Origin of the sequence: Shewanella mesophila (assembly GCF_019457515.1) — a bacterium.
In the GTDB taxonomy this organism is placed as follows: domain Bacteria; phylum Pseudomonadota; class Gammaproteobacteria; order Enterobacterales; family Shewanellaceae; genus Shewanella; species Shewanella mesophila.
The window spans coordinates 2,306,862-2,768,234 of the sequence record NZ_CP080421.1; the positions used below are offsets into that span (position 1 = coordinate 2,306,862).

Below are 461,373 nucleotides of genomic sequence, written 5' to 3' on the forward strand. Positions count from 1 at the left end.
TAATAGACTGGAAATGAGCTTGATGCATAAAGCTTGACGCATAGGGGAGACACTAATATCAATTCCAGCGACTCTGAAGCTCTTTGAAACTTGGTATAACCCTACCCTTGCCATGCTCAGGTTAAAAAGAAAAAGCGATGCATAGCATCGCTTTTTCATATTTAATCTCTTAACCCCGAGTTCAGGTTGACTAAAAGCCACCTAACTTTTTAAACAGTTCATCCTTTAATTTATCTTTCGCTTTATCCGTTTCCTGCTTTAATTTTGCATCAAATAGCGCAGCAGTATCTAAAGCAAACTTTGGTTCAGACATAGTGCCCGAGATGGCAAAAGGTATCTCAACACCATAAAGTGCATCGCGCTCGCCACCACCTTGTCCCTCTAGTGATCCTACAACCGAAGTCGTCAGGGCGTAATCCAACACTTCGGATAACAGATTAACATTACCCTTGCCGCCTAAACGAATTAATGGCGACGCCATTGCTAGATCGGGATTAGTCACAACGCCTTTACTCATAGAGAAACTGCCACTAAGGCTGGTAAAGTCTGTCTTCTTTTCGCCAGTAGACGCTGCATTGAGATCCCCACCCAATTTAGCTTTAGCATCACGGATCATTTGTGGGATATTCACCCCATGGATAGCGCCATCGGCAACTTCAAATTGCCCCTTTGCTAGCAAGTTTTTCTTAATATTGTCTGGGATCAGACTGTTGCCTGAACCTGTAATAGTAAACTTCGTTGCCCCAGCAAGTAGATCGACTTCTGCCGCATCGGTCAGCAACGGCCGAATTTGAACCCCCGTAATGCTACTATCAAACTTGTAGCTCGCCACCGGCTTACGACCATCTAACCGCGCCGATGTCAGTAGTTTACCTTGATAGAGTTCGGTGGATAATTTACTGAGATCTAACACCCCATCTTTAATGGTTACATTCATCATCCAATTACTGGTTTTAATATTTTTTGCAGCAATCGACTTAGCCGTTAAATCAAATTTAAGGTTAACAGCCTTTAGGCCCGAAATATCCGGCTCTTGTGGCTGCTCTTTAGCAGTCACTTCTGCCGATTGATCTTTAGACTCTTCACTCTTTGGCAAAAACTTCTCTAAGTTAATATCGCCAAAATTAAGTGACGCAATCACACTCGGGACTCGGCTGCCATAATTAACATCAATTTTGCCCGTTGCCTTTATATCATCGACAGATAGGCTATCGAGCTGAGCACCAAGTTGCTTAACTTTATTATCGATCTGAACTTGTGTCGTTAGCGATACCGCCATCGCTTTATTTGGGATCGCGTCCCCTTTTATATCGTTACTAATAACAAAATCATTAATTGCGATCTGATCGAGTTCAGCTGATACCTTAAGCTGTCCTCTACCTTCACTGACGAGTTTCATCTCTGGCAAGCTTGCGCTAAATTTATATGAAAATTCCGCTAATTGACCGAGAGAAAACTCTCCTAATCGAAATTCATCTAAAGTGAAGCTTTGACTCTTGCCCGTTAATTCATCGAACATATTAATCTGCGTATCGGTGATCGCAACGCCGCCGATATTTAGACTACTAAGTTGGATTGAAGATGGCGCTTGGCTTGTCTTAGTCTCAGAATCAGGTTTAGCGGCTTGACTGCCATCTAAACCATCAAAACTTGAACGGCCATTTTTGTAAGTATCGAGGTTAACCGTTAAGCCATCTAAATTAAGCTGCGAAACCTCAACCTCTTTGCTAAACAGCGGCAGTAATGCCACTTCAGCGACGATACCTTTAACGCTAACCATGGTTGGGTTTTTAAAGCCATTAGGGTTAGAAAGGGTTATATCGCCAAGAGAAATACCGATAGAAGGAAAAAATGTCCAACTGAGATCTTGATTAATTTGTAAATCTCTGCCTGTCTGCTTTTTAACAGCATCGACTATTTGAGGTTTAAAATCATTCGGATCGAAGATGAGTGTAAGATAGGCAACGAGTAAAATAAACAGTGAAACAACAACAATGAGTGACCATTTAATAAATTTCATAACAGGTTCCATCTGGTAGATCTAGTTAACGTCTCTGACAACTAGCACAGGCTTGAAAAATCTAATCTCGATTCTGATACCGCAATACCATTATCGTCGGCATACAAGAACATGCCAGACTTAATTATAACGCGGTCTATCTCTATTGGCACATTCACATCACCAATGTCACGTTTATCGGTTTTAATCGGATTAGCCCCTAATGCTTGTATACCTATAGGCATCAAGTTTAATGCCGCAACATCTCTAACATAGCCATTAATCACGATACCGCTCCAGCAATTATCGACCGCACTTTGCGCAATCATGTCTCCAAGCAGTGCCCGACGTGAAGAGCCGCCACCATCGACGACAAGCACTTTGCCATCACCAGGCTGAGCGAGTAACTCTTTTAACTTAGAGTTATCTTCGAAGCATTTGACCGTTACCACTTCTCCCCAAAATATGCTTCGATTACCGAATTGGCGATAATTATGACCTAAGAGTGATAATTCTGATGGATAGAGATCAAACAGATCTGGGAGTAAATCGAGCATAAAAGCCTCCATGCGGCGATGATATTTTAAGCTACTATAACAAGGCTGCTTTAAAATGAAAATTTATGTGAATTTACAATGTTTCTATTTTAGATTTAAGTAGTACGCTCTATAATCAACGACACCTCGGTATATACAGTTATTGTTATAACCGATTTCAGTTTTAACCTCACAGCTAGCAATTGAGATGACATGAAAGAGACTTTTAATTTACAAGATGCAATTAGCGCAATTGACGAATATGGCTATGAAAAGAAGCAGACTAGCGGACTAGAGTTGGCCCGTAATGCAAGCCAAATGAAAACCTACCTTAAATCACTAGATTACAGCCTAAGAAGATTAACTATCTTACAAGAAGTTGTTAATGATTTAGTCGATGAAGAACAACTTAAGAAACTACAGCAAGAAAAGATTCAAACCTACAAAACAAAGATCATTAATTTATCTCGTGAGTATGGCATCTCTTTTGATGATGTTATTCAGATCATGCGCGAACAAGAAATTACCGATAAAGAATAACCTGCGAGCTTCACAGGTTATTTTTATATTCCAACTAACATTTTTATACTTTAAAAGATGATATTAGTGTCTCTAAATCTGAAGACCCTGTTTTAATCTGATCGCTAGCGCTACCGATCTGCTCACTCTTGTGTTGGTTTTCTAAAGAGATATCATTAATACGTGTTACGTTCATATTTAACTCTGCTATAACAGCACTCTGCTGCTCTGTCGCGGTTGCAATTTGAATATTCATATCTGAAATTTGTCGAATAGAAGCCTTAATTGTACCCAGAGCATCGACCACTTGAGTCGTCTCTTCTACCGTTTCTAATGATTGTGTTTTAGCCGTTAACACTGAGCGGTTAACATTTTCTATCGCTTCTCTTATCGCATCGATAATGCTGTTAATTTCCTGAGTTGAATCTTGAGTACGGCTTGCGAGAGTTCTCACTTCATCTGCAACGACCGCAAAACCACGGCCAGCTTCTCCTGCCCTTGCCGCCTCGATCGCCGCATTAAGCGCGAGAAGATTTGTTTGCTCTGCAATACCCACTATCACATCTAAGATCTGGCCAATTTTACTTGAACTTACCTGTAACCCTTGAGCAACTTGGGACGTTTTCTCTAGCTCACCGGAGAGTACTGTAATTTTAGACACTGCGACATCGACAACCTGAGCGGTCCGATCCGCCTCACTATCTGCACTGCCAGCACTATCTGCCGCTAGTTGGGCATTGGAAGCCACTTCAGACGCCGCCATCGACATTTCGTTAATTGCAGTCGCAACGCTTTCTGTTTCGCTTTGCATACTATTTGTTATCGTAGATGCCTCAGCAGATATAACAGCCAATCCCTCGGCTAATTCACGGCTATGACTCACTGATGTTGACGCGGACAGAATTAAAGATTGTATCTTAGTCACAAAGGCATTAAAGCTACTGGCGACGATACTTAATTCATCCTTGCCTGACTCGTTTAGTCTCAAGGTTAAATCACCTTCACCACGTGCAATATTTTCAAAGGCAGAAATGGTTTGTTGCATTGGAATAGAAATACTACGAGAGATGATCACCAATAAAAAGATAACCGGTAACCAAACAAGCACGGCGATTAAAAGGTACTCCCCCGTAAAAGCCATTTTTTCATCATTAATATCATCGACATAAATCCCTGTACCCACAATCCAACCCCATGGTTCAAAACGCTTAACTACGCTCATTTTCGGGCTAGGTTCGGTCGTATTGGGTTTATTCCACATATATTCGATAAGGGCGTATTCACTGTTTTTCGTCCCTGTCACCATCAACTCAAATAGCTTTACGCCATTTGGATCTTTCATGCCTAACACATTCGTACCGACAAGCTTTTTAGCAAAAGCGTGTTGCACCATTACGCCATCTCGGTCAATAGTCCAAAAATACTCATTACCTGAATATCGTAATCCATCTAACGCAGCGATTGCATTGGCCTTTGCATCGGCCTCACTCATTACGCCTCGCTTAGATTGTTCATAATACTGGGCAATCACTTTCTCACCAGTATCGGCAAGTGACGTCAACTTATCCTGTTTGTCTTGATACAGCAGACCTTCGATACTTAATAGCGCAAACATAAACATCAAGATGGTCGCGATCACAGCTAAACCTAACATTAACAGTAAACGACTTGAGATTCTGATCCTACGAAATAGGTTATTTATTACGGTCATGATAATAACCTCTGTGCTCTATGGTAAATAACTTAACATTACTTAAACGTCGTTCAAAGCGCCCTGTTTGTCAAAATTATTTGGTTATTTGAACTTAAGGTATAACTAGAAAAAGTTTAAATTTTTCTATTACCTAGTCTACTTTTACCACTCACTAACAGATAAATACAACTACACTAAGTATTGATATGAATCATCAGGAGAATGTCCAGCAATGAAGCGCTTAAGTATCGTCTTGACAGTCGTTGCAGCTTTGGGGATCTTGGTCATCAATTTATGGCCAGAGAAGTCACCCGCCTCGGTTCCACCAACGCCAATACGCATAGCTATGTCAACCACACCACTTAGCGCCCCACTCATCATTGCCAAAGAGTTAGCCCTGTTTAAACGTCACGACGTTGATGTAGAACTTGTTCCCTATCAAGGTGGACACCTCTGCTTTGATGCGATGATTAATGGTAATGCGGATTTGGCCACGAGTTCGGAATCGGTAGCTATGTTCAATAGTTTCAAGCGTAATGATTTTCGGTTGTTGGCCAGTTTTGTCGAATCTGATAACGATCTTAAACTACTCAGTTTTGGAAAAAACAGTCACATAGATCGACAAGGTTTCAACAATAAGCGGATTGGCATTATAAAAGGCTCTTCTAGCGAGTTTTTCACTGACTCACTTCTTATTATCACGGGACAAGAAAATAGTTCATTCGAGAAAGTATATATGTCTCCGCAAGAACTTGCCCCAGCCCTAATTGCTGGTGAAGTCGATTTCATATCAATTTGGGAGCCCTATGGATATCATCTCATCACAGATCAAGGCAGTAACATTTATCAATATCCGAGTAAAGGAATTTATAATCTGTCGTTTAATTTGATCAGTTCTGATACAAATACCAGGGTACACTTTGAACAGCATGTGAAGATTCTAAAAGCTTTAGCAGATACCCAACAATTTATTGCAGAGCACCCCAAACAGGCCAAAAAGATCATTAGCAACTACCTTAATATTTCAGATGCTGAACTCGAATGGGCATGGAGCGATTACATTTTTAGGCTATCTTTAAACAACTCTCTACTATCAATGCTTCATACACAAGCACGCTGGGCAGTCGCTAGCGGCGCAGTATCATCACCAATGATGCCCGATTTTCGAATATTACTGGACGATTCAGCCCTACTTAAGGCCATGACTAATTAGGATCTAGATGTCGAAATGATGATCACCACTCGATTAAAATCTCAATTGATCCTTAGTTTGTTGCTAACTGCAACGATTTTTGTGGCGTTCATGAGTCTAAAATCAATACAGCAACAAAGCCTCACAACGTCAAATTATATCATCGAACTGGAAGAATCCATTGATGTACTGCGTAGTAGGCTATGGATACTCCAAGAGTTTCAAGATCAAGATGCCCTCAATCAAACTCAAATAGCCCTTTTTTCGTTGCAAAAAAAACTGGCCGCTAATGACGCATTTTCCCCCAATGCCAAGTTACTCATGCTCAACTTACGCAGGGTCACCAACAACCTCAATGCCCTACTTTCACTGGCGAAGGAGAATGTGTCGGTACCACCGGATCATGGCATTACATCAAAAAACGGCATGCTAACGGTACGTTTTAATATCTCGATACAAGCCATGAGCGAAGATTTAACGAAACTACAAAGGTTAGAGTTAAAACACTCAGCAGACAAGCAAGCAAGCATTTTAATGTGGGTGATTATAATACTGACGGTAGGCTCACTTATTTTACTTCTTATTACGCTGTCGACGCTTAAAACATTTAACCAAAGCTTACATCGGCTTACCGCTGGTATCATGCGCTTATCTCAAGGAGATCTGCACAGTAAAATCGTCATTAACGCGACAAATGAACTTGCGACCGTTGCCCAACAATTCAATACCATGACCAATCGATTGATGGAAACCACGATTAAGAAAGACTCGTTACAACAAGAGGTCGAAAGACAAACGAAACAACTGCAGGTACAAACTGAAAAGCTTAAATATGTTGCAGAACATGATGACTTAACAGGGCTCTATTCGCGAAGTGCATTTGAAAGGCAGATTGATACCGCGTTAGCCCGTTGTCAACGCACAAATACCCACGCAGCAATGTTATTTATCGACTTAGATAAATTTAAAGAGGTAAACGACAGCTTTGGCCACGACATAGGCGATCGTGTTTTGATCACCATTGCAAACCGCCTACAAAGCGCCATTAGAAGTTCCGATATCTGCGGCCGACTCGGTGGTGATGAATTTGTCGTGTGGTTAGAGCCGATCAGCGACATGTTGGAGGTCAATATTGTTATCGAAAAAATTATTCAACACTTGTCACCAGTGATCAATCATCAAGACACCAACATCGCGCTAAATGTTAGTATTGGCGTCGCACTGCGACCTAACGACGACATATCTCGGCAAGCGTTGCTCAAAATCGCCGACGAAAACATGTATATGGCCAAAAAAGTGCCAGGTAATAGCTATCAATTTAGCCAGCGATCTACCATTGCATTAAATAACCTTAATCTTGGATAAGCGCCCCGCCACCCGTTTTTTCCACCGTAAAATATTGACGCGAAGCAACAACAGCGATGCAAATATCAGGATATAGATACTCGGCTCTATCACTTCAGACTTTACCGACCAATAAAAGTGAACGGGTGCCAATATGGCAATCACATAAACTCCATTATGTAGAGTCTGCCAGCGCCTTCCCATCTTACGCTTAAGACGGTTAAGCGAAGTGATACTTAACATAAGAAGTAATAGATAAGCGCAAGCACCGACCAGGATGTAGGGACGTTTAACGATTTCACTCGCTAAAAGTTGCCATTCAAACAATAAGTCTAAACTCAAAAATGCACTAATATGTAATGAAGCATAGGCAAATACATATAAGCCAACTAGACGTCGAGTTTGCATTAATACACCAAGCTTGAATCGCTTCGCTATCGGCGAAATCAATAACACTGCAACTAACGTATTTAACGCACCCATCCCAGTGTAGTGAATAATATATTGCACCGGATCGCCACCCGCGTCGCCACTACTCACGGTCCAAACTAGGTAGCCGATTGGTATTAACGCTAGCAGATGAAACAGACACTTTAGTGGCAACAGATGCTTATTTGTTAATGTAAACAAAGACTCTCCAAACTATCACTTAATCTAGAATTAGGTGCTCTAAAATCACTGACTCTAAAGTCACTTCCTCTTAGATCACTTTCTCTTAAATCACTTTCTCTTAAATCAATAGTACCGTGTCAGATCCATCCCCTTATAAAGGGATGCAACCTGTTCACCATAGCCATTAAAAGCTTGTGTCGGTATACGAGTCGCCGAAAATATACCACCTTCGCCAATACGACGCTCGGTCGCTTGAGACCAACGAGGATGGTCGACTTTAGGATTCACATTGGCATAGAAGCCATATTCATGACTAGCAAGTTGATTCCAACTCGTTGGTGGTTGTTTATCCATCACCCGAATACGTACAATCGATTTAATACTCTTAAAACCATACTTCCAAGGTACAACGAGTCGGATGGGAGCACCGTTTTGAGCTGGCAAGCTCTTACCATATAAACCAACGGCCATGAAGGAAAGTTCATTCATCGCTTCATCCAATCTCAGCCCCTCAACGTAAGGATAATGAATTCCGCCCCCCATTAAGCGGCTCTTTTGACCAGGCATCTGCTCTGGATCAAATAGCGTTTCAAATGCCACATGTGTTGCCCCAGCTTTGACGCCCGCTTTTTTTAGCAGCGCCGCTAACGAGAAACCCACCCAAGGGATAACCATTGACCACGCCTCAACACAGCGAAGCCGGTATATTCGCTCTTCTAATGAGAATAGTTTTGTTAAATCGTCTAGGTCGAGTGTTAACGGCGTATCCACTAAGCCTTCAATTTTTAACACCCAAGGGTCCACTTTAAAACTCTGAGCATTATCATAAGGATCGGTTTTACTGGTGCCAAACTCGTAAAAATTATTATGGGAGATCACTTTCTGTTCTGGCGTTAATATCTCGCTTTTCCCAAATAATTGATTTTGAATGAAGTTTAGCGGCTTGGTAACGAAAGGTGTCTGCTCCTTGGTTTTTCCAAAGAGATCGAACAACCCCGCCTGAACATGTCCAGGAATACTGGCTCCGATGGCTCCGAGACCAAGTGCCTTAATGATATTGCGTCTATCATTGAACACGGCTTCGGGTGTTACATGTGATTGTTTTTCATTCCAACTAGGATGAGTAATAGGAGCAATGTTTTTTGGTTTAGCCACGGGAAACCTCATATAGATCTTCTCTGTTGTTTATTAGATAGTGCAAACCGCAAAAAAATTTCACTTAAAAAATAATTAACGAATAAGAGTTAAGCATTTACCACTACGGCTCTTGAACCGCGTCCAAGGTCATGAGAGGCTTACAGCATTCAATATTATGAGTTCTTTGTCTATGCCTACCGCCATACCACTCTCTTTGCCTGAAATCATTGTGCTTTGTGCCGTCTCACTACTCTCCATTCTCATTGGCGCACTGTTAAACCAACGTCTTACTCGTCAAAAATGGGATGCAGTGAAACAGCAGCTTGTAGAGGAACATCAACTAACACTGCAAGATAGCCAACAACAATTTGACCTGATACAGGCTCAATTGGCCGATAGGCATGATGAGAATCACCTTTTGCAACAAAAATTTGAGCATCAAATATCCCTACTCGGCATGAGCCAAGCGCAAGCACAAAGGGCGATAGAGCTAGAGGAACAGCTGCACCAAGTGCAACGAAAACTGATGGAGACGCAACTGGCGCTATCGAAAGCCAATGCGATGCAGCAAACGCTAACGGTGAAATTTGAAACCGAACAAAAAGCATTAGAAGAAAAGGTTAGCCACCTAAATCAGTCTGAAGCTCGCCTAACCCAGCAGTTTGAGAATCTTGCCAACAAGATTTTTGATGCTAAGACCCAGAATCTGCAGGTTCAAAACGAACAGCAGCTATCTCATGTACTGTCACCTTTTAAACAGCAGCTAGAAGGCTTTAGAAAGCAAGTTCAAGAATCTTATACCGTTGAGCAAGCTGAAAGAAGCGCATTTAAACATCAACTCGAATCCCTAAAAGCACTCAATTTGCAAATGAGCCAAGACGCGGTCAATTTAACCAAAGCATTAAAAGGTGATAATAAACAGCAAGGCAACTGGGGCGAGGTGATCCTCGAGCGAGTATTACAAGAGAGTGGGCTTCGCGAAGGCCACGAATATGAAACCCAACAAGATCTAAAGAATGACAATGGTAAACGATTCAAGCCTGATGTGATTATTCATCTCCCAGAAAATAAAGATGTGGTCATCGACGCAAAAATGTCACTTGTCGCCTATGAACGCTACTTTAATAGCGAAGACGAATTGACTAAAACGAGCGCCATCAAGGAGCATTGCAACTCTATTCGCGCTCATATTAAAGGTCTCAGTCAAAAGGACTATCAACAACTACACGGCTTAACAAGCCTAGATTATGTGCTAATGTTCATTCCCTTAGAGCCCGCATTTTTACTCGCGCTAGAACATGAACCAGGTCTGATTAATTACGCCTTAGATAACAATATCATGTTGGTTAGCCCAACCAACTTATTGGTGGCCTTAAGAACCATCAACAATATCTGGCGCTATGAATATCAGAACCAAAATGCACAACGCATCGCCAAACAGGCAGGAAAAATTTACGACAAATTATGTGGCTATCTTGAGGATATGGAGAAAGTCGGCCGTGCCATCGAGTCATTAGATAAAAGTTATGTCAGCGCTATGGGTAAACTATCTACCGGTAAAGGGAATTTGTTACGTCAAGCTCACCAAATGCAACAACTGGGAGTGACAACCAGCAAACAATTAGATACCCAGCTACTTGAAAAAGCGCTAGATGAGCATCAAGGAAGTCAAACAAGTGATATAAAACTGAACTAATATCACCATAGCTACTGCTGGAACCAGTTTTATAAAAAGGAAGTTAATTCGTGCTTAAGAGTTTACGCCACAGTATTAATCATCGATTATGTTACCTAACGATAACATTGGCGTCGCTGTTAGTGGGTCAAGTTTCTGCCTCCCAGTTAACTGACTTACAGCAAAAATACTTAGAAGCGAGAGAGGCGCTAACGCAAAACGACTTAAGTCACTTCAAGCTGTTAAGGCAAAAGCTTGATGGATATCCTTTAACTCCCTATCTTGATTTCCATGCCGATATGGACAATATCCTCGGCTATCCAGGTACAAAAGCATTCGCTGCGATTGAAGGCTTTAAGGATACTCCTCTCTATCAAAGTGCACGCTATCGTTATCTCGTTAATGCAGGCCAAGCAAAGCGCTGGCAAGATTTTCTCAAAATCAGTCCAGATCTTCCCAATAATACGGCTTTGCAATGCTTTTATTACCGCGCTCAATTGGCACAGAATCAAGCAGAGATGGCTTATAACGGTGCGGAGAAACTCTGGTTATATGGCCGCTCTCGACCAAAAGAGTGCGACCCACTGTTCAAAGCATGGGAAAAATCAGGTCACCGAACCCAAGAGCTCCTTTGGTCGCGAATGCTGCTCGCCTTTAATGCGAGCGAATTTAGTTTACTCCGCTATTTAGCGAGCAAAACCACACCCCATAAAACTGAAGCTCAGCGACTGTTAGCGGTTTATAAAGATCCACGCAGCCTAAGACATAGCAAGCAATATATGGCCAAAGCCCCTATCTATGCAGATATTGTGGACGCTGGATTACGACGGTTAGCGAGAAAGGATCTCGACAAAGCGATAACCTTATTTTTAAGCTATGAAAAAGCGCATCGTTTTAATGACTATCAAGGCGCAAAACTCAGTCGATTTTTCATCAGGAAAGCACTTGTCCGCCAAGAAGCCAGGTTAAAAGGCTTTATTGATCAACGCCTACCATCAATTGACAGCGACGATCTAAAAGAGCTCCGTCTACGCTGGGCAATTAGAGAGAATGATCAACAGACATTAAATAGCCTACTGCCATTACTCACCAAAGAGAAGCAGGCCAAGGCTCGTTGGCAATATTGGTTATCCCAAAGCCAAATCGCACAAACTGACCAGCAAGAAATACTCGATAAATTAGCGCAGCAACGTAACTTTTATGGATTTACGGCGGCTAATCTTTTGATGCAAGATTTTCAATTACAACATCAAAATACCGCTCTTGATACGATGCTAACACCAGCACTTAACAAGGATCTCGGTCTTGCGCGTGTGGTCGAACTACTGGCTATCGATAAACAGATCGATGCGAGAGCCGAATGGGTGTTACTGCTAAATAGACACAATAAAGCGATGCGAGCCCAGTATGCCCTGCTTGCACAGCAAAACCGATGGCACGATTTAGCGGTGCAAGCCAGTATACAGGGACAGCTTTGGACCGATATGGATCTACGCTTTCCTCAAGCCGCCAATGACGCCTTTAATCGCGCGAGCAAACAAGCAGGTGTCGATATTGATGAGATTAGAGCCATCGCTAGGCGTGAGTCCGCTTTCTATCCCTACGCCACTTCAGGAGTTGGCGCACGAGGCCTGATGCAATTGATGCCAGCGACAGCAAAAGAGATAGCCAAGAAAAGCGGTATCAAGTATCGAAATCAAAAGAGCCTGTACGATATAGACATCAACACGCAATTAGGCAGTCGCTACTACGCCAGCCTGCTCGAGCGCTTTGATAATAATCGCGTGTTAGCAACCGCTGCCTATAACGCTGGGCCACACAGAGTCAGCCGCTGGCTAAAACAGAGTAATGGACAGCTAGATGTGATGGCGTTTATCGAGTCCATTCCCTTCACTGAAACCCGTGAATATGTGCAAGCCGTGTTGAGTTACAGAGTGATATATCAAATAAAGCAGAACAAGCCCGCTCAATTATTCTCAAAAGAGGAACTGTCATTTAAATATTGACCCTTGTTTAAATCCAAGATGAAAGCAAATTAAATTAGAGGGCGTCATCTATACCTAGCTGACAATTGATCTTGCTTAATTTAACAACAAACAGTGGTGTAACAGAGAACAGGCTTGGACATTCGACCAATATTGTGAATAATTATCATTTGCAACAAATTATTACTACTTCAATGATAAATATTTCCCAATTATATCTAGGCTGTGAATACCAACCCTTAGTCGATGTTCAAACGGGTGATATTTTTGCTTATGAGGCGCTATCACGTTTTTATAACAAAAACGGCATAGCCATTGCGCCTAATTTGGTCTTTGACCAGTTACATCACCACCTGCCCCAATTGAGTCAGATCGAATTTGCAGCAAAACATCTCCAACTAAGAAACGCCCCTAAGCGAGTGCCCCTATTTATCAATCTCGATCCTCATGCGATTAACTTAACTCGAATGAGTCACTTTATCGACCTACTGAGTACACACCCTAAGGTCACAGTCGAGATAATCGAAAATACCTGTGTTAATGATGCTAAACGTTCATTAGCGCTCGCGACTCATTTACAAGATGCAAAAATCAATGTTGCGCTAGACGATATTGGTGCATCGCATGCGATGTTGTCACTGTCACTGATGACTCAAGTGGACTGTTTAAAGTTTGATATGAGCTGGCTAGCTAAGATTGCCGAGTCTAAGCAAAAGAGCTTGCTCAATGCTTTAGTTCAATTTGGGCAATCATCAAATAAAATATCGGTATTAGAAGGCATTGAGTGTCATGAAATGTTATTAACAGCAAGGCAGTTAGGCGTCGACTTAGTACAAGGCTTCCTATATCGCCCCCAATTTATCACCCCACCAGCTCGCCTATCGCTGGCGACACTACTGGCAGAAAAATGACCGACTCATAACTCAGGTCCCAAGTAAAAAAACTAGCCAAGCGATTACATTTACCCCATAGTTAATTTCAATAAAAGATTCTAGAGTGCTTGTGGTTTATTTAACCAGAACTCGGGTTAAGAGATGAGATAACGCGAGATAAATTAGCCGTTTTACGCTTATTTCATCTCCAACTTGTCATTTGTTTTGCTAACAAGGCGTATTGACGCGTCAATAGCCCGACTATTGCAAGTGAATACAACGCAGTTTGCGGAATACAGGGCTGTTTGAGATACGTTTATAATCCCGAGTGCAGGTTATAGAACTTAGCTTTCGTTCATCATTCAAGGCAACGATGTCGGTGTTAGAAGGAGTTTCATGTCTGATTCAACCATTTCAACGCTATTAACTCAGCTCGATCGAGTATTACTTGGCAAGCCTCAACAAATTAAATTGGCACTCACCTGCATCCTAGCCAAAGGACATCTACTCATTGAGGATTTACCCGGCATGGGTAAAACCAGCTTGTCTCAAGCATTGGCTCAAAGCCTTGGACTCAGTCATCAACGAATACAGTTTACCAGCGACATGTTACCCGCTGACATTCTTGGGGTGTCCATCTTCGATAAAGAGCAATCCCAATTTGTTTTTCATCCCGGTCCCATCTTTAAACAGATGATATTAGCCGATGAAATTAACCGCGCTAGCCCTAAAACCCAGAGCGCATTGCTCGAAGCCATGGCCGAACATCAGATCACTGTCGATGGCATAACCCATACCCTACCGAGTCCGTTTTTCGTGATCGCTACCCAAAACCCCAGTGAGCAATCGGGAACCTACCCGCTTCCCGAGTCACAATTGGATCGTTTTATGATGCGTTTATCTATAGGTTATCCAGATGCCGATGCGGAATTAGCCATGCTTAAAGGGCAAGATCTCTCGCCACAAACCCATCAGCTACCCCAATGTTTAGATCCGATAACCCTGCAGAGATTGCAACAGGAGGTGACAGAGGTTAAAGCATCGGATGCGCTACTACACTATATCTTGGCGTTAATTGCAGGTTCGAGACAGCTAAATGAAGGTTACGGACTATCACCACGTGCCAGTAAGGCGCTATTAAATGCAGCCAAGGCTTGGGCCTATCTTGATGGCAGAAATTATATTGTTCCTGATGATGTCCAAGCGGTATTTACTGCCGTTGCTGAGCACAGATTACGCCGCACTAGCCAGCAACAGGGCGAAGCACTATCCCTGAAGCTACTCAGCAATATCAATCCGATCTTGTGAGCCTATGCCTGCCCATACAGAGAACACCAAACCAATATTAATAAGCCCCATACGTAAATGGTGGCTCAATTGGCTGTCAAGACGACTGCCCGCACAGCGCAGCGTTACTTTGGCCCATAAAAGCATCTTTATCTTACCCTCAGGTTTTGGTTTATTCTGGTTATTGTTAGTCGTACTGCTATTTCTGTTTGGTACTAATTATCAAAATAATCTAGTGATTGGCCTCAGCATATTACTCTTGAGTATTTTTAATACCTGTATTATCTACAGCTACCGCAACTTAGCAGGAATGACACTCCAAGCTAAGGCTGGACCTAACGTCTATGCGGGGCAAAGTGTTATCTACCCTATAGTGCTTAGTGCGACGCAAGTTCAGCATAAAGTGACTCTCAATTACCCGGCAAACCCGATCCAAACCATTGACCATCTTGATGATCAAAAACAAACAGCGTTGCTGCCTTTTGCCAACACACAGCGTGGCTTAGTGAATCCAGGTCGAATTAGGGTCGAATCTCGTTATCCCCTCGGCCTGTGCCGAGCATGGTCAAATGTTGATTTAGATAATAGCCAAATCGTGTTTGCTAAACCTAAACCGTCAGAGAACAGGTTAACTCAGCACCATACTCATTCAGCAGAAGAGTCACAACGACACGGTAAAACTATTATCGGCGTAGAAGAGTTCAAAAGCCTAAAACCCTATGTCACGGGTGAATCACTAAATCAGATTGCATGGAAACAATTAGCTCAAGGGCGCGGCATGTTGACCAAAGAGTTTGAACAGCCTCTCAGTGCCCCCCAATGGCTCGTTTTCGATCCAATAAACCACGACATCGAACAACAGCTGAGTGAGTTAACCTGGATGGTCGATCAATTGTCTCAGCAAGAACGGGTCTTCGGGGTAATATTACCAAGCAAAACCATCGCACCATCGGCCGGAGCGGCACATCGAGTGGCATGCTTAAAGGCGATTGCTATCTACCCTGAACACTTAGGAGATAGCCATGACGGATAAAGAACAGGAGATCATTAGCCGTCATACCCTACTCTGGCTACTTATCGTCAATCTTGCTGTACTGCTGCCGTTGTACGATAAGATGACCCCATGGAGCATGGCGATTTGTGGGATCTGTCTATTGTGGCGAGTCGGCATTTTTACAGGGAAAGTCGCTAGGCCGCCACGATACTTAGTGACTATCTTGGCGATAGCTTCAGCAACCACACTCGCCCTAGTGACATCACAGATCGGCATGTTAAATGGCTTAGTTAACCTGTTGATATTGGGCTACGCGCTTAAATATATCGAGATGAGAAATCGCCGTGATGTTCGTGCTGTGGTGATTGTTGGCTTTTTTGTTATCGCAATGACGTTTATCGAAAAACAAAGTCTCTGGTTCACGTTGCAATTAACCTTAGTGGCAACCATCAACTTGTGTGTTCTTGTCAGTCTATATAATAGCGATAATAAGCTCAGCAACACCGCTAAGCTTGGCGGCAAGCTGATGCTACAAAGTGTGCCACTGGCGCTATTGCTGTTCATCGTATTGCCGAGACTGCCACCACTCTGGTTAGTGCCTAAGGCCAACAACGCCCAAACAGGCTTGTCCGATGAGGTTTCATTTGGCGATATCGGTAAACTGACAAGATCGGCAGCACTTGCGTTTCGCGTTAGTTTTAACAATCAATCACCTACCAATAATCAGCTCTATTGGCGCGCATTAGTGATGGAAAACTATGATGGTAAAAAGTGGACCCAATCCGAACAAATTAAAAAAATAGAGGCGCAAAATCGCCGTGGGAACTATCGCCAAGCGCCTCAAGGCACCGCGATAAACTATGACATCATTAGCGAACCGAGTTACCAGCATTGGTTATTTGGTTTGGATGTGGCCTATAGCAGCGCAAACGATGTGATCAACCTACCCGATGGACGGCTATACGCTATCAGTTCCCTCGACCAAAAATATCAATATTCGATTAGCAGCTATCCTGATGCGATACTCGATAAAAGCCTGAGTGATGACAATAAAAAACGCAATTTACTACTGCCCGAGAACAGTAATCCTAAAACCACTCAGTTAGCGCTTGAATTTAAGCAAGAATACCCCAAAGCTCGAGAGCGTCTTAATGCCATGATGAGCTACTTTAATACCTCACCCTACTATTATACCTTGAGTCCACCAGCCGTCGGGCCACAGCAACTTGACGATTTTTTGTTTGAGAATAAAGCAGGTTTTTGTGTTCACTACGCCAGTGCCTTCGCTTTTATGGCGCGTAAAACAGGCTTACCCGCTAGGTTAGTCACTGGCTATCAAGGAGGTGAATGGAACCAAAGTGCTGGTTATATGAGTGTCTACCAATATATGGCTCACGCTTGGGTCGAGGTGTGGCTCGAAGGCCAAGGCTGGGTGCGATTCGACCCAACCGCGATGATCGCTCCAGAGAGGATCGATGATGGATTTGATGCTGTTTTCAATCCAACGCAAAGCTATCTGATCAACAACCCCTTTAGCAGTTTACGCCTACGACAATATCCGCTGCTCAATAACCTAAGACACTCCTTAGCCAGCATCGATTATTACTGGAGCAAATGGGTACTAGGCTTTGATAATGATAAACAAGAACGCCTGCTAAAACAGTTGCTAGGCGATATAACACCAACAAAAATCGCCATCTTTGTGATCTGTGCGATGGGCGTCATAGGCCTAGCCATCGGCTACAGTGTGGGACTATTACAATTTACTCGTCAGCAAGATAGAGTGATCGCGGGCTTTGAACAAATAAGTACTATGCTATCCAAAAAGGGATTAGCCCGATATACCAAAGAGTCACCGCAAGAATATAGCCAGAGAGTCATAAAGGCTTACCCTCAACTGCAACAACCGTTAAGCCAGTTTATCGACTGTTACATCAGCCTAAAATACAAACCGCTGGACGCTGATAATCAAAAACGACTGATTCATCAGTTCAAGCATCGACTAACACAGCTGCGCATCGCAATTTTAAAACTCAACGGCCAAACTAAAAATGTTTGATTTTTTTTCAATCTAACTCTTTCAATATTGATAAAATTTCCAAGAGTTTCAATAGACATCAAACGCCAATCCCCTAGAATAGATGGATAAATAATTGGCCCTTTGCATTAACCGCTAACTGGCCGAATAGGGAATAGGCAAAGTATGCTTTACTTGGTTCAATCTAATCGCATGGAGTCTCTAGCAGCGCTATTGGCCGAGGAACTCAAATCCCCGCTATCTACCGCTTCATTACTCGAGAGTGAGCAGATTTTGGTGCAAAGCCCAGGAATGTCAACTTGGCTTCGCTTAGCTATCGCACAACATAATCAAATTGCAGCAGCACTGGAATTTCCACTCCCATCGAGTTTTATCTGGCAACTCTGCCATACCTTGCTGCCCAATGTCCCAAAAGAGAATGCCTATACAAAACCTGCGATGACATGGAAACTGATGGAGCTGCTGCCTAGCCTCATTAATGATCCCATATTCGCCCCTTTGGCACATTATCTTAATGATGACCCGATTATTGACGATAGCCAAGCGACTCACTCTTTAAAGCTATTCCAACTTTGCGGCCAGATAGCAGATATCTTCGACCAATATTTAGTGTACCGCCCTGACTGGATCCAGGCATGGGAAGCCAATGAGCCCTTACTGCCCCCGAATAATGACAAACTAGCAGAGGCACAAGCGTGGCAACCTGTGCTTTGGCGAGCGCTTATCCACTACAATGATCAGCAATTAGCTCAGAGCACCTACCACAGGGCCAACCTGCACCAAGCACTATTTGATACCTTGCAAGATCCTAATTGCTCCCTAGATGGATTACCTAAGCGGCTATTTGTCTTTGGCATCTCATCTATGGCACCACAAACCCTGCAAGTGCTCTATTTTTTAGCGAAACGTATCGATGTGATCATGCTAAATCTTAGTCCTTGTCAGCACTACTGGGGTGATATAGTCGATCCGCGACTTCGCGCCAGAATGGCCCTGCAATATGCCGACAAGCAGCAACTATCTATGGACTGGGAAGATAAGCTGGAGGTGGGCAATCCGCTGCTAGCTAACAATGGTAAGATGGGTCGTGAACTACTCGATCTGATTTTAGAGTTGCCCGAAGAGGACACCAATTTTAATTTCGAGTGTTATCTTGATCCAGGCACTGAGACATTATTGCATGGCGTACAACACGACATTTTAGAACTCTGCACCCGCGGTGAAAGCCTAGGACCCGACGCTGATTTATATTTAAGCCTTGATGACAGGCGCGTACTCTTACCAAACGATGACTCGATTACGTTAAAAAGCTGTCATAGTCCACTACGTGAAATAGAAACCCTACACGATCATCTATTAGCCCTACTGTCGCAATCGGCTAATGATATTGCCCCGCGAGACATTGTCGTCATGATGCCCGATGTAGCTGCCTACGCACCTTATATCGATGCGGTATTTGCCGCAAAAACAGGCGCCCATTACATCCCCTACGCCATTGCCGATCGCGGCGCAGCCCAAGAGTCACCGTTAATTAGCAGCTTTCTCACCCTGTTAACCATTAATCAAAGTCGCTTTGCGCTGACTGAGATCTTAAGCATCCTTGAAGTACCCGCGGTGCTGCGTCGGTTTGAGCTTAGCGATGACGAGTTCGCCATTATCAGGCAATGGCTAGATCAAGCGGGAGTGCGTTGGGGCCGAGACGCCGAAGGTCGACGCGCTCAGCAGTTACCGCCATTTGAGCAAAATTCCTGGGCATTTGGGATCAAGCGTTTAATTCTCGGTTACAGTTTTAGCGATCAATCTGCCATCTATCAAGAAAACCTAGCCCTAGACGGTATCGAAGGCCAAGCCGCGCAAGCACTAGGTAAACTGCTCAACTTTATTGAAGCGATAGATGGGTTTTCTAACGCCCTTCACCACGACTGTCCACTCGATATCCGAACCGCTCAATTACAAGACCTAGTGGATGAGTTTTACAGCTGTGATGATGAGGAACTCACACAAGTTCAAGAGATCCGCGGCGCCATTTCACGCCTCAATGAAGAGTTAGCACAAGCGAAATACAGCAGTGAATTAACGATCAAGGTCTTACAAAATTGGTTTGTTAGTCACTTATCTGAATCTCGTGTAGGACAGCGCTATCTTGCCGGTAGCGTTAATTTTTGTACCTTGATGCCAATGCGTTCAATCCCCTTCAAGGTGGTCTGTTTGCTCGGAATGAACGATGGTGTCTATCCACGAGTTCAGCACCCCGTAGGATTTGACTTAGTCGCGCAATTTAGCCCACGCAAAGGTGACCGCTCCCGCAGGCTAGATGACAGATATCTCTTTCTTGAAGCCCTATTGTCGGCCAGAGATCAACTTTATATCAGTTACATTGGTCATAGCGAGCGCGATAATAGCGAGCGTATTCCCTCAATGCTGGTGTCGGAGCTCATCGAATATTGTCAGCTGTGCTACGTACCACAGGCGCTCATTGATGCCCCCACGTCAGAGAACCAAGATCTTGCACCAATTGAGCAAATTGAAAAAATTGAAAAAGCAATTTTTAACCAGCTCGTGTGCGAGCAGCCATTGCAACCGTTCGATGAGCGCCTATATCAATCATCTATAACCTCATCAGACGGTGCAAACGACAGCCAAAGATTAACGCAAAGTTATAATCCACAGTGGTGCCCTGTATCGATTGACACCTCAACATTACCCAAAAACGCTAGCGCTAGCCCAAGGACCCCGTTTATCCATCAAGCCTTTATTGTTGATCCATTATCTATCGATCGAGACTCAACAGATCATGAACTCGAGTTATCGGCACTGATCCGCTTTTTTAGAAATCCTGCGCAGTTCTTTTTTAACCGCACGTTAAAACTCGATCTAGGGCTAAACATTCAGGCCGATGATAATGATGAGCCATTTAGCCTTAATCCACTGTCCCGTTATCAACTGCAAGCATCACTCATCGATGACGCAATTAAAGCAGGTGAAGACACGCCCGATGAAATTCTGCTACATAAGCTCAAATTGGCGGGTCAACTGCCGCTTAGCCCCTTCGATGATCTGCTGCTTAATCAATATCTACACGATATCAAGCCGCTTATTGGCAGAGCGAACTACCTTAAGGGCGAGCAAACGCATTCGATTGAGGTCAATATTAGGCTTGATGATCGGCAAGAAAGCCGAGTTGTCGGGCGCATCGATGCCATTTCGGCTAAAGGTTTGATGAATTATCGCCCGGGTACCGCTAATGCTCGCGATCTGATCCGGGTTTATCTGCGACACCTGTGTCTATCTGCCATGCAAGAAGACAAAACTATCACCAGTGAACACGGCTTTATCGGTACCCAACCAAGTTATCTGTTAGATATAGGTCACTTCCATGCTTTTGCCCCCATCACCGCAGAACAAGCCGTCAACCAGCTAACGGTTTGGACTGATTATTTTTATCAAGGACAGAGCCAACCACTGATGTTTATTCCCCGCACGGCCATGGCCTATGTCGAAGCAGAGGGTAGCCATGAAGATAAGCTCATCGAAGCGAAGAAGCAGTGGCTAGATGAACAAGGCGAGATAGGCGAAGGACTCGAGCCCCATTACCAGCGTTTGTATCGTTTCCCCGACGATTTTAGCGAGTCACGGTTTGGCTTACTTGCACAGACTTTGCTTTCTCCCTTACTTAGCCTCTATCACAAGGCGCCTTTAGCTGAATTAAGCGATTTCGTGGAGGGGCGCTAATATGGCCAGCGAAAAACTCAATACCTTAACCCTGCCATTTACCGGCTCACGTTTAATTGAAGCCAGCGCAGGCACAGGAAAAACTTATACCATTGCTGGGCTCTATATACGCTTGCTGCTAGGTCACGGGATCCCTGAGCCGCTTCGCTGCGAACAGATCTTGGTGGTGACCTTCACCAACGCTGCAACGGGAGAGTTACGGGACAGGATCCGCAAGAAAATTCAACTCGCCTATCGTCGCTTTATCGGTATGCGAGTCAACGATGATCTGATTGAGCAACTTTATCAACAGACGGCAGAAGACGCCCTACCACTGGCACGTAAACGCTTAGATTTAGCGCTCAAGTCACTCGATGAAGCGGCTATTTTTACTATCCATGGTTTCTGCCAACGGATCCTCGCCGATATGGCGTTCGAATCTGCGTTGCTATTTGAATCAGAGTTCACCTTAGATGACAGCGAGTTTTTACATCATGCCGTTAGGGACTTTTGGCGTGAGACCTGCTATCCATTGCCGCCCTATTTAGCACAGATCATTCAAACAAAGTTTAGCGATCCCGATGCATTGGCTCAGCAACTACGTCCGTTATTGGGAGCCAGCCAAGCCAAAGCCAGCCCTGAGCCGAGTGAATTTGGTGCCCTGTCTGCCGCGTTAACTCAGAGCTTAAATCGACTTAAACTGATCTGGCCAAGAGAGAGGGATAACATAGAGCAACTTTTGCATCAGCTCCCTCTCAATGGCACTCGATTTGGTAAGAAAGATCAGGGTTACCCCAAGCTCGCAATCATGCTTGAGGCGATGGACAACTGGGCTAGGTTTAGCCAATCACTGCCCGATCTCAAGGTGTTAGATGCCCTGTCTCTCAATAACCTAAAGCTGAATAAAGGCGGGGAGAACCCAACGCCTGAGCGGGCGCCATTACTCGCGCACATTGAAAACTTACATCAATTGATTAAGCAATTTGTACCTAGCTTTCTATTTGCGGCGCGTAAGGGAATATTCCATCGTTTTGCGCAGCAGAAAACGGAGCGAAACCTGCTCACACCGGATGATCTGTTAATCACCCTCGCTGGTGCGCTGACGGCATCGCCGCATCTTAATGCTCAAGGCATTAATCCAAGCACAAGTGAGCAAACCGCTAGTGATGAAGCGGTAACTGAAACGCAAGCCAATATAGCCGCTCACAGCCAAACCTTAGCCGCGACGATTGCAAAGCGCTTTCCTATTGCACTCATCGATGAGTTTCAGGACACTGATCCACTTCAATATCAAATATTTAGTAGTATCTATCAAACGACACTGTCGTCACCTTCTGATGGCGCTCAAAGCCTTTTGATGATTGGCGATCCTAAACAGGCCATTTATGCCTTTAGGGGCGCCGATATTCATACCTATATCGATGCCCGCGTTAACACCGAGCACCATTACAGTCTCGATACTAATTTCCGCTCTAGTCGTCATATGGTTGAGGGTGTCAATCAGCTATTTAGCCAGCATCAAGACCCTTTTATCAGTGAGTCTATTCCATTTGAGCATGTGGCACCGTCACCATTTGCCGATGAGAAGCGCTTAATCGAAGCAACGGAAAATAATAGTGCACTGCGCATCAAACTCCTTAGTGAAGATCCCGAAAAAGGATTAAATAAAGCGACGGCAAGAAAATCGCTAGCTGAAGATGCCTGTAACGAAATTGCGCGACTATTGATCGAAGCACAAAATGGTAAGTGCTTTAAAAGTGACAGCATTAAAGGTGATAAGCCACTAAAAGCTAAAGATATTGCGGTATTGGTGAGAGACAGAAATGAAGCGGCTTATATTAAAACCGCACTGAGCGAACGCCAAATTGGGGCGGTTTTTCTTAGCCGAGATAGTGTGTTTAGCACGCTAGAAGCCCGTGAATTGGCGCTCGTACTCATCGCCATTGCAAATCCAAAAGATGAGCGGGCGCTGCGCAGTGCATTAGCCACTCAATTACTTGGCTTTGACGCCGCAGAGATCCATCAATTTAATCACCAAGAAGAGAGTCGCCAAACCCTGCTAGAGCAGTTTTATGAGTTGCATCAAATATGGCAACGCCGCGGCGTAATGCCGTGTCTGCTCGCGATGGCTAGAGACACCCACCTGATTGAGCGTTTGTTAACGACTGAAGAGGGTCAACGACGGTTGACAGATTTTAGGCACTTGGGAGAACTACTACAACAAAAGGCCACCGAGCTAGATGGTATTAACGCCCTGCTCAATTGGTATCAACAAGCCTTACTCGAAAGTCACAGCACAGAGGAAGCGCAGCTTAGGCTTGAAAGCGAACAAAACTTGGTACAAATCGTCACTATCCATAAGAGTAAAGGGCTTGAGTACCCAGTTTGTTTCGTTCCTTTTGTCAGTTTAGCTCGGGATAATCGCCGAAGACCCGCCCCTATGCTGTATCACCAAGACAACGAATTAATATGGGATATTGAACAAACCGATGACGGTTGGTCACTTAGTAAACGTGAAAATTTAGCAGAAGATCTGCGTCTACTATACGTAGCCCTGACCCGTCCTGTACTGGCCTGTTATCTCTATATCGCTAACCATAGTCGTTTTACTAAAAAAGCGGGCATTACCAGTCAGCTACATGAGACCGCCATAGGTTATCTGCTGGGGATTGAGGACGCTAACTGTGAGATTGGTGATATTGAAACTAAAGCTCAAAAGCTGAAAAGTCAGGCGATTAGCGTCAATTTGATTGAATCTATCGCCGATGCGACACCATTGCCGCAAGTCGTTAGTGACAGCCAAATCCTAGCGCCTAAACCCTTGCAACGCACACTCTCCACGCCTTGGCGCGTTGGCAGTTACTCTGGTCTGGTTAAAGATATGCCCCATGAGCGAGTGTCCCCCGGCAGTGACGATGAAGCATTTGCCGCGCTGGAAATGATCGACGATGACAGGGAGCTACAAGCTTCTCGCTTTACCTTTGAGCGCGGGGCCAATGCCGGTAGCTTTATGCATTTGGTATTAGAGCTTATCGATTTTACCAAGGCCGAGCAGGATCTCAGCGAGCAACTGCCAACTGCGATGGAAAAATATGGCATCGACAGCAGCTGGCAGGATATTTTGCAGCAATGGTATCTCGATCTGCTACGCGCACCGCTTACCTGTCATGATCAACATTCTAACGCCGGACATCCTAGCGCAGAACATAATCGCTCGGCACATGAGTTATCACTTAGCCAGTTATCACCTAAACATACCATGGTGGAAATGGAGTTTTATCTGCCCATTTCAACACTCCAGGCGCATGCACTTAATCAACTGCTAGCAGAGTATGGCTACAAGATGTCACTATCATTTGACACCTTACAAGGGATGTTAAAAGGCTTTATCGATTTAACCTTCGAGCATAATGGCCAGTTTTTTATCGCCGATTATAAATCTAATCATTTAGGCGACGATGTTAGTTGTTATCAACGACCTCAGATGCAACACGCGATCACTAGCCATAGATACGACTTGCAGTACATTATCTACACCCTCGCGCTCCATCGCTATTTAAGCGTGCGTTTGCCTCGCTACGACTATGATAGCCATATAGGCGGTTGCTATTACCTATTTCTACGCGGTATGTCAGCCCAGGCGCCAAGCTGCGGCGTGTTTTACGACAAGCCGCCCAAAGCGTTAATCGAACGACTCGATCAACTGTTAAAGCAACCTCAGGCCGCAACTCCTTTGGTAAAAGATGAAGCCACTGATGCCCCCGCTAATCAGTCAATACCTCAACAAACGGAGCTAGACCTATGATCGAGCTTCACAAGCCATTAGGCGACCTATTAAAAGAGTGGCAAGCACTGCGTATATTAACACCGCTTGATCGCCATTTTGCACTGCAGATGACCAGCCTACATCCGCAGAGTACGCCGCTGTTTACGCTTATCTGCGCCCTACTGAGTCGCCAGTTGTCTTTGCAACACACCTGTTTGCCCCTAGAGCAGATTAATTTAGCCAACCCGCTGAGTGAGCAGCACCCACAATGCAGCATCACGGCTCCGCTGCAGGCGATTATTGACACCTTAACCGCATCAGATGCGGTCGGTTTAGCACCAACACAGCTGGATAAACCCTTAATCCTCGATGGTTCATTGCTCTATTTACAGCGTTATTATCAATTTGAATCTAAGGTGGGAGAAAAGCTTAACACACTGTCACAAGTCATTGAATTAAATGATATTGAGTCATCGACTCACATGCTAAGCAGTCTCTTTCCTGACAACGATATGCAATATGATTGGCAGAAGATCGCCACCGCAACGGCACTGACGCAAAAACTGGCGGTGATCACAGGTGGTCCTGGCACAGGTAAAACGACAACCGTCACCAAACTCTTGTTGCTTTTGTGTCAGCAAAGCCCAATGACGATCCGCTTAGTCGCGCCAACGGGCAAGGCCGCAGCCAGATTAAGTGAATCGATCAAAGCCTCGAAGGCGCGACTGGTTAATGAATTAGCGCCATATGCAGATATCGTGGATCTCGATAAACTCGCCCTTGTCCCGGAAGAAGCATCGACACTTCACCGATTACTGGGAGTGATCCCCAACTCTCATCGTTTCAGGCACCATAGCGACAATCCTTTAAGGCTAGATTTGTTGGTGGTGGATGAAGCCTCTATGGTCGATCTGCCTATGATGTACAAGTTACTCGACGCCCTGCCCGCCCACGCACGACTGATATTGCTAGGCGATCAGGATCAGCTTGCCTCGGTAGAAGCGGGCGCGGTATTGGCCGATATCTGTGCAGGCTTAAAAGTTGAGGCTGAGCAGCCAGCCAATAATGCCAAATGGACCATGCGTTACTCTAGCGATAAGGCCATGCAGCTGAGTAAGCTGACCACGACCGATTTAAGCCCGTTCATCTCATCACAGCCCAAACTTGGCGATAGCTTAGCCATGCTGATGCACAGTCATAGATTTAAGGGCGATGCGGGTATTGGATTGCTTGCCGCGGCGGTCAATGGCAGTGATCTCGGCCAAATAAAACAGGTTTGGCAACGCGGTTATCAAGAGCTGTTATGGATTGAACATCAACCAACGACGCAAACTAATCTTGGCCTGAATGAGCTACTAACTCTCACTGTTGAGCAATATCGACATTATCTGAGTGCAATCATCGACAGCCAGCATTCACCAGTTGAGATCATTGAACGCTTTAACCAATACCGAATTTTATGCGCTATGCGTGCAGGTGAATATGGCGTAGATGGCATAAATGCCTCGGTAACTCAGGCATTGTCTGATGCCAAACTCATCACGCCACACGGTGAGTTTTATGCTGGACGTCCCATTATCATACAAAGCAACGATTACAATCTCGGGCTATTTAATGGCGATATTGGCGTCATTTTACCTGATAGCGAACATCATCAGCGATTAATGGCGCATTTTGTTCAAGCCGATGGCTGCCTACTCAAAGTGCTACCAGCAAGACTCCCCACTCACGATACCTGCTTTGCTATGACAGTTCACAAAAGCCAAGGCAGTGAATTTAACCAAGTCGCCTTGGTCATGCCACTCAAGCCGAGCGTCGCCCAACGGCAATTGTTAACAAAAGAGCTGGTCTACACCGCGATCACTCGGGCGAAGGAACATTTTACCTGTTTAGGCAGTCAACGTGTATTCGAGCAAGCGTGTAAGCAAGCCACACAACGCGCATCTGGCCTCGCCAAACGTTTATGGCAATAGGCGAACGAATACCAACAAATATAAGTGATACGCGAATATAAAAACAGCAATCGATCGATGACGATGGCGGCAATACTTGCATAAAACTATCAGCACGGCATAGTGAGCATGCGATTCGACATTAAGTAGCAAACGGAGACCCGATGAGTCCGATAAATCTTTTACTTTTGTGTGGCGGTGGTGGTGATGAACACGCCATTTCACTCTTATCAGCCAACTATTTTGAAACCTCATTGGCTAAACTCGACCACATCAATGTGTTACGTGTCGAACTGGATGCAAAAGGTCAATACATCACAAAATCCGGTGAGCCCTGTGAGCTGAACAACCGTAAAGAGATCCGTTTTGAAGACAATACCATCTCACCTTGGCCTGTGGATTATGTCATTCCCTGTATTCATGGTTATCCGGGCGAAACGGGCGATATTCAATCCTATTTTGAATTAATTAATTTGCCCTACTTTGGATGCGACTCTGAAGGTTCAAGCAACTGCTTCAACAAGATCACCGCGAAAATGTGGTTTACGGCTCTAGGGATCCCTAATACGCCCTATATTTTCCTCAACCAACTCGATGATAATGCAATCGCGCAGACTCACAGTGCACTTAAGCAGTGGGACTCTGTTTTCATCAAGGCGGCATCACAAGGCTCTTCAGTTGGCTGTTATCGTGTGGATGATGTTAGTCAAATTGAAAGCACTTTAACCGATGCATTTCGTTACGCGCCTTACGTTGTGGTAGAGAAAACCATCAAGGCGAGAGAGCTTGAAGTTGCTGTGTATCAATACCAAGGAAAGACAGTCGCGACATTGCCGGGCGAAGTGATCTGCGCCAATGATACTTTCTATACCTTCGATGAAAAATATGCCGCCGATAGCAAGGCGACCACTAAGGTGGTTGCAGAGGTTTCAGAGACCATCGCCTCACAAATTCAGCACTATGCCATCAAGGTTTTTGACGGCATGAAGTTACGTCATCTGTCACGCATCGATTTTTTCTTAACTGAAGAGGGTGAAATATTACTAAACGAGATCAATACCTTTCCAGGACTGACCCCGATCTCTATGTTTCCAAAGATGCTCGCTAATCATGGGGATGATTTTAGCCAGTATTTGAACGAAGCCATCAATGATGGCGTCGCGGCCAATCGTACTAAATCGTTAACCTGAACAGCTGTGCTAATAGATAGTGCTATATATTAGTGCTAAAAAGAGAGCCCAATTGGCTCCCTTTTTATATCCAGCTCAGTGATTAAAAGCCAGATTATTCGGCGTCGAGTAGCCTTGAACGACCAATCTCAATCTTCCGAGGCTTTAACGCTTCGGGGATCTCACGTTTCAAGTCAATATTGAGTAAGCCGTTTTCTAAATCTGCACCAATCACAGTCACATAATCGGCGAGCTGGAAAGTACGTTCAAATCCGCGCTCTGCAATGCCTTGATAGAGGTATTTACGCTCGCTTTCTTGCTCAGCCTTGATGCCTTTAACAACCAGCTTATCGCCTTCGCTGGTGATATCTAATTCTTGCATCGAAAAACCTGCAACCGCCATGGTAATACGGTATCTATGTTCATCTAGTAGCTCGATGTTATAAGGGGGATAACCTGAATTACCTTTATTGGACGCCGCATGCTCGGCCAGTTGTGCTAAACGATCGAAACCAATGGCACTTCGGTATAGAGGAGTTAAATCATAATTACGCATCTGTATATCCTTAAATTAAGCAATATCAATTTTAAATGGCCAGCTCTCAATGATAGATTTATCATCTCGCCGCACCGCTACATAAAACCTTAACCCTACAGCCCCGCAGGCACTGTCTAGCGGTTAACGTAGGAACCTCATTGAGCGTTCCATACTCACTATATGTGGATAGCATTTTATGATTTCAAGAGACTGTATCTAAATATTTTATTATTTTCATTTTTGATATCTGGATGCGATTAGGTGATTCTGTAGATATTGAATAAAAATAATCCCATCTCTTAGAACCTCTTGCAGATAAACTTGGAGTCAGTCTCAGCCATCAATTTCGATTGCCTTATAACCTCTGTATAGAGCAAAGATCATTGTTGAAATAGATAATAACTGGCAAGCAACGTAAATTATTTCGGCTTAAAAATAAAAAAAGCAGCCTTTAGGCTGCTCTTTTCTGCAAGGTCTAATTAACGCTTACAAGCTAATGGACTATTACTATTCAAGAACTGAATGTCACCCGCAACAGGGGCATAATCCGCAGCCTTGATATCGACTTTATCTTTAAAGTAAGTATAAAGCACTTCGGCATCAACATAACCAGTTTGAACTGGGTTTAGCTTAGGATAGCCATCACCACCAGCTGCGTTGTAGCTTGGAACTGTGAAGGTGTATGTCGCATCATCGGCATAGCCCTTTCCATTGATATCGTTGATAGAAACGGTTTTAGCTTCACAATCAACATCCATTTTAATACCCGCCAGCTGCGGATAAGCACCAGAACCAGACTCTCCCACATCAAATGTAGCGACAACATTTAAGTATTCAGTCAATTCGGCACCCGTCATAGTGCTTAAGGTGATCATGTTACCAAATGGCTGTACAGTCAGTACATCGCGGTAAGAGATATCACCTGCTTCAATTGATGCTCGCACCCCACCAGAGTTCATCACACCGACATCAGCATTCACTTTTGAACGCTGCGCTTCAGCAAGTAAGCGGCCAAGGTTAGTCTGCATGTTACGAACATTAGCACGCTCACCATCGAGTAAACCATCGGTGTTTGCAATGACTTCACCAAGTTGGCCTTGACCACGCTCTTGATAGTAAGAAAGTAGCTCTTTAAGCGCAGCATCAGGTTCAATAGCCTCGCCCGCTAGTACTTTAGTTTCTTCACCGTTTGCATCGGTCACTTTCTTAAGTAAGTTAACGGGTACTAGTTTGTAACTTGCTAAATGAAGTTCACCATTGAAATATTCAAAATCAGCACGGCCAACATACTTACCCCATTCGTGAGCTTGCATAATGTAGGTGCCATTTTGCTGATCTGGAGCACATTCATCACCAGGTGTGAAGTCAACGTATTCGCCACCTTCCATACACACAGGGTTTTGAGAGTGACCACCAATAACTGCTTGTAATTCACCTTTTGCCAATGCGTTAGCTAAAGCGACATCACCAGGAGCGTTGCTACCATTCTCTCCATTAGCGTAATGCCCCATATGAGTAGTCGCAAAGATAAGGTCTGCCGCTTTAGCATCCTTAATCTCTTTAATTACTTTTGCCGCTTCTTCTTTTGGATCGGTAAATGTAAGATCTGAGATAAATTCTGGATTGCCAATCTTAGCAGTATCTTCAGTGGTTAAACCGATAACCGCAATTTTCACACCGTTAACGTCAAATACTTTGTAAGCATCAAAATAGCGTGTACCGTCGGCTCTGTAGATGTTAGCCGCCAACATTGGGAAATTAGCAATTGAACGCTGTGAATCTAATACAGCCAATGGATTATCGAACTCATGGTTGCCAACGGCCATTGCATCGTAACCTATATCATTCATTCCGATAAAATCAGGGACAGCATCTTGTAGATCAGACTCTGGAACACCTGTATTAATATCGCCACCAGATAACAATAGCGTTTCACCACCGTTAGCGGCTACTTCTGCGCGGATCTGTTCGATCAACGTCTTACGAGCCGCCATACCATATTCGCCATCTTTGTTTTCCCAGAAACGACCATGGTTATCGTTAGTGTGTAATACCGTAAAAGTAGTACAAGCATCGCCAGCTTCTGCACATGTTGTCGGTACTTTATCATCATCGCTGCTATTACAACCTGCAAGAGCTGCAAGTACTGCAGTCGCAACTAATCCTTTAATAAGCTTATTTGTCATTACATCAACCCCTAAATTATCTTTTTTTATTAACCATCATAATTTTTCAACCAGCGAACCGCTTAATCTCGCTGCTGAGCGATAATAACAAACAATATCGACCAAATGTGGCATTTTTATGAACAAAGTTGTGGTAAATGTTTAATTTCAAAGCATTTTACATAGTTAATTGTTCATATTTAAGAACAGGCAGCTGACATGGATGTTAGGATCGAATCAAGTTAAAATTCACCAACAGCAACTAAAACTAATTAAATTTAGTAGGTTGAATACCACAACCATAGCCCCGCTATTCTCCCGTTAAAAAAACGACCTCTAGCGTACATAGATCACAAAATCAGAAAGTTTTCACACTAAATCAACTTTTACTAATCCAGCATTGGATGATGCACACAAGTTCCCCCTCATTTTTTGTCCCTCAGGAGTGGATAAAGGAACAACACGCCTGAATGAGCACAGGATGTTAATTAAATGTATATCGCGATGATGTGGACGAACTAACAAGAGAGAACGATATGAACTAGATCACAAAAAAGGCCTCGCATTAAGTTAGGCCTTTTAGATCAACTATTTATTATTAACAGATGCTATGCATAAACAGGCTTTGTCTAAGCCGTCACATTGAGATATGGATTACGATGATAAATTCCTTATCCATTGAACTATCCCATCCTTTACCTAGAGTTTGATTCAGGCTCAATACAGTGAAATGACAACAAAACCTAAGCTCATTTAGTTTGCTAGCCTATATCTAACGTAGGCGTTGCGTTAACCAGATGCCAATATCTTTCAATTGCTCAGGCAATACGCTGTGACCCATGATATAAGTCTGCCATTGAGTTGGGTAACCAGCCTGCTTAACTAACTCATAGGCTGATAACCCCGCCCCCACGGGCACCACTTCATCTTGCTCACCATGCAGCTGCAATAACGGCGTGTTGCTATTCGCCTCGCTAAGCGAGCTTGGTAACTTATTCCCCGTCGGGAGATAGCAAGAAAGCGCCATGATCCCAGCCAAGGTCTTAGGATATCTAAGTCCTGTAAAGAGGCTCATTACCCCACCTTGACTAAAACCCGCTAACACGATTTTATCAGCGGGGATCCCTGCAGCTATCTGCTCATCTATCAAGGCTGCGATCGCACATTCTGAATTAATCACACCAGGCATATCAGCTCGGTTATCAATATCCATACCTTTTATGTCATACCAAGCTGGCGTCGCAAATCCCTGATTGATAGTGACAGCAATACTCGGTGCGTGAGGAAAGATGAACCTAACCGCCAAAGACTCATCCATGCCGAGTAAAGGCACAACAGGCGCAAACCCCGCTCCAGAGTCTCCTAATCCATGTAACCAAATGACACAGGCTTTAACAGAATGTTTCGGTTCGATCGTGATCCGCTCCAACGGCAGCTTCGACATCAAGAGTTCCTTTTAAATGGGTAAAATATGCCGACGATGATAACAGGAACCATTACTAGCCCCAACTTTTCGATAAAATAGAATAAATAAGCTGTTTTTCTGGACTTTTCTTTTCATTAGTTCACTTTTACACTGAGCTAAATGGTTAACAGAGAGATCGAGAGATGGGATTATTACAAGGCGGAAAATGGGTTGATCAGTGGTACGATACCGATGAAAGCCAAGGCAAATTTATTAGAGAAGATGCCATCTTTCGCAACTGGATATCATGTCCTAGCGAGGTTACGCCCACGCCGCAATTTTCGGCTCAATCGGGTCGCTACCATCTCTATGTCTCATTAGCCTGCCCTTGGGCCCACAGAACACTCATCTTCAGAGAGCTAAAATCATTGCAAGCCCACATTGGCGTCACGGTAGTAGAACCTCACATGTTAAGCAATGGGTGGGAGTTTAGTGGACCTAAGCAAAGCGATGATGCATTTCATATCAACGGCGCCGAAACCGACAGACTCAATGGTCACAATTATCTGTACCAACTCTATCAACAAGCGAAAACAGACTATAGTGGCCGCGTCACTGTACCTGTACTTTGGGATAAGCAACTTAATACCATCGTCAGCAATGAATCCTCTGAGATTATTCGCATGTTTAATAGTGAATTTAATGAGATCACAGGCAACGTCGCCGACTTCTATCCATTAGCACTACGCAGCGAGATAGACGAGCTAAATGATTGGATATATGAAAGCATCAACAATGGTGTATATCGCGTTGGCTTTGCAACGACCCAGCAAGCCTATGAAGAAGCCTTCGAAATGCTCTTTACTGCATTAGATAGACTAGAGCAATTGCTATCGACAAGGCGCTATTTAACCGGGGATCAACTCACCGAAGCGGACTGGCGTCTATTTACCACCCTAGTAAGGTTCGATGCCGTCTACGTCGGTCATTTTAAAACTAATCGTAATAGAATTGCCGATATGCCAGCGATTTACGGCTATATGAAAGAGCTATATCAATATCCCGATATCGCCGCAACCGTCAATTTTGAACATATAAAACAGCACTACTATTTTAGCCACAGCCAGATCAATCCAACTCGAGTGGTCCCACTTGGCCCCACTTTAGATCTATTAGCCCCACATAGACGAGATAGAGTGAAAAGCGAAACACCTTGGAGTAGCGACTAAAAAGTTAGCTAAGAAAGCGCAAGAATGAGTTGATAATTACCGCTAATGCGGTGGCTGAAATTAGCTATCAATACCTAGCTCGGCGACGACTTCGTCAATCTGCTCGACGGAGTCTAACTTTAATGACCAACGCACAGCACCAGCGTCGGCGACTAACATTAATGCATCTCGCAGGACTTTTATATCTTCTGCCAAAGCATAAAGAGATAGACCTCGGTCGTTAAATTTAACTTGTATCTCATGCATCGAGATGATGATTTTGCCTTGGGAAAATGTAATAACCATAGCACGCCTTACATGTGACTGAAGACTTAAAATAGAAAACCCAAACTAATGCCTGGGTTTTCTTTGAAGGGCTAATGTCGAGACCGCATCAATTAGTGATGATGACCGCCAACGCCATGGGCATGACCGTGAGCAATCTCTTCATCGGTTGCATCACGAGCATCAACAATAGTGAGATCAAAGGTTAATTCTCGACCAGCCAACGGGTGATTAATATCCACGGTAGCCATAAACTTACCGACTTTAATCACAGTCACTTGACGCTGACCTTGATCGGTACTAATTATCGCACGCATGCCCGCTTTCCACACTTTAGCACCTTGAAGATGTTTAACCGATACACGCTGCTCGGCATTTTCATTGCGAACGCCATAGGTTTCTTCTGGCGGTAGGGTAACCGAAAAGCTTTCACCCACTTCGTGGCCTTCAAGTGCCTTTTCTACACCTGGCATCATATTGTCATGACCATGAAGGTATGCAATAGGATCGAGTCCTTCATTGGTTTCGAGCACTTCGCCAGTTTCGTCACGTAAAGTGTAGTTAAACTGTACGACCATATCGTCTTTAATACTCATCAAGTATCCTTTATCTTTCATCAAAATTTAAATTCGCCAGAGCTTAACAAATGTCACAAGATTGCTCTAGCGCTTTATCTTGGCTTGGCCCCTGGAACGATCGATAAGTGCTCGATTTCGGAAAGGATATCGAGATTTTCAAGCGCCAGTTGACACACACCACCGCGGATTTGATGATCTTTAGAGCAATCGACACTCCACTGCCTGAGCAGATAGCCAGCTAACGCGGCGCGGCTTTGTATAGTTAGTCTTCCATCTAACATCTGATAATCGAGTTCAATTGCTTCTGGATGAGGCAAACACGGGTGAGGAATTAACACGAGCGACACTAGCTGTTGCCACGCATTATCTTGATTGGCTAGCTCGTGGTCGAACGGTTCATTGACACTCAGTTTTACCGACTTAATGCGTGTCACTACAAAGTCAGTAAATGTCTGATGTGTGCGATCAAAACTGCGCACATGCCAGCGCTGACCATTATTCACTAAGGTATGAGGCACAATCTCTCGCTGGGTTTCCCCCGACGATACCGATACGTAGGTCACGACGGTAGCTTGTTGGTGCTGAATCGCGCGCATGATACCAGCAATAATATCGGTATTAGGATGGATAAGTTGAACGGCATCAACACACACGGCGCTTGGCTGTACGGGATGAGATAGACCATCACCAAAACCATTGGCAAGGCCATGAAGAATAACCTCTGGATCATGATTAAATAAAGGTACAAATTCACTGTTACGATGATAAGACTTAGTACGATGCATCAACTGCATATTATCAGGCGCTAACGCTCGGTAGCTTGCCAAGTCTCTCGTTGCCGCAGCTAAGCCCGTCGCAAATTTTGCAATTAGATCCTGACGAGATACTTGACCCAAATATTGCAAACTAAAATCGATAAATGCCAATCGCTGACGCTGAGCATGGGACAAGTTATCTAAACCATCCATCTTACCATCACCCTATTTGTCTAATTATTAGGTTAAGTTAACAGTACGTATTGTGAGTTAAAAGGAGTCAGTGCTCCCCTAGCCGAAATTAATCGATACCCATTCTCGAAAATGTTTCATCACTAGGGAAACCATCGGCAGTAAGACCAACACTGCGCTGATACGCTTGTAAACCGGCGCGAGAGTTAGCACCTAACACGCCATCTGGTTTACCCACATTAAAGCCCTTTTCATTCAGTTTTGTTTGCAATAACTTAAGTTTGTCACGGCTGATATTGTCATGCTGAGGTGGGGCGACAGCAAGTGACGCGGCGCCGTTTATGCGATCGGCTAAGTGACCTACAGCTATGGCATAAAACTCAGATCGATTCCAGCGCATGATCACGTCAAAATTGCCATAACCAAGAAAAGCCGGGCCAGTATGTCCCGCTGGCAAATAAAGCGCCGCTTGCATATCTGGCGTTGTCAAACTCTTGCCATCGGCCTTTTTAACACCCAGTTCAGCCCATTTAACCAGAGGTTGTTTATCCTTTCGGCCTAAAAATTGATAATCGTAGTTATTAGGTAACTTGACCTCTCGGCCCCACCTTTCGTTACGCGCCCAACCTAACTGATGTAAAAAATTAGCCGCCGAACTTAATGCATCTTCTGTACTGTTCCAAAGATCCGCCTTGCCATCGCCATCGCCATCAATTGCATACTTGGCATAGGCCGATGGCATAAACTGTGTGTGCCCCATAGCGCCCGCCCAAGAGCCGACCATGTCACTGGTCTCAAACTGATACGCTTCTTTAAGCTTAAGTGCTTGAATTAGCTCTCCAGTAAAGTAACTGGCACGCCTAGGATCACATGCCAGTGTCGTTAAGCTATCGACCACTGGCATCTTGCCTTTATAGCCACCAAAATTGGTTTCTAATCCCCAAAATGCCATTAAGTATTGTGGCGGCACGCCATAGGTCTGTTGCAGTTGCAACAAGAGTGTCTGATGTTTTTTCAGCAGTCGACGCCCCTCTTGTACACGCCAATCTGTCACTCGTTTACTAAAGTAGTTATCGAAAGTTTGGCTAAATTCGGGCTGTTTCTTATCGAGTTCGATCACCCGAGTCACATACTTTACTTGTCCTAATGTTTGATCGATCGTTTTAGCTGAAATTCCTGCGTCGGCCGCCTTTTGCTTTAAGGTCATAATGCAGGTATCGAAAGCCTCATTGGCGTGAGTTGCGGCGCTAACCCCACAAGCGAACATAAACGAGGCGATGGTAATGATTTTTTTCAAAGCAAGGACTCCAATAAAGGGGGCTGAACAGATCCACGACCGCAAAAACTAACAGCCTAAAAAAAAGAAGGTCGCGCCAGCACATCATAACGATAGAAACTATTTATACTAAGCGTTTTATGATGAAATATTACTGCGCATGTTAGATTTACCAGCATCTGTTTAAATAGTGCGCTTTTTCATAAAACTATCGCTTGGCGCAAGTTGCGCTTGGCGTATAATGGTGCCGTTTTTAACAGATATCTAAGAGATCCAACATGACTGATAGCAATCCCGTTTTAGCACGCTTTATCGAAAACGTAAAAGAGCACCAAGCCGTTTGGGGCCTTCAAGACGAAACTGGCGAAGGCTGGGTAGTATGTGATTCTTCTGAATATGAAGAAACTGATGTCATGCCTTTGTGGTCAAGTGCAGAAAAAGCCAAAGTGCATTGCACTGAAGAGTGGCAGGATTATCAACCTGCAGCAATTAAGCTTGAGGAACTTTTAGAGTACTGGATTAAAGACCTTCACGATGACGGTGTGCTCGTTGGTGTAGATTGGGTTGCAGAACAAGACTGTGTAGAGATCGATCCTATCGGCCTTGCTAAGAACTTAGTCGATATCGAACAAGAGTAACACTTGTTCATATCACGCTATTTTAAGTTAGCAGAGAAGTGACTTCATCTTGTCTGCTAACTATCCGCTTATCGACATCCCGTTTGAGCTGCGCCATACCTGCTGGTTTTGTGCAGAGCCTTGCGATCACATTTTTAACTATGAAGCCCAGCACTACACCCCGCATCCTTCGCTCGCCGTTCCCAGCTGTAAAGAATGCTTAAATCTTGCCACTAAGTCGCCGCTAACCTCTATCTGGGATTGCCATATGGCAGTTAAAGATGAATTGATGCGTATTTATGCTAAACATTTAGCCATAGGTGAAAACTGGACCGAACAGGAACTGGCTGAATCAGAGTTCTCCTGCAAAGTCTTTGAAGGGTTTAAAAAAAGTGCTTGGTTTATGTATCTGGTGGCTAAAAATAGAGTCACCTTCACGCCTTGGCCACTGAGCCTAAACGGCATAGCAATCGATACGGCTCAATACCAACTTGGCTTCCAGTTTGATGGGGTTAACTTTAGCTCAATATCAAAAGCTGTCACGCACTACAGTCAAATGCTTGGTCTAGACAAACCGTTCTTACAAGAACTCGTCACCTTAGTGGGCCGAGATAGATTCGGGTACGCGGTACGAGTCGCCCGAATCAATATCGCATCAACTAAAGCAGTAAAACGGCAAGTAGTACTCGATATCACTCACGAAAATTGAACTGACTGATTGCTATCGAACAGCCTAAGATCCAACAATTTCTCTCAGTCGGTCCTGCACCACACCGACCAATAGATCTGGTTGAAACTTCGAAATAAACTTATTACATCCAACTTTCTCTACCATGGCATTATTGAAACTGCCACTTAACGATGTGTTCAAGGTGATATACAACTCGCTCATACGTTTGTCTTTGCGAATTTCGTGGGTTAAACGATAGCCATCCATTTCAGGCATTTCGGCATCGGTAATTAACATCAAAATTTCATCATAGATGTTGCGCCCTTCGTCGCACCACCCCTGCAATACATTAAGCGCTTGCAGGCCATCTGATGTTTCGATTACTTCGATTCCCAGCGGCATTAAGGTATCTTTAATCTGACGCCTAGCGGTAGAGGAGTCATCAGCAATGAGGATCTTACGCCCCATCATACTCTCCACTAACGACTCATCGAGTACCCCTTCTGAAATGGCAATATCATAGTGGATAATCTCGGCTAACACCTTCTCGACATCGATAATAGACACCAGCTGAGTACGCCCATCAACCTCGACTTTAGTAATGGCGGTCAAGTAATTATGATTGCCCGCACTCTTGGGCGGAGGCATGATATCCCCCCAAGTCATATTAATAATATGCTCAACCTTACCCACCATAAAGCCTTGAACGCTACGATTATATTCGGTGATAATGAGGTTGGCATCACCTTCATCTGGCATAGCTTTAAAGCCTATGGCTTGACGCAGATCGATAACTGGAATGGAAGTACCTCTAATATTTGCCACCCCTTTAATGCTGCTATGGCTGCCAGGTAATTCGCTCAAAGCCGGTAACTTAACCACCTCTTTCACTTTAAAAACATTAATAGCAAAAAGCTGAGTGGCGTTAATCCTAAACAGCAGCAGCTCTAATCTATTTTCACCGACTAACTTGGTACGTTGATCAACGCTATCTAGCACTCTAGCCATAAACTTCTCACTATATGGTGGTAATATTTAGCTTACTTTAGCTTCCATTATAGCCCTTAATATAAAGCTACAACGAATAAGTATATCACTGTATTACTCGAGTTTTATTGACCAGGATTAAGTGCAACGGGTGCAACTGGAATAATTCGAGAACCATGTTTTGTAACAATATCCATGATCCCAAGATGTAACTCTTCGGAGACAACCTGGTACTTAGGAAAACTCTTTGTACCAATATAAGCAAAGATATTCACTTGCAGACCATGCAATCCAAACCCCTTAAAGGTGACTCTTAATGGCTCTTTCATTACCGATTCGTGGGATTCCAGCATCTCTTTAATATCGGCAATAATCCCTTTCAGTTTTTCGGTATCAGTCATTAAATAATCCAGACGTATATCCGCTTTAAAACGGATTTTTTCCCGCTCTGAAATATTTTCGATCTCCATCTCGACCAGTTTTGCATTGGGTACGTGAATGAGGGTGCGATCCAACGTCCTTATTTGAGTACAGCGCAAACCAATCTCTTCGACTGTGCCTCGAATAGATCCAAATTTACATAGATTACCCACTTTAATCGGCGCCGCAGAGTAAAGCGTGATCGTGCCAATAAAGTTCTCGATAGATTGCTTTGACGCTAACGCGATGGCAATGCCACCAATTCCCATTCCCGCAATAATAGCGCCAGCATTAAAGCCTAAGTGTTCTAACCAGATCAAAATAGCCAATATGACAAAAATAACCCGAATAAAATTTATAAGGGGTCTGAGCAGCGAAGCTCCCTGCTTTTGACCTTTATTTATCATTCGCTGCTTAAGGCCCGCTTGAATGATCCCCATTCCAGACCATCCTAACCAAACGATAGAGACAAATGTCAGAAATCCTGTGTCCATAGCTTCAAGGGCTGCAGCAGATATTGTACCGCTGCTCGACCATGTGCGAACGACTATCACAGCAAGGAAAAAACGCAGCGGGCCCGCCACGATGGAGGCTAACTCTGTTTTTAGATGATAGTCAGTGCGTAATATTAATAACTTACACAACCAAGTAATTGGTATAATGACGCAAAATGCGACAATCAGGTAGGTCAATATCAGTGCCCACTCCCATGTATTTACCTTGAGAATTCGTCCTTCAGGAAGATTGCTGATAAACCATTCTGCTACGGGTCCGTAACCCAAATTTTCATATAATCGAGGCACCTTAGCGACCGTTGCGTTAGAGATCTTCCAAATACTGCCGCTATCGCTAGGGACACGTTGTAGGAAGAGTGCAATTTCATCACTCGGCAACTTTATGCGACCAAAAATATCGCGAAAACTAGGAAGTTGATCACCGTCTGCGCCTTGAGGGGTATCATTTATCTGCTCAATATCGATCCAAATATTTCGATCGATAATCGCCTGTAATTGTTTGGCGTATTCGGCTCCTTTATCCCTTGACATGTTGTCTGGTAAGTAGCGCAAATCTAAATATTCTGCTGCCCTATTGTAATCTTGCTCATAGACAGCACGAGTAAATCCCTCTAACGTACCTCGGGGCGTATCCCTCTGTAAACTATCTTTATAATCATAAGCTTGATCAACCTGAAGAGCTTCGTTTTCACTCACATCTTCAACTGCAACCCCGTTCATGATATCTACAACATTCGTCGGTGTTGCCGCAAAGCCAGTAAAAGGGGTAATTGCCAAACCCACCCATAACAAAAGCCAATTTTTCATAACTATCCAAGCCTTTCTAAGAGTTAACAAGCGCTTACAAATTCTACCATTTATTAACAATAACAAAAGCAATCTTATTGTTACTTGATTATAAAAGTGAAGTTTTCATCAATCCCATAACACGTGTTGACATCTACTCCATTATCGATATACTCGCTTAACTTTGAAATTCCCTGCCCTGTTTTCTTGTATAGCCAGACCCATTCGTCACCGCATCCAACAAAATCAGCAGTATCCTCTTCGTCATAGTATTGTCATGTACTAGTGCTTTACTGTTTGGCGATCCTGTATCTCATAGATGGTATTTATAACAAACTTTTTAGTTTTATATCCATAGAGTGCTTGATTAGATATATAAAGGTGGGTAGTCTCAGGTGGTTAAAACTCATCTTTCGCAAAAAAGCTAAGGATATTTTATTGTTAAAATTCAACTGCTAATTACGCAGACAACATTAAGGAGTATGGCCTATGTCGTACAAAATGAACGGTCATGAGATCACGGTAAACTTTCCGGTGGCCTCTATATCAGTAAACAAATCCTCTATCGCATTCACCGATAGTTTAGGTAAAAATAGAGAAACCTTTTCTAAGCGCACTGAAGCACTTCAGTTCATGAAATGGTTACTCTCAAGTAATAAATAACCCTTTGCTATTCGATACATTGCCTCTCACTCGTATCGAAGGTTGCTACCGCAACAAGTAGGATTGACACCATTACGTCAACGACTCAGCATATTTCATTTGGTCTAGGTTGTATCACTTTCACAGATACCAACCTAGCCAAGTGGTATTACTCACCAAACTTACGCTTATATCTAGGTAACATAGATTGATTACCTAACAGTCCCCCTTGGTGTATATAAAGTATTTTTTCCCCAGAATTTTCCGTTAGATAATCCAGCAAAACTATCCATCCCAATGGATCATAGAGCAGTTCAAACTCAATTCCAGTCTCTTTCAACTGACGCCATATTTTAAAAAATTCCGAATAGAGTTTACCAAAATGATAGCGTTTCCTGCTCGGTAAAATCACGGGATGATATGCGGTATTAGGTGCTAGCTCGCTGAACTGTTTGCTAAGATACTCATCTCCTCCCACAACCGCACAAGTATAAACGCTTATATTTGGATCCAGCTCCACAAATGACTTTTGCAAAAACAGTGCAGTGGTTCCGGTTCCTGAAGGTAAGAACACTGACAGAGCAGATAGCCCTTGTTGCCTTTTCCACTGAATAATTTCAATGGCGAGTTGACGAACGCCATGTTCAGCATAAAGACATCTCCCCCCTTCCGGTATAAAGAGTTGCTCAGAATCTCCCGTCAACACACATTGCTGTAGATAAGTTAAACTATCACGGTTATTTCGGTCTTCGCACTGGCTTAAATTAATAATTTTGGCGCCATTTTCTAGCGCAGCACGATAATTACCGATCGGGTTTTCAACCAAATAAGAGCCAATATGATCAACATAGAAACGAAGTTTCCAGCCTTTAATTTTAGCTAAAGCTGACATCGAATACAGCGAGTTAGCCTGCGCAGAACCATAACCAACTAAGGTTTTGCCCCCCTCAAACTCGTTCTCAAGAAAGTAGGCAAACTTACGCGCTTTATTGCCAGAAAACTCCGGATGTAGAAGATCATCACGTTTAACAAACACGCAGTGATCATCAAGCAAGATTTCATGTACGGGAGTTTGAGCTAACTTCATATTCAACGGCTATGCTTACAGAGAGAGAGCCAATTTTACACTGCTCTATCGCGATGAGCAATTTGACCAATTCTTGATATTTTACATCAACAAGGAAGCTTGTCCGCGAACAAAAATCAGCATAATAGCTTTATAAACAACCACCTAAACCATGGCATGGTTCTTGAATTAAATCCCCCTAAATAGCGTAGTCGATACTCAATTAGCTCATTCTCGATTTTTATAAGGATACATAAATGCCATTACTTCGTTTAATTTTTAACATCGCTTGGTTTTTACTCGGAGGGTTTGTGATGGGCCTGGCATGGTGGTTAGCTGGGCTTATCTGCTTCATTAGTATTATTGGTATTCCATTTGGTCGTGCTTGCTTTGTTATCGGTGAGATGACCTTTTGGCCATTTGGTCAAGAAAGTATTAATCGAAAATCACTGACGGGAACAGAGGACTTAGGAACCGGCCCACTTGGACTAATAGGCAACATCATCTGGTTCTTATTTTTTGGGATCTGGCTAGCAATTGGCCATATTACCCATGCACTAGCCTGTTTTATCACCATCATAGGCATCCCTTTCGGGATCCAGCACCTTAAGCTAGCTATTCTAAGCTTAACGCCAATAGGGCAAACCGTCACAGCTAAGGCTTAACGATCTATTCGTACTCTGATAGAGGCCTAAACTTAGGTCTCTATCTCGCCAATTTAGCAGCTCGCTTCTATAGGCCTGTTGATTTTTAGCGTGGTAAACTGCAACTATTTCATCGACGCAAGATACTCTTCTACGATTTGCTCAGGATCGATCAAAGCGAGTCCATCATTAAAGACTTCCCGCCACCTGTGCCCTTCTGGGGTATTTTTAAATGCGATATAAAGTTGCTTTGATGCCAATAACTGCTTGTTCATGTCTAGCTTGTTTTTAAGTTCGACCAGATGGGGTTGATGAATATAATAGTTGTAAACGTATTTATCGATCACCGCACCATGGACTCTACCTGTAGCCACTTTACGAATATTATGCTCATCAGAGCTAACGACCTCAACATGCTGAACACCGCTTGTAATCATCTCATCTAGCTCAATAGTGTTCACGTAATCTCTAACGACACCCAGGGTATATTGATTAAGATCTTTGATACGTGACCATTTAATCGGGTACAAACGGCGCTCTAATAACCCTAAAGGGCTGCTGCCAATCGATGCAGAGAACACATATTGATCCGTAGGATAATAATATTCAGGAAAATAACCGCTATATATAGCGTCCTCACGGCTCACCATCCTGATCGTTCGGCTCCAAGGATAATAATCGACATGTAAATCATGCCCCTTCGCCTTCAACGCAGCACTGACGACCGCAGCCGATGCACCGCCATCTTTAAGTTGTTCCCCTGTATAGGGAGGCCAATTTAAAGAGGATAAAAAAAGTGTTTCCCCTTTAGCACTAAACACTAAAGCGGTAAAACAAACCAAAGCCCACGAGAATAGTCTACAGATAGCCATTTCTCCTCTTTTATCTCGCGCCATACAACCACTAAGCTGATATCCTTGCCAACAATTTACAATGTAAAACATTGAGTAATGTTCCTCGGATCCCCAAAAAACAGATCATCACATAAAAAGTCATCACCATATAACAAAGATGGGAAACACAGTGGAACCCGTCATCTGCGTAACATGATTCTGTGCCAACATCGTTATGCTGAGCGTGCTGACGACAAGTCGAATGAGTAAATGCAATCTCCTTCTCCTTAAAAAACACCCATGTATTTAAGGCAAAATCAGCATAAAAAAATAAACGACCTCCTAATTATAGTCGTTAGCTCAAAAAGCAATATAATCGTTTGTTACAGTTACCAGATAGCCAATAGTATAAAAATAGGGCAACTTAAATACTAAGCAGTTAAATACTAAGTAGGTCGTTATTTGGAGAGTGATTATGCTACGTAAACTCATAATAACTGTAGCTGGTAGCCTATTAACGCTTCTGGGGATTGCCCTTATAGTGTTACCAGGGCCCGCATGGTTACTATTGCCTATTGGCCTAGCCATCTTGAGTTTAGAATATGATTGGGCAAGAAAATGGCTTAAGAAAAGCCAAGGTTACATGACTCAATCAGCCTATTGGTTGGATAAAAAAATACGTCACATACGATATGGCCGCTAAGCTGTCGTCGTTAAGTTACCATTGAAAGCGTACAAAACATTTTACTGTTGATAACCATCTAATTTATCATCATTTTATTTTAATGCAGTCTAGAACCCACTGAGCTGATACTCCTCAAACTCCTTTAAAATTAGCTGGGTGAATAAGCGACCGGCACGCCCGAGAGGACGCTCCATGGTAGACACGAGTTGCGGCGTAAAGCTGTAACGACTGCCACCTAAAAAATCCAACTCAACCAGCTCACCACTTTCAAGTTCTGAACGAATTAAGAAATCTGGCATCCAGCCAAAACCGAGTCCCATTAACAAGGCATTTTTTTTCATAATAAAACCGGAAAGGTAGAACACCTTATCTCCGCCAAACTGCAACTCATCGCTATGATGTTTTCCGGGCGATGAGTCTTCAATGGTGAGTTCGACATGCTGCAATAACTCAAACAGTTTGACCCCTTTGATCTTGGCTAAAGGATGTTCCTTAGACACCACTAAGACACTGTTAATATTTGGCAAAGCTTGCTGGCGATAGTTTGGCCCCGTTCGATAATCTTTAACTAGCATCACATCGGCATTATCGCGCTCAAATCGATGCTGTACGCCGCCGAGAAACTCTACATTGAGCTGTATTTTAGTCGGGATTTTATGGGCTGATACTTGTTTAAGCGCTCGCATAATCGGTTCCATTGGCAGTGACCCATCCACCACTAATTCCAATTTAGGCTCCCATCCTTCACTGAATCTGCTGGCCAAATGTTCAATATTGCCAAGGTATTGCAGTAATCTTTTACCTTCGGCCAAAATAACTTTGCCTTCTGGAGTCAATTCAGCTCGGTACTGATCGCGACAAAAAAGGTTTACACCTAAGTGTTGCTCAAGCTTCTTGACCTGATAGCTAACTGCCGACTGCGCCTTATGCAAACGCTCTCCAGCCTTAGCAAAGCTACCCTCCTCAACTAATACTTCGAGCACTCGAAAAGCTTCAACATCAATTTTCATAACGGTTCCAAACTGTAAACAAAATAAGACCATCTGTTTTTTTGATAAAGATAAGCTATTTATTATTCTTTTTTTTGCTGATGCTAGCAACTAAATTGATAACTAGATCACAAAAAGATAAGTGTGCCCGCAAAAGCACCAAGGAATAGAGCTATGCCATTCTATGTAAAACAAGGGCAAATCCCTCATAAGCGTCACATTACTTTTAAAAAAGAAAGTGGTGAGCTTTATCGCGAAGAACTATTTTCGACTCACGGCTTTTCTAACATTTATTCCAACAAATACCATCACAACATGCCGACTAAAGCATTAACTGTGGCCCCTTATGACTTAAGTCACGGTGATACTTGGCAAGACACCCTAATTCAAAACTACAAACTAGACTCCAGACAAGTTGATCGTGACGGTAATTTTTTCTCTGCTCGTAATAAGATCTTCTTTAACAGCGATGTGGCGATGTATACCGCTAAAGTGACTCAGGATACAGAGGAGTTCTATCGTAACGCCTACGCCGATGAGGTGGTGTTTGTTCATGAGGGACAAGGCACACTTTACAGTGAATATGGCACACTAGAAGTGAAGAAGTGGGACTATCTGGTGATCCCAAGAGGCACAACTTATCAGCTCAAGTTCTCCGATCTAGACAATGTCCGCTTATTTGTTATCGAATCATTTTCTATGGTCGAAGTACCGAAACACTATCGCAATGAGTATGGTCAGCTAACCGAGTCGGCACCTTACTGCGAGCGCGACTTACGAGTACCAAGCCTACAAGATGCCGTGGTTGAAAAAGGCGAGTTTCCACTCATTTCCAAGTTTGGCGACCAATATCAAATAACCCAACTCGAATGGCACCCATTTGATCTCGTCGGCTGGGATGGTTGTGTCTACCCTTGGGCATTTAACATTCAAGATTATGCGCCTAAAGTCGGTCAGATCCATCTGCCGCCATCAGATCATTTAGTATTTAGTGCCCATAACTTCGTTATCTGCAACTTTGTACCAAGACCCTACGACTTCCACCCACAGTCGATTCCAGCGCCCTACTACCATAACAACATCGATAGCGACGAAGTGCTCTATTACGTTGATGGCGACTTTATGAGTCGTACCGGTATCGAAGCTGGCTATATGACCTTGCACCAAAAGGGAGTGCCACATGGCCCTCAACCTGGACGCACCGAAGCGTCTGTCGGCAAGACTGAAACCTATGAATATGCAGTAATGGTCGATACGTTCTCCCCACTGCAATTGACCCAACATGTACATGGTTGCATGAGCACAGACTACAACCGCTCTTGGTTAGAAGATTAAAACCGTTACGGCTAGGCCTAACATCGAACAAAACATTAACCAGATAAGGTCGCCAATGAGAGTGACTGTGGTTGTAATAAATTGAATGAGGATACTCACATGGCAAGCGAAAAAAATCCGTTAGGATTACTAGGTATTGAATTTACAGAGTTTTGTACTCCTGATCTTGATTTCATGCACAAGGTTTTCATCGACTTTGGGTTTTCAAAACTTAAGAAACACAAACAAAAAGAGATTGTTTATTACAAACAAAACGATATCAATTTTCTGTTAAACAATGAGAAAGCAGGCTTCTCAGCCGACTTTGCTAAATCACACGGACCCGCTATTAGCTCTATGGGCTGGCGTGTAGAAGATGCTAACTTCGCGTTTGAAGGTGCCGTTGCCCGCGGCGCAAAACCCGCTAGCGACGAAGTCAAAGACCTGCCCTATCCTGCTATCTACGGCATTGGTGACAGTCTTATCTATTTTATCGACACCTTCGGTGAAGATAACAATATCTACAATAGTGACTTTGAAGATCTTGCCGAGCCAATCATTACTCAAGAGAAAGGCTTTATCGAAGTCGACCATCTGACCAACAATGTCTATAAAGGCACTATGGAGTATTGGTCAAACTTCTATAAAGATATTTTTGGTTTCACAGAAGTGCGTTACTTCGATATCAAAGGCTCGCAAACCGCCCTCATTTCTTATGCACTGCGCTCACCCGATGGAAGCTTCTGTATTCCGATTAACGAAGGGAAAGGCAATGACAAAAATCAGATCGATGAATACCTAAAAGAGTATGATGGCCCAGGCGTGCAGCATCTGGCATTTCGCAGCCGTGATATCGTCGCTTCTCTCGATGCGATGGAAGGCAGCTCAATACAAACCTTAGATATTATTCCTGAATATTACGACACCATCTTCGATAAACTGCCACAGGTTACTGAAGACAGAGAACGTATTAAGCATCATCAAATCTTAGTTGACGGTGATGAAGAGGGATATTTACTGCAGATCTTCACTAAAAACTTGTTTGGTCCTATTTTTATCGAAATCATTCAGCGTAAGAACAACTTAGGTTTTGGTGAAGGTAACTTCAAAGCCCTATTTGAATCAATCGAACGCGATCAAGTACGCCGCGGTGTTCTGTAAGTCGATTAAACTATTAAAAAACCAGCTTTCGAGCTGGTTTTTTTATTGCAGTGAATTAATAAAACATTAAACTGGCTGACTCTTTTCCCTTCAATCACTGGCCAGTTGATTTCATGTCAGAACATATTCTTATCGCTGTATTTTTACCTACCTTCTTTTTTGTCTCAATTACCCCTGGAATGTGCATGACGCTGGCGATGACACTCGGAATGAGCATAGGTGTCAGGCGAACTCTCTGGATGATGATTGGCGAACTCGTTGGCGTAGCCTTAGTCGCTATCGCAGCAGTGATGGGCGTTGCTAGCGTGATGCTAAACTACCCACAACTATTTGAAATATTGAAGTGGATTGGTGGGCTCTATCTCGGATACATTGGTGTACAGATGTGGCGAGCTAAAGCAAAGATGACCCACTTAGATAACACCTCAAATACCATCAGTAATCGTGCGTTAATTATCCAAGGATTTGTTACTGCAATTGCCAACCCCAAAGGGTGGGCATTTATGATCTCCTTGCTGCCGCCTTTCATTAATGTCGAACAGGCGATCGCACCACAGATGCTGATGCTACTATCTATCATCATGCTAACCGAGTTTACCAGTATGCTGGCCTACGCCAGTGGCGGAAAGTCACTCAAACTGTTTCTAAGCCGAGGTGATAATATCAAGTGGATGAATCGCATTGCAGGCAGCTTAATGATCGCCGTTGGCTTCTGGTTAGCCTTGGGCTAACCTGCCGCAATTAAGCCTTCTTATAGGGCAAAACTTCTCTTAGTTGCTCCATATAGATGGCTATTTGACGCTTTTCTTGTTGCGTAAAATCTTCAATTGCCACTCGAAAGCCATCATGCATTATCTCATGAGCCGAATATGTCTCTATCGGCTCAAAACCTCGCAAGACCTTATGTTCTCCTTGGGCACCAGCATCGAAGGTTTGCAGGCCATGAGCGATAGCGTACTCTATCCCTTGGTAATAACAGGTTTCGAAATGCAAACCGTCAAGCTCGACTAATGTGCCCCAGTAACGCCCATAGAGGATATCTTCTGATACAAAATAGAGCGCAGCGGCAACTGGAACTATAGTTTGCTCGGTTTGATCGATCTGCTGAGTTTGTCCAGTTTCCTGACTAACGATAAGCAGCCTGATTGCATCCCCCATAGAAGCGACCAACTCAGTAAAAAATGCCAGATTGAGATAACCACTATGCCCCGAACGTTTATAATAGGTCGCTTGATAACACCGACTAAAATGCTGCAATTGAGCCGTACTCACATCTTGTCCCTCAATAAACTGGAAACTCAATCCTTTACCTAGTATTTGACGACGTTCTTTAAGGATATTTTTACGTTTACGACTGCTCATCTGTGCCAAAAACGCATCGAAGTCATGGTAGCCACGATTGTGCCAATGAAACTGGGTTCCCATCCGGGTAAGGTAACCTGCATTGGCAAGGAGTTGCTGTTCAGCTTTGGAGTGAAACAGATGATGCCAGCTTGAGCCACCTATTTTTTCCAAAAGTTGCCCTAAATAATCACCCAGTTGCACCGTTAGTTGCTGGCGCTGTTCCATACTTAAGCGATCACTGAATCCAATCCTTGTACCGCCAATGGGAGTGAACGGAATGGCACTGACAAGTTTTGGATAATATTCTAGCTGATGACGCTCATAAGCCTGCGCCCACGCCCAATCAAATACATACTCACCATAGGAGTGGGTTTTAAGGTACATGGGCATTACCGCAACGAGCTCGTTATCTCGGTATACCATCACATGCATAGGAACCCAACCGCTCGCTATACCTACACACTCACTTATTTCGAGTGCATGTAAAAAAGCATAACGCGTAAAAGGATTGTCTCGCCCCATCAATGCGGTCCAACGCGGCTCACCAATCTGCTCTATCTCACTGACTTGATGAAATTCGAACAACTCAGCTCCAAATACCCCTGGCTCAAATAGCTTTGACACTCAAAACTCCTGTGATTGGCGAATCAATTTAGTTACAATCATCGGCCACAGAGGAACAAATCAGACACAAAGGATTTATTGTGCGACCACTAAAAAGTTTAATCGTAGCACTATCTCTTTCAATACCCTTATTAAGCGGTCAGTTCGTCCATAGCGCCGAATCATCAATATACAGTAATAGCGCCACCGTCCAACCTATCTGGGCCCAACATGGTATGGTTGCCAGCCAAGAATCGGTCGCAACGCGCGTTGGTGTCGATATTCTAAAACAGGGCGGCAACGCCGTCGATGCCGCGGTCGCCGTTGGTTTTGCCCTCGCCGTTACCCTACCAAGAGCTGGAAACATTGGCGGTGGCGGCTTTATGCTGGTGCATATGGCGAAAGAAGATAAGACGATAGCAATTGACTACCGCGAAGTCGCACCGTCACATGCAAACAAAGATATTTTTCTTAATGAACAAGGCGATGCTGTCGCTAAATTAAGCCGAGAACATGGTCTCGCTGTCGGGGTACCTGGAACCGTTATGGGCATGGAGCTGGCGCTAAACAAATATGGCACCATGAAGATGGAACAGGTTATAGCGCCAGCGATTAGACTCGCTAAAGATGGCTTCACCATCAGCCCAGATCTTGCCACATCACTTGCAGGCCTGAAACGCCGTATCTCACAATGGCCGAGTTCTAAGGTTATTTTCTATAAAGCTGATGGCAGTAATTTTCAAATTGGTGAGGTATTAGTACAAGCGGAACTCGCTCACTCCCTTGAATTAATCAGCCAACAAGGAAGCAAAGGGTTCTACGAGGGCGATACCGCAGAAAAGATCGTCAATGCAGTAACTGGAGCCGGCGGGATCATGACCCTTGACGATCTCAAGCAGTATCAAGCAATTGAACGGGCACCAGTAACAGGTGAATATCGCGGGTATCAAGTCGTCTCTATGCCGCCGCCCTCATCTGGCGGTATTCATATTATTGAAATGCTCAATATGTTAGAACCCTATCCTATTGAAAAGTTGGGACATAACACAGCTGACACCCTACATATTATGGCCGAAGTGATGAAGCGCGCCTACAGCGATCGCAGTAAGTATTTAGGCGATCCCGATTTCGTTAAAGTGCCAGTGTCGGAACTTACCAGCAAAAGTTATGCTAAAAACCGTAGCCGTGACATCAGCATCAATCGAGCAACTCCGAGTAGCGATATTGGTCCAGGTAAAATCACTGGCTACGAAAGCCCGCAAACGACTCACTACTCAGTCGTCGATAAATGGGGGAATGCGGTTGCCAATACCTATACGCTCAATTTTAGCTACGGCTCTGGCTTAGTGGCCCAAGGCACGGGGATTTTGCTCAACAATGAGATGGATGACTTCTCAGCCAAACCCGGTGTACCCAATGGATATGGGCTCATAGGTGGCGACGCCAACGCCGTAGAAGGACGAAAACGTCCACTAAGCTCCATGAGTCCAACGATTGTAATGAAAGATGGTAAACCCTTTATCGTAACCGGTAGCCCTGGTGGTGCTCGTATTATTAACACCACATTGCAAATCATCATGAATGTGATTGACCATAATCTCAATATTGCCGAGGCCAGTTATGCAAGTCGCGTCCATCATCAATGGCTACCTGATGAGTTGCGTGTCGAGAAAAGCCTCAACCGCGATACTATTAATCTACTCGAGGCAAAAGGTCACAAGGTTTCAGTAAAAGATGCCATGGGCTCAACCCAATCAATTATGGTGACCGATGAAGGGATCTTCGGGGCATCAGATCCAAGACGTGCAGGCAGCGAGACGTTAGGTTACTAATATCAAGAACGTGGCTAATATTTAAAGCCAAATGGCTAGCATTCAAAACAGAAAGGGAAGCAGATGCTTCCCTTTTATTTTTACAGCTAGGTCACCCATATTTCGTATTCAAAATTTAGTTGCGCTTTACGCTTTGCTTCCAAAATTGCTGCGAAAGATGGTGAGTCTTGGCTGATAATCGAGAAACCTGCTGACCACGCTCTGCCGCATTCTGGGTTTGAGTCAGGCTTTGGCGAGCAAGCTCATTAATTAGCTGAATGGATTGACTAATATCGTTGGCAACTGCAGTCTGCTGTGACATGGCCGCGGCATTTTCATCGCTCATCACATTCATCTTATTGATCGACTGGCGTAGCTCTTCAAACGAATCGTCAACTTGCTGCGCTAAGGCAACCGATAACTCGGCCTTTCGCTGGCCCGCTTGCATAGTATGGGTCGCCTTAACGGTGCTATCTCTAAACTTACTCACGATCGTTTCGATATGAGATGTCGACTCACTGGTCCTACTCGATAGTTGCCTAACCTCATCGGCAACCACAGCAAAGCCCCTGCCCGACTCGCCAGCTCTAGCCGCTTCTATCGCTGCATTTAATGCAAGTAAGTTAGTCTGCTCAGCAATCGCTCTAATCACCTCAAGTACTTGATTGATCTCTTGGCTATCTTGCTCGATTGATGCAACCAACACAGAAAAGTTACCCACTTCAGAGTTGAGCTGATTAATTGCATCTATCACCTTCTCAAGCAGCTTATGTCCCTGCTCTGCAGACTGATGACTAAGCGACGTCTCTTCCGCCGTCTGCTGAATATTTTGGCTCACTTCAGCAAAGCTTGCGCTCATCTGCTCCATCGCCGTTGCAGCCTGATGGGTTTGTTCACTCTGACTGTCAGCCCGTTCGCTAGTATCTGAAATAGTGTCGTTTAAGCTTGCGCTTAACGACTCAATAGACTCGGCAGAATCAGCCATACGGCCAACCACACCACCCGTCTCTGTCAGCAAATATTCTAGGGTAAAACTTACCTTACCGATCTCATCTTGACGACCGCTATAGATACCGGTCGCCAAAGGATCGTCAATCAGTCCTGTGGCTTTATTGACTAATTCATTAAATGGCTTGAGTACTCGATGCAAGAATATACTGCCTACGACTGCACCAACGAATGCAGCCATCATAGTCGAATAGCTCGATAGCAAGGCGGTAAGTAACACTGAAGATATTAGGGCAGTAAATAACTTACCGTTAAAGTTCAGCAAAGGTTTTTTTAACGCCTTAGGTTGTTTACCCTCATTGAGTGCTTGATAAATTTGCGACGCCCGGCGAATTTGATCGGCCGTTGCTTTTTTACGAACGGATTGATATTCGTGTATTTCACCGTTTTCAAAGACAGGTGCAACATAGGCGTTCACCCAATAGTAGTCGCCACTTTTAGTACGATTCTTTATCACTCCTGTCCATGGTTTCCCCAGCTTAAGACGCGACCACATTGATTCATATACCGCAGAAGGCATATCAGGATGGCGAACGATATTGTGAGGTTGTTGGTGTAGCTCATCAAAAGTGTATTCAGAGGCTTGAGTAAATCCCTGATTAGCATATTTAACCTTGCCGTTAAGATCCGTTGTTGTGAGTAGGATACAATCGTCAGTCAACGCCCTTTCGCTTTTTGTCACAGGTTGATTATTGCGCATATTATTATTCTTAGTACCGAGATAGACGAGCTACATTGTTGCAAAAACAAGCATGTGGTTTTTTGATTACAGTCAAAAAGTTACAAGCTAGAAACTGATATTCAAAATAAATTTTACGATTAATGAAACAACTTTAGTTAAACCACAACTCGGCAGAGATTTCGCCTGAACTCAGCTAAACAAAGAGAAGTTTCAACTGTGTTCAGGTTATCGCTCAAGCTTGATCACACCTCATAACCGCTGTACGGCTAGATACTTTACGGCTACTTGTTTAGCGCTAGTGTTTTACCGCCAATTCCACAAAAGCTGCGGTATACATTTTAAGATTAAGCATAAACTGCTCCCGCGTAATAAACTCCTGTTCACTATGCCCTGTGTATTCAACGCCAGGCATCGCAGGACCAAAACTCAGCGCATTGGGAAATAGCTTGCTGTTGGTTGAGCCGCCGATAGCGACAGGCTTGGGGTTCTTAACACCAGAGAAGTGACCAAAGACGGATAACAAGGTCTGTAAATGGGGCGCATTATCCATCAGTTTAGGTTCGCCCCAGTAGGTCTCAATATGCTCAAGCCTGACACCATGATCTTGTTGCCATGCTTTTAGCGCTGCTTGAGTTTGACGTTCAAGCAGCTCAGGGCTTTTGCCAAGAGGACGTCTCAGGTTCATCACCAGTTCTGTGCCTTGCTCTGTGGATTTTACAACCGTCGGCGCCAATGTCATCTTGCCCATGAAATCATCGCTATAGCCAATATCACCAAACTGCTCAGCGTAAATACCCAGCCCTATCATTTGAGCAATGAAAGATTGGGTTAACGATGCTTGGTTTTTAGGCCATGAAAATCCCGCTAATACCTGAGCCAAATGAGTTACGGCATTTATGCCAACTTCTGGCGTAGATGAATGGGCCGATTTACCATCGGCCAATATTGTAACTCTGTCGCCATCGGTTAAAAATTGATAACGCATGCCCTGCTGCAGCTCACTGCGTTGTTTGAGTTGCAGCAATAACTTTGCATCGACATTAGCTATGCTAGCCCTAGCCTGTTGAGGAATTTGGCTTGCAAACGCCCCGCCGCTAAAGGTCATTAAACTTGGCCTTTTAGGATCCATGTCTGTGGTTTTATTTGGTACTAATAAACGGATCTCGCTCCAACCCTTTTCCGCAGTAACAACCGGATATTCTGCATCTATGGTGATATTGATATCGGCTGGAGTGAAACCCGTTAGAAATGTTTTTAATGGATCCCAATCTGACTCTTCCGCCATATAAACCATCAACTCTATACGTCTATCTAATGACACGCCTTTATCTTTAATCGCTTTCATTGCGTACATCGCGGTGACGATTGGACCTTTGTCATCTTCGGTTCCTCGGCCTATGAGTAACCCAGGGGTGGATGTCATATCTAATTCATAGGGACTCTTTTTCCAAAGTTTGGGATCCGCAGGCTGAACATCACCGTGGGTGATCACGCCTAACTTTCGATCATTATCACCAAGGCCGATCAAAACGACATAACCATGATCGGCGTAATCGAGCCCCAATTGGGCACTTAGGTGCTTAAGCTCCGATTTAAAATTTATAAACTCAGGATTGGTTTCAGGGGTTAAGCCATCAATGGCAACCGTATTAAAGCTGACCAGTTTTGCTAGACTCACGATAGTCTGTTCACCATATTTTGCCACGGCGTAATTGGCCAAAGTATCAGCCATGGTAGAAACAGAATTAAGTTGATAATGATCAATTGGTTGTGAAACAGCATTGGCATAAAACACACCAAATGGAGTTAACAACGCCGAGCAAAAGAGTGTAGATGAAACAAGTATGCGTTGTAAGAATAGCGGTCTAAGAGTGATCATGTTTTTAATTGTTATTAGCTAGAACATCGCATTTTGCCACAAATCGGCTCATTTAAAATGCAAAAACAACCCGCTCACAACATTTGTTACAAACAAAACACAGTTTTTATAGATCTATCGCCAATAACCATGATAATTAACGCCTTTAATGCCATGCACTGTGCATTTTGGCATTTAATTGCGGCAATGGGTTTCATTGATAGTCCATGTAGCAATACTCGCTTTTTAGCATCAATATCATCACCAAAACGGGGATTTATTATGAAGGGAACAACCCTCAAGCCACTCGTATCAGCTATGGCACTCACCTTTGCGCTGGGCGCATGCAGTTCAAATACCGTCAGCACTGGCGAGACAAACATAGCGCCAAATGTGGTTGCACAGCAGATTATCGATAACAACGCGAGCAACCCATTTTTTAAACCCTATGACACTTACATGGGGATCCCCGATTTCGATAAGATTAAGCCAGAGCATTATCTTCCAGCATTTAAAGCGGGCATAGCTCAGCACAAAGCAGAGATCCAAGCCATTATCGATAATTCAGAAGCCCCCACCTTCGCAAATACTATAGAAGCGATGGAGTTTTCGGGTGAATTGACCACTAAAGTGGCCAGCGTTTTTTATAATTTAACTAGCGCTGATACCAACGATGAATTGCAGGCGATCTCAAAAGAGGTCTCACCCATGCTCTCTTCTGCCGGTGATGACATACTGCTCAATGACAAATTATTTCAAAGAGTCAAAACCGTATATAACCAAAAAGAGACGCTAAATCTAACCGTTGCTCAGCAAAAACTACTCGAAGATACCTATAAATCCTTTACCCGAGGTGGCGCTAACCTCAGTAACGCCGACAAGATTAAGCTGCGTGCACTGAATGAAAAACTGGGCAAACTCAGCCTAGAGTTCGGCGATAACTTGTTAGCAGAGACAAATGCATTTGAGCTAGTCATTGACAATGAAGCGGACCTAGCGGGTCTGCCACAAGACGTGATTAACACCGCCGCACAAACAGCCACAAAACGTGGTCATGACGGCAAATGGGTATTTACCACTCAACGTCCATCTATCACGCCGTTTTTAACCTATGCCGACAACCGAGACTTACGTGAGATGATCTATAAAGGTTATATCGAACGTGGTAACAACAATAACGCCAATGACAACAAAAAAATCTTGGCTGAAATGGCAGCGCTTCGCGCACAAAGAGCACAGCTAATGGGTTACAAATCCCATGCACACTTTGTATTAGAAGAACGCACGGCTAAGACCCCAGAAAACGTATACGGCTTACTCAATAAGGTATGGCCTGCGGCATTAGGTCAAGCAAAGGCTGAAGTCGCAGAGATGCAGAAGCTTATCGACGCTGAAGGTGGCGATTTTAAACTCGCCGCTTGGGACTGGTGGTATTACTCAGATAAAATTCGTGTGGCCAAATACAGCTTTAACGAGCAACAGACACGCCCTTACTTTTCATTAGAGAATACCCTTAAGGGTGTGTTCTATACGGCTAATCGCCTCTATGGCATCACGGTAAAAGAGCGTACCGATCTGCCTAAATACAATGATGAGGTGCGTACATGGGAGGTCTATGATAAAGATGGCTCACTTATGGCCATCTTTATGGGTGACTATTATGTCCGTGACAGTAAGCGCGGTGGCGCATGGGCAAACGCGTACCGCCAGCAATTCAATATGAACGGTGTTGAGTCTAAACCCATTATTGTTAACGTGCTGAACTACCCACGCCCAGTTGGCGATGAGCCTGCGCTGCTCACCTTTGATGAGGCCAGTACCCTATTCCATGAATTTGGTCATGCGCTGCACGGCATGCTATCAAATGTGAAATATCGCTCACAGGCAGGTACATCTGTGCCACGCGACTATGTAGAGTTCCCATCGCAAGTCATGGAAAATTGGATGACTCAACCAGAAGTATTAGCCCAGTTTGCTAAACACTATAAAACTGGTGAGGTGATCCCTCAATCACTCGTTGAAAAAATTCAAGCCGCCAGCAAATTTAACCAAGGCTTTGCTACTGTCGAGTATATGGCCGCGACTAAACTCGACCTTGATTGGCATACCCTGACCGACTTTACGCCAAAAGATGCTGCACAATTTGAAGCCGATTCGTTAGACAAAATGGGCTTGATTAGTGAAATCGCACCGCGTTATCGCAGTACCTACTTCTCACACATCTTCTCAGGTGGATACTCTGCTGGTTACTACAGCTACCTGTGGTCAGATATTTTAGGTGCCGATGCATTTGAAGCCTTTAAAGAGAATGGTATTTTTGACAAAGCAACTGCTGATGCCTTTAGAAACAACGTACTATCTCAAGGTGGCAGTGAAGATCCTATGCTACTTTACAAGCAGTTCCGTGGTAAAGAAGCAGGAATAGAACCACTGCTTCGCAGCCGAGGACTATTGTCGAAATAATCCGTTATCAATAAAAAGATGATCGCTCAACGAGCGTTAAGACTGGTAAAGCAAGAATTTGATTATTCTTGCTTTACCTTGATTAATACCATATCAAAAGCGCTAAATACTCGCTGAGTCGGTCACTTTCTTACCTTTATCTGTATTGATGCTTAGCGTTGAAATAACGCAAATATAAGCATAATTTTTGATCTAAAACCTACCTTGAACACTATAACCTAATAGATAACCCGATCGGCGGCCCTGATAGAAGGGTTTAACGCCCACCACAGGCAAAACAGCGCTAAGCTTAAATCCATTGTAGATGCAAAATGTTGTACCGCGTTATAGAGATAAATATTGAGCAACAAGGTATAACCGACTCTTACTATTATGGTAAAACATTGATGTTAACGATGGGTTAACACACGCCGATACATGTTCGGTTTTGCTGATGAACTGAGAAAAATTGATGCTAAAACAATTAATTTTACCCACACTTTTCGGATTGATGCTTTCCGCTCAGGTTCATAGTGCGAGTATTAAGATCGACATTTCTGATAGTCAAACCCGCCCCATTGCCGACGCTGTAGTCGAACTGATATCGGCGCAAGAGACGCTAGCAGTGCCAAACGAAATAGTGACTGAACATTATGAGATACAGCAGCAAAATAGAACCTTCAATCCATTTGTTCTGGCTATTCCCCAAGGCGCTAAAGTCGATTTTCCGAACCTGGACAAAACACGCCATCACGTATATTCATTTTCAGAGGCTAAGCCGTTTGAATTAAAGCTATATGTGGGTAAAGCGGAAGCACCTGTATTATTCGATAAGCCTGGGTTAGTTGCCATAGGCTGTAATATTCATGACTATATGCAAGCCTTTATCTATGTGGCTAAAAGCCCTTACGTCGGCGTTAGTGACGACAGTGGACATTTAGTGTTCAATGATATTCCCAAAGGCAGTTACCTGGTCAAACTCTGGCACCCGTGGCAACTAAGCGCTTCAGAACCGCTCCCGCTGACGGTATTTGATGACCCTCAGTCACTTTCTCTACAGTTGCAAATAAAGCACCAACCAAAACCCTCTTCGCCCCCAGCGGGTTTTAGCCAGCTCGCAACCGAAAAAGTCAATGATGATGCAAAATAGCTTCCGTAACCGACTTATCATCGTTTTTCTGTTTTTGCTGACATTAGTGCAGCTCGCTACCGCCGCCTTCGTCTTAAGCGCGACCCTAAAGGATAATCGACAACAGCAAAAACAGAGTTTAGTGATCGGTACCAACGTATTTGCAGAAATGTTATTAAATCGAAGCATACAGCTCAATCAAAGTTTATCTGTGCTCAGCGCTGATTTTGGCTTTAAGCGAGCCGTTGCAACCAAAGAACAAGATACGATCGAATCAGTATTGAGTAACCATGGCATGCGTATTGGTGCCGCGGCGGCTATTTTACTCTCTCCAGATGGAAAACTCCTTTCAACAAGTCTCGCACAGCTCCAGCAGCGTGACATAGACTCACTGTTTAAGTTGACCCAAAGTGCCAATAGTGACTTTGCTGTTCTCAATTTCGACCATGCTAGCTATCAATTTGTACTGCAACCCGTAAAAGCCCCTACGCTGATCGCATGGGTCGGAATGGGGTTTCTGCTCGATGCATCAGTCGCAAATCAGGCCAAACGGATCACGGGGATCGATATCAGCTTTGTCAATCAATCGGATGACCGCATAGAGATGGTGTCAACCTTGCCGTCCGCACAACAGCAAAGTGTCCTGAAACAACTGCAAACCGTCGAAAATGTCGACAGCACAGTAAAAGACAATTTACCCCGTGATTATCTTTCCGTGGTACAACAACTCGATAAACACGGATTGAATCAGTGGGCGATATTGCATCAATCCGTGGATAAATGGCAGCAAAACTATCTGTCACTCCGAAACAACATGCTGTTGATTTTTGCCATTACATCCCTGCTTGCATTTGCGATCGCCACTTGGTTTGCTCGCGGGTTAACACGGCCAATATATTCGCTAGTCAACTTCGCTCGGCGAGTTGGTCAAGGTGAAAACCCCGACAAAATCGACGGCGCACCCGCCGAGTTGCAAGTGCTAGCAGATACCCTTTCAATCATGCGAGGCAACATTGAAGCCCGTGAAAATGCATTGCTTTACCAATCACAACATGACGCGCTCACAGGACTTTATAACCGCTTCGCGGCAAAACAATTGTTAACGGATAAAATAGGTATGCTTAATGGCTGCTTAGTCCTACTCGATATTAAGCATTTTCGGCATATCAATGACATTATCGGCTTTGCCAATGCCGACAAGTTATTGTTGCTTTTCTCTCAGCGTTTAACGACGTTCGGCGACAATATCAAGCTTATTGCACGCTTAGATGGGGACTCCTTTTTACTGCTTTTCGGTGAGCCATTAACCGAAAAAACGCTCGAACAACTCCTACTAAAACTGGCAGTTCCCTTTACCATTGAAGGTTCGAAAATCAGCCTAACGGTAAGAGCTGGGATGATCAATTTGGTTAATCAATATCATAATATCGACACCTTGTTACGCCATGGTGAAATAGCACTAAACCACGCTTGCTTATCCAATCTCAGCGTTGCTGAATATCAGGTGGGAACCGATGAAAAATATCAGCGTGAACTCGCACTTGTCAGAGATCTACCCGAAGCCTTATCAGATAGACAACTGCATCTGGTTTATCAGCCTAAAATCAATATTCAACAGGGTATTTGTTATGGCGCCGAAGCCTTGATCCGTTGGCAACACCCGACTCTTGGTTTTATTCCACCAGATGAGTTTATTCAACTCGCTGAAAACTCGGGTAACATCTCGATAGTGAGTGAATGGGTAATATCAGAAGCCATGTCTCAACTGGTAAAATGGCACGCTGACGGGCTAGATTTATCCGTTGCAATCAATCTATCGGCACACGATTTAATCGATGAAAGTTTGCCATCGAGGATTTGCGCGCAATTATCGGCGAACCAGCTTCCCCGCTCTGCATTGGCCATTGAAGTGACTGAAGGTGCTGTTATGACTGACACTCAAGCCGCCATTGATGTATTGACGCAATTTAGGGATCTCGGGATCCACGTCTCTATTGATGATTTCGGAACGGGGCACTCATCACTCGCCTACCTAAAAATGTTGCCAGTAGATGAAGTTAAAATCGACCGCAGCTTCATCAAAGATATCCACCTCAATGACACGGATCTGATGATAGTGCAAACAAGTATTCAACTCATTAAAGGGCTAAATCTGTCAGTCGTCGCCGAAGGGGTTGAGTCCATCGCGGGTATTGATATTTTACGAAAGCTCCAATGCGACAGCATACAAGGATATGTGTACGCCAAACCGCTAAAAGCCCCTGATTTCAGGCAATGGGTGCAGAAATTCAACTCAGTGACTAAGCCAGCCGAACATGAATAAGGTGCCTCTATGTGGAAATTAAAAACTGTCTCCTCGTTAATATTGCTCACCCTATTAAGCGGCGGCGCACTGGCCAATACAAGTAAAGTCATCGCAACTGGGGGCGCGAGTACGATAGAAGGCGCCGCGGGGGGAGGTATCGTTCCTTGGGCGGTGATTAATGGTTATGCGAGTAGTGGTGAATGGTCCGCGACCGCGATGGTGACCTCGGTATCGGTCGAGGATTTCAGTTTACGAGTGGTGGGTGCATCTTTATCGATCGATAATCTATTTGAATTCAGTATTGCCAAACAAACCTTCGATTTAGACAGTTTAGGTGGTCAACTGGGACAAGATATTGTTGGCGTAAAATACAAATTGGCTGGCGAGTTATTATATAGCGCAGTCCCTCAACTAACCCTTGGGCTGCAATACAAACGGGTCGATGATTTTACGATCCCACAAGCTGTAGGCGCCCAAGATGATTCGGGATTAGATGCCTATCTTGCGGCCAGCAAACTTTTTTTCGATACCATCGCAGGAAGAAACCTCTTACTCAACGCTACCGTTAGAGCCACAAAAGCCAACCAAACAGGCCTCTTGGGCTTTGGCAACACTAAAGACGACAGTTATCAGTGGGTATTTGAAGGTTCAGCCGCACTCTTGCTCACCGATAACTTGGCTATTGGTTACGAGTATCGACAAAAGCCAGATCCACTCAGCTTCGCTACCGAAGATGACTGGCAGGATATCTTTCTCGCTTGGTTTGTTAATAAGCACCTTTCGGTTGTCACCGCCTATACGAACCTTGGTAGCATTGCCGGCTATGAAAATCAGCAAGGCTGGTATATTTCGATTGAAGGAGCCTTGTGATGAACCTCATTAAGAGTATAAATTGCCATATAAAACAACATAACTTTCTCGCCATCGCCATATTTTTTTGCTTAATCTTGATACAAACAGGTTGCGCTAGCAATCATGCGACCTTGTACGAAAAACTGGGAAAAACAGAAGGGATCACCCTTATTGCCGATGACTTTTTAACCAATATTGCCAACGATAAACTCATTCGTCACCACTTTGAACAAACTGACATCGCGATTTTTAGGCAGCGATTCATTGAGCACCTATGTGTAGTCACAGGCGGGGGCTGTAACTATCAAGGTGAAACCATGTTTAATTCCCACCAAGGACTCAATATCACCCAAGCTGACTTCGATGCTATTGTTGGCCATCTGATCACAGCAATGAAGCAGCAGAATATGTCGATCTCAACAAGAAATGCCCTACTCGCAAAGTTAGCTCCTATGTATAACGACATTACCTACCATTGATGCCGCTTTTTTAGCATTAACTTACAAACCCAATAAAACACCCAAAAAGAAACAAGCTGTTAACAGCTAAATAACACACCGCAAACCAACCGAACAAACAAGCAGCAGTTAGATACATATTGATACCGAAAGGACGTTAGATGTCATAGTTTTTACATATCATCTATCTATAATTAAGCCCGAACTTGAAGCAAAAGCTCTAATCATAAAGAGCGCATGTGATTAAGTTCACACATGAAGCTAACTACGTTGGCTTTGGGGTCAAAAAATAATTGAGATTGATGGTTATGTTTAATAAAAAAATCTTGGCGGTTGTCATTGCTTCTACTGTAGGACTAACTGCTTGTAACTCGAACGACGATGACAAAATCACTTCTGCCAACGTTGATCTTCGAATTTTAGAAACTACCGATTTACACACCAACATCATGGATTACGACTACTACCAGTCAAAAGTCGATCCTAAGATTGGCCTAGCTCGCACGGCAAGCCTTATCCATGCCGCTCGTAAAGAAGCCGATAACTTTGTATTAGTCGACAATGGTGACCTTTTACAAGGTAGCCCAATGGGCGACTATATGGCCAAAATCGGCCTAAAAGCGGGAGACGTACATCCTGCATACAAGGCAATGAACACATTAGACTATGATGTGGCTAACATAGGTAACCACGAGTTTAACTACGGTCTAGATTATCTTGAAAAAGCCCTTAGCGGTGCAGAATTCCCCTATATTAACGCTAACGTATACTGCGCGGCGGATGATTGCTGGAATGATGTGAAAAAAGGTGACAACTTATTCACACCTTACCTTATTAAAGAAAAAGTGGTTACCGATACCGAAGGCCGCGAACATACGATTAAGATAGGTTATATCGGTTTTGTGCCACCACAAATTATGCTTTGGGACAAACAGAACCTAGAAGGTAAAGTTGAAGCCAAAGATATCATCGAAACCGCTAAGCTGTTCGTCCCTAAAATGAAAGCTGAAGGCGCCGATGTTATTATCGCCATTCCGCACTCCGGCATAGGATCATCGGAAAACCCTGGCGATGCCATGGCTGAAAATGCCACATTTGCACTAACTAATGTTGACGGCATCGATGCTATCATGTTTGGTCACAGCCACTCTATTTTCCCACATGCAAATTATGCCAACTTGCCTAACACTGATATAGAAAAAGGCTTACTTAACGGCGTTGCAGCCGTCATGCCTGGACGTTGGGGCGACAACTTAGGCGTAGTTGATTTAAAACTTGAGCTCAAAGACGGTGCCTGGACTGTTATTGATGGTCAAACCGAAGCACGTCCTATCTACGATGGTGCTAACAAAATTGAACTTGTTACTGCCGATAAAGATATCCATGACGCGGTGCAATTGGAACACGAAGGTACCCTCGCCTTTGTCGATGAGCCTATCGGTGTTGCTGCTGCTGATATGTACAGCTTCCTGACCTTAGTTCAAGATGATCCAACGGTCCAGATCGTATCAAATGCGCAAATCGCTCAAGTTACCGCTAATTTGCCCGCTAATTTACAAGGTATTCCTGTTATATCCGCTTCAGCACCGTTTAAAGCAGGCGGACGTCATGGCACTGAAGCAGATGCATCACAGTTTGTTCAAGTTGATGGCGGTTCGCTAACCTTTAAAAATGCAGCCGACCTCTATCTTTATCCAAACACTATGGTCGCGGTAAAACTTACTGGTGTTGAACTTAAAGATTGGTTGGAATGCAGCGCAAACCAATTTAACCAGATCGATCCAAACTCAACTCAGCCGCAAGAACTCATCAACTGGGGTGGTCATCCAACCTATAACTTCGATGTAATGGATGGCGTCACCTACAAGATTGATGTGACTCAACCGAACAAGTTCGATAGAGACTGTGCTGTCGTTGCAGGTAATGAAAATGCGCAGCGTATTGTTGATCTTGCTTACACCACGCCTGAGGGTAAAGTGATCACTGGTGATGAACTTAATGCTCAAGAGTTTATCGTTGCCTCAAATAACTACCGTGCTTTCGGTGGCAAATTTGCGGGCACTGGCTCTGACTTTGTGGTAATGGAGCTGCCAGATACTAACCGTGAAGCACTCGCTGCATATATTTCGGCAGAGTCAAAGCCCAATGCTGAAGGTGGTTACGATGCCATGGTGGATCCTCGCGCCGACTACAACTGGGACTTTAAAACCATTAACACAGGCGTAACGCTAGATATACGTTTTGAAACCCAAAACAGTGAAAAAGCAGATAAATTCATCGCTGAAAATCAACTGCGTAAGATGGAAAAACTAGCTGAGCCAGACTCACTTGGTTTTGCCGTCTATAAAATTGATTTAACGACGGAACCAGCTGCTAAATAAGTTAAATTTTAGCTTCAATCAAAGCGCCTTCGGGCGCTTTTTTATTAAAAACAATAAGATTAAGATGATATATCGATAGCACAATCAACTCATCTAAGCTTATCTAACCTGAGCCCCAAGTTGAGATCAAACCTTAATAATCCGCTTTATTGAGCTAGCGTAAGTGAGTTAGAGTGAACTAAACCTCGGCAACCAAACTTATTAAATGAACCACATAAGTCAGCTTCCCTACTCACAATCTTGTGAAAACAATAAACACGCTATCTTATCAGTCCTTAGCAAGCGCTTTGCAAACGCCACTAATATATTGGAAATTGGCAGCGGCACAGGTCAACATTCGGTACATTTTGCCGAGCATCTATCCCATTTAATTTGGCATCCCAGTGATCAAAATCATTATATCGAGCCCCTTGCGCTAAGGATTACGTTAGAAGGTTCTGCCAATATCGCATTACCCATTCCACTGGACGTATTACAGCCCTGGCCCTGTGACCAACTCGATATCGACGGCATATTTACCGCCAATACTCTGCACATAATGAGTGAAGTCATGGTTGAAGCCTTCTTTCAAGGCATAGGGAAACATCTAATACCTGGAGGCGTTTGTTGTATCTACGGCCCCTTTAACTACAAGAATCAATATACTAGCGAAAGCAATCGTCAATTTGATATCTGGCTAAAGCATAGAAATGTTAACAGTGGGATACGCGAGTTTGAATGGATTAACCAACTGGCTCAATTAGCTGGATTAACCTTGTTATCAGACACCGAGATGCCTGCCAATAATCGTTTACTCTGTTTCAGTAAAACCTAGACAGTTTGTGACAGAAACATCTCTGAGCCATCTCTAGGAAAAGCGCTGAGATAGCTAGGGCCTGCTGATCTTTGCAGGTTGAATTTTGTGTCAGACAAAAACGTTTTAATCGAGGTGAGTGGATTGCACCCTAGTGATCTAAGCGAAATTCACTTAACAAAGAGTAAAATGTTTTTAGCCGCCCCTAAGGGCAGCGTTTGTTGGTCATATCTACTGCGTTCTCTACTTTTTATGCAGAATAACTACACCACAAAGCTTCTGCCTTGTATAAACACCCAACCAATCGCTGTAAAAACAAGCTTGAAAGGTCAACAGGCCCTAGGTACTCACATCTTTAAAAATTGTCGTTAGACAGTGTGGTCAGTTGCAGGCTGGCACTCTCTACCTGCTTACGAAGACTGCGCGTTTGCACCGCCCAATAGTTCATATAAAACTCAGCCGTAGAGAGTTTAGTGCGGTAAAACACCTCATTCTCGGCGCCCTCTTGCAGTGCTTGTATTGCCACAGCCGCCATCCTCGCCCACATCCAAGCCAAAGAGGTAATACCAAAAATCTGCATATACGCCATAGAGGCTGCGCCGATAATATCCGGGTTAGTCGCCACATGGGTGGAAATAAAGCCTGTGGCCTTTTCTAAATCATTAGACGCATCCATTAACGGCACCAGATAGGGCTTCATTGCCTCATTATTGATATGTTCGGCAACAAAAGGTTTGACCATGTCCGACCATATCGTGAGTGCTTCACCTCTATCAGACAATAGCTTACGGCCGACTAAATCCAGTGCCTGCACCCCATTAGTACCTTCATAGATCATTGCGATACGGCTATCTCGAACAAACTGCTCCATGCCCCACTCATGAATATAGCCATGACCACCGAATACCTGCTGGGCATCAACACATGCTTTAAACCCTTGGTCAGTGACAAAGCCTTTTACAATCGGAGTAAACAGCGCCGCGAGTTTACTCGCTTTAGCTGCGGCTTCTTCGCTGCTATTGCGGTGAGACTCATCGAGCCACAGAGCTTGTTGCCCCATTAACGCCCTCGCACCTTCATTAAAGGCTTTTTGGGCCATCAACATACGACGAATATCACCGTGAACGAGAATAGGATCTGCCGCCATGTCTGGGGCCTTCACTCCGCTGAGCGCACGCCCCTGAATGCGATCTTTGGCATACGCTAAGGCATTCTGATAGGCAATTTCTGACACGCCTAAGCCCTGTACGCCAACCCCAAGCCGCGCTTCATTCATCATGGTGAACATTGCCCGCAGCCCCTGATGAGGTTTGCCCACTAACTCGCCGATAGCGCCATCGAAAAGCATCACACAGGTGGAATTACCATGAATGCCCATCTTGTGCTCTAACGCGGTCGCCTCAACACTATTCTTGCTGCCTAAGCTGCCATCATCCTTGATGAGATATTTGGGTACGGCAAACAATGAGATCCCTTTAACCCCTTCGGGCGCATCGGGAAGTCGAGCTAAGACTAGATGCACTATGTTGTCGGTAAGATCATGATCTCCCGAGGAGATAAATATCTTTTCACCGCTTACGGCGTAGGTGTTTTCTCCCATTGGAACGGCTCTTGTGCGCAGCAGCGCAAGATCGGTCCCCGCATGAGATTCGGTTAAATTCATCGTCCCAGTCCATTCGCCAGAGACGAGCTTCTCTAAATACTTAGCTTTTAACGCCTCGCTGCCATGGGCATGAATCGCCGCATACGCGCCATGAGTTAAAGCTGGGTACATGGCAAATGCCATATTGGTTGAGGTATTCATCTCGGTGGCGAATATCCCCACCGATTCGGGTAATCCTTGGCCACCATAATGTGGATCGCTAGTGAGCGTCGCCCAGCCATTATCAACATATTGCTGATAAGCTTCTTTAAAACCATTAGGAGTAATAACTTGGCCTTCTTTAATCTGACAACCTTCGACATCGCCACTGCCATTTAAAGGCAGCATGACCTCAGTGGTAAAGTCGGCAACCCCTTGCAAAATGGCGTCGACCAGCTCTGCATCGATCTCGTCAAATCCTTGAAGATCGGTGCGATTATAGATAGTGAGTAATTCGTTGAGAATAAATTGATAGTCTCTTAACGGAGCTTGATAGATAGGCATTGAATCATCCTTTTTTTACAACTTCACCGAGAACTGTTACCCATACCTTGATTATTATTTAGGTGGGAGCTCTGACCACTTTAACTAACTCAGAACAAAAATACAGCACTATTTATACGCTTGTTTTAATTTACGAACAGCAAAACCATAAAAACATGCAACACACTACTTATCGTGACCATTAAAACTCTGTAAGCTAAACGCCACAATTCCGGCTAAACGCCAGCATTAGGGAATGAGGTAAAAAATGGGTTCTGTAACCACTAGGCAAGATACAAACGGCTTAGAATATGTCGATGTAGACACCGAGCTGTGTAAGGCTCGGATCTTTATGCAAGGCGCTCAAATAGACAATTTTGAGCCCAAAGGAAAACCGCCTCTTTTGTGGGTGTCTACTGCAGACGACTATCAGCCAGGTAACGGTATACGTGGTGGGATCCCAGTGTGTTGGCCATGGTTTGGCATGAGTGAGACCGCCGATTGGCCTCAGCATGGCTTTGCGCGTACCCGCATCTGGTCATTAGATTCAGTGCAGATGCGAAATCAAGCCGTTGAGCTAATATTTAGTTTACCCATCAGTGAGGAAGACCGCCTCTATTGGCCATATAACACCAAAGTCGAGATGCGATTTACCCTTACCGATACTCTCGAAGTCAGTCTAATCAATACTAATCTTGGTGATGAAACCGTTAGCCTTACTCAAGCCTTGCACACCTACTTTCCTATCGGTGATATTCACAAACTTAGAGCGACTGGCTTTAGTCACGCCAAATATATCGAATTTGGCCAAGGGCCCCATGATCAGCAAGGTGATGACGTTTATTTCGATAGGGAAACTGACCGCGTTTATACTCAGCTAGGACAAGTTCAACAGCTTCATACCCCTCAGGGCGTGATCAAGGTACGCCGTGAAAATAGCCGTTCTGCGGTGCTGTGGAATCCTTGGATTGATAAATCCCAGCGTTTATCACGTTTCAATAGTGATGATTACCTCACTATGGTCTGTCATGAGGCTGCCAACGTTCTCGAAGACAAAGTGACACTCACGCCACACGCCAGCCACACCTTAACCACAATCATCAGCTGGGCTGACTGAGTTAACGGCTCCCATTAATGACAAGACTCTCTTGTGGAGTCTTGTCATTAATCTTTGCAGTTGAAAATTTCAACCATCCCCGAGGATCAGTAAAAAAATCGGCGGCTTAGCATCCACCCCATACATAAGGATGATAGACTACATGACGGATGGATATAGTTAAGAGATAGGGACACATGGGGCGGGATATTGCTAAATCGAGTCGTCAGATGCTGCGAAGGATATCGCTGATCCTTGTGAGCAGTGCGATTGTGCTCGCCATAGCGGTCCTCATTACCATCGCTAACCTGAGCGCCATCACCCAATCTTCTGTCAACCGCTATCTCGCATCATACAATAGCGAATTAACACAACTAACCATTACCCCATCCTCTATTGTTAATGGTCGGATCCCTGCGTTATCGGTTAGGGTCAACGATAGTCTTATCGACATTAAAGATTTACAGTTCACATTTGCAAAAGAGGTTTCCTGGTTCGGCTTATCGATATCCGATATTGCATCGATTTCAGTCGGCCAAATTGATGTAACCTTGTCTGCTAACTTTTTTACTGGCTCCAACAGCAAAAGTAACTCGGGCCCCTCTTCAGCGTTAAATCTTGACGCGCTGCCAAGAATTGCCGTGGGTAACACACACCTTCACCTAAAGCAGCGCACTGACGACAGCATTAGCCTCGACCTTGACTATCTCAACTTAGATAACCAAGGGCGCCTCACCAGTGCCATCAGTCATCAAGGAAATAAACTCTTTAAACTTAATGCATTGCTAGGTAAAACGCACTGGACTGCGGACACCTATCTCTCCTTCGATGTATTAACACGACTTATCGACCAACTGCCGCGATTACACAATGATAAAGAGATAACGTTTGGGCCATTAGCCTCACTCATCTCAATGCAAAAATCGCTCGATAAGCATCATATATCGCTCAAAGGGGAGCTACGTTCTACCATTGATCTCGATATAGCCTTGGCGTATTTAACCTCTACCCATCAGCTGGAACAATTAACCGTCTCGCTCGACAAGATTGAACAAGTAGTGCTTCCAACGCCAATCGACATCACTCCCCAAACCGATCTAGGCAATCACGCTGACTTTCAAAAACGCGTGTTTTTCGATGTTTCCGGGCCGTTATCGCAATTAACATTGACACTGCAACCCATGCAGGTATCACTACCTATATCAGCGGCGCAGCAAAAAGCGTTATCTAAATTGCTCGGTAAAAACCTCAGCGGCGCGATAAATATGTCACGCGCTCAGACGGCACAGCAAACAGAAATCCTGTTGCAGCTGGTCGACCCTTTGACTTATGAGCTTAATTCGCAAAAGCTTAGCCTAAATCAGCTCAGGGCATCAGCAACAATTGGCGATAATAAAATCAGTGGTCGTTTAGATGATTTGTCGCTGATCAATACCGACGGCCTACATAGATTACATACCGACTGGCAAGTGTCATTGGCGCACAAGACTAGAGTGTGTATCTCACTAGATTCCTTTGATCTCAAGCTCAATGTTAACCATGACTCAACTCCCCCTGATAATCAAAACAACCAGATAACCACCAACTGCACTAAAACGCCCCCACATAACGTAACAATAAGTGCGCTAAACCTATTGCTGCAAGGTAGGCTCAATATCAATGAACTGCCGCTAGCTAGCGCTGAAACAGCCAATGCTAAAACTGCCCCCCAGACATATCAGGGTGAGCTCACTATCGCGCCAGCAAGTGAGTTCAGTATGAGTCAACCTTACTACATAACCCCCACTGTAGCCGTTAAGGCCGATAGGATCTCAGCAAAACTGCTCCAGCCACTGACACTCAAATTCAATGAACATCTCATTAACAAAAACGCCAATAGAATGAGCCTCACCTTTGGTGAGATCGCCGTTAATGTCGCTGGAAATCAACTTAAATTTGGTGGCTCTGATGATAATCCACCTTACAGTTTAACCAGTCACAACAGTGAACTGCTAGCAAGTGGCGGCGAGATTGCCCTAGATAATAATAAGCTAAGTAAGATAACCTTATTGCCGCTGTCACTTAAGACCATCAACCCAGTATTGATAACGAGTAAGCTCACCGCAACCACAAGCGAACAGCCAGTCAATACCCAGTCCTCTATGACACAACCCCAACATACACAGCTCTCAAATACACAAATCTCAAGTGCACAAGTTGAGCTGCAGAACCTTGGAAAGTTGAATTTGAAGGTCAATACCAATAGCAATCAAGATAGCGTTAATCTGCCCGCATTTAGGGCCAACATCAGCGAAACGACCCTCACGCGCAATGGCGTTGATGATAACCATCAGCCTTTAGTCACCATCATAAATGTAGAGAAGCTATCACTGACAACGGGAGCCATGAGTGGCACAGTCTCTTTAGAAACAAACAAAAATGCCAGCATATCGCCAAGTTTAGCGGCACTGATAAATCAAGACTGGCACACACATCTTGATTATCGCCTAGCCAATCTTAGTGCCAAGGAGCGCTATTATCGACTTGGGAAACAAAGACAGCGTACGCATTTGATCTTAAATAACTTTTCATTAAACCAATCTCTCAACTGGAACGCAGATAAGCAAGCTTCTTATCTAACAACTAAGGAGCAATGGCAGCTCGATAATTTAGCAATAAGTAGCTCACACCGTTTCGCCTTACCTAAAGCTAACCAGTCACAAGCTAAGCCGTCAAACGTGCAGGAAAATAACCTAATGCCAAGCAAAATGACGACACCGACGCTAGACGGAGAACTCAAGTTTAATAGCGACGCGAATCAACTCATCGATCAGCTGGAGCGTTGGCTCAAAGTAACGGTACCAGCAAGCGTTATTGGTGATGTAGGCCTTGATGCTCATTATCGACTGTTGTGGCAGGAGGAAGCGGTTAAACTCGCTGGCACTATCACACCACAGCTAGTGATTAGCGAAGGTGAGGTAAATGCGCTGCCATTTAAACAAGCTACTATTGGTGGTAAGTGCGATGTTAGCGCAAATGTCGTTAATAATAGCTATCAAAGCCAGCTCTACTGCGATCCACTAAAACTCAACATACGCGCTTTTAATCCCGGGATCGTAATTACCGACATAGACGCTATCGCCAAAATTGATATCAATGACGAACTCAGCACAGACCAACTAACTACAATGCGCTTAAATCGCTCACAGGAGAATGCTGATGTTGGCAAGAAAGCGGATATCGATGTGACAGCCAAGGCCAACACCTTAGGTGGCAGGGTATTGCTGCCTAAATTTAACCTCAATCTCAATGCCCCTTCAGATGCCTACCTAGTGCTGCAGGGGCTCGATCTCGAACAATTACTCGCTGTGCAACCACAAGTGGGGATCTATGCAGATGGGATATTTGATGGTGTTCTGCCAGTGGAGCTTGCGCAGGGTCAAGTATCGGTGAAAGATGGTCGACTTGCTGCGCGTGCGCCAGGAGGATTAATAAAGGTCGACGATAATCCCGCCGTCATGCAAATGCGTTTATCGCAACCCTATTTAGACTTTGCCTTTTCAGCACTAGAGGAGCTCCACTATACGGAACTTTCCAGCCGTTTGGATATGGCACCCAATGGCGATGCCCTGCTCAAAGTCAATGTGAAGGGGCGAGCGAAAGATATCGAGAGGCCGATACACTTAAACTACACTCAAGAAGAGAACTTGTTGCAATTACTTAAGAGCCTGCAGATTGGTGACTCGTTACAACGGGAAATAGAAAAAACCATGGAGCAATAGCAATAATATAGGGCTTAGATATCATCTATTGGTTTAGCTTACCGCTACATTTGCCTAAATTGTTATGCTCAAACTTGTTCAGCTTATAGTCATCTAAAGTAAGATAAGTTAACGTTATCTCAAGGGACCATGAAGGTCTTAATACATATAAGGAAAGATCTGTGAAGATATTGCCGACATTACCCACCGCAGCAATTGGACTTGCGGCACTCATCTCCGTTACGGGATGCACACCAACGGTCAAAATTGAGCCACCCGATAAGCCAATAGTGATCAATCTCAACGTAAAAATTGAGCATGAAATCAAGATCAAGGTCGATAAAGAACTAGATGAATTACTCAATAACGATGAACTATTTTAACTCATCGAGGTGTAAGGGAATGAATATGAAACATAAACTACTATTACTTGCTGCCAGCTTGCTGCTTAGCCTTAATGCATTCGCCATCTCACTGCAAGATGCCAAAAGCCAGGGTCTGGTCGGTGAGCAAATCAACGGCTACCTTGGCGTCGTGGTAAGTAACAAAGATGCCACTGAATTAGCGGACTCAGTCAATGCCAAACGCCGTGCACATTATGAGAAAATCGCCAAGAAAAACGGCATCAATGTCGATGATGTGGCTAAACTGGCCGCTGAAAAAGCGATTGCGGCGGCCCAGCAAGGTCAATTCATTCAGACACCGCAAGGTAAATGGATCAAGAAGTAATTAATGAATAAGGCGCTTTCATTAGCGCCTTTTAACTCAGTTAAAACATATTAGGCAACTATCGGTAGCTGTTACCATCAGCTGTTAATGTGGCATTAATGCTTGGTATAAGCATCATGATAACCTTACTGACTCATATTGATTGACCCGTTTCATTCATACTAAGTTAACCTCTGTCTTGGCTTGATGGCTGTTATGAGCTTACAAATAGATTCTATCATTACCATTTGAAGGTTCAGCTAAGGCTATTGATATGCCGATGTACTCGGTTTAACCACTAACAGATCGCAACCAATACGATCAATCACCTGCTCAGCAACATTACCGCACATATTGGACAGTAAGTTCGAATGCCCCATATCTCCGACAATAACGAGTTCTGAATCCACCTGTTTTGATATGCTCTCTATCGCATCTTCAGGAAGTGCTTTGGCGACATGTAAATGGTCATTAGGAAACTTAATATTATCGGGTAACAGATGATACTGACTCGAGTAGAGTGACATCTGCTTGAGATGATACTGCTCATCGGCCTCCGGAGAGATTGGTTGATGAAATGAGATACTCGCTGTCTCACCATAATAACAATCGATGAGATGACAATCACCATCAAGCAGTTGGGTAAAATGCTCTGCAGTTTGCAATACTGCTTCATTCAATGCTCTGTGGTCCTGATCATCAGAACAGGGCTCCACAAATGACAAAATGTGTCCTCCTGGTTGCCAGACATGATCTTTTACAACTACAACAGGATGCGAAGACTCCCGAACTAAGCGCACATCTAAAGGTTTGATTGTTAGCCAATTCCATAAACTATGCCTTGAAGCCGCGACCACTACCGCATCGACATTATAGTCGTGACAAAACTGCAATACGTCATCACTAGAGTGACAAGAGATCGCGGCTCTAGAGATACTGATCCCTGTTCGAGATGTGGATTTTATAAACTCATCGAGACATTGGCGTTTTTTTTCAATAGTACAGGGCCTACGTTCCCCATCTGTTTGTGTATCATTGTGTTCAAAAGTGTCAACGAGCCGATTCACAAAGTTACTGTGTTCAAGGATCATGACAATGATAGATGCATGAGTTCTACTCGCCATATACACGGCCCTAGAGACACCTTTAAAACTAAAATCATGCTCATCTATAACAACTAATAATCTTTGATAGCTGTCCATAATGAATAATCTCACTTTAGAGTAAGATCGTAATTGTAGTTCAGCCTAGAAGAGTAAATATGAGCAAAAAACGCATAACCACGGGGCCTACAGGCAAACATATGATAATAAGAATGATTGTTGTTTAGAACTGTTTTGCCTAAAACTATAACTTTTGAGGCATAAAAGATTGTAAATGAGGAGATACTTAATCTAGAGTGGATTCTGTAGCAATTTAATACGCTGATTTTTATTAAAAATAGAACAATACGAGTAAATAACGTCCAATCACATTCTATTTATCTTACTCTCATCTCTCGCTGCGCTGACCTTCATCACAATTACGGCAACGACACGTACGCAACCACTCATCGAACGATAGCCAGCCAGAGCCATTGCAGCCAGGCCACAAGTGACTAAGGCTAACGTACTAGCCTTAGTTAATAGCAATCATTTACGGTCAAAACTCAATTTAATCTTAATTATCCTGCCAAATCATCACTTGCGCTTGTTCGCCGCTCTTACGTGTAGCACGGTACATACCTTCGGTGTTAAATGGCGTTGCGATATTACCGCGCTGATCTATGGCTATCACACCACCTGTGCCACCTGCCGTAATTAAACGTTGGTTGATCACCTCATCAGCCGCCTGAATAATCGACTTCTGTTGATACTTAACTTTCGCGCAAATGTCTCCTGCCACATGATAACGGATAAAGTATTCACCATGGCCTGTTGCCGATACGGCACAAACGCCATTTTCGGCATAGGTGCCTGCGCCGATAACAGGCGAGTCTCCAATACGGCCAAAACGTTTTGCCGTCATGCCACCAGTTGAAGTTCCCGCCGCCAAATTGCCCTGCTGATCCAATGCAACCGCACCAACTGTGCCGAATTTGTAGTCTAAATCAAGATAATCTAGCGAGGCTTGATGCTCCAGATTGGCATTATTTCCCTGCTCGGCGGCCTTGATCTTTGCTTTGGCATCGAGTAACTGATTATAACGACTCTCTGTATCGAAATAACTTGTCGGTACTAAGGAGAACTGCTGCGTTAATGCAAACTCCTCCGCACCGCTCCCAGATAGCATCACATGAGCCGAGTTATCCATAACGCTTCGCGCTAAATCGATTGGGTTTTTAATATGTTTCACTCCAGCCACTGCCCCAGCATTCATAGTGTTGCCGTCCATGATAGAGGCATCCATTTCATGACTGCCGTCATAGGTGTACACAGCGCCCAGTCCAGCATTAAATAGCGGGCTATTTTCTAAAATATTAATCGCCGCAGTAACGGCGCTTAAACTATCCCCGCCCTTTTCTAACACTTTATAACCTGCATCAATTGCTTGCTTCAATTTTTCTCGATAAGCCTTCTGTTGCGCCTCCGTCAAATTGGCTTTAGAAATGGTGCCTGCGCCACCATGAATAGCAATTGAAAAAGGCGGTGTTTGGGCAGCAACATGAGTACTAAAAACAGCAGCTAAAAGCACCGCAAGATAAAGCGAGTTAAATTTTATATTCACGACACGATCCTTATTAATATTTGCCCTCTTTGTACCCATTTTAATCATTAATTACAATCATCTTCTTGCTTGCGACCTAGAATCTGCGACAATACAGATCACAATATCTTCAACTAGATAGAGTCTTTTTTTGCGATCGCTTTTCGTTCCAACTCTATTTTTAAGATTCTTGATCATTGGCCTGAGTTTTAGCGCATTCTCTGCATCGGCCAATAAATGGTTAGAGGTCAAGATCACAGGAGCCGATAGTGCTCTGACGCTTAATATTAATGCCCATTTGGGGGAGTTACCTACCTCAGATGTACAACGCCGTGCGTTCATTTTTAACGCCGATGATAACATTGACGCGGCGATGCACTCCCTTGGTTACTATCACGCAAAGATAGAGCAACATCTAGACAACCCCGAAAATGCGCCATGGCAACTTACGATTACCGTAACTCCGGGTGAACCAACGCGAATTCAGTGGTTCGATATTCAGTTGTTGGGCGAGATCCGCGATGATATTGCGGTTAAAAGATGGCTCAGCAACCTTAGTATCAAACCTGGCGATGTACTCAATCATGGACGATATGAAGAGATAAAATCCCAACTGCTGACATTAGCATTAGCGCGCGGGTATTTTGATGGCAGCTACAGCAAAAATAACATAGTGATAAACCGCGATCTAAATACAGCCCAAATTAATCTGCATTACGATTCAGGTCAAAGGTACCATATAGGCTCAGTTCACTTCGAAGGACATTCGCTGCAAGCGGGATTTCTAGACGGACTTATTCCATTTGAATCCGGTTCTAGATACAGCACTAGCAAACTAGGCTCACTCAATCGCGAACTGGTTGATACTGGCTATTTCAACAATATCAAGGTACTGCCTCAATTAGATAAGATCGATGGGAAAGAGGTACCGATAAAAGTGGAACTGACGCCTAGAGCAAGCCACTCTATCGAGCTAGGTTTAGGTGCAGATATCGGTAATAGCACTGATTCGCGTATTGAGCCTAGAGTACGGGTAACCTGGCGAACCCCACAAATAAACAGTTATGGTCACTCACAGGAAAGCACTATCGAGTGGTCCCCAAACCGACCAAAATTTTTGACCACATATACTATACCGCTTACCCATCCTTTGGATGACCAGTTAAAAATTCGCCTTGGGCTTCTGCGAGATAAATATGGCGTGAATCAAGTTTATGATCCAGATAAACGTGATTACCTCAACACTGACGAACTCGATACGATCAAAGAAACATTCGGCGTCGTTAGGCAAAAACGTCTCGATAATCATTGGGTGTTAACTTATTCTCTCGATGCCCTCAATGAGTCTTACACCCAATCAGATATTGATTATGACCCGAGTTTCTTAATTTTAGGCAGTAGTCTATCTAAAACACACAGAGGCGATAATTCCCTCGATCCTAAATCTGGTTTTTTCCAGTATTACAGCATTGAATATGCCGATCCAAATGCTGGATCCCATGTACGCCTAACACGACTTCAAGCAAAATTTAAATGGATAGATACATTTTTCGAAAAACATAGATTTGTATCGCGTCTCGATTTGGGTGCTAACTTAGCTGCGGAGGCGGATCTAGCTAACATCCCGCCATCTCTGCGTTATTTTGCCGGTGGTGATCAAAGTATTCGAGGGTACGGTTACCAAGAGTTAGGCCCCTACATAGATTACGTTAACAGTGATAATCAACTTGCCAGAATGGTGGTGGGTGGACGCTATCTGATGGTGGGTAGTGTAGAGTATCAATACTACCTCACTCCCACTTGGCGACTAGCAACATTTGTTGATGCGGGCAACGCGTTTGATGTTGACCAGCTTGAACCTATTGTCTCGGTCGGAGGTGGGGTGCATTGGATCTCCCCTATTGGCCCAATAAAATTTGATATTGGTGTTGGTCTAAATGAAACTGAAACCGTCGATCGATCTTGGCGTATCCACCTCACTATGGGAGCGGAACTATGAGTCTCGATCCAGCCCCTGAACAGATAGACAACAAGCAGGTCGAACCCTTTACACGCTCGCCGTTAAATCGTGTTTTTAGGTGGATAAGACACACTCTACGTGTTGTGATTTACTTACCACTATTACTGTTAATTATTGCGGCTATCTTAATTGGTACGCCTTTTGGCAGCCGTATTGCTGTTAATCTTGCCGACCTCTTGGTACCCAATTTGGAGGTGAGTTACGGTTCGGGCACCCTTAACCAACAGCTCGCTCTTTCTCATGCCCACTGGCAAATGTCAGGCATTGATATCGACGCCGAAGCACTGCTTTTAAACTGGCGACCATTATGTTTATTGCAGCAACAGTTATGCGTCAATGCCCTCAACGCATCCAAAGTAGTAGTCAATATAGATACTGAGCTCATCGGTCCTTCTATTGAGCATAATGAGCTTACAACAAGCGGAAAAAATAGCTCAGACCTGGTAGGTACAGAAAAACGAGGCAAGGATATAGATCAATTTATCCCCAGCGATCACCAACTAACGCTTCCTATAGGGATCATATTAACCGAGACACAACTAGAAAACGTTAGCGTCCGCGTTAATGATATGCAGTTCAATGCAGACAGCCTCAAAGGACAAGCCAGCTGGTTAGAAACAGGCTTGCGGGTTAATACTCTTTCAAGTGATGGACTTTTTGCCTCAATCCCGCTAAACAGTCGTCAAGGTGCAACAGAAGTTGAGGCTGCAAGTGACGAAGAGTGGCCGCTCGCGCATCTACCGCAAGTTTTAATGCCCATGCCGATTTTTGTCGACAACGCAGAATTAACCAACAGTCAGTTGCTACTGGGGAGTCGCCTCGATAAATTTGAACATATCAGCCTACAAGGTAGCTATACTTTGTACGATATTGTTGTCGAACATTTAGCCATTAAACACGATTACGGGCAACTTCAACTCGACGGTAAGCTCACCCTTAACCATGACTACCCGATGAAACTTAACCTTGAATCGACTCTGGTTAAAGTCCCTGAGTTACCCCTATTAAAACAACAGCAGATAGAAGCATATATTGAAGGTAGCTTTGAAAAGCTCAATGTCACCAGTAAAGGCCAAGGGCATATTAATTATCAATTGGCCAGCAGTATAGACCTGACCCAAGCTTCATTGCCCTATTCCTTACACCTGACGAGTGACCATATCATGTGGCCATTAACGGCGCCGCAATATGAAGCCAAAGCACTGACACTAAACACCACTGGCTCACTGGAAGAACAACAGGCCAGCTTTACAGGAAAGCTGCTGACCCCCTATCATCCTGAGCTGCAGATAGAGACTGAGCTGACTCACAACAAACAGCAGATTGATATTAGACAACTCGATGTCGACAGTGACATGGGCAAACTCCGGCTGACAGGTCAACTCGGTTATGGTGAGCAGATAAGTTGGAATGCAGCCATAGATACTGAGAAACTCGAGCTGCAATACGTCACCCTTAATAACGAGTCCACACTGCCAGATACCCAAATAACGGGTCATATTAAAACTCAAGGCAATATCGGCAAGGAACATTGGCAAATCGCGGTAAGCGATGCCGATCTAAATGGTGCAATAGATGACTATCCGCTTCGACTTCAAGGCGATCTACAAGTCAATGAGAAGTATCATCTTAATGCCAAAAACTTAGTCATTGACGCTTTAGAGTCCCAGCTTTCCATTTCAGGACGAGTCGATGAACAATGGACTCTCACAGGAGAGTTGTCGGTACCCGCTCTTAGTCTGTGGGACCCTAGAGCATCGGGTGCGATAGCGGCAACCGTCCATGTTTCAGGCGAGAATGAACATCCCGAAATCTCACTCAGTGGTGAGACTATTGAGTTTAACTTTGCAGAGGTTAGTGTCGAAAAAGCCAGATTAAAAGGCTTTTATCGCCCGCTAGATAAACATCAATTCGCCTTATCGCTTAAATCTTCTGAAATAAAGCGTGATACCATTAGCTTATCTTCATTTACCCTTGGATTAAAAGGCGATCAAGAGAAGCAAAAGCTAGGACTGCAAACATTTGGTGATATTAGGCTAGATACATCTATCGCTTCAACTTTTGACATCGATACAGAACAACTCGATCTGAATATAAAGCGGCTCAGCCTAAACTCTATGATGGGATTAGTTGAGCTTGATAAGCCCATCAATCTCAAATGGGACAATAAGCAGCAACAAGGAGATGTCAGTCCATTTTGCTGGCAACACCAACACGGCGCCCTCTGCCTTGAGGACAATGTTACATTAGCCAATGCAGGCAATGCCGCGGTTACATTTTCTGGAGATATCGGCGCCCTGTTAGATCCCATATTACCTGATCAGCTAAATTGGCAGGGACCTGCAACACTCAATTCAAAATTTAGCTGGGCAGCCCCCCAAAAACCTAAGGCGTTAATCGAGTTAATAATGCCCAAAGGTCAGCTCTCACTACAGACCAACAAACGAAAAATCGATGCCAGTTATCGTCACTTATCAATAAAAGCTTCACTAGATGAGGCATTGCTGGCGATCAATACCCAATTTGAATCTGAAAAATTCGCTAATATAGACAGTCATATCGAGATAGGCGTAATACCCGGTAATCCATTATCAGGTAACATCAAACTGAGCAAAATTAATCTACTGTCACTGTCTGACTTTACTCCTCAATTAGAAACCCTTGATGGCATTATCTCTAGCGATCTCACCTTATCTGGCACGTTACAAAAACCTGAATTACTGGGTAACATCATATTAAAACAAGGTAAGTTGTTGGCCGCAGCCAATCCTACACTGTTAGACAATATTGACTTAAATATTGATCTTAAAGGGCAAGATGCTGATCTTAACGCGAGTTGGAACATGGGAGATGGTAACGCGGACCTGCTAGGTAATATTGATTGGAACGATGGAAACCTGCGCGGCAATATTACATTCAATGGTGATAAACTAGCTTTTATTCAACCACCTATGATTATTCTAGATGTGAGCCCTGCACTCAATGTCCAGTTTGGTAACAACAGTTTAAATATCGATGGACAGATCGACGTCCCATCCGGACATGTTCATATTGTACAGCTCCCCGAAGGCGGCATTGCCGAGTCCAGCGATGTGATATTCAACGATAGCTTGGCAAGCAAACAGCAAGTCAATGATCCGCTCGCAATCACCAGTAAGATAAAAATTCATGTCGGCGATAAACTGTCTATCGACGGTATGGGGTTAAAAGGACGACTTAAAGGCACGTTAGATCTTCGTCAAGAGGCCTATAAGCCACCATCACTATACGGTGATATCAAAGTGGTCAATGGCAACTATAAGTTTATGGGGCAAACCTTAGCTATCAAGATGGGGGAAGTTCAATTCATTGGCCCTTTGGCTGTCCCCAATCTCAATATCGAAGCGATACGCGAGATAAAAGAGGATGATGTTACCGCTGGCGTTCGCGTAACGGGTACACCACTTCGCCCCATTGTCACTCTGTTTTCAACACCTGCAAAAGAACAAGCAGAAATTCTCTCTTATATCGTCAAGGGAACTGGCATCAATAATAATAGCGATTCGCAAAACAGCGCGCTGATGATGGGAGCCGCCTTAACCATAGGTAATCAGCTGGGCGGCGGAACGGTGAACAGTATTGGGAACCAAGCCACTGGCGTGATTGAAAAGTTCGGACTATCAAATGTTCAACTTGATACTAATGACGACGGTAAAGTGGCTATCAGCGGCTTTATCGGAGAAAACTTGATGGTAAAATACGGTATTGGTGTTTTTAGCCCAGGATATGAGATGACGGTGCGCTACTACTTAATGTCACAGCTCTACCTAGAAAGCGTCTCGGGTAGCATAGAAAAATCTTTAGATATCTACTACAACTTTAATATCGATTAAGCCATGCTCTAGAAAACAAGAAGCCGCTCAATGAGCGACTTCTTAACAACTAATAACTGACAACTAGTCGCACTGAAATTAAACCGTTTCAGCCTGTTGCAATAGATCATTCTTATGACGTTGCCACAACTTACCGCTATTGATACCGTAACTCCGCATCAAGACGGGTACATCATTATGATTTTTATTTTTGGCTAATGCTTCTAACGCTTGATAAAAATCAAGCGCCAGCTCACGAGCCTTATCAATCGAGAAGTACTCTTTACCAACCCGGCTATATAAACCCTTAAAGCCATTAAGGATCAACACATACAGTGGATTTCCAGAGTGGTAGGCTAAGGCATGATGCAACTGGTAATCGAAATCAATATAGGCTTTCGCATCATCTTTTAAGTCTGCCAATGGCGCTAACGCCTCGAGCACTTTATCTGGATTGTAACGAACCGCGCCTTTAAAATAGATGGCACTAATATTGGTTCTCGCCGACAACAACTGTTCAAGCAGGACAGGTTCTCCCGCCGGGTTAAGTTCTGCAATGGTTTCCAAGACATTCAGACCCGATGTTTCCCAGATATCGTTTACGCGAGTCGGTTTACCATGTTGAATCGTTAACCAACCATCCCGGGCCAATCGTTGCAACACTTCTCTCAGTGTCGTTCGAGTGACTCCGATGAGCTCCGAAAGCTCACGTTCGGCAGGTAAAATCGACCCAGGTGGGAACTTTCCTTCCCAAATGGAACGCACAATATACTTCTCGGCAAAGCTGGCAGGGCCTTTAGCTTCAATAATATCTTTGTCTTTAGGCTTTATTGGTGCTTGGGGGACAGTTGTCATCAGGCCACTATTTCCAATTCAATTAGAGTTATCTTGGAACTGATCATACCAGAGCGGTGAAAAATGGAAACCTAATCTATGACATTACTCACTTAGATCAAAGACTATGCTCCCATTAATTGAGAAAGTGCGGCAAAAATCATAACATTTATTATGACATTCTTGACGCAACCGTCAGTTTTTAGATGTTAGATTCAAAAAGGTATTAATTTATACATATCATTAGGCTACACTGAATCAAATCGTGGACAGTTCATTAACTTTCTATCAAAAAATAATTATACATATGAGAGGGTGCCATGCCTGTGACTATGAGTCGGGCGTTTATTGATAACTTCTTAGGAAATTCTCCTAAGTGGTTCAAAATCGCAATTTTATCGTTTCTAGTGATCAATCCAATCGTTTTCTATATCAACCCATTCGTTGCTGGATGGTTATTGGTTGTAGAATTTATTTTTACATTAGCAATGGCACTAAAGTGCTACCCCCTCCAACCCGGTGGTCTATTGGCTATTGAAGCGGTATTTATCGGCATGACTTCCCCAAGTCAGGTGCTGCATGAAATAGAAGCAAACCTTGAAGTGTTATTGCTACTGATCTTCATGGTAGCTGGTATCTACTTCATGAAGCAGTTGCTGCTATTTGTATTTACTAAAATGATCACCAAGATCCGATCCAAAGTCGTCGTATCTTTGATGTTCTGTATTGCGTCAGCATTTCTATCAGCCTTCCTTGATGCATTAACGGTTATTGCGGTAATTATCGCTGTGGCAGTTGGCTTTTATTCAATTTATCATAAGGTTGCATCAGGAAAGAATTTTTCCGACGATCATGACCACACCTCAGATCAACATGGTGAGGGTCACTCTCTATGTGAAGATGAATTAGAAGCGTTCCGTGGTTTCCTACGTAATCTGCTGATGCATGCTGGTATAGGTACCGCCTTGGGTGGAGTTTGCACCATGGTAGGTGAACCACAAAACTTGATCATCGCCGCTCAAGCAAACTGGCAATTTGGTGAATTTGCACTCCGTATGGGACCTGTGACGATTCCAGTATTTTTCGCTGGTATTGCAACCTGTTTCCTCGTTGAAAAATTTAGATTGTTTGGTTATGGCCAGCAACTCCCCGAGGCGGTGCACAAGATCCTGTCTGATTATGCTTCATATGAAGATGCTCGTCGTACCAATCACGATAAAATGAAGTTGGTTGTCCAAGCATTAGTCGGCGTTTGGTTAATCGTTGGTTTAGCTTTTCATTTAGCATCGGTCGGTCTTATCGGTCTATCCGTTATTATTGTTACTACAGCATTTAACGGTGTAACCAACGAACATGCGCTAGGAAAAGCCTTTGAAGAGGCGCTTCCCTTCACCGCCTTATTGGCTGTGTTCTTTGCCATCGTGGGCGTGATTATCGACCAACAACTGTTTGCCCCTGTCATTCAATGGGCATTGAGCTATGAAGGTAATACCCAGTTAGTGATCTTCTATATCGCCAATGGATTACTCTCTATGGTCAGCGACAACGTGTTTGTTGGAACCGTCTATATCAACGAAGTGAAAGCGGCGCTGTTAGATGGTCAGATCACTCGCGATCAGTTCGACCTACTCGCAGTAGCGATCAATACAGGAACCAACCTACCCTCAGTAGCAACACCAAATGGTCAGGCTGCCTTCTTGTTCCTATTAACATCGGCTATTGCACCGTTAATACGCCTCTCTTATGGCCGCATGGTATGGATGGCACTGCCCTACACTATCGTGCTATCTATTGTGGGCGTACTGGCAATCGAAACTGGTTTCCTTACTGATATGACTCAATACTTTTACGATTCCCATATGCTTATCCATCATTCGGTGGCAGAAGCAGCTAAGGGTGCGGTTACTGGTCACTAGTTTGTTGATTGACGGAACTTAATTAGTTTCGTAAAGTCTTAAAAACGCCTCTAGATGTTAGAGGCGTTTTTTATAGGAGAGGATTTTTGACAGTACTGACCCAATTTGCACAATCTAGAATGGCATGGATGATCTTAATGACTAGTGCCATTGTCTTAGAAATGTGTGCTCTGTTTTTCCAACATATAATGAAACTTGACCCTTGTGTCATGTGTATCTACCAACGTGTTGCTGTTTTTGGGCTGCTGTTTGCAGGCCTTATCGGCGTTATCGGTTACCCCTTTCGCTTAATCCGCTTTATCGGAGTGCTAATTTGGGGCATTAGCAGTGCATGGGGATTAAAACTGGCGCTTGAGTTAGTGGAAATGCAGACCAATCCGTCGCCCTTCTCGACCTGCTCATTCCTTCCTGAGTTCCCGACCTGGATGCCACTACACGAATGGTTACCTTCCGTCTTCCTGCCAACCGGCATGTGTACCGACATTCCGTGGGAGATGTTTGGCATCACCATGTCACAATGGATGGTGGTAGCCTTCAGCACTTACCTGATTGCCTTGGTGGTGTTTATTATTCCGGCATTGATGCCGACGAAGAAGGCTTAACCGCGACTAATTGAGCCGATAGCGCAATCGGCCATTGCTTAGATTAAACGCCCCTAGCGGGCGTTTTTTATTGCCCCCAGCCTTGGGAAATGGCCAGGAAACTCTTGAAGTCAGAAACTTCTACTGAAGGTAAAGGGAGTTCGATTCGCTTGAATAGCAACAACCTACAAGTTATTTATCTGGAAAACTTTGAAGCGTACCGTCACTGCAACCTAACGCCTGCCCGGCGGGGGCAGTGCAGATACATCCGCTACACGCCGTCCTTTATTTTACTGAGAGTCATCCTTGGAGGCTCGACGATGGCATCCCTGCCATCGACGTCCGCAGATGCATCTACACCAGGTATCTAACGTCTCTTCGAATTAGCGGCTTTGACAATGAAAAGGAGATAAGAAAGGGATTCGAGCTACAACCTCCTGCTTAAGAATGAGGAGCTACGATGTGCAAAAACTGAGATAAATAGGCTAAATGCCACTGTCACTTGTTATGTTTTGTAGCCATGTAACTTCATTAAACTGGAGCATATTACTGCTAATTTTGCATCGGAATTAACTATGTGCTGTCGAGCATCCTCCCACAAACAATGTATTTGGCCTTCCTCTGCATGTTTGCCTTTTTCAAGATATTCGAGAATTTCCATATTCCATAGTCGATAATCATTGGTATCAAAGCCAGAATCAGGAAAATATAAGCCGCATAGCATTTCCATTTTTCGGAGAATATTCTGAATTTCCCTTCTATGTTCTTTGTTTACTGATGGATAGTCGACTTTCTGGTGCTGAACATCATCAAGAATTTCGGTACAAAGATTCGTATATTGAATCGATGTCTTATATAAATCTTCAATTTTGGATAGAAGTAAGTCTCGTTTATTTCTCTTGGTATTAATATATTGGTTAATCAAAAGCACAGAGACGGCGAGAAGAGCTGATAGTAGAAAAGTAACCAACCTTACTTGGTCTGATTTTTCAGCAAATAACTCTATTAAATACATAAATACCTCCTTGAAACCTAACTCCGTGTATTAGGTGACGCACACTTGCCATACTGTTAATGAAGCGAAACCGGAAAACGTAAGGAATCTCTCTTAAATACCTTTTTAAGTTTTTTCTGGCATGATTTCTATATATTGTTTTGTTAGTACGTCATTGATTATCCAGTTACTCACGAGTCTAATCAGAACCTTTAAATCAGTAATGTCTTGCAAATCCCATTTGCGAACATAATGAGTTTCGTCATTTCCTAGCCATACAGCCCTTTTTGCACAAGCCAAGATATTGCCATCGTTTACGAATGACGTAACACAATTCATGAGCGGTATCTTTTGAATTGACTCTCGTTTTTCAGGGTTTTCATGAATACAGTAGTCTTTGAGCAAGTGCTCTAAGGCTTTCCTATAACCGACACCACAAACTTGGTTTAGCCCTAGTTTCTCAGCATGATTAGCTTGGCTAAATATTTCTACAAACAAGGGGGAAATCCTTACTACTTCTTCATGTTGGGCGACTGCTTTTAAGCCAGCAGGCACAACATCAGAAAGGCTGTAGAATCCATTAATGTAACCTTCTTTTTCTGATTTCATCTCGTACCGGGCAATTATTAGTCGCTTACACTTTTGAGCAGGACACTTAAGTACCCATTCAAACTCAGTTTCCATCATGTGTTTACGACTTTTAATCCAATTAACTAAACCCGTGTCTATTGGCTCAATTTGAGAGCCACATTCTGGGCATGATGATACAAACTCATTGATTTGAATATGCTTATTACCAATATTAATTTGATGCATCATAATTCTCAATTACCTCGATAAATATAACGACCGATGCTCACGAGCCACAGGTCTCGTGGAACAGATTGTACTTTAATTAGGAGAGAGGACATCTTCCAATTCGTGAGTTAATATTCCGTGCCCTTGGGGCTACTTTGAGGCCACCCTGCGTCGTGAAGGAAACGTCACTTCTTTCTTGCTAAAAATCGTCTAGCGCAGGTCAAGAATATTTTACTAGTGCGCATGCGTGTTAATCTTTTAAAATCAGTAAAATACTCTTGTTTAACTAACTGTAATAAAAGGAAGTTATCAGCTTTTCATCAAATACGCCATGCGAAAGAATAAGTATGAACGCTTTCCAAACCTATTTTATCAAGGTGTATCGAGTTAACACATTGATAAAATAGCTATATAAAACGACTTGCAAACATTGATATCCAGAAAAACTCAATCAATAAGTCTGGAAAGCTTTCAAACAATGCTAAATCGAAGAAACGTTAGATACCCAGTGTAGATACGCTGGTGAGCTTCCGTGACAGGGATGTCACGGCAGAGCCTACAAGGAGGTATTTACGGCGTCTCACAAGCGTATCTGCACATGAGCCTGCCGCAGGCAATTGACACACCGTGAGTTATGGTTTTAGAAATGTTACCAAATAATCAAACTCGCCAGACGCTACTAAAAATGAGGAGCACCATATCAGAACAATTACCCAGCAAGCTAAAACCACATTTTGCTCACTTTAATGAGAAAGCGAAGGACTAGTCGCTGTCCTTCAGAGGCCATAGCACAATGTGATCTTCTAGGTATTTCACCTTATCTTCATTAATCACTTTATTTCGGGTCGACATCCCTAAATCATGCATAGCCTGCTTACTCCCTTGGAGCAGAGGGTGCCAACTAGGCAACTCCCTTCCCAAATATAGACGGCGATAGGCGCAGCTGTCGGGTAACCAAGTCAATTGCGAGACATTATCGGGAGTCACTTTCGTGCAGCTAGGGACAAAACTAAATCGTTGCTCATAATGCTGACATTGACAGTCTTTAATATCTAGTAGTTTACACGCAGCATTGGTGTAATAAAGCTGCTCAGTTTCATCATCAATGATTTTATTGAGACAACACTTGCCACATCCATCACACAGTTGTTCCCACTCATGGGCACTCAGCTCAGCTAAGCTTTTATCTTTCCAAAACGACATCTTTCTCTAATTCTATAAAAAAGCCTGCAATCGCAGGCTAGTTTACACTATTTAGGCCACACTCGGGACAACAAAGTCGACATTATCCAAAGTTCTAACTAGTCAATTGCAGGATATTTTATGCGCTCCGATAGATAGGTTAACGATAACCCATAATAGTCAGATGAGTTCCACTTCAGCAAAGCGCGATAGTTATCATAAACAAGGTACTTTCTACCCGTGATGCCATCGGGCATGATTAACGACACTTGCATCCCTTTCACCTTCGGCAAATCGGAACCATCAAAACGTCTCACCCCTAGCTCCTGCCATTGCAAGAAAGGTTTTTGGGTCGCTAAACCAACAAGATCTTGCGAAATATCTTTAGGCACTTGTACCTGACGTCCCCATGTTCCCTCATCGTTCCAGCCTAATTGCTTTAAATAGTTGGCCGTCGATGCAAACGCATCTGCAAGATTATTCCAAATATCGATATTACCATCGCCATTTCCATCTTTGGCGTAAGTGGCATAATCACTGGGTGAAAAATGGGGATAGCCCATTTTGCCTGACCAATTACTTTTAAGCCCAGAAAACTCAATATCGCTGCTCTGTAAAAGCTTCAGTCCAGCAATAAACTCTTTACGGTAGAACTCTTCGTTATCCCCTCGATAAGCATTAGAGGCGATCACAGTTAACACCGGATAATCACCGACATCGAGACCAAGAGACGAAGTCATTCCCCATAGCGCGATCACAAATCGAGGTTGCACCTGATATTGCTTACCTAGACGCTCAAACTCGACTTTGTTCGCTTTATAGAGTGCTCTCGATTGCTCAACTAAAGGTTCAGACACTAAGGAAGACAGATAATGATCTAATGACTGCGGCGCGGATTGTTTGTCACTGACCAGCGCTTTCTTGAACAACTTAATGTTAGCGAATGATTTATCAACAAAGGCTTGGGATATCCCCTCTTTGAGTGCTTGCTGCCTTAATCCATCTAGATATTGTTCAAAACTCATCTCACTTTGGCTTGCCAAGGCTGCAGCACTGAGCTGCAATCCACTAAGTAGCAGAATTCCTAGTAAAATTTTTTTTAAAAACATGCACAATCCTATTGCCAACTAATCCCGACTATAACCTATCTCTTTCTTGTACTCTTCGAGTAGATTAATCGGAGGTGGAGGTAACTGAAGATAATACCCCTTCTCTTCTAGTTCAACTTTTACTTTATTTATATCGGCGATACCTAAATGTTGACGTTTATCAAGCGGTAAAATCATCACCAATTCCGGCGTGCCGAACATCGCCATTAACGCTTCAGGAACGCGCTCAAAATCATTACGTTTTTCAATAAACAGATAGCTTTCCGCTTTCAATCGACTCTTATATACAGCACATATCATATTCGGTGAAATTTCCAGGTTATTCAACTTGCCAGCAAATACCGCACACTATAACATGGTGGGTCAAGATTATAATAATATCTAACTGGCTTAGCTGGTTTATCTGATTAAAGAGCAAATTTAGGAATGCAAAAACCTAGCCTCGAATTAAAAGGCTCCTCTTTTACGCTTTCAGTGCTGCATATCAACCATACCGACCTAAATAAGGTCGCTGCTGAGCTGGATAGCAAATTAGCCATCGCACCACAGTTTTTTCTTGGCGCTCCCCTCGTTGTTAATCTCAGTGCTATTACCGATCCCGATTATAATTTGGCTGGATTAAAAGACCTGCTCATCTCTCGAGAATTAGTCATAGTAGGCATTACCAGCGCACCGAGTGCCATAGCAAATCAAGCTAAAGAGCTTGGGCTGGCTATCATCAAATCAGGCAAGCAGAGTTCCAACCAGCCACAGCTACCTAAAACGACCAAAATAGTTAAACAGAATATTCGATCCGGACAGCAGGTTTATGCGCAAAATGGCGACCTCATCATTATCGGTGCCGTCGGGAATGGTGCAGAAGTGATTGCAGATGGCAGCATACACATATACGGTAGTCTTAGAGGTAAAGCCATGGCGGGTGCCGGTGGCGACATCAATGCAGTCATTGTTGCCCAAACATTAGATGCTGAACTGGTATCTATCGCTGGGCAATATTGGCTAACAGAAAATCTACAGGCTCATGCCTCGATTAAAAGCGGTTGTATTAGGCTTGACGGTGATAGCCTCACGGTTGAAGCGTTATCGCTATAGAAATTTAAAAGGACAGAATTAAACATGGCACAAATCATTGTTGTCACCTCAGGTAAAGGCGGAGTGGGAAAGACCACTTCTAGTGCGGCTATCGCAACTGGGTTGGCGTTAAAAGGACACAAAACCGTCGTGGTCGATTTTGATATCGGACTACGTAACCTCGACCTTATCATGGGGTGTGAGCGACGTGTGGTTTATGACTTTGTCAATGTCATCAACGGCGAAGCTAACCTCAATCAAGCCCTGATCAAAGATAAGCGTACCCCTAATCTATTTGTATTGCCTGCATCCCAGACTCGCGATAAAGATGCGCTTACCAAAGAAGGGGTTGGCACTGTTCTTAACAATCTCAGCAAAGATTTTGAGTACATCATCTGCGATTCGCCAGCGGGTATTGAGACAGGGGCGATGATGGCGCTCTACTTTGCCGACATCGCGATTGTGACAACTAACCCAGAAGTCAGCTCAGTACGAGATTCAGATCGTATTCTCGGTATGTTACAAAGCAAATCTAAACGAGCTGAAGAAGGCTTAGAGCCGGTTAAAGAGTTTCTACTGTTGACCCGTTACTCCCCCACTCGCGTAGCTACAGGTGAAATGCTCAGTGTGGCCGATGTTGAAGAGATCTTAGCCATTCCGCTATTAGGCGTGATCCCAGAATCTCAAGCCGTACTTAAAGCGTCTAACTCAGGTGTGCCTGTGATCATGGATCAAGAAAGCGATGCAGGTAAAGCCTATAGCGATAGCGTAGCAAGATTAACCGGTGAAGAGGTCGAAATGCGCTTCCTTACCGAAGAGAAAAAGGGATTCTTGAAAAGGATATTTGGTAGCTAATTATGTCTCTACTCGATTATTTTAAAACGAAAAAAACACCGAGCACTGCGGTTACTGCCAAAGAACGACTGCAGATCATAGTTGCCCATCAACGGGGGGAGCGTGATGCGCCAGACTATTTCCCAGCGATGAAGCAAGAGATCATCGAAGTGATCCGTAAGTATGTGCAGATAGACACAGATCAAGTGTCAGTGCAGCTAGATCAAAACGATGACAACTTGTCGGTACTTGAGCTAAATGTCACGCTTCCAGAGAAGTAACCGATAAAATCAGGGAGAACATACTCAGTTTTATTCTGAGAGGTTTATCTCTAGCGTGTTATCCCTAAACTCGCAAACTAAAAAAGCCCTCTTGAGGGCTTTTTTAGTTACTGTTTTTTATAGCTCAAGTTGCTTAAGCTTCTCTTCACTTAAGCTTGCGCGCCAACCGCAAAGTAACAAGGGGAGTTCCCCTGTCCTGCCTGCCCATTGCCACTGCAGAAACTCATGTATATGACGCTTAGAACCGATAAGCTCCATAGGTACATCATGAGCTTCAGCGATTTCAGCAAGGCAATTTTTAATCGTCTTAAATGCCGATTTATAGCCTGGCTTTAGCGCTATTACATCGATAGCTTCCGGCAGATTGTCGAGATCCGCTGTCGCCATCACTGCAATAATGGCTTTGGAATGAACTCGTTTTTCCTGCTCGGTGAGTTCACTCATTTTGAAAATATCACCTGTGGTCTGTGGCTGTTTTTTTGCTAACGCAATCAAAGCATGATCTTTTATAACAAAACCTAGGGCTAAATCTTTAACTAACGCCTTCTCTAATCGCCACTTCGCTAATACTTTTAAATAGGCCAATTGCTTAGGCGATAGCTGAAAACTGTTCTTCACCTTAAGATACGCATTGTCGCCATCGGGCTTATCGAGACGCCCTTGCGTCATGCGCTCACCCTCTTCATACAACCAAGCTAATCGCCCCGATGTTTGCAGTTTCTCTAATAATTGAGGATATAGCTGGTAAAGATATTCGACATCGTTTGCGGCGTAGTGTAATTGTGCATCCGTTAACGGACGTTTGAGCCAATCGGTACGAGATTCGCCTTTATCTAAGGTGACGTTCAAACAGTGTTCAACTAATTTGGCGTAACCTAATCCGTGTCCTAAACCACAAAATGCGGCCGCAATTTGGCTATCAAACAAGACTTTAGGCTGGCAAGCACCATATTTTGCTAAGACTTCTAAGTCTTCGCTACATGAATGAAGTACTGAAACGATATCGTCTCGCTCTAATAATGCCCAAAAACCACTAAGATCACTCACAGCTAAAGGATCGATTAACGCCAATGTTTTACCATCATAGACTTGGATCAGTCCTAATCGCGCATAATAGGTACGTGTGCGAACAAATTCGGTATCTAATACCAGCACACTGGCTTTGCTATACTGCGCGACAAGCGAGCTTAAACTGGCATCATCATCTACATATTGAAACGTCAACAATCTCATCTCTCCAATTGATTCAGGCAAAAACAAAAGCCGACGATAAACGCCGGCTTTAAGTTAACCAAAATACGGTTTGTACCTAGTCGATCACGCGGACTTGGCCTCGTCGCGTAACTCACGTCGTAAAATCTTACCAACGTTTGTCTTAGGTAGCTCATCCCTAAATTCTACCAGCTTAGGAATTTTATATCCCGTCAAATGATCACGACAATGCTTAATTAATTGCTCTTCGGTTAAAGATCTATCAGAAGCAACTACAAATATCTTCACCAGCTCGCCACTCACTTCATGGGGAACGCCAACGGCGGCAACCTCAACGACCTTAGGATGAAGCGCAACAACCTCTTCAACCTCATTAGGAAATACGTTAAAACCCGATACTAAGATCATGTCTTTTTTTCTGTCGACGATGAAGAAAAAACCCTTCTCATCCATATAGCCGATATCGCCCGTAGCAAGATAACCTTGCTCGTCAATAATTGAAGCCGTTTCTTCAGGGCGTTGCCAGTAGCCCTTCATGACTTGAGGCCCTTTAGCAAAAAGTTCACCCGTCTCGCCTTGGGCTAACACATTACCTTCGTCGTTTCTGACTTGCATATCGGTATTAGCCACAGGAAAACCAATGGATCCGTTATAACCGTCAAGGTTATAAGGACAGCAAGCCACCAGAGGCGAAGCTTCGGTCAAACCATAACCTTCGAGTAGTTTTGTCTTGGTGATCCCTTGCCATTTATCAGCCACGGCACGTTGCACCGCCATGCCACCGCCGATCGATAACTTAAGGTTAGAAAAATCCAACGCTTGAAACTCTGCCGAGTTCACTAGCGCATTAAACAGGGTATTAACACCGGTTAAGGCGGTAAATGGATGTTTTTTCAGCTCTGACACAAATGCTGGAATATCTCTTGGATTGGTGATCAGTAGGTTGTTAGCACCTTTATGTAAAAATAGTAAGCAATTCACGGTTAATGCAAAGATGTGATACAGCGGCAAAGCGGTGACGACAAACTCTTTGCCATTAACCAGCAATGGAGAATATGACGCATCGGCCTGCAGCAAATTACTGACGATATTTCCATGGGTCAACATCGCGCCTTTAGAGACCCCGGTTGTTCCACCTGTATATTGCAAGAACGCAATATCATCGGCTTTGACCGTAGGTTTTACATATTGTAATCGACGCCCTGTCGATAGCGCTTTACGCATTCCGATGGCATGAGGAAGATGATATTTAGGCACCATCTTCTTAATATATTTTACGACAAAATTAACTAAGGTACGCTTAGGCGCACTAAGAAGATCCCCGAGCCCAGTTAAGATCACACTCTCGACAGGTGTTTGGTCAACAACTTGCTCAAGCGTATTCGCAAAATTAGACACCACCACAATCGCTTTTGCACCTGAGTCATTCAGTTGGTGCTTTAGCTCTCTTGGGGTATAAAGTGGATTAACATTCACTACCACCATGCCCGCTCGCAAAATACCAAACAATGCAATTGGATATTGCAAAAGGTTAGGCATCATAATCGCGACGCGATCGCCCTTTTCTAACTTTAACTCGTTTTGAAGATAAGCGGCAAAGGCACGGCTGCGCTCTTCAAGCTTACGATAAGTCAACGTGGCGCCCATATTCACAAACGCAGGTTGATCAGCATATTTCGTTACCGAGCGTTCAAATAGATCAATAAGCGAACTATATAACTTCTCGTCAATAACAGCGGGTACATCATCGGGTAGATTCTTCGTCCAAAGCTGTTCCACTTGTCTCTCCTAAATCCCAAAGCAGAGTTAATCGTGAATGAACTCATTCACAGATAGTTTCAAAACAGAAACCAAACACTGACTCATAAATATTGTAAGTAACACCTAAAAATCATACAGGCGTTTTAATTTTGAACATCATCACATAATTAGAGCAAAAATCCTAGATCAATTTATTCGTCAGACTAATATTCACTCTGACTCAGGTCTGTTGACCTTTTTCGATGACTTTTGATGTTAAAAAACCTTTGATTTCAGTCGCAACTTGCTCACTATTTCCCATGTGAAGATGATGATCACCTTCAAGTTCAACACGGGTTAAATTGTGATACCAAGACTGAACTCGCTCTGACACCTCTGATGTCAATCGATAACCATCCTTGCCAGAAATCAACAACACCTCTCCCTGATGGTCTCGCATAAGCCCTTGAACATGCTCAAATGTGAGTCGCATTGGCGAGTCTAATTTTAATCGAGGATCACTCCGCCAGCGGGCACCATTTTCAGTAACCTCTAAGTTACGTTCAATGAGTAAACGGCACCACTGCATATCTAATCCCGTCAATCGATGCCGTGCTGCTACCGCTGAGTCAAGAGATACGTTTCGCGATAAACGACCTTCTGAGCGTAACCCTCGACCATGGTCTTGAAAACTCCGGGTTAGCCGCTGACGACTCTTAGTGGGATCTTCCACCAGCGGGCTTAATGCTTCAATAAAAATCCAATAAGGCACTTTATCTGCAAATGCAGCGCTGTAAGCAGACGCAACAATGCCTCCTAAAGAGTGTCCGATAACGGCATAAATGGGTTTTACGGCAGCAATGGTTTCAATCAAGTGTTCTAAATCATATAGATAATCAATCCAATGCAATGGATAATGACCCGGCCTGTGCTGGGAAAATCCATGTCCCGGCCAATCGACCGCTAACAATTGATAATCATCGAGGTACTTTGATAAAGGCTCAAAACTGTTGGCATTGTCAAGCCACCCATGGAGTGCTATCAGCAACGGCTTGTTATCGTCACCCCAAATACGTCCAGCTAAACGAATATGAGGCAGCTCAATAACCACCTCATTTTCACGGCCGCAAGAGTGCCATAGCACACGGCTATTGTCAGGCATATAATGCCTACTTTTTCACAAATTTTAACGTCATGCGATCGCTCTCACCTATCGCTAGATATTTTTCTTTATCTTGCTCACCTAAACGTAAACTCGGTGGCAATGTCCACACTCCTTTAGGATAGTCTTTACTGTCTTTTGCGTTAGCATTAACTTCACTGCTTGCCACCAACTTAAAACCAGACTGCTCTGCAAGGGCTATCATCTCTTCTTGAACCATATAGCCCGACTTGATCTCCATTCCGGGTTTAGCTCTGTGCTCTACCACGCCAAACACGCCACCGGGCTTAAGCACCTGATATGCCGCATCGAATACGTTCTCAAGTTGCTGCTTCATTGCCCAGTTATGCAGGTTTCTAAATGTCAGCACCACATCGGCGCTGTTATCGTCTCCAAGGGATGCTAGACGCGGGGGATCAAATGCCAAAACAGAGGCATTACCTAAGGCAGTATTATTATCACTAATCCATTGCTGTAACGCTTTACCTAAACGAATTTGATATCCAGGTAAGGTAACCCCTTCTGGAGGGTTAGCATCGAAGTTTGCAGCAATATAATGGCCATCAGAGGCTAAATAGGGCGCCAAAATCTCTGCATACCAGCGTCCACCCGGCCACAGCTCGATAACGGTATCAGTCGGTTTAATATCAAAAAAGGATAGGGTTTCGCCGGGATGACGATAGACGTCTCGTTGAAGATTTGCCTCTTGGCGCAGCTCATTGCTGAGGGCTGCTGTCAATTTCGGGTCCATTCCGGTATGTGCATTTGCTATCGAGCCAAACAGCGACGGCACTAACAACGCAGCAATTAATGTCATTTTTTTCATTATAATTCTCCCTGATAAAACCCTAAAACTACCAGCCTAAGCTAATAAATAATATATAAATAAACAGCTAGTTACACTTTGTTATTTAGTCACTATTTGGCAGCGCTATCGATACGTCGCCAACACAGCCACAGCATACTCAAACTGGTTAGCAGCCAGATACCCACCCAAATCCAAGCAGGAATCCACGTCTGTTGCGCTAGCATCACCGCATCACCTCGACCGTTTAATCCCAGCAGCACAGTGGGGCTTGCAAGCGCATTAAGCATCACCATCAGCGCCATGACACGAAGTGAAACAGTCAAAATATGACTATGACTTAACTTTAGCGGCAACAGAAACAGCAAGGCTAATATACCAAGGATCCCGATAGTTAACAGATCTCGTCCCCAAAACAGCACGGTCAACAAAACCCCAATACCTAAACACGCAAAGCTTGCGCGGATCCCCCTGCGCCAAATGGCTAGATTAAAAATGAGTAATCCCCACAGCGCAGCACCAAAATACCCAGCAAAACCTATGAGTACAGACCAGCCGCCCTGGCTAAAACAGAGCCCTGCGCCATTAGGAAATAGTTGTATATGACTCACTACGCCACCTGACAAAAGCGTCGCCAAACCGTGGGACAACTCATGAAAATAGCTTTCTAGCCATTTAAACGGAACACTTAGATAGGGAATTCGAGTCAGTATTATGGCTGACAACAGCTCAATAAAAAACTGCCCACGACTGGGTATAGTAGCGGATTGTCCATCCATTTTTTGAGTAGGCATAAGGGCTTTTGGCTAACTATAGAGAGGTAAGGAAGATGGTAACCCGATTAATATCACACATAGGTATCGATACCCACCATTTGTGAGATCGAATCGCGCTGAGCGGCGTGCTCATGAAGTAGATAGGTCGATATTGCGCTTTGAGTTGCTTGGGTGTTTTTATCATACTCAAGCTTGGCGTCGAGACGCGCACTTAGTTGCAGCTCTGTCGTTGCTTGTTCTGCGCTGTCTTGATCAGCTTCAATGTTTGGCTGCTCTTGTTGAGGCGCTTGGCGATACTCAGTGACAGACTCAAGCGCACCTACATCGGTAATAGGAGATAGTACTTGCACATCATTAAGTGGTGAAATGCTATCGCTAATACTCGTCGCGCTTGGCAATATATTATTGCGTATCACACTACCAGATTGGATCTGCATAAACTTACCTCACCTATACCTATTGATGTGCACAGCAGGCGATAACCCAAAGCACTATCACTAAGATTAAACCCAGCTATAAGATTAAACCAATTTACTCTCGACCGGAAAGCTTTTTCCAGGTCACCGTATCTCTTAGATAAACCGGTTGCAGACCTTCTACCTCGGTCGACTCCCCATTGGCATGTGCATTGACGGCCAAAGGGAGCATATATCGCGCTTCGGGGAACTTATCATCGGCTAGGAGCTGCATACCGCTACTCAGTAGCTCAGGATATGTATCAAAACCCGTGCCACAGGCGTAAACCGATTGCTGATAATCCAAAGCTCGGCTCACCTCTTCAGGCTTACATACCATTTCACTACCAACTAAGGCTGCAATTCCTTCACGGCTAACAAACTCCCCCCAATAGACTTCGCCCATACGTGCATCGATCGCGGCAACGATCTGCTCGGCGCCATGATTATCCATCGCCGCCTGCGCCATCGCCTGCAACGTTGAGATGCCAACAACGGGGAGATCTTGGCCTAAGGCGAGTCCTTGAGTCATCGAAGTGCAGATACGTATTCCAGTGAAACTGCCCGGGCCGCGGCCATAAGCGATTAAAGAGACTGCACTTAAATCGATGTCGGCCTCTTTCAATACGTTATCGACCATAGGAAGAAGACGCTGACTATGTTCACGCGGCGCATCGGCTTGCTCAGCATAAATATGGCCATTATGAGTCAGTGCAACTGAACACGACTCAGTACAGGTATCAAGCGCAAGAATTGTCAGTGGAGAAAGCTTATCTGTGTTTACAGGCATTAAATCAAACCAAATTTTAGGGACGTATAACAGTGTGCTTCAGCTCGAGGTAGGCCTTTCATCAAAAAAGGCAAGCCACGACAACAAGGGCACGCGTCTTTACGACCACCATCTAATAATGGACCGATTATAACGTAAAACTTACTAAGGTATAGCCAAAAACTTAGTGGCAAAGTCGCGCGAGATATAGCGAACCTTAAACTAAGGATTTATACATGGCGTAGGCGTCTATCGTAAAGCCTGTCGGATGAACCCAAGGTGAGAAATCCCCTAGCGTGTAGCCTTGCCCTTGATAAAACACCACAGCATTAAGCGATGCAGACAGGGACAAGGTGTTTAAGCCAGCCTCGATAGCCTGAGCCTCAAGAGCCCTGACTAGGCGTTTTCCATAACCTTCACCGATAAAACAGGGATCGACAAAGCAAGCTTCTAGGCTCGAACTTGAGCGGTCAATAAAACCAAAACCCATCAATTGATCGCTGTCATCTACCAATACCATCGCCTGATTACTCAATAAAACATTGCTGAAATGCACAGGCATCTCAACACCACTCCATTGCGCCAATAAGTCGGGCGGATAGTGGCTCGCACACCCCTTCGCGATGGCGCGTGTGCGAATTTGCCATATTTCACTCTCGTCGTTGTGAGTCGCCAATCTCCATGCCGACATATCTGCTCCAAATAAAAACCCATGTCATTAACGACAATTACTCGCTACCATAGCAGCGCAGCCATTGACGATTCAACCATGGCTAACAAATATAATCGGTTAATGGTACTCATCAGTAAACGATGATTTTTCTTCATATCAAGGAAGGCTATTGGACAGCTTAATAGTATCGAACACCTCAAAGGCTTGGCATCAAGGTGCCATGTTATTTGCACTTTGCTCTGCGATGCTGATGGGCACGATTGGCGCACTGGCACAAGCAAGCATGCTCGATGCCACAACGGTGACTTTTTACCGCCTATTAATCGGTGCCCTGTGCTTGCTAACATATATGGTGATCACTGGTAAGCATCGCCAAATTCTTCACCGTCCCAGCAAGCAAAATGTCATAAACGGCGCCATGCTGGCTGGATTTATGGCCTTTTATGTCGAAGCCATTAACTACATCAACATGGCAAATGCGGTGATGGTGATCTATCTGGCGCCGCTGTTCACAGCCGTAGCCGCGCATTTCTTGTTTGCAGAAAAACTTAATAAGTTTACCCTCGCCGCCATAGTGATTGCGCTCATAGGGGTAGTATTTATATTACCCAATCTCTCTTCGCTAACTGCCGATCCTCAGCAATGGCATGGCTATGGCTTCGCGCTCTTGACACTGCTTACCTATAGCGGTTTTATGCTGGTTAATCGCAGGCCCATACCTTGCACTCCCTATCAAAGTACCTTAGTCCAGCTCACGATAGGCGCAGGCTGCTTACTACCTTTTGCGCTTAATCAAGAGGTTACTCCCACCACTGTACAGTGGGGCTGGTTGCTACTTATTGGGCTATTGCCTGGTTTCTTAGCCATCTTGTTGGCAGTTAAGGCGTTACGGGAGCTGCCCGCTGCAACCTTTGGCACCTTAGCCTATATGGAACCAGTAACTGTGGTGCTACTTGGCTGGACGCTGTTTTCACAATACCTTACAGTAGATCAATTAGTTGGCTGTGCCCTGATCCTTATTGCAGGGATTATTCAAACCCGCTATAGCCTGAAACATCATGTAGATGTCGTAACACCATCACACAGGAAACACGTATGAGTAGTGAGCAAATGAGGATCGTTATTGTTGGAGGTGGTGCTGGCGGACTCGGTCTCGCCACTCAGTTAGGGCATAAGCTCGGTAAAAAGGGCAAAGCAGAAATTATCTTAATCGATAAAAACCGCACCCATATTTGGAAACCGCTACTTCATGAGGTCGCAACAGGCTCACTCGATGCCGATCTCGACGGTGTGGTTTATTCGGCTCACGCCGTAAAGCATGGTTATCACTTTCAACTTGGCGAGCTCAATAATGTCGACCTAAAGCAAAAATGTATCACCTTAGCCCCCATAGTTAACGCCAGCGGCGAATATCTATTACCCAGTAGGCAGCTGAGTTACGATAAACTGGTACTCGCTGTTGGCAGCGTGAGTAACGATTTTGGCACACCTGGAGTACAAAAGCACTGCTACTTTCTCGACTCCCACCAGCAGGCAAATCGATTTCACGATGCATTATTAGATAGCTTTACCCGAGTGCATCAATCGGATGAGCTCGGCGCGTTAAAAATTGCCATTGTTGGCGGCGGCGCAACTGGCGTTGAGCTGTCAGCAGAGCTATATCATGTCACCGAACTGCTTAAAGTCTACGGTTTGAGCAAAATGACCGCCGATAAACTCAGCATTAGTTTAATTGAGGCAGGTCCTCGTATTCTCCCCGCACTACCAGAGCGAATTGCCGCATCAGCCACACGCGAGCTGACCAAACTTGGGGTAGAAGTCAGGCAAAACACCCGTATCAGCGAAGCCACGGCGAAGGGATTTTTAACCTCAGAATCTGAACTTATCGATGCACACCTCATGCTTTGGGCGGCGGGCGTTAAGGCGCCAGAGTTTATTAGACAGATAGATGGATTAGAGCTTAATCGCGCCAATCAGATAGTGGTCAAGCCGACACTGCAAAGTCTCACCAACGACGCTCTCTATGTGATCGGCGACTGCTGCGCCTGTAAACAAAATGATGGCAGTTTTGTGCCACCGCGAGCACAATCTGCCCATCAGATGGCCCAATGCGTCGAAACTAACATTCTTAATGAAATCAATGGTAAAAGTTTGATCGAATATGAATATATCGATCATGGATCATTAGTAAATTTATCGCGCTTTAGTACCGTCGGTAGTTTAATGGGCAATCTCACTAAAAACAGCATGTTTGTGGAAGGTAAAATTGCTCGCTTTATGTATATCTCCCTTTATCGTATGCACCAAAAAGCGATTCATGGCGTAGCTAAAACCTTCGCCCTATGGGTAGCAGAAAAAATAATGCGAGTCGTGCGCCCAAGAATGAAGCTGCACTAACTTTTTAGCGGTGGTGAGAATGAAAGTGAAACAGGGTTACTTCCTCTGTTTCACTATCCTAGATTACTTTTCGCTAATCCGGTAACCCGCTAACAAAAATAAGCGAGTTCGAGATGAATCTAATCAATGTGTTCTAAAAACCGAATAGCATTGCCCAAGTCACGGGTACGCTGCATGGGTGGCAAAGAGTTGATAAATGCCTGTCCGTAGGGGCGATTAACGATACGGTTATCACACAAGATCAATACACCGCGATCTTTTTCGTCACGGATCAATCGACCTACGCCTTGATTTAAGGTGATAACCGCTTGCGGCAAGGACAAGCTCATGAAAGGGTCGTTACCCTCACGCAATACCCCTTCGGCCCTCGCCTTATACAAGGTATCATCGGGTGACATAAATGGCAGTTTATCAATAATGACGCAGCTTAATAGTTTACCGCGCACGTCGACCCCCTCCCAAAATGCCCCCGTCCCCAACAAGACCGCATTGCCCAGTTGACGATACTTTTTCAGCAAGGTTTGTTTGCCAGCTTGGCCCTGCACTAATAAGGGATATTGCACTCGACCGTGTAGCGCTTGCGCCACCTGATTGAGCATTCGATGACTGGTAAACAGCATGAAAGTACGACCTTTAGCGGCATTGATGGCTTTTATCGCCACATCAACCAGCTGCTTAGTGGCGTTATTATGTTGGCTGACGCTCCCGAGATGACGAGGCACACAAAATAGCGCTTGGCGGCCGTAGTCAAATGGACTATCTAAGATCAAAGTTTTAGCAGCAGTAAGCCCAAGCGCTTTGGTGAATAAACCAAGATCACGATTAATTTGTAAGGTCGCAGAGGTAAAAATCCAGCTGGTGTCAGCTCGAAACAGCGCTTCACACTCTTTGGCCACATTGATAGGTGAAATACGCAGCACTATATGTCGATAGCCATATTCGACGCTGTAGGCGCTATTGTGATTGTCACATTGGAAAAATACCGCCAATTTACTTAAGTAAGCATCGAGCTTTTCAACACAATCATCGAACTCTTCATTGCGGCCAAGGTATCCAAGCAACATATTTTTATAGGCAGTTAGCTCCTCTAGCAATCCCCACGAGACGGCCATCAATTCTCGATTACTGAGTAAGTAACGCCAATCCACTTGCTCTGTTGCAACCATTAAAGATTGCCATTGTTCAAGTTGGGTTAAACAGCGCGCCGTCATGGCTGCTATCTGCGGCGAGTCAGCCATAGATTGCCGATAAAGATTGGCAAATTGTTCAATAAGATTAAGTAAACTTTTGATACTCAGTTGCTGACCAAAATAGGTCACTGCAATATCAGGCAGCAGGTGAGCCTCATCGAAGATAACCGCATCGGTATCGGGCAATAGCTCGGCAAACCCGGTCTCTTTTAGAATACTATCGGCAAAAAACAGATGATGATTCACTACAATAATCTTGGCATCCATTGCCTTTTGCCGCGCTTTACGGGTAAAACAGGCTTCATAATGCTCACAGGCTTTACCTATGCAAGTCTCTTTTGAGCTAACGACTAACGGCAAGGCCGCTGAGTTTTCTGAAACCGTGTTGATTCCGCCAATATCACCATCGATGGTCTGTCCGGCCCATTGATTTATACGCAAAAGATCATCTAACACTTGGCTATCCATCACATCTGCGCCGCTGAGTTGCCGCTCCATATTGCGCTGACACAGATAGTTACTACGCCCTTTAAGTAACGCGACCTTCAGTTTGATATCGAGCATCTGTTGCAGTGCAGGCAAGTCTTTAAAAAACAGCTGTTCTTGTAAGTTTTTACTGCCGGTACTGACAATAACTTGCTTACCACTTAACAGCGCGGGAACAAGATAGGCATAGGTTTTTCCCACACCTGTTCCCGCCTCCACGACCAGATTTTGACCATCCCAAATGGCCTCGCTCACTGCCGACGCCATTTGTTGCTGTTGAGGTCGACAACTGTAGCCACTCACTAAACGGGCAATGACGCCGTCATTAGCAAATATCCGCTGCACCTCTTGGGTTAATCTGCTGCTGGTCAATCTAGGTCCATGTTCAATCTGATATAAAGTGATGCAGGCATTATCCGTGTTTCATCTTTGAGTACAAGTAGAGGCCGTCCCCGAGATGGATATTTGGATAACAAGTTTGCTCGAACAAACTGAATATTTTTCATTGCAGAAAAATAAGGGTTGCATAAACACTCAATCTTGATTAGTTTAAATACAACTAAGGCGAAAGCATCGCCAAATTACAAAATTATCGACACGAGAAAAGAATATGACACAGCGTTTGAACACTATCCATCATCACCATCATATGCGGTAGCCTTCGGACGCTTACTGCCGGAGGACTATTTCCTTCTGGCGGTTGATTCAAGAAAGATCAAAAACCCCTGGAAGGAATTCCGGGGGTTTTTAGTTTTAAATCTAAGCTTTTGTTTTTATACAATTAATTTTATTGAATCAACGTAGAGGAAGTCAGTTATGTCAGAGTCAAACAGATTACGTATCGCCATTCAAAAATCGGGACGCCTGTCTAAAGAATCACAAAAGCTATTAAAAAGTTGTGGTGTTAAGTTTAATGTTAATGAACAACGCCTTATCGCACACTCTGACAATATGCCAATCGACCTGCTGCGTGTGCGTGATGATGATATTCCAGGCCTAGTCATGGATGGCGTCGTTGATCTCGGCATCATTGGTGAAAACGTGCTCGAAGAGGAGCAAATTGAGCGTCAAGCCATCGGCAAACCTGCTGAATGCATTAAGCTAAGAGAGCTAGATTTTGGCGCCTGTCGACTATCACTGGCTGTACCGACCGAATTTAGTTACCAAGATGCGACCTCACTCGAAGGGCTGCGTATCGCCACCTCTTACCCGAACCTACTTCGCCGTTATATGCAAAAAAAGGGCATAAGTTATCGCGACTGTATGCTCAAAGGCTCGGTGGAAGTGGCGCCCCGCGCTGGCCTTGCCGATGGGATCTGTGACTTGGTATCGACAGGCGCCACTCTAGAAGCAAATGGCCTGTACGAAACTGAAGTAATCTACCAATCTATGGCCTGCATCATTCAATCGACTCAAGAGCAAACCCCAGAAAAGCAAGCACTGATCAATAAAATCCTCTCTCGTATCAATGGCGTTGTACGTGCCAAAGAGAGTAAATATATTCTGCTGCACGCGCCCACCGAAACTCTCGACCAAATTGTAGCCCTATTACCTGGCGCAGAAAATCCAACCGTACTGCCCCTTAACGATGATACCAATCGCGTCGCTATCCACGCGGTAAGCACAGAAGATCTGTTTTGGGACACGATGGAGGAGCTCACTAAGTTAGGGGCAAGCTCAATCCTTGTCATGCCAATCGAAAAAATGATGGGTTAACACTATGACGCTAAATACGAGTACCGATGCGATGAAGGTCGAGATGCAACAACTCAAGTGGGCAGTATTAAGCCTTGGCGAGCAACAACAGGCGTTGCAGCGCTCTCCCCTCGTCGGCGATTTGGCGCTAGAACAGAGTGTCAAAACCATTATTGATACAGTGGCTAACGAGGGTGATATCGCGCTTAAGCAATTTTCAAAACAGTTTGATAAAGTCGAATTGAATGATCTTGCACTGTCTGATATTGAGATAGAAGCCGCCTGCGTGCGCGTCAGCGATGAGATAAAGACCGCCATAGCGCAAGCCATGAGCAACATTGAGACCTTCCATAAAGCACAAGCGTTTCAAGGGATAGATGTTGAAACACAAACGGGCGTGCGCTGCGAGCTTCGTAGTGAGCCCATCAAGAAAGTAGGTCTTTATATTCCTGGGGGCAGTGCGCCGCTCATATCCACCGTATTGATGCTCGCACTGCCAGCCAAAATTGCGGGATGTGAGCAACGTGTTCTCGTCAGTCCTCCGCCCATTGACGATGCCATCATCTATGCTGCCAATGCATGTGGGATCACAGAGATTTTTCAAGTCGGTGGTGCCCAAGCTATCGCCGCCTTAGCATTGGGCACTGAGTCAATTCCTGCTGTCGATAAAATATTTGGCCCAGGTAACCGCTATGTGACCGAAGCTAAACGTCTGGTATCCCAAGATAGTCGCTGCGTGGTGAGTATCGATATGCCAGCAGGCCCTTCTGAGGTCTTAGTTATCGCAGATAAAGACGCGAACGCCAGTTTTATCGCCGCCGACCTATTGTCTCAAGCGGAGCACGGCCCTGACTCGCAAGTGATGCTGGTCACCGACAGCCAAAATCTGGCCGATGAGGTCAATCAAGCGCTGCAACAACAACTTACTCTATTACCTAGAGCCGATATAGCGAAGACAGCGCTAAGCTGCAGCCGCACCTTACTGGTTAGCGATATGAATGAAGCCGCTAAAGTGTCCAACCGTTATGGCCCTGAACACTTAATTATTCAAACCAATGCCCCCCGTGAGCTACTTAAGCAAATTCGCGCTGCGGGCTCGGTATTTTTAGGTGCCTACACACCAGAGTCCGTGGGTGATTATGCCAGTGGCACTAACCATGTGTTACCCACCTACGGTTATAGCAGGGCCGTATCTAGTCTATCACTTGCCGATTTTAGCCGCCGATTTACCGTGCAAGAACTCAGTGCGGAGGGCTTAATGGGGCTAGGACAAAGCGTGATGACGCTTGCCAGCGCCGAGCAACTCGATGCCCACAAAAATGCCATTGCAGTGCGTCTACTTAGCATTGAAACCGAAACGAGTATGGATAAGGAAGCGTAATATGGGTCAGCAGAAGTTAACTATTGCCGAGCGACTAGCACGTCCAGAACTACTGACGCTGCAGCCCTATCAGTCTGCGCGCCGCATTGGAGGTGAAGGTCAAATTTGGATCAATGCCAATGAGTCGCCTTTTAACAACAGTGATGTCGATAATCTCAACCGTTACCCTGAATGTCAGCCACCAGCGCTCATTAACGCCTATGCGCAATACGCCCAAGTGCGCAGTGAGCAAATCATCACCAGTCGCGGCGCCGATGAAGCTATCGAGCTGTTAATCCGCACATTTTGCGTGCCGGGCAAAGATAGCATCGCCTGTTATGGGCCGACCTATGGCATGTATGCCATTAGCGCCAAAACCTTTAATGTCGGCGTTAACGCCCTGCGCCTCAATGATGAGTATCAACTGCCAAATGATATCGCAGAGCAAGTTAGCGATGCCAAGCTAGTGTTTATTTGTAACCCCAACAATCCAACTGGTACTGTCATTAGCCCACAGGTAATAGCACAGGTTATCGCAAAGCTGCCTGATGCACTCGTTGTTGTCGATGAAGCCTATATTGAGTTTTGCCCCGACTATAGCGTTGCCAACCTTATCGACCAGTTTGACAACCTTGTGGTGCTGCGCACCTTGTCCAAAGCGTTTGCGCTGGCTGGCGCGCGCTGTGGCTTTATGCTTGCCAATGAGATGATCATTGAGATGGTGATGCGAGTCATCGCGCCCTACCCTGTGCCTTTGCCTGTATCCAACCTTGCTTGCGAGGCGCTCAGTCCACAAGGGATAGACACAATGAAACAACAGGTTAGTCAACTTAAACAAAATGGTTTACGACTCAGTGAAGCCTTGCTGCGCATCGGCGCTCAAGTCCTGCCCGCCAATGGCAACTTTGTACTAGCGAACTTTGACAATGTCACCGAGATCCAAAACAAACTTAAACGAGGTGGCGCCGTCGCGCGGGCCTATAAAGATCCCGCCCTTGCCAACAGCATTCGCTTTAGTTTTGCCAGTGATGAACAAACGGATACGTTAATCAAACTGCTTGTCGATTAATCGCTGTGAAGCACAGATATAGACCCATATAACCCTAGCTAGTGGCACAGAATAAAAATAGAAATTGAAGGTAGAATCAAGATGAAACAAAAGATCCTTTTTATCGATAGAGATGGCACCATCATCGAAGAGCCGATCACCGACAAACAGGTTGATAGTTTGTCCAAGCTGGTATTTGAGCCACAGGTGATCCCCGCGCTACTTAAGCTACAAAAAGCGGGTTATCGACTCGTCATGGTCAGTAACCAAGATGGATTAGGCACACCCTCATTCCCGAAAGATGATTTTGATGCCCCACAAAACATGATGATGCAAATATTATCCAGCCAAGGTGTGGTCTTCGATGACGTGCTTATCTGCCCTCATTTTAATGATGAGAACTGCAGTTGCCGCAAACCTAAACTGGGATTAGTCAAATCTTACCTTTCCGAAGGCCGCGTCGACTTTACCGCCTCTGCCGTCATAGGCGATAGAGAAACCGATTTAGGTCTTGCCGATGCCATGGGAATAAAAGGGCTGCAATATAACCGTGAAAGCCTTAATTGGGGTGCCATTGCCGACGACCTATTGGGCACTAACCGTGTTGCAACGGTCGTGCGCACCACGAAAGAAACCGACATTCGCGTCACCATTGATTTAGATAGTCAGCAGAAAAGCGACATCAATACTGGCATTGGCTTTTTTGACCACATGCTAGATCAAATTGCCACCCACGGCAGCTTTAAGATGGATGTTAGCGTCGATGGCGACCTAGAAATTGACGATCACCACAGCGTCGAAGATACCGCCTTAGCCATTGGTGACGCACTAAGACAAGCCCTGGGTGACAAACGCGGTATCGCTCGCTTTGGCTTTAGCATCCCTATGGATGAAGCTAGTGCATCTTGTTTGCTGGACCTATCAGGACGGCCGTTCATCAAATTTGACGGCCAATTTGAACGTGAAATGGTGGGCGAGATGGCCACCGAAATGGTGCCGCATTTTTTCCGCTCTTTCGCCGATGGGCTGCGCTGTACCCTGCACCTATCCACCAATGGCGACAACGATCACCACAAGGTCGAAAGTCTGTTTAAAGTGCTTGGTCGCACCCTTAGCCAAGCCGTCAAAGTCGAAGGTGATGCCTTGCCATCAAGTAAAGGTGTGTTATGAGCAATGATAAAGACAGCACCATTATCATAGACACTGGCTGCGCCAATTTAAGCTCGGTTCGCTATGCTTTTGAGCGCATCGGTGCCGATGTTGAAATTAGTGACGATTTGGCCAAGATCAACGCCGCTACCCGGGTCGTACTACCCGGTGTGGGTAGCGCTCAAGCGGCTATGGCATCACTTAATGACAAGTCCCTCGTCGATACCATTAAGTCACTGACCCAACCCGTACTCGGCGTCTGTCTTGGCATGCAGATGATGACCAACTCATCGACTGAGCGCGGTAACTTTGCGGCCCAAAGCAACACTAACGGTTGTCGCTGCTTAGGACTTATCGACACAGAAATTAGTGATCTCGATAGCCACGGGCTGCCACTGCCGCACATGGGGTGGAACCAGATAACGCCAACGGCCCATCCATTATTTGAAGGAATTGCCGCTGGCAGTTACGTCTATTTTGTTCATAGCTACCGCGCGCCAATCAGCCAATACACCATAGCCCAGAGTGAATATGGTGAAGCTTTTAGCGCTGCGATCGCGAAAGACAATTTTATGGGGGTGCAGTTTCACCCGGAAAAAAGTGCCGCCATTGGCGCTCAGATCCTGAAAAACTTTATGAAAATGACCAGTAACAGTCTAAATCCACAAAGATCAGAGGTTGCCCAATGATTATCCCTGCAATCGATCTTATCGAGGGTCAAGTAGTACGCCTCTATCAAGGCGACTACAACCAGCAAACAACTTTTGCCTTAAGCCCGCTATCACAGCTGCAATCCTATCAAGCGCAAGGCGCAAAGTGGCTGCACATTGTCGACCTAACAGGAGCGAAAGATCCCGAACTTAGTCAAACAGCATTGATAGCTGAGCTAGTGAACGGGCTTGATGCCAATATTCAAGTGGGCGGCGGCATTCGCAGTGAGGCGCAAGTGGCTGAACTACTGGAAATAGGCGTAAAACGCGTAGTGATCGGCTCACTCGCGGTCAAAGACACGGCACTGGTGCAAAGCTGGTTTACCAAATATGGTAGCGATGCCATCTGTTTAGCACTCGATGTGAACATCAATGAAGTGGGCGAGAAAATCGTTGCCGTGTCAGGCTGGCAATCGGCTGGCGGTAAAACCTTAGAGTCCTTGGTGGAAGCCTTTAAACCCTATGGCCTAAAACACGCCCTGGTGACCGACATCAGTCGTGATGGCACCCTGAAAGGCAGTAACACAGAATTATACCAAGAGATCGCTCAGCTTTATCCCGATATTGCATGGCAAGCCTCTGGTGGTATTGCTACTCTCGATGACGTTGCAGCAGTAAGAGACAGTGGCGCCAACGGTATTATTATCGGCAAAGCCCTGTTAATTGAAAACTTTAGTGTCGAGGAGGCTATCCAATGTTGGCCAAACGCATAGTCCCCTGCCTCGATGTCCGCGAAGGTAAAGTGGTTAAAGGCGTCCAGTTTCGCAACCATGAAATTGTCGGCGACATAGTGCCACTGGCCTCACGTTACGCCCTCGAAGGCGCCGATGAATTGGTCTTTTATGATATCACCGCCAGCGCGCACGATCGGGTTGTCGATAAAAGCTGGGTGAGCCGGGTTGCCGAGCAGATAGATATCCCCTTCTGCGTCGCAGGCGGAATAAAAACGATTGCTCAGGCGCGAGAAAAGCTTGCCTTTGGCGCCGATAAAATCTCGATAAACTCACCCGCTTTAAGCGATCCTAGTCTTATCGATCGCCTACAAGATGAGTTTGGCCGCCAATGCATCGTCATTGGTATTGACTCCTTCTACGACGCCGACACCGATAGCTATAAGGTCAAACAGTTTACTGGGGATGAAGCAGCCACTAAGGATACCCAGTGGTATACCCAAGATTGGGTAGAAGAGGTGCAAAAACGCGGCTGCGGTGAAATCGTACTCAATGTGATGAATCAAGACGGCGTTCGTCAAGGCTATGATATAAAACAGCTCTCAATGATCAGAGCGATATGTGATGTCCCCTTAATTGCCTCAGGTGGCGCCGGTACTATGGCGCACTTTAAAGAGGTCTTTGGAGCTGCCAAAGTGGATGCAGCATTGGCTGCCAGCGTGTTTCATAAGGGGATCATAGACATTCAAGCATTAAAACGTTACCTACAAGATAATGGCATCCAGATGCGTCTATAACCGCAGGCTGATGAGGCTCAAGGATTAACAATGAAAAACATAGAAGATTTTTCCAACTTAGCTTGGGATAAACAGCAGGGACTCATTCCTGCCGTGGTACAAAACCACCTTACCGGTAAAGTATTAATGCTCGGCTATATGGATAAAGCCGCATTAACAAAAACCCTAGACACCAAAATGGTGACCTTCTTTAGTCGCAGTAAACAACGCCTGTGGACCAAAGGTGAAACCTCAGGTAACACCCTAGATTTAGTGGCCATCGATTGTGACTGCGACAATGACAGTTTATTAGTGCAAGTGATCCCGAAAGGTCCCACCTGCCACCTCGAACGGGAGAGTTGCTGGCCCGATGGCGAGGCGCACCCCTTTATCGACAACTTGGCGAACCTAATCAAATCCCGCAAGGGACAAGACGCCAAAAGCAGTTACACGGCTTATCTGTTCGAACGAGGCACTAAACGCATCGCCCAAAAAGTTGGCGAAGAGGGGCTGGAAACTGCCCTTGCCGCAGCAACCCACGACAAAGAGGAATTGGTTAACGAAGCCTCAGATCTTATCTACCACCTCTTGGTGCTGCTGGAAGATCAAGAGCTCAGCCTTGCCGACATAACCGCTAATCTGCTCAAGCGCCACAGTCAATCGAGTCAATAGCATAGAGTGAGTAGCAAGTCATTGTGCGAAGAGCCCATCCGGGCTCTTCTTTATGCGCCACGTCAGCCACAACCAACAATATCCACCTAACATCACAGCGATAATTCATTAAACAAAACACTCTGTTTTTACGTAAGTTATGCAACTGAAAAGACTGTTGCCACCTGTCAGTTCTGTTACAATTGCGCCGTTATCTCATCCTCTAACATTACATAAAAAAATAAAACCCTATGAATCAATCAAACAAAGTTTTAGCCGTTAATGACGACCTACCTATCCGTACCGATAAGCCGGTACACTCAGGTAAGGTCCGCAGCGTATATTGGTTAACCGCAGAAGACAGTGCCCGTCTTATCGAGCAAAAAGGCTACGATGTGCCTGCCGATACCCCGCTGGCCATCATGGTGATCAGTGACCGTATCTCAGCCTTTGACTGCATCTGGCAGGGTGAAAATGGCCTCAATGGCGTGCCAGGAAAAGGGGCGGCGCTTAATGCTATCTCAAACCATTGGTTCAAACTGTTTAAAGAGAAAGGGCTAGCCGATAGTCATATTCTCGATGTACCGCACCCATTCGTATGGATCGTACAAAAAGCACAACCTGTAATGGTTGAAGCGATTGCAAGACAATATATTACCGGTTCAATGTGGCGTGCATATAGCAAAGGTGAGCGTGATTTTTGTGGTATCACGCTCCCAGAGGGGTTAGAGAAAGATCAGAAGCTTGAAGAAGTGCTGATCACTCCGTCAACCAAAGGTGTGTTAACCGGCCTTGAAGGCGTCCCGGAAGCGGATGACGTCAACGTCTCGCGCGCCGATCTTGAGCGTCACCTAGCGGGCTTCAACTTCCATAGCGAAGACGATATCGACCTGTACGAAAAGCTGTTAAAAGAGGGCTTTGCAGTGATCAGTGACGCCCTCGCAGAACAAGATCAAATATTTGTCGATACCAAGTTTGAATTTGGCTACGTAAAAGATGCCAGCGGCCAAGAGAAGCTTATCTACATGGATGAAGTCGGCACACCTGATTCATCACGTATTTGGGATGGTGAAGCTCGTCGCAACGGCAAGATCGTTGAGAAATCAAAAGAGGGCTTCCGCCAGTGGTTGCTGAACCACTTCCCTGATCCTGATATTTTACTCAACAAAGAACGTATGCCCGAACGTTTTGCCCTCGCACGCGATAATAAGCTGCCGACAGATGTGATGATGGATATCTCAAATACCTATGTTGGAATAGCAGAAACCATAATAGGCAAAAAACTCGTCTTAAGTGACAATCCGCGTCAGGAAGTGATTGATATCCTACGTGACGAGTATCAACTGATCGTGGAATAGTTAGTTAAATGAGTTAGGTAATGAGCGAATTAATTTGCCTTAAATGAGAAAAAGCGCAATCGACCTTTTTGGTGATTGCGCTTTTTTATTGAAATACGATTTAGCATTAGCGAACAAAATAAACAATGAATAAAATTTAATGTCAGGCTCAGTAGATAAATAATTACTTACAATTAACACATCATCACACCCAACCGATATATTTTACAATTGAAGGTGACTGCTTATTGTTCCACCGCTGTCACCTTGGTTATCAAGATGTTACAGCTAGAATACATAAAAAACTTAACTATCAATATATTGCCTGGTTAAATTGAATGCGAAAACGGATTGATACACTCTGTTAACATAGTGTGTTTCAAGGTAATTTGATTTTGGAATCAACGAGCGCTCACGCTTAAACATCAGAAACTACAATTAGTCGACATCATCTCAACACACCATTAATTGAAACTTAAAATTTGCATTTGATATAAGTCACACTCACTTGGTATGGTTAGGCGTCAATTATAGATTTAACACAGCAACAGACTATAAAACTCAATAACATGTTGCTCGCAATCACCTAGGGAGAATCCATGCGTAAGTCCATTATCACCACAGCTATTTTGGCCAGTTTAGCCCTCACCGGCTGCAGCGAAGCACCAGCGAACAAAGAATCCACTGTAAAAGCAAATACCGCCTCATCGAATGAAGTTCAAGCTAGTAATGTATTAATGCATAAAAGTGATTTGCAATACCAAGCGCCGAAATTTGATCAAATCAAGATGGCTGACTATGCCCCCGCCTTTAGTCAAGGCATCGCCGAACATGACGCCGATATAGCAAAAATCGTTGACAATAAAGCAGCGCCTACGTTCGATAATACTATTGTGGCCATGGAAAAGTCTGGCACCTTGTTAACTAGAGTGTCTAAAACCTTTTTCAACCTTGCCAGCATGAATTCAACCGATGAAGTACAGGCGCTTCAGGCCGAACTCGCTCCAAAGCTAGCCGCTCACAGCGACAATATCTATTTAAATCCTCTGTTATTTGCCCGCGTTGAAACCATTTATCAGTCACGTCATGAGTTATCAGCAGAAGATCAGCGTTTAATCGAGTTTTATTACCAAGCGTTTGAACGCGCTGGGGCCAAGTTATCTGACACTGACAAACAAAAAATGCGTGATCTCAATAGCCAATTAGCCAGCTTAACCACAGAGTTTTCAAAGAATGTACTGAGCTCTTTTAAAAATGATGTGATCATCGTTAACGATAAAGCCGAGCTTGATGGTTTATCTGACGCTGAAATTTCAACCTTAGCTCAAGCGGCTAAAGACGCAGGTAAAGAGGGCTATCTTATCACTCTGGTGAACACCACCAGACAACCTATTCTCACCAGCATAAACAACCGAGCGCTTCGTCAACGTGTATGGGAAACCTCCGCTAACCGCGCGATGGATCTTAACGGCCCCAATATTATTAAGCAGTCACATCTGCATGCAGAAAAAGCCGCGCTACTCGGTTACGATTCATGGGCTGATTATACCGTTGCCGATCAAATGGCTAAAAAACCTGCCGCAGTCTACGAGATCTTAGATAACTTGGCACCCCAAGCGGTTGAAAAAGCTAAGCAGGAAGCGGCAGATATCCAAGCTGAAATCGTAAAATCTGGTGAAAAATTTGAACTGGCACCTTGGGATTGGGCTTATTTCGCCGAAAAGGTCAGAAAAGAAAAATACGATCTCGATCAGAGTCTAGTCACTCCCTACTTCGAATTTAACCGCGTATTAAACGATGGTATGTTCTTCGCCATGGAGAAACTTTACGGCATCACGGTAAAGCCTCGCAACGATCTACCAGTATGGAATCCTGATGTACTCGCCTATGAAGTCTTTAATAAAGACGGTTCCTCTTTCGGTATTTTCTATCTTGATCCCTATGCTCGAGAAGGAAAAAATGGCGGAGCCTGGATGGATGAATTTGTGACTCAAAGCGGTTTGCTGGGTAATAAGCCTGTTATTTATAACGCGCTTAACATTCCAAAGCCGGCTTCTGGACCAACGTTAATGACCTTCGATGAAGTGACCACCATGTTCCACGAATTTGGTCATGCCGTTCATGGACTATTTTCTGATGTGAAATACCCAAGTTTAGCGGGTACCGCCACTGCACGTGATTTCGTCGAATTTCCTTCACAAGCCAACGAAGATTGGGCTGTAGACCCTCAAGTTATTGCCAACTATGCCAAGCATTACCAAACTGGCGAGCCTATCCCTGCGCCATTACTCGAGAAGGTATTAACAGCAAGTAAGTTCGGTCAAGGTTTCGACACGACTGAATATCTAGCGGCCGCCATTTTGGATATGGAATGGCACTCAATAGGCGTCGACACTAAGATTGATGATGTCGCAAAGTTTGAACATGAGGCTCTGGCTAAACACGGAATCGATTTTGCGCCTATTCCACCACGTTACAAATCGGCTTACTTTAGCCATGCCTTTGCCGGCGGCTATTCAGCGGGTTACTACGCCTATCTATGGACCGAAGTATTCGCAGCCGATGCATTTAGCTATATGAGTCATAACGGTGGCCTATCGCTGACAAACGGTAATAACTTCCGTAATAACGTATTGTCTAAGGGCAATAGTGAAGATTTGATGCAAGATTACATTAAGTTTACCGGCAGAAAACCTACAGTTGATGCCCTGCTTAAGCGCAGAGGGCTTGTTGACTAAGCCGACTCGTTGACGAAGACATAGCGTCTTAAACAATCTAAGAAAAACGGCAGCCTATTTAGGTTGCCGTTTTTATTTATAATAATCAGTTACGCTAAACTCGTAATAAACGCCAATATCTACAAGCAACAAAGAACTCTGTTCTAGCAAGACGCCGTAAATGTATCCCATTAGGCTCTACTAAACAATCCGTAACTTACACTCTAGTAAAGCTTAACGGTAACCTTGAGTTTTAAGCCATTAAACATCGCCGGCTCTATAACTGTCATTCGTTTTATTTCAGGCAAAGCCTAACTGATGATAACCGCCGATTGAAATAGGGGTTTGGCGCTGAAAATAAAAAGGCGAGCTAAGCTTAACGCCTTACTCACCTTTTCTACTTCTCATCTTTTAGCCGCAATTTATTAAGTCAGACTTAAGCGGCAATCAAGACATTAAACAATCAAGACCATGAACAATCACTAATAGATTGATGCTTCTCCAGGTGGACGAGTCCGTAATACTTTTAAAAACCACATATATTGCTCAGGGTAAGCACTGATCACCTGCTCTACTGCGCGATTAAGCGCAAGCGCTTCATTCTCTTTACCTTGCATCTGCTCTGGTGCTATCGGCGGCATAACCGTCAGCTTATACTTTCTGCGCTTTTGATCGTAACCAATCTTAACAGGCATCACTTGCGCGTTTCCTGCCGCCGCTAACCGGCCAACCACAGGAAGCGTTGCTTTAACCGTTGCAAAAAACGGCGCAAACACGCTTTTATCTGGGCCTAAATCTTCGTCGGGCAGATAGAAAAAACTGTTGTCGTTTTTCAACTCAGAAAGCAGAGCCCGAATGCCTGCTTCACGCATATAAATATTGCCGCCTTGGGAGCTGCGCATCCGATTATTAAACCAATCAAATAGCTTATTGCGATGCGCCTTGGCCATAGAAACCATGGGCAAGTCGACATTCAACCTTAATCCTGCATACTCTATTCCCCAGACATGAGGCATGATGAATATAACAGGTTGTCCAGCATCTCGAGCTTGCTGCACATACTCAAAGCCTTCTAGCTCGACTCTTCGACGTAAATTGGCTGTCGAGCGAATAAGTAGCTCTGATTGCGCGAGCAAGATCATCACAAAGTTTTCGATATTATCATCGAGTAACTGAGCAATATCGGCTTCCGACTTTTCAGGGAAACAGGCTTGGAGATTTGCCCGTGCAACACGTAACGGCTTTTTGGCTATCTTCTTCACCAACTTAGCTAATGTTCGCGCAATAGGATCCCGTAACCAAGCAGGCATCAAGCCAAAAACGACCAAGATAACTATCGCAATCCACGTGGGCCAATGCTTAGGATGTAATAGTTCAGCCTTAAAACGACGATCAAAATATTTCGGTTTTCTAGACAAGTCACTCAACCTCAAACTTGCAAAGCGTTGTACCAACAAAACTTAATAGTTGGCTTAATTTAATCGCGGCGAAAATGGACTGATACAGGCATAGGTTAAGACGACTTATGCTTTACGCCAATCAAAAACCTACCACCATCTAGCCCTTAACCATCAAATTAGCCAAATAGTTAACACTACTGATAATGGATACAACAGGGTACAGAAAAAACAGAAAAAGCCACTCAATGAGTGGCCTTAACGTTTAACTCAGTCTAGCTATTTACCGGCGTTAGCCTCTTCCACTCGACTCTTAAGTTTCTGTCCTGGACGGAAAGTCACCACTCGACGAGCAGAAATTGGAATATCCTCGCCTGTTTTAGGGTTTCTTCCCGGTCTTTGATTCTTGTCCCTAAGGTCAAAGTTGCCAAAGCCAGATAACTTGACCTGCTCACCGTTTTCGAGTGCTTGACGAATTTCTTCGAAAAACGTCTCAACCATCTCTTTAGCCACTCGCTTATTAATACCAAGCGTTTCAAAAAGATGTTCTGCCATTTCGGCTTTGGTAAGTGCCATACTTTTAATCCCTCAACAATGCGTTGAACTCTGACTTGAGTTCAGAAACTACCTTATCAACCATCTCGGCAATCTCTTTTTCTTCAAGTGTACGAGCGTTATCTTGTAGTGTAAGTGCTATCGCCAGACTCTTTTTACCTGGTTCAACACCTTTACCTTGGTATACATCGAACAAGTTTAAGCCAACCAACTGATTTTCGCCAACTTTTCTTATCAAATTTACAACATTTCCTGCAGATACTTGCTCATCAACAACGATGGCAATGTCTCTACGGTTTGCTGGAAACTTAGATACAGCCTGAGCTTGCGGCAAACTGGCATGCAATAAAGCGTCTAATTCGAGTTCAAAAACAATTGTTTTACCGTTGAGTCCAAATGGCTTTTCTAAGCTAGGATGGACGGCACCGATGACACCAATTACACGATCATTTCTTAATATTTCAGCACATTGCCCCGGATGAAGAGCTGGATGTGATGCTGATCTAAAAGTAAATTCTTCATCAGAAACTGTCAAGCCGATAATGGCTTCTAAATCGCCTTTAAGGTCGAAAAAGTCAACAGTTTTTGACTCCATTGACCAATGTTCATCATTTTGGTTACCCGAAATGACCGCGGCTAACATAGCTTGTTGACGCACTTGAGATTCTGCACTTTCATCAGGCACGAAACGCAGACCCGTTTCAAACAATCGAACACGGTTTTGTTGACGGCTTTGATTGTAACCGACTGCCGTTAACAAGCCTGTGAACATCGACAAACGCATCGCCGACATTTCGACTGATATTGGGTTTGGCAAAATCATCGCTGCTTCACCTGGATGAAGTAGTTCTTGAAGCTTGGGATCAACAAAACTGTAGGTCACAGCTTCTTGGAAACCACGGGCTACCATCATAGTTCGCACACGCTTTAAGCTGATGTCCGACTCTTTATGATCAGGCATACGCAGTGCTGCGACAGGCGCGGTATTTGGAATATTGTTGTACCCATAAATGCGTGCAACCTCTTCGATAAGATCTTCTTCAATCGCCATATCGAAGCGGTACGTAGCGGTGATCACATTCCAAGTATCACTGGCGAACTCAACACTAAAGCCTAGGCGCTCTAGAATCTCTGTTACGTCGCTATCACCAATATGATGACCTAGGACGCGATCCAGCTTACTACGGCGCAGCTGGATGCTTACAGGCTTAGGAAGATGCTCATCTGACTTAGATTCGACCACAGGGCCAGCTTCACCACCACAGATATCGAGTACTAGACGTGTCGCTCTGTCGATAACCTTAGCTTGAAGCTCTGGATCGACACCACGCTCGAAACGATGTGACGAGTCCGTGTGTAAACCTAAGCGACGTGACTTGCCCATAATGGCGAGCGGTGCAAAAAACGCACACTCCAACAGAATATCTTTAGTTTCATCCGTTACGCCTGATGCTTCACCACCAAATACGCCAGCTAGCGCCAACGCTTTTTGCGTGTCTGCGATGACTAATGTATCCGCAGGCACAGTGATCTCATTGCCGTCGAGTAAGGTCAGTTTCTCTTCGCCATCGGCTAGGCGAATAGTAATATCACCAACAAGGGTCGCTAAATCAAACGCATGCATAGGCTGACCAAATTCGATCAACACATAGTTTGTAATATCTACAATGGGATCGATTGAGCGAATACCACTGCGGCGAAGCTTCTCTTGCATCCACATGGGAGACGGCGCTTTAACATTGACGTTCTTAACGACACGACCTAAATAACGCGGGCATGATGCAGGAGCCTGATTATTGATAACGATAGCATCATCAATCGTTGGGATTACCGCTTCCCACGTAGGCTCAGTCACCGCTTGACGATTCAATACACCCACTTCACGAGCCAAACCAGCCATGCCTAAGCAATCTGCACGGTTCGCGGTCAGATCCACATCGATGACGGCATCATTAAGATCAAGGTAGTCACGCACATCGCTGCCAATTGGCGCATCGAGTGGCAGTTCAATAATGCCATCGCTCTCGATATCGATACCAAGTTCGCCGTAGGAACAAAGCATACCGAATGAGGGTTGACCACGAAGTTTAGCCTTCTTGATCTTAAAATCACCAGGCAATACGGCACCAACCATTGCAACCGCAACTTTGAGGCCTAATCGACAGTTTGGCGCACCGCATACGATATCGATCAATTCATCTTGACCCACATTGATTTTGGTTACGCGTAATTTGTCCGCATCTGGATGCTGACCACATTCAACGACTTCGCCTATGATAACCCCAGAGAATTCACCCGCTACAGCATCAATGCCATCGACCTCTAGTCCTGCCATGGTGATCTGGTGCGAAAGCGCTTCACGAGTTACATCAGGATTAACCCATTCACGAAGCCAAGATTCACTAAATTTCATTTTTTACTCGCTCCGTTATTTGAATTGCTTAAGAAAACGTAGGTCGTTTTCGAAGAATGAACGCAGGTCGTTAACTCCGTAACGCAGCATAGAGAGACGCTCTACACCCATACCGAAAGCAAACCCTTGATACTTCTCAGGATCAATTCCTACGCTGCGCAGTACATTTGGATGTACCATGCCGCAACCCAATACTTCTAACCACTTACCGTTCTTGCCCATCACATCCACTTCCGCAGAAGGCTCAGTGAAAGGGAAATAGGATGGACGGAAACGTACTTGCAAATCTTCTTCAAAGAAGTTGCGTAGGAAATCATGTAAGATCCCCTTTAGCTCTGCAAAATTGACATTTTCGTCGACCATCAAGCCTTCAACCTGATGGAACATTGGCGTATGCGTTTGATCATAATCGTTACGATAAACGCGACCAGGAGAGATAATTCTTAGCGGCGGCTGCTCATTTTCCATGGTACGGATCTGTACCCCTGATGTTTGAGTACGCAGCATCAGCTTGGGATTAAAATAGAAAGTATCATGGTCGGCACGGGCAGGATGATGTTCAGAAATATTAAGTGCATCGAAGTTATGGAAATCATCTTCGATTTCAGGCCCCTGCTTCACGCTAAAACCAAGTTCACCAAAGAAAGTTTCGATACGTTCGATCGTACGCGTCACGGGATGAAGCCCACCGTTATCAATACGACGACCTGGTAACGTAACGTCAATGCTCTCTTGCGCTAATTTCGCTTCCAGTTCCAATGCCTTCAAACCATCGATACGTTCAGATAGTTTTTGTTGCACGGCTTGCTTAGCTTGGTTAACGGCTTGACCAAAAGCGGGTTTCTCTTCTGCGCTAAGCTTACCCATCATCTTCATCATGTCGGTGATCTTACCTTTTTTACCTAGGTAATCGACACGAAGATCATCGAGGGCTTTCAGATCGTCTGTCCCTTCGATAGCCTGCAAGGCCTGTTCTACGATTTCTGTTAACTGTGACATCATCTCTTCCAGTACGCCTGCCCCCCAAGGTTGAGAGCCAAGACTTTCTATATGCTAACTATTCATCTTGCGAAAATAGAAAAAGAGACAAATTTTACGTGACCATAGGCCGTTTGACTAGGGCTTATTTAGTATTTTTCTAACGAAATCCGAGAGAAAAGCGATCTCATCCAACCTCAATGCAATTAGTTGAACAAAAAACGGACCTATTATGTAATTTAGATCCGCAACGCGATGTCGACGATGCGCCAGATGCTAGCTAGGTTGATAGGTTATCCTGGCAAGGAAAACTCAATGACGTTTAATATTCTGTATGCTCGGCCATAATTTACAACTAAGGATCAAAATAACCAAACCCTCCATTTTTGTGATCATTTCAATACACGGCACGTTTTTCGAAAGATTAACCCCAATGCCATGATACTCAGGCGACAAAATGTAACAATAATTTAAAAAGATCAATTCATTCCTAAGACTTTTTGAATTAACCTTGAACAATAGCACTGTCCACTCTGGAGTAGACCAAGGAAAATGGCAATCGATAACAAAAATAAGGCACTTACCGCTGACACCCATTGGAAAAATAGCCTTACTTTTAAATTTACGATAGTCCAATTTGTGGTCGCAACCTTGATCATCACCTCGAGTATTTGGCTAATTTTTTCTACCGAAAAAAAACACCACATGGATACTCAACTCAATCTAAGTCAAAACAATGGCCAAGCCGTTATCGCACAGCTCCAAAATATTCTCTCAAAAGTAGATATTCTCGCCAATAGTATTGGGATCATTGGAGAAACTTATAAAGAACAAACCAAGGTCATAGATGAACTAATCCCATCTCTACTGACTGTTGAAAATAAGACCCAACTCATTGCTGGTGGTGGTATTTGGCCCGAACCAAACGCCTTCTTAATCGATAAACAATTTAACAGTTTTTTTTGGGCCAGAAATAAAGCCGACACGTTTATAAGAGTCAATGGATATGACTCACCAGATGGACCCCGCTACCATCAAGAAAATTGGTATCAGCCAGTAAAATATTTTCAAAATAGTCATACTCATTGGTCTGAATCTTATGTCGATCCTTATACCAAAGAGGTGATGATCACTGCTTCTGTACCTATGCGAGCGGAACATCAATTCATTGGTGTCGCGACAGTAGATCTGTCTCTGGCAGGATTAGACAAGTATTTTACCTTTTCAGATCAAAATCCCTTATCTAAGGGATATATTTTAGCGCTAGACGGCTATAACAATTTACTCTCAGATCCTTTTGATGAACTGGCCGAAGAGTCCCAATATTCACCACTATTAGGTCAACCTTTTAGCCAACTCGTTGCTCGTTATCCTGAGTTAGCGGAAATTGAAGCCGCTGTACACGCACTCGACAACGAGTTTTACGAGCAATCTATGCAGCACCCAGCCTATCAAGTAAGGCAACTACAAACATTGCTAGACAATACTCCTCCAGAGAAACGTCAGCGACTGTCAGCACTGATCAATTCAGCTTTGCAACCTAAGCCGTTCAAAGCCAATATTGTTACCTTAGAGTTAGCATCAACCCCACTATTCGATGAGCCCGTCTTAATATCTATTCTCACTATGGCGCAAACTCAGTGGAAAATAATCTTAGTCACGCCGCTTTCAAGCCTATCTCAACAAGCGAATGCCATCGCCATCAAAATTGGTGCTTACTTACTGCTAGCACAGCTACTAGCGCTAATCATCTTGTTTGTATTTCAACATAAGCTGTTTATTAGGCCCATTTTTAAAATTGTATCGGCGCTTCAAAGTGGTAATTTGGGTCGGTTAGAACTGGATTCAAATAAACGTCATGATGAACTTGGGCAGTTGTCAAAGGCCTTTATCGCCAGAAGTAACCAGCTAGAGATCGCTTACGCCAGTCTTGACGCCAGTAACTTAGCGCTAGAGCAGCAACTCGCGATGCAACGCATGGCACAAACAGAACTAGAAACTAAAAAAGAACTGATTAACGCCTTATTGAATGCATCACAGAACGTGATTTGCATTAAGGACACCAAAGGTAAATACACCTTAGTCAATGATAAATTCTGTGAAATATTAGGGATCGAACGTAATAAAATACTCGGTGCTAAAGACGTAGATATCTACCCAGACGATATTGCCAAAATTATTACCAGTCACGATGCCATTATCAAAACCACAGATAATGCACAAAGTTTCGAACAACCTATGCCCACCATTTATGGGGAGCGGATTTTTCTCATCACTAAATATCCAATCAAAGATACAGAAGGGAATCTTATCGCTCTGGGGGCGATGGCGATGGATATCAGCAGTCTAAAAGAGAAGCAACTCGAACAAGAACAAACGATTATATCGCTATCAACCAAAATCGCATCTTTACAGCAGGCTATTGAGCAACTCCGTCACCCCCCTAAAGCCACTTTAATAGAGGAGAAAAAACTCAAAACAGATCGTCATCAAATTGTGCCTATGGGGTCCACATTTCAAAAGCTAATGTTACAGATGATAAGCGAGCTCAATCGCCAACAATTAGCGTCATTAGAGCAGCTGTTAGTTATCGTCCCCAAAGCGGCAAGCCCCGATAATAATCCACACTCATCAATGTTAATGGAAAAGCTGACTGAGCAAATAGATATCTTGCGTCATGCTCATCCCCTACTAATGGTCGAGCGGCAGAGCAAATCAATTATCCTCGTGCAGTTTTTACAAGATATATTTGCCACATTAGCACCTAAACTTAACAGCAAAAAAATAGGCTGGACGATTAATTGCCCACCTCAGTTATCGATAGCTATACCATCATGGCATCTTTTCACCATATGCTACCAAGTGGTCAACAATACGATCTTTCATGCCTTTCCTGATGATCTGATCAAAGATACGGCAAGAGAACTTGTGGTCAATGCCGATGTCGCTCATGGGATGCTGAGCATCAAATTTAAGGATAATGGAATTGGGATCCCATCAGCGAATTTAGATAATATTAAACTACAATTAGACAAACTAAGCGGCCATGGTACCTTGGTCGATATTCACCATTGGCTGCTCTCTCACTACGAGGGTTGCTTGTCGTTAGAATCTGTTTCTACTGAGTTCACTGAAGTAGAATGCCAGATGAGAGTGCCACACTAACCCACACGGCAAAACGTTCACAGGTTCACAGTTAGTGGGGAATAATAATCCCCACGACTCAGAGCCTTACATAGAGACATCGACAAGATAATGGCCCTGTAACCAATTACGGCCAATCAACAATTTATTGGTCATTTTAGAGCGGTCACGCAGGTTAACTTTGACCTTATATTCTAACCCAGGCTCACCCACATTCAGCTCGACCATATAGCGGATTTCACTTCCTTGGGCATTTCTAATCAGTGATACCTCAGCGATACGGGCATGAACACGATGAGATTCTCCTTTCTCATTCTCAGTGGTAAAATAGAGCATCTTGCCCACATTAAGCTCCATATCGTCGACTCCGCCTTCAATCTTTAAGTCGACGGCATGAAGTGAGTTTTCAACCGCGCCACTATCGATACGAGTCTCAAAAACCAACCCCGTTTCAACAATACTAATAGGCGCTACAGGACCAATAACGCGCTTATCTGCAACATCAACGATATATCTATCCTTTAACCAATTTCGCCCGATAAGTAACTTATAGTCCATATGTTCTCGCTCTCTAAGGTTGACATTAACCTTACGACTTTTACCGTCAAAGCGCACATTGAGAGCGACCATATAGCGAGTTTCTCTACCTTGAGAGTTGCTTACCGTCGAGATCTTAACTATTTTTGAGCTGAGTCGTTTCTGTTCACCTTTAGCATTTTTCGTTGTAAACCAGATGATTTTGCCCACATTATCTTTCATCTTTTCGGCACTGCCGCCTTCAATTTTTATATCAAAGGCATTAAGTGAGGTATTGGCAGCGCCAGTATCTATGCGCGCTTCGTAGCTTAATCCCGTTTCTTCAACAAACATGACTGCCGTTGGCCCGATAACCGCTTTCTCCTCCGCAATTGCTGAAATAGATAACAGCATAGAACATAAAACTAATCTCTTAAGCATCTTGAATCCTCAAAACCTACCAAACAAAAAGCCGACATTTATGCCGGCTATTTTCAACCAATATACTCGCTAAACGGATTAGACTTGCATCAACCAATCTTGCGCTAGATGCACCTCTTGTCGAGAAAAAACATTAACGGGACAAGGCACCATACAGGCAATAACTTTAGCCATATTCGTCAACCAGTCACTATCTGTGATAATGACAACTCTCGAAAAATCAGTCAAATGAAAAAAACCTAACTTTGCATCATCCCAAAGCGTCTCCACCGAAATGCCTTCAAATTGTTCACTAAATTCATACCAAAGTTTAATGGTCGAATGATCTTTCAATTTAGATTCGATCTCAGGCACGAGTAGTTGCTCATAGTCGTCACCAGTTAACACGCCATGAGCCCGAATGGCGACAACATCATGACTAAACCCGCTAAGTAACTCAATCATGTGCTACTCCCTACCACTGAATGGCAGTTTAATAAACAAAATGATAAATAAACAGAAAAAACAACACGCTAATGCAGGCACAATGGGTAAAGTGCTCAACGATATCTGGACCCAATTTAATATAACGATAGTGGCGAGCAAATTGAACGCCAAGCCAGACTAAAATAAAAGGAACAAATGGCAGCGAAATGACGAATGGGATAAACCCCCACCCTAGTTCATATGCATTTGCACTAAAAAGCTGAAATGCAGCCCAAAATACCGCCAATATTGCATAGATAATAAAATGCTGCTTATTGATCGAACGAGAAAACATTCATCAAACTCCAACCACAGACCTAACGCTAACCTTAGGCAGATTGGCGAGCTTTAACAAGGACGCAGTTGTAAACATCTGTTGCTGATAGAAATAATCATATTACTGCATTTTGGCAATCTCTTGATCGAATAGATTCTTGATCAAACCAGAAAACTCAGTAATAAAGATGGTTTGTTCAGTTGTCGCTTTGTGACTAGCAACACTGGCTAAAATTTCTTCAAGATCATAGACGATAGCATCTACTTCCCGAATGACCGTATTACGCTCAGCAAATGATAAGGTCGGATTTTGGCCACACACCATAATGATCTGCGCGGCCAGTTGCTCTTCAAATAGCTCCATGACTGTATCGCCACTTACCACCACATTTTCAGACGACTCAAATAGCCCGAGGTGCTCTGTAAGATATTGTACTAAGTGTATATAACCTTCTTTATCTGTAACCATTATTTGCCCTAACAAGCATTATTGGTAAACCATGATCATTGCCATGTTCACTCTATGTCATAAACATTATTATGAAACAAAATCAGTGGTCAGTCTTGTCGTTAGTGCACGTTTTTATTTAACGCCCAAGCGTTAACACAAACGAAACAGGTACGGCCTGACTAATTGCACTCAACCCTGCCAATTCTCGCAGCTTATCCACACCAGAAGTTAGACCAAAATCAGCCGCATTCACTATGATGGGGTACTCACTCATCACCAGTATTTTATCTTGAGCTAACTTAGCAACACGTACATTGACCAATATCGACTTTTCCTCGCCATGTAAAGTCAAAGTCGCGTCAAGTGACAAAGATTGCATTGTGCCAATGGCTAACTTTTCAATACTATTGATATCAACCTTAGCCATTAACTCTACCGAAGGATATTGAGCGGTTTCAAATAACACCTCTTTCATCCTGATATCACGGATCTCGACATTGGTCCAGACACTAGTTAGCGGTATTGATAGATTAAAGCCACCATCTGTATCTAATATTCCTGATACCTGAGTAAACTTATGAACTTCGGCAATATCGCCTTTTTTAACTGAGATAAAATTGACAACAGAATCTTGGCTATTAACTTGCCAACTCGACGCCAATGCCGTTGCACTAAACAAACTTATTCCTAGACCTAATAACACTGTTTTCATCTTGCTCTCCATATCAATAATCATTGATTCCATTTACCCAATAAAATAGTCTGCTTGTCTTATCTGCAACAATAGCTCGTTATCTATATTAGCCTAATATTCATCACTTTGGATAGTTAACCTGAACTCGGATTAAGAGATGGCATAACGCTAGATCAATTAGCCATTTTACGCTTACGTCATCTCAAACTTGTCATTTGTTTTGCTAACAAGGTGTATTTACACGTCAATAACCCGCCTATTGCGAGTGAATCCAACGCTCGTAGCGGCATAAAAGGTTGTTTTAGATACGTTTACTGCCCTGAGTTTAAGCTAATGATACCTACAGCATTAAGTATACAGTCAATTCCGAAAGACTTAATCTTTCCACTCTTAGCGTATTACTTTAATAGTCACTTCCCATTTACACCGTTATGTCATTTGCAGGAATGGAATGGGTCACCGCCTTATCAGGATCATGGCACGATCAACCAAAAAAAAGGCCCTAACTCAAGTTAGGGCCTTTTAATTAAGCGTTTTTCTTTGGTTTAGGCTTAGCCTTGGTCTTGGCCTCTGTAACCCACTTACCGCCAACATACTTAGCTGTCCAGCCAGTCGCCTTCCCATCGACTTCTGTTGAAACATACTGCTCTTTCGTCTTACGACTAAACCTAACGAAAGCCTTATTACCGTCATCGTCAGTCACTGGCGCATCCGCTAAATATTGGTACTTTGGCCAGAGCAGATCGCGGTACGTCACAAGCTCCTCAACCAAGGGCGGGCGAGTCTCGCGTGATTTAGGGAATGTACTCGCGGCCATAAAGATCCCCGCCGCCCCATCTCTTAACACGAAGTAACCATCTGACTTGGTACATTTGAGCTCAGGCAGATGGATAGGGTCTTCTTTTGGTGGTGCGGCTTCACCGCTTTTCAACAACTTGCGGGTATTTTTACATTCGCTGTTCGTACAACCAAAATATTTACCAAAGCGACCATTTTTAAGTTCCATGTCGTTGCCACAACGATCACATTCTAGAATTGGTCCTTCGTAGCCTTTTATCTTAAATTGACCTTGCTCAACTTCGTAACCGCCGCATATGGGATTGTTACCACACACATGCAGCTTACGGGTCTCGTCAATTAAGTAGCTGTCCATTGCGGTACCGCAAACATCACATCTGTGCTTAGCACGTAACGCATCTGTTTCGGCATCTTCGCTGCTCTCACTAATGGCTTCTTCTCCAGCAGTGAGATTCATGGTCGTCTTACAGCGCTCTTTTGGAGGCAAGGCATAACCAGAGCAGCCAAGAAACACCCCCGTCGTACCGGTACGAATGCCCATAGGACGCGCACAAGTTGGACACTGAATGTCTGTCAACACCATCTCATTAGGACGCATTCCGCCCTCTTCTGGTGGTAACTCCGCTTTTTCAAGCTGTGCTGTCAGATCTTTATAGAAGTTATCCAGCACTTTTTTCCATTCAAGCTGACCTTGAGCCACATTATCGAGAGTTTGTTCCATTCCTGCAGTAAAGTCGTAGCTCATCAACTCTTCGAAACTACCAACAAGACTTTCACTTACTATTTCGCCCATTTTTTCGGCGTAGAAACGACGATTGTCGACTTTGACATAGCCACGATCTTGAATGGTCGAAATAATCGTTGCATAGGTAGATGGACGGCCAATACCACGTTTTTCTAACTCTTTAACTAACGACGCTTCACTATAACGCGCTGGTGGCTTAGTAAAGTGCTGCTTAGGCAACAACTCCTCAAGCGCCAAATTGTCACCTTGGGCGACAAACGGCAAGGTATTATCTTCTTCGTTTTTCTTCTTAATCGCGGTTTGAACTCGAGTCCAACCGTCAAATTTAAGCGTACGCCCCGATGCTTTTAACTCATATTCAGCCGCGGTAACGGTTAAACGTGTGGCATCATATTTTGCAGGTGTCATCTGACAAGCTACAAATTGACGCCAGATCAATTCATAAAGACGCTGAGCATCACGTTCCATGTCGCTCAAGCTAGCCGCTGTCACTTTAACATTTGAAGGTCGTATCGCTTCATGCGCCTCTTGCGCACCCTCTTTACTCCCATAGCGAATGGGGGCTTCTGGTAAATACTGATCACCAAATTCATTGGCAATCATATCGCGAACGCTTTCTAATGCTTCTTGACTCAAATTGGTAGAATCGGTACGCATATAGGTGATGTGACCCGCTTCATAAAGACGCTGCGCCATCATCATGGTTTTTTTAACCCCAAAGCCCAATCGAGTGCTCGCCGCTTGTTGCAGCGTAGATGTAATATAAGGTGCAGACGGTTTGCTCGAGGTTCCTTTATCTTCCCTTGCGGTCACGACAAAACTGGCATCAGACAACGCACTAACCGCAGCCATCGCCTGAGCTTCATTTATCGGATTAAATGCTTTGCCTTGATACTTGGCCACTTGCATTTTAAGGGCGTCATTTGACAAAGTATTAAGCTGCGCGTGAATATCCCAAAACTCTTCTGGAACAAACGCCTTAATCTCACCCTCACGCTCTACGACTAATCGCGTTGCCACCGATTGGACTCGGCCAGCCGATAAACCTCTAGCAACCTTTTTCCATAATAGCGGCGACACCATAAAGCCAACCACTCGGTCTAAGAAACGACGAGCCTGCTGCGCGTTGACCATATTGGTATTTAGTGTAGATGGACGGCTAAATGCGTCTTGAATTGCTGTTTTGGTGATCTCATTGAACACGACACGTTGATAACGCGCTGGATCACCACCAATCACTTCTTGTAAATGCCAAGCGATTGCTTCTCCTTCTCTATCCAAATCGGTTGCGAGAAAGATATGGTCGGCATTTTCAGCAAGAGATTGAAGTTCTTTAACTACCTTTTCTTTACCAGGCAGGGTTTGATATTTGGCTTTCCAACCATGCTCAGGGTCAACCCCCATACGAGCCACTAGCGCTTGCTTCGCTTTTTTCGCCTTATATATTGCCTTATCTTCAGGAGACATCTTCCGCACTTCAGCGGGCGATTTCGTCGCCGAACCCGCCTCACTAGTAGAAGATGTTGGCAGGTCACGGATGTGTCCTACACTCGATTTTACGATGTAATCTTTGCCGAGATATTTATTAATAGTCTTGGCTTTGGCCGGTGATTCGACAATAACTAGCGATTTACCCATAGAATGATCTGCGCCAAAAGTCTCAAAATTCTGTAAATTGGCTCCATATATAGAGGGTTGTGCTCATACTTTCAAGCTAATCCCTGTTTTATTTGTTACGGAGAGCCACTTTTTAACCATTTTTGAAAAAAATGTGAAAAATAATATTGCGTAATTAAAAACTAATATTTCATTATTAGCTATCTAGCAAGTAATAGTTATGCATTTCTAAGCGAATATCGCAACTTTCCCTAATTCCCCCTAACTTGTTAAGCGCGCAACCTCAAGTATACTGGACCACAAATTCAACCAATCAGATAACATCTTTTAATTGAGTTACGACTGGTTAAAAACAATAATAACCTTGAAGGATATGCAATGAAGCATTACGAAGCGAATTTTGATGGACTTGTCGGCCCGACCCATAATTATGCAGGACTGTCATATGGTAATGTTGCTTCCCTAAGCAATGCCAGCGCAATTTCAAACCCAAAAGCCGCGGCTAAGCAAGGGCTAAAAAAGGCAAAAGCCCTCGCCAATATGGGTATGGTTCAAGGTATGTTAGCACCTCAGGAGCGCCCAGATCTCCATACGCTGCGTAGAATCGGATTTTCAGGGACTGATGCAGAAGTTTTGAGTAAAGCCGCTAAACAAGCTCCTGCGGTCCTTAGAGCATGTTGCAGCGCCTCCAGTATGTGGACCGCGAATGCAGCAACGGTATCGCCAAGCGCCGATACCCATGACGGAAAAATACATTTCACCCCAGCGAATCTCGTCGATAAGCTGCATCGCAGTATTGAACCAACAACCACTGGCAACATTCTGGCAGCGACCTTTAATAACTCCCGCTACTTCAGTCATCACCAACATTTGCCAGAACATGCTAGTTTTGGTGACGAGGGAGCGGCCAATCACACTCGACTTTGCAGCGAGTATGGGCACGCCGGACTCGAGCTATTTGTGTACGGCCAAGAAGCCACTAATCCTTCGGCCCCAAAACCGAAGAAATATCCAGCTCGTCAAACATTAGAGGCATCACAAGCAATTGCTCGCCTGCACCAACTCGATGACGAAAGCAGTGTATTTATCCAGCAAAACCCAGATGTGATAGATCAAGGCGTGTTTCATAACGATGTCATTGCCGTGGGAAATCAAAATGTGCTCTTTTACCACGAGCAAGCTTTTATAAATACCCAAGAGAAGTTTGCCGAGATCCAGCGTAAGTTCAATGGCCAAACGCTTCACTTTATTGAAGTCCCAACCGCTAAAGTCGGTATTCAGGATGCGGTAAAGAGCTACCTTTTTAATACCCAGATCATTACTCTGCCTAATGGCGAGATGGCGATAATCGCGCCAACCAACTGCCAAGAAAATGAAGCAGTGTTTGCTTACTTAAATGAGGTAGTCACACTTGGCACACCAATTAAACACGTACACTACTTCGATGTAAAACAGAGCATGCAAAATGGCGGCGGCCCCGCTTGCCTGCGTTTACGGGTGGCCATGAATGAGATGGAAGTCGCAGCAGTTAACCAACATACACTCATGAACGATGCGCTGTTTGAACGTTTGAACCTTTGGGTAGAGAAGCATTATCGTGACAAACTCGCCGTAGATGATTTAGCCGATCCTCAGCTGATTATCGAGTCCCGCACCGCGCTTGATGAACTAACACAGATAATGAAGCTAGGCAGTGTTTATCAGTTCCAGAAATAAACTCTACTTAACAGCAATCTAATCTTCCAAGCCACCTTTATTGGTGGCTTTTTAATACAATTTAACTTCATTTCCATTTTACTCTTGTTGATATTCAAAATCGACGGCACTGATGGGTATATAGTAATAAATACCCAACAAAAAAGGCGCCACTAGGCGCCTTTTTTATTCACTTTAATATCTATAAAATACTAATTCCAATCGAAACAACCTGCGATAATGTGCCAGCTGGCGTTTCAACTTCAACGATGAATACCCCAGTATTAGGCTCATCCTCACCTTTTAGCGTCACGGTAAACTCTCTACCACCATTATAATTAGAACTCGGCCAAGTATATTCTGCAGCGCTAACAACCGATCCAGCACTCGCCTTAAATCTTACCGTCGATCCAGCAGGCATCTGCTGATTATGGAGATCAGAAATGGTGAAGGATACAGAAGCTGCTCCTTTACCAATAATATTGATACTGCCACCATAATGTTCGCCATCTTTATCATCAATAAGGATATTGGCTGGAGATGTGCCAAAAGCTGTGCTACCCGACATTACCAACACTAGGCTACGACGGACATAGAGTGACTTGGAACCATCCGCACCACAATTTGCGGAGTTATCAACAAATTCTGGTGGAGTACTACCTGTTGCGCACAGAACACCATTATATTTGCCATCTTTGGCGTCGAAGACGCCATTTGAATTAAAATCGATAAGTTCCTCTAGTGAACCGCCATTCTGACCACCTGCTTGCTGAGGATTAAACAGACCATCTTCATTGTAATCGTTATAGGCATCAGTTAAATCAAATGATTGACCTGTAACATCTGTGCCATTAGTGAATTCGTTCATTTCACTGGCATCGAAACGGCCATTACCATTAAGGTCCGGGAATGACTCTTCACCTATCGCTGTCGCGGTAATGGTGGCGCGACCACCATATTTCTGACCATAGACATTACCGTATACATCTAATGTTGGATAATAAACAAGCGCAGCATTAGGTTCACGTACCATCTCACCCGCACCAGAGATAATAGTCTCTCCCTCTGGACGCGGTAGCTGACTGATCCATTTTACAGAGCAGGCTCCTTTGACTGTTTGGCAAGCATCTTCGATGGCACCACCCTCTGTAGTGAAAGAAACTGTGGTTCCATCAGGTACAGGGTTGTTAAAGGCATCCGCCATACGCGCCGTCACAACAACTTCAGTATTTTCAACCTCCCAACCTTCAGCATTTAACACTTCTGCAGACAGTGAGAAACTGTCTTGATCAGGTATCCCTGTTGAAACAATAAGTTGACTCGATTGACTTGCAATAGCGGGAATTGAACCATCATCAACCGTGGCCGTGACACGAAGTGATGTCGCTACAGTACCTGTAGTCACAACCGTTTGGACAATACCAGCATTATCCGTTGTCGCCTGACTAGGAGATAACCCTACGCCACCCGCTTGCGTATTAAGTGAGAATAAAACATTTTGATTGGCAACAGGATTACTGTTTTTATCGAGTACTTTAAACTTAACGACTGATGACTCAACGCCGCCGGTACCTAAAATACTGATATTTTCAGGAGTCGCCGACACAAATACAATACTGCCAATATCAGCCTGAAGCACATTGATCGTACCTGTTGCTGACAGACTAATGCCGCCAGCATTAGCGGTCACATTAATCTGATCTTCTCCCACACAACCTTGCGCGCGATATGTAGAAGTCGCGATTCCATTACTCGAAGAGACAGGTGAGCTAATTTCGGCTTGTGCTGGATTTTTAGTCGCACACGTAGAAGAGAAATTAACATCGACAGGTTGAGTAAAAGGGTTACCTTGATCATCTTGAATCAAAACTGAAATCGTTGCGGTACCACCTGCCGATAAATTATCCGTGCTTATTTCGGCGGCGCCCTTAACAAAAGGAGAACCACTCCCCATCACCACGTTAGTCGCACCAACAACCACAATGGTCTTGCCTACTTCATTAGTAGACAAGGTTGCAGTGACCTCTCCTGCACCTAAAGAGCTTCCAGCGTATATATCAACCGTAGCCTTACCAGAAGAATCTGTTACTGCCGTTTTAATCGGTAGGTCGCCTATTGAGCTAGCAAAGGTAACAATCGTTGCTTTCGTTATGCCCGTAACCGTTGCCGTTAATTTACCGGGCACTAAGGTACTAATAGATTGAATTGGATTACCAGAAACATCTGTCAATACCAAGGAAACCTGTGCACCGCCTCCAGCCTCACCACCATCACCGACCATAGTCACATTAACCGATGCACTCTCTCCAGAAGAGGTTGTGGCAGTAACTGTGGCGCCAGTGTTTATTGCCGCTGTATTTAATTGAATACTTGCTACACCGCTAGCATTAGTAGCAACTTGACCTGTACCAGGTGCAAATGTTCCATAAGAGTCATCGTTAAGAGAGAATGAAACTAACGTACTAACGGGAGCACCTGTTGAATCTTTAACCGTTGCAGCCAGTGTTGCAGGTTCTGCAACTGAGATTTGTGTGTTATTGATCTGAAGAGTAACAGAAATTCCTCCAGCGCCACTGTCCGAACCATCACCAGCCATTGTCACATTTACAGAGGCACTCTCACCGGTTGCTGTCGTCGCAGTAACAGTCGCGCCAGTCTGAATAGTACCAGTATTGAGTTGAATGGTTGCAACACCATCTACAGTAGCCACCTCTCCGGTCCCCGGGACAAAGGCACCGTAGGAATCATTATTGAGGGTAAATGAAACCAGTGTACTAATATTGGCGCCAGTCGAATCCTTTACAGTCGCCGTAATAGTCGCTGGTTCAGCAGCTGATATTTGAGAATTTGAAATGGCTAAGCTTACTGAAATCGTCGGTTCTGGTGGCGGAGTTCCTCCTGAACCATCATCGGTGACATTGCCTCCTCCACTACAGGCTGCGATAAAAAGTAAGAACAAATATGAGGTAAAAACTTTATACGCTGACTTCATTGTCAGACTCCCTGTTACTCAGATTATAATATTAAGCATCTGCTTATTACTTATAGATTAACATTACACAATTTTCCTATAACTTTTCCATCACTAATCGCGTTTATTTGCTCAAAACAGCCAAAAACTTTAACTATTTAGCCGTTTCATCGGCTTTAGTTTCTTGCTAGGCTTTAGGCGCAAATTAAAAAGCGTAAAAATAATACAGGAAGCACTATGGCTCTAACTCAAAATAAAAAGCTCGGATTAACGAGTAAAATACTTATCGGTATGGCAGGAGGCATTTTATTTGGACTCTTGTTACGCTGGTTATTTCCCGAAAGTGCATTTATTCAAGACTATATTACAGACGGATTATTAAACGTTATTGGCACCATCTTTATCTCAAGTTTACAGATGTTGGTCGTTCCGTTAGTTTTTGTCTCCTTGGTATGTGGTACCTGCTCTTTGAGCGATCCTTCGACCTTAGGACGTCTTGGTGGAAAAACGATCGCCTTTTATCTCTTTACCACAGCGATCGCACTTTCAATGGCGATCTTAGTAGCCTTGATCATCCACCCAGGAAACGCTTCTCTTGCCGCTGAAAATATGCAGTACAGTGTGAAAGAGGCGCCTAGCTTAGCCAATGTGCTTATTAACCTAGTTCCACGTAATCCAATCCAGGCGATGACCGAAGGCAATATGCTGCAGATCATTATCTTCGCCGTTATATTTGGTTTTGCGGTGTCACATATTGGTGAGCGTGGCAAACGCGTAGCTGCACTGTTTAATGATTTAAATGAAGTGATCATGCGAGTCGTTACCTTGATCATGCAATTAGCACCTTACGGTATTTTTGCCTTGATGGGCAAATTGGCGCTGACTTTAGGCTTAGAAACCTTCGAAAGTGTAGTGAAATACTTCTTGGTCGTATTAGTCGTATTGCTTGTCCATGCATTTGTTATTTATCCAACACTATTAAAAATGTTCTCAGGATTAAGTCCATTGCTATTTATCCGCAAAATGCGCGATGTTCAATTATTTGCATTTAGTACCGCAAGCTCCAACGCGACCTTACCTGTGACTATTGAAACTTCAGAGCACCGTTTAGGTGTTGACAACAAAGTGGCCTCTTTTACCCTTCCGTTAGGCGCGACCATAAATATGGATGGTACGGCGATTATGCAGGGCGTGGCGACGGTATTTATCGCTCAGGTATTTGGTATTGATCTTTCGCTCACGGATTACGCTATGGTTGTTGTTACCGCAACGCTAGCGTCAATTGGTACAGCTGGTGTTCCTGGGGTCGGTTTAATCATGCTAGCTATGGTCTTAAACCAAGTAGGGTTGCCTGTAGAAGGTATTGCGTTGATCATGGGAGTCGACAGACTGCTTGATATGGTCCGCACGGCAGTGAACGTTACAGGGGATTCTGTCGCTACGGTTATTATTGCAAAATCAGAGGGTGCATTTAACGAAGTCACCTTTAATGATACTCAAGCGGGTAAAACCGCGGGCAGCTTTGTTGACCAAGTTAATGCGGAAGTAAAAGAGTAATACCAATTAGTATAAAGATGTGATCGCTCAGCGAGAATTTAGCGCTTATGAGGCAAGGCAACGAGTGAAGAGCATAGTTGAACTAGGGTTAAACTCGTTAACACAGCATCAAAAGTGCTAAAACTCGCCTGTTAGGCGTGTTTTTTGGCTTCCTACTTCTGCGTTGAATGGCCTCACAAGGGAATAACCATTCTATCATCCATTCGCCTTGAATTAGTTGCCAAAAAACACGCTGAGTAGATCACTTTCTTATACTGATTGGTATAAATATATAGTTAATATAAAAAAGGCGTCCACTGGACGCCTTTTCTTTTTAAGCTTACGTATCGAAAACTAACGTTCCCAATACGCTTCTTCTAAGCTATCTTCACGTTCAGGTAATCCGCGCGATAGTCGAGGGCTATGCTGCGCTAGCACTTCATAAGCGACTCGGTTAGCGTATTTACAAATTTGCGAAAATGATGAATAACACAAACCGTCGCGTTTGTGTTTACTCGACCCAGGTACATTGGCTTTATGATAAGTATTCGAGGCTAAATCATGCAGCAAAGCCGCTAATGCACCGTCTCCTGCGCCATTAGTATTGCGAATGATCTCAGGGCCGCCCATATATGGCGAGATATGTGCCATGACTTTAATCGGTGTTTCGCAATCGCTTTTTAATTTCGGTCTTGAAAACTCATAACGGTTAAACTCAGGGATCGCACCAGGCAAAAGCGTATGCGTCGTTTCGCGTTTTTCAGAATCTTCAGTATAACCCGCCATGTAAAGACCTAAGGGACCGGCGGTAGTGAGGACTAAATCACACCAGTCTAACGCCGCATCACTGGCACTTAATGGATCGCGAAAGCCCGTTAATGCCTCGCCTTCGTCCTCGTTCATGGCCAAAATGGTTACGTTATCTTTAATGAAATTAATCCACCATTGTGGATCCTCCTCGATTAAGAAACGTGTGCCTAAGGTCAGCACGACTGGAACTTCAGCCTCTTTGGCATACTCAATCGCTTTTAAGGCCGCATCCGTGATTTGATCGCCGCCGCTAGCACGCATGAGATAAGCGGTTAACACCAATGCCGATGAGTCTTGTACAATCTTTTTATCAATAAATTCAGGCGTCAATTTGTCCATTGACCCTTTACTGATCGCAAACGTACGCTCACCACATTCTGAAATTAGTGTAAAACAACGACCAATAGGCCCATCCACAGGTTGTAAGAAATTCAAATCGACTTTAGATGATGTATTACAGAGATAACGGTATGCATAGCTACCGACTTCAATGTTCTTGCTCATCACACCAAACAATACCGAGCGATCATCTGCCAATACTGAGTAGTTGTGAACCGTGTTACCTATCGTGCCGCCGGCAAACTCATCGCTAATCATATTTGATTGCTTAAGCTCGTTATACAATTGATGTGCTTTAGCATCATCAATTAATGTCGAATTGCCCTTGGGTAACTCATAGCGGTTAAGCAGCTCATCTTCCACTTTCGCTTCAATGTCGACCAATGTTTGATCTATGCCGCTCACATGGGTAGATATATGTTGTGGCTGCAGGGTTAGCTGTGCCAATAATGGATCACGATTTTTAACTGGAAAGTAATGCTTTGATTTACGTTGACCAGGAAACTTCATACCGAACTCACTCTTATCGCATCCATGCAAAATCAAATTGAAATAAACAGTGAACTAGACCCCCTTAGCCCACTATCTACCGAGCTGCGTCGATAAAAACTGACGCCAGCACCCAAACCTCACTAAAATGGCGGCAGATCCTACCACATAAAATAGCACTAAGCAGTGATTTATGCGTTAGCTCGAGCTATATGTGGCTAAGAATTCAACCAATGGCCAGCTTGCTCGGCAACCAATTGCGACAGCAGCAGAATTTGAGCCTCATCATCGTTTAAACAAGGTATAGATCGATAATCTTTACCACCAGCCTCAATAAAGCTCTCTTTGCCGCCAATCGCGATCTCTTCTAGGGTTTCTAGGCAATCGACAGCAAAAGCGGGACACATGATATCGACAGAACTCATCCCCTGTTTAGGGAGTGATTCCAGCAGTGCATCGGTAGCCGGCGTCAACCACTCCTCTTTACCAAATTTTGATTGGAAACACAGCCGCCATTGATTGTCATCTAAACCCAACTCGGTGGCCAGTAACTTGGCTGTTGTTTCACATTGTTGCTGGTAAGGGTCGCCTTCGGTGACATATCGCAATGGCACCCCATGAAATGACATTAATAAACATTGAGCACGTCCATGGGCTTTCCAGTGACGGCGAACAGAATTGGCTAGCGCCAAGATATAGCTTGGATGCTGGTAATACTCTTTGCTAAAACGGGTTTCTGGATAATCTCGACGACCTGAATATATCTGGGCAATAGCATCAAACACGGGGGCCACCGTTGAACAAGAGTACTGGGGATATAACGGCAACACCACAAGCCGCTCGACACCTTGGGCTAATAGTTTATCGATACCAGCTGCCAATGAAGGATTGCCATAACTCATCCCTAACTCAACAGGAATGGATTTGCCATGTTGCTCTGACAACAATGCAGCTAACGCCGTTCGCTGCCGCTCACTGATCACCATCAGTGGTGAGCCTTGCTCCCACCAAATAGATTGATATAACTTAGCAACGGCTTTGGGGCGAGTGTTAAGAATGATACCGTTTAGGATTGGTTTCCAAATCAATGGATGAAGATCGACAACCCGAGGATCGCTTAGAAACTGTTTTAGAAACTGTTTAACATCTTTAGGCGTTGGCGTATCTGGGGTGCCAAGATTAACTAACAATACACCCATTTTTGCTGAAACGCTTTGTGAGATTGAGCTCAAGTGATTTTCTACCCATAAAGCTAACACGATGATTGTCGTAGGCTAGCACCACATCTGGCATAAAAAAAGCCCACCTAAGTGGGCTTTTTTAAATATGAGAAGCAGCTCATATGATTAGCTTATTTTATACGGATTGCTATTAGCCAATCGCTTCCACAATCGCTTCGCTAACCGCTGCAACACTTTGGGTGCCATCAAACTTATTGTAAGTCATCTCACCTTTGGCTGCGGCATTGCCATAATATTCAACTAGTGGCTTAGTTTGCTCATGATAGATGCCTAGGCGCTTACGCACTGTGCTCTCTTCATCATCTGGGCGGATCGCTAAGTCTTCACCTGTGACGTCGTCTTTGCCTTCCACTTTTGGTGGATTAAACACAACATGATAAACACGGCCAGAACCAGGGTGAACACGACGACCGCTCATACGCTTAACGATCTCTTCATCAGGTACATCGATTTCAATCACGTGATCGATGTCAATACCGCTAGACGCCATCGCATCTGCCTGAGGAATGGTACGAGGGAAACCATCAAGCAAGAAGCCTTTAACACAGTCGTCTTGAGCAACACGCTCTTTAACCAAGCCAATAATCAGCTCATCAGAAACCAACTGTCCCGCATCCATCACTTTCTTTGCTTCTAGGCCAAGAGGTGTACCCGCTTTAACGGCTGCACGCAACATGTCTCCAGTAGAGATTTGTGGCACACCATATTTTTCCATGATGAATTGGGCCTGAGTACCTTTACCGGCACCTGGGGCACCTAATAGCATAATGCGCATCTGAGAGTCCTCTTATTTCGCATAATTTAGATTATTATTTTTTATCATTGGGCGGCGATCTTCGCACAAATGGCCGCCCTTTTGAAGTGCAGATAACGCAGTTTTCGTTCGACTTTAGGCTTATACAGTTCAATAAACTAATAACAAAGCCAAAGCCAGATGAATTATCTTAAAGTGAATGCTTATCTCGACATTATTAGTACAGCAAGCTGTACAACTTACGGCGGTATTGGTTAGCAACCGGATTACTTTGACCCATTGCGGTCAATATCTCCATAAAGAGCTGCTTCACTTCACCATTATGAGCGCCAATATCGGTACGTAAAACCCCATAAAGTTTCTCGAGCGCTTCTTCACCTCGCTTAGCGGCATTAAGCGCTTTTGCCAAAGAGAGAAGCAGAGCTAAATCTTGCGGGTTTGTCTCAACAGCATCGAATAAGCTTCTTATTTCCGGCGTATCTGCGGCATCAAGCGCGAGAGATAACTTGGCCTTTAAGCTCTGATAGTAGCTGTCTTGATCGGCAAGGCCAATTCCATCTAATAACACTTTGGCTTGATTCACATTACCTAACAGTAACAGTGCATCGGCATAAACAAGCGCGACTTCTGCATGTTGAGCAGCTTGATATGCTTCAATCAACAAAGGTAACGCCTGCTCGGCATTGTTTTCAGCCAGCAATGCTTTCGCATTATCTAATTGCATTTGCCAAACGTTAGGTAAATGCTTATCAAACAGGGCTTCTATTTGTGCCTGCTCTTGCACTCCTGCAAATCCATCTATCGGTTTACCTTCGCTAAGCACTAACGTGGTTGGTAAGCTCTGGATCTGAAAATAGTTAGCAATCTCCATTTCAGCATCACAGTTAACCTTAGCAAGAACAAATCGCCCTGCATTCATCGCGGCCATCTGCTGCAGTGTCTGCACTAATGCCATACTTTCAGGGCTTTGTTGGCTCCAAAACGTCAACACAACTACTTGTTGCATCGAGGCATCAACAACCTGCTGTATGTTCTCTTTTGTTAAATCCAGTACCGTTTCCATAGTGTCCCTTAGGATAAATAGCATAAGAGGCAGTTAAACTGCCCCTTACTTTTATCTACTGATTACTTCACACCTGCGAGTAACATCTTATTCATCAACTTAATGAACGCCGATGGATCGGCCAAGCTGCCTTTTTCAGACAGTTGAGCCTGTTGCAACAGTAGATCAGCCCATTGACCAAAAAGCTCCTCGTCTTGCTCTGCATCTAAACGTGACACCAAAGGATGCTCAGGGTTTAGCTCAAACACAGGTTTACTTTCTGGTACTGACTGCCCTGCCGCTTGCATCAGTTTAATCATCTGAGATGACATTTCACCTTCGCCTGCTACGACACACGCTGGAGTATCGGTTAAACGCGTGGTGACTTTCACTGCAGAAACCTTGTCGCCAAGCACATCTTTAACGCGCTTAACTAGACCTTCAGATTCGGTCTCTAGCTTCTCTTGCGCTTCTTTTTCACCAGCATCTTCAAGTTCGCCTAGCTCTAGATCGCCACGCGTAACAGAGTGTAGCTGTTTACCGTCAAATTCAGTTAAGTGATTGATCAACCACTCATCGATTCGCTCAGACATCAGTAATACTTCAATCTCTTTCTTACGAAGTAGTTCCAGATGTGGGCTATTTGCAGCCGCTTCATGGCTATCGGCAACGATGTAGTAGATCTTGTTTTGCCCCTCTTTCATGCGCGAAACGTAGTCACTTAAAGAAACACTATGAGCAGCTTCATTGGTATGGGTAGAAGCAAAGCGCAATAGACCTGCTATTTTCTCTTTGTTAGCGAAGTCTTCCGCAGGCCCCTCTTTTAATACTTGACCAAATTCAGCCCAGAAGCTTTGATACTTTTCAGGATCGTTCTTAGCAAGCTTCTCTAGCATACCTAACACGCGCTTAGTTACGGCAGTGCGAAGTGCTGTTGTGATCTTGTTATCTTGTAAGATCTCACGCGATACGTTGAGTGGTAGATCGTTTGAGTCAATCAAACCTTGGACGAAACGTAGATAACTTGGCATAAACTGCTCGGCATCATCCATCACAAATACGCGTTGTACAAATAGCTTTAAGCCATGTTTACGATCGCGATTCCACATATCCCAAGGCGCTTTCGCTGGGATATAAAGCAGACTGGTATACTCTTGCTTACCCTCTACGCGGTTGTGGCTCCATAACAGTGGGTCACTAAAATCATGAGAAATATGCTTATAGAACTCTTGATACTCCTCATCGGTCACATCACTCTTGTTACGGGTCCAAAGTGCGGTGGCTTTGTTCATCGCTTTCCAATAACCTTCGGTTGCAGGAATCGCTTCACCACCCTCTTCGCTCGCTTCTTGCGCCGGAGTGCCCTCTTGCCACATCTCAACAGGGACTGAGATATGATCTGAATATTTTGTAATGATAGAGCGTAAACGGTAATCGTCGGCAAACTCTTTTTCATCATCACGAAGATGTAAAATAATTTCAGTACCGCGAGTCTCTTTTACGATGTTCTCAACGGTAAAATCACCTTCACCGGCAGATTCCCACTGCACCCCTTCATCGGCAGCATGACCCGCAGCACGAGTACGAACGGTCACTCTATCGGCAACAATAAATGAAGAGTAGAAACCAACACCAAATTGACCAATCAGCTGAGAGTCTTTTGATTCATCACCCGATAGGTTTTTAAAGAACTCAGCGGTCCCCGATTTAGCAATGGTACCTAAATGTTCGATAACACCATCACGGGTCATACCAATACCATTATCTTCGATGGTAACTGTGCCTTTTTCTTTATCGGCGCTGACGCGAACGCGAAGCTCACCGTCACCTTCATAAAGCTCATCTTTGGTCAAAGCCTGGTACCTAAGCTTGTCGGCAGCATCGGCAGCGTTGGAGACCAATTCACGCAAGAAAATCTCTTTGTTTGAATACAAAGAGTGGATCATCAAATTTAGTAGTTGTTTGACTTCAGTTTGAAAGCCATGGGTTTCTTGTTGTGACATCGATTGTTCCTTCCTATTTCACAAATAACGCTCTATGGCTTAAGAGATGGGGTTGGAATTTTGCTTTTCAAGCCATAATTTCATTCTCTGTTTTATTTGTTCAAAAAAAATCCAGCGTATAGGACGCTGGATTTTTAAATATAGAAAATCAAAATCTTAGACAAATGAGCCGCTACAAGGGTAAACGACCATTGAAAGATAAGGCTAATGTGGTGCTATCGACATATTCTAATTCACCGCCAACAGGCACACCATGAGCAATTCGACTTACTTTTATCTCACGTTGCTTTGCCAGATCGGCAATAAAATGAGCCGTAGCATCACCCTCAACGGTCGGGTTAGTTGCCAAGATCAACTCAGTAACTTCACCACTGGCAAGATGTTGCTCAAGCAAACTCAAGCCTAACTCCTCAGGCCCGACACCATCGAGCGGTGATAAGTGACCCAACAGCACAAAATAACGTCCCGAAAAATGACCGCCCGCTTCTATCGCCAATACATCGGCTGGCGTTTCCACCACGCAAATGGTATCGGATTGTCCACGGCGACTACTGGCACAGATTGGACACAAGGTCTCCTCTGTAAACGTTCGGCAAGCGCTGCAATGACCAACATCACTCATCGCACTGGCGAGAGATTGCGCCAATTTTTGACCCGCCTTACGATCACGCTCCAATAATTGAAACGCCATACGTTGCGCAGACTTTGGCCCAACGCCAGGTAAACAACGCAAAGACTGGATCAACTCATCGACTAAGGGGCTGAATTTCATATTTAGAATGGCATCTTCATACCTGGAGGTAATTGCATACCACCAGTAACTTCAGCCATTTTCTCTTTTTGATTCTCTTCAACGCGGCGCGCTGCATCGTTGCAAGCAGCTGCGATAAGATCTTCAAGCATCTCTTTATCATCTTCCAGCAGGCTAGGATCGATATCAACTTTACGAACACTATGAGAGCCTGTCATGGTCACTTTTACAAGACCTGCGCCAGCTTCGCCGGTCACTTCCATACGTGCAATCTCTTCTTGCACTTTAGCCATCTTGTCTTGCATCATCTGGGCCTGTTTCATCAGGTTGCCCATACCGCCTTTTCCAAACATATCGAGTTCTCTTCAATATTAAAAAACTGGCTAATCTTACTCAATTAGCGCCAATAAGCAATCAATGCTGATCACCATTCTAAAAACTTATGAACTAAATGCTAATACAGACAGTTTACGACTCGACTTGCTCAATAAAGTTCGATTTATCGATAAGCTCAATCACATGCCCGCGTTTACCGAGTAATTCAGGGGAGTAACTTAAACTATCAGGATCCATCTCAACATTCATGGTCTGAGTTAACCAACGAATATTATCATCATTGATAAGTCCTTGATGGGCTTGTACTAACAGTTCCTTGTGAAACCGTTGGCGAATCTCTAAAGGTGTCTCACGCCCTTGCTCCACACCAACCGAAAATATCACCTGACATGGTTCACCCAAAGCTTTACCCAATGCCTCTTCAAGTTGAGCCACTGGCCCTGGAGATTCTAAGTGTTTTTGATTAGGTTTTAACACCAAGGGCAAGGGATCGACAAACTGCCGGCACACTGAGTTAACAGCGAGTTGGCGAACACGTCCGCCGATATCCAGGGCCGACATCAATCGATACCATTTTAAATCGGTACTATCACCAGTTACCTCATTACTGACCACCTCGGAGCGCCACGACTCATCCTGCGTCGCAGATACCGCCGTATTCTTTGGAGAATGAGTCTGTGATGTGTGAGTCGCTACGATATCTACCACCGCGAGTGCTGTTGACTCGACATGGGGCCGCGAGCCCATTGGCTTAGCGTCTGCTACCGTATCGTGTCGGCCTTGATGCGATGAAGCGACGGGCTCTTTCTGCGCCATACTCTGTTGCGAAGTATTTGATTGCGTTGTATTTGGTTGCAATGTATTTGGCTGCGACACATTTTGGGGCAATCGGCCTTCATCAAGATGATGTTCAGCTGCGTGGGCTGTTTCTGAGGGTGCTTCCCAAGGTGGTCTATCATCAAGTGACTCGGCTGTCACCGAGGAAACAGTGTGAGTTAAAGCGTTATCATCTGCAGCTTCGTCATCTTGTGGCCGTGGATTTTGAGCTTGCACGCTCTCGTTGTGTTGACTGTCAACATCAGCACTACGTTTAGGCGGCACATAGGCCTGTCGTCCAACCTCAGGCTTTTTTGTGTCACTCTCCTTAGATGATGTTTCATCTAAGTCGGTCAACAAAAACTGACGAGCGGCGAGAACCGCATCGAGTAAGTCATCTTCAACAGGAGAGACTTCATTTGCCCCAGCTGTGTTAGCCCTATCTTCAGTTTCAGTGCCATCGACTGTTAAAGTGCGACTAGCTAGGGTGTTATCGGGTACAGCGGTTAAAGAAGCGTTAGTGTCTTCAGCCTGACTCGCAAGATAAGCCTCATAGTCACTCGGATCTTGCGCATTAAGCTCATCGTCATCGATATACACTTCATTTGTTATGTCCTGATCGAACACCTCTTGCTGAAAAAGATCAGCTTCAGCCGCCTCAAGTGGCGGCGACATTTCTGGCTTAGTGACTACTTCGCTAACAGCCGAGTCATTGGCGACTATATTTGAGTCAGGCGAATGAGTGCCTGCATTAACGCCGGCGTTAGCGGCATGAGTGTCACTGTCTGCAGCTTGATCCATTCCTTGGCTAGCCGCTTGACTTAAAATCAGTGCTTGTTCTGCAACAAGCGCTTCGTTGTCAGTGCTCTCATCACCTTCTTCAACCTCATCATCACGCTTGGTTGAATGTGGCGCTGCGGCCTCAGTTTTTAGCTCAATCTCTGTTTTTAACTCAATCTCTGTATCTAGCCTAGCCTCTGTTTTTAAATTGGTTTTATCAACCTCTGATGGCTGAGCAATCACAGTAATTTTGTTGTTTAGCCCAGTATCATTGTCACTAACGGATTTATCTTCGCTAGCGTTAATTTCGGGTAAGATAACGCCGCTACCAGGCTCACCTTGCCACTGCTTAATTGGCGCTTCGGGGACAAAAGCAACGGCTCGTAGCAGCGCCATCTCTAGACCCGATTTAGGATCGGGAGCATGGGGTAGATCTTTGCGCCCAGTTAATAGCAACTGATAATATAGCTGTACTTGTTCGGGTCTAAGCTGAGACGCAAACGCTTTTATTTGCTCAGCATATTTAGACAGCTGCGCCGCAGCTGGGGCGAATTGCGTTAGGGTAATTTGGTGTAACAGCTCTAATAAACTACGGAGCACTTCAAACGGATCGGCGCCAAAAGAGAGCACCTCATCAGTAACTTGCATTAAATTGGCAACATCACCGTCACACAAGGCATTGAGCAGCACGATAACGTAATGCTCATCTATAGTACCCAGCATAGTTTGCACTTGAGATAAACTCACTTGCCCGGCGCCAAAGGCAATTGCCTGATCGGCAAGACTCAGGGCATCACGCATACTGCCATTGGCAGCCTTAGCTAACAGTTTTATCGCACCGTCGTCAAAAGAGATCGTCTCTTGCCCCAGAATATTCGCAACCTGGAGACAGATCTCATCGAGGGTGAGACTTTTTAAGTTAAATTGCAAACAGCGAGATAATACGGTGACCGGTAATCGTTGTGGGTCTGTGGTCGCCAGAAGAAACTTTACATGCTCAGGCGGTTCTTCAAGTGTCTTAAGCAGAGCATTAAAACTGCTTCTTGACAACATATGCACTTCGTCAATCAAGTAGACCTTAAAACGACCACGTGATGGACGATACTGTACATTATCGAGCAGTTCGCGGGTGTCATCGACCTTAGTACGAGAAGCCGCATCCACTTCGATAAGATCTACAAAGCGGCCTTGAGCAATCTCAACACAACTGGCACATTCGCCACAAGGAGATGCCGTGATCCCCTGTTCACAGTTAAGTCCTTTAGCGAATAAACGCGCAAGACTGGTCTTACCCACGCCTCGGGTGCCTGAAAACAGATAAGCATGGTGTAAACGGTTCTGCGTTAATGCATTCGTCAAAGCATGTAAAACATGAGACTGGCCGACAACTTGCTCAAACGTGGCAGGGCGCCATTTTCTGGCTAACACCTGGTATGACATGGAACTCCCCATCAGTGTCATCAATCAACAACGGAAATCGCATCCGACAATCAGCAAACAATAACATGCAAATGCTTATCTCGCTAGCAAGGAGCCGCCGAACAAAAGGTTATTTTGATCTATTATCCCAATCTAGAGGTTTGTTTAATCAATATGATAAAAAAGAAACAAGAGTGATTAAAAATCAAACAGATAAAAACAAAAATGCTACGGCACGCGAGTGTATCGTAGCATTCTTAAAACAGGATAAAGGTTAGATTTACTCGCCTTCAAACTCGCACAGTGTAACCAGTTTAAGTCCTAAATCGCTAAGGCGTTTCTCACCACCTAACTCAGGTAGAGAAATCACAAATGCTGCGTGACTAACCTCACCACCAAGCTTGCGGATCAATTTAACCGTAGCTTCAATCGTACCACCTGTCGCGAGTAGATCATCGACAACAAGCACCTTGTCATTTTCATTGATGGCATCGGTGTGGATCTCAAGCATGTCATGACCATATTCGAGCTCATAACTTTCTGAAATTGTCTCACGTGGTAACTTACCTGGCTTACGAACAGGGACAAAGCCTAAACCAAGCTCTAATGCCAAAGGTGCACCAAACAGGAAACCTCGCGCTTCGGTACCAACCACTTTAGTAAATCCGAGGTCTTTATACTGCTCAACGAACATCTCAATTGTTGCTTGATAAGCATTGTGATCTTCCATCAAACTGGTGACGTCACGAAACATAATTCCTGGCTTCGGATAATCAGGAATTGTTTTGATGCTCTCTTTAATCAAGGCTAACTTGTCTATATTCATTACTACCATCTTTTTCAATTAAACCCATTTAAGGGATAAACCAACCTGTGGCCAGTTTCGACTAGAATTTTCGGCTAAAGCTTAAGCGTCTTTGTAAAGGGTTGCAACACCGAGTATCCCAAAGCATCAAGCTGTGTCACATTAAGCAACAATAACGCCCATAGACGCCTTTTTTTAACATCTTGATTTTTAGATCAATCGTCAATCTCAGGTATTTGACGTAGATAAAGTAATAATCCTGTCAACATACAAAGCAACATCACTTTCACCCACAGCAGCGGCACAATGATAATACTAATGACGAAACTCAGTGTTGTCGCTATATAGGCTTTACGTTTCAATCCTTTACGGATAGACCGTTTGCGCTCCCAATCTTGCAGCGCATCAGCGAACCAAGGGTGAGTCATTAACCAGTTATGCAGTCGACTACTTGAACGGGCGAAACAAAAGGCCGCTAATAATACGAAAGGAACGGTTGGCAACAACGGTACGACAATCCCTATCAAGCCTAGACAAAGACTGCATAGTCCTATCATCAGCAATATGCTGCGTTTTATTGCCATTAAATCCTCTCATAAAAAAACCACTCTAAAATGAGTGGTTAGTATACCTGAGTTCGCAGTTGAGACTACAGCAGTTGCAAATGCTTCAACCAAGATAAAGTAGCTGGTAATGTCGGCAGCATCAGTACGAGCAAAAATCCAACAAAATAGGCAATATTAAACGGGTCTTTAAACGGCTGACTCATGACTTCCTCACTCAAGATTAATGGCATTTATTGATCTAGATCAATTTTCGCGGCCATTATAGTGAGATACGCCTATGATAGAAAGCCCTATTGCCAAAGAAATGGCTAACGATAGCCCTTAACGATCCCTTTACTCACCATATCTAGCAATAACTGATGGGATCCCTTGATTAATATATCAGACTCTATATGAGTAAAACTACTGACTAACCATTGAGTTAGTTCATCAAACGTCGTCGCTTCATTTTGTTCTAGGTAAGCTAACACTTGAGCCGTTAATGGATTTAACTGCAGGAAACAAACTTCATCTTGTTTATCACGGTAGATACAGAAAAAATTGGGCTGCTCACTCGCGACACTAGGTCGATAGTCAGGGCTAATGCGCTGCACATCAAAACCATACTGAGCCACCTTGGCACTCGCACTCACACAAAGCTTCACCGCTGCAATGTCACTGACATCAATACTATGATGCAAAGGATTATCGCGCTCGGTCGCCACCAGCAACTCCAACCATTCATAGTGAGCTAGCTCCAACATAAAGCTGTCATCGGCTTCAGTCGCTTGATATTCATGTTGCAGAAAAACCAGAAACTCTTCGGCAATTTCAATAAACAGGGGCGTTTTGCAGTCGTGATTGGCAAAAAACTGCTGCACTAGAGCTTCCCATTGTTGCTCTTCATATAACGAACAGAGCACAGGAAACGCATTAGACACAAACCCTTTGATGTTATTGAAAAAGAGTTCACGATAAATGTTCATTCTGCGAACATCTGTGCCAACAGGTATAGGCACAGATGGATCGCGAATGTAATCGATAAATGATTGTTGAACCGCAGTAAAGCTCATTTAGGCGCTCCTATGAATAGGCGATAAAGCTTGCGCCTGATAATCATGGATCTGATTAATTTCTTGCAGCAATACCTGAGTTTCAGGAATATTAAAATCACGCTCCAGTAGCGTTGGGAACACCCCATGGTGTGCATAGCAGTGTTCGAGCAATTGCCACACGGGATCGATAATATCGCTGCCATGGGTATCGACCATCAGATCGGTTGCCTCTTCATAATGCCCAGCGATGTGCAGATAAGCGATTCGCTCTGTCGGCATCGCCTTTAAAAATTTGAGCGCATCATATTGATGATTAATCGAATTGACATAAACATTGTTCACATCGAGCAACAACTTACAATCGGCTTCATTGAGCACAGCTTGGACAAACTCAAGCTCAGTCATCTCGCTACCTGGCGCGGTATAAAAAGAGACATTTTCTAAAATAAACGGACGCTCTAATATCTCCTCAACCCGCTTAATCCGTTTAGCCACATGCATAACTGCGTCGTCAGTAAAGGGGATTGGCATTAAGTCATAAAGATGCCCACCTGCGGAGCAATAGCTCAAATGTTCTGAATAAATATCGATACCGTGAAGATCAAGAAAATGTTTAATCTGCTTAACAAAACCAACATCAAGTTCGCTAGGACTGCCAATCGACAAAGAAAGACCATGACAAAAGAAACGATGACGTTCGGTTAACTGCCTAAATTGACGCCCGAACTTACCGCCAAATGTCATCCAGTTTTCAGGTGCGACCTCAAAAAAGTCGATAGCATTAGGCACCGAGTGACAAAACTCGTCCAACATCTCACGTCTGAGCCCTAATCCGACCTTTGCATCTCTAACCATAAAAACCTCTACCACTTAAACAGATTAGGCCAGTAGTCTACTGGCCTAATAGATCAACGCTCATAATTAATCAATGGATTAATTATTTATTGCCGCCACACTTACCTTCTTTGCCTTTCTTCATGTTTTCTTCACTTTTCCCCTTCTGTTCTTTCATCATGTGCGCGTCATTTTTAGCATCTTGGCTCTTCATCATCTTCTCGCCACACTTGCCCTCTTTCATGGCTTTCTTTTCTGCGCCGCATTTACCTTCACCGCACTTGCCTTCTTTCATAGCTTTCTTTGCTGAGCCACACTTACCTTCGCCACATTTACCCTCTTCCATGGCTTTCTTTTCTGCGCCGCATTTCGCTTCTTTAGCGGCCTTTTTCATATTCTCGCCGCACTTGCCTTCACCGCACTTGCCTTCACCATCGACAATTTGATAACCGGCCTGCATTTCGCTGTAACCAAATGGATTTGCTTGTGCTTCTACCGCGAACGTACTACCAACAAAGACGGTACCTAACGCAACAGCCACTGCAGTATTTTTTACTAATTTCATAATTGCTTCCTTTATTGATCAATTTGTATGCAACTGGTTACCAACATCCCATTGTTGCTGGCTCGGTTAATATGACCCGACAGCGATCTATTTTATTTCAAAAAACTTATCAAGCATCACATTTATGATGCATATTCCATGATAGGGCAACCAAAATCCTCGCGATAGAAGCTCAGAAATTGATTTTTGCCCAAAGATGTTCGCTTTAATTTTGTATCTATAAATGCCATGGCGTAGAATTAGCGCCCTTTTAGCCTAATCTCGTTAATGACCAACAGATTTAGGCAAATTGATTGCAGGGATACTCAGCATCCCCCGACTTCATTTACGTTACAGCAAAGAGAGAATTAATTAGATGCGCGTAGTTTTGGCCCCAATGGAAGGTGTTGCAGACGCCCCAATGCGAGCGTTATTGACCAGTGTTGGTGGTTATGACCTAGTGGTAAGTGAATTTATACGTGTAGTCGATCAACTATTACCAGAGAAGGTATTCTTTCGTCTTTGTGCTGAATTAAAATATCAATGTAATACCGCTTCAGGTACCCCAGTTCGGCTACAACTACTGGGACAAGATCCTAATTGGATGGCAGAAAATGCGGTTAGGGCTATTGAGCTTGGTTCTCGCGGCGTAGACTTAAACTATGGTTGCCCCGCCCCAATGGTTAATCGCAGTAACGGCGGTGCGGCGCTATTAAAAGAGCCAGAAACCATCTACCGAGTGACCAAAGCCGTAAGAGAAGCCGTTCCAGCAAATAAACCCGTATCGGCTAAAATCCGTCTAGGATGGGATGATAAGAGTCGCTGCATTGAAATCGCTCAGGCGATTGAATCTGCCGGTGCCAGCGAATTAACCGTACATGCTCGAACCAAGGAAGAAGCCTACCGTCCACCAGCACATTGGGAATACATTGCCAAAATCAAACAGGCAACTCAACTGCCTATTATTGCCAATGGCGAAATATGGAGTCGAGAAGACTACTTAAAATGTCAGCAAGCCAGTGGCTGTGATGACGTGATGTTGGGCCGAGGCGCACTTACCGTACCCAATCTTGCTTATGTCGTGAAAGGTCTGCAAGCCCCGATGAGCTGGGCAGAAGTAAAAGCCTTATTGATCCAATATTCAGATTTTGAAATTGTCAGTGAAAAAGAGAAATACTATCCCGCGAGAATTAAACAATGGCTAAGATTTATCGCCCGTCACTACAGTGAAGGTGAGCAACTCTTTTCACAAGTGAGAGTGTTAAAAAACACCCAGCAGATCCTCTCTTTACTGAAAGATAGCTAAGTACCGCGACGATTCAAAAGTGCCATAGTCAATAAATTCGCTCATGAAAATGATCAAATTTCGCAAAATATCACTCAGTTTTGATCTTCGTCATAGCCAAGTTAACAAAGCGGTTTAGACTGAATATCTAATAAAGTTAACTAGGCGATGATTTGTGAGCGGATCCCACATCAGACATGTACTGTCAGAGCTTGAAGCTAATCTCAGGAAAGAGTTAGGTCACCTGCTAGCGCTACATCAACTATCGATTGACCACCAAACGCTTTCGCTATCGATACTCATCGATCAAATGACCGCGGCTAAGCTCTGCGACGAACCACTATTTCTTCAATTAACCCAACTTGATGCAGCAATTTGCCAGCTCGATATTGGGCTGTATGGTTTATGTGCCGATTGTGAAGCTGAAATTGAACCTAATAGATTAAACGAGAATCCTTTGGAGCAAAGGTGCGCGCAATGTGCTGCTGACTATGTTCACGAACATAGACACGAATTGCGCTTAAGTCATTAGCGTCAACTCCTAATTATACTTAGCGGTAAAAGAACTTGGCCACTAAAAGCATTAATTTGGAGATTAAAAAAGGTCGCCTAAGCGACCTTTTTTATTCGGTAAAATAACGACACTAAGTGCGTTGACGAGGTGTCTTACCCGATGTCGTTTTATGCTTACGAACAGCACGACGAATCTTGGCACTCTTAACCTTAGAACGGGCGACACTGTGTTTGTCTAATCCCATTAAGGTACGGTTCTCTTCTTCGAGGCCTGCCATTTTTCTGAGGTAGTTAACCTCTTCAATGGGTAATTCAACCCAGCCGCCACGAGGAAGCGTTTTAGGCAGTTCAATCATGCCATAACGAATACGGATCAAGCGACTAACTTGCACCTCTTGAGATTCCCATAAACGACGCACTTCACGATTGCGACCTTCAGCAAGTGATACATGCCACCACTTGTTCATGCCTTCACCACCAGCAGGTTTGACCTTGTCAAAATGCGCTGGACCGTCTTCTAACGTAACCCCATTACGAAGACGCTGGATACAAGCATCGGTGACTTCGCCAAAAGTACGTACCGCATATTCACGCTCGACCTCATGAGAAGGATGCATTAGTCGATTAGCCAATTCACCGTCAGAGGTGAACAGCAATAATCCTGACGTATTGATATCTAATCGCCCCACGGCAACCCAGCGAGAATCTCGCGTACGCGGTAAACGATCAAATACAGTAGGACGCCCTTCAGGATCTTTACGACTGCAAATTTCACCTTCAGGTTTATGATAAGCAATCACTCGACACACTAAATCTTCTTCAGACTTAACCGATACTGCTCTGCCATCGATACGAATTTTTGCATCTGCTTCAATTCTATCGCCAAGCTTAGCAATTTCACCGTCAATACTAACTCGGCCTGCAGCAATCCATGCCTCCATCTCACGACGGGAGCCATGGCCTGCACGGGCCAAGACTTTCTGCAATTTTTCACTCATTAGTTGACTCTTCTGTAGTTTCGGGCACGTCCTCTGGATCGTCAGGGTTCACATCTGAACTCTTTACGCCAGAAAACAGTACCGCTAATGACTCAGCATCGGATAAAGCAGGAAGATCCGCTATCGTATCTAAGCCAAAATAGGCTAAAAATTCATTTGTAGTCGCATACAGAGCAGGCCGTCCCGGCACCTCTTTATGGCCTACAATTTTTATCCAATCTCTATCGGATAAACTCTTAATGATGTGACTACCAATCGCCACACCACGAACAAACTCTATATCTCCCCGCGTCACGGGTTGACGATAGGCAATTACCGCTAATGTCTCCAGTGTCGCTCTGGAATATCTTGGTGCCTTTTCTTGCCAAAGGTTTTGTAAATAGGGGCTTAAGGTTTCAATCGACTGAAAGCGATAACCACCAGCCACCTTAACTAACTCGACCCCTCTACCTTGATAATCTTGCTGCAACTCTTCTAGTGCAACCTTAATTCTTACCCGAGACACGTTAAAGTCCGCTAACACAGTTTCACTCAACTGTTTTATGGAGACCGTTTTCGCCATCACGAATAAGCTAGCTTCAATTAGCTGCTTAAGTTGCTCAGGATTAATTTGCAGTTTATTTTTCGACAATCAGTAAGCCCTAACATGAATGGTCGACAGCGGCTCAGCCTGGATCAGATCAACCAATAACTCTTTCACCAACTCCATTAACGCCAAAAAGCTGACCACGACACCAGCTCTTCCTTCGCTCACATCGAAAAGCTGTTCAAAAGGCACATAAGACTTACCTTCTAGCATAGCCAAAATTTGTATCATACGTTCGCGTGTCGATAACGTTTCACGTTTCACATGATGATGTTCTGTTGCCTCGACTCGCTTTAATACCGCAGCAAATGCCCCTGCTAACTCAAATAAAGAGACGCTTGGAGGAACAATGATTGGCTTAATATCGGCAGCAGGCATTGCCTTTGCTTGGAAAATATCTCTTTCTAAACGCGGCAGTTCATCAAGACGTTGCTGCGCCTCTTTAATCGCTTCATAGGCTTTTAGTTGCCTAATTAATTGAGCTCGAGGATCATCTTCCTCATCCTCTTCGGTTGCTGGCTTAGGTAACAAGAGTCTTGACTTAATCTCGGCTAATGTTGCTGCCATCACCAAATAATCTGCCGCCAACTCAACCCGCGCTCCCTGTAGGAGCTCAATATAAACAAGATATTGATCCGTTACCGGGGAGATGGCTAGCTCGACAACATCAAGCTTTTGCTTGCGAATAAGATAAAGCAGTAGATCGAGCGGACCTTCAAAGGACTCAAGAAATACTTCGAGCGCTTCAGGAGGAATAAAAAGATCGGCGGGTAACTGCTTTACCACTTCACCTCGAACTACGGCTAAAGGTAAACTTTGTTGCGTACCCTGCATCCGCTCTCCCAATATCCCTTATTTTTCAAAAGGAAATCGCTACAATCAACCTAGAATCACTAGGCTACTTTGCGCCAAACGCGCGATTATACCTGCTAAACCAAGCAATAGACAGAGCTTTACACAAACTGACTCACGTCCCCTGCACCTTCACGTAAGATATCGATGTCACCTTCAGACAGATCGATAACGGTAGTGGGTTTTTGGCCTAAATACCCGCCATGAATAATCACATCCACTTGATGTTCTAAAATGTCACGAATATGCTCAGGATCTGACTCGGTAAACTCTTCACCAGGCATAATCAAACTGGTTGACATTAGTGGTGCATCGAGGGCCTCGAGCAATGCCAATGCAATAATATTATCTGGCACGCGAATACCTATGGTTTTCTTCTTCGGGTTTTGCAGGCGCTTTGGCACCTCTTTACTCGCCTTAAAGATGAAGGTAAATGGCCCAGGCGTATTATGCTTAAGCACCCGATAGGCTTGGTTATCGACCCTAGCATAGGTCGCCAACTCAGACTGGTCGCGAACCATCAAGGAGAAATTATGGTCATTATCTATCTGGCGAATGCGAGCGATACGTGTCATTGCATCTTTTTCACCGAGCAAACAACCTAGTGCATAACCAGAATCGGTGGGATAAACCACAACGCCGCCCTGCTTGATCACATTGACCGCTTGATTAATCAAACGGGTTTGAGGATTTTCCTCATGTACATAAAAAAACTGACTCATGGTGTTTCCGTCCACTTTTCCATTTGCCAAACCCAGTCAACACCTTGGGGTTGGAACATATTTTTACCTAATTCAATCCAGCCACTTGGAAAGTGAAAATCACTGCCAAGGGATGCACATAGCTGATTGAGTTTACTGAGCGCTATTAAATTATTACGATCATCGACAGTTTGCTGCCCGAGTACCACTTCGATGGCATCACCACCCGCCTCTTTAAACTCTCGCACTAGGCGCTTCAACCACTTAGCCGACAACTTGTAACCACTAGGATGGGCTAATACGGCAATGCCGTTCGCTTGATGAATGATCTCGATTGCACTCGCCATATCGGACCAATTGTTGGGTACATAACCCGTTTTTCCGCGCGCTAGATATTTCTTAAACACCGCAGCGGCGTTTACCGCATAACCATTATCGGCTAACCAGCGAGCATAATGACCGCGACTGAGCGCCGCGCCATCGGCTAACGCCTTAGCCCCCTCATACGCACCAGCAATACCCGCCTTCTCTAAGCGTAGCCCTATCTCCATGGCCCTTGCTTCTCGCAACGTTCGCTGCTGACAAAGAAACTCATTAAGAACGGTATTTGAACGTTCAATATTTAAAGCAACGATATGAATATCAAAATTATTCCAACGAGTTGATATTTCAGTACCGTTAATTAGACGCAGAGGTTGAGGCTGAGCATTATTAAATTGGTGCGCCTCCTCTAATCCTTCGAGCGTGTCGTGATCGGTAATAGCCAACATCTGCACACCCTTTTCGAGTGCTCGGGCAACTAACTCCGAAGGCGTTAACTGGCCATCGGATGCCGTTGTGTGGCTGTGAAGATCGATTAAAAGCGTTTCATCTGTCATCTGGTTATTCTACTAGAGTTTGTTATTGGAAACATCTAATTGGGTTAAATAGTGCTATAAACTCGTTATAGGCAGGACGGTTAGATAAAATAAATCTCAAATAGAAAAATATTCAATTGACATAGAGCCCAATCGAATGCTTTTATAGAGCCACTAACAGATTCCAACTTTTACATGACAAGTAGAGAAACAATTCAATGACACAGCAGTTCAACAACATCAATTGGTGGTGGCACTTCCCAAATTAGCGGGTGGTGTGAAACTCTGTGCTCATTTAAAAGAGACAAGATTTGACAAAAAGCCCGCATCCGATGCGGGCTTTTTGCATTTAATAATTTAATTTCATTGAAATAATTGGGTTCTTGAATCCTTAGCTAAATAATCTCTAATGATAGAAACGGTCCCAGAGATAACTCGGAGTAATGAATATGGCGTATGACACTCTGGCAAGAGTCAGCACAGTGAAGGAGCGGATCACCTACCATGATGACCCCCTTAGTTTATATCAACACCTGACTCAAAATGCGCCGCACACTATGCTGCTAGAATCGGCAGAGATAGACAGCAAAGATCACCTAAAAAGCATAGTAATGACCCACGCGGCAATGATGATCCGCTGTGAAGGATACAGCCTGACGTTTACCGCATTAAATGCCAATGGACAGTCGCTACTATTACCTATCAAGGCCCATTTTAAGCTTGATAATGCCATCTTATCTAACGATACCCTGACATTACGCCTAACCAAAAATCCTGAGTTACTCGATGAAGATGCAAGACTAAAATCGACATCACCACTAGATGGCCTTAGAACCTTAATTCAGCATATCGATACTGGTAGCAACAGCGCATTTGAATCACTGTTTTTAGGTGGCGTGCTTGCCTACGACCTAATTGACACCGTTGAACCATTACCCCAAGTGCCAGATAGTGATAATAGCTGCCCAGATTATCTGTTCTATCTAGCCGAAACCCTGATTTTGGTCGACCATCAACAGCAACAAGCCGATATCATCACTCACAATTTTTGCGACCAATTAGCCGTATCAGAGACGCTGTCGACGCGAATGAGTGAACTGAAACAAGCCTGCCAACAGTTACACCCTATTGAAGCATTAACGCCTATCGATGCTGACCCCCAAGTCAATATCAGTGACGATGCGTTTAAATCGATTGTAAATGATCTTAAGTGCCATATCGTTGCCGGTGATATTTTTCAGGTGGTGCCTTCTCGCAGCTTTAGCTTGCCTTGCCCTAACACGCTAGGCGCCTATCGCGCGCTACGTTTGACTAATCCTAGCCCCTATATGTTCTATTTTAGAGGTGATGACTTTACCCTGTTTGGCGCATCGCCAGAGAGCGCGCTTAAATATGAGGCCTCAACCAATCAAGTGGAGATCTATCCCATTGCGGGTACCCGCAAACGCGGCAAAACCAATGATGGTCAGATAGATTTTGATCTCGACAGCCGCATTGAGCTAGAGCTTAGGCTAGACAAGAAAGAGCTTTCGGAGCACCTGATGCTCGTCGATCTCGCTCGCAACGATGTCGCCCGCATAAGCCAAAGTGGTAGCCGCAAAGTGCCAGAGTTACTTAAAGTCGATCGCTACTCCCATGTAATGCATCTAGTTAGCCGAGTCACGGGGCAGTTACGTGAAGATTTAGATGCGCTCCACGCTTATCAAGCTTGCATGAATATGGGCACCTTAACAGGCGCACCTAAAGTTAGCGCGGCACAACTTATCCGCGGCGCAGAGAAAGCCAGGCGAGGCAGCTACGGCGGCGCAGTGGGTTATGTTAATGGCCTAGGCGATATGGATACCTGTATTGTGATCCGCTCTGCATTTGTCAAAAATGGGGTTGCCCATATTCAAGCTGGCGCTGGGGTGGTGTATGACTCAGATCCTCAAGCCGAAGCCGATGAAACGCGTCAAAAAGCCCAAGCCGTTATTTCAGCCATCAAGATGGGAGGTGGGCTATGAAACTCTACCTATTAGATAACTTTGATTCTTTTACCTACAACCTCGTCGATCAATTTAGAAGCCTTGGCTATGAAGTCGTGATCTACCGTAACGACTTAAGCGCTAGCTTTATTGCAGACAAATTGCTTAGCGAAACTGAAAAATCGGCGTTAGTGCTATCACCCGGACCTGGCGCTCCCCATGAAGCAGGCTGTTTAATGGCGCTTATTGCACTCGTTGCCGGCAAAGTTCCCATGCTGGGGATCTGCTTAGGTCATCAGGCCATGGTCGAGCATTTTGGTGGCAAAGTTGAGCGCGCGAACCAAGTGGTACACGGTAAAGCCAGCCCGACAGTACATAATGGTCAAGGCATTTTTACTCATCTCCCTTCCCCTTTACCTGTTGCCCGTTACCACAGCCTGGTGGCCACCAAAGTACCAGAGTGCTTAGCGGTCATAGCGACGACCGATGAGATGCCGATGGCGATTTCCCATAAAAATTATAAAGCCATAGGCTTTCAGTTCCATCCTGAATCAATTCTGACCACATTAGGTAGTCAACTATTAACCCAAACTCTGACCTATTTAACCAGCGAAGAACCACTCTTGACCACCCATGAAGGAGCACTGTAAATGAGCGACCTACAAGTTATTATCGATAAATTATACTCAGGTCAGAGTGTGAGCCGTGATGAAGCCGAACAACTTTTCAGTACCATTATTCAAGGTGAAATGAACGAAGCCACAATGGCGGGCATGTTGGTGGCCATGAAAATGCGTGGTGAAACCATTGATGAGATATCCGGTGCAGCCGATGCCCTTCGGGCCGCCGCTAAAATATTCCCCATTCCCAGTGAAGCGACCCGTCGCCAAGGCATTGTCGACATTGTCGGCACGGGCGGAGATGGACACAACACCATCAATATCTCAACCACTGCCGCCTTTGTCGCCGCGGCGGCTGGGGCAAAAGTGGCTAAGCACGGTAATCGAAGTGTATCGAGCAAATCAGGCTCTTCGGATCTGTTATCCCAGTTCGGTATCGATCTGACTATGGCTCCTGAAACCGCAAGGGACTGTCTCGATAAGCTGGGATTGTGTTTTCTATTCGCGCCTCACTACCATGGAGGTGTACGCCATGCTGTACCTGTGCGCCAAGCACTCAAAACCCGAACCTTGTTTAATCTATTAGGGCCATTAATCAATCCAGCGCGTCCCGACTATATTCTACTTGGTGTCTACAACAGTGAATTGGTCGAACCTATCGCGAATGTGCTCAAAACACTCGGCTTAAAACGCGCGATGGTGGTTCATGGCAGTGGCTTAGATGAAGTGGCCGTTCATGGCGAGACCTTAGTATGTGAACTCAAGGATAATGAGATAGTTCAATATACGCTCACACCAGCTGCTCTAGGAGTTGATCAAGCTTCATTGGCCGAGCTTGAAGGCGGCAGCCCTGCTGAAAATGCCGCGATCACTCGCGCCATTTTACAAGGCCAAGGCAATCGGGCACATCGAGATGCGGTGGCCGTTAACGCTGGCTGTGCACTGTATATTTCAGGTAATTGCGACAGCCCATTAGCGGGGGTAAAACTGGCGTTAACCACCCTAGATAGTGGCAAGGCGTTTACGCTACTTGAGCAGTTAGCCGATGCTAGCAGCCACCAACTTGGATAATTAGGAGTCATTGTGAGTAGTCAAGCAGCGCCATCTCAAAGTAACGAGCTAGCAAAGAGTAACGTATTAACAAAAATCGTCGCAACCAAGGCTGCCCATATCGCGGCGCTAAAAGCTCGATTTCCAGAAGCCTCCCTGCAGCCAAAACAATCTGATCGCAGCCTTTTTGCCGCCTTAAAGGCACCGAATGCAGGCTTTATATTCGAATGTAAAAAGGCGAGTCCATCTAAAGGGCTGATACGAAAAGATTTTAATCTTGAAGCCATTGCTGATGTCTACCAAGATTATGCAGCTGGGATCTCTGTGCTTACCGATGAGCAGTTTTTCCAGGGCGATATGGACTATATCCCCAAGGTGCGTGCTCGAGTGACCCAACCTATTCTGTGTAAAGACTTTTTTGTCGACACTTATCAAGTAAAACTCGCAGCGCATCAAGGCGCCGATGCCATTTTGCTAATGCTGTCGGTTCTCGACGATGAGCAGTACCTTACCCTTGCAGCCGAAGCGAATAAGTATCAACTCGACATGCTGACTGAAGTCAGCAACGAGGAGGAACTGACACGAGCAATCGCCTTAAATGCAAAGATTATCGGCATCAACAACCGTGATCTGCGAGATCTATCGACCGATTTAGCCACCACAGAAGCGCTTGCGCCTCATATCCCAGCCGATCGGGTTGTGATAAGCGAATCGGGGATCTATAACCAAGCCCAGGTACGTCGCTTAAGCCCATTAGTCGATGGCTTCTTAGTAGGTAGTTCGTTAATGGCTGAAGACGATTTAGATTTGGCTTGTCGCACCTTAATTTTTGGCCACAACAAGGTGTGTGGTATGACACGTAGCGCCGATCTGCAAGCGGTTGCTGAGGCTGGCGCGGTATACGCTGGGCTTATTTTTGCGCAGAAGTCACCGCGTTATATCACGCCTGATCAAGCTTTAGCACTAACAAGCACCCAGCGCGCCAATGGTAAATCCCTTAACTTTGTTGGGGTGTTTGTCAATGAAGCGCCGCAGGTGATTAGCGATATCGCAAAATTACTCGACTTATTTGCAGTGCAGCTGCACGGCAACGAATCAGAATATGAGATAGACCAAGTGCGAAAAGCTCTCAATGCTGCTGGCGCTCAAGCACAGATTTGGAAAGCCGTTGCCGTCGATATGGATACAGAATCGCCGGACTCTAGTGTCGCGGTTCCGGCAAATGTGGATCGCGTCCTATTTGACAGCAAAACAGCTCAAGCAAGTGGAACCCAATTTGGCGGCACTGGGCAAACATTTAACTGGCAATTATCACTGCCAAACAAGACACACGCCATGTTGGCTGGCGGCCTAACCGCTGACAATGCCTTTGATGCCGTTAGACAAGGATTTTACGGCCTTGACTTTAACTCTGGACTAGAGAGTAAGCCCGGTATCAAGGCTGATGACAAAATAGCCGCCGCATTTAGTGCTCTTAGAGCCTATTGATCGTCGATAACACCGAATTGAACATGAATTTAAGGAAACACAAATGACTAAGCTCGATCCCTATTTCGGCGAATACGGTGGTATGTATGTACCGCAAATATTGATGCCTGCGCTAAAGCAATTAGAATCTGCATTTATCGATGCGCAGCAAGACGATGCCTTTCAAACCGAATTTAACGATCTACTCAAAAACTATGCGGGTCGTCCGACGGCATTAACCTTGACTCGTAACTTAAGCCCCAACCCGCTGGTAAAAATCTATCTTAAACGAGAAGACTTACTCCACGGCGGCGCCCATAAAACAAACCAAGTGTTAGGCCAAGCCTTACTCGCTAAGCGTATGGGTAAGAAAGAGATCATTGCCGAAACTGGCGCCGGTCAACATGGAGTAGCTACGGCCCTAGCCTGCGCCTTATTGGGACTAAAATGTAAAGTCTACATGGGCGCAAAAGATGTCGAACGCCAATCACCTAACGTATTCAGAATGAAGTTAATGGGCGCCGAAGTGATCCCTGTAACATCGGGTTCCTCCACCCTAAAAGATGCGTGCAACGAAGCGATGCGCGACTGGTCTGGTAGTTACGATAAGGCCCATTATCTGCTCGGCACGGCTGCGGGACCACATCCCTTCCCGACTATAGTACGTGAATTCCAACGCATGATAGGTGAAGAAACCAAGAGGCAGATATTAGAACGTGAAGGACGTCTTCCCGATGCGGTGATCGCCTGTGTCGGTGGAGGCTCAAATGCCATCGGCATGTTTGCCGATTTTATCGATGAGCCCTCAGTACAGCTCATTGGCGTAGAGCCTGCTGGCCTAGGGATCGACACGCCTATGCATGGCGCGCCATTAAAGCATGGGAAGACAGGGATTTTCTTTGGTATGAAAGCGCCCTTAATGCAGGATAAAGAGGGACAGATTGAAGAATCTTACTCTATCTCTGCTGGACTCGATTTCCCCTCAGTTGGGCCACAACACGCCCACCTCGCAGCCACAGGTCGTGCGACCTATGAGTCTGCAACCGATGATGAAGCATTAGACGCATTTCAGTTACTGGCCAGATGCGAAGGGATCATTCCAGCACTTGAGTCGGCCCACGCTTTAGCTTATGCAGTTAAGCTAGCAAAGCAAGCGACCAAGGAAACCATCTTAGTGGTTAACCTTTCAGGCCGAGGCGACAAAGATATCTTTACTGTCGCAGATATTCTTGAGCAAAGAACACCAGCAGCAACACAGGAGAGCGGCAATGAGTAACCGTTATCAAGCACTATTCGCCGCACTAGGGGCCAAACATCAAGGCGCATTCGTTCCCTTCGTGACATTAGGAGATCCTAGTCCCGAGCTGTCACTTAAGATAGTTGATACCTTAGTCGAAAACGGCGCCGATGCATTGGAGCTTGGATTCCCCTTCTCCGATCCGCTCGCCGATGGTCCAGTGATCCAAGGCGCTAACTTGCGCTCACTGGCCGCAGGGACAACACCGACACTATGCTTCGAGATGTTGACAGAGATCCGCACCAAGTATCCAGATCTACCTATTGGCTTGCTGCTATATGCCAACTTAGTCTATGCCAATGGCATAGATAATTTTTATGCTAAGGCACAAGCGGCAGGCGTAGACTCAGTGCTGATCGCCGATGTGCCCGTTGAAGAGGCTGAGCCGTTTATTATTGCTGCAAAATCCCATGGTATAGCGCCAATTTTTATCGCACCGCCAAATGCCGATAGCGATACGCTTAAACTGGTATCTGAGAAAGGTGAAGGCTATACCTATTTACTGTCGCGAGCTGGAGTAACTGGAACCGAATCGAAAGCTGGCATGCCGATTAGCGATATTTTAACGCGCTTGAAGCAGTTTAATGGTGCACCACCCTTGCTCGGATTTGGCATTGCAGAGCCAGAGCAAGTAAAAGACGCTATCGACGCCGGTGCAGCAGGCGCCATTTCAGGGTCCGCTGTGGTCAAGATAATTGCAGCGAATAAAGATAATGCAACTGAACTGTTATCTGCGCTCGCTAAATTCACTCGAAACATGAAAGCGGCCACATAACATCCATTATGGTGAACTGACTTCAAAATCCCCGCATCGCGGGGATTTTTATTACTGACGATGCTTTACCCAGGAAGCCGTAAATGACAGTCAATAAACCGCTGACATTAAAGGCCTGGCATTAAACACCTAGGCAGCAAGCTATTCCCGCCTTCGGTAACACGCGCAATATATAACCTGAGCTCGGGCTAATAAACGTATTTTATTCCGCTAACTGCGTTGGATTCACTTGCGATAGGCAGGATATTGACACCTAGATACGTCTTGTTAGCAAAACAAATGACAAATTTGAGATGAAACAAGCATAAAACGGCTAATTCATCGAGCGTTATGCCATCTCTTAATCCGAATTCAGGCTAAATACCACTGTCAGCCAAAGATTATCGACAAGAATGATCTTAACCTCTAATCATGTCGTACTGATCCCAATGCAAAATTGATCCCCTCAGCACTGGTTTAACCTCACTCTGTCGAGGCCAAAACGGGTAAACCAGGTGGATAAAAGTATGGCGATGACACACGATCAACTAAAGCAAGAATTTAGCCTAAAACAGATGGACCTTACGATTATTAATACTGCAGACTCAACCCATTACCTATCAGGTGGCGAGGATAAACAGGGCAATTTCTATGCGCTAACCGATAAGCAAAATCACCCAATAGCGTATCCCTCACTTGAGCAAGCCAAGACAAAAATGAAGCTGATGGGAGTAAGCCAAGCCACATTTGAGCTAAATACCGCCTATGACGAGATGATCAGGGTAGCGGCAAATAACCAGAGTAAATCCAGCATTAACCTACAGTTTTAAAGCAGCCTAATGGATATCACATTATGATCATTGAGATAAACCTCACAAGAGTGCTTTACGCCTATGGAGCTATCACATCGAAAGGTTCAAAGGGAAACAACACCTATGTTTATCAAGGTGTTACTGCTTGGAGTGATTTTGATGGCTATACTTGTTATATCCAATTCAATAAAGTGACATTGACCTTGTTGTTCCACGGCAAGTATCTACTCGACTATCCAAGCCAATCAGAACTGTCACTGTTTTTAAAAAAGCTAAACAAACTTGCAAGTTAACGCTCAAGTTAACTCTGGAGAGATGATGCAACTGTTTAATAACACTTTTAAAGGCGTCATATTTGACCTCGATGGCACCTTAGTGAGTTCAAGTTTAGACTTCACTGCGCTAAAACTGGCGATCGCTTGTCCACTAGATCGTGATATTTTGACCTTCATAGACTCTCTGCCAGTCGCTCAGGCCAGATCTGCAATTGACATTATTGAGCAAGCCGAACTCATCGACGCAAACAGTGCTACGCGTTTAAACGGAACATTAGCCCTACTCGATTTTCTGTTATTGCAGCAGATCCCGATGGCTATAGTGACTCGTAACAGCCATTTGGCCGCCAAGATAAAAATTGACCGAAATGAGTTACCAATAGAATTAGTCTACACTCGTGATGATGGCCCAGCTAAACCCGATCCCACATGCCTCAATCGAATTGCCGAGTTGTGGCAAATTGAACCGGACAAAATTGCCTATGTTGGCGATCATTTTTATGATGTAGAAGCGGCCAATCGGGCGGGAATGCGATCTGTGCTGCTGAACTTTGATAGCCCCAGAGATCACCAGCATCAAGCAGACTTCGTGTTTCGTGATTTACAGCAGTTACTGCACGCCATTCCCTCAATTTCATTGTGTGCGTAATGAGTGAAATCAGCAGGATTTATTATCTTTTATTCGCATTACCCTTTTTCTGCGTTGGAGCTGAGATGGAACCAATCGATCTACTCAAACAGGACCATTTTGGTCGTTGGAGCATTATCAACGATGGCGTCATGGGCGGACTTTCATGGAGCCAAATAGCAGAGCAAACAAGCAAAGATGAAAGCTACAATTTGCAATTTTCAGGTAAGGTTTCCCTAGAAAACAACGGTGGCTTCGCGTCTACCACACGCCCTATCACAGACGAAGATCGCCAAACCTTAGCCAAGCATAAAGCAACCAAGATCGTGCTAACAACTCAGGGTGATGGTCAGCAATATCAACTACGCCTTAAAACAGAAAATGGCGCAATCACTTATAAAACGCTATTTCATACCCAAAAAGACAAAGTTCAACACTGGTTATTCAGTCCCCAAGAATTTATTGAAACCTTTAGGGGACAAGAGTTCCCAAATAGTGATAAACCCAATTTTGCCAACTTAAGTGATATCGGGTTTCTTATCAGTAATAAACAGCCTGGACCGTTCCAATTACAGATCTTATCGCTGGCGATTCGGTAGAGTTTATCGTGATAAACAGACTCGCCATCACTAGGTTAGAATCATAGGACCTATGATAAGCAGAGTCTTCAACCTAGAATAAACAAAGTCATCAACCTTCGTGAGATAGAAACGCCATGATCTCATCCATATTAAGGTCAAAATCATCGGGTCTAACGCATTTGACGATTAGGTCGTCAGGCATTGACGCTAAATCTATGTGTTCGCAACTTTCAAAACGATTGGGGTTAAGGTGATAAAATGGCTTTACCATTGGCCGTATGGGATCGCTCAAGTTATGACTTTCAACGATAGCCAACCGATTAGACTCAAGTTGCACCAAAGCACCAACCGGATAGACCCCCATACACTTAATAAAGTGATCGACAAGATCAGCATCGAGCTCATTATTCTGCCCCAGCATTCTTAAAATACTAAACGCCTTAACTTGTGGGTAGCCATCTTTGTAACAACGATTAGCGGTAAGGGCATCGTAAATATCACAGATAGAGATCATCCTACCATAAAGGGATATTTCGCTGGCCACCACTCCATAGGGGTAACCCTTACCGTTAAGCTTTTCATGATGTAACCTAGCCACTTCGAGACTCAGCGGACTGATATTAGGTGTCTCTTTGATGATTCGAATAGAGTGACTAGCGTGGGTTTTCATCACCTCAAACTCTTCATCCGTTAAACGACCAGGCTTATCTAATATTTGGGGTGAGATCATAATCTTACCAACATCATGCAAAAATGCCCCAATGGCTAACTCACTTACCACCTCTTTATCCATCTTCAAATAAAACGCAAAGATCGTCATTAGCACGGAAACCGATACTGAGTGTTCTAAAAGATATTGATCTTTATGTCGAAGATTGATCACACAGGCTAGCGCATCAGGGTTATCAAAAATCATTTCAATAGAACGATTAGTGACCTCCTGCACAGGCTCAAGTGATAAGGGCACACCATTTCTAGCATCCAAAAACAATCGTTGTTGAATGGCTTTCGATTCATCAAATAGCTGCCTAGCTTCTCGAACCTCCTCTTTAAACAGAGAACGCTTGAGAGGTTTACTTGGTTTATTTAAGCTGCTGGGTCTTTTTCTCTTCAGCGAGTGTGGTTTACGCGCGGCAGGCTTAAATTCTTGGCGCGTTGAGAAGGCAGGTTTTGACGATACAGGCACGGGCATTTTAGCCTTGGTCGGATCGACTAATAGTTTTTCAACCCCTTTTCGTTTCAAGGCATCAATCACTCTCTGCTCTGAAATCCAAGTCTCGCTAGCCAGCGTAAACTTGTCTTTAGGAACAGTAATATCAACAACATACATACCAACGGTAAGATCTGAAATACTCAGTTCCACGATCATAGTTTTTACCTTGTTCTCAACTAAATACCCAGCAAATCAATCAAAAGCAAATGACCTAAAGCCTTATCGACTAACAAAAGTTACCTGCTCAGCTTAATCACATCATTGATCACGTCACTGATATATTGATGTACAACAATCCCCTATCCAGCCTATAAATCGAATTGACTCCGTAGAGTTACATAGATATTGACTGGCCGTTAAAAGTTGCGCATTCAAAATGTTAATTATTGTAGCTTACCATTACTTAACTAAAACACACGCATCACATAGATAGATTTTAATCACCAAATAGCGACCTCACCCCACTGGACAGCTTTTGCGGCTAAAGTATGCATGCTACACTCGATTAACTTTACCTATTATGTATATGACAAGACCCTATGAAACAACTGCTCGACTTTCTGCCGTTAGTGATCTTCTTCGCTGTATATAAATTTTTCGACATCTATATTGCTAGCGGGGCACTCATCGCCGCGACGGCCTTACAACTTATTGTTACCTATATTTTGTATAAAAAAATCGAAAAAATGCACCTGATCACCTTTGCCATGGTAAGTTTCTTCGGCACACTAACATTAGTGTTTCACGATGATGCCTTTATAAAATGGAAGGTCACCGTTGTCTATACGCTGTTTGCTATCGCGTTGGCTGTCAGTCAATTTATTAATAAACCCATACTCAAGGGAATGCTAGGTAAAGAGCTGATTGTCGAAGACAACATATGGGCTCGAATCACTTGGTATTGGGTGATCTTTTTCGTTGCTTGTGGACTAGTAAACATCTATGTTGCTTTTAGCCTGTCTCAAGAAACTTGGGTTAATTTCAAGGTGTTCGGCCTTACCGCTTTAACATTAATCAACACCGTCATTACGGTAGTGTATCTTTATAAACATATGCCAGAAGAACATAAAAAGGAACTCAAATAATGTGGTACATGATCTCATCTCAAGACATTGAAAATAGTTTAGAAAAGCGCTTAGCCGCTCGTCCAGAGCACCTTGCTAGGTTGCAGGAATTATCAGATGAAGGCCGTTTATTGGTCGCAGGTCCTCACCCTGCTATCGATGATGAAAACCCTGGCGAAGCCGGATTTACTGGTTCTCTAGTCGTGGCAGATTTCGATTCTCTGGAAGCGGCGAAAGCGTGGGCCGATAACGATCCTTATATTGTGGCCGGTGTTTACGAAAAAGTGATCGTAAAACCATTTAAACATGTACTGCCGTAACGCTTTATTTTAATCGTTAATTATTATCATAGTATTAAGGGAACAAGACTTTGAAAATCGTTTCATTCAACATTAACGGTCTAAGAGCTAGGCTACATCAATTACAAGCACTGATAGACAGCCATAGTCCTGATATCATTGGGCTTCAAGAAACCAAAGTCCATGATGAAGCATTTCCCTTATCCGATGTTGAAGCCATGGGTTACAAGGTACATTATCACGGCGGTAAGGCCCATTATGGTGTTGCCATGCTGTCTAAACTCGAACCTGTTAGTGTGCAAAAAGGGTTTCCTACCGACGCAGAAGATGCGCAGCGCCGCATGATCATTGGCACCTTTACCCAAGAAAATGGAAGGCTACTTACGGTTATCAATGGATATTTCCCCCAAGGGGAGAATATCAATCACGAAACTAAGTACCCAGCTAAACGTAAGTTTTATCAAGACTTAATGCACTATCTTAATGAACATCTGCAAGCTGACCAGGATATTGCAATTATAGGCGATATCAATATTTCGCCTGTGGACTTAGATATAGGTATAGGTGAAGTCAATGCTAAACGTTGGCTCAAAACAGGTAAATGCAGCTTTCAACCAGAAGAGAGAGAGTGGCTTAACACCCTGTTAAACTGGGGATTCGTTGATACTTTCCGTAAACTTCACCCTGAGCGCACCGAGCGCTATTCATGGTTTGACTATCGCAGTAAAGGTTTTGATGACAATCGTGGCCTACGGATCGATGTGGTTTTAGCCACACCATCGTTAGCCGAGCGTTTAATCGAGTCGGACATTGACTATGATTTAAGAGGTATTGAAAAGCCCTCGGATCATGCACCGATCTGGAGCTCATTTAAGTAACGCCGTTTTCATCACCATTAAAAAAGGTTCAATAACAGATATTGAACCTTTTTTATTATAATTCATGGGATTATCGTCATCTCAAGCGATATTAATTAGCTCAAACTGTATTGACCCAATATCCCCTCAAGCTCTTGCGAAGATTGCTTGAGTTCAGCAGCCAAGACAACTGAACGTTCAGCGGTCTCCTTAATCGTCTGTGATTGGTCTCGAATATCATTTAACTGCATCGCGATATCCCGTGCCGATACACTCTGTTCTTCGGCCGAAGCAGCGATCTGCGAGCTCATATCAAACACATGATTAATTGAGTCTGCCATCTGGTCGATATCGCCGCCAACGGTTTCAATCGCGCCTCGACCTAACTCTGCTTGTTTAACAATTTCATGGGTGATAGTCGATAACTGCCCTGAGCCTGCCTGCAACCCTTCGATCATAGACTGGATCTCTACCGTTGCTTGTTGGGTGCGTCCCGCTAGGGTTCTTACTTCATCGGCAACGACGGCAAAACCACGCCCTTGCTCACCTGCTCGAGCAGCTTCAATCGCGGCATTTAATGCCAGTAGATTAGTCTGCTCCGAAATACCATTGATCGTCGTTACTACGGCACCAATCTCGGTAGCATTACCCGATAGCGCATCCACAGCGCTCGACGCTGCATCGATCTGTCCTGTGAGTTGACCAATTCGATTCACTGCATCAGAAATTCGCAACTTACTATCAGCCGCTGCAACGGAATTTTGTTTGGTGTGCTCCGAAGTATTGGCTGCATTGTGAGAGACCTCTTCAATCGCAGCGGTCATCTGATCCATTGCAACAGCAACCGTATCGAGGAACTGATGCTGGAACTGAGCCAACTCGTCACTTTGCTGAGCTTGTTGATTAAACTCTTCTGAAGCCTTAGCTAACGTCGCCGCATTATTACCAATAGCTGTGACCATTTCACTCATATTGTCGGCGCTACGATCTATTTCTCTGGCGATTAAACTAAAGTCATCTGTACCGAAAAAGTTCAATCTAAATGAAAGATCTCCATCAGCTAAGCGCTTAATAGCAACATACATATCCCACAAGCCGCCACCAAGAGAAGTAGAGATCCAATAGCTGAGTTGATACAGCGGATATAAAGCGGCTAACGCTATCCAAAACATCCACCAGCCGTCGCTTTTAATTTCTAGTTCCCAAGGCGTCACATCAACGCGATATTGCAGATATTGCCCCGCGACAGGAGCACTCACCGTTATATTTTCGCCTTTGCGGCCCTCTTCAGCTCGAGTCGCTACTTGAAGTCCATATTGCATCGCATATTGACTCAGGGCTTGCCCTTCAAGCTTTTGCTCCTGAGCCACACGGGCATAGGCATCAACACTAGCCTGGGCTCGCGCTAATGAGCCTGCATTTGTATGCTCAGTCAACTGATTGAGGTTCATCAATGCGACAATCAAGGTGATCGCACTAACCATCATGCAGACGACCCAAAACTTGCCATTGAGGCTTAGTTTTATCATCAATGCATCTATCTTTCTAAATTCGATAGCTTTCATGAATACTCACTTATTCTCAAACTAAAATTAGTGAAGACCTGCAATGAAACCTAGGTCAAAGTCACCAAACAGTCCTATTACTCTTTGACTAAACGTAACTTAATGGCAGGTAGGGCTTTATTGGTAAATGATACCAACTGTCCAGTCAGTAGTGTCATACTATACCCCATTAAGGCACCTAAGATCAGTGGCGGTAAGATATTGGCGATATCACCTCCCATCGCAAAAGTGATACAGCAACCAATAAATGCCCCTGGAATAAAGGATAGTTTGTGATAGCTAGCTTGCAAACACATTAAGCTAGTGACAATACCCGTAAGCAGATACCCAACAACGGGGGTTTCAAAAAAGCTGCTACCAGAAATAACCACCCAAGCCCAGAAAACACCCGATAGATTGGTAAACCAACTCATCATCACGCCTTGAAAGCCGATCTTAGGTTGTGCAAAGTAAGTACTACAGGCGAGAAAGCCAATCCAAGTGACTAAATGAAATGTATCGGCGACTCCAGCCCAAACGGCTGCGAGTAAGCCGGCCGCTATCGCGACTTGCCAACGATTTTCCATGTATGACCCCTCATTACATTGGAATATTATTTTTGGTTAAATTACTTCAAAACGATAAACAAAAATAGGATCTAGCCCAAATAATCCAGATAAAATGTTATTAGAGTAACCAAAATGAGGGATTTGTAGTAAAAATACGTAAGAGTGATGGTTAAACCAGCAAGAGACGGTTCTCTTACTGGTTCATCTGCACTTAAATCGATAGAAAATCTTAAATTGATAGCAATTTATTGATCGGTAGCTCTCTTATCCGCAGCCCTGTTGCGGCGAAAATAGCATTCACAAGGCTAGGCGCGATAGGCGGCACCCCGGGTTCACCCACACCAGCGGGTGCGGCATCAGATGCAACAATCAAAGTTTCAATTTCAGGGCATTGTGACATACGCAGTAACGGATAATCATGGAAGTTAGATTGTTCAACTCGTCCATCTTTAAAACTGATCTCCCCCATTAATGCGATACTTAAACCGAACATCACCGCACCTTCTAGCTGTGATCTGACCCGATCGGGGTTCACCAAGGTTCCTGCATCGATTGCAATTACCGATTTGAGCACTTTCAGTTGTTCATCTTTAACTTCGACCAAGGTCGCGGTTGCCACAAATGCAGTAAAACTGCGATGAACGGCAAAGCCCCACCCCTGTCCCTTTGACGGCTTAGGTTGTTTTAGCATGGCCTTTTCTATCGCATCAATCACACCTATAAATCGGGCGACATCGACAGGATGACGACTTAGATCTTCTCCATAATTACCATATTTAAACCCTTGTTCGGCAAACGTCTCTTGTCTGTCTTCGCCTAATAGCTCTCGCCACATCTGCAACGTAGGCAGCTGGCGCTTCTGCGCCAATTCATCAACAAACGAACCTATCCCGAAACCATGCTGGATATTACACACAGATCGCATCCAGCCAATTCGGGTATGTGCACTTGCCTTAACCGACTCACAACGTAAACTGTTAACTGCTAATGGCACATCGACAAACCCCAAATCGAGCTCTGAGGCACTAGGTTCATCAACGCTTGTATTAAAGGTTGAGCTGATACTTGGAAATCCAGTGCGCTGCAATATCGCCTCGACCGATGACGAACTTACTTTCGCTCTAAAATACTGGGCACTGATCGCATGTAAATAACCATTTTGCAGCTCATCTTCCCTGCTCCAACTCACTTTAACCGGTTTACCCGTATGCTTAGCCAATAAAGCCGCCTCGACACAAAAATCGGGTTTCGATTTACGTCCAAATCCGCCACCAAGCAAGGTAACGTGGACAATCACTTGCTCCTCTTTTAAACCTAGCGCCGCAGCCACCGTTTGCTGGGCGCTTTGAGGCGTTTGAGTCGACGCCCATATTTCAACGCCCTCTTGAGTCATTCGCGCCGTTGCCGTGGGCGGCTCCATCATCGCATGAGCAAGATAAGGCACGGTATATACCGCGCTAATGGTATCCTTTTCTGGCCAGTCATGATTCTCGTCGCCTTGCTGACGTACTAGCTTGCCAGGCGCTTGAACCCGAGTCATGAGCGCCTTTAAATATACCTTAGAGTCATGAGTATCATTATCTGATGCGCTCCACTGCGTAATTAACTTTTTGCGCCCCTCGATCGCGCTCCAACTATTGCTGGCAACCACGGCAACGCCGCCTAAGGGTTGAAAACTTGGCGCGCCTTTAGGCACTGGCAATGTGATAACATCGACAACGCCAGCCACCTTTCGTGCGTCAGCATCATCTAGCTGAGTCAGCTGGCTACCCAATACCGCAGGGCGTGAAATACTGGCATATAACATCCCCTCGAGGCGCACATCATAACCATACTGAGCGGATCCAGTTAAGATATCGTCCATATCAACAATACGGTGAGACTTACCAATATGAGTAAATGCCTTGGGGGACTTCAGTTTCAATGTCGCTGCATCAGGTAAGGGTAATTTAGCGGCGGCCATCGCCAACTCACCAAAGGTTATACTGCGTCCCGATGATGAATGGATCACTTTGTTATCGCTGGTTTTTAACTCATTCAATGGCACTTTGAGCCGCTCGCTTGCGGCTTGTTCGAGCATAGTGCGCGCCATTGCCCCCATCTCTCGCATCTTGTCAAAACCACGACGAATGCTGCGTGAGCCGTCGGTGTTCTGACTACCATAACGCTTATCAGCTAATCCTTGAATGACCACCACATTTTCCCAACTGGCACCAAGTTCATCGGCTAACACCTGAGGGATCCCCGTTCTGATCCCCTGCCCCATCTCTGAGCGATGGCAGGTTAAATACACCTTATTATCTTCGCCAATAGCCACAAACAGGTTCAGGCGCGACTCCTCTTGCTGCGCGATTGCCATAGGGCTCCAGCTCAAACCACTGGCACCGAGGGCCAATCCGCCACCAGCCGCACCAAAAAGCTTTAATACATCTCGGCGGCTAAAGTTTTGTACAGCAGTAAATGTACTCATACTTCAACCTCCTGTTGAATACGTGCGTCAGAGCTAGTGCCGGTAATCGCACTAGCCGTTTGACCAGATGCACTCTGGATCGCGGATTTTATGCGAGTATAAGTGCCACAGCGACAGATATTACCTACCATAGCATCATCTATCTGCGCCTCTGTAGGTTGAGGGAATTTAGTTAACAAGGCCGCCGCCGACATCAATTGACCCGCCTGACAATAGCCGCACTGAGGCACATTATGTTGCTGCCATGCCTGTTTGAGATCATCTTGTACTAACCCTTCTATGGTCGTGATCTGTTTACCTTGAATCTGCTTTAAACTGGTTAGGCACGCCCTTGCTGGCTCGCCGTCGATGTGAATGGTACAAGCGCCACATAAGCCTGCACCACAACCAAACTTGGTTCCTGTTAAGCCAACAATATCTCGTATCGCCCAGAGCACGGGCATATTGGGGTCGGCATCCAAACTGTAATCTTTGCCGTTAATCTTCAGTCCTAGTGTGTTATCGGACATCTTGTTCTCCTTGATAACCCTTGCAACGACAGGGATAGCGATTAAATAAATGAGTAGAGCGCTTAGTTTTTAGATCTCATCAGAGTTGAGAAAACGCTCAAGTTCCTCCGGGGTATCGATATCGACTTCGCCCCTAGGTATAAACGCAGCGATGATTTTCCCCTCCTGATAACGCTGCTTGAGTAACGGCTTAGCGCCTCTATCCCCCTTTAAGCTTAATAAGTCATCAAAATCATCTTGATGGAATATAGCAGGCACGCCTAAAGAGTGCCCATAATAAGCACAAACCCGAGTATCGGACTGTGTTTGAGCTAAATATAGTGTGAGATAATCATCGACTGTTAACGCCAACTGATCCCCTAGTGCGATCATTAAGGATGATGCTTGCTGACGCTGAGCAAACTTGGCCGCAGCGCTAATAGAACAGCCTATCCCTCGTTGCCAATCGGGATTAATAATAAATTCTGCATTAGCGGGTAAACATGAAGTGACTTTCTCTAAATGACCACCAACGACAACGATTAAACGAGCACCGACGCGCCGAGCAACAAGCAGCAAACGAGCGTAAACCTCGCCAATTAAGGTCGATTCATTACAAGAACCAAGCCGTTCTCCCAAATCAAACTTTGTCTTGTGGAGTCGCTGAGCCAACTTTGCGTCGCCAAACCGTCGGCTCTCGCCTGCTGCCAACAACGCAATGATGTTAACACTAGGCTTATTCACCTCATCACCTCTTTGAGTGCGCCCAGCTTAGCTCCATGCAGTATCCCATGACACTCAGATAAAATACTCAATGCGATGGACTGCGGCAATTCACCGCCCAAGGCTAAACCAGCGGGCGCAGAGAAAAACGGAGTGATATCGGAGAGTTGTAATTGAGCTAACGCCAACACCTTGTCACGTCGATGACCTGGGCCTAATAAGGCTAAGTAAGCCATATCACCGCTATTTTGCTGTACTAAAGAGAGGGCTTTGGCATCAAGTGTAAGATTATGCTGCATGATAATAGCGGCATCTAAGCCTTGCCAGAAGTCATCCTCAAGACTCTCTAGTGGCTGCCTGAACACCCTCGCCCCAACAAAGTCATGTGCGCGAGCATAGCTAGTTCGTTCATCCACGACATCAACTTGCCAGCCGAGTTCTTGACTAATTCGACTTACAGGCTGCGCATCCAATCCGCCACCCAATATGGCAATGCGATATCGACGCCTAAGCGGGATGATTAATGACGGACAATCAGTTTGATGAATTCCTGCCGTTGTAAAGTCACTCAAACGCAGCTTGCTCACCACGTTATCAGCATCGGACTGCTGACAAAACACCGCACTTTGAATAACTTCCTGAGGCGCGCTTTGCTGGCAAAGGCTCAGTTGATAAAAACAGTGACTTGAATGCTTTAATGCCTCACATAACGCAGCAAAATGCAGATGATGATTTTCTTTACACAGCGGAACCAACATCAGCTTAACGATTCCACCACAGCCGAGTTGATAACTGGCATCCGACTCATCGCTGGCATCATAACATACAGAGATAGCCTTACCTGTCTGCAACGCCTTCTGGCCATGGCGTCTCAAATCGGCTTCTAAACAACCACCACTCACTAAGCCAATACTCTTGCCCATGGAATGAATAAGCATCATGGCGCCCACCTTGCGGTAAGCAGATCCTTTGACATCGGTGATCACGGCCAGCACCCATTCATCATTGGGGGCGGCCATCCAGGCAGAGAGGAGGTCTTCTATATGATGTGACATATCCGTGTGCTTTATATCCAAGTTAACTCTATGTTAAGTCACTAACCTAACAAAGCTTAGCAAAGGAAAACAACTCAAATACGTTGCAAAAGGTGTCAAACGGGCAGGAAAAATGAATCAAGGCATTTAGCGCGCAAATTCTACGCGCCAAATGTCTGGTCATTTAGCGATTGAAACTAACTAAACAATTGATCGGCGACAAACGGATTTTGCTCCCGTTCAATACCAAAGCTTGAAATGGGTCCATGACCGGGAATAAAGTTAACATCACGACCCAGCGGCCAGAGAACCTGAGTGATAGAAGCAATCAAATCGGTATGGCTAGACAGAGGAAAGTCAGTTCGTCCAATCGAGCCTTTAAATATTACATCTCCCACCCATGCCAATTTATCATTTTCACTGTAAAAAACGATATGTCCTGGAGTATGTCCGGGGCAATGTAACACTTGAAGACTCTGCTCTCCCACGGTAACAATGTCACCCGCTTGCAAATACTGATGTGGCGTAAAGGGCGCGACGGGTAAAAAGCCAAAATGTTTACTCTGATCTGCCAAAGAGTTGAGCCAAAACTCATCATCTTTATGAGGCCCAATAATAGGGACATTTGTGGCTTCGCTCAGTAATTTAGCACCACCAACATGATCGATATGACCGTGAGTTAACAAAATTTTCTCAATTGTTAATCCCTGATTATCAAGCTGCTGTTGAATGCGCTTTATATCCCCACCAGGATCAACAACAGCCGCAAGCTTAGTCTTCTCGCACCAAATAATACTGCAGTTCTGCTGAAAAGGCGTGACTGGCACAATTTGATATTTCATCTTCTACTTCCGGTTTTTACAGGCTTGCCATAGGTTACGATAAGCCGAGTCATTTCACTAACGACTCTTACAAAAATATTGATCTAGGATAACCTATCCTGAGCAATATTTTTTGTATACAATCTGGCAAAAGAAAGTCGCCAAAACAATAAAAACCAACCGCAAAAGGTTTCAAATGATCAACTCTCAGACGCTATCAGGCATCCAAGCCATCAAACACACCTTTGTTCTGCCTTTAGACCACGCACTTCCTCAAGGTGAAAAAATAACCGTCTTTGCTCGCGAGTTAGTCTCACCTGAAAATGCCAATAACGAACTTCCTTATTTAGTCTTCTTCCAAGGTGGACCAGGATTTGGCGCCGTTAGGCCTGCGGCAAATAGTGGCTGGATAAAACGCGCCTTACGAGAGTTTCGTGTACTACTCCTAGATCAGCGTGGTACTGGACTTTCATCACCGATTAACTACGTATCACTCAGTCATTTAGATTCTGCTCAGCAAGCAGAGTATTTAAGCCACTTCCGCGCCGATAGCATAATTAAAGATGCCGAAGCCATTCGTCAGCAATTAACAGGCGGGCGCAAATGGAGCATTCTAGGCCAGAGTTTTGGTGGTTTCTGCGTCCTGAAATACCTTAACGATGCTCCCCAAGGCCTGCAAGAAGCCTATATCACTGGCGGTATTCCATCACTCACTCGCCCCGCGGATGAAGTCTACCAAGCCACCTACAAACGCGTCTTGGCTAAGAATCAAGATTTCTTTAGTCGTTTTTCCGATGCGCAGCAACTCGTTAAACAACTTGCCCGCTATATCCGCGAAAATGAGGTGCGGATCGCGACAGGTGAACGCCTGACCGTCGAAATGCTACAACTGCTTGGCATTAACATTGGAATGGAACAGGGACCCGAATCTGTCTACTACTTGCTAGAACAAGCGTTAGTAGAAACCGAACAGGGCACACAGATCAACCCCTTATTCTTAGGCCATTTCTGTCAACTTTTAGACTTTAATACCAACCCTATTTTTGCCTTGCTGCACGAGAGTATCTATTGCCAACAAAATGGTTCCCAATGGGCAGCGCAAAGAGTACGTAACCAATATGATGAGTTTAATTATGACGAACATAAGCCCTTCTTGTTCACAGGCGAAATGGTCTATCCTTGGTTTTTTGATCAATTTACCAACTTAAAACCACTAAAACACGCCGCTCATCTTATCGCTGAGAACACTGACTGGCCAATGCTTTACGATGTGAACAAATTAAATAAAAATCAAGTACCTGTCGCTGCCGCAATTTATAGCGAAGATATGTTTGTCGAGATGCGCTACAGCCTTGAAACCGCTACTCAGGTAAACAATCTCAAATACTGGCTCACATCAGAATATGAGCACAACGGTATCCGGATGGATGGTGAACATATTTTAGATAAACTTATCGCTCTTAATCGTGGTGAGATATTGAGATAAGTTTATCTCCTGGCCTAATTGATAGCGGTGAGATTCTGCGCCCATCAATAATGCCTGCCAGTAAAAGCATCGAGTACGGCAAGTTGACTCGCTATCTCGATGCCATCTTAACAATCAAATATTGGAAACACTCACGGATCTGCGCTAAACCTAAATGAAATAGTGATTACCTAGGGTAAATTTAATGGATTACCAACTCACTCGATTGAGCGGCGATATCCTCGTAGGCATAGTCAATGAGCAGCTTCGCCTAAACTGTAATGATAGGCAGGCACTGTTTTATCAACTCGATATTCCAAGCAAAGTATTAGAACAGAAACTCAGTGCAGCAGGATTTCGATATGATCCGTTAAGCAATCAATATCGAGACATAAAATAGCCTAGTTGTCGGTTAAAATCCCCCCACACGCTTTGATGCTGCATCTCAATATAACAGTCAAAAAAGTGGTTAACGGATCACACTGATTATTAACTTTAATCATTTATACCAATCAGTATAAGAAAGTGATCTACTCAGCGTGTTTTTTGGCAACTAATTCAAGGCGAATGGACGATGGAATGGTTGCTCCCTTGTGAGGCCATTCAACGCAGAAGTAGGAAGCCAAAAACACGCCTAACAGGCGAGTTTTAGCGCTTTCGATGCTGTGTTAACGAGTTTGACCGTAGAACAACTATGCTCTTCACTCGTTGCCTTGCCTCATAAGCGCTAAATTCTCGCTGAGCGATCATATCTTTATACTGATTGGTATTAGCTATTTTTTTGTCGATTTAGTCACCTTCTTCTTTTGCGAATAGCGACGCTTCTTAAATTGCCCTTGTGGTGCCTTAATCCCTTGCAATGAGGTGGGCAGCTGAGATCCCGCTTGGATAATCAACTCGCCTAATGACTCGATTAATGGCTGCATAAAACTCTGATATTTAGCTTCCTTACGACAAATGGCATCTAAATGACTCTCCCATAACGCAGTCATATCAGGCGTCGTCGCCGATTCGGGCAAACTATTAATCAGCCCCTTGCCTACCTCCGTCGACACGATAGCTTTATCTTGACGAACTAAGAAACCTCGTTTGAACAACAGCTCGATGATGCCAGCTCGAGTGGCCTCAGTGCCTAAGCCATCGGTATCTTTAAGGATCTTACGAATATCAGGATTAGAAACGTAACGGTTAATGCCCGTCATCGCGGCAAGCAAGGTCGCATCGGTAAACGCTTTTGGCGGCTGAGTATGCTTCTCAAGCAATTCACCTTGACCCGAGTGCAAGGTTTGCCCCTCTATCAGTCGTGGAAGCAACTGTAAATCGTCGCTGTCATTATCTCTTTGTGAAGGCTTGTTAGCTGATTTAGGAAACAGCTGTTTCCAGCCTAGAGACTTCTCCTGCTTAGCTTTGGTCTTAAATCGTCCCTTTTCTATTTCAATTTCCACTTCGGTTTCATGGTACCGATATACAGGATAAAACTGCGCGAGGTATTGCCTGGCGACATGCAGATAGATCTGTTTCTCAGCTTGGGTTAAACCCGATAAGTTTGCCACCTTTTCGGTGGGAACGATGGCATGGTGTGCATCCACTTTTTTGTCATTCCATGCCTTAGATTTTATCTTAGGATCGGGGCTATCAATACCTTCGACTAATTCACTCGCCCCTTTTAACACCGCAGCAATAACACTTGGGGCAAGCACAAACTGCTCCTTAGGAAGGTATCGGCTATCCGACCTAGGATAGGTAATTAACTTATGTTTTTCATAGAGTGACTGGCACGTATCGAGCACAGCCTTTGCGCTCATACTAAATCGCTTCGCCGCATCAATCTGCAGCGCCGAAAGACTATAGGGTAAAGGTGGGCTTTGTTGTTTATCGCTGCTTTGAAGTGATGTCACCTGAGCGCTTTTATCTGTGATCCGTCCAACCACGTTCAGGGCTAATCCTCTAGACAAAACTCGCCCATCTTCGTCCATGTAGGGGCGACATGCATCACTGGGCAGCCATTTCGCTTTGAATGTTTCTTGCTTATCGGTGTAAAGATTTGCAAGCACTTCATAGAAAGGTTTGCTAACAAAGCCAGCAATTGCCTCATCACGACGCACCACAAGTCCCAGCAGTGGTGTCTGTACCCGACCAACAGATAACACGCCTTGGTAACCCACCTTGCGACCTTGCAAGGTATAGGCGCGAGTCATATTCATGCCGTAAAGCCAATCAGCCCTTGACCGCGCTAATGCCGATGTCGATAACGGGATAAATTCACGGTTAGATCTAAGTTGCCCCAAGGCTCGCTTCACCGCTGGCGGATTTAAGTCGCTCACCAACAAGCGCCGAGTTTGATTAAGTTTATTACCTTTAACGCCAAGATGAGCGATGACTTCATCGACGAGCAACTGTCCCTCACGATCGGGATCTCCAGCGTTGACCAGCTGAGTCGCCTGCTTCACTAAGCCTCGCAATACCGTCAACTGGCTGCGAGTTTTTGGTTTAGGTTTCATCTTCCACTCTTGTGGAACGATGGGCAAGTGTTCAAACTTCCATGATTTGAACGCGGCATCATAGCTGTCTGGCTCAGCTTGCTCTAACAAGTGACCAATACACCAAGAAACGCAATCGCCATTTGCAGCCGTAATAAACCCCTCCCCCTTTTTCAATGGTTTAGGTAATACATCGGCAATAGCCCTGCCTAGACTCGGTTTCTCTGCGATATATAAAATCATAACCCAACAAATACTGTATAAATTAACAGTAACTTTAACTCAGCAAAGTGAATGGCGCAAACTCAAAATACTTTTGCTGCTTACAACACGTACTTTGTAAATTCAATTGAGAATGATTCTCATCTAAAGCTAATATCTTTAGTTAATACCTTTAGTTAATATCTATCGTTGATATAGTCACAACCCATTTTGGGAGTCTAAAAATGAATACCATCACAGCGACTAACAATCGATTGGACCAAGTGCTCATCTATCAATTTTTGTTAGTAGCAGCCGTACTTTTATTAGTAGCGCCGCTCGCTACAAAAGGCGCTGCGCCAGAGATAGAATTGATGTTTAGCCTACAAATCATACTGACGAGCATAGCTACTTTAGTCGCCATTTTTATTAAGCAAGCGATTAACCGCACCTCCATCTCGATACTTTTTGGCATTTGGTTACTCGTTTGGGTGACGCATTTGTCCTAGTTCTGATTGGTCAGTTAATAATGAGGTCCTAAATATCCTAAGGTCAAGGCTCGCACTGCCACTGATAGACAGCTCATCTTTGATTGAATTACCCCCAAAAGCCCATAGAGTGACTCATTAAGTGAGCGGGTGAAAGCACAGACCTCAAAGAGACATAGCTCGAAGGTAAACATAAGATTGAAGTTGAAACTCTAAGGTAGTAGTAAAAATCATTGAAATAGAAGCAATATAAGAAAAAGAATTAACGGTAAAAAAAAACTGTGATTTAAAAAATCATTGATGACCAAGACGCAATTAATGCTCTTGGCCACCAAAGTAAACTCGGATTAGGTTTTCAGCTTACCTAACTGTTGATGTTGCTGGGCAACTAAATCGGCGAGGCTCATACTACTTTGCTGCGCTTCATCTGCCAGACGCGCTAACTCTGAAGCAGAGTCAGAGATCCCGGTAATGTTCCGGTTGACCTCTTCGGTGACAGCACTTTGCTCCTCCGCTGCTGTCGCAATGTGGGTAACCTGACTAGAGACCTCTTCGATTTGACTCACAATAGTGTTAAGTGAATTTAAAGCCGACTCAGTTTGCTCTACCGCACGCTGCGCGCCATTTACACCTTGGTCAATGATGTTTGAGGCACTGTTAACCTCTTTTTGTAATGACTCAATTAGCTTACTAATCTCATCGGTCGAGCTTTGAGTTTTCGATGCCAACGCCCTAACCTCGTCAGCCACCACCGCAAAGCCTCGTCCTTGCTCACCAGCACGCGCCGCTTCAATTGCAGCATTTAAAGCCAGCAAATTAGTTTGTTCGGCAATCGCACTGATCACTTCTAAAATTTTACTGATGTTGGTACTGCTATCTGCGACCTTACTGACCGCTTCTTTCGCCAACAATGATTCCTGAGACATATTGGTCACAAAATCCATCGCCTTGCTCAAGCTATCCTCGCCCGCTTTAACATTCGCCGTCATGGCTTCTGTTTCTGCTGCGGTTTGCTCGGATGCTTTGGCGACCTCAAGGGCTGTAGCACTCATCTCATTAACGGCCGTGACCACGCTTTCTATCTCACTGTACTGACGGTTTACACTGTCTCGAGTCTGCTGCGCAATACCCGCCGCGGTTTGGCTTTCATCTTGCGAACGAGAAGCTAACTCTTTGAGTTCACTGATTAACAGCCTTAACTTAGTAATGAAGCCATTAATACCACCGCCCAGCGCAATAAGTTCGGCATGGGACTCAACCGTTATAGATTGAGTTAAATCACCCTCGGCACTTGCTAAGTTCTCTACTCGGCTTTGAATCACCTTCAAGGGCGCAATAATGGAGCGGATCACTAGACTAATCGTTATCACTGCAATGACAGACACGATACTGCCGACAATCAGCAATAAACTACCAAGAGAACTGGCCATCGCAGACATTGCATTGTCCATCTCTAGCGCCGCCTTATAAGCATCGGCTTTATTTACTTCTATGACTAACGACCACTGAGCACCTGCTACGGCAATATCGATAGGATAAGCCACAACAATATTATCTGCTTGCTCTAAATATCCGCCATTGTTGTTTAGCTTTTGATACTGAGATGCGAGATTGGGATCAATTGATTCTGACAAGGGCCGAGCTTTCTTATCATAATGACTGGCCGCTACCACTAAGCCTTTTTGGCTAAGTAAGGTCACTTTTGCTTTACCTTGATAAAGGCTGTTTGAAAGCTCATCGATCAGCTTTTGAAATATCGGTAAATTAAGGTCGACGCCAATAAGCCCCCTAAACTGGTTATCCACTACCACAGGTACGGTTAACGATGTCATTAACTCGTTATTTCCAGGGGTTATTTCATATAAATAGGGTTCCATTAAGCAAGGCTTTTTCGTATCCTTTGCACACAGATACCACTCCGCTTCTCGAATACCAAACTCATTTAATGTGGCAACATACTTTTCAGCCGCATCATCCACTTGTTGATGCTCTACGGTGCCATCGCTGTTACGCGTGTAATAGATCTCTAATGTTCCAGCACCGGCAACGCTATGTGGAGAATCAATGGTAAATTCACTGTCGCGTCCATCGTAACCATTAGGTTCGAACTGCGCGTACATTGATGATATTTGGCTGTTTTTTCGCAGTACTCCCGCAACAGCTATCTGAACGCTTTCTCTAGGGAGTGGCGCATCTTTTGACGTCGTCTCAACCATACCGGCAAAAGAATAGGGAATTCGATAGGCTTCATTAATAAATCCTGCGACCTGCTCACCATACTCCCCTGCTTTTGCACTTAAGCGTTGCTGAATTTCTTGCTGCAGTGTCTGTTGAACTTGATCCGCGAGTTGCTCATTTTTATCGCTTAATGACCACCATAAACTGAATGACAAAATAGCAACAATAATCAAAAACAGCGCAGAAGTGATCCACAGTAATTTGGTACTAATGGACAGTTGCTTCATTGAGTTCTCCTAAGTATATCGACAATGTTAACCTTTCGTTAAATAACTATAGTATAAAAGTCGGATTCGCAGTGTAGATCACTAAAGGGATCAGCTGTTTATATATGGCATTTTGGGACATAAAAAAACCGACTTACTCGAAGTCGGCTTTTTCAAGAGAACTAATCTAAACATGATGTAAGGTTAGTTTTGCACGAAATAAAGAGGTCCTATGGATGACAAACGTTATGCATCTCTAAGTTCATCCCTATATCCTTGATGCGATTTGCTTTGGCATCATCGTTACGTAACTGTGTCAAATGATCTAAATAAGCCTGATCGACATCGTTGGTAATGTACTTACCATCGAAGACAGAGGTTTCAAAACGCTTAATTTCTGGATTTTGCTGACGGACCGCTTCGATAAGATCATTAAGATCTTGGAAAATAATCCCGTCGGCACCAATGAGCTTACAGATCTCTTCCGCGTCACGACCGTGAGCTATTAACTCACTAGTGGTGGGCATATCGATACCATAGACATTAGGGAAGCGAATTTCAGGTGCGGCTGAGGCAAAATAAACCTTCTTGGCACCAGCCTCGCGAGCCATCTCGATGATCTGCTCTGATGTCGTTCCACGAACGATAGAATCGTCGACAAGAAGTACATTTTTACCCTTAAACTCAGCATCAATCGCGTTAAGTTTACGACGTACCGATTTCTTACGCTCCTGTTGACCAGGCATGATAAAAGTACGGCCAATATAACGATTTTTCACAAACCCTTGGCGATATGGCAAATCCATATTACGCGCGATTTCCAATGCGATATCACATGATGTTTCCGGAATAGGAATAACCACATCGATATCATGATCCTCCCATTCCTTCTTGATCTTCTCACCTAGCATAACGCCCATGTTCACTCGACTGCCATAGACTGACACTTTATCGATAGTCGAGTCTGGACGAGCAAAATAAACGTATTCAAAAATACAAGGAGAATAGCTAGGAGATGCCGCGCACTGACGCGTATATAGCTGACCGTCAAGAGAGATATAAATAGCTTCGCCAGGTGCTACGTCACGAACCGTCTCAAAACCAACGGCGTCGAGTGCGACGCTTTCAGAGGCTACCATATATTCGGTGCCCTGCTCAGTCTCATGTTTACCTAGTACTAACGGACGAATACCGAACGGATCTCTAAAGGCCACTAAACCTTGGCCAATGATCATAGCCGCTACGGCGTAGGCTCCCCGAGTCAGCTTATGTACATTGCTGATTGCCTCAAACACCTCATCGGCAGTCAGGAACTGGCTTTGGGTATGTTGTAACTCATCAGCCAACAGGTTAAGCAAGACTTCAGAATCTGAGGTGGTGTTAACGTGACGACGTTGCTTAAGTAAGCGCTCATGCAGCTCAACGGTATTAGTTAAATTACCGTTATGGGCGAGTGAGATACCAAATGGGGAATTAACGTAAAAAGGTTGTGCTTCTGACGCACTAGAGCTACCCGCAGTTGGATAACGCACATGGCCGATACCTGCATTACCTTGTAAACGTTGCATATGCTTAGGCTCAAATACGTCTTTTACCAGACCATTAGCCTTACGCAATCTAAATGCATTACCATCGACAGTTACAATCCCTGCGGCATCTTGACCACGGTGTTGTAATACGGTTAGTGCATCATAAATTGTCTGATTAACCGATGTCCGGCCAACTATTCCGACGATACCACACATGGGTAGGTTTCCTCATTTTAAGATGTTCTGATAATAATTATTATTGTTGATATTACACTCGGCAATAACCCTAGTGCTCATCAAATATGCTCTAGGCATTGTTATATTTTGGGTACAAAGCTTGAGGTGTTTTCCACGTAGTCAAAAAACCACTGAATAACCACTCCAAATTCTGGGACAAGCTGCGAACTATGCCACCAATCGGTCTTGGGTGCTCCGGTAAAAGCATCCATAAAAAACAGTATCGCGCTGACAATGAGGGCGCCTCTTAAGGCACCAAAACATAGACCTAACACCCGATCGGTGCCAGATAAGCCTGTTTTAGCCACTAATTGACTGATGAGATAATTGACTAGCGCCCCAAGGATCAAGGTAGAAATAAACAGTATTGCAATAGCGACACCGTTACGAACAAATTCATCTTGCATCTGGGTGAGATAAACGGCGAGATCTTGATAGAACTGACTCGCGACGAAAAAAGCTGCAAACCATACCACAAGTGACATAGCTTCTTTAACGAAACCACGGAGCAAACTAATTAAAGTTGATATTCCGATGACAGCGATAATGGCGTAATCGATCCAAACCATTGAATAAGGTGATCCAGCATTAGCATTAAGACGGCGCGATCTTACCAGAGACGGAAGACATTCTCACCCCCTAGTCTCATTTAAAATCAATTAAGTTTATTCTGAATTATGGACACTGAATTTGTATATTGGACTAATACCAATCAGCAGAACGCAGTAATCGCCTCAGTGTTTGTTTTAGCCGCCAATTCAACGCAAAAGGATGAAGGAACGCTTGCTCCCTTGTGAGGCCATTAAACGCAGAAGTTGGCAGGAACCGTAAGTAAACAGTAACAAAAAGGCCTTATATATACTGATTCAGGCCTTAGTTTTAACAGGGTGTTTCTCTAATCTACAGGATTAAAGCTCACCACGGCAGATTTCAGCCCCGTTAATTTATCGATCTCTTTTTGCAGCTTCTGCAATTTAGACATAGACACATCTGGACCCACAAAGACTTTCGTTAACTCACCATCTTTAGGCGTTTTAGGTAGGGTGTATGCTCTAAAACCTTTGCTTCTAAGACGTTTTACTAAGGCATTTACATTGGCCGCATTTTTAAAGCTGCCTAACTGCAAGGTATAAGCCGAACTCGGCACTATGGCTTCTACTGCCGCGTTATCAGCGTCATCGACCGTCTTCGATGCTTCAACCTCTTTAACCGTTTGCTCTGGCGCTGAAATCGAATCATTGTTGCTGCCCGACTCTTCTTCAGAAACAAACTGAGATTCCGCATTGGAAAGATCAATAGTCTCAAATTCAGCGCTAGTATCAAACGAACTATCGATACTGGGGCGCAATGGGATCTCTGCAAACTGCTCCTCTTGATGCTGTTTTTTGCCATCAAGAATATCGGGAAGAAAAATTACGCCTAACGCCACCAACACAATCACTCCAACGAGACGATTCTGAAACTGGCTTGATAACTTTTGACTAGATAATTTTGTTCGTTTGACTTCGACTTCGTCCACGTTGATTCACCCAAGATTTAGATTTTTAAACTCTGCCACAGTGTAAAAGGAGCCAAACACAATTACCATATCCCCATCGCAGATATTATTTGTTAACGCTCGATAAGCTAAGGCTATCGATTCAAATGGATAGCCGATACTTCCTTGTGGCAGGCAAGCGACTAACCGCTCAGCGCTAGCGCTTCGCTCACAATCCAGATCGGAAAAATACCAGGTATCGACAACCTCATCTAATGTCGATATTACCGTCTGATAGTCTTTATCTTTCAACATACCACAAAGGGCCACCACTCGGCGGCCAGAGTAAGCCCCTAGGCGCTGCTTTAAGTAACGCGCGGCATGGGGATTATGGGCAACATCGAGCAGTATCAATGGCTCGTCAGAAAACCGCTCTAAGCGACCAGTCAATTTAGCTTGCAAGAGCCCTTGCTGAACAACATCCTGTGAAATCGAGGGGATCAGCAGCTCAACAACCGCCAGTGCGGTTGCCGCATTCGGCAGCGGCAACTGCGGGACGGGTAAGCCTGATAGTGACAGCGATGCACCGTTAAAATCCCAACTGTCACCATGCAGTGTATAATCAAAAGCCTCACCGACCACCGATAATTGCGCGCCAGTATCATTTGCGACTTCGATAACTGACGGCGGAAGATCGCTATCTCCCACAATAGCAGGACGGCCCGATCTAAAAATACCCGCCTTTTCTCTCCCGACGAGTTCACGTGTATCCCCCAAATACTCCTGATGGTCTATATCGATGGATGTCACCACACTGATGTCGGCATCGATAATATTAGTGGCGTCAAGGCGGCCACCTAAACCCACTTCAAGCAGTACGATATCCAGCTTTGATTGTTTAAAAATCATTAACCCCGCTAACGTCGCGTACTCAAAAAAGGTCAGAGATATCTGGCCGCGTGCCTGGTCTATTGCACAAAACGCATCAATTAAGGCTTGGTCACTGGCATTCGTACCCGCGACTCGTACTCGCTCATTATACTTGAGCATATGGGGTGAGCTATAGACACCGACCCTATAACCTGCCAGAGTCATGATCTGCTCTATCATGGCACAGGTTGTTCCCTTGCCATTGGTACCGCCCACAGTAATGACTTTGGTATTACCAAGATCGGTCAACCCCATCGATTTCGCCACAGATGACACACGGTCTAAACCCATATCAATATCTGTGGGGTGAATAGACATCAAGTGATCAAGCCAAGTTGTTAAACTAGATTGATGATTAGGTACAGTTTGCATAAAACACTCTTACAGGTGGTAAAAAGCGATGGTGTAATGATTAAAGATCATAAAAAATAAGACAATGTCAGCGGCTTACCCAAGATAATAGTTAGTCCAACATAAATAGTGGACCAAGAGCTAATTTAGGTAACTGATAAGATTCTGGATAAGTCACATCCACCAAATATAATCCATTAGGTTTGGCAGTGGCAGCGGCTTGCGTTCGGTCTTTAACAGCCAACAAATCCTTAATCCAACTCATCTCTTGGCGACCGTAACCCACTTCTAGCAGCGAACCGACAATATTACGAACCATATGATGTAAAAATGCATTAGCCTTAATGTCGACACAAATATACATCCCCTGACGGGTCACATTGACTTCATGAACACAACGAAAAGGCGTATTCGACTGACATTGAATCGCTCTAAAGCTGGTGAAATCCTGTTCACCGAGAAGGTACTGCGCCGCTTGATGCATCTTGCGCTCGTCTATGTCACCTGGATAATGGCTCACCCCTGAGCGCAAAATGCCAGGTCTAAGCTGATGGTTATAGATCATGTAGCGATAGCGGCGCGCCGTGGCACTAAAGCGGGCATGGAATTCATCATCAACCTCTTTCGCCCACCGAACGGCTATATCATCAGGTAAATTAACATTCACACCTAAGGTCCAGGCACTCTCTTTGCGTATCGCATTCGTTTCAAAGTGCACCACTTGACCAGTTGCATGCACCCCGGCATCGGTTCGCCCCGCGCATTGAATGGCAATAGGTTCGTTGGCCACTTTAGAAAGCGCCTTTTCTAGTTGGGCTTGAACCGAGTCAACTTCGGCCTGACGTTGCCACCCAAAATAACGACTACCATCATATTCAATACCTAATGCAACGCGCATGTAATACAAACCCTTATTTTAAAAAACTCATTTTGAGCGCGAGATTTTAGCATATCGCAGCCCTGATCATGACAACTAAGTCAGCAAAAAACCGCTCAAATTGCGCTATATTGAGTAAAAAAAACGGCGCCGAAGCGCCGTATCGATAAACAGAAGGGTTATAACTCTTTAAGCAGCCCTAGTGCTTCCTCTTGTTGACGGTCATTACCGTCTAATTCAACCTCTTTTAGCAATGCTTTGGCACTATCGATATCATCAATTTCGATATAGGCACGAGCCAAATCTAATTTTGCATTCACTGCATTCTCTTCGTCATCCACATCGACCATAGATGCATTGCTCATTAGATCATCCAACTCACCCATATCAACATCGAGTTCTTTATATTGATCGACATCGGTATCTTCTTCATCGGCTTCATTTAAAAGACGATCGATATCAATGAAACCGTTATCTTGCTGGAATGCACTAAGATCATGCTCATTAACAGTGCGAGCAGGCTTCTTTTTCGACTCTGCAGCATCTAATGCGGCCAAGGCTTCATCGACTGTTAAGCTATCATCATCTTCAATATCCAGTGATAACTCATCATCTAAGTCGTCAGTTTCCTTAGTATCATCGAGATCTGAATCTGCAAGAGCGCTATCCCAATCTAGACTATGCTCGTCAGTACGCTTATGACCTTTTAGATCATTGAAAAAACCAGACTCGGCTTTGTCTTCTTTTTTATCAACAGCTTCAAGGTCTGCAAGCAATGCATCGAGTGCGACATCGTCAGATGAACCTTCAAGGTTAACTTCTGCAATAATCTCTTCAAGCTCAGAGTTTGCCGCATCATCGATAGCAAAAGATTCAAATTCAAGCGCTGGCTTAGCCTCGGTGGTGTTGTCTGTTACTAGCGGCTCTACATCACTATCGGCTTCACCACTTTCGCTACTCGTCATAACGTCGTCGTTATTATCGCTATCGTCAACTCCACGACTGTCACCATGCTCTTTTGCGACGTCCGCTGCAGACAACTCATCTTCCGGTGCGATATCTGCTGTCGGTTCTGTCGCTAATCCAGCAAGTAACTCATCGATATCATCAACAGCTGGAGATTCATTGTCATCAGACTCTAATTCAGCCGCAATTTGCGCTGCTACATCGTCACTGTTGTCAACATTAGGCTCGGTAACTTCTTCAATCAACGCATCTTCTGATTGTGCAGCTTGAGTCGATGTATCAAATTCGGCGAGTAGACTATCTAAATCCGCCTCATCAACCTCTGCATCAACGGCATCTAACTCTGCGGCAATAGCCTCGGTTAAATCAACACTTTCATCGCTTGTTTGCTCTTCTGCCCCCATTTGAGGCAAATCAAACTCAGCTAACAGCGCATCCAAATCTTCCTCTTCAACTTGGGGCTCTGGATCTTCTGTTTCGGCTGGCAAATCGAAATCGGTCATCATGGCGTCGAAATCAGTTTCTTCTGCCGGCGTAGTCTGCTCCTCATCTAACGAAGCCATCAAGTCATCTAAATCATTAGCCTCATCGCTCGGTGATTTGGGGGCGTCTAAATCGGCAAGTAATGAATCAAGATCATCTTCTTGTGAGCTCTCTGCTGAATTTAGCTCCTCATCTTGCTCACCCATGGCTTCGGCCCACAGATCGTCTAGCGACTGGCCTTCTTCCTCTTCAAATGAATCCTTTTGTTGACTGTCCCCCGTATCAACAAACACATCATCAACCATATCTAGCTTATCTGAATCATCTGACAGATCGGCCTCAGGTTTTAGCTCACTGGTATCGACGCTCATTAAAGAGTCTAATGAATCGGATTCATCATCGGTATCAAGATGAACAGCAATCATCTCTTCTTCTGTAGGGGCACTAGCGCCAAGATCGGGTGTTGGATTCGTTTCAGGTGCCAGCGCTTTGCTATCTTCAACGCCCGCACCCTCTGCAGAGTGACTGCGGCGCTTAAGCGCAAGCCAAACAATGGCCAGAAGTAGAATTGCAGGAATAGCGACCGCAAACGCTAGATATAATGGGCTATTCATTAGCGTACGCCAGTAATCACTCGGCGCTTCTTCCGTAGCAGGTTGAGTCGCCGTCGTTAGCTGCTCACGTAACAACTTAGCCTCATTTGACAGTTCGGCATTCTGCTCCTTTTGTACTAACAGTGCTTCTTCAAGTTCAGTGATGCGCCCATTTAACTCATCAATCTTGCCTTGTAACATATCAGAGTCATTTGACCCCAAATTTAACTTATCTTGTGCTCGCGCTAATTCATCGGTTAACGACAAGTTGCGCGCTTGCTGTGCTTCTAACTTGACAGTTAACTCTTCCAGCTGTTTTTGAGTTTCAACACCGACAAGAACTGGCGCGTTATCAACCTTTGCTGGCGGTTGGTTCGTGGTGGCTTGCTCGGCTTTTGTGGGAGTCTCTTTCTCTGCTGCGGCAACATTCTTAGCTTGTTGCCAGCCTTTATCATTACGCTGAGCTTGCTGCTTTGCAAGACTATTGGGGATCGCCGCCATCACCTCTTTAGAGGGAATAAGCAATATCATGCCCCTCTCAAGACTATTGTAATTATCACTGGTAAAGGCGTGTGGATTGGCATCATAAATAGCTGCCATCACTTGATAAATAGTGACACTGGCATCGGGTCTCATTTTCTGAGCGATACTCCAGAAGGTATCGGCTGAAGTCGTCGGCCCATACTGGCGCAACGTTTGACGACTTTCGCCATCTGGTCCTGTAATTTTAAGCGGCTCAGCCGCAGATAAAATTCCCGATGTTGATGCAAGGATCACGAGTGCGCTGGCTAAGAGACCAACAAGATGCGATGTGCGAAAGTTCATCAATTCTTCCCTTTCAAGCGGTGTAATGCTGCCATTTGACAGCATGCTTTAGGCAATTGTATTTATTGAGATTACTATAAACTAGAATTTACCGCCCTGCTACTATTCACAATTCAAAAACAAGTGATAACACAAAAAAAGCCTGCAAAGTGCAGGCTTTTTCAACTAAGGCTTTAATATCGACCCAATACTAATAGTAGTCTCTAATCAATACTTCGGCGATCTGCACACTATTCAGTGCAGCACCTTTTCTAATATTATCAGAGACTACCCACAAGTTGATGCCGTTGGGATGAGAGATATCTTTACGTACACGACCGACATATACCGGATCTGTGCCTGCAGAATCGGTTACCGCAGTAGGGTACTCCTCATCAGACTCAAACAACTCAACCCCTTCAGCTCCGCGCAACACAGCTTTAACATCATCCGCATCGACAGCTTGTACTGTTTCAATATGCACAGCCTCAGAGTGGCCATAGAACACTGGAACGCGAACCGCCGTTGGGTTAACCACGATTTGATCGTCGCCAAAAATCTTCTGGGTTTCCCACACCATCTTCATCTCTTCTTTGGTGTAGCCGTTATCCATAAAGACATCAATTTGTGGCAATACGTTAAACGCGATTTGCTTAGGGTAAACCTGAGGTTCAACGGGTAAGCCTTGTAGCAACTTAGCACATTGGCTCGCCAACTCTTCAATTGCTTCTTTGCCCGAACCAGATACCGATTGGTAAGTTGCGACGTTGATACGCGAAATACCAAACGCATCATAAATTGGCTTCAGTGCAACCAACATCTGAATCGTTGAACAATTGGGGTTAGCAATAATATTACGATTACGGAAATCAGCAATCGCTTGTGGATTCACTTCAGGCACGACAAGGGGGACATCGATGTCATATCTAAAGTGAGAGGTATTATCGATAACGACACAACCATGCTCAGCGGCAATCGGAGCCCATTTAGCCGATACATCTCCACCAGCAGAGAAGAAACCAATTTGAGCTTGAGACCAGTCAAAGGTATCAACGTCCAAAATTTCGACCTGTTTACCGTGGAACGTGACTGTATCGCCAGCGCTGCGGCTGCTGGCCAGTGGGTACAAATTCGCGACGGGGAAGTTACGCTCTTCGAGGATCTCAATCATTGTTTGACCCACGGCTCCCGATGCACCTAATACGACTACGTTATATTCCTGCGACATAATTACAGACCGACTCCTGAAAAACCTAATTTGAACAACCAATCTACATCAGAACCAGCGTTATTGGCTAGCCTTAACGCACTAAATTCACGTCTGTGTTTGTGATTTTTTCTCATAAGGTCAAACCCGTTGTTATTTAGGAAGCGTTTACGGAAAACTTCATCGTCATCGCGAAGGTCATAAACCAGCCTCACTAAGCTTAATAACGCCTTTTCATCTGGCACATCAATAGGCGAAAGCTGATGACTCCATAACGCTGGTAATAAGTTATCCATCGACTTGTCGGGGGTCTTACCTAGCTTATGCATCAAAGATTGATAAAGCATGAAGGTACCGCGCGCCTTACCTTCGAGACTATATCCAGCAATATGCGGCGTAGCGATTTCAACATAGGGCACTAACTCAGCGATGGGATTGGGTTCTCCCTCCCAAACGTCAAGCACCACTTTGATATCTTCACGATATTGCTTAACCGCGATCAATGCGCGATTATCTATCACCTCTCCGCGACAGCAGTTAAGTAGCCAACACCCTGGCATCAGACTCGCCAATCGCTTTTCGTCAAATAGATACCACGTCGGGTAATCGCCTGTTTTCGTCAGCGGTACATGCAATGAAATCACATCACAGCGAGCAATTAGTTCATCCAAATTGACAAAATCACGCTTATCATTACTCTGTGCTAACAAGGGATCATGTAGCAATGTCTTAACACCATAGGCCTCAAGGCATTTTTGCAATGCTGAACCCGTATTTCCCGCACCAACAATACCGACTGTTTTATCGATTAAGGCTTGTTCAAATCGACGAGCCAACTCTAACATTGCAATGAAGGCATATTCCCCCACTGCCTTAGCATTACAACCTGGAGCATTGGTATAGGTGATATTGCGCTGAGTTAAATAATCTTGATCCAGATGATCTAAACCGATTGTGGCACTGCCCACAAAGAGCAGTTTATTGTTTAGACTTAAAAGTTGCTGATTAACCTTAGTAACAGAACGCACCAGTAACACGTCGGCATCACTGACCTGCTTTGCAGATAAGCTACGACCATCGATTAGTTCAACCTCCCCCATATCGGCAAAAAGGGCTTCAACATAAGGCATGTTCTCATCAGCTAGAATTTTCATCAACATCTCAAATATATAGAAAGGGCTAATGCTATTTTGCCTGAAAACCCAGAGACAAAAAAGGAGCCCTGAAGGCTCCTTTTTTATATTAACTGCGACACGCTCAAATTAACGAGTACGTGGGCAAAGCTCTTCAGTGCTGAAGAAGTACGCAATTTCACGTTCAGCAGACGCTACAGAGTCTGAACCGTGAGCAGCGTTTTCATCGATGCTTTGCGCGAAATCGGCGCGGATTGTACCAGGAGCAGCTTCGGCTGGGTTAGTTGCACCAAGGATATCACGGTGAGCTAGAACTGCGTTTTCGCCTTCTAACACTTGAACCATGATTGGACCTGAAGTCATGAACTCAACAAGTGCACCAAAGAAAGGACGCTCGCTGTGCTCTGCGTAGAAACCTTCAGCTTGCTCTTGGCTTAGGTGAACCATTTTAGAAGCGATGATTTTAAGGCCAGCTGTTTCAAAACGGTTGTAGATAGCACCAATGTTGTTTTTAGCAACTGCATCAGGCTTGATGATAGAAAAAGTACGTTCGATAGCCATGTTCTAGCTTCCTTTAATAAACAGGTTTTTAAAAATTCGCGCGGATTATACGAAATAAAATGATAAAAACCTACCTTTAAAGCATGACGAATGAGAGATTAGTCTCACAGAGACCATTTCCTATGGCGAACCAACTCATACTTTTAGCGTAAAAACATCTATTGAAGTGCTTGCTAATCGTACTCATTAATCCAACAGAGCTGAATGGCCTCCAAAATTCGCTCATTACAATGGCCAAGATCGTCATCAAACTCCTCAAGTGCGACAATCCAATCATACAAATCGGTAAATCGAACCTGGCTTGGATCGACATCTGGATGCGCTTCTAATAGCGATAACGCAATATCGAGAGAATCTATCCACTTCATCATCTACTCCGTAAAACAACCATGCCATAGTCTTGAGCATAGTCCCTTCATTATTTCTGCGCACAAAAAAGTATCACATACAAAAAAGCCAGTCGTCATGACTGGCGTTAATTTAACCCTTAGTGGCGGCGCTTTTATCCTTCACTCACCATATTGATGGTGTATTTAGGAATATCAACCACCAAATCACAATCAGGCACACGAGACTGACATGATAATCGACTCTCAGGCTCTAAGCCCCAGGCCTTATCAAGCATATCATCTTCGAGCTCGTCACTCTCTTCTAGCTCGTCGAACCCTTCACGGATAATCACATGACAAGTCGTACAAGCACATGACTTTTCACATGCATGCTCAATATGAATACCGTTGCGCAGCGCTACATCTAAAACCGTTTCGCCTTGCTGTGCTTCTACTACCGCCCCATCTGGACACAACTCTTCGTGGGGTAAAAAAACTATTTGCGGCATATCGTTACCTATATATTGTCAACCGACTGGCCTTTAAGAGCCAACCGAATAGAATTATCCATACGTTTTGCAGCGAAGGTTTGACTCGCGTCATCGAGTGCTTCAATCGCTTTTTCAATTGCATTAACATCACTCTGCGCCGCTGTTTGCGCAAGATGAGCCATGCCTTGTTCAATCGCTAGCGCTTCACTAGGCGTCAAAAGTTCGCTGTCTTTAGTTAATGCAGCAGACAATGACTCTAAGACTCGCGCCGCTTCTACTTGCTGCTCGGCAAGCATACGACGCTCAATATCTTCTTTAGCGTTAGCCATTGAATCTTTCAGCATAGTACCAATCTCTTGATCGGTAAGACCAAAAGATGGTTTCACCTGAATTGTCGACTGTACACCTGAAGATTTTTCCATCGCGGTAACGCTAAGCAAGCCATCGGCGTCAACCTGAAAAGTCACCCGAATATGCGCAGCACCTGCCGCCATTGGAGGGATACCTTTTAAGGTAAAACGAGCCAGCGAGCGACAATCGGCGACTAACTCACGTTCACCTTGGACGACATGGAATGCCATCGCAGTTTGACCATCTTTGAAAGTCGTAAACTCTTGCGCTCTGGCCACCGGTATTGTCGTGTTACGAGACACGACTTTCTCAACTAACCCACCCATGGTTTCGATACCCAAAGAGAGCGGAATAACATCAAGCAGCAACAGATCTGACTCAGGCTTGTTACCCACTAAAATATCAGCTTGAACCGCCGCGCCAATGGCAACGACGCGATCAGGATCGATTGAAGTCAGCGGCTTTTTACCGAAAAAAGCTTCCACTTTTTCACGCACCAAAGGTACCCGAGTAGAACCACCCACCATCACGGTTTCTAGCACTTCGTCTGACTTAATGCCCGCGTCACGCAGCGCACGACGGCAGCTGGCTATGGTCTTTTTAACCAAGGGCTCGATAATTTCATCAAACTGCGCCTTAGTCACCTCTAACTCAAACGGCTTTCCACCAGTAAGTACAAGCTTAGCGACGACACTATCATTTGATGTTAGCTGCTCTTTAACGCGGCGACTTTCAATCAACAAGGCGCGGCGCTCTTGGGAAGTTAAACTGTCTAAGTTCCAGCTCTGTTGTAGATGCTTTGCTAACTCATAATCAAAATCATCGCCACCAAGGGCAGAATCTCCGCCCGTTGCCATCACTTCAAATACACCTTTGTTCAGACGCAAGATAGAGATATCAAATGTACCCCCACCTAAGTCATAGATGGCGATGATCCCTTCTTGACCAGAATCGAGTCCATAGGCAATCGCGGCGGCGGTGGGCTCGTTGAGTAAACGCAGCACCTTAATGCCTAACAGGCCCGCGGCATCCTTGGTTCCTTGACGCTGAGCATCATCAAAATAGGCTGGCACTGTGATCACTATGCCTTCAAGCGAACCGCCTAAGGTTTTTTCTGCTCGCTCTACTAGAGGTTTTAAAATCTCTGCAGAAATTTGCACCGGATTAAACTGACCACCTGCGGTGTTAAAAAGCGGTAATCCATTTTCACTGGCAGAGAACTCATAAGGCAATGAGGTTTCTTGAGCTTGGATGTCATTCAGACTACGACCCATAAAACGCTTGACCGACACCACGGTATTTAACGGATCTTGAGCGGAATAACGCTCAGCCTCAACACCCACTTGCACGCCATTCTCAGTAAAGCGCACAACCGATGCTAATGCGTGTTTATCGGTTTCATCAGGCAGGGTATCGGCCACACCGCTACGCACTGCGGCCACTAAAGAGTTGGTGGTACCTAAATCGATACCGACAGCTAACCTGTGTTGATGGGGCGCTGCGCTTTGTCCGGGTTCAGCAATCTGCAAAAGTGCCATATCTATCCAACTTAAAAAATAAAGGCTCAATAAATATTGAGCCAATCAACAATTAATCGCACCTAAAAAAGGGCATCTTCGGCTCTAGCAAGTTCATCTTGTAATTTTGCCATAAATTTCATCTTACGTATAAGATCCGCTGCATCTTGCAACTCGCTAGGCTGGTCACTACCAATCAGTTGACTCATTTGTACGGTTATCTGAGCTTGATAGTCAGAAAAAGAGTGGTGTAATTGATCGATTAATTCGTCAGGATCATCTGAGTGCTTTATATCTTCAAGAGACTCACGCCATTCCATCTGTTGCATTAAAAACTGGGTGTCTTTAACCGTAGTGGACTCGTCTCTCAGATCAATGCCCTTCAGGCTGAGCATATGTTCAGCACGTGAAATAGGATGTTTCAGCGTGTTATATCCATCATTGACCTGCGCAGTTCGCTGCACCGCAATACGCTTATCTTGCGCACTGGCATTGGCAAACTTATCTGGATGAACTGTCCTTTGCAGATCGCGGTAGCGTTCTGACAACAGGACAGTATCGATATCATATACTGGCGCTAAACTAAACAACTCAAAGTAGTTCATGTATTTAGATTCGGTAGTTAGACTGTGAAGCTTTCGCCGCAGCCACACTCCCCTTTTGCGTTAGGATTATTGAACTGAAACCCTTCGTTAAGGCCTTCTTTAACGAAGTCCAACTCAATACCTTGGAGGTAAATAAAGCTTTTAGCATCGATAATGATTTTAACATCATCAATATCAAACACTTCATCATCGGCATTCAGATCATCAACAAACTCAAGTACGTAAGCCATACCTGAACATCCAGAGGTCTTTAGACCCAAACGTAATCCAACACCTTTTCCACGGCTAGCTAAAAAGCTTTTTACCCTTTCAGCCGCCGCAGGAGTCATCGTTATTGCCATTTTAACTCCGAATATTACTGCTCGTGCTTAGACTTATAGTCTTCTAACGCTGCTTTAATCGCATCTTCTGCCAAAATAGAGCAGTGGATCTTCACAGGCGGTAATGCAAGCTCTTCAGCAATATCCGTATTTTTAATCGCTCGCGCTTCGTCGACAGTTTTGCCTTTAACCCATTCAGTAACCAGCGAACTTGACGCTATCGCGCTACCACAACCATAAGTTTTAAACTTAGCATCTTCGATAATACCGTTTTCGTCGATTTTAAGTTGTAACTTCATCACGTCGCCACACGCAGGTGCGCCAACCATACCTGTCACTACTGATGGGTCATTTTTATCAAATGAACCTACGTTACGTGGGTTCTCATAATGATCTATTACTTTTTCACTGTAAGCCATGATTATGCTCCATTCGCTCTATTCGTTTATTAGTCGGATTAATGATGTGCCCATTGCACTTTCGATAGGTCGACACCATCTTTGAACATCTCCCAAAGTGGAGACATCTCCCTTAAGTGACCAATAGACTTAGTAATGGTCTCTATCGCATGGTCAATCTCTTCTTCGGTTGTAAAACGGCCGATTGAGAAACGGATTGAACTGTGCGCCATTTCGTCATTCAATCCTAATGCTCGAAGCACGTAACTTGGCTCCAAACTCGCTGACGTACAGGCCGAACCTGAAGAAACAGCAAGATCTTTAAGGGCCATCATTAATGATTCACCCTCAACAAAGTTGAAGCTGACATTCAGGCTACCGCAATATCTTTGCTCTGCATCACCATTGATATAGGTTTCTTCAATATGCTTGATACCATCCCACAATCTGTCACGTAAGCGACGAATACGGGCGTTATCGGTTTCCATATCTGATTTTGCTATCGCTGCAGCTTCCCCCATACCAACAATTTGGTGTGTCGCTAGGGTACCACTGCGCATTCCGCGTTCGTGTCCACCACCGTGCATGGTCGCTTCTAAGCGAATACGAGGCTTGCGGCTAACATAAAGTGCGCCAATTCCTTTAGGCCCATACATCTTATGGGCTGAAATTGACATCAAATCGACTTTAGTTTTTTGCAAATCGATAGGTAACTTACCGACACTTTGTGCACCATCGACGTGGAAAATCACTTTCTTTGCGCGGCAAAGTTCACCAATCGCATCGATATCGTGGATCACACCAATCTCGTTATTCACATGCATAAGACTCAATAAAATTGTATCTTCACGCATTGCTGCTTCAATCTTCTCGAGCGGGATAATACCGTTTGCAGCTGGCTCAAGATAGGTCACTTCATAACCTTCACGCTCCAATTGGCGGCAGGTATCAAGCACAGCTTTATGCTCAGTCTTACTCGTGATGATGTGCTTGCCCTTTTTATGATAAAAATGAGCAACGCCTTTGATCGCTAGGTTATCAGACTCAGTCGCACCCGATGTAAATACGATCTCTCTTGGATCGGCGTTAATGAGTTCTGCAACCTGATTACGGGCTATATCAACAGCCTCTTCAGCCTGCCAGCCATAACGGTGCGAACGCGATGCTGGGTTACCAAAAATGCCGTCCATTGTTAAACATTGCATCATTTTCTCTGCAACACGAGGATCAACTGGCGTTGTTGCAGCATAATCTAAATAGATAGGAAGCTTCATCTCACACTCCGTACTTTGGGTCACATAGCGACCGCTTACCACGTACAAATAAAAAATATAAATAACAAAGTTAACTTATGCCGTTACTCTTTGTTCCTGTTGGATCTTGTCTTGTTTGATTGAGATAAATTGAACGTCACGCTTGTTCATCAATCCTGCTAAGCTGATCCCATTCAAAAAATCTGAAATCTGCTTGCTTAAATCCCCCCAAAGTGAGTGCGTAAGACAGCGCGTACCACTTTGACAATTGCCTAAACCTTGACAGCGCGTCGCATCAACTGACTCATCGACGGCACGAACCACCATGCCAACAGAGATGTCACAAGCATCAAAGCCTAGGCGATATCCACCACCAGGGCCTCTAACACTTGACACCAATCCATGTTTTCTTAATTTTGCAAAGAGTTGCTCAAGATAGGACAGAGAAATTCCCTGACGCTCGGAGATATCAGCTAATGGCACAGGGCCTGATGTAGAATGCATTGCAACGTCTAACATTGCAGTTACCGCATACCGACCTTTTGAAGTTAGTTTCATCGCTACCACTGCTCTCTAAAATGCTTAGGTCAATTCAAACATACTTGAGTAATTCAGTCAAGTATTAACCCAAGTAAACCAGTCAAGTATTCTAGTCGATAATAAAGCAGTAAATACCCTGCTTCTTTGGTGGGGTATTTAACCCGTTTCACTCACAAGATTCAACGCTGAAATGCAATTAATCTCACTATTGGTTAAATAATGGGATCAAACTCATCAATTGCACCTTGGCGTTTTTCAGCAGCAGCTTGTTCGACATCACTAAATTCACCGACTTCAAGTTCAGGCAGACGCTCTGTACAAACGCTTCCGCCCATGCCTCTTACCGCCTGACATACTTCCTGAACTTTAGAGTCCATCAAATGCATATGATCCAGCATCTGGCCAATAGCGTTGGCAACCGGATCTGGGTTATCGGGCGAAACTGCGTACGCATCAAAGCCATATTTCTTGGCCATTTCAGTACGCCGTTGAGCATGCTCTTTGGATTTTTCGGTAGGTTTAGCGACCACTCTTGCAGGAATACCGACAACCGTGGTGTCTTTAGGTACTTCTTTAACTACCACAGAATTGGAGCCCACTCGAGCACCATCGTGCATGGTGATCGGTCCCAATATCTGCGCGCCAGCACCAACAACAACGTTATTACCAAGCGTTGGATGACGTTTGCCCGCTTGCCAAGTGGTTCCACCAAGCGTGACGCCATGATACAAGGTACAGTCGTTGCCAATCTCGGCCGTTTCACCAATGACTACGCCCATGCCGTGATCGATAAAAAATCGATCACCTATTGTTGCACCGGGATGAATTTCCACTCCCGTTAACCAACGGGAAAAAGTTGAAATACACCTTGCGGTTAAACACCATTTGCGTATCCACAATTTATGACTAACCCGGTGGATCCAAATGGCTTGCATCCCCGGATAATTCAGCAAAATCTCCAAGGTACCATTTGCCGCAGGATCTCGGTGGTAAATTGATTCTATGTCATCTTTAATTCTGGATATCACACCCATGGCGTTAATCTTCCTTCTTTACCGCGTCAGTAACTGTGTCTTGAGCCGACTTGTCCGCTATCGCCACCTTCTTATCAACTGAAGTCAAAATACCGCGTAAAATATTCATCTCTTGGCTTTCAATTCTGGCGCGACTAAATAAGCGACGTAGCTTAGTCATTACCTGTCCAGGATGCTGTTTAACGATAAAACTGGTCGACAATAAGGTCTGCTCTAGGTGATTAAAAAAGTTCTCTTGCTCTTTTGCCAGCGGATATTCAACCTCTTCTACCATCTCGGGTGCCTGATTTAAAAAAGCAACACGAGCTTCATAACAGATAATTTGTACCGCTTGAGCCAAATTAAGCGAGGTATACTCAGGGTTAGCTGGTATCGCGACATGGTAATTACACTTTTGCAGCTCTTCGTTGGATAGGCCATTGTTTTCTCGACCAAATACGATAGCTACAGGGCCATTAACTGCTGAGCCAACCAGTTTTTCACCCGCCTGGCGAGGGTCAAGCATTGGCCAGTCGAGCGTGCGACTGCGAGCGCTGGTTGCGATCACTAAACTACAATCTGCAATCGCATCGGCTAGCGAGTCAACCGTTACCGCATGTTTCAATATGTCTGACGCGCCCGCTGCTAATGCAACAGAGTGACCATCGGGTGCCACTTTAGGTTCAGCCAAATATAATGTTGATAATCCCATGGTTTTCATCGCTCGAGCGGTTGAGCCTATGTTACCGGGATGGGAGGTTCCTACAAGAACTACACGTATATTGCTAAGCATGAAAAGACTTTAATTTATTTCGATAGAACAGTGGCGTTGATGGTATCACAGGGGATAGAGATTCTTTATATAAAAATCTCTATTTGATATAACCAGAAAATTTCGTATAATACGCGCCGATTATTTATATCTGTTCTTTAACATCCAGGGGATTGTAATGCATCCGATGCAGACTATTGCTGTGCGCGCCGCTCGCGCTGCCGGCCAAACGATTATGCGTGCCTACACAGAGCTTGACCGTGTAGAAGTTACCGCTAAAGGTATCAATGACTACGTAACCAACGTAGACAAAGAAGCTGAAGCTGCCATTACATATCAAATTCGCAAGTCTTACCCAGATCACACAATCGTTGCCGAAGAAGGTGGCGAGAACAAGGGTGACAATAAAGACTATATGTGGATTGTTGATCCCTTGGATGGCACTAACAACTTTGTTAGAGGCATCCCACACTTTGCTGTTTCTATCGCAGTTCAATACAAAGGCAAAACTGAAGTTGCAGTTGTTTACGATCCTGTTCGTGACGAGCTATTTACTGCTGTCCGCGGTAAAGGCGCTAAATTAAATGATTTCCGTGTTCGCGTGACCAAAGCAAATGATTTAAACGAAGCGATTGTTGGCACAGGTTTCCCTTTCAAAGCTAAACAACACACTGAAACTTACATGAAGCTCTTTGCTTCAACCTTCGCCAATTGCGCCGACGTTCGCCGTGCGGGTTCTGCAGCACTCGACTTAGCTTACGTTGCAGCAGGCCGTATGGATGCCTTCTTTGAAATTGGTCTAAAACCATGGGATATCGCAGCAGGCGAGCTTATTGTTCGTGAAGCTGGCGGTACTGTAACTGATTTTACCGGTAACCATGGCTACATGAGTTCTGGCAATATCATTGCTGGTACGCCAAAAGCAACCGTATCGTTAGTGAAGAATTTCCGTCCATTATTAAGCGAAGCATTAAAACGCTAAGCGGATAGGCCACTATTTTAAAACCGCCAACATTATAAACGTGGCGGTTTTTTTATGTCCAAAAGTCACTAAATACCCGGCAGTATAAAACCTTATGTTAAAATGACTTACTATGTAATCTGGTTCATTCAAATACTATTTCCGCTCCTCATTCCAGCGCTCAACCACCTTAAAACAGCCTGGTTTAATAAGCTTTATAGCAAACATCTCTCTCATTAAGTCATTATGTGAATGAAATCACACACATCGGCTAGCGCGAAGCGCAATTGTTGTTACCATCTATAAAAACACTAACTAACGAGACTGATTATGGGAAAGCTTTATAGTCGATACGGCTCGAAAAGCCTAAAAACGGTTGAACATTTTGTATTAATCATTATTGCGATAGCGACGATCGTTGCTATTGGTCAAGAGGTTGTCCACATTATTCAGATGCGCGAAGTGGCATTAGCGGATCTACTGCTATTATTTATCTACCTTGAAGTACTTGCCATGGTTGCGAACTATGCAGAATCGGGGAAATTACCGGTTCGAATGCCGCTTTATATTGCGATTGTGGCGTTAGCTCGATATTTAATCCTCGATATGAAAGGCATGGATGATTGGCGTATCTTTGCGATTTCGATATCAACCATAGTATTAGCTGGCACTGTCATCGTCATTCGCTGGGGACAACTAAAACTTCCCTACCCTAGGAAAGAGGACGATCATTAACCCCATGGGTACGGCGCTGATAAAGCGCCGTATTACTATATACAGCTTACTAATTGAATCTTACTACGTGTGATCTCTAATTACTTTTAATTACTCCCCCCTCTCTTAAAACCGAGTTAACCCACAGCCCCCTAGTTTTAGACAAATCCTAGTGTTAGCACTAAGCCAAACTCCCCTTCATTAACATTTATACAATCAAGAATAAGCACGAAAATTTATTACTTCAGGGCTTATCAAAGGATATTGTTTCGATGTAAAACTGTGCTAAGTTTAAAAGGTTACGTGTACCTAAATTTATACCAAGGAATAATCTGATGGACCAACACCAAGAAGAATTTGATGAGCGCCGTAATTCACTCCGAGTAGATATGGAGGCAGAAAGAATCCAAGTGTCTTGGGTCGACAGCAGCGGTAACAGTCAAACAGATGAAGGCATTTGTATCGATTTAGCACGTCGTGGGGTACTGATCGAATACAAAAATCCCTTTACGATAGGTGAACTACTTGAAATCACCTTCAATCCGGGTAGCGATAAACAAAATCGCATTAAAGCTCAAGTATGCCGCTGTCACGAATATAAGCAGCAAAGTTATCATATAGCAGCACAAATTATTTAATCATTTCAGGTGACTAAATTATACGAGTTTAAGCAGTATCTGTAACTCTGTTCTATACTGATTAGCACTTATCTAGCTCAGCGTAGTGCACATGTTCGAGGGAGAAAAATGTATGATTCTGCTTGTAGGTGGTGAAAAAGGAGGAGCGGGGAAAAGCTGTATGGCGCAAAATATTGCTGTCCATATTACCCAAAAACATAACGCGAATGTGCTAATGGTCGACTGTGATCCGCAACGCACTACATCTGATTGGATCCAAGCACGTAATGAAGATCCTAACCTTCCTGCAATTAACTGTATTCAACTCTATGGTAAAATACGTAACGATTTATTGGGTTTAGACGAGCGCTTTGATTATGTCATTGTCGACTGTGGTGGCCAAGATAACCTAGCGATGCGGGCAGCTATGTCTGTAGCAACCTATGTCGTATTGCCACTTCGCCCCAAAAGACGGGATTTAAAAACACTTCCCCATATGGAAGATATGCTCAGCACCTGCAAAATGGTTAACCCCAAAATGGTCGCCACCATTGTTATGACCCAATGCCCGTCGCTCCCGAGCCAATATAAGCGCATATTAGAAGCAAAAGAGGTCGTAGAGTCTTTTGGATTAAGAGTGTTAGACCATGTCACCTTCAGCCGAAATATCTATGATGATAGTGAGGAGCAAGGGTCATCGGTACTCGAAATAGAACCTGACGGTAAAGCCGCCATGGAAATACGCGCTATTGCTGACGAACTATTTGCAATACCACCAGAAAATTCTTATGAGCTTAACTGATCTTAAACGGCGCAAACCTAAGCCTCGAAAAAAACTCACCATCGAAGAGTTTATAGAAGATGCCAATAACTACGCATTTGGTCAGCCAAGCCTTGCTGGGCGAACCAAGAAAAAGCGCAAAGTTAACGAAACCCTAGGCTTAAAAAAGCAATCGACCAAAATTTTCAAACACGCAACCTTTACCCTGACTGAAAGCAGCATCACAGAACTCAATCAGTTAGCAAAAAGTAACAAGGTGGCTAAATCTCGCCTGATCCGTATGATGATCACCGAATTCGCCAAGATGTCTGAGGCCGATCTACAACAACTTATTGAAAACAGTCATGACTGACGACTAATGGTTGCAGATCTTATCTGCAGCCGTTGCTATTCCATCCGATGATTCAATAAATTTACCTCTGGCTTCTAAAAAGCTAATCAGCTCTTGTGCGTCCATCTCACTTGCTGAACAGGTGTGATAACGTGCTTGCTCACCAAAATGACTTGCCATAAGCTGTTCTAGCTCTTGCTTGGAGATTGACCGACCAAGAGAGAGCATTAATTCCATCACTTGATGACCATGAATTGAATCAGACATACATCCCCTTTTTAAAGATATAATTTATTTGAGTCTTTATATCGTAAAATTGGCACTGAAACTTTGACCTAATCCGCATTGCGAAACTGTTGTTCTCAATTCTGTGCCAGTGCTATGCTCAAGCCATCACGCATTATGCTTTTAGGATGCTAACTCTCAATGCCACTCATATTATTGCTTACTCAACAGATGTGTTTATATCTGGTTATTGTCTATCTACTGAGTAAAACCCCACTGTTTAAACTGTTTGCCGAGACAGCCACTCGTCTACCACACAAGATCTATATCTATCTGATCTTTTCTGGCTTTTGCATTATGGCAACCTATTTTGGCGAGCAAACTAATGATGCTATTGCCAATACCCGTGCCATGGGGGCTGTGCTTGGCGGTCTTCTTGGTGGCCCCGTCACAGGTCTTTTAGTTGGACTGACAGGGGGATTACATCGCTACAGCATGGGCGGTTTTACCGATCTAGCCTGTGCAATATCAACCACTTTAGAGGGTCTCTCTGCAGGTATTGTTGGTTTATATCTACGGAGAATAAACAAGAGTGAGCTTGTCTATTCTCCGCTACTCGTCTGTCTTCTCACCTTTTCAGCCGAAATGCTGCAGATGGGCGTCATTCTCGCGGTCGCAAAACCTTATTCTGATGCAGTAGAGCTAGTGAAACAAATTGCCTTGCCAATGCTACTCGTTAACTCTATAGGAGCGGCGCTATTTATGAGCATGGTAAGAGATCAAAAAACCATGTTCGATAAACTTTCGTCAGCGTTTTCGACTAAGGCGCTCAAAATTGCAGAACGCAGTGTTGGCGTGTTATCAAAAGGCTTCGATCAAGAAAGCAGTACCAAGGTTGCGCAAATAATTATTGAAGAGACCAACGTTGGCGCCGTTGCGATCACTGATAAAGAGAAGCTACTCGCCTTTATCGGCATAGGTGACGATCATCATATTCCTGGCACGCCTATCTCCTCACAGATCACTCAAGATGCGATTGAGCAAAACTGTGTCATGTTTGCCGATGGTGTTGAAACCAGTTATGCCTGCTCGATTTCAAACCAATGCCGTTTAGGTTCGAGTTTGGTCATTCCCCTCAGATGTGAGTCAGAAGTGATTGGCACCATTAAGCTTTACGAGCCCAAAAATAAGCTTTTTTTAAATATCAACAAAACACTAGGCGAAGGGATTGCCAGGTTGATGTCAAACCAGATTCTTTACGGCCGTTATGAACAACAACAGAGTCTACTAACTCAATCTGAACTCAAATTACTGCAAGCTCAAGTCAATCCCCACTTCTTGTTCAATGCGCTTAACACCATTGCCGCCATTATTGGTCGTGACCCATTAATGGCCCGTAAGCTTATTCAACATTTAGCCCAGTTTTTACGGATCAACTTAAAACGCACAACTGGACTGGTCACCCTCGCCGATGAGTTAGAACATATTGATGCCTATCTCACCATTGAAAAAGCGAGGTTCATTGATAGGCTAAGCGTCACAATTAATATTCCTGAGTCATTACATCACTATAAGCTACCAGCGTTTACGCTACAGCCAATCATCGAAAATGCGGTTAAGCATGGCACTTCACATCTATTAGAACCCGGCGAGATCAAGGTCACTGGTAGGCTGAAACAAGAATCACTAATATTAGAGGTGACTGATAACGCAGGACTTTACCAAACCGCTTCAAATAAAGATAAATCAGGCTTGGGAATGTCCATCGTAGATAAAAGAATTAAAAACCTTTTTGGTAATGGATATGGTGTCGCAGTATCATGTGAGCAAGACAGCTATACTCTAGTAACCATAACATTACCGTTATCAACCACTGCCCATTCGGAAGATTAGTGTGATCACTTGCTTAATTATTGATGATGAACCCTTTGCTAGAGAGTCACTAAGTGACCTACTGTCTGTTCATCAAGACATTGATGTGATTGACCATTGCTGCAACGCCATCGAGGCGATGCAATCTATTGCTAAATATAAACCCGAGTTGATTTTTGTTGATATTCAAATGCCAAAAATTAGCGGGCTAGAGATGGTTGCCATGCTCGATCCAGATACTATGCCTAAAGTGGTGTTTGTTACGGCTTACGATGAGTATGCGATTAAGGCATTCGATAACCACGCCTTTGATTACCTGTTAAAGCCAATCGATGAAGCGAGATTGCAAACGACAATAGAGCGCATCCGCAAAGAACAAGTACAACGCTCCCTTGCTGCCGTATTACCCACACAATTGGAGCATGTTCCCTGTTATTGCGGTAACCGACTAAAAGTGATCAACGTCGATGATGTTGAATTCGCCTTTAGCGATCTGACCGGTATTCATGTGACAACAAGCCAAGAACAAGTGCATACCCATTTAACATTAAAAGTGTTAGAGGAAAAAACCGAACTGGTGCGTTGTCATAAGCAATATCTCGTCGCGCCACACGCTATAAGCGAGATCATAGTGCAAGAAAATGGTGCGGAAATCGTCACCCATTCAGGCAAGCAGATCCCTGTATCGCGCCGTTTCCTTAAGCCGCTTAAGCAGATTTTCGGATTCAGCTAAAACCATTAGTCCCCTCAAATAACCGCTTAACCACCTTATACGACCACTTACTAAAATGACGGTTTTCTTCTGCTATCGTAGCGTTACACTCTTGTTAACTTTAACAAGGGGTAATAATTATGATGTGGTTTCTACTTTGTGTCGGCCTGCTACTCGGCGGATATTTCATCTACGGTAAATTTGTTGAAAAAGTGTTTGGCATAAATAAAGCTCGCCAAACACCCGCCTTTACTAAAACCGATGGCGTTGACTTTGTGCCAATGTCAAAAGGTAAAGTATATCTAATCCAATTACTCAACATCGCTGGTGTCGGGCCAATCTTTGGTCCTATCTTAGGAGCGCTATACGGCCCAGCAGCCATGCTTTGGATCGTACTAGGTTGTATCTTTGCAGGTGCTGTACATGACTACTTCTCGGGTATGCTCTCTGTTCGAAATAATGGTCAATCAGTGCCAAACCTTGCGGGTAAATACCTAGGCAAGAGCGCTAAACACTTTATGAATGTCTTCGCCATTATTCTGTTGCTCTTAGTTGGTGTAGTGTTTATTTCGGCGCCAGCGGGCCTACTCGGTAAATTAACAGGCTGGGATGTCAGTATCTTCCTTGGCGTCATCTTTACTTACTACCTTATCGCTACCATTGTGCCTGTCGACAAAATCATCGGTAGACTCTATCCCTTCTTCGGCGCTTTGCTACTGTTTATGTCTGTTGGTTTGACGATCGCACTTGTCGTATCGAGCGAGCACACATTGATGCCTGGGTTTGAAATGGGCGATTTCTTCAGCAACTTAAACCCAAATGATATGCCACTATGGCCTGCGCTATTTATCACCATTGCTTGCGGCGCGGTGTCAGGTTTTCATGCTACCCAATCACCATTAATGGCGCGTTGTGTTGAGAACGAATCAAATGGCCGTTTCGTATTCTACGGCGCTATGATAGGTGAAGGCGTTATTGCACTCATTTGGTGTGCAATTGCATTGTCATTCTTTGGCGGCGTTGAAGGGCTAAACGCTGGTATGGCTGGTAACCCTGCAAACGTAGTATATGAAGCGTCAACTGGCTTACTTGGTGCAGTTGGTGGCTTTATGGCTATCTTAGGCGTGATCATTCTGCCGATTACCTCTGGTGATACCGCCTTCCGCTCTGCACGTTTGATATTGGCTGAATTTTTCAAAATGCCACAAACCGCATTGCCAAAGCGTTTGTTACTCGCTATTCCACTATTTATCATGGGCGCGATTCTGACTCAGGTTGATTTCGGTGTGATTTGGCGCTACTTCGGTGTCGCAAACCAAACGACCGCAGTCATGATGCTATGGACAGCTTCAGCCTACTTGTTACGTCATAACAAGTTCCATTGGATATGTACTGTTCCAGCTATGTTTATGACAACGGTAGTAATAAGCTTCCTGCTAAACTCTGCCACCTTAGGTGCGGGTCTACCTATGACCTTATCGACTGTTGCCGGTGTGGTTTCAACACTGGTCATTGCAGGTCTCATCATAGTCAAAACCAAAGGCAAAGGCAAAGGCGAAGATGAAGACGCATTAGTTGAGAAAGCGTAATACAACTAAATAGTCATTATTTTCAAACATTGAGAAGCCAGTCATTAGACTGGCTTCTCTTTTTTAAAAGATTATTCTTTTAACACTTCAGGGATGATCTGCACGCTGCCTTGATCATTGGACATCCAGATCTCTCCTTCACTAATATTAAACTGCACTATCATACTGCGGCTAACCAACTCTCCCATTGCCTTAACGGCCTCTTCAGGGATATTCCATACCTTTAAATTAGCATAGCGACTAAAGGCTTGCTGATTCTGCTGCCACCAGATAGGCACGCTTCTACCACCGTAAGCAAAAAGTTGCACCTGCTTAGATCGGCCGCATGCTTTTCTTACCCACTTTTCATCACTTTGGCCAAATTCGACCCAGAGTTCGATCTCATCGCTTAACGACTTTTGCCAAAGTTCAGGCTCATCATCGACGCACAACCCTTTGCTGAACTGTAAGCTATCGCTCGCATTTAATGCGAATGCAAGTAAACGCAGCATCATACGGGCATCGGTTTCAGATGGGTGTTGAGCGAGGGTGAGGTTATGATCATGATAGTAGCCGCGATCCATATCGGCTATTTGTAATTGTGCTTTATAAACAGTTGCTTTAGGTGCCATATCAATCAAGGTTACGAAAATTTGGCTTAGTCTACCTCAATTCCTAGCAAGAAAGCACAGCATCGCAGATGATTAAGTCGATATCTTATAAGGAGCCAGCTCGTAAGCGCTTAGCAATAGGGAAATGAGCAGCCAATTTGTTGATCGCGCCAACATCTGCGTAAATCAGCAATCGCTCACCTTTGTCGATGCGATCGGTAATTTGACTCAATGAAAGAAGTGCCCCTCTTGAAGCATCTCGACGACAAAGCTCGAGTAGTTCGCTCGGTAGGCATAAGTCACTGCAAACAAGATCTAATCGTTGCAATAAAGGCATTACGGCAATCGGCAGTAAAGAGAGCGGCGTCTCATCGTCGATGAGTAATATCTCACCATCGCTAATGAGTTGGTTAAACGCATTGTCATAATGCTTTGAAGTGTGGCCATCAAAACGGTCACCATTGGCTCTCAAAAACTGTTCCCAAAACAGCTTACGTTGACTAAAAATCGGCAATCGCTGCTGCACTTCGACTCTACGCTGCGCAATAAAATCAAACAGAGGCGCTAGGGAGTTTGGTAATAAAGTCTCTATTTTCGACCTTAACTCTCTGGCAAAAACGGGGGCGGCTCCTGCAGTACTGATAGCCACTTGCAGTCTGCCTCTATCGACGATGGACGGTGTGATAAATTGACACAATGATGGCGAATCGACCACATTTACCCAGATCCCCTGCGCCTTAGCATACATCGCCATTTCATAATTGAGCGCATCATCCGCCGTCGCGAGATATAGGAGATCAATATCAGCAATATCATCGATACTCACTTTCCGTTGCAATAGGCTGATCCTACCGCACTGGGCATAAGCTAAAACTTCCTCGCACACATCTGGAGCAATAACCGATAACTGAGCTTCTGTGCGACTGAGTAGATCCAATTTGCGGCTAGCCACTTCACCGGCACCAACGATCAACACACGCAGCGATTGGGTGTTAACAAACAGGGGGAAATATTGCATAACGGACTTTTCTCTTAATACGCTTATCAAGTATCACGGGGCTTGTTCGCTGTCATATCCTTATGAATAGGACCTGATGATCGAGATTCAAAAGCATCTATTTGCATCGGCGAAATCTAATAAAATTATCAGCAAAAATAATACGTTTGAGCTAACTTAAAAGTTCACTTCTTTCTGCGCCGCATTGCCAACAAAGTTCAAAGTTGCCCTCATTAGTTTCATGACACTTAACACATTGCCATTTAGGGCTTTCACTATTAAGCGTATCGAGTTGTGCTCTAGCCTGCTCGTACTGTGACTCTGCAACCCAAAGTTCGACATCTAACAGATCGGCAGGTAACTCACCAATGCCGCCTAATAATGCTTCGCCACGCAGTTCGACAGCGATACCGCACGCTTCTAACATTCCCTTCCAACTATGGGCTTGTAATAGGTTGCCACCAGCAACTAATCGACTTCTCTCTTCCATGTTTATTATCCCCGACTGCTATTGCTCTTCTGGCAAATTATTAAGGTAGTACCTGCAAATTAATACTTAGATCCATTTATTGCTCCGACTAAGGAGTCTATACCCATCATAAAACGTTAAAAGTCGTCATTCGATCCTTAAAAATTATAGCACCTTAACGACAACATTAAGCGATATAGAAAGCGCACTTAAATAATGCGATTGATATAACCGCCAAACATCCTATCTTCAAAGCAACCAAGATGTCGAGTATGAATATGGCCAATTTGGTCTATTTGAACAATAAAAAAAGCCACATAAAGTGGCTTTTTTTATCATATTGCTGAACCAATACGCTTAAGGCATTAAGGCGTCTTGATCAGCGCCTTCTTTTTCAATCTCTACCGGCATCATATGCTCGCGATTAATACCAAGCTTAATCGCTAAGAAACTCGCCACATAGATAGAGGAAAACGTACCCACAAAAATCCCCATAAGTAACGCTGTCGCGAACCCATGGATCATTGTGCCACCTTTAAGGAACAAGGCCACCACCACAACTAGCGTTGTACCAGTAGTAATAATGGTACGGCTCATGGTTTGGGTGATCGACGTATTTACAACTTCTTCAGGTGTCGCTTTACGCATCTTAAGGAAGTTTTCACGTATACGGTCAAATACTACAATCGTATCGTTAAGTGAGTAACCAACAACCGTTAATACGCCCGCAAGTACTGTCAAATCGAATTCCAATTGAAATACAGAAAACACACCTAAGGTCACAATCACATCGTGCGCCAGCGCCGCTACAGACCCCATAGCTAAACGCCACTCAAAGCGGAAAGAGACATAGATAAGGATACAGATCAGCGCAACAAGTACCGCTAAACCGCCCTGCTCTGCGAGCTCTTTACCAACCTGTGGTCCAACAAACTCAACCCGCTTTTGCATCACACTAGGATCAACCGCTGAAGCGGCTTCCATTACGTGCTCAACTTGAAGGTCGCTTTTAACCCCTTCTTTAACAGGCAAACGAATTAGCACATCGCGGCTCGAACCGAAATTCTGTACCAAAGCGCCATCGGTTTCATCAGAGGTTAACACGCTGCGCAGCTTATTAAGGTCAACCGCTTGGGTAAACTCCATCTCAACGACGGTACCGCCGGTGAAATCGAGCCCCCAGTTAATGCCCTTAACAGCCAACGAGCTTAAAGATCCGATCACTAAAATAAGCGATAAGATACTAATCGGCACAGCATGGCGTAAGAAGTTGATCGTGCCTTTAATTGATAAAATTTGGAACATTGTCAACTTCCCCTTAAATAGACAGTTTCTTCACGCGTTTACCACCCCATATCGCGTTCACGATCGAACGTGTACCCACAATGGCAGTAAACATAGACGTTGCAATACCTATCATCAGAGTGACCGCAAAGCCTTTAACGGCACCTGTGCCCACTGCAAATAGAATTAACGCTGTCATAAAGGTGGTAATGTTAGCATCGGCAATGGTTGAAAATGCATTGCCATAACCTTCGTGTATTGCTTGCTGAACGCTTCTACCAGCGCGTAACTCTTCTCGAATACGCTCGTAAATCAGTACGTTGCCATCAACAGCCATACCCACAGTCAGTACCATACCGGCAATACCTGGCAAGGTCAGAACCGCCCCAGGGATCATCGACATTACACCAACAACCATCACTAAGTTAGCGGTTAATGCAAGATTTGCGATTAAGCCAAAGCCACGGTAGTAGACCAACATGAAGATAAGTACGACAGCCATACCCCAGATCATCGCCTGCACGCCGTTTTCAATGTTTTCAGCACCCAGACTTGGACCAATGGTACGTTCTTCAACGATTGAAACAGGAGCAATCAAGGCACCGGCGCGTAGTAGCAAAGCTAAGTTTTGCGCTTCAGAGTGATCGAGTCCGGTAATAACAAAGTTACGACCTAGACGCGCTTGAATGGTCGCCACTGAGATAACTTCCTCAATTTTGTCCATCTTAACGCTGCCATCAGGGTTTTTCGCGCCGTTATCTTTATACTCGATGAACAAAGTCGCCATCGGCTTACCGATATTGTCTTTGGTCACGTTTGAAAAGATAGAGCCACCTTTTGAATCTAAATTAATTGATACTTGTGGACGGCTATATTCATCAAAACTGGGTTGTGCACCTTGAATATGATCACCCGTTAGCATCACTGCTTTTTGCAAAGCCACTTGGCCGCCTTGGCGACGCTCATAGATTTGCGAGCTGGCAGCGATGCGGCCACTTGCAATAGCGGCGGCATCGGCTTTTTCATCCACCATATGGAATTCAATCGATGCTGTAGCGCCTAGGATATCTTTAGCGCGGGCAGTATCTTGAACACCGGGTAACTCAACGATGATACGCTCTGCACCTTGGCGTTGTACCACGGGCTCAGCAACACCCAATTCGTTAACACGATTACGCAATGTAGTGATGTTTTGCTGCAGTGCCTCTTCCTTAATCTGTTTAAGGTAGACTTCGCTCATGCTCGCGAGTAACTGATAATCGTCACCCGACGTGATGTCGGTAAACACCATATCGTTGCTACGCGTTCTGAGGAACTGCTCAGCTTTAGCTAGGTTGTCTGCATCACGAAACTTAATCTCAATACCTTTAGGCGTATTACGAATACCCGCATAACGGATTTTTTCGCTACGAAGATCGCTTCTAAAATCAGAAATTTTAGCTTCGGTCATCTTACGTATCGCTTCGCTCATGTCCACTTCCATCAAGAAGTGCACACCACCACGTAAATCGAGACCCAGTTTCATTGGACTACCGCCCATAGACTCCAACCATTGTGGAGTTGCTGGTGCTAAGTTCAACGCGACTATGTACTTATCACCGAGTGAATCGGCAATTGTCTCTTTAGCAAGCAACTGCTGTTCAGCATTTGCTACACGCACTAACAACTGACCATTTTCAAGTTCAGAACGTTTAACGGCGATGCCCTTAGCTGACAATATCTCATTGACTTGCGTCTGAGTTGATACGTTAACTTCGGCACCACGAGTCGCTACAATCTGTACAGCATGGTCTTCACCAAATAAATTTGGTATTGCGTAGAAAGCACCTACGGCGATAATAATTATCACCATTAGGTTTTTCCACATTGGGTATTTATTTAACACACCATCGCCCTCTTGGCTTAAAGTGACTTAGCTAAAACTTAAAGTGACTTAATCGACCCTTTAGGCAACACAGCCGCAATGTAATCCTTTTTAATTGTGATTTCGCTCGTTTCGTTGATAGTCAACAATACGTAGTCATTCTCATCGCTGATCTTAGCGATCTTACCTAAGATACCACCACTGGTTAAGACTTCATCACCCTTGCTCAAAGAGCTCATAAGGTTCTTATGCTCTTTAACACGCTTGGATTGCGGACGGAAAATCATGAAGTAAAAGATCAGGCCAAAGATGACCAGCATGAAAACTAATTCCATAGTACCGCCAGCACCACTTACTGGAGCATCGGCTGCGTATGCATTTGAAATGAACATATTTCTCTCTTCTTATTAGCAGTAAAATTAATCGGATAACTTAGGGACTTCACGACCTTGACTGGTGTAGAACTCCTCAACAAAGGCGTCTAATGTACCTGTCTCGATTGCGCCGCGCAAACCTTCCATCAACATTTGGTAATAACGTAGATTGTGAATGGTGTTTAAACGCGCTCCCAAAATTTCATTACAACGATCTAAATGGTAAAGATATGCCCGCGAGTAGTTCTTACAGGTATAACAATCACACTTAGCATCGAGTGGTGAAGTATCATCGCGATGGCGCGCATTGCGGATCTTGATAACACCTTCACTGGTAAATAGATGACCGTTACGAGCATTACGTGTAGGCATCACACAATCAAACATGTCGACACCACGACGCACGCCCTCAACTAAATCTTCTGGTTTACCGACCCCCATCAAGTAACGTGGTTTTTCAGTTGGAATTTTAGGACAAACATGCTCCAAAATTCGGTGCATATCTTCTTTAGGCTCGCCCACAGCTAAACCACCGATGGCATAACCATCAAAACCAATATTAACCAGACCTTCTAGACTTTCATCACGCAAGTCTTCATATACGCCACCTTGGATAATACCAAATAGCGAATTAGGATTTTCGAGTCTATCGAACTCATCACGAGAACGCTTAGCCCATCGCAGAGACATCTGCATCGATTTACGCGCTTCATCTTCTGTGGCTGGATACGGTGTACATTCATCAAAAATCATCACCACATCACTGCCCAAAGAGTCTTGGATCTGCATTGACTTCTCAGGGTCTAAGAAGATCTTCTCACCATTGATTGGTGAGCGGAAATGCACGCCCTCTTCGGTGATCTTACGAATATCACCCAGACTGAAGACTTGGAATCCACCCGAATCAGTCAAAATTGGACGTTGCCAATTCATAAAATCGTGTAAATCTCCATGCTTACGCATGATCTCTTCGCCAGGACGAAGCCACAAGTGAAAGGTGTTGCCAAGGAGAATATCTGCACCAGTAGCGCGGACCTCTTCAGGCGTCATTCCTTTTACCGTGCCGTAGGTTCCTACCGGCATAAATGCAGGGGTTTCTACTGTGCCTCGTTCAAAAACCAAGCGACCGCGACGAGCGCGACCATCTGTTGTATCTAATTCAAATTTCATAATTTACCTCGCCAGAGAAACAGTCTGACTCTATTCACGCTAAAATCTTTTAGCACTAATGATCAATAGAGATAAGGGCAAACAATCGAGTATCAACCCTGAATCTAAAAAAACTGTAAAAAAATACCCACCGCAATTGTGGGGTGGGTATTTTAAAACAAAATCACTTCTTAGTTCGCTTTTTTAGTCACAAACATGGCATCGCCATAGCTAAAAAAGCGGTATTTTTGAGCAATCGCATGCTGATAGGCGTTTTTTACCTCATCAAAACCGGCAAAGGCGCTAATGAGCATAATGAGTGTCGATTCTGGTAAATGAAAATTGGTCACCAGCGCATCAACCACTTTGAACTCATAACCGGGATAGATAAAGATATCGGTATCGCTGCTAAATGGCTTTAATTCACCCTCATTAGCCTTAGCTGCACTTTCTAAAGAGCGAACCGATGTGGTGCCAACGGCAATGACACGATGACCCGAATCTTTTGTCGCTTTAATCTGATCGACAACCTCTTGAGGAACTTCAGCCCACTCTGAGTGCATCTTATGCTCGAGGATATTATCGACACGCACGGGTTGGAAGGTGCCAGCGCCCACATGCAAAGTGACAAAAGCGGTATTAACGCCTTTCTCTTTTAATGCGGCAAACAAGGCATCATCAAAATGTAAACCCGCCGTTGGCGCTGCAACCGCACCTGGGTTCTGATTATAAACGGTTTGATAACGCTCTTTATCCGCATCTTCATCAGGGCGATCGATATAGGGAGGAAGTGGCATATGCCCCACTTCTTCGAGTACTTCTAGAATGGTTTTATCGCTATTGAGCCCAAGTTCAAATAGGGTGTCATGACGCTCAATCATGGTCATTTCATAACCACCATCTAAGCAAACAATGCTGCCAGGCTTAGGAGACTTCGAACTTCTCACATGGGCCAAAATACGCTTATCATCGAGCATGCGCTCAACCAAAATCTCGAGCTTACCGCCGGTTTGTTTTTGACCAAACAGCCGAGCAGGGATAACACGGGTATTATTAAATACCATCAGATCACCAGGAGTCACCATATCGAGAATGTCGGTAAACTGTTTATCGGCTAAAGCGCCTGTTATACCGTCAAGAGTCAAGAGTCTAGACGCGGTTCGCTCAGGCATAGGATATCTGGCGATCAGTTCATCTGGAAGATCGAAAGAAAAATCGGCAACACGCATAATGGGTCTCTGCTTAGCATAAATCGGCCGCTAGTCTATTTGCAGAAACACAGAAGATCAACCCGAATTAAGCTTACTAACTGCTTTTATCTTCATCATTGGAAGCGTTTCGAGGTAAATCGAAATGAACCTTACGGTAAGTGTGCTGTTCTATAGGTATCTCAACCTGCACTCGGCGACGCTGAGGTTGTGCCTTTTTAGTCATTAGCTTAGACAACCAGTTCCATATCATCCTTGATCCTTAAAACCGATAGGTTAGTGATTAATTGCAATGTGCACTCCTTAAGGCAACCTACTTGATACCATTGGCGCGATAATGGAAATAAAGGTTCCTTAGCACAGAGGAGCATGATAACGTGAAAATAATGCTTTGATAAAGAAAAATAAACACAACCTCATGAACTTTCTTGCACACCTTCACCTCGCAGATAATAGCAAAACCAACCTGGCAGCAAATTTAGCCGGCGACTTTGCTAAGGGCAATATAGCTGACCATCCCAAAGCGCTACAACAAGGCATTTGGCTGCACAGACAAATAGATTCGTTAACCGATAGTCATGAACTCACTAAAGAGTTACGTGCGGCTTTTCCCTCCTCTTTACAACGTGCCGCCCCCATACTCATCGATTTGGCCTTCGACCATATGTTGGCGAAATATTGGGATGAATACCACAATCATTCATTGGCTGAATTTGCCCAAAGGGCTTATTCAGACATAGAAAATACCCAACAGCTGCCAATTAAACTTATCGATATTGTGCCTAAAATGAAGCAAGAGAACTGGCTTTTGGCCTATGAGAGCCCGAGTGGTTTACATAAAGCTATCGAATCTGTGGCTAAGCGTGTATCAAAACCTGAGATTTTTAATGGCGCAGTAAAAACCGTTGAAAGAATGGATATTGAAATTGAGATAGCCTTTCGCACCTTCTACCCACAATTAATGGCTTACAGCCGAATCTGGACCCGACAAACTCCGAGTGAATATTTATAGGCGCTAGTCAAAAATGACGGCAAGTAACGGATCAAGTCAACACAAAAACAGAACCTTTTGGAACAAGCTACTATTTCCCCAAACAAGGTTACGACGCTGGCTTAGAGATCTGCTGCTGTTTGGTATCATCGCTTTTTTAGCGCTTTCTTATCAGCAACGTCACATGATTAATGGTCACGCACCAAGACTCTCGAGCCTAACCATTGCTGGCGCACCTATTTCTCTATCAGAAACAGAGCCGACACTGGTGTACTTTTGGGGTACTTGGTGCCCAGTTTGCCGTGTCACCTCACCTATGGTGAACACGCTTGTCGATGATCATCATGTGGTCACGATTGCGGTTGGATCAGGCTCTGATAAAGAGATTGCACAGTTTATGCGTGAGCATGATTATCAATTTGAGGTCATTAATGACGATAAAAACATACACCAACAATGGGGGGCGATGGCTTTTCCGGCGATCTATATTATCGATCCCCAAGGTGACATACGCTTTGTCACTTCAGGCGTTACCAGTAACATAGGTCTAAAGCTGCGGCTACTTATCGCGAGCGTCTACACTAATTGATGCTTTTCCAAGCGATATAAAAACGCCTTGTAACTGAGGCCTAAAAACTTTGAAGCCTTAGTGCGATTGCCATCATGTCTCGACATCGCCTGCTGCAAACAATCTCGCTCAAAAATTTCCCACTCTAATCCTTCATTGGGTAAAACAAAATTCGATGAGCTAATGGTCCGCACCTCACTGGCGAGCTCATTGACCATCTCATCCTCATCACCTAACAGCACAAAGCGCTCGATACGATTAGCGAGCTCTCGAACATTACCCGGCCATGAATAGTCCAATAGTTGTTTCATTGCCAAGGGGGTTAGTTTGGGTTGCTGCATTGCATATTGCTTACTATGCAGCTGTAAAAAATGCTCTACCAAACGCCCAATATCTTCACGGCGATCTCTTAATGCAGGCATATGAATAGGCACCACATTTAGACGATAATAGAGATCTTCACGGAACCGCCCTTCAGCGACTTCAAGCTGTAAGTCTCTGTGAGTGGCAGCAATCACCCTAACATCAAGTTTTAACTCACCATTCTGCCCAAGTCGAGAGATGACGCCCTCTTGCAAGAAACGCAGTAAATTCGTTTGCTGTAATAAAGGCAACTCGCCGATCTCATCGAGAAAAACAGTGCCACCATCGGCAGCTTCAAGTTTACCAATCTTTAAGCTGTTCGCGCCGGTATAAGCCCCTTTTTCGGCCCCAAACAACTCAGCTTCAGCCAGAGTCTCTGGAATTGCGCCGCAGTTGATGGCAATAAAGGGTTTATGACTTCGCGTCGATAGTTGATAAAGCGCGCGAGCAGCGAGTTCTTTACCTGTACCACTTTCCCCGCCAATGAGCACGGTAGCATCGGTGGCACTCACCCGCTCAACCCTTTGATACACCTTTTGCATCACGGCCGATTTACCCACTAAGCCCACCAGCTGTTGTTGCTGAGACAGTTCAGAGGTGAGTCGCCGATTTTGCTGTTTAAGCGCCATCGACTTAGCGACTTTTTCAATGGCCAGCAGTAAGCTCTGTCGCTGATAAGGCTTAGCTAAATAGTCGTCCGCGCCAGCCTGCATGGCATCAACGGCATGGGTTATCGTGCCGTATGCGGTGGCGATAATAAACCCCATATCAGGATGCTCTCGGCGAACATAGTTAAGCAGGTCCATGCCAGTTAGCTGACCGAGTTTCCAGTCTGAAAATACTAAGTCTGGTGGTGAGTCCTTAATCTTTACGATCGCCTGCTCCACACTATCGGCGCTGTCGAGTTGATAATTTGCCGCACTGAGCATCTGTACGATGAGATGGCGTTGATCGGGTTCATCTTCGACTACTAAAATGGTTAACTTAGGCAATTCCATTAATCGGCCTCACTCTGTATGTCTTTAGAGATAGCAAAGGTTAGCGTCACTACCGTTCCGCCACCGGGGTTATCATTAAACTCAATTTTGCCACCATAATGTCCCTCAATTAACCGCTCTGCAATGTAGATCCCCATCCCTGTGCCCTCCGCTTTTGTGGTCACATGAGGTTTAGCCAATTTGTCACGAATATCGGCATCTATCCCTTTGCCCGTATCGGCAACGACTATCTGGTAATACTCCGCCTTTTTATCCAGCCCAACATTAATAGTACCCGAGTCAGGAGTCGCTTCAACCGCGTTAATTAACACCGCGTGCACGATACTGCGTACTTCCGATTCCGCCCCCAAAATAACCGAATTATCTGCGCTACATTCAAAGGTGATTTTCGGTTTACTGCCATTCACTGAAAGCTCAAGTAAAATATCTTGAATCATCGCCGCTAATGGCACCGATGTTTGTCGATTAACGTGATTACTCGATAACGTCAACAAGGACTGAATACTCTTATCCATCATAGTGATTTTTTGCTGGATCTGATCCAGTAGTGGATTCGCTTCCTCTTTCGTACCAGCGTGAGAAGCGGCTTCAGATAATAAGCCCACGGTATGTAACGGATTGCGTAGGCTATGAGCTATGCCTCTTGTGACTTCGCCTAACTCGGCTAGCTGCTTATGTTGCGCCATTAAATGCGCTTGCTCACTTAAGCTTTTAAGTTGGCTACTCATCTTGTTAAAGCCGCCAATAATCGTTTTTAGCTCCTTAACTCCTTGTTCTTCAACTTGATAGCCTAGCTCGCCCTCGCCCAGTTTTTTGTGGCCTTTTGCCAGTTGCGATAGCGGACTACTGATCACGTGACTAAGTATGTAGGCAAGCAACAGACCACCAATAGAGCTCAATAGAATAAGAACAAACATCGACTCGCTAAAACGCTCCAACTGATTATTGGTATCCACACTCGGCACTTCAATATCATGAGTAAACTCAAATGACATCTCTCCATCGGCATTGATATTAGGCGTTTCAATAATGGCAACCTTGCCCTTTTCTAGCCAACTATTAGCATCTATCTGGATCTGGCTTACAGCCTGATGAAGACGCTCTTTATAGGCGTTAGCGGCTTCACGCTTGGCTTCGGCGATATTCGCTCGCTGTAGATGTTGTATTTCACGCTCATGGGTTGCCATCTCTTCAAGATATGCACGAAGCTCCTGCTGCTTTGCCTGCAATAACGCGCTAATCTTACGCTCTTGTTGCTGATCATTGGTTGGCTCTTGTGTCTCTTGACGCACCATCTCTTCACTAAGGCGGGTTATCTCAGCACTCACCTCTTCGATGTCACGCTCAAAATCAGCGCGAACCTCTTCGATGCCGCTCAGTTTTTCCTGCACGTTTTGATCATCAAACTCAACAAAGAACTGCCGCTCACTATCAACATTGTCGATTAATACTTTCACCAGATTTTGCGACAAAGTACGCGAACTTTCACTGAGTTCATTTTGCAATTGGGCTTTATAATATTGCGAAATCAATAGCTGGCTTACGCCAAGCAATATGATCAAAGCACCAAAGAGCATGAACAAATAACGTTTAATCGACATATTTTCTCCGTACTAGCGATAAACCTTGGGCGATCTGCGCCTTACTAAACAAAACAGATACGCCCTACATACCGACATTGCTACACAAGAACAGTACCAAGTTAAAACAGATTAATATTAGTCATTTACGGTAACACAGTTTGATAAAACTTCCTTATATGAGGAAATCCCTACCGCAAATCAGGCATAACACCGAACCTGCTAACGGAAAAAACATCCCTAACCCTATGAAAAAAAACGCTTAGATAAACATGGCACATTCCTCGCTAACCCCTCTTAGCAATAAAGTTAATCCGGCCTTAGAACGGCATAACTTAACACTTGCCAACTTAGAACTTATCGACTTAAAAAGGATGTACCATGAAAATTAAACAAATCTCGGCTCTGATCGCCTGCTCCGCGCTACTTTCTTTTTCACTGTGGGCGGTGCCAAACGATCTACACACCATCGAGTTAAATGACAGGACGAGTCATACTCTCATCACTCAAGATGAAAATGAGTTGACGAAAATCGTTTTTACAAACAATGGTGAAGAGCATCAACTGACCTTGACCCCACAAGAGATAAGCGATCGCTCCCAGTTAAAAGAACGCTTATCGGAACTGCCTGAATCGACCCAAAATAAACTGTTCAAACTCATCAGCCGCCTCTACGATCAAGATAGTGGCAAAATCCGTGTATTCCATTCACAGCTATCAGAGGCGGATAAGGCGAAACTGGCCAAGCTAACCGAAAAGATGACCCATAAACATGCCGAGTTCGCAAAACACAGTGCAAAATTTGAGGCAAAAAGTGCCGAAATGGAAGCTAAAGCTGCCGAACTAGAAGCAAAAGCCCGTGAGTTTGAAATCATCTTCGAAAAAAACGGCGGCGAATTTGAACGAGAAATGGAGCGACTCGCAATTGAGATCACCAAACTGACTGAAGGCATGAATGATATCGACTTTGACATCGATGTTGATCTTGAAATGAGTGACATTGACGATAAACATTTTGTTGTTATAAATGAAGACTCAGTGATCGAGACCGAACAGCTGATCAAGTTAATCAAGAGTACAAAGTTAAGCCCTCAACAAGCAGAGCAAGTACAACGCGCCCTTGAGACGGCAACGGTGAAATAATTGACGAAAGCGATACTTACGACAGAAAAAGGGGCGCGCTGCTAGCATCAAACTTAAACACAGGTTACTCTCGGCTCAAAATCTTAGGCCTTAATACCTTTGGCCTTAACACCTTTGCGGGAGATAACTATGTGGTGGCGCGTTTTCATTATTTTCTTGGCATTTGCGCTAATTGGCGCGCATTTTTTACGTTATGGACAAACGCTTTGGAGCCTAGTGTTTATTAGCGCTCCCCTGCTACTGTTTATCCGTCATCGCTATAGCGCGAGAATATTACAAATAAGCTTAATTTTTTGCGCCTTTGGGGTATGGGGCATCAGTGGTTATGATGCTGTGCAGATGAGGATGTCTATGGATGCACCATGGTTAAGATTAGCCATCATTATGTCAGCAGTCACTTTATTTACCTTAGTAGCCGCATTTTGCTGCCAAGGCATTATCAAGCACCGAGCTAAAGCCTCGCACTAATCAGCAATAAAGGCTAAGCAACACAGGAAGCTTGCCCAAGCACCACGCCTTGAGGCAATCGTTTGGCTAATAATCGACGAGCTATAATATCGACAATTACATTTAACAGGGCTGTCGTCAGCAATAAATACAGTGCATTGCTATAACGGATTTCAGCAAATGCACTGTCAATATAAAAACCTAAGGTCGCTATTCCCAATACGCCGAAAATGGCTGTTTCACGCAAAATAATCTCAAAGCGATAAAATAGCAGCGAGATTAAATTTGGGTAGATCCGCGGCAGAATCTCGTAAGAAAAATGGTCAAATCGCGGACAATACAATTCACTGGGTTTTATTGCACCGTCCTGTCTCGAGACCAAATACGCGATTAATGCGCCATTATGAAGTGCTAGCGCCGCTATGGCGGGTAACATAGATGGCCCAAGCAACATCATAAAAATAAAGGCCAGCAAGTATTCAGGTATCGACCTTAATATCAGCAGCAACAGCTGACCAGCGTTAGCTGCTAATCGGCCACGCAGATGTCGACTCGCTGCTAGGTATCCCCACATTGCCAGTAGATGTGTTGCACCTAATGCGCATAGCGCCAAAACCAATGTCGCCAGCATCCCAGGTAAAGCTTGCTCAAAGGTCAGTTGCTGCCACCAATTAATAAACTGATCTATCCCCTGACTCAGCTCAATCTGGCCATAAGCGATGCCATTGATCCCTGGAGGTAGCAAATCATGACTAATAAATTGCCACACTAATAAACCATCAACGGCACCGATGGGGGGCAAGGTCACAAGAGATAACAACAGATAAACCGGGATCAGCTTTGCCTTTACCCACCAAGAGATAGTGCCAATAAGTAGCACCAATAAGATCAATAATGCCGCCCCTTCATGATAGTTTCCTTGACGAAAGGCGGTCTCAAGATAAAAGCCTATGGTAGGCATACCAATAAAACCAAGCACTGCGCTGCTGCGAAGTGCACACTCAAACCGATAGCGAATATAAGCCAAGACCAAGGGATAAACATGCCCTAACTTGCCATAGGTATAACGACTGATCCTGTCCACACCGCGAGGCATGGTGTGGGTTGTTGTGTTAGGAGACTGCAGCAAAATATCATGGAAAACTCGGGCAAATGTCGCACCATAGGGTAAAGCGATCGCTAAAATCCCCGTAATAGGCGATAAACCAAATAGTTGTAAGAATAGCAACGCCCAAAATATCTCGTGAATGCCACGCACCATGGCGCAGAGCCCAGAAACAAATTTTGATTGATAAATCAACGAAAGCGGTGCGCCAATCAGTAGACCTAAGGCGACACCTAACAGCGCAAAACTGACGGTTAACCATAGCGCATTGATGAGAGATTCAGTGGCAAAAAAATCGGGCGTGATGAAGCCTAGCGCCATGCGAGAGAGTTCACTCCATGGTTCTAACGAAATAATGGCAATATCAGCAAAATACGCCGACATAACAGCAACAAACCAAATGGCAAGCGTTAGCCGTTGCCAAGAGCCGACAAAACCAAATCTAGTCACGCTTATTACACTGCAATCTTTGGCGCATTATCGAAAAAGTCACTAAGCTGCTGCGCACTCAGTTGTTTAGCTGGTTTGTCTAATGCTATCTTGCCTTGTTGCAAGCCAATGACTCTATCGAAATGCGCTAAGGCCAAAGCACAATCATGCAATACCATGATAACCGTCTCATGCTTAGCCAGCACCAGCTCAACCAAACGCCTGGCCATAATAGGATCCAGTGCAGAAAAAGCCTCATCTCCAATAAAGACTGGCTGATGTTGATAAATGGCTCGAGCAAGAGCAACTCGCTGACGCTGTCCACCAGACAAGGAGGACACCTTAGTATCGAGTGAAACATCAAGAAACAGTGAATCACAAAGTAATTTTACATCACTAAGATGCCGCTTAAACGGCCACGCTAGGTTAGCCAAATTATAGAGCCAATGGTGTCGGCTTAACGCCCCCATAAATACATTGTGATAAACGCTTAATGCATCCACGAGGCCTTGAGACTGAGAGCACAATGCCGCATTACACTGAAGTTGCTGATAGATATGGCTAAGCAAGGTTGACTTACCCGCGCCTGAAGCCCCCACTATAGCCAACTTTTCACCGTGGGCGATAGATAGCGACAGCTCATCGATCACACGTTTATCGTGATAATGCAGCGATATTGACTCTAGCGCTAACACGAAATTAATCTAACAAACCAATCGTTTGAGCCACAGACTCTATCGGTTCATAAGCCTGATTAGTGGCCTCTACAAAAGACTGGCGAGGAAAACTGGCTAATAGGTCCGGATCTTTCATATTGATTAGCACGCTCTTTAGTTTGTCGCTAAAACCCGCGCCGTACACTTGATCCACTCCAGCTCTAACGGTCCACTGATAATCAGGATAAGCAGGACTCTCCCAAATCACTTTCACTTTATTGGTATCGACCTCACCTTTCTCAACCATTGATTCCCATACTTTATAATTTACCGCACCAACTTGATAAGCCCCGGCCTCCACCTGCGCAATCGTGCGGCTGTGATCACCCGAAAACCCAGTACGAGGGAAAATATCTTCAATCTTCTTGCCCATGTTACGTTCGATATAAAACTGCGGCATTAATCGACCAGAAGTTGACCCTTTCGAACCAAACGTAAAAGTATAACCATTGAGGTTAGGAAAATTAGTTGATTGAACTAATGGCGTGGAGTGATGAGCGATAAAATAGCTTTTAAAATATTGATCCTCATATCCTTGTGCAATGGCATTTGACCCCGGCACCAGACGTCTAGCCTGCACGCCAGAAAGGCCACCAAACCAAGCTAATTGCACTTGATTATTACGAAAGGCCGTAACCGCCGCTGCGTAAGATTTTACAGGGACATAAGCGACTTCAACTCCAAGCTCTGCTTCCAAATATCGAGCAACCTTATCAAAACGTGTTTTAAGCTGACTCTCATTCTCGTCAGGAATAGCGGTAAACGTGAAGGTTTGAGCCCAAGCAGCAGGCATAACTAAACATGCAAGCAGTAGAGAAACCGTTTTAACTAACGACATGAGGTATTTCCATCAATTTAAAAGAGAGCCGATTTTAACCATTAGTCGACCAAATTCCTAGACGATACTAATTCTTTTTCCTTATCATCAATAATTTACTCACTAATAGGCTGGATGTCAGCCCCTGTTAAGCTAAACCGCGCTAAAATTCCCCTTCAAGTTACTGGCTCAGTTGGCATCATAAATAGAAATCGTTAAACTGCACTAAATAATTAAATAGGCAAAATAAATGAGAATATTGGTTGTTGAAGACGATCCTATTTTATCGCACCATCTAAAAGTCCAATTAAGTGAATTAGGTAATCAAGTTCAGGTCGCATTGACTGCCAAAGAGGGCTTTTATCAAGCAACCAATTATCCTATTGATGTTGCCATTGTTGATTTAGGTCTACCCGATCAAGATGGCATAAGCCTTATTCAAAGTTTAAGAGATGCAGAGCTTAAAGCCCCTGTTTTAATCCTCACCGCCCGCGTTAATTGGCAAGATAAAGTCGAAGGCCTAAATGCGGGCGCCGATGATTACCTCGTCAAACCGTTTCAAAAAGAGGAGTTAGTCGCTAGGCTTGACGCGCTCGTTCGTCGCAGCGCAGGCTTTGTAAAACCTATCATTACCAGTGGCCCTTTAGCGTTAGATCTTGCCGCTAAACAAGTTTCACTAAACGACGAGCCAATGGAGGTTACCGCATTTGAATACCTGATTTTGGAATACCTCATGCGCCATTGTCACGAAGTCGTGGCGAAACAACGTCTCTTAGATGTCATTTATGGTGATAAAGAGGGCGACCCAAACACGATAGAAGTCATGGTAAGCCGATTACGTAAAAAACTCTCAAACGGTGGGTTAGATAATCCAATTGCCACTATTCGTGGTCAAGGCTACAAGTTTAATCTTCCATGCAGCTAAAACTTAAATTGAAACGCCGCCTACTCACCCGCATGTTTGTCACCTCATTGTCAATCATTGCCCTAGTAGGCTTTGGCTTAGCTTGGCTAGTGAATATTCTTTATGCTCAGAACAATTACAATGAGGAAACCGCTAAACTGATCGCTGAGATCCCTAAAGTGGCTGCAGAGCTAAAAGAGCATAATCTGATCCCAGAAAATACCAACTGGTTGGAAGAAAATACCACGCCAGAAAAGTATATTCTGGCAAGCTGCGATAAAAGCTACAAACAAGTATGGACCTCTTCGCTTGCCGTAGACCGTGGTTTATTTGATGCATGCGAGCGATTTAACGATATTCGTTTAGATGCGCCTCCTTATTATCTCAACCTGTCCGATAACAAAAATTACTTTGTTTATCTACTCTCTGTAGAGTTGGCGAACCAGCAATACAACTTATTGGTCATGAAAGATGCCCATAACTTAGAGCAAGAGTTAAATAAATTCAGTCGCCGTACCTACTGGCGCTTAGGAATGCTATTCGCACTCGCACTCGTGCTACTCATTAGCGCTGGCTATTGGGGAATGCGGCCATTAGTACGTATGCGAAATGAGTTACAGCAAGTCAGTAGTGGCAAAGCCAAGTCCCTTTCTCAAGATTACCCGGTTGAATTAGAAGGCGTCACTCAAGCGCTTAACCAGTTATTGGTACAATCAAGCGCGCAGCAAGAGCGGTATCAAAACGCAATGAACGACTTGGCTCATAGCCTTAAAACACGTTTAGCCGCAGTACACGCCATTACCGACGATACAAGTTTAGATAAGGATGCCGCGAGTGAGAAAGTAATGGAACAGGTCAGTCAAATGGATCAACTGGTCAAATATCAATTGAAACGCGCAATGCTAGGTCGAAAAGGACTCAAGCAGGAACAGACACCAGTTAGCCCACTAGTAGAGCAGCTTACACAGATGTTATTTAAGGTTTATCGAGACAAGCAAGTAAATTTCAGCGCAGATATTGCTAAAGAGCAAGCTTTCCCTGGTGATAAAGGCGATTTAATGGAGCTTTGTGGCAACCTTATGGAAAACGCATTCAAAATGTGCATTAGCCAAGTCGTCGTCAGCTCATATTACAATGACAACAGCGAGTTTGTGTTAATCGTAGAAGATGATGGCCCAGGCATACCCGAAAAAATCAGGCAAGATATCCTAGAGCGAGGTGCTAGAGCCGATACACAAAAAGCAGGCCAAGGAATTGGCCTAGCTGTCTGTAATGAGATCGTCACTAGCTACAATGGAACGCTTGCAATAGAAACTTCACAGCTTGAAGGAGCGAAGTTTACTATCACCATCCCCATCTAGTCATAGATTAACCCACAGGGGTATATAGCTTTTCAGCTCGATTAAACATTATCCATGAGGTGGCAATATATTTGTCACCACTAATGGGCATGTTTCCCCTATGGCTATGGGTGAACCCCGCGGGGGCGATAACCATAGTGCCCTTTTTCGGTTGAACTTTGCGTTGCTGATAATAGAATTCGGTTTCGCCACCCTCTTCTACATCGTTAAGGTAATACATATACAATACCACTCGATGCAAGGCTTCATTGTGTCCCAATTGTGGAAACTGTTCAGAGTGCCAATGGGGGTAACCGCCCTTGCCTTGAATATACTTCTGAATATTAATCGCCCCGCTACGATAGAGGTATTGCACCAAAGGTTGAACTCGATGGCGACCTAATCGTTCAAAATTCTCTGGCGTCAAGGTTGTAGGCTTGCCCTGCTCATCGGCAACTTTCACCGCAACACCACCCATTAGGGCCATAGAATACTTATCAAAATAATTTGCTGCATTTTTTAGCGTATAATTAAGTAATTCATTTTTTAGTGGTGTAAGCTCTTGAAAATTATCCATGGTGATATCACGGCTCACTTTCTTCTCAAGATCAACTCCGTGACCCGTTTGTCCATCGATCACTCCAGGATGAGAGTCAAAGGCCGCCATCAAGCGATCACATAACTCTTCGGGTATCGCATCAGGATAAACTTCAATAAAATCCATGACTCAATCTCTAACTTAGGCTATTTTTATTGCATCTATGCTGACACAGAGCTTAAGTAATTGTAAAGCTGGCAAGTTGAGATAGAATAAACGTCACATAAAGGTAAACTAAAAATCACATGAGCAAAAGCTGTAAGGTAAAAGCGAGTCAACTTCAAGTCGGCAATTTTGTAAGATTACCAGTCTCATGGAAAGAGCATCCATTTTTATTTAATTCATTCCGTCTTAAAGAAGAAGCCCAAATTGAGTTAATTAAAAAACTCGGTATCGATTATGTATTTGTTGATCTTAGCAAAAGTACAGTTCCTCCGTTAAGCAAGGAAGTCACAAACGAAAAGACGATAAAGCAGTCCGATGCCGAAATGGATGCATTGCAAGCGGAGATGGACAAAAACAAGCTCGACAGAATTGAACACCTTAAAAAGATGAGGCGAGATTTACAAAAAACAGAGCAACAGTTCGACCGATCTGTTGCCATGATGCGTAACCTGATATCTAAACTACGAAATCGTCCACTCAACGCCATCAGTGATGCAAAAGAGCTAATCTCTGACATTACAGAGCAACTCATCAACTCGGAAAATCTTGTATTACACTTAATGAGCGACGCCAAAGACAGTGAAGGGATCTACTATCATTCTCTTAACGTCGCCGTGCTATCAATGATGGTCGCAAAAGAGCTGGAATGGTCGCGAGAAGAGATCGAAGCTGTCGGTATTGGAGCGCTATTTCATGACACTGGTAAATTAAAAATTCCATCTCAGTTGACGCGTAAAAAGACACCGCTCACAACACCAGAGATTAACTTCATCAAACAACACCCTGCAATGGGAGTTGAATTACTCAAGCTGGCTGATAACTTCCCTGAAACTGCGCTTCCCATCGTCAGAGATCACCATGAATACCTCGACGGAACGGGTTACCCCAAAGGCTTAAAAGGGGAACAGATAACCCTACCGACACAGCTTGTTGCTGCAGTCAATCTTTATGACCAACTGTGCCATCCAGAGGGTCAAAAAAAGGCGAAGACGCCTTACGCCGCATTGGGTTTTCTTTATAAAAATTATAAAGAAAAACTCAACCATGAGACCATAGGTAAACTAATAAAAATGCTTGGAATCTATCCACCAGGCAGCGTAGTAGAACTCTCTAGTGGGCAATTTGCAATGGTCATGGCGGTTAATTTGGAAAAACTATTGTTTCCAAGAATTTTAGTTTATGACCCATTAGTCCCCAAAGATCAGGCTCCGATCGTCGATTTGGAAAGCGAAGGATTGACCATTGTAAAATGTATAGCCCCATCGGCGTTACCAGAGAAGATCCATAAGTATCTAAGCCCTAGAGAGCGCGTCAGTTACTATTTTGGCGATAGCACTAAGCCTTAAACTAGCGAACCTGAGTCCGAGTTAAGAGATTGGATAACTCTGGTTCAATTCGTCGCTCTACTCCTGTTTTATCTCAAACAGTTCTTTTTTCTAACAAGGTGCATTTAGGGGGCAAGAGCCCTTTGCCGTTAGAGGAATAGTGGACTGTTTAAGATACATTTATTGTCCTAAATTCAAGCTATTTATGCTTTCTATTTCAGGTTAGCTACCCTTATCCTTGATCAGTAACTAAAATAGTAGTAGGAGTGCTTGGGCTTTTGGGCTCAACTAACATCGGGAGTAATATGGTTGAATTACCTGACTTCGATAGTTTGCAGTGGTTAGCCCAACATGCGCCACAACAATTAACAAACTTACAAAACAATCTCAGCCAAGAAGTGATCAATGAAGCTGCTGAACGAAATCGTCCTCAACTAGAATCGATTTGTCATCATCTAAAGCTGCAGATGTCCCGTTGTAGCAACCCTTATGCTAGGTGTTACTTGTCGTTAAAACTGATGAACGACAAATTTTTATCCCTTAATGAAGTAATAACCAATCCCAAAACCTATAAAGAAAATAAGGCAGCGATCCTGCCTTACCCAAGTAAAAAAGCCTTATAGCCATCCCTTACGTTTAAAGAAAAAGTAAGTCGATGCTGCGCTACCGAACATCATTAAAATCGCCATGGGATAACCCCATTGCCACTCGAGTTCAGGCATATTGGCAAAGTTCATGCCGTAGGCACTTGCTATCACGGTAGGTGGCAGGAAAATAACCGCAGCAACCGAAAATATCTTAATAATTTTATTCTGCTGTAATCCACTAAAACCCATTGCAGCATCAAGTAAAAAGTTGAGCTTATCGAAAATAAACTGACTATGAGGCATCAAAGATTCAATATCAGACAACATCTCACGTAAGTCTTTTAAATCCTCATCACTCAATTGACCACGATAATAACGCTGCATATAACGCAAGGATCTTTGGGTATCGAGCAAACTTAAACGGATCTTTCCGTTAGAATCTTCTTGTAAGGTAATGAGTTTAAATACATCATCGAGTTCATCGCTTTCAAAAACTTGCTCGCCCACATTTTCAAGGACCGAGTAAACGTCTTCAATCAGATCCGATAGGTAATCAACTTTAAGGTTAAATAACTCTAAGAAAAGTGCTTGCGGTGTTTTCACCTCTAACCGCCCCAAACGTAAATAGTTCCTAAGCAGTCGGATCAGACCAACATCATCTTCGCGTAAGGTCACTAGAAATTGAGAACGTAAATTAAACGAGATGTTGACGCCCTTTACATCTTGGCCAACACGCTGAGGGAAAAGCGAATTAATATGTAAACCATCTTTGTTTTGATAAAAACGAGCAGAAGCCTCAATCTCATTGATATCTTCCTCTTCAGGCAACTCCTCTACTGAATAGCCTCTTAGCCACTCACGCTCATCCTCTTCGGGTTTAAACAGATCTAACCATAATGTACCCGATGGGACGCTATCTTGAACATTTAATTCGACGATAGATAACTTACTATCTTCATAGACATAAGCAGTGATCATAGGGCCTCCTGAAAAAACACTAAGATGAAAAGTAAACCCATCTCAGCGCAGGGTAAAATATCGCTTTATTCTACCCAATAACGCGCCATTGACCAGCTTTTACGATCATACTGGGTGGAATATAAACAACGAACAATAAAATATTCCACCGAGCTGCTTTGCCCGATCAAAAATGTGAGCAACTGAACTCGCTACTGGGTTACTTTAGGTGCAATGATAATACGCTCTTGATTAGATAAACGTACTTTAACCCCTTCTATGGTAGTGAGCTCATTAATGCCTATATCACGCTTATGCACTCGATAAATCGTGGTCTTTTCTTGCACAGGGGAGACAATGGTGACACTGACGACCTCATTCCCCTCTTCCCATGACCAATACCAATAGGCCCCACTGCCAATGATAGCCAGAACAACAATAGCGAAGGCAACATAACGAAATAATATCCGTTGCCCTAATTGGCCCGCCGTTTCCGTGCGGCTGACCTTGGCGGGCCTGCGGATGTAGAACAATGCACCAGCAATAACCAGTAATGTTATTAATATTTTGGTTAACACGCGACTCTCCGACTACAAAACTCATGGCAGTATAACGCTCATCCAAATCAATTACTGTTATTCTCCCCGCATCCAACAGATAAACATCTGGATTCTCGGTCTAATCATCAGTGTTAGTCATTTGCAAACCCATCACTGAATGCTATAAACCTAATACAGATCCATTTACCAATCCTACTATGAAAAAATCATTACCTATGTCGCTGGTAAGCTCATTTTTGCTATTACCTACCGCACAAGCCGCTATCACAATTAACTTGCCCAATAATACTGAGCCACTGCTACTTAATGCTGAAGAGATAGAAGACAGGTCGTTAACTGCCGATAATGGTACTCAACAAATTGTATTCAAGTATCAATCAAACTACAGACAACAAGGTCAACGACAACGTTTCACGTCAGACCCTGTCATCCTGACTTTTACTGGTGAAGATAGTGTCTACACAATAGAGTTGTCGTCGATTAATTCATCAAAAGATGCAATTAAATTTAATCACGCGCCTAACGTCACCATCACCAATAACCATGGAGAATCTATCTCCTACCACATAGATACACTAACTAAAGAGGGGATCCAACTCGGACGAAACTACCAGCAAGAACTCAAAGCGTACAACCTGACATCGGCTCCTGCAGCCCTATTGCCCACTAATACTTCCAAACCGATATCAATCGAGACACAAGTAATGAAAAGTGATAGTAAAACAGATGACACTGAGCAAATCGATGTCGGAAAGATGCTGGATTTTTGGTATCAGCAAGCAGATCAAGAGACCAAGAAAGCATTCAAGAAACGAATAAATGCACAAAAAGAGTAAAACTTGAGATTATGTATGTCATGCCAAGTCAGTATAAATAGTATATTACTGGCTTTTAATGACACGCTTGAACTAATGCTCTCGCTTAAATCATCTTTATTTCACGTAGAGCTAGGATCAAAAATGAATGCCAGAAAAGTGGATAGAGCGGCGTAATTAACGAATGTAAATGGCATTAATTGGAGGGTTTGAGAATTTTTAATACAAAAAAAGAGCCACGATAAATCGTAGCCCTTATTAATATTTTTAGTAGCGTTAGCTACTAAAGGTCAGCTTAAAGAACAGTTACGTTCTCAGCTTGTGGACCTTTTTGACCTTGAGTCACAGTGAACTGCACTTTCTGACCTTCGTCAAGAGTTTTGAAACCGTCAGAGTTGATCGCACGGAAGTGTACGAAAACGTCTGGGCCAGACTCTTGCTCGATAAAACCAAAACCTTTGTCAGAGTTGAACCACTTAACAACGCCAGTAACTTGAGACATGATATAAATCCTGTAACTAAATAAAATAAAGCCTTAAACGGCAGTAGAGCTGGAAAATGCCGGTATTACTTATGTTAACAGGACGAACTGGTCGTATTGAACACATAAAGTTAAGCCCAACCTTCAAGCTCCAATTACTATAAATCATTCTGGCAGTATGTCAACAACCATTGAACGTCGTAATTCCGATTTTTTACTTAAATTTCTGTCAGTTGTTCCAAATCAATCAAGATAAAATTTGTATAAAAACACTAACTCCCAATCACACTGTAAAAATAGATAGCTTAAACAACAGCTAACAAGCTAGTTGGCTCGAAAAACTTCAATCTTAAAATCTAACTCACACTCAAAGGCCTGTTTTGTTAATTCCTGCTTTTGTTCAGCAGTAAACTTCCAATTATAAGGAGTCATGGCTAAAAAATGTTGAATATCGACAGCATCAGATAACTGTAAAACCTGTTCAACTCGCTCACTATGGATCAGCTCAAATCCCTCTATCTCACTCACTATATCAGGATGAGGCCTTGGATTATCATAAATCAACTCTTTTAGCGCGAAGTGATGCTGTGGCCCTGCCGAAACAGTGATCAAAATAGCACCGTCTTTCGCTACTCGCCTAAGTTCAACGTCAAGAGACGGAGCGTATATTCTCAACATAAAATCAAAACAGTTATCATCAAAAGGCATTTCAAAACTACTTGCGACACAAAAATCGATATCTCTATAGCGTTTTGCCGCATATTTAAGTGCCGATTTAGAGATATCGACACCGTTGAGTGCAAACTCACCTCGTGACACCATCTGTTGCTGCAATCGATGAGAGTAGTAGCCTTCGCCGCAACCTATATCTAGCCCTCGTACAGCACTCAGTGCAAACTGGACAGCCAACTGATTAACTCTATCGCTCATCGCTTGATAGTATCCCTTGTTTAAAAACTCTCTGCGAGCAAACATCATCTCCTTATTATCACCAGGATCTTTTGAACGTTTCTTCTGAACAGGCAGGAGGTTGACATAGCCCTCTTTTGCACAATCGAATCGATGATTGTTACTACAAGACCAAGTCATTTGATTAAGATTTAAAGGTTGCAGACAGATTGGGCAACGATAATTCATGGTATTTTCCGAAAATATTTAAACAATATTAAGGCCTGTTGACGTTTCAGTAATGCTATTACCGTGTTATGAGCTTTTCAGATTAACCCGTTAAGTCCTGTCGCTCTCGGTTGCCACTAACATCATTGAATTAGAATAAAAATTAAGCTCAAAAGATTAACAGCCCTGAAGAATATTACTCACTATCATCAACAAATAGCTGCTCAACCATCGCATTAAGTTCAGGCGGAGCGAGTAACTGATAAGACTCAATTTTACGTTGCAACACCTCAAAACTATCCACATGATTGGCCGCATGCTGCCAATTGACCCGCTCTAACGATTGGTGATATTGCCGTGAAATTAACTGTTTTCGGCGCTGTAACTGGGTATCAAGATTAGATATGTCGTTCAGAAGTGTGCGATGCTCATGAATTTGACGCTTATCGACAAAAGATCGCAATTCACCTCTAACTATTTCAATCTCGCTAATCTCAAGTAATAATTTTTCCGGGGTTAATTGAAAATCACGCGCTCGCGCTAAAACAGCATTAGCACGGCGAAGTTCATACGGTGCGCCAAACATCCTATAATCACGCTCTAATTCGATTAGTTGCCATTGCTTATCGAATAAAGGAATAAAGTTTACCCCAGATAACTCGGCAGTGATCTTAATCACCAAGCCTTGGCGCAATATGCTTGCACAAATAGATGGTGAATAACCAATCGCGCTGAAGAGCCGAACTCCTTGACCCGCGGTACGGCTAATGAGCTGATCGGCATCATTATTTACGTCGCCAACAAAATTCGAGTGAATCTCGAGTTTAAGAAAAGGATGAACACGAGCTAGAAGACTTACCTTATAGTCATTACTTTCTACGATCACCCACTCTGCGATATGCCCTCCAGTTGTCTGTAACAAGCTGTGATCGCTTACATTTTCACTCAAGGTCAAGATAATATATCCGCCTTGGGGTAGTTCTAACCGTTGCGGCTGGGTAAGTAGCGACTCAAACATGAAGGTTCCCTATAATTAAGCCTCATTGTACCTAGGATATAATTGGCCTGCCAACTCTAAAAGCAAGAAAACTCTGCTAAATAGCCATTAATTTGGCATGACAATGGCACTCTTGAGTTTGTCGATGCTATGATAGAACACAATATTCATTGTGTAATTTCCCCTATGTCATCAAGTAATTCAGCAAGTATCTTCTGGCACGACTACGAGACTTTCGGCGCCAATCCGGCAAAAGATAGGCCATCACAATTTGCTGGTATTCGTACCGATTTAGACCTTAATATCATTTCCGAGCCAGTGACTTTTTATTGTAAAGTCGCAAATGACTATCTACCGTCGCCAGAGGCGATTCTGATAACAGGAATAACACCACAACTCGCTAATATGAAAGGTGTTCCTGAATCAGAGTTTATGGGTAAGGTGCATGAGCTATTTTCGGTACCCAACACCTGTGTTGCGGGCTACAACTCCCTGAGATTCGATGATGAAATCACCCGTTATGGCTTTTACCGTAATTTTTTCGATCCCTATGCCAGGGAGTGGCAGCAGGGAAACTCACGCTGGGACATTATCGATCTCGTCAGAGCCTGTTATGCATTAAGACCTGACGGTATTAACTGGCCAACGAAAGAAGACGGTGCTCCAAGTTTTAAGCTTGAACACCTGACCCAAGCCAATAACCTCAGTCATGAAAAAGCGCACGACGCGATGTCGGATGTATACGCAACCATTGATATGGCTAAATTAATCAAACAGATGCAGCCTAAACTATTTGATTTCTATTTTAGTTTGCGTAAAAAAACCGAAGTAACCAAACTGATTGATGTGCTCAATATGCAACCTTTATTGCATGTCAGTTCAAAAATAAGTGCACTACATGGATGCACAACACTCATCGCCCCCGTTGCCCATCATAGTACTAATAAAAATGCCATTATATGTGTCAATTTGGCCATGGATATTACCCCGCTAATCGAACTTGACGTTGAGCAGATCAAACAGCGTATGTATACGCCGCGCGCCGATTTAGCCCCCGATGAGCTACCTATTGGACTAAAACAAATTCATATCAATAAGTGCCCCTTTCTAGCCCCAGCAAAAAGTCTTACCGATGAAAATGCACAGCGATTATCAATAGATAAAGATTTTGCGCGTGAGCAATATAAACGATTAAGAAAACATCCTGAAATTAGAGAAAAACTCGTTGCAGTCTTCGATACAGATCATGGGAATGAGATAACAGATCCCGATTTACAACTCTACAGTGGCGGTTTCTTTAGCAGTGCTGATAAAAATAAAATGGAGATAATCCGCCATACTCAACCACACAATCTTGCGGCACTTGATCTGCATTTCGATGATCCTAGACTTAAAGAGATGTTGTTTAGATATCGCGGCCGTAACTATCCTGAGACCTTCGATGATTCAGAGCAATATCGCTGGCGAGAGTTTTGCCAGCAAAGGCTAAATGATCCCGATTACCTTATCAGATTAGAAACCTTGCTCAATGAAACCGACGGCGATGAAGAAAAACAGAAATTATTACAGGCTTTATGTCATTATCTTAGCCATTTGTAGCCGAAACATCCGATGAAATGGGATTCCGATCCCATTATCATGGTAACTTAGTTACTAAAATGATTTTCCAATAGCTTAACAATTAAGGATCAAGCTGATGCAAGATAGATTTATTCACTGCATAGCTCAACTGCCACAAGTATTGGCAGACAAGTTGGTGCCCATTCTGAATGAAGATTTTGCTGGTCATATCGACGCACAACAGATTGCCGATTTGGCGGCAGCCGCAGAGTTACCTGTCGATGAACTACTATTAAAATTATTACCGATTGCTGCGGCACTAGCCAAGCCTCCAATCAGTGAGTTTTATGTGGGTGCGATCGCTAAAGGTAAAAGTGGCGATATCTATATGGGCGCAAACATAGAGTTAAGTGGTGAAGCGCTGTTTCATAGTGTTCATGCCGAACAAAGCGCCATAAGTCACGCTTGGTTAAGTGGCGAGACCGCAATCGAAGATATCATAGTAAATGAATCACCTTGTGGCCATTGTCGTCAATTTATGAATGAGCTAGTGTCTGGGCAGACAATAAAGATCCACCTCCCAAGCCAAGATGCCAAGCCTTTATCGCACTATTTACCCTATGCATTTGGGCCAAGCGATCTAAATATCACCAGCCCACTACTTTCTAAGCAGCAACATGAGTTTGCATTAGACAGCTCAGACCCAATGATCATTGAAGCTCTCGATCATGCAAGCTTAAGCTATGCCCCATACACTGAGAGCTATGCTGCTGTAGTATTAGAAACCAAAGATGGGCAAACATTCTGCGGTCGTTACGCCGAAAGTGCGGCATTTAACCCATCAATGTTACCGATGCAGATGGCACTATCAGCCATGGTTCGTCATAATCGCGACTTTAGTGAGATTAACCGCGCGGTGTTAGTCGAATCTAGCCAAGGGAAGATTTCCCTCGTCGGAGCAACTATGGATGCCTTGCATGCAGCAGCCGCGGTCGAACTAGAGCATATTGTGATTGACCCTGTCTAAGTCTAAGACTCAATCTAGTTAGATAACGGCTAGCGTTTTTTGAAAAGTAATTGTTAACAGAAGCCGATATAAAAAGAAAAGGACTGCGATACAGTCCTTTTCTTTTCAGTACCATGCTTACTATTTACGATGTTTCTCTAAACGAGACAGTAAGCTAGACGTATCCCAACGCTGACCGCCGCTAGCCTGCACATCACTATAAAACTGATCAATCAATGCCGTTAATGGTAATTGAGAGCCATTTCGCCTAGCTTCATCGAGTGCGATGCCTAAGTCTTTGCGCATCCAGTCAACAGCAAAACCAAAGTCATATTCGCCTTGCCACATTGTCTGATAACGATTTTCCATCTGCCAAGATTGCGCAGCACCTTTGCTAATAACTTCTATAACCTTTTCACCATCAAGGCCAGCACTACGAGCAAAGTGTAGGCCTTCTGCCAGTCCTTGCACTACACCAGCGATACAGATTTGATTAACCATTTTAGTAAGTTGACCACTGCCCACATCACCTAAGCGCTCAGTACATCTCGCATAAGCTTGCATGATAGGCTTAGCGGAATCAAAAATGGCTTGCTCTCCCCCCACCATAATGGTCAACACGCCATTCTCAGCGCCAGCTTGCCCACCAGAGACTGGCGCATCGATAAAACCAACGCCCTTCGTTGCAGCAATAGCGCCAATCTCTCTAGCTACATCAGCCGATGCCGTGGTGTGATCTATGAGTATTGCTCCTGCGTCCATCCCATTAAGAGCGCCATTTTCACCAATTAAAACAGAGCGTAAATCATCATCATTACCGACACAGACAAAAACATACTCCTGCCCTTTCGCTGCATCAAACGGCGTTTCTCTAAACTGGCCATTAAACTCTTCTGCCCATGCAGCAGCTCTAGCGGTTGTGCGGTTATATACGGTGACGTCATGACCATGCTTAACCAGATGCCCGGCCATGGGATAACCCATCACCCCTAATCCTAAAAATGCGACCTTTGCCATTTGTAATCCTATCTATTAATTAATGAATATTATGCTAACCGCTGATCAAACGGTCATATGTTGGGTACCTGTGTATTATATCGCTAAAGCGAGACTGATATGCTTATCGAACAGTTAAAATTGATCCGAAACGTGTCCCAATATGTATCATCTTCGAATCTGTAGCAATGATACTTTTTCGGCTTAAACTATGTCGGAGGTTCGGCAAATTACCATAGACCACTGAGCACCAAGATGAAAAACAACGCCTAGCTGAAATAAAAGAATAATTTAACCAAAGTAATTTTTAGCATAAAATTTAACAGGAATTGATGATGACATCGCGCTAAAAAAGGTGCCAACAGGCACCTCAAATTTGGCGAGTCTTTCTCATTTGATAGGTTTATGGCTTAAGATGAGCTTCCATCTCTGCGCCAATTTTCTTGCGCATCTCCATTAAGCGAATGGCCGAATCACGCATCTCCTTATCCCCATCAGTCGTAGGGATCCACTCTGGTACTTCCGTAGGAAGTCCTTCATCATCGACAGCCACCATAATCACGACGCAATGAGTGGTTAAATGACGCTCGGGGTTCTTAGGATCACCAGCCTTGACGTCAATCCCTAGATGCATCGAAGTACGTCCGGTATAAACGACTTTGGCACTGACCTCTACAATGTTACCGACATGAATTGGCTTAACAAATCGGATCCCGCCAGCATAAACGGTAATGCAATACTTGCCACTCCATCCCGCCGCGCACGCATAAGCAGCCAAATCGATCCACTTCATCACTGCGCCGCCATGTACCTTGCCACCAAAATTAACATCTGCGGGCTCAGCCAAAAAACGTAAAGTAATATCTCTTTCTTTTCCAGCCATTTGCATCTACTCGTTAGAATTACTTAACTAGAGTGTACTTCAAATAAACCAGCGCGAATATCTAATACATACCCGATTAGCTTATTGATCTACATATTGGTGATGAAAACCAAGGTATGCGCCAAATAAATCTTACAATGAGCTACGTGACTATAATAATCTGTAACGCCACTGAGGTATTGTTTGCCGCCATGAATTACCCCGTAACTCATAAGTTGATATCAGATGTGGCTCTTGCTCATATCACCCAAAAGTAATCACTGATAAACAGGAGATGATGATAATAGGTAATGCTTGGTGATATAGCCAAAGTTGCAAAACACCATCGATGAAATGTTCAAACTTAAACAGAGGATAAGCGGCAATACCTAAAATAAATAAGGCCAGCACTTTGACACGGTCAGAGTATTAGTATCACCTCCGGTATAAATAGCCGTAACCAATAGAGCAAACCATACGATTGCAAAGGCGATGAAAGCTAGACTAAAAGTCCGAATTCCCAGTGAGATTTTAGCTCTAATTTCGCCTCTTTCCATACTATTGAAATCGGCTGTTATCATACCGGCTAAGGGCACAAGAGGCACTACGCCTTCATTTAACACACTATATTCCTAATCCAAATTAGACGGCTGGATTATCTGCCTATATCTTAACGTTGCCAATAGTGACGAATTAATACCATTATCATCAGTCATTAACGCTACACATAAAAAAAGCACCTTTCGGTGCTTTTTTAAATATTGGGTAACTTATTCGCCACGTTTAAACAGCAAGGAACCATTTGTTCCACCGAAACCAAACGAATTACATAAGGCATAATCAAAAGTATGCTTACGCGCGACATGAGGAACAAAGTCTAAATCGCAGCCTTCATCTGGATTGTCTAGATTCAGTGTCGGTGGCACGATTTGATCCCGAAGCGCTAGCAGAGTAATAATCGCCTCAACCGAACCTGCCGCACCTAAAAGGTGCCCAGTCATCGACTTCGTTGAGCTAACGAGCAAATCATAAGCATGTTGCTCGAATACAGATTTCACCGCTGCGACTTCAGCTCTATCACCCGCTGGCGTAGAAGTACCATGAGCATTGATATAACCAATTTGAGTTTTCTCAATACCGGCATCTTTAATCGCATTTTCCATTGCAGCGGCAGCACCTGCGCCATCAGCAGGAGGAGAAGTCATGTGAAATGCATCTCCGCTCATACCAAAGCCAACGAGCTCGCCGTAAATGGTCGCTCCACGAGCCTTAGCATGCTCATACTCTTCCATCACCATCACGCCGGCACCATCACCGATGACAAAACCATCACGATCTTTGTCCCATGGACGACTTGCTGCCGTAGGATCATCGTTACGAGTGGAGAGTGCTTTCGCTGAGCCAAAACCACCGACTGCCAGCGGACAAGTCACATCTTCCGCTCCACCAGCAACCATTACATCGGCATCTCCGTAAGCAATGGTACGCGCAGCAAAACCAATGTTATGCACCCCGGTGGTACAAGCTGTTGTCACCGCAAAATTGGGGCCTGTCATACCGTACATAATCGATAAGTGACCAGCGATCATGTTGATAATGGTGCTCGGTACGAAAAATGGAGATATCTTTCGAGGACCGCCTTTAAGCAGAGCCGAATGCGCCGCCTCAATCAGAGGCATTCCCCCCATCCCCGCGCCTATAGCTGTACCAACGCGAGTAGGATCTTCCTGCTCCATATTCAATCCAGCATCTTGAATTGCCTGAATACCAGCAGCTAAACCGTATTGAATAAAGAGATCCATTTTACGGGCCTCTTTCTTTGACAAGTATTGTTCAACATCAAAATTCTTTACTGAACCGCTAAAGCGAGTAGAAAATTCAGTTGCATCAAATTTTGTGATCGGCTCAATACCGCTTTGTCCTGAGATTAATGCCTTCCAGGACGTATCTACGGTATTGCCTACAGGAGTGACGAGACCAAGACCTGTTACGACTACACGACGTTTAGACACGTTTTCACCTTCTGACTAAAGTAATGATGATTATCTCTTTAAAGAGGTAATTTATATATTAATTGAATAATTTATAACACGAAGGGGCAAAGTTACCTATTGCACTCCTCGAGTGCCAATTATAGCTATAAGCTCAAACAAAAACAGGCAGCATAAATGCCGCCTGTTTTTTTAGAATTCAGTATTACTGATTCTTAGAAACGTAATCGATCGCTGCTTGAACAGTAGTGATCTTTTCAGCTTCTTCATCAGGGATCTCAGTGTCGAACTCTTCTTCTAGAGCCATTACCAACTCAACGGTGTCCAGAGAATCTGCACCTAGGTCGTCAACGAAAGATGCTGCTGGTTTTACGTCTTCTTCTTTAACGCCCAGTTGCTCGATAATGATTTTCTTTACACGTTCTTCGATGTTGCTCATTAGTTTTCTTTCCTATTCAAATTACGCACTTGCGTAAGATTGCGAGTAGTTTATTCAATTTGGCACACAATGCAAGCTTAACTTTTGTGGTCTAACCACGAAACCTACGTAAATTCACGCCCAAATTCAATCAAAATCAGCTAGTTATTTTAACTAACGATTAAACCATGTACATACCGCCGTTTACATGCAGAGTTTCCCCTGTTATGTAAGCAGCTGAATCCGATGCTAAAAATAGCACAGCATTGGCAATTTCTTGCGGCTGTCCTAATCGCTCCATCGGAACTTGAGACATGATACCTTTTTGCTGCTCTTCAGTCAGCTCATCTGTCATATCAGTCTGGATAAATCCAGGCGCAATAGCATTAACTGTTATTTGACGAGATGCAACCTCTCTTGCAAGAGATTTTGTAAATCCGATCAAACCCGCTTTGGCCGCACAGTAGTTAGTTTGACCTGCATTGCCCATAGTACCTACAACTGAGCCAATATTAATAATACGACCATTACGCTTTTTCATCATAGAGCGCATCACCTGTTTAGAGGTGCGATAAAGTGAGTTCAGATTGGTATCTATGATATCTAACCACTCATCTTCCTTCATACGCATTAACAGATTGTCGCGCGTAATACCCGCATTATTGACCAGAATATCAACATCGCCAGCTTTTTCTTTGATCGAGGCAAATAATTCAGCAATTGAATCACTATCGGTGACATTAAGCACAAGACCGTGACCTTTATCACCTAAATATTCTTGAATTGCAGCCGCACCGCGCTCACTGGTCGCAGTACCGATCACGGTAGCACCCGCCTCAACGAATGTCTGGGCAACGGCACGTCCAATCCCACGACTCGCTCCCGTCACTAAAGCGACTTTGCCTGTTAAATCAATATTAAAACTCATTAATAACTCCTTTATTCGCTTAGTGCAGCAACAGAAGCTGGATCATTAGCCACTTTAGCACTCAGCGATCGATTAATTCTTTTTGCGAGACCTGTCAGTACTTTACCTGGACCAACTTCGACTAATTGAGTGATCCCATCGGCCGCCATGGCTTCAACCGTTTCAGACCATCGAACTGGACAGTATAATTGACGCACAAGTGCATCTTTTATCGCATCAGCGGTAAACGGAGCGGCAACATCAACGTTGTTGATCACCTTAATTTTCGGTTCTGAAAACTTTATCGCCACTAAAGCGTCAGCAAGCTTATCTGCTGCAGGTTTCATCAACTGACAATGAGAAGGCACGCTCACAGGCAATGCCACCGCCATTTTAGCGCCAGCCTCTTTACACGCAGTAGCAGCACGCTCTACAGCTTCTTTCTCACCAGCAATAACGACTTGACCAGGGCTATTAAAATTAACTGGACTGACGACATCGCCTTGAGCGGCGTCATCACACGCCTTTTGAATCGCATCGTTATCGAGGCCGATAATGGCAAACATAGCACCAGTGCCTGCAGGCACGGCTTGTTGCATCAATTGACCGCGAAGCTCAACCAATTTAACCGCATCAGCAAAATCGATCACCCCTGCACACACTAAAGCCGAATACTCGCCTAAACTGTGTCCAGCTAATACATCAGGTTTAACGGCATTGGTTGCATTGATAGCACGCCAAATGGCAATACTCGCAGTGAGCAATGCAGGCTGAGTTTTATCAGTTTGATTGAGACTTTCTGCTGGGCCATCTTGAACTAATTGCCAAAGGTCGTAGCCTAGTACTTGACTTGCCTCACTAAAGGTTTGTCCAATAATCTCATGCTCCGCTGCTAAGTCAGCCAACATTCCTACGGCCTGAGAACCTTGCCCAGGAAACACATAAGCAATTTTTTCCATTTTTTATACCTTTACTAAATCAATGTATTGTATAAGAAACAACACTAAAAACGAACTAATGCACTGCCCCAAGCAAAACCTGCACCGAAAGCCTCTAACAGCAATAGCTGACCGCGTTGAATACGACCATCACGAACAGCTTCATCTAATGCGATTGGCACAGATGCTGCTGAGGTATTACCGTGTTTGGCTAGCGTTAACACCACTTTATCTAAGTTCATATCTAACTTCTTCGCGGTGGCTTTAATGATACGAAAGTTAGCTTGGTGTGGCACCAACCAGTCAATTTCAGACTTGTCGATCTGATTAATACGTAGAGTTTCGGTAACCACATGAGACAGTTGAGTTACCGCAACTTTAAACACGTCATTCCCTTTCATCGTCATATAACCAACCGCTTCAGATGTTTCGCTGGCTCTGGGAGGAAATGAACATTTTAACAGATCACCTTGACGACCATCGGCATAGATATGGGTAGACAAGATACCAGGCCTATCAGAGGCGCCAATAACAGCGGCTCCAGCACCATCACCAAATAAGATAATTGTTGAGCGGTCATCTGGTTCACAAAGACGTGACAGTACATCGGCACCAATGACTAACACTTTCTTAGCCGCGCCGGTTTTAACAAATTGATCTGCTACTGACAACGCATAAACGAAACCAGAACATGCGGCTGCAATATCAAAAGCGGGAATAGTATGAACACCTAATAGGGCTTGAATTTCACATGCTGCTGCAGGAAATGCATTACTGGCACTGGTGGTACCGCAAACAATCATGTCTAACTCGCTAGCGTCAATACCCGCCATCTCAAGCGCCTTTAGCGCCGCTTGATAACCCATGGTTGATACTGATTCATCATTGGCCGCTATTCTGCGCTCTGAGATACCGGTACGTTCAACAATCCATTGGTCACTGGTTTCAACCATCTTTTCCAGATCGAGATTGCTACGGACTTGCGCTGGCAAATAACTACCAGTTCCGAGAATTTTTGTATGCATAAGGAGATATCAGTTATTTATGTCTAAAAGGATCGACTCAAGACGTTCTTCAATCATCTTGGGGAGTCGACGTTGTGCTTCGGTCACTGCCAAACTAATTGCTTGTAAATAGGCAGATTGATCCGCACTTCCATGACTTTTTACTACAATTCCGCGCAATCCTATCAGACTTGCCCCATTATAGTGGTCGGGGTTCATCTGATTTAAAACACTATTAATGCGCGGGGCGATTAACTTGGCCATTAATCGTACAAAAAAGCCTTGAGTTAATCCCTGCTTTAACTGATGAACGAGGAGTCTGGCGATCCCCTCTGAGGTTTTAAGTGTAATGTTACCTACAAAACCATCGCAGACAATAACATCAACATTTCCTGAATAGATATCATCGCCTTCAATAAACCCGGTGTAATTGAGTTGTGGTGATTGTTGCAGTAATTGCCCAGCCTGCTGAACCTGATCATTGCCCTTTATCTCTTCGATACCGACATTAAGTAAAGCCACTTTCGGAGAGGGATTTTTATCAACCGCTTCACAAAGCACTGAGCCCATCACGGCAAATTGAAACAAGGTCTCGCTACAACATGAGACGTTGGCACCAAGATCAAGCAGATAGACGGGTTTATGATTAACCGCTGGCAGGCAACTGACCAATGCGGGTCTATCGATTCCTGGCAGGGTTTTAAGCAATACCTTAGATATCGCCATCAAAGCACCCGTATTACCAGCACTTAAACAGGCCTGAGCTTTATTATCACGAACTAATTCGATAGCAAGGCGCATTGAACTTTGTTTGCAATTACGCAAAGCATGCACAGGCCTATCGCACATTTTAACGACTTCTGTCGTATGAAGAATTTCAATTCGGGACAATAAAGAAGAATCACATTGGCTTAATAGCGGCTCTATTTGCGATCTATCACCAACTAAAGTGACTCTAAGAAAAGGATATAAGCGAAGTGCCTGCAGGGTTGCAGGCACTGTGATGCAGGGGCCAAAATCGCCCCCCATCGCATCTAACGCAAGCGTCAGATCAGTCATAAAATTATCAACAAATTACTTGTTGATAACCTTTTGACCGCGGTAGAAACCGTCTGCAGTCACATTGTGACGACGGTGTAGTTCACCACTCGTTGCATCCACAGATAGTTGAGCAGTGCTCAATGAATCGTGTGAACGGCGCATACCGCGCTTTGAACGAGATTTTTTATTCTGTTGTACAGCCATTTGACCTGTCTCCTAGATTACTTGCTCTTCAGTTTTTCTAACACTGCAAACGGATTTGGACGCTCCTCTTGAGCGGGTTCAATCTCGCCTACCACTATATCTTGATCACCTTCGCTGCAACTATCGTCAACATGCTTTGGGATCAAAGGCATAGCAACTATCAATTCATCTTCAATCAATTGATGCAGACGAACTTCACCTATCTCATTGCACTCAATAGGGTCATACGCATCCGGGAGCTCATCGATTTCTGCTTCAGACCCGCAAGGGCTAAAACAAAACTCGACCGTAACCTCAGTAGTAAATAGTGTCATACAACGTTGACAATTCAGAGTGAGCTCCGTCACAGCCTTCCCTTTCAGGTAGACTATCCCCTGTATATCCACGTTACATTCAAGCGACACTGCCACATCGGAACAGTCGCCGGCACATAACTCATTTAATCGCTTTAACTGCACACCAGGAATCATGCCTTCATAAGAAAGCTTGCTTGCCGCTGCGCGGTTTGGATCAATTGAAACCGGTATCTTTACTGTTTGCATAAGGCGCGCATATTATAGTTTGAATTACTCGGAGTCAAAGGAAAATTTACTACCTTTAAGGATCAAGATAACGATTCCTAAAAAACTCGCGGATAAAACAAAAATTATCGGAGGCAAAATTCTACCCAAGCCCTAGTGGATACTCAAGCCCCGCACGATTAAAATTAACGCATTCGCCGTTAATTTTAGTCTAATCGTCGTAGAAATCTGCACTGGTATAAGCAATATGTCACAATAGCGGCTAACCAAACGAAAGTTCGTACGCTTTACCCGTTCGTTTAGTACAAAATCATGCTTAAGATTAAAAGGTCTATTAATGTCAGAACTTGTCATTCTTGCTTCAACATCCAGTTATCGAAAACTACTCTTAGAAAAACTGGGCATCCCTTTTGAAACTTGCTCAATAGACACAGACGAAACCCCTATGCAGGATGAAACCGCCCCCGACCTAGTCACCCGCCTTGCCATAGCTAAAGCCGTCGCAGGCGCTAAGGGAAAAACAAATGGCGTTGTTATCGGCTCGGATCAGGTTGCGGTGATCGATGGTGAGATTATTGGAAAACCGCTTAACACAGAAAATGCCGTTAAACAGTTGATGGCATGCTCAGGTAAGGCGATCACCTTTTATACCGGATTGGCACTTTACAATGTTGCAGACGATAGCTTTGATGCACAGTATGAAACCTTTACCGTCCACTTTAGAACATTAACCGAATCGCAAATACGTTACTACGTGGATAAGGAACAACCCTTGTACTGCGCAGGAAGCTTTAAAAGCGAAGGGCTAGGCATAGCACTATTCAGTCGTCTTGAAGGTCGAGATCCTAACACGCTAATAGGTTTACCGCTTATCCTGTTAACTGAAATGTTGGCCAAACAAAACATTGATGTGCTGAGTCATTAAACAGCAGCAAAATAGAGAGCTAGAATATCAGTAGGCCATAATGCCTCAGATTAAACTTTCATGTTCACTATTACATTTTGCCAGTGATCACAGGTAGCATTGCCAGTGGTGATGACACGATTGCGATGGGATTAGCTTCAGTTAATCTCTTCGCAGTATGCGCACCATAACTGACTCCTATCGCATCGATACCCGCGTTACTCGCCATATTAAGGTCGTGTATCGAATCGCCAACCATAATGGCTTTCTCTGGCGCGATATTTAACTGCTTGAGCAACTCATTTAGCATCTGAGGGTGAGGTTTACTTTTTGCCTCATCGGCGCAGCGACTCGCTTGGAAATGCGTCGAAAACCCGGTCTCTGTTAATACTCTATCCAGTCCAGCCCTAGCCTTACCCGTAGCAACAGCCAAAGCGTGCCCAGATGCTTTAAGCGCTAATAAGAGCTCCTCTGCACCATCAAAAACTGGGCTTGGGGTTTTATTGAGCTGTAGGTATTGCTGACGATATACAGAGATCATCTCTTCACGGGTTTTAGTGCAAGCCATTGGATGAAGCACATTGAGCGCTTCATCCATAGACAACCCGATAATATCTCTGATCGCCGTTTCGCTGGGGACCATCATATTCAGCTCTGTAGCCGTTTGCTGCATACAGGCAACAATCTTACCGACAGAGTCCATCAAGGTACCATCCCAATCAAAGATGACTAGCTCATAACGTTTCATACTTTTTCCAATTTCGACAACAGTTGTTCTAACGCATCATCTAACGGCGCTTTGACTTGCATCACCTCTTCGGTACTCGGATGAATAAACTTGAGTTGAGCGGCATGCAAAAACAGACGGTTTAAACCTAAAGCTCGCATCGAATCATCAAATTTTTGTTCACTGTACTTATCATCACAGGCAATTGGGTGACCCGCATATTGGCAATGCACACGGATCTGATGAGTTCGTCCTGTTACTGGGCTAGCTTGCACAAGAGTGACACCTTTATAGCGCTGCTTAATCTTAAAGCGCGTCTCAGAGGCTTTGCCCTCTTGATTAACTCTGACTATACGCTCGCCAGATTTGAGTGTTAGCTTTAACAGCGGTGCGTTAATCACCTTGTCATGGCTTTGCCACTCTCCACGAACCAGTGCAAAATAATCTTTCTGCATCTTCTTATAACGCAACTGATCATGCAGATGTTTTAACGCGCTACGCTTCTTCGCAATAAGCAGTACACCCGATGTATCTTTATCTAAACGGTGCACTAATTCGAGAAACTTCTGCTGAGGACGCAACGAACGCATCGCTTCGATCACTCCAAAGTCGACACCACTGCCGCCATGTACCGCGATACCCGCTGGCTTGTTGAGCACAATAATTGACTTATCTTCGAATACGATACGGTCTTCTAATTGAGACACCTTGGTCAATTTAGCACTCGGTCCAGGCTTATCGTCGCTAGCTGAAACCCTAACAGGGGGAATTCGCACAACGTCACCATCTTGTAGCTTATATTCTGGCTTTATTCGTTTTTTATTCACCCGAACTTCACCCTTACGCACGATACGATAGATCATGCTTTTAGGTACGCCTTTTAATTTGGTGACAAGAAAGTTATCGATTCGCTGGCCTAAATGGTCCTCATCAATGGTGACCAATTCGACTTTATTTAGAGATTGTTGATTATTCATGCTACGCCTTGTATCGTTCAAGCTGCTTATTGTACACAACTAACATCTTTTATGCCTTTCCATTTGCTGATTTTCTGGTTTGTTGCTATATTTGCCACGCCTATGGGGATAAATAGTGAATAAAGTGTTCACAAATCCCCCAAAGCATGCGCGAAGAGCGGAAACTAAAAGACATTTTTACTGAGTAGCAACTCATTGATTTGCAAGTCGTTGCATCAAAATAAACCGAGAAAACGAGTTTGAACGACTAAACACAGCATTAATGCCACATTTCAACGTGGTTTTTCCAAGAATAGCGCCCCAAATTCGAAGTTTAATTTTAACTTGTCGTCAGACGAACGCTTATCGATTTTGGCATTACCGGAAAGTACATTAGAATTTATGGGGTTGGTTGACGTTTTACAACGAATTCCTTGTTTTTAGAAATATTAAAAAATAAGCCATAAATAGGTAGCGACACGCAGTGATTGCGTCTTACAGAAATTGCGCACCTTAGCCTAGACTCAAGCCGCGAGGCTTCATGCCTACCTCTGGGCCCGTAATGCATCGAAAAAAGCTTGGTTTGATGACCCTATTTTAAGAAGAAATACGTCATCATGAAACGGATGTTAATTAATGCGACTCAATCTGAAGAGTTGCGCGTTGCCCTAGTTGATGGGCAACAACTGTATGATCTAGATATTGAAAGCCCAGGTCATGAGCAGAAAAAAGCTAACATCTACAAGGGTAAAATTACCCGTGTAGAACCTTCTCTAGAAGCCGCATTTGTCGATTATGGCGCTGACCGCCACGGTTTCTTACCGCTAAAAGAAATTGCTCGCGAATACTTTCCTAAAGGTTACTCTTTCCAAGGTCGTCCTAACATTAAGGAAGTGATCAAAGAAGGTCAGGAAGTTATCGTTCAAATAGACAAGGAAGAACGTGGCAACAAAGGTGCAGCACTAACGACCTTTATTAGCCTTGCAGGCTCTTATCTTGTCTTAATGCCAAATAACCCCCGCGCCGGTGGTATTTCTCGCCGTATCGAAGGCGACGAACGTACCGAGCTAAAAGCTGCATTATCTGAGCTTGAAGTCCCACAAGGTATGGGGCTCATCGTGCGTACGGCCGGTGTTGGTAAAGAAGCCACTGAATTAAAATGGGACTTAAAAGTACTTCAGCATCACTGGACAGCTATTGAAGAAGCGGCGAAAACCCGCCCTGCACCATTCTTAATCCATCAAGAAAGTAACGTGATTGTTCGCGCAATCCGTGACTACCTGCGTCGCGATGTGGGTGAAGTACTAATCGATCATCCTCGTATTTATGAACAAGCCAAAGAACATGTTTCTTTAGTACGTCCGGATTTTGTTGATCGTATTAAGCGCTATGAAGCTGAAGTACCACTATTTACTCACTTCCAGATCGAAACTCAAATTGAATCGGCTTTCCAGCGTGAAGTTCGTTTGCCATCTGGCGGGTCAATTGTCATCGATCCTACAGAAGCCTTGACCTCGATAGACATTAACTCTGCCCGCGCAACTAAAGGCGGCGATATCGAAGAAACGGCGCTAAATACCAACTTAGAAGCAGCCGATGAAATTGCCCGTCAACTTCGTCTTCGGGATCTAGGTGGCCTGGTTGTTATTGACTTTATTGACATGACCCCAGTTAGACATCAGCGTGAAGTTGAAAACAGAATGCGTGATGCCGTACACCACGATAGAGCACGCGTTCAACTTGGGCGTATCTCACGTTTCGGTCTAATGGAGATGTCACGTCAACGCCTACGCCCTTCTCTAGAAGAGTCGGCAGCCCACCTTTGCCCACGTTGTCATGGCCAAGGCACAATTCGCGGCACCGAATCATTAGCGCTATCTATTCTGCGTTTAATGGAAGAGGAAGCGATTAAAGAGAACACTTCACAAATTGAAGCCGTTGTGCCAGTTGATGTGGCCGCCTTCTTGCTCAATGAAAAACGCAAAGCTATTCGCATCACCGAAGAGCGCCACGATGTAGAAGTGTATGTGATCCCTGATCCAAACATGACCACACCAGATTATCGCGTTTCAAGACATCGCAAAGATGACCAAATCAGCGAATCAAGCTATAAACTGCTTGAGAAGCAAGAAGCTAAGCTCTATGAACCGCGTAAGCTTGAGCGTGCGGCATCACCAGAGCCAGCACTAAAAGGCTATGCTGCGCCAAAGCAAACAGCAGCTCCAGCACCAACTGCGCCAACACCAAAAGTCGTTGAGAAAGCGTCGACGCCTGGTATACTGTCTAAGCTACTTTCGGCTATCGGAAATCTATTTAGTTCCGATGAACCAAAGAGCGAAGAGAAAACCAAAGAGCAGCCGCGTCGTAACACACAGAGCCGCAACACTGGTCGCCGTAACACTCGTCGTAATGACAATCGTCGTGGTCGTGATGAGAGTGAAACGAAAGAGACTGAAAATAAACGCACTCGCGGACCTAAAGCTGATAACAATGAGTCTCGTCCAGCTAAAGGACGTAATGACAATAAACGTGGCAAACGTGACGATGCTAAAGCCGTAAATCAACAAACAACGGCAGAAGAGACGAAAGAAGAGCAGCAACCTAAACAGGAAGCAGCAAGAGAACGTCGTCAACGCCGTAATATGCGCCGTAAAGTTCGTGTGCAAACAGAGCAACAGAAAGAGCAAGAAGCCGCTCTAGCGTTAGAAGCACAAGATAAAGTGGTATCGGTAGAAACGAAAGAAACCGAATCGACAGCTAAGAACGAAGACAAAGCACCACGCACTAAGCGTCAGCCACGCAAAGCTAAGCCAAAGCAAGAGCAAACGGCAACGCAAGAGGCTGATGTCTCACAAGAAGTTGTGGCGAATAGCAAAACTGAAGTGGCCGAAACTGCAGATAGCAGCGCTGTAGACACAGAGGTTAAGGTAGCCGTTGAAGCTAAAGCTGACAGCCAAGTGACTGAAGCTAATAGCCCAGCAATTGAAGCCGTAGATAGCAACAACGAAGCTGAAATCGATGCAGATGGCAAACGTGAACCTCGTGATGGACAGCGTCGTAGTCGTCGCAGCCCGCGCCATCTTCGCGCCGCCGGGCAACGCCGTCGTCGTGATGAGGATACAGGTAACGAGAGCAATAATGAAAATGTTCAACCTGCCTTTATTCCAAATGATGTTGAAACTGCGCCGATCCTAGATACTGACACTCAAGTTGTCGTTGAAGCTCAGTCAACAGAGAAAGACTTCGCTGCCAACGTTGAAGTAACCGCCACGGTTGACACCAAAGAGCAGGCAGAAGTTACTGTTGAAAGTGAAACAGTTCAATCTGCAGAGCCAGTAACCGAGCTCGTTGCAGAGGTTAGCGAGCAACCACTAGAAAATGATGAAATAAAAACTGAAGCAAAGCCTAAACCTAAAGCCAAGCGTCGTGTTTCATCTTCTTCAGCGGCGTCATCGACAACTAAAACGGCAAAGAGTGAAATAACACCAGATGCTGAAGCGACCCCTGTTGAAAGCGATGAACCCGCGGCAGTGAATGTACCAGTTCAACAAGCGGCCCCTGCGGTAGAAGCGACTGATAAAACAGATGCAGAAACTAACGTCGCAATCCAAACTGAAGCTAAGGTAACTGAAAGCGCTGATTCAGAAAGTGTAGACAAGACTGAATTAACCGCGCCAGAAGTGATCACCGAAGCGAGAACAAGTCACTCGGAAGAAGTTATAGCTTCTGAAGATAACGTTTCTAAAAATACAGTTTCTGAAGATGAAGCAGTTGAAAACAAGGTTACCAAGACTAACGTCAAAGTAGCTCAGCCTGCTGCATCAATTTCGGTTTCTGCACCTATGGCTAAACCAGCGGCTATCGCGATTCCAAGTTCATTAGCCCCTGTGCCAGCAAAACCTAAGGCAGAATCGACACCAGAAACTGAACCGACAAAAGTCGCTGCTAAACCAACCAGTCGTTTCGGTACTATGGTTAGCTCTACCATGGCTAAGCCAACAATAGAAGCTAGAGCAAATGTTGAGGTTCCAACAGGGCGTCAATACCAAGCGACTGAACACGAAGAAGGTAAAGAACCCACTTCGCGCGGTAACAGTGCGGCATCAGATATGGCCCGTCCATAAGCTGACTATAATTGAGCGATAGGTCTACAAGTGACTGTCGCTCAATGAACCCTAAAGCCATGCTAAGTAGCATGGCTTTTGTTTTATTACCGCGTGAATTTTGCTAGTATGCGCGGCCGCATTCCAATCAATCACAATTTTATAACAGAGGCTAAATGTTCGATCTTATTCGTCACAAAACCGCAAGCCATAGAGCAGACTTGCTCTCAGGACTAACCGTTGCGTTAGCCCTAGTTCCTGAAGCCGTTGCATTTGCATTTGTTGCTGGCGTAGAACCTATGGTAGGTCTGTATGCCGCCTTTATTATGGGTCTAGTGACAGCCCTCATTGGCGGTAGACCAGGTATGATCTCTGGTGCAACTGGCGCAATGGCTGTCGTCATGGTCGCACTAGTTGCTGAGCATGGCGTCCAATATCTCTTTGCCGCCGTAGTGCTAGCAGGCTTAATTCAAGTGAGTTTTGGACTGCTAAAATTAGGAAAGTTTATTCGTATCGTTCCCTATCCAGTAATGATAGGTTTCGTTAATGGCTTAGCTATTGTCATTTTTCTCGCCCAGCTTGGGCAGTTTAAGGCGCCTGACGCTAATGGTGTATTGAACTGGCTACCACAAGATCAGCTGTTATTGATGTTAGGTCTAGTGGCGCTGACAATGGCCATTATTCATTTTCTGCCTAAGTTGACTACCGCGTTCCCCTCTTCATTAGCGGCGATTTTATCGGTAACCGCCATTGTGGTGTACTTCCAACTCGATACTCGTAATGTATTGGACTTTTTAAAATCAATGAGTGGCAATGACAACGCGACTATCGCAGGAAGTCTGCCAAGCTTCTCTATCCCATCGGTTCCTTTTAATTTAGAAACCTTATATATCATTCTCCCCTACTCGTTTATTTTAGCCGCTGTTGGACTTATTGAATCCCTGTTAACGCTAACCGTGATAGATGAGATGACAAGTACCCGCGGTAAAGGGAACAAAGAATGTATAGGCCAAGGTATAGGTAACATCACCAGTGGTTTCTTCGGCGCCATGGGTGGCTGTGCCATGATTGGTCAATCCATGATTAACATTAATTCTGGTGGTCGAGGTCGCTTGTCGGGGATCACTGCTGCGGTTGCCTTATTAGCCTTTATCTTATTCGGTTCGTCTCTGATAGAGATGATCCCGCTAGCCGCATTGGTCGGCGTAATGTTTATGGTGGTGTTGGGTACCTTCGAGTGGGCAAGCTTCAATGTGATGCGTAAAGTTCCAAAGCATGATGCCTTTGTCATCATACTGGTGACTGTGGTTACCGTATTTACCGATCTAGCATTTGCTGTATTTGTGGGCGTTATCGTATCGGCGCTGGTATTTGCTTGGGAACATGCAAAACACATCAACGTTGAGATGAGTGAAGATGCCAACGGATGGAAGGTATATAAACTCAACGGTCCACTATTTTTTGGCTCTGTCGCTGAGTTTCTTGAACTGTTCCACTCTAAGACAGATCCTGAAGATGTGATTGTTGATTTCCAAAACTCTAGAGTATGTGATCATTCGGCGCTCGATGCTATCGATACACTTGCTGAGCGTTATGTCAGTGCAGGGAAAAAATTGCATCTGCGCCACCTAAGTCATGACTGTCAGCAGCTACTTCATAAGGCTGGTGATTTAGTCGAGGTTAACTTAATCGAAGATCCTCACTATAAAGTCGCCGACGATAAACTCGATTCATAATGCTTCAAATGAAAAAAGGCGCTATAAAGCGCCTTTTTTCAATAAGTTTATCTATTATCCCGAGTTCAGGTTAGCGACACGACAAAGCTTCTGCCTTGTATAAATCCCCAACAGTTCGCTGTAAAAAACAACCTTGAAAGTTCAACTGGCCTAACCTATCGCTTTAATTTCTCTTTAAACAGTGCCTTGAATTTATCGAGCTTAGGTTTTACCACCATTTGGCAATAAGGTTGTTGACCATTATTGGCAAAGTAGTCATCGTGATAAGACTCTGCGGGATAGAACACGTCAAAAGCAACCAGCTCGGTCACTATGGCCGAATCATATACTTCTGCTTTCATTAGCAGGTCAATCATCGCCGACGCAATCTTAATTTGTTCATCAGTATGAGCAAAAATTGCCGAGCGATACTGCGACCCAATATCATTTCCCTGTCGATTTAACGTGGTTGGATCGTGGCTTTTAAAAAAAACTTCAAGCAGATCTTCAAAGCTAATCATCTGGCGATCAAACTCAATATGAACCACTTCAGCATGGCCTGTAGTTCCGCTGCAAACATCTTTGTAATTGGCCCTGGTCTCGTCTCCGCCGCAGTAGCCCGATTGTACCGAAATAACCCCTTTCAATTGGGTATAAATAGCTTCAAGACACCAAAAGCAGCCACCCGCCAACGTCGCCCACTGGATCGAACTCTGAGCATCGACCTGAACCGGCTTAAACTGCATAGACACTGAATTGACACAGTGACGAATGTTTTTCTCAGTTAAATACTCGCCTTCAAACACATGGCCTAAATGTGCATCGCATTGACGGCATACAATTTCGGTTCGCTGACCATCGGCATCAGCTATCCGTTTAACGGCATCTTCAATTTCATCGTCAAATGCAGGCCATCCGCAATGGGCATTAAACTTGTGTTCCGAACGATACAAAGCCGCATCACAACGCTTACAGTGATAAATGCCTTGAGCGTCATGCTGATTATATTCACCACTGAAAGGCCGTTCAGTCCCCTTATCTTCAATCACATATTTTTCAAATTCAGTTAATTCACGCATAAACCACCACTCTACTTCCTTTTTATCAGCGCAATGATCACTGTGCACTGACTTGGTCCTAAGTCATAATATACCAGACAAAAGACCTACTAATTAACTCTGATATTATACCAATTTTCTTAATTCTTGTTGTTCTTAGTTTTTCTGTTGAAAACTAAACAAAAAGTTCCCCATTGATACGCGGTAAATCGACAATAGGAACACTTGCCTTGTGATTTTCATCACACTTAATTGCCCAATCAATGAGACGAATGTAAACTCAGGCCGGGGTCAATAACAACAAAAGAAAAAATATGAAATTAGAAACTATCGATTACCGCGCTCAAGATAGTGCCAAAAGATTCGTAGAGTCATTGCGCGAAACGGGCTTTGGTGTGTTATCTAACCATCCTATCAACAAAGAGTTAGTCGAAACCATTTACACACAGTGGCAAGCTTTTTTTAACAGTGCTGAAAAACAAGACTTTCTTTTTAAGGCTGAAACCCATGATGGTTTCTTCCCAGCCAGCATCTCTGAAACAGCAAAGGGCCATAGCGTTAAAGACATCAAAGAGTACTACCATGTATATCCTTGGGGACGGATCCCTGAGCACCTAAAAGAGAACATTCTAAAGTATTATCAAGAGGCTAATGCGCTGGCTGCTGAACTACTTGGCTGGGTTGAAGAACACACTCCCGCAAATGTCGCCGTCAACTACTCCATGGCGCTGCCGAAAATGATCGAAAATAGTCATAAAACCTTGCTGCGAATTCTACATTACCCTCCTATGTCAGGTAATGAAGAAATTGGCGCGATTAGGGCCGCTGCCCATGAAGATATTAACTTACTCACAGTATTACCAGCGGCAAGTGAGCCAGGTCTGCAGGTTAAAACCAAAACGGGTGAGTGGTTAGATGTGCCAAGTGACTTTGGTAATATCATCATCAACATCGGCGATATGCTTCAAGAAGCATCTGGTGGATATTTCCCATCGACCACCCACAGAGTCATTAATCCAGAAGGGATGGATAGAAGCCGCTCTCGCATCTCATTACCGCTATTTTTGCACCCCAAACCTGAAGTTGTACTTTCAGAGCGCTATACCGCGGACAGTTATCTTATGGAACGTTTACGCGAACTTGGCGTGATCTAACAAACTCAAGCAACAAAAGCGCCATTTGGCGCTTTTTAGTTATGATTTTTATATCGTATCAAGGTAAAATCCCCCTCATATTAGTTAAAAAGTAGAGCACAAACATGGCTATTCAGTGGTATCCCGGTCACATGCACAAGGCGCGTAAAGAGATTGAAGAGGTGATGCCTCAAATCGATCTCGTGATTGAGGTGCTCGATGCCCGCATCCCCTTCAGCAGTGAAAACCCCATGGTAAAAACACTGCGCGGTGACAGACCATGTATAAAGCTACTTAATAAATCCGATCTTGCCGATCCGGTAACAACCCAACTTTGGATCGATCACTTAGAACAGGAGCAAGGGGTTAAAGCAATGGCGGTGACCACCTTACAAGCCGCACAGGTCCGTAAAGTTCCCGATCTCTGTCGTAAACTGGTACCTAATCGAGATGTCACCGAAAAAGATATTCGGACCATGATCATGGGGATCCCAAACGTTGGTAAATCGACCATTATCAATATTTTGGCTGGTAAAGTCATCGCCAAAACAGGCAATGAGCCCGCCGTCACCAAAAGACAACAACGTATCAACCTCAAAAACGGTATTGTGCTATCCGATACTCCAGGTATTTTATGGCCAAAAGTCGACAACGAAGCGAGTAGTTATCGCCTTGCAGTGACTGGTGCAATTAAAGATACCGCGATGGAATATGAAGATGTGGCTATGTTTGCTGCTGAGTATTTCTTACAAGCCTACCCAGAGGCGATCGTTGAGCGTTATAAATTAAAAGAGTTACCTAAAGATGATATCGGCTTATTGGAAGCCATTGGCCGTAAACGTGGCGCACTTCGTCCTGGTGGACGTATCGACCTACATAAGGCATCAGAACTACTACTACACGAATTTCGCTCGGGTAAAATTGGCCAATTATCACTAGAGACGCCTACTATGGCCGAAGCCGAAAAAGCAGAAGTAGCGAGAATACTTGCAGAAAAAGAAGCTATCAAACAGCAAAAGCTAGAAGAGGAAAGGCTTAAACGTTCAGGCATTCGTCACAACAGTTAAGTTATCTGCCTAATCCTATGAAAGGGGCGCATTAGTGCCCTTTTTTGCTCATCTAAAGAAATTTGCGCAAGTATCCCGTCACAACTTTGCTCGATTAAATCTAATACCAGTTCGAACCCATTTTTGCCACCATAATAGGGATCGGGCACCTCGCTATATTCACTATTGCCGTAGGAGAGGATCAGATCGAGCTTATGCTGGTGTTCGGTGGGACATTGCTCTCTTAGCTCATGTAAGTTGGCCCTATCGGCGGCTAAGATCATGTCAAATTTAACAAAATCATTTCCACATACCCTTCTTGCCGTGATACCTGAAAAATCAATACCTCGCTTTTTCCCCGCATCCATCGCTCTCTCATCAGGTGTTTCCCCGCTGTGAGCAGCCGATGTTCCAGCCGAGTCACATTCAACTGAAAGCCCACGTTCTGCGGCCTTTGCCCTTAACACAGCTTCCGCAGTTGGTGAGCGACAGATGTTACCCAAACATACGAATAAAACTGATTTATTTTGTGTCATTCTCCCTCCAGAAAAATCAATGCTACAGCGCTAATCTTACTCTAACAAAACTCGCAAATCTTGGCACACCCGCCTTAGTTAACCCGTAATACTTGTAAGTCACTGAGCTACCAATCTGAGGCGGATTCTTCCGCTGTTCATCGCTAAAACCAGTCCCCAAACGAAAAATGATCCCTGCGGGGTTTTTTACTTCTAATGCACCAAGCATTCCCTGGTATTTCCCCTTTCCAGGATAGTGCCCAATAACAACCGCTTCAGCATCTTGATACTGCTTCAACTTGACTAAGTCACTATTACGCCCCTGGTGATACATTGCAGACCGTCGATGTAACATCAAGCCTTCGCCGCCGGCATCGACGACTGTGGTTAATCGTTGCTCCACTTCTTGTCGACTATCATATTGTTGCTGTGGAATGACGACGAGAAAGGGCGAAAGATGGCTAAAATGCGAAACCGCGTACTGATAGCGTAGTTCAAATGGCTGCTGACTTTCTGGGAGATCAAACACCATAAACTTCACTTGTCGCCAACGCTCCTCATCTGGATCCGCCTGTCGAACTAATGCTGAAATATCGTCAAATTTTCCTCTAGCAATCCACAACTCACCATCAAGGGCTTGATTTGGAAATTTATCAATGAACCAATCAGGCAACGAGATTTCCCGACCACTACGAGTGTACATAATCTTTCCACTCCAAAACCCACGCACACCGTCAAGCTTCTCACTAACAAGATATTCTGAAATAGGCAGTTGCGGAGTAGTAGCACCAGCATGTTGCAACTTTAAAGCTTGATATTGTTCAATTTTGATAGCATTCGTTTGTGACCATAACAAAGTAGGGGTCAAGCCAATAAACAGTAATGTAGCAAATATCGTCCGCCAAATAGAGATTCGCATACGCTCCTCCTTGAGCCATTAAACCAAAGTTCTGTAAGATAAGTTTAGACCAATGAATCCCAAAATATTAAAGGGTAATGTATTGGTGGTTATTTGAATGTTATACTTTCGCCACTTTTTTCAAGTCCCCTAGCCCATGGTTAACATTTAGTATTGGAATTTTATGAAACCGGAAAATAATTACGGCATTAAACGTATTTTTCGCGCGACTGGTTTTTCTATGCAAGGACTCAAACTTGCCTGGCAATCAGAAGCCGCCTTTAGACAAGAACTAATCTTGGCTATAGTAATGCTGCCAATAGCCTTGCTTGTCGATGTATCTACCGTAGAACGCATCTTATTGATAATGACGCTGCTTATTGTTCTCATCGTTGAATTACTTAATTCAGCAATTGAAGCAGTAGTCGATCGTATTGGTCACGAGATCCACCCATTAAGTGGCCAAGCAAAAGATATCGCATCAGCAGCGGTATTCATCAGTTTAGCTTTATGTAGCATAACCTGGCTGTTAATTATCTGGCCGCTGGTTATTTAGCACTCAACTTGGCCTCTAGGGACATCTGTGCACAGAGGCCATGATCTTTGCGATCGCTACCTTGTTTCAACAAAAAACAAGACTTTGTTGACATTTCTTGATACAAATCATTCACAATTCAATTAATCCTGCTAAAATGACTAGCCTATAAGTGCCCTAGTATATGGAAATCACTAACTTATAATCATAAGAAAATTGATGAGGCTTGATTTAGTGATTAAATATTCAACTCTATTAACACTTGGTTTACTTAGTAGTTCGGTGATTGCAGCCGAGGATACTCTTATCTCTTCAACTCCAATTGAAGAAAGTAAAACAATGATTAGAGTTGGGGGATTTTATTCCAATTCCAATTCCAGCATGGATGTCACAGATCCTCTTCGAGGAGACAATTTTAAACTTGATTTTGAAGAAGACCTTAACCTAGAAGAATCGCAGTTCCTTCCTTTCTTTGAGGTACAATATCAGTTCAATTCCAAGCACAGCATCTATTTTGACTGGAAACAACTTCATCGTAATGCCGAAGTCAAAAAGCTTACCGTCCCATTTCAAGTAACCCTTGATAATCAAATCTACGATATACAAGCAGGTGGCCGATTAGAAACAACACTCAATATTGATATTGCGCGTTTGGGCTATAAGTATAATTTTTATCAAGGCAATAACTATAATTTGGGACTGTCCCTTGGACTACACACCATGTTTATCAAAACAGCATTTGATGGTGATATCGGTGTTTGCATCGAAGGGGAAAGCATTCAACAATGTGGCGCGACTGCGACGCCAAAGTTTGTTGATGAAGAGGTCACAGCACCACTTCCTGATATAGGTTTATATGGTGATTATGAGTTTGTACCAGGCTTTACATTTAACGCTCATGCACAATATTTCTATATTAAACTCGATGATGTAGAAGGCAGCTTAATCGATGTCAAAGCGGGGATTGAAGCCGCTATCACAGAAAACTGGCATATGAGTGCGGCATTTAACTATTATAAAGTTGATGTCGACTTTAAACACAACATCACACAGGTTGATAGTAACGTCGCAGACTATAATCTTTACTACAGTTTTATCGGCCCTATGTTGTCTGTTAGCTACCGTTTTTAAATCACTTATTAGGGCCTGTTGATCTTTATTGGTTGAATTTTGTTAAAGATAAAAAGCATTTTAATCTAAGTTAATCATTTACTTCCTAACGTCATCAGCTTTTATATAGCATAACGACACCACAAATCTACCTTCCTTTATGAGTCCCCAGCAATTCGCTACAAAACAAATCACTACAAAACTTAGAAAAATCAACAAGCCCTAATCGCCATAAGAGGTTCGTAAAGCTCATCGAGAGTGATAAATAATTGATTAACCATAAAACTGATAACAAACCCAGATAGCAGCACAGATCCCCGCAATGTCAGCAGTTAATCCACACACTAACGCATGGCGCCCATTACGAATACCCACGGCACCGAAATACACCGCCAGTACATAAAAAGTGGTTTCAGTACTGCCTTGTACTATCGCCGCTAGCCTGCCGGCAAAAGAATCAACGCCATAATGCTGCATAGTTTCTAACATCATAGCTCTTGCCCCTGAACCACTAAAAGGCTTCATCAATGCGGTAGGCAATGCATCGATAAATCGCGTATCCCCGCCGATAAGCTTAACTACAGCTGCAATCAAATTTAACAGGTAATCGAGTGCTCCCGATGAACGCAGCAACGCAATAGCTAGGAGCATGGCTAACAGGTATGGGATCAGCTTCACAGCCTGCTCAAACCCCTCTTTCGCGCCAGCAATGAACTCATCATAGACAGCCACCCGTCGTATGCCCGCAACGAGAACAAAGCTAAAAATAAGCATAAGTAAAATGCCATTACCGAGGGAGGTTGATAGCGTGCCTATTGCACTCGCGGTTAAGGTTCCTAGATAAAAAACCAGTGCTGAGATGCCTCCCAAGATCACAGCGGCGTAGCCCATGATCACGCTATTAAAAAGAGATAGCCTCTGAAAACAAGCAACAACTAACACGCCCACTAATGTTGATGCCGTTGTCGCTAACAATATCGGTAAAAAGATGTCTGCTGGCGCAGCAGCGCCTTGTTGCGCTCGATACAGAAAAACGGTCACTGGAACCAGTGTGACCGAAGAGGTATTTAATACTAAAAACAGTATTTGCGCGTTGGTGGCTACCTCTTTATTCGGATTAAGCGATTGCAAATCTTGCATCGCTTTCAACCCAAGGGGTGTAGCCGCATTATCGAGCCCTAAGACATTAGCCGTTAAATTCATGGTTACGCTGCCAAATGCAGGGTGACCTTTAGGAACTTCAGGCATAAGTCGGCGTAGCAAAGGTTCAAATAGAAACGATACCGCCGCGACAACCCCGGCTTTTTCCCCGACTCGCATCAATCCCATCCACAGCGATAGTACTCCTATCAATCCAAGTGAGATCTCCGCAGCGAGCTTAGCACTGGCAAATATCGAATCAACGGCATCCGATAGTACATGCCACTCTCCCTGTGACAAGGAAATACCAATAGACAACAATGCAGCCCCAAAAAAAATCAACCAAATGCGATTAAGCACACATACTCCTTTAACCCCTGGTCTATTACCCGATAGCGTAACCACCTATGTGGTATACTGCTAGCTAACAATATCTGGTTTTTCTTTCTTATGGTTCAACTAAATCAAAATTTTATCAATAGCATAGCTCAAGAGATCCCCGAACATCTTTCGATGGATGATTTTATCGCCTATAGTGCGATGCCACTCAGACCATCGATTCGGGTTAATACACTCAAAATATCGACGGTGCATTTTATTGCGCTGATGCAAGCAAAAGGTTGGCAGTTTGAACCGATTCCATGGTGTGACGCTGGTTTTTGGGTCACGGTCGAAGATAAGGTGCAACTGGGCAATACCATAGAGCATATTCAAGGACTGTTTTATATTCAAGAAGCCAGTTCAATGCTACCTCCCCTTGCTCTGTTTCCAGATGCAATAGCAACTCCAGCTGACTTGACCCTGTTAGATATGGCTTCTGCACCGGGATCAAAAACAACTCAGCTTGCAGCAATGATGTACAACCAAGGCTTGCTTGTTGCTAATGAATACTCATCTAGTCGAGTCAAAGTACTGCACGCTAATGTATTACGAATGGGGGTAAAAAATACCGCATTAACCCATTTCGATGCTCGGGTCTTTGGTGAGTATCTCTATGATACTTTCGACGCTATTTTACTCGATGCACCTTGCAGTGGTGAAGGCACAATACGTAAAGACCCTGATGCGTTAAAGCATTGGGATTTTAGTGAGATTGAGTCGATTGCAAATACACAAATAGACCTGATAGAGTCTGCTTTCCTCGCCTTGAAAACCGGCGGCTCTTTAGTCTATTCAACCTGTACACTCAATCGCACAGAGAACCAACAAGTCTGCCTACACCTTAAGCAGCTTTATCCAGACGCAGTTGAGTTTGAGTCACTCGCCACGCTATTTCCTGATGCCGACAAAGCCTGTACCCCAGAGGGTTTTTTGCATGTTTGGCCACAGATTTATGATAGCGAAGGTTTCTTTATCGCAAAGATAAAAAAGATTGCCGATATTGAGCGCGCCGTTCCAGAGCCAAAACGACAGAAAAACTTCCCCTTTAGCGCCGCCAGTGACAAACAAATAACGGCGCTCGAAGAGTATGTTCAATCAAGTTTCGGCATCACGTTAACGGAACATGGGGTGATAATGCAGCGTGATGATGAATATTGGTTATTTCCGCATAACATCATGCCATTGATCGGTAAGATCCGCTTTCAGCGCATTGGTATTAAAATTGCTGACGCGCTCAAGAAGGGCTTTAAAGCCCGCCACGAAGCCATTATCGCATTGGCTACAACAACGAATAGTATTGAGTTAGATGAGCAACAAGCGATTAGCTACTTAATGGGTCGTGATATCATGCTCGATGCGAAAGTTAACCCCATGGGAGAGCAACTAGTCAGTTATCATCAAGCAAACCTTGGTATTATTAAGCACTTAGGGAATAAACTAAAAAATAGCCTTCCTAGGGAGTTGGTTAAAGACAAAATTTGTCCTTCGTTAAATGAAAAGCTGTAAGTCGCAGAAATTAGATGAGCAGGGATCGGCGGGGAAAGGCCATAGCAATAATAGTAGATCGCCAACCCCAAAGGAGTTGACACATTTTGTTACATTAAAGTGTGCTTAAAATTTATACTGAAGAAGCAGCTAGCTAAAGCTTGACTACAATAAAGGTCTGAGAGCAAATAGAGGCAATCTCAAACAGTAGCGCACGGCTCTGCAAAGAGCCATTCCCCTAGACCCAGAACAATTGGAATAGTTTTGGGTCTTTTTTTGTCTGTCTTTTCTTGCCTGTAATACCAACCCGTTAATTTATCGACCGACTAACTTCGCCGCATCTTTAAACAGACTAAAAAAGTTACTAGATGTGTAATCGGCTAACTCTTCAAATGACTCCCCTCTCAACTCTGCGACAAACTCAGCGACATCACGTACAAAAGCGGGTTGATTTTCTTGACCACGATGAGGAACGGGGGCTAAATACGGCGCGTCGGTTTCGACTAGAAGGCGATCTTTCGGGACTTTGCGAATCACAGTACGCAGCTCACCAGCATTCTTAAAGGTAACAATTCCCGAAACCGAGATATAAAAACCGAGATCGATAGCCGCTTTAGCCATTTCCCAGTTTTCGGTAAAGCAATGTAATACGCCTCCCACTTTATCCGCATGACCCGCCTTAAGTAACGCTATGGTATCTTCTCTCGCATCTCGAGTGTGGACAATCAGTGGCTTATTGACCTCAACCGCTAATTCGATTTGTTGCTCGAAACAAGATTGTTGTAATGCCTTAGTATCATCGGCATAGAAATAATCTAAACCCGTTTCACCAATAGCGACAACTTTTGGATCTTTGATATATGAATGTAACTCAAGGGTATCTAACCCCTCTTTCACATCCAGAGGATGAACACCAGCCGATAGAAACACTTGCTCAAATTCAGCCATTTTGGCCTGCATGGCCGCAAAACCTTTTTGGCGTACATTCACGCAAAGGAAATAGTCGACGCCACGTGATTTAGCTTGAGCGAGGATCTGGGTTAACGAGGCATGATCGGGCGCTATTTTGAGGCGATCTAAGTGACAGTGTGAATCGATAAGCACGCTTATTTCCAACTAAACAACGAAAAAGGAGGCAAGCATACCTAGCTACATAGTACAGGTCAAATCACTGGACGCCAGCTCGCGAGACAACAGATTCTCTATATGATGTTTGTGGGTTGTCGCATCGGACGTTATTTTTACCCCGATTCCAGCAGGTCGACCACCCGATGCGCCTAGAGGATTGATCCACACCACAACTCCTTGAAACTCGTGCTTCACAGTAGAACCAGGTAATTGGTAGACAATCGACAACTCTTGGCCTAAATAATGGCTTTCAGTCGTCGCAACGAAAAGGCCCGCAGGCTGAATAAACGGCATGTAAGCACGGTATAGCTGATGTAAAGTATCAAAATTAACTACGAGATCGACCATATTTATTTTTAACTTGTTGTTAGCGACTGATACTCTAAGATAAACGATTGAAATATAGCCATAAAATTTATATTCGGCATCATATTTAACTCATGATATGTTGCCATTACCTTGGCTGCAAAAGTGGTTATCTTAACGTTAATTAATGCATCGGCACTTTTCTGCTTAATCAGTTTTTGTCTTAAAACGAGATACAAAACCTTAAGCGCATCAGAAACTTGCTTTTGATCTATACTAGTTAAATTAGCACACAGGTGTCCAGACGACAAACTTTGTATCCAGTCTTTTCTGAATTGAATTAGCTGGGTATAGCGATCCGATTGCAACGCCGCAAGCAATTCGATAGGCCCGCCCATTACTGGTAGACACCAAGTGACATCACTTTTAAGTTCAACGTGCTCTAATATCCACTTTTGAACTTCACTCGCCACCGGCAGAGTAAAATGTAAACGCTGACAACGACTGCTGATGGTCGCCATCAAACGACCTGGCGTATCTGTTTGCAGTAAAAGAAGCGTCTCTTTGCCCGGCTCCTCTAATGTCTTAAGCAGTGCATTTGCAGCAGCGACATTTAAGCGTTCACAGTTTTTTATTACAGCTACACGTCTACCGCCCTGCTGTGCAGTAGACGTCAAACGCTGGCAAAGATCTCTTATTTGATCAACTTTAATCTGATTACCATCGGCTTCTACCTGATAAAAATCGGGATGATTTCCAGCAAGAAAGAGCTGACACGCTTTACAGTGACCACATGGCCCGCTCGGCGTTGGCTGTTGGCACAAGGCAATTTGCCCTAGGGTTAACGACAGTTCGAGGCCGCCATACCCTTGATGCATCCCCACTAAATAGGCATGTCCTTGAAGACCTGCGCTCACCTGCAGACTAAACTGTTCAATAACCGTCTTGTGCCAAAGGATCGCGTTCATCACTACCAACCTTGCTGTTGCAGCGCGGTCAAAATGTCGTGATGAACTTCAGCCATACTCTGACTGGCATCAATCACGATGATTGAGTCATCTTCGTCTGCGAGTGATAGATAAGTCGCTCTAGCACGTTCAAAAAAACTGATCGCCTGTTGCTCGATTCGATCTAATGCGCCGCGTTCAGCCGCTCTTTGAAGACCAAGCACGGGATCAATATCAAGGTAGAGAGTTAAATCAGGTTTAAACCCCTTCAATGTTGCTTCACTCACCGTCGCCACCAAAGGCATCAAATTACGTCCACCGCCTTGATAGGCTAACGAAGATAAATTGTGCCTATCCCCTAGCACCCATTGGCCATTCGCGAGCGCAGGCTTAATCACATTAGCAACAAGTTGTGCCCGCGCGGCATAGATAAGCAAACACTCAGCTTCATCACATAGCGGATCGCTAGGATCGGCTATTTTAACCAGATCACGTATGCGCTCCGCGAGCGGCGTACCACCAGGCTCGCGAGTGCACACAGGCGCTGCACCATTGTGCTGCTCGATAAAATCTTTGACTAAAGCGATAGCACTCGATTTACCCGCTCCCTCTAATCCTTCTATGACGATAAATTTAGCGCTATTTTTGTTCATCGGTTTCTCTGATATTTATCTACGGCACGATTGTGCTCTGTTAATGTTCTAGAAAAAATATGGCTACCATCATTTTTGGAGACAAAATAGAGATAATCCACTTGTGCAGGATGAGCTGCTGCCAGCAAAGAGGCTCCACTTGGCGCGGCGATAGGTGTTGGAGTTAATCCATTAATACGATAAGTGTTATAAGGTGTCATTTCACGTAAATCCTTACGTGTAATGTTGCCCTGATACTTGTCCCCCATACCGTAAATCACCGTGGGATCGGTTTGAAGGCGCATTTTTTTACGTAATCGATTAGTAAATACCGCAGATATCCACGGACGTTCACTGGCTTTGCCCGTCTCTTTTTCAATAATCGACGCCATAATAAGCAACTCATAAGGCGAAGATAATGGAATACTTGCGTCCCTTTCCTGCCAAGCTTTGTCTAATTCACTTTGCATCTTTAGGTAACTTTGTTCGACAATAATCTTAATGTCATCCCCTGCACCATAATGATAAGTATCGGGATAAAACTTCCCTTCTGGCAAACCAGAAGTATCACCGTGATCAAGTAGTACTTGATCAAATATATCGTTTTGCCACTTTATCCGGGGTAATTGCTGCAAAACAGCACTCCACTCCTTAATCGTTTGACCTTCAATGAGCGTGACACTAAAGACCATCTCTCGGCCCTGAGTTAACTTATCGAGTAAACTGGTTATCGTATCTTCTGGCGTCATCAGATATAAACCTGAGCGGATTTGCGCGAGCTCTGGATTAAGCTTAATTAGCACCTTTAACTTCCAAGTATCGGCAATCACCCCACGCTGCTCTAAAGCGCTAGCCATTTGCATAAAAGAGGTGCCTCTTTTGATTTCAAGTTCCTGTGCAGAATCCAGAGCAAGAGGGCTTTGGCTATAACTTAACACCGACTGGTAACACCAAAAGAGTCCAACACTAGCAATGCAGAGTAATGATAAGAGTACAGCGATAAGACTAATAAAGCGTTTTTTCATAATGATAAGGGTAGCGTTTTAATAATTTTTTGAGTTAATTCACTTGGCGAAAAAGCCAATTGGTCAATACGATTGACACCGATGACACCAAAGAGACTATTTGACAATAATACATGCTCGAACTCGCCTAATTCGCTGTAGGTGACGGGCCTAATATCGACATTGAAGCCTGACTCAATAAACCAGTAAATCAGTTGCTCTCGCATCACGCCAGCGACTCCAGACAAGTGCAAGCTAGGTGTCACTACTTGGCTATTTTTAATCAAAAATAGATTCGCCATTGATGATTCAATAATGGTGTCTTGGGTATCTAACACCAACCAATCATCGAAGCCCTCTTCCAGCGTCTGGGCTTTAATGAGCACTTGTTCTAGCCGATTAAGGTGCTTCATGCCAGCGAGGCGTGTTTGTAAGGCCAAGCGCATATTGCTCGTTTGCAGCGCGATCCCTGTTGATTGCCACCGTCGATAATGAGTCGGAATAGGATGAAGCGAAATAACCTCGGTAGTCGCTGCTTTTTCTGGCGGTTGATATCCACGCCCACCAACACCTCGACTCAGCAAAAGCTTAAGGCAAAAGTCACCATTAAACGACTTGTGCTCTTGTTGCACTATCGATGCAATTAGACCTTTAAGTTCGATAGAAGGTTGCCACTGTATTCCCAATCGTTTTGCACTTTGGGTTAAACGCGCCATGTGGGTATCGATAAATAACACCCCCTCTTTGGTGCAGCGCATAGTAGCAAAAAGGCCATCGCCATAAGCGAGGCCTCTATCAAACGCAGATACTGTCTCTTGACGAGCGCTATTGACCCATAGCAATCCTGACATGATTAGTCCTGACTGATCCGACTTGCGACGGCTTCTTGTTGATCTCTATACTTAGCGCTTTTACGCTGGTTGTACGGACGTGCAACCGGCGAATTTAATCGCTCAAAGTTAAGCGCGCCAATCGTCATTAAAGGACGAAGCGCCAATGGCAGCTTTCCGCTGTTATAAAACTCGAGCACTATCTTGCCTTGCCAACCTGGGTCGATACGGTGTGCAGTGACATGCACCATCAAACCGAGACGCGCAAGTGAAGAGCGTCCATCAAGCCAGCCAACGATATCTGCAGGTAAAGTGACATTTTCATGGGTAATAGCCAACGCAAGTTCACCTGGGTGCAAAAAAAATGCTCCCCCTTCGGGGATCACGATTTTGTCGCTCATCACACTATCGAGCGCTGCCTGCATTTCGGCACTTGGACCACTTAAGTCAATAAAAGGAGCCGTATGATCTTGAAATACGCGAAACTGATTGCCCAATTTGACATCAACACTGACACCACTAATCGCGTCGGCATCAGGACGGGGCTCGATAATAATCGTGCCGTCATCTAAACATGCTTCAATCTCTAAATCAGTCAAACGCATCTCAACTAAACTCCTAAATTGAACCTGCTATCTTACCAAGAGGTGTTGAATTCTCGCTTTCAAAATGTCGGTTGCAATACGGTTTTTACCGCCGCGAGGAACAATAATGTCAGCGTATTGCTTAGATGGATCGATAAACTGTAAAAACATGGGTCTCACCGTTTGAGTATATTGCTGCATAACGGACTCCATCGTTCTGCCACGTTCAGCAACATCACGAGATAAACGACGCATAAAGCAGATATCAAGCGGTGTATCCATAAACACGCTGGCGTCCATCTTCTCTCTCAGTGTTGGGTCTGTTAGCAGTAAAATCCCCTCAAGAATAATCACTTTCTTGGGCGTCATCTTAACGGTTTCTGCAATACGCGTATGTTCGGTATAGCTGTATTGAGGAATATCCACCGCTTGACCGTTTTTAAGGGCTTCTAGATGCTCACACAACAGTGGATGGTCTAGCGCCTTAGGGTGGTCGTAATTGGTCAATACTCGCTGATCCATCGATAGATGGCTCTGATCTTTATAGTAAGCATCCTCCGCAATCACACCTATTTCATCGGTGCCTAAATCGCGACATAACTCTTCATAAATCGTCTTCGCGATTAGACTCTTACCCGATGCTGATGCCCCAGCAATACCAATAATGACACATTGCGATTTCATGCTTTAAACCTTACTCATCTTCTGAAATTGAAATTGAAACGACACTTTGTGCCTGAGTTAACGCCAGTTGCGCGCCAACTTTTCTTGCGATAGCTAAATAAAGCTGTGCAACCTGACCTTCACTATCTGCTACCACAGTCGGCACGCCGTTATCAACATCTTCCCGAATATTGAGTTTAAGCGGCAACTGGCCTAACAGAGGTACATTGTAGCGCTGCGCCATTTTAGCGCCACCATCTTGACCAAACGGATGCTCTTTATGACCACATTCACTGCAGAGGTGAAAACTCATGTTTTCAACAATCCCCAGCACAGGAATATTCACTTTCTGGAACATACTGACGCCTTTCTTAGCGTCAGCAAGCGCGATATCTTGTGGTGTTGTCACTATAACCGTGCCACTTACAGGGACTTTTTGTGACAAGGTCAATTGAATATCGCCCGTTCCTGGTGGCATATCGATAACCAGATAATCGAGTTCAGGCCACAGCGTTTCGTTTAGCAACTGAGCTAACGCGCCTGCTGCCATTGGACCACGCCAAACTGCCGCTTCATCACCGCCTAACATAAAACCAATAGACTGTGCGGCAATTCCATGAGCACTCGCCGCGGTCATCATTTTGCCATCTGGGGATACCGGATTGAAATCTGGGACGCCTAGCATGATAGGAATTGAAGGACCGTAAATATCAGCATCGAGAATACCCACTTTGGCGCCTTCAGCTGCTAATGCTAACGCCAAATTAACCGCCGTCGTCGACTTCCCTACACCACCTTTACCCGATGCTACGGCAATAACTTGCTTTACATTCGGCAATGGCTCTACTGCACCAGAGGCGATGGTCGCAGGTTGAAAGTCAATTTCACATTCCACTTCATCAATGGCGTCGAGTACGGCTAGCTTGTTGGTGATTGCCATTACAGTGTCACGATATTGTGTCTGACAGGGATAGGGATAGCACAATCCAAGTTGCAAACGCTTGCCTTCAATATCTAGCTTAGTAACACAACCCGCGGTCACTAAACCTTGCTGTAAATTTGGATCTTGATATGCGTCTAAAATGGCCAAAACTGGCCCGAGAAGATCATCACTAAGGTGATAATTATGAGAAGCTGAAGACAAAACGACTACCCCCTAAATTTAATTTGGCTAAGTGTATCAGAAATTCTGACAATATTCGGATAGATTTAGCTCAGTTAAAGCAGCTTTTGGTGAAACTTATGCAATGATCGGTTAGTATCTATGCCATTCTTTTTGGGCACTTACTGATTTTGAGACAAGATGACAACTTCACAACGTAAAATTCTCGTGACTAGCGCACTTCCTTATGCCAATGGACCGATCCATTTAGGTCACATGTTGGAATATATTCAAACCGATATTTGGGCTCGCTTCCAAAAGCTGCGTGGACACGAGTGTCATTATATTTGCGCCGACGATGCCCACGGCACACCGATTATGTTGAAGGCGCAACAATTAGGTATTGCGCCAGAAGAGATGATTGCTCAAGTACAAAAAGAGCATCAACAAGACTTTGCTGACTTCAATATTGAATTCGATAACTTCCACAGTACTCACAGCGATGAGAACCGCGCACTAGCCACTGAAATTTATCTAAAGCTACGCGACGGTGGTTACATTAAGTCGAGAACAATTTCACAACTATTCGATCCAGAAAAGTCGATGTTCCTTCCCGATCGTTTTGTCAAAGGTACTTGCCCTAAGTGTAAGTCCGTCGACCAATATGGCGATAACTGTGATAGCTGTGGCGCAACCTACAGCCCAACAGATCTAATCGATCCTAAATCTGCCGTATCGGGCGCAACTCCGATAATGAAAGACAGTGAGCACTTCTTTTTTGACCTTCCTGCGTTTGAAGACATGCTTAAAGAGTGGACACGTTCTGGCTCGCTGCAACAAGAGATGGCGAATAAATTAGGCGAATGGTTCGACCAAGGTCTACAGCAGTGGGATATTAGTCGTGACGCTCCGTACTTCGGCTTCGAGATCCCGGATGCGCCAGGTAAGTTTTTCTACGTGTGGCTAGATGCGCCTATTGGCTACATGGGTTCATTTAAAAACCTTTGCAACAAGCGTGAAGGCCTAAACTTCGACGAGTTTTGGGGTAAAGACTCTACTGCTGAGGTTTATCACTTTATCGGTAAAGATATTGTCTATTTCCATAGCCTATTCTGGCCAGCGATGCTTGAAGGTGCAGGTTTCCGCAAGCCTAACAGTGTTTATGCTCATGGTTATGTCACTGTCAATGGCGCAAAGATGTCTAAATCTAAAGGTACCTTTATTAAGGCGCGTACTTATTTAGATAATTTAGATCCTGAATATCTTCGTTATTACTACGCAGCAAAGTTGAGTAGCCGTATTGATGATTTAGATCTGAACTTGGAAGATTTTGCACAGCGAGTAAACTCAGACCTTGTTGGCAAATTAGTTAACTTAGCCTCTCGTACCGCTGGATTCATCAGCAAACGCTTTGATGGCAAGTTGGCCAAAGTGGCCGATCAGTCATTAACTGAAGCCTTCTTAGCCAAACAGGAAACAATCGCTCAATTTTACGAAACTCGCGAGTTTGGTAAGGCGATGCGCGAAATCATGGCGCTAGCCGACATCGCCAATGGTTTTGTCGCCGATGCAGCACCTTGGCAGCTAGTTAAGCAAGAAGACAAACAAGATGAAGCACATCAGGTTTGCAGTAATGCACTTAACCTGTTCCGAATTTTGGTCACTTACCTTAAACCAGTACTACCTAAACTGGCTAAAGACGTAGAAGGCTTCCTGCTATTAGACCTAACTTGGGACGACTTAGGCCGTGACCTAGCAGGGCATCAAATTGCGCCATTCAAGGCACTAATGCAGCGCGTTGAGATGAAAAACATCGAAGCGATCATCGAAGCCTCTACCGAAAACTTACAAGTTAGCGAGGCACCAAAGAGTCAGCTAGATCTTGACCCAATAAGCGAAGAGATAAGTTTTGATGATTTCGCCAAACTCGACTTACGTATTGCACGTATCGCAAAAGCTGAGCATGTGCCTGAAGCGAACAAGTTACTGAAACTGCAACTTGATCTAGGCGGTGAAACCAAGCAAGTCTTTGCTGGGATAAAGTCAGCTTATGCACCAGAAGAGCTTGAAGGTAAACTGACCGTGATGGTCGCAAACCTTGCGCCGCGTAAGATGCGTTTTGGCATGTCAGAAGGTATGGTACTTGCCGCGGGTCCTGGAAAGAAAGATTTGTGGATTCTAGAGCCACACGAAGGTGCTCAGCCAGGTATGCGTGTTAAGTAACAAATTACACTTATTCAAATAAAAGGCCGTTCAGCGGCCTTTTTACTATCTCTAAATCAACTTAGTAAAATACTCGCTTATACTGGATTAGTGATATCGACAAAGTGATGATCCAAATCAAACTTACGCGCTAAGTGTTCACCTAATGCCTGAATACCAAAACGCTCTGTGGCGTGATGACCCGCAGCAAAATAATGAATATCTTGCTCGACAGCGCTATGGAAGGTCCGCTCTGACACTTCACCACTGATAAATGCATCAAGGCCCAACTCAACCGCGATATCGATATAATCTTGAGCCCCACCGCTACACCAGGCTAAGTGACTTATGCCTCTATCGCTTTCCCCTAAACGTAGGGCCTCTCGGCCCAATACGCGACTGAGATGGAGAGAAAAGTCATCCACCGACATAGGCTCATCGAGACGACCCTGCCAAACTAGTCCCTGGGGGGAATCGGCTATCGGCTCAGCGTCTATAATGCCTAGCGCCCTAGCAAGCTCAGCATTATTACCAAGCATAGGATGCGCATCAAGCGGTAAATGGTAACCATACAAATTGATCCCATTATTGATTAATGCTTTGATTCGCTTATATTTCATCCCTGTTATCACGTCACTCTCACCCTTCCAAAAAAAACCATGATGCACAAGTAACGCATCGGCATTGAGTTCGATAGCGCGATCGATCAATGCCTGACAGGCTGTCACTCCAGTCACTATAGTTTTAATCTTATTGCGCCCCTCTACCTGCAATCCATTCGGCGCATAATCTTTATAAGTTGCAACTTGTAAAAACTCGGCAAGATATTGAGTTAACTCTAAGCGATTCATTCAAACTCCTCATCATTTCCCTAAATAAACAACCAAGCACAATCAATTAATGTCGCAAACACTAGGCTGTCATTATTGCGCTTAGTGTAGCCATAACTGAGGGGCAGTTCATAGAAATACGTTGAATTTCTGTGAAAATTGGACTTTTAAACCCTTTAAACTATAAAATTACTTCAAACCTTCAATTAAACATTAAAAGAAATAGGTTAAGACTATGTCAAAGTTGACCAAAGAAGAGGTGATTAGCGCGTTAGAGTCTGCACTAAGCAAAACACAAGGGCAGACAGTTTCTATCGAGCAGAAAGGAAGTTGGTATAAAATCGATGGTGGTAAATCTCTTCGTTTTAGCGAACTAGAAGCAATGCTTGCCGAGCAATGTGGCAATGTTGAAACATCTAAGCCTGCTAACAAGGTAAAAAAAACGCCTGCAGCAGCTAAAAAGTCTGCACCAACAAAAGCGGCGAAAGAAGTACAAGCTAATCAGAGTTCAGGCTCTGGTATGACACCTAAAGAGCTATGGCGTGCAAAATTAGCCAATAAAGATCAACTTCCTCGCGGATTCTAATCTTTACTCTAACAAAGGAGCCTTATGGCTCCTTTGTTTTAAAGCTCACGCCAAAAAACTGCTGACTTAGATTCTGTTTACACCGAGTAGACGGCACAACTCTCCCGATACTCACCTCCAATCTGTCTCACAATTCAATCCATCGCTCTTGGTTATAACGATACTAGATCACAGACTATTGTTTACACCGTTGATACCTAACCGAAAAGTCACTATAAGCTCAAGCTGAGTTAGCCAAATGATGGATCTCCCAATGTCATCATACTTAACCTGAACTCACATGAAGAGACTGAATCATTCTCGACTAATTTACTGTTCTACAGCCAAGTATTCTTAAGCTTGTCACCACTTTTTCGACTAAGGCGTATTCACGTGCCAGCAGTCAGTTGAATGCAAGGCTGCTAGAAAAATTAAAGGCTATTTGAAACATGTTTATTACTCCAGTTCAGGTGAGTTAGGTTTTCCCAAACAAATCATCAGCAACAATCTCAACATATAAGGTAATCGTTAGGTGAAAGGAATTATTTCAATCCAATCGCATGTCGTATTCGGCCATGCCGGTAATAGTTCAGCAGTTTTCCCGCTACAACGCATGGGAATGGAGGTTTGGCCTATCCACACGGTACAATTTTCAAACCACACTCAATATCAACAAGGTTGGACCGGACGCGCATTTTCGGCCGACCACATTGATGAATTAATCAGTGGTATCGACAACATAGGTAAACTTAGTGATTGTGAAGCAATACTGTCCGGTTATCAGGGCAGCGCTGAGCAGTGCCAAGCCATTATTAACACCGTCAGCAAAGTGAAGGCGAAAAACATAAACGCGATTTATGTATGTGACCCGGTCATGGGCGATCCAGAAAAAGGCTGCATTCTCGCCGAAGGGATCACAGAACAACTCATCAACCAAGTGATGCCTATCGCCGATGTGATTGTGCCCAATCAATTTGAGTTAAGCCAGTTTACTAAGATGGAGATCACTAACCTAGAACAGGCCAAAGCCGCCTGTGAAAAGGCGTTAGCATTAGGCCCTAAAATGGTACTGGTTAAGCATCTGCATTCTAGTTTAGCTAACACCTTCACTATGATGTTAGCGACACATTCAGCTTGCTATATCTGCCAACGCCCACAACTGGCATTCGATAAACAACCTGTCGGAGTTGGCGATCTGATCTCCGCGCTGTTTACTGGGGGATTACTCAAAGGAATGAGCCCTGTTGCTGCATTTGAACATGCAGCCAACGCTAGCTATGGTGTACTCAAGGTCACTCAACAAAATCGCCACTGGGAGTTACAAACGATCAAGGCGCAGGATGAGTTGGTGTCACCCACTGAGCAGTTTAAAGCCCAAGTCGTTTAAAAATAATCCAATAAAAGCGCTAATCTTTATCCGATAACCCCTTGGTCCTGCTTTAAGGGCCAAGTGGATTAACGAAAGAGCCGACAAAAGCCCAGCCAGCAGTTCCAGATAGCGCTAACTTACTATCCCACTAACTACATCGCGATATCGACTCGTACTCGGCCTTTTAGATAGACAACTCTCACCTCATCATCGGCACTAAACACCATTCCAGGGTCATAATCCTGAATAACCATCACTTGCTCACCATCTTCGAACGTTATCATCAACTCCACGAGTTTCAGTTCTTGGTAATAATCACTGCTATAGCGATTACCTACCCCGGCACCGATCATGGCGCCAAGAACGGTTGCCACATCTTTTCCTGAGCCGCCGCCAAACTGATGACCAATAACACCACCTAACAACGCCCCGCCAAATGTTTTCCAGCCTTGATTACGATCTTCAACTAACTGGGTTTGGGTTATGTTTCGCACTGAAGTCACATAACCATAAACAACTTTCTCAACCGGTACCGCTTGGTCACGTTCATAAGCAGCTATAGCATGTGATGGCAGACCCAATGTGCTGGTCGCGACAAAAACAATACAAACAAGACTAAAGAAACGGCTTATAGGTTTCAACATGGCAGGTTTTCCGCTAACTTATAGAGAGGCTATCAACTAATTTTACTCAATTGTGAACTCACTGTCCTATTTAAATCATGAGCTGGCCAAGTTCCCATCGCCAGAATACGCATTGACCGATCCCAATGGTTTATTGGCTATCGGCGGAGATCTACACCCTAAACGCCTGCTAAGCGCTTATTATGACGGGATCTTTCCATGGTTTAACGAAAATGACCCTATCTTATGGTGGTCGCCAGATCCCCGCGCAGTCTTTGTGCCGGGATCGATGAAAATTAGCCGCAGCCTAAAACGCCATGTTAAAAAGAGTCATTGGCACTTTAGTGTCAATAGGGCCTTTGCTCAAGTTATCGAAAACTGCGCAAAAACCAGAGAAGGACAAGATGGTACCTGGATAACCCAAGAGATACAGGATGCATACAAAGCACTGCATATTCAAGGTAAGGCGCATTCAATCGAGGTTTGGGAGAACGACGAGTTGGTAGGAGGATTATATGGTCTTGCTATTGGGCAGGTATTTTGTGGAGAATCTATGTTTCATCACAAAACAAACGCCTCAAAAGCAGCAATGATGATGTTACATCAACACTTACTAACCCATAAGTTTCGCCTTATTGATGCCCAAGTAATGAATCCTCATCTTCAGTCTTTAGGTGCCAAAGCATTAAAACGTAGTGATTTTATCAACCTGTTAAAACGTTTCAGAGATATCGAAGTCGCCAGTGATACTTGGCACTCTGCCGAGGTCTATCTTGAGCTCTAAGTCAGACACGATTCAAGTTGGTATGACCAACACGTTTATATGTAGTTATCTACCCGAACAACAAGAGCAGCTACTCGTTCTGCAAGAAAATACCATTAATGTGGAACTGTTTGAGCAGTTATTGAGTCTAGGATTTCGACGTAGCGGAGAGATGCTATATAAACCGCACTGTCCCCATTGCCAAGCATGTCAGCCAATAAGGATACCGGTAAAGCAATTTACTCCCTCTCGGCGACAGAAACGTACCTTAAAAAATAACCGAGATTTAAGTTGGTCCATCGTCAAGGCAACATCAGATGAGCATTATCAGCTTTATCAACAATATATCGAACAACGTCATCATGATGGTCCCATGTTCCCGCCATCGAGAGAACAATACGATAACTTTATTCAATGCGCATGGCATCAACCACTCTTGATTGAAATCAGAAGCTGCAACGCATTGATTGGCGTCGCCATAACCGACATGCTGCCCAATAGTCTATCAGCCATTTATAGCTTTTTCTCTCCAACGCAAGATAAGCGTTCGATGGGCGCATTGATGATCCTTGTTCAATGTCGTATTGCTAAATTAATGGGAAAAGATTTTTTATATTTGGGTTATCAAATCGATGCATCGAGAAAAATGAACTACAAAAAAGCATACCAACCCTACCAGATCCTTACTGCAAACGGTTGGCAGCAAAGTGAATAATCCCCTGATTGTAGAAAAAATAATGCAAACAGTTATTTCGGGATAACTAACCACCTCTTTACAGCAAGCGTATTTTGCGGCATGATACGCCCGTTTTTAATATTTGAAGGCTAACAGGATAACTGATTAATGGCGAAAGAAGACAACATTGAGATGCAAGGCACTATTCTTGAAACCTTGCCAAATACAATGTTTCGAGTAGAGCTAGAGAATGGACACGTAGTAATCGCCCATATCTCAGGCAAAATGCGTAAAAACTACATCCGTATTCTTACGGGTGACAAGGTCACAGTTCAGCTGACCCCTTATGATTTGAGCAAAGGGCGCATCGTCTTCCGTTCACGCTAAAGTTAGCTAACGATTTAATTAAAAACCGGCAGAGCCGGTTTTTTTGTTTACTAAATTTAGTTTCATATTGTATTTCAACGCAACTAAAGTCAGTAGACTCTGCATCAAAGATGCATTTTTTACCGATCGATAGAAACAAAAAGGGCTGCAATTGCAGCCCTTTTATATGCTTATTTTTTATAGACTAATGAGTGACCTTCTCTGGACTCTCGACATTAATGGTTAATTTGTCACCTTCAACATCGACATGAGCTGTACCACCTTTCTCCAGTTTGCCAAACAAGATTTCATCAGCCAGTGGACGTTTAATCAACTCAGTGACCACTCTCGCCATTGGACGAGCGCCCATCGACTTATCGTACCCTTTTTCGGCTAATAGGGTTCTGGCCTCATCGCTCACTTCGAGTACCACAGCTTTATCATCAAGTTGCGCTTGAAGTTCAACAAGGAACTTATCAACGACCTTAGCGATAACCGTCATATCTAAGTGATTAAACCAGATGATCTCGTCTAATCGGTTTCTAAACTCTGGCGAGAACACACGATTGATTTCAGATAAGGCATCCTGAGTATGATCTTGCTGCTTAAACCCTATCGATTTACGCACCGTTTCCTGCACGCCGGCATTAGTTGTCATCACTAAGGTTACATGCCTAAAGTCGGCTTTACGGCCATTATTATCAGTCAAGGTACCATGATCCATCACCTGTAATAGCAGGTTATAGACATCGGGATGTGCCTTTTCTATCTCATCGAGTAACACAACGCAGTGTGGATTCTTAATCACAGCATCGGTTAACAACCCTCCTTGATCGTAACCAACATACCCAGGAGGTGCACCAATCAAACGTGACACTGTATGGCTTTCCATGTACTCAGACATATCAAAACGAACAAGATTAAGTCCCAGACACGATGCTAATTGACTAGTGACCTCGGTTTTACCGACACCCGTAGGGCCTGCAAATAAGAAACTGCCGACAGGCTTACCTTCGCCACTAAGCCCACTGCGTGACAAGCGTATTGCCGCACTAAGCGCTTCAATCGCCTTATCTTGACCAAATACAACCATTTTAAGATTACGCTCTAGGTTCTTGAGCATATCCTTGTCAGTGGTCGATACCGACTTCTCAGGTATACGAGCCATTTTAGCGATAATGGCCTCAATTTCACTCTGACCAATGGTCTTCTTACGTTTGCTTACAGGCAACATCGCCATTCTTGCACCCGCTTCATCAATCACATCAATGGCTTTATCGGGGAGATGCCTGTCATTGATGTGTTTATCAGAAAGACGCGCCGCAACACTCAGCGCGGCTAAGGTATAACGAACACCGTGATGTTCTTCATACTTAGACTTAAGCCCTTGCAAAATTTTAGTCGTTTCGGCTACAGAAGGTTCATTGATATCGACTTTTTGAAAGCGTCGCGCCAAGGCACGATCTTTCTCAAAAATACTTTGATATTCTTGGAACGTAGTCGATCCCATACAACGTAAGTTACCACTAGATAACAAGGGTTTTAGCAAGTTAGATGCATCCATGACTCCACCAGATGCCGCACCTGCGCCGATAATCGTATGAATTTCATCAATAAACAAAATTGCATGCTTGTCTTCGGTTAATTCTTTGAGCAGACTCTTGAAACGCTTCTCAAAATCACCGCGATATTTAGTACCCGCTAGCAAGGCACCAAGGTCGAGCGAATACACAGTGGCATTCTGCATCACTTCTGGCACTTCTTCGTTGACGATACGGTAGGCTAATCCTTCCGCTATGGCCGTTTTACCAACGCCAGCTTCACCCACTAACAGGGGATTATTCTTACGACGACGGCATAAGATTTGAATTGAGCGCTCAATCTCATCGGTGCGTCCAATAAGTGGGTCAATATTGCCCTTACGAGCCTCTTCGTTAAGATTAGCCGCGAACTGAGATAACTTACTCCGCTCCTCCGCCTCACTGTGGTCTTCGATCTGTTCGGGCTCTTGGCTGCTATCCGCATCGTCTCGTCCAACACCGTGAGAGATATAGTTGACCACATCTAAACGAGTAATTTCTCCATTTCGAAGCAGATACACCGCTTGTGACTCTTGTTCACTAAAAATAGCCACCAGCACGTTGGCCCCAGTCACTTCATTGCGCCCTGAAGATTGCACGTGAAATACGGCGCGCTGAAGCACTCGCTGGAAACCCAGAGTTGGTTGAGTTTCTCGCTCGTCGTTGGGGTCGGCAATGATTGGCGTGGTTTGTTCAATAAAACTAGCGACCTCTTCTCTCAGCTTGTCGAGATTGGCCCCACATGCGATTAATGCCTCTTGCGCCGCGGGATTATCGATCAAAGCCAATAGCAGATGCTCTACGGTCATATATTCATGACGCGCGTCTCTGGCTTGCTGAAAAGCCAGATTCAAGGTGACCTCAAGATCTTTATTTAACATAAGCACCCCCTAAAATTAATCACAACAAGTCGAGATTAGGCTTTCTCTAATGAACACAGTAACGGATGTTGGTTTTGTCTTGCAAACTGATTTACTTGAGCAACCTTAGTTTCTGCAATGCCAAAAGGAAAAATACCGCATATTCCCTTCCCCTGATGATGAATCGCTAACATGATATCTGTCGCTTCTTGCTCATTTTTTTTGAAAAACAGTTGCAATACCTCAATGACAAAATCCATTGGGGTGTAGTCATCATTATTTAATATCACTTTATACATTGAAGGCGGAGCGATTTCGGATTCTACGCGCTCTTCAATATGTTCAATATTTCCTGCTTTAGCCATCTTTAAATATTAGCCTCTAGTTTTGGCTTCTACCAAATGTTGATCTTCACTACAGTTAAACATACCAGTCATCGGACCAATAAAACACTTGATCGTAATATTCGCCTCAAATGTTGCCTTTTTGTTAAATTACCCTTGACATCCGCTTTTACTGGTTTCATTCTGTTCGTTGAGCGGTGAATTTTCCCCGCATCATTAGTTTTACTATCTTACTGGTCAGTAAACAACAGAAGGAAGTGGAAGTATGGCAAACGGAACTGTTAAATGGTTCAACAACGCCAAAGGATTCGGGTTTATCTGCCCTGAAGCTGGTGGTGAAGACGTTTTCGCACACTATTCTACCATCGAAATGGAAGGCTATCGAACTCTAAAAGCAGGCCAACCAGTCCAATTCGAGGTCGAACAAGGGCCAAAAGGAATGCACGCATCGGCAATATCACCCACTAAATAGTGAGTGATAAAATAAAAAAGGCAGGGAATCCTGCCTTTTTTTATGTCTGAAATAAATAGCCTGTAAAAAAGGGAAACCGACTGGCTTCCCTTTGATTAATCTCGGTTAACCCGATTAATTCAGTAAGGCATTTAGGGTTGCACTTGGACGCATAGCGGCTTCAGCTTTAGCCGCATCTAAACGATAATAGCCACCAAGATCGACTGCAGGTCCCTGAGCACCATTTAACTCTGCAACAATTTTATCTTCGTTATCGCTAAATGCTTTAGCCAAAGGAGCAAAATACCCTTGCAACTCTGAGTCACTTTCTTGAGCCGCTAACGCTTGTGCCCAGTACATTGCCAAGTAAAAATGACTACCGCGGTTATCTAACTCACCGACACGACGTGAAGGTGAGCGGTTTTCATCTAAGAATTGACCGATAGCGATATCTAACGCATCTGCTAATACTTGAGCCTTAGGATTATTGTAGTTAAGACTTAGGTGCTCTAATGAAGCCGCTAACGCCAAAAACTCACCTAAAGAATCCCAACGTAAGTGGCCCTCTTTCTCAACCTGCTGAACATGCTTAGGCGCACTGCCACCCGCGCCAGTTTCAAACAGTCCACCACCGCTCATTAGCGGAACGATAGATAGCATCTTAGCACTGGTGCCTAGCTCTAAAATTGGGAACAGATCGGTAAGATAATCACGCAACACGTTGCCTGTCACAGAGATAGTGTCGAGTCCCTCTTTGGTACGCTTCAATGTGAAACGCGTCGCTTCAACTGGCGACATGATATGCAACTCAAGGCCATCGGTGTCATGCTCTAACAAATACTGATTCACTTTGGTGATCAACTGTGCATCATGAGCACGCTCAGCGTCTAACCAAAAAACCGCTGGTGTAGAAGAGAGACGTGAACGATTTACAGCCAACTTCACCCAATCACGGATAGGCGCATCTTTAACCTGACACATTCTCCAAACATCGCCCGCTTCAACAGCATGAGATAGTAAGGCATTACCGTTGGCGTCGATCACGTTTACAACACCGTCAGCGACAATTTCGAAGGTCTTATCATGGCTACCGTACTCTTCGGCTTTCTGCGCCATCAAACCAACATTGGGAACACTCCCCATGGTGGTTGGATCAAAGGCGCCATTCTCTTTACAAAATTGAATGGTCTCTTGATATACGCCCGCATAACAACGATCAGGGATAAGAGCTTTGGTATCTTTAAGCTTACCATCTGGGCCCCACATTTGACCCGATGATCGAATGGCTGCTGGCATAGAGGCATCGATGATAACATCGCTAGGTACATGTAAATTGGTAATACCGCGATCTGAATCCACCATTGCAAGCGCAGGACGGCTAGCATAAATAGCAGCGATATCCGCTTCAATTTCCGCTTTCTTGTCCGCAGGTAGGGTTGCAATCTTGGCGTATACGTCACCAAAACCGTTGTTCACATCAACACCTAACTCATCAAACAATTGGCCATATTTAACAAACAGCTCTTTGTAGAAAACCTTAACTGCGTGACCGAAAAGGATCGGATCAGAGACCTTCATCATCGTCGCTTTAAGGTGAAGAGATAGCAACACATCCTCATTTTTTGCCGCTTCGATTTCGCGCTCAAAATAAGACACTAGCGCCTTTTTACTCATAGTCGACGCATCAATCACTTCGCCTGCCAGCAATGCCAGACCCGACTTTAACACAGTTTTTGAACCGTCTTTAGCTTCAAATACAATATCAACAGTGGTTGCATCGGCAAGCGTGACCGACTTTTCTGTGCCATAAAAATCACCCGCTTCCATGTGAGCAACGTGAGATTTTGACTCACTACTCCACGCACCCATTGAGTGAGGGTTTTTCTTGGCGTAGTTCTTAACCGATGTTGGCGCGCGGCGGTCTGAATTACCTTCACGTAGAACTGGGTTTACCGCACTACCTTTGATCTTGTCATAACGTGATTTTGCGTCAACTTCAGCATCAGTTTTAGGCTCATCAGGATAATTAGGTAGCGCATAACCTTTATCCTGCAGCTCTTTTATACACGCCTTTAACTGCGGAATAGATGCGCTGATATTTGGCAATTTAATAATGTTGGCTTCAGGCTTTGTCGCCAATTCGCCTAATTCAGCTAACGCATCGGCTATCTGTTGCTCTGGAGCCAAATAGTCTGCAAAATTAGCAATGATACGGCCCGATAGTGAGATATCGCGAGTTTCAACACCGACACCCGCTGCTGCGGTAAAATTCTTAATAATAGGGAGTAGAGATAGGGTCGCGAGCGCCGGGGCTTCATCAGTCTCGGTATAAATAATCGTTGGATTGTCGTTCATTTTATGTCCTACGTTTTTGTAAAATAAAGCGTTAATGAATCAAGTTACTATTATAATTTTTATCGTTATCGGGCGAATTAATCGCGCCTTTATGGAGACATTATCAGAGGTATACAAAGCAGTCCGTTGGCAAGTTAACTACATAGCTTTCTTGATAACTTAAAGCTGAATCAATGCTATACATCCTAGATCTAACATCCCAAAAACCATTCACGATTTGCTATCGATCACATTTTAATGGCCGACATCATAAATCATTCACAGCAATATTCAAATTCCACTAATGGCCAATGCACAGTACAATGTCACGAATCGAATACACTATGCCAGAAGTTTACCTTGTGAGTTCATCAAAACCTGCAAAACCAAAATCTTATTCTCAAACACCTGCATTTAAAGGGCGAACATCGACTGTGGCTAACAAACGTGTCGGCGTTGTAAACCAAGGTGCTAAGCCAAGCTATCGTCCAAAAACGCGGTCGAATAAACCACGCGCTGCCAATCCAGTTATTGTGTTATTTAATAAGCCGTTTGATGTGTTATGCCAGTTCACCGATGAGCAAGGTCGAAAGACACTAAAAGACTTTGTTCCGATAAAAGATGTTTATGCGGCAGGTAGATTAGATAGAGACAGCGAAGGCTTGCTACTACTGACAAATGATGGCCATCTGCAGGCGCAAATCACCCAACCTAAGAAGAAGACCTATAAAACCTATTGGGTTCAAGTCGAAGGTGAACCTAGCACAGACTCACTGCAGGCATTGAGGCAAGGCGTTGAACTTAAAGATGGTTTAACCTTGCCAGCAAAAGTTAGCGTGATTGAGTCACCTAATGTCTGGCCACGTAATCCTCCCATAAGAGAGCGACAAAATATTCCAACGACCTGGCTATCTATTGAGATTTGTGAAGGCCGTAACCGACAAGTTCGTCGCATGACAGCACATATTGGCTATCCGACACTCAGATTAATTCGTTATAAAATAGGTCAATGGAGCCTAGACGATATCGCCAATGGCGAATATCGAATCGTTGAACCATAAATAATCGCAAGTGATTACTGAACAATTAAAGGGGTTAAATGCAACGTTATAAACCCAACGTCACCGTTGCCTGTGTGATTAAATGCCAAGATAAATACCTTATGGTAGAAGAGTTGATCGAAGGCGAGCTGAGATACAACCAGCCAGCGGGACATCTTGAGGCCAATGAGTCATTGCTCGATGCCTGTATCCGAGAGGTATATGAGGAAACGGGCGTTAACGTCAATCCCACCTCCCTTATCGGCATTTATCAATTTGCTGCCACGAACGAGCTTACATTTCTGCGCTTTAGTTATTTCGCTGAGCTCGCCACACAGCTAACTCCCTTACCTCAAGATCCTGCCATAAACCGCGCCTTATGGCTGAGCCTAACCGAAATCAAAGCATTAAAATTACAACTAAGAAGCCCATTAGTACTTCAATGCATCGAAGATCAACTATCGGGAAAACAATTTTCGACTGACGTGGTTAATAGTCAGTTTCTCTAGTTAGCTACCACGCATAATGCATGATAGAATATGCCCCCGCATATACGGCGTTAACGACCTAGTTTAGTGCTCCTTAATATGAGTTGAGCAGAATTGGCAGGTTAACTTCGGCTAACACTCAAGATTGACTAAGGTTAGCCACCCCGTAGCAACATTATTTTAACGGTTTTAGGATCTATGGCATTAATCGAACCCAATCCAAACGGAAAAAAAGTCATCGTCGGCATGTCTGGCGGTGTTGATTCATCTGTTTCAGCATACTTGCTGATAAAACAGGGCTATCAAGTAGAAGGCCTGTTTATGAAAAACTGGGAAGAGGACGATACCGATGAGTATTGCGCCGCTGCTGATGATTTGAAAGATGCTCAGGCCGTTTGCGACAAATTAGGCATCCCCCTTCATACCGTTAACTTCGCCGCCGAATATTGGGACAATGTATTTGAGTACTTCCTTGCCGAATACAAAGCGGGACGTACCCCGAATCCCGATATCATGTGCAACAAAGAGATCAAATTCAAAGCGTTTTTAGAATTCGCCGATGAGATCTTAGATGCCGATTATATTGCCATGGGGCACTATGTTCGCCGCAGCGATGCCTCGGGTCAAAGCCAGATGCTACGTGGCGTCGATGGCAATAAAGATCAAAGCTATTTCTTATACACATTAAGCCATGAGCAAGTGGCCCGCTCATTGTTCCCTGTAGGTGAACTTGAAAAAAGCGAAGTACGTGAAATCGCCAAAGAGATGGGGCTTATCACCCATGATAAGAAAGACAGCACAGGGATCTGTTTTATTGGTGAGCGTAAGTTCACCGACTTCCTGCAAACCTTCCTGCCAGCACAGCCAGGTAATATAGAGACAGCGGAAGGCGAAGTGATTGGCCAGCACCAAGGCTTGATGTACCACACCTTAGGCCAACGTAAAGGTCTTGGTATTGGTGGCATGAAAAACAGTAACGATGATCCTTGGTATGTGGTTGATAAAGATCTCGACCGTAATGTGTTAGTCGTTGGACAAGGTGGGAATCACCCTCGCTTAATGTCGGTTGGCTTCTATGCTGATCAGCTTCATTGGGTAGATAGAAAGGGCCCTCTAGATGGCGCAAACATTACCGTAAAAACCCGTTATCGCCAGCGCGATGTCGCCTGTACCCTCACCTATGAAGGCGAAGATCGTATCAAGGTCATTTTCGATGAACCGGTCGCGGCAGTCACCCCTGGACAATCGGCCGTCTTTTACGATGGTGAAGTCTGTCTCGGTGGCGGGATCATCGATTCGTTAATAAGAGAGTAATACGTGAGCGAGCCTATTTTCGATAGAACTATGGCATTTGCCGGCATCTTACAAGCTATCGGCCAAGTGCAGCGTGTCGCCAGACATGGACAAGCAGACAGCGATGGTTTAGCCGCAAGCCTCAACAGTATTTTGGTGACTAACCCTGACAACACCAGCGACGTATACGCAGATAAAATCGCATTAAAACAAGGTTATCAACTAATCCTGAATCAACTCAGTGATGACAAGCAAAAAGATGTCGAGATCACCCGTTACCTGATTGGGATCTTAGCCCTCGAGCGCAAACTATCGCGTTCATCGAGCGCGCTCGGCATGTTAGCCGAACGGATTAACCAAGTGCATCGTCAGTTGCATCATTTCTCGATTACGGACGATCAAGTGGTTGGCAATTTTGCTGGGATCTACAGCGATATTATTAGTAACTTAGGGCCCAAAATTCAGATCTCGGGTAATCCAGAGTTTTTAAAGCAGCCTCTTGTGCAACAAAGAATACGTGCCCTACTGCTCGCCGCCATGCGCAGCGCAGTGTTATGGCGCCAATTAGGAGGCAAGCGCAGGCACCTTGTCTTCTCAAGAAAAGCAATAGTAGATATCGCTAATAAAAGCCTCACCCTATAAATAATAAGCTAAGTTCATTCAAGGAGCTTCTAATGGAACTTTCCGCACTAACTGCTATCTCTCCGGTAGACGGTCGTTATGGTAGTAAAACCGCCTCATTAAGAGGGATTTTCAGCGAGTACGGCCTGACCAAATACCGTGTTCAAGTCGAAATAAACTGGCTAAAGCTGCTCTCTAGCTGTCCAGAAATTGAAGAAGTTCCACCTTTTAGCGAAACTGCGTTAGCACTTCTCGATCAAATCAAAGACAACTTCAGTGAAGAAGACGCCCTGCGCGTTAAAGCCATTGAAGCCACCACCAACCATGACGTAAAAGCGGTTGAGTACTTTATCAAAGAGAAAATTGCCGACAATGCTGAATTAGTCGCGATCGACGAGTTTGTTCACTTTGCCTGTACCTCTGAAGATATTAACAATCTTTCTCACGGTTTAATGCTTACCGACGCTCGCGAGCAAGTACTTGTGCCTTACTGTCAGCAAATCGTAGACAGTATCAAGAAACTAGCAACAGAATACCGCTCAGTGCCTTTAATGTCGCGTACCCACGGCCAACCAGCTTCGCCTTCAACATTGGGTAAAGAGATGGCTAACGTTGCAGTACGTCTTGAGCGTCAAGTAAAGCAGATCCAAGCTGTTGAGATCATGGGTAAGATTAATGGCGCCGTAGGTAACTATAACGCTCACCTATCTGCTTACCCAGAAGTTGATTGGCACACGCTGTCAGAGCGCTTCGTCACCAGCCTTGGCCTTACTTGGAATCCTTATACGACTCAAATAGAGCCACACGATTACATCGCAGAGCTATTCGATGCAGTAGCGCGCTTTAATACCGTGCTAATCGATTTTGACCGTGATATCTGGGGTTATATCGCCCTTGGTCACTTCAAGCAAAAAACCATTGCAGGTGAGATTGGTTCATCGACCATGCCACATAAAGTTAACCCAATCGACTTTGAAAACTCAGAGGGTAACTTAGGTATTGCTAATGCGATTATGCAACACTTAGCGGCAAAACTACCTGTATCAAGATGGCAACGAGATCTAACTGACTCGACAGTTTTGCGTAACTTAGGCGTTGGTATGGCCCATGCGCTAATTGCATATCAAGCAACCTTAAAAGGGATCAGTAAGCTTGAAGTCAATGAAGCACACCTACGCGATGAACTAAACCAAAACTGGGAAGTACTAGCAGAGCCAGTACAAACAGTAATGCGTCGCTACGGTATCGAAAAGCCATATGAAAAGCTAAAAGAGCTCACCCGCGGTAAGCGTATCGACGGAGAGCAGCTAGCTCAGTTTATCGACAACCTCGATCTACCCGCAGAGGTTAAAGTTGAGCTGAAGAAGATGACTCCGGCTAACTATATTGGTCGTGCGGAAGCATTTGTCGACGAACTAAAGTAATCTTATTACATTAGTCTAATAAAGGCGGTGGGCTGATGCTTACCGCCTTTATTGTTTTCTATCTATTATTTTAGATCTCCTAACTTAGGATCACATCACGCCATGTATACTCTCAACTTCGACCAACAAGCATTTTTAGAGACCTATTGGCAAAAGCAGCCATTAGTGATCAAGGCAGCCTTTAGAGACTTTGTCGATCCCATCGCCGCCGATGAACTTGCAGGACTGGCCTGTGAAGAGGAAATTGCATCGCGGATAATCTTAACCAAGCAAAACAATTGGGAGATCATCCAAGGTCCCATCGAAGATTATGCCCCATTTGGTGAAGATAACTGGCAACTGTTAGTTCAAGCTGTTAACCATTGGTATCCAGATTCTCAGCCACTCGTCGATGCATTTCGTTTTATTCCAGACTGGCGCTTTGATGATTTAATGGTGTCATTCGCGACTCCTGGTGGTGGCGTCGGGCCTCATATTGATAACTATGATGTCTTCTTACTCCAAGGTGAAGGTAAACGTCGTTGGAAAGTCGGCCCAATCGGTGACTACTCTCCACGAGGAGGTGACACTCACACGGCGCTGATAGATGATTTCGAACCAATAATTGATGTGGTTCTCGAAGCGGGTGATATGCTCTATATTCCGCCAGGGTTTCCTCATCGTGGCGAGACCATCGAAACCGCATTAAGTTATTCGATTGGTTTTCGAGCGCCAAGTCAGCAAGAGTTGATCAGTGGCATTGCGGATCATCTCATCGACACCAATAGCGGCGTCAAACGCTTTACCTCTAGCCAAGAACCGACAGAACCTGGATTGCTTCCCCTTACCCAGCAAAACGGTATGGTGGAGCTACTAAGAGAGCTATTAACAAAGCCTGAATATTATCAACCCGTGCTTGGGCAGTTACTCAGTCAAAACCGATTTGAACTCGATTTATGTGAGCCAGATGGTGAACACAGTTCAGAGGAGTTACTTGAGGCCTTAGAAGATGGTGCCGAGATCCAGCGCATTGGCGGTCTCAAGGTTATCCGTGTTGAAGGTGACGCTCAACAGAGGCTATTTATTAACGGTGAAATATACGGCTTAGATGAGGTTAAGGACGATACTCTCACAACCTTAGCCAATCAGATTTGTTTCGATAGCGATACCGCTTTAACTTTGTGTAAGCAACCTGGCGTCACCCAGTATTTTTTATGGCTGCTTGATCAAGGTTACGCATACCTAGCCTGATACGGCACTAACCAATAGTCGACAAAAAAGCCGCTAACATGATTGTTAAAGCGGCTTTTTTATCACTTGTGTTTTTAAATCACTTTTATTCAGTGATTGAACACTTACCTAATCTTCATACTTAACGCTTAACGATGATTTATGACTCTTTCCATAACTTATCGTCATTATGAATTTGGTATAGGCTCTCTGCTCGAGAAACTAAAAGCTTGGCAAATTTAGCTTGAGTCGCATCTGCAGTTGCACCTGATTTTATTAGATTTTCGGCTTTTAATTGCCACATCATCGAAAAGTGACGGATCGCATCTCGCGCCGTTTTAGCCACACCCACATCGACATAATCAGAAGGTAAATCACCAGACATCACCCAAAAGGTTTGCGCTTTAGGCTGTTTTGACTCCATTTTCCACACGGCTAGAAACGGCGCGAGGTAGCGACTCTCATCGGCAATAACCTTACTTGGGATCACACCCTTTTCAGCCAGAAAGCGATTAGCCTTCTGAAAATGCTCTTTAATCCACTGTTGAGTGAGTGCTTCTTGTTGTTCTGGACTCAAAGGTTGAGTTTGGTCGACTGCTTGTTCCGTCATACTACTTCCTATTTCTTATAATTATTTTGTGAGCTCTTGGTTTAGCTTAAATATCTATCGAAAGAAAATTTCTAACTATAGAAGTTAGCGGACAAAAACAACCTACAACTTTACGTTAACGTAAAGTGGAAAGCAAAATTGCCACAGAGATCACAATTAATACCAATCTTTACTTTGTTGAGAGTATCGCTAAATGCTATCGTTCTGCAATAAATATAACAAGCCGTCGAACTAGCTAATTTCGCAGCTCGGCGTTTTAATTCCCAAGCGGAGAACTCGTAAAGTGGCAGTATTCAATCACATCTCATTTGACGACCACGAACAGGTCGTATTTTGTCATGACAAAGAAAGTGGCTTGCGCGCAATTATTGCAATCCACAATACAAATCTCGGCCCTGCTGTCGGCGGCTGTAGAATGTGGAACTATGAATCAGATGACGAAGCGCTGACGGACGTACTGCGTCTTTCGCGCGGTATGACTTATAAGAATGCCCTTGCAGGTTTATCTATGGGCGGCGGAAAATCAGTCATTATTGCCGATCCTAAAATTGAAGACCGCGAAGCACTCTTTAGAGCTTTTGGCCGTTGTATCCACACATTAGGCGGCAAATATTATTCAGCTGAAGATGTAGGCGTGTCGACTGCCGATATCATGATCGCACATCAAGAAACGCCTTATATGGCGGGTCTTGAAGGTCAGAGTGGCGACCCATCGCCTTACACTGCCCTAGGCACCTATCTAGGCATTAAAGCAGCTGTTAAGCATCAACGTGGAATAGATAGCCTTAAAGGGCTTAAAATTTCAGTACAAGGTGTTGGACATGTGGGTTACTACCTATGTCGTCATCTACATGAAGAAGGCGCTGAATTGATCGTTACTGATATTCATCAATCATCGCTAGATAGAGTGGCGACTGAATTTGGTGCAACCGTTGTGGCACCACAAGATATCTACCATCAAGATGTTGATGTGTATGCTCCATGTGCATTAGGTGCGACAATCAACGACACTACGATTCCATTATTGAAAGCGACCATAGTCGCAGGTTGTGCCAACAACCAGCTTGCTGAAGCACGTCATGGTGAAAAACTAAAAGAGCTCGGCATTCTCTATGCACCAGACTATGTGATTAATGCTGGCGGTATCATCAATGTATCTTTCGAAAAAGATTACGACTCACAAAAATCGACAGCGAAAGTTGAAGAAATTTATAATACGCTGCTGAAGGTATTTGAATTATCTGATGCACAAAATCGCACCACTGCCGATGTTGCAGACGAGCTTGCTCGCGCCATCATCAATGGCGGAAAATAACGTTTCATAGTTAACGCCAAGCGATGAAAAGCCACTGCATTAATGCAGTGGCTTTTTACTTACTATCCCCTTAAAAACAAAACTCCTATTGTCTGAACCAGTTACAACCATTCATCGTTTTACAGTCTAAATACTCGCTTTTAGCAAGCAAAAAAAGATAAAAATAAATTTCCGTTTAACGCCAACAAGATAAATTTTTTACACAGATTATTCATAAAAGCGTACTGGAAAATGTCATATTCCTCTGCTTGAATTAGAAGCTCATTATCGGAGTAGGGATACCAAAATGATAAGTTTTAAGTACGATTTCAATCAGGACTTAGTTGAACTACAAGCAAGTAACTGGTGTGGTTTAGAGCAAGTTTTTGTTAACGGTAAGCGAGTCTCTAGAAAACTCAATTTTGGCCCTAAGAGTGAACATCAGATCAAGCTACACGATGGAAACCCCTGTAAGTTCCAGTTATTTATCGATCCTAACAGTGACCAGATGATTTGCCGAATTTACAAAAAAAACCGACTCATCACGAGTATAAAACAGGGAAAAGAAAACTTAATGCACAGTCGTCAGTTGCTGCAAACGGTGATCATTTTCACCGCTGTATCAAGTTTGGGAATGCTATTAATGGTATAACCAACATCCTTCTCAATCAGATCTGAGCAACACTAACCTAGGTAAGACGATTTATTTTGTTCAACAATTGAATAAAAGTTATCGATTCTTCATCCGTTAAGTTGGCTAAAAATCGTTCATTAATCCATTCCGCTTCTCGAGTGAGATCTTGCTCTAACGCTTTAGCGGTATCGGTGAGAAATATTTGAAAGGCGCGGCGATTATCCGCTTCTTGATGACGAGTGATAAGACCTTGTACTTGCAACTGGTCAAGGAGCCTGGTCATAGTGTAATTTGCCACATCGCAACGCTTGGACAATTCGGTCTGAGTAATGCCCTCCTCTTGCCATAAAGCAAACAGTACAGGCCATAACTTTATGTCAAGTTCATAGCGCTTAAGACGCTCATCAAACGCCTTTTGTAACTCGATATTGAGGTGAGATACCAAGTATCCCAAACTTTCATAATGTTTCAATTAGCACCTCCCAAAAACAGTGGCCTTGCTATTAATACTACCACTTGGTCTTAAAGAAACTAGGTATGAACTCAACTAAATTAGTAACGAAAAACCATTCGCTTTATCAAATAATGACTTATACCTGATAAACATTGGCTCTGATTTACGAAATATCATCGTCATCAAGTAAAAACTGTTCGATAAAACGATAATAACAAGCTCTTCCTAGTTTGGCAGACAAGCCTCTTGCTAGTAATACGAAGATATCTTGTTCATGGATCTCAAAACACTGGTAATTATCGACACAATATTGAGTACCGATAGAAGTGCTCACCTTGAACGCCCCATCTTGCTCAAGCTCATAATCGACAATCAACAAGGGATAGGCCTCAACCTCAACCCTCACTTTCTCCACTGGAGTGATAAGGTAATAGTGGCCATCGATGCCATGCAGAATCGTTGTAAACAGACGACAAAATTTATCGGGCAAAGCCTCTTGCTGGTAGAACCAACGTCCTTGCTGGTCGATATCAAACAACGCCTTGTCATCGCACAAACTTACACCGTCAGTGAGTTTGTGCAAGCGATGACAAGCGGCTTCTTTATCACTCATTATTAAAGCAGCGCCAACAAAGCTTGTATCGGATGTTTCGGCTTAAAACCACCAAAGCGTTTTACCTGACTACGACATGAATATCCCGATACCAAAATTTGTTCTTGAGGTATTTGCTTTATCGCTTTGTCCCATGACATCTCAAATAATGCCTTAGTACGCTGCTGATTCTCACCTTCGTGACCATAAGTCCCCGCCATACCGCAGCAACCTAAATTCACGGTATTAAGCGTCACACCAAACTTATTAAAAATGGCCTGCCACTCATTTGCGGTATTAGGCTTGGCAGTAGACTCTGTACAATGGCTAAACCAGGTGAACTCTTTGTCGCTTACCTTAATGTCAGGAGTTTGCTCTAAAATACTCAGTAGCCATTCATTAGCAAGCAGCACGGTAAAGTCGCCACGCTCATCGCCTAGCACCTCTTTATACTCATCTCGATAACAGAGCACCATAGCCGGATCGACACCAATCATCGGCATTCCAAGGGCGAAAACCTGATTTAAGAAGTCGGCGCTCGATTGTGCCGTTTTGGCAAACTTATCGAGGAAGCCCTTAATATGGATTGGCTTGCCGTTGGGTTTAAAAGGCAGCAGCACGGGTTTAAATCCAAGCTTTTCGATAAGTTGAATTAGGTGATATACCGTATCTGCCTCATAGAAGCTATTAAAGGGATCTTGAACCACTAACACATGCTGGCTACGCTCTTCCTCTGGGATCCTTTTTAGCGCATCAAGATCGTAACCTCGGCAACTATGGTTCTCTAACCTTTGTTTCAACGTCGGCACTGATAACGCAGGCGCATCGACATAGCCTAAGGATTTCTTAATCACCCATTGGCTAACAGGGTTCTGTGATACCGCATTAGTGACTCTTGGCATCATGGCCATCAGCGGCAGCGAGTCTTCAATTCCAGCAACGAGATAGTCCTTTGCAGGACGAAGATAGCGTTGATAATAGATATTAAAGAACTGCGCTCTAAACTTGGGCACATCGACTTTTACTGGGCACTGAGATGAACACGCCTTACAGGCAAGGCAGCCTTTTAATGATTCCATCACCTCGTGAGAGTAATCGTACTCTCTGTCCATCTTCAGGGTATTTTGGGTACGCTGCAGCCAACCTAGCGGCTTGGCCTTGGCTAACGCTTCGACGTCAACCCCTTCAGCTTCTAACAAGCGTAGCCATTCACGCATGAGACCAGCACGCCCTTTAGGTGATTGCACTCTATCGCCTGTGACTTTAAATGACGGACACATGGGCGAATAGACGCTGTAGTTAAAACATAAACCATTGCCATTACAGTTCATGACATCAGGGAAGGCCTCTCGGGTATTCACTGGAATTTGTCTATCAAAGGCGCCACGTTTAGCACTATCGACATTATATTGCAGTGGTCCACTGTTTTTCGGCGCCACCAGCTTGCCAGGATTGAGCTTGTTGAGCGGGTCGAACAGCCCCTTAACCTCTTCAAGCAGACCAAATAGAGTTTCGCCAAACACAGAGGGACCATATTCTCCCCTCACCCCTTTACCGTGTTCGCCCCACATTAGTCCGCCATATTTAAGCGTTAGCGCGGCCACTTCATCTGATACGGTTTTCAATAAACGTTCGTCATTAGGATCGCACATATCGAGCGCTGGGCGCACATGCAGTACGCCCGCATCTACATGGCCAAACATGCCATATTGGAGTTCGTGGCTATCGAGTAGCGCCCTGAACTCCATAATATAATCGGCTAACTTCTCTGGTGGTACAGCGGTATCTTCGGCAAAGGCGATAGGTTTACGGCTGCCTTTAGTTGCACCTAACAAACCAACGGCTTTCTTGCGCATAGCATAAATCGTATTGATAGAGGCTTTATCTGCGGTCACTTGATAACCGAGCAAACCGTCTTTTTGTGACGCTATCTGCGTATCGAGCATTTCACATAACAAGTTAACTTTATGCTCGACCTCATCGGTCTCCCCAGCAAACTCGACCATGTTTAAACCATCGATAGACTTACCAGGGATCTCTTCTATTAGCGACGACACCGAATGCCAAATAATATCCTGCTTGGCAAGATTAAGTACCTTAGAATCGACCGTTTCAACAACAGTTGCCTTAGCCTTCACCAAATCTGGCGCATGACGCAACGCCGATTGAAATGAGTCATATTTGATATTGACCATCATGCGAGTGGTCGGCAGCGGCGTGATATCCAACTTTGCTTCGGTGATCACCGCAAGCGTACCTTCAGAGCCGGTCAAGATGCGTGATAAATTGAACTCATTTAATGATGCATTCCAAACATTTTTTAAATCATAACCAGTTAAAAAACGATTAAGCTTGGGAAAACGGGCATCCACTTCATCGCGATGCTCGCGGGTCATCTTAGCGATATCACGCTGCAGCACTTGGCCTAAATCAGGGGATTCCTCTTGCTCAAGAGCCTGCAGTTGAGCGCAAGTCAATGAGCCTGTTTCCAACACGCTGCCATCATATAGCACGCTTGAAAGCTCCAATACGTGATCGGATGTTTTACCGTACACGAGCGAGCCCGCACCAGAAGCATCAGTGTTAATCATGCCCCCTAAGGTCGCGCGATTTGACGTGGAGAGATCAGGACTAAAGAAATAGCCATGTGGGCGCAGCGCATCATTAAGCGCATCTTTTATCACCCCAGCCTCGACTCTTACCCATCCCTCCTCGGCATTAACCTCTAACACTCGGTTCATATAACGAGAAAGATCCATTATCAAGCCATGGGTTAACGACTGACCATTGGTGCCAGTACCACCCCCACGAGCACTAAATACCACCTTTTCAAACTCAGCGCTTGCCGCAAGCTTTAGTGCTATGCGTATATCGGTTTGATTTCTTGGATAGAGTACCGCTTGAGGCAAAAATTGATAAACAGAATTATCCGTAGCTTGAGCGAGTCGTGCACTGTATCGCTTATCGATATCACCGGTAAAACCGCTTTCGGCTAACGCATCGAGAAAAGCTAAGTACACGGGCTCAAGCGTTTGTTTATGGGATAACTTCGGTAGCATGATGGTTTCTGTCTTTATCGTTATTAAAATATTGCAGCCATTATAAACAAAAAAAAGCCGCTAAAAAGCGGCTTTTTTTAATAGAAATCACAAGTTGTGAATATTTATGCGTGATTGTTACCTAAATATAACCAAGTGTCGATCACAGTATCTGGGTTTAGCGATACTGTATCGATTCCCTGCTCAACCAACCAAGCGGCAAAATCAGCGTGATCTGATGGTCCTTGACCACAGATACCAACGTAAGCACCTTTCGCTTTAGCCGATTTAATAGCCATAGCGAGTAATGCTTTAACCGCAGGATCACGCTCATCAAATAGATGGCTGATAATACCTGAATCACGGTCAAGACCTAGCGTTAGCTGAGTTAAATCGTTCGAACCGATTGAGAAGCCATCGAAATACTCAAGGAACTGATCGGCAAGTAGCGCATTTGAAGGAAGCTCACACATCATGATGACGCGAAGACCATCTTTACCGCGCTCAAGACCTTGCTCTTTAAGTAGCTCAATGACCTGCGCCCCTTCTTCAAGGGTACGTACGAATGGGATCATGATCTCAACGTTAGTTAGTCCCATCTCACCACGGACACGCTTAATGGCTTCACACTCAAGGGCGAAACAATCACGGAACGACTCAGAGATATAACGGCTTGCACCGCGGAAGCCCAACATTGGGTTCTCTTCTTCTGGCTCGTAACGGTCACCACCGACTAAGTTTGCGTACTCGTTAGACTTAAAGTCTGACATACGTACGATCACTTTCTTTGGATGGAAAGCCGATGCGATAGTCGAAATACCTTCCACAAGACGCGCCACATAGAACTCAACAGGTGATTCATAACCTGCGATCATCTCATGGATCTCTTGTTGTAGCTCAGCGGTTTGGTCGTTGAACTCAAGCAAAGCTTTCGGGTGAATACCGATCATGCGGTTGATGATGAACTCAAGACGCGCAAGGCCTACACCTTCATTAGGCAGACGAGCAAAGTCGAACGCTCTATCAGGATTACCCACGTTCATCATGATCTTCATTGGCAGATCCGGCATAGAATCGACACGTGATGACATCACTTCGAAATCTAGGATACCGTCAAAGATAAAGCCAGTGTCACCTTCGGCACAAGATACCGTCACTTGCTGACCATGCTTAATCTTGTCGGTAATATCGCCACAACCAACAACCGCAGGAACACCAAGCTCACGAGCGATAATCGCCGCGTGACAAGTACGGCCGCCACGGTTAGTCACGATAGCACTTGCGCGCTTCATGATAGGTTCCCAATCTGGATCTGTCATGTCGGTAACAAGTACATCACCTTCTTGGATCTGGTCCATATCTTCGATAGAAGCCAGTACCTTAGCAGTACCATTACCTATCTTATGACCAATCGCACGACCTTCACCAATGACGTCGCCCTTAGTCTTAAGACTATAGCGTTCGATCAGTTGTACATCTTCACGTGAGCGTACGGTTTCAGGACGAGCCTGAACAATATAAAGCTTGCCATCGTTACCATCTTTAGCCCACTCGATGTCCATAGGACGACCATAGTGCTTTTCGATGACCATAGCTTGCTTAGCAAGCTCCATCACTTCTTCGTCATTAATTGAGAACTGACGACGTTTATCTGCAGCAACATCTTCAATCTTAACTTGTTTACCGTGATTTAGATCATCAGAGTAAACCATCTGGATAAGCTTGCTACCGATGTTACGACGAACAACAGCCTTGTGACCGGCGGTTAAACTTGGCTTATGTACATAGAACTCATCAGGGTTAACCGCGCCTTGTACCACCATTTCACCAAGGCCAAATGATGAAGTAATGAATACCACGTCGTTGTTGCCCGACTCAGTATCCATAGTGAACATCACACCCGATGCTGCGGTATCAGAGCGAACCATACGCTGTACACCGGCAGAAAGTGCTACGCCTTTATGATCGTAACCTTGGTGCACACGGTATGAGATAGCTCGGTCGTTAAATAACGATGCAAATACATGCTTAATCGCTACTAACACAGAATCAAATCCTTTAACGTTTAGGAAAGTTTCTTGTTGGCCCGCAAAGGAAGCATCTGGCATATCTTCGGCAGTAGCAGAAGAACGCACCGCGAAAGACGCATCTTGAGTTTCAGAGGAAAGCTTGTCATACGATTCACGTACAACCTGCTCAAATTCGGTATGGAATGGGGTATCGATAACCCACTGTCTGATCTGTGCACCGGCGGCAGCGAGTGCATTCACGTCATCTACATCTAGAGAATCTAGAGTGTCGTATATCTTCTGGTTAAGTCCACTTTGTTCAAGAAATTCATTGAACGCAAAAGAGGTGGTCGCAAATCCACCAGGCACTTGAACACCTGCATTAGCTAGATTGCTGATCATCTCCCCAAGAGAAGCGTTTTTACCGCCGACCTTGTTGACGTCACCCATGCCTAATTCTTGATACCAGAGTACATATTGCTGCACAGTTCTATCTCCGCAAGTTTATTTCAGTGTGGCCCCTTCACAGGAGGGCAGCGGCATTTTACACTCCACAGCAAGCAGCGTAAATGTATAATTTTATTTGTAATTTTATTACTACAAGAGGTCGGAATGTTACGTAAAGTCTTTTATATCTCAGATGGGACGGCGATCACAGCCGAAGTGTTTGGTCATGCAGTACTGTCTCAGTTTCCTGTTGAATTTGATGCACTTACTATTCCATTCGTAGAAACAACTCAGAAAGCGCAAGCAGTAAAGAAGCAAATAAATGATTGTTTTATTACAACAGGCGAAAGACCACTTGTGTTCCATTCTATCGTCAAATCAGAAATTCGAGACATCATATATAGCAGCGAATGTATCGATTATGACTTTTTGAACACTTTCGTTGCGCCATTAGAGGAGCAATTAGGGATAAAAGCGAGCCCTGTGGTCCACCGAACCCACGGTAAAACCAATCACAGTTATGAGGCACGTATTGATGCGATCAATTACGCCATGGAAAACGATGACGGCCAAACACTCAAGCATATAGATAAAGCCGATATCGTTTTATTAGGTGTTTCTCGCTGCGGCAAGACTCCCAGTAGCCTCTACTTATCAATGCAGTTTGGTATAAAGGCAGCGAACTACCCTTTCATTGAAGATGATATGGATAATCTCAAGCTGCCAGAGATGCTTAAAAAGAATAAGCATAAGCTATTTGGTCTAACCATCGATCCGGTGCGTTTACATGAGATCCGTCAGAGCCGAATGGAAAATAGCCGCTACTCTTCGCTCAGACAATGCCGCATCGAAGTCAAAGAGGTTGAGATGATGTACAAACGTGAACGTATCCCCTTCGTTAACACCACAAATCACTCTGTTGAAGAGATAGCCACAAAGATATTAGAGAAAACAGGTCTCGAGCGTCATATGTTTTAAGCTGGGCCAATATTGCCGATATAGCGGCACATTTAGTCGCTCATATCACGACAATTTTAAGATCTTTTCAGCCATCGAACTGCACAGTCTGCGATAATTCGCGAAATTTTCACGATTTAGGCGCTGTGCAGCTAGCAACTATTCGTTATAATCCGAGGCAATAAGGCGAAATGCCAAGACAAACGCTCGGTATATTGAATGACCATTAAAACAGACGAATTACGCACAACACTATTATGCAAGGCCATTTCACCTGCTAAACTCGCATCTGAATACCCGCTTACTCAAGACGCTGCCGATTACTTGGTACAACAACGACGTGAAGTTGAAGCCATTCTTACTGGCGAAGATCAACGTCTGTTGGTGATCATAGGTCCCTGCTCTATTCATGACACTGAGGCCGCTATCGACTATGCAAAACGCCTAACGGTATTACATCAAGAGCTAAAAGACGATCTCTGCATCTTAATGCGAGTCTATTTTGAGAAGCCGCGCACCACTGTAGGTTGGAAAGGCTTAATCTCTGATCCCGATCTTGATGGCAGCTTTAATGCCAACAAAGGCCTACGCCTCGCACGCCATCTATTGCAGCAGATCACCGAACTCAAGTTGCCTATCGCGACCGAATTCCTCGATATGGTTAATGGTCAATATATCGCCGACCTTATTACCTGGGGCGCCGTAGGTGCTCGCACCACAGAAAGCCAAATTCACCGCGAGATGGCCTCGGCACTGTCATGCCCTGTCGGCTTCAAAAATGGTACCGACGGTAACATCAACATCGCTATCGATGCGGTGCGCGCAGCAAAAGAGCCACACATCTTCTATTCACCCGATAAAGACGGCGCAATGGCGGTTTACCGCACCAGCGGTAATCCCTATGGTCATATTATTCTGCGTGGCGGAAAACAACCTAACTATCATGCCGATGACGTTTATGCGGCTGCAGAGCAATTAACCAAGGTCGGTTTGTCTCACCGCATGGTGGTTGATTTTAGTCACGGTAATAGCCAAAAGCAGCACCAAAACCAGTTGGTCGTCGCCAAAGATATTATTCAGCAGCTAGAACAAGGCTCGACAGCGGTTGCAGGCATTATGGCTGAAAGCTTTCTCGAAGAGGGCAATCAAAAGGTCGTTGCAGGTGAGCCACTCACTTATGGCAAGAGTATCACAGATGCCTGTTTACACTGGGAAGACTCAGAGCAACTGCTGCGTGATTTAGCCAAAGCTTCACGAGCACGTATCAATAAATTAGCCTGATCTGCGCTAGTTTAACCCACAAACTTTAGACAATTTTTACTTAATAAAGGCTTCAGCAATGGAGCCTTTATGTTTTTTAATGCATAACCTTAAGGTTGCCGTATGCCGCTAACTAACATTCAATCCCCCTATTCTGACGCGATTCTAGCGCGAATAGATCAATCTGAAGCTCGCGTAATTAAAGCGATATTCCCGTCAATCACCAACCACCACAACACCCTGTTTGGTGGTGAAGCATTAGCTTGGATGGATGAAACAGCCTTTATCGCCGCCACACGCTTCTGCCGTAAGCCTTTAGTGACCGTCAGTTCTGACAGAATTGATTTCAACAAAGCCATTCCAGCGGGAACCCTTGCTGAAATCATTGCCAAAGTGATCCACGTAGGCAATACATCACTCAAAGTCGAAGTTAATATTTTTGTTGAAGACATGTACCAAGATAAGCGTGAGCACGCTATTCGAGGTGTATTCACCTTTGTTGCTGTCGATGATGATCGCAAACCCACAAAAGTCTGGACACAAGAGTAAGCATCTATTTCTAAGTAATATTTTACTCTTAGGCCAATCTGAAAGGCTTGCAAACTACCTATAAGATAAGAGGTAAGGACACCTCTTTCATCCCGTTAAATTCGTCATCCTACAAGCAAGCGCCTTAGACTAAAGTCTAACCCGAACGATAATTAATCAGAAAAGCAACGGCTGGGGCATAAAATTCATAGAATAATACGCCAGTTATCTGTTACATTGAGTCTATCTTCAAGTGCAACAAAGATAATCAAAAAGCAATGAAGCTAGAAAATTTGAATATCATCATAGCTGATGATCACCCCCTATTTAGAAATGCCCTACGTCAGGCACTCAGTGGCTCTTTTGCCAATACCAATTGGTTTGAAGCAGATAGCGCTGATGCATTACAAGCATTACTAGAAAAAACTGAAACCAGTTACGACATGGTATTGCTTGATTTGCAAATGCCTGGCTCACATGGTTATTCAACCCTTATTCATTTGCGTACTCATTTTCCTGAACTGCCAGTCGTGGTGATCTCTGCCCATGAAGATGCAATGACCATTAGCCGAGCGGTACATTATGGCAGTGCCGGATTTATTCCTAAATCTGCGTCGATGGAAACCTTAGCTGATGCCCTTACTGCGGTGCTTTATGGGGATATGTGGCTGCCAGCTAACATAGAACTACAAGAGATAGATGAAGATGCCACCGATCAGATGGCGAGTAAACTTGCCGATCTTACCCCGCAGCAATACAAGGTGTTACAGATGTTTGCCGAAGGGCTGCTTAATAAGCAGATCGCCTACGACTTAGGGGTGTCTGAGGCAACGATTAAAGCCCATGCGACGGCAATTTTTAGAAAGCTTGGGGTACGCAATCGTACTCAAGCGGTTATCGCGCTTCAGCAGCTGGAAATGGACAAAGTTGAAATTTAATCGACTTGATCTCGATGTTTATCAAGAATAATAAATACAAAAGCCGAATTCACATTCGGCTTTTTAATGCGCTTTTTATCTACTTCAAATGCTTGGCATGAAAACGCAGATGATCTTCGATAAAACTGGCGATAAAATAATAGCTATGATCGTACCCCTCCTGCATTCGCAGAATTAGCGGATAATCATTCACCGCAGCGGCCTCGACTAACGCATGAGGCTTAAGCTGCTCTTCAACAAAGTTATCACTTGTGCCTTGATCCACCATCACAGGTAGATCGCAGCTTGCGACTTTCATCAACTCACAGGCATCGTATTGCATCCAATCATCACGGTTTTTACCTAAGTAGTTTGCAAATGCCTGTTGTCCCCACGGACAGTTTATCGGATTGACTATCGGGCTAAATGCCGATATCGACTGATAACGCTCACAATTACGCAAACCTATGGTTAACGCGCCGTGACCCCCCATAGAATGCCCAGCAATTGCACGGCTATCATTCACAGGAAAATGTTGCTCAATGAGGTCTGGTAACTCACTAACCACATAGTCATACATCTGATAATGCTCACGCCATGGCTCTTGGGTGGCATTCACATAGAAGCCTGCGCCTAACCCTAAGTCATAGCTGGCATCGGGATCGTCTGCAACCTCCTCACCTCTAGGGCTGGTATCTGGGGCAACAATTGCGATACCTAACTCAGCGGCGATGCGCATAGCCCCCGCTTTTTGCATAAAGTTTTCATCGGTGCAGGTAAGGCCTGACAACCAATAAAGTACAGGAACTTTTTGCTCGCTGGCCTGAGGCGGCAGATAAATGGCAAAGCGCATCTGACAATTAAGCACACGCGATTGATGTTGATATTGCTTATGCCACCCGTCAAAACTCTTGTTACTGCTTATGTTTTCTATCGTCATTATCTGTCCTTTACCTTACGCGACCGACATCTCGTCGGTCGCGCTCAGGATTAACGCTTATCTGTTATTTATCAAAGTGCACAACCGAGCGAATACTCTTGCCTTCATGCATCAGTTCAAAAGCGCTGTTAATCTCTTCAAGTGGCATAGTATGAGTAATGAAGTCGCTCAACTTAAAATCACCACGCAGGTATTTCTCAACAATTTCTGGTAACTCTGAACGCCCTTTGACGCCGCCAAACGCGCTACCGCGCCATACACGACCTGTCACTAACTGGAACGGGCGCGTCGAGATCTCTTGTCCTGCACCGGCAACGCCAATGATCACAGATTCGCCCCAGCCTTTATGACAACACTCGAGCGCCGAGCGCATCACATCGACATTACCAATACACTCAAATGAGTAATCAACGCCGCCATCGGTGAGCTCAACTATCACCTCTTGAATAGGCTTGTCATAATCTTTCGGATTGATGCAATCTGTCGCGCCAAGTTGACGTGCCAGCGCAAACTTACTGTCATTAATATCAACGGCAATAATGCGTGTAGCACCTGCCATGGTCGCCCCAATAATGGCTGACAGCCCAATGCCACCAATGCCAAATATCGCCACGCTCGCACCTGGCTCCACCTTAGCGGTATTCAGTACCGCGCCCATGCCGGTTGTTACGCCACAACCTAGCAAACACACCTCTTCAAGCGGGGCTTCAGGGTTCACTTTTGCTAATGAGATCTCTGGTAAAACCGTGTATTCAGAGAACGTAGAGCAACCCATGTAATGGAAAATAGGCTCACCATCTTTGTAGAAACGAGTGGTGCCATCGGGCATTAACCCCTTACCTTGGGTTTCACGGATCTTCTGACAAAGGTTAGTCTTACCCGACTTGCAGAACTTACACTCACCACATTCTGGAGTGTAAAGCGGAATGACGTGATCGCCTACTTTCACGCTAGTCACACCTTCACCAACCATCTCGACGATTCCGCCACCCTCATGGCCTAAAATGGCAGGGAAAACGCCCTCAGGATCATCACCAGATAGGGTAAATGCATCGGTATGACAAACACCTGTTGCCACTATCTTCACTAACACTTCACCGGCACGAGGCAGCATCACATCCACCTCTTCTATAGATAACGGTTGACCTGCGCCCCACGCAACGGCCGCTTTCGACTTGATAAATTTATCTGACATGCTTCTAACTCCCTCGATGATTTAGATGAGCCACCTACAATTTAGTCGCTTTCAGGGCAACGGGGGTGGCAATTGGCTCAATTTTTCTGGCCTAACGATAGCAACATTGTATTTATTTCTATATGAATGATAATCTAGCTAATCTGCAAATGATTTTTACGAGATAGTAATAATGCAAAGTTGGGAAGGGATTTGCGAATTTGTTGCCGTGGCAGAAACAGACAGCTTTACCGCTGCGGCTAGGCGTCTGGGGATCTCCACCGCCCAAGTAAGCCGCCAAGTCGGCGCGTTGGAGCGTAGACTCGACACCAAATTGCTGTACCGTACAACCCGTAAAGTATCCCTAACCGAGGAAGGCACACTTTACTACCGCCATTGCCGCCAAGTACTCGACGGCTTAGATGAAGCCGAACGAGCCCTCAGCAGCTTAAAAGGCACGCCTCAAGGGTTACTCAAAATCACCGCGCCTGTAGCTTATGGGGAAAAGTACATACTGCCTATCGTCAACGACTTCATGCTCAACTACCCCAGTGTTGAAATCAATGTGGAGCTGACAAACCGGCAGGTTAATTTGATTGATGCGGGTATCGACCTTGCAATTAGAATTGGAAAACTGGCTGATTCAACCCTAATGGCAAAACGCATTAGTCAGCGAATAAACTTTATTTGCGCCTCTCCCGCCTACCTTAAACGTTTTGGCGAACCTCATACCCTGTCAGAGCTGAGTCAGCACAACTGTTTAATGGGCAATTATGACTACTGGCGATTCATTGACCAAGGGCGTGAACGACAGATAAAAGTCGTGGGTACACTGCAATGCAATACAGGCCACGGCCTGCGAGACGCGGCGCTGAAAGGCTTAGGCTTAGCACAGTTACCCAACTACTACATCAGCCACGATCTTGAAACGGGCGCCCTTGTTCCTGTGCTGAATTCATACCAGGAACCCAACGAAGGCGTATGGGCGCTTTACCCTCATAATCGTCATTTATCGCCCAAAGTACGATTAATGGTGGATTTTCTTGCGGCACAATTACCCTAATAGTGACGCTCATATAAGAGTGCCGCACGTAAAGGTATCTGATTTAGGCCAGAGGGGTGTTTACAACGGTAAAATAAGGATGGTTATTCAAGTAAAAGTTGGCGTTCTATCACCCTCCTCTCTGCCGCCTTTATGATAGTAGCCAGTTCAGATGCGTCTTCAAGGCGCTTAAATTCAGCATCAATTACAGGCAGTAATCTAGCATGTTTAGGATGTAAATAGTGGTAAAGCACACGGTGTCCCAAATGAGTTGGCATCGCCATAATATTCTCGAAATGATAGCGTTTCATCATGATCTGGCCATCGAGGTGATTGGTAAGCGCTACATCAGCGTGATGATTGCGCAATAGCTCGAACATCATCTTAGTACTGTCAACGTCTCGAACCCGTGGCAGTCCAGCAGTAATATTATTGGTATGCTTGACGCCTCTAACCCTTACCACCCTATATGGCTGCAAATCTTTGGGCTCGCGGATAACAATGCCACTATCAGCGCGAACAAAAGCCATGGTTTCAAGATAATAGTAAGGTGTAGGCACACGTAACATCGTTGGATTATCGTCACCATAGCGCCATATTCGCAGCACTTCACCATCCAGTTGCCCCGACACCGCAGCATGTTGAGCCCGATTACCAGGCAAAGGCAGTACTTCAACATTTAGCCCTAGACCTTGGTAAATCTGTGGTATCACTTCTCGCGCCACTTCTTGTTCAAGTAAATACTCAATAGACGCAAATCGATAGCTCGGCTGCAACGGCCCATCTGCCGCAGAGGCGGTGCTAAGTAACAGAGCGAGCAATAAATAACAGTGACATATAATGATTTTCAAACCTTCTCCTTAATTCATGGCAATAGGTTAAGTCTAGATAAAGGAGTACCTGCTAGCAAAAAGCTTGTGGGTAGATGAGCAACCAGCTACATAAACAAAGTTTAGCCAATAACAACCATGGTGATATGACTTATCTGTCTTTTCGTACGGATACGCGCCGCGAGCAGGATAGGACTCGGATCAAATTTAACTTTGGATTGGTATTAATAGGGCTTGGAATGAAGGGATGGCATTTTCTGGATTAGCTTATGTAGCGTTTGGCTGCATCTAATTTGTTAAGTGTGCCTGAAGGTCATACCTTTATCGCCACCTAACGCCTGCCCGGCGAGGGATGTGCAGATACGCCTGTGAGACGCCGTGAATAAGTCCCTTTAGGCTCTGCCGAAACATCCCTGTTTCGGAAGCTCACCGGCGTATCTACACTCGGTATCTCAACGTCTCTTCGATTTGGCGGATGTCAGAAGGGAATAAAAAACTGACTTGATTTTGCCCCAAAGTGGGTTGGCCTTGGAATGAAGGTTTGGCATTTTTTTGCTTTGTCTGGGTAGTGGTTGGCGAAGTCTTTTTTGGAAAGTGTGTTTGAAGGTCTAACCTTCACCATTTGAAATTGCCTGCCGCAGGCCTTATGTGCAAGCACTCTTTTGGATTAGCCTTAGTAGCGTTTGGCTGTATCTTATTTGTTAAGGGTATTTGAAGGTCGTACCTTCAATGGGAGTTAATTGCTTGCAGCAGGCTTATGTGCAGATACTGCTTCGGGACGCTTTGCGCCATCCTTGGCCGCTTAACGAAAACATCCATGTTTTCGATACCCTCAGCTGCATCTACACTAGGTTATTTTCTCTCTTCGATTTTGCTTCATTTGGTGTGAGGGGCGAGTAAAAAGCTAACGCGCTTTTGCCCCAAAGTTTGGTGGCCTTGGAATGAAGGTTTGGCATTTTCTGGATTAGCTTATGTAGCATTTGGCTGGGTGGGAATGGGTTAAGTGAGCTTGAAGGTCGTACCTTCAATGGGAGTTAATTGCCTGCGGCAGGCTCATGTGCAGATACTGCTTCGGGACGCTTTGCGCCATCCTTGGCCGCTTAACGAAAACATCCATGTTTTCGATACCCTCAGCTGCATCTACACTAGGTTATTTTCTCTCTTCGATTTAGCTTCATTTGGTATGAGTGGCGAGTAAAAAGCTAAGAAGGTTTTGCCCCAAAGCTAGTTAGAGTCAAAGTTTGTTCATGTCCTATTTAGTAGCTTTTGTCATACCTCATCTAATGTGAGGTGCAAAATACAAGACCTGATCCCATCGCTTTTTTTAGTTCTGTAATGATTGAAAGAATTAATGCTTAGAGGTCTCTTTTTTAACAATGTAATTATTGTTCAGCTACTTACTCACATCTGGCGCATAAGGATAGGTTAGTTGGTAGTGGTTATAATTGACCGAAATTGTTGCTAGTCATCCCACTCAAGAGCAGAAGCTAACTCTATTAAATTTTGATAATAGGTAATATCGACATCTTCGAGTTTGTACAGACTATGGTAGAAATCTAACCACGCATTTGAAGTATCTTCATCTTCATGTGAGTTCCTGTTAGCTGGATAAGTGCATACCTTTTGAGCTAACTTCTCTTTAAGTGGTATGTTTGTCGAAAGGTGACGCCCCATCCCCCCACTACCGTTATAATCGGGTTCCACAGATTTTAAATATATGCTGAAAATATCTTTCATATAATGCGACAAATTAGCTTTATATACAGCATCAGGGTACTGAGTTAGGCTTTGATCAAGTGGAGAGTCGTAAGGCACATTAGAATCCACATTAAACATGATATTTCTATTTTTAAAGTCATAGTTCTGAGTTAAATATCTATTTAGCTTAACCCTATTACCATCTGACCATTCGCTACGTCCAAACTTATAAGAGATTACTGCTTCATACACATCTTCATTCTTTTCTCTAAGGCTCATAAGTGCTGTCAACATCAATAAGTCAACCTTACTACCGCTTTTCATATGGCCTAAAATAGCAATAATCCTGTCTGTTATCTGAATTATGGTTCTAGCTGGAAGACCAAAACATGAAATTACAGAATTGATATTACTTATATTATGCTCGTAGCTCTCACACTCAGGCCATACAACAATACGGTTTTGTTTTATGTATTGTCCTGAAAGTTTTTCACAATCACAGTGGGCATAAATCAGACTATCTATAGTAGGCTGCTTTAGAGTAAACCTGCTATTAAAGAAACGACTTAAATATGTTCTAGCATCAAATCCTTCTCCGTAGATGGCTTTAACTGCATGCTGTAATTGCGCAGTATCTGTGGCGACGATAAAAACAACACCTGCAATATCAAATATATGCTTAATAACTTCCAGCATTTCTACCGCATAACTAGGTCTACAGCGGTCTAACTCATCAATAAATACAAATGCTGGATACTTTCTATTGTAATCATCTCTAGCCGTGTCCAATCCAACTACTGCTTCAACCCAGTTTTCTACATTAAGTTTAATGCTTTCAATCGCCTCAGATTTATCCTCATGTTGGCGAAGTAGTTCCTTAACCATTTGAGAAGCTGTTGCACTGATATCCACTTCGTTCGAACCAGCATCAGCAGTAGATTTTGGTGGCACGTCCTCAGTTTCACTATTCTCCCAAAGCTCAATAGGATCAAATCCGCCATACCTTTTTACAAAAGCCCCTACAATACTGGGTGCAGCAGCTTTCAATAGCCCTAATAGCTTTTTAGGGGCTTCAAATGTGTTTTCATCGACACCAGTTAATCTTGCTTGGCTTTTGAGTTGGCTAATCATTGAAGAAACAACTGTCATCAATGGATCTTCTGAATAGTCTTGCTTCCAAGCATCCAAATAAACAACAGGGTGATGTACCTTTAAGTCTTCAGATAGCCTACGAAGAAAGTACGTTTTTCCAGAACCCCATTCCGCATTAAGATTTAGTACATAGTTTTTCATATCTCCAGATGCTTCTTCGAACCCTTGCTTTGAAAGAAAGTCAGCAATGAAATCTGCATACTCCTGACGCTGTAGTTTATCGGCTGGCAAGGATTCAAACTTACCATCGCCCAGCTCAATCTTCTTCGGCTCTGACCAATCAAGCTTAACTTCCGATGTCATACAAACCTCTATTCAATTCAAAAAGCAATTTCTATGACACAATACTACCAACTGCTTATTTGAGTTACAAAAAACAATCACTTAATTATTGTTGCGAATCAAAGTATGTACTTGGCTGTCAAAGTTTTTAAAGTCATAAGATAAAGGGGTCGGAGCGAATTAGATAAATTGAGATATTTTTTCTCATCTAAGTGACTCGTGATAGAGGGGATACTCTAACGTGTTTTTGTCCAAAAGCTTCTCACAAGGTCAAATCGAAGAAATAGATAACTCGGTGTAGGTGCGGCTGTGACCTTTCGTGACATGGATGTCACGGCAGAGCCTACAGGGAACGTACTTGCGGCGTGTCACAGAAGTACCTGCACGAATAGCCTGCTGCAAGCGATTCAAAACAATGAAGGTTAACGCTACCATCAGCCATACCAAAAACCAATTCAGCCAAATGTTATCAGCCAAAAATGCCAACACCTTCATTCGAAGGTTAACGCTACAAGCCAAAAATACCAACACCTTCATTCGAAGATCGAGCTATCGCGTCAATTAGCGAAAATTCTCCATCATGCGGTAATACAGCATACCGATTGCCATCCCTTGATTACCCAACCACTCGCCGACGGGTAAACGGATCTGTTTCATATTGGCAAATAGATCAAACTCTTTGTGTTGACCAATCACAGCAGCGGCCATGATCTCGCCCATAATATGCGAGGTCGCCACGCCGTGACCCGAATAACCTTGGCAGTAAAATACATTGTTAGACACTTTACCCAGCTGGGGAATGCGGTTGACCACAATACCCGCCATACCGGTCCAATCAAACTCAATTTCAACCCCCTTAAGCTGCGGGAAGGTGCGCTCAAGCGCCGGGCGAAGCTCTGCCGCCACATCTTTTGAATCGCGACCAGAATAATTGGTACCACCACCAAACATTAAGCGGTTATCGGCGGTCATGCGGTAGTAATCGAGTACAAAACGGCTGTCATACACGGCGACATCATGAGGATTGAGTTGCTTAGCAAGTGCGGGATCAAGCTTAATCGTAGCGCAGTTACCCAGAGAGGCAGGAAACAGCAAACCACTTAATTTTTTACGCGCTAATTTATGGTAAGCGTTACCAGCGAGTACCACACTGTTAGCGATAATTTGCCCTTGCGCGGTTTTCACCACTGGTCGTTCGCCGTCGATAATATCCAGCACTGGCGAATACTCAAAAATCAGGGCACCATTGGCCTCAGCCGCCCTCGCCTCACCAATACACAGATTGACCGAGTGCAGATGCATATTGCGTTTATTGAGTAAGCCACCATGATAAAGCGGCGTGTCTAAATATTGAGGAATATCGGCTTTTGACAACAGTTTAAGCTCATCGCCCATGCCACGGCGCACTCCTTCATCAAAGGTCGCCTGCATTTCACTCATATGAGCGGGCTTATAGGCGGTATGTAGGTGTCCAAACTTCAAATCACAATCGATACCATATTTAGCCACCCGATTTTTAATGATCTCATGACCGCGCCAGCGCAGGTTCCACACAAAATCCTCTGCTTCAGCGCCAATTTGATTACGCAGTTGTTTAATCATCGCCCCGTCGCCAGAGAGACTACCCGTAACTTGACCGCCATTACGCCCCGTTGCGCCCCAAGCAATTTTATTCGCCTCGACGATGGCGACTTTGTAACCTCGCTCCGATAACTCTACTGCGGTGGCAACACCAGTAAAACCGCCGCCGATAATCACCACATCGACATCTACCTCGCCTTGTAGTGCCTCATAATCGGTTTCTTGGTTGATGGTGGCGTTATAGTAGGAATTGCAGCGCGGTAGTGACATGAAGGCTCCTAAGTTGCTCGACTAAAGCTTTGTTTTATATTTTTTACAAAGGTGTGTGTTATTCGAGTATATAGAAGTTCAAACATGGGTCAACAACAAAGAAATGATTCAAACGCATCGTTAAAATTAGATGCCCTTTCTAAGATAAGTGTCTATAAAATCATCTGGCTAACGCAGAAATCGAAACTTGGCAATGTGACAGAGGCTCAGACTCAAATTCAGGCTCAGACTGAGCGTTAAAATTACTGAGCCTGCCAACGAGACTCAATACGCATACAGTCTCCTTGTTGCATCTGCAGCGTGAACACCTCTTTAGCATTAATCACTCCAACCCCTTTTGGGGTACCGGTCATCACAATATCGCCATCATTGAGTGTCATAAAATCGCTGATCTCGCGATAGATCGCATCGGGTTTATGGATCATCAACCCAATATCGCCCTGTTGGCGCAGCGTTCCATCCACATGCAGAGTGAAGGAAAGTTTATCTCTATTTGATGCAATACTGACAAACTCGCTAAACAGCGCAGAACCATCAAACGCCTTGGCGCGCTCCCACGGCAGACCTTTTGCTTTTAGCTCACTTTGCAATTGCCTTTTAGTGAGATCTAGCCCCACGCCCACGGCTGCAAAACCGCCATCTGCCACCATGAAACAGAGTTCGGCCTCGTAGTGCAATGGTTCTTGATGATAACTCTTGAGTACCGAGGAAATAGCCGAATTAGGTTTAACAAACAGCACCATCTGCTCGGGAACGTCATTATTGAGTTCCTGAATATGTTCGACATAATTGCGACCAACACAGACGATTTTACTTGGGGTAACAGGCTTCCCCTCACACATCACTCGATTCAAACGATGCTCTCCTATATACAAGAATGATACTAGTTCGGTTATTTAACTAAGCTTGAGATTAATGCTCGCAGCGCGGCAGGTTTTACCATCTTCGCCATGTAGTGATAACCACGTTGCTGCACATCATCGACAATCTCCTTACGAGTGTTAGCCGTGATCAAGATGCCAGGAAGATGCTCACCATAAAGCGCACGGATGGCGTCCATCGCATCGACCCCATTTTGATCATTATCTAAGTGATAGTCCGCTAACACAATATCGGGAGCAACGCCTTTAAGCCCCAGTTTTATGCGCGCATCGGCTAAGTCACCGGCACAAATGACCTCACATTGCCAACGGCTCAATAGACTCTCAAGCCCTGCCAGAATAGCTTCCTCGTTATCGATACACAGGACCTTCACTCCTGCTAGAGGCTGCATGATCAAGTTTGATTTCTTTGGCGCGGCGACATTGGTTTTATCGCCTAACGGCACAGAAATCGAGAACATCGACCCCTGCCCCAACTTAGACACCACTTTGATATCATGCTCTAACACCCGCGCGATTCGATCGGCGATCGCTAGACCGAGCCCTAGTCCACTGACACTTTTACTTTGAGGATTATCAAGACGCTTAAACTCTTTAAAGATCTCAGAAACCTCGCGATCGTCAATACCACAGCCTGTATCAATAACCTGGATCTCCAGCACGCCGGGGCGGTGACGACAACCCAATAACACCCGGCTTCCTTTGGCATAACGATAGGCATTGGTGAGAAAGTTTTGCAGCACCCGGCGTAATAAGCTGAGATCTGAGCTAATGGTGACGCTGCTCGGCACCATTGAGAACTTGATCGCATAATCTTTTGCCATGGCATCGAACTCAACGGCAAGCCCGTCTAATAACTCTGATACCGAAAAGTCTCGGCGATTAACATCAACCATACCAGAATCGAGCTTCGAAATATCGAGTAGATCCGTCAACAGTTCCCCCGCAATTTTGAGCGAACTGTTGACATGAGACAGGGTCGTTCGCCCCTCTTGGTCGAGGTTAGGATATTGTGCCAGAGAGGCGGTAAATAGGCGCGCGGCGTTCAGAGGTTGCATTAAATCATGACCCACTGCCGCTAAGAAGCGGCTCTTTGAGGCATTGGCATTCTCCTCTTGCGCCTTAGCTTCGAGTAATTGGCTATTAAGCAACGCCAGTTCATAGGTACGCTCTTTTACTCTGGCCTCTAAGGTTTCATTCACTTCTTGTAGCTCACGAGCTTGTTCTCGATACTGAGTAATATCGGTAAAGGTCATCACAAAACCGCCACTTGGCATGGGATTACCCTGGATCTTGATCACCTTGCCATCTTTTCTTTCTCGCTCAGAGACATGGGGAGAGCCATTTCGCATATGTTGAACGCGCTTAGCCACTTGATCTTCAATATCACCTTCACCGCAGTAGCCTCGCTCGGCGTTGAAGCGCACCACATCAGCAATCGGCATACCTTGCTGGAGAAAGTCTTCTGGATAATCATACAGCTCTGCGTATTTATAGTTCCATGCCACCAGATTAAGATCTTTATCGACGACGCTCATCCCTTCGTAGGCGTGCTCAATGGCGCCGCGCAGCATATCCTGGCTGAGGATAATTTTAGATGAAGCCTCATCGACTAAGTTAAACACCTCATCGAGGGCTAAATCTCGCCCCTGTAACACAGAATCCATAACCAAGGACGCGCTTGAACCACCTAACACCCCTGCGAGCATATGTTCGGTATGAGCAATGAGTTCAGGCGATGCGACCTTATGCCAACTATCGCTCCTGACCGCTTCTTCCGAGAAGCGAGAAAAGCTCTCATATGCGCGAGTGGGACTGACAAAACGACTCGCTAAAATCAGTAGATCTTGCTGAGATATGGGGGAGGCTTTCCGACTAGAGGTCTTTTTTAGCTGACCGGGCGTCACAAATGCACTGGCCTGAATACGCTCAGCTACGCCCGCCCTAAACCAGATAGAGCCAAGCACATAACAACCTAGGTTAGCCATTAGCGCCGTCAACACATCACGTACATTGGGATTAATCGAATCGAGTAGGGTCAGTTCACCACCAAACACCCCATGAGAATCGCTCATCCCTTGCGCCAAGATATAGCACCATAAGCCAAAGCCCACGATTAAGCCTAAATATACGCCGCCGCGATTACCATGTTTCCAGTACATGCCACCGACCAAGGCAGGTGCCAGTTGCGCAAATGCACCAAAGGAGAGCATACCGAGCGCCGATAGCGAATCGCTGTCCATAAAGGTTAAATAGCTAAAATAGCCCATACCCAAAATCACGATGATCGCTATACGACGGGCATTGAGTAAAAACTGGGAGAACTGACTGAAATTTTTCTGGCGAATTTTCCCTGAGCGCAACAGCAGTGGCACTAACCACTCATTACTCACCATGACACTAATCGTCACCACCGCCACAATCACCATACCTGTCGCAGCAGATAAGGTGCCAAGCAGTGCAATAACGGCGACTACGGGTTGCTCTAGTGCTAATGGCAGATTGATCACATAGGTATCGGCGGCAACGCTATCACCTAATACAACCTTGCCAGCCAGCGCCAGCGGCGCGACAAATAGACCAAACAATATGAGGTAGAGTGGAAACAGCCATCTCGCCTTGAGCAGTGTTTTTTCATCGACGCATTCCACCATCATCACGTGAAATTGGCGTGGCATACATAAAAATGCCGCCATGCCCACGAGTAGCTGAGGCATTAAATTCTCGAGACGTAAATTGGGATTACTAATCAAATCACCGGCTTTCGCCTGTTGCCAAATATCGCCAAAGCCATCGAAAAAACCAAAGCTGACCACTATGCCAACCAGCAAAAATGCCGCCAGTTTAACTAGAGACTCAAAGGCAATAGCTAACATCATCCCAGGATTATGTTCGGTGGCATCGAGCTTTCGGGTACCAAATAAGATGGCAAACATCGCCAATAAGGCGGTAACGATCAGAGATACCCGCGCGCCATCATAAGGCGAGTCATCGGGCTGAAACAGGTTTAAACTAAAGACCATCGCCTTTAGCTGCAATGCGATATAAGGCATGATGCCAAATAGGGCGATAAGGGTAACAATGGCGGCTATTGTCTGTGATTTACCATAACGGGCAGCGATAAAATCGGCCACTGAGGTAATGTTCTGCGCTTTGGAGACGATGACCATCTTACGCAACAAGCCAAAACCTAAGGTAAAAATTAAGATAGGGCCAATGAAAATAGGTAAAAACGACCACAGATCTTGGGCCGACTGACCAACTGTGCCAAGAAAGCTCCAAGATGAACAATAAACAGCTAGGCTCAAACCATAGATCCAGCTTTGCATCTTCTTGGTAATACGGCCAAACCAACGCTCCGCTCCCCAAGCCAACAGGAAGAGCAGCGAGACATATAAAATGGCTATGACGCCCACAACAATGGTCAGATTCATCAATTTCCCAACATTTTAATTCTTATGGGCTAAATAGTAGCCTAAATCTCGCTCAAATATAATCACAACATTCTAAAAATAAAGGATATTTTTTTACTAGACCAATGTCTAATAGAGCTAGGTGACCGAAGCATTCCATACTTCAACTACGCACAATCAGATATTAAAGGAAATCAGATGAGCACGCAGTCTCTCTATAAAGTTCCAAGCGAAATCGCTAACAAAGCCCACATTAACGAAGAACAATACAAAAAAATGTATCAGGAGTCAGTTGTTAATCCTGAAGGTTTCTGGAGAGAGCATGGTCAGCGTATCGATTGGATAAAGCCTTTCACTAAGGTAAAGAAAACTTCTTTTGATGATCATAACCTCTCTATTAACTGGTTTTATGACGGTACGCTTAACGCATCGGCCAACTGTTTAGATAGACACTTGGAAAAAAGTGCCGATAAGGTCGCAATCATCTGGGAAGGCGATGACGCAGCAGAGCAGCGCACACTAACTTACGGTGAATTACATAAAGAAGTGTGTAAGTTTGCCAATGCCCTTCGTAGCCAAGGGGTCCGTCGTGGTGATGTCGTCACCGTATATATGCCTATGGTGCCCGAAGCCGCTATCGTCATGCTTGCTTGTGCCCGTATTGGCGCGGTTCATTCTGTTGTATTTGGTGGTTTCTCACCAGACTCTATCGCATCGCGAGTTATCGATGGTAAATCAAAAGTGGTTATCACTGCCGATGAAGGCATTCGTGGCGGCCGTATTATTCCGCTTAAAGCCAATATCGATGAAGCCCTGTCTCATCCTGATGTTACTTGTGTCGAAAAAGTGATTGTTTATGAGCGCACAGGCAACAAAATCAACTGGGTAGAAGGCCGAGATATTAAATGGCAATCGCTCATGGATACCGCTTCTGAGCACTGCGTGCCTGAAGAGATGGGCGCGGAAGACCCACTATTTCTACTCTATACCTCTGGATCTACGGGTAACCCTAAAGGTGTTTTACACACCACTGGCGGGTACATGGTTTATGCCTCTATGACCCATGAGTATGTGTTTGACTATAAAGATGGCGAAGTCTACTGGTGTACCGCCGATGTCGGTTGGATCACTGGGCACTCCTATATGGTATACGGCCCGCTAGCAAACGGCGCGACGGTGCTTATTCACGAAGGTGTACCTAACTACCCAACGCCAGCTCGCCTTGGTGAAATGGTGGACCGTCATAAGGTCAATATTCTCTATACCGCACCGACACTCATCCGCGCCTTAATGGCTGAAGGTAAAGAGCAGTTTGACAAATTCGACGGTAGTTCGCTGCGGATAATGGGATCGGTCGGTGAGCCGATTAATCCAGAGGCGTGGCGCTGGTATCACGAAGTCATTGGCCACGAGCAGTGCCCAATCGTGGACACCTGGTGGCAAACTGAAACGGGCGGTATCTTGATCAGCCCTCTGCCAGGGGCTACCGATACTAAGCCTGGCTCTGCCACTCGCCCCTTCTTCGGTGTACAACCTGCGCTAGTCGATAACATGGGTAACATTGTTGACGGTGCGACAGAGGGCAACTTAGTTATTCTCGACTCTTGGCCTGGACAGATGCGCACGGTTTATGGCGACCATGATCGCTTCGCATTGACTTACTTCAAGACATTCCGAGGAATGTACTTTACTGGCGATGGCGCGCGACGTGATGAAGATGGTTACTACTGGATCACTGGGCGTGTTGATGACGTGATTAACGTCTCTGGCCATCGCTTAGGTACAGCAGAAGTTGAAAGCGCCCTCGTCGCCCATGAGCAAGTCGCAGAGGCCGCGGTTGTGGGTTATCCCCACGACATTAAGGGCCAAGGCATCTACGCCTATGTGACACTCACCAAAGGCACGGCTGAAAGTGAAGAGCTTCGCCAAGAGCTGCGTCAATGGGTCCGTAAGGAGATTGGTGCGCTTGCAACACCTGATCTTATCCAATGGGCTGGAGGCTTGCCAAAGACGCGTTCGGGTAAGATTATGCGCCGCTTCTTACGTAAGATCGCTGCCAACGAAGTGACCAACTTAGGTGACTCTTCAACCCTAGCCGATCCAGCGGTTATCGATACTCTTATCGAAAGTCGCCTTAACCGCAGCGAATAACTGCGGAGTTAAGTTTAATAGTTCTCTCTTCTAGCCCCTCTTTGAGGGGCTTTTTTTAGCTGTTTTTTTGCCTTTTTAATGACAAAACTGGCCGCCGACTAGGGTGCACTGGTATCCTGTTCCTTCGATACCTTCAGCAACACGATTACCCTTGCAACTACGAGATTACCAACAACAAGCCGTTGACGCCGCGGTGCGTCATTTTAAAGCAAGCCAAGACTCTGCGGTGTTAGTACTTCCTACCGGCGCAGGTAAAAGTATTGTTATCGCGGAATTAGCCCGTATCGCCCGTGGCCGCATCTTAGTGCTGACCCATGTTAAAGAGTTAGTGGCGCAAAACGCTGAAAAAGTCGGTCTACTAACTGATGCGGCCAGTATCTACTCTGCTGGGCTAAAACAAAAATCGACGGCGAATAAAACGGTTGTTGCCAGTATTCAATCAGCGGTTAAGAGTCCATCGCAATTTAAAGAGCCCTACTCTTTAGTGATTATTGATGAGTGTCACCGTGTTAGTGCAGATAAAGAGAGCCAATATCAGAAATTGCTTAACCATCTGCAAAAGCAAAACCCCAAACTTAAATTATTAGGCCTAACAGCAACCCCCTATCGACTCGATTCAGGTTGGATTTATCGTTACCACTATCACGGTAAAATGGGAAACAGCCAACATCCAGCATTTGAGCAGTGCATTTTTGAGTTGCCAATGAGGCCGCTAATAAAACAGGGATTCTTAACCTCACCAAAACTGTTTGATGGCCTGTCCGCACAATATGATTTCAGTACTCTTCAAGCCTCGACGACTGGTGAGTACCGAGAGCAAGAGGTCAATGCCTTGCTCAATATTGCAGGTCGAGCGACTCAAGCTATCGTTGAGCAGATCATTGCACTATCGAAGCACAAACAGGGCACCATTATTTTTGCCGCAACGGTAAGACATGCACAAGAGATCATGGCCCTTCTCAGTGATGAGCAAGCGGGACTTATCACAGCCTCAACGCCGTCAGATGAACGTGATGAGATCATTGATACCTTTAAGCGGCGGCAGCTTAAATACTTGGTCAATGTTGCAGTGCTAACCACTGGCTTCGACGCCCCCCATGTAGACCTTATCGCCATCTTAAGACCCACTGCATCGGTTAGCCTATTTCAGCAGATGGTAGGTCGTGGCCTGCGGATCTGCGAGGGAAAGACAGATTGTCTGGTGATTGATTATGCCGCCAACGGTTTTGACCTGTTTTTCCCTGAAGTTGGCCACGCAAAACCCGATAGCAAGAGTGTTCCGGTTCAAGTCCACTGCCCGGTCTGTCACTTCGCCAATATTTTTTGGGGACTGGTCGATGATGATGGAGATTTAATCGAGCACTTTGGACGCCGATGCCAAGCTGTGCTCGAAACCAAAGATGGTAAGCAACAATGTGATTTTCGCTTTCGCTCTAAATCCTGCCCTTATTGTGGTGAAGAAAACGATATTGCAGCAAAGATATGTCAGCACTGCGATCAGGTGTTAGTTGATCCAGATAAACGCCTTAAAGAGGTACTACAGCAAAAACATCATCACCTATTTCGTTGCCAAGAGATGCTGTTAGAGCACCATCAGGATAAGCTACGAGTCCGCTATATCGATATTGAGGGAAACGACTTTAGTTGTTATTTCAATTTTCAGACTCCGGCACAAATAAAGGCCTTCTACGCGATATTTGTTCATCAACACACTCGAACACCAGGCTGTAAACACCCCAAATTAAATAGTGTCGAACAGGTTATCGCCGCAAAAGATGCCTTCAGACACCCAGATCTATTACTGCTTAAGAAAGGTAAAAAAGGGTGGGAATTGTTAGAGCGATTTTTCGACTATCAGGGTCGATTTCACACCGAGAATAAGTTTGTCTAATTGAGAATATGCAATCGGTTCATCGCTATGGTATAAAGTGTCGAATCATTTTTTCAGGAGCGTATATGTTTGTTGTAATTTTTGGCCGTCCTGGCTGTCCTTACTGCGTTAGAGCTGTCCAGTTATCAGAGCAACTAGTAGAAGCTCGTGATGACTTCAAATTCAAGTATGTGGATATCCATGCAGAAGGGATCAGTAAAGCCGATCTTGAAAAGACAGTTGGTAAGCCAGTAGAAACAGTGCCACAAATCTTCGTTGATCAAGTTCATGTTGGTGGCTGTACTGAATTTGAACAATATGTACGCGACAATAACTTGCTATAAGCAGTAAATGTGCTGTAGATAAATAATAAAAAAGGAGGCTAAGCCTCCTTTTTTCTTTACTAACATTTTTACAAAACGTACTTAAGTGAGAACATCACACGATTTAACTCACCTTTATCACCATTCTGTTTCTTGTTTTCTGCATACATATATTCGACGCCAACAGTGATAGGTTTCACCGGGGAGTAAAGTAAATTTACATAGCCAGAATATGACTCTTCATTTACGGCGCCTCCGGTCAGAGCGACATCGTTGTCAGCTTTAAAACCTGAGAGTGTAAAGCTTGAACGCCATTTATCATTCCACCAATGTCGATAAGATGCAAAACCACCATAAGAGCTGATCGTCTGAATATCGCCATCGGCATCTAGCACACCAGCATTAGCATAGTTAAGCGCCATATAACGTCCCATACCGTCACCAGCTGTCGCAGATAGCTTGATATCATCATCACCTACAGGGATCACGCCTGTGAAGCTCACACCGTAACCCATGGTCTGTGAGTCAATATTCCCTTTTTCAATGTTGAGCTGCCTTGCTAAACCAGCGACCGTAAACTTAGCGCCACCTTCGGTCTTAAAGTTATAGCGAGCAACGAAATCGGGCACCATACCGCTACCGCTAACGATACGAGCTCCTCCGCCGTTTGGTGTTACCGTTGTCTCAGGATTTTCAATGGCAAATTGGAAGCCCCCATTGGTATAGCGCACCTGCGTCTGACGAACGAACGGCGTGCCCTCTGCCGCACCGACAAAATCTAAGTTCTCAGGTAGTGCGCCAGGATTTTGAAACGTCGACCATGTTTGACCCACGGTCCAATTATCGAAACTAACAAAAGCGTGACGAATACGTGGCGAATAACTGTTTGATACTCGCTCATTACCATCGGGATGAGTCATAAAATCAAGTTCAATGAAGCCACTTAGCTTATGTCCATCAAGATCGGTGGTACTCTTAAAATTAAAACGCGATTCACGTGCTTGAAAATCGACAACCTGCTCACCATTGCCAGCAGTACCGTAAATAGTCCCTGGCACATAAAACTGACGAGATAGATTTCCTGAGTCTGGTGCGCCGTTACTGTAGTCACTAAACATCACGTCAGCTTTGACATATCCACCAAACTTAAATTCGGTTTCCGCTACAGCAATGGTTGAACTCATCGCAAGCATGGTTGCTACAGCGGTTAAAGATAGTTTTAATTTTGTCATTTTTCTCTCCCTTATCATTATTATCAGCATGAATATGACTGAGTTAACAAAGTTACAACATTAGCAATACGTCTATCAGACAAAGGTCGAATAGTGATGTCTAATTAAGGGGTTGCGCATAGTGAATTGGTCTAACCAAACTCTCTGGACATGAGGTTGCGATGAATTTTAATTGCCCACGACACCGAGCTCTACGCATCTAAGATCATCGACTAAGCTAACAATAGGGATCAAACAGGCATATCAATCGAAAGGGGACTAAACAAAGAAGTTGTGGGTTGTGAAGGATTCGAACCTTCGACCAATGTGGATTAAAAAGTAAAGCCAACAGCCTCTTTGCATTAACTGCATCGACTGACCTAACAATAGCGTTCAAACAGGGATATTAATCGAAATGGGGAGTAAACAAAGAAGTGGTGGGTCGTGAAAGATTCGAACCTTCGACCAATGTGGAGTAAAGCCAACTGCCTCTTTGCATTAACTGCATCAACTGACCTAACACTAGGGATCAAACAGGGATATTTAATCAAACAGGGATATTTAATCAAAAAGGGGAATAGACAAAGAAGTGGTGGGTCGTGAAGGATTCGAACCTTCGACCAATTGGTTAAAAGCCAACTGCTCTACCGACTGAGCTAACGACCCATCTAACTGATAACGATGTGAATTAACCTTCATCAATGGTTAAAAGCCAACTGCCCTTTCTCTATACAATAGCGACTGAGCTAACGACCCATCTGGTACCTACTTCTTTAACCACTTGCAGAAAAGTGGTGGGTCGTGAAGGATTCGAACCTTCGACCAATTGGTTAAAAGCCAACTGCTCTACCGACTGAGCTAACGACCCATCTAACTGATAACGATGTGAATTAACCTTCATCAATGGTTAAAAGCCAACTGCCCTTTCTCTATACAATAGCGACTGAGCTAACGACCCATCTGGTACCTACTTCTTTAACCACTTGCAGAAAAGTGGTGGGTCGTGAAGGATTCGAACCTTCGACCAATTGGTTAAAAGCCAACTGCTCTACCGACTGAGCTAACGACCCATCTAACTGATAACGATGTGAATTAACCTTCATCAATGGTTAAAAGCCAACTGCCCTTTCTCTATACAATAGCGACTGAGCTAACGACCCATCTGGTACCTACTTCTTTAACCACTTGCAGAAAAGTGGTGGGTCGTGAAGGATTCGAACCTTCGACCAATTGGTTAAAAGCCAACTGCTCTACCGACTGAGCTAACGACCCATCTAACTGATAACGATGTGAATTAACCTTCATCAATGGTTAAAAGCCAACTGCCCTTTCTCTATACAATAGCGACTGAGCTAACGACCCATCTGGTACCTACTTCTTTAACCACTTGCAGAAAAGTGGTGGGTCGTGAAGGATTCGAACCTTCGACCAATTGGTTAAAAGCCAACTGCTCTACCGACTGAGCTAACGACCCATCTAACTGATAACGATGTGAATTAACCTTCATCAATGGTTAAAAGCCAACTGCCCTTTCTCTATACAATAGCGACTGAGCTAACGACCCATCTGGTACCTACTTCTTTAACCACTTGCAGAAAAGTGGTGGGTCGTGAAGGATTCGAACCTTCGACCAATTGGTTAAAAGCCAACTGCTCTACCGACTGAGCTAACGACCCATCTAACTGATAACGATGTGAATTAACCTTCATCAATGGTTAAAAGCCAACTGCCCTTTCTCTATACAATAGCGACTGAGCTAACGACCCATCTGGTACCTACTTCTTTAACCACTTGCAGAAAAGTGGTGGGTCGTGAAGGATTCGAACCTTCGACCAATTGGTTAAAAGCCAACTGCTCTACCGACTGAGCTAACGACCCATCTAACTGATAACGATGTGAATTAACCTTCAGCAATGGTTAAAAGCCAACTGCCCTTTCTCTATACAATAGCGACTGAGCTAACGACCCATCTAACATCTAAACCTTGCTGATTTAGCGCCCTAGCGACTACGCCGCTTTGAGGGCGCCTATAATACCTTTTTCATCTTCTCATGCAAGTGCAAATTTCCCATTTTTTATCGTTTGCATGAAAAACAGACTAAGAGTATGTTTTTTAGTTACATAGAGATCACAGACCTGCCAGCTGTTGTTTTGCTATCCGCGCGGCAGCACTATTCTCATATTCTTTCAGAACTTGCTGATAAAAACGCTTAGCACCTACAAGATCAGAACTTTTCTGGGCGATCATTCCCAGTTTAACTAAGCTATCTGCACGCTTATTCGAATCCTTAAACTTGTTAACTACAGTATTAAACGCTTGAGTCGCTTCGGCAAACTCACCTTTATTGTAAAGTAGCTGACCTAACCAGTAATTAGCATTAGCGGCATAGGTTGACTCCGGATAGGATTGAATAAAGTTTCTAAATGCAGGGATAGCTTCGTCATATTTGCGCTCTTTCAGCACTAAATTCACAGCACCTTCATAACTTGCCGTTTCTCCAAGAGAAGAAGAGACACTTGGCTCTGATGCGACAGTTGCTGAAACGGCGTTTGAGCTTTTAGCACTACTTAAGTTGGCAATATCTTCGTATAGCTGACGCTGACGTTGCAACATCTGATTAATCTGATAATTTTGCTGCTCAGTTAAACCGCGAAGATCTAACACCTCTTGTTGCAGCGTATCTAATCGTTGCTGAGTTTCAAACTCGGACGCTTGCTTAGCTTTGAGCATTCGCTCTAGTCGAGCGATTCTATCATCGGAAGAACCACCAGCAATATCTTCTACGGGTGCAGGTGCGGCTGTCGCCACACCAACACTCATCAGAATTGCCGCGGTGAGAACGGCTTTGTTCATATTTAGCCCTATCAAACTGTTTTTAATAAACTAAAACTGCACGACGGTTCTTGGCAAAGCCGTCATCGGTGCGAGAAAAATCTAGCGGTTTCTCTTCGCCATAGCTAACAATACTCATCTGGCTAGGTAATACACCCATACTTTGTAAGTACTTAGCCACCGCTTTAGCACGACGCTCGCCTAGTGCGATGTTGTATTCAGGGGTACCGCGTTCATCAGCGTGTCCTTCAATCATCACTCGAACATTTGGATGTTCAACCAAATAGTCACCGTGAGCATTGAGCACTTCAGAAAACTCAGAAGACACTGAACTACGATCAAAGTCGAAATAGATAATATGCTCTTTACGCAACTCTTGATACTTAATGCGCTGTTGCTCTTCAGGGGTCAAGATTGGTGCTACGCCCCCCGTTTCTACACCACTACCAGATGTCATTTCGCTGCTTTCACTACCACCCATTGAGCTAGTTGCATCGGTTTCTGATTCAGATGTTGAGCTACATGCACTGATAGCCATTATTGGAAGTGCGACTAACATAGCTTTAAACAGCTTATTAAGATCCATTTTAAAATCCTTAATCTTGTTTTACGTGAGAATTAATTATAAGAACGGTGACCAAGCAGGAGATTTAACCTCCCCTTGCCCCACTGGCAATCGAGCCTTAAATCGCCCATCCATAGAGACTGCCGCGAGAACTTGTTTTCCTTGATAAGTCGTGCCGTAAATCACCATGGTACCATTTGGCGCAATACTCGGCGATTCATCTAAACGTGTGCTTGTCAGCACCTGCATAAAGCGAGTTTCCAAATCCATTCTGGCGATATTGAATTTACCATTGGTACGATTAACAAATACCATGCTGCGGCCATCTGGTGAAATTGAACCACCTAAGTTCCATTCACCTTCAAATGTTAAACGAGCGACTTTACCTGAGGCTAGTGTCACTTGATACAACTGTGGACGACCGCCACGCTCAGAGGTAAAAATTAACGATTTACCATCTGGGGTCCAAGACGCCTCGGTATCAATAGCATAGTGATTAGTCACTCGCTTAATCGCTTTTGTTTCAATATCAACGACATACACCTCTGGTTGACCATCTTTAGACAGAGTAACCGCTAACTTCTTACCATCAGGTGAAAACGAGGGCGCGCCATTAATTCCAGAAAAACTAGTGACTTTAGTACGTTGCTGGGTATAGATATCTTGAACAAAAATTTCCGCTTTCTTGTTCTCAAAACTCACATAAGCCAATCTGCGTGCATCTGGCGACCAAGCTGGCGACATTAATGGCTCAGGAGAACGCAGCAACATCTGCTCGTTGTAACCGTCATAGTCAGCAATCATCAATTTATAGGGCGATTTATCTTGATGATCAACCACTACATACGCAATACGGGTTAAGAATGCGCCGCGAATACCGGTTAATTTCTCATAAACAATATCACTGATCCTGTGACCATATTGTCTAAACTGGGCGGCGGTGATGACAGTTTCGCGGCTATCTATCAGATATTCTGATTTTGATGTGGGTCCACTTGACTGCATCTGAGCTTTCACTAAGTCAATCAGTTCAAAGTTAACCAGATATTGATCGGGTCCAAACGGTTTGACCGACCCCATCACAACCGCTTCTGCAGCAACACTGGACCACGCTTTAACATCAAAATTAGCTACTGAGCTAATATTGCGTTGTGGTAATCCCAGCTCTTCAATCGGTTTAAAGGTACCGCTGCGCGCCAAATCAGACATGACAACGTCAGAGATCTGTTGTGGCATTGGCGTCGCGCCTTGCCAAACAAACGGAATAACCGCTATCGGACGAGCGGCATCAACCCCTTCGGTGATCACAATATCCAACGCAGCCTTGGCTGGTACTGTGCAAAACATCAGCCCTAAAATGAGCCATTTCCCCAAAGTTTTCATGACACTCCTTTAATTAAATTCCGGTTGAACGGTTAAGTTAATCTCTTTTAGCTTATTATAAACATCAGCTTCTTGTGAGACAGGTAATCGACCCGCTTTGTTAATTGCCGCTTTAGTCGCTCGGCAGACCACAGGGTCTCCAGATAAAATTTCATTACCTGTAACGAAACCATCTTTGGCCAACCGGATAAAGATACGACAGCTTTTACCTCGCATAGATTCGTCTACAACTAAGTTACGCTGAATCGTCGCGCGGATCATCGACGTATAACGCTGCACTTCGCTCACCACTTGTTTATTGCGAGTCTGCGATAAAGCTGCTTGCTCTGCGGCTAATGCTTCTTGCATCATACGCTCTTGCTCTAAACGCGCCTGCTCTTCCGCTTTACGTTTACGCTCAGCTTCCTCTTTACGTTTGCGTTCGTCCGCCGCCTTTTTCGCTGCTGCCTCCTCTTGCTTGCGCTTAGCTTCAGCTTTGGCGGCTGCTTCTTCAGAGGCTTTACGCTCAGCTTCTTTCTTCTTACGCTGTGCTTCCGCCTGCGCGGCTTTCTCTTTTTCTTGCTTCTCTTTCAACTTGGCAGCCTTAGCGGCTGCGGCTGCATTTTGAGTTTCTATCTCTTTTTGCTTACGCTGTTGTTCGAGTTTCTTTATTTGTGCCTGCTCACGCTCACGGGCTTGTTTAGCTTCATTCGCTCTGCGTTCGAGTTCATCTTGACGCGCTTTCTCTTTACGCTCGGCTTCTCGCTTATCGGCCTTAAGCTTTTCAGCATATTCCGTCACTTTTTTTTGGTCGACGACGACAGCCTGTACCGCAGGGGCACTGACTTGCGGAACCACTTTAGGTTTCTCATCGAAGTTGACGCCCATCGCCACTATAACTATCACGCCAATGTGAATACTGGCTGAAACTATGAGCGGTATTTTAAAATCTGATTTAGCTGCCACCTACTACTCCTCTGGTGAATCTGTCATCAGCCCAACAGACGGCACCCCAGCCTTTTGCAACGAAACCATCAACTGAATCACTTTTTCATAGGCGATGCTGCGATCCGCTTTAACCACCACAGGGCGCTCAGGCTCAAGCTGAATGATGGCACTCACTCTGATCGCCAGCTCTTCTAAATCCAATGTTTCTTTTGAGCTGCTATTGCCTACATCTAGGTAATAATCGCCATCGGCATCGATGGATGCCACAACGGGCGGTTTACTGTCGGCAGGAAGCGACTCTGCAGCCCCTTGAGGTAAATCAACTTTTACCCCTTGAGTCACGATCGGCGCCGTAACCATAAAGATGATCAATAACACCAACATCACGTCGATATAGGGAACAACGTTGATTTCCGCTACTGGCCTGCGTCTTTTACGTTGATAACCTTGTTGCATTACACCATTTCCTTTTCGCTGTAAGCTTGGCGATGTAAAATGCTGGAAAACTCTTCCATAAAGTTGGCATAAGACATCTCTATCTTATCCACTTGAGTCGAAAACCGGTTGTAGGCTATAACAGCGGGAATTGCCGCAAATAGGCCCATGGCTGTCGCGATAAGCGCCTCGGCAATACCTGGGGCAACCATAGCCAAGGTCGCATTTTCTACCGCGCCTAAGGCGATAAAGGAGTTCATAATCCCCCACACAGTGCCAAACAGACCGATATAGGGACTGGTTGAGCCAATGGTAGCGAGTAGTGGCAAATGGGTTTCGAGTTTTTCGAGTTCACGAGACAGCGATACTCGCATCGCGCGGTAACTGCCATCCATCACTGCGCTTGGCACTTTGCCGCTAAGATTATTTAAACGAGCGTACTCCTTGAAACCAGTATAAAACAGGGTTTCTAGGCCTGTATTACTCTCCTGTCTGGCTGACAGCTCTTTGTAGAGCTTATTGAGATCGACCCCAGACCAAAACTTATCTTCAAATTTAAGGGAGCGTTCTCGCGCTACAGCCAAAAGCCTTCGGCGTTGGATGATCACAGCCCATGAGACGACAGATAACGCGAGCAGCGTCAGCATGACAAACTTAACCAGCAAACTAGCCTGTAAAAACAGACCGATAAAAGAAATATCAGCTTCCACCCTTAAACTCCTGAACAATATTTTGGGGAATGGCCCTTGGTCTCATACGTGACAAGGCAACACATGCAACGAGAATCGTGCCTTCGCAATACAGCTTGCCAGAATCATCTAACAAACGCTGCCGAAACAGTAGCGAGGCCTTCTTCATCTCTATGACCTCTGATTCGACAAAAAGGTCCTGCTCAAAACGAGCGGCTACCTTGAAGTCCAGTTCCGCTTTTTTTACAACAAACGCAATATCATCAGCTAACAACTGAGTCTGCCTAATCCCCATGTTTTTAAGCCACTCTGTGCGAGCACGCTCAAAAAAATTAAGGTAGTTAGAGTGATAAACCACTCCTCCAGCGTCTGTATCTTCGTAATAAACAGAAATAGGCCAACGAAACATAGATTCTAATTGCCAAACATTAGATAAATAGAGGCCTACTATACCTATCGCATCATCAATTGTGAATGGTTCAAACCGCAACTGTTACCACTAACTTCATAAAATTTTGTTAATAAAAAAGGGAAGTTAATCACTTCCCTTTTACCGCCAACTTTTAAACAGCGGAGTTACAGCCCCAAGTTACAGACCTAAGTTACAAACCTAAGTTACTCGGTTACAAACCTAAGTTACTCGCCAATCTTAGCCGGTACCGTTAAACCAAAGCTGTGCCACAAGAAACTATAGATATCGGCAAATTCATCAATCTTCATTGCCGTAGGCTTACCTGCTCCATGACCCGCCTTCGATTCGATACGCATAATCACAGGTGCATCACCTGTTTGTCTATCTTGCAATAGGGCACCAAACTTAAAGCTGTGCAGCGGCACAACCCGGTCATCATGATCCGCCGTCATCACCATAGTAGCAGGATAGTCACGCTCGTTAATATTATGATAAGGCGAATAAGCTAATAGTGCTGGGAACTGCTCAGCGACATCGGCACTGCCATATTCACTGGTCCATGCCCATCCAATCGTAAACTTATGGAACCTGAGCATATCGAGAACACCAACGGCGGGTAGTACCGCAGCAAAAAGATCGGGACGTTGGGTTAACGCAGCTCCCATCAACAAACCACCGTTACTACGCCCATAGGCACCAAGCTTACGAGTATTGGTATAATTGTTATCGATTAGATACTGCGCAGCCGCATAATAATCGTCAAATACGTTTTGCTTCTTATCGAACATGCCCGCTTGATGCCAGCTTTCGCCATACTCTGCCCCACCACGTAGATTAGGCACAGCATAAATACCGCCCATATCCATCCAAGCAATATTGGCAGGGCTAAAACGAGGTGTCAGTGATATCGCGAATCCACCGTAGGCATATAACAAGGTTGGATTGTTACCATCAAGTTTTAAGCCCTTTTTATAGGACACCATCATAGGCACACGAGTGCCATCCTTACTGGTATAGAAAACCTGATCTGACACATAGTCACTTGGATTAAATGAGATATCTGGCTTGGCATACAAGCTAGACTCACCCGTTTTGAAATCAAACTTATAGGTCGTCTGTGGCTGAACATAACTATTAAAGGTGTAATAGAAGTAATCTTTGCTGCGCTTACCATAAGGGCCAGCAATCTTACCCTTACCCGGTAACTCAACATCTTGGCGTTTGACACCATCCATACTGAATATTGACAACTGTCCTAAAACGTCATGCAGATAACTAACTACCAAATGGTCGTTAATAATCGCCACGCTAGCGATAGGATCGCTCGACTCAGCAATAATTGTCTCCCAGTGAGCTTTCGCTGGGCGGTTAATATCTATCGCAATAACTTTGCCATTAGGCGCATCTAAATCCGTCTTAAAATAAAATACTGACTTATCATTGCCGAGGAAGCTATATTCCGCTTCAAGGTCGACAATTAATTCAACCACTGACGCATTTTCTTCAGTTAACGATTTATAGAAAAAACGATTTCGGCTGTCGGTACCCTGTGAAATGGAGATCAGCAGATAGTCACCTTGTTCCGATACTTCAGCGCCAAAACCCCAATCTTTATTCTGTGGACGCTCGTAAACCAGCGTATCTTGAGATTGATCTGTGCCTAACTTATGAAAATATACTTTTTGATTAAAATTAACATCCGCGAGTAGATTACCGCCTTCTGGAGCGTCATAGCGTGAATAGTAAACCCCTTGGTTATCTTTACTCCACTGTGCACTAGAAAATTTAATCCAATTAAGTTCATCAAGGAGTTTTTCCCCCGTCGCTACATCCACAAATTGCCACTGCTGCCAATCAGAGCCTGATTTAGATACACCATAGGCAATCGTTTTACCGTCGCCACTGACCGACACACCGCTTAATGCCACCGTACCATCGGTTGAAAATGCATTCGGATCTAAGGCAACTTTCTCTTGCCCAGCCTTATCTTTTACATATAAAACCGACTGAGCTTGTAAGCCATCATTACGATAGTAAAACGTATTACTGCCGTGTTCAGCTGGAGCGGTGACTTTTTCAAAATTCCACAATTGAGTAATGCGTTCGACAATAGCTTGTTTATTTTCTATCTGAGCCAGGTAATCATGCCCGGCTTGTTGCTGCTGCTTAACCCAAGCATGGGTCGCATCAGTTTCCTCTTCAAGAAAGCGATATGGATCGGCAACCTCTACACCATGAATGGTTTCAGTCACGCCAGTTGGCGTACTTATTGTTTGTTGAACATCGACTTGCGATGCATTGTACTGACAACCAACGAGCGTAAGCCCGAGTCCAGCAATAAAAAGGTGTTGCTTAGATAATATCGTTTTAAGAAACATCTGTAGCCATCCTGGGAATCTAGTTATTATTTGACATCAAAGTGTGAGCAAACGCCCATAACCTCGTACTATACAAGCAAAATAAAACTGTGCAATGGGCTCGAAACATTCAATTTAAAACTAATCCATCCCAATTGTTAATAAAAAACCAACATAGATAGATTTATTAAATCGTAGAGTTATGCACTAAATATGACTAATTCCGCGCAAAGGCGGAAAATTAGTGAATTCAGCATAAAAATGCCCACCGCACCGGATTAGTTTTACTAATCTAAATAGGTAATTTTTTTAGTTTGTTGGTTTAAAAATCTGGTCCTATAATTCACCTCGTTTTCAGGAAGTGTCTACTCCAGGTAGATTTGAAAACAAGAACTCCGAAGTCATGTGCCGCGCACGTGAATTCATCCCTGGTTCTTATGCTTGACTTCCTTCCTTCAATTTGTTGATTGCAATATATTATTTGCGGCCCACTTAATTATTAAGTGGGCTTTTTTTTATCTGAATTTTAGTACCCACAAATTTCTCACAGAAACAGTTATACCAATGCTTAAAACAATAAACCCAGCATTCGCTGGGTTTATGTGAGATAAGTAACGGACACTTAAAGAGGCTTACTGAGCCTAATGACGACTCGCCTATTTCTTGAACGCTCATCTATGGTGGCATTGGATGCGACATGGCGTTTTTCACCATGACCAAGCGTGTGAATCCGCTCTTGGGGGATACCAGCCGAAACAAATAACTCTTTCACAGAATCGGCTCGCTTTTCAGAGACCTTCTTATTAACGGACCGCCCACCATAACTATCGGTATAAGCGTCAATCAATACTAACTCCACCTCTGGATCATAGGACAGATATTCCTGTACCTTAGCAATTTGCGCCTTAGAGTAGCGAGTTAGCTCTGCACCACCAAACTCATAAGTCAGTACAGTAAAGGCAATATCTTCGAAACTATAGGGGAGTAAATTAGCAAGACAGGAGCGGAAATCACTATACTTACGAGCAAAATTAGCCGCCGACAATCCCACTGCAACTTTACTTGAGCGGTTATACCAATCGGCGTAATAGAAAGTCGGCTGCATGCCTCTCTCTAATTCATTAAGCATCGACCAAGCCGCATTTTTGGGCACTTCACCACTAAAATATTTTTGATAGGTCAGATCGGTTATCGGTTTCGATGAAACACCTGGGCGCCAGGCTGGTGCCATACTCATCAATTTGGCGTTAGTGACTTCGTCAGGTTTCACCCACATATCAAGGGTAAAATTAAGATCATGATCCTTCCCTGCACGGCTAGTAAATACCGCCTTACCATATGAAGGAATATCATGCTCAAGTCGGCAAACAATCGGAGTATTGTCGCTTAAGCGCCATTGCGACTGTTCCAGTGATGCCACATAATGGCGTAGTTCACCATGAGCTGTCATCGACACTCCCAAGCTCAAGCATAATGTTACAGCAAGCAGCACCCTAGCCCACATAGACAATCACCCATATTAATCTTGTTACTAAACCCTATCGGCCTGTTTTAATATTCCTTTAGCTTATATATTAGCCAATCAAACATGACAAGTTAACACTAGATACTTCATAATAGCCCCTTGCTAACTATTTGGATATTTTGATGAGTGATTTGGGCGACGCGAATAAACTTAACCACCGTTTTAGGGGCTACTTCCCCGTGGTTATTGATGTAGAAACTGCAGGCTTTAATGCCCAGACCGATGCGTTGCTTGAAATTGCAGTGACCATGTTAAAAATGGATGAGCAGGGAGTGTTAGTACTAGATAAAACCCTTCACTATCACATAGAACCGTTTGAAGGTGCTAACTTAGAGCCAGAAGCTCTGGCATTTAATGGTATAGATCCAACCAACCCTCTGCGTGGAGCGGTATCGGAAAAAGAAGCCTTTTTAGAAATATTTAAAGAGGTTAAGAAAGCACAAAAAGCCTCTGACTGCCATCGGAGTATTATTGTTGCCCATAACGCCGCCTTTGATCACGGCTTTGTGACAAAAGCGATTGAACGTAATGGCCTTAAGCGGACACCATTTCATCCCTTTGCCACTTTTGATACTGCAGCACTATCGGGGCTCGCACTTGGGCATACGGTACTTGCTAAAGCCTGCTCTATCGCTGGTATCGATTTCGATAACAAGGAAGCACATTCAGCGCTTTATGATACAGAGCGTACCGCTGAACTGTTTTGCCATATTGTGAACAAATGGAAGGCCTTAGGCGGTTGGCCGCTTGGCTCTGATAATGCCGACGATTCAACACAAGAGCAAAGCGAAAGCCTTGATGGCAGTTCAAGTTAGACAGATGATCAAATCCAGTTAATGCACTCTAGATAGAGCCACTTTAACGGTTTCCCCGCTAACACAATAAGAGAGGATGCTGCGCAATAGCGCTGTATCCCCTCTCTTATTTATCAGTAATGATCCGCGGTTTACAATCCTGTGTATTGATTTAACTTTAGCGTTTCAATTAGCGCAAAGATCTCCCTTCATGCTTTAAACAGTTGTCCAATATCATCTTGAAAACTTAGCTCTTTTGGGATATCTAATTTGGATTGAAAGTAATTAAGAGTACTGGCGATTTTGAGTAATAACTTGCCATCTTTAAAGCAAGCTTCCTGTTTAGAATTATAAAAGCGTCCTATAACGTAATTGATCGGTCTTTCAGACACACAAAAGCCGCGATTATCGCGGCTTTTTTTACTTACAAGCTATTATCCTAAGATTATAGCGAATCAGCGTTATCAGTTAGGTAAGAAGCAACACCTTCAGGACTTGCGTCCATACCTTTGTCACCTTTTTCCCAACCAGCAGGACAAACATCACCGTGCTCTTCATGGAACTGAAGCGCGTCTACCATACGGATCATTTCATCTACGTTACGACCTAGTGGAAGATCGTTAACCACTTGGTGACGAACTTGACCTTCTTTGTCGATAAGGAAAGACCCGCGGAAAGCCACACCCGCTTCTGGATGCTCAACATCATATGCTTTACAGATTTCGTGCTTAACGTCAGCAACAAGTGTGTATTGAACTTGACCAATACCACCCTTATCAACTGGGGTGTTACGCCACGCATTGTGAGTGAACTGAGAATCGATAGAAACACCGATAACTTCTACGCCACGCTTTTTGAATTCGTCCATACGATGATCGAATGCGATCAGTTCAGATGGGCAAACGAAAGTGAAATCAAGTGGGTAGAAGAATACTACAGCTGTCTTACCTTTGATCGCTTCGCTTAGGTTAAAGCTATCTACTATTTCGCCATTACCAAGAACGGCTGCAGCAGTAAAATCAGGAGCCGGACGGCCTACTAATACACTCATTTTATATCTCCATCAATGGATTGAAAAAAGCTTTATAACTATGAACTAAAAAGCATTATAGGCAGTCGTCAGCGGGACACAAGCTATTTGGGATCATTGTCACCTTTTTTAATAAATTTTCATCTGGTTGCCCAATAACTGTGCTCTATATCCTTGCCTACTGTATTGGTATTTACACTTAAGCATTACACTTGAATACAGACTCGTTACATCTGTTCCTTTTTTTAAGATAAAACGCCGATTGGCTGGACAAGTGAAACGATGCAGTCAAAAATAGCCTCAATCACACGATAGTTAATCAGAAAGAATCAATATGAATGCAGTTGTTATCGCCGTTTGCCTAATGCTGGGCCTCAGTCTCGCAAGGGTGAATGTTGTTATCGCCCTCACCATTAGTGCGCTCGCCGCAGGTCTTGTTGGTGGAATGGATCTACAAACCACGGTAGACGCCTTTAATACCGGTCTTGGTGGCGGTGCTCAAATAGCACTAAGTTATGCACTGCTTGGCGCATTTGCCGTAGCACTTTCGCACTCAGGACTAACAACCCTTATTTCTCAGAAAGTAATATCTCAGTTAGGTAAAGAGCAAAGCAGTACCAATATCAACCGTGTTCGTTGGTCGCTATTAATTGCCATTTTAACCATGGCGGTATCATCGCAAAACATTTTACCTATCCATATCGCCTTTATTCCTATTCTGATCCCGCCTCTTTTGCATGTTATGTCTAAATTGCGAATGGATCGCCGTTTAGTCGCTTGCGTACTGACTTTTGGCCTAGTGACAACCTACATGATTTTACCGATTGGCTTTGGGGGGATTTTTCTTAATGATATTTTGCTCGCCAATCTCAATAGCAATAATCTCAATGCGGTACGTGAGCAAATCCCATCTGCAATGTTAATCCCTGCTTTGGGCATGATATTAGGCCTCTTTATTGCGGTGTTTATTAGTTACCGCAAACCACGTGACTACAAAGAGCAAATGATTTTAGCTGCGGAGCCTGAAGAGACCATTAATCGCCGCAATATACTGGTGGCCATCTTGGCAATTGTGGCAACCTTAATCGTACAGCTCTATACCGACTCGATGATATTTGGTGCCCTGATAGGTTTTATTATTTTCAGTTTTTCTGGCGCGCTTAAACATGTCGCCGATCAGGATATTTTCAACCAAGGGGTACGCATGATGGCCAATATTGGCTTTATCATGATATCAGCAGCAGGATTTGCAGCCGTGGTAAAAGAAACCGGTGATGTCGCCAGTTTAGTGGCCTCCTTATCTGATCTGATTGGCGACAATAAAGCATTGGCCGCGTTCTTAATGCTGCTCGTGGGCCTGCTTATCACTATGGGCATTGGCTCATCGTTCTCAACGATACCTATTATTGCCACTATCTATGTTCCGTTAGCCATCAGCTTCGGTTTCTCTGTGCCGGCCACTATTGCTTTAGTCGGCACGGCAGCGGCACTAGGCGACGCTGGATCTCCGGCTTCAGATTCAACTCTTGGTCCTACGGCAGGTCTTAATGCCGATGGCCAGCACGACCATATTAGAGACAGTGTTATTCCAACCTTTATCCATTACAACATTCCCTTGTTGGTATTTGGTTGGATAGCGGCCATGGTTCTATAGAGAGCGGGCTATAAAAAACCTACAATCACAAAAAAGGGAGCCATCGGCTCCCTTTCCTATTTAGATATAAGATTAGTTTAAAACTAACCACTTAGTCTCTAATTACTTAGTACCAAATATTTTATCGCCAGCATCACCAAGGCCAGGCAGAATATAACCTTGTTCGTTTAAACACTTATCAATTGATGCCGTATATAGCTCGATGTCAGGGTGGGCTTTTTCAAGCGCAGCAACCCCTTCTGGCGCTGCAACCAACACAAGGGCTTTAATCGCAGTACAGCCACGTTCTTTTAACAGATCGATAGTTGAAATCATTGATCCACCAGTCGCTAACATAGGGTCAACAACCAGTGCGATACGCTCATGCATATTACTTGCAAGCTTCTCAAAATAAGGAACAGGCTCTAGTGTCTCTTCGTCACGATAGATACCGACAACTGAGATACGCGCACTCGGTACATGCTCTAACACGCCATCCATCATACCAAGACCTGCACGCAGGATCGGTACCACTGTCACTTTTTTACCCTTGATTTGTTCGACTTCTACTGGACCGTTCCAACCTTCAATAGTCACTTTTTCAGTTTCAAAATCGGCAGTCGCCTCATAAGTAAGTAGACTACCAACTTCAGCAGCTAGCTCACGAAAACGTTTAGTACTGATATCTCCTTCACGCATTAATCCAATTTTATGACGTACTAGAGGATGCTTAACTTCGACCACTTTCATCGTTTTCTCCTGATGCTATGTTTTGTGTTTTTTCCAGCAAATTGCACCGATTCTAGTAGATTTGTCCACAATGGAAAACATAAAGTTTTACAGACACGGCAAATCGTGACCTAAGTCCGTTTGAATATTCAAAATCATCACTTTCGAGGCTGCCCACAAGCTGATAGAATAGCGCCGCATAAAAATCCAATAACGATGTACCCGAGAGGATCCTCCGTGAGCACTCCTACCCAGCTAAGCTATAAAGACGCAGGTGTTGATATCGACGCAGGCAATGCCCTTGTAGACAATATCAAATCTGCAGTAAAACGTACCCACCGCCCAGAAGTTATGGGTAACCTTGGTGGTTTTGGTGCCCTTTGTGAGCTACCAACTAAGTACAAACATCCAGTTCTTGTTTCTGGCACCGATGGTGTTGGTACCAAGCTTAGACTGGCCATCGATTACAAAAAACACGACAGTGTTGGTGTTGATTTAGTTGCCATGTGCGTTAACGATTTAATCGTTGCCGGTGCAGAGCCACTATTTTTCCTCGACTACTACGCCACAGGCAAACTCGACGTTGCAACGGCAACCTCAGTGGTCAACGGTATTGCCGAAGGTTGTGCTCAATCAGGTTGTGCATTGATCGGTGGTGAAACTGCTGAGATGCCAGGCATGTATGAAGGCGAAGATTACGATCTTGCTGGCTTCTGTGTCGGCGTGGTTGAAAAAGAAGACGTGCTAGATGGCTCTAAAGTGGTCGCTGGCGACGCACTGATCGCCCTTGGTTCTAGTGGTCCTCACTCAAATGGTTACTCGCTTATTCGCAAGGTACTTGAGGTAAGTAAAGCCGATCCGCAGCAGGACCTAGAAGGCAAACCGCTGATCGACCATCTACTCGAACCAACCAAAATCTATGTTAAGCCGCTGCTTAAGCTGCTTGAACAAAATGATATCCACGCCATGGCACACATTACTGGTGGTGGATTCTGGGAAAATATCCCACGTGTACTCCCTGATACTGCAAAAGCGGTAGTGCAAGGTGACTCTTGGCAATGGCCAACCGTCTTCAACTGGTTAATGGAAAATGGCAACATCGCAGAATTTGAGATGTACCGTACCTTTAACTGTGGTGTAGGTATGATTATCGCCCTGCCTCAGGACCAAGTTGAAAGTGCATTAACACTGCTTAAGAGCGAAGGTGAAAACGCTTGGCTTATCGGCAACATTGCTAGCCGCAATGGTGACGAAGAGCAAGTGGAGATTTTATAATGCCAAAGTGCTGTCGCGTATTAGTTTTAATCTCAGGTAATGGCAGTAATTTACAAGCCATTATCGATGGTTGTGACGACAATGTACAAGCTGAGGTCGTTGGGGTGATTAGTAATAAACCCGATGCTTATGGCCTTGTTCGTGCTCATCACAGTGAGATAGATACCAGTTGCGTGATAGCGCACCAAGGTGAAACTCGTAGCGATTATGATGTTCGACTCAAAGCCGCCATCGATGAATATCAACCCGATCTTATCGTGCTAGCAGGCTTTATGCGAATATTAACCGATGAATTTGTTCAGCAATTCGAGGGACGTATGATTAACATTCATCCCTCTTTGCTGCCCAAATACACCGGATTACACACTCATCAGCGTGCTATCGACGCTGGTGACAGTGAGCACGGTGCCAGCGTGCACTTTGTGACTCCAGAGCTTGATTCTGGACCAATCATATTACAAGCCAAGGTGCCCGTTTACCCAGAAGATGATGCAACAATTCTCGCTGAACGGGTACATGAGCAAGAGCATGCTATCTATCCACTGGTCGTAAAATGGTTTAGCCAAGATCGTTTAAAGATGAGCAATGGCATCGCCTATTTAGATAATAATCCGCTCGATATCATGGGATATGCCGCTGATTAACTATCACGGTTCACCAATAGAAAGAGACCACCTGGTCTCTTTTTTTTTATAAAATTTCAGATCTTTGCCCCACGCTCTAAATAATTCATCAAATGACGTTGTTTTTACAACACAATTGGTTTTAGATGGAAACAGTAGATTTTCTGTTCGCAATAAGAGACCAAATATGAAAAACGTGATTTGTGATATTGATGGTGTACTGCTGCATAACAATAAACTCATTCCTGGCAGTGATAAATTTATTCACCGTATTGTAGAGCAAGGTAACCCACTCGTTATCCTCACTAACTATCCGGTTCAAACTGGCAAAGACTTACAAAACCGTCTAGGCGCTGCGGGGATCAAGGTGCCAGAAGAGTGTTTCTACACCTCAGCCATGGCCACGGCTGATTTTCTAAAGCATCAAACCGGTGATAAAGCCTTTGTCATTGGTGAAGGCGCGCTCACCCATGAACTCTATAAAGCCGGTTTTACTATTACCGATATCAATCCCGATTTCGTTATTGTCGGCGAAACTCGCTCTTATAATTGGGATATGATCCATAAGGCTGCACAGTTCGTGGCTAATGGCGCTCGATTTATCGCCACAAATCCTGATACCCACGGACCAGCACACAGCCCTGCTTGTGGCGCATTATGTGCTCCAATCGAGCGCATTAGTGGGCGTATGCCATTTTATGTCGGTAAACCTAGCTCTTGGATTGTCCGCAGTGCACTTAACCACATTAATGGTCACTCCGAAAATACCGTTATTATTGGCGATAATATGCGCACCGATATTTTAGCTGGCTTCCAAGCCGGTCTTGAAACCATCTTAGTGACTAGCGGTGTCAGCCAAGAAAAAGATGTTGAAAAAGAGCCGTTTAGACCAAACCATATCTTCAATTGCGCCGGCGATATCGACGTTGTTTAGTATTATCGTCATAGGGTAATAAAGCGTAACATTTTAATAAGATGGCTCACTTGATAAATTGCGCCATCTTATTCATCATAGCTGTCCTAAAAATACAATTTATAACAAAAATAAATAACGATAATAGGACACTCCATGCGATTACTTCTGTCCGCATGCGCGCTGGCCACACTCAGCGCCTGCAGCCAACATCCAACACAAACAATTGATAGCGTTCCTGAATTCAACGAAGCAAGATTTAGACAAGACATTCAAAACCTGTCATCAGATAAATTTGAAGGCCGAGCACCAACCACCCAAGGCGAAACCTTAACACTCGATTACCTAAGCAAAGCATTTGCCGCTGCTGGACTCGAAGGTGCAAATGGCGGTAGTTACCTGCAAGCAGTACCAATGGTGAGCTACACAGCTAGTGAAGACCAACAGATCAATCTAGGTGGACTAACGCTAAACTACCGCGAGGATATTGTCTTAAGCAGTCGTCATGACAGCCAACAAATCAATATCAGCAACGCCCCACTGGTGTTTGTCGGTTACGGAGTTAATGCACCAGAGTATGACTGGAACGACTACCAAGGCGTAGATATGACAGGCAAAATCGCGGTCATCTTAGTCAATGATCCAGGCTTTGCTTTGCCTAATTCAGGTAAATTTAATGGAAAAGCCATGACCTACTATGGCCGCTGGACCTATAAATATGAAGAGGCGAGTCGTCAAGGAGCATTGGGCGCGATCATTGTTCATGATACCAAACCCGCCGCTTATCCTTGGTCTGTAGTACAAAACAGTTGGACAGGTCCGCAACAAGATTTAGTTGTCGATAAAAACAGTCAAGAAAGTCGCGTCCAAGTTGAAGGCTGGATCACCAAGGAAAAAGCCAGCGAACTTTTTGACAAAGCTGGATTATCGCTGGCCACCTTGAGCGATCGCGCAGCGAGCAGTCCACTTAATGTCGCCTTAGAGACAACCGCAAATATCGCGTTTGCGAATAAAGCAGAATATGCCAATAGCTATAATGTGGTGGCGACACTGCCCGGCGACAAAGCAAGCGATGAACACCTGCTATTTACCGCTCACTGGGATCACCTAGGTATAGATCCAACTAAAGAAGGCGATCAAATCTTTAATGGTGCCCTAGATAATGCATCGGGTACTGCTGGTATCTTGGAGATTGCGCGCCAGTTTGCAACGCAAGCCAAAAATGGTTCACCACTAAAGCGTTCTATCACTTTTGTGGCGACCACAGGCGAAGAGCAAGGACTGTTAGGCTCACGCTATTACGCCGAAAACCCCATCTATCCACTCGATAACACAGTTGCTGTATTTAACTTAGATAGCACCAATATCTACGGCCGTACCAGTGATTACACTATCGTAGGTAAAGGTAAGTCTGAACTAGAAACCTACCTCAGTCAGGCCGCAAGTTCACAGCAACGCATGGCCGTAAGTGAAAACCATCCTGAATCGGGTGGATTTTTCCGCTCAGATCATTTCAGCTTCGCCAAATACGGGGTTCCAGCTGTCTTTGCCGGTGGCGGCAATGAACCCGCTGATGAAGCTTCTGCCAAATATAAGGCGGATATGAAACAAAAGATGAATGGCTGTTATCACAACGTCTGCGATGAATATCGTGCTGATTGGGATCTGTCTGGCGCCCTGCAAGATATGAGCATCTACTATCAAGCGGCCCAAACACTTGCAAATAGTAAGGATTGGCCGGGTTATTACCCAGGCACTGAATTTCATCATTTACGCCCGGCCAAAACGGTTCAACCTTAAACCACCTATCTAGGTTCAGTTCTGAACAAAAGGCTTCACGGAGAAGCCTTTTGTTTATAAAACCACCAAACAACTGCTTATCCTCTATTTTGCTAAAATCAGCACCACCATTTCCGATTATCAAAATCTTAGCAGGATAACGCACTCAAAATTATGAGATCTACACTTTTTATAACCAATAATTACATAACCAAAATTTCAAACCCCCACAAAACAGGGAAAACAACAATAAAAAGCCGCTTTTATGGAGGTTTTATCAAAAAATAGGTTTGGCAAATAAAGAAAATGCTGTCAAAGTAACTAGCAATTGAGATTTAGTTAGTTTTTGGGAGCTTTAGTTATGTGTTCAATATTCGCGATTTTAGATATCCAGTCTGACGCCATGCCACTGCGTCAAGTTGCTCTTGAAATGTCCAAGTTACTCCGCCATCGAGGTCCTGATTGGTCGGGTATCTACAGCAGTGATAAAGCCATTCTTGCCCATGAACGTTTGGCTATTGTCGATATCGAACATGGTGCTCAACCACTACTATCGAGCGATGAAACCCTGATCCTAGCGGTAAACGGTGAGATCTATAACCATAAAGAGCTAAAAGCCGAACTTGGTGATAAATACAGCTACCAAACTAACTCCGATTGCGAAGTGATCTTAGCCCTATATCAAGAATATGGCGTCGATTTCCTCGATAAACTTAATGGCATTTTTGCCTTTGTCCTCTATGACAAAGCTCAAGATACTTATCTCATCGGTCGTGACCATATGGGCATAATCCCTCTGTATACAGGTCACGACACCGAAGGCAACTTCTATATTGCCTCTGAGATGAAAGCGCTGATGCCTGTGTGCAAAACCGTTGAAGAGTTTAAACCAGGGCACTACTTAACAGCCGACGGTTATGAGCAGTATTATCAACGTGAGTGGCAGGATTTTTATGCGGTTAAAGATAACGAAGCCAGCGTCGATGAACTACGTGAAGCGCTTGAAGCCGCGGTTAAACGTCAGCTTATGTCTGATGTCCCCTACGGCGTATTGTTATCTGGCGGATTGGATTCATCGGTGATCTCAGCCATTACACAAACCTATGCCAAGCGTCGTATCGAAGATGATGGCGCGACTGACGCTTGGTGGCCACAATTACACTCTTTTGCGGTCGGTCTTGAAGGCGCACCAGATCTAGCCGCAGCGCAGAAGGTAGCCGATGCCATTGGCACGATTCATCATGAGATCACTTTTACCTTCCAAGATGGTTTAGATGCAATTAAAGATGTGATTTATCACCTTGAAACCTATGACGTCACGACCATCAGGGCTGCGACGCCTATGTACCTAATGGCACGTAAAATTAAAGCTATGGGGATCAAGATGGTGCTATCGGGCGAAGGGGCCGATGAGTTATTTGGTGGTTATCTCTATTTCCATAAGGCACCCAACGCGCAAGCATTCCACGAAGAGCTTGTTCGTAAACTCGATAAACTGCATCTTTTTGATTGTCTGCGCGCTAACAAAGCCATGGCGGCTTGGGGACTGGAGGCCCGTGTTCCCTTCCTCGATAAAGAGTTTATCGACACTGCAATGCGCATCAACCCTGAAGCTAAGATGTCGAAAGATGGCCGTATCGAAAAGCATATTTTACGTAAAGCATTTGAGCATAAGTTACCTAAAGAGGTGGCTTGGCGTCAGAAAGAGCAATTTAGTGATGGCGTAGGCTACTCTTGGATCGACGGACTTAAAGACCATGCGGCGCAAGAGGTTGACGATCTACAATTGGCTAACGCCAAGTTTAGATTCCCATACAACACACCAGAGACCAAAGAGGCTTACTTTTACCGCTGCTTCTTTGAAGCACACTTCCCGTTACCGTCGGCAGCGGAGACGGTACCAGGAGGAAAATCGGTAGCCTGCTCCACACCCGAGGCGTTAGCATGGGATGCGAGTCTGCAAGGTATCATTGACCCCTCAGGCCGAGCAGTTCAATCGGTGCACGAAAGCGCTTATTAACACGATAGAATATCGCTTAATCAAAAAGAGACCCTAGGGTCTCTTTTTTAATAGTATTCAATATGCTCTGAAATAAACTTATCTATCTCTTGCATAAAAAGTCCCTGCTCATATGCCTTGGTGACAATGGACTCTATTTGCTCAATTGGCAAATCAAGCTGATGCTTCTTACTCAAGCCAAAATAGATGATTCTATCTTCTTTAAAACTATAAGGATGAACTATTAATTGTTGCTCAAACTGAGGAAATCGTCGCTTTAAACTCGGTAATACTGTGGTCGGAACAATCAATACCTGAAAACGTTCCTTGAGTAACATGTTGGTGGCCACATTCACGTCATTGGTCACCAGCTTCCGTAGATTCTTATCTTGATCAAAACGCTCAAAATATTGCGTATCTCGTGATATCCCAATTGAATATTGCTTTAGTTCCTCATAGTGTGTAATTGCTGGCAACGAAAGCTGACTAATAAAGGAGTAGCTGCTATCGGGTCTGTAGGGCAAAAAGTAGCTATATCGCTCTCGCTCTGGTTTGGCAATCAGACCCGCGACGATATCCGTACTTCCCATTTCTAACATATGTAAACACCGAGCAAAATTGGGGCTTTCTGCGAAGGTTAGCTCAACATCGAGAAGTTTCGCGATTAACCGTAGCGATGAAATATTCTCTCCAATAGGCTCAGCGTCAGTGCCTAATATTTAAAAAGGAGGATAATGATCGACACATACCCTCATCTCCCCAGCGCTATAGGCTGAGAAACTCACAGTTAATGAGCTGAGTGCGAGCGCGCCTAGGGCGGCTAACCCTAGGGTATTCATTCTCAACCTTAATTTGAACCCATTCACTCGTGTCACAGCCTAACCTTTCAATCCCATAAAAAATTTACCTTGCCGTCGCAACAGGCCTTAGCCCTCTAAAGATCTTAGTATCGCTGTAGATAGTGATTGGTTAAATAACTCTTATTAGCTAAGTCTTACTCGCTACGCCTTATTAGCTCAGTAGCTTAAAGTAATGCGCACTCTCTAATTCAAGTACTTCCATCGTAAGGCTGCTAATCCCTAGAGTAAGATTGCTAATCTGTTGATAAACCACCTCAGTCAGATGTTTCTTCTGCCCATCGGTGCGTCCAGGCATGATCTTAAATATGATATGAATAAAACTACCATCAGCCAACAGCCCGACTTGACTGTTCTGACTCGCATAACCTCGAGTCTTCACCGCCGAAGGCTCAAACAATTCTGATGCCAATGCACCTTGGTGCACCGACTGGAGCAGTTCATTTATGTCAATTTGCGCAGCTAATGGTGCTGAATATTCGATGATACAATGGGGCATATTATAGTGACCAAACAGCAAACTCATTGCCATTTGGATCCTTAAAATGAAAACGACGGCCACCAGGAAAACTAAATATCGCTTTCACTATCTGGCCTCCTGCTTGCTCAATTTCTGCCATGGTTTGCTCTAATTGCTCTGAGTAGATAACAATCAATGGCGCACCTTTAACAAGATCAAAATGTTGCTCGCTCAGATAGAAGCCACCAGCGATACCGGCATCGACAAAACAGCTATAACTATCACCATAATCGACAAAGTCCCAACCAAATACTTGGGTAAAAAACAGCTTAGTTTTAACGATATCTAGAACTGGGATCTCAAGATAATTGATATTTAAGTGTTTATTCATCACGCAATCCTTTTACTGACTTTGTATTAGTCCAGAAAGCTGAACTGGAGTTAAGAACGCCGATTAACCGACAACGCACGCATTTTAAATTAATCTGATATCGATCACATCAAGGATTTGCTCATGCTCAATGGCTTAAACCTGTTTCTATAGTGCAGAAAACCTTTAATATAAAAACAATCACTTATTGAGCTCAACCATGATGAAACCAAATAGGGAACTAAGCTCCCTTTTCATTATGTGATTAATGCTGCAAATAGGCCAATTAAACCGCCAAACACGCCCCCCCAAACAACCAACCAACCGAGATGTTTTTTAATCATCTCTTGCACTATTTCTTTAACCAATTGCGGAGTCAGTTCTTCGAGGCGTTGATGAACGATAGATGCAACTTGTGCTCGTAGATCAGCCATCACATCAGGCTGCTCAATCTCTTGTTTAATCAGCTCGTAGAATGCGTCGCTCTGAGATATCTCGATTAACGAGCTTTTCATCTTCTCAATAAAGGGGTCTTTAAGCGGTGTTATCGCCTCTGAACCACCAAACATTGCCAACATACCGCCAAAAGAAGATTGCTCGACCGTAGTCACGAGTGCGTTAAAGGCTGGCGTCATATCTACATTTTCGATAACAGGCTGTAAATTGATATGAGCGGCACCTTTGCCTTGTTGAGAAAGGAATTTATCGATATTTTCTTCAGTAAAAAATTGCTCCATCATTAGATGAGCAATAGCCGCTTTAAACTCTTCAAAGCGTGCCGGAATAACGCCACTACCATAAAGACCTGGCACCTTCTCAAATAACATATGAATGGCAAGCCAATTGGTGATCGCACCTGAAAGGGCGAACAAACCAATACTCAATACAATAGGTAAAGAGAATAGAAAGCCACAGATCATAACCACTGCAGCGAGTAAATTAGTGATAACGCTTTTGTTCAACTCAGATCTCCACTTGTGCCCATACACCAAAACCGCAGTATCTTACCACAATGAAGATCTATGCTTACAACTTATAAGCTCACAAGACTTGTATCGCTAAAGCCTGTCAATTTAGTGCCGACCGATTCCAGCAGTAAAAATCCATCCTGCCCTAGATGTTCACGACAAACAGCCAATACATTGGTTTCATCGGCTAATTCTTTGGCCTTTTCAACTAAACTTGTGGCAATCCCTTTTTGACGATAAGGCTCTACCACATAAAGATCATCAAAATACCAAAGCGGTTTTAAAAAACGAGAAGAAAGAGAGGGGTAAAGCTGAATAAAACCAACGACTTGCTTTGCTACTATTGCAACAAAGATAACCGAGTCATTCTCCAGTAGACGAGAGCGCATAAATTCATGGCTATCTTCTATTGCAGCGGCCTGCCCTAAACTCTGTCGATATTCATCAAACAAAGTCGACAACGTAGATAAATCTTCATCTATTGCAATTCTTATCAGCATATCTCATCCTTGATACTTGGCTATTCGCTCTCAAAAAAGCCTTAAAGCTACACATCCTCATGATTTAAATAAGGTTATCATAACGTAAAAAAAAAGATACTGGTATTTACGACACGGGTATTATTTAGCTCAACGACAGAAAATCAGTGGCTCACTCTCGTGTTCTGGCGCGCAAATCTTTATATTCAAATGAGAGCGCATGTACTCGTGCTATCGGATAGCCATTAAGAAATGCTCTCTCTCGGCTCTGATTGACCGCCGTCGGTTCGCCACAAATAAACAGCTGCTGCTGACGGTCAAACTGATGTAGTTTAATCGCCTCGCTAAATGGATCGCCTAACATGACACGACGCCCTAGCCTAGGAGTACTGGCCTGCCCCGTAATACAGGCTTGATAGGAGAATTGTTTATACTCGAGCATCATCTTCAACAGCTGTGCGTGCAGATAGAGATCGGTTTCATTTTGAGCCCCAACATAAAGGAAAATGTCACCTTTATGTCCTCCAACCAAGGCTTGATTGATGATCCCATGGGCAACACCTAAGCCACTACCAAAAGCGATAATAATCAGTTTATCTTCAGCATACTCTTGCTTATAGTAGTGACTCCCTAGAGGACCTTGTAGCAGCAGTTGCTCACCAAGTCCTGCATGATGATATAACCAATCGCTAAATTGACCATTATATTTTCGCTTCACATGCAGTTCGATTAAAGAGGCCCCTGAAATATTGGTCGGCGAATAACTGCGAGTTAGTCCGTCGAAACGTCTCAGATTGATATATTGCCCAGGTTGATGACAGATCCCTTCATCGAGCTTTAATCCAATGCGAACAATAGAATCACTTAACAGTTTTTTCTCTTGAATTACTGCGCTCACAAACAGATCTTGAGACAAAATAGACTTAAGCGCTAACGCCTCAAATGGCCTACATTGGCAAGCACAAATATAATTCCGCTTTTTGAGTGCCCGAGTTAAGCCTCGCTGTGAACCCACTAGGATATCGCCTTTTACCTGTTGTACTAAACAGGTCTTACAAACTCCCTTCTTACAAGAGTAATTGAGGCGTTGCCCATGACGGATCAGCGCATCTAAGACAGTTTCTTGAGCTTCAGACTCAAAAGCCTGCCCATCTAGGTAAAATACTGTCATGTCAGTCAATTTTTCTCATCTATTTTAGGCAATTTACAATTTAACCATTCAATATTGGCAACAATACAACTAAAATTATAGCGACTGATTTAACGATTGTACTGGTGAGATGCTCGCCGGCACCAATAAGCAATGCAATATCGCCGTTTCCTATATACTTCTAACTCAAAGGTCATTATGTCTTCCGTCCCCTCATTATTTACTCGCCTAGGACAAAAATACAAACGACTGCCTCAATATCAACGCTATCTAGGTATCAGCTTATCTCTGTATTTAACATGGACCCTGTTACTGGGTCTAGTGGTTCCTTACCTTTTAGTTAAGCAAACCCCTAAACAGTTGTCTTTACTGCTAAATAGACCCGTAATACTCCAAGATGTGCGTATCAATCCCTTTACGTTAGCCGTTAAAGTTGACGGCTTTGGCATAGCAGAAAAGGACAATAGTGCTTTTGTGGGCTTTGAACAGTTAGCATTTCAATACCAATTTTGGCACTCAATATTTGATTGGGGATTTAGTTTTACCGATGTCTCGCTAGCAGCGCCTTATGCCAATGTGAGGAGAGTGGTGAGCGATAAGCCATTGAAATTCAATTTCTCTGACATCATAGACACTCTCAACGCTAAATCTGCAGATACGCCAGCGCAAGAACAAAAGAACCAATCAATTCCTCATTTTATGGTGACAAATCTAGCCATAATCGATGCGACGCTAGATCTGGCTGATGATGTTACCCAAAGCGAAGTGAGCTACCATAAAGTAAACCTTCATGTTAACGCCTTTGACTCACTCAATCCGCTAGCCGTTAGTGGCAAAGAGACATTACAAGAAGTAAACCACTACGACATCGAGTTTCATGGTCGGAATGGCGGAGCAATAGCGCTAAAAGGGCAGATACAGTTGTCTCCTTTAGATGTACGCGGCGACATCACATTGTCGGATATCCCATTACCCCAATTTTGGAGCTTAGTAGCAAAAGACTTTAATGTGTCGCTAGATGGAGGTTATCTCGATTTATCAACCAACTACCGATTAGCAATAGACAATGAACAACTTATTGCCAAAACAAACCGAGGTGAGCTTGCATTCAAGCAACTGGCGGTTAACCACCAGCAACAATCGGTACTGACGCTGGATGCCATTGCACTGCACAATATCGACTTCGATCTGGTTAATAAACAAGTCACGATCGATGCGTTAAGCTCGCAAAATTTATTACTCAATGCTGGTGTAGATAAAGAGGGGCTCGATCTAGTTCATTTGTTCACTCCAAAATCGATGCAAGCAGCGAAAGTAGAAGCAGATGAACAACCCCAAACTGCAGAGCGCAGCGATTCCCAAACAGTAGCAGCGCCCAGCGACATCAATCTAGTGTCCCCTGACGCAAGCAGTGGCGATACATTAACGGCTGACAATCAAAGCCAGCGAGCAAACACACCAGTGACCCCAGAATCACAATGGCGCGCAGTTTTAAAATCGATCGACATAAGTGGATATCAGCTTGCGCTCAAAGAGCAGATCTTGAACGAGGAGAACCTGTGGAATATTGGCGACATTAAACTGACTACCGGTAGCATTGATGCCGCGCTGAGTTCGCCAATTGACTTTGAGTTAGCACTTAACCTCAATCAACAGGGTCAACTAGCCACAAGCGGGCAAATCGATGCTAAGCGCCAGCAAGTACAAGCACAATTCGCCTTGACTAAACTAGCACTAAATCAGTTCCAAAACTTCCTTACTCCTTACCTTAATATCGAACTTGAACAAGGGTGGTTAAGTACTCAGGGCGAGCTAATCGCAGATGCCCAGGCGCAATTAGGTGTTAACGCAGCCGTTCAAATTGACGACCTATCGATCAAGGACAAGCTACAGCAACAAGCATTGTTAAAATGGCATAGCTTTGACATTAACAAAATGGAATTTAATAAACAAACCAATGAATTAGCTATAGATCAAGTGACCTTGACCCAACCTTTTGGTCGGATCTTAATTGCCGAAGATAGAAGCACTAACTTTCAAGGATTAGTAAAAGAGTCTGAGGCACAAACAGGAGCTACACCTAAAAAGACACCCGCTAATACAGATAAAGCGCAACCAGCTATGGCTTTGTCGATCAACAATGTGATTATAAAAGATGGTTCAACCTTCTTCGCCGATAAGTCGCTCACCCCTAATTTTGCTGCGGGTATTGAGCAGCTCTCAGGTAGCATCTCAAACTTGTCATCTAGCAGTAAAAAAGCCGCTGGTGTCGACATAAACGGCAAAATTGACCGATATGCTCCTGTCACGCTCAAAGGTGAAATAAATCCTTTGCTAGCGCAGCCTTATTTAGATCTAGACCTTAGCTTTAAACATGTTGAGTTAACCTCGGTTAATCCCTACTCGGGCACCTATGCAGGCTACTATATCGACAAGGGCTTAATGTCATTAGATCTCACTTATCAACTGGAGAACAATCAACTAGTGGGAGATAACCACCTGGTCGTAGACCAGCTAAAGCTAGGTAAAAAAAGTGAAAGCAGTTTAGCAACCTCCCTGCCAGTAACCTTAGCCATTGCATTATTACAGGACAGAAATGGTGTTATCGATCTCGGTCTACAGGTGTCCGGCGATCTCAATGAGCCTAGTTTCAGCTTTGGCAGCATTATCATGACGGCTTTTTCCAACGTGATAACCAAAGCGGTCACCGCCCCATTTAGTTTATTAGCGGGGCTACTCGGCTCCGACGATGAGTTAGACAAGGTCGCCTTTACTCCTGGATTAGCAACACTCAGCGGCGATAGTCGATCCTTACTCGATAAGCTGGCAAAAGGCCTAAAAGATAGACCTAAACTGCGCCTTAGCGCAAAAGGAGCTGTCAACGTAACCCAAGATAGTCAAGCCCTGATGACGGCGCAATTACAGCAAAAATTGTCACAAACCGCGAACATAGACATTGCCAGTTTTCCAGCAGGGCTGACCCCAAGTACCTATCCCACATCAGGCGTATTATCTGATGCGTTGAAACGCCTTTACGAAGCGGAACTCGGTAAACCTGCCGATGACATTAAACAGCTGATAGAAGCCCAGCAAGAGCAGAAGCTGCCTGAAGATGAGCTGTTAACTCGCTGGCATATGGCGTTATATAATTCACTAGTCTCGCAACAAGACATTGGCGACTCGGCATTGGCAGCGCTCGCTCAGCAGCGCGCGGTAACCGTAAAACACTATCTTATTGAGCAGGCACAAATTGACCCAGCAAGAGTGTTTGTGCTCGATAGTCAAGCCGAACTCAATACCAGCGCAAGCCAAGCATTACTCACCCTTAGCGCAGATTAATACCTCTCTGTATAAGTTAAGCAGGAGCGATCATAGTATCGCTCCTGCCCTAATTTCGTTAACCTAAGTCAATATGCCCCACAGCACGCATGCCTCTTTTGCGGTGATGATTGATTGTGATGCCATTTTGTCCAAATCAAAACTTTGATCCTAGTCACGCTTAAGTTAAAATCGCGGCCATCAAATCATATGAGGAAGTTGTTAATGTTTATTGTTCGTTGGGTATTAGGCCGCATCATCCTGTTTTTTAATTTTATTTTTGCTCCGAAAAAACGCCAACGCCCGATCGCCGAACAGGTTAAGATCGATGAGCTGACGCGCCAAATTCAGTTGTACCAATATCCAGCTTGTCCGTTTTGCGTCAAAGTTCGCCGCGCGATTCGCCGTCAAGGTTTAAACATCACAACGGTTGATGCCAAGCAGGCCGAGCATCAACAGACTCTGGTCGAGCAAGGTGGCAAGGCAATGGTTCCTTGCCTGCGCATCGAAGACAATGGTCAAGTTCAGTGGATGTATGAGTCGTCAGATATCATTAGTTATCTGAATCAACGTTTCGCCTAAAAAAAATGCGCGTTAATAACGAGCAGCTATTAACGCGCATCATATTGATATACCAAGTTTTTACTCAGTCTCGCTTTGCCATCATTCCTTTCAATACGATGTCGTGATAAGTCACCACACCTAAAATTTTGCCAGCTTCAATCACTGGTGCCTTATTGATACCAAAACGCTCAAATAATCTTGCGGTATAACGAATATCCATATCGGCATGGACAGACAATACTGGCTTAATCATGATCTCATAGACGTTGACCCGCTCAGGCGATTTATCTTTCGCAAGTACCTTACGCGCTATATCACTCATGAGCACCATGCCAAACTCATCATGTTCGTGACGCTTATTGACCAACAACATACTGACGTTGCCAGAGACCGCTAATCGAATCGCTTCAGATACAGTATGCAGCCCATCGATCATGGCATAATCACCTGTCATCACATCGCTATTTTTTATTGGCGTCGATGGTTTCATATTTGATCCTCAATCTCTTTGCTGAGTATTTCCACTTGATGAGCAATGCCGACGGCGTCCTCAACATCGATCTGAATCGCAATCCCTTGCCCAGGATTAGTTTCAAACTCGCCCACCTTGCAGATAGTTTCTAAAATTGTCCGGCTCATATGTTCCTCAACCAACCATAAAATGACATCCCGTTGAATATCGAGTCCGAGCCCCATAAAGGTTTTCTTTTTCTCTAGACCTTCACCTCGAGCATGATTAATTACCGTCGCACCAGTGGCACCAGCCTCTCTTGCGGCATCAAGCACGACATCGGTGCAGGTTTCGTCGACAAACGCGACAATAAGTTTAAAGCGCATGTTATCGCTCCTTAGCGGATTTTCGCTTAATCATAAATTCAACTAACTGGGCATAACCCATAACTGTGATCATGGGGAATAGACTCGCAAAAGCGATCAAACCAAAGCCATCAATTAAGGGGTCGCGACCATCAACATTGGTGGCTAAGCCTAAGCCAAGCGCCGCCACCAATGGCACTGTGACGGTTGATGTCGTTACCCCACCAGAGTCATAAGCTAGTGGCACAATCATCTTTGGGGCAAAAAATGTTTGTATCACCACCAAAACATAACCCGCCATAATGTAATAGTGAATGGGGTCACCTACCACTATTCTAAAACAGCCAAGCGCGATCCCCATTGCAACACCTATCGCAACAGAGATCCTTAATCCTTGTATCCCTATGGTTCCCCCTGAAACCTCATTGGCTTTAATCGCAACCGCAATCAGTGACGGCTCCGCGATGGTGGTACTAAAACCTATTGCAGCGGCAAAGATATAGACCCAGAGATAATCTTGCCAAACAAAAGGGGACAAATCGCCATCAGGATGCAGAAAGCTGGGCGAGGTCAGTTGATCTGCCATGCTCGCTCCGATTGGAAATAGCGCTAATTCCAATCCAACGAGAAAAAAGGTCAATCCCAAAATGACATAGACAAAACCAAGAAGCACTTTCTGCCAATGAACTATGGGCCGCCTTAACACACCAAGCTGAAAGCCAAATAAGATCACCGCAATAGGTACCACATCACGAGCTGTCAGCAATAAGGTATTAAAGATGTCACTCACCATCGCCATTAGAGTACCACCATGCCGTAAAGCAGTACGAAAATCATTGGGGTTAAACTGGCAAAAGCAATGAGCCCAAAACCATCGAGCATCGGATTACGCCCCTTAATGACGGTCGCCAGACCCACACCTAGCGCCGTGACTAAGGGCACAGTGATCGTCGATGTCGTCACCCCTCCTGAGTCGTACGCGATACCTATGATATTAGCGGGGGCAAAACTGGTGAGGATCATCACTAATAAATAACCACCAATGATCAAATAGTGAATTGGCCAGCCTTTGAGTATTCTGATCACCCCAAGCAAAATAGCTAATCCAACTGCAATCGCGACGGTTAGTCGCAATCCCATTGCATAGCTATCCATAGCCTCGGTTGAATTGACTATGGCCCCTGAGCGAGCCGCCACCTCGGCGGCCTCATTAGCGACCGCCGTTAATGCGGGTTCAGCCAGTGTCGTACCAAACCCTAATGAAAACGAAAACACCACCAGCCAAAAAATACTGCCCTTTCGCGCCAATGCTTGTGCCAATGACTCACCAATAGGAAATAAGCCCATCTCTAAGCCAAAGACAAAGAAAGTTAAACCTAAGACAATAAACAGCAAACCGATGAGAATAGAAGCAAGATCCGCGGGGGCTTGTTGTAAGACAACAATTTCAAAAAATCCGACGACAAAAATAATGGGGAGTAGATCCCTAAAGCTGCCTAACAACGAGGTCAAAAGCTTCATTATTGCCGACATTCTCTCTCCTAAGAATTGAATTTTCCATACACTTTTTAGTTTGCCAACCCCTAACCAAATAACAACAACAAATCTACATTAGTATTCATTAGCGTGATTTACATCAAATTGTTTGCCATATCTGAGCTGAGAACAGGAATGACTTAACCTAACACTTATCAAACTGGATAACGGTTGTGTGTGTTGACGATAGAAACAAACTACTTACTACTTACACAGCACTTCTAGTAAGGCTTAACGGTAACGCTGAAGCTAAGTTGGATATGCTTAAATGAGCTGATAAGTCGTGTATCGCAAGGATGCGATAAGCGAGTCTCCATGGAAGGAACCAAGACGTGCTTATAAGCCATTAAACAATGCCGACTCCATGACTTTCATTGGTTTTATTTCAGGCAAAGCATAGTTGATGATAACGACTAAAGTAGCCGGTTAAGCCTGAAACAGTGCAAATCAGCGTTCTATTGATGATATAGGCTGTTAATTACGTTATGCTCAACGTACGCCACCATTTTATCCCGAATAAACTGCATAGAATGACAATAAAATCATGCAAATAAAAAATATTATTTTACTATTTTTACTTTTCTGTCTCACCGCGTGCGCCAGGAGCAATCCACAAGTAGATGACTTCGAAATCAAAGTCGAAGATAAATTCCAAACCGCGATCAAAGGAGACGGCATTAAGCTCTTTACCTACAAGGTAAAGTACGCCCAATTGCCAACACTTGAGCAGCCGCATATGGCACGAGTAAGAGAGCTTGAAAAGATGAAGCGCTCTAGCAATAAAAAGCAATCGAGAAATGGCCTTGATTTATCACGCTGGACACAGCAGATTGAGTTAGGTTTAGATAAAACCATCAATATGACAGGATATTGTCGAGACGGTTACATCGAACTGAGCCGAATTATCGAGCTTGGCCGTGGTGAGATCCGTGGTGAATGTAACGATGGCGCTTCAGAGGGTGATATTAAAAAATTCGCATCTTGAACATCACATTCGCCCTCTTTTGTGATTGCGAATATTTAGTTGTGATTAAACACTCCATACTTTAAAAAATGTACGGTTTGTTCTATCACCAGCGCGTTATTCATCATCAAAGGATGGGTAACAGGCAGGGCGATATGATCCTTCATCCCCGCTAATTTTGTTCGCTCAACTGACACCTTACCATCATTAGGTCCAGGCAACATGGTAGACAAGAGCAGATTAATACTGCGCGTGCCTGCAATAATACCTAACTCAAAATTAGCACGCCCAAGACTGTTAGGAACGCTCATCTCTTCGGTACCAAGCTGCGTTCCTGCCGGGCCATTAATTAACTTAAATCCGGGCACGTTTCGCAGGGTATCTACCACCTCACTACCTCGATTCGGTGGTCCCAACATAACGACTCGCGCTAAATTTTTAATGGGGCGCCGACTCAAATATTGCCGCACCAAAATCCCGCCCATTGAATGGGTGACAAAATGGATCTTGGTCGCATCTCCACATAAGGACAGCGCCTCTGCCACGGCTACCTCGGCAAGCGTTGCAATATCGTGCTTAGTTGAGGGATAGGAGTGATTGATACAGCGATAGCCATGTTTTTCAATAGCGATAGCCAATTTACTCAAAGAACGTTCGGTGCGCGCTAGGCCATGAAGTAAAATCACATATTCTTGCATATTGGTATCAGCCGTAGAACATTCCTCCATAAAAACACCTTTATTAGTCGTGGTAAAGATCCACATTCTATCAAGGTTATTTCTAAAAAAGATACGAGAACTACCAGAAAAACGCGAGGTAATACAATACGATGAAATGTACACCAATCAGTGTAAGAATGTGAGCTACTCAGGGTGTTTTTTGGCAACTAATGCAAGGCGAATAGAGGATAGAATGGTTCCACGCCATACGAATAAACTGTGGGCGGTAGTGACCAAAATCTGCTGGCTACCACGCTTGAGAATCGGTCATCAGATCGCGTAAGTCTTGCTATACTCCTGCTAAGTTCAGGCTATTAAACGCTGCCGCATAATTGAACTCATTATCCATCGGATTTAATTTTGCACAGTCACAGTGTTGATGTAAAAGATCGACTCTAAGCTGATTGGGCCACCAATCGTTATTGGTTTTACCGCTTCCAGCGCTGTGATGCATTGGGCATTCACTATCAGAGATGTGTGTTATCTCCTCCCTGATTAATCACGGCTTTGGTTTCATACAAGGTCCATTAGCTATAGTTGCTTAACATCACTCTATGCCAATTGAGCTTATCTATCATCAAAATAGCTTTTTCCAATTAGTCATCGATCAATAGCTTAAAGCAGTATAGAGAGAGTCGGCCCATTCAAACAAAACCTGCAAGACTGGGCAGTTTACTGGAGAGATGAGTCTAAGTTACGACTTGATCACAGAAAAACCGATAAGATAGAGGGTATCTATCGCGCCATAAATGTCGATAATGACTTTTTTAAGCTCAGATAGAGTCATATTTTCTTGCTGAGCATGAAGATCATTAAGTTCCCCAAAAGCGAGCTTTTCAACCCGTTCAATCAGGATGTCGCAAAACCAGCGATGATCTTCAAACGTCGCTACTTGTAGGCGTTGCCCAACAGTGAAATGAGACTCAGATTGATCTCTTAAGGTGATATTTTTAGCGCCAGAGAGAATATCGGCCTCGAAACGCTGGAAAAAGGTGATCTCACCATCGATGGAATATGTCATAAATCCTCACTATTAAAATATTTGCCTATAGCCGCCTGACTAAGATTAAGTTAAAATCCGCCTCCGGTTTACGCTATCTCGAAGCTAGGCCCTATTTTGAGTTAACTAAACACTTAGGTGGAGCGTATGAACAGAAAACAGAAAATCATCAAAAAGACGGCCAAACGAGCTAAGGCACGTCTAAATAAGCACACTCCACCCAGTGTTAAAAAGTATGTGTCTAAAGGTGATCGCGCCAAAGAACTCGCTCGAGAACAAGCCGAGATGGCAGCAAAAGCCAATGAATTAGCCAAAGAGAAACCTGCTGTTGATACTGATGCTGCAATAGAAACCCCAGCCACAGACGACACAAATGACAAAAGCGAAGCTTAATCGAATTTAAGTAAACGGCTCAAATACCTAACGCAATTACAATATCGACTAACAAGATCAAATGTCGACGGGCGCCGCGAAGAGAAAAATCATCGGATAACGCGCCCAGCACACAATTAAATCGGCTTCACTTTGCTCTACAGATTGCGAGTACTCAGTCTCGTCGCTCGCCCACAACCAATTCGGTGATTCTAGTACTGTCCTCACAATCTTGCTCTTCACTGAGTTGGGCCATTTGTGCACAAGATGATGACAAAGGGTTGGAGCTAGAGACGCTAAGCTCCTCATTTAAATCGTCAAATTCATCTTTTTCGCGACCAGTAAAAAACCTAGTACTTTGCACTTTATCCACCAAATGAAAGGCAGTCCACACCCCAAGAATACCGAAAACAATCGACCCCATGACTTGGCCAATCAATACCCCCTGAACCCCGCCCCACTGAGCACCATAGTAAACAAAAGGAATCGTACCCAATGTGGCCTTGCCCACATTAAACAAGGTTGAATACTTGGCTTTACCTAAGTTATTAAATGAGGCATTAGCGACAAACAGAGCCCCAGAAAACACAAAAAACACGGCGATGTAGCTACAGAAGAAGCGAATTAATTCTGCGCCATCCCCCTGCATGCCAAACACGACAATGATCTGTTCTTGTAATAAAAACAGCAGTAATGAGAGCGATACCACATAGATCCCGCAAAAGAGCAGTGCTTTAGTCAAGATCTCTTTTACCCGCTCAAATTCCCGCGCACCAAAATTTTGTCCAACGATAGGCCCAACCGCACCCGATAACGCAAATATCATCCCAAAGGCGACTGGTGTTAAGCGCCCTAGTACCGCCCAGGCCGCAACATAACTATCACCAAAATCGGCAATGGCTCGGGTTACGACCGCATTACCGATCGGCGTGGCGATATTGGTCACCATGGCGGGACCTGCAATGGCAAAAATAGGTCGAATATCTTCTTTAAGCCATGACAGATCGAATCGTCCAATCAAGTTATGCTTAATGAATACGCCTCTGGCAGCAACGATTAATACGGCAATACGCGCAAGCACCGAAGCGATAGCTGCACCTTCGATCCCCATGGCCAGCAAAAAAATAAAAATAGGATCGAACACTAAATTGACGCCACCACCAATAAGGGTCGAAACCATCGACAGTTTTGCATCGCCAACCGCGCGTAGTGCAGCGCCCAACGCCATGGCTAAGCAGATCAGCGGCATCGAGGGCACCAAGATATAAAGATAGTCAGCAGCAAGATCGGCCGTATGACCAGAGGCTCCAACAAGAGCTAACAGATCCGGAATAAAGATGGTCACAATAATAGCGACAAGAACCGCAACCAGTAGGGTGACAACCGCACTATTGAGCAATAACCGCTTAGCGAGTTCAAACTGTTTCGCCCCTATCGCCCGCGAAACCAAGGCTCCTAATGCGATAGATAAACCAATGCCGATTGATGTAGTAAAAAATGAAATTGTGCCAGCATAGCCAACTGCAGCGGCGAGCTCCTGCTCACCTAACATGCTCAAGAAAAAGATGTCGATAAGATCAACGACAAACAGCGCGGATATGCCAATGGCAGCCGTGGAGCTCATCACCAAAATATGCCGCATGATGGAGCCTTCAACAAACTTAGCTTTGGTCATCTTAATCCTTAAGCAATTGGGGGAAATAACACACCGTCTGACTACAGCTCCTTCTCAAGTTCGCTGCCGCACTTATCACAATAGAGTGCTTCGACCTCATGACCCATTTTTAGGCAGTTACTGCAACGCCTTAAATCTTTCTTGCGCACAATTTCTTGTGAGATCTCAGCGGTTAAAATACCAGTAGGGATGGCAATAATAGAGTAACCAATTAGCATCGTCAGCGCGGCTATCGCTTGTCCCAATGTGGTTTGAGGCGTGATATCGCCATAGCCAACCGTAGTAATAGTAACTATGGTCCAATAGATAGACTTTGGCATTGAGGTAAAACCATGCTCTGGCCCTTCAACGACATACATAACGGCGCTCAATACCATCACGATAAGGCTCACTGAAAAGAAAAACAGAAACACCTTGCGACTGGACTGCATCATAGCGCGCAATAAAATATTGCCCTCGCTAAGATACCGCAGCAGCTTCAATACCCTAAAAATACGAAACAAGCGTAATACTCTGATCACTAAGGTAAAGTTCGCCCCAGGGAACACCAACGCCAAATAACTAGGTAAGATAGAAAGCAGATCGACTACGCCATAAAAACTGCGCGCATATTTCACTGGCTGTGCGGAACAGTACAACCTGAGTAGGTACTCGAGGGTAAATATTCCAGTAAAAAACCACTCAACAATGCGGATCAAGTCGCCATACTGGCTATGCACACTGTCTATGGTATCGAGAAACACCAGCGAAACACTGAGCACAATACAGACTATCAGGGCTAAATCGAAATAGCGGCCCGCCTTAGTCTCTGTACCAAAAATGATCTGCCGCAGTTTTAATCTTAATGTATCGTCGCTCGCATCCATCGAAAAGTGTGATCCTTATGAAGAGTTGACGTGTTCAGGCTGCTTATAATAGAGAATCTAATAAACCGATCCAGCTTAATCTAAAATTAAGGTATGATGAACACCCAAGTAGCACCTTTATTCTAGCTAATATGATAATGCGGATATTATTTAAACCACTCCTGCTAATAATTTTACTTTTAAGCACAAGCCTCACTTGGGCCGCTTCCAGCGTGCAACACTCTCCTCAAAGTGGCAGTCACAGTAATATTGGCAAGGTTGATCTCGTGGTTGTCGATAAATCAAACGCCAGCATGATGTTAATGCGAAAAGGTAAAGTCCTTCGCCGTTATAAGATTGCCATGGGTGATAGGCCTCAAGGCCATAAGCTACAGGAGGGAGATCAACGCACTCCCGAAGGGCGTTACATTCTCGACTATAAAAAATCGGATAGCGCATACTACCGAGCAATTCATATCTCCTACCCCAATGAGGAAGATAGGTTAAGAGCCGAGGCCCTTGGCATCGATCCTGGTGGTCAAATAATGATCCACGGCCAAAACCCTAACTCCTCGCTCACGCCAGATGAAGCGCAAACACTTAATTGGACCGATGGTTGCATCGCCCTTAAAAACAACGAAATAGATGAGCTTTGGCGCGCCGTCGATATGGGGACACCCATTGAAATATGGCCCTAAGCGCTTCAATCGTTAGCACCATTAGCATAGATAATCCATTAATAGGTTCACGAGTACTCACCATGACCAAATGCACTATCACATCGAGTCAACTCTCATCGAAACAACTCTCACCGCATCAAGAGTCATCGCATCAAAAGTCACCGAATCAACTGACAAACGAACAACTTGAGCATTCTTGGCCAGCATTTAGCGAGCAGATCTTAGACTTCATGGCCGAACTCAATCTCGACACACTCAAGCTCAACTGTGACCATGTGGCCCTAAGAGTCAACTCGGTTGCTGCCGCCGATAGCTTATCGACCTATTTTGCAAAGCAAGGCAATGTTATCTCTAACAACATAATCAATGGTCGTCCCATCCTGATTATTGAACTAGATACACCTATGAGATTGGGCGAGATGCTTATCGAGTGCGTCGAGTTGCCCTATCCAAGTGATAAGCCTTATCCCGTTGAAGGATGGGAGCATATTGAACTTGTGTTACCAAGCGAAGCCCAAACCTGCGAGCAACTGCAGCATGAGTTACTTGCTGTCGTACCACAACTTGGGCCGATTTTGGCGGGACAAACGACAATAAAAGTAAAGCAGAGTTCTCCCAAAGGAGAGCATGAGCGTCTAGCCAACCCCACCATCGCCTTTAAGCGTGACAACCTCTGCATTAAGATACATTCTCACGGCATCAAGGCGGTCATAGCCTCAGAAGCGAAATAATCAGAAACTAAATAGTCAAAGGCGCGAGAACTTCGACATCTTAAATAGGGTTAGCGCTAAAAATCGCAGATGAGGCAGTCATGGTTAATCCTCTCGCTTCTCAATATAGAGAATGACTTCACCGACCTTGAACCCAAATTTAGTCATCTCTGTTTTATTAAACAGGCGTTTTTCATCGAGAAGAAACATCCAATCATCTAAGGTGACTCGATAGGTCTCGCCGTCGACAACAATATCCAAATCATACTGCCAAAATAACGCCGCGCCCTCGGTGTTCCCTGTTGCGATCCCAATGACATCGTCAGCTTGTCCCTGATATTGGTTATCAGCGACTTTGCTGAGCCGCCAAATTCGCGTCGACTTTTCACCGTCATCAAACAAAAACCACTCTTTAATCTCACCTTGGTCGCCATCCCAGCTCGCAACAAGATCAACATCGAAGCGGCGCAATAACTTGCCAGACCTGTCTAGGACTATGCCATAGGCCTTTAACTTGCCATCAAAAAACTGCTCTAATTTAAGTTCTGGCCTGGTGTTGCTGTAATCATCTAAGCTGGCAGCCCCGCATCCACTGAGTAGCAAAAAAAGTACAATAAAGCTGAGTTTTCTCATTACTTTAGTCCTAATAATTGTTTTCTAAGCCTTGGTTCAGAGGTGTGTTCCGAAAGCCATATAGACAAGAAGGCCTCACCAAAACGTCGATCTTCAATAACGCCTATCAGCGCATTATCAAAATAGAAATGGCTCTCGCAGTCTTGGGTCACTAACAGCGTTAATACGTCCCCAGGAGCGACATCGGGCCATATTTTTGCAAGCGGTGTTAACCACAGCTCAATCTCAGCGGCATCATAACCAAGCTGCAGCCACTGCTCGCCGGTAGCATCGATAAGCGCCTGTCTGTCGATCTCTTTGTAATACTCAATTCTAAGGGCTTTAGGCTTCATCTCGGTTACATCAAAAGGAATATCACTGGCAAACAGCTCGGCGCGATATAAGGTCCAAAACAGGTAGTTCATCTCACCAGCACCGACCTTTTGCAATTGATTCAAAGGTGAAGCATAAGCATTGACGCTGAACAGCAACACCATTAGCCATCGGTACATATCACACCTCATCTTACTGGGTTAGAAAGCTGCAACTGTCGATAACAAATAACAAATATAGGCATCAACAATGACCAAACCAGCATCAGCGATAGCACTAACCAAGTATCAGACCAAACAGCCTTAAAGCTACCAAATTGAATACCAGCCCAATAACTACTGGCGCCCCCCATGGCACCAAACAGTGATATGACAGCTAGGCTGCGCTCAGTGAGCCACTTTAAACTATGGTTTAAACTGATAATGAAAATGCACCACAACAGCAGCAACCAAACAGGAAAGCCTTGATTCACACTCTCGAAACCGCCCACCTCAAGCTGTAACTTATCGACGGCGATCCCGATTGGCACCAAGAGCAATACCTTTATATCTTGTTTCCGAGTAGGAGATAATCCAAAGTGAATCGCGATTAATCCTGCCATGATTATTGCGGCATACTGGGGCAATAATGCGGCAGAAAACCAGCAAAGCTGAAACAGTAATAGATTAATAATCCAAAATAGTTTCATCTACCTGACCCATAAAGCGGGGCTTTCTCGCAACGATGTGATGAGTGCTTATCACTCGCTCCTTAAATGCACCTTCACAGTAACAAAAATAGAATAACCACAGACGCTTAAACTCCTCTCTGTAACCAAGTTTAACTAGCTCAGGCCAACGCAGCTCAAAGGCTTGTCGCCAATCATTTAAGGTTCTAGCGTAATGTAAGCCAATATCATCGATATCGCTGATGACCATATCAGTTTGCTCACTTAAGTGTGTGCTCATTACCGCAACAGAGGGTAAGCAACCACCAGGAAAGATATATTTCTGAATAAAATCGACACTCTTGCGATACTTCTCATAACGTGCATCGGCAATGGTGATCGCTTGAATAAGCATTTTCCCATCGTCCTTAAGCAGTCCCGAACAAGTTGCGAAGAAAGTACTGAGATACTCATGACCGACGGCCTCAATCATCTCAATAGAAACCAGCTTGTCGTATTTCCCCTCAAGCGAGCGGTAATCCTTTTTAAGCAGGGTAATTTTATCGCTCAATCCGGCCTGCTCGATACGGGCTTTAGCAAACTCATACTGAGCATCTGATATCGTGGTGGTCGTCACCTTACAAGCATAATTTTGCGCCATATAGACAGCCAGACCACCCCATCCAGTCCCAATTTCAATCACATGATCGCTATGCTTAAGTTCAAGTTTTTCGCAAATAGTGCGCATCTTATTTTGCTGAGCATCGCTTAGGCTGGTCGCTGTATCACTATATAGCGCGCAGGAATAGAGCATGCTTGAGTCGAGAAAACGCTCATAGAGATCGTTGCCGATATCATAATGCGCCAAAATATTACGTTTTGAACCTTGCTCAGTATTGATGTTTTTACGTCTTAAGAAGAGGTTTTTAATTTTTGACAACCATGCCATCTTGCTCTCTATGGCATCGAGCTTAGACTGGTTTCTGGCCATGACTTGAATCAAAGCGGTTAAATTGGGGCTAGTCCATTTGCCGTCGAGATACGCTTCTGCCGCACCTATGCTCCCACCCTGAATGACATCTTTAAAAAAGCTCGCGTCGTGTATCACTATTTGCCCACAAAGGCGGGCGTTTCTATCCCCGAGCACATTGTGATTGTCGCCTTCGATAAGCTCAATACTGGCATCGTTAAGCTGGGCTAATAACTTGATAATCAAGGTGCGATATTTGGCATTCGCGCCAATGCCAACCGAATATTCACGAGGGCTAAGAGTTTGATTTTGTTTTACAAGCTGTTCCATTTCAACCTCGCTAATTAGACAATACTGTCTTTTATGTTTTTGAATCCGATTCTGGGTGCGCAACAAACGGCACACGCTTTAGATATAACTTCAATGCTTGCCAATAGATCCCTGCGACCAGTTTGAAGGTCATTGCGGGAGTGGCCAGTAGTGTCTTTAATAACCCTTTAGCACTTAATTCGCGTTTAGATAACGCCAAAGTTGCATCAAATACTTTTTCACTCTTATGGTTCTCAATATGCACCATGGTCTTGTTAGACGGCGGCGTGATACGCCAATGATAGGTCATATCCATCTCCATAAAGGGCGATACATGAAACGCCTTCTTAACCGTCAACTCACCATCTAAACGCAACAGATAATAGTGACGTTGCTGCCAAGGCGTGTTACTTACCTCAGCCAACATATACTTGCACTCTTGCTCTTGGTCATAGCAGAAGTAGAAGTTAATCGGGCTGAAATAAACCCCAATACACCGACACTGAGCCAGCATGAGTACCCGTCCAGACTGTTGCCAATCACCACCTAATGCCCTGACTTTCTCACCAATACGCTGCTTGAGGCTGCCAGGTTCATTTTTTAAGTAATCTTTTTCATTAAAACGAATAGGATTAAACCAATTGCGGCCAAATAGTCGACTGCGGCTAACTAGCCTTGGTAGTTCATCGAGATCTAGCCCCATCATATACATCTGATAACTAAAGGCATGGGGAATCGCGCCAAAGCGACGATGCCGAACTTGACCGTGATAGATACCACTTTTTTCTACAGCATTAGATGCTTGAATGGGGAGATGGCTCATAGTGTGAGCCCAAATCTATTAGTGACATCGAGTGCACTACGCACCCCATCCTCATGGAAACCGTTGTACCAATAGGCGCCAACAAAGTGAGTACCTCTTTGACCACAGATTAATGAGCGCTGTTTCTGTGCTGCGACACTGTCATCGTTAAGCACTGGATGGTGGTAGACAAAGCGACGTAACACTTTATCAGGGTCGATCTCATCACTTTGATTTAAGGTGACGCAGAAGGTCGTATCACTTTTTATCCCTTGGAGGATATTCATGTTGTAGGTGACGCAAGCGGGACGACTAAAATTGTCATCCAACATATAATTCCAGCTTGCCCACGCCAGAGGACGTTTAGGCAATAAGCTAATATCTGTGTGCAGCACCACCTCATTGCGGCTGTATGGAATACCGTCTAATACCGTTTTTTCATTCTCAGTTGCATCACCCAGAAGCGCTAGCGCCTGATCAGAATGGCAAGCGAAGATCACCTCATCAAACACCAACCCATCACCATTGGCTAGCTTAACAACAACGCCATCGTCACCACGAGTAACCGAGTCTATGTCAGACTCAGTCAATACGGGTTTTGAAAGCTGTGACAAAATAGCATCGACATACACCCTTGAGCCACCAGGAACGACCTGCCATTGAGGGCGGTCGCTAATATTGAGCAAACCATGGTGATAAAAGAACTGGATAAAAAACTTAAGTTCAAACTGACGCATTTCGGCAAGACTCGTCGACCAAATAGCGGCGCCCATGGGAAGAATATAGTGCTGACAGAAAAAGTCAGAGAACCCATGTTGTTCTAAGAAATCACCAAGTTTATGACCTGCTGTTATATTTTTCTCGTGAAATGCTTGTTTACATAACTTATTAAACTTAAGGATCTGCTGGATCAACGCCCAAAACTGCGGACGAAAAATATTTCTACGCTGAGCGAAGAGTGAATTCAACCCATGACCATTATATTCAAAACCCGTTTGTCGGTTATGGACACTAAAGCTCATCTCCGTCGGTTGCCCAACAATCCCCAGCATATCCAGTAGGCGATTAAAATGAGGGTAAGTTCTATCGTTAAATACAATAAAACCAGTATCAATGGCATAGGTTTGGTTTTGATGAGTAATGTCGACTGTTGCAGTATGGCCACCGACATAGCTATTTTTCTCAAACACGGTAACATCATACTGCTTGTCTAGAAGATAAGCGCAGGTTAATCCAGAAATACCCGACCCAATTACAGCTATCCGTCTCATGCCTAATTCATCCTTATCGCTAAGCGACGCCACAAGGAAAATGGCAGCCAACTTAAACATTTCATCAAAAATATAAAGACCCCTGGAAAGCTAATATCGCGCTTTCCCTTAGCGATCCCTTGAATAATCTTCTGCGCCGCTTGCTCTGATGAGACGATCATCGGCATGGCAAAGGTATTGCGTGACGTTAACTGTGTATCGACAAAACCGGGATGTACACAAGTTACCGCTATACCATCCTTAGTCAGATCGATTGATAGCGTCTGGGCTAAATAGCTCAACGCCGCTTTTGAAGCGCCATAGGCTTCCGCTCTTGGTAACGCTAATAACTGGGCGCTAGAGCTAATCAGCACTAAACGACCACCGCTCCGCAGCGATTTAAGCCAGACATCAAGAGCATAACCTATTGAAATTAAATTAATATTGATCACTCTTTCGAAGAGCTTCCCATCAAAATTAATGGGATCATCTATATATTCGCAATCCCCAGCATTCAAAATAAGCAGATCGAGTTTCCCTATGCCGTTGGGGAGTGGTGGGTAGGAATCAAACTGAGTTAAGTCGAAACATAAGGTTGAAATATTGAGGTGCAATTGAGTTAACTCATCGAGCTTTTGCTGGCTACGTCCACAGGCAATAACCTTGTGGCCCGCTTTTGCGTATGAGAGTGCGAGCGCTTTACCTATGCCCGATGTGGCACCGGTGATCATAATACTCATTTTATTATCCATCACTTGGCCGCTCGGCGTTTAATTGCGCTCACTATGCCACCCAGCAGAGGGATGTGTTCATAAAGCATAGCGCCAACATCAAGGTAGTCTCTGTGATAAACCACCTTATTGTCCTTGGAATGTAAGCGAGAATGGCCCTGCACTGAGATAGGCGCTGCGCCGTTTAGCCGCTTGTGGCAAAATGTCATGGTCCAATAAACCGCGGCTTCCCGTTCGCCTTCTAACACATGTTCAATCACAAAGTCGCAGCTGAGAAGTTGCTGATACAGGTGAGTAAAATAATCAAGCAGCGCCGTCAGTCCATGGACTCTGTGTATGGGATCGACAAACTCAATATCTGGATGGTATATCTTCTCCAGCGACATCAAATTGTCAGTCGATAACTCACTGTATACGGCGATAAAATTTTGTAACCACAACGCCTGCGCCATAATAGATAAATCCTAATAAGATTGGTAAAAATCTAACGCCCTCAACCGTGCAGCCTTATGGTCAACTATCGGCTTACAGTAATCAGTTTCAATCCCATGTTTGTTAAAATAATCATGGGGAAAATGAATCTGTTTATCGGGCACGTTTTCAAGCTCTGGTAAATACTTACGAATGAAAACGCCTTGTGGATCAAATTTTTGGCTCTGAGTTATCGGATTAAATATTCGAAAATAGGGTTGCGCATCACATCCTGTACTCGCAGCCCATTGCCAACCACCATTATTGGCACTGAAATCACCATCAATAAGGTGCTGCATAAAGAAACGCTCCCCCTTGCGCCAATCAACAAGCAGATGTTTAGTCAAAAAGCTGGCCACAATCATACGTAATCGATTGTGCATCCAGCCTGTGTGCAGCAGCTGTTTCATCGCAGCATCGACGATAGGATAACCGGTTCGACCTTCACACCATGCTGTAAAGTCTTTATCACTGCCCCGCCACTGCGCCAATTGATACTTAACCTGAAAGCTCTCGCCTTTGATTAAATTGGGGGAGTGAAATAGCAAATGCTTATAAAAGTCTCGCCAAATCAGCTCATTTAGCCAAGAAAATGCCCCGTGCGCCTGATCATAAATCACCTCGGGCTGAGCCTGGATCAGTTGAACGGCAAGCCAGCGGGGACTTATCGCCCCTATCGCCAAATAGGGAGACAAACCTGATGTGCCCTTGATACTCGGAATATCGCGAGTATTCGCATAATCAAGTAACTTCTGTTGCCAAAATCTGGGGATAACAAGCTCCATGACTCGATCACTTTGAGGCCATACAGATGAGTCCACTAAGGGATAATCGAAAAGGATATCATTGCTTTGGCCAACCTTTTGACCTGGCTCTAAACGCTCTGCATTATTGTGGTCAATGACAACAGCAGGCGTAGGAACACATGCAATGCCAACCTCCTGAACCCGTTTTAGCCACGCTTTTTTAAAAGGGGTAAAAACCTTGAACATGGTCCCCTGCTGATTAAGCACAGTGCCTGGCGGTAGAATCGTATCGCACTGAAATAGTTTCAGCTCGATGCCACGACGAGCAATATGATTGTCACGCTCAACTTCATCAAGCTCAGGTTCTGCATTGGCAAAAACGGTATTGATGTTGTGCTCTTGACAAAAACGAAGCAAAACCTGCTGCTGATCGATAAAATCTGTCGCCTGTAGATGAACAGACTCGATACCTAAGGCATCGAGTTGTTTGGCCAATAATACTAAGTGTCTTCTGAGCAAATCCGCCTTAATGGGCGCTAAATCATGTTGTTGCCACTGCGATGGAGTGGAGATGAAAACAGCGGTTTTAACGCCTTGGGCAATAGCCTCCACCAAGGCGGGATTATCATGGACTCTTACATCACGACGGATCCAATAAATACAACTCAATATCCGTACCTCAGCCTTAACTCTTTGGGATGGGGATTAAGGTACACTTGATCCTCTAAATAGGCATTTGGGTATTCAATCAAGTAATGCTTAATCAGGGTCAAAGGCACTAAAAGTGGCGATAAGCCTTGATGATAAGCGGCAATTTCATCGGTCAATTCTTTACGTTTGGCTTCATCAAGTTGACGCTTAAAGTAGCCTTGAAGATGTTGCAAGGTATTGGTATGACTGCGTCGAGACGCTTTATTTTTCAGCGCTTCCATCAAACCACTAATGTATTGTTCGGCCATCTCCTCTAAGGGCATATCGGCTCTGGCCAATAATTTCCCCAACGCACGGTAACTCTCAATATGATGGCTCATCACCAAATACTTGTGCGTGCTGTGGAAAGTGATCAACTTATGTTTAGTGATGCCTGCGGCCGTAAGATCTAACCATTTTTGATAAGTAAAAATTCGCGTAATAAAATTCTCACGAATAACGGGATCATTTAAGCGACCATTTTCTTCACAAGGTAAGAGTGGATTTCCTTTCATAACTTGTTCGGCAAAAACACCAATTCCTGTCGATTCAGACCCCTTGCCATGGTGATGGTACACCTTGACGCGTTCCATACCGCAACTTGGGCTCTTGGCGCAAAATACAAATCCCGATAGCTCACCATATTTCTTTGCCGCTTGTTCGCCAAAATCTTTCAGCTTAGCGGTGACATCCCCAGTTCCATCGGGTCGAGAAACGGTGATGATATTGTCACGAATGATCTGTCTTATCGTTGGACGAGGCACGGGTAAACCTATCGCCATTTCCGGGCAGACAGGTTTAAACTCTGCGAAATCACTCAATTGATCCACACAAAAATTCGACTTTTTATGACCTCTATCATAGCGAACGTGTTCGCCCATGACACAAGCGCTGATGCCAATCTTAAGTTTTTTATTCATCATCTGCCCCAACTTAATACTCTCAGTAGATAAAGACTATCAATCGCCAAATACTAGTAGATAAAACGGCCAATTGGATTTAATAGCTGACTCATACCTTGGGTAAAATGAATGGCATCACTCGATACTGTCAGACAAACACAGCCCTCTTTCGTTACTGGCTGATGGGTATGATCGCCATCGAGCCACATAAAGTCACCCTCGCGATATGACCCCATTTCATCTTCAAAGCTGCCTCGCAATATTAAGGTGATCTCAAACCCTTTGTGGGTATGGCACGGCACGCTGCCGCCCTTGTCGATATGAAGTAGACTGGCTCTGAGTTCCTGATCTTCTAGCGCTAAACGAGCGCGAGACAGTTTACCCAGTCCCTGCCATTCTCTCAGCGCTATCGATTTAATCGCTCGTGGCAACTTGATCCGCGTACCTGAGATCTCAATTTCGTTAACGGTTTGAGCTAACGCCGAATTAATCAGGGCTGACTGCTCAGTAATAGATTCAATCATGTTTGCAGCATCGCTGCCGGTGATATCACTAACAGTGGCGGCATCAAAATCAAACGCCTTAAAAAACTCATCGTCTTCTATCGGAGTATCGCTTTGCAGTCCAGAAAGTGCTTCACCCATGACGGTGTCATCGAAGGCTTGCGCCGCAGCCTGTTCTGTAAGCAATTGAACTGCTGCACGACACTCGTCACACAGCTCAACATGGCTCGCGACGATCACGGCTACCGATACAGGAAGTTCGCCTGCAACAAAATGCCTTAATACACTTGATGTTGGATGATGTTTAATCATGATAGTCTTCCCCCATTTGCAACTTAAGCTTGCTCAGCGCTAATCTTAATCTCGATTTTATTGTGCCTATCGGCACACCTAACTGCTGAGCCAGTTGCTCTTGCGAAAGCTCTTGATAATAAACTCCTTTGACTACCGCCTGCTGCGCTTCTGGCAGAGTATTTACATAAACTAGCATCTGTTTTTCCATCAGATGATCGCCAAAGTTATCTTCTTCACCTTGCAATTCATCTTGAGCCATATCGATAGGCCAGATGTCATCACCAAGATTTTGTTCATTTTTGGCTTTTATTCGGCGAAGAATATCGAAAGAGGCGTTGCGCATCACCGTATAGACCCAAGTCGTTGCAGCGCCCTTATCTATGTTATACAGATGGGACTTACGCCAAACATTGGTCATAGTTTCTTGTACTAACTCGTTGGCTTGAGCATCGCTTCCTAACTGCTTAATACCAAAACGTTTAATTTTAGGCGCAAAAAACTCAAACAGCGCAGTAAACGCCTGCTTGTCTCTCTGCTCTGCAACCAACGTCAGCCAATGAGACAACTCGGCTGGCACCTGAGTCTTGATATTATTGGCAATAATCTTGCTCTCCCTCTTTGGGTAGCTTTTGCTCACTATTTGCTGCATCTCAAACCAACCATTGCTGAAGTATAGAAACCATTACGCAAGTCAGAAGCAAAAGGATCAATTTATATTTTCGTTGCCAAAAATAAATGTATGGAGAAACACCTTAAGCGAATCAAACATCGAAGGCTCGATGAACTTCTCCTTTTCATTCAAAGATAAAGGTAATATTTCTAAAAGGCGAGCACAGACCCAATCAAGATTTTCAAATTTTGGATTTGGGTAAAGATTTGCCAAAGCGGCATTTTTCTCAAACAGTTTTTCCAACAAACGTCCCATGTCAGATAAACCAGGCTCAACGGTAGCAACTGACCAGAACGGTCGATAATGACTATCGGCCAAGAGTAATCTATCGTCTCGATAACGCATGGTTTGAAGGTCAACTAAATTGAGCCCCTTAACATCAACCACTAAAATCCCACCTTCATCAGAATGGAAGTCGATAATTTCGACTCTAGTTCCCCATTTAGGCACATTGAACGCTAGGTTGCTATCATAACGAGCAATGACAAAACCACCGCGCTCGCCAGCCTCGACAACCATAGAAAGATAACGCGCCTCAAAGATACGTAATCGCTGAATACCATCGGGTAAAATAAATAACGGCAAAGGAAATACCGCCATTTCACGGGCAGCTTCGTGTGCTTGTATCTCATGCGTAGGCTTGTCTATATCCTGTTCTATCACGGTATTTCTCTTGTTGAAGCAATACCAGCTATACGTCAAGCAACCGTAATGGGATCACCAAAAGCACGTTAAAAACCTAAGCTGAAAAATAAAAAAAGCGACCTTGATGGTCGCTTAAAAAGACGGAGCAATCGCGTTATTTATCTAACACACTCGCCATTGAAGGGACGATAGTGACAGGGTCGAGTCGCATCTGATACCAGTTAACACGCCAATCTAAATGGGGGCCAGTCACCCTACCTGTGGCACCGACTTCGGCAATGGGTTGACCTTGCTTGATCTCATCACCTTGTTTGACATACAGCTTACTTAAGTGCAAAAAGCTCGAACTCACCCCGTAACCATGATCGAGAATAATTGTCCCGCCAGAGTAAAACATATCAGGCACCGAGAGACTGATCACCCCATCTGCGGGCGCCACAACAACTGTGCCCGTTTTAGCGGCGACATCGACGCCATAATGCGGGTTACCTGGCTTGCCATTATAAACACGTTGACTACCGTAAACCCCAGAGATACGTCCCGTTAATGGCCAGATAAACTCTTGGGTAAATGCTTCACTTGTTGTAAATTGACTTCTTGCCGCCTTAACTTGTTTGCTGTCTTTGGCCGCTCTGACTTGCGCCTTGGGATCGGGTTTCATGATCTTCTTTGCGATCCCAGTGAGTTTGTCGATTTTGTACTCTTTTGCGTTAATCGTCAGCGGTTTAATTTGGGTCAGTCCATCGGGATAGACCAACTTTAACTCTTGGTTAAGCGCACCATCGCGTTCAAAACCAAAAGCAAAATGACCTTGTGGAGTCACTTTTATCGCGTCTCCGTTAAGGTAAACTTCCGTTCCTGGCGTCGTATGGGCACGAATTAATGCGCCCTGCTCCATCTTGCCCTGCAAGGTCACTTGTGCAACTGCAGTTCCACTTACGCCTATAGCACCCATAGAGAGTGCGCTAACTAATACAGCAAAATAGTTCAAAACAACTCCAACATGATTTTATGTTTAATGGTTCATTAAGCCACTTAGCTTGACTATTCAGGCGCTAGCCTTTAACCGAAATAGCCCCTTTGCCCACTCCTTCATAGGCGATGACCTTAAATGTCGAGCCTGGCACCTCGCTCACTAAGGTGTTGGCAATAAACTCGGCAAGTAGTTCAACCGTGGTATCGTGGGGAATGATCTCACAACGCTTTTTCGGCATCGCCAACTGAAAGTCACCTTGAGGCGCAACATAATGAAATCCGTAGTGGGTCTCATCGGTCACCATGGTCTGCGGCGACAATTCGAGTTCATCGATATCAGCAAGATCATCTTCAGACCCCAAATAAATATCTTTCCAACGGCGACTCCAGTACTCATCCCATTGCGGCGCTGAGACACCATTCTCAAACACATTTATTGGGCTTCTATGACCATGGGCGATCCGCTGACAATTACCGTCATGTTTCTTAAGTCCATGTGAGTAATGATAGAAAGGTGTCTCATGCATCTCATTGCGCAGCGTTAAGGCAATACCGTTAACATTGTCAGGCAGTACCTCTTTCAAGGCTTTTTGCAAGAAGGCATTAACACTTTCAAAATCGATAATTTCTGTTGGGATCAAGGCAAATGCTTGCGCTGGACACGCCAGATGAATATCACCTTGGAGGCTATTAAAATCCATCCATACACGATCGCCCTGTTGTTGCCACCTAACCTCAGAACATGCAGTAGGGATCAGTAATCGATGATCGGCAACATCATCAATGGTGTTTTTAATGGTACGTTTGACCTTAGCAAAATCGAGCACCATATTTTGATCGTCTAAACCACCATCGAGCAGAACATCCACGATCCAGCTTTCCCCCACCATGCCTCTGATCGGGCATAAGTAAGAAAAATCGATAACGGTTAAATCTCTAACAAAAAGTTGCATTTAATCTCCTAGGCAGAAATACAGTCTGCCCTGTTTCGTCCCATCGGCAAGCGGCCAACGAACACAATAGCTATCAACAGATGATTTCACATCATCTGCGACATTTTAGCAAGCGATGACGACCGAGGTCGCCAATTAATTACAATAAAAAACGCCCATAAATAGGCGCCTTCATTATACTAGGGTCTATTCGGGTGAACAGCTTGACTACTGACCACCTTTAAGGCGGCGATCTAATTGGTCTTTCAAGTTGGCTGGAACCCCTTTAATTAAAATGGAATCCGAAATAGGGTCATAAATCACCCGCTCACCTAGATGCTGACCATCAAAACTCAGGGTCACCCCACCACCAGTACCCGAAAACTTCTTTAACTGACGTAACGTTGGTTTATCACCAGGGAATTCATCTTCAAGCTCATACTCTCCCCCTTGGGCGAAATCATAAAAAGAGTCCATACCTGAATCAGCTAGTTCATCTGCCAGATCTTTCAGCTGAATATCAGCCCCAGAATCACAACGCTCAGAGCAATATTCAAATACCTTTTCACGACACTGTTGACGTTCATCTTTAGTCAGTTCGCTACTGGCCACAAAATCCTCAACCGCATTCATCAGCTGTTTGTTTTGCGCCTTGGTATTAACACCCTCGACACATCCCATAAAATCGAGGAAAAAGTCAGCGACTTTACGACCCGCTCTTCCGCGAATAAAAGAGATATATTTAAGCGAATCGGGATCGGCCTGCCACTCGGTTAAATCAATACGTGCAGCAAGTTGCACATTATTGAGATCAAGATGAGTATTTTGCGACAGCTCCATATCATCGAGTACCGTCATCGACGACTTAGCATTGAGTAGTGATACATATAGATAGTCGCTAGTCATGTGGGTATAACATGACATTAATAGGAAGCCGCCCTGACTAAAATCGTACTTGGCTAACTCTTCCTGCAGTAACTTACCAGCCAATGCCGAAAATTCGACAAAACCTAACTCACCGTTTCGATACTCGGTAAGTGCGTCCTTAAACTTAGGATTAGCTTCACCATCTTCACCGTGCGTTCCGAAATGACCAAACCCTTTACCTGCTTTTGTGGTGTAAGTCTGATGCAGCTCTTCGAGCATAGTTTCTACGGCTTGGCTATTTAAAAGAGGCTGTGGACGTAATCTACAGCTCAATTGGCCTTCGCCATCTTGGGAAATAGCGTGAATAATTGCTTGTTCGACGTGAATACTCATAAGCCTCGATAGTGATAATGGTAGAAATCCGTTATTATATGCTGCTATTTCAAATTAAAGTGAAAAAATTTTTAATATGGCTATCCAATCAAAATATTCAAATACGCAAGTTGAATCGATTATTGCAGAACTTCTTGCTGTACTAGACAAGCATCAAGCACCAACCGACTTAGGTTTAATGGTCCTTGGTAACTGCGTCACCGACTTGCTTATTCGTAAAGTGCCTGAAGAGGCCCGAGCTCAAGTTGCTGAGCAGTTCGCCAAAGCGTTAACCCAATCGGTAAAAGGCTAACTTCTGCTACACTTTTACGACTAAAAATCCTGTTTTTATTCGTAAAAAACTAGCAAAGTCGGCTAAAAAAAATTTAAGATTAGATTTGTATTTCAACCTATAGCGGATCCCTATGATCGAGCGAAAAAAAGAGATGGGTCGTGATCGCGTATCACGCTTAGTCAGTTGGGGGCATTGGTTTGCCTTTTTCAATGGCTTCTTAGCTATGATTATTGGCGTCCGTTATATTGAGACGGTCGGCGCGCCAGAGAGTTTGATCGGTTGGAGCTATTTAACGATAAGTACCTTGGGCCACTTTAGCTTTCTAGCGTTTATTGTCTATTTGGTTGTGCTGTTTCCCATCAGTTTAATCTTGCCCTATTCAAAAATTCTCAGGGGATTGGCGGCGGTTGCCGCAACGATCAGCCTGTGCATTTTATTATATGACACCATCATCTATGACGACTATGGGCTGCACCTGAGTCCATTCGTATTTGATATCGCTTGGGCCGACCTTAATAGCTTACTCCAAGGCACCTCCTATATTGTCACGCCTCTGGGTATTATTATTCTTGAACTCACCGCGGCAAACTTTCTGTGGAAACGTATCGAAAAAATTCGTAAATCCAATTATGGAAACAAGGTGGTGATTTTCATCGGTATCTGTTTTGTCAGCAGCCACCTGATCCACATTTGGGCCGATGCGGCAGATGTCACAGAAATCACCCGATTAGATGACGCCTACCCCTTATCTTATCCAGCTACAGCGCGTTCTTTTATGGAGCGTCATGGCATTGAAAAGGGAGAAATGAGCCATAACGATACTCGCACACAACCTACGCTCAACTACCCTATTTCGCCACTGCAATGTAGCGCTAATGATAGGGTCAACTTATTGCTAGTCACGGTTGACGGCTTTAGAGCAGACATGGTCGATGAAGTAACTATGCCATTTCTTTATCAATACGCTCGAAACAACCACCAATTTAGTCGACATCACAGCGGTGGCACCATACATGAAAGTGGCATGTTCTCCCTGTTATACGGCCTTCAAGGCAGCTATATTGCAGCCAGTGATCTCGATTATCGCTCACCAGTATTAACTCAAGAGTTAACACAGCAAGGATACGCCCTTGGCTTGTTTGCGCCTAAAATGGAAAGCGTGGTTCCCAATGCGATCTACCAAAATTTAGAAGACCACACACAAAGCCTGAGTGAGGGCATTGCCGATGCCGATATCCGCAGCATCGAAACATTCAAAACATGGCAAGCTGAGCAGGTCCAACCTTGGTTTGCATTAATAAACCTGCAAAGTCCTGACAGCTACGATACCCCAATTGGCTTTCTTGGTATCGAGACAGTAAAACCTAAACAAGCGTTAAAGCCAGCACAGAAAGTATTATTTAATCAATATCGCCAATCACTTAATTTTATCGATAAACAATTGCAGCAACTATTAACTCAAGTGCCTGAAGAAACCTTTGTACTCATCACAGGTGTTAACGGTAAGGTATTTACTAGCGATAACAACGAAGCCCGCACTAACTTGTCACCAGTGAATGTCAATGTGCCTTTAATCATCAACTGGCCAGGGCCTGCTAACGCGAAAACGGTTAATTACTCCACCAGCCACTACGGTATAGTGCCAACCTTAATGACACAGCTTTTAAACTGTAATAACAAGGCGCAAGACTACAGTTCTGGCCAAAGTTTACTCCAGCCAAACCCCAATAACTGGACCTATGTCGGTGACAATTTAGTCTTTGGTATTTATCAAGAAGATGAAATCACCGTGATTGACCGCCATGGTAAATATCGCATCTATGATAAAGATTACAGTCAACGATTACGCAAGAAGATCAGTGCACCTGAGTTTATTCAAGTGATGCGAGAAGGACGAAGATTCTACAACCACTAAGGTATAGATCAAATTAACGTCTATAAACTAAGCAATTAGTCTTCGATAGCATGCGAAACACTTGCATAGCCCTATTTGAGTTGATAAAGTTCGGCCTGTCCTAACAGACCCCAGAGTTAAACTGTTATGGATTAAATCGGTATGTAGCGCAGCCCGGTAGCGCACTGTCATGGGGTGTCAGGGGTCGGAGGTTCGAATCCTCTCATACCGACCAAATTATTAAAAGGGTTAGCTTAATAGCTAACCCTTTTTGCTATGTGTAATTCCCTTAATCTGTCATATCACTTTGTCGCTTTACACTCATTATACCAATCAGTATAAGAAAGTGATCTACTCAGCGTGTTTTAGCACTTTTGATGCAGTGTTAACGAGTTTGACCCTAGTTCAACTATGCTCTTCACTCGTTGCAAACAACAGGGTCTTGCATGTTCCCGACATACTTAAGACATTCCCCTCCATCCCTAGAGGTCAGATGTTGTGAATGTCTTAAATGCACGACTATATGGATATAAAAGGTAGGGCGAAGCACGACTAAAGGGATTTAGGAGGTAGGGTAACGTATGGAGCGGTTACCGAGGATGCTAGAACCGAGGAGCAATTAAAGACCTTGCCTCATAAGCGCTACATTCTCGCTGAGCGATCACATCTTGATACTGATTGGTATTACAACATTTGGTTAGCATTTAGCTATTGATTAACATAAACTTTCAATGAATAACCTCATCTCCAGTTAAAAGATGAGATAACACTAGGTTAGTTAACCGTTTTACTCCTATTTTATTGTAAACGTGCCATCTGTGTTGTTAACAAGGCATATTGAGAAGCTAATAGTCATGCTATTGCTGGTGAATAAACGCCTTCAGAGGATAAAGGGCTGTTTGAGATACGCTTTTAGTTCAGGTTAACGAGCACTTTACCATTGACTAAATATCTATAAGCATCAATTACAGACAGGGATTATGCAATTGATTAATATTCGCCATTTGGCATTCGCATTCGCTTTGGGCATTTTAGGTTTACTGGTAAACCTTGTCCCGATTCAACTGTTTGGCAACCAGCAGTTGGTCATTGGTAACATGTTCTTTGTTATTGTCGCCGTCTTTATTGGCCCTTGGTACGCCCTACTAACCGCACTTTTATGTGCAACGGGTCTCTATATCGCATGGGACAGTTGGCATATGTTCTTTTTATTTCCGCTCGAAGCGCTTTGGTTAGGTTATGCTCGCCGTAAAGAGTTCTATTCACTTTACGCAGATATTGTTTACTGGATCGTTGTCGGCATCCCACTGTTTTATATTTACTTAAACTCACTGTCAGAATTACCAAACAGTTATTTGACTTTTATTATATTAAAACAAGGAATTAATGGCTTACTCTATACTGCGCTAGCTTCAATCATTGTCACACTCATCCCAGTTCGATTTCATATTAAAGATAAGATAACCAATCAAAAACGTAAAAGCTTTAACCAACAGCTAACTTACACTTTCACCCAGATCCTAACTTTAGTGTTGCTAGTCTCAGCCCTTATTTTTAATAATCATTCTCTCAATCAACAGCAGTTAGCAGTAAAACATCGCCTTGAAGATTCAGCTAATCATCTAGGTAATGCAGCCCAAACCATTATTGATGATCATTTTCGCACCATAGATAATGCTGCTCGATGGCTTAGCTTTTCTGGCTCAGACCAAAGTCAATGGCAAGGGCTACTATCAAAACTACATCAGAGTTACCCTAACTTTATCTCAATGCTCATTACAGATGACCAAGGAGTCATTACCGCCGCAAGTCCCATTGCTCGTTTAAAAGAGTCAGATCGTAATAACAAAACCCTAAGCGTTATGGATAGGCATTACTTTCAAGAAGCATTTTTCAATCAGCTCACTTTTATTTCTCCAGCATTTCTGGGACGAGGATTTGGTAATGATCCCATTGTAGCGATCAGTGCACCTCTCTATCATGCCAACAATCAAATCAAACCAATTGGAATACTAGAGGGCTCACTAAACCTCACTCAATTTGCACAAATTGATCACCGAGATATGGACTATGAGACTCGCTCAATTATCTTAATCGATGAGAATAATTTAGTGATCTACGCATCTAAACCTCTCAAAATGCAGCCACTAGAGCCGCTATCATTCTCGATGAGTGGGCTCAACTATAAAACCAAGTTGAACATGATCAATTTTAATAATTTAGATAGCGAGAGCCCTGAGTACGCTTACTCTAAATACATACTCAATAATGGTTGGTCTCTCTATGTCGTCGTTCCCTTCGCGCCATTATTGGCCGAAGTAGAACAGCAATATTTGATGATGTTTACCGTGTTACTGTTTGCATTCATTACCACAATATTACTCATCCAAGTGATCAGTGGTAGATTAACCGCTCCACTTGAAGTGATAGCGACGAAGTTCAGCAGTTGGAATGTTAATGGAGGAGAACTGCTACTCAATGACACAACGCCCAAAGAGATCCACACCCTATCGACGAGTATTCAAAAGAGTAAACAGGAACTACTGAGTTACCAACTTGAACTAGAAGAGAAGGTGGCGTTGCGAACCGTAGAACTAGAAAAAGCCAATACCCAATTACAAGCGCTAAGTGAAATGGATGCACTCACAGGCCTTTATAATAGACGCTATACCGAAACGCATTTTCCAACACTACACGATATGTGTAAGCGTAACGGCTCTGCATTGGCATTTTGTATAGTCGATATTGACCACTTTAAACAGGTCAATGACACCTATGGCCATCAAGCGGGTGATAAGGCATTAATCACCATAGCCACATTGATGAAACAGTTTTTCAAGCGAGACACTGATATTGTCTCTCGATATGGCGGCGAAGAGTTTTTAATAATTTTACCCCAGTGTAATGCTCTACAAGTAGAAATTCATCTTAACCAATTTCGACAACTCATTGCCGATACAGAGATAGAGATGAGTCCGACCCAAAAGGCTAAGCTGACCGTCAGTATGGGGACTGTGGTTAGTAATGCAGGTGAATTCAACAACATAGACCACTGGTTTAAAATGGCAGATCTAAACCTCTATGAAGCCAAAGAAAGTGGCAGAGATAAAGTGATCTGTTCTCTGTTAGCTGAAGGTGAATATTAGGCTTATTGCTCAGATTGTTCTGCCTCTATATAGTTTTCAATTCGTTCAATCATATAGGGGAAAAAAGGGTTCCATTTTTGACGTAAGGTTTCGGCTGCCGGCACCCCAAATACGCCACGTTCACCACGAATAGCGGCGGCACCAATATGAACCCTATAGTTAGGCTCCCCCTTATAGGGTCCATAGATCTCATCAGATGCAGGAAACGGCAGTGCAACATGGGACAGGGAGTAAACTTCTGTAGGCCATGCTAAGGAAAGCGGCTCATGATATGGCTCTTGGTCGGCCCTATATCGAACAACCTCAACGTCCGGTATGATTTGGAGTGTGTGCTCATTTATTCGCTGATGCTGGTTTTGTACGATCGTTAATTCATATTGCATCTGCTTAGGTACAATTAAAGGTTTCAGTGCCTCCATAGGATCATTGGTAATCAATGCCATATTGACATCCATGCGATTAATATCAAAAAGCACTAACTGATTGTGTTTAAGAGCTAGACGCTGGTAAAGACCAATGATCACATCGGGTGTCGATACTGTGTCATCCGCCACCGATTGAAACGTTAACACATCGGCAAGCTGAGCTTTCTGCTCTAGTGACAGTTTGTTGAGTAATTGCTGGTTTCGCACCGCGAGCTGATAAACAACGTCGCCAGCATTAACGGCAAATGAGTTGTATTTAAAAGGGTCATACTCAGTTTGAATCGCATTCCAACTGAGCTTTTCTAAGCCTAAAAATCGCCCTAGTCTATCTTGCCATTTTGCTCCAGCCGCCACGGGCGTTAACCCTATGGCGGGTGATATAAAAATTAACCCCGCATACGAAGCGCCTTTATTACGGCTCAAGGCTTCTAATTCATGGTTGAGCGCTAATGCCGCTCCCGTTGAAAAAGCCACCACATAAAGCGGCTTCCCTGCTAACGTTTTGCGCATATGCTCGGTGGCTAATGCGACCACTTCAGCCATCTCTTGCCAGGTAACATCGACCAGACCAGAAGGTAGAGTGCCATGCCCTGGTAGGCGCAAGCCTAAAATATGCGCCTTGGGCTTAAAATGCTGAGCAAAATGAGACATCGAATAAGGTGAGTCAGACATTCCATGGATTAATAGCAGTCCAAATTCTGCTTGGGGTGATTGCCACTCAAAACTGCGATTCCAGTCATACGGCCACTTTTGGGGATCGGAATAGCTACCTGGTACATAACGATTCAGTGGTTGATGAGTCAACTCAGTCGTTTGGGTAAACACCTTAGACTCCATTTCGGCAAAGAGCTCATCCTCCAAAGCAATATACTGTTCAAAGTCAGTTAAGTGCATATCGTGATGGTATTGCGAACTTAATTGAGTCGTGTGCCATAGCGAAAGCTCGGGCCGGGAGTTAAGAAACCAAATGCCAGTAAAGAGTAAAGCGACAATTATCCCCAGGACACCATAGGTAATTGCCAGCATCAGATGTTTAGTTGATGAAATAAGCAGTGTTTTCATTGACTGATAATCATTGATTTCGGCGACATAAGATTACCCATTAACATACACGTTTTTAACGGCTAAACTCTAGTCAAACGAGAAGACATCTGCGCAATAATGAGAAAAAAACTAACACGGCTTGGTTCTGAGACTGCAAAAATCGGCTTTTATCTGCCTAATCCTCCCAATCTACCAGCTGATTGGGATGGAGCATCCAAGGTAAATATAGAAGAGTTGATCACCTTAAATGGTAACCATTGGCGCAAGATTTTTGTCATCATGGCAAAAATTGTTTGTCCAAATAACGACTGGCGAGATTATTTGCCACTGTTACTGCAACAAAATGAATCGATTCACTTTGGACAATCAACGCTTTGCCCCAACGCTAAAATTCATTTGGTGTGCGGTCAGCAAAGTGCCCTGGCCCTATCACTCGACATATTAACTGAGCCTCAATCATTTCGAGTAATAAACCAATCCAACCAACAGATCTACCTTCTGCCTTACCTAGATTATCGGCAATGTCCTAACCACACCATAGCGTCATTGCGCACGGCGTTAGCTGCATATAAAAAAGGCGCTTAAAGCGCCTTTTTATTAGAGAGATAAAGACTAACTACAACCCATAGTCTTCGCCTCAAATTCGTTCATTTAAAAACAGGTAGAGCAGATAACTCGCAGGTACCGTTAGGCATTAATCGTAAAGAGTCGGGATTGACTTGCGTTTATGTTGCGTCGCGTTATAGATAGCAATAAGACGCGCCTCAACCTTAGCATCCACCGCTTTACCCTCGAGAAAGTCATCGATTTGATCATAGGTCAACCCTAAAGCAACTTCATCTTCGAGCTGTGGTTTATCACACTCAAGGTCTGCCGTTGGCACTTTATTCACTAAAATACCGGGGGCACCTAACGCTGCAGCTAATTGTCTCACCTGACGTTTACTCAAACCAAATAGAGGAGCAAGGTCGCAGGCTCCGTCGCCCCATTTGGTGTAAAAGCCAGTAATGTTTTCTGCACTGTGATCAGTACCAACCACTAAACCGCCCGTTAAACCAGCTATCTCATATTGGGCAATCATACGCATTCTGGCTTTCACATTGCCCTTAACAAACTCAACATTGCCATGAGGGTGAGACATGATATCAGCTTGCTCTAGCCCCAAAAGCGTTTGATGATGGATCCCTTCGACCCCCTCACCTATGTTAACTGTAACCAATCTACTCGGCTGAATAAACTGACAAGCTAACTGAGCTTCATCTTCATCTTTTTGCACCTTAAAGGGCAGTCTCACTGCGATAAATTGATAACTCACTTCGCACTCACCTTCACGGTTGAGCTCGTCGACAGCCATTTGACATAGACGCCCAGCAAGAGACGAATCGACACCACCACTGATCCCAAGCACTAAACTAGTCCCATGGGCTTCCTTGAGCTTAGATTTAATAAAGGCAATACGTCGTTGTACTTCGTACTCAACCTCAATAACAGGTTGCACCTTCATTTCACGAATGATCTGTCCTTTCACTGGCCCGACTCCAATTATTTATCTGTCAGCAGAAATTTAGCGGCACTATTATGGGCTAATTACGAGCAGAATTCACGATCCAAACATCAACTTTGGAATGATTTGTCCCATTTCGATTGCAATTATTTACTAGTCTGCACAAAAGTCCCTCGGCTACACTGCTGGTTAAACTCACAACTAGGTATCTTTTTTATTGTCACAATCTATTGAAGTTATAGAGTATTGGCACCCTAACATCTTAAAAGAGATGGAGCTAAGCCGCGCACGTTTTACCTCTTTTGCTTTCGAAAAGCATGTACATTTAGACTATCATATTGGCGTCGTATCTCATGGTGCTCAGCAATACCTGCACAAAGGGCAACATTACCAACTGACGCCAAATTGCTTATCGACACTTAATCCTGATGAGAGTCATAACGGACAAAGTATTGATCCTTCTGGATATTGTGCACACGTCATGTCTCTTCCAGTCAATTTCATTAATGATATAGCTACTGAACTTAAACAAAAATCACTATTTTTTAATGCACCTATCGCAGAAGATCAGCAACTGAGGCAGCAGTTCCTACTCCTGCATCAGTTACTCACCGAACAACAGTATTGTGTTTCATCGCTGCAAACCGAAACACTACTAACCGCCTTCATTACCGAATTGTTTTGCCGCTATGCTGCTATAACAGGTGAAACAAGATCCTCTACAAAACTTTCCATAACTCAAATGGATATGATCAAGCAGCAACTGCATGAACAGCTTCATGGCAATATTGAACTCGCCTCATTAGCTAACAGTATCAATTTAAGTAAATTCCAATTTCTAAGGCAATTTAAGTCCGCAACAGGTATGACCCCACACGCATACCTCACTCGCCTAAGACTTGAATATGCTAAGAAGGCGCTTATTGGTGGGAACACTGCTATTGATACCGCCTATCTAGTCGGTTTTTTCGATCAAAGCCATTTCAACAAGGCATTCAAACGCGCCTTTTTAACGACCCCAGCTCAATTTCAGCGTAAGCTTTTGAGGTGTGATAAGCCATAGCAATAAAATCATCTAAGCGATTAACTGTGCAATAATTTACAAGCCAATAATCGCTGACTAAGGCATTCTAGTATCTATATCCTATTACCGAAGAGCCCATTTAATGACATTAGAGTATCAACTGCTATTTTCACTCGCCTTGATCCATACTGTCGCATTGGCAAGTCCAGGCCCTGATTTTGCGTTGGTGGTGAAACTCGCCACTCAAGCGCAGCGCAAAACAGCGTTAGCATCTGCATTCGGCTTGGCGGTGGCGATCACCTTACACACCCTGCTGAGCTTAACCGGAATTAGCCTCATCATAAAAAGCGCTGAAAACATATATATCGTTGTGCAACTGACCGGCGCGACCTATTTAGCTTGGATGGGATTAGGCGCTATACGCGAAGCCATCGCCCACTGGCGAGACCATAAACAACAAATAATCACCACATCAACTCGGGAACTCTCCGCGTTACAAGGCTTTATTCGAGGCTTATCGACAAATCTGCTTAACCCCAAAGCTATGGTGTTTTTCATCACGCTGTTTTCAACATTGATCTCGCCAACAGTTAACCTTGAAACGAAAGTCGCCATCACGCTATTGATGTTTTTGCTGTCGTTAATCTGGTTTAGCTTCATCGCTTTGGTACTGTCTAAACCTAAAATTCAGCAAAAAATGCAGCGTGCAACGCCAATGATCAACTTGATCACTGGGTTACTGTTCGTCAGTGTGAGCTTAGTGATTATTAACGGCCTGTTTTAGTGCTTGCCAAAATATAATCGAGCGCCGAAGTCACCGCCTCAACCTGAGCTAAAATACAATTTTCCTCATCCGACAACGGGCTATCTGGATAGACTTCGGTTGTGGTGTTAAACGTCGCATCACTAAATCCTGTACATAATCCTAGAGACTTAGTGGGATAGTTGATCACACCAAACTGAGTAACAGGAGCACCAATGAGCTGACCTTGTTCATCGGCTGGTGCGATATGAGTGACCTTAGCCACCGCATCTATGATCGCTTTTTGCATCTCATCACAGGGGTTCTCACTATCGCCGACCAGATAAAAGCCATCGGGAATATTCCAATTGGTATGCTCGACAGCATCCCTTGCCGCTAACGCAGGGCGAAACTCACTATTATCGGTATCTGTTGTTTCATGCAAGTCGATATGGGCCATAAGCTTGACGCCTAAGCCCGCAACTAAGGCCATTAACGCAGCAGATTCTTGCGCAGGGCTGTCAGGATAAAAGGAGCGATTTGGATCGATAGCCATGGGGTTCCAGCGGTTAATGGTTTCATATCCCCAGGGACTAACACAGGGAGCGACCACCAGATTCACCTTATCCTTATAGACAGATGCCGCCGTATCCAAAAATCGAAGCGCACCTTGCACACCACTGGTTTCATAACCGTGAACGCCACCTGTGACCAACACTGTGGGTAGCGACCGGTTCCAATTTCGACTTTTAAGCGCATACAAGGAGTAGTGCCCTTCTTCATAATGTAGAGCGCCATATTCTATGACATCAAACTGTTCTCGAAGAGCATCAATTTTAGCCACCACCTCAGTTTGATAAGAGCGCTTAATCACTTGAGCTTTGCGCCATTTAGCTTTCTCACTCTCGCCCCATTTCTGACCGGGTTTACCAATTGAATATACTTGCGCCATTGTCATAAATGCTCCTAAATCTTTGAATACGGTGCTCACAATAAGATGAGCAAAGATAACCTATTGATATCACCAATGACTCCAGCCGATAAGGTGAATCGTTTTTAATAGTGCGACGTTACATAATCTGAACTTTGATTAACAGAGGGGATAACGCTAGATGAATTAGCACGTAAAGCTACCAGAAGAACCTATTTGTGGCTAGCCTCCTTGAGGCTTGTCCTAACCAGCAATAGAAGATATGCATTAAGGTCAGTATTTGATAGGATCACGGCGAAGGAGAACTCATGAAAATTTTTACATATCAGCCCCCCTCGATCCCTTGGCTGGACATTCGCTATCAAGACCGCGACATCATCGTCATAAACAAACCTTCAGGTTTATTGTCTAATCCTGGGCGAGCTGAAAATACCTTCGACTCTGCTATTAACAGGCTATTGCAACGCTATCCAGAAGCCATCTTGGTCCACAGACTCGATTGTGCAACTTCAGGGATCATGGTATTTGCGTTAAATAAAAAAGCAGAATCAAATATCAAGACTCAATTTCAAAATCGAGTCACCGGAAAATATTATGTCGCATTAGTGCAAGGGGTTATTACTGATGATAGTGGCAAAATCGATCTCGCGATGAAAGCCGACATCAGCCAACCACCGCTGCAGCTAATTGCCGATGATGGAAAGAGTGCGACGACCTATTTTGAGGTACTTGAGAGAAGAGTTGACACAACTTTAGTAAAACTAAAACCTATTACCGGCAGAACTCACCAACTGCGTCTGCACATGAAAGCGATTGGCCACACCATACTAGGTGATGACTTTTATGGTGACGACAATATCATGACTGCATCTGATCGCTTATGCTTACATGCTGAGCATCTACAAATAAATCACCCCTTTAGTCACAAAGTCGTTAAATTTTATAGCAAGCATCCCTTCTAGTACTAAAGCCGCTTAGCACTTAAGCAACAGAGAGCTGATTTACATAATAGATTAGCCATGACCACAGAGAGCTTGTCTAAAGTCATGGCTAACATATATAGCGCTGCAATTCACTAATCTAGTAGGACAGACAAGTCAACTGACTAAAGCCTTACATCACACACTTATGCCGCTGCACGTTTTGCAGTATAAAAACATTCTGCACTGTTACAAAAATGGAGACTATTATCGTCACATAGCAGGAAGTACTCACCAAACAGGTTGCCGCCTAAATCTTCAAGTTTCAAACCATTCTCAACCACAGTCCCCTGCATCTCGTCTAAACTATGGCAGCCATCGGTATACCAAGTCTCTAAAAACAGCTTGTCACCTTGACGATAAAGAGTAATTTTATCCCCCAAAGAAGGACGTTCATCAATCCACTGACCAATAATTTCCCGTGTATCCATATCTCGCTCCTGCCAACTAAGGCGCTTACGCTTTTCGACGACTGACATCTCTATCACTTGAAGCAATGACTGCGAACCATTTGCGATGGCTTTATCTAACATTACTCGAAGCTTTGTATCCATATTTATCTAACCTCAACCGACCACAAATGTTGCAGCATTGTAAATGACGTAAACCCTAAACCAATCAATTACAACTAGTTTTTTTACTTTACAGGTGAAATTGTATCTTACAAGTGAAATAATAACGCGATCTAAATCACTTTTAATGCATTAGTTTAGTGAAATTTAATACAAATTACCTACTGCGTAAAACCCTCTTTCTTTTTAACAATTGACAAATTACGCTTAACGCCGCCGACAAGTATAAAAAAAGGAGCCATTGGCTCCTTATTTACGTCTCAGATATCACGCTAGCTGTTTTCAGATCTTTCAGCGGCTTCACATGCCGATGCCGTAAACAGAACATCTGTCGAACTATTCAATGCGGTTTCCGCTGAGTCTTGGATAACACCAATAATAAATCCAACGGCAACGACCTGCATTGCATCTTCATTACTGATCCCAAATAAGCTACACGCTAATGGGATTAATAATAGAGAACCACCAGCCACACCAGAGGCACCACATGCCGATACGGCTGCAACCACGCTAAGCAAAATTGCCGTCAATATATCAACCTGAACACCAAGGGTATGCGCTGCCGCCAAGGTAAGGACGGTAATAGTGATCGCAGCTCCGCCCATGTTAATAGTGGCTCCCAGCGGAATGGAAACTGAATAAGTGTCTTCATGTAATTTAAGCTTTTCACATAACGCCATATTGACTGGAATATTAGCTGCACTTGAACGCGTAAAGAATGCAGTAACACCACTTTCACGTAGGCAGGTAAAGACTAACGGATAAGGATTGCGTCTGATTTTAAACCAAACAATCAATGGATTAACGACTAGTGCAATAATCAACATCGTCCCTAACAGCACAATAAGTAGATGAGCATAACCAGCAATAGCTTCAAAGCCCGTTTCTGCAAACGTATTCGCCACCAAACCGAATATGCCAATTGGTGCCAAACGAATAACAAAACGAACCATTTGTGATACGCCATGGCTTATATCGGCAAATACTGTCTTGGTGGTCTCGCTCCCTTGATGAAGCACAATACCTAAACCGACACCCCATGCCAAAATACCAATATAGTTGCCTGTCATTAGCGCATGTACAGGGTTATCCACAATCTTAAATAGCAGTGTATTGATAACTTCAGCTATCCCTTCTGGGGGGGCAGTCCCGTCAGCCGCAGTGACCAAGGCCAATGTTGTCGGGAACATAAAACTCATAGTGACAGCCGTTATCGCCGCAGCAAAGGTACCAAATAGGTATAAAAAAATGATAGGACGCATGTTAGTTTTAGCGTTTTTCTTTTGATTAGCAATTGATGCGGCAACCAAAATAAATACCAAAATCGGCGCTATCGCCTTAAGGGCACCGACAAAAAGATCACCTAAAAACGCAATACTTTTCGCAGAAGAGGGAAAAAATGATGCTAACAATATCCCCGCAATAATCCCCAACATAATTTGTAGCACAAGGCTACCATCTGCCAATTTGGCAAATAAAGAACGGCTTTGATTCATTGATTGACCTATGATTGTTATTGTTAAAATTTAACCTTATATATCACGCTTTTTTAGAAGTTAAATTATCTGACTATCCTCCGATGCCGCTATTTAATATTGAATAGGCATAACGGAGAATAATTTAGCATTTAAAGGGCGACACGACTATCACCATCTCGCCAGTTGATCCAAGGTTAAACTTCCTTCATCTTGAAGTTTTATAGAAACAGAGTGACCTTGTCTAGCGATCAGGTCAATTTAGCAAGTGATATTACTCATTAGCATCATAACCATAACAAAATGCTAATGTTTCAGTTGTCTATGACTCTCTGCGCCTCTAAGCATAGCCTCGATCAACTCATGGGCATCAAATTTAGTTAACGCCTCATTTGCCCCCACTTGATGTGCCTGACTGACACTTATCTCGCTAGAGAGTGAGGTATGTAAGATGATATAAGCATTAGCAAGTGAAGGCGTATTTTTGACTTCAAACGCCAGTTCATAACCATCGAGCCCCGGCATTTCAATATCACTAACGAGAAGGTCGACAGGTCGCCCCTCTTGATAAGCATGCTCCATAATCGATAACGCCTCACGACCATCGGATGTCACTAAATAAGGAATATTAATACTGTCTAACGCGTCAGAGAGTTGCTTACGGGCGACCAGAGAATCATCCACTAATAGGATATTAAGCGGCTTTAAAATCTCACGTTGCACATCGGTCAAAATCGCACGAGTCGTTTCAGGGCTGGAGGGAAACACTTTTGACAGCAATAACTCGACATCAAGCAGTTGTACCAGCTTATCATCGACTCTAGTGACGCCTGTTAAATAGGCGTTCTTTCCTAAATTATTTGGCGGCGATTCGATATCGCGCCAATTACACTCAATAATTTTATCGATTGAACGCACCAAAAAACCCATCACCATTCGCTGACAATCGGTAATAATAATATAAGCGTTTGCCCTTTCCGCTTCGGCGATCGGAGGATATCCTACCGCTGCAGCCATATCGATAATGGGTATGGTATGCCCGCGAACAGTCGCAGCGCCAATGATAGTATGATGTGACTTAGGAATAGCACTTAATGTCGTATAGGGCACTAGCTCTCTTATTTTTAGTGTCCCCAAAGCAAATAATTGACTGTGTGATAGTCTAAACAACAATAATCCCTGAGATTGACTTGCCTTACTTTTCATAATCTTACCAACATTAATTTAGGCCTCGTCTTATAAGATTAACCCTAGCACATCAGTCCGATATTGACGATGCTCAACCTAAGATAATTTACCAACTACAACTGAGACTCTATAGGAAATAAGCCAATAAAATCTGCCATGAATTTTCGCCAAAAACTCGCTTGAGGCTCTGCATAATAGGTCTTTGACTGACACTGATCAAACCAAATAAGCTCACCCTCTTCTATCGCCACACGATAGCTATTATTGTGTAATGCCTTATCTATCGCATCTAACATGGACGACGCAAACCTTGGACTATCGAAAATGATGCCTAGCTCAGTATTAATCCACGCCGAACGCGGATCAAAATTAAAGGAGCCAACAAAAACAGCCTCAGAATCGAGCACAAATGTCTTCGCATGAAGGCTCGATCGAGAACTTCCCTTCCACGCTGATGGACGATGATTTATATCCACCTTCATTTCATAGATAGTGACACCATTTTCCACTAGTTGTTTACGGTATTTCTGATACCCCGCATGAACAGCCAACACATCGGTAGCGGCAAGACTATTGGTGATTATTGTCACCTTAATCCCTGATTTAACTGCCGCAATAAAGGCTTCTGTACCTGATGGTGTCGGCACAAAATAGGGCGAAACTAACAATACCTGCTGTTTAGCTTGAGACAGAAAGTGAGTAAGATCAGACATTAGCCATTGCTGACGACTATCCGACGTTGCTTTCTCAGGAGGATCATATACCACCTTTGCATCGCCCCAAAACCATTCAATGTCAGCTTTGCGGATCTCACTTAACAACTCACTAAACTCTAAACGGTCAAGATATTCATCGCCTTCAAAGTTGGCTTTTCGCTCAGCCATTTTTGCTTCGGCGTTAACTTGCATCTGTGGTGTAGTCGGCTCGACTAAACTTTCAATCTCATAGACAACAGACGCATTCCAATAAAGATCAAACTGATCTGAAACCTTATCTACAGCCGCACCTATGGTCAGCAGGTCAAAATCACCGAAATCAACTTCTTCATTTTTGGAAAAATACTCGTTGCCTATATTCCGTCCACCGACGACAGTGATGAGGTTATCGACCGTAAGGGATTTATTGTGCATCCGATGATTGAGCCTAGCGAAGCCGGTCAACATACCTAGACTACGAAACGTTCTGTCATACGAAGGATTAAATAAACGGATCGCAATGTTTGGATGGCTGGCTAATAACATTAACCCCTCATCAAGATTTTTAGTGGTTAAATCATCGAGCAGAATTCTAATTCGCACCCCTCTATCTGCAGCATCAAGGAGCTTCCACATTAGCATCCTGCCCGTTTCGTCATCATGATAGATGTAATATTGCAGATCGATACTTGAGCTGGCCGCTTTAACGACGGCCAAACGAGCAATAAAAGCATCAACGCCTGACCCTAATGGCAACACACCTGTTTTTTTAGGATGTTCGGCTAATGCTGGTTGAAGAAATGCGTAAAGAGAGGAATCAATCGGTGCATCAACTTTATAACTCGGGATTTTTGTTGCAACAGGAACAGTAGATGAACAACCCACTAAGATGAGAAGTAAACAAACGATAACTCCAGTCAGCGAGAACTTGTTAAACATAAGCCACTAATAGCCTCATGTTAATAATCCTAGATCAATAGCCTATGAGCTAACATAGGCTAATCAATTCAGTCTTGTAAAGTGTATAATACGTCAAACGCGAACTGATCCCACCCTTCGGCGCTAAACGCGATATCACGAATAGCACGAACTTGGCTCACCGCATGCAGCGGCGCGGCGCCATTACTCATCAAATAGTAAGCCATTAATAAACCGGTTCTATCTTTACCTGAGCGGCAATGAACCATCACAGCAATATCATCCGCTTCACACTGCTTTATGAACTCAAGCGCTTTAGGTAACTGCTCGGCGCATATTTCAACATCACCTTCAAGAGGAGGCACATTACTCGAAAAGGGGATACAGGCATAACGAATACCATGACGAGCAAACTCTTGTGGCTCACACATGTCGCCACGATTAACTGACAACACGGCACCGATACCACCTTGCTTCAAGTCGGCAATATCCCAATTTTCTTTATTAGGACCACACCGTCCTGCCACTCGTCCTTCTACCAACCAAAAAAGGTGTTGCATAACCCTTCCTTCTATTCACAAATTAACAGAGAAAACGAATGACACTATGACTTAGTTCCCCATAGCTGTTCATTGATCTTAGGTAACTTTTTACGCTTCTTCTTTCCCGAACCTTCTGGCTTAGCCATCGGCTTTTCCATCCGAGAAGCACAATCTTCAGGCGCTTCGTCGTCGGCTTCAAATCCAGGGTACTGCTCTCGTTCTAAGCGAAATTTGTTCTTCTTCTCTATAACCGTAAAGTGATGATAATCTTCATGGCTGATCAAAGAGATAGCCTCACCAGCGACGCCTGCACGACCACTACGCCCGATGCGATGCATATGATCAGCAGGACTTCTAGGTAACTCATAGTTTATGACGACTGGTAACTTGTCGATATCAATACCACGAGCGGCGATATCAGTGGCAATCAAAACCGTTATCTCACCGCGCTTAAACCCATCAAGCAGACGCGTTCTGGTCCCCTGAGCCTTATCGCTGTGAAATACTTCTGCTGTGATCCCCTGTTTCGCCAACTTTTGAGCCACTCGATTACAGCTATTTTTGGCACTGGCAAAAACGAGCACTTGCTGCCAAGCATTACGCTTTATCAGCTCAGCAAGCAATGCCGTTTTACGTTCTCGATTTACCGTAAATACGCGTTGAGTAATTGTTTGTTGCTCATCGTTTTGTAACAGGATCTCAACGGGCTGATGCAGCAACGCCGTTGTTAATTCACGCACCTCTTCAGGGAAGGTGGCAGAAAAGAGCAAAGTTTGTTTTTTCTCGGGCAATAGTGCCAAGATTTGATTCAACTCATCGGTAAAACCAAGATTAAGCATACGATCGGCTTCATCTAACACTAGGGTTTGTAGCTTACTGAGTTTTAACGCATTACTTGAGAGCAGATCTAATAGTCGTCCAGGTGTAGCCACTAAAACGTCAACACCACCGCGCAGCGCTAACATCTGGGTATTAACCGATACACCACCATATACCGCCAGTACCTTAGCTTTCGGCGCTAATGTCGCACCATAACTAACAAAACTATCGGCAACTTGCTGCGCCAACTCTCGCGTTGGCACTAACACTAATGCGCTAACATAGTTACCGCCAGAAGAACGCTGACCAGTGAGCTGCTGCAGCAAAGGGAGTGCAAAAGCAGCCGTTTTTCCCGATCCGGTATTGGCTCCTGCTAATAGGTCCCCCCCCGCTAGCACCACGGGGATAGCTTGCTGCTGTACCAGTGTTGGCTGGGTATACCCAAGCTCAACAAGACGAGATTGCAATGCTTCGCAGAGGTTAAGCTGACTAAAATGGCTCTGGCTTGGCATGTCAACATTGGAAAGGTTTTCTGAGGTCATAGCTAAAACGGAATACTCGAATTTTATATAGCCCAATATTGTACTGTAAAAGCATTCCAAAAGCTTACTATTTACCAGTTAGTCGTGCCAGTCTCTAACATGAGTAGCTGCTGTTTAATCCCAAGACCATAAGCGTAACCGGTTAATTTACCGCTCTTGCCGATGATTCGATGACAGGGGATAATAATTGCGATGTGATTAGCGCCATTAGCACTGCCGACAGCCCTCACCGCTTTGGGATTATCGATCAAGTTTGCAATATCACTGTAGCTACAGGATTGACCAAAAGGCTGGGCGAGTAATGCTTGCCAAACCTGATGCTGAAACACAGTGCCAACTGGCGCTAACGGCACGGTAAAATCGGTGAGTTGTCCTAACAGATACTGCTCGATCTCATTCTTGGCTCTATCTAAATGCGCTTTGGCTAGTAGCTTGTCCGCATCAGTAGCCGCAATTAAAGCGATACTCCTTGATGCCCAGCTGTCGGTCTCATTTGGGCTGAAGGTCAAATGAGACAGGCCAAATCGATTCGCAGCGATGACAATATTTCCAATTTTGGTCGTTAATTCTTGTCTTACGATTGGCGTAAAGTTAACTTCGCCATCATTTCTCGTCATTGCTCGATAGTTCTTTGCGCAAACCAAGGTCATTGTTGACTCCATAATTGAAAGGTTAAATAACTTCCCCAAGGTGAAATTTGGCCGCCCAAATACTCACTCATGGCTAAATAATGCTTCAGTTTTTCACTTTTAGAAGCTGTTACATCGAGAGAGTTAACTTGTCCAGTGGTCGATAAAGCGCCAAGCAACTGATTTCTAACAACGAGATCACTGGCTAACAAGATATTAGGCAAACTTAAGCCCCTTAGGCGCACATAATCTACCGTCCAGGGACCAATTCCCTTAATTGACAGCCATTCCTCAATCGAGGCTTGGGGGTTATCACGAATAAATCTTGCTAATGCGCATAACGCCTCCTTTCTAGCACCAGGCATTCGGAGACACTCAAGCGATGCGCCAGCAATCGCTTCTGCACTAGGAAATAATCTCACTTCATGACCCTCAAGCATCACTGTCTCACCATAATGATCAACTAATGCCTGTAACAGTTTTACCGATTGCGCGACGCTGACTTGTTGACCGAGAACCGCCCTACATGCCGCCTCAAATGGTGACCACACGCCGGGGATTCGAATACCGCTATTGATCTTGGGTAGATAATCCCCCAAGGCTAGGAGTCGGTTCTCCACTTCAATCAGATCGGCATCTAAATCCAGTATCCGCCGAATATTGGTGACCACAGCATTGAGATGAACAAGATCATCGGTGCAGTTCATCACAATCTTAACCTTGAAACAGCAGGACACTTCACAATGGGTCGCCTCGAAGTATCCGTGGACGCCATCGATTTGAAAACTGCGACCATAGTGATCCTCACCAGTCCACTCCATCCCGTCTACTGCCCGAAGGCGATAAAATTCTCGTTGATGTTGCCAATTAAAGGGCGGGCGATAAAAAAGTCGCAAATGAAGGCTCGTCGAATCTCCCCCTAATCGAGTTGGGGCATGATCACTTTTGCGTATCGCGCTGGGCGTCAGCTGTAACTGTTGCCGAAATAACTCGTTGAAACGCCGAACACTGTTAAAACCTGCCGCAAAAGCAACATCGGTGATCGGCAGGGCTGTTTCATGCAGTAACTGCTTGGCAAACATTAACTGTTGATACTGTGCATATTGTTTTGGCGATACCCCTAAATGCTGATGAAACAGAGAACGAAGATGTCGGCTAGTGATCCCCAATTTATCGGCGAGCGCTGTTATTGATATAGCATCTGGACCCGATAAGATCCCGTTGTTGATTAATGCGACAGCGCGATTTACCGTGGTTTGTGTCCCCATCCATGGATTGGACAGAGGTGCGCTATCGGGCCGACATCGCAAACAAGGTCTTAATCCTTTGTTAGCGGCGGCTAAAGCGGTATCAAAATAACCGACATTAGCCTCTTTCGCCGCTACTGCCGGACAAATGGGCCTGCAATAGATCCCAGTAGAGAAGACGCCAACGAAAAAAAGACCATCGAAACGTGAGTCTCGCGATAATCTTGCACGGCGAAAACTCTCTGTTGTAAATCGGTTGTCGCAATTCATTTGGGGCACTCGCTCCAAGGGCTATTCCATCGGGTTGAGCCAACTCTAATCCAAGCGGTCTGATGATACTAGCGGAAAACGGAACTCAACCAAATATGCCCAGCCCCAAACAGATCATTAGCGTACGAACGCCCCCATCTGTCAATTCCCCTTTCCAACAAGGGTTCTTTCAATAGTTTGGCTTTAGTTCAAGCTTGATAGACATTAATCATTAAGCTTCTGGTAATATGTGACATTCACAAAACTTATCCCTAGCTCTCAGTCTAAAAGGACATTAATGTTTAAGCTATTTGAATCATGGGTTGATGCACTGCCCGATGACGAGCCAATTCAGCCCCCTAAAGGGATCTACGCCTTTTGCAGGCATTACACCAAAGGTTTCGAAATCCCTCTGGTGATCATGTCAATTTTGACTGCAGCGTTGGCAATATTAGAAGTATCACTGTTTGCTTTTATGGGCGATCTAGTCGATCTGCTTGCTAGTCATACCCCTGAAACCCTGTTCGCCGAGCAAGGTGACAAGTTACTGACGATGGCTTTGTTGGTATTGGTTGTTATTCCCACATTAGTGCTGCTGCATGCCTTAGTGGTGTATCAAGGGCTATTGGGCAACTATCCCATGTCGATTCGTTGGCTAGCACATAGATACCTACTCAAACAAAGTGTCTCTTTTTATCAAAATGATTTTGCTGGACGCATAGCGACAAAAGTGATGCAAACCTCACTCGCAGTGCGTGAAACAGTGACTAAGCTGCTTGATGTCTTGGTCTATATTCTTGTTTATTTCCTATCCATGTTAGTGATCATCGCAGATGCTGATTTTAGATTAATGCTCCCCATGCTGATCTGGCTTGGCTTATACGCAGGTTTGCAGATCTATTTTTTACCCAAGCTCAAAAAGGTTTCTACAGAACAAGCCGATGCGCGCTCATCTATGACAGGGCGTATTGTCGATAGCTACACCAACATTGCTACGGTGAAATTGTTTTCTCACACCCAGAAAGAGGCCCAGTACGCCAAGGAGAGCATGACAGGATTCCTCGATACCGTCTATCGTCAGATGCGTCTGGTCACAGGGATAAACGTCAGCGTTCAAGTGATTAACTACCTGCTGGCCTTTACCATTGCTGCGGTCTCTATTTGGCTGTGGCGTGACAGTGCTATCACCATAGGTGCCATCGCCGTTGCGGTCAGCCTCTCTCTCAGGCTCAACGGTATGTCCCAATGGATCATGTGGGAGATAAGCTCACTGTTCGAAAATATTGGCACCGTGGCTGATGGCATGAACACACTCTCAAAGCCGACCACGATTCAAGATAGCGACAAAGCGACCACCTTAGAGGTTAGTGAAGGTAGAATTGACTTCGATGGGGTTAGTTTTCATTACGGTGAAGACACTGGCGTGATTGAAGCGCTTAATCTGAATATCAAAGCTGGCGAAAAAGTAGGCCTTGTTGGTCGCTCTGGTGCGGGGAAATCAACATTAGTTAACCTGTTAATGCGTTTTTACGACGTAGAGAAAGGCTCGGTGGCTATCGATGGTCAAGATATCAGAGAGGTCACCCAAGACTCTCTTCGTTCCTGTATAGGTATGGTAACCCAAGATACCTCACTCCTGCACCGCTCGATCCGCGACAATATACGTTACGGTAAGCCTGATGCGACAGAGCAGGAATTAGAGAATGCAATTAAACAAGCCCAAGCCTTTGACTTTATTCAAGCCTTAAGCGATCCAGAAGGAAATCACGGCTTAGATGCTCAAGTGGGTGAGCGCGGTGTTAAGCTCTCTGGTGGTCAACGTCAACGTATCGCTATTGCAAGGGTATTGCTGAAAAACGCACCGATTTTATTGCTTGATGAAGCCACATCGGCATTAGACTCTGAGATTGAAGCCGCAATCCAGGAGAGTTTGTATCAATTGATGGCAGGTAAAACCGTGATTGCGATTGCCCATCGCCTCTCCACTATCGCAGCGATGGACAGATTGATCGTATTGGATCAGGGAAAAATTGTGGAGCAAGGATCCCACAAAGAGTTGATTGCACAAGGTGGCATATACGCGCAGCTTTGGGCTCATCAAACTGGCGGTTTCTTAGGTATCGATTAGATCTCGCCCCCCCATTGCTTCCCTCTAAGATCAAAGAGAGGTCTTAGAGGGATATGACTATTTCGACGCTGGAAACTGAGCGGCCTCGGTAAACACCCAATCATGCTCTTTAACCGGAGTGTGACAAGAAATACAAACTTGCATTCCCCCAGCAAAAGGCATTTGCTGCATACCAACCCACCTTGCCCAGCCCCATCCATAAGTCTCTGAATATTTTTTAGAATCCTTAAACATAAACTCAGCATGGACAAACTCTTTCGGTCCAACAGCCGTTGGCCAGCTCCCCAACTGTGTCTCCTTCCACACCACCTTGCCAATAATACTACCGTCAGGCCATGGATTTATATGACCATTTCTAGCAGCTTCTACCGCAATGCTATTGCCTAAAATCGCCCTAACCGTCTTATTATCTGTGCGATGCGAAACCGCTATAGACGACCAATTTTGCCACCCTGCTGGATAAGCAATCCCATGAGAATCTGATGGTAGCTCATCTTGGGCACACACAAAGAACCCGATAAATGCCATGGATAAACACATAATTAAAATTCTAATATTCACTTTATATCCTCTTTGTCTGCTGCTTTAAGGCAGAAATGACAAATCATTCACCCAATTAGTCATCAAATTGTAGACTCAGTTACCTCTGGCTGCACAAGCGAGCTAATAGCAATTGCTATTTCACCAATGTAAGGACCAAACTTTTCTGCTTCTTCAAGCAACTAAAAAATATGCTTGATACCAATCAATATAGGAAAATGAACGATTCACGATGTTTTCGGCAACGAATTCGAGGCGAGTCCCGACTTCATGGATTTAGGATGATTTAGGAATTAGGATGATTTAGGAATTAGGAATTAGGATAACGTATGGAGGTGTTATTAAGGGTGCCAGAGCCGAGGATAAATTAAGGGCATTCCCCCTGAAAGGCTACGCTCTCGCTGACCGATCGGCTCTTTATACTGATTGGCATAACGAGCGGAAAGTAAATTTTAGATAAAAAAAACCACCTTGCGGTGGTTTTTATGCGTACTTAAACGCTTATATGGTGGAGCCTAGCGGGATCGAACCGCTGACCTCAACACTGCCAGTGTTGCGCTCTCCCAGCTGAGCTAAGGCCCCAATTTCATGTAGCAATAAAGATATCACAGTCGATATCGTAAAGCAGATAACACAAAATTAAAATGTGGTATCCCATAGGGGATTCGAACCCCTGTTACCGCCGTGAAAGGGCGGTGTCCTAGGCCTCTAGACGAATGGGACACTTTTGATACGTTATACTCTGTATCGAGTGAATACTCATCGATGCCTGTAGGCTAAACATCAATGCTAGCGAATCGTTAACTTTACAGTCAACCACTCAAAAAAGTGGTATCCCATAGGGGATTCGAACCCCTGTTACCGCCGTGAAAGGGCGGTGTCCTAGGCCTCTAGACGAATGGGACACTTTTGATACGTTATACTCTGTATCGAGTGAATACTCATCGATGCCTGTAGGCTAAACATCAATGCTAGCGAATCGTTAACTTTACAGTCAACCACTCAAAAAAGTGGTATCCCATAGGGGATTCGAACCCCTGTTACCGCCGTGAAAGGGCGGTGTCCTAGGCCTCTAGACGAATGGGACACTTTTGATACGTTATACTCTGTATCGAGTGAATACTCATCGATGCCTGTAGGCTAAACATCAATGCTAGCGAATCGTTAACTTTACAGTCAACCACTCAAAAAAGTGGTATCCCATAGGGGATTCGAACCCCTGTTACCGCCGTGAAAGGGCGGTGTCCTAGGCCTCTAGACGAATGGGACACTTTTGATACGTTATACTCTGTATCGAGTGAATACTCATCGATGCCTGTAGGCTAAACATCAATGCTAGCGAATCGTTAACTTTACAGTCAACCACTCAAAAAAGTGGTATCCCATAGGGGATTCGAACCCCTGTTACCGCCGTGAAAGGGCGGTGTCCTAGGCCTCTAGACGAATGGGACACTTTTGATACGTTATACTCTGTATCGAGTGAATACTCATCGATGCCTGTAGGCTAAACATCAATGCTAGCGAATCGTTAACTTTACAGTCAACCACTCAAAAAAGTGGTATCCCATAGGGGATTCGAACCCCTGTTACCGCCGTGAAAGGGCGGTGTCCTAGGCCTCTAGACGAATGGGACACTTTTGATACGTTATACTCTGTATCGAGTGAATACTCATCGATGCCTGTAGGCTAAACATCAATGCTAGCGAATCGTTAACTTTACAGTCAACCACTCAAAAAAGTGGTATCCCATAGGGGATTCGAACCCCTGTTACCGCCGTGAAAGGGCGGTGTCCTAGGCCTCTAGACGAATGGGACACTTTTGATACGTTATACTCTGTATCGAGTGAATACTCGTTAAAGCCAGTAGGCTATCGCTTCAACGCTTAAACGCTTAAACAAATTAGATGGTGGAGCCTAGCGGGATCGAACCGCTGACCTCAACACTGCCAGTGTTGCGCTCTCCCAGCTGAGCTAAGGCCCCTAACCTAACTTGTTGCTTTTGAGTGTACCGCAAGCATTTGCTACGCTGTGTCTCAACTGCGAGGCGCATTCTATGCAGCACACCCAAAAGTGTCAACTCGTTTTTTAGGAATTTATTCTATTTGCTACAAATTCAATCGCTTTGGAGATTCTTTGTTCACAACGAGCCTTACCAACGAGGAATAGGGTTAAATCGACAGCTGGTGACATACCTGCACCGGTAACCGCTACACGAAGTGGCATGCCAACTTTACCCATACCGACTTCTAATTCAGCCGCAGTATCTTCGATAGCTTGGTGAATCCCTTCCAATGACCACTCAGGTAACGCTGCTAATTTTTTCTGAACCAATTGAAGCGGCTCTAATGCAACACCACGTAGATGCTTCTTAGCCGCAGTTTCATCAAAATCGGCAAAATCTTCATAGAAGTAACGACTAGAAGCTGCCAACTCCTTAAGTGTTTTAGCACGCTCAGCCAACGCGGTAACCACTTCAGCTAATGCAGGGCCATTGGTCGTATCGATCTTTTGATCCGCCATATGCCATTCAAGATGCTTAGCAACATATTCAGGGGCAAGCTCTTTCATATAATGCTGATTTAACCAAATTAGCTTGTCGGTATTAAATGCAGAAGCCGCCTTATTGATATCATCTAGCTTAAAGAACTGCTTCATCTCATCTATCGAAAACACCTCTTGGTCGCCATGTGACCAACCGAGACGGACTAAATAGTTAAGCAGTGCTTCAGGTAGATAACCATCATCACGATATTGCATAACACCAACAGCACCATGACGTTTAGACAGCTTGGCACCATCATCACCTAAGATCATTGCAACGTGTGCATATTCAGGGATCGGCGCACCGAGTGCTTTTAATATGTTAATTTGACGTGGAGTATTATTGATATGGTCTTCACCACGCACGACACAGGTGATCCCCATATCCCAGTCATCAACTACGACACAAAAATTATAAGTTGGCGTGCCATCGGTGCGAGCGATGATCAAATCATCAAGCAGTTCATTTGAGATCTCAATGCGACCACGGACGTGATCATCAAATACCACACTGCCCTCTGTTGGGTTTTTAAAACGAATAACAAACGGCTCATCTGTGTCGCGAGGGGCTTTATCACGGCAGCAACCATCATATTTCTGCTGTTCGCCGTTAGCAGCCTGTTCTTCACGCATCAATTCAATACGCTCACGGCTGCAGTAACACTTATATGCTGTGCCCTGCTCCAACATCTGAGCAATAATCTCATTGTAACGATCAAAACGTTTAGTTTGATAATATGGACCTTCATCCCACGTCAGCCCTAGCCACTCCATGCCATCTAAAATCGCCTCACATGCTTCGGGTGTAGAACGTTCAAGATCGGTATCTTCAATACGTAAAACAAATTCACCTTGGTTAGCACGGGCGTATAGCCATGAATATAATGCAGTACGAGCACCACCTACGTGTAAAAAGCCAGTAGGACTTGGAGCGAAACGCGTCTTAGTCGTCATAATGGGACACAAACCTATTTTCGAAAGTCTAAATTGTAGACTGAACTATTAAATGTGGCGGCTATTCTAACAGCCAAACAGCATAAGAGAAAATACTCTCCACGATTATCTATTAAGAGTTGGAACTATCTTTTGCGATAGATAATCAACAGGCGGCAAAATAGACCTGTTCTTTGGTTCTCTTCGCCTTCATTAAGTTAAGAAAAAACGATATGCACCTTTACATACCTCAGAAAAGCATAGGTTTATCTACTCAAGGTTTATTGTTTAACGAGCTCCTTATCCAAATGTTCAGCCCTAATATAAGCAATAAAGATAATTTTTAGTCAGTCTTAGAACTTGCTTCACGCTGTTTTGTTTAACATTAAGCCAAACCGCACAAATTTGAACCGGACTCCATGTTTTATCAAAAAAAAGCGTTGACAGTAGATCGTTCCCCCCTATAATACGGCCCCACACAGCGAGGTCGATTAGCTCAGCTGGGAGAGCACCTCCCTTACAAGGAGGGGGTCACTGGTTCGAGCCCAGTATCGACCACCATATTCTGTATGGCTGTACAATTTGAAATATCCCAGGTCGATTAGCTCAGCTGGGAGAGCACCTCCCTTACAAGGAGGGGGTCACTGGTTCGAGCCCAGTATCGACCACCATATTTCAGCCATTGGTTGAGATATTAAGTAGTTCAAATTAACGTTGTTAGATATTCCCAGGTCGATTAGCTCAGCTGGGAGAGCACCTCCCTTACAAGGAGGGGGTCACTGGTTCGAGCCCAGTATCGACCACCATCTCATCTAATGAGAGAATATCGAATATAATAATGTCCCAGGTCGATTAGCTCAGCTGGGAGAGCACCTCCCTTACAAGGAGGGGGTCACTGGTTCGAGCCCAGTATCGACCACCATTGTTATCAAATTGTTAGCCTAGTAATTATCCCAGGTCGATTAGCTCAGCTGGGAGAGCACCTCCCTTACAAGGAGGGGGTCACTGGTTCGAGCCCAGTATCGACCACCATATCTTCTTTACAAGATACGATAAATTACTCACCATCCCAGGTCGATTAGCTCAGCTGGGAGAGCACCTCCCTTACAAGGAGGGGGTCACTGGTTCGAGCCCAGTATCGACCACCATATTTCTTCTTTATGACTAGCAGCAGTGTTTTATAGTTAAATAACCTATAAGCAAGCCCCCTCAAGTTATTTTAAGTATTGCTAAACCCTCATCCTCAACTATTCTTCAATTATTACTTAGCAAAAATGCCGTTTAACTGGTGATAAAATATGGCCGATGTCACTCAATCAGCTTCGCTTGCTAGTATTGCAGCCTACTTAAAACTGACACACGGGTGCAACGAAGAGCAGGCTCTCATTGAAGCACAAGAGGTAATGCAAAACCTTGTTGCTATGCGCCAAAAAGGCTTCATTACTGGTTGGTATTTTGATGCTCATGGCCACTTAGAACTACTGCCCTCTGAAGCCATTCTTAAACGTATTGACCCACTAAAATAATCCCGAAGCGTTATTATTACCATCGCCTCCTTGTATCCTCTCGATAATATGTAAATAAAAAAGTTTACATATCTAAGTTTATTTGGGAGAGTATAAATATCTCTGGGAAAATGTAATGGACAACAAGGGAAGATATGAATTCCACTCACATCGCGACGAACCAAGATATTACCTCTGCCAAACAAATTTTAGCGGTAACCCTTATCGTTACGCTCATTAGTGTCGCGGGAATCGCACTCCCTTATCCCGTCTTAGCGCCACTTTTCGCAAATGGAAATTCATTGCTAACACAATTTCTTAACTTACCCAGTGAGTTATTACTTGGCATTGTTTTAGGAATTTATCCATTAGGGATCATCATTGGAAGCAGTATGATTGGGAGCTTATCGGATCGACATGGACGTAAGCGCCTTCTCACCTTGACGCTAATGGGTAGCGCAATAGGTTATGGGCTAACCGCAATGGCTGCCATATCGGAACAATACCTACTCTTTTGTATCGCGCGTCTGCTCACCGGGTTCTGTGAAGGTAATATTGCGATAGCAAGGGCTATCGCAGCAGATCTTCACCCCACGATAGACAAGACGCGAAGCTTCTCATTGATTAGTGCTATGGGTTATGGCGGTTACCTTATTGGCCCTCTAGCTGGCGGCTACTTACTTTATTTGGGCGTTGATAGCGTGTTTTGGGTTGCTGCTGCAGCCTGTTTAGCTTGTGCGGTCTTTAGTCATTGCCTACTCCCAGAGAAGCTCAATACCCCCTGCCACAATGCAAGCAAAAGTTCGAGTCTAACGCTTCTTAAAGATCCAGCATTAAAGCAATTTTTTATCATCTATTTGTTGTTGACGATGGGGGTCAATCTTTATTATGAGTTTTATCCTCTCCATCTGGTGAGGTTATTTGAGTACACTTCTATCAAAATAAGCTGGGCAACCGTGCTACTTACAGCATCAATGATAACGACCAGTGTATGGATAAACCCATGTATCCAGAAGCGACTCTCTCACGCGAGTGCGAGCTTGATAGGGATCGGCATATTTATCATGTCACTATTAAGCTTTCCATTTCTAGGACAATCCGCATTTCTTATCACTTTTGTAACCACTGGAGCGGGGATCGCCATTTATAGCGGATTTCTACCCTCTTACCTTTCGACGGCGTATCAAGATCGGCCACAGGGACAGTTGATGGGCATGTTAGTCACCATATTTTGCCTAGGTAATCTATTGGCAGCATTAGTCGGCGGAGTGTTAGCGATAGTAGATGTCAAAATAGCTTTGCTCGCTGGCTCACTAACAACATTTGTTGCATTCTGGCTATTTTATGTGGGACACAACCGACACAAGCTCTGGCCTCAAAATTGATACGCATCACAAAACCACCAAAAATGGGTGGAAAACCACCCACGGCATACTAAGAAACGGGCGACATCTGCCCCAACCTCGCAGCAAAAAAAACATACACTAAAACACAACTTATTGATTTTTATTTGTTTACACAAATATAACATTCATGGCCTATTCCTTGCCTATACTTCTATTGAGTTAATCAGTTAGCTAACCTTCTTTGGCATTAAAAGCCCGAAGGATTAACAACATAAGGGATAATAAAATGACTTTACTCAACACCTGTACCAGTCTAAATGCACTAAAAAAATTGTTAAAATTAACTACACTGGCAACGCTATTTAGCGCCAGTTTTTCTGTTTTCGCCGAACCCGTTGTGATCAAATTCTCGCATGTGGTCGCCGAAAATACCCCTAAAGGCCAAATGGCCCTGAAATTTAAAGAACTGGTAGAGCAACGTCTACCTGGCGAATATCAAGTTAACGTCTTTCCAAACTCACAGCTATTTGGCGATAACAACGAGTTGTCGGCGCTGCTACTCAATGATGTGCAATTTGTAGCACCTTCTCTGTCGAAGTTTGAACGTTACACCAAAAAACTACAGCTTTTCGATCTCCCTTTCCTTTTTCAAGATATGGATGCAGTAAATCGCTTCCAGCAGAGTGAGTCGGGTCAAAATCTGCTTAATTCCATGAAGCGTAAAGGCCTTGTTGGGCTAGGTTATTTGCATAACGGTATGAAACAGTTTTCTGCTAGTAGTCCATTAGTTTTACCCACCGATGCTAACGGGAAAAAATTCCGCATCATGGCATCAGACGTACTTGCAGCACAGTTCCAAGCTGTTGATGCTATTCCCGTTAAAAAGCCTTTTTCAGAAGTTTTCACCTTACTGCAAACACGTGCTATCGACGGTCAAGAGAACACTTGGTCTAACATCTACTCGAAGAAGTTTTATGAGGTACAAAGCAATATTACTGAGAGTAATCACGGCGTCCTAGATTACATGGTGGTTACTTCAAACACCTTCTGGAAATCACTACCAGGTGACAAGCGTAAAGTGATCAAAGCAGCCTTGGATGAAGCTGTTGCCTACGGTAACGATATTGCAGCGGCTAAAGTAGATAAAGACAAACAAGCGATTATTGATTCGAATCGCTCTGAAATCACTTATTTGACTCCAGAGCAGCGTGCAGCTTGGGTTAGCGCGATGAAACCTGTATGGGCCCAGTTTGAAGACAAGATTGGTAAAAATCTTATTGATGCCGCAGTTGCTTCTAACAAATAATAACTATTCGCTAAATTAATAGGAAAGCATTGAGGCTGCATCACTAGCTGTCGGCCTCTTTCCTAGTTAAGGAGCATAAGAGATGATATCTCGTTTATTTTCATATTTCGAAGAAGGCATACTAAATGCCTTAATTACCATGATGACGGTATTGGTGTTTGCAGAAGTTATTGCTCGCTTCTTCTTCAATACTGGCTTTTTGTGGATTCAAGAACTAACGCTTACCCTATGTGGGTGGTTTGTTCTTTTCGGCATGTCCTACGGCGTAAAAGTAGGCGCCCACATAGGCGTCGATGCCTTTGTCACTAAGCTAAACAAAAAAAACCGAAAAATCACCGCATTGATTGCAGTCATTGTCTGCCTAATCTATTGCGCAATGTTTTTAATAGGTAGCTGGGACTATCTCGTAAAAATGTATCAAGTCGGTGTACCGATGGAAGATATTGACCTACCTCACTTCTTGATTAGCCAGCTTGATCCTGACAATGCGTGGGAGTATTTACGCATTGATGTAGAAGAACCCGCCGTACCACTTTGGATATCTCAGAGCATACTATTAATTGGTTTTTCACTACTGACATGGCGGTTTATTGAACTAGCTATTGCCATTATTCGCAATCAAACTGATGGGTTTAAATTTGCAGATGAAGCCAAGGAAAGTATGCACCTTATCGATCAAGAAGCTAACCAGAATTCATCTGACATTAAGGGAGATAAATAATGACCATTGCGACACTATTTATTAGCCTTTTCCTATGCATGCTCATCGGCATGCCAATTGCTATCGCGCTTGGCTTTTCAAGCATGTTGACCATCCTACTCTATTCGGATGACTCGCTAGCTTCTATCGCATTAAAGCTATATGAGTCAACATCAGAACATTACACCTTATTGGCGATCCCCTTCTTCATTCTCTCTTCAGCCTTTTTATCGACTGGCGGTGTAGCAAGACGGATCATCGATTTTGCCATGGACAGTGTTGGCCATATCCGTGGTGGTCTTGCTATGGCATCTGTCATGGCTTGTATGTTATTTGCTGCAGTATCAGGTTCGTCTCCCGCTACAGTAGCGGCAATCGGCTCTATTGTTATAGTGGGCATGGTGCGCGCAGGATATCCAGAGAAATTTGCAGCTGGCGTGATAACCACCTCAGGAACTTTAGGGATCTTAATCCCCCCTTCAATCGTGATGTTGGTCTACGCTGCAGCAACAGAAGTCTCCGCAGCCAGAATGTTCATGGCAGGTCTCATTCCAGGTTTAATGATGGGTCTTTTGTTAATGCTCGCCATCTACATAGTCGCGCGCGTTAAAAAGCTCCCTTCTCGCCCCTTTCCAGGAGTAAAGATACTCGCTATCTCTAGCGCAAAAGCCATGGGCGGATTAGCACTTATCTTTATCGTGTTAGGCTCTATTTACGGCGGCATTGCGAGTCCAACCGAAGCGGCAGCCGTTGCCTGTGTTTACGCTTATTTCATTGCAGTCTTTGGTTACAGAGATATAGGACCATTAAAAAATGTCAGCTGGAAAGAGAAAGGTGAATCTTTAATTAAAGCTGCAGCACGTAATATAGGGTTTATGTTGCTCGCAGTAATAAAAACCCCAGCGGATAAAGAGATACGTGATGTCGTCAGAGACGGGGCTAAAGTCAGCATCATGCTGCTGTTTATCATTGCCAATGCGATGTTGTTCGCCCATGTGTTAACCACTGAGCGGATCCCTCATCTTATTGCTGAAACCATAGTCGGCATGGGACTCCCCGTTTGGGGCTTCCTAATCATAGTCAACTTGCTGCTACTTGCTGCAGGTAACTTTATGGAACCCTCGGCTATCTTATTGATTATGGCGCCTATCTTATTTCCTATCGCGACCCAACTTGGTATCGACCCCATCCATCTAGGGATCATCATGGTGGTTAATATGGAGATAGGAATGTTAACCCCACCAGTAGGGCTCAATCTGTTTGTGACCGCGGGGATAACAGGACGCAGTATGGGTTGGGTGATCCACTCATGTTTGCCGTGGTTATTGCTGCTACTATTCTTCTTGGTACTCATCACTTACATTCCACAGATATCACTGTTCTTACCAGAGTACATTGATAAGTTAAATGGATATTAAATCGCTTGATTTTGAGTAACAATTGAGTGAGTCTGAAACAAGAGATCACCTAGGTGGTCTGTTTCAGGCTCGCTATTTCTCATTTGGACATGCATTTAATGTCAATAAATATAAAAACAAAAAAATACCTTAGTGTCATATTACTCATTACCTTAGGGCTGTTTGCCATTTTACGCCTTGCTTATTGGTTTCACTTAGAAAATGGCTATCACGACACCAAGCACCAATCTCGCGCCCAGTTAAAGGAGTTGGTTAGCTTCCTTTCGGGATCTTTATCTCGTTACCAAAGTATTCCCCATGTGTTATCGACCAATCCTCTACTTGCCAACGCATTGCTCAGGCAAGATGATCCCGATACCATCAAACCACTAAACCAATATTTACAAGAGATCCAAAGTATTACCGAATCTCTTGATATCTATTTAATTAACGCCGATGGCAAAGCGATTGCGGCAAGTAATTGGCATCAAAGTTACTCTTTTATCGGACAGAATTTTGCCTTTCGACCTTACTTTAAACAGGCAATAAAGGGGAAGTTGGGCCGTTATTTTGCGGTAGGCACCAGTTCAAATAAACGCGGATACTATTTTTCATATCCCATCTATGCCAATAGCTACCCCATTGAAGCCAACCAAGCAGATGCCAAAGTACTTGGGGTCATCGTCGTCAAAGTCGATGTATCGGAAATCGAGCAGCAAAGTACCGGTATGGCGAGAGCCAGCAGTTATGAATTTGCCATTACCGATCCCGATAACATTATTTTTCTCTCGAGTAGCACCAACTGGCGATTAAGGTCACTAACACCGATAACCGAAGAGAAAAATATTAGTATTCAAGAATCCAGACGATATGCAAATCGCGTTGTCTCACCTTTAGCGATAAAACCGCCCTATGACGAAACGCTAAACGAAAAGTTCCAAATTTATCAAATCAGTACAGACACAGCAGCTGCTATCGACTACATGGACAGTAAAGCCGTAATGACTGATGCGGGATGGAAAGTACATATTTTAGCCCCCATGACTCCTACCTATAATGCATTGCCACCGCTGCTAATGCTTTATGGCGCCATCTATTTACTATTTGCCGTTGCCTTCCTCTATGCCGTTGAGCGACGCAAAAACACCTTAAAACTACGTCAAGCTCATGAGCAGTTGGAACAACGAGTAAAAGAACGCACTCAAGCACTTGAAACCAGTAATAAACAACTAAAAGAAACTCAAGATGAACTGATCCAAGCGGCGAAACTCACCGTCATAGGTAGCTTGTCAGCCAGTATTAATCATGAAATAAATCAGCCGCTGGCGGCTATTCGCAGTTATGCACAAAATACCCAAACCTTGCTTTCTCGCGGCAAATGGGATGATGTATCAAGTAATATCATGACCATCATAGAGTTAACCGATCGACTTGCGGCTATCGTGTCACAATTTAAAAGTTTCACCCGTAAAAGTCGTGGCAATGATAAAGCGATCAGTATTGCACAATGCATTACCGATGCACTCACTATCATCCAGCCCGAGGTCGATAAACAAGGTGTTGAGCTTGTACTGCATAATCCTGACACTAAGGCACAAATATGGTGTGACTCCATTCGCCTTCAGCAAGTACTCATTAACTTGATGAGCAATGCGATCGTGGCGATGCATCAAAGTTCACCTAAAAAGCTGATTATTGGCGTGACGCAAAATGAACGCCTTCACATTACGATTGAAGATACGGGAACTGGGATCGAAGAGAGTCAGATGAAGAAGATTTTCGACCCCTATTATACCAGTTCACGACAAGGGCTTGGCCTAGGATTATCGATATCAAGACGGATCGTCGAGGCGATGCAGGGGCAAATCACCGTCGCAAATCGGTCAGAAGGTGGTGCCATTTTTAATATCTCCTTACCCATTCATGCATCGGAAAACATTAATGCTAAATCTAGAAAATAACCACTACGATATCATTATTGTCGATGATGAACCTTTGATTGGCTCGGCACTGGTGCAACTATTTGAGCTAGAATCGTATTGTGCGATGTCAATCACAGACCCCAGATTGTTAACCAATGCTCTGCCAGAAAACTGGCCTGGGATCATAATATCCGATGTTAACATGCCCAATATTGACGGCTTAAAGTTAATGCGAATCCTACAATCTCAAGACAAAGATATCCCCGTCATATTACTAACAGGTCATGGTGATATAGCCATGGCAGTTCAAGCCGTTAAGCAAGGCGCCTATGACTTTATTGAAAAGCCATTTAATAACGAACATATGCTCGATATTGCTAAACGCGCGTTGGAAAAACGTAGTCTCACTTTAGAAAATCGTAGCCTTAAACGGGAACTTGAATCACAAAGTACCCCGGGGCCTCGCATATTAGGTCACAGTGCAGGCATAAAGCAGATGCGCCACATCATACATCAAGTGATCGATATGCCAGCGGATGTATTAATTGAAGGCGAAACCGGTACAGGAAAAGAACTCGTGGCTCGCTACCTTCACGACCACAGCCCTCGAAGTGAAGCCAATTTTGTGGCCATTAACTGCGGTGCTATCCCTGAGACCATTATCGAAAGCGAACTTTTTGGCGCAGAATCGGGGGCGTTTACCGGTGCAGACAAGACCCGCATCGGTAAATTTGAATATGCGAATGGCGGCACACTTTTTCTCGATGAAATTGAGAGCACCCCCATGTCGCTCCAGGTTAAGTTACTGCGCGTGTTAGAAGACAGAAAAGTGGAGCGTTTAGGCTCCAATAAGAGTATTGAACTCGATATTCGCATTATTGCCGCCACTAAGGTCGACCTAAAATCATTATGTGATACCGGTGAATTCCGCCAAGATCTACTCTATCGCCTAAATCTGGTGACCGTGCCTATTCCTGCCCTACGCGAGCGACGTGAAGATATTGGCCTGTTGTTTTTGCATTTCGCTCGTGTGGCTTCAGCCCGTTATCATAAGGCGTTGATCCCATTAAGTACGGAGCATACAGCTCAGCTTGTGTCCCATGATTGGCCTGGTAACGTTAGAGAGTTAAGAAACCTAGCCGAGCGCTATGTTCTGCTTGGCGCCGATGCCGCTTTTGCCACATCTATGGGTCAAAACAACCAACTTAATACCAATATGTCACTGCAACAACGAGTGGAGTTTTTTGAACGCTTACTCATAGAAGAAGCGCTAAGCGTAAATAAAGGCAGTATCAAGCTCACCATGGAACAACTCGAACTGCCCAGAAAGACCTTATATGACAAGATGCAGAAGTTTGGCCTAAACCGAAAAACCTTTATCCAATAAGATCTTTTTATCTAATAAGGTCCTTTTATTTTATAAGATCCATGGCGGAATCTGGCATGCGTCGTTTAGCGCGTGCCATTAATCCCACCAGCACAACTACGCCCGACAGCGCTAATAAGCTGCCCAGTACAACGCCGTTCCAGCCCCATTGCTGCCAAAAGGGTAACAAGTAGGGACCACCAACGGCAGCACCAAGATAGTAACTGCATAGATATAAGGCCGTAGCTTTGGCTCTATGCTGCTGTGCACGCTGGGCAACCCAAGCGTTACAAACACTATGGAAGGTAAAGAAGCCGAAACTTGATAAAAGAAATCCTCCGATGATGGTGGCACTCGTATCAAACAAGGTGACTAGGCTGCCGATACACATCATCAAACTAGAGATCACAAATAGTGGCTGACGTCCGACTCTATTGACCCACTTAGCCGAACGAAAAGACGCATAGGTGCCACTTAAGTAACAGAGAAAAATCAAGGTCACTTGAAAACGCCCCCAGTTAAAAGGCGCTTGCATAAGGTGAAGCTGAATATAACTGAACTGATTGACCATCACCATAAATGCCAAGGCACCAAGCAGATAGAGCTTAATCATGGTCTTATCACTCAGGTGTAACCAGAACCCTTTCAGATCATGACGTTCAAGACGCAGGGCGATCTCTCCTCGCTCAGCTCGGACTCTATCGCGATTCGGCAGTAACCGAACGGCAACCAGCACCAGAATGGCTGTAAGGCCGCACAGCAGTAACATAGATTGTTGCCAGTCAAGATACTGAGTCATTAATCCACCTAACAATCGCCCTGCAATCCCCCCTAAACTATTGGCGCCAATATAGATGGCTCCAGCCTTAAGCAATACAGACTGATCCAGCATATCCTTAAAATACGCCATCGCGATAGCAGGAACCGAGGCGAGTAATGCCCCTTGAAACAATCGAACCGCAATAAGCGTGCTGAAATCATTAACAAAAATGAGCAGAAGATCAACGACGACTAAGAGCGCAAGGCTCCACAGCAAGGGGTTTCTACGGCCAATCTTGTCAGATAATGTGGCATAGAAGAGCAATGAAAATGCCATCGAAAAACTGGTCACCGACAGAAGTAAAGTCGCATGGGCAGGGAGCACATCAAAGCTTGAAGCAATAAGAGGCAGCATCCCCTGAACTAAATAGAGATTGATATAAACAACGATGGAAGCCAAGGAAAGCCCCCATATCAAACGCGTCTGTAATTGCTGGTCACTCATCTGTAACACACTTATATTCCCTACCGATACTAATAGGCTAGCATCGGCCTAAACATAACAAAAATAGATTATTACTATCACATCCATACATTTTAATTATGGATAAATCGACTATTTGAGTTTATCGTTAGCACACAGGTTAGATGCCCTGTGATCAGGATAATCATCAATCAGTATAGCCGCGCGATGTGGCATAAATGCAGGTTAAATAGGTAGAACGTCATGGATATAAAGCAGCTCAAACATTTCGATGCCTTAGCCACTAAAGGCAGCTTTACCCTAGCAGCCAAGCAGCTCAACATAGCACAACCCGCATTAAGCCAGAGCATTAAGCGTTTAGAAACTGACTTAGGGGTAACTCTAATCAACCGCAACCGGCATTACCGAGGTCAAGATGGCAGTCGTTTAACCCTCACTGCCGAAGGCGATGCCCTGCATCAACACGCAACCCTTATCATCAAGCAGGTCAAACAAGCCGAAGCCCATATAAAATCTATGGCCAACTTAACTAAGGGGGAAGTACGTATCGCAGTGCCCGGCATGCTCGGATCCTACTATCTGCCATCCCGGCTTATGGCTTTTCGTCACCATTATCCCGACTTAAAGTTATCATTATTTGAAGGGGGGACTCGCGATAGTCTACGCATGTTGCAAAACGAAGAGGTTGATATTGCGATTATTACCAGCCAAGACTTACAAGCAAACTTTGACAGCCATCTGTTACTTCGCGAGCAGATGGTGGTGGCAGTGGGTGAAGATCATCCACTTGCCGAGCAGGCAAACGTGACCCTGACACAGTTTTTTGAACATGAACTGGTGATGTTCAAGACTGGTTACTTTCATCGAGAATGGATGTTATCCCAAGCAAAAACCTTAGGGCTCGAGGTGAACATTGCATTTGAAACCAATTTAATTAACTTAATTAAACAAGTTGTTTCTCAAGGATATGCGATAACTAGCGTACTCGAAATGGTGATTGAACAGCGCGATAGCATATTGGCACTGCCCTTCTCGCCTGCGGTATATTTGGATCTGCATATCGCTTGGAATAAGGAACGCCCCGTCGGCCTAGCTGACAGGGCGTTTGTCGACTTTCTGATGGCCAACCGCTAAAGGGGCAAAACCATTAACGGTCTAAATTAACTTGCATCTGCTTGCTGTTCGGGTGCCGCTTTGATGAAGGCTTCGAGTCGATTACAGTTCTCACCAACACGTATAATATTGGGATATGACGACAGGTCGACATTAAAACGATTAGCGTTATAAATTTGTGGGATTAAACACAGATCGGCTAACGTCACATTATCGCCAAAACAATAAGTGCCAGAATATTTTGCGAGTTGCTTTTCTAATGCGGTAAATCCTTGCTCGATCCAATGCTGATACCACTCGGTTTTGGCCGTTTCATCTAACCCTAAAGGCCCACTAAGATATTGCAGTACTCTTAGATTATTTAATGGGTGAATCTCGCAAGCAACCGATAATGCCATCGCTCGCACCAATGCACGCTCTTTTGGTGTCGTCGGTAACATTTGATGCTGAGGGTATACCTCGTCTAAATATTCGATAATCGCTAAAGATTGCGACAACACGAATTCATCGTCCCCTTCAACCAAGGTCGGCACCAGCTCTTGTGGATTCAGCGAAGCATATTGAGCAGTATGCTGCTCACCGCCATCTTTAACTAAATGTACCGACTGCAACTCGGCGTCCAGGCCTTTCAAATTAAGGGCGATACGAACACGATATGCGGCGCTTGAACGCCAATAACCCAATAACTTCATCTCTGCTCCTTACAAAAACGGGGCAACCAAAGGCGCCCCGAATTATCTTAAACCCATCTATTTATGCTTTATATTCAACAACCTGCTGATCGATTGAACCAAAAATTGATTGTTCATTCTCATCAAGCATTTCGATGCGCACACGATCACCAAAATGCATAAACTCTGTCGAAGGCTTGCCATCGGCAATGGTCTCTAACATACGGGTTTCGGCTAAACAGCTTGAACCTGCACTACGATCGTAATTAGAGATAGTACCAGAGCCAACAATAGCTCCTGCGCCAAGAGGACGAGTCATTGCAAAATGCGAGATCAACTGGCTAAAGTTAAACGTCATATCGACGCCACAATTAGGACGACCAAATAGCTCGCCATTTAGATGGGTGATCAGAGGCAGATGCACCTTTGAATCTTGCCACTTATCACCTAACTCATCGGGCGTCACCGCCACTGGAGAAAAGCTGCTTGATGGCTTAGCCTGGAAAAAGCCAAAGCCTTTTGCCAATTCCCCTGGGATCAGGTTTCTCAGCGACACATCATTGACTAGCATCAACAGTTTAATATGCTTAGCGGCCGATGCCGTATCAATCCCCATTGGCACGTCATCGGTAATAACCGCCACTTCTGACTCAAAATCGATCCCCCATGCTTCACTAGCAAGTTCGATATCGGCTTTAGGGGCAATAAAACTGTCAGAGCCACCTTGATAAACCAAAGGATCGGTCCAGAAGGTCTCTGGCATTTCGGCGCCGCGAGCCTTACGCACTAACTCGACGTGATTAACATAAGCACTGCCATCGGCCCACTGATAAGCACGTGGCAATGGCGATAAGCACTTAGCTTCATCAAAATCGACACAGTTATCGAGTTGACCTGCATTTAATGCTTCATAAAGCTCTTGCAGTTGTGGTTGGAGCAGGTCCCATGCATCAATAAGTTGTTGCATAGTATTTGCAATTGCAGGTATCGCAACCGCCTTGGTCAAATCTTTACTCACAAGCATTAGCTGACCATCGCGACGGCCATTGTTATAACTTGCTAACTTCATACCTACTCCTATCGAATTCTTATTCTGCGGCGCCAGCCGCCTTTAACGGCCATGCGCCCAATAATCACTTTGGCATAGAAATACCCTATGCGCGCCAAGATAGAAATAGCGTGACCTAAATCACACTCCCTCTATCACAGCCTTTTTTTGTAAACAAATCATGACAACGAGTGAAACCTATTCAAGTTAGCGCCTCCCCTACCCAATACCTAGGGGAAAACAGCGCCGAACTGGAAATAAGCTTTTACATCCCTTTTTGTTTACTGATCTTGTACTCTCTGAGCTTATTGGCGATCGCCGTATGGGAAACCCCCAACTTTTTCGCTAACTGACGAGTACTTGGGTACGCGGGATACAAACGGCGTAATAAACTGGCCTCGAACTGTTTCATCGCTTGATCTAAGCTGCCCTCAAACTGATGATCAAAGTAACCAAATCCTTCCGCATAAGAGGGTAATTTTAGCTGTTCTACGGTTAACTCAGCCGAGCCATCCCACATAGAGACCGCTCTAAAAATCGCATTCTTCAACTGACGAACGTTTCCAGGCCACGCGTAACCAAGCAGATGTTCACGACAAGGCGCAGAGATCCGCCGGATCGGGATAGAAAGCTGCTGGCTGTAGTGTTCTAAAAACATCTCGGTTAAGGGGATCACATCGACTTTGCGATCTCGCAAGCTCGGCATATGGAAACTGAGCACATGAATACGATAATAGAGATCTTCGCGAAACTCGCCCGTTTGGCACAGTTCAGCAAGGTTCTTTTGCGTCGAGCAAATAATACGGATATCCGAGCGCACTTCGACATCGCCGCCGACACGCCTGAAGGTACCATCTTGCAATAAGCGCAATAATTTGACTTGGGCAGCTTTCGACATTTCGGCAATTTCATCTAAAAAGACGGTCCCGCCCTTGGCCTCTTCAAAGAAACCACGCTTAACCACTTCGCCGCCGCTGACATAACCGAACAGCTCCTCTTCGGCAGCACTGTCGGGCATAGCTGCACAGTTAATCGCGATAAAAGGATGTTCTCGGCGCATGCTGGCATCATGACATGCTCGCGCCATCAGCTCTTTACCTGTCCCCGTTTCACCAGTTATCAATAACGGCGCGTCAAGCTGCGCCATGCGTCTAGCCTGAACCAATACCTCTTTCATCTTATCGCTAACGGCAAGCACACTCTCAAAGCCGGTTGTCTGATTCTGCAGCGCGTTAAACTGCTTGCCGACTCTGGCGGGAGATTTAAGGGATACCACCGCACCCGCTAAAATACTCTTGTCATTCTCATCGGGTAAATAAATTGGCAGCATCTCGGCCAGATACTCACTTTGACCAATACTGACTCGTGTTGCTTGAGCAAGCACCAACGACTCGCTTAACCAACGAGAGAAGTTAAATCCTTGTACCCAATGGTTAAGTGGTTCATCTAAGACCTCATGCTCGCCCATACCTAAGGTCATAATGGCCGATTCGTTGATAATACGAATACGTCCCTTAACGTCGATAGAGAATACCGAGTCAGGCAGTGTTTTAAGCAGCGTCTTAAGTGCGTAGTGTTCTTGTTCAGACGGCATAAATGACACCGTCCTGACATCATTGACCCCCTCAACTTTTCGGATGAGTGGCAATAACTCACTGAGGACATCAAAGTTCACCTCAGCAAATTGTAAATAGAGAAACCCTTGATTACTGGCATCGATGGCGAGTAGGTTAATACCGTAACCTTCGAGGATCACCAGAATATCTTTTGCTAGACCCACACGGTCGATGCAACTTACTTCTAAGCGCATACTATTATCGTCCCTTTTTTATTCTAAACTGCATTATTTTTTGGGAATATCCATTGCAACCCTATGGAACTCATCAAACTGAGTTCATATACGGCGCCGATAAAACGCCTATACGTTAGAGCCTAATCTGAATTGTGGCAAGAGTTGTTTACAGCGGAGTGTGGTTTTAACAGGAATGACAGCGTCATAAATATCTTATGGCGCTGATTTATATTAATTTTATACTAATCGAGTAACTGGTCAGTCTTGGCAGCCATAATGAAGTCGTTACGATGAAGTCCCTTGATTGAGTGCGACCACCAAGTCACAGTCACTTTACCCCATTCGGTTAAAATGCCTGGATGATGAAACTCTTCCTCAGCAAGCTCGGCTAACTTATTGGTAAACACCATCGCTAACTTGAAGTTTTTAAACTTATAAACGCGCTCTAATTGCATAATTCCATCACGCACTTCAACGCCCCAATCCGGGATCATGCGTATCAGTTCAGCCAATTCGGTATCTGTCACTTTAGGGGCATCAGCCTGGCAGGCTTCACATTTCATTTCAGCTAGTTGAGTCATACTTTGTCCTTTTTTTGATTCTTTTTGGGTTAGCTAGCCTTGGATTTTGGCTCGAACATAGGCGGGTACAAACCAAGTTGGCGTGCTTTGTTTACCGCAGCCATTATATCCATCTTAACCACCTCATCTAGGTAATCAATTGAATCTATTGTGTAATACACTGGCTGCATAATATCTATTCGATATGGTGTGCGTAGTATATCAACCAAGTCAAACGGTTTAACCAAAGGCTTATCACTCATGGCATAGAGGGTTTCCCCTGGAGAGCTTAAGATCCCACCGCCATAAATTTTAAGTTGGTTGTTACTCGAACGAATAAGGCCAAACTCGACAGTAAACCAGTAGAGTCTCGCCAGAAATACTCGCTCCTCTTTTGAGGCTGCTAGCCCTAGTTTGCCATATTGATGAGAAAATCGGGCAAAGGATTCATTGGTCAACAATGGACAATGCCCAAAAATCTCGTGAAAAATATCAGGCTCTTGCAGATAATCAAACTCCTCCTTGCTGCGAATAAAAGTCGCTACGGGGAACTCTTGATTAGCAAGCAATTGGAAAAACTTCTCAAACGAGATTAACGCTGGCACAGCAGCAGTTTTCCAACCCGTCGAGTCACGCAAAACCTTGTCGATCTCGCTTAGCTGGGGAATGCGTTCCTTTGGCATAGCCAAATGATCTAACCCTTGCAAATACGCTTCACAGGCATATCGAGGGAGATTACCTTCCTGTCTGTTATAAAGAGCTTGCCAAATTTCATGCTCATTATCTGGATAAGCGATATAGCCATTACTATCTGGCATTCTCGCCTCGTACCTAGTTTGTTTACTCATGATCGTTACAACACCATTGACTGCTTTCTACCTCCATATTTGACCAAACAGCTCAATTTGTTAACAGGATCACACTTTATAGTTAGCCTCGAGCCACCTCAATTATGTAACCCTAAATTTACATTCTCATATCATGAAAAATTAAACCAAGTATTTTCAATAAGCTAACTTGTGTAACGAAATAAATGCATTCTGGGCAAATTTGCCAAAAATCACCGATTTTGTTTAGTTTAAAATGGCTTTTCAAAGGTTTTTTATTAGAATAGGACTACTTCGCATCCACATTAGGAATAGGATGAAACAGCATAAAGTGCGTAAAGCCGTGATCCCTGTTGCGGGTCTCGGTACCCGAATGCTTCCCGCGACAAAAGCGATCCCGAAAGAGATGTTACCCGTGGTCGATAAGCCTCTTATCCAATATGTGGTCAACGAGGCGATAGCGGCGGGTATTAAAGAGATAGTGCTCGTCACTCACGCCAGTAAAAACTCCATCGAAAACCATTTCGACTCCAGCTTCGAGCTCGAGGCACAACTAGAACGCCGGGTTAAGAGGCAGCTTTTAGATGAAGTGCAAGCCATCTGCCCTGCCGACGTGACAGTCATAAGTGTGCGTCAGTCCCAGGCTAAAGGCCTTGGTCATGCGATTTTATGTGCCCAAAAAGTCGTTGGAGATGAACCTTTTGCAGTACTGCTTCCCGATGTTATCGTCGACGAAGCGAGCTGCAATTTGCAAAGTGATAATCTTGCTGACATGGTTAAGTTATTCGATGATACCGAAATCGGCCAGATAATGGTCGAAGGCGTGCCTCATCACAGCGTCAACCAATATGGTATTGCCGATGTTAACGGCCACAAACTCAAACCGGGTCAATCTGAAGCGATCTGTGCATTAGTCGAAAAACCCGCCATCGATGAAGCGCCCTCAAACCTTGCAGTCGTTGGTCGCTATATTCTTCCCCGCGAGATTTGGGCATTACTATCCAAAACCCCAGCTGGCGCTGGTGACGAGATCCAATTAACCGATGCGATTGCAATGCTTATGGACAAATTACCCGTCAATGCTTACTACATGAAGGGGAAAAGCCATGATTGCGGCAATAAACAAGGCTACATGCAGGCCAGCGTCGAGCACGCCCTACGTCATCCAGAAGTGGGAGCTGAATTTAAGCAATACCTAATAGAACTAATCAAAGATTTACAACAGGAAAACAGTTAATGGCCATTTTAGTCACTGGTGGTGCCGGATATATCGGCAGTCATACCGTCGTTGAGTTACTCAATGATAACCAAGAGGTCGTCATTATCGACAATTTGTCGAATTCGAGTGTTGAGGCGCTAGCACGAGTAGAGGCAATCACAAGAAAGAAGGTCACCTTCTACCAAGGGGACGTACTCAACAAGGCTTTTTTACAAAAAGTCTTTACTGATCATACTATTGAGTCAGTGATCCATTTTGCCGGATTAAAAGCCGTTGGCGAATCGGTAGCACAGCCGCTGCGTTACTATGAAAACAATGTCACTGGCACCCTGATTTTATGTCAGGTCATGACTGAGTTTGATGTGAAAAACCTAGTTTTTAGTTCATCTGCGACCGTGTACGGCGACCCAGCAACACTGCCAATAACCGAAGACTTTCCCACGGGAGCAACTAACCCCTATGGTCAGTCTAAATTGATGGTAGAACATATTTTAAGTGATCTGCACAACTCAGACCCAAGCTGGAATATCGCTCGACTGCGTTATTTCAATCCAGTTGGCGCTCATGAGAGCGGCCTGATAGGTGAAGATCCAAACGATATACCTAACAATCTAATGCCATTCATTGCTCAAGTCGCTGTAGGCAAACGTGAAGCATTGAGTGTATTTGGTAATGATTACCATACCCATGATGGTACCGGAGTTCGCGATTATATCCATGTGGTGGATCTCGCCAAGGGCCATTTGAAAGCACTAGAGAAGCTCAATACAGGCTCAGGGCTGGTCACTTACAATCTAGGCACGGGTCAAGGCTACAGCGTACTCGATATGGTGAAAGCCTTTGAATTGGCCTGTGGACACAGGATCAAATACCAAGTGGCACCGCGTCGCCCTGGCGATATTGCCGCCTGCTATGCTAACCCAGATAAAGCGCAAACTGAGCTAAACTGGCAAGCTACTCACACCATTGAAGATATGGCCAGTAGCAGTTGGCACTGGCAATCTAGCAACCCTAATGGCTACAAGGAGTGATCTCAACAAAGATTAGCCATAAATGGATGTTGAGCGCGTTTGCGCTCAACAATTAAGCCAGCTCAACAATAGAAGCAAGTGAGCCTATGAGTAACACGATTAATCAAAGTCGCCGTAATCTATTTAGTCGCCGTAAAAATAGTGTAATACGCCCACCTTGGAGTAAAACAGATATCGAATTCACCGATATCTGTACTCGATGTGATAAGTGTATTCAAAGCTGTGAAACTCACATCTTAGTCAGAGGGGACGGTGGATTTCCTGAAGTTAATTTTAACCAAGATGAGTGCACCTTTTGCAAAAAATGTGTTGAGGTTTGCCCTGAGCCACTCTTTGACGACACCAACGAGGCGCCTTGGCAAATAAAGGCCGTCATTCACGACACTTGCCTCGCTAACAGTGGGATCTGGTGCCAAACCTGCAAAGACAGTTGCGATCCGCGAGCCATACAGTTCACACCCACGATCGGCGAAGCGCCTAAACCCAGTATCTCTCTCGACCTTTGTACCGGCTGCGGTGCTTGCGTCTCCCCTTGCCCGAATCAATCTATTAGAATAGTCCCTTAATCAAGGCGATAGCATTGCCAAAAATATGACGTTACCGCGCCAAATATTAGTGGTTTTGCTGCATCAATTTTAAGGGTAAGATCGGCTGAAACTAGCAAAGAAAGTTGATTATTATGTTTGGGAAAAAACGTAACAGTTCTGGGCTTACCTTCATTGCTCAAGGCACAAAATTATCCGGTGAAACCCATTTTGCAGGAGAAGCATTGATCGGTGGTGAACTGCACGGCAAGATAAGCGCCAACGACAAGTTAACCATCGAAGTGGATGGCTATATCGACGGCGAACTTCAATGCAAAGAATTAAAAGTATCGGGCGTGTTTAAAGGTAAGCTTAAGTGCGAAAAGCTTAATATAACCAGCACAGGAACGGTCGAAGGTGAAATCGCCTGTAATTCAATGGAAATATTTGAAGGTGGGCAATTTATCGGCATGCGTGTAAAAGAAGAGATCGCTCTATTATCGAGTGAGCATCATTACCCCGATGAGCTAGAGGTGAAAACGGATACAGCCGTTCTCAACTAACAAACAGAGCGATATATACTGACGTTAGTGGGTGCTAGTAGATGCTATTATTTTTCATTCAAACTTGCCACCAAAGCGCGCTGTTTATATTCCCGTATTAGGGTTAAAAACTCTCTGGGCGTTCTATCCAAACAATCCACAGGGATATAAACGTGGTAGCCCAAGTGCGCATTTAACTGCTCGCAACGACGGGAGAACATAGCTTGAACCCCACTATATGTTTTACCGTCTAGGCTCACAGGCGAAAATTCAGAGTTAAGATAACGCTCCAGATCCGCAAGTTCACCATCTAATCTCAAAGATGACATCAACAAGGGTCGTTGTTCGGTTAATAACCCAGTTGCTAGCCTCGGCGGAATATCATCGATCAGCAAAGACAGTTGATTCAGTCTTACACCGATATAAGGTAACTCATGACCATCAAAGCCTTGAATACTGCGAGGCATATCCATACGCAAGATATTATCCCATTCAAGATAGATGGTGCCTCGGTGATGGTGATAAACCAGCCCCTGTGCCCTAAGCTCGACGCTGATTTCTGGCTGGATCAGTTTCGCGATCCCAAGCACGGTAAATATGATGCCAAAGATAAAACTAACCATGCCTGGTCCCATTAGGGCCTTAGATGAGATAAACAACAATACAGCACAAACTAAGGTAACAGCACCGATAATAGTAAAGGTCCAGCCATTGCGTTTAGTGACTGCATGGATAATGATCGATTCTTGCAACTTTGACTCTCTCTAAAATAAGCAAAACAAGCTAACTCGAGCATAGATCATTTAATCTGAACTCTGGTTATTCAGGCGTGTTATGAGCCTAAGCTCACAGGATCATCAGTTGCAAAAGCAAATTTGATCTTGAGCCATAGTTGGCCAACATACTCATGAATGGAACGTTGAGATGCAAGCAAATTAGTCGCATCAAGCCGCCACCAATAACCCCTACGAGCAATAAAATCGCTTGGTGCACTCTGGGCCTGCATCCCCATATGCTCAAATATCATCATAGCCCGCGGCATGTGGGTGGCAGACGTCACCAAACGGAATGGTCTATCGCCAATTTCCCACTTCAAATATTGAGCCTCTTCTAGGGTATCCTTGGCCAACGGGAATTGGATAATACGACTGACATCAACACCGAGAGCCACTGCCGCCTTTGCCATCACCTCGGCTTGAGGACGTGCATCTCCCCCGCCCCAACCGCTTACAACTAACTGGCAGTCACTGCCCAAACTCATCTGACGCAAACCTTCTGTCAAGCGTGCCAATGCGATAGCCGAAAGCTGCTGCGTCGCCAAGTCAGCAACCGTAGAATCATGACCACTGCCCAACACCATCACGATACATTGCCCAGAGATGGGCTCATTATTGCTCGGATACTGAGATTCCAGTGGCGAAGTAAGAAAATAGCTCCCCCACTGACTACTCAATATCAGCAATATTGTAAACGAGCAAAGAATAAGCGACTTAACCAACTTACGCCGTCTAAGGATGAGTATGGCGATAAGCAACAGCAGCACCGAGAGCGGGATCGGCATAAGCAGTTGTGAAACAATTTTTTTTAACCAAAACATGGCTATCCTTGCCCCTAAATCTAACTGAACACACAAAAGAGGAGCAAGTTTACCCTAGGAGCAAAGCGAATACCAAGCGCCAATGCTAGGCGCTAATGTTAGGTATTTAGGCGTTAAGGGGGAGGGCCAAATGCAAAGAGCCCTTAGCGCCAAATTACCAAAGCCAAGCAGCGCCGCGAACCCCTGATGAGCCGCCATACATATTTTGTACTACAGGAGTTAGGCACTCGCCGCCTAATACATATTTGGGCAATACGTCTGGTAATAGTGGATAAATCGCCTCAATGTTGGAGACACCACCACCGAGAACAATCACATCGGGATCTAACACATTGATGATATGAGCCAAAGAGCGCGCCAATCTATCTATATATCGGTTAAAGGCTGCTGTTGCTAATGGTTCACCTTGGCCCATACGCTGTGCTATCTCTATACCACTACCTGCATCACCACCGGCAGCTTTATAATCACGCACAAAGCCAGTACCCGAAATAAAGGTTTCGATGCAATCCCTTTTACCACAGAAACACTCCGTCGAATTAAATTCATCCGCAGTCATCCACGGCAACGGGTTATGACCCCATTCACCACCAATACCGTTGCGACCGCCATGAACCTTGCCATTTATCGCCAAACCTGCACCGCACCCGGTGCCGATAATGACACCAAACACAATGGCTTTGCCCGCAGCAGCGCCATCTACGGCTTCAGACACTGCAAAGCAGTTGGCATCATTGGCAACGCGCACCTCTCGATTGAGTCGCTGACCTAAATCCACATCAAGTGGCTGACCATTTATCCAGGTGGAATTAGCATTTTTAACGAGACCAGAAAACGGTGAAATCACCCCCGGAATGCCTACCCCAACAGTGCCTGTCATCCCAAGCCGGGTTTCGGCCTCATTAACCAAAGATTCGATAGCATCGAGTGTCGCTTGATATTCACGTGGTGTAGGAATGCGTTTACGAAACAGTTCCTTCCCTTCGTCATTAAGCGCAACTAACTCAATCTTGGTTCCACCAAGGTCAACACCCATTCTCAACATACTCAACTCCAACGTGTTTATCTTTTTATTGTTTGCTTGGCCAATGCTTAGCCATGGCAATAAAGTAAGGATTTAAAATATTTTCTTTCTGGTTGTAATCAAGCGGCAAGCCCGTTTCATAGTTGATGACCGCACCACCAGCACTCTCAAGTACAGCTTGCGCCGCGGCGGTATCCCATTCGCTGGTCAACCCTAAACGCGGATAGATCTCGGCGGCGCCCTCTGCCAATAAACAGAACTTCAGCGAACTGCCGATACTGGTCATGCTGTGGGGCCCAAGCTTAGCGAGGTAACTCGCTAACCCCGGACTAACATGGGAACGACTCCCCACCACCCGAGGCTTTGCGGGTGCCTTGTGTTCACTCACGCTGAGATCGAAAACCAGATTATCCGTTGTTAACCAGGCTCCCATCGCTAACGCGCCGTAGTAGCACTTGTTTAGCACAGGGGCAAAAACCACCCCTGCGACCGCTTTGCCACAATCTATAAAGGCAATATTGACGGTAAACTCACCATTACGCTTAATAAACTCCTTGGTGCCATCAAGGGGATCAATAAGCCAATATTGTTGCCAATTTTTACGCTCATCCCAACTAATGTCTGCCGCTTCTTCTGACATAACTGGAATATCGGGCGTTAACTGCGCTAGCCTAGCAACAATAGCTTCGTGACTCGCTATATCGGCCGCAGTGACCGGACTGTCATCGGCTTTAGCTTCAACACCAAAATCTACCGAGCCATAGACGCCCATAATGGCATCGCCTGCCTCCTTGGCGATGTCGACCATTTCGGCCAGCCACTCAAACTTAAATTTATGATTCAATCTTATCTATCTCTCTTATTATTAACGGCAAAGTCAGTATGCCATCCCAATGAAAAAGCAGGTAATAACGATTTAATCATACTTTTAGCAAAAGATACTAAGCTAGGGCGTTATTCATTGACAGTAATACTCTTTGGCTGCATTCGTATTCAAACAGAGACAGTGGACACTCGCGAAATAGAACGATTAGTGCAGCATTCACACCTTTCACACTTAAAGCGCCGTTGAACCTTCTTTAAAAGGCGAGCATGCTGAATCAAAAATCGTCAGCATTGCCATTTAAATTAGGCGTTTGATGCCCCTCAACGACTGGCGCAGATTCATCTATCGCGCCGCAGCCAACCCCAGTGGCTGGCGAGATGCTGCATTGATACACCCTGACATAATCAATCAGCATCGCTTGGGGAAATACCCTGCCATCAATTCCAGTATCATTGACATTCCCTGCCCATGCACCGCCAACCGCTAGATTGAGAATTAAGTGAAAGACTTGATTGAAGGGCGCGTCATTGTCACCAGTGATCAACTGACCGTCGTGCATATATTGGCTATACCAACCAGATGATCGCTGGGTGGCATAATGCACTTTGTCCACATACCAGCGGATCTCTCCCGCTTGCCACTCAATGGCATAGGTGTGAAAATCATCGGCTGGATTAAGATCATTGGGTAAACGATATCCTTGACCGGAATAGACGTTTTCAGGCCAATTCCGTCCGTAATGTAAAGTCCCATACACTCGAGACTCAAGCGCATCGGCACCCGCTCCCTCCCTGTCACTGCGCGCCTTTAAATTTACCGCCTCCATAATGTCAATCTCACCAGACGCAGCCCAGTCGCCATAAACCCAATCAGTGGGTAGCATCCAGATAGCTGGCCAGGTGCCTTGCCCCTGAGGCAATTTGGCGCGGATCTCAAATCGTCCATATTGCCAGTCGCCCTTTTTGGCCGTTCGTAGCCGTGCCGAGGTATAAGGCAAGGTTTTACTCTTGTCTGATGCATCATAATTGGCATCATCATCCTGCAATGCAGGACCACTGTAACGCTCCGATTTTGCAACGATATTAAGTATACCGTTACGGACAAATGCGTTATCAGCTCTGTCGGTATAGCACTGCTGCTCTGCATTCCCGCCACCAAAGCAGTTCACTTCAAACTCCCAACGCGTGACATCGATATCTGGCGCGTCGAATTCATCACGCCACACCAAGTTCCACCCACCACTATGATAGGTAGTCGATGTATGCTGAGACGCTTCAATTGCAGACCCACCAGAGGCGCAGCCCACAAGGCCAAACATCAGCGACGTCAACAGCAGTCCCATCGCATTACGATTCAATATCATTGAGATGTTTCCTTTCAAAATAAACGCCACCTACAGCTGATACACGGTTTCAATTGGGCGTAACCAGATGCACCGAATAGATCGCGTAAGTTAACGAGGGTGGAGACCCATCATCGGAAAAATGGCAACAGGCTCAACACGCTGACTATCTTTAGTCCTAAAAGGAAGTCGCTGAACCACCCGCTGAAATTTAACCTATTGACAGCTCACCGTCGCCGCGTCGGCTTGAGAAGGTAAAATGGCAATATTCGCCAGTCCCATCGACAACCGACCTTTAGTCTTCAATGAAAAAGGCTCGATCACACGACTAAAATCAACCCCCTGCTCCGCAAAACAGTTTAGATCGACCGTGATAGTTGTCCACGATTTAACAGGTAACTGCGCCAAGACACTCGATAAGTCGATGCTGGTTGAGCAGCTCGGTTCACAATCCATACTCAACTGCACAGCTTGGGTTTGAGGCTCAAGCAGTTGCAGATCAAAACTTAACACTGACTGGGTTTCACTAAATCCTCTAAGATCGCGAGGAAAAGCGCCATAGATAGCGACAGCCCCCTCCGCTTTTCCATTAAAAGTAAATAGACGCGCATCCTCCTGCACCCTCTTATCGATAGTACGAGTGTAAACCACATCATTTTGTTGGATCGTATCTATGATAGCTTGATTGTCACCATCGGCAGCGATGCCCATCACCCAAGGCGTAACCGCAGTACGTTCAAACAAGTGTAACGCCACTAAATCATCACGATTTCGCTGCACCTCTACAGGTAAATCATTACTTAATTGACCAGACTCTCCCGCACGTAAACCAAAGCCATAGGGCAAGAGTGGCTGGTAATCGGTATCAAAACGATTTACCTGCGTTTGATCGACCCTCGCAGGCCAAGAGAAAGATAACCGACCTTTAAAATCATACTGCACCTTATCCTGGGCATCTAGTAACAACACTTGTGCTATGCCATCGCCTTCCGAACCCGGTAACCATGCCGCCACAAATGCATCCGATGCATTGAGCTCAGGATTAACCCACATAGGACGGCCGCTAATAAACACAGATACCACAGGAATACCTTGGTCCTTTAGCGATTGCAGCAGGGCTAAATCGCGTTTATTACCTCTTTGGTATTCCAAATCATCAATATCACCGTTGCCTTCGGCATAGGGCTCTTCACCAAAAACAACGATGGCAACATCGGGTCTATTGTTGAAACGACCATCTCGGCTCAACTCAATTTCCCCTCCTGCGGCGACAACTTGCTCAGCCAATCCCGCGTAGATAGAGCGACCACCAGGAAAATCGGCATTGGTATTGTTAGTGCCTTGCCAAGTGATTGTCCAGCCGCCAGATTGTTTACCGATATTGTCAGCCGCATCGCCAGCCACTAATATTCTTTGCTTAGGGGATAGTGGCACTATGCCTTGATTGTTTTTCAGCAATACAAGCGACTCTCTCACCGCTTGTCTGGCAATATCTCTGTGTGCTTTTGAGCCAATTAACTGGGTCTTACCCGCGAGTGGACGACTCTTAGGACTCGGTTTTTCAAATAAACCCGCGCGCAGTTTCACTCGTAAAATCCGGCTGACCGCATCATCGATACGACTCATGGGTATCTCACCCGATCTAGCCTGAGCTAAGGTATTATCATATAAGGGTTTCCATGCTGAAGTCGGTACCATATAGATATCAAGACCCGCATTCGCCACACGAGCACAACTCTCATTGCTGCAGCCGTCGATCTGTCCATGGCCATTCCAATCGCCAACCACTAAGCCATCGAATCCCATCTGCTGTTTTAGCACTTGGGTCATGAGGTAGTGATCACCGTGGATCTTCTCGCCATTCCAGCTATTAAATGAGGCCATCACAGTTTGCGCCCCCGCCGTTAATCCGCCAACATAGCCCTGTGCATGAATGTCAAAAAGCGCTTGCTCTGAGGCGGTATTGTTGCCCTGATCAACCCCGCCTTCCGTACCACCATCACCAAGAAAATGTTTCACCGTTGAGATGACATGTTGCTCATCTAAAAAGGTGTCTCCCACTCTACCTTGCAAACCTGTTACTATGGCTGCAGAGTAGGCTTTAACTATGTCAGGATCTTCAGAATAACCTTCATAGGTTCGTCCCCAACGATCATCACGCACCACGGCAACCGTAGGAGCAAACACCCAATCAATTCCCGTGACCATGACTTCACGGGCTGTAACTGCTGCCACCTGCTCTATCAATTGTGGGTTATTGGCAGCACCTAACCCAATATTGTGTGGAAACAAGGTTGCACCAACCACATTGTTATGACCATGCACCGCATCTGTGCCCCACATTGTGGGTATGTTAGCGCCATCTAACGAATCATCGACAGAGGCCTGATACATTGCCTCAGCCAAAGCAATCCAATCCGCTGGCGTTGCATGCTTGTCGTTATTAGGGAAAGCCCCGCCACCATTAAGGTAAGAACCAAAACCATAACGACGCATATCCTCAACGCTGATATCTCTGATCTCAGGTTGGATCATCTGGGCAATTTTTTGCTCTAAGGTCATCCCCTGCAAAATCGAGCTAATACGCTGATCTATTTCGCTTTGCTGCCCCAAAGGTAACTTGAGCTTCGGCCATACTAAGCTGGCATCGGGTGACAGTTCACTCCCAACAGGGGCCTGATTGGCTTTATCTATGGCAGCATTTACCCTAGCATTATCGGTCGAACACGCTGAAAATGCGGCAATGATGGCCAAAGGCAACACTATTTTTGAACCATGAAACATATGAAAAGTCCTTAATCGTCTTTTTTCTTATTAATGTCATCAACCGCGAGTTCAAACGACCGGTTGGCTGCCTTTAACGCCATAAAACACAATGTAGCTGTAGCAAAGCACGGGAAGGATAAAGGCGAGTTGAATACCAAAACTATCAGCCATTGCTCCCTGCAATAGCGGCACAATTGCGCCGCCCACAATCGCTAAACATAACCAACCCGAGCCTTGCGACGTATGCGGGCCTAGTTTTTGTATCGCTAAACTAAAGATGGTTGGAAACATAATCGAATTAAATAAACCCACGGCAAGAATCGCCAACATGGCTAACTTTCCGCTAGTCACCATGGCCAAAATGACGAGGCAACCCGCGACCAAGGCATTAACCCCTAACACTTTGCCAGCAGCAATTTTTTGCATAACCGCTGAGCCGATAAAACGCCCCACCATAGCGCCGCCCCAATAATAGGTAATGTACTTAGCTGCCTCAGCTTCCGCTAGCCCCGCGATATGAGATTCTCCAAGAAAATTTACTAAGAAACTACCAATAGAAACTTCAGCCCCAACATAGAGGAATATAGCTACAGTCCCCAAAGCAAGGTGGCGATGCTGCAACGCATTGGTTTTACCTAAGTGCTCAACTACATTGCTGTTACTGTTGCTGCCGCTTGAGTGCTCGGTAATCACAGGTAACTTAAGCTGATAAAAAATCACCGCTAGCATAGCTAACAGCGCAGATAAAATCAGATATGGCAGTTTTACTTGCTCAGCCTCTGCTTGCGCATGGCTTAACTCACTGCCCGCACCCACGGCTACAGAGAGGATCAACACGGCGCCAAAATAGGGCGCTACCGTGGTACCCAAAGCATTAAATGCTTGAGTCAAATTTAAGCGGCTTGATGCGGTTTCGGCTCTGCCTAGCGCGTTGACATAAGGATTAGCAGCCACCTGTAATACGGTGATCCCTGATGCCAACACAAATAAAGCCGCTAAAAAAAGACCGTAAATAGCCTGATCTGCTGCGGGATAGAAAAGTGCGCACCCAGCACTGCCAATGAGCAACCCAGTCACAATACCTTTTTGGTATCCCAACTTCTTTACCAGCTTACCCGCAGGAATAGACACCAAAAAGTAAGCCCCAAAGAAGCAAAACTGAATCAGCATCGCTTCGGTGTAACTCAGTGAAAAAACGGCTTTAAGGTGAGGAATAAGAATGTCGTTTAGGCAGGTAATAAATCCCCACATGAAAAAAAGAGAGGTCAAAGAAACCAACGCAAAGCGATGGTTATCGCCATTGCTTGCATCCAAAATAGTGCTATCCGACATCATTGGTGAACCTGCCATAATTACCTCTATATTATTGTGAAACAACCCTAACCAACATCGACTTACTCCAGACTTTACTCGCGGTTTGACTACTTTTCAGATCAACTCATGACGTAAATATATTGACCTTTACTCTTTTAGCCTCTAATCTCGATGTAAGCGCTTTCATTTATAGCACAGCAGCAACGAAATACAAGCATAGAGTCAATATTTAAGTAAGCGCTTACAAAAGAGTGATATGATGGATAAAATCCTTGAGGATTAGACAAGACACTCAAGATGTAACGCCATCATTGACACAGATTATTTATGATTAACCTTGGGTTGGTCGATTCGCTGATTTGGCATCACCAAGCCCATAAGCGAACAACACCAACAATAAAATGAATTATTTTAAGGGATTGATATAGCTTGTTATGAACATTTTACTGCCAGATAACTCACCTATGTTAACACCAGAATTTACCTACGGCGTTGCAACGGCTTCTTTTCAAATTGAGGGCGGCGCACAATATCGACTCCCCTCTATCTGGGATACTTTTTGCAATACTCCACATAAAATCCGCGATGGTTCAAATGGCGAAATAGCTTGTGACCACTTTCATCTATGGCGGCAAGATATTGATCTGATTGACTCACTCGAAGTAGACGCTTATCGCCTTTCTATCTCTTGGCCACGGGTGATGACCCAAACGGGCGAACTCAATCCTAGCGGGGTGGATTTTTACATTCAGATCCTCGATAGATTGATCGCCAAGGGCATTAAACCATACGTCACTCTATATCACTGGGATCTACCACAGTATTTAGAAGACCGCGGTGGTTGGCTCAACCGTGATACCGCATTCCAATTTAGGCACTATGCAGACCTTATCTCTGAAGCCTTTGGCGACAGAGTCTTTGCCTATGCGACGTTAAATGAGCCATTTTGCAGTGCCTATTTAGGCTATGAAGCGGGTATTCACGCCCCTGGTATTCAAGGTAAACAGTTTGGCAAGAAAGCCGCACATCACCTGCTGTTAGGCCATGGTTTAGCGCTTGAAGTTCTGCGAAAAAATGCCCCCGATGCCCAACATGGCATAGTGTTAAATTTTACCCCTTGCTATGCAGAAACCGACAACCACGAAGATAGAGAGGCCGCCAAACTGGCAGATGACCATTTTAACCAATGGTATATCAAGCCTATTTTTGACGGAGCCTATCCCGACCTACTCACCTCGTTACCCGCCGATGAATGCCCGGATATTAAAGAGGGAGATCTAGCCATTATTTCAGCTCCTGTCGATTACCTCGGCATCAACTTTTATACTCGCGCGGTCTATCGAAGCGATCCGGTTGCAGGGTTTAAAGATGTGCCACCAAAGAATGTCCCCATTACCGACATGGGTTGGGAGATCTACCCCAAAGCTTTTAGCGACCTACTGATCTCTCTTAACCAAACATACCGTCTGCCGCCAATATTTATCACTGAGAATGGTGCTGCGATGGCGGATAAACTGCTTGATGGCAAAGTTGATGATTATGATAGAGTCGCGTACTACCATGAGCATCTTAATGCCGTTAATGACGCCATTAGTGCCGGCGTTGATATTCGCGGTTATTTCGCCTGGAGCTTAATGGATAACTTTGAGTGGGCAGAAGGCTACCTTAAACGATTTGGTATCGTTTACGTGGATTACCACACACAAAAAAGAACCATCAAAGCCAGTGGTCATGCATTTAAAGAACTGATTAGTAAAAGATAATAATAACTAGGATAACTAATGAGTAAATTGCCTTTGTACGAAAAAGTAGGCTATGCGATGGGAGATGCCGCCGCCAACCTTGTTTGGCGCGGTGCCCTAGCCTACTTAGCAGTGTTTTACACCGACACCTTCGGTCTCACCGCCGCTGCAGCGGCTATGCTCTTCTTAGTTGTACGTCTCTCTGATGGCGTCACCGACATTATTATGGGAATGGTTGCCGATAGAACCGAGACTCGCTACGGCAAATTTCGTCCCTGGATCCTTTGGTCTACCCCCATGCTGGCACTGTTTATGGTGCTCTGCTTCACCACGCCAGACCTCAGCGCCGACGGCAAACTTATCTATGCGTATATTACCTATATTGGCCTGACACTGGCCTATACCTTTAATAATGTACCTTACTCTGCCCTGATGGGAGTAATGACACCAAGCGATACCCAACGAGCCAGTTTATCCGGCTACCGCTTTGCAGGTGCGTTTGCTGGCGGCTTGTTAGTCATGGGTTTTCTCCCCGACTTAGTAGCTTATTTGGGTAGCGGAGATGATGCTAAAGGTTACCAGTACACAATGTATCTCTTTGCCGCGCTGCTCTCGGTGTTAATGCTCATCACATTTATGACGACCAAGGAGCGGATTCGTCCAGCAAAACGCGATGAAATTAGCTTAAAAACAGAAATAAGCGATCTGGTTAAAAACCTCCCCTTTATCGTTGTTCCACTACTTGCTGCCACCCTTTTCTTCTATTTTCGCAACCTCATCACAGCGGCCTTTTTTGTGCTGGTTGCCCTTGTAATATGGTGGGCGATAAAACGGATCCTCAGCCAGCCCACCAACCATCTTGGTGGTACCCAAAGGGATATTGTTGATTTACTGACCAACAAGCCTTGGCTGATTTTGTTAGCTATTGGATTTCTAACCATGATGTTCAACGGCATAAAATATGGCGTTATTGCCTACTACTTTAAATATCAAGTGGGTGATGAGTTGATGGCAGGAAAATACTTCATAGCCCTGTTACTGGTGTCCATTCTCGGCGCGCTCGCCACAGGCCATCTATCGCAGATGTTTGACAAGCGACGCCTATTTATCGCCGCGCTGATCGCCAGTGGGATATTAACCGGAAGCTTTTATTGGGTCGACAGTGATAATCTTAGCGCAATATTTATCATGGGCTGCAGCGCTGAATTCTTCGCCGCCATGATGCCAACACTGTTTTTCACTATGCTGGGGGATAGTGCAGATTATTCTGAGTGGAAAAATGGTCGACGCGCCACTGGGCTTATCTATTCTGCCGGTACTTTTGTACAGAAAACTGGCGGTGGCTTTGCTGGCGCGCTCGTATTGGTAGTATTAGCCAGCTACGGTTACGATGGCATGGATAACACCACAGTCAAAGCCTCTCTTCCCGGTATGCAGCTATTAATGAGCTGGATACCTGCGATTTTTGCCTTCTTGGGCGCAGGGCTCATGCTATTTTACCCCTTGAGCCAACAACACAACCAGCAAATTGGTGAAACCTTAATTGCACGCAGAAATGCCATGGAGCCAGCACAATCATGAGCAATAAGAAAAAGCTTGCTTTAAGCAGAGGTAATTAAAAATGTCAGTGATCTCTGTAAAAGAAAAAATAGCTTATGGTTTAGGTGATACCGCCAGTAATATCATTTTTCAAACTGTGATGATGTTTCTGCTCATCTTTTATACCGACGTTGTTGGTCTATCGCCCGCAACCGTTGGCACCCTGTTCCTCGTTGTTAGGGTATTTGATGCCATAACAGATCCAATAATGGGGTCAATTGCCGACAGAACTCATACTCGCTGGGGACAATTTCGCCCCTACCTGATCTGGTTAGCCATTCCCTTTGGACTGCTCAGCGTGCTGGCCTTTACCACGCCAGACTTTAGTGACAGCAATAAGCTACTCTTCGCATTTGTAACCTACACCCTATTAATGATTGCTTATACCGCCATCAATATCCCCTATTGCGCCTTAGGAGGTGTGCTAACCGCAAACCCTAAGGAACGAGTCTCAGTACAATCTTTCCGCTTTGTCTGCGCCATGCTCGGTGGGGTGATTGTCGCATCATGCACCATGCCACTGGTGGAATGGTTTGGTAATGGCGACGCGGCAAAGGGTTATCAGCTCACCATGACAGCGATGAGCTTGGGCGGAGTGATCTTATTTCTGCTCTGTTTTGCCGGAACCAAAGAGCGAATTCACACCTGCGACACTCAGAAAACCCCATTTTTTGAGGGATTACGTCACCTATGGAATAACGATCAAGCTCGTTTATTGTGTCTGTCAGGTCTATTCCTGTTAACTGGGCAAGTATTGCGCATCACCTTGGCCGTCTACTATGTGAAATACTTCTTGCTGCGTGAAGATTTAATTACCGCCTTTATGACCACTGGCATGGTGGGCAGTATGTTAGGGTGTGCGCTGGCACAAAAATTGGCACAACATATGTGTAAGGTAAAAGCCTACATTGGTTTGCAGCTCATCGCCGCCATCATCTGCACAGTGAGCTTTTTCATTCAAGCAGATCAAATTGTCATCGCTTTTATCGCCTTCTTTCTGTGGAAATTTTTCCTCGACATGGCAAGTCCATTACTTTGGGCCAAAATGGCTGATACAATTGACTACGGTCAATGGAAAACCGGTATTCGTGTAACAGGTATGGTTTACTCTACAGTGATCTTTTTTATTAAACTTGGGGTTGCACTCGGTGGTGCTATCGCTGGATGGGCATTAGCGTATTACGGTTATATTGCAGATACCGCGCAAACTGACGCCACTAAAGGGGGAATATTACTCTCATTTACCCTCTATCCAGCAATGGGGTCACTCATTGTAGCTGGTATCATGCGCTGGTATATTTTAGACGACAACCGAGTCGCACAAATACAGCAGGAGTTACAACCTGCTACCGACTAAGTCGATTTACCCTAACTGTGGCGCTTTAAAGGAAGTTTATGGCAACGATTTACGATGTATCTGTACTCGCAGGAGTCTCTCTCGCCACCGTCTCAAGGGTGATGAACAAAAATGCTAAGGTGAGCGAGAAAACCACCCAAAAGGTGCTTGATGCGATGAAGCAGTTAGGATATCGACCTAACGCTATCGCACAATCTCTCGCGTCCAATCGCTCCAACAGTGTTGGTATTTTAGTGTCTGAGCTACATGGTCCCTTTTATGGCTCTATGATGAGTGGCATTGAAGCGGAACTCAGAACCGCAGAGAAGCACGTGATTATTGCTGCTGGTCACAGCGAAGAAGCATTAGAAAAAGATGGCATCGAATTTCTCATTAGCCGCCGATGCGATGCACTCATTTTGCACGTCGAAGCCGTATCAGATGAATACTTAATCGAACTGGTCAACGGCGATATCCCGATTGTGCTGATCAATCGATACATAGCAGAGATTGCCAACCACTGCATTAGCCTTAACAATGAACTAGGTGGTTACTATGCCACTAAAGCACTGCTAGAACAGGGTCATAGGGAGTTCGCTTATATCTCTGGCCCCTCATGGAAAATGGATGCTCAAGATCGTTTAAGCGGCCACCAACGAGCCTTAACAGAGTTTAATGTCCCCTACGATGCCACATTAACTTTTGAGGGTGACTATCAAGAAACTGGTGGCAGCAAAGGAATTAGCTATCTACTTAAGCAGTCTCGACCTTTCACTGCACTTATCTGTGCCAATGATGAGATGGCACTAGGTGCAATGACTGTTATACGAGAGAAAGGGATGATGATCCCTGAGGACATCTCCATCATGGGGTTCGATAACATTTTCTTATCGCAATTTATTCACCCTAAGTTGTCGACTATCGACTACCCCATCAAGCAGATGGGTAAGATGGCCGCAAGTTGGACGCTAAAAAACACCTTCAACCAAGCCGAACAAGAGATCACCCATATCTTTACCCCAAGCTTAGTGATGCGAGATTCTACTCGGCCAGTCTAATCGTAACCTGTATTAGCCTTATCCGAATGCGTAGTGGCCATGAACACACCATGAGCTTACTTTGCCAAGGCAACACACTGAACAAGTGGCTTTCATATACTGATTGATAGAGTGTAGGCATTAGCTTTTTCGATTAAAGCTAGCTGTAAGCGGCGGCTTTATACCAATTAGTATAAAGATGTGATCGCTCAGCGAGAATTTAGCGCTTATGAGGCAAGGGCCTTAATTGCTCCTCTGCTCTAGCATCCTCGGTAACCGCTCCATGCGTTACCTTATCTCCTATATCGATATAGTCGTGCATTAAGGGCATTCACAACATCTGACCTCCAGTGATGGAGGAAATGTCTAAAGTATGTCGGAAACATACAAGCCCCTGTTGATTGCAACAAGTGAAGAGCATAGTTGAACTAGGGTCAAACTCGTTAACACAGCATCAAAAGTGTTAAAACTCGCCTGTTAGTCGTGTTTTTTGGCTTCCTACTTCTGCGTTGAATGGCCTCACAAGGGAATCACCATTCCATCATCCACCCGCCTTGAATTAGGTGCCAAAAAACACGCTGAGTAGATCACTTTCTTATACTGATTGGTATTAACCCTGTTTGAGCAGATCTTCTATAGCGTGCTTATTAAGCCACAATTTAAAAATTTGCTGCCCACTTTCCGTGTTAAACAGCATTTCCAAAAGTTTAGCTAATCTGATGATGTAACCTTTGCAGCCTTCGTTAACGAAACCACCCTCTAAAGACCAAGATGCGACCTTAACTAACATGATGACAACATGGGTATATGCGTAGCCAACAAAAAAATAAAATCGCCTACATTTACATGTTTTAATTTAATAAATAATAGTCGCTTCTACGGTAGTCACTCCCCGTTTACACAACACCACACACTAACAAAGAGAGCGATCCTCTTGCAACCATCTGTTTAAATGGAGATTATTCAAGTTAACGTTCGGAAGCCACTCGGTATCATCCTTTTTAGTCCCCGCCTATTTCATAGCAATCATTCATTCGAAGTCCTCCATAGTACCACCAACAAAAACCAATCAATGCCCAATATCTAGGCTCATCAAAGCTTTTACCAATCAGCTTTTCATACTAATTAAAATCATTAAATGTTAATTTATGGTGAATTTATGTTGACGTAGTTCACAAATTACCCTAATTTTGTGTAAGCGCTTACAAATGGTTAACCTATTTTTTTTACACCAACTTGTAAGCGCTTACATTGCATGAATAAATAAAATTATGATTGAATGCCTCTGGGGGATGGAGATGAAACAACTACTATTTAAAAAGACAAGACTCGCTACAAGTCTATCGTTAGCGCTTAGTGCATCAACGTTAGCGCCAGTCTATGCCGCTGATACCCAAACTACTGAGAATGAAAACATTGAAGTTATTGCCGTAACGGGTATCCGTGGCAGTCTGATTAAATCAATGGATCTTAAGCGAAGTTCCGACGGTATAGTCGATGCGATTAACGCTGAAGATATTGGTAAGTTCCCAGATAGCAACCTTGCTGAATCACTACAACGAATTACCGGTGTTTCGATTGACCGCCAAAACGGTGAAGGAAGTCGTGTATCCGTCCGTGGCTTCGGTGCCGACCAAAACCTCGTCATGCTCAATGGTCGTCAAATGCCTGTGACCACGGGCTCACGCTCATTTGACTTCGCCAACATCGCCTCTGAAGCAATCAGCGCTGTTGAAGTACAAAAAACGAGCCAAGCGAAAAACTCAACCGGTGGTATTGGCGCGACCATTAATATTTTGACCCATAAGCCACTCAGCGCTCCAGGTCTAAAGGCGACGTTCGGCGCCAAAGCAGTAGATGACACTTCAACAGATCAAGGATCTATTACACCAGAATTATCAGGCCTCTACTCAAACACCTTTGCCGATGACAAATTTGGTATCTCTATTTCAGCTAGCTACCAAAAACGCGAAAGTGGTAACCAGCAAGCCCAAGTGGGCACAGGGTGGCGTAGTTTCCCTGGGATTGTCGATCAAGACTGGAGCGGTTCAAATGCTGAATGGGGTGGCGTACCTAAAGATGATAACCAGATCAATCGTCCTGGTGAAGGTGATATTTACTCAGTACCACAAACAACAATTTATCGTTTTGAAGAGCAACAGCGTACCCGCTTAAACGGTCAATTGGTTCTTCAATATCAGCCAACAGACACCATCCGCGCAACCCTTGATTACACCATGATGCAAAATGACATCGACACACAATCGCACGATGTTTCAGCATGGTTTAACTTTGTACCAACCCAAGAAAGCACATGGTCTGATGGCCCAATCTCTTCACCGCTGGTTTACTCAGAACTCTATCCGGATGGCGGCGCAGATCTATCAATGGCAGCTGGTGACTACGGAACGCGTGACAAAAGTGGATCGTTGGGATTCAATATTGAATGGGATGCCACAGAAAATCTTAATCTGGTCTTCGATTATCATAACTCTACAGCGGAACGCTCACCTAATAGCCCAAATGGTAGCAGTAGCAACCTCAGTACCGCAGCCTTTATTCGTACCAGTGCTGCCACAGACTTTACTGGCGATGTTCCGGTACTGGCCGTAGGCGGAGGGAATCAGGTTCGTCCTGAAGATATGCGTGTCACTGGCTCAGTATTTGGTAATGAACGTAATAAATCTGAAATTGAGCAGTTCCAACTTCAAGGTGAATTTATTCTCGAAGAAGCGGGCAGCATAGATTTTGGTATTGCCTTAACTAACGTAAACAATCACTCACAATCGATCAACGTTCAGCGCAATGATTGGGGCGGGGTGGGAGCTGCGGGCGATCTTGACCCAGCTTGGTTCCCAAGCAGTTCTGTACAAGATTTATTTGATGGCTCAAAAGGTGATTTCTCTGACTACCAAGGCAGTGCAGTAACCGATCCGCTTGATACAATTTTCCTTTGGAACTTTGAAGCCGTTCGTGCACGAGCGGCTGAGCTTTACGGTTCAACGGCTGTTGGCGACTGTGGCAATGGTTTCTGCCCATCAAGCAACTACCTTGCAGCTGGCGGAACCGATCGCTTTACTGAAGAAAAATCGAAGTCAGTCTATATCCAATACAACTACGAAGGTGAGATGGGTGAAATGCCATTCGATGTTCACCTTGGTCTACGCTATGAGCAAACAGATGTTGAATCAACCTCTGCGGTACCTTCATATAATAAAGCCAATTGGATAGCTGAAACAGAAATCGCCTTATCTGGCGATGGTGATCAAGTATTCCAGACTCAAGCGGGCGATTATGACTACTTCCTGCCGAATATCAGTTTTAATATTGAAGTAATAGAAGATGTCTATGTTCGAGCCGCATGGGGTGAAACGATTGGACGTCCAGACTATACCTCGATTCAAGGTGGTACCTCAGTAAGCGCACTCGCTAACCGTGGCGGCGGCTCAGGCTCCGCAGGTAATCCTGCACTATTACCGCTTGAATCAACTAACTTCGATTTAGCGACTGAGTGGTACTACGATGAAGCTAGCTATGTGTCTGTCGGGTATTTCCGCAAAGATGTGACTAACTTTATTTCATCAAATCCAATCAACTCAAACGTGTTTAACATCCCTAACCCATCTGCGGGTAAATATGTAGATGAAGCGATAGCGGCTGGTGCAACAACGGCTATTGAGCAGCGTCAGTGGATTTATGACAACTATGGTGCCACCGACCCTAACGTCACCATTAACCCTGATAACGGTAATATCGAGATCATCGGTAATCCAGGCGATCCTGATATGAACTTCATCATCACCTCACCAACAAACGGTGATGAAAGCTCTGTTATCGATGGTTGGGAGTTCGCTGTACAACACTTCTTCGGTGATTCAGGCTTCGGTTTACAAGCCAACTATACCTTAGTGGATGCAGGTGATAGTTTTGACAATGCCAACCTTGGCCGCCCAGGCGATGCCTCACAAAATGTGCTCACCAACATCAGTGATACTGCTAACGCGGTAGCTATCTATGAAAACTACGGTTTCCAAGCACGTTTAGCCTACAACTGGCGTGATGAGTTCCTTAATTCAACAGGTAACGATACTGGTGCTAACCCCACCTACACCGAAGCCTATTCACAGATTGATTTCAATGTGAGTTATGACATTGAAGCAGTTAAGGGCTTAACCGTATTCTTCGAAGGATTAAACATCACTAACGAATACACCCGAACTCATGGTCGTTCGAAATCAGAAGTGTTGAACTACACCCAGACTGGCGCACGATACAGTCTCGGGGCGCGATACACCTTTTAATTAAAAACTGGTGGTAGCGCCCCTCTCGGGGCGCTATGTTAACCAATGAAATGATTTTACTGAACGGTTTGCTTTTAACCGCTGACTAAAATCATTATGCCAACATCAATTCATTTTATCGGCAAATTATTTTTCACTTATAAAGGATAGTCAGATCAAGTCCTATGCATGACTCATTAAAACGCATCGTAATCATAGGTGGTGGTTCAGCAGGTTGGATAACCGCTGGCGTGATTGCCGCCCAGCACAAAACGAATGGTGCAGACGGAATCAATATCACGCTTATTGAGTCGGCAACAATAGCGCCTATTGGCGTTGGCGAAGGTACTTGGCCATCGATGAGAGCCACTTTGCAAAGAATAGGCATCAGCGAAACCGAGTTCATGCTTAGCTGTGACGCCAGTTTTAAACAAGGTTCACAATTTCATGGCTGGCGAAATGGCCGCGACAGTTACTGCCACCCTTTCACCCTCCCTACTGGAATGCAACAGATAAATCTTGCAGGTCATTGGCAACCCTATCGCAAGAAAGTCAGCTTTGCCGATGCCGTCAGTCCTCAAGGACGTGTCGCACAACTTGGCGCAGCCCCTAAACTTATCACCACCAAAGAGTACGATTACCTACTCAACTATGGTTACCACTTAGACGCCGGGAAATTTAGCCAGTTTCTCTCCCAACATTGCACCGAAAAATTGGGGGTGAAACAAATTATCGATGATGTGACCCAGCTCAATAGCCACCACAATGGTGATATTAAATCCGTCACTACCCAAACTCATGGTGATATTGAAGGCGACCTGTTTATCGATTGCAGTGGTTTGAATGCATTATTGATTGGTAAGCATTACCAGATCCCATTTATAGAGCAAAAACAGGTGCTGTTTAATGATTCTGCCTTAGCGGTGCAAGTACCTTATGCAGAAGATGATGCGGCCATCGCATCGTTTACTCACTCGACAGCACAAGGCGCTGGCTGGATTTGGGATATCGGCCTGCCCTCGCGCCGCGGCATTGGTTACACCTATTCCAGCTCTCATACCTCTAATGACGAGGCGGAGCGTGTATTAAGGGCATATATAGCCCCCGCGATTGGTACGGCTAAAGCCGAGCAGGCTTCATTACGAAAACTATCGATTCGCCCCGGTTATCGTGAAAAGTTTTGGCACCGAAATTGTGTGGCCATCGGCATGGCTGCAGGCTTTATTGAGCCACTAGAAGCATCGGCACTGGCCATGGTAGAGCTGTCCGCTAAAATGATCAGCGAACAGTTACCTGCAAACCGACGAGTGATGGATATCACGGCCAAACGCTTTAACCAACGTTTTAACCACCGCTGGCAACGTATTATCGACTTTTTAAAACTGCACTACATCTTAACCGAGCGCAGTGACAGCGACTATTGGATAGATAATTGCGAACGCAACACCATCCCAGAGTCTCTGCAAGAGCTAATGACCCTATGGCAACACCAACTGCCCGATAACTATGACTGCCTCCATACCGAAGCGCTATTTCCGGCGGCCAGCTTTCAATACATACTTTATGGGATGGACTTTAATACCCAAGTGCCCAATTGGCACCGCCAATCACAAACTAGGTTAGCTGAGCAGTTTTTTAATCAAAATGCGACGAAAACCAAACAACTCATTAGCCTGTTGCCAAGCAACAGAAACTTACTGAGCAAGATGGCCGAATATGGCCTCTCTAAAATATAATATTCCATAACCCACTGGTTTAAAAAATATAACGAACAAGAACTGGAGTTAACATGGCAAATACCGTCTTATTAAATAGCGTCGATCACAAAGACCTTAAAGTGATAACTGAACGCAGTGAGACTTATGGCGACAATGTCTGGTATGCACTCACCTTCCCAACCGAGTACCGCAGTGTCCAGGCGTACTACCCCATTTTTTATCAAAAAGACCCCAACACCGGTGAGTTCTACGCAGTGGCACTGTTTGGCTTTAAAGATAAAGAAAACCTATTTATTGACCAAGGACAGTGGACAGTTTCTTATATCCCACTCACAGTGCAGCGCCAACCATTCCTTATTGGAGTAAGGAAGAGCATGGAGAATGGCGTCGAGACGCAGCAAAGAATGTTGCATATTGATATGGATAACCCACGAGTTAACACCGAAAAAGGCGAGTCTTTGTTCCTCGAGTATGGCGGAAACTCCCCCTTCCTCGACAGTGCCGCAGATATGCTTGAAGCCATTCACCACGGCTTAGAAGACAGTAAAATGTTTACTGAGCTACTGATTGAACATCAACTCCTAGAGTCTTTTACCTTAGATGTGGAGCTCGACTCAGGCGCCAAACATCAGATGATCGGCTTTTACACCATCAATGAAGACACCTTAGCCGCCTTAAGCAGTGAGGTGTTAGCCCAACTGCACCATCATGGTTATCTGCAGGCGATTTATATGATGATCGCATCGCAAAATAATATCCGCGATCTACTTAATCGCAAAAATGCCATGCCAATTGCGCAGCAAAATTAGTCGGGCCGCGTTGAGGTAGCAAGATGTTAGCGATTAAACAGCAGGTTCAATGCATTACTACACTGACTCCAGGCGTATTACCCGCCAAGGTAGTTGCTGACAACCAGCCTGTAATTCTTAAAGGTTTTTGTGACCATTGGCCCATTGTCACAGCGGGAAAGCAATCGCTAACCCAAGCCTGTGACTACCTATGTAGCTTATACAGTGGCCGACCAGTAACAGGCTATATGGCGCCAAGCGAGGCCAACGGCCGGGTGTTTTACAACGCCGAGCAAAATGGCTTTAACTACAGCGCAGCTCGCATCGACCTGCCCCAAGTATTGGCGCGAATTTTGTCCCATCAAGACGATGACTGCCCACCAACCCTTTACGTGGGCTCAACCGATGTGACTCAGTTTTTCCCTGGCTTTAGTGAGCACAATACCATCAACGTTGCTGATCAATCGCCGCTGACCAATATCTGGCTTGGCAATCGCAGTAGAATCGCCGCGCATTACGACTTTCCTCATAATGTCGCTTGCTCCGCAGTGGGACGTCGCCGCTTTACCCTTTTCCCTCCGTCACAGGTCGCCAACCTTTATCCTGGACCGATGGAGTTTTCACCAGGTGGTCAAACTATCAGCATGGTGGATTTCGATGCGCCTGACTTTACCCAGTTTCCCAAATTTTCTCAAGCTATTGAGTGTGCGCAAGTTGCGCTACTCGAAGCGGGCGATGCCCTATTTCTCCCCAGTATGTGGTGGCATCATGTAGAGGGACTCGATCCGCTCAACGTATTAGTCACCCACTGGTGGCGTGACTCGCCCAGTTTTATGGGGCGTCCAGACAGCGCGCTACTGCATGCCATGTTAAGCCTCAGGAGCTTGCCAGAAGCACAACGCCAGGCCTGGAAGCACATTTTCAATCATTACATTTTTGACCATCAAGTCGGCGACAGCGACCATATTTTGCCAGAGGCTCAAGGCATGTTGACCACACCACAAAGTGAACACCATGCTCGTCAACTCAGGGCCGAGTTACTTAATCGATTAAAGCGGTAGTTGATAGCGCTGCTACCAACATCCAAATAAGAACAAAGAGGTATTACGGTGAACAATAACAAGCAGATAAAAAAAGTGGTTATCGCTGGCGGTGGCACTGCAGGATGGATGGCTGCGGCCGCATTATCAAAGCTATTAGGTAAAAACCTACAGATCACCTTAGTGGAATCTAACGCGATTCCAACCGTCGGCGTAGGCGAAGCAACCATTCCGACACTGCATATTTTTCACCGTTTACTAGGGATCAAAGAACAGGAGTTTATGGCGGCCACTAACGCCACCTTTAAACTCGGGATCTCGTTTGAAAACTGGAAAGATGGTAATGATGATTACATCCATTCGTTTGGATTTCTCGGTAAAGATTGCTGGGCTACGGGTTTCCCAAGCTTTTGGGTAAAGGGGCGCCAACAGGGGATTGCAAGCGACATTGGCGATTACTGCACCGAGCATGTAGCGGCCAGACGCGGGCGCTTTGCTGTGCTCCCCGATCGCGACTTAAATCATGCCTATCATCTTGATGCAGGCCTTTATGCTAAGTTTTTACAAAACATCGCTTTTAACCATGGATGTACCCGCGTTGAAGGCAAAATAGATACCGTGCAACTTGATGATGCGTCTGGGTATATTCAGTCGTTGCAGCTAGACAACGGAAAAACCGTTGAGGGGGATCTATTCTTAGATTGCACAGGCTTTAGCGGACTACTTATCGATAAGGCATTGCACACAGGTTTTGAAGATTGGGGCCACTGGCTACCCTGCGACAGAGCCATAGCAGTGCAAACCAGCTGCACAGACAAACAAGTGCCTTATACCCGTTCTATCGCACGTGATGCGGGTTGGCAGTGGCGCATTCCACTGCAAAACCGCACTGGCAATGGTCTCGTTTATTGCAGTCACTACATGAGCGAGGAGCAAGCAAAAGCCTTTTTACTTGCCAATGTTGAAGGTGACTTACTCACAGAGCCACGAGTTATTCGTTATCAAACTGGGACTCGCAAACAACATTGGAATAAAAACTGTGTGGCCATAGGACTGGCAAGTGGTTTTATCGAACCCTTAGAATCGACAGGTATTCACCTATTCCAGCGCGGCATTATCCGCTTGATGCAGATGTTCCCGCTCAGTGGCATCAACCAATCTGATGTGAATGAGTTTAACGCGCAGACCAAATTTGAGTGCGATAATATCCGTGATTTTATTATCTTGCATTACCACCTTACCGAACGCACCGATACGCCGTTTTGGCGTTACTGCAAAAATATGCAGATCCCCGAAACATTGCGCCATCGCATGCAACATTTTAAAGATGCTGCGCGAATGTTCAAAAAAGATGGCGAACTGTTTGGCGAAAGTTCTTGGGTGCAGGTGATGTTAGGCCAAGGGCTCATGCCGGAGCAGTATCATCCAATTGTCGATACCATGTCAGATGCTGAGCTAAAAAGCTTTCTCGACACACTTAAGGGAAATGTGGCGAAGCAGGTGGATAACTTCCCCGATCACTATGACTTTATCCAAAACTATTGCAAATCGACGTCGATGTAGCCCAACTCAGACAAGGGGTTGTATTGTCCCTTGTCCAGAAAGAAGAACAGAACCTATGGCCCAAGAAGATCAACTCATTAATCCAAGCATTCACCTAACGGTTAAAAAGGTTGGTCGAGAGCAAACCCCGATAATCATTGTTGATAATTTCTCGAATGATACCGAGCAGCTAATCAATTATGCCAAGTATCGTTGCGATTTTACTACGGATGACTCTTCATATTACCCTGGTGTTCGTTCAGCTCTGCCTAAAACCTATGTGAATGCTGTGCTCAATATGCTGTACCAGACTATTTATGATGTTTATCAAATCCCACCGGAGTTTCTCCTCAGGCCACGCAATTACTGTTTTTCATTGATCAGTCATCAACCAGAACAGTTAATGATGCTCCAGCGGATGCCTCATTTTGATACGCTAAGCCCCAACTATTTTGCCATTCTTCACTACCTTGGCCCACACAGCCACGGAGATACGGGTCTTTTTCGCCATCGCCCCACAAACTGGGAACGCATAGATCAAGCACGAAGTGAACACTATTTTAGCGCGGCCAATGCGCATATAAAGCAGCATGGTGAGCCACAAGCGGGGTATTTCGTCGCCAGTGATCACCATTTCGAACTCTTTGATCGTATCGAATATCGACCCAATCGGCTTGTTGTCTATCCTGGCAATCTCCTTCACTCGGTTTTAATTGAGCCCAATAAAGATATTGATAGCGATCCAACGACAGGAAGGCTTACTGCCAATATTTTTGTAGAGTTCACCAATCCATAACCCCCAGACATTGAGTCACTTTTACTAATACGGAATATCACAATGAAGAGATTGACGTTAACCTCATTGACGGTCTGCAGCTTACTCTCCAGCTGCAGCATGCCTCAGACAGTACAGCACAGCGATATGGGTATCGCGATGCTATCAACTCACGATGTTATCAACAACACGACCACCAAAAAGGCGCGACTAGATAGTGTCGAACAACGTATTCAAGCACTACTGCCACAATTGACCTTAGACGAAAAAATATCACTGGTTCATGCCAATGGTAAGTTTACGATTGCAGCGGTTGAGCGGCTGGGTATTCACGAAATGTGGCTCTCTGATGGCCCGCATGGAGTACGCCACGAAATTGAACGTGACAGCTGGAACTCCGCCAATTGGAGTAGCGACTATGCAACGTATCTGCCGGTATTAACCGCCGTTGCCGCCAGTTGGAATCCAGAGATGGCCACCCTACATGGCGATGTACTCGGTAGCGAAGCCCGCCACCGTAGTAAAGACTTAATTCTTGGCCCTGGGGTCAACTTAGCCCGCCTCCCCCTTTATGGTCGTAACTTCGAATATTTGGGCGAAGATCCTTATCTAGCAGCGACCTTAGTGGTACCACAAATTAAAGCGATTCAACAAAATGATGTCGCAGCAACCGTTAAGCACTATGCCCTTAATACCCAAGAGCTTAATCGCATCGGTGTCAATGCCACCCCTAGCGAACGCACTTTACGCGAAGTCTATCTGCCCGCATTTGAAGCAGCGGTTAAACAAGCCAATATTTACGCAGTGATGGGGTCTTACAATGAGTTTAGAGGCACTAACGCTAACCAGAGCAAACATTTAGTTAACGATATTCTCAAAGGCGAATGGGGCTATCAAGGCTTACTCGTGACCGACTGGAATGTCGACATCAATACTTATGACGCGGCGATGAATGGCTTAGATATCGAGATGGGGACCGATGTCGACAGCTACGATAAATATTTCATGGCCGAGCCACTCAAAGCGATGATCCAAGCAGGTACAGTACCAGAATCGGTGCTCGACGATAAGGTTGCCCGTATTTTGCGGGTCCAGCTCAGTATCGGCATGATGGATAAAAACCGTCTCGCAGGCGAGCGTAATACTCAAGCGCACCGGGATGCGGCTCGAAAAATCGCCCAAGAGGGTATCGTATTACTTAAAAATAGTCGCCAAGTACTGCCCCTCGACCAAAACAAAATAAGCAACATTCTTGTACTCGGACCTAATGCCGACACAAAACATGGACTCGGTGGCGGTTCGTCTGAAGTAAAATCCCTTTATGAGATAACGCCGCTAGCAGGCCTCAAGGCAAAACTTGGCAGTGATGTTAACATCACCGTAATGCGTGCTAAAAGTAGCAAGCTAGCACCTATCAGCAATGACTATGTCGCTACACGTCACTGGACAGGCACCCCTTCTTGGAACATCCTCTACTATCAAGATAAAGCCCGAACTCAACTGGTCAAAGAGTCTTGGGTTGCTGACTCCAAGTTTGCAGTCTCCCCCATGCAAACAGTTGATGTCGCCAGCCAACACATCACTATGAAAGCAGATCTCAAACCGCTAATGTCTGGCAAACATACCTTTAAACTTGAAGGGAAAGGCGAAACTCTTATTAAGCTTAATGGTGAGACGATTATCAAGACTAGCTCTAACCAATCGAACACGGCTACGTTTTCAGCAAACCTAATAGCCGATCAGGTCTACCAAGTATTCATTGAGTACGATGGTCAACAGGGATTTGTGCTGGGCTGGGATACCCCGAATAAACTGTTTAACAGTGAAGCTGAGTACCTCGACGCAGCAAAACACGCCGACGCGGTGATCTATTTCGGTGGCCTTAGTCACAGTGATGACCGAGAGTCTATTGACCGTAGCGATCTATCCCTTCCCAATCAACAAGATGAAATTATCGAAAAGCTACTGCAAGCAAACCCCAATACCATAGTGTCACTAACCGCTGGCTCAGCAGTGGAGATGCCTTGGGAAGCACAAGCTTCAACCATAGTGTGGAATTCCTATAGCGGTATGGAAGGGGGACATGCAATTGCGGATATGTTGTTTGGTGACGTAAATCCAAGTGGAAAGATGCCGTTCACCCTACCAAAAAAACTGGCAGATACGGCACCAATCGCACTCGATGACTACAACGCCATTAACGCGAAATACAGTGAAGGGGTATTTATTGGTTATCGCTGGTTTGAGCAGCAACACATTGCGCCGCTATTTAGTTTTGGCCATGGATTGTCATACAGTCAATTTGGCTATAGCGACCTCAACATCTCATCTCAATCAGCCGATGATGATGCGCTGTTTAGCGTCAGTTTTAACCTAAGTAACACCAGCCAAGTCGCAGGTGCTGAAGTAGCTCAACTCTATCTTCATGATCTCAAAGCGAGCGTGTCGCGACCGCTAAAAGAGTTAAAGGGCTTTAGTAAAGTGTTTCTGCAACCCAATGAAACACAACGCGTCACACTCAAGCTGTCAAAGAGAGACCTATCATTTTGGGACGAAACCAGTAATGACTGGTTGGCGCAACCCGGTGAGTTTTCACTGATGATTGGCAGCGCAGTGGATGACATCAGACTCAAAAAAACATTTATTCTGCGTTAAGAGACCTGTATTTCAGCGTGGCCTACTTTACCACGCTGAAATACAACCCTAACACCACACGGTAACAACCAAGATAAAACACATTTAAAGCAAGCCGTTCACACACTTTAAGTCTTCGTCCACTATCCCACTTTCCTCCTTGTTATCTCGACGATTCGGGTTAAAATGCGCTAGAAATCGTTAAGGGAATATCATGAAAAAACACTTATTAGCAGGGATAATTTTACTCTGTACAAGCTCGGCGCAAGCTGCCTGGTGGGTCGAGCCAACCGACTTACCACTTCGTGCAGACATCCAACTGCTGGCAGATACTGGCATTATTTTACAGCCTGTTACCACCTTTCCATTAATGTGGGCAGGCCTTAAGCACGATCTCGATAAAGCTGAAGTTGCATCACTGTCACGCATTCAAGCCGATGCCTACAGCAGAGTAATGAGCGCTTATGATAAAGATCATCAAGCCGTTAGCACCCAAGTAAAACTTGGCGCGGCGACTGATACTGCGCGCTTCTTAGGTTTTGGTCACGACTATCGCGATAAAGTGGAAGCCAAAGTCAGTGTCGATGTGACTCAATCTTGGTTTAGTGGCCGGGTTTCTGGCAGTTATCATACCGATCCCATCGACGGCAACAGCACTCGCCTCGATGACAGCTTTGCCGCAGTCATGCTAGGTAACTGGATAGTCAGTGCTGGCACACAGCAAAAGTACTGGGGGCCTGGCTGGGACAGCGGACTGATCCAAACCACTAATGCCCGCCCTATGCCAGGTATCACCTTTAGTCGCAACAACAGCCAGGCTTTTGAAACCCCTTGGCTTAATTGGGTAGGTCCTTGGACCTTTACCACCAGCTTTAGTCAGATGGAAAGCTCGCGCTATGTACCCGATACCCAACATTGGGGAGCCCGCGGCACGCTTAGACCTATCTCTAAACTAGAAGTCGGCTTTTCTTGGACCATGCAGTGGGGCGGCGAAGGTTACGGCAACAGTTTAAGTGACTGGTGGGATGGCCTCTTTAACGGGGGGCAATCTGAAAGCGAAATCGAAAACGGCCAAGAAAACATGCTCGCTGGTTATGATTTCCGCTGGTCTGATACCGCATTTGGTATTCCCTATGGCATCTACTATGAGCGAATCCATGAAGATTATCATCACGGCAAAAACAAGCTGATTAATGCTGCTAATATGGGCGGGATCGACTTGGTATTAAGCGATCTCAATACCCGCGTCTTTATCGAATATGCCGATACTAAAGTGTCTTGCGGCCTCGATTCACAGGTCTATAACTGTTTGTATGAACATGGATTTTACAAAAGTGGCTACCGTTATTATGGCAAAAGCTTAGGCAGCACCTATGACAACGACTCAGAAACCTTGGTTATAGGCGGTATTACTCAGCTCGGTAATAACCAAAACATCACCAACAAACTCCGTTGGCTGCGCCTGAACACCGATGGTATCGATACTGGCAACTCAGCAGGCGGCAATCCTGTTTCACCAGGTGAGTATGAGCGTGTGTATCAATTTGATACTAGTTATCATCGCCCATTTTATGAAGGCACATTAAAGATGGGTGGAACCGTCGGCTATAGCCAATATGTGAATCGAGGTGGCAGTGACTGGGATACCACAGTCTACGCAACTTGGGAGCGCAGTTTCTAGCACGCCCATTATAACCTAAAAGCCCTGAATCAATGATGGATCAGGGCTTTTGTTTTTGGGTTACTTTTAATTTTTACCGACTAACCATATATAATGCTCGACATCAATCGTGTTCCAATCAGTTAGTGCTTAAATCATTAGCCCAAAGTTGATCCCCATTTGAACAAGTTAGTGCAGTGATGCTAGCTTTGAGGAATAATCCCTTCCGCTCTAAGATACTCAATCACCTGTAGCGCGCATTGCTGCACATCTTGGTTTGCTGTTTTAACATGCACCTCTGGTGACACAGGGACATCATAGGCCGAGTCGATACCGGTAAAATGTTTAATCTCACCGGCGCGGGCTTTCTTGTATAAGCCTTTGGGATCACGCTGCTCACACACCTCAAGTGGGGTATCGACGAACACCTCAATAAATTGTTTGTCGCCCAGCAGAGCACGCACCATGGTTCTGTCTGCCGCAAATGGCGAAATAAACGCCGTCGAGACTAACAAGCCTGCATCGACAAACAGTTTAGATACTTCACCTATACGGCGAATATTTTCGATTCTGTCACTGTCTGAAAAACCCAAGTCACCATTAAGCCCATGACGCACATTGTCACCATCGAGCACGTAGGTTTTTGCACCTATGTCATGCAGCATTCTATCGACCGCGTTAGCGACGGTGGATTTACCTGAACCGCTTAAGCCAGTAAACCACAACACAGCGCCTTGGTGACCATTGGCAGCCACTCGAGCCTGATGGGAGACACTGGCCTGATGCCACACAACATCGGTAGATTTATCTTCGCTTTCTACGGTTTTATAGGGTGACATTTCCTATCCTTAACAGTAACTAAAGTTACATTTTAAATCAGTGTTAGCTTTAAACTAGTATTAGCTCACTTGTAGACCAATGTTGACCTCGCTCCACGCTCCGTTCCACTCTCCTCGCTTGCCTTCTCTTTATGCTAAAACGGGAAAAACAGCGGCACGGTTATCAGTACAATCGCACCATAGGTCAGACTCACCGGCACACCGACTTTCACAAAATCCATGAGTCGGTAACGACCCGCATTATAAACCATCAAATTAGTTTGATAGCCATAAGGGCTAATAAAGCTGCCACTGGCGGCGAAGGCCACAGTCATCACAAAAGGTAAAAAGTCGACCCCAAAACCCAGTGCAATACTGTACGCAATGGGGAACATTAACGCCGCCGCGGCATTATTGGTAATAAGCTCAGTCATTAACCAAGTCACTAGGTATACCAAAAATAGCGCCAACATCAGATGCTCTTTATCGGCAACCCCTTCTACCCAACTTGCGACAAAATCGGCTACGCCGCTATTGACTAAGGCATGAGAGAGTAAAATGGCCGATGCAACAATTAACCAGATGTCGACAGGGAAACGACGAACCACCTCATTCACATTTAAGCACTGACTAAAAATTAACACGCCAAGCAGCAATAACATCCCTTGCAGCATCTCAATCACACCAGTTGCAGCCAGTGCTAATGTCAGCACAAAACCACCAATTGAGATCCATGCCTTTTTGCCGTTAATTCGGGTTTCAGGCTCAACACCACTGATCACAATGAAGTTTTTAGCAATATTGTGGCGACTGAGAAAATCCTTGCCTACCGCTAACACTAAAAAGTCACCGGCTTTAATCTGCACTTCACCAAGCTTGCCAGAGATCTCTTCGCCATCACGACGAATCGCCACGGCTGCGGCATCGAACAAGGCCCTAAATCCAGCCTTTTTCATGGTTTTGCCCACCAGCACACTTTCTTGCTTGACCACCACTTCGGTCAGGTTTGAGTCCAATAGGCCATTTTTTTCGGCAAACATCTCCAGCCCTGAAAACTGACTGAGCTGCATCACCTTGGTGATATCGCCACTGAAAATAAGCCGATCGCCAAGCTCCAACACCTCTGTCGGCGTGACCGGGCTAATTAATCGCCCATTACGCACCACCTCGACTAAAAACAACGATTCAAGATGCCTAAGGCCGTTGTCCTCTACCGAGCGACCAATTAACTCTGAGCCCTCAACCACCTTAGCATCGATGAAGTAGCCTTTAGAGCAGGTTTCTTCATGGGCAATATTGGGTAAAAAACCAGACACAAGCCTGAGTACCAAACCACAGCCGAGCACCAACATGGCACCGATGGCAGTAAAAGAGAAAAACGATAATGACTGCCCCGATGCATCGATAACCATACTGTTGACGATAAGGTTGGTCGAGGTACCGACCAGCGTTAAGGTGCCGCCCAATATTGCCGCATAGGAGAGCGGCAGCAGCAGCTTGCTGGCAACATGATGTGGATTATTACGAATAGGCGAGAGTAAGGTGGCCACCACCGCTGTATTATTGAGCAGCGCCGAGCTCAGGGCCGTCATGCCAAAGAGCCTAAGCCACGTCGTACGATAACCACTGACAATCACCTTTGAAGCAATCACCCTAAGTAATCGAGTTTTCTCAAGCGCAAAGGAGCACAGAATAAGCAGCACTAACGTCACCAAGCCTGGGTTTGACATACTCGACAGCAGTTGCTCTTTGGTAACCAAATTAAAGGCCACCAGCACCAGCAGCGTTACGCCAAATACCAACGAAGGGCGATTTTGAAATCGCACCAAGCCCACGATAGTCGCGAGAAATATAGCTATGGTGAGATAAGCATTTAATGACATAAAAACCTGACACTTACACCTGATACTTAAAAGAGCAAAACCGCTCTACAATAAGATTATCCCCCTTATGCTAAGACACGCGATTTAAGCGGCCTTAACACAAGGGAATACAACCTTGATTAGGCTTTCGAAATATCTTTTACGCCCCAATGAGGGAAATGCTTACGCACTAAGGCATTCATCTCAAGTTCAAACTCGGAGATCTCACGCTTTTTGCCTTTGCCCGCATCAATAGTTTTACGTATCATCCCTGCGCCAACGGTCACATTGGTTAGCCTGTCGATAATAATAAATGCGCCGGTATCACGGTTGTCATCATAGGCATCAAACTGCAGTGGCTCAGTTACCGAAAAATGGCAATTACCCATCTCGTTCAACGCCAACTGCTGAGCGGGGTGCTGGGTCAAATGATTGATATCGACTTTATAATTGATGGCATCGGCATAACCATATACTGCTTTACTGCCATGTTTAATGGCGTATTCACGATCGACGCAGAGCGGCTCTTCGGTCATCCACACCACATCGGCTTCGAAATGTGCGCTAGAGTTTGGTTTATCATGAGGGCGCACCAACATGTCTCCGCGGCTGACATCAATTTCATCGGTTAAGGTTAAGGTTACCGCTTGGCCTGCAACGGCTTTTTCTAGCTCACCATCGAAAGTCACAATCGACTTAATTTTGCTCTCTTTGCCCGATGGCAATGCCGCTACCGTATCGCCCACTCTAATTTCACCCGACGCTAAGGTGCCACAAAAGCCTCTAAAATCGAGATTAGGACGATTAACATACTGCACCTGAAATCGGAATGACTCGCTTTTATCTTGCTCAACTGACACAGTATTAAGCAGCTTAAGCAGGGTTGAACCGGGATACCACGTCATATTAGCGCTTTCGTTTACCACGTTATCGCCCTTAAGCGCCGATATTGGCACAAAGCGCACATCACTAAAGGCTAAATCCTTGGCAAACTCACGATAATCTTTCTTAATACTCTGGTACACACCTTGGTCGTAATCCACCGCATCCATCTTATTGATCGCGATGATCACATGCTTAATACCCAGCTGCGAACAGATATAACTGTGACGTCGAGTCTGCACCTGCACACCGTGGCGCGCATCGATAAGAATAATGGCTAAATCAGAGGTCGACGCCCCCGTTGCCATGTTACGGGTATATTGTTCATGGCCAGGGGTATCGGCAATAATAAATTTACGTTGCTCGGTTGCAAAATAGCGATAGGCCACATCAATGGTGATCCCCTGCTCTCGCTCAGACTGCAAACCATCCACCAACAGCGCCAAATCAAACGCTTCATCTGTGGTGTTAAAGCGCTTAGAATCTTTCTCTATCGCCGCCATCTGATCTTCAAAAATCATCTTACTATCAAACAGCAAACGCCCGATGAGGGTCGATTTACCGTCATCCACACTGCCACAGGTCAAGATACGCAACATATCTTTGTTTTCATGGAGTTTTAGGTAAGACTCGATATCAGTTTGCAATAACGTGTTTTCAGTAGTCATGGTGTTTCTCATATTCTGTATAGTTAGCAGCGTACTTACGTCTTAGTATTCAAAGAAGTGATGATTTAGAAGTAACCTTCCATCTTCTTCTTTTCCATTGAGCCAGAGGAATCGTTATCGATCACTCGTCCCTGACGTTCTGACGTTGTGCACAGCAACATCTCTTGAATAATCTCGGGTAACGTTGTCGCTTGCGACTCTACCGCGCCCGTTAACGGGTAACAGCCTAAAGTTCTAAAGCGCACCATCTTGTGCTCAACCTCTTCACCTGGTTCGAGCTCCATACGTTCGTCATCAACCATAATTAATGTGCCATCCCGCTTCACCACAGGGCGCGACTGAGCCAAGTAAAGCGATGGAATTTCAATCCCTTCAAGATAGATATATTGCCAAATATCAAGCTCAGTCCAGTTTGACAACGGGAACACGCGAATGCTCTCACCTTTATCGACCTTGCCGTTATAAATGTTCCATAATTCAGGACGTTGATTCTTAGGGTCCCAGCGATGCTTGCTGTCACGGAAAGAGTAAACACGCTCTTTGGCACGAGACTTCTCTTCATCACGACGGGCACCACCAAAAGCGGCATCGAAACCATGCATATCAAGCGCTTGCTTGAGCCCTTCTGTCTTCATAATATCGGTGTGCTTAGCGCTACCATGAGTAAAGGGAGAGATATTCATTTCCAGACCACGTGGATTTTTATGAACGATGAGATCAAAGCCATATTTCTTGGCGGTCTCATCGCGAAACGCGATCATCTCTTTAAATTTCCAATTGGTATCGACATGCATTAATGGAAACGGGATCTTGCCTGGATAGAAGGCTTTTCGAGCCAAATGCAGCAATACAGAAGAGTCTTTGCCAACAGAATAGAGCATGACCGGATTATCAAACTCTGCGGCAACCTCACGCATAATTTGAATCGATTCAGCTTCGAGTTGTTTCAAGTGGGTGTGAACTGTAGACATATCGACTTCCGTATAATTCCAGTATTATCAAGCTTCTAATAACTAATTTTCGCTAATCAGCAATAGCATTCCGTTCAATCTTGATGCTAAAGTAACTAATTGCAAATGGTGTTAAATGGATAATACCAGCAGGAATTCAATTTAGAAGTTATAGATTAACGTTTTTTTATACCAAAAAGAGATATGAAGTAATCGAAATTAAGGATCGGGGTTCGGGTTCGGGTTCGGGTTCGGGTTCGGGTTCGGGTTCGGGTTCGGGTTCGGGTTCGGGTTCGGGTTCGGGTTCGGCAGAATGCCTTAAACATATCGCAGCACCAATAACTCTTTCGTTAATCTCCGCTGCCTACATCATTTGTCATAAAAGATTAGCTTATCGCACTAACTGATATGGATCTCGCTTGTTCCTTCGCTCACAGGTGCTTATAGTCTGCTTACTTCCTCGTGAGAAGTCACTTTCAGCTCACAACTAATCCCTTATTTATTACTTATCAAAGACATCAAATAGCGACCATAACTATTATTAAGCATCGGCGTTGCTAGGCGCTTAATTTCATCATCGCTCAACCAGCCATTGCGCCAAGCAATCTCTTCTAGACAAGCGACCTTTAGGCCTTGAACGGTTTCTATGGTTTGAACAAATGCGGATGCTTGTTGCAAACTATCAAACGTGCCGGTATCGAGCCAGGCAAAACCACGTCCCAGTAATTCGACGCGTAACTGCCTACGCTCAAGATAAGCTTGATTTATCTCTGTAATCTCTAACTCACCACGATTTGAAGGAACCAAAGCTTTTGCAATATTGATCACTCGACTATCATAAAAGTAGAGTCCAGTAACCGCCCAGTTAGACTTGGGGATTATGGGCTTCTCTTCAATTGACAATGCTTTAAAAGCAGAGTCAAACTCCACCACCCCAAAGCGCTCAGCCTGATCTACCTGATAGGCAAAGAGCGTGGCCCCCTTTGCATCTTTATCCTTCAACCCGGACACTGTGCGTTTTAATGTCCCACTGAACCCTTGGCCATAAAACACATTGTCACCAAGCACTAAACAAACACAGTCATCGCCTATGAACTCTTCAGCAATAATGAACGCTTGCGCTATCCCTTCAGGATTTGGCTGTATTTCATAAGATAGCGTGACACCAAAGTCACTACCATCCCCCAACAAACGCTGAAATAGATGTTGCTCTTCAGGTGTAGTAATAACAAGAATATCGCGAATCCCGGCAAGCATAAGTACCGATATCGAGTAATAGATCATCGGCTTGTCATAAACAGGTAACAACTGCTTAGATACCCCACGGGTAATTGGATATAGCCGCGTGCCAGTACCTCCAGCTAATACGATACCCTTCACATTCATCACCTTGTTTAAACCCCTCAATAACAGCTTAAACGAAAAATGCTCACGTTAGCGAACTAAAGTGAGCATTTATAGCGCTAAGCGGTACATATCAACTTAGCAGCGCTTGTAACTGCTTACGAAAATCATTACCCAGTTTTTCACTGCGAAGGCCATATTCAACGAAAGCAGTCATATAACCAAGTTTGTCACCACAGTCATGGGACTTGCCCGTCATGTTAAATGCTTCAACCGTATCAGACTCAATCAACATATCGATTGCATCGGTAAGCTGAATTTCATCCCCAGCTCCTGCTGGAGTTTTGGCCAATAACTCCCAGATTTTATCCGACAACACATAGCGACCGACGACAGCTAGACTCGATGGAGCTTCATCGACAGCCGGCTTTTCAACCATTGCCTTAATTTGGGCAGCTTCGCCTGGCGCAATACTGGCACCATTACAATCGGCAATACCATACTTATTGACTTCACATTCTGGCACTGGCGCGACCATAATTTGACTCACAAACGTCGCTTTATATCGGGCTATCATTGCCGCCAAATTTTCAGTTTTTTGGTTAGCGGTGTACTCATCTAAAATAACATCGGGTAACACCACTGCGAACGGATTGTTACCAATACAAGGTTTTGCACACAATACTGCATGACCCAGCCCTTTCGCTTCTCCTTGGCGCACATGCATGATCGTCACATCTTTCGGACAAATAGACTGCACTTCTTCGAGCAACTGACGTTTTACGCGCTTCTCTAACGTTGATTCAAGCTCATAGGAGGTATCAAAATGGTTTTCAATCGCGTTTTTACTGGCATGAGTAACAAGCACGATCTCTTTAACGCCAGCAGCAACGCACTCATTAACAATATATTGAATAAGCGGCTTATCCACAAGCGGTAACATCTCTTTAGGAATTGCTTTTGTCGCGGGGAGCATACGGGTCCCGAGACCTGCAACAGGAATAACAACTTTCATCTTAATCCTTAAGATAAGAAAGCCCAATCTTATTGG

At 44.5% G+C, this 461,373-nt stretch carries 404 protein-coding genes, 23 tRNA genes and 2 other annotated features; of the genes, 177 read left to right on the forward strand and 250 right to left on the reverse strand.

The window, feature by feature from the left end:
- Positions 1-190: 190 nt before the first annotated feature.
- Both K0I73_RS10095 and K0I73_RS10100 read right to left on the reverse strand, forming a co-directional pair.
- Positions 191-2,020, reverse strand: a complete 1,830-nt coding sequence (locus K0I73_RS10095; RefSeq protein ID WP_220061021.1) for an AsmA family protein — start codon at positions 2,018-2,020, stop codon at positions 191-193.
- Positions 2,021-2,061: 41 nt separating this feature from the next.
- The gene (locus K0I73_RS10100; RefSeq protein ID WP_220061022.1) at positions 2,062-2,556 is read right to left on the reverse strand and encodes a putative 4-hydroxy-4-methyl-2-oxoglutarate aldolase; all 495 of its coding nucleotides are present in this window, start codon (positions 2,554-2,556) and stop codon (positions 2,062-2,064) included.
- A gap of 192 nt (positions 2,557-2,748) precedes the next feature.
- Here K0I73_RS10100 and K0I73_RS10105 point away from each other — a divergent pair, with 192 nt between their 5' ends.
- The gene (locus K0I73_RS10105; protein WP_220061023.1) at positions 2,749-3,075 is read left to right on the forward strand and encodes a hypothetical protein; all 327 of its coding nucleotides are present in this window, start codon (positions 2,749-2,751) and stop codon (positions 3,073-3,075) included.
- A 43-nt stretch (positions 3,076-3,118) separates the two neighbouring features.
- On the opposite strand, the gene K0I73_RS10110 is transcribed toward K0I73_RS10105, so the two are convergent.
- Positions 3,119-4,765 (reverse strand): methyl-accepting chemotaxis protein, encoded by a 1,647-nt coding sequence (locus tag K0I73_RS10110; RefSeq protein ID WP_220061024.1) that lies wholly within the window; start codon positions 4,763-4,765, stop codon positions 3,119-3,121.
- 214 nt (positions 4,766-4,979) lie between these two features.
- Between K0I73_RS10110 and K0I73_RS10115 the strand changes: the two genes are divergently transcribed.
- Positions 4,980-5,960 carry an ABC transporter substrate-binding protein gene (locus K0I73_RS10115; RefSeq protein WP_220061025.1) on the forward strand — a complete coding sequence of 327 codons (981 nt, stop codon included), beginning with the start codon at positions 4,980-4,982 and terminating at the stop codon, positions 5,958-5,960.
- A gap of 15 nt (positions 5,961-5,975) precedes the next feature.
- Positions 5,976-7,304 (forward strand): diguanylate cyclase domain-containing protein, encoded by a 1,329-nt coding sequence (locus K0I73_RS10120; protein ID WP_220061026.1) that lies wholly within the window; start codon positions 5,976-5,978, stop codon positions 7,302-7,304.
- On the opposite strand, the gene msrQ is transcribed toward K0I73_RS10120, so the two are convergent.
- From msrQ to msrP, 3 genes are read right to left on the reverse strand one after another with little or no spacing between them, the layout of a single operon-like run.
- Positions 7,281-7,913 carry a protein-methionine-sulfoxide reductase heme-binding subunit MsrQ gene (gene msrQ / locus K0I73_RS10125; protein WP_220061027.1) on the reverse strand — a complete coding sequence of 211 codons (633 nt, stop codon included), beginning with the start codon at positions 7,911-7,913 and terminating at the stop codon, positions 7,281-7,283. The two genes, K0I73_RS10120 and msrQ, sit on opposite strands and share 24 nt — an antisense overlap.
- On the reverse strand, positions 7,901-8,023 hold the full coding sequence (locus K0I73_RS19255) for a pentapeptide repeat-containing protein (RefSeq protein ID WP_220064332.1): 123 nt from the start codon (positions 8,021-8,023) through the stop codon (positions 7,901-7,903). Before K0I73_RS19255 ends, msrQ begins: the two co-directional genes overlap by 13 nt.
- Entirely contained in the window at positions 8,019-9,050 is a 1,032-nt protein-coding gene (msrP, locus tag K0I73_RS10135) for a protein-methionine-sulfoxide reductase catalytic subunit MsrP (RefSeq protein WP_258405165.1), read from the reverse strand. Before msrP ends, K0I73_RS19255 begins: the two co-directional genes overlap by 5 nt.
- Positions 9,051-9,222: 172 nt before the next feature.
- Between msrP and rmuC the strand changes: the two genes are divergently transcribed.
- The 10 genes from rmuC to K0I73_RS10185 all read left to right on the forward strand — a co-directional run bounded on the left by rmuC (position 9,223) and on the right by K0I73_RS10185 (position 28,502).
- On the forward strand, positions 9,223-10,728 hold the full coding sequence (gene rmuC / locus K0I73_RS10140) for a DNA recombination protein RmuC (RefSeq protein WP_220061029.1): 1,506 nt from the start codon (positions 9,223-9,225) through the stop codon (positions 10,726-10,728).
- 50 nt (positions 10,729-10,778) lie between these two features.
- Positions 10,779-12,713 (forward strand): transglycosylase SLT domain-containing protein, encoded by a 1,935-nt coding sequence (locus K0I73_RS10145; RefSeq protein ID WP_258405166.1) that lies wholly within the window; start codon positions 10,779-10,781, stop codon positions 12,711-12,713.
- A gap of 173 nt (positions 12,714-12,886) precedes the next feature.
- Complete coding sequence (locus tag K0I73_RS10150) at positions 12,887-13,603, forward strand: EAL domain-containing protein (RefSeq protein ID WP_220061030.1); 717 nt, start codon at positions 12,887-12,889, stop codon at positions 13,601-13,603.
- A gap of 357 nt (positions 13,604-13,960) precedes the next feature.
- Positions 13,961-14,872, forward strand: a complete 912-nt coding sequence (locus K0I73_RS10155) for an AAA family ATPase (protein ID WP_220061031.1) — start codon at positions 13,961-13,963, stop codon at positions 14,870-14,872.
- A gap of 109 nt (positions 14,873-14,981) precedes the next feature.
- Positions 14,982-15,884: a DUF58 domain-containing protein gene (locus tag K0I73_RS10160; RefSeq protein WP_258405167.1), complete on the forward strand. Its 903-nt coding sequence runs from the start codon at positions 14,982-14,984 to the stop codon at positions 15,882-15,884.
- Positions 15,874-17,904 carry a transglutaminase TgpA family protein gene (locus tag K0I73_RS10165; protein WP_220061033.1) on the forward strand — a complete coding sequence of 677 codons (2,031 nt, stop codon included), beginning with the start codon at positions 15,874-15,876 and terminating at the stop codon, positions 17,902-17,904. Before K0I73_RS10160 ends, K0I73_RS10165 begins: the two co-directional genes overlap by 11 nt.
- 144 nt (positions 17,905-18,048) lie before the next feature.
- Positions 18,049-21,615: an exodeoxyribonuclease V subunit gamma gene (gene recC / locus K0I73_RS10170; RefSeq protein WP_220061034.1), complete on the forward strand. Its 3,567-nt coding sequence runs from the start codon at positions 18,049-18,051 to the stop codon at positions 21,613-21,615.
- A 1-nt stretch (position 21,616) separates the two neighbouring features.
- On the forward strand, positions 21,617-25,399 hold the full coding sequence (recB, locus tag K0I73_RS10175; protein ID WP_220061035.1) for an exodeoxyribonuclease V subunit beta: 3,783 nt from the start codon (positions 21,617-21,619) through the stop codon (positions 25,397-25,399).
- On the forward strand, positions 25,396-27,333 hold the full coding sequence (recD, locus tag K0I73_RS10180) for an exodeoxyribonuclease V subunit alpha (protein WP_220061036.1): 1,938 nt from the start codon (positions 25,396-25,398) through the stop codon (positions 27,331-27,333). The genes recB and recD overlap by 4 nt, the downstream gene beginning before the upstream one ends.
- Positions 27,334-27,476: 143 nt before the next feature.
- On the forward strand, positions 27,477-28,502 hold the full coding sequence (locus K0I73_RS10185) for a D-alanine--D-alanine ligase (protein WP_220061037.1): 1,026 nt from the start codon (positions 27,477-27,479) through the stop codon (positions 28,500-28,502).
- A gap of 94 nt (positions 28,503-28,596) precedes the next feature.
- Here K0I73_RS10185 and K0I73_RS10190 read toward each other — a convergent pair whose 3' ends face one another.
- The 3 genes from K0I73_RS10190 to K0I73_RS10200 all read right to left on the reverse strand — a co-directional run bounded on the left by K0I73_RS10190 (position 28,597) and on the right by K0I73_RS10200 (position 32,628).
- The gene (locus tag K0I73_RS10190) at positions 28,597-29,037 is read right to left on the reverse strand and encodes an Hsp20 family protein (protein WP_220061038.1); all 441 of its coding nucleotides are present in this window, start codon (positions 29,035-29,037) and stop codon (positions 28,597-28,599) included.
- A gap of 461 nt (positions 29,038-29,498) precedes the next feature.
- Positions 29,499-31,205, reverse strand: coding sequence for a bifunctional UDP-sugar hydrolase/5'-nucleotidase UshA (gene ushA / locus K0I73_RS10195; RefSeq protein ID WP_220061039.1), 1,707 nt, complete (start codon positions 31,203-31,205; stop codon positions 29,499-29,501).
- Positions 31,206-31,956: 751 nt separating this feature from the next.
- Positions 31,957-32,628 carry an alpha/beta hydrolase gene (locus K0I73_RS10200; protein ID WP_220061040.1) on the reverse strand — a complete coding sequence of 224 codons (672 nt, stop codon included), beginning with the start codon at positions 32,626-32,628 and terminating at the stop codon, positions 31,957-31,959.
- Between the two features lie 164 nt (positions 32,629-32,792).
- Here K0I73_RS10200 and K0I73_RS10205 point away from each other — a divergent pair, with 164 nt between their 5' ends.
- The gene (locus tag K0I73_RS10205; RefSeq protein ID WP_220061041.1) at positions 32,793-33,818 is read left to right on the forward strand and encodes a glutathione S-transferase family protein; all 1,026 of its coding nucleotides are present in this window, start codon (positions 32,793-32,795) and stop codon (positions 33,816-33,818) included.
- Between the two features lie 60 nt (positions 33,819-33,878).
- Here the strand turns inward: K0I73_RS10205 and K0I73_RS10210 are convergent, their stop codons facing one another.
- From K0I73_RS10210 to K0I73_RS10225, 4 genes are all read right to left on the reverse strand, one after another.
- Positions 33,879-34,103, reverse strand: coding sequence for a DUF3389 family protein (locus tag K0I73_RS10210; RefSeq protein ID WP_220061042.1), 225 nt, complete (start codon positions 34,101-34,103; stop codon positions 33,879-33,881).
- Positions 34,104-34,195: 92 nt separating this feature from the next.
- Positions 34,196-34,678: an FKBP-type peptidyl-prolyl cis-trans isomerase gene (locus K0I73_RS10215; RefSeq protein WP_220061043.1), complete on the reverse strand. Its 483-nt coding sequence runs from the start codon at positions 34,676-34,678 to the stop codon at positions 34,196-34,198.
- Positions 34,679-34,752: 74 nt separating this feature from the next.
- Entirely contained in the window at positions 34,753-35,628 is an 876-nt protein-coding gene (locus tag K0I73_RS10220) for a WYL domain-containing protein (protein WP_220061044.1), read from the reverse strand.
- A gap of 88 nt (positions 35,629-35,716) precedes the next feature.
- The gene (locus tag K0I73_RS10225; protein WP_220064334.1) at positions 35,717-36,874 is read right to left on the reverse strand and encodes a lytic murein transglycosylase; all 1,158 of its coding nucleotides are present in this window, start codon (positions 36,872-36,874) and stop codon (positions 35,717-35,719) included.
- 287 nt (positions 36,875-37,161) lie between these two features.
- Here K0I73_RS10225 and K0I73_RS10230 point away from each other — a divergent pair, with 287 nt between their 5' ends.
- Both K0I73_RS10230 and K0I73_RS10235 read left to right on the forward strand, forming a co-directional pair.
- A complete protein-coding gene (locus K0I73_RS10230) occupies positions 37,162-37,521 on the forward strand; it encodes a DUF2750 domain-containing protein (protein WP_220061045.1) in 360 nt (119 codons plus the stop codon).
- Positions 37,522-37,570: 49 nt separating this feature from the next.
- Positions 37,571-38,209, forward strand: a complete 639-nt coding sequence (locus K0I73_RS10235; RefSeq protein ID WP_220061046.1) for a hypothetical protein — start codon at positions 37,571-37,573, stop codon at positions 38,207-38,209.
- Between the two features lie 24 nt (positions 38,210-38,233).
- Here the strand turns inward: K0I73_RS10235 and K0I73_RS10240 are convergent, their stop codons facing one another.
- The gene (locus tag K0I73_RS10240) at positions 38,234-39,178 is read right to left on the reverse strand and encodes a chemotaxis protein CheV (protein ID WP_220061047.1); all 945 of its coding nucleotides are present in this window, start codon (positions 39,176-39,178) and stop codon (positions 38,234-38,236) included.
- A gap of 104 nt (positions 39,179-39,282) precedes the next feature.
- On the reverse strand, positions 39,283-40,899 hold the full coding sequence (locus K0I73_RS10245) for a mechanosensitive ion channel family protein (RefSeq protein WP_220061048.1): 1,617 nt from the start codon (positions 40,897-40,899) through the stop codon (positions 39,283-39,285).
- A 468-nt stretch (positions 40,900-41,367) separates the two neighbouring features.
- On the opposite strand from K0I73_RS10245, the gene K0I73_RS10250 reads away from it, so the two are divergent.
- Positions 41,368-41,541 carry a hypothetical protein gene (locus K0I73_RS10250; protein WP_220061049.1) on the forward strand — a complete coding sequence of 58 codons (174 nt, stop codon included), beginning with the start codon at positions 41,368-41,370 and terminating at the stop codon, positions 41,539-41,541.
- A gap of 148 nt (positions 41,542-41,689) precedes the next feature.
- On the opposite strand, the gene K0I73_RS10255 is transcribed toward K0I73_RS10250, so the two are convergent.
- Positions 41,690-42,607: a pyridoxal-phosphate dependent enzyme gene (locus K0I73_RS10255; RefSeq protein ID WP_220061050.1), complete on the reverse strand. Its 918-nt coding sequence runs from the start codon at positions 42,605-42,607 to the stop codon at positions 41,690-41,692.
- A 236-nt stretch (positions 42,608-42,843) separates the two neighbouring features.
- Here K0I73_RS10255 and K0I73_RS10260 point away from each other — a divergent pair, with 236 nt between their 5' ends.
- On the forward strand, positions 42,844-43,251 hold the full coding sequence (locus K0I73_RS10260) for a YccF domain-containing protein (protein WP_220061051.1): 408 nt from the start codon (positions 42,844-42,846) through the stop codon (positions 43,249-43,251).
- 104 nt (positions 43,252-43,355) lie between these two features.
- Here K0I73_RS10260 and K0I73_RS10265 read toward each other — a convergent pair whose 3' ends face one another.
- A complete protein-coding gene (locus tag K0I73_RS10265) occupies positions 43,356-44,102 on the reverse strand; it encodes a substrate-binding periplasmic protein (RefSeq protein WP_220064335.1) in 747 nt (248 codons plus the stop codon).
- A 436-nt stretch (positions 44,103-44,538) separates the two neighbouring features.
- Here K0I73_RS10265 and K0I73_RS10270 point away from each other — a divergent pair, with 436 nt between their 5' ends.
- Positions 44,539-44,766: a PGPGW domain-containing protein gene (locus tag K0I73_RS10270; RefSeq protein WP_220061052.1), complete on the forward strand. Its 228-nt coding sequence runs from the start codon at positions 44,539-44,541 to the stop codon at positions 44,764-44,766.
- An 89-nt stretch (positions 44,767-44,855) separates the two neighbouring features.
- Here the strand turns inward: K0I73_RS10270 and K0I73_RS10275 are convergent, their stop codons facing one another.
- Entirely contained in the window at positions 44,856-45,758 is a 903-nt protein-coding gene (locus K0I73_RS10275) for a LysR family transcriptional regulator (protein WP_220061053.1), read from the reverse strand.
- A gap of 153 nt (positions 45,759-45,911) precedes the next feature.
- On the opposite strand from K0I73_RS10275, the gene K0I73_RS10280 reads away from it, so the two are divergent.
- The 3 genes from K0I73_RS10280 to K0I73_RS10290 all read left to right on the forward strand — a co-directional run bounded on the left by K0I73_RS10280 (position 45,912) and on the right by K0I73_RS10290 (position 48,943).
- Entirely contained in the window at positions 45,912-47,072 is a 1,161-nt protein-coding gene (locus K0I73_RS10280; RefSeq protein ID WP_220061054.1) for a homogentisate 1,2-dioxygenase, read from the forward strand.
- A gap of 99 nt (positions 47,073-47,171) precedes the next feature.
- Positions 47,172-48,212, forward strand: a complete 1,041-nt coding sequence (gene hppD, locus K0I73_RS10285; protein ID WP_220061055.1) for a 4-hydroxyphenylpyruvate dioxygenase — start codon at positions 47,172-47,174, stop codon at positions 48,210-48,212.
- Positions 48,213-48,325: 113 nt separating this feature from the next.
- Positions 48,326-48,943, forward strand: a complete 618-nt coding sequence (locus K0I73_RS10290; protein WP_220061056.1) for a LysE family translocator — start codon at positions 48,326-48,328, stop codon at positions 48,941-48,943.
- Between the two features lie 10 nt (positions 48,944-48,953).
- Here K0I73_RS10290 and K0I73_RS10295 read toward each other — a convergent pair whose 3' ends face one another.
- Positions 48,954-50,180 (reverse strand): GNAT family N-acetyltransferase, encoded by a 1,227-nt coding sequence (locus tag K0I73_RS10295; protein WP_258405168.1) that lies wholly within the window; start codon positions 50,178-50,180, stop codon positions 48,954-48,956.
- A gap of 80 nt (positions 50,181-50,260) precedes the next feature.
- Here K0I73_RS10295 and ggt point away from each other — a divergent pair, with 80 nt between their 5' ends.
- Positions 50,261-51,991: a gamma-glutamyltransferase gene (gene ggt, locus K0I73_RS10300; RefSeq protein ID WP_220061057.1), complete on the forward strand. Its 1,731-nt coding sequence runs from the start codon at positions 50,261-50,263 to the stop codon at positions 51,989-51,991.
- Positions 51,992-52,106: 115 nt separating this feature from the next.
- On the opposite strand, the gene K0I73_RS10305 is transcribed toward ggt, so the two are convergent.
- Together K0I73_RS10305 and K0I73_RS10310 are read right to left on the reverse strand one after the other, a co-directional pair.
- Positions 52,107-53,678, reverse strand: coding sequence for a methyl-accepting chemotaxis protein (locus K0I73_RS10305; RefSeq protein WP_220061058.1), 1,572 nt, complete (start codon positions 53,676-53,678; stop codon positions 52,107-52,109).
- Between the two features lie 277 nt (positions 53,679-53,955).
- Positions 53,956-55,539 (reverse strand): dipeptidase, encoded by a 1,584-nt coding sequence (locus K0I73_RS10310; RefSeq protein ID WP_220061059.1) that lies wholly within the window; start codon positions 55,537-55,539, stop codon positions 53,956-53,958.
- A 261-nt stretch (positions 55,540-55,800) separates the two neighbouring features.
- On the opposite strand from K0I73_RS10310, the gene K0I73_RS10315 reads away from it, so the two are divergent.
- From K0I73_RS10315 to K0I73_RS10345, 7 genes are all read left to right on the forward strand, one after another.
- Positions 55,801-57,981 carry a M3 family metallopeptidase gene (locus K0I73_RS10315; RefSeq protein WP_220061060.1) on the forward strand — a complete coding sequence of 727 codons (2,181 nt, stop codon included), beginning with the start codon at positions 55,801-55,803 and terminating at the stop codon, positions 57,979-57,981.
- A gap of 451 nt (positions 57,982-58,432) precedes the next feature.
- Complete coding sequence (locus tag K0I73_RS10320) at positions 58,433-59,110, forward strand: methylamine utilization protein (protein ID WP_220061061.1); 678 nt, start codon at positions 58,433-58,435, stop codon at positions 59,108-59,110.
- Positions 59,100-61,412 (forward strand): putative bifunctional diguanylate cyclase/phosphodiesterase, encoded by a 2,313-nt coding sequence (locus tag K0I73_RS10325; RefSeq protein ID WP_220064337.1) that lies wholly within the window; start codon positions 59,100-59,102, stop codon positions 61,410-61,412. Before K0I73_RS10320 ends, K0I73_RS10325 begins: the two co-directional genes overlap by 11 nt.
- 9 nt (positions 61,413-61,421) lie before the next feature.
- Positions 61,422-62,264 (forward strand): DUF3034 family protein, encoded by an 843-nt coding sequence (locus tag K0I73_RS10330; protein ID WP_220061062.1) that lies wholly within the window; start codon positions 61,422-61,424, stop codon positions 62,262-62,264.
- Entirely contained in the window at positions 62,264-62,725 is a 462-nt protein-coding gene (locus tag K0I73_RS10335; protein WP_220061063.1) for a group I truncated hemoglobin, read from the forward strand. The genes K0I73_RS10330 and K0I73_RS10335 overlap by 1 nt, the downstream gene beginning before the upstream one ends.
- Positions 62,726-63,012: 287 nt before the next feature.
- On the forward strand, positions 63,013-65,085 hold the full coding sequence (locus K0I73_RS10340; RefSeq protein WP_220061064.1) for a bifunctional 2',3'-cyclic-nucleotide 2'-phosphodiesterase/3'-nucleotidase: 2,073 nt from the start codon (positions 63,013-63,015) through the stop codon (positions 65,083-65,085).
- Between the two features lie 205 nt (positions 65,086-65,290).
- On the forward strand, positions 65,291-65,899 hold the full coding sequence (locus tag K0I73_RS10345) for a DUF938 domain-containing protein (protein WP_220061065.1): 609 nt from the start codon (positions 65,291-65,293) through the stop codon (positions 65,897-65,899).
- Between the two features lie 334 nt (positions 65,900-66,233).
- Here the strand turns inward: K0I73_RS10345 and K0I73_RS10350 are convergent, their stop codons facing one another.
- Complete coding sequence (locus K0I73_RS10350; RefSeq protein ID WP_220061066.1) at positions 66,234-68,024, reverse strand: acyl-CoA dehydrogenase C-terminal domain-containing protein; 1,791 nt, start codon at positions 68,022-68,024, stop codon at positions 66,234-66,236.
- Positions 68,025-68,271: 247 nt separating this feature from the next.
- On the opposite strand from K0I73_RS10350, the gene K0I73_RS10355 reads away from it, so the two are divergent.
- From K0I73_RS10355 to K0I73_RS10370, 4 genes are all read left to right on the forward strand, one after another.
- On the forward strand, positions 68,272-69,120 hold the full coding sequence (locus tag K0I73_RS10355; protein WP_220061067.1) for a D-hexose-6-phosphate mutarotase: 849 nt from the start codon (positions 68,272-68,274) through the stop codon (positions 69,118-69,120).
- A gap of 176 nt (positions 69,121-69,296) precedes the next feature.
- Positions 69,297-72,860, forward strand: a complete 3,564-nt coding sequence (locus tag K0I73_RS10360; protein ID WP_220061068.1) for an intermembrane phospholipid transport YdbH family protein — start codon at positions 69,297-69,299, stop codon at positions 72,858-72,860.
- Between the two features lie 170 nt (positions 72,861-73,030).
- Complete coding sequence (locus tag K0I73_RS10365; protein ID WP_220064338.1) at positions 73,031-73,222, forward strand: YnbE family lipoprotein; 192 nt, start codon at positions 73,031-73,033, stop codon at positions 73,220-73,222.
- Positions 73,223-73,247: 25 nt separating this feature from the next.
- Positions 73,248-73,568, forward strand: a complete 321-nt coding sequence (locus K0I73_RS10370) for a YdbL family probable chaperone protein (RefSeq protein WP_220061069.1) — start codon at positions 73,248-73,250, stop codon at positions 73,566-73,568.
- 245 nt (positions 73,569-73,813) lie between these two features.
- Here K0I73_RS10370 and K0I73_RS10375 read toward each other — a convergent pair whose 3' ends face one another.
- Positions 73,814-74,749, reverse strand: coding sequence for a universal stress protein (locus tag K0I73_RS10375; protein ID WP_220061070.1), 936 nt, complete (start codon positions 74,747-74,749; stop codon positions 73,814-73,816).
- A gap of 457 nt (positions 74,750-75,206) precedes the next feature.
- Positions 75,207-76,253, reverse strand: a complete 1,047-nt coding sequence (locus K0I73_RS10380) for an isoaspartyl peptidase/L-asparaginase family protein (RefSeq protein WP_258405169.1) — start codon at positions 76,251-76,253, stop codon at positions 75,207-75,209.
- Between the two features lie 130 nt (positions 76,254-76,383).
- Between K0I73_RS10380 and K0I73_RS10385 the strand changes: the two genes are divergently transcribed.
- Together K0I73_RS10385 and tamB are read left to right on the forward strand one after the other, a co-directional pair.
- Positions 76,384-78,231, forward strand: a complete 1,848-nt coding sequence (locus K0I73_RS10385; protein WP_220061072.1) for an autotransporter assembly complex protein TamA — start codon at positions 76,384-76,386, stop codon at positions 78,229-78,231.
- Positions 78,228-82,124 (forward strand): autotransporter assembly complex protein TamB, encoded by a 3,897-nt coding sequence (gene tamB, locus K0I73_RS10390; protein ID WP_220061073.1) that lies wholly within the window; start codon positions 78,228-78,230, stop codon positions 82,122-82,124. Before K0I73_RS10385 ends, tamB begins: the two co-directional genes overlap by 4 nt.
- Positions 82,125-82,202: 78 nt before the next feature.
- On the opposite strand, the gene fadR is transcribed toward tamB, so the two are convergent.
- On the reverse strand, positions 82,203-82,958 hold the full coding sequence (fadR, locus tag K0I73_RS10395; RefSeq protein ID WP_220061074.1) for a fatty acid metabolism transcriptional regulator FadR: 756 nt from the start codon (positions 82,956-82,958) through the stop codon (positions 82,203-82,205).
- Positions 82,959-83,257: 299 nt separating this feature from the next.
- Between fadR and nhaB the strand changes: the two genes are divergently transcribed.
- Together nhaB and dsbB are read left to right on the forward strand one after the other, a co-directional pair.
- Positions 83,258-84,853, forward strand: coding sequence for a sodium/proton antiporter NhaB (nhaB, locus tag K0I73_RS10400; RefSeq protein WP_220061075.1), 1,596 nt, complete (start codon positions 83,258-83,260; stop codon positions 84,851-84,853).
- Between the two features lie 86 nt (positions 84,854-84,939).
- Complete coding sequence (dsbB, locus tag K0I73_RS10405; RefSeq protein WP_220061076.1) at positions 84,940-85,455, forward strand: disulfide bond formation protein DsbB; 516 nt, start codon at positions 84,940-84,942, stop codon at positions 85,453-85,455.
- A 484-nt stretch (positions 85,456-85,939) separates the two neighbouring features.
- Here the strand turns inward: dsbB and K0I73_RS10410 are convergent, their stop codons facing one another.
- The 5 genes from K0I73_RS10410 to K0I73_RS10430 form a co-directional block, all read right to left on the reverse strand.
- Positions 85,940-86,449 (reverse strand): hypothetical protein, encoded by a 510-nt coding sequence (locus K0I73_RS10410; protein ID WP_220061077.1) that lies wholly within the window; start codon positions 86,447-86,449, stop codon positions 85,940-85,942.
- 105 nt (positions 86,450-86,554) lie between these two features.
- A complete protein-coding gene (locus K0I73_RS10415) occupies positions 86,555-87,247 on the reverse strand; it encodes a hypothetical protein (protein WP_220061078.1) in 693 nt (230 codons plus the stop codon).
- A gap of 741 nt (positions 87,248-87,988) precedes the next feature.
- Positions 87,989-88,429 (reverse strand): YcgN family cysteine cluster protein, encoded by a 441-nt coding sequence (locus K0I73_RS10420; protein ID WP_220061079.1) that lies wholly within the window; start codon positions 88,427-88,429, stop codon positions 87,989-87,991.
- A 98-nt stretch (positions 88,430-88,527) separates the two neighbouring features.
- Positions 88,528-89,517, reverse strand: coding sequence for a lytic murein transglycosylase (locus tag K0I73_RS10425; protein ID WP_220061080.1), 990 nt, complete (start codon positions 89,515-89,517; stop codon positions 88,528-88,530).
- Between the two features lie 18 nt (positions 89,518-89,535).
- On the reverse strand, positions 89,536-89,817 hold the full coding sequence (locus K0I73_RS10430) for a YcgL domain-containing protein (RefSeq protein ID WP_220061081.1): 282 nt from the start codon (positions 89,815-89,817) through the stop codon (positions 89,536-89,538).
- A gap of 126 nt (positions 89,818-89,943) precedes the next feature.
- On the opposite strand from K0I73_RS10430, the gene minC reads away from it, so the two are divergent.
- Genes minC through minE form a run of 3 tightly spaced genes read left to right on the forward strand, consistent with a single transcriptional unit; the run spans position 89,944 to position 91,703 of the window.
- Positions 89,944-90,609, forward strand: coding sequence for a septum site-determining protein MinC (minC, locus tag K0I73_RS10435; protein WP_220061082.1), 666 nt, complete (start codon positions 89,944-89,946; stop codon positions 90,607-90,609).
- 24 nt (positions 90,610-90,633) lie between these two features.
- Positions 90,634-91,443 (forward strand): septum site-determining protein MinD, encoded by an 810-nt coding sequence (gene minD / locus K0I73_RS10440; RefSeq protein ID WP_220061083.1) that lies wholly within the window; start codon positions 90,634-90,636, stop codon positions 91,441-91,443.
- A 2-nt stretch (positions 91,444-91,445) separates the two neighbouring features.
- On the forward strand, positions 91,446-91,703 hold the full coding sequence (gene minE / locus K0I73_RS10445; protein WP_220061084.1) for a cell division topological specificity factor MinE: 258 nt from the start codon (positions 91,446-91,448) through the stop codon (positions 91,701-91,703).
- Between the two features lie 117 nt (positions 91,704-91,820).
- Here the strand turns inward: minE and rnd are convergent, their stop codons facing one another.
- The 8 genes from rnd to K0I73_RS10485 all read right to left on the reverse strand — a co-directional run bounded on the left by rnd (position 91,821) and on the right by K0I73_RS10485 (position 99,313).
- Complete coding sequence (rnd, locus tag K0I73_RS10450; protein ID WP_220064339.1) at positions 91,821-92,930, reverse strand: ribonuclease D; 1,110 nt, start codon at positions 92,928-92,930, stop codon at positions 91,821-91,823.
- A gap of 90 nt (positions 92,931-93,020) precedes the next feature.
- Positions 93,021-94,694 (reverse strand): long-chain-fatty-acid--CoA ligase FadD, encoded by a 1,674-nt coding sequence (gene fadD, locus K0I73_RS10455; protein WP_220061085.1) that lies wholly within the window; start codon positions 94,692-94,694, stop codon positions 93,021-93,023.
- Positions 94,695-94,896: 202 nt separating this feature from the next.
- On the reverse strand, positions 94,897-95,817 hold the full coding sequence (locus K0I73_RS10460) for an alpha/beta fold hydrolase (protein WP_220061086.1): 921 nt from the start codon (positions 95,815-95,817) through the stop codon (positions 94,897-94,899).
- 7 nt (positions 95,818-95,824) lie between these two features.
- Positions 95,825-96,643 carry a class I SAM-dependent methyltransferase gene (locus K0I73_RS10465; protein WP_220061087.1) on the reverse strand — a complete coding sequence of 273 codons (819 nt, stop codon included), beginning with the start codon at positions 96,641-96,643 and terminating at the stop codon, positions 95,825-95,827.
- Between the two features lie 92 nt (positions 96,644-96,735).
- The gene (locus tag K0I73_RS10470) at positions 96,736-97,416 is read right to left on the reverse strand and encodes a M50 family metallopeptidase (RefSeq protein ID WP_220061088.1); all 681 of its coding nucleotides are present in this window, start codon (positions 97,414-97,416) and stop codon (positions 96,736-96,738) included.
- A 53-nt stretch (positions 97,417-97,469) separates the two neighbouring features.
- Entirely contained in the window at positions 97,470-97,835 is a 366-nt protein-coding gene (locus tag K0I73_RS10475) for a hypothetical protein (protein ID WP_220061089.1), read from the reverse strand.
- A gap of 94 nt (positions 97,836-97,929) precedes the next feature.
- Positions 97,930-98,643 (reverse strand): tRNA (adenosine(37)-N6)-threonylcarbamoyltransferase complex dimerization subunit type 1 TsaB, encoded by a 714-nt coding sequence (gene tsaB, locus K0I73_RS10480; protein ID WP_220061090.1) that lies wholly within the window; start codon positions 98,641-98,643, stop codon positions 97,930-97,932.
- Between the two features lie 196 nt (positions 98,644-98,839).
- A complete protein-coding gene (locus tag K0I73_RS10485; protein ID WP_220061091.1) occupies positions 98,840-99,313 on the reverse strand; it encodes a GNAT family N-acetyltransferase in 474 nt (157 codons plus the stop codon).
- Positions 99,314-99,464: 151 nt separating this feature from the next.
- Here K0I73_RS10485 and K0I73_RS10490 point away from each other — a divergent pair, with 151 nt between their 5' ends.
- Complete coding sequence (locus tag K0I73_RS10490) at positions 99,465-100,394, forward strand: DMT family transporter (protein WP_258405170.1); 930 nt, start codon at positions 99,465-99,467, stop codon at positions 100,392-100,394.
- The gene (locus K0I73_RS10495; protein WP_220061092.1) at positions 100,391-101,692 is read left to right on the forward strand and encodes an NAD(P)/FAD-dependent oxidoreductase; all 1,302 of its coding nucleotides are present in this window, start codon (positions 100,391-100,393) and stop codon (positions 101,690-101,692) included. The genes K0I73_RS10490 and K0I73_RS10495 overlap by 4 nt, the downstream gene beginning before the upstream one ends.
- 119 nt (positions 101,693-101,811) lie before the next feature.
- Here K0I73_RS10495 and yoaA read toward each other — a convergent pair whose 3' ends face one another.
- Complete coding sequence (gene yoaA, locus K0I73_RS10500) at positions 101,812-103,740, reverse strand: DNA repair helicase YoaA (protein ID WP_258405171.1); 1,929 nt, start codon at positions 103,738-103,740, stop codon at positions 101,812-101,814.
- 261 nt (positions 103,741-104,001) lie between these two features.
- Positions 104,002-104,122: a sequence feature (His leader region), on the forward strand.
- Positions 104,123-104,184: 62 nt separating this feature from the next.
- Between yoaA and hisG the strand changes: the two genes are divergently transcribed.
- From hisG to K0I73_RS10550, 10 genes are all read left to right on the forward strand, one after another.
- The gene (gene hisG, locus K0I73_RS10505) at positions 104,185-105,084 is read left to right on the forward strand and encodes an ATP phosphoribosyltransferase (RefSeq protein ID WP_220061093.1); all 900 of its coding nucleotides are present in this window, start codon (positions 104,185-104,187) and stop codon (positions 105,082-105,084) included.
- Positions 105,085-105,127: 43 nt separating this feature from the next.
- A complete protein-coding gene (gene hisD / locus K0I73_RS10510; protein WP_220064342.1) occupies positions 105,128-106,444 on the forward strand; it encodes a histidinol dehydrogenase in 1,317 nt (438 codons plus the stop codon).
- A gap of 1 nt (position 106,445) precedes the next feature.
- Positions 106,446-107,492 (forward strand): histidinol-phosphate transaminase, encoded by a 1,047-nt coding sequence (gene hisC / locus K0I73_RS10515; RefSeq protein ID WP_220061094.1) that lies wholly within the window; start codon positions 106,446-106,448, stop codon positions 107,490-107,492.
- Positions 107,493-107,573: 81 nt separating this feature from the next.
- Complete coding sequence (hisB, locus tag K0I73_RS10520) at positions 107,574-108,641, forward strand: bifunctional histidinol-phosphatase/imidazoleglycerol-phosphate dehydratase HisB (RefSeq protein ID WP_220061095.1); 1,068 nt, start codon at positions 107,574-107,576, stop codon at positions 108,639-108,641.
- Positions 108,638-109,309 (forward strand): imidazole glycerol phosphate synthase subunit HisH, encoded by a 672-nt coding sequence (gene hisH / locus K0I73_RS10525; protein ID WP_220061096.1) that lies wholly within the window; start codon positions 108,638-108,640, stop codon positions 109,307-109,309. The genes hisB and hisH overlap by 4 nt, the downstream gene beginning before the upstream one ends.
- Positions 109,306-110,043, forward strand: coding sequence for a 1-(5-phosphoribosyl)-5-[(5-phosphoribosylamino)methylideneamino]imidazole-4-carboxamide isomerase (gene hisA, locus K0I73_RS10530; RefSeq protein WP_220061097.1), 738 nt, complete (start codon positions 109,306-109,308; stop codon positions 110,041-110,043). The genes hisH and hisA overlap by 4 nt, the downstream gene beginning before the upstream one ends.
- Positions 110,025-110,798 carry an imidazole glycerol phosphate synthase subunit HisF gene (hisF, locus tag K0I73_RS10535; protein WP_220061098.1) on the forward strand — a complete coding sequence of 258 codons (774 nt, stop codon included), beginning with the start codon at positions 110,025-110,027 and terminating at the stop codon, positions 110,796-110,798. The genes hisA and hisF overlap by 19 nt, the downstream gene beginning before the upstream one ends.
- Positions 110,799-110,828: 30 nt before the next feature.
- Entirely contained in the window at positions 110,829-111,449 is a 621-nt protein-coding gene (hisIE, locus tag K0I73_RS10540; protein ID WP_220061099.1) for a bifunctional phosphoribosyl-AMP cyclohydrolase/phosphoribosyl-ATP diphosphatase HisIE, read from the forward strand.
- Between the two features lie 230 nt (positions 111,450-111,679).
- A complete protein-coding gene (locus tag K0I73_RS10545; RefSeq protein WP_220061100.1) occupies positions 111,680-112,786 on the forward strand; it encodes a phosphoribosylaminoimidazolesuccinocarboxamide synthase in 1,107 nt (368 codons plus the stop codon).
- A 578-nt stretch (positions 112,787-113,364) separates the two neighbouring features.
- Positions 113,365-115,503: a M3 family metallopeptidase gene (locus K0I73_RS10550; RefSeq protein ID WP_220061101.1), complete on the forward strand. Its 2,139-nt coding sequence runs from the start codon at positions 113,365-113,367 to the stop codon at positions 115,501-115,503.
- 461 nt (positions 115,504-115,964) lie between these two features.
- On the opposite strand, the gene lpxM is transcribed toward K0I73_RS10550, so the two are convergent.
- The 4 genes from lpxM to pheS all read right to left on the reverse strand — a co-directional run bounded on the left by lpxM (position 115,965) and on the right by pheS (position 120,846).
- Positions 115,965-116,900, reverse strand: coding sequence for a lauroyl-Kdo(2)-lipid IV(A) myristoyltransferase (lpxM, locus tag K0I73_RS10555; RefSeq protein WP_220061102.1), 936 nt, complete (start codon positions 116,898-116,900; stop codon positions 115,965-115,967).
- Between the two features lie 258 nt (positions 116,901-117,158).
- Positions 117,159-117,455, reverse strand: a complete 297-nt coding sequence (ihfA, locus tag K0I73_RS10560; protein WP_220061103.1) for an integration host factor subunit alpha — start codon at positions 117,453-117,455, stop codon at positions 117,159-117,161.
- A gap of 4 nt (positions 117,456-117,459) precedes the next feature.
- Positions 117,460-119,847, reverse strand: coding sequence for a phenylalanine--tRNA ligase subunit beta (gene pheT, locus K0I73_RS10565; protein WP_220061104.1), 2,388 nt, complete (start codon positions 119,845-119,847; stop codon positions 117,460-117,462).
- Between the two features lie 15 nt (positions 119,848-119,862).
- On the reverse strand, positions 119,863-120,846 hold the full coding sequence (gene pheS, locus K0I73_RS10570; RefSeq protein ID WP_220064343.1) for a phenylalanine--tRNA ligase subunit alpha: 984 nt from the start codon (positions 120,844-120,846) through the stop codon (positions 119,863-119,865).
- Positions 120,847-121,377: 531 nt separating this feature from the next.
- Between pheS and K0I73_RS10575 the strand changes: the two genes are divergently transcribed.
- Positions 121,378-123,990, forward strand: coding sequence for a PDC sensor domain-containing protein (locus tag K0I73_RS10575; protein ID WP_220061105.1), 2,613 nt, complete (start codon positions 121,378-121,380; stop codon positions 123,988-123,990).
- Between the two features lie 66 nt (positions 123,991-124,056).
- Here K0I73_RS10575 and K0I73_RS10580 read toward each other — a convergent pair whose 3' ends face one another.
- From K0I73_RS10580 to topA, 6 genes are all read right to left on the reverse strand, one after another.
- The gene (locus K0I73_RS10580; protein WP_220061106.1) at positions 124,057-124,926 is read right to left on the reverse strand and encodes a putative ATP-dependent zinc protease; all 870 of its coding nucleotides are present in this window, start codon (positions 124,924-124,926) and stop codon (positions 124,057-124,059) included.
- Between the two features lie 78 nt (positions 124,927-125,004).
- Positions 125,005-125,370 carry a SpoIIAA family protein gene (locus K0I73_RS10585; protein WP_220061107.1) on the reverse strand — a complete coding sequence of 122 codons (366 nt, stop codon included), beginning with the start codon at positions 125,368-125,370 and terminating at the stop codon, positions 125,005-125,007.
- Between the two features lie 28 nt (positions 125,371-125,398).
- Entirely contained in the window at positions 125,399-125,686 is a 288-nt protein-coding gene (locus tag K0I73_RS10590) for a hypothetical protein (protein ID WP_220061108.1), read from the reverse strand.
- 102 nt (positions 125,687-125,788) lie between these two features.
- Positions 125,789-126,136 carry a DUF3802 family protein gene (locus K0I73_RS10595; RefSeq protein ID WP_220061109.1) on the reverse strand — a complete coding sequence of 116 codons (348 nt, stop codon included), beginning with the start codon at positions 126,134-126,136 and terminating at the stop codon, positions 125,789-125,791.
- A 118-nt stretch (positions 126,137-126,254) separates the two neighbouring features.
- The gene (locus tag K0I73_RS10600) at positions 126,255-126,830 is read right to left on the reverse strand and encodes a YceI family protein (protein WP_258405172.1); all 576 of its coding nucleotides are present in this window, start codon (positions 126,828-126,830) and stop codon (positions 126,255-126,257) included.
- Between the two features lie 508 nt (positions 126,831-127,338).
- Positions 127,339-129,993, reverse strand: coding sequence for a type I DNA topoisomerase (gene topA / locus K0I73_RS10605; RefSeq protein WP_220061110.1), 2,655 nt, complete (start codon positions 129,991-129,993; stop codon positions 127,339-127,341).
- 357 nt (positions 129,994-130,350) lie between these two features.
- On the opposite strand from topA, the gene astB reads away from it, so the two are divergent.
- Positions 130,351-131,688 carry an N-succinylarginine dihydrolase gene (astB, locus tag K0I73_RS10610; protein WP_220061111.1) on the forward strand — a complete coding sequence of 446 codons (1,338 nt, stop codon included), beginning with the start codon at positions 130,351-130,353 and terminating at the stop codon, positions 131,686-131,688.
- A gap of 181 nt (positions 131,689-131,869) precedes the next feature.
- Here astB and K0I73_RS10615 read toward each other — a convergent pair whose 3' ends face one another.
- Entirely contained in the window at positions 131,870-134,263 is a 2,394-nt protein-coding gene (locus K0I73_RS10615) for an Ig-like domain-containing protein (RefSeq protein ID WP_434086721.1), read from the reverse strand.
- 612 nt (positions 134,264-134,875) lie between these two features.
- Here K0I73_RS10615 and K0I73_RS10620 point away from each other — a divergent pair.
- A complete protein-coding gene (locus K0I73_RS10620) occupies positions 134,876-136,195 on the forward strand; it encodes a dicarboxylate/amino acid:cation symporter (RefSeq protein ID WP_220061112.1) in 1,320 nt (439 codons plus the stop codon).
- 333 nt (positions 136,196-136,528) lie between these two features.
- On the opposite strand, the gene K0I73_RS10625 is transcribed toward K0I73_RS10620, so the two are convergent.
- From K0I73_RS10625 to dnaX, 8 genes are all read right to left on the reverse strand, one after another.
- Entirely contained in the window at positions 136,529-137,833 is a 1,305-nt protein-coding gene (locus K0I73_RS10625; protein ID WP_220061113.1) for an inosine/guanosine kinase, read from the reverse strand.
- Positions 137,834-138,030: 197 nt separating this feature from the next.
- The gene (gene hemH, locus K0I73_RS10630; protein WP_220061114.1) at positions 138,031-139,011 is read right to left on the reverse strand and encodes a ferrochelatase; all 981 of its coding nucleotides are present in this window, start codon (positions 139,009-139,011) and stop codon (positions 138,031-138,033) included.
- A 172-nt stretch (positions 139,012-139,183) separates the two neighbouring features.
- Positions 139,184-139,828, reverse strand: coding sequence for an adenylate kinase (gene adk, locus K0I73_RS10635; RefSeq protein ID WP_220061115.1), 645 nt, complete (start codon positions 139,826-139,828; stop codon positions 139,184-139,186).
- Between the two features lie 196 nt (positions 139,829-140,024).
- The gene (locus K0I73_RS10640) at positions 140,025-140,870 is read right to left on the reverse strand and encodes a co-chaperone YbbN (protein ID WP_220061116.1); all 846 of its coding nucleotides are present in this window, start codon (positions 140,868-140,870) and stop codon (positions 140,025-140,027) included.
- A 62-nt stretch (positions 140,871-140,932) separates the two neighbouring features.
- A complete protein-coding gene (htpG, locus tag K0I73_RS10645; RefSeq protein WP_220061117.1) occupies positions 140,933-142,852 on the reverse strand; it encodes a molecular chaperone HtpG in 1,920 nt (639 codons plus the stop codon).
- Positions 142,853-143,024: 172 nt separating this feature from the next.
- Positions 143,025-143,624, reverse strand: a complete 600-nt coding sequence (recR, locus tag K0I73_RS10650) for a recombination mediator RecR (RefSeq protein ID WP_220061118.1) — start codon at positions 143,622-143,624, stop codon at positions 143,025-143,027.
- A 2-nt stretch (positions 143,625-143,626) separates the two neighbouring features.
- Positions 143,627-143,956 carry a YbaB/EbfC family nucleoid-associated protein gene (locus K0I73_RS10655; RefSeq protein ID WP_069672062.1) on the reverse strand — a complete coding sequence of 110 codons (330 nt, stop codon included), beginning with the start codon at positions 143,954-143,956 and terminating at the stop codon, positions 143,627-143,629.
- A 115-nt stretch (positions 143,957-144,071) separates the two neighbouring features.
- Positions 144,072-146,975 carry a DNA polymerase III subunit gamma/tau gene (gene dnaX / locus K0I73_RS10660; protein ID WP_220061119.1) on the reverse strand — a complete coding sequence of 968 codons (2,904 nt, stop codon included), beginning with the start codon at positions 146,973-146,975 and terminating at the stop codon, positions 144,072-144,074.
- Positions 146,976-146,989: 14 nt separating this feature from the next.
- Between dnaX and K0I73_RS10665 the strand changes: the two genes are divergently transcribed.
- Positions 146,990-147,232 carry a hypothetical protein gene (locus tag K0I73_RS10665; RefSeq protein WP_220061120.1) on the forward strand — a complete coding sequence of 81 codons (243 nt, stop codon included), beginning with the start codon at positions 146,990-146,992 and terminating at the stop codon, positions 147,230-147,232.
- 2 nt (positions 147,233-147,234) lie between these two features.
- Here K0I73_RS10665 and apt read toward each other — a convergent pair whose 3' ends face one another.
- The 5 genes from apt to K0I73_RS10690 all read right to left on the reverse strand — a co-directional run bounded on the left by apt (position 147,235) and on the right by K0I73_RS10690 (position 150,758).
- Positions 147,235-147,789, reverse strand: a complete 555-nt coding sequence (apt, locus tag K0I73_RS10670) for an adenine phosphoribosyltransferase (protein WP_220064345.1) — start codon at positions 147,787-147,789, stop codon at positions 147,235-147,237.
- 185 nt (positions 147,790-147,974) lie between these two features.
- On the reverse strand, positions 147,975-148,343 hold the full coding sequence (locus K0I73_RS10675) for a YbaN family protein (RefSeq protein WP_220061121.1): 369 nt from the start codon (positions 148,341-148,343) through the stop codon (positions 147,975-147,977).
- Positions 148,344-148,633: 290 nt separating this feature from the next.
- Positions 148,634-149,377 (reverse strand): HvfC family RiPP maturation protein, encoded by a 744-nt coding sequence (locus K0I73_RS10680; RefSeq protein ID WP_220061122.1) that lies wholly within the window; start codon positions 149,375-149,377, stop codon positions 148,634-148,636.
- On the reverse strand, positions 149,378-150,214 hold the full coding sequence (locus tag K0I73_RS10685) for an HvfB family MNIO-type RiPP peptide maturase (RefSeq protein ID WP_220061123.1): 837 nt from the start codon (positions 150,212-150,214) through the stop codon (positions 149,378-149,380).
- 82 nt (positions 150,215-150,296) lie between these two features.
- Complete coding sequence (locus K0I73_RS10690; protein ID WP_220061124.1) at positions 150,297-150,758, reverse strand: HvfA family oxazolone/thioamide-modified RiPP metallophore; 462 nt, start codon at positions 150,756-150,758, stop codon at positions 150,297-150,299.
- 355 nt (positions 150,759-151,113) lie between these two features.
- Here K0I73_RS10690 and dusC point away from each other — a divergent pair, with 355 nt between their 5' ends.
- Complete coding sequence (gene dusC, locus K0I73_RS10695) at positions 151,114-152,043, forward strand: tRNA dihydrouridine(16) synthase DusC (protein ID WP_220061125.1); 930 nt, start codon at positions 151,114-151,116, stop codon at positions 152,041-152,043.
- Between the two features lie 154 nt (positions 152,044-152,197).
- Positions 152,198-152,554 carry a TraR/DksA C4-type zinc finger protein gene (locus tag K0I73_RS10700; RefSeq protein WP_220061126.1) on the forward strand — a complete coding sequence of 119 codons (357 nt, stop codon included), beginning with the start codon at positions 152,198-152,200 and terminating at the stop codon, positions 152,552-152,554.
- Between the two features lie 112 nt (positions 152,555-152,666).
- On the opposite strand, the gene rluB is transcribed toward K0I73_RS10700, so the two are convergent.
- The 5 genes from rluB to rnm form a co-directional block, all read right to left on the reverse strand.
- Positions 152,667-153,533, reverse strand: coding sequence for a 23S rRNA pseudouridine(2605) synthase RluB (gene rluB, locus K0I73_RS10705; protein ID WP_220061127.1), 867 nt, complete (start codon positions 153,531-153,533; stop codon positions 152,667-152,669).
- Positions 153,526-154,149: an SMC-Scp complex subunit ScpB gene (gene scpB, locus K0I73_RS10710; protein ID WP_220064346.1), complete on the reverse strand. Its 624-nt coding sequence runs from the start codon at positions 154,147-154,149 to the stop codon at positions 153,526-153,528. Before scpB ends, rluB begins: the two co-directional genes overlap by 8 nt.
- Positions 154,150-154,164: 15 nt before the next feature.
- A complete protein-coding gene (locus K0I73_RS10715; RefSeq protein ID WP_220061128.1) occupies positions 154,165-154,953 on the reverse strand; it encodes a segregation and condensation protein A in 789 nt (262 codons plus the stop codon).
- 119 nt (positions 154,954-155,072) lie between these two features.
- A complete protein-coding gene (locus K0I73_RS10720) occupies positions 155,073-155,693 on the reverse strand; it encodes an L-threonylcarbamoyladenylate synthase (RefSeq protein ID WP_220061129.1) in 621 nt (206 codons plus the stop codon).
- Complete coding sequence (gene rnm, locus K0I73_RS10725) at positions 155,690-156,550, reverse strand: RNase RNM (RefSeq protein WP_220061130.1); 861 nt, start codon at positions 156,548-156,550, stop codon at positions 155,690-155,692. The genes K0I73_RS10720 and rnm overlap by 4 nt, the downstream gene beginning before the upstream one ends.
- Positions 156,551-156,768: 218 nt before the next feature.
- Positions 156,769-156,877: a sequence feature (Trp leader region), on the forward strand.
- Between the two features lie 101 nt (positions 156,878-156,978).
- Between rnm and K0I73_RS10730 the strand changes: the two genes are divergently transcribed.
- The 10 genes from K0I73_RS10730 (at position 156,979) to K0I73_RS10775 (ending at position 165,995) form a co-directional block, all read left to right on the forward strand.
- Positions 156,979-158,532, forward strand: a complete 1,554-nt coding sequence (locus K0I73_RS10730; protein WP_220061131.1) for an anthranilate synthase component 1 — start codon at positions 156,979-156,981, stop codon at positions 158,530-158,532.
- Positions 158,529-159,143: an aminodeoxychorismate/anthranilate synthase component II gene (locus tag K0I73_RS10735; RefSeq protein WP_220061132.1), complete on the forward strand. Its 615-nt coding sequence runs from the start codon at positions 158,529-158,531 to the stop codon at positions 159,141-159,143. Before K0I73_RS10730 ends, K0I73_RS10735 begins: the two co-directional genes overlap by 4 nt.
- Positions 159,144-160,184: an anthranilate phosphoribosyltransferase gene (trpD, locus tag K0I73_RS10740; protein ID WP_220061133.1), complete on the forward strand. Its 1,041-nt coding sequence runs from the start codon at positions 159,144-159,146 to the stop codon at positions 160,182-160,184.
- Positions 160,185-160,196: 12 nt separating this feature from the next.
- On the forward strand, positions 160,197-161,651 hold the full coding sequence (trpCF, locus tag K0I73_RS10745; RefSeq protein WP_258405174.1) for a bifunctional indole-3-glycerol-phosphate synthase TrpC/phosphoribosylanthranilate isomerase TrpF: 1,455 nt from the start codon (positions 160,197-160,199) through the stop codon (positions 161,649-161,651).
- Positions 161,652-161,694: 43 nt separating this feature from the next.
- Positions 161,695-162,906, forward strand: a complete 1,212-nt coding sequence (trpB, locus tag K0I73_RS10750; RefSeq protein ID WP_220061134.1) for a tryptophan synthase subunit beta — start codon at positions 161,695-161,697, stop codon at positions 162,904-162,906.
- Positions 162,899-163,702 carry a tryptophan synthase subunit alpha gene (trpA, locus tag K0I73_RS10755; RefSeq protein WP_220061135.1) on the forward strand — a complete coding sequence of 268 codons (804 nt, stop codon included), beginning with the start codon at positions 162,899-162,901 and terminating at the stop codon, positions 163,700-163,702. The genes trpB and trpA overlap by 8 nt, the downstream gene beginning before the upstream one ends.
- A gap of 506 nt (positions 163,703-164,208) precedes the next feature.
- Positions 164,209-164,511, forward strand: coding sequence for a DUF6482 family protein (locus tag K0I73_RS10760; protein WP_258405175.1), 303 nt, complete (start codon positions 164,209-164,211; stop codon positions 164,509-164,511).
- 23 nt (positions 164,512-164,534) lie between these two features.
- Entirely contained in the window at positions 164,535-164,786 is a 252-nt protein-coding gene (locus K0I73_RS10765; RefSeq protein ID WP_220061136.1) for a DUF3081 family protein, read from the forward strand.
- A gap of 22 nt (positions 164,787-164,808) precedes the next feature.
- Positions 164,809-165,417 (forward strand): HAD family hydrolase, encoded by a 609-nt coding sequence (locus tag K0I73_RS10770; protein WP_258405176.1) that lies wholly within the window; start codon positions 164,809-164,811, stop codon positions 165,415-165,417.
- Between the two features lie 65 nt (positions 165,418-165,482).
- Positions 165,483-165,995 (forward strand): CIA30 family protein, encoded by a 513-nt coding sequence (locus tag K0I73_RS10775; RefSeq protein WP_220061137.1) that lies wholly within the window; start codon positions 165,483-165,485, stop codon positions 165,993-165,995.
- A gap of 91 nt (positions 165,996-166,086) precedes the next feature.
- Here the strand turns inward: K0I73_RS10775 and K0I73_RS10780 are convergent, their stop codons facing one another.
- Positions 166,087-167,346: a cyclic di-GMP phosphodiesterase gene (locus tag K0I73_RS10780; protein ID WP_220061138.1), complete on the reverse strand. Its 1,260-nt coding sequence runs from the start codon at positions 167,344-167,346 to the stop codon at positions 166,087-166,089.
- A gap of 383 nt (positions 167,347-167,729) precedes the next feature.
- On the opposite strand from K0I73_RS10780, the gene K0I73_RS10785 reads away from it, so the two are divergent.
- From K0I73_RS10785 to xthA, 3 genes are read left to right on the forward strand one after another with little or no spacing between them, the layout of a single operon-like run.
- Positions 167,730-168,275 carry a septation protein A gene (locus tag K0I73_RS10785; RefSeq protein WP_220061139.1) on the forward strand — a complete coding sequence of 182 codons (546 nt, stop codon included), beginning with the start codon at positions 167,730-167,732 and terminating at the stop codon, positions 168,273-168,275.
- Positions 168,275-168,574 carry a YciI family protein gene (locus K0I73_RS10790; protein WP_220061140.1) on the forward strand — a complete coding sequence of 100 codons (300 nt, stop codon included), beginning with the start codon at positions 168,275-168,277 and terminating at the stop codon, positions 168,572-168,574. Before K0I73_RS10785 ends, K0I73_RS10790 begins: the two co-directional genes overlap by 1 nt.
- Positions 168,575-168,624: 50 nt before the next feature.
- Positions 168,625-169,431: an exodeoxyribonuclease III gene (gene xthA / locus K0I73_RS10795; protein ID WP_220061141.1), complete on the forward strand. Its 807-nt coding sequence runs from the start codon at positions 168,625-168,627 to the stop codon at positions 169,429-169,431.
- Between the two features lie 95 nt (positions 169,432-169,526).
- Here the strand turns inward: xthA and K0I73_RS10800 are convergent, their stop codons facing one another.
- The 7 genes from K0I73_RS10800 to K0I73_RS10830 all read right to left on the reverse strand — a co-directional run bounded on the left by K0I73_RS10800 (position 169,527) and on the right by K0I73_RS10830 (position 177,080).
- A complete protein-coding gene (locus K0I73_RS10800; RefSeq protein WP_220061142.1) occupies positions 169,527-170,975 on the reverse strand; it encodes a methyl-accepting chemotaxis protein in 1,449 nt (482 codons plus the stop codon).
- A gap of 77 nt (positions 170,976-171,052) precedes the next feature.
- The gene (locus K0I73_RS10805) at positions 171,053-171,541 is read right to left on the reverse strand and encodes a DUF1097 domain-containing protein (protein WP_220061143.1); all 489 of its coding nucleotides are present in this window, start codon (positions 171,539-171,541) and stop codon (positions 171,053-171,055) included.
- Between the two features lie 211 nt (positions 171,542-171,752).
- The gene (locus K0I73_RS10810) at positions 171,753-173,993 is read right to left on the reverse strand and encodes a xanthine dehydrogenase family protein molybdopterin-binding subunit (protein WP_220061144.1); all 2,241 of its coding nucleotides are present in this window, start codon (positions 173,991-173,993) and stop codon (positions 171,753-171,755) included.
- A complete protein-coding gene (locus tag K0I73_RS10815) occupies positions 173,990-174,502 on the reverse strand; it encodes a (2Fe-2S)-binding protein (RefSeq protein ID WP_220061145.1) in 513 nt (170 codons plus the stop codon). The genes K0I73_RS10810 and K0I73_RS10815 overlap by 4 nt, the downstream gene beginning before the upstream one ends.
- A gap of 69 nt (positions 174,503-174,571) precedes the next feature.
- Positions 174,572-175,225, reverse strand: coding sequence for a nucleotidyltransferase family protein (locus tag K0I73_RS10820; protein WP_220061146.1), 654 nt, complete (start codon positions 175,223-175,225; stop codon positions 174,572-174,574).
- Positions 175,222-176,259, reverse strand: coding sequence for an XdhC family protein (locus K0I73_RS10825; RefSeq protein ID WP_220061147.1), 1,038 nt, complete (start codon positions 176,257-176,259; stop codon positions 175,222-175,224). The genes K0I73_RS10820 and K0I73_RS10825 overlap by 4 nt, the downstream gene beginning before the upstream one ends.
- Before the next feature lie 176 nt (positions 176,260-176,435).
- Positions 176,436-177,080 (reverse strand): MBL fold metallo-hydrolase, encoded by a 645-nt coding sequence (locus K0I73_RS10830; protein ID WP_220061148.1) that lies wholly within the window; start codon positions 177,078-177,080, stop codon positions 176,436-176,438.
- A 175-nt stretch (positions 177,081-177,255) separates the two neighbouring features.
- On the opposite strand from K0I73_RS10830, the gene K0I73_RS10835 reads away from it, so the two are divergent.
- Both K0I73_RS10835 and K0I73_RS10840 read left to right on the forward strand, forming a co-directional pair.
- On the forward strand, positions 177,256-178,545 hold the full coding sequence (locus tag K0I73_RS10835; RefSeq protein ID WP_220061149.1) for an alpha/beta fold hydrolase: 1,290 nt from the start codon (positions 177,256-177,258) through the stop codon (positions 178,543-178,545).
- Positions 178,546-178,729: 184 nt separating this feature from the next.
- Positions 178,730-178,924 carry a DUF4250 domain-containing protein gene (locus tag K0I73_RS10840; protein ID WP_220061150.1) on the forward strand — a complete coding sequence of 65 codons (195 nt, stop codon included), beginning with the start codon at positions 178,730-178,732 and terminating at the stop codon, positions 178,922-178,924.
- A gap of 373 nt (positions 178,925-179,297) precedes the next feature.
- On the opposite strand, the gene K0I73_RS10845 is transcribed toward K0I73_RS10840, so the two are convergent.
- On the reverse strand, positions 179,298-181,247 hold the full coding sequence (locus K0I73_RS10845) for a DNA topoisomerase III (protein WP_220061151.1): 1,950 nt from the start codon (positions 181,245-181,247) through the stop codon (positions 179,298-179,300).
- A 203-nt stretch (positions 181,248-181,450) separates the two neighbouring features.
- Here K0I73_RS10845 and K0I73_RS10850 point away from each other — a divergent pair, with 203 nt between their 5' ends.
- Positions 181,451-181,714 carry a hypothetical protein gene (locus K0I73_RS10850; protein ID WP_220061152.1) on the forward strand — a complete coding sequence of 88 codons (264 nt, stop codon included), beginning with the start codon at positions 181,451-181,453 and terminating at the stop codon, positions 181,712-181,714.
- A 326-nt stretch (positions 181,715-182,040) separates the two neighbouring features.
- On the opposite strand, the gene K0I73_RS10855 is transcribed toward K0I73_RS10850, so the two are convergent.
- From K0I73_RS10855 to trmJ, 20 genes are all read right to left on the reverse strand, one after another.
- A complete protein-coding gene (locus tag K0I73_RS10855; protein ID WP_220061153.1) occupies positions 182,041-184,158 on the reverse strand; it encodes a methyl-accepting chemotaxis protein in 2,118 nt (705 codons plus the stop codon).
- A gap of 209 nt (positions 184,159-184,367) precedes the next feature.
- A complete protein-coding gene (gene purF / locus K0I73_RS10860) occupies positions 184,368-185,882 on the reverse strand; it encodes an amidophosphoribosyltransferase (RefSeq protein ID WP_220061154.1) in 1,515 nt (504 codons plus the stop codon).
- 101 nt (positions 185,883-185,983) lie between these two features.
- Positions 185,984-186,472 (reverse strand): CvpA family protein, encoded by a 489-nt coding sequence (locus K0I73_RS10865; protein WP_220061155.1) that lies wholly within the window; start codon positions 186,470-186,472, stop codon positions 185,984-185,986.
- A gap of 326 nt (positions 186,473-186,798) precedes the next feature.
- Positions 186,799-187,422 (reverse strand): SPOR domain-containing protein, encoded by a 624-nt coding sequence (locus tag K0I73_RS10870; protein WP_220061156.1) that lies wholly within the window; start codon positions 187,420-187,422, stop codon positions 186,799-186,801.
- A 6-nt stretch (positions 187,423-187,428) separates the two neighbouring features.
- On the reverse strand, positions 187,429-188,682 hold the full coding sequence (folC, locus tag K0I73_RS10875; RefSeq protein ID WP_220061157.1) for a bifunctional tetrahydrofolate synthase/dihydrofolate synthase: 1,254 nt from the start codon (positions 188,680-188,682) through the stop codon (positions 187,429-187,431).
- 91 nt (positions 188,683-188,773) lie between these two features.
- Positions 188,774-189,559 carry a tRNA pseudouridine(38-40) synthase TruA gene (gene truA, locus K0I73_RS10880; protein ID WP_220061158.1) on the reverse strand — a complete coding sequence of 262 codons (786 nt, stop codon included), beginning with the start codon at positions 189,557-189,559 and terminating at the stop codon, positions 188,774-188,776.
- Between the two features lie 158 nt (positions 189,560-189,717).
- Positions 189,718-192,405: a FimV/HubP family polar landmark protein gene (locus K0I73_RS10885; RefSeq protein WP_220061159.1), complete on the reverse strand. Its 2,688-nt coding sequence runs from the start codon at positions 192,403-192,405 to the stop codon at positions 189,718-189,720.
- A 190-nt stretch (positions 192,406-192,595) separates the two neighbouring features.
- A complete protein-coding gene (locus K0I73_RS10890) occupies positions 192,596-193,612 on the reverse strand; it encodes an aspartate-semialdehyde dehydrogenase (RefSeq protein WP_220061160.1) in 1,017 nt (338 codons plus the stop codon).
- A gap of 2 nt (positions 193,613-193,614) precedes the next feature.
- On the reverse strand, positions 193,615-194,745 hold the full coding sequence (locus K0I73_RS10895; RefSeq protein ID WP_220061161.1) for a 4-phosphoerythronate dehydrogenase: 1,131 nt from the start codon (positions 194,743-194,745) through the stop codon (positions 193,615-193,617).
- A gap of 108 nt (positions 194,746-194,853) precedes the next feature.
- Entirely contained in the window at positions 194,854-195,285 is a 432-nt protein-coding gene (gene ndk / locus K0I73_RS10900; protein ID WP_220061162.1) for a nucleoside-diphosphate kinase, read from the reverse strand.
- A 173-nt stretch (positions 195,286-195,458) separates the two neighbouring features.
- Positions 195,459-195,653, reverse strand: a complete 195-nt coding sequence (gene iscX, locus K0I73_RS10905; RefSeq protein WP_220064350.1) for a Fe-S cluster assembly protein IscX — start codon at positions 195,651-195,653, stop codon at positions 195,459-195,461.
- Between the two features lie 134 nt (positions 195,654-195,787).
- Positions 195,788-196,123, reverse strand: coding sequence for an ISC system 2Fe-2S type ferredoxin (gene fdx, locus K0I73_RS10910; protein ID WP_220061163.1), 336 nt, complete (start codon positions 196,121-196,123; stop codon positions 195,788-195,790).
- 8 nt (positions 196,124-196,131) lie between these two features.
- The gene (gene hscA, locus K0I73_RS10915; protein ID WP_220061164.1) at positions 196,132-197,994 is read right to left on the reverse strand and encodes a Fe-S protein assembly chaperone HscA; all 1,863 of its coding nucleotides are present in this window, start codon (positions 197,992-197,994) and stop codon (positions 196,132-196,134) included.
- 62 nt (positions 197,995-198,056) lie between these two features.
- Complete coding sequence (hscB, locus tag K0I73_RS10920; protein WP_220061165.1) at positions 198,057-198,578, reverse strand: co-chaperone HscB; 522 nt, start codon at positions 198,576-198,578, stop codon at positions 198,057-198,059.
- 17 nt (positions 198,579-198,595) lie between these two features.
- Positions 198,596-198,919, reverse strand: a complete 324-nt coding sequence (gene iscA / locus K0I73_RS10925) for an iron-sulfur cluster assembly protein IscA (RefSeq protein ID WP_220061166.1) — start codon at positions 198,917-198,919, stop codon at positions 198,596-198,598.
- Between the two features lie 14 nt (positions 198,920-198,933).
- Positions 198,934-199,317 carry a Fe-S cluster assembly scaffold IscU gene (gene iscU / locus K0I73_RS10930; RefSeq protein ID WP_220061167.1) on the reverse strand — a complete coding sequence of 128 codons (384 nt, stop codon included), beginning with the start codon at positions 199,315-199,317 and terminating at the stop codon, positions 198,934-198,936.
- Positions 199,318-199,355: 38 nt separating this feature from the next.
- Positions 199,356-200,570: an IscS subfamily cysteine desulfurase gene (locus tag K0I73_RS10935; protein ID WP_220061168.1), complete on the reverse strand. Its 1,215-nt coding sequence runs from the start codon at positions 200,568-200,570 to the stop codon at positions 199,356-199,358.
- Between the two features lie 75 nt (positions 200,571-200,645).
- Complete coding sequence (gene iscR / locus K0I73_RS10940) at positions 200,646-201,107, reverse strand: Fe-S cluster assembly transcriptional regulator IscR (protein ID WP_220061169.1); 462 nt, start codon at positions 201,105-201,107, stop codon at positions 200,646-200,648.
- 194 nt (positions 201,108-201,301) lie between these two features.
- Positions 201,302-202,123, reverse strand: coding sequence for a serine O-acetyltransferase (gene cysE / locus K0I73_RS10945; RefSeq protein WP_220061170.1), 822 nt, complete (start codon positions 202,121-202,123; stop codon positions 201,302-201,304).
- Positions 202,124-202,127: 4 nt separating this feature from the next.
- On the reverse strand, positions 202,128-202,895 hold the full coding sequence (gene trmJ / locus K0I73_RS10950) for a tRNA (cytosine(32)/uridine(32)-2'-O)-methyltransferase TrmJ (RefSeq protein WP_220061171.1): 768 nt from the start codon (positions 202,893-202,895) through the stop codon (positions 202,128-202,130).
- 157 nt (positions 202,896-203,052) lie between these two features.
- Between trmJ and suhB the strand changes: the two genes are divergently transcribed.
- The 5 genes from suhB to K0I73_RS10975 all read left to right on the forward strand — a co-directional run bounded on the left by suhB (position 203,053) and on the right by K0I73_RS10975 (position 206,299).
- Positions 203,053-203,856 (forward strand): inositol-1-monophosphatase, encoded by an 804-nt coding sequence (gene suhB, locus K0I73_RS10955; protein WP_220061172.1) that lies wholly within the window; start codon positions 203,053-203,055, stop codon positions 203,854-203,856.
- A gap of 309 nt (positions 203,857-204,165) precedes the next feature.
- Positions 204,166-204,570, forward strand: coding sequence for a phosphate-starvation-inducible protein PsiE (locus K0I73_RS10960; RefSeq protein WP_220061173.1), 405 nt, complete (start codon positions 204,166-204,168; stop codon positions 204,568-204,570).
- A gap of 314 nt (positions 204,571-204,884) precedes the next feature.
- Positions 204,885-205,187 (forward strand): PilZ domain-containing protein, encoded by a 303-nt coding sequence (locus K0I73_RS10965; protein ID WP_220061174.1) that lies wholly within the window; start codon positions 204,885-204,887, stop codon positions 205,185-205,187.
- A 112-nt stretch (positions 205,188-205,299) separates the two neighbouring features.
- Positions 205,300-205,968: an AAA family ATPase gene (locus K0I73_RS10970; RefSeq protein ID WP_220061175.1), complete on the forward strand. Its 669-nt coding sequence runs from the start codon at positions 205,300-205,302 to the stop codon at positions 205,966-205,968.
- Positions 205,955-206,299 carry a replication protein RepA gene (locus tag K0I73_RS10975; protein ID WP_220061176.1) on the forward strand — a complete coding sequence of 115 codons (345 nt, stop codon included), beginning with the start codon at positions 205,955-205,957 and terminating at the stop codon, positions 206,297-206,299. The genes K0I73_RS10970 and K0I73_RS10975 overlap by 14 nt, the downstream gene beginning before the upstream one ends.
- 3 nt (positions 206,300-206,302) lie before the next feature.
- Here the strand turns inward: K0I73_RS10975 and K0I73_RS10980 are convergent, their stop codons facing one another.
- On the reverse strand, positions 206,303-206,545 hold the full coding sequence (locus K0I73_RS10980; RefSeq protein ID WP_220061177.1) for a YecH family metal-binding protein: 243 nt from the start codon (positions 206,543-206,545) through the stop codon (positions 206,303-206,305).
- 159 nt (positions 206,546-206,704) lie between these two features.
- Between K0I73_RS10980 and K0I73_RS10985 the strand changes: the two genes are divergently transcribed.
- The 3 genes from K0I73_RS10985 to K0I73_RS10995 all read left to right on the forward strand — a co-directional run bounded on the left by K0I73_RS10985 (position 206,705) and on the right by K0I73_RS10995 (position 210,676).
- Positions 206,705-208,396, forward strand: a complete 1,692-nt coding sequence (locus K0I73_RS10985) for a sensor histidine kinase (protein ID WP_220061178.1) — start codon at positions 206,705-206,707, stop codon at positions 208,394-208,396.
- Position 208,397: 1 nt separating this feature from the next.
- Positions 208,398-209,108 carry a two-component system response regulator BtsR gene (gene btsR / locus K0I73_RS10990; protein ID WP_220061179.1) on the forward strand — a complete coding sequence of 237 codons (711 nt, stop codon included), beginning with the start codon at positions 208,398-208,400 and terminating at the stop codon, positions 209,106-209,108.
- A 119-nt stretch (positions 209,109-209,227) separates the two neighbouring features.
- The gene (locus tag K0I73_RS10995) at positions 209,228-210,676 is read left to right on the forward strand and encodes a carbon starvation CstA family protein (RefSeq protein WP_220061180.1); all 1,449 of its coding nucleotides are present in this window, start codon (positions 209,228-209,230) and stop codon (positions 210,674-210,676) included.
- A gap of 71 nt (positions 210,677-210,747) precedes the next feature.
- On the opposite strand, the gene K0I73_RS11000 is transcribed toward K0I73_RS10995, so the two are convergent.
- From K0I73_RS11000 to K0I73_RS11040, 9 genes are all read right to left on the reverse strand, one after another.
- Positions 210,748-211,287, reverse strand: coding sequence for a YaeQ family protein (locus K0I73_RS11000; RefSeq protein WP_220061181.1), 540 nt, complete (start codon positions 211,285-211,287; stop codon positions 210,748-210,750).
- A gap of 85 nt (positions 211,288-211,372) precedes the next feature.
- On the reverse strand, positions 211,373-212,284 hold the full coding sequence (locus K0I73_RS11005) for a precorrin-2 dehydrogenase/sirohydrochlorin ferrochelatase family protein (protein ID WP_220061182.1): 912 nt from the start codon (positions 212,282-212,284) through the stop codon (positions 211,373-211,375).
- A gap of 151 nt (positions 212,285-212,435) precedes the next feature.
- Positions 212,436-212,753 carry a putative signal transducing protein gene (locus K0I73_RS11010; protein ID WP_220061183.1) on the reverse strand — a complete coding sequence of 106 codons (318 nt, stop codon included), beginning with the start codon at positions 212,751-212,753 and terminating at the stop codon, positions 212,436-212,438.
- Between the two features lie 336 nt (positions 212,754-213,089).
- Positions 213,090-214,037 carry a protein translocase subunit SecF gene (gene secF / locus K0I73_RS11015; RefSeq protein ID WP_220061184.1) on the reverse strand — a complete coding sequence of 316 codons (948 nt, stop codon included), beginning with the start codon at positions 214,035-214,037 and terminating at the stop codon, positions 213,090-213,092.
- Between the two features lie 13 nt (positions 214,038-214,050).
- Positions 214,051-215,901 (reverse strand): protein translocase subunit SecD, encoded by a 1,851-nt coding sequence (gene secD, locus K0I73_RS11020; RefSeq protein WP_220061185.1) that lies wholly within the window; start codon positions 215,899-215,901, stop codon positions 214,051-214,053.
- 38 nt (positions 215,902-215,939) lie between these two features.
- Positions 215,940-216,272 (reverse strand): preprotein translocase subunit YajC, encoded by a 333-nt coding sequence (gene yajC, locus K0I73_RS11025; RefSeq protein WP_028762231.1) that lies wholly within the window; start codon positions 216,270-216,272, stop codon positions 215,940-215,942.
- Between the two features lie 27 nt (positions 216,273-216,299).
- Positions 216,300-217,424, reverse strand: coding sequence for a tRNA guanosine(34) transglycosylase Tgt (gene tgt, locus K0I73_RS11030; protein WP_220061186.1), 1,125 nt, complete (start codon positions 217,422-217,424; stop codon positions 216,300-216,302).
- 170 nt (positions 217,425-217,594) lie between these two features.
- Complete coding sequence (gene queA / locus K0I73_RS11035) at positions 217,595-218,632, reverse strand: tRNA preQ1(34) S-adenosylmethionine ribosyltransferase-isomerase QueA (RefSeq protein ID WP_220061187.1); 1,038 nt, start codon at positions 218,630-218,632, stop codon at positions 217,595-217,597.
- A 76-nt stretch (positions 218,633-218,708) separates the two neighbouring features.
- The gene (locus tag K0I73_RS11040) at positions 218,709-218,864 is read right to left on the reverse strand and encodes a hypothetical protein (RefSeq protein ID WP_220064467.1); all 156 of its coding nucleotides are present in this window, start codon (positions 218,862-218,864) and stop codon (positions 218,709-218,711) included.
- Between the two features lie 165 nt (positions 218,865-219,029).
- Here K0I73_RS11040 and K0I73_RS11045 point away from each other — a divergent pair, with 165 nt between their 5' ends.
- Together K0I73_RS11045 and K0I73_RS11050 are read left to right on the forward strand one after the other, a co-directional pair.
- Positions 219,030-219,623 (forward strand): acyl carrier protein phosphodiesterase, encoded by a 594-nt coding sequence (locus K0I73_RS11045; protein ID WP_220061188.1) that lies wholly within the window; start codon positions 219,030-219,032, stop codon positions 219,621-219,623.
- 13 nt (positions 219,624-219,636) lie between these two features.
- Positions 219,637-220,191 carry a protein disulfide oxidoreductase gene (locus tag K0I73_RS11050; RefSeq protein WP_220061189.1) on the forward strand — a complete coding sequence of 185 codons (555 nt, stop codon included), beginning with the start codon at positions 219,637-219,639 and terminating at the stop codon, positions 220,189-220,191.
- Here the strand turns inward: K0I73_RS11050 and K0I73_RS11055 are convergent.
- Positions 220,179-221,531 carry a sigma-54-dependent transcriptional regulator gene (locus K0I73_RS11055; RefSeq protein ID WP_220061190.1) on the reverse strand — a complete coding sequence of 451 codons (1,353 nt, stop codon included), beginning with the start codon at positions 221,529-221,531 and terminating at the stop codon, positions 220,179-220,181. The two genes, K0I73_RS11050 and K0I73_RS11055, sit on opposite strands and share 13 nt — an antisense overlap.
- Complete coding sequence (locus tag K0I73_RS11060; RefSeq protein ID WP_220061191.1) at positions 221,531-223,132, reverse strand: sensor histidine kinase; 1,602 nt, start codon at positions 223,130-223,132, stop codon at positions 221,531-221,533. The genes K0I73_RS11055 and K0I73_RS11060 overlap by 1 nt, the downstream gene beginning before the upstream one ends.
- 360 nt (positions 223,133-223,492) lie before the next feature.
- On the opposite strand from K0I73_RS11060, the gene K0I73_RS11065 reads away from it, so the two are divergent.
- Positions 223,493-224,254 (forward strand): hypothetical protein, encoded by a 762-nt coding sequence (locus K0I73_RS11065; protein ID WP_220061192.1) that lies wholly within the window; start codon positions 223,493-223,495, stop codon positions 224,252-224,254.
- A 129-nt stretch (positions 224,255-224,383) separates the two neighbouring features.
- Entirely contained in the window at positions 224,384-224,722 is a 339-nt protein-coding gene (locus tag K0I73_RS11070) for a hypothetical protein (RefSeq protein WP_220061193.1), read from the forward strand.
- A gap of 13 nt (positions 224,723-224,735) precedes the next feature.
- On the opposite strand, the gene K0I73_RS11075 is transcribed toward K0I73_RS11070, so the two are convergent.
- From K0I73_RS11075 to K0I73_RS11085, 3 genes are all read right to left on the reverse strand, one after another.
- Complete coding sequence (locus tag K0I73_RS11075; RefSeq protein WP_258405350.1) at positions 224,736-226,190, reverse strand: PhnE/PtxC family ABC transporter permease; 1,455 nt, start codon at positions 226,188-226,190, stop codon at positions 224,736-224,738.
- A 71-nt stretch (positions 226,191-226,261) separates the two neighbouring features.
- Entirely contained in the window at positions 226,262-226,930 is a 669-nt protein-coding gene (locus K0I73_RS11080; RefSeq protein ID WP_220061195.1) for an ATP-binding cassette domain-containing protein, read from the reverse strand.
- 4 nt (positions 226,931-226,934) lie between these two features.
- Positions 226,935-227,789 (reverse strand): putative selenate ABC transporter substrate-binding protein, encoded by an 855-nt coding sequence (locus K0I73_RS11085; RefSeq protein ID WP_220061196.1) that lies wholly within the window; start codon positions 227,787-227,789, stop codon positions 226,935-226,937.
- 229 nt (positions 227,790-228,018) lie between these two features.
- On the opposite strand from K0I73_RS11085, the gene K0I73_RS11090 reads away from it, so the two are divergent.
- Together K0I73_RS11090 and K0I73_RS11095 are read left to right on the forward strand one after the other, a co-directional pair.
- Positions 228,019-228,693, forward strand: coding sequence for a response regulator (locus K0I73_RS11090; RefSeq protein ID WP_220061197.1), 675 nt, complete (start codon positions 228,019-228,021; stop codon positions 228,691-228,693).
- The gene (locus tag K0I73_RS11095) at positions 228,684-230,033 is read left to right on the forward strand and encodes an ATP-binding protein (protein ID WP_220061198.1); all 1,350 of its coding nucleotides are present in this window, start codon (positions 228,684-228,686) and stop codon (positions 230,031-230,033) included. Before K0I73_RS11090 ends, K0I73_RS11095 begins: the two co-directional genes overlap by 10 nt.
- A gap of 7 nt (positions 230,034-230,040) precedes the next feature.
- Here the strand turns inward: K0I73_RS11095 and K0I73_RS11100 are convergent, their stop codons facing one another.
- Complete coding sequence (locus K0I73_RS11100) at positions 230,041-230,736, reverse strand: 2OG-Fe(II) oxygenase family protein (RefSeq protein ID WP_220061199.1); 696 nt, start codon at positions 230,734-230,736, stop codon at positions 230,041-230,043.
- A gap of 119 nt (positions 230,737-230,855) precedes the next feature.
- On the opposite strand from K0I73_RS11100, the gene K0I73_RS11105 reads away from it, so the two are divergent.
- Entirely contained in the window at positions 230,856-232,121 is a 1,266-nt protein-coding gene (locus tag K0I73_RS11105) for a cyclic di-GMP phosphodiesterase (RefSeq protein WP_220061200.1), read from the forward strand.
- 284 nt (positions 232,122-232,405) lie between these two features.
- Positions 232,406-232,723, forward strand: a complete 318-nt coding sequence (locus tag K0I73_RS11110) for a DUF3135 domain-containing protein (protein ID WP_220061201.1) — start codon at positions 232,406-232,408, stop codon at positions 232,721-232,723.
- On the opposite strand, the gene corA is transcribed toward K0I73_RS11110, so the two are convergent.
- Both corA and K0I73_RS11120 read right to left on the reverse strand, forming a co-directional pair.
- Positions 232,718-233,665, reverse strand: coding sequence for a magnesium/cobalt transporter CorA (gene corA / locus K0I73_RS11115; RefSeq protein ID WP_220061202.1), 948 nt, complete (start codon positions 233,663-233,665; stop codon positions 232,718-232,720). The genes K0I73_RS11110 and corA overlap by 6 nt on opposite strands.
- A 191-nt stretch (positions 233,666-233,856) precedes the next feature.
- A complete protein-coding gene (locus K0I73_RS11120; protein WP_220061203.1) occupies positions 233,857-234,222 on the reverse strand; it encodes a hypothetical protein in 366 nt (121 codons plus the stop codon).
- A 179-nt stretch (positions 234,223-234,401) separates the two neighbouring features.
- On the opposite strand from K0I73_RS11120, the gene K0I73_RS11125 reads away from it, so the two are divergent.
- Positions 234,402-235,040, forward strand: coding sequence for a YccT family protein (locus tag K0I73_RS11125; protein WP_220061204.1), 639 nt, complete (start codon positions 234,402-234,404; stop codon positions 235,038-235,040).
- Positions 235,041-235,314: 274 nt separating this feature from the next.
- On the opposite strand, the gene K0I73_RS11130 is transcribed toward K0I73_RS11125, so the two are convergent.
- The 3 genes from K0I73_RS11130 to K0I73_RS11140 all read right to left on the reverse strand — a co-directional run bounded on the left by K0I73_RS11130 (position 235,315) and on the right by K0I73_RS11140 (position 237,634).
- A complete protein-coding gene (locus K0I73_RS11130) occupies positions 235,315-235,521 on the reverse strand; it encodes a cold-shock protein (RefSeq protein WP_028764848.1) in 207 nt (68 codons plus the stop codon).
- Between the two features lie 303 nt (positions 235,522-235,824).
- Positions 235,825-236,637, reverse strand: coding sequence for a 23S rRNA (guanine(745)-N(1))-methyltransferase (gene rlmA / locus K0I73_RS11135; protein ID WP_220061205.1), 813 nt, complete (start codon positions 236,635-236,637; stop codon positions 235,825-235,827).
- Between the two features lie 175 nt (positions 236,638-236,812).
- On the reverse strand, positions 236,813-237,634 hold the full coding sequence (locus K0I73_RS11140) for a hypothetical protein (protein ID WP_220061206.1): 822 nt from the start codon (positions 237,632-237,634) through the stop codon (positions 236,813-236,815).
- Positions 237,635-237,799: 165 nt separating this feature from the next.
- Between K0I73_RS11140 and sbcB the strand changes: the two genes are divergently transcribed.
- On the forward strand, positions 237,800-239,212 hold the full coding sequence (sbcB, locus tag K0I73_RS11145; RefSeq protein WP_220061207.1) for an exodeoxyribonuclease I: 1,413 nt from the start codon (positions 237,800-237,802) through the stop codon (positions 239,210-239,212).
- Between the two features lie 97 nt (positions 239,213-239,309).
- Positions 239,310-240,200 (forward strand): cytidine deaminase, encoded by an 891-nt coding sequence (cdd, locus tag K0I73_RS11150; RefSeq protein ID WP_220061208.1) that lies wholly within the window; start codon positions 239,310-239,312, stop codon positions 240,198-240,200.
- A gap of 120 nt (positions 240,201-240,320) precedes the next feature.
- Here the strand turns inward: cdd and K0I73_RS11155 are convergent, their stop codons facing one another.
- The 10 genes from K0I73_RS11155 to yceD form a co-directional block, all read right to left on the reverse strand.
- Positions 240,321-241,196: an NAD(P)-dependent oxidoreductase gene (locus K0I73_RS11155; protein WP_220061209.1), complete on the reverse strand. Its 876-nt coding sequence runs from the start codon at positions 241,194-241,196 to the stop codon at positions 240,321-240,323.
- 382 nt (positions 241,197-241,578) lie between these two features.
- Positions 241,579-242,058, reverse strand: coding sequence for an acyl-CoA thioesterase (locus K0I73_RS11160; RefSeq protein ID WP_220061210.1), 480 nt, complete (start codon positions 242,056-242,058; stop codon positions 241,579-241,581).
- 749 nt (positions 242,059-242,807) lie between these two features.
- Positions 242,808-244,049, reverse strand: a complete 1,242-nt coding sequence (fabF, locus tag K0I73_RS11165) for a beta-ketoacyl-ACP synthase II (protein ID WP_220061211.1) — start codon at positions 244,047-244,049, stop codon at positions 242,808-242,810.
- Between the two features lie 184 nt (positions 244,050-244,233).
- Positions 244,234-244,467, reverse strand: coding sequence for an acyl carrier protein (gene acpP / locus K0I73_RS11170; RefSeq protein ID WP_011865403.1), 234 nt, complete (start codon positions 244,465-244,467; stop codon positions 244,234-244,236).
- Between the two features lie 160 nt (positions 244,468-244,627).
- Positions 244,628-245,374 (reverse strand): 3-oxoacyl-ACP reductase FabG, encoded by a 747-nt coding sequence (fabG, locus tag K0I73_RS11175; protein WP_220061212.1) that lies wholly within the window; start codon positions 245,372-245,374, stop codon positions 244,628-244,630.
- Positions 245,375-245,385: 11 nt separating this feature from the next.
- Entirely contained in the window at positions 245,386-246,312 is a 927-nt protein-coding gene (fabD, locus tag K0I73_RS11180) for an ACP S-malonyltransferase (protein ID WP_220061213.1), read from the reverse strand.
- Positions 246,313-246,356: 44 nt separating this feature from the next.
- Positions 246,357-247,316 (reverse strand): beta-ketoacyl-ACP synthase III, encoded by a 960-nt coding sequence (locus K0I73_RS11185; protein ID WP_220061214.1) that lies wholly within the window; start codon positions 247,314-247,316, stop codon positions 246,357-246,359.
- Between the two features lie 9 nt (positions 247,317-247,325).
- Positions 247,326-248,354 carry a phosphate acyltransferase PlsX gene (gene plsX, locus K0I73_RS11190; RefSeq protein ID WP_220061215.1) on the reverse strand — a complete coding sequence of 343 codons (1,029 nt, stop codon included), beginning with the start codon at positions 248,352-248,354 and terminating at the stop codon, positions 247,326-247,328.
- Between the two features lie 15 nt (positions 248,355-248,369).
- The gene (gene rpmF / locus K0I73_RS11195) at positions 248,370-248,540 is read right to left on the reverse strand and encodes a 50S ribosomal protein L32 (RefSeq protein ID WP_020913118.1); all 171 of its coding nucleotides are present in this window, start codon (positions 248,538-248,540) and stop codon (positions 248,370-248,372) included.
- A 17-nt stretch (positions 248,541-248,557) separates the two neighbouring features.
- Entirely contained in the window at positions 248,558-249,082 is a 525-nt protein-coding gene (gene yceD / locus K0I73_RS11200) for a 23S rRNA accumulation protein YceD (protein WP_220061216.1), read from the reverse strand.
- 316 nt (positions 249,083-249,398) lie between these two features.
- On the opposite strand from yceD, the gene K0I73_RS11205 reads away from it, so the two are divergent.
- On the forward strand, positions 249,399-249,986 hold the full coding sequence (locus tag K0I73_RS11205; protein ID WP_220061217.1) for a Maf family protein: 588 nt from the start codon (positions 249,399-249,401) through the stop codon (positions 249,984-249,986).
- Between the two features lie 70 nt (positions 249,987-250,056).
- Here K0I73_RS11205 and K0I73_RS11210 read toward each other — a convergent pair whose 3' ends face one another.
- Positions 250,057-250,713, reverse strand: coding sequence for an HAD family hydrolase (locus tag K0I73_RS11210; protein ID WP_220061218.1), 657 nt, complete (start codon positions 250,711-250,713; stop codon positions 250,057-250,059).
- A complete protein-coding gene (rluC, locus tag K0I73_RS11215) occupies positions 250,710-251,669 on the reverse strand; it encodes a 23S rRNA pseudouridine(955/2504/2580) synthase RluC (protein WP_220061219.1) in 960 nt (319 codons plus the stop codon). Before rluC ends, K0I73_RS11210 begins: the two co-directional genes overlap by 4 nt.
- Before the next feature lie 596 nt (positions 251,670-252,265).
- On the opposite strand from rluC, the gene rne reads away from it, so the two are divergent.
- Together rne and K0I73_RS11225 are read left to right on the forward strand one after the other, a co-directional pair.
- Positions 252,266-255,772, forward strand: a complete 3,507-nt coding sequence (gene rne / locus K0I73_RS11220; protein ID WP_220061220.1) for a ribonuclease E — start codon at positions 252,266-252,268, stop codon at positions 255,770-255,772.
- 155 nt (positions 255,773-255,927) lie between these two features.
- Positions 255,928-257,487, forward strand: a complete 1,560-nt coding sequence (locus K0I73_RS11225; RefSeq protein WP_220061221.1) for a SulP family inorganic anion transporter — start codon at positions 255,928-255,930, stop codon at positions 257,485-257,487.
- Between the two features lie 155 nt (positions 257,488-257,642).
- Here the strand turns inward: K0I73_RS11225 and K0I73_RS11230 are convergent, their stop codons facing one another.
- Entirely contained in the window at positions 257,643-258,545 is a 903-nt protein-coding gene (locus K0I73_RS11230) for a bifunctional methionine sulfoxide reductase B/A protein (protein ID WP_220064351.1), read from the reverse strand.
- 293 nt (positions 258,546-258,838) lie between these two features.
- Between K0I73_RS11230 and K0I73_RS11235 the strand changes: the two genes are divergently transcribed.
- Positions 258,839-259,678 (forward strand): isopenicillin N synthase family dioxygenase, encoded by an 840-nt coding sequence (locus K0I73_RS11235; protein WP_220061222.1) that lies wholly within the window; start codon positions 258,839-258,841, stop codon positions 259,676-259,678.
- A 104-nt stretch (positions 259,679-259,782) separates the two neighbouring features.
- On the forward strand, positions 259,783-260,724 hold the full coding sequence (gene ylqF, locus K0I73_RS11240) for a ribosome biogenesis GTPase YlqF (RefSeq protein WP_220061223.1): 942 nt from the start codon (positions 259,783-259,785) through the stop codon (positions 260,722-260,724).
- Here ylqF and K0I73_RS11245 read toward each other — a convergent pair.
- Together K0I73_RS11245 and K0I73_RS11250 are read right to left on the reverse strand one after the other, a co-directional pair.
- Positions 260,721-261,239, reverse strand: coding sequence for a low molecular weight protein-tyrosine-phosphatase (locus K0I73_RS11245; RefSeq protein WP_220061224.1), 519 nt, complete (start codon positions 261,237-261,239; stop codon positions 260,721-260,723). The two genes, ylqF and K0I73_RS11245, sit on opposite strands and share 4 nt — an antisense overlap.
- Positions 261,240-261,261: 22 nt before the next feature.
- Positions 261,262-262,137: a DNA ligase gene (locus K0I73_RS11250; protein ID WP_220061225.1), complete on the reverse strand. Its 876-nt coding sequence runs from the start codon at positions 262,135-262,137 to the stop codon at positions 261,262-261,264.
- A gap of 163 nt (positions 262,138-262,300) precedes the next feature.
- On the opposite strand from K0I73_RS11250, the gene K0I73_RS11255 reads away from it, so the two are divergent.
- Together K0I73_RS11255 and K0I73_RS11260 are read left to right on the forward strand one after the other, a co-directional pair.
- Complete coding sequence (locus K0I73_RS11255; protein WP_220061226.1) at positions 262,301-262,672, forward strand: diacylglycerol kinase; 372 nt, start codon at positions 262,301-262,303, stop codon at positions 262,670-262,672.
- Between the two features lie 198 nt (positions 262,673-262,870).
- The gene (locus tag K0I73_RS11260; RefSeq protein WP_220061227.1) at positions 262,871-263,782 is read left to right on the forward strand and encodes a hypothetical protein; all 912 of its coding nucleotides are present in this window, start codon (positions 262,871-262,873) and stop codon (positions 263,780-263,782) included.
- A 252-nt stretch (positions 263,783-264,034) separates the two neighbouring features.
- On the opposite strand, the gene K0I73_RS11265 is transcribed toward K0I73_RS11260, so the two are convergent.
- Positions 264,035-265,261: a nucleoside recognition domain-containing protein gene (locus tag K0I73_RS11265; RefSeq protein WP_220061228.1), complete on the reverse strand. Its 1,227-nt coding sequence runs from the start codon at positions 265,259-265,261 to the stop codon at positions 264,035-264,037.
- A gap of 90 nt (positions 265,262-265,351) precedes the next feature.
- Here K0I73_RS11265 and rsmF point away from each other — a divergent pair, with 90 nt between their 5' ends.
- On the forward strand, positions 265,352-266,788 hold the full coding sequence (gene rsmF / locus K0I73_RS11270) for a 16S rRNA (cytosine(1407)-C(5))-methyltransferase RsmF (RefSeq protein ID WP_220061229.1): 1,437 nt from the start codon (positions 265,352-265,354) through the stop codon (positions 266,786-266,788).
- 294 nt (positions 266,789-267,082) lie between these two features.
- Here rsmF and K0I73_RS11275 read toward each other — a convergent pair whose 3' ends face one another.
- The 9 genes from K0I73_RS11275 to apbC are packed head-to-tail and all read right to left on the reverse strand — an operon-like array spanning position 267,083 to position 274,005.
- A complete protein-coding gene (locus tag K0I73_RS11275) occupies positions 267,083-267,871 on the reverse strand; it encodes a TatD family hydrolase (RefSeq protein ID WP_220061230.1) in 789 nt (262 codons plus the stop codon).
- A 45-nt stretch (positions 267,872-267,916) separates the two neighbouring features.
- A complete protein-coding gene (locus K0I73_RS11280) occupies positions 267,917-268,243 on the reverse strand; it encodes a PilZ domain-containing protein (RefSeq protein ID WP_220061231.1) in 327 nt (108 codons plus the stop codon).
- 8 nt (positions 268,244-268,251) lie between these two features.
- Positions 268,252-269,169: a DNA polymerase III subunit delta' gene (gene holB, locus K0I73_RS11285; RefSeq protein WP_220061232.1), complete on the reverse strand. Its 918-nt coding sequence runs from the start codon at positions 269,167-269,169 to the stop codon at positions 268,252-268,254.
- A gap of 2 nt (positions 269,170-269,171) precedes the next feature.
- Entirely contained in the window at positions 269,172-269,801 is a 630-nt protein-coding gene (gene tmk, locus K0I73_RS11290) for a dTMP kinase (protein WP_220061233.1), read from the reverse strand.
- Positions 269,798-270,805, reverse strand: coding sequence for an endolytic transglycosylase MltG (gene mltG / locus K0I73_RS11295; RefSeq protein ID WP_220061234.1), 1,008 nt, complete (start codon positions 270,803-270,805; stop codon positions 269,798-269,800). Before mltG ends, tmk begins: the two co-directional genes overlap by 4 nt.
- Positions 270,802-271,626 (reverse strand): aminodeoxychorismate lyase, encoded by an 825-nt coding sequence (gene pabC / locus K0I73_RS11300; RefSeq protein ID WP_220064352.1) that lies wholly within the window; start codon positions 271,624-271,626, stop codon positions 270,802-270,804. The genes mltG and pabC overlap by 4 nt, the downstream gene beginning before the upstream one ends.
- An 11-nt stretch (positions 271,627-271,637) precedes the next feature.
- Complete coding sequence (dcd, locus tag K0I73_RS11305) at positions 271,638-272,219, reverse strand: dCTP deaminase (RefSeq protein WP_220061235.1); 582 nt, start codon at positions 272,217-272,219, stop codon at positions 271,638-271,640.
- A gap of 27 nt (positions 272,220-272,246) precedes the next feature.
- Positions 272,247-272,882: a uridine kinase gene (udk, locus tag K0I73_RS11310; RefSeq protein ID WP_220061236.1), complete on the reverse strand. Its 636-nt coding sequence runs from the start codon at positions 272,880-272,882 to the stop codon at positions 272,247-272,249.
- A 10-nt stretch (positions 272,883-272,892) separates the two neighbouring features.
- Positions 272,893-274,005 (reverse strand): iron-sulfur cluster carrier protein ApbC, encoded by a 1,113-nt coding sequence (gene apbC, locus K0I73_RS11315; protein WP_220061237.1) that lies wholly within the window; start codon positions 274,003-274,005, stop codon positions 272,893-272,895.
- Positions 274,006-274,164: 159 nt separating this feature from the next.
- On the opposite strand from apbC, the gene metG reads away from it, so the two are divergent.
- Positions 274,165-276,186, forward strand: coding sequence for a methionine--tRNA ligase (gene metG, locus K0I73_RS11320; RefSeq protein ID WP_220061238.1), 2,022 nt, complete (start codon positions 274,165-274,167; stop codon positions 276,184-276,186).
- A gap of 77 nt (positions 276,187-276,263) precedes the next feature.
- Here the strand turns inward: metG and K0I73_RS11325 are convergent, their stop codons facing one another.
- Positions 276,264-277,016 carry a Nif3-like dinuclear metal center hexameric protein gene (locus K0I73_RS11325; RefSeq protein WP_220061239.1) on the reverse strand — a complete coding sequence of 251 codons (753 nt, stop codon included), beginning with the start codon at positions 277,014-277,016 and terminating at the stop codon, positions 276,264-276,266.
- A gap of 214 nt (positions 277,017-277,230) precedes the next feature.
- Between K0I73_RS11325 and K0I73_RS11330 the strand changes: the two genes are divergently transcribed.
- Positions 277,231-277,581, forward strand: coding sequence for a hypothetical protein (locus K0I73_RS11330; protein WP_220061240.1), 351 nt, complete (start codon positions 277,231-277,233; stop codon positions 277,579-277,581).
- A 511-nt stretch (positions 277,582-278,092) separates the two neighbouring features.
- Positions 278,093-278,947, forward strand: a complete 855-nt coding sequence (pdxY, locus tag K0I73_RS11335; RefSeq protein ID WP_220061241.1) for a pyridoxal kinase PdxY — start codon at positions 278,093-278,095, stop codon at positions 278,945-278,947.
- A 134-nt stretch (positions 278,948-279,081) separates the two neighbouring features.
- Here the strand turns inward: pdxY and K0I73_RS11340 are convergent, their stop codons facing one another.
- Positions 279,082-279,573, reverse strand: a complete 492-nt coding sequence (locus K0I73_RS11340) for an outer membrane lipoprotein (protein WP_220061242.1) — start codon at positions 279,571-279,573, stop codon at positions 279,082-279,084.
- A gap of 52 nt (positions 279,574-279,625) precedes the next feature.
- Here K0I73_RS11340 and aat point away from each other — a divergent pair, with 52 nt between their 5' ends.
- The 3 genes from aat to infA all read left to right on the forward strand — a co-directional run bounded on the left by aat (position 279,626) and on the right by infA (position 281,378).
- Complete coding sequence (gene aat / locus K0I73_RS11345) at positions 279,626-280,336, forward strand: leucyl/phenylalanyl-tRNA--protein transferase (protein WP_220061243.1); 711 nt, start codon at positions 279,626-279,628, stop codon at positions 280,334-280,336.
- On the forward strand, positions 280,326-281,030 hold the full coding sequence (locus tag K0I73_RS11350) for an arginyltransferase (RefSeq protein ID WP_220061244.1): 705 nt from the start codon (positions 280,326-280,328) through the stop codon (positions 281,028-281,030). Before aat ends, K0I73_RS11350 begins: the two co-directional genes overlap by 11 nt.
- 129 nt (positions 281,031-281,159) lie before the next feature.
- Positions 281,160-281,378, forward strand: coding sequence for a translation initiation factor IF-1 (gene infA, locus K0I73_RS11355; protein WP_011865366.1), 219 nt, complete (start codon positions 281,160-281,162; stop codon positions 281,376-281,378).
- A 184-nt stretch (positions 281,379-281,562) separates the two neighbouring features.
- Here infA and clpA read toward each other — a convergent pair whose 3' ends face one another.
- The gene (gene clpA, locus K0I73_RS11360; RefSeq protein WP_220061245.1) at positions 281,563-283,818 is read right to left on the reverse strand and encodes an ATP-dependent Clp protease ATP-binding subunit ClpA; all 2,256 of its coding nucleotides are present in this window, start codon (positions 283,816-283,818) and stop codon (positions 281,563-281,565) included.
- A 35-nt stretch (positions 283,819-283,853) separates the two neighbouring features.
- Positions 283,854-284,162, reverse strand: a complete 309-nt coding sequence (clpS, locus tag K0I73_RS11365) for an ATP-dependent Clp protease adapter ClpS (RefSeq protein ID WP_220061246.1) — start codon at positions 284,160-284,162, stop codon at positions 283,854-283,856.
- A 244-nt stretch (positions 284,163-284,406) separates the two neighbouring features.
- Here clpS and cspD point away from each other — a divergent pair, with 244 nt between their 5' ends.
- Positions 284,407-284,613 (forward strand): cold shock domain-containing protein CspD, encoded by a 207-nt coding sequence (gene cspD, locus K0I73_RS11370; RefSeq protein ID WP_028764803.1) that lies wholly within the window; start codon positions 284,407-284,409, stop codon positions 284,611-284,613.
- Between the two features lie 114 nt (positions 284,614-284,727).
- Here cspD and K0I73_RS11375 read toward each other — a convergent pair whose 3' ends face one another.
- Positions 284,728-286,947, reverse strand: a complete 2,220-nt coding sequence (locus K0I73_RS11375) for an NADP-dependent isocitrate dehydrogenase (protein WP_220061247.1) — start codon at positions 286,945-286,947, stop codon at positions 284,728-284,730.
- 302 nt (positions 286,948-287,249) lie between these two features.
- Here K0I73_RS11375 and K0I73_RS11380 point away from each other — a divergent pair, with 302 nt between their 5' ends.
- The 6 genes from K0I73_RS11380 to K0I73_RS11405 all read left to right on the forward strand — a co-directional run bounded on the left by K0I73_RS11380 (position 287,250) and on the right by K0I73_RS11405 (position 293,022).
- Positions 287,250-287,987 (forward strand): rRNA large subunit pseudouridine synthase E, encoded by a 738-nt coding sequence (locus tag K0I73_RS11380; protein WP_258405177.1) that lies wholly within the window; start codon positions 287,250-287,252, stop codon positions 287,985-287,987.
- Between the two features lie 38 nt (positions 287,988-288,025).
- A complete protein-coding gene (locus K0I73_RS11385) occupies positions 288,026-288,475 on the forward strand; it encodes an NUDIX hydrolase (RefSeq protein ID WP_220061248.1) in 450 nt (149 codons plus the stop codon).
- Positions 288,476-288,652: 177 nt separating this feature from the next.
- Complete coding sequence (gene mnmA, locus K0I73_RS11390) at positions 288,653-289,768, forward strand: tRNA 2-thiouridine(34) synthase MnmA (protein WP_220061249.1); 1,116 nt, start codon at positions 288,653-288,655, stop codon at positions 289,766-289,768.
- Between the two features lie 3 nt (positions 289,769-289,771).
- Complete coding sequence (gene hflD / locus K0I73_RS11395; RefSeq protein WP_220061250.1) at positions 289,772-290,389, forward strand: high frequency lysogenization protein HflD; 618 nt, start codon at positions 289,772-289,774, stop codon at positions 290,387-290,389.
- 32 nt (positions 290,390-290,421) lie between these two features.
- Positions 290,422-291,792, forward strand: coding sequence for an adenylosuccinate lyase (gene purB, locus K0I73_RS11400; RefSeq protein ID WP_220061251.1), 1,371 nt, complete (start codon positions 290,422-290,424; stop codon positions 291,790-291,792).
- A 102-nt stretch (positions 291,793-291,894) separates the two neighbouring features.
- Positions 291,895-293,022 (forward strand): ribosomal protein uL16 3-hydroxylase, encoded by a 1,128-nt coding sequence (locus K0I73_RS11405; RefSeq protein WP_220061252.1) that lies wholly within the window; start codon positions 291,895-291,897, stop codon positions 293,020-293,022.
- Positions 293,023-293,161: 139 nt separating this feature from the next.
- Here the strand turns inward: K0I73_RS11405 and K0I73_RS11410 are convergent, their stop codons facing one another.
- A complete protein-coding gene (locus K0I73_RS11410; protein WP_220061253.1) occupies positions 293,162-293,611 on the reverse strand; it encodes a DUF4826 family protein in 450 nt (149 codons plus the stop codon).
- 283 nt (positions 293,612-293,894) lie between these two features.
- On the opposite strand from K0I73_RS11410, the gene K0I73_RS11415 reads away from it, so the two are divergent.
- Entirely contained in the window at positions 293,895-294,926 is a 1,032-nt protein-coding gene (locus K0I73_RS11415; RefSeq protein ID WP_220061254.1) for a Glu/Leu/Phe/Val dehydrogenase dimerization domain-containing protein, read from the forward strand.
- A 286-nt stretch (positions 294,927-295,212) separates the two neighbouring features.
- Positions 295,213-295,557 carry a hypothetical protein gene (locus K0I73_RS11420; RefSeq protein WP_220061255.1) on the forward strand — a complete coding sequence of 115 codons (345 nt, stop codon included), beginning with the start codon at positions 295,213-295,215 and terminating at the stop codon, positions 295,555-295,557.
- Between the two features lie 37 nt (positions 295,558-295,594).
- Here K0I73_RS11420 and K0I73_RS11425 read toward each other — a convergent pair whose 3' ends face one another.
- The 4 genes from K0I73_RS11425 to ppsA all read right to left on the reverse strand — a co-directional run bounded on the left by K0I73_RS11425 (position 295,595) and on the right by ppsA (position 302,118).
- On the reverse strand, positions 295,595-296,011 hold the full coding sequence (locus K0I73_RS11425) for a MarR family winged helix-turn-helix transcriptional regulator (RefSeq protein ID WP_220061256.1): 417 nt from the start codon (positions 296,009-296,011) through the stop codon (positions 295,595-295,597).
- Positions 296,012-296,156: 145 nt separating this feature from the next.
- Positions 296,157-296,606, reverse strand: a complete 450-nt coding sequence (locus K0I73_RS11430; RefSeq protein WP_220061257.1) for a DUF1285 domain-containing protein — start codon at positions 296,604-296,606, stop codon at positions 296,157-296,159.
- 2 nt (positions 296,607-296,608) lie between these two features.
- A complete protein-coding gene (gene ydiJ, locus K0I73_RS11435; RefSeq protein ID WP_220061258.1) occupies positions 296,609-299,644 on the reverse strand; it encodes a D-2-hydroxyglutarate dehydrogenase YdiJ in 3,036 nt (1,011 codons plus the stop codon).
- Positions 299,645-299,748: 104 nt separating this feature from the next.
- The gene (ppsA, locus tag K0I73_RS11440; protein ID WP_220061259.1) at positions 299,749-302,118 is read right to left on the reverse strand and encodes a phosphoenolpyruvate synthase; all 2,370 of its coding nucleotides are present in this window, start codon (positions 302,116-302,118) and stop codon (positions 299,749-299,751) included.
- Positions 302,119-302,244: 126 nt separating this feature from the next.
- Here ppsA and ppsR point away from each other — a divergent pair, with 126 nt between their 5' ends.
- The 4 genes from ppsR to K0I73_RS11460 all read left to right on the forward strand — a co-directional run bounded on the left by ppsR (position 302,245) and on the right by K0I73_RS11460 (position 305,762).
- The gene (gene ppsR / locus K0I73_RS11445; RefSeq protein ID WP_220061260.1) at positions 302,245-303,057 is read left to right on the forward strand and encodes a posphoenolpyruvate synthetase regulatory kinase/phosphorylase PpsR; all 813 of its coding nucleotides are present in this window, start codon (positions 302,245-302,247) and stop codon (positions 303,055-303,057) included.
- Positions 303,058-303,255: 198 nt separating this feature from the next.
- A complete protein-coding gene (locus K0I73_RS11450) occupies positions 303,256-304,317 on the forward strand; it encodes a 3-deoxy-7-phosphoheptulonate synthase (protein ID WP_220061261.1) in 1,062 nt (353 codons plus the stop codon).
- 102 nt (positions 304,318-304,419) lie between these two features.
- Entirely contained in the window at positions 304,420-304,845 is a 426-nt protein-coding gene (locus K0I73_RS11455) for an acyl-CoA thioesterase (RefSeq protein WP_220061262.1), read from the forward strand.
- A gap of 257 nt (positions 304,846-305,102) precedes the next feature.
- Entirely contained in the window at positions 305,103-305,762 is a 660-nt protein-coding gene (locus K0I73_RS11460) for a response regulator transcription factor (protein WP_220061263.1), read from the forward strand.
- Between the two features lie 79 nt (positions 305,763-305,841).
- Here K0I73_RS11460 and fghA read toward each other — a convergent pair whose 3' ends face one another.
- Both fghA and K0I73_RS11470 read right to left on the reverse strand, forming a co-directional pair.
- Positions 305,842-306,681, reverse strand: coding sequence for an S-formylglutathione hydrolase (fghA, locus tag K0I73_RS11465; protein WP_220061264.1), 840 nt, complete (start codon positions 306,679-306,681; stop codon positions 305,842-305,844).
- 64 nt (positions 306,682-306,745) lie between these two features.
- On the reverse strand, positions 306,746-307,876 hold the full coding sequence (locus K0I73_RS11470) for an S-(hydroxymethyl)glutathione dehydrogenase/class III alcohol dehydrogenase (protein WP_220061265.1): 1,131 nt from the start codon (positions 307,874-307,876) through the stop codon (positions 306,746-306,748).
- A gap of 172 nt (positions 307,877-308,048) precedes the next feature.
- Here K0I73_RS11470 and K0I73_RS11475 point away from each other — a divergent pair, with 172 nt between their 5' ends.
- Positions 308,049-308,918 carry a LysR family transcriptional regulator gene (locus tag K0I73_RS11475; protein WP_220061266.1) on the forward strand — a complete coding sequence of 290 codons (870 nt, stop codon included), beginning with the start codon at positions 308,049-308,051 and terminating at the stop codon, positions 308,916-308,918.
- Positions 308,919-309,001: 83 nt separating this feature from the next.
- Here K0I73_RS11475 and K0I73_RS11480 read toward each other — a convergent pair whose 3' ends face one another.
- From K0I73_RS11480 to K0I73_RS11500, 5 genes are all read right to left on the reverse strand, one after another.
- Positions 309,002-309,748 (reverse strand): substrate-binding periplasmic protein, encoded by a 747-nt coding sequence (locus tag K0I73_RS11480; RefSeq protein ID WP_258405178.1) that lies wholly within the window; start codon positions 309,746-309,748, stop codon positions 309,002-309,004.
- A 1,440-nt stretch (positions 309,749-311,188) separates the two neighbouring features.
- A complete protein-coding gene (locus K0I73_RS11485) occupies positions 311,189-312,880 on the reverse strand; it encodes a KAP family P-loop NTPase fold protein (RefSeq protein WP_220061267.1) in 1,692 nt (563 codons plus the stop codon).
- Between the two features lie 540 nt (positions 312,881-313,420).
- The gene (locus K0I73_RS11490) at positions 313,421-314,710 is read right to left on the reverse strand and encodes an NAD(P)/FAD-dependent oxidoreductase (RefSeq protein ID WP_220061268.1); all 1,290 of its coding nucleotides are present in this window, start codon (positions 314,708-314,710) and stop codon (positions 313,421-313,423) included.
- A 242-nt stretch (positions 314,711-314,952) separates the two neighbouring features.
- The gene (locus tag K0I73_RS11495) at positions 314,953-315,564 is read right to left on the reverse strand and encodes a fumarylacetoacetate hydrolase family protein (protein ID WP_434086680.1); all 612 of its coding nucleotides are present in this window, start codon (positions 315,562-315,564) and stop codon (positions 314,953-314,955) included.
- A gap of 38 nt (positions 315,565-315,602) precedes the next feature.
- Positions 315,603-319,025, reverse strand: coding sequence for a hybrid sensor histidine kinase/response regulator (locus K0I73_RS11500; protein ID WP_220061269.1), 3,423 nt, complete (start codon positions 319,023-319,025; stop codon positions 315,603-315,605).
- A gap of 177 nt (positions 319,026-319,202) precedes the next feature.
- Between K0I73_RS11500 and acs the strand changes: the two genes are divergently transcribed.
- The 3 genes from acs to K0I73_RS11515 all read left to right on the forward strand — a co-directional run bounded on the left by acs (position 319,203) and on the right by K0I73_RS11515 (position 323,369).
- Positions 319,203-321,155, forward strand: a complete 1,953-nt coding sequence (gene acs / locus K0I73_RS11505; RefSeq protein WP_220061270.1) for an acetate--CoA ligase — start codon at positions 319,203-319,205, stop codon at positions 321,153-321,155.
- 151 nt (positions 321,156-321,306) lie between these two features.
- Complete coding sequence (radD, locus tag K0I73_RS11510; protein ID WP_220061271.1) at positions 321,307-323,046, forward strand: DNA repair helicase RadD; 1,740 nt, start codon at positions 321,307-321,309, stop codon at positions 323,044-323,046.
- Positions 323,047-323,111: 65 nt separating this feature from the next.
- Positions 323,112-323,369 carry a GrxA family glutaredoxin gene (locus tag K0I73_RS11515; RefSeq protein ID WP_028764773.1) on the forward strand — a complete coding sequence of 86 codons (258 nt, stop codon included), beginning with the start codon at positions 323,112-323,114 and terminating at the stop codon, positions 323,367-323,369.
- Positions 323,370-323,437: 68 nt separating this feature from the next.
- Here the strand turns inward: K0I73_RS11515 and K0I73_RS11520 are convergent, their stop codons facing one another.
- From K0I73_RS11520 to K0I73_RS11600, 17 genes are all read right to left on the reverse strand, one after another.
- Entirely contained in the window at positions 323,438-324,580 is a 1,143-nt protein-coding gene (locus tag K0I73_RS11520) for a DcaP family trimeric outer membrane transporter (RefSeq protein ID WP_220061272.1), read from the reverse strand.
- Between the two features lie 569 nt (positions 324,581-325,149).
- A tRNA-Lys gene (locus tag K0I73_RS11525) sits at positions 325,150-325,225 on the reverse strand.
- A gap of 126 nt (positions 325,226-325,351) precedes the next feature.
- Positions 325,352-325,427: transfer RNA gene (locus K0I73_RS11530), tRNA-Lys, on the reverse strand.
- Between the two features lie 126 nt (positions 325,428-325,553).
- Positions 325,554-325,629: transfer RNA gene (locus K0I73_RS11535), tRNA-Lys, on the reverse strand.
- A gap of 126 nt (positions 325,630-325,755) precedes the next feature.
- A tRNA-Lys gene (locus K0I73_RS11540) sits at positions 325,756-325,831 on the reverse strand.
- A 126-nt stretch (positions 325,832-325,957) separates the two neighbouring features.
- A tRNA-Lys gene (locus tag K0I73_RS11545) sits at positions 325,958-326,033 on the reverse strand.
- A 126-nt stretch (positions 326,034-326,159) separates the two neighbouring features.
- Positions 326,160-326,235, reverse strand: a tRNA-Lys gene (locus K0I73_RS11550).
- A gap of 126 nt (positions 326,236-326,361) precedes the next feature.
- Positions 326,362-326,437, reverse strand: a tRNA-Lys gene (locus K0I73_RS11555).
- Positions 326,438-326,687: 250 nt separating this feature from the next.
- Positions 326,688-327,413, reverse strand: a complete 726-nt coding sequence (ybgF, locus tag K0I73_RS11560) for a tol-pal system protein YbgF (protein WP_220061273.1) — start codon at positions 327,411-327,413, stop codon at positions 326,688-326,690.
- 22 nt (positions 327,414-327,435) lie between these two features.
- Positions 327,436-327,978: a peptidoglycan-associated lipoprotein Pal gene (gene pal / locus K0I73_RS11565; protein ID WP_220061274.1), complete on the reverse strand. Its 543-nt coding sequence runs from the start codon at positions 327,976-327,978 to the stop codon at positions 327,436-327,438.
- 36 nt (positions 327,979-328,014) lie between these two features.
- The gene (gene tolB, locus K0I73_RS11570) at positions 328,015-329,340 is read right to left on the reverse strand and encodes a Tol-Pal system beta propeller repeat protein TolB (protein WP_220061275.1); all 1,326 of its coding nucleotides are present in this window, start codon (positions 329,338-329,340) and stop codon (positions 328,015-328,017) included.
- Between the two features lie 9 nt (positions 329,341-329,349).
- Positions 329,350-330,285, reverse strand: a complete 936-nt coding sequence (tolA, locus tag K0I73_RS11575; RefSeq protein WP_220061276.1) for a cell envelope integrity protein TolA — start codon at positions 330,283-330,285, stop codon at positions 329,350-329,352.
- Positions 330,286-330,288: 3 nt separating this feature from the next.
- On the reverse strand, positions 330,289-330,723 hold the full coding sequence (gene tolR / locus K0I73_RS11580) for a protein TolR (protein WP_220061277.1): 435 nt from the start codon (positions 330,721-330,723) through the stop codon (positions 330,289-330,291).
- On the reverse strand, positions 330,723-331,412 hold the full coding sequence (gene tolQ / locus K0I73_RS11585) for a protein TolQ (protein WP_220061278.1): 690 nt from the start codon (positions 331,410-331,412) through the stop codon (positions 330,723-330,725). Before tolQ ends, tolR begins: the two co-directional genes overlap by 1 nt.
- Positions 331,402-331,800 carry a tol-pal system-associated acyl-CoA thioesterase gene (ybgC, locus tag K0I73_RS11590; RefSeq protein WP_220061279.1) on the reverse strand — a complete coding sequence of 133 codons (399 nt, stop codon included), beginning with the start codon at positions 331,798-331,800 and terminating at the stop codon, positions 331,402-331,404. Before ybgC ends, tolQ begins: the two co-directional genes overlap by 11 nt.
- A gap of 227 nt (positions 331,801-332,027) precedes the next feature.
- A complete protein-coding gene (locus tag K0I73_RS11595) occupies positions 332,028-334,181 on the reverse strand; it encodes a prolyl oligopeptidase family serine peptidase (RefSeq protein ID WP_220061280.1) in 2,154 nt (717 codons plus the stop codon).
- Positions 334,182-334,782: 601 nt separating this feature from the next.
- Positions 334,783-335,664 carry a flagellar protein MotY gene (locus K0I73_RS11600; RefSeq protein ID WP_220061281.1) on the reverse strand — a complete coding sequence of 294 codons (882 nt, stop codon included), beginning with the start codon at positions 335,662-335,664 and terminating at the stop codon, positions 334,783-334,785.
- A 143-nt stretch (positions 335,665-335,807) separates the two neighbouring features.
- Here K0I73_RS11600 and rnt point away from each other — a divergent pair, with 143 nt between their 5' ends.
- Positions 335,808-336,500, forward strand: a complete 693-nt coding sequence (gene rnt, locus K0I73_RS11605; protein WP_220061282.1) for a ribonuclease T — start codon at positions 335,808-335,810, stop codon at positions 336,498-336,500.
- A gap of 424 nt (positions 336,501-336,924) precedes the next feature.
- Here the strand turns inward: rnt and K0I73_RS11610 are convergent, their stop codons facing one another.
- Positions 336,925-337,530, reverse strand: coding sequence for a peroxiredoxin (locus tag K0I73_RS11610; protein WP_110456216.1), 606 nt, complete (start codon positions 337,528-337,530; stop codon positions 336,925-336,927).
- A gap of 313 nt (positions 337,531-337,843) precedes the next feature.
- Here K0I73_RS11610 and K0I73_RS11615 point away from each other — a divergent pair, with 313 nt between their 5' ends.
- Positions 337,844-339,163 carry a Na+/H+ antiporter family protein gene (locus K0I73_RS11615; protein WP_220061283.1) on the forward strand — a complete coding sequence of 440 codons (1,320 nt, stop codon included), beginning with the start codon at positions 337,844-337,846 and terminating at the stop codon, positions 339,161-339,163.
- A gap of 102 nt (positions 339,164-339,265) precedes the next feature.
- Here K0I73_RS11615 and upp read toward each other — a convergent pair whose 3' ends face one another.
- Complete coding sequence (gene upp, locus K0I73_RS11620) at positions 339,266-339,892, reverse strand: uracil phosphoribosyltransferase (protein ID WP_220061284.1); 627 nt, start codon at positions 339,890-339,892, stop codon at positions 339,266-339,268.
- 216 nt (positions 339,893-340,108) lie between these two features.
- On the opposite strand from upp, the gene purM reads away from it, so the two are divergent.
- From purM to asnB, 5 genes are all read left to right on the forward strand, one after another.
- Positions 340,109-341,146, forward strand: a complete 1,038-nt coding sequence (gene purM, locus K0I73_RS11625) for a phosphoribosylformylglycinamidine cyclo-ligase (protein WP_220061285.1) — start codon at positions 340,109-340,111, stop codon at positions 341,144-341,146.
- Positions 341,146-341,790, forward strand: coding sequence for a phosphoribosylglycinamide formyltransferase (gene purN / locus K0I73_RS11630; protein WP_220061286.1), 645 nt, complete (start codon positions 341,146-341,148; stop codon positions 341,788-341,790). The genes purM and purN overlap by 1 nt, the downstream gene beginning before the upstream one ends.
- A 166-nt stretch (positions 341,791-341,956) precedes the next feature.
- A complete protein-coding gene (locus K0I73_RS11635; protein ID WP_220061287.1) occupies positions 341,957-342,703 on the forward strand; it encodes an HAD-IIA family hydrolase in 747 nt (248 codons plus the stop codon).
- Between the two features lie 135 nt (positions 342,704-342,838).
- Positions 342,839-344,482 (forward strand): M28 family metallopeptidase, encoded by a 1,644-nt coding sequence (locus K0I73_RS11640; RefSeq protein WP_220061288.1) that lies wholly within the window; start codon positions 342,839-342,841, stop codon positions 344,480-344,482.
- Positions 344,483-344,822: 340 nt separating this feature from the next.
- Positions 344,823-346,481 (forward strand): asparagine synthase B, encoded by a 1,659-nt coding sequence (asnB, locus tag K0I73_RS11645; RefSeq protein WP_220061289.1) that lies wholly within the window; start codon positions 344,823-344,825, stop codon positions 346,479-346,481.
- A 47-nt stretch (positions 346,482-346,528) separates the two neighbouring features.
- Here asnB and K0I73_RS11650 read toward each other — a convergent pair whose 3' ends face one another.
- The 6 genes from K0I73_RS11650 to K0I73_RS11675 form a co-directional block, all read right to left on the reverse strand.
- Positions 346,529-347,059: a type 2 periplasmic-binding domain-containing protein gene (locus K0I73_RS11650; protein WP_220061290.1), complete on the reverse strand. Its 531-nt coding sequence runs from the start codon at positions 347,057-347,059 to the stop codon at positions 346,529-346,531.
- A 412-nt stretch (positions 347,060-347,471) separates the two neighbouring features.
- Entirely contained in the window at positions 347,472-347,849 is a 378-nt protein-coding gene (locus K0I73_RS11655; protein ID WP_258405179.1) for a 5-carboxymethyl-2-hydroxymuconate Delta-isomerase, read from the reverse strand.
- Positions 347,818-348,168: a VOC family protein gene (locus tag K0I73_RS11660; RefSeq protein ID WP_220061291.1), complete on the reverse strand. Its 351-nt coding sequence runs from the start codon at positions 348,166-348,168 to the stop codon at positions 347,818-347,820. Before K0I73_RS11660 ends, K0I73_RS11655 begins: the two co-directional genes overlap by 32 nt.
- Positions 348,169-348,404: 236 nt before the next feature.
- The gene (locus K0I73_RS11665; RefSeq protein ID WP_220061292.1) at positions 348,405-349,109 is read right to left on the reverse strand and encodes a DUF445 domain-containing protein; all 705 of its coding nucleotides are present in this window, start codon (positions 349,107-349,109) and stop codon (positions 348,405-348,407) included.
- A 71-nt stretch (positions 349,110-349,180) separates the two neighbouring features.
- A complete protein-coding gene (locus K0I73_RS11670; RefSeq protein ID WP_220061293.1) occupies positions 349,181-349,615 on the reverse strand; it encodes a GNAT family N-acetyltransferase in 435 nt (144 codons plus the stop codon).
- 151 nt (positions 349,616-349,766) lie between these two features.
- Positions 349,767-350,765: a 2Fe-2S iron-sulfur cluster-binding protein gene (locus tag K0I73_RS11675; protein ID WP_220064357.1), complete on the reverse strand. Its 999-nt coding sequence runs from the start codon at positions 350,763-350,765 to the stop codon at positions 349,767-349,769.
- A gap of 177 nt (positions 350,766-350,942) precedes the next feature.
- Between K0I73_RS11675 and K0I73_RS11680 the strand changes: the two genes are divergently transcribed.
- A complete protein-coding gene (locus tag K0I73_RS11680) occupies positions 350,943-354,083 on the forward strand; it encodes a DUF748 domain-containing protein (protein ID WP_220061294.1) in 3,141 nt (1,046 codons plus the stop codon).
- A 204-nt stretch (positions 354,084-354,287) separates the two neighbouring features.
- Positions 354,288-354,644: a glutathione S-transferase N-terminal domain-containing protein gene (locus K0I73_RS11685; protein ID WP_220061295.1), complete on the forward strand. Its 357-nt coding sequence runs from the start codon at positions 354,288-354,290 to the stop codon at positions 354,642-354,644.
- Between the two features lie 64 nt (positions 354,645-354,708).
- On the opposite strand, the gene K0I73_RS11690 is transcribed toward K0I73_RS11685, so the two are convergent.
- Genes K0I73_RS11690 through K0I73_RS11705 form a run of 4 tightly spaced genes read right to left on the reverse strand, consistent with a single transcriptional unit; the run spans position 354,709 to position 356,975 of the window.
- Positions 354,709-355,116 (reverse strand): CBS domain-containing protein, encoded by a 408-nt coding sequence (locus K0I73_RS11690; protein WP_220061296.1) that lies wholly within the window; start codon positions 355,114-355,116, stop codon positions 354,709-354,711.
- Complete coding sequence (locus K0I73_RS11695; RefSeq protein ID WP_220061297.1) at positions 355,113-355,463, reverse strand: P-II family nitrogen regulator; 351 nt, start codon at positions 355,461-355,463, stop codon at positions 355,113-355,115. Before K0I73_RS11695 ends, K0I73_RS11690 begins: the two co-directional genes overlap by 4 nt.
- Before the next feature lies 1 nt (position 355,464).
- Positions 355,465-356,241, reverse strand: a complete 777-nt coding sequence (locus K0I73_RS11700; protein ID WP_220061298.1) for a DUF1538 domain-containing protein — start codon at positions 356,239-356,241, stop codon at positions 355,465-355,467.
- Positions 356,241-356,975 (reverse strand): DUF1538 domain-containing protein, encoded by a 735-nt coding sequence (locus K0I73_RS11705; protein WP_220061299.1) that lies wholly within the window; start codon positions 356,973-356,975, stop codon positions 356,241-356,243. The genes K0I73_RS11700 and K0I73_RS11705 overlap by 1 nt, the downstream gene beginning before the upstream one ends.
- A gap of 547 nt (positions 356,976-357,522) precedes the next feature.
- Between K0I73_RS11705 and K0I73_RS11710 the strand changes: the two genes are divergently transcribed.
- On the forward strand, positions 357,523-357,963 hold the full coding sequence (locus K0I73_RS11710; RefSeq protein ID WP_220061300.1) for a hypothetical protein: 441 nt from the start codon (positions 357,523-357,525) through the stop codon (positions 357,961-357,963).
- A gap of 35 nt (positions 357,964-357,998) precedes the next feature.
- On the opposite strand, the gene K0I73_RS11715 is transcribed toward K0I73_RS11710, so the two are convergent.
- Complete coding sequence (locus K0I73_RS11715; RefSeq protein ID WP_220061301.1) at positions 357,999-358,670, reverse strand: esterase/lipase family protein; 672 nt, start codon at positions 358,668-358,670, stop codon at positions 357,999-358,001.
- 685 nt (positions 358,671-359,355) lie between these two features.
- On the reverse strand, positions 359,356-359,682 hold the full coding sequence (gene yqfB, locus K0I73_RS11720) for a N(4)-acetylcytidine aminohydrolase (RefSeq protein WP_220061302.1): 327 nt from the start codon (positions 359,680-359,682) through the stop codon (positions 359,356-359,358).
- Positions 359,683-359,808: 126 nt separating this feature from the next.
- On the opposite strand from yqfB, the gene K0I73_RS11725 reads away from it, so the two are divergent.
- Entirely contained in the window at positions 359,809-360,054 is a 246-nt protein-coding gene (locus tag K0I73_RS11725; protein ID WP_220061303.1) for a DUF2986 domain-containing protein, read from the forward strand.
- Between the two features lie 154 nt (positions 360,055-360,208).
- On the opposite strand, the gene K0I73_RS11730 is transcribed toward K0I73_RS11725, so the two are convergent.
- Positions 360,209-361,708 (reverse strand): MATE family efflux transporter, encoded by a 1,500-nt coding sequence (locus tag K0I73_RS11730; protein ID WP_220061304.1) that lies wholly within the window; start codon positions 361,706-361,708, stop codon positions 360,209-360,211.
- A 41-nt stretch (positions 361,709-361,749) separates the two neighbouring features.
- Positions 361,750-362,574, reverse strand: coding sequence for an ion transporter (locus K0I73_RS11735; protein ID WP_220061305.1), 825 nt, complete (start codon positions 362,572-362,574; stop codon positions 361,750-361,752).
- A 137-nt stretch (positions 362,575-362,711) separates the two neighbouring features.
- Between K0I73_RS11735 and K0I73_RS11740 the strand changes: the two genes are divergently transcribed.
- Both K0I73_RS11740 and K0I73_RS11745 read left to right on the forward strand, forming a co-directional pair.
- Positions 362,712-363,251, forward strand: a complete 540-nt coding sequence (locus tag K0I73_RS11740) for a L,D-transpeptidase family protein (protein ID WP_220061306.1) — start codon at positions 362,712-362,714, stop codon at positions 363,249-363,251.
- A 62-nt stretch (positions 363,252-363,313) separates the two neighbouring features.
- Entirely contained in the window at positions 363,314-363,964 is a 651-nt protein-coding gene (locus K0I73_RS11745) for a VOC family protein (protein ID WP_220061307.1), read from the forward strand.
- A gap of 84 nt (positions 363,965-364,048) precedes the next feature.
- Here K0I73_RS11745 and K0I73_RS11750 read toward each other — a convergent pair whose 3' ends face one another.
- From K0I73_RS11750 to yejK, 16 genes are all read right to left on the reverse strand, one after another.
- Positions 364,049-364,576: a DUF3833 domain-containing protein gene (locus tag K0I73_RS11750; RefSeq protein ID WP_220061308.1), complete on the reverse strand. Its 528-nt coding sequence runs from the start codon at positions 364,574-364,576 to the stop codon at positions 364,049-364,051.
- Positions 364,576-365,067: a chalcone isomerase family protein gene (locus K0I73_RS11755; protein WP_220061309.1), complete on the reverse strand. Its 492-nt coding sequence runs from the start codon at positions 365,065-365,067 to the stop codon at positions 364,576-364,578. The genes K0I73_RS11750 and K0I73_RS11755 overlap by 1 nt, the downstream gene beginning before the upstream one ends.
- An 8-nt stretch (positions 365,068-365,075) precedes the next feature.
- Positions 365,076-365,576: a DUF2878 domain-containing protein gene (locus tag K0I73_RS11760; protein ID WP_220061310.1), complete on the reverse strand. Its 501-nt coding sequence runs from the start codon at positions 365,574-365,576 to the stop codon at positions 365,076-365,078.
- Positions 365,554-366,834 (reverse strand): SAM-dependent methyltransferase, encoded by a 1,281-nt coding sequence (locus K0I73_RS11765; RefSeq protein ID WP_220061311.1) that lies wholly within the window; start codon positions 366,832-366,834, stop codon positions 365,554-365,556. Before K0I73_RS11765 ends, K0I73_RS11760 begins: the two co-directional genes overlap by 23 nt.
- A gap of 31 nt (positions 366,835-366,865) precedes the next feature.
- Entirely contained in the window at positions 366,866-367,636 is a 771-nt protein-coding gene (locus tag K0I73_RS11770; RefSeq protein WP_220061312.1) for a DUF1365 domain-containing protein, read from the reverse strand.
- Positions 367,633-368,886: an NAD(P)/FAD-dependent oxidoreductase gene (locus K0I73_RS11775; protein ID WP_220061313.1), complete on the reverse strand. Its 1,254-nt coding sequence runs from the start codon at positions 368,884-368,886 to the stop codon at positions 367,633-367,635. The genes K0I73_RS11770 and K0I73_RS11775 overlap by 4 nt, the downstream gene beginning before the upstream one ends.
- Before the next feature lie 2 nt (positions 368,887-368,888).
- Entirely contained in the window at positions 368,889-369,605 is a 717-nt protein-coding gene (locus K0I73_RS11780) for an SDR family NAD(P)-dependent oxidoreductase (RefSeq protein ID WP_220061314.1), read from the reverse strand.
- Between the two features lie 11 nt (positions 369,606-369,616).
- Positions 369,617-370,048 carry a nuclear transport factor 2 family protein gene (locus K0I73_RS11785; RefSeq protein ID WP_220061315.1) on the reverse strand — a complete coding sequence of 144 codons (432 nt, stop codon included), beginning with the start codon at positions 370,046-370,048 and terminating at the stop codon, positions 369,617-369,619.
- Between the two features lie 12 nt (positions 370,049-370,060).
- Positions 370,061-371,482, reverse strand: coding sequence for a deoxyribodipyrimidine photo-lyase (gene phrB / locus K0I73_RS11790; protein ID WP_220061316.1), 1,422 nt, complete (start codon positions 371,480-371,482; stop codon positions 370,061-370,063).
- Positions 371,479-372,426 carry a YbgA family protein gene (locus K0I73_RS11795; protein ID WP_220061317.1) on the reverse strand — a complete coding sequence of 316 codons (948 nt, stop codon included), beginning with the start codon at positions 372,424-372,426 and terminating at the stop codon, positions 371,479-371,481. Before K0I73_RS11795 ends, phrB begins: the two co-directional genes overlap by 4 nt.
- A 50-nt stretch (positions 372,427-372,476) precedes the next feature.
- Positions 372,477-373,220, reverse strand: coding sequence for a ChrR family anti-sigma-E factor (locus tag K0I73_RS11800; protein WP_220061318.1), 744 nt, complete (start codon positions 373,218-373,220; stop codon positions 372,477-372,479).
- The gene (locus K0I73_RS11805) at positions 373,213-373,851 is read right to left on the reverse strand and encodes a sigma-70 family RNA polymerase sigma factor (RefSeq protein ID WP_220061319.1); all 639 of its coding nucleotides are present in this window, start codon (positions 373,849-373,851) and stop codon (positions 373,213-373,215) included. The genes K0I73_RS11800 and K0I73_RS11805 overlap by 8 nt, the downstream gene beginning before the upstream one ends.
- Before the next feature lie 57 nt (positions 373,852-373,908).
- Complete coding sequence (locus K0I73_RS11810; RefSeq protein WP_220061320.1) at positions 373,909-374,535, reverse strand: LON peptidase substrate-binding domain-containing protein; 627 nt, start codon at positions 374,533-374,535, stop codon at positions 373,909-373,911.
- 136 nt (positions 374,536-374,671) lie between these two features.
- A complete protein-coding gene (locus K0I73_RS11815; RefSeq protein ID WP_220064358.1) occupies positions 374,672-375,472 on the reverse strand; it encodes a M23 family metallopeptidase in 801 nt (266 codons plus the stop codon).
- Positions 375,473-375,572: 100 nt separating this feature from the next.
- Positions 375,573-376,445, reverse strand: a complete 873-nt coding sequence (locus tag K0I73_RS11820; protein WP_220061321.1) for a 6-carboxytetrahydropterin synthase — start codon at positions 376,443-376,445, stop codon at positions 375,573-375,575.
- Positions 376,446-376,652: 207 nt separating this feature from the next.
- Positions 376,653-377,684: a nucleoid-associated protein YejK gene (gene yejK / locus K0I73_RS11825; RefSeq protein ID WP_220061322.1), complete on the reverse strand. Its 1,032-nt coding sequence runs from the start codon at positions 377,682-377,684 to the stop codon at positions 376,653-376,655.
- A 76-nt stretch (positions 377,685-377,760) separates the two neighbouring features.
- Between yejK and K0I73_RS11830 the strand changes: the two genes are divergently transcribed.
- From K0I73_RS11830 to K0I73_RS11845, 4 genes are all read left to right on the forward strand, one after another.
- Positions 377,761-377,976: a YejL family protein gene (locus K0I73_RS11830; RefSeq protein ID WP_220061323.1), complete on the forward strand. Its 216-nt coding sequence runs from the start codon at positions 377,761-377,763 to the stop codon at positions 377,974-377,976.
- Positions 377,977-378,088: 112 nt separating this feature from the next.
- Positions 378,089-379,873, forward strand: coding sequence for a DUF3413 domain-containing protein (locus tag K0I73_RS11835; RefSeq protein WP_220061324.1), 1,785 nt, complete (start codon positions 378,089-378,091; stop codon positions 379,871-379,873).
- A gap of 137 nt (positions 379,874-380,010) precedes the next feature.
- Positions 380,011-380,087, forward strand: a tRNA-Pro gene (locus K0I73_RS11840).
- 745 nt (positions 380,088-380,832) lie between these two features.
- Positions 380,833-382,998 carry a sensor domain-containing diguanylate cyclase gene (locus K0I73_RS11845; RefSeq protein ID WP_220061325.1) on the forward strand — a complete coding sequence of 722 codons (2,166 nt, stop codon included), beginning with the start codon at positions 380,833-380,835 and terminating at the stop codon, positions 382,996-382,998.
- 2 nt (positions 382,999-383,000) lie between these two features.
- Here the strand turns inward: K0I73_RS11845 and K0I73_RS11850 are convergent, their stop codons facing one another.
- Positions 383,001-384,485, reverse strand: coding sequence for an alpha/beta hydrolase (locus tag K0I73_RS11850; RefSeq protein ID WP_220061326.1), 1,485 nt, complete (start codon positions 384,483-384,485; stop codon positions 383,001-383,003).
- A gap of 99 nt (positions 384,486-384,584) precedes the next feature.
- Between K0I73_RS11850 and K0I73_RS11855 the strand changes: the two genes are divergently transcribed.
- Complete coding sequence (locus K0I73_RS11855) at positions 384,585-385,052, forward strand: DUF6942 family protein (RefSeq protein WP_220061327.1); 468 nt, start codon at positions 384,585-384,587, stop codon at positions 385,050-385,052.
- Between the two features lie 109 nt (positions 385,053-385,161).
- Here the strand turns inward: K0I73_RS11855 and nadE are convergent, their stop codons facing one another.
- On the reverse strand, positions 385,162-385,995 hold the full coding sequence (nadE, locus tag K0I73_RS11860; RefSeq protein WP_220061328.1) for an NAD(+) synthase: 834 nt from the start codon (positions 385,993-385,995) through the stop codon (positions 385,162-385,164).
- Between the two features lie 247 nt (positions 385,996-386,242).
- Between nadE and K0I73_RS11865 the strand changes: the two genes are divergently transcribed.
- Together K0I73_RS11865 and K0I73_RS11870 are read left to right on the forward strand one after the other, a co-directional pair.
- Positions 386,243-387,034, forward strand: a complete 792-nt coding sequence (locus tag K0I73_RS11865) for an AraC family transcriptional regulator (RefSeq protein ID WP_220064359.1) — start codon at positions 386,243-386,245, stop codon at positions 387,032-387,034.
- 103 nt (positions 387,035-387,137) lie between these two features.
- Positions 387,138-387,779, forward strand: coding sequence for a LysE family translocator (locus K0I73_RS11870; protein WP_220061329.1), 642 nt, complete (start codon positions 387,138-387,140; stop codon positions 387,777-387,779).
- Here K0I73_RS11870 and K0I73_RS11875 read toward each other — a convergent pair.
- The gene (locus tag K0I73_RS11875) at positions 387,763-388,695 is read right to left on the reverse strand and encodes a M14 family metallopeptidase (RefSeq protein WP_220061330.1); all 933 of its coding nucleotides are present in this window, start codon (positions 388,693-388,695) and stop codon (positions 387,763-387,765) included. The two genes, K0I73_RS11870 and K0I73_RS11875, sit on opposite strands and share 17 nt — an antisense overlap.
- 281 nt (positions 388,696-388,976) lie before the next feature.
- On the opposite strand from K0I73_RS11875, the gene K0I73_RS11880 reads away from it, so the two are divergent.
- Positions 388,977-389,630, forward strand: a complete 654-nt coding sequence (locus K0I73_RS11880) for an RluA family pseudouridine synthase (protein WP_220061331.1) — start codon at positions 388,977-388,979, stop codon at positions 389,628-389,630.
- A 164-nt stretch (positions 389,631-389,794) separates the two neighbouring features.
- Here the strand turns inward: K0I73_RS11880 and K0I73_RS11885 are convergent, their stop codons facing one another.
- The 8 genes from K0I73_RS11885 to K0I73_RS11920 all read right to left on the reverse strand — a co-directional run bounded on the left by K0I73_RS11885 (position 389,795) and on the right by K0I73_RS11920 (position 398,545).
- Entirely contained in the window at positions 389,795-390,202 is a 408-nt protein-coding gene (locus K0I73_RS11885) for a hypothetical protein (protein WP_220061332.1), read from the reverse strand.
- Between the two features lie 290 nt (positions 390,203-390,492).
- On the reverse strand, positions 390,493-391,716 hold the full coding sequence (sstT, locus tag K0I73_RS11890; RefSeq protein WP_220061333.1) for a serine/threonine transporter SstT: 1,224 nt from the start codon (positions 391,714-391,716) through the stop codon (positions 390,493-390,495).
- Between the two features lie 285 nt (positions 391,717-392,001).
- Positions 392,002-392,901 (reverse strand): chemotaxis protein CheV, encoded by a 900-nt coding sequence (locus tag K0I73_RS11895; protein WP_220061334.1) that lies wholly within the window; start codon positions 392,899-392,901, stop codon positions 392,002-392,004.
- 95 nt (positions 392,902-392,996) lie between these two features.
- Positions 392,997-394,517, reverse strand: a complete 1,521-nt coding sequence (locus tag K0I73_RS11900) for a phospholipase D family protein (RefSeq protein ID WP_220061335.1) — start codon at positions 394,515-394,517, stop codon at positions 392,997-392,999.
- 68 nt (positions 394,518-394,585) lie between these two features.
- Positions 394,586-395,056, reverse strand: a complete 471-nt coding sequence (locus tag K0I73_RS11905) for a dual specificity protein phosphatase family protein (RefSeq protein ID WP_220061336.1) — start codon at positions 395,054-395,056, stop codon at positions 394,586-394,588.
- 44 nt (positions 395,057-395,100) lie between these two features.
- Positions 395,101-396,399: a DEAD/DEAH box helicase gene (locus K0I73_RS11910; protein ID WP_220061337.1), complete on the reverse strand. Its 1,299-nt coding sequence runs from the start codon at positions 396,397-396,399 to the stop codon at positions 395,101-395,103.
- A 71-nt stretch (positions 396,400-396,470) separates the two neighbouring features.
- Positions 396,471-397,049, reverse strand: a complete 579-nt coding sequence (locus tag K0I73_RS11915) for a methylated-DNA--[protein]-cysteine S-methyltransferase (RefSeq protein ID WP_258405180.1) — start codon at positions 397,047-397,049, stop codon at positions 396,471-396,473.
- A complete protein-coding gene (locus K0I73_RS11920) occupies positions 397,046-398,545 on the reverse strand; it encodes a DNA-3-methyladenine glycosylase 2 family protein (RefSeq protein ID WP_220061338.1) in 1,500 nt (499 codons plus the stop codon). The genes K0I73_RS11915 and K0I73_RS11920 overlap by 4 nt, the downstream gene beginning before the upstream one ends.
- Positions 398,546-398,822: 277 nt before the next feature.
- On the opposite strand from K0I73_RS11920, the gene K0I73_RS11925 reads away from it, so the two are divergent.
- Positions 398,823-400,652 carry an ABC transporter ATP-binding protein gene (locus tag K0I73_RS11925; RefSeq protein WP_220061339.1) on the forward strand — a complete coding sequence of 610 codons (1,830 nt, stop codon included), beginning with the start codon at positions 398,823-398,825 and terminating at the stop codon, positions 400,650-400,652.
- Between the two features lie 57 nt (positions 400,653-400,709).
- Here the strand turns inward: K0I73_RS11925 and K0I73_RS11930 are convergent, their stop codons facing one another.
- From K0I73_RS11930 to gltX, 11 genes are all read right to left on the reverse strand, one after another.
- A complete protein-coding gene (locus K0I73_RS11930; RefSeq protein WP_258405181.1) occupies positions 400,710-401,213 on the reverse strand; it encodes a cytochrome P460 family protein in 504 nt (167 codons plus the stop codon).
- A 485-nt stretch (positions 401,214-401,698) separates the two neighbouring features.
- Positions 401,699-401,774, reverse strand: a tRNA-Ala gene (locus tag K0I73_RS11935).
- A 65-nt stretch (positions 401,775-401,839) separates the two neighbouring features.
- Positions 401,840-401,915: transfer RNA gene (locus K0I73_RS11940), tRNA-Glu, on the reverse strand.
- Between the two features lie 106 nt (positions 401,916-402,021).
- A tRNA-Glu gene (locus K0I73_RS11945) sits at positions 402,022-402,097 on the reverse strand.
- Between the two features lie 106 nt (positions 402,098-402,203).
- Positions 402,204-402,279, reverse strand: a tRNA-Glu gene (locus tag K0I73_RS11950).
- Between the two features lie 106 nt (positions 402,280-402,385).
- Positions 402,386-402,461 (reverse strand) — tRNA-Glu (locus K0I73_RS11955).
- A gap of 106 nt (positions 402,462-402,567) precedes the next feature.
- Positions 402,568-402,643 (reverse strand) — tRNA-Glu (locus K0I73_RS11960).
- A gap of 106 nt (positions 402,644-402,749) precedes the next feature.
- Positions 402,750-402,825: transfer RNA gene (locus K0I73_RS11965), tRNA-Glu, on the reverse strand.
- Positions 402,826-402,931: 106 nt separating this feature from the next.
- A tRNA-Glu gene (locus K0I73_RS11970) sits at positions 402,932-403,007 on the reverse strand.
- Between the two features lie 90 nt (positions 403,008-403,097).
- A tRNA-Ala gene (locus K0I73_RS11975) sits at positions 403,098-403,173 on the reverse strand.
- 104 nt (positions 403,174-403,277) lie between these two features.
- Positions 403,278-404,687: a glutamate--tRNA ligase gene (gene gltX, locus K0I73_RS11980; RefSeq protein WP_220061340.1), complete on the reverse strand. Its 1,410-nt coding sequence runs from the start codon at positions 404,685-404,687 to the stop codon at positions 403,278-403,280.
- A 464-nt stretch (positions 404,688-405,151) separates the two neighbouring features.
- Between gltX and K0I73_RS11985 the strand changes: the two genes are divergently transcribed.
- From K0I73_RS11985 to K0I73_RS12045, 13 genes are all read left to right on the forward strand, one after another.
- Positions 405,152-405,227: transfer RNA gene (locus K0I73_RS11985), tRNA-Val, on the forward strand.
- A gap of 34 nt (positions 405,228-405,261) precedes the next feature.
- Positions 405,262-405,337 (forward strand) — tRNA-Val (locus K0I73_RS11990).
- 59 nt (positions 405,338-405,396) lie between these two features.
- Positions 405,397-405,472, forward strand: a tRNA-Val gene (locus tag K0I73_RS11995).
- A 40-nt stretch (positions 405,473-405,512) separates the two neighbouring features.
- Positions 405,513-405,588: transfer RNA gene (locus K0I73_RS12000), tRNA-Val, on the forward strand.
- Between the two features lie 34 nt (positions 405,589-405,622).
- Positions 405,623-405,698 (forward strand) — tRNA-Val (locus tag K0I73_RS12005).
- 40 nt (positions 405,699-405,738) lie between these two features.
- A tRNA-Val gene (locus tag K0I73_RS12010) sits at positions 405,739-405,814 on the forward strand.
- A 150-nt stretch (positions 405,815-405,964) separates the two neighbouring features.
- Positions 405,965-406,192, forward strand: a complete 228-nt coding sequence (locus K0I73_RS12015) for a hypothetical protein (protein ID WP_220061341.1) — start codon at positions 405,965-405,967, stop codon at positions 406,190-406,192.
- Positions 406,193-406,326: 134 nt separating this feature from the next.
- Positions 406,327-407,556 (forward strand): MFS transporter, encoded by a 1,230-nt coding sequence (locus tag K0I73_RS12020; RefSeq protein ID WP_220061342.1) that lies wholly within the window; start codon positions 406,327-406,329, stop codon positions 407,554-407,556.
- A 247-nt stretch (positions 407,557-407,803) separates the two neighbouring features.
- Entirely contained in the window at positions 407,804-408,823 is a 1,020-nt protein-coding gene (locus K0I73_RS12025; protein WP_286670334.1) for a TRAP transporter substrate-binding protein, read from the forward strand.
- An 82-nt stretch (positions 408,824-408,905) separates the two neighbouring features.
- On the forward strand, positions 408,906-409,544 hold the full coding sequence (locus tag K0I73_RS12030) for a TRAP transporter small permease (protein WP_220061343.1): 639 nt from the start codon (positions 408,906-408,908) through the stop codon (positions 409,542-409,544).
- A complete protein-coding gene (locus tag K0I73_RS12035) occupies positions 409,544-410,941 on the forward strand; it encodes a TRAP transporter large permease (protein ID WP_220061344.1) in 1,398 nt (465 codons plus the stop codon). The genes K0I73_RS12030 and K0I73_RS12035 overlap by 1 nt, the downstream gene beginning before the upstream one ends.
- A gap of 89 nt (positions 410,942-411,030) precedes the next feature.
- Positions 411,031-412,881 (forward strand): ATP-binding protein, encoded by a 1,851-nt coding sequence (locus tag K0I73_RS12040; protein ID WP_220061345.1) that lies wholly within the window; start codon positions 411,031-411,033, stop codon positions 412,879-412,881.
- Positions 412,862-414,229 (forward strand): sigma-54-dependent transcriptional regulator, encoded by a 1,368-nt coding sequence (locus K0I73_RS12045; protein ID WP_220061346.1) that lies wholly within the window; start codon positions 412,862-412,864, stop codon positions 414,227-414,229. Before K0I73_RS12040 ends, K0I73_RS12045 begins: the two co-directional genes overlap by 20 nt.
- Before the next feature lie 25 nt (positions 414,230-414,254).
- Here K0I73_RS12045 and K0I73_RS12050 read toward each other — a convergent pair whose 3' ends face one another.
- Positions 414,255-415,472, reverse strand: a complete 1,218-nt coding sequence (locus K0I73_RS12050; RefSeq protein WP_220064363.1) for an MFS transporter — start codon at positions 415,470-415,472, stop codon at positions 414,255-414,257.
- Between the two features lie 222 nt (positions 415,473-415,694).
- On the opposite strand from K0I73_RS12050, the gene K0I73_RS12055 reads away from it, so the two are divergent.
- Positions 415,695-416,585 carry a LysR family transcriptional regulator gene (locus K0I73_RS12055; protein WP_220061347.1) on the forward strand — a complete coding sequence of 297 codons (891 nt, stop codon included), beginning with the start codon at positions 415,695-415,697 and terminating at the stop codon, positions 416,583-416,585.
- 26 nt (positions 416,586-416,611) lie between these two features.
- Here the strand turns inward: K0I73_RS12055 and maiA are convergent, their stop codons facing one another.
- From maiA to phhA, 5 genes are all read right to left on the reverse strand, one after another.
- Positions 416,612-417,256 carry a maleylacetoacetate isomerase gene (gene maiA, locus K0I73_RS12060; protein WP_220061348.1) on the reverse strand — a complete coding sequence of 215 codons (645 nt, stop codon included), beginning with the start codon at positions 417,254-417,256 and terminating at the stop codon, positions 416,612-416,614.
- Between the two features lie 61 nt (positions 417,257-417,317).
- On the reverse strand, positions 417,318-418,304 hold the full coding sequence (locus K0I73_RS12065; RefSeq protein ID WP_220061349.1) for a fumarylacetoacetate hydrolase family protein: 987 nt from the start codon (positions 418,302-418,304) through the stop codon (positions 417,318-417,320).
- A gap of 244 nt (positions 418,305-418,548) precedes the next feature.
- The gene (gene tyrR, locus K0I73_RS12070) at positions 418,549-420,093 is read right to left on the reverse strand and encodes a transcriptional regulator TyrR (protein WP_220061350.1); all 1,545 of its coding nucleotides are present in this window, start codon (positions 420,091-420,093) and stop codon (positions 418,549-418,551) included.
- A 224-nt stretch (positions 420,094-420,317) separates the two neighbouring features.
- Complete coding sequence (locus K0I73_RS12075) at positions 420,318-420,656, reverse strand: 4a-hydroxytetrahydrobiopterin dehydratase (RefSeq protein WP_220061351.1); 339 nt, start codon at positions 420,654-420,656, stop codon at positions 420,318-420,320.
- A gap of 29 nt (positions 420,657-420,685) precedes the next feature.
- Positions 420,686-421,483 carry a phenylalanine 4-monooxygenase gene (phhA, locus tag K0I73_RS12080; protein ID WP_220061352.1) on the reverse strand — a complete coding sequence of 266 codons (798 nt, stop codon included), beginning with the start codon at positions 421,481-421,483 and terminating at the stop codon, positions 420,686-420,688.
- 295 nt (positions 421,484-421,778) lie between these two features.
- Here phhA and galU (K0I73_RS12085) point away from each other — a divergent pair, with 295 nt between their 5' ends.
- The 4 genes from galU (K0I73_RS12085) (at position 421,779) to K0I73_RS12100 (ending at position 424,799) form a co-directional block, all read left to right on the forward strand.
- Complete coding sequence (gene galU / locus K0I73_RS12085) at positions 421,779-422,699, forward strand: UTP--glucose-1-phosphate uridylyltransferase GalU (RefSeq protein WP_220061353.1); 921 nt, start codon at positions 421,779-421,781, stop codon at positions 422,697-422,699.
- Complete coding sequence (galE, locus tag K0I73_RS12090) at positions 422,699-423,712, forward strand: UDP-glucose 4-epimerase GalE (RefSeq protein WP_220061354.1); 1,014 nt, start codon at positions 422,699-422,701, stop codon at positions 423,710-423,712. Before galU (K0I73_RS12085) ends, galE begins: the two co-directional genes overlap by 1 nt.
- An 86-nt stretch (positions 423,713-423,798) precedes the next feature.
- Entirely contained in the window at positions 423,799-424,278 is a 480-nt protein-coding gene (napF, locus tag K0I73_RS12095) for a ferredoxin-type protein NapF (RefSeq protein WP_220061355.1), read from the forward strand.
- Between the two features lie 113 nt (positions 424,279-424,391).
- Positions 424,392-424,799, forward strand: coding sequence for a bactofilin family protein (locus K0I73_RS12100; RefSeq protein WP_220061356.1), 408 nt, complete (start codon positions 424,392-424,394; stop codon positions 424,797-424,799).
- 47 nt (positions 424,800-424,846) lie between these two features.
- On the opposite strand, the gene K0I73_RS12105 is transcribed toward K0I73_RS12100, so the two are convergent.
- From K0I73_RS12105 to K0I73_RS12135, 7 genes are all read right to left on the reverse strand, one after another.
- Positions 424,847-425,530 carry a DUF2982 domain-containing protein gene (locus K0I73_RS12105; protein ID WP_220061357.1) on the reverse strand — a complete coding sequence of 228 codons (684 nt, stop codon included), beginning with the start codon at positions 425,528-425,530 and terminating at the stop codon, positions 424,847-424,849.
- 80 nt (positions 425,531-425,610) lie between these two features.
- Positions 425,611-426,375 carry a YdcF family protein gene (locus K0I73_RS12110; protein WP_220061358.1) on the reverse strand — a complete coding sequence of 255 codons (765 nt, stop codon included), beginning with the start codon at positions 426,373-426,375 and terminating at the stop codon, positions 425,611-425,613.
- A gap of 154 nt (positions 426,376-426,529) precedes the next feature.
- Positions 426,530-427,420, reverse strand: a complete 891-nt coding sequence (gene mak / locus K0I73_RS12115) for a fructokinase (protein WP_220061359.1) — start codon at positions 427,418-427,420, stop codon at positions 426,530-426,532.
- A 25-nt stretch (positions 427,421-427,445) separates the two neighbouring features.
- Positions 427,446-428,207, reverse strand: a complete 762-nt coding sequence (cysQ, locus tag K0I73_RS12120) for a 3'(2'),5'-bisphosphate nucleotidase CysQ (RefSeq protein ID WP_220064364.1) — start codon at positions 428,205-428,207, stop codon at positions 427,446-427,448.
- A 292-nt stretch (positions 428,208-428,499) separates the two neighbouring features.
- On the reverse strand, positions 428,500-429,588 hold the full coding sequence (locus K0I73_RS12125; RefSeq protein ID WP_220061360.1) for a glycoside hydrolase family 16 protein: 1,089 nt from the start codon (positions 429,586-429,588) through the stop codon (positions 428,500-428,502).
- 195 nt (positions 429,589-429,783) lie between these two features.
- Positions 429,784-432,351 carry a glycoside hydrolase family 3 protein gene (locus K0I73_RS12130; RefSeq protein WP_220061361.1) on the reverse strand — a complete coding sequence of 856 codons (2,568 nt, stop codon included), beginning with the start codon at positions 432,349-432,351 and terminating at the stop codon, positions 429,784-429,786.
- 51 nt (positions 432,352-432,402) lie between these two features.
- Positions 432,403-433,683 (reverse strand): sugar MFS transporter, encoded by a 1,281-nt coding sequence (locus K0I73_RS12135; protein WP_220061362.1) that lies wholly within the window; start codon positions 433,681-433,683, stop codon positions 432,403-432,405.
- Positions 433,684-434,081: 398 nt separating this feature from the next.
- On the opposite strand from K0I73_RS12135, the gene K0I73_RS12140 reads away from it, so the two are divergent.
- The 12 genes from K0I73_RS12140 to K0I73_RS12195 all read left to right on the forward strand — a co-directional run bounded on the left by K0I73_RS12140 (position 434,082) and on the right by K0I73_RS12195 (position 453,819).
- Complete coding sequence (locus K0I73_RS12140) at positions 434,082-435,410, forward strand: GH1 family beta-glucosidase (protein WP_220061363.1); 1,329 nt, start codon at positions 434,082-434,084, stop codon at positions 435,408-435,410.
- 18 nt (positions 435,411-435,428) lie between these two features.
- Entirely contained in the window at positions 435,429-436,970 is a 1,542-nt protein-coding gene (locus K0I73_RS12145; RefSeq protein ID WP_220061364.1) for an MFS transporter, read from the forward strand.
- Between the two features lie 46 nt (positions 436,971-437,016).
- Positions 437,017-438,345, forward strand: a complete 1,329-nt coding sequence (locus K0I73_RS12150) for a glycoside-pentoside-hexuronide (GPH):cation symporter (RefSeq protein WP_220064365.1) — start codon at positions 437,017-437,019, stop codon at positions 438,343-438,345.
- Positions 438,346-438,383: 38 nt separating this feature from the next.
- Positions 438,384-439,382 (forward strand): LacI family DNA-binding transcriptional regulator, encoded by a 999-nt coding sequence (locus K0I73_RS12155; protein ID WP_220061365.1) that lies wholly within the window; start codon positions 438,384-438,386, stop codon positions 439,380-439,382.
- Positions 439,383-440,659: 1,277 nt separating this feature from the next.
- Positions 440,660-443,662 (forward strand): TonB-dependent receptor, encoded by a 3,003-nt coding sequence (locus K0I73_RS12160; RefSeq protein WP_220061366.1) that lies wholly within the window; start codon positions 440,660-440,662, stop codon positions 443,660-443,662.
- A gap of 164 nt (positions 443,663-443,826) precedes the next feature.
- The gene (locus tag K0I73_RS12165) at positions 443,827-445,377 is read left to right on the forward strand and encodes a tryptophan halogenase family protein (protein ID WP_220061367.1); all 1,551 of its coding nucleotides are present in this window, start codon (positions 443,827-443,829) and stop codon (positions 445,375-445,377) included.
- A 53-nt stretch (positions 445,378-445,430) separates the two neighbouring features.
- Complete coding sequence (locus K0I73_RS12170) at positions 445,431-446,168, forward strand: SapC family protein (RefSeq protein WP_220061368.1); 738 nt, start codon at positions 445,431-445,433, stop codon at positions 446,166-446,168.
- A 23-nt stretch (positions 446,169-446,191) separates the two neighbouring features.
- On the forward strand, positions 446,192-447,208 hold the full coding sequence (locus K0I73_RS12175; protein ID WP_220061369.1) for a cupin-like domain-containing protein: 1,017 nt from the start codon (positions 446,192-446,194) through the stop codon (positions 447,206-447,208).
- A 48-nt stretch (positions 447,209-447,256) separates the two neighbouring features.
- On the forward strand, positions 447,257-448,750 hold the full coding sequence (locus K0I73_RS12180; protein ID WP_258405182.1) for a tryptophan halogenase family protein: 1,494 nt from the start codon (positions 447,257-447,259) through the stop codon (positions 448,748-448,750).
- Positions 448,751-448,805: 55 nt separating this feature from the next.
- Positions 448,806-449,525 (forward strand): DUF6445 family protein, encoded by a 720-nt coding sequence (locus K0I73_RS12185; RefSeq protein WP_220061370.1) that lies wholly within the window; start codon positions 448,806-448,808, stop codon positions 449,523-449,525.
- 42 nt (positions 449,526-449,567) lie between these two features.
- Positions 449,568-452,159, forward strand: a complete 2,592-nt coding sequence (locus tag K0I73_RS12190; RefSeq protein ID WP_258405183.1) for a beta-glucosidase — start codon at positions 449,568-449,570, stop codon at positions 452,157-452,159.
- A 193-nt stretch (positions 452,160-452,352) separates the two neighbouring features.
- Entirely contained in the window at positions 452,353-453,819 is a 1,467-nt protein-coding gene (locus K0I73_RS12195) for a capsule assembly Wzi family protein (RefSeq protein WP_220061371.1), read from the forward strand.
- 182 nt (positions 453,820-454,001) lie between these two features.
- On the opposite strand, the gene cysC is transcribed toward K0I73_RS12195, so the two are convergent.
- The 6 genes from cysC to galU (K0I73_RS12225) form a co-directional block, all read right to left on the reverse strand.
- Positions 454,002-454,637 (reverse strand): adenylyl-sulfate kinase, encoded by a 636-nt coding sequence (gene cysC / locus K0I73_RS12200; RefSeq protein ID WP_220061372.1) that lies wholly within the window; start codon positions 454,635-454,637, stop codon positions 454,002-454,004.
- A gap of 134 nt (positions 454,638-454,771) precedes the next feature.
- A complete protein-coding gene (locus K0I73_RS12205) occupies positions 454,772-456,499 on the reverse strand; it encodes an SLC13 family permease (RefSeq protein ID WP_220061373.1) in 1,728 nt (575 codons plus the stop codon).
- Between the two features lie 119 nt (positions 456,500-456,618).
- On the reverse strand, positions 456,619-458,028 hold the full coding sequence (gene cysN / locus K0I73_RS12210; RefSeq protein WP_220061374.1) for a sulfate adenylyltransferase subunit CysN: 1,410 nt from the start codon (positions 458,026-458,028) through the stop codon (positions 456,619-456,621).
- A gap of 65 nt (positions 458,029-458,093) precedes the next feature.
- Complete coding sequence (gene cysD / locus K0I73_RS12215; RefSeq protein ID WP_220061375.1) at positions 458,094-458,999, reverse strand: sulfate adenylyltransferase subunit CysD; 906 nt, start codon at positions 458,997-458,999, stop codon at positions 458,094-458,096.
- 474 nt (positions 459,000-459,473) lie between these two features.
- The gene (gene rfbA, locus K0I73_RS12220) at positions 459,474-460,358 is read right to left on the reverse strand and encodes a glucose-1-phosphate thymidylyltransferase RfbA (protein ID WP_220061376.1); all 885 of its coding nucleotides are present in this window, start codon (positions 460,356-460,358) and stop codon (positions 459,474-459,476) included.
- Between the two features lie 97 nt (positions 460,359-460,455).
- Entirely contained in the window at positions 460,456-461,337 is an 882-nt protein-coding gene (gene galU, locus K0I73_RS12225) for a UTP--glucose-1-phosphate uridylyltransferase GalU (RefSeq protein WP_220061377.1), read from the reverse strand.
- Between the last annotated feature and the right edge of the window lie 36 nt (positions 461,338-461,373).

Bases quoted from the DNA above. Each gene is read 5' to 3' on its own strand.
- K0I73_RS11235 (WP_220061222.1), top strand. From the start codon at position 258,839: ATGAAATTAGAAACTATCGATTACCGCGCTCAAGATAGTGCCAAAAGA.
- K0I73_RS10310 (WP_220061059.1), bottom strand. From the start codon at position 55,539: ATGATCACTCTTAGACCGCTATTCTTACAACGCATACTTGTTTCATCT.
- acpP (WP_011865403.1), bottom strand. From the start codon at position 244,467: ATGAGCAACATCGAAGAACGTGTAAAGAAAATCATTATCGAGCAACTG.
- K0I73_RS10210 (WP_220061042.1), bottom strand. From the start codon at position 34,103: ATGGTTATTACATTTTCCCAAGGCAAAATCATCATCTCGATGCATGAG.
- hscA (WP_220061164.1), bottom strand. From the start codon at position 197,994: ATGGCACTTTTGCAGATTGCTGAACCCGGACAAAGCGCAGCGCCCCAT.
- K0I73_RS11375 (WP_220061247.1), bottom strand. From the start codon at position 286,947: ATGAACGACAATCCAACGATTATTTATACCGAGACTGATGAAGCCCCG.
- cdd (WP_220061208.1), top strand. From the start codon at position 239,310: ATGCAAGATAGATTTATTCACTGCATAGCTCAACTGCCACAAGTATTG.
- K0I73_RS11075 (WP_258405350.1), bottom strand. From the start codon at position 226,190: ATGTCGGCGTATTTTGCTGATATTGCCATTATTTCGTTAGAACCATGG.
- K0I73_RS10410 (WP_220061077.1), bottom strand. From the start codon at position 86,449: ATGTATTTAATAGAGTTATTTGCTGAAAAATCAGACCAAGTAAGGTTG.
- K0I73_RS10825 (WP_220061147.1), bottom strand. From the start codon at position 176,259: ATGTCACATCATATAGAAGACCTCCTCTCTGCCTGGATGGCCGCCCCC.
- K0I73_RS11850 (WP_220061326.1), bottom strand. From the start codon at position 384,485: ATGAAAACACTGCTTATTTCATCAACTAAACATCTGATGCTGGCAATT.
- dusC (WP_220061125.1), top strand. From the start codon at position 151,114: ATGCGCGTAGTTTTGGCCCCAATGGAAGGTGTTGCAGACGCCCCAATG.
- K0I73_RS10280 (WP_220061054.1), top strand. From the start codon at position 45,912: ATGCCATTCTATGTAAAACAAGGGCAAATCCCTCATAAGCGTCACATT.
- K0I73_RS11185 (WP_220061214.1), bottom strand. From the start codon at position 247,316: ATGCATACAAAAATTCTCGGAACTGGTAGTTATTTGCCAGCGCAAGTC.
- K0I73_RS11915 (WP_258405180.1), bottom strand. From the start codon at position 397,049: ATGACCTTGGTTTGCGCAAAGAACTATCGAGCAATGACGAGAAATGAT.
- K0I73_RS11650 (WP_220061290.1), bottom strand. From the start codon at position 347,059: ATGTTAGAAATGGGAAGTACGGATATCGTCGCGGGTCTGATTGCCAAA.
- K0I73_RS10330 (WP_220061062.1), top strand. From the start codon at position 61,422: ATGTGGAAATTAAAAACTGTCTCCTCGTTAATATTGCTCACCCTATTA.
- recR (WP_220061118.1), bottom strand. From the start codon at position 143,624: ATGAAATTCAGCCCCTTAGTCGATGAGTTGATCCAGTCTTTGCGTTGT.
- tamB (WP_220061073.1), top strand. From the start codon at position 78,228: ATGAGTCTCGATCCAGCCCCTGAACAGATAGACAACAAGCAGGTCGAA.
- K0I73_RS10550 (WP_220061101.1), top strand. From the start codon at position 113,365: ATGCGTAAGTCCATTATCACCACAGCTATTTTGGCCAGTTTAGCCCTC.
- K0I73_RS10780 (WP_220061138.1), bottom strand. From the start codon at position 167,346: ATGATCGTGGAACTGAGTATTTCAGATCTTACCGTTGGTATGTATGTT.
- cysC (WP_220061372.1), bottom strand. From the start codon at position 454,637: ATGTCACCCTATAAAACCGTAGAAAGCGAAGATAAATCTACCGATGTT.
- K0I73_RS11460 (WP_220061263.1), top strand. From the start codon at position 305,103: ATGAAGCTAGAAAATTTGAATATCATCATAGCTGATGATCACCCCCTA.
- rlmA (WP_220061205.1), bottom strand. From the start codon at position 236,637: ATGAATTATCGTTGCCCAATCTGTCTGCAACCTTTAAATCTTAATCAA.
- K0I73_RS12030 (WP_220061343.1), top strand. From the start codon at position 408,906: ATGATATCTCGTTTATTTTCATATTTCGAAGAAGGCATACTAAATGCC.
- K0I73_RS12160 (WP_220061366.1), top strand. From the start codon at position 440,660: ATGAAACAACTACTATTTAAAAAGACAAGACTCGCTACAAGTCTATCG.
- galU (WP_220061377.1), bottom strand. From the start codon at position 461,337: ATGAAAGTTGTTATTCCTGTTGCAGGTCTCGGGACCCGTATGCTCCCC.
- K0I73_RS11245 (WP_220061224.1), bottom strand. From the start codon at position 261,239: ATGACACAAAATAAATCAGTTTTATTCGTATGTTTGGGTAACATCTGT.
- K0I73_RS10465 (WP_220061087.1), bottom strand. From the start codon at position 96,643: ATGAAAAAAATGACATTAATTGCTGCGTTGTTAGTGCCGTCGCTGTTT.
- hisB (WP_220061095.1), top strand. From the start codon at position 107,574: ATGAAACAAAAGATCCTTTTTATCGATAGAGATGGCACCATCATCGAA.
- K0I73_RS11910 (WP_220061337.1), bottom strand. From the start codon at position 396,399: ATGACCTCAGAAAACCTTTCCAATGTTGACATGCCAAGCCAGAGCCAT.
- fabG (WP_220061212.1), bottom strand. From the start codon at position 245,374: ATGAGTTTTAATATTGATTTAACAGGCAAAGTCGCTTTAGTGACGGGA.
- K0I73_RS11515 (WP_028764773.1), top strand. From the start codon at position 323,112: ATGTTTGTTGTAATTTTTGGCCGTCCTGGCTGTCCTTACTGCGTTAGA.
- K0I73_RS11845 (WP_220061325.1), top strand. From the start codon at position 380,833: ATGCAATTGATTAATATTCGCCATTTGGCATTCGCATTCGCTTTGGGC.
- K0I73_RS10115 (WP_220061025.1), top strand. From the start codon at position 4,980: ATGAAGCGCTTAAGTATCGTCTTGACAGTCGTTGCAGCTTTGGGGATC.
- K0I73_RS10275 (WP_220061053.1), bottom strand. From the start codon at position 45,758: ATGAAAATTGATGTTGAAGCTTTTCGAGTGCTCGAAGTATTAGTTGAG.
- yceD (WP_220061216.1), bottom strand. From the start codon at position 249,082: ATGCAAACAGTAAAGATACCGGTTTCAATTGATCCAAACCGCGCAGCG.
- K0I73_RS10545 (WP_220061100.1), top strand. From the start codon at position 111,680: ATGAATCAATCAAACAAAGTTTTAGCCGTTAATGACGACCTACCTATC.
- ybgF (WP_220061273.1), bottom strand. From the start codon at position 327,413: ATGAACAAAGCCGTTCTCACCGCGGCAATTCTGATGAGTGTTGGTGTG.
- mak (WP_220061359.1), bottom strand. From the start codon at position 427,420: ATGTTGAGAATGGGTGTTGACCTTGGTGGAACCAAGATTGAGTTAGTT.
- K0I73_RS11250 (WP_220061225.1), bottom strand. From the start codon at position 262,137: ATGCGAATCTCTATTTGGCGGACGATATTTGCTACATTACTGTTTATT.
- hisC (WP_220061094.1), top strand. From the start codon at position 106,446: ATGGGTCAGCAGAAGTTAACTATTGCCGAGCGACTAGCACGTCCAGAA.
- iscX (WP_220064350.1), bottom strand. From the start codon at position 195,653: ATGAAGTGGATAGATTCTCTCGATATTGCGTTATCGCTATTAGAAGCG.
- hisA (WP_220061097.1), top strand. From the start codon at position 109,306: ATGATTATCCCTGCAATCGATCTTATCGAGGGTCAAGTAGTACGCCTC.
- hisH (WP_220061096.1), top strand. From the start codon at position 108,638: ATGAGCAATGATAAAGACAGCACCATTATCATAGACACTGGCTGCGCC.
- K0I73_RS10625 (WP_220061113.1), bottom strand. From the start codon at position 137,833: ATGAAGTTTCCTGGTCAACGTAAATCAAAGCATTACTTTCCAGTTAAA.
- K0I73_RS10850 (WP_220061152.1), top strand. From the start codon at position 181,451: ATGAATACCATCACAGCGACTAACAATCGATTGGACCAAGTGCTCATC.
- K0I73_RS10355 (WP_220061067.1), top strand. From the start codon at position 68,272: ATGGGTTCTGTAACCACTAGGCAAGATACAAACGGCTTAGAATATGTC.
- K0I73_RS10730 (WP_220061131.1), top strand. From the start codon at position 156,979: ATGGCGTATGACACTCTGGCAAGAGTCAGCACAGTGAAGGAGCGGATC.
- K0I73_RS10110 (WP_220061024.1), bottom strand. From the start codon at position 4,765: ATGACCGTAATAAATAACCTATTTCGTAGGATCAGAATCTCAAGTCGT.
- trpA (WP_220061135.1), top strand. From the start codon at position 162,899: ATGAGTAACCGTTATCAAGCACTATTCGCCGCACTAGGGGCCAAACAT.
- K0I73_RS12175 (WP_220061369.1), top strand. From the start codon at position 446,192: ATGTTAGCGATTAAACAGCAGGTTCAATGCATTACTACACTGACTCCA.
- K0I73_RS11475 (WP_220061266.1), top strand. From the start codon at position 308,049: ATGCAAAGTTGGGAAGGGATTTGCGAATTTGTTGCCGTGGCAGAAACA.
- K0I73_RS10185 (WP_220061037.1), top strand. From the start codon at position 27,477: ATGAGTCCGATAAATCTTTTACTTTTGTGTGGCGGTGGTGGTGATGAA.
- K0I73_RS11730 (WP_220061304.1), bottom strand. From the start codon at position 361,708: ATGACCAAAGCTAAGTTTGTTGAAGGCTCCATCATGCGGCATATTTTG.
- K0I73_RS11085 (WP_220061196.1), bottom strand. From the start codon at position 227,789: ATGTCGTTAGTTAAAACGGTTTCTCTACTGCTTGCATGTTTAGTTATG.
- K0I73_RS11105 (WP_220061200.1), top strand. From the start codon at position 230,856: ATGAGCAAAAGCTGTAAGGTAAAAGCGAGTCAACTTCAAGTCGGCAAT.
- K0I73_RS12015 (WP_220061341.1), top strand. From the start codon at position 405,965: ATGGCCGATGTCACTCAATCAGCTTCGCTTGCTAGTATTGCAGCCTAC.
- K0I73_RS11155 (WP_220061209.1), bottom strand. From the start codon at position 241,196: ATGGCAAAGGTCGCATTTTTAGGATTAGGGGTGATGGGTTATCCCATG.
- tyrR (WP_220061350.1), bottom strand. From the start codon at position 420,093: ATGCGCTTAGAAGTAAGTTGCATCGACCGTGTGGGTCTAGCAAAAGAT.
- K0I73_RS11090 (WP_220061197.1), top strand. From the start codon at position 228,019: ATGAGAATATTGGTTGTTGAAGACGATCCTATTTTATCGCACCATCTA.
- K0I73_RS10495 (WP_220061092.1), top strand. From the start codon at position 100,391: ATGAGTAGTGAGCAAATGAGGATCGTTATTGTTGGAGGTGGTGCTGGC.
- K0I73_RS10220 (WP_220061044.1), bottom strand. From the start codon at position 35,628: ATGGATGGTTTAGATAACTTGTCCCATGCTCAGCGTCAGCGATTGGCA.
- K0I73_RS12050 (WP_220064363.1), bottom strand. From the start codon at position 415,472: ATGAGTGACCAGCAATTACAGACGCGTTTGATATGGGGGCTTTCCTTG.
- K0I73_RS10765 (WP_220061136.1), top strand. From the start codon at position 164,535: ATGATCATTGAGATAAACCTCACAAGAGTGCTTTACGCCTATGGAGCT.
- K0I73_RS12045 (WP_220061346.1), top strand. From the start codon at position 412,862: ATGCTAAATCTAGAAAATAACCACTACGATATCATTATTGTCGATGAT.
- K0I73_RS10150 (WP_220061030.1), top strand. From the start codon at position 12,887: ATGATAAATATTTCCCAATTATATCTAGGCTGTGAATACCAACCCTTA.
- ndk (WP_220061162.1), bottom strand. From the start codon at position 195,285: ATGGCTATCGAACGTACTTTTTCTATCATCAAGCCTGATGCAGTTGCT.
- K0I73_RS11485 (WP_220061267.1), bottom strand. From the start codon at position 312,880: ATGACATCGGAAGTTAAGCTTGATTGGTCAGAGCCGAAGAAGATTGAG.
- K0I73_RS12100 (WP_220061356.1), top strand. From the start codon at position 424,392: ATGTTTGGGAAAAAACGTAACAGTTCTGGGCTTACCTTCATTGCTCAA.
- K0I73_RS10690 (WP_220061124.1), bottom strand. From the start codon at position 150,758: ATGAAATTAGTAAAAAATACTGCAGTGGCTGTTGCGTTAGGTACCGTC.
- K0I73_RS10985 (WP_220061178.1), top strand. From the start codon at position 206,705: ATGCCACTCATATTATTGCTTACTCAACAGATGTGTTTATATCTGGTT.
- K0I73_RS11870 (WP_220061329.1), top strand. From the start codon at position 387,138: ATGACATTAGAGTATCAACTGCTATTTTCACTCGCCTTGATCCATACT.
- K0I73_RS11050 (WP_220061189.1), top strand. From the start codon at position 219,637: ATGACGGCAAGTAACGGATCAAGTCAACACAAAAACAGAACCTTTTGG.
- hppD (WP_220061055.1), top strand. From the start codon at position 47,172: ATGGCAAGCGAAAAAAATCCGTTAGGATTACTAGGTATTGAATTTACA.
- K0I73_RS12165 (WP_220061367.1), top strand. From the start codon at position 443,827: ATGCATGACTCATTAAAACGCATCGTAATCATAGGTGGTGGTTCAGCA.
- K0I73_RS11855 (WP_220061327.1), top strand. From the start codon at position 384,585: ATGAGAAAAAAACTAACACGGCTTGGTTCTGAGACTGCAAAAATCGGC.
- K0I73_RS10325 (WP_220064337.1), top strand. From the start codon at position 59,100: ATGCAAAATAGCTTCCGTAACCGACTTATCATCGTTTTTCTGTTTTTG.
- upp (WP_220061284.1), bottom strand. From the start codon at position 339,892: ATGAAAGTGGTCGAAGTTAAGCATCCTCTAGTACGTCATAAAATTGGA.
- nhaB (WP_220061075.1), top strand. From the start codon at position 83,258: ATGCCTGTGACTATGAGTCGGGCGTTTATTGATAACTTCTTAGGAAAT.
- K0I73_RS12125 (WP_220061360.1), bottom strand. From the start codon at position 429,588: ATGATATTGAATCGTAATGCGATGGGACTGCTGTTGACGTCGCTGATG.
- K0I73_RS11405 (WP_220061252.1), top strand. From the start codon at position 291,895: ATGTATACTCTCAACTTCGACCAACAAGCATTTTTAGAGACCTATTGG.
- rne (WP_220061220.1), top strand. From the start codon at position 252,266: ATGAAACGGATGTTAATTAATGCGACTCAATCTGAAGAGTTGCGCGTT.
- yejK (WP_220061322.1), bottom strand. From the start codon at position 377,684: ATGAGTATTCACGTCGAACAAGCAATTATTCACGCTATTTCCCAAGAT.
- recB (WP_220061035.1), top strand. From the start codon at position 21,617: ATGGCCAGCGAAAAACTCAATACCTTAACCCTGCCATTTACCGGCTCA.
- K0I73_RS10350 (WP_220061066.1), bottom strand. From the start codon at position 68,024: ATGCCTATCTATCAAGCTCCGTTAAGAGACTATCAATTTATTCTCAAC.
- ihfA (WP_220061103.1), bottom strand. From the start codon at position 117,455: ATGGCACTTACCAAAGCCGAAATGGCAGAACATCTTTTTGAAACGCTT.
- suhB (WP_220061172.1), top strand. From the start codon at position 203,053: ATGCATCCGATGCAGACTATTGCTGTGCGCGCCGCTCGCGCTGCCGGC.
- rluC (WP_220061219.1), bottom strand. From the start codon at position 251,669: ATGAATAATCAACAATCTCTAAATAAAGTCGAATTGGTCACCATTGAT.
- K0I73_RS10890 (WP_220061160.1), bottom strand. From the start codon at position 193,612: ATGTCGCAGGAATATAACGTAGTCGTATTAGGTGCATCGGGAGCCGTG.
- corA (WP_220061202.1), bottom strand. From the start codon at position 233,665: ATGATCACTGCTTATGTCTATGAAGATAGTAAGTTATCTATCGTCGAA.
- yajC (WP_028762231.1), bottom strand. From the start codon at position 216,272: ATGTTCATTTCAAATGCATACGCAGCCGATGCTCCAGTAAGTGGTGCT.
- K0I73_RS11880 (WP_220061331.1), top strand. From the start codon at position 388,977: ATGAAAATTTTTACATATCAGCCCCCCTCGATCCCTTGGCTGGACATT.
- K0I73_RS10995 (WP_220061180.1), top strand. From the start codon at position 209,228: ATGATGTGGTTTCTACTTTGTGTCGGCCTGCTACTCGGCGGATATTTC.
- cspD (WP_028764803.1), top strand. From the start codon at position 284,407: ATGGCAAACGGAACTGTTAAATGGTTCAACAACGCCAAAGGATTCGGG.
- asnB (WP_220061289.1), top strand. From the start codon at position 344,823: ATGTGTTCAATATTCGCGATTTTAGATATCCAGTCTGACGCCATGCCA.
- K0I73_RS11905 (WP_220061336.1), bottom strand. From the start codon at position 395,056: ATGCAACACCTTTTTTGGTTGGTAGAAGGACGAGTGGCAGGACGGTGT.
- K0I73_RS10105 (WP_220061023.1), top strand. From the start codon at position 2,749: ATGAAAGAGACTTTTAATTTACAAGATGCAATTAGCGCAATTGACGAA.
- K0I73_RS11745 (WP_220061307.1), top strand. From the start codon at position 363,314: ATGACCAAATGCACTATCACATCGAGTCAACTCTCATCGAAACAACTC.
- K0I73_RS11685 (WP_220061295.1), top strand. From the start codon at position 354,288: ATGTTTATTGTTCGTTGGGTATTAGGCCGCATCATCCTGTTTTTTAAT.
- K0I73_RS10800 (WP_220061142.1), bottom strand. From the start codon at position 170,975: ATGAAAGCTATCGAATTTAGAAAGATAGATGCATTGATGATAAAACTA.
- apt (WP_220064345.1), bottom strand. From the start codon at position 147,789: ATGGTAGTAATGAATATAGACAAGTTAGCCTTGATTAAAGAGAGCATC.
- K0I73_RS10315 (WP_220061060.1), top strand. From the start codon at position 55,801: ATGAAGGGAACAACCCTCAAGCCACTCGTATCAGCTATGGCACTCACC.
- K0I73_RS12040 (WP_220061345.1), top strand. From the start codon at position 411,031: ATGCATTTAATGTCAATAAATATAAAAACAAAAAAATACCTTAGTGTC.
- K0I73_RS11780 (WP_220061314.1), bottom strand. From the start codon at position 369,605: ATGAGTATTATGATCACCGGTGCCACATCGGGCATAGGTAAAGCGCTC.
- ushA (WP_220061039.1), bottom strand. From the start codon at position 31,205: ATGACAAATAAGCTTATTAAAGGATTAGTTGCGACTGCAGTACTTGCA.
- K0I73_RS11800 (WP_220061318.1), bottom strand. From the start codon at position 373,220: ATGATTAAACATCATCCAACATCAAGTGTATTAAGGCATTTTGTTGCA.
- K0I73_RS11690 (WP_220061296.1), bottom strand. From the start codon at position 355,116: ATGAAACCATCGACGCCAATAAAAAATAGCGATGTGATGACAGGTGAT.
- K0I73_RS11815 (WP_220064358.1), bottom strand. From the start codon at position 375,472: ATGGGTGCTATAGGCGTAAGTGGAACTGCAGTTGCACAAGTGACCTTG.
- K0I73_RS11060 (WP_220061191.1), bottom strand. From the start codon at position 223,132: ATGTCGATTAAACGTTATTTGTTCATGCTCTTTGGTGCTTTGATCATA.
- tsaB (WP_220061090.1), bottom strand. From the start codon at position 98,643: ATGCCTGTAAACACAGATAAGCTTTCTCCACTGACAATTCTTGCGCTT.
- trmJ (WP_220061171.1), bottom strand. From the start codon at position 202,895: ATGCTTAGCAATATACGTGTAGTTCTTGTAGGAACCTCCCATCCCGGT.
- K0I73_RS11765 (WP_220061311.1), bottom strand. From the start codon at position 366,834: ATGGAACAGCTTGTAAAACAAAATCAAACTCTTAGCCCTCGTGAATAT.
- K0I73_RS10120 (WP_220061026.1), top strand. From the start codon at position 5,976: ATGATGATCACCACTCGATTAAAATCTCAATTGATCCTTAGTTTGTTG.
- K0I73_RS12035 (WP_220061344.1), top strand. From the start codon at position 409,544: ATGACCATTGCGACACTATTTATTAGCCTTTTCCTATGCATGCTCATC.
- K0I73_RS11330 (WP_220061240.1), top strand. From the start codon at position 277,231: ATGTCAAAGTTGACCAAAGAAGAGGTGATTAGCGCGTTAGAGTCTGCA.
- trpB (WP_220061134.1), top strand. From the start codon at position 161,695: ATGACTAAGCTCGATCCCTATTTCGGCGAATACGGTGGTATGTATGTA.
- K0I73_RS10760 (WP_258405175.1), top strand. From the start codon at position 164,209: ATGGCGATGACACACGATCAACTAAAGCAAGAATTTAGCCTAAAACAG.
- K0I73_RS11835 (WP_220061324.1), top strand. From the start codon at position 378,089: ATGATCGAGCGAAAAAAAGAGATGGGTCGTGATCGCGTATCACGCTTA.
- purN (WP_220061286.1), top strand. From the start codon at position 341,146: ATGCCAAAGTGCTGTCGCGTATTAGTTTTAATCTCAGGTAATGGCAGT.
- K0I73_RS11500 (WP_220061269.1), bottom strand. From the start codon at position 319,025: ATGAATCTGACCATTGTTGTGGGCGTCATAGCCATTTTATATGTCTCG.
- K0I73_RS11410 (WP_220061253.1), bottom strand. From the start codon at position 293,611: ATGACGGAACAAGCAGTCGACCAAACTCAACCTTTGAGTCCAGAACAA.
- K0I73_RS10165 (WP_220061033.1), top strand. From the start codon at position 15,874: ATGACGGATAAAGAACAGGAGATCATTAGCCGTCATACCCTACTCTGG.
- hisF (WP_220061098.1), top strand. From the start codon at position 110,025: ATGTTGGCCAAACGCATAGTCCCCTGCCTCGATGTCCGCGAAGGTAAA.
- ylqF (WP_220061223.1), top strand. From the start codon at position 259,783: ATGGCTATTCAGTGGTATCCCGGTCACATGCACAAGGCGCGTAAAGAG.
- plsX (WP_220061215.1), bottom strand. From the start codon at position 248,354: ATGACTGATCTGACGCTTGCGTTAGATGCGATGGGGGGCGATTTTGGC.
- clpA (WP_220061245.1), bottom strand. From the start codon at position 283,818: ATGTTAAATAAAGATCTTGAGGTCACCTTGAATCTGGCTTTTCAGCAA.
- K0I73_RS12145 (WP_220061364.1), top strand. From the start codon at position 435,429: ATGAGTAAATTGCCTTTGTACGAAAAAGTAGGCTATGCGATGGGAGAT.
- K0I73_RS10885 (WP_220061159.1), bottom strand. From the start codon at position 192,405: ATGAACTTTCGCACATCGCATCTTGTTGGTCTCTTAGCCAGCGCACTC.
- K0I73_RS10255 (WP_220061050.1), bottom strand. From the start codon at position 42,607: ATGAAGTTAGCTCAAACTCCCGTACATGAAATCTTGCTTGATGATCAC.
- minD (WP_220061083.1), top strand. From the start codon at position 90,634: ATGGCACAAATCATTGTTGTCACCTCAGGTAAAGGCGGAGTGGGAAAG.
- K0I73_RS10155 (WP_220061031.1), top strand. From the start codon at position 13,961: ATGTCTGATTCAACCATTTCAACGCTATTAACTCAGCTCGATCGAGTA.
- rsmF (WP_220061229.1), top strand. From the start codon at position 265,352: ATGGTTCAACTAAATCAAAATTTTATCAATAGCATAGCTCAAGAGATC.
- K0I73_RS11715 (WP_220061301.1), bottom strand. From the start codon at position 358,670: ATGGAGGAATGTTCTACGGCTGATACCAATATGCAAGAATATGTGATT.
- hisD (WP_220064342.1), top strand. From the start codon at position 105,128: ATGCAACAACTCAAGTGGGCAGTATTAAGCCTTGGCGAGCAACAACAG.
- K0I73_RS10305 (WP_220061058.1), bottom strand. From the start codon at position 53,678: ATGCGCAATAATCAACCTGTGACAAAAAGCGAAAGGGCGTTGACTGAC.
- K0I73_RS10770 (WP_258405176.1), top strand. From the start codon at position 164,809: ATGATGCAACTGTTTAATAACACTTTTAAAGGCGTCATATTTGACCTC.
- K0I73_RS10430 (WP_220061081.1), bottom strand. From the start codon at position 89,817: ATGATATGTGCTGTATATAAGAGTCGATTGAAAGCGGAAAGCTATCTG.
- K0I73_RS10715 (WP_220061128.1), bottom strand. From the start codon at position 154,953: ATGCAGGGTACGCAACAAAGTTTACCTTTAGCCGTAGTTCGAGGTGAA.
- sbcB (WP_220061207.1), top strand. From the start codon at position 237,800: ATGTCATCAAGTAATTCAGCAAGTATCTTCTGGCACGACTACGAGACT.
- K0I73_RS11900 (WP_220061335.1), bottom strand. From the start codon at position 394,517: ATGTTTAACAAGTTCTCGCTGACTGGAGTTATCGTTTGTTTACTTCTC.
- K0I73_RS10600 (WP_258405172.1), bottom strand. From the start codon at position 126,830: ATGAAAACAGTGTTATTAGGTCTAGGAATAAGTTTGTTTAGTGCAACG.
- galE (WP_220061354.1), top strand. From the start codon at position 422,699: ATGGCCATTTTAGTCACTGGTGGTGCCGGATATATCGGCAGTCATACC.
- sstT (WP_220061333.1), bottom strand. From the start codon at position 391,716: ATGAATCAAAGCCGTTCTTTATTTGCCAAATTGGCAGATGGTAGCCTT.
- K0I73_RS10240 (WP_220061047.1), bottom strand. From the start codon at position 39,178: ATGGCTAGAGTGCTAGATAGCGTTGATCAACGTACCAAGTTAGTCGGT.
- K0I73_RS10290 (WP_220061056.1), top strand. From the start codon at position 48,326: ATGTCAGAACATATTCTTATCGCTGTATTTTTACCTACCTTCTTTTTT.
- K0I73_RS10475 (WP_220061089.1), bottom strand. From the start codon at position 97,835: ATGCAGATCCAATCTGGTAGTGTGATACGCAATAATATATTGCCAAGC.
- K0I73_RS11865 (WP_220064359.1), top strand. From the start codon at position 386,243: ATGGAGCTAAGCCGCGCACGTTTTACCTCTTTTGCTTTCGAAAAGCAT.
- K0I73_RS11795 (WP_220061317.1), bottom strand. From the start codon at position 372,426: ATGATGAATAAAAAACTTAAGATTGGCATCAGCGCTTGTGTCATGGGC.
- K0I73_RS11255 (WP_220061226.1), top strand. From the start codon at position 262,301: ATGAAACCGGAAAATAATTACGGCATTAAACGTATTTTTCGCGCGACT.
- tolB (WP_220061275.1), bottom strand. From the start codon at position 329,340: ATGAAAACTTTGGGGAAATGGCTCATTTTAGGGCTGATGTTTTGCACA.
- fadR (WP_220061074.1), bottom strand. From the start codon at position 82,958: ATGACAACTGTCCCCCAAGCACCAATAAAGCCTAAAGACAAAGATATT.
- rpmF (WP_020913118.1), bottom strand. From the start codon at position 248,540: ATGGCTGTACAACAGAATAAAAAATCTCGTTCAAAGCGCGGTATGCGC.
- topA (WP_220061110.1), bottom strand. From the start codon at position 129,993: ATGGGTAAATCGCTAGTTATTGTCGAATCACCGGCCAAAGCCAAGACT.
- K0I73_RS11775 (WP_220061313.1), bottom strand. From the start codon at position 368,886: ATGAGACGGATAGCTGTAATTGGGTCGGGTATTTCTGGATTAACCTGC.
- K0I73_RS10585 (WP_220061107.1), bottom strand. From the start codon at position 125,370: ATGATTGAGTTACTTAGCGGGTTTAGTCATGATGTTGTCGCCATTCGG.
- queA (WP_220061187.1), bottom strand. From the start codon at position 218,632: ATGCGTGTTGCCGATTTTTCTTTCGATCTTCCAGATGAACTGATCGCC.
- K0I73_RS11520 (WP_220061272.1), bottom strand. From the start codon at position 324,580: ATGACAAAATTAAAACTATCTTTAACCGCTGTAGCAACCATGCTTGCG.
- K0I73_RS10360 (WP_220061068.1), top strand. From the start codon at position 69,297: ATGGGGCGGGATATTGCTAAATCGAGTCGTCAGATGCTGCGAAGGATA.
- K0I73_RS11225 (WP_220061221.1), top strand. From the start codon at position 255,928: ATGTTCGATCTTATTCGTCACAAAACCGCAAGCCATAGAGCAGACTTG.
- K0I73_RS10320 (WP_220061061.1), top strand. From the start codon at position 58,433: ATGCTAAAACAATTAATTTTACCCACACTTTTCGGATTGATGCTTTCC.
- K0I73_RS10615 (WP_434086721.1), bottom strand. From the start codon at position 134,263: ATGGCTGGTGATGGTTCGGACAGTGGCGCTGGAGGAATTTCTGTTACT.
- ydiJ (WP_220061258.1), bottom strand. From the start codon at position 299,644: ATGCTACCGAAGTTATCCCATAAACAAACGCTTGAGCCCGTGTACTTA.
- K0I73_RS11095 (WP_220061198.1), top strand. From the start codon at position 228,684: ATGCAGCTAAAACTTAAATTGAAACGCCGCCTACTCACCCGCATGTTT.
- fdx (WP_220061163.1), bottom strand. From the start codon at position 196,123: ATGCCGCAAATAGTTTTTTTACCCCACGAAGAGTTGTGTCCAGATGGG.
- K0I73_RS10835 (WP_220061149.1), top strand. From the start codon at position 177,256: ATGATCAACTCTCAGACGCTATCAGGCATCCAAGCCATCAAACACACC.
- K0I73_RS10580 (WP_220061106.1), bottom strand. From the start codon at position 124,926: ATGCTTAAGAGATTAGTTTTATGTTCTATGCTGTTATCTATTTCAGCA.
- K0I73_RS11045 (WP_220061188.1), top strand. From the start codon at position 219,030: ATGAACTTTCTTGCACACCTTCACCTCGCAGATAATAGCAAAACCAAC.
- K0I73_RS11610 (WP_110456216.1), bottom strand. From the start codon at position 337,530: ATGAGTGTATTAGTAGGCCGTCCGGCTCCTGATTTTACTGCTGCAGCC.
- K0I73_RS10245 (WP_220061048.1), bottom strand. From the start codon at position 40,899: ATGAAAAATTGGCTTTTGTTATGGGTGGGTTTGGCAATTACCCCTTTT.
- K0I73_RS11040 (WP_220064467.1), bottom strand. From the start codon at position 218,864: ATGATATGGAACTGGTTGTCTAAGCTAATGACTAAAAAGGCACAACCT.
- K0I73_RS11655 (WP_258405179.1), bottom strand. From the start codon at position 347,849: ATGGCAATGAGTTTGCTGTTTGGTCACTATAATATGCCCCATTGTATC.
- K0I73_RS10845 (WP_220061151.1), bottom strand. From the start codon at position 181,247: ATGATTTTATATATCGCAGAGAAACCGAGTCTAGGCAGGGCTATTGCC.
- K0I73_RS10345 (WP_220061065.1), top strand. From the start codon at position 65,291: ATGAACCACATAAGTCAGCTTCCCTACTCACAATCTTGTGAAAACAAT.
- hscB (WP_220061165.1), bottom strand. From the start codon at position 198,578: ATGAACTACTTTGAGTTGTTTAGTTTAGCGCCAGTATATGATATCGAT.
- K0I73_RS11820 (WP_220061321.1), bottom strand. From the start codon at position 376,445: ATGCAACTTTTTGTTAGAGATTTAACCGTTATCGATTTTTCTTACTTA.
- K0I73_RS11470 (WP_220061265.1), bottom strand. From the start codon at position 307,876: ATGTCAGATAAATTTATCAAGTCGAAAGCGGCCGTTGCGTGGGGCGCA.
- K0I73_RS11260 (WP_220061227.1), top strand. From the start codon at position 262,871: ATGAGGCTTGATTTAGTGATTAAATATTCAACTCTATTAACACTTGGT.
- iscU (WP_220061167.1), bottom strand. From the start codon at position 199,317: ATGGCTTACAGTGAAAAAGTAATAGATCATTATGAGAACCCACGTAAC.
- K0I73_RS12110 (WP_220061358.1), bottom strand. From the start codon at position 426,375: ATGTTTTGGTTAAAAAAAATTGTTTCACAACTGCTTATGCCGATCCCG.
- K0I73_RS10205 (WP_220061041.1), top strand. From the start codon at position 32,793: ATGGGATTATTACAAGGCGGAAAATGGGTTGATCAGTGGTACGATACC.
- truA (WP_220061158.1), bottom strand. From the start codon at position 189,559: ATGCGCGTTGCATTAGGTATTGAATATGATGGTAGTCGTTATTTTGGG.
- mnmA (WP_220061249.1), top strand. From the start codon at position 288,653: ATGGCATTAATCGAACCCAATCCAAACGGAAAAAAAGTCATCGTCGGC.
- K0I73_RS10460 (WP_220061086.1), bottom strand. From the start codon at position 95,817: ATGCCTGACAATAGCCGTGTGCTATGGCACTCTTGCGGCCGTGAAAAT.
- K0I73_RS11055 (WP_220061190.1), bottom strand. From the start codon at position 221,531: ATGGAATTGCCTAAGTTAACCATTTTAGTAGTCGAAGATGAACCCGAT.
- recD (WP_220061036.1), top strand. From the start codon at position 25,396: ATGATCGAGCTTCACAAGCCATTAGGCGACCTATTAAAAGAGTGGCAA.
- pheS (WP_220064343.1), bottom strand. From the start codon at position 120,846: ATGTCACAGTTAACAGAAATCGTAGAACAGGCCTTGCAGGCTATCGAA.
- K0I73_RS11595 (WP_220061280.1), bottom strand. From the start codon at position 334,181: ATGTTTCTTAAAACGATATTATCTAAGCAACACCTTTTTATTGCTGGA.
- K0I73_RS11770 (WP_220061312.1), bottom strand. From the start codon at position 367,636: ATGAGCCATCTCCCCATTCAAGCATCTAATGCTGTAGAAAAAAGTGGT.
- K0I73_RS12130 (WP_220061361.1), bottom strand. From the start codon at position 432,351: ATGTTTCATGGTTCAAAAATAGTGTTGCCTTTGGCCATCATTGCCGCA.
- K0I73_RS11700 (WP_220061298.1), bottom strand. From the start codon at position 356,241: ATGGCGATGGTGAGTGACATCTTTAATACCTTATTGCTGACAGCTCGT.
- pheT (WP_220061104.1), bottom strand. From the start codon at position 119,847: ATGAAATTTAGTGAATCTTGGCTTCGTGAATGGGTTAATCCTGATGTA.
- fabD (WP_220061213.1), bottom strand. From the start codon at position 246,312: ATGGAAAAAATTGCTTATGTGTTTCCTGGGCAAGGTTCTCAGGCCGTA.
- K0I73_RS11600 (WP_220061281.1), bottom strand. From the start codon at position 335,664: ATGTGGGCTAGGGTGCTGCTTGCTGTAACATTATGCTTGAGCTTGGGA.
- K0I73_RS11140 (WP_220061206.1), bottom strand. From the start codon at position 237,634: ATGTTTGAGTCGCTACTTACCCAGCCGCAACGGTTAGAACTACCCCAA.
- pal (WP_220061274.1), bottom strand. From the start codon at position 327,978: ATGGATCTTAATAAGCTGTTTAAAGCTATGTTAGTCGCACTTCCAATA.
- K0I73_RS11755 (WP_220061309.1), bottom strand. From the start codon at position 365,067: ATGTACCGATGGCTAATGGTGTTGCTGTTCAGCGTCAATGCTTATGCT.
- udk (WP_220061236.1), bottom strand. From the start codon at position 272,882: ATGAAATCGCAATGTGTCATTATTGGTATTGCTGGGGCATCAGCATCG.
- K0I73_RS12140 (WP_220061363.1), top strand. From the start codon at position 434,082: ATGAACATTTTACTGCCAGATAACTCACCTATGTTAACACCAGAATTT.
- K0I73_RS10485 (WP_220061091.1), bottom strand. From the start codon at position 99,313: ATGTCGGCATGGAGATTGGCGACTCACAACGACGAGAGTGAAATATGG.
- maiA (WP_220061348.1), bottom strand. From the start codon at position 417,256: ATGAAGTTATTGGGTTATTGGCGTTCAAGCGCCGCATATCGTGTTCGT.
- rnt (WP_220061282.1), top strand. From the start codon at position 335,808: ATGAGTGATTTGGGCGACGCGAATAAACTTAACCACCGTTTTAGGGGC.
- K0I73_RS10735 (WP_220061132.1), top strand. From the start codon at position 158,529: ATGAAACTCTACCTATTAGATAACTTTGATTCTTTTACCTACAACCTC.
- K0I73_RS11130 (WP_028764848.1), bottom strand. From the start codon at position 235,521: ATGTCTCAAGTTACTGGCGTTGTTAAGTGGTTCAACTCTGACAAAGGT.
- rmuC (WP_220061029.1), top strand. From the start codon at position 9,223: ATGCCTACCGCCATACCACTCTCTTTGCCTGAAATCATTGTGCTTTGT.
- K0I73_RS11000 (WP_220061181.1), bottom strand. From the start codon at position 211,287: ATGGCACCTAAAGCAACTGTTTATAAAGCACAATTACAAATAGCCGAT.
- K0I73_RS12065 (WP_220061349.1), bottom strand. From the start codon at position 418,304: ATGAAGTTAGCAAGTTATAACAATGGCCGTCGCGATGGTCAGCTAATG.
- dcd (WP_220061235.1), bottom strand. From the start codon at position 272,219: ATGCGTTTGACTGATTTAGAGATTGAAGCATGTTTAGATGACGGCACG.
- trpD (WP_220061133.1), top strand. From the start codon at position 159,144: ATGAGCGACCTACAAGTTATTATCGATAAATTATACTCAGGTCAGAGT.
- K0I73_RS11675 (WP_220064357.1), bottom strand. From the start codon at position 350,765: ATGACAGTATTTTACCTAGATGGGCAGGCTTTTGAGTCTGAAGCTCAA.
- K0I73_RS10415 (WP_220061078.1), bottom strand. From the start codon at position 87,247: ATGATGCATCAAATTAATATTGGTAATAAGCATATTCAAATCAATGAG.
- K0I73_RS11280 (WP_220061231.1), bottom strand. From the start codon at position 268,243: ATGGTCGATCTCGTAGTTAATTTTGATACTTTACATCAGCTATACCGT.
- K0I73_RS11670 (WP_220061293.1), bottom strand. From the start codon at position 349,615: ATGCTGATAAGAATTGCAATAGATGAAGATTTATCTACGTTGTCGACT.
- K0I73_RS10425 (WP_220061080.1), bottom strand. From the start codon at position 89,517: ATGTTTTTAAAAAAAATTTTACTAGGAATTCTGCTACTTAGTGGATTG.
- K0I73_RS10980 (WP_220061177.1), bottom strand. From the start codon at position 206,545: ATGTCTGATTCAATTCATGGTCATCAAGTGATGGAATTAATGCTCTCT.
- hisG (WP_220061093.1), top strand. From the start codon at position 104,185: ATGTCAGAGTCAAACAGATTACGTATCGCCATTCAAAAATCGGGACGC.
- K0I73_RS11110 (WP_220061201.1), top strand. From the start codon at position 232,406: ATGGTTGAATTACCTGACTTCGATAGTTTGCAGTGGTTAGCCCAACAT.
- ppsR (WP_220061260.1), top strand. From the start codon at position 302,245: ATGTTACGTAAAGTCTTTTATATCTCAGATGGGACGGCGATCACAGCC.
- K0I73_RS11385 (WP_220061248.1), top strand. From the start codon at position 288,026: ATGCAACGTTATAAACCCAACGTCACCGTTGCCTGTGTGATTAAATGC.
- minE (WP_220061084.1), top strand. From the start codon at position 91,446: ATGTCTCTACTCGATTATTTTAAAACGAAAAAAACACCGAGCACTGCG.
- ybgC (WP_220061279.1), bottom strand. From the start codon at position 331,800: ATGTTTCGTTGGCCTATTTCTGTTTATTACGAAGATACAGACGCTGGA.
- K0I73_RS11760 (WP_220061310.1), bottom strand. From the start codon at position 365,576: ATGAAACTATTTTGGATTATTAATCTATTACTGTTTCAGCTTTGCTGG.
- K0I73_RS11895 (WP_220061334.1), bottom strand. From the start codon at position 392,901: ATGAAAAGTAAGGCAAGTCAATCTCAGGGATTATTGTTGTTTAGACTA.
- K0I73_RS11735 (WP_220061305.1), bottom strand. From the start codon at position 362,574: ATGGATGCGAGCGACGATACATTAAGATTAAAACTGCGGCAGATCATT.
- metG (WP_220061238.1), top strand. From the start codon at position 274,165: ATGACAACTTCACAACGTAAAATTCTCGTGACTAGCGCACTTCCTTAT.
- K0I73_RS10895 (WP_220061161.1), bottom strand. From the start codon at position 194,745: ATGAAAATTCTAGCTGATGAGAACATGCCTTATGTTGAAGCCCTTTTT.
- K0I73_RS10775 (WP_220061137.1), top strand. From the start codon at position 165,483: ATGGAACCAATCGATCTACTCAAACAGGACCATTTTGGTCGTTGGAGC.
- napF (WP_220061355.1), top strand. From the start codon at position 423,799: ATGAGTAACACGATTAATCAAAGTCGCCGTAATCTATTTAGTCGCCGT.
- K0I73_RS10680 (WP_220061122.1), bottom strand. From the start codon at position 149,377: ATGAGCTTTACTGCGGTTCAACAATCATTTATCGATTACATTCGCGAT.
- K0I73_RS10265 (WP_220064335.1), bottom strand. From the start codon at position 44,102: ATGGCTATCTGTAGACTATTCTCGTGGGCTTTGGTTTGTTTTACCGCT.
- K0I73_RS10685 (WP_220061123.1), bottom strand. From the start codon at position 150,214: ATGGTTAGAGATGCAAAGGTCGGATTAGGGCTCAGACGTGAGATGTTG.
- K0I73_RS10190 (WP_220061038.1), bottom strand. From the start codon at position 29,037: ATGCGTAATTATGATTTAACTCCTCTATACCGAAGTGCCATTGGTTTC.
- K0I73_RS11455 (WP_220061262.1), top strand. From the start codon at position 304,420: ATGCCGCTAACTAACATTCAATCCCCCTATTCTGACGCGATTCTAGCG.
- K0I73_RS10575 (WP_220061105.1), top strand. From the start codon at position 121,378: ATGGCAATCGATAACAAAAATAAGGCACTTACCGCTGACACCCATTGG.
- clpS (WP_220061246.1), bottom strand. From the start codon at position 284,162: ATGGCTAAAGCAGGAAATATTGAACATATTGAAGAGCGCGTAGAATCC.
- K0I73_RS10590 (WP_220061108.1), bottom strand. From the start codon at position 125,686: ATGTTTTCTCGTTCGATCAATAAGCAGCATTTTATTATCTATGCAATA.
- K0I73_RS12205 (WP_220061373.1), bottom strand. From the start codon at position 456,499: ATGTCATTAAATGCTTATCTCACCATAGCTATATTTCTCGCGACTATC.
- K0I73_RS10790 (WP_220061140.1), top strand. From the start codon at position 168,275: ATGTGGTACATGATCTCATCTCAAGACATTGAAAATAGTTTAGAAAAG.
- K0I73_RS11160 (WP_220061210.1), bottom strand. From the start codon at position 242,058: ATGGCTGGAAAAGAAAGAGATATTACTTTACGTTTTTTGGCTGAGCCC.
- secF (WP_220061184.1), bottom strand. From the start codon at position 214,037: ATGTTCCAAATTTTATCAATTAAAGGCACGATCAACTTCTTACGCCAT.
- infA (WP_011865366.1), top strand. From the start codon at position 281,160: ATGGCGAAAGAAGACAACATTGAGATGCAAGGCACTATTCTTGAAACC.
- K0I73_RS11380 (WP_258405177.1), top strand. From the start codon at position 287,250: ATGTCACGAATCGAATACACTATGCCAGAAGTTTACCTTGTGAGTTCA.
- iscR (WP_220061169.1), bottom strand. From the start codon at position 201,107: ATGAAACTAACTTCAAAAGGTCGGTATGCGGTAACTGCAATGTTAGAC.
- folC (WP_220061157.1), bottom strand. From the start codon at position 188,682: ATGCAAACTGTACCTAATCATCAATCTAGTTTAACAACTTGGCTTGAT.
- K0I73_RS11010 (WP_220061183.1), bottom strand. From the start codon at position 212,753: ATGGAAGAGAGAAGTCGATTAGTTGCTGGTGGCAACCTATTACAAGCC.
- K0I73_RS11725 (WP_220061303.1), top strand. From the start codon at position 359,809: ATGAACAGAAAACAGAAAATCATCAAAAAGACGGCCAAACGAGCTAAG.
- K0I73_RS10340 (WP_220061064.1), top strand. From the start codon at position 63,013: ATGTTTAATAAAAAAATCTTGGCGGTTGTCATTGCTTCTACTGTAGGA.
- K0I73_RS11430 (WP_220061257.1), bottom strand. From the start codon at position 296,606: ATGAGTGATAAAGAAGCCGCTTGTCATCGCTTGCACAAACTCACTGAC.
- K0I73_RS10855 (WP_220061153.1), bottom strand. From the start codon at position 184,158: ATGAAGCAACTGTCCATTAGTACCAAATTACTGTGGATCACTTCTGCG.
- K0I73_RS11420 (WP_220061255.1), top strand. From the start codon at position 295,213: ATGATAAGTTTTAAGTACGATTTCAATCAGGACTTAGTTGAACTACAA.
- K0I73_RS11680 (WP_220061294.1), top strand. From the start codon at position 350,943: ATGTCTTCCGTCCCCTCATTATTTACTCGCCTAGGACAAAAATACAAA.
- K0I73_RS11710 (WP_220061300.1), top strand. From the start codon at position 357,523: ATGCAAATAAAAAATATTATTTTACTATTTTTACTTTTCTGTCTCACC.
- tgt (WP_220061186.1), bottom strand. From the start codon at position 217,424: ATGAAATTTGAATTAGATACAACAGATGGTCGCGCTCGTCGCGGTCGC.
- dnaX (WP_220061119.1), bottom strand. From the start codon at position 146,975: ATGTCATACCAGGTGTTAGCCAGAAAATGGCGCCCTGCCACGTTTGAG.
- K0I73_RS10960 (WP_220061173.1), top strand. From the start codon at position 204,166: ATGGGAAAGCTTTATAGTCGATACGGCTCGAAAAGCCTAAAAACGGTT.
- minC (WP_220061082.1), top strand. From the start codon at position 89,944: ATGCAAAAACCTAGCCTCGAATTAAAAGGCTCCTCTTTTACGCTTTCA.
- K0I73_RS10640 (WP_220061116.1), bottom strand. From the start codon at position 140,870: ATGGAAACGGTACTGGATTTAACAAAAGAGAACATACAGCAGGTTGTT.
- K0I73_RS10840 (WP_220061150.1), top strand. From the start codon at position 178,730: ATGGATTACCAACTCACTCGATTGAGCGGCGATATCCTCGTAGGCATA.
- fghA (WP_220061264.1), bottom strand. From the start codon at position 306,681: ATGACGATAGAAAACATAAGCAGTAACAAGAGTTTTGACGGGTGGCAT.
- gltX (WP_220061340.1), bottom strand. From the start codon at position 404,687: ATGACGACTAAGACGCGTTTCGCTCCAAGTCCTACTGGCTTTTTACAC.
- recC (WP_220061034.1), top strand. From the start codon at position 18,049: ATGCTTTACTTGGTTCAATCTAATCGCATGGAGTCTCTAGCAGCGCTA.
- cysN (WP_220061374.1), bottom strand. From the start codon at position 458,028: ATGACTACTGAAAACACGTTATTGCAAACTGATATCGAGTCTTACCTA.
- cysE (WP_220061170.1), bottom strand. From the start codon at position 202,123: ATGGGTGTGATATCCAGAATTAAAGATGACATAGAATCAATTTACCAC.
- K0I73_RS10815 (WP_220061145.1), bottom strand. From the start codon at position 174,502: ATGTCCGATAACACACTAGGACTGAAGATTAACGGCAAAGATTACAGT.
- K0I73_RS11615 (WP_220061283.1), top strand. From the start codon at position 337,844: ATGAATGCAGTTGTTATCGCCGTTTGCCTAATGCTGGGCCTCAGTCTC.
- adk (WP_220061115.1), bottom strand. From the start codon at position 139,828: ATGCGCATTATGCTATTAGGTGCCCCAGGTGCCGGTAAAGGTACTCAG.
- K0I73_RS11230 (WP_220064351.1), bottom strand. From the start codon at position 258,545: ATGCGTGAATTAACTGAATTTGAAAAATATGTGATTGAAGATAAGGGG.
- K0I73_RS11640 (WP_220061288.1), top strand. From the start codon at position 342,839: ATGCGATTACTTCTGTCCGCATGCGCGCTGGCCACACTCAGCGCCTGC.
- galU (WP_220061353.1), top strand. From the start codon at position 421,779: ATGAAACAGCATAAAGTGCGTAAAGCCGTGATCCCTGTTGCGGGTCTC.
- purF (WP_220061154.1), bottom strand. From the start codon at position 185,882: ATGTGTGGTATCGTCGGAATAGTTGGCCGGACATCGGTTAATCAGACA.
- K0I73_RS11125 (WP_220061204.1), top strand. From the start codon at position 234,402: ATGAAAAAATCATTACCTATGTCGCTGGTAAGCTCATTTTTGCTATTA.
- K0I73_RS12025 (WP_286670334.1), top strand. From the start codon at position 407,804: ATGACTTTACTCAACACCTGTACCAGTCTAAATGCACTAAAAAAATTG.
- K0I73_RS11070 (WP_220061193.1), top strand. From the start codon at position 224,384: ATGTGGTGGCGCGTTTTCATTATTTTCTTGGCATTTGCGCTAATTGGC.
- K0I73_RS12195 (WP_220061371.1), top strand. From the start codon at position 452,353: ATGAAAAAACACTTATTAGCAGGGATAATTTTACTCTGTACAAGCTCG.
- astB (WP_220061111.1), top strand. From the start codon at position 130,351: ATGAAGCATTACGAAGCGAATTTTGATGGACTTGTCGGCCCGACCCAT.
- K0I73_RS12155 (WP_220061365.1), top strand. From the start codon at position 438,384: ATGGCAACGATTTACGATGTATCTGTACTCGCAGGAGTCTCTCTCGCC.
- rnm (WP_220061130.1), bottom strand. From the start codon at position 156,550: ATGACAGATGAAACGCTTTTAATCGATCTTCACAGCCACACAACGGCA.
- K0I73_RS10260 (WP_220061051.1), top strand. From the start codon at position 42,844: ATGCCATTACTTCGTTTAATTTTTAACATCGCTTGGTTTTTACTCGGA.
- K0I73_RS10250 (WP_220061049.1), top strand. From the start codon at position 41,368: ATGTCGTACAAAATGAACGGTCATGAGATCACGGTAAACTTTCCGGTG.
- K0I73_RS10225 (WP_220064334.1), bottom strand. From the start codon at position 36,874: ATGTTCGCTTGTGGGGTTAGCGCCGCAACTCACGCCAATGAGGCTTTC.
- purB (WP_220061251.1), top strand. From the start codon at position 290,422: ATGGAACTTTCCGCACTAACTGCTATCTCTCCGGTAGACGGTCGTTAT.
- K0I73_RS10805 (WP_220061143.1), bottom strand. From the start codon at position 171,541: ATGGAAAATCGTTGGCAAGTCGCGATAGCGGCCGGCTTACTCGCAGCC.
- K0I73_RS11740 (WP_220061306.1), top strand. From the start codon at position 362,712: ATGCGGATATTATTTAAACCACTCCTGCTAATAATTTTACTTTTAAGC.
- K0I73_RS10655 (WP_069672062.1), bottom strand. From the start codon at position 143,956: ATGTTTGGAAAAGGCGGTATGGGCAACCTGATGAAACAGGCCCAGATG.
- K0I73_RS11660 (WP_220061291.1), bottom strand. From the start codon at position 348,168: ATGAATAAACACTTAAATATCAATTATCTTGAGATCCCAGTTCTAGAT.
- K0I73_RS10720 (WP_220061129.1), bottom strand. From the start codon at position 155,693: ATGAGTCAGTTTTTTTATGTACATGAGGAAAATCCTCAAACCCGTTTG.
- tolR (WP_220061277.1), bottom strand. From the start codon at position 330,723: ATGCAACAAGGTTATCAACGTAAAAGACGCAGGCCAGTAGCGGAAATC.
- K0I73_RS11340 (WP_220061242.1), bottom strand. From the start codon at position 279,573: ATGTTGAAACCTATAAGCCGTTTCTTTAGTCTTGTTTGTATTGTTTTT.
- K0I73_RS12075 (WP_220061351.1), bottom strand. From the start codon at position 420,656: ATGACTCAACTAGCTGAAATGAAATGTGAAGCCTGCCAGGCTGATGCC.
- cysQ (WP_220064364.1), bottom strand. From the start codon at position 428,207: ATGGTCGACATCGCCAAGGAGGCAGGCGATGCCATTATGGGCGTCTAT.
- hisIE (WP_220061099.1), top strand. From the start codon at position 110,829: ATGAAAAACATAGAAGATTTTTCCAACTTAGCTTGGGATAAACAGCAG.
- K0I73_RS11325 (WP_220061239.1), bottom strand. From the start codon at position 277,016: ATGAATCGCTTAGAGTTAACTCAATATCTTGCCGAGTTTTTACAAGTT.
- phhA (WP_220061352.1), bottom strand. From the start codon at position 421,483: ATGAGTAAACAAACTAGGTACGAGGCGAGAATGCCAGATAGTAATGGC.
- K0I73_RS11885 (WP_220061332.1), bottom strand. From the start codon at position 390,202: ATGGATACAAAGCTTCGAGTAATGTTAGATAAAGCCATCGCAAATGGT.
- K0I73_RS12170 (WP_220061368.1), top strand. From the start codon at position 445,431: ATGGCAAATACCGTCTTATTAAATAGCGTCGATCACAAAGACCTTAAA.
- K0I73_RS10335 (WP_220061063.1), top strand. From the start codon at position 62,264: ATGAACCTCATTAAGAGTATAAATTGCCATATAAAACAACATAACTTT.
- K0I73_RS10935 (WP_220061168.1), bottom strand. From the start codon at position 200,570: ATGAAGCTTCCTATCTATTTAGATTATGCTGCAACAACGCCAGTTGAT.
- K0I73_RS12190 (WP_258405183.1), top strand. From the start codon at position 449,568: ATGAAGAGATTGACGTTAACCTCATTGACGGTCTGCAGCTTACTCTCC.
- K0I73_RS11210 (WP_220061218.1), bottom strand. From the start codon at position 250,713: ATGAAACGTTATGAGCTAGTCATCTTTGATTGGGATGGTACCTTGATG.
- K0I73_RS10675 (WP_220061121.1), bottom strand. From the start codon at position 148,343: ATGGCAATAAAACGCAGCATATTGCTGATGATAGGACTATGCAGTCTT.
- K0I73_RS10785 (WP_220061139.1), top strand. From the start codon at position 167,730: ATGAAACAACTGCTCGACTTTCTGCCGTTAGTGATCTTCTTCGCTGTA.
- hemH (WP_220061114.1), bottom strand. From the start codon at position 139,011: ATGGGTGTATTGTTAGTTAATCTTGGCACCCCAGATACGCCAACGCCT.
- K0I73_RS11635 (WP_220061287.1), top strand. From the start codon at position 341,957: ATGAAAAACGTGATTTGTGATATTGATGGTGTACTGCTGCATAACAAT.
- K0I73_RS11750 (WP_220061308.1), bottom strand. From the start codon at position 364,576: ATGAGAAAACTCAGCTTTATTGTACTTTTTTTGCTACTCAGTGGATGC.
- K0I73_RS10965 (WP_220061174.1), top strand. From the start codon at position 204,885: ATGGACCAACACCAAGAAGAATTTGATGAGCGCCGTAATTCACTCCGA.
- K0I73_RS10270 (WP_220061052.1), top strand. From the start codon at position 44,539: ATGCTACGTAAACTCATAATAACTGTAGCTGGTAGCCTATTAACGCTT.
- K0I73_RS11205 (WP_220061217.1), top strand. From the start codon at position 249,399: ATGTCAGAACTTGTCATTCTTGCTTCAACATCCAGTTATCGAAAACTA.
- K0I73_RS10595 (WP_220061109.1), bottom strand. From the start codon at position 126,136: ATGGTTACAGATAAAGAAGGTTATATACACTTAGTACAATATCTTACA.
- K0I73_RS11005 (WP_220061182.1), bottom strand. From the start codon at position 212,284: ATGCAATATTTCCCCCTGTTTGTTAACACCCAATCGCTGCGTGTGTTG.
- holB (WP_220061232.1), bottom strand. From the start codon at position 269,169: ATGAACGCGATCCTTTGGCACAAGACGGTTATTGAACAGTTTAGTCTG.
- K0I73_RS10200 (WP_220061040.1), bottom strand. From the start codon at position 32,628: ATGTCGAAGCTGCCGTTGGAGCGGATCACGATCGAACCGAAACATTCT.
- K0I73_RS11490 (WP_220061268.1), bottom strand. From the start codon at position 314,710: ATGTCACTACCGCGCTGCAATTCCTACTATAACGCCACCATCAACCAA.
- K0I73_RS10420 (WP_220061079.1), bottom strand. From the start codon at position 88,429: ATGTCGTTTTGGAAAGATAAAAGCTTAGCTGAGCTGAGTGCCCATGAG.
- mltG (WP_220061234.1), bottom strand. From the start codon at position 270,805: ATGAAAAAACGCTTTATTAGTCTTATCGCTGTACTCTTATCATTACTC.
- cysD (WP_220061375.1), bottom strand. From the start codon at position 458,999: ATGTCTACAGTTCACACCCACTTGAAACAACTCGAAGCTGAATCGATT.
- K0I73_RS11705 (WP_220061299.1), bottom strand. From the start codon at position 356,975: ATGTCGGCAATAATGAAGCTTTTGACCTCGTTGTTAGGCAGCTTTAGG.
- K0I73_RS10375 (WP_220061070.1), bottom strand. From the start codon at position 74,749: ATGGACAGCTATCAAAGATTATTAGTTGTTATAGATGAGCATGATTTT.
- K0I73_RS10100 (WP_220061022.1), bottom strand. From the start codon at position 2,556: ATGCTCGATTTACTCCCAGATCTGTTTGATCTCTATCCATCAGAATTA.
- htpG (WP_220061117.1), bottom strand. From the start codon at position 142,852: ATGTCACAACAAGAAACCCATGGCTTTCAAACTGAAGTCAAACAACTA.
- K0I73_RS11450 (WP_220061261.1), top strand. From the start codon at position 303,256: ATGACCATTAAAACAGACGAATTACGCACAACACTATTATGCAAGGCC.
- K0I73_RS10810 (WP_220061144.1), bottom strand. From the start codon at position 173,993: ATGAGTACATTTACTGCTGTACAAAACTTTAGCCGCCGAGATGTATTA.
- K0I73_RS12185 (WP_220061370.1), top strand. From the start codon at position 448,806: ATGGCCCAAGAAGATCAACTCATTAATCCAAGCATTCACCTAACGGTT.
- K0I73_RS10095 (WP_220061021.1), bottom strand. From the start codon at position 2,020: ATGAAATTTATTAAATGGTCACTCATTGTTGTTGTTTCACTGTTTATT.
- K0I73_RS11785 (WP_220061315.1), bottom strand. From the start codon at position 370,048: ATGGCGCAGGCGTTGTGGTTACAAAATTTTATCGCCGTATACAGTGAG.
- K0I73_RS10370 (WP_220061069.1), top strand. From the start codon at position 73,248: ATGAAACATAAACTACTATTACTTGCTGCCAGCTTGCTGCTTAGCCTT.
- K0I73_RS10970 (WP_220061175.1), top strand. From the start codon at position 205,300: ATGATTCTGCTTGTAGGTGGTGAAAAAGGAGGAGCGGGGAAAAGCTGT.
- K0I73_RS10830 (WP_220061148.1), bottom strand. From the start codon at position 177,080: ATGAAATATCAAATTGTGCCAGTCACGCCTTTTCAGCAGAACTGCAGT.
- K0I73_RS12020 (WP_220061342.1), top strand. From the start codon at position 406,327: ATGAATTCCACTCACATCGCGACGAACCAAGATATTACCTCTGCCAAA.
- K0I73_RS12135 (WP_220061362.1), bottom strand. From the start codon at position 433,683: ATGGCAGGTTCACCAATGATGTCGGATAGCACTATTTTGGATGCAAGC.
- K0I73_RS11925 (WP_220061339.1), top strand. From the start codon at position 398,823: ATGTTTAAGCTATTTGAATCATGGGTTGATGCACTGCCCGATGACGAG.
- K0I73_RS11830 (WP_220061323.1), top strand. From the start codon at position 377,761: ATGGCTATCCAATCAAAATATTCAAATACGCAAGTTGAATCGATTATT.
- K0I73_RS10470 (WP_220061088.1), bottom strand. From the start codon at position 97,416: ATGCCTACTCAAAAAATGGATGGACAATCCGCTACTATACCCAGTCGT.
- tmk (WP_220061233.1), bottom strand. From the start codon at position 269,801: ATGAACAAAAATAGCGCTAAATTTATCGTCATAGAAGGATTAGAGGGA.
- K0I73_RS11875 (WP_220061330.1), bottom strand. From the start codon at position 388,695: ATGACAATGGCGCAAGTATATTCAATTGGTAAACCCGGTCAGAAATGG.
- acs (WP_220061270.1), top strand. From the start codon at position 319,203: ATGAGCACGCAGTCTCTCTATAAAGTTCCAAGCGAAATCGCTAACAAA.
- K0I73_RS10215 (WP_220061043.1), bottom strand. From the start codon at position 34,678: ATGAGTATTAAAGACGATATGGTCGTACAGTTTAACTACACTTTACGT.
- K0I73_RS10865 (WP_220061155.1), bottom strand. From the start codon at position 186,472: ATGGTTTGGATCGATTACGCCATTATCGCTGTCATCGGAATATCAACT.
- K0I73_RS11695 (WP_220061297.1), bottom strand. From the start codon at position 355,463: ATGCGCTTTAAACTTATTGTCGCGTTTGTCGACGAAACCTGCACCGAT.
- yqfB (WP_220061302.1), bottom strand. From the start codon at position 359,682: ATGACATATTCCATCGATGGTGAGATCACCTTTTTCCAGCGTTTCGAG.
- K0I73_RS10975 (WP_220061176.1), top strand. From the start codon at position 205,955: ATGAGCTTAACTGATCTTAAACGGCGCAAACCTAAGCCTCGAAAAAAA.
- K0I73_RS11065 (WP_220061192.1), top strand. From the start codon at position 223,493: ATGAAAATTAAACAAATCTCGGCTCTGATCGCCTGCTCCGCGCTACTT.
- rluB (WP_220061127.1), bottom strand. From the start codon at position 153,533: ATGAGTGAAAAATTGCAGAAAGTCTTGGCCCGTGCAGGCCATGGCTCC.
- K0I73_RS10230 (WP_220061045.1), top strand. From the start codon at position 37,162: ATGACTGATAGCAATCCCGTTTTAGCACGCTTTATCGAAAACGTAAAA.
- K0I73_RS11100 (WP_220061199.1), bottom strand. From the start codon at position 230,736: ATGGATTTTATTGAAGTTTATCCTGATGCGATACCCGAAGAGTTATGT.
- K0I73_RS11805 (WP_220061319.1), bottom strand. From the start codon at position 373,851: ATGCAGCAAATAGTGAGCAAAAGCTACCCAAAGAGGGAGAGCAAGATT.
- K0I73_RS12055 (WP_220061347.1), top strand. From the start codon at position 415,695: ATGGATATAAAGCAGCTCAAACATTTCGATGCCTTAGCCACTAAAGGC.
- iscA (WP_220061166.1), bottom strand. From the start codon at position 198,919: ATGGCAATAACGATGACTCCTGCGGCGGCTGAAAGGGTAAAAAGCTTT.
- K0I73_RS10620 (WP_220061112.1), top strand. From the start codon at position 134,876: ATGGCTCTAACTCAAAATAAAAAGCTCGGATTAACGAGTAAAATACTT.
- K0I73_RS11920 (WP_220061338.1), bottom strand. From the start codon at position 398,545: ATGAATTGCGACAACCGATTTACAACAGAGAGTTTTCGCCGTGCAAGA.